Annotated in this window: 386 protein-coding genes, 16 tRNA genes, 2 rRNA genes, 5 pseudogenes and 3 riboswitches (1 of these 412 only partly in view); of the genes and pseudogenes, 110 read left to right on the forward strand and 299 right to left on the reverse strand. The window is 50.7% G+C overall.

Annotated features, from left to right (window positions below; genetic code table 11):
* The first annotated feature begins 244 nt into the window (after positions 1-244).
* Genes H70357_RS27515 through nagA form a run of 3 tightly spaced genes read left to right on the forward strand, consistent with a single transcriptional unit; the run spans position 245 to position 3041 of the window.
* Positions 245-1117: a MurR/RpiR family transcriptional regulator gene (locus H70357_RS27515; RefSeq protein ID WP_038600622.1), complete on the forward strand. Its 873-nt coding sequence runs from the start codon at positions 245-247 to the stop codon at positions 1115-1117.
* 5 nt (positions 1118-1122) lie between these two features.
* A complete protein-coding gene (nagB, locus tag H70357_RS27520) occupies positions 1123-1851 on the forward strand; it encodes a glucosamine-6-phosphate deaminase (RefSeq protein WP_038600625.1) in 729 nt (242 codons plus the stop codon).
* Positions 1839-3041 carry an N-acetylglucosamine-6-phosphate deacetylase gene (nagA, locus tag H70357_RS27525; protein ID WP_038595981.1) on the forward strand — a complete coding sequence of 401 codons (1203 nt, stop codon included), beginning with the start codon at positions 1839-1841 and terminating at the stop codon, positions 3039-3041. Before nagB ends, nagA begins: the two co-directional genes overlap by 13 nt.
* Before the next feature lie 141 nt (positions 3042-3182).
* Here nagA and H70357_RS27530 read toward each other — a convergent pair whose 3' ends face one another.
* Positions 3183-4115, reverse strand: coding sequence for a YhcN/YlaJ family sporulation lipoprotein (locus H70357_RS27530; RefSeq protein WP_038595983.1), 933 nt, complete (start codon positions 4113-4115; stop codon positions 3183-3185).
* 209 nt (positions 4116-4324) lie between these two features.
* On the opposite strand from H70357_RS27530, the gene H70357_RS27535 reads away from it, so the two are divergent.
* Positions 4325-5395 (forward strand): glycosyltransferase family 4 protein, encoded by a 1071-nt coding sequence (locus tag H70357_RS27535; RefSeq protein ID WP_038595984.1) that lies wholly within the window; start codon positions 4325-4327, stop codon positions 5393-5395.
* A 77-nt stretch (positions 5396-5472) separates the two neighbouring features.
* On the opposite strand, the gene H70357_RS27540 is transcribed toward H70357_RS27535, so the two are convergent.
* The 11 genes from H70357_RS27540 to H70357_RS27590 form a co-directional block, all read right to left on the reverse strand.
* On the reverse strand, positions 5473-6510 hold the full coding sequence (locus H70357_RS27540) for a glycosyltransferase family 4 protein (RefSeq protein WP_038595987.1): 1038 nt from the start codon (positions 6508-6510) through the stop codon (positions 5473-5475).
* Positions 6507-7232: a glycosyltransferase family 2 protein gene (locus H70357_RS27545; protein ID WP_038595989.1), complete on the reverse strand. Its 726-nt coding sequence runs from the start codon at positions 7230-7232 to the stop codon at positions 6507-6509. Before H70357_RS27545 ends, H70357_RS27540 begins: the two co-directional genes overlap by 4 nt.
* Before the next feature lie 27 nt (positions 7233-7259).
* Positions 7260-7835, reverse strand: coding sequence for a class I SAM-dependent methyltransferase (locus tag H70357_RS27550; protein WP_038595992.1), 576 nt, complete (start codon positions 7833-7835; stop codon positions 7260-7262).
* 33 nt (positions 7836-7868) lie between these two features.
* Positions 7869-8585: a glycosyltransferase family 2 protein gene (locus H70357_RS27555; protein ID WP_038595996.1), complete on the reverse strand. Its 717-nt coding sequence runs from the start codon at positions 8583-8585 to the stop codon at positions 7869-7871.
* The gene (locus H70357_RS27560) at positions 8585-9550 is read right to left on the reverse strand and encodes an NAD-dependent epimerase/dehydratase family protein (protein ID WP_038595998.1); all 966 of its coding nucleotides are present in this window, start codon (positions 9548-9550) and stop codon (positions 8585-8587) included. Before H70357_RS27560 ends, H70357_RS27555 begins: the two co-directional genes overlap by 1 nt.
* A complete protein-coding gene (locus tag H70357_RS27565) occupies positions 9547-10386 on the reverse strand; it encodes a dTDP-4-dehydrorhamnose reductase family protein (RefSeq protein ID WP_038595999.1) in 840 nt (279 codons plus the stop codon). Before H70357_RS27565 ends, H70357_RS27560 begins: the two co-directional genes overlap by 4 nt.
* Positions 10383-11369: a polysaccharide biosynthesis protein gene (locus H70357_RS27570; protein WP_038596001.1), complete on the reverse strand. Its 987-nt coding sequence runs from the start codon at positions 11367-11369 to the stop codon at positions 10383-10385. Before H70357_RS27570 ends, H70357_RS27565 begins: the two co-directional genes overlap by 4 nt.
* Positions 11359-12453: a non-hydrolyzing UDP-N-acetylglucosamine 2-epimerase gene (wecB, locus tag H70357_RS27575; protein ID WP_038596003.1), complete on the reverse strand. Its 1095-nt coding sequence runs from the start codon at positions 12451-12453 to the stop codon at positions 11359-11361. The genes H70357_RS27570 and wecB overlap by 11 nt, the downstream gene beginning before the upstream one ends.
* A gap of 74 nt (positions 12454-12527) precedes the next feature.
* The gene (locus H70357_RS27580; RefSeq protein ID WP_052092281.1) at positions 12528-14105 is read right to left on the reverse strand and encodes a glycosyltransferase family 4 protein; all 1578 of its coding nucleotides are present in this window, start codon (positions 14103-14105) and stop codon (positions 12528-12530) included.
* A 253-nt stretch (positions 14106-14358) separates the two neighbouring features.
* Complete coding sequence (locus tag H70357_RS27585) at positions 14359-15492, reverse strand: CgeB family protein (protein WP_081965960.1); 1134 nt, start codon at positions 15490-15492, stop codon at positions 14359-14361.
* Positions 15493-15523: 31 nt separating this feature from the next.
* The gene (locus H70357_RS27590) at positions 15524-16624 is read right to left on the reverse strand and encodes a CgeB family protein (RefSeq protein WP_379146656.1); all 1101 of its coding nucleotides are present in this window, start codon (positions 16622-16624) and stop codon (positions 15524-15526) included.
* Positions 16625-16836: 212 nt separating this feature from the next.
* Here H70357_RS27590 and H70357_RS27595 point away from each other — a divergent pair, with 212 nt between their 5' ends.
* On the forward strand, positions 16837-17601 hold the full coding sequence (locus tag H70357_RS27595) for an AAA family ATPase (protein WP_038596008.1): 765 nt from the start codon (positions 16837-16839) through the stop codon (positions 17599-17601).
* Between the two features lie 367 nt (positions 17602-17968).
* On the opposite strand, the gene H70357_RS35495 is transcribed toward H70357_RS27595, so the two are convergent.
* The 11 genes from H70357_RS35495 to H70357_RS27645 all read right to left on the reverse strand — a co-directional run bounded on the left by H70357_RS35495 (position 17969) and on the right by H70357_RS27645 (position 27566).
* Positions 17969-18142, reverse strand: a complete 174-nt coding sequence (locus H70357_RS35495) for an aspartyl-phosphate phosphatase Spo0E family protein (RefSeq protein WP_076110797.1) — start codon at positions 18140-18142, stop codon at positions 17969-17971.
* Between the two features lie 135 nt (positions 18143-18277).
* Positions 18278-19711 (reverse strand): glycan biosynthesis hexose transferase WsfD, encoded by a 1434-nt coding sequence (wsfD, locus tag H70357_RS27600; protein ID WP_052092282.1) that lies wholly within the window; start codon positions 19709-19711, stop codon positions 18278-18280.
* A 9-nt stretch (positions 19712-19720) separates the two neighbouring features.
* Positions 19721-21619, reverse strand: coding sequence for an LTA synthase family protein (locus H70357_RS27605; RefSeq protein ID WP_052092283.1), 1899 nt, complete (start codon positions 21617-21619; stop codon positions 19721-19723).
* A gap of 164 nt (positions 21620-21783) precedes the next feature.
* A complete protein-coding gene (locus tag H70357_RS27610) occupies positions 21784-22965 on the reverse strand; it encodes a hypothetical protein (protein ID WP_038596011.1) in 1182 nt (393 codons plus the stop codon).
* Complete coding sequence (locus H70357_RS27615) at positions 22965-23546, reverse strand: RNA polymerase sigma factor (protein ID WP_331281741.1); 582 nt, start codon at positions 23544-23546, stop codon at positions 22965-22967. The genes H70357_RS27610 and H70357_RS27615 overlap by 1 nt, the downstream gene beginning before the upstream one ends.
* A gap of 199 nt (positions 23547-23745) precedes the next feature.
* Entirely contained in the window at positions 23746-25083 is a 1338-nt protein-coding gene (locus tag H70357_RS27620; protein WP_038596015.1) for a 5'-deoxyadenosine deaminase, read from the reverse strand.
* Positions 25084-25147: 64 nt separating this feature from the next.
* A riboswitch (purine riboswitch) is annotated at positions 25148-25246 on the reverse strand.
* A gap of 169 nt (positions 25247-25415) precedes the next feature.
* Positions 25416-25955 carry a GNAT family N-acetyltransferase gene (locus H70357_RS27625; RefSeq protein WP_038596017.1) on the reverse strand — a complete coding sequence of 180 codons (540 nt, stop codon included), beginning with the start codon at positions 25953-25955 and terminating at the stop codon, positions 25416-25418.
* Positions 25956-26161: 206 nt separating this feature from the next.
* Positions 26162-26602 carry a hypothetical protein gene (locus H70357_RS27630; protein ID WP_038596019.1) on the reverse strand — a complete coding sequence of 147 codons (441 nt, stop codon included), beginning with the start codon at positions 26600-26602 and terminating at the stop codon, positions 26162-26164.
* Positions 26603-26606: 4 nt separating this feature from the next.
* A complete protein-coding gene (locus H70357_RS27635) occupies positions 26607-26909 on the reverse strand; it encodes a hypothetical protein (protein WP_038596022.1) in 303 nt (100 codons plus the stop codon).
* Complete coding sequence (locus tag H70357_RS27640) at positions 26906-27253, reverse strand: alpha-helical endospore appendage domain-containing protein (protein WP_038596024.1); 348 nt, start codon at positions 27251-27253, stop codon at positions 26906-26908. The genes H70357_RS27635 and H70357_RS27640 overlap by 4 nt, the downstream gene beginning before the upstream one ends.
* A 25-nt stretch (positions 27254-27278) precedes the next feature.
* Positions 27279-27566 (reverse strand): hypothetical protein, encoded by a 288-nt coding sequence (locus H70357_RS27645; RefSeq protein ID WP_038596026.1) that lies wholly within the window; start codon positions 27564-27566, stop codon positions 27279-27281.
* Between the two features lie 217 nt (positions 27567-27783).
* Here H70357_RS27645 and H70357_RS27650 point away from each other — a divergent pair, with 217 nt between their 5' ends.
* The gene (locus H70357_RS27650; RefSeq protein WP_052092284.1) at positions 27784-28314 is read left to right on the forward strand and encodes a GNAT family N-acetyltransferase; all 531 of its coding nucleotides are present in this window, start codon (positions 27784-27786) and stop codon (positions 28312-28314) included.
* A 47-nt stretch (positions 28315-28361) separates the two neighbouring features.
* On the opposite strand, the gene H70357_RS27655 is transcribed toward H70357_RS27650, so the two are convergent.
* The 5 genes from H70357_RS27655 to H70357_RS27675 all read right to left on the reverse strand — a co-directional run bounded on the left by H70357_RS27655 (position 28362) and on the right by H70357_RS27675 (position 38405).
* Positions 28362-29093: a sugar phosphate nucleotidyltransferase gene (locus tag H70357_RS27655; RefSeq protein WP_038596028.1), complete on the reverse strand. Its 732-nt coding sequence runs from the start codon at positions 29091-29093 to the stop codon at positions 28362-28364.
* A gap of 47 nt (positions 29094-29140) precedes the next feature.
* A complete protein-coding gene (locus tag H70357_RS27660) occupies positions 29141-29878 on the reverse strand; it encodes a glycosyltransferase family 2 protein (protein WP_038596030.1) in 738 nt (245 codons plus the stop codon).
* Positions 29875-30897 (reverse strand): glycosyltransferase family 2 protein, encoded by a 1023-nt coding sequence (locus H70357_RS27665; protein WP_052092285.1) that lies wholly within the window; start codon positions 30895-30897, stop codon positions 29875-29877. The genes H70357_RS27660 and H70357_RS27665 overlap by 4 nt, the downstream gene beginning before the upstream one ends.
* Positions 30897-31745, reverse strand: a complete 849-nt coding sequence (locus tag H70357_RS27670) for a glycosyltransferase family 2 protein (RefSeq protein WP_038596032.1) — start codon at positions 31743-31745, stop codon at positions 30897-30899. Before H70357_RS27670 ends, H70357_RS27665 begins: the two co-directional genes overlap by 1 nt.
* 309 nt (positions 31746-32054) lie before the next feature.
* Entirely contained in the window at positions 32055-38405 is a 6351-nt protein-coding gene (locus tag H70357_RS27675) for a WIAG-tail domain (protein ID WP_038596034.1), read from the reverse strand.
* 240 nt (positions 38406-38645) lie between these two features.
* Between H70357_RS27675 and H70357_RS27680 the strand changes: the two genes are divergently transcribed.
* The 3 genes from H70357_RS27680 to H70357_RS27690 all read left to right on the forward strand — a co-directional run bounded on the left by H70357_RS27680 (position 38646) and on the right by H70357_RS27690 (position 42867).
* The gene (locus tag H70357_RS27680; RefSeq protein WP_038596036.1) at positions 38646-39740 is read left to right on the forward strand and encodes a YheC/YheD family endospore coat-associated protein; all 1095 of its coding nucleotides are present in this window, start codon (positions 38646-38648) and stop codon (positions 39738-39740) included.
* 89 nt (positions 39741-39829) lie between these two features.
* Positions 39830-40621, forward strand: a complete 792-nt coding sequence (asd, locus tag H70357_RS27685; protein WP_038596039.1) for an archaetidylserine decarboxylase — start codon at positions 39830-39832, stop codon at positions 40619-40621.
* A gap of 191 nt (positions 40622-40812) precedes the next feature.
* The gene (locus H70357_RS27690; RefSeq protein ID WP_038596041.1) at positions 40813-42867 is read left to right on the forward strand and encodes a methyl-accepting chemotaxis protein; all 2055 of its coding nucleotides are present in this window, start codon (positions 40813-40815) and stop codon (positions 42865-42867) included.
* 106 nt (positions 42868-42973) lie between these two features.
* Here the strand turns inward: H70357_RS27690 and gpmA are convergent, their stop codons facing one another.
* The 3 genes from gpmA to H70357_RS27705 form a co-directional block, all read right to left on the reverse strand.
* On the reverse strand, positions 42974-43723 hold the full coding sequence (gene gpmA, locus H70357_RS27695) for a 2,3-diphosphoglycerate-dependent phosphoglycerate mutase (protein ID WP_038596044.1): 750 nt from the start codon (positions 43721-43723) through the stop codon (positions 42974-42976).
* 534 nt (positions 43724-44257) lie between these two features.
* Positions 44258-45043 carry a helix-turn-helix domain-containing protein gene (locus H70357_RS27700; RefSeq protein ID WP_038596047.1) on the reverse strand — a complete coding sequence of 262 codons (786 nt, stop codon included), beginning with the start codon at positions 45041-45043 and terminating at the stop codon, positions 44258-44260.
* A 123-nt stretch (positions 45044-45166) separates the two neighbouring features.
* Positions 45167-46726 carry an aminotransferase-like domain-containing protein gene (locus H70357_RS27705; protein ID WP_038596049.1) on the reverse strand — a complete coding sequence of 520 codons (1560 nt, stop codon included), beginning with the start codon at positions 46724-46726 and terminating at the stop codon, positions 45167-45169.
* Between the two features lie 138 nt (positions 46727-46864).
* Between H70357_RS27705 and H70357_RS27710 the strand changes: the two genes are divergently transcribed.
* The 3 genes from H70357_RS27710 (at position 46865) to H70357_RS36780 (ending at position 49215) form a co-directional block, all read left to right on the forward strand.
* Positions 46865-47479: a pyridoxamine 5'-phosphate oxidase family protein gene (locus tag H70357_RS27710; protein WP_038596051.1), complete on the forward strand. Its 615-nt coding sequence runs from the start codon at positions 46865-46867 to the stop codon at positions 47477-47479.
* A 169-nt stretch (positions 47480-47648) separates the two neighbouring features.
* The gene (locus tag H70357_RS27715) at positions 47649-48950 is read left to right on the forward strand and encodes an aminotransferase class I/II-fold pyridoxal phosphate-dependent enzyme (RefSeq protein ID WP_038600645.1); all 1302 of its coding nucleotides are present in this window, start codon (positions 47649-47651) and stop codon (positions 48948-48950) included.
* Between the two features lie 154 nt (positions 48951-49104).
* Complete coding sequence (locus H70357_RS36780; protein ID WP_218642534.1) at positions 49105-49215, forward strand: YjcZ family sporulation protein; 111 nt, start codon at positions 49105-49107, stop codon at positions 49213-49215.
* 279 nt (positions 49216-49494) lie between these two features.
* Here the strand turns inward: H70357_RS36780 and H70357_RS27720 are convergent, their stop codons facing one another.
* The 5 genes from H70357_RS27720 to H70357_RS27740 all read right to left on the reverse strand — a co-directional run bounded on the left by H70357_RS27720 (position 49495) and on the right by H70357_RS27740 (position 54376).
* Positions 49495-50712, reverse strand: coding sequence for an ABC transporter permease (locus tag H70357_RS27720; protein ID WP_038596052.1), 1218 nt, complete (start codon positions 50710-50712; stop codon positions 49495-49497).
* Between the two features lies 1 nt (position 50713).
* Positions 50714-51460, reverse strand: coding sequence for an ABC transporter ATP-binding protein (locus H70357_RS27725; protein WP_038596054.1), 747 nt, complete (start codon positions 51458-51460; stop codon positions 50714-50716).
* Positions 51457-52944, reverse strand: a complete 1488-nt coding sequence (locus tag H70357_RS27730; protein ID WP_038596055.1) for a DEAD/DEAH box helicase — start codon at positions 52942-52944, stop codon at positions 51457-51459. The genes H70357_RS27725 and H70357_RS27730 overlap by 4 nt, the downstream gene beginning before the upstream one ends.
* A 172-nt stretch (positions 52945-53116) precedes the next feature.
* Entirely contained in the window at positions 53117-53893 is a 777-nt protein-coding gene (locus H70357_RS27735) for an SDR family NAD(P)-dependent oxidoreductase (protein ID WP_052092286.1), read from the reverse strand.
* 27 nt (positions 53894-53920) lie between these two features.
* Complete coding sequence (locus H70357_RS27740) at positions 53921-54376, reverse strand: chemotaxis protein CheX (RefSeq protein WP_038596060.1); 456 nt, start codon at positions 54374-54376, stop codon at positions 53921-53923.
* Between the two features lie 399 nt (positions 54377-54775).
* On the opposite strand from H70357_RS27740, the gene H70357_RS27745 reads away from it, so the two are divergent.
* Together H70357_RS27745 and H70357_RS27750 are read left to right on the forward strand one after the other, a co-directional pair.
* A complete protein-coding gene (locus tag H70357_RS27745; protein WP_038596062.1) occupies positions 54776-55678 on the forward strand; it encodes a LysR family transcriptional regulator in 903 nt (300 codons plus the stop codon).
* A 97-nt stretch (positions 55679-55775) separates the two neighbouring features.
* Positions 55776-56588, forward strand: a complete 813-nt coding sequence (locus tag H70357_RS27750; protein WP_038596064.1) for a histidinol-phosphatase — start codon at positions 55776-55778, stop codon at positions 56586-56588.
* Between the two features lie 97 nt (positions 56589-56685).
* Here H70357_RS27750 and H70357_RS27755 read toward each other — a convergent pair whose 3' ends face one another.
* The 8 genes from H70357_RS27755 to H70357_RS27790 all read right to left on the reverse strand — a co-directional run bounded on the left by H70357_RS27755 (position 56686) and on the right by H70357_RS27790 (position 64727).
* Positions 56686-57426, reverse strand: coding sequence for an NADPH-dependent oxidoreductase (locus tag H70357_RS27755; RefSeq protein ID WP_231578513.1), 741 nt, complete (start codon positions 57424-57426; stop codon positions 56686-56688).
* A gap of 231 nt (positions 57427-57657) precedes the next feature.
* The gene (locus H70357_RS34575; protein WP_052092287.1) at positions 57658-58200 is read right to left on the reverse strand and encodes a GNAT family N-acetyltransferase; all 543 of its coding nucleotides are present in this window, start codon (positions 58198-58200) and stop codon (positions 57658-57660) included.
* Between the two features lie 53 nt (positions 58201-58253).
* Complete coding sequence (locus H70357_RS27765; RefSeq protein WP_038596068.1) at positions 58254-59189, reverse strand: metallophosphoesterase; 936 nt, start codon at positions 59187-59189, stop codon at positions 58254-58256.
* 60 nt (positions 59190-59249) lie between these two features.
* Positions 59250-59945: an ion channel gene (locus tag H70357_RS27770; protein ID WP_038596070.1), complete on the reverse strand. Its 696-nt coding sequence runs from the start codon at positions 59943-59945 to the stop codon at positions 59250-59252.
* A gap of 99 nt (positions 59946-60044) precedes the next feature.
* Positions 60045-60839, reverse strand: coding sequence for a DUF3891 family protein (locus H70357_RS27775; RefSeq protein WP_038596071.1), 795 nt, complete (start codon positions 60837-60839; stop codon positions 60045-60047).
* 365 nt (positions 60840-61204) lie between these two features.
* On the reverse strand, positions 61205-61969 hold the full coding sequence (gene sdhB, locus H70357_RS27780) for a succinate dehydrogenase iron-sulfur subunit (RefSeq protein WP_038596073.1): 765 nt from the start codon (positions 61967-61969) through the stop codon (positions 61205-61207).
* Positions 61970-62143: 174 nt separating this feature from the next.
* Positions 62144-63886 (reverse strand): succinate dehydrogenase flavoprotein subunit, encoded by a 1743-nt coding sequence (gene sdhA / locus H70357_RS27785; RefSeq protein WP_038596075.1) that lies wholly within the window; start codon positions 63884-63886, stop codon positions 62144-62146.
* Positions 63887-64061: 175 nt separating this feature from the next.
* Complete coding sequence (locus tag H70357_RS27790) at positions 64062-64727, reverse strand: succinate dehydrogenase cytochrome b558 subunit (RefSeq protein WP_038596077.1); 666 nt, start codon at positions 64725-64727, stop codon at positions 64062-64064.
* A gap of 439 nt (positions 64728-65166) precedes the next feature.
* Between H70357_RS27790 and H70357_RS27795 the strand changes: the two genes are divergently transcribed.
* Positions 65167-66066, forward strand: coding sequence for a LysR family transcriptional regulator (locus H70357_RS27795; RefSeq protein ID WP_038596078.1), 900 nt, complete (start codon positions 65167-65169; stop codon positions 66064-66066).
* 135 nt (positions 66067-66201) lie between these two features.
* Here the strand turns inward: H70357_RS27795 and H70357_RS27800 are convergent, their stop codons facing one another.
* The 4 genes from H70357_RS27800 to H70357_RS27815 all read right to left on the reverse strand — a co-directional run bounded on the left by H70357_RS27800 (position 66202) and on the right by H70357_RS27815 (position 72284).
* Positions 66202-67848, reverse strand: a complete 1647-nt coding sequence (locus H70357_RS27800; protein ID WP_038596080.1) for a type 2 periplasmic-binding domain-containing protein — start codon at positions 67846-67848, stop codon at positions 66202-66204.
* A 57-nt stretch (positions 67849-67905) separates the two neighbouring features.
* Positions 67906-68805, reverse strand: a complete 900-nt coding sequence (locus H70357_RS27805) for a carbohydrate ABC transporter permease (protein WP_052092288.1) — start codon at positions 68803-68805, stop codon at positions 67906-67908.
* A gap of 14 nt (positions 68806-68819) precedes the next feature.
* Complete coding sequence (locus H70357_RS27810) at positions 68820-69776, reverse strand: ABC transporter permease (RefSeq protein WP_038596082.1); 957 nt, start codon at positions 69774-69776, stop codon at positions 68820-68822.
* 240 nt (positions 69777-70016) lie between these two features.
* Positions 70017-72284, reverse strand: a complete 2268-nt coding sequence (locus H70357_RS27815) for a helix-turn-helix domain-containing protein (RefSeq protein ID WP_038596083.1) — start codon at positions 72282-72284, stop codon at positions 70017-70019.
* 329 nt (positions 72285-72613) lie between these two features.
* On the opposite strand from H70357_RS27815, the gene H70357_RS27820 reads away from it, so the two are divergent.
* Genes H70357_RS27820 through H70357_RS27835 form a run of 4 tightly spaced genes read left to right on the forward strand, consistent with a single transcriptional unit; the run spans position 72614 to position 74938 of the window.
* Positions 72614-72973, forward strand: coding sequence for a GntR family transcriptional regulator (locus H70357_RS27820; RefSeq protein ID WP_179091801.1), 360 nt, complete (start codon positions 72614-72616; stop codon positions 72971-72973).
* Complete coding sequence (locus H70357_RS27825; protein ID WP_052092289.1) at positions 72970-73911, forward strand: ATP-binding cassette domain-containing protein; 942 nt, start codon at positions 72970-72972, stop codon at positions 73909-73911. Before H70357_RS27820 ends, H70357_RS27825 begins: the two co-directional genes overlap by 4 nt.
* Positions 73908-74600: a hypothetical protein gene (locus tag H70357_RS27830; RefSeq protein ID WP_038596087.1), complete on the forward strand. Its 693-nt coding sequence runs from the start codon at positions 73908-73910 to the stop codon at positions 74598-74600. Before H70357_RS27825 ends, H70357_RS27830 begins: the two co-directional genes overlap by 4 nt.
* Positions 74601-74623: 23 nt before the next feature.
* Positions 74624-74938, forward strand: coding sequence for a hypothetical protein (locus tag H70357_RS27835; RefSeq protein ID WP_052092290.1), 315 nt, complete (start codon positions 74624-74626; stop codon positions 74936-74938).
* 72 nt (positions 74939-75010) lie between these two features.
* On the opposite strand, the gene H70357_RS27840 is transcribed toward H70357_RS27835, so the two are convergent.
* Both H70357_RS27840 and H70357_RS27845 read right to left on the reverse strand, forming a co-directional pair.
* Positions 75011-75679 carry a potassium channel family protein gene (locus H70357_RS27840; RefSeq protein WP_038596089.1) on the reverse strand — a complete coding sequence of 223 codons (669 nt, stop codon included), beginning with the start codon at positions 75677-75679 and terminating at the stop codon, positions 75011-75013.
* Between the two features lie 15 nt (positions 75680-75694).
* Positions 75695-77053 (reverse strand): TrkH family potassium uptake protein, encoded by a 1359-nt coding sequence (locus H70357_RS27845; RefSeq protein WP_231578328.1) that lies wholly within the window; start codon positions 77051-77053, stop codon positions 75695-75697.
* A 210-nt stretch (positions 77054-77263) separates the two neighbouring features.
* Between H70357_RS27845 and H70357_RS27850 the strand changes: the two genes are divergently transcribed.
* The 4 genes from H70357_RS27850 to H70357_RS27865 all read left to right on the forward strand — a co-directional run bounded on the left by H70357_RS27850 (position 77264) and on the right by H70357_RS27865 (position 81780).
* Positions 77264-77662, forward strand: a complete 399-nt coding sequence (locus tag H70357_RS27850; RefSeq protein WP_038596091.1) for a GntR family transcriptional regulator — start codon at positions 77264-77266, stop codon at positions 77660-77662.
* Complete coding sequence (locus H70357_RS27855) at positions 77646-78380, forward strand: ATP-binding cassette domain-containing protein (protein WP_052092292.1); 735 nt, start codon at positions 77646-77648, stop codon at positions 78378-78380. The genes H70357_RS27850 and H70357_RS27855 overlap by 17 nt, the downstream gene beginning before the upstream one ends.
* Entirely contained in the window at positions 78377-79933 is a 1557-nt protein-coding gene (locus tag H70357_RS27860; RefSeq protein WP_038596093.1) for a hypothetical protein, read from the forward strand. The genes H70357_RS27855 and H70357_RS27860 overlap by 4 nt, the downstream gene beginning before the upstream one ends.
* A 134-nt stretch (positions 79934-80067) precedes the next feature.
* Positions 80068-81780 (forward strand): CPBP family intramembrane glutamic endopeptidase, encoded by a 1713-nt coding sequence (locus H70357_RS27865; RefSeq protein ID WP_038596096.1) that lies wholly within the window; start codon positions 80068-80070, stop codon positions 81778-81780.
* 231 nt (positions 81781-82011) lie between these two features.
* Here the strand turns inward: H70357_RS27865 and H70357_RS27870 are convergent, their stop codons facing one another.
* The 3 genes from H70357_RS27870 to trxA form a co-directional block, all read right to left on the reverse strand.
* Positions 82012-83610 (reverse strand): sensor domain-containing diguanylate cyclase, encoded by a 1599-nt coding sequence (locus H70357_RS27870; protein WP_052092293.1) that lies wholly within the window; start codon positions 83608-83610, stop codon positions 82012-82014.
* A gap of 200 nt (positions 83611-83810) precedes the next feature.
* Complete coding sequence (gene uvrC, locus H70357_RS27875; protein WP_038596098.1) at positions 83811-85820, reverse strand: excinuclease ABC subunit UvrC; 2010 nt, start codon at positions 85818-85820, stop codon at positions 83811-83813.
* Between the two features lie 130 nt (positions 85821-85950).
* Positions 85951-86268 carry a thioredoxin gene (gene trxA, locus H70357_RS27880; protein ID WP_038596102.1) on the reverse strand — a complete coding sequence of 106 codons (318 nt, stop codon included), beginning with the start codon at positions 86266-86268 and terminating at the stop codon, positions 85951-85953.
* 351 nt (positions 86269-86619) lie between these two features.
* Between trxA and H70357_RS36100 the strand changes: the two genes are divergently transcribed.
* The gene (locus tag H70357_RS36100) at positions 86620-86778 is read left to right on the forward strand and encodes a YqzM family protein (RefSeq protein WP_144024388.1); all 159 of its coding nucleotides are present in this window, start codon (positions 86620-86622) and stop codon (positions 86776-86778) included.
* A 259-nt stretch (positions 86779-87037) separates the two neighbouring features.
* Here H70357_RS36100 and dnaI read toward each other — a convergent pair whose 3' ends face one another.
* The 3 genes from dnaI to H70357_RS27895 all read right to left on the reverse strand — a co-directional run bounded on the left by dnaI (position 87038) and on the right by H70357_RS27895 (position 90060).
* Positions 87038-87994 carry a primosomal protein DnaI gene (gene dnaI, locus H70357_RS27885; protein WP_038600668.1) on the reverse strand — a complete coding sequence of 319 codons (957 nt, stop codon included), beginning with the start codon at positions 87992-87994 and terminating at the stop codon, positions 87038-87040.
* Positions 87995-88018: 24 nt separating this feature from the next.
* On the reverse strand, positions 88019-89560 hold the full coding sequence (locus H70357_RS27890) for a replication initiation and membrane attachment family protein (RefSeq protein ID WP_038596104.1): 1542 nt from the start codon (positions 89558-89560) through the stop codon (positions 88019-88021).
* Positions 89561-89763: 203 nt separating this feature from the next.
* Positions 89764-90060, reverse strand: a complete 297-nt coding sequence (locus H70357_RS27895; protein WP_038596106.1) for a YuiB family protein — start codon at positions 90058-90060, stop codon at positions 89764-89766.
* Between the two features lie 257 nt (positions 90061-90317).
* On the opposite strand from H70357_RS27895, the gene hemQ reads away from it, so the two are divergent.
* Positions 90318-91076 (forward strand): hydrogen peroxide-dependent heme synthase, encoded by a 759-nt coding sequence (hemQ, locus tag H70357_RS27900; protein WP_038596109.1) that lies wholly within the window; start codon positions 90318-90320, stop codon positions 91074-91076.
* 121 nt (positions 91077-91197) lie between these two features.
* On the opposite strand, the gene H70357_RS27905 is transcribed toward hemQ, so the two are convergent.
* From H70357_RS27905 to H70357_RS27915, 3 genes are all read right to left on the reverse strand, one after another.
* Positions 91198-97617, reverse strand: a complete 6420-nt coding sequence (locus tag H70357_RS27905; RefSeq protein ID WP_038596111.1) for a phosphodiester glycosidase family protein — start codon at positions 97615-97617, stop codon at positions 91198-91200.
* Between the two features lie 202 nt (positions 97618-97819).
* Positions 97820-98068, reverse strand: coding sequence for a hypothetical protein (locus H70357_RS27910; protein ID WP_038596114.1), 249 nt, complete (start codon positions 98066-98068; stop codon positions 97820-97822).
* A 1-nt stretch (position 98069) separates the two neighbouring features.
* The gene (locus H70357_RS27915) at positions 98070-99263 is read right to left on the reverse strand and encodes an NAD(P)/FAD-dependent oxidoreductase (RefSeq protein WP_038596116.1); all 1194 of its coding nucleotides are present in this window, start codon (positions 99261-99263) and stop codon (positions 98070-98072) included.
* A gap of 328 nt (positions 99264-99591) precedes the next feature.
* Here H70357_RS27915 and H70357_RS27920 point away from each other — a divergent pair, with 328 nt between their 5' ends.
* Positions 99592-100566, forward strand: a complete 975-nt coding sequence (locus H70357_RS27920) for an NAD(P)/FAD-dependent oxidoreductase (RefSeq protein WP_156131039.1) — start codon at positions 99592-99594, stop codon at positions 100564-100566.
* A 131-nt stretch (positions 100567-100697) separates the two neighbouring features.
* Here the strand turns inward: H70357_RS27920 and H70357_RS35500 are convergent, their stop codons facing one another.
* Both H70357_RS35500 and H70357_RS27925 read right to left on the reverse strand, forming a co-directional pair.
* Positions 100698-100841 carry a sporulation histidine kinase inhibitor Sda gene (locus H70357_RS35500; RefSeq protein ID WP_076112513.1) on the reverse strand — a complete coding sequence of 48 codons (144 nt, stop codon included), beginning with the start codon at positions 100839-100841 and terminating at the stop codon, positions 100698-100700.
* Positions 100842-101166: 325 nt separating this feature from the next.
* Positions 101167-101829 carry a YheC/YheD family protein gene (locus H70357_RS27925; RefSeq protein WP_038596121.1) on the reverse strand — a complete coding sequence of 221 codons (663 nt, stop codon included), beginning with the start codon at positions 101827-101829 and terminating at the stop codon, positions 101167-101169.
* Positions 101830-102141: 312 nt separating this feature from the next.
* Between H70357_RS27925 and H70357_RS27930 the strand changes: the two genes are divergently transcribed.
* A complete protein-coding gene (locus H70357_RS27930) occupies positions 102142-102351 on the forward strand; it encodes a hypothetical protein (RefSeq protein WP_038596124.1) in 210 nt (69 codons plus the stop codon).
* Between the two features lie 399 nt (positions 102352-102750).
* Here the strand turns inward: H70357_RS27930 and H70357_RS35505 are convergent, their stop codons facing one another.
* The 4 genes from H70357_RS35505 to H70357_RS27945 form a co-directional block, all read right to left on the reverse strand.
* Positions 102751-103002: a DUF4177 domain-containing protein gene (locus H70357_RS35505; RefSeq protein ID WP_331281774.1), complete on the reverse strand. Its 252-nt coding sequence runs from the start codon at positions 103000-103002 to the stop codon at positions 102751-102753.
* Complete coding sequence (locus tag H70357_RS27935; RefSeq protein WP_052092294.1) at positions 102971-103279, reverse strand: GNAT family N-acetyltransferase; 309 nt, start codon at positions 103277-103279, stop codon at positions 102971-102973. The genes H70357_RS35505 and H70357_RS27935 overlap by 32 nt, the downstream gene beginning before the upstream one ends.
* 144 nt (positions 103280-103423) lie before the next feature.
* Positions 103424-103651, reverse strand: a complete 228-nt coding sequence (locus tag H70357_RS27940) for a hypothetical protein (RefSeq protein WP_038596127.1) — start codon at positions 103649-103651, stop codon at positions 103424-103426.
* Positions 103652-103668: 17 nt separating this feature from the next.
* On the reverse strand, positions 103669-104028 hold the full coding sequence (locus H70357_RS27945; RefSeq protein WP_038596130.1) for a HesB/IscA family protein: 360 nt from the start codon (positions 104026-104028) through the stop codon (positions 103669-103671).
* A 351-nt stretch (positions 104029-104379) separates the two neighbouring features.
* Here H70357_RS27945 and mqnE point away from each other — a divergent pair, with 351 nt between their 5' ends.
* Together mqnE and H70357_RS27955 are read left to right on the forward strand one after the other, a co-directional pair.
* Entirely contained in the window at positions 104380-105486 is a 1107-nt protein-coding gene (mqnE, locus tag H70357_RS27950) for an aminofutalosine synthase MqnE (RefSeq protein WP_038596132.1), read from the forward strand.
* 83 nt (positions 105487-105569) lie between these two features.
* On the forward strand, positions 105570-106631 hold the full coding sequence (locus H70357_RS27955; protein WP_038596135.1) for an NAD(P)/FAD-dependent oxidoreductase: 1062 nt from the start codon (positions 105570-105572) through the stop codon (positions 106629-106631).
* Positions 106632-106665: 34 nt separating this feature from the next.
* Here H70357_RS27955 and H70357_RS27960 read toward each other — a convergent pair whose 3' ends face one another.
* Positions 106666-106920 carry a YuzB family protein gene (locus tag H70357_RS27960; protein ID WP_038596137.1) on the reverse strand — a complete coding sequence of 85 codons (255 nt, stop codon included), beginning with the start codon at positions 106918-106920 and terminating at the stop codon, positions 106666-106668.
* Between the two features lie 82 nt (positions 106921-107002).
* Between H70357_RS27960 and H70357_RS27965 the strand changes: the two genes are divergently transcribed.
* Positions 107003-107251 (forward strand): NifU family protein, encoded by a 249-nt coding sequence (locus H70357_RS27965; protein ID WP_038596139.1) that lies wholly within the window; start codon positions 107003-107005, stop codon positions 107249-107251.
* A gap of 228 nt (positions 107252-107479) precedes the next feature.
* Here H70357_RS27965 and H70357_RS27970 read toward each other — a convergent pair whose 3' ends face one another.
* The 13 genes from H70357_RS27970 to H70357_RS28030 all read right to left on the reverse strand — a co-directional run bounded on the left by H70357_RS27970 (position 107480) and on the right by H70357_RS28030 (position 121618).
* Positions 107480-108358, reverse strand: a complete 879-nt coding sequence (locus H70357_RS27970; RefSeq protein ID WP_038596142.1) for a MetQ/NlpA family ABC transporter substrate-binding protein — start codon at positions 108356-108358, stop codon at positions 107480-107482.
* 52 nt (positions 108359-108410) lie between these two features.
* The gene (locus H70357_RS27975) at positions 108411-109040 is read right to left on the reverse strand and encodes a methionine ABC transporter permease (protein WP_052092688.1); all 630 of its coding nucleotides are present in this window, start codon (positions 109038-109040) and stop codon (positions 108411-108413) included.
* Between the two features lie 38 nt (positions 109041-109078).
* On the reverse strand, positions 109079-110095 hold the full coding sequence (locus tag H70357_RS27980) for a methionine ABC transporter ATP-binding protein (protein ID WP_038596145.1): 1017 nt from the start codon (positions 110093-110095) through the stop codon (positions 109079-109081).
* A gap of 102 nt (positions 110096-110197) precedes the next feature.
* A riboswitch (SAM riboswitch) is annotated at positions 110198-110340 on the reverse strand.
* An 89-nt stretch (positions 110341-110429) separates the two neighbouring features.
* Positions 110430-111170 (reverse strand): Cthe_2314 family HEPN domain-containing protein, encoded by a 741-nt coding sequence (locus H70357_RS27985; protein ID WP_038596148.1) that lies wholly within the window; start codon positions 111168-111170, stop codon positions 110430-110432.
* Positions 111171-111305: 135 nt separating this feature from the next.
* Entirely contained in the window at positions 111306-113090 is a 1785-nt protein-coding gene (locus H70357_RS27990; RefSeq protein ID WP_038596150.1) for a UbiD family decarboxylase, read from the reverse strand.
* 98 nt (positions 113091-113188) lie between these two features.
* Positions 113189-114121, reverse strand: coding sequence for a COX15/CtaA family protein (locus H70357_RS27995; protein ID WP_038596152.1), 933 nt, complete (start codon positions 114119-114121; stop codon positions 113189-113191).
* A gap of 108 nt (positions 114122-114229) precedes the next feature.
* Complete coding sequence (locus tag H70357_RS28000) at positions 114230-114574, reverse strand: thioredoxin family protein (RefSeq protein ID WP_038596154.1); 345 nt, start codon at positions 114572-114574, stop codon at positions 114230-114232.
* Positions 114575-114681: 107 nt separating this feature from the next.
* Positions 114682-116307 carry a putative polysaccharide biosynthesis protein gene (locus H70357_RS28005; RefSeq protein WP_038596157.1) on the reverse strand — a complete coding sequence of 542 codons (1626 nt, stop codon included), beginning with the start codon at positions 116305-116307 and terminating at the stop codon, positions 114682-114684.
* Between the two features lie 21 nt (positions 116308-116328).
* Positions 116329-116811, reverse strand: coding sequence for a DUF456 domain-containing protein (locus tag H70357_RS28010; RefSeq protein WP_038596160.1), 483 nt, complete (start codon positions 116809-116811; stop codon positions 116329-116331).
* A 34-nt stretch (positions 116812-116845) separates the two neighbouring features.
* Complete coding sequence (locus H70357_RS28015; RefSeq protein WP_038596162.1) at positions 116846-117583, reverse strand: Cof-type HAD-IIB family hydrolase; 738 nt, start codon at positions 117581-117583, stop codon at positions 116846-116848.
* 72 nt (positions 117584-117655) lie between these two features.
* Positions 117656-119767, reverse strand: a complete 2112-nt coding sequence (locus tag H70357_RS28020; protein WP_052092295.1) for a peptidoglycan D,D-transpeptidase FtsI family protein — start codon at positions 119765-119767, stop codon at positions 117656-117658.
* A gap of 222 nt (positions 119768-119989) precedes the next feature.
* Positions 119990-121135, reverse strand: a complete 1146-nt coding sequence (locus tag H70357_RS28025; protein ID WP_038596165.1) for a transglutaminase domain-containing protein — start codon at positions 121133-121135, stop codon at positions 119990-119992.
* Between the two features lie 36 nt (positions 121136-121171).
* Positions 121172-121618 (reverse strand): hypothetical protein, encoded by a 447-nt coding sequence (locus H70357_RS28030; protein ID WP_038596167.1) that lies wholly within the window; start codon positions 121616-121618, stop codon positions 121172-121174.
* 242 nt (positions 121619-121860) lie between these two features.
* Here H70357_RS28030 and H70357_RS28035 point away from each other — a divergent pair, with 242 nt between their 5' ends.
* Together H70357_RS28035 and H70357_RS28040 are read left to right on the forward strand one after the other, a co-directional pair.
* Complete coding sequence (locus H70357_RS28035) at positions 121861-123033, forward strand: MFS transporter (protein ID WP_038596170.1); 1173 nt, start codon at positions 121861-121863, stop codon at positions 123031-123033.
* A 286-nt stretch (positions 123034-123319) separates the two neighbouring features.
* Complete coding sequence (locus H70357_RS28040) at positions 123320-123682, forward strand: DNA primase (RefSeq protein WP_038596172.1); 363 nt, start codon at positions 123320-123322, stop codon at positions 123680-123682.
* Positions 123683-123760: 78 nt separating this feature from the next.
* On the opposite strand, the gene H70357_RS28045 is transcribed toward H70357_RS28040, so the two are convergent.
* Positions 123761-124378 (reverse strand): SCO family protein, encoded by a 618-nt coding sequence (locus tag H70357_RS28045; protein WP_038596174.1) that lies wholly within the window; start codon positions 124376-124378, stop codon positions 123761-123763.
* 18 nt (positions 124379-124396) lie between these two features.
* Positions 124397-125329, reverse strand: a complete 933-nt coding sequence (cyoE, locus tag H70357_RS28050; RefSeq protein WP_038596177.1) for a heme o synthase — start codon at positions 125327-125329, stop codon at positions 124397-124399.
* A 258-nt stretch (positions 125330-125587) separates the two neighbouring features.
* Here cyoE and H70357_RS28055 point away from each other — a divergent pair, with 258 nt between their 5' ends.
* Both H70357_RS28055 and H70357_RS28060 read left to right on the forward strand, forming a co-directional pair.
* The gene (locus H70357_RS28055) at positions 125588-126592 is read left to right on the forward strand and encodes a metal-dependent hydrolase (RefSeq protein ID WP_038596178.1); all 1005 of its coding nucleotides are present in this window, start codon (positions 125588-125590) and stop codon (positions 126590-126592) included.
* 243 nt (positions 126593-126835) lie between these two features.
* On the forward strand, positions 126836-127024 hold the full coding sequence (locus H70357_RS28060) for a hypothetical protein (protein WP_038596181.1): 189 nt from the start codon (positions 126836-126838) through the stop codon (positions 127022-127024).
* On the opposite strand, the gene trpS is transcribed toward H70357_RS28060, so the two are convergent.
* Complete coding sequence (gene trpS / locus H70357_RS28065) at positions 127021-128010, reverse strand: tryptophan--tRNA ligase (protein ID WP_038596183.1); 990 nt, start codon at positions 128008-128010, stop codon at positions 127021-127023. The genes H70357_RS28060 and trpS overlap by 4 nt on opposite strands.
* Positions 128011-128443: 433 nt before the next feature.
* On the opposite strand from trpS, the gene H70357_RS28070 reads away from it, so the two are divergent.
* Positions 128444-129412, forward strand: a complete 969-nt coding sequence (locus H70357_RS28070) for an aldose 1-epimerase (protein WP_038596185.1) — start codon at positions 128444-128446, stop codon at positions 129410-129412.
* Between the two features lie 107 nt (positions 129413-129519).
* Positions 129520-129753, forward strand: coding sequence for an alpha/beta-type small acid-soluble spore protein (locus H70357_RS28075; RefSeq protein WP_038596187.1), 234 nt, complete (start codon positions 129520-129522; stop codon positions 129751-129753).
* 123 nt (positions 129754-129876) lie between these two features.
* On the opposite strand, the gene H70357_RS28080 is transcribed toward H70357_RS28075, so the two are convergent.
* Both H70357_RS28080 and H70357_RS28085 read right to left on the reverse strand, forming a co-directional pair.
* Positions 129877-130284 (reverse strand): hypothetical protein, encoded by a 408-nt coding sequence (locus H70357_RS28080; RefSeq protein WP_038596189.1) that lies wholly within the window; start codon positions 130282-130284, stop codon positions 129877-129879.
* A 415-nt stretch (positions 130285-130699) separates the two neighbouring features.
* A complete protein-coding gene (locus H70357_RS28085) occupies positions 130700-132490 on the reverse strand; it encodes a M3 family oligoendopeptidase (RefSeq protein ID WP_038596191.1) in 1791 nt (596 codons plus the stop codon).
* A gap of 209 nt (positions 132491-132699) precedes the next feature.
* Here H70357_RS28085 and H70357_RS28090 point away from each other — a divergent pair, with 209 nt between their 5' ends.
* Together H70357_RS28090 and H70357_RS28095 are read left to right on the forward strand one after the other, a co-directional pair.
* Positions 132700-132891: a YycC family protein gene (locus H70357_RS28090; protein ID WP_038596193.1), complete on the forward strand. Its 192-nt coding sequence runs from the start codon at positions 132700-132702 to the stop codon at positions 132889-132891.
* Positions 132888-133118: a hypothetical protein gene (locus H70357_RS28095; protein WP_038596195.1), complete on the forward strand. Its 231-nt coding sequence runs from the start codon at positions 132888-132890 to the stop codon at positions 133116-133118. The genes H70357_RS28090 and H70357_RS28095 overlap by 4 nt, the downstream gene beginning before the upstream one ends.
* Before the next feature lie 103 nt (positions 133119-133221).
* Here H70357_RS28095 and H70357_RS28100 read toward each other — a convergent pair whose 3' ends face one another.
* Complete coding sequence (locus H70357_RS28100; protein ID WP_038596197.1) at positions 133222-133926, reverse strand: DUF2225 domain-containing protein; 705 nt, start codon at positions 133924-133926, stop codon at positions 133222-133224.
* A gap of 31 nt (positions 133927-133957) precedes the next feature.
* On the reverse strand, positions 133958-134341 hold the full coding sequence (locus H70357_RS28105; protein ID WP_038596199.1) for a globin domain-containing protein: 384 nt from the start codon (positions 134339-134341) through the stop codon (positions 133958-133960).
* Positions 134342-134761: 420 nt separating this feature from the next.
* Between H70357_RS28105 and ylbJ the strand changes: the two genes are divergently transcribed.
* The 4 genes from ylbJ (at position 134762) to H70357_RS28125 (ending at position 139795) form a co-directional block, all read left to right on the forward strand.
* A complete protein-coding gene (gene ylbJ / locus H70357_RS28110) occupies positions 134762-136000 on the forward strand; it encodes a sporulation integral membrane protein YlbJ (protein ID WP_038596201.1) in 1239 nt (412 codons plus the stop codon).
* Between the two features lie 125 nt (positions 136001-136125).
* Positions 136126-136929, forward strand: a complete 804-nt coding sequence (locus tag H70357_RS28115; protein WP_038596204.1) for an NAD kinase — start codon at positions 136126-136128, stop codon at positions 136927-136929.
* Between the two features lie 188 nt (positions 136930-137117).
* Positions 137118-138299 carry a copper amine oxidase N-terminal domain-containing protein gene (locus tag H70357_RS28120; protein WP_038596206.1) on the forward strand — a complete coding sequence of 394 codons (1182 nt, stop codon included), beginning with the start codon at positions 137118-137120 and terminating at the stop codon, positions 138297-138299.
* A 59-nt stretch (positions 138300-138358) separates the two neighbouring features.
* Complete coding sequence (locus H70357_RS28125) at positions 138359-139795, forward strand: S41 family peptidase (RefSeq protein ID WP_052092296.1); 1437 nt, start codon at positions 138359-138361, stop codon at positions 139793-139795.
* A gap of 114 nt (positions 139796-139909) precedes the next feature.
* Here the strand turns inward: H70357_RS28125 and H70357_RS34850 are convergent, their stop codons facing one another.
* Both H70357_RS34850 and lipA read right to left on the reverse strand, forming a co-directional pair.
* Positions 139910-140689 (reverse strand): YutD family protein, encoded by a 780-nt coding sequence (locus H70357_RS34850; protein ID WP_231578329.1) that lies wholly within the window; start codon positions 140687-140689, stop codon positions 139910-139912.
* 195 nt (positions 140690-140884) lie between these two features.
* Complete coding sequence (gene lipA / locus H70357_RS28135; protein WP_038596209.1) at positions 140885-141787, reverse strand: lipoyl synthase; 903 nt, start codon at positions 141785-141787, stop codon at positions 140885-140887.
* Positions 141788-142089: 302 nt separating this feature from the next.
* On the opposite strand from lipA, the gene H70357_RS28140 reads away from it, so the two are divergent.
* Positions 142090-143178, forward strand: a complete 1089-nt coding sequence (locus H70357_RS28140) for a M23 family metallopeptidase (protein ID WP_038596211.1) — start codon at positions 142090-142092, stop codon at positions 143176-143178.
* 39 nt (positions 143179-143217) lie between these two features.
* On the opposite strand, the gene H70357_RS28145 is transcribed toward H70357_RS28140, so the two are convergent.
* Both H70357_RS28145 and H70357_RS28150 read right to left on the reverse strand, forming a co-directional pair.
* Positions 143218-144918, reverse strand: coding sequence for an alpha amylase N-terminal ig-like domain-containing protein (locus tag H70357_RS28145; RefSeq protein WP_038596213.1), 1701 nt, complete (start codon positions 144916-144918; stop codon positions 143218-143220).
* A 208-nt stretch (positions 144919-145126) separates the two neighbouring features.
* Positions 145127-145795, reverse strand: coding sequence for an alpha/beta hydrolase (locus tag H70357_RS28150; protein WP_038596216.1), 669 nt, complete (start codon positions 145793-145795; stop codon positions 145127-145129).
* Between the two features lie 428 nt (positions 145796-146223).
* On the opposite strand from H70357_RS28150, the pseudogene tnpA reads away from it, so the two are divergent.
* Positions 146224-146556 (forward strand): annotated as a pseudogene (gene tnpA, locus H70357_RS35510) (IS200/IS605 family transposase).
* Positions 146557-146565: 9 nt separating this feature from the next.
* Entirely contained in the window at positions 146566-147639 is a 1074-nt protein-coding gene (gene tnpB / locus H70357_RS28155) for an IS200/IS605 family element RNA-guided endonuclease TnpB (RefSeq protein WP_038596219.1), read from the forward strand.
* Positions 147640-147807: 168 nt separating this feature from the next.
* Here the strand turns inward: tnpB and H70357_RS36105 are convergent, their stop codons facing one another.
* The gene (locus tag H70357_RS36105; RefSeq protein ID WP_038596222.1) at positions 147808-148389 is read right to left on the reverse strand and encodes a hypothetical protein; all 582 of its coding nucleotides are present in this window, start codon (positions 148387-148389) and stop codon (positions 147808-147810) included.
* Positions 148390-148407: 18 nt separating this feature from the next.
* On the reverse strand, positions 148408-148944 hold the full coding sequence (locus H70357_RS28165) for a hypothetical protein (protein ID WP_038596225.1): 537 nt from the start codon (positions 148942-148944) through the stop codon (positions 148408-148410).
* 270 nt (positions 148945-149214) lie between these two features.
* Here H70357_RS28165 and H70357_RS36785 point away from each other — a divergent pair, with 270 nt between their 5' ends.
* From H70357_RS36785 to H70357_RS34605, 4 genes are all read left to right on the forward strand, one after another.
* On the forward strand, positions 149215-150879 hold the full coding sequence (locus H70357_RS36785) for a DUF6385 domain-containing protein (RefSeq protein ID WP_052092299.1): 1665 nt from the start codon (positions 149215-149217) through the stop codon (positions 150877-150879).
* A gap of 223 nt (positions 150880-151102) precedes the next feature.
* Positions 151103-153130 carry a TPR domain-containing glycosyltransferase gene (locus H70357_RS28180; protein WP_038596228.1) on the forward strand — a complete coding sequence of 676 codons (2028 nt, stop codon included), beginning with the start codon at positions 151103-151105 and terminating at the stop codon, positions 153128-153130.
* Positions 153127-154872 carry a tetratricopeptide repeat-containing glycosyltransferase family 2 protein gene (locus tag H70357_RS34600; protein ID WP_052092300.1) on the forward strand — a complete coding sequence of 582 codons (1746 nt, stop codon included), beginning with the start codon at positions 153127-153129 and terminating at the stop codon, positions 154870-154872. The genes H70357_RS28180 and H70357_RS34600 overlap by 4 nt, the downstream gene beginning before the upstream one ends.
* 16 nt (positions 154873-154888) lie before the next feature.
* On the forward strand, positions 154889-156853 hold the full coding sequence (locus H70357_RS34605) for a tetratricopeptide repeat-containing glycosyltransferase family 2 protein (protein WP_052092301.1): 1965 nt from the start codon (positions 154889-154891) through the stop codon (positions 156851-156853).
* Between the two features lie 158 nt (positions 156854-157011).
* Here H70357_RS34605 and H70357_RS28195 read toward each other — a convergent pair whose 3' ends face one another.
* The 8 genes from H70357_RS28195 to H70357_RS28230 form a co-directional block, all read right to left on the reverse strand.
* A complete protein-coding gene (locus tag H70357_RS28195) occupies positions 157012-157752 on the reverse strand; it encodes a glycosyltransferase (protein ID WP_038596230.1) in 741 nt (246 codons plus the stop codon).
* Complete coding sequence (locus H70357_RS28200) at positions 157745-159022, reverse strand: hypothetical protein (protein ID WP_038596233.1); 1278 nt, start codon at positions 159020-159022, stop codon at positions 157745-157747. Before H70357_RS28200 ends, H70357_RS28195 begins: the two co-directional genes overlap by 8 nt.
* Positions 159019-160506, reverse strand: a complete 1488-nt coding sequence (locus tag H70357_RS28205) for a glycosyltransferase family protein (RefSeq protein WP_038596236.1) — start codon at positions 160504-160506, stop codon at positions 159019-159021. Before H70357_RS28205 ends, H70357_RS28200 begins: the two co-directional genes overlap by 4 nt.
* A 122-nt stretch (positions 160507-160628) precedes the next feature.
* Positions 160629-161744: a sporulation protein YunB gene (yunB, locus tag H70357_RS28210; protein ID WP_331281742.1), complete on the reverse strand. Its 1116-nt coding sequence runs from the start codon at positions 161742-161744 to the stop codon at positions 160629-160631.
* Positions 161745-161885: 141 nt separating this feature from the next.
* Positions 161886-162497 (reverse strand): TVP38/TMEM64 family protein, encoded by a 612-nt coding sequence (locus H70357_RS28215; protein ID WP_038600692.1) that lies wholly within the window; start codon positions 162495-162497, stop codon positions 161886-161888.
* Positions 162498-162735: 238 nt separating this feature from the next.
* Positions 162736-163596 (reverse strand): glycine betaine ABC transporter substrate-binding protein, encoded by an 861-nt coding sequence (locus H70357_RS28220; protein WP_038596238.1) that lies wholly within the window; start codon positions 163594-163596, stop codon positions 162736-162738.
* Positions 163597-163617: 21 nt separating this feature from the next.
* On the reverse strand, positions 163618-164448 hold the full coding sequence (locus tag H70357_RS28225; RefSeq protein WP_038596241.1) for an ABC transporter permease: 831 nt from the start codon (positions 164446-164448) through the stop codon (positions 163618-163620).
* A complete protein-coding gene (locus H70357_RS28230; RefSeq protein WP_038596243.1) occupies positions 164445-165644 on the reverse strand; it encodes a quaternary amine ABC transporter ATP-binding protein in 1200 nt (399 codons plus the stop codon). Before H70357_RS28230 ends, H70357_RS28225 begins: the two co-directional genes overlap by 4 nt.
* A gap of 254 nt (positions 165645-165898) precedes the next feature.
* Here H70357_RS28230 and H70357_RS28235 point away from each other — a divergent pair, with 254 nt between their 5' ends.
* Positions 165899-166456 (forward strand): GbsR/MarR family transcriptional regulator, encoded by a 558-nt coding sequence (locus H70357_RS28235; protein WP_038596246.1) that lies wholly within the window; start codon positions 165899-165901, stop codon positions 166454-166456.
* A gap of 289 nt (positions 166457-166745) precedes the next feature.
* Positions 166746-167783: a LacI family DNA-binding transcriptional regulator gene (locus tag H70357_RS28240; RefSeq protein WP_038600694.1), complete on the forward strand. Its 1038-nt coding sequence runs from the start codon at positions 166746-166748 to the stop codon at positions 167781-167783.
* On the opposite strand, the gene H70357_RS36110 is transcribed toward H70357_RS28240, so the two are convergent.
* The 10 genes from H70357_RS36110 to H70357_RS28285 form a co-directional block, all read right to left on the reverse strand.
* The gene (locus H70357_RS36110; protein WP_156130956.1) at positions 167765-167926 is read right to left on the reverse strand and encodes a hypothetical protein; all 162 of its coding nucleotides are present in this window, start codon (positions 167924-167926) and stop codon (positions 167765-167767) included. The two genes, H70357_RS28240 and H70357_RS36110, sit on opposite strands and share 19 nt — an antisense overlap.
* 105 nt (positions 167927-168031) lie before the next feature.
* Positions 168032-169264, reverse strand: a complete 1233-nt coding sequence (locus H70357_RS28245) for an MFS transporter (protein WP_038596247.1) — start codon at positions 169262-169264, stop codon at positions 168032-168034.
* Positions 169265-169307: 43 nt separating this feature from the next.
* Complete coding sequence (locus H70357_RS28250) at positions 169308-170309, reverse strand: ROK family protein (protein WP_038596249.1); 1002 nt, start codon at positions 170307-170309, stop codon at positions 169308-169310.
* Between the two features lie 170 nt (positions 170310-170479).
* The gene (locus tag H70357_RS28255) at positions 170480-171490 is read right to left on the reverse strand and encodes a ketoacyl-ACP synthase III (RefSeq protein WP_081965973.1); all 1011 of its coding nucleotides are present in this window, start codon (positions 171488-171490) and stop codon (positions 170480-170482) included.
* Positions 171491-171742: 252 nt separating this feature from the next.
* On the reverse strand, positions 171743-173086 hold the full coding sequence (locus H70357_RS28260) for a glycoside hydrolase family 28 protein (protein WP_038596252.1): 1344 nt from the start codon (positions 173084-173086) through the stop codon (positions 171743-171745).
* Between the two features lie 59 nt (positions 173087-173145).
* Positions 173146-174249: a glycoside hydrolase family 88/105 protein gene (locus H70357_RS28265; RefSeq protein WP_038596253.1), complete on the reverse strand. Its 1104-nt coding sequence runs from the start codon at positions 174247-174249 to the stop codon at positions 173146-173148.
* Between the two features lie 42 nt (positions 174250-174291).
* Positions 174292-175167 carry a carbohydrate ABC transporter permease gene (locus tag H70357_RS28270; RefSeq protein ID WP_038596255.1) on the reverse strand — a complete coding sequence of 292 codons (876 nt, stop codon included), beginning with the start codon at positions 175165-175167 and terminating at the stop codon, positions 174292-174294.
* Between the two features lie 22 nt (positions 175168-175189).
* Positions 175190-176158, reverse strand: coding sequence for an ABC transporter permease (locus H70357_RS28275; RefSeq protein ID WP_038596257.1), 969 nt, complete (start codon positions 176156-176158; stop codon positions 175190-175192).
* Positions 176159-176286: 128 nt separating this feature from the next.
* Positions 176287-177849, reverse strand: a complete 1563-nt coding sequence (locus H70357_RS28280; RefSeq protein ID WP_038596258.1) for an extracellular solute-binding protein — start codon at positions 177847-177849, stop codon at positions 176287-176289.
* A 636-nt stretch (positions 177850-178485) separates the two neighbouring features.
* Complete coding sequence (locus H70357_RS28285; protein ID WP_038596260.1) at positions 178486-180009, reverse strand: extracellular solute-binding protein; 1524 nt, start codon at positions 180007-180009, stop codon at positions 178486-178488.
* A 214-nt stretch (positions 180010-180223) separates the two neighbouring features.
* Here H70357_RS28285 and H70357_RS28290 point away from each other — a divergent pair, with 214 nt between their 5' ends.
* Positions 180224-182557, forward strand: coding sequence for a helix-turn-helix domain-containing protein (locus H70357_RS28290; protein ID WP_038596261.1), 2334 nt, complete (start codon positions 180224-180226; stop codon positions 182555-182557).
* A gap of 245 nt (positions 182558-182802) precedes the next feature.
* On the opposite strand, the gene H70357_RS28295 is transcribed toward H70357_RS28290, so the two are convergent.
* The 7 genes and pseudogenes from H70357_RS28295 to H70357_RS28320 all read right to left on the reverse strand — a co-directional run bounded on the left by H70357_RS28295 (position 182803) and on the right by H70357_RS28320 (position 196542).
* Complete coding sequence (locus H70357_RS28295) at positions 182803-183552, reverse strand: DUF3153 domain-containing protein (RefSeq protein ID WP_038596263.1); 750 nt, start codon at positions 183550-183552, stop codon at positions 182803-182805.
* 1017 nt (positions 183553-184569) lie between these two features.
* Positions 184570-187155, reverse strand: coding sequence for an Ig-like domain-containing protein (locus H70357_RS36790; RefSeq protein ID WP_442950483.1), 2586 nt, complete (start codon positions 187153-187155; stop codon positions 184570-184572).
* Positions 187153-191067: pseudogene (locus H70357_RS36795) on the reverse strand (DUF5695 domain-containing protein); the annotation flags it as partial. The gene H70357_RS36790 and the pseudogene H70357_RS36795, both read right to left, overlap by 3 nt.
* A 169-nt stretch (positions 191068-191236) precedes the next feature.
* Positions 191237-193198, reverse strand: coding sequence for a glycoside hydrolase family 127 protein (locus H70357_RS28305; protein ID WP_038596265.1), 1962 nt, complete (start codon positions 193196-193198; stop codon positions 191237-191239).
* Positions 193199-193248: 50 nt separating this feature from the next.
* Entirely contained in the window at positions 193249-194106 is an 858-nt protein-coding gene (locus H70357_RS28310; RefSeq protein WP_052092302.1) for a carbohydrate ABC transporter permease, read from the reverse strand.
* Positions 194107-194109: 3 nt separating this feature from the next.
* Positions 194110-195033 (reverse strand): carbohydrate ABC transporter permease, encoded by a 924-nt coding sequence (locus H70357_RS28315; protein WP_038596266.1) that lies wholly within the window; start codon positions 195031-195033, stop codon positions 194110-194112.
* Between the two features lie 147 nt (positions 195034-195180).
* Complete coding sequence (locus tag H70357_RS28320; RefSeq protein WP_038596268.1) at positions 195181-196542, reverse strand: ABC transporter substrate-binding protein; 1362 nt, start codon at positions 196540-196542, stop codon at positions 195181-195183.
* A gap of 174 nt (positions 196543-196716) precedes the next feature.
* On the opposite strand from H70357_RS28320, the gene H70357_RS28325 reads away from it, so the two are divergent.
* Complete coding sequence (locus H70357_RS28325) at positions 196717-197607, forward strand: helix-turn-helix transcriptional regulator (protein ID WP_038596270.1); 891 nt, start codon at positions 196717-196719, stop codon at positions 197605-197607.
* Here the strand turns inward: H70357_RS28325 and arfA are convergent.
* From arfA to H70357_RS28370, 9 genes are all read right to left on the reverse strand, one after another.
* Positions 197604-199121, reverse strand: coding sequence for an arabinosylfuranosidase ArfA (gene arfA, locus H70357_RS28330; RefSeq protein ID WP_038596271.1), 1518 nt, complete (start codon positions 199119-199121; stop codon positions 197604-197606). The genes H70357_RS28325 and arfA overlap by 4 nt on opposite strands.
* A 216-nt stretch (positions 199122-199337) precedes the next feature.
* Positions 199338-199562 (reverse strand): DUF6199 family natural product biosynthesis protein, encoded by a 225-nt coding sequence (locus tag H70357_RS28335; protein WP_052092303.1) that lies wholly within the window; start codon positions 199560-199562, stop codon positions 199338-199340.
* A gap of 71 nt (positions 199563-199633) precedes the next feature.
* A complete protein-coding gene (locus H70357_RS28340; RefSeq protein WP_038596274.1) occupies positions 199634-201460 on the reverse strand; it encodes an APC family permease in 1827 nt (608 codons plus the stop codon).
* Between the two features lie 266 nt (positions 201461-201726).
* Complete coding sequence (locus H70357_RS28345) at positions 201727-209103, reverse strand: pectinesterase family protein (protein WP_052092304.1); 7377 nt, start codon at positions 209101-209103, stop codon at positions 201727-201729.
* 75 nt (positions 209104-209178) lie between these two features.
* A complete protein-coding gene (locus H70357_RS28350; protein ID WP_038596275.1) occupies positions 209179-210765 on the reverse strand; it encodes a glycoside hydrolase family 43 protein in 1587 nt (528 codons plus the stop codon).
* A 33-nt stretch (positions 210766-210798) separates the two neighbouring features.
* Entirely contained in the window at positions 210799-212169 is a 1371-nt protein-coding gene (locus H70357_RS28355; protein WP_038596278.1) for a glycoside hydrolase family 28 protein, read from the reverse strand.
* Between the two features lie 10 nt (positions 212170-212179).
* Positions 212180-213334: a glycoside hydrolase family 88/105 protein gene (locus tag H70357_RS28360; RefSeq protein WP_038596281.1), complete on the reverse strand. Its 1155-nt coding sequence runs from the start codon at positions 213332-213334 to the stop codon at positions 212180-212182.
* A gap of 102 nt (positions 213335-213436) precedes the next feature.
* Positions 213437-214984 carry an extracellular solute-binding protein gene (locus H70357_RS28365; RefSeq protein WP_038596283.1) on the reverse strand — a complete coding sequence of 516 codons (1548 nt, stop codon included), beginning with the start codon at positions 214982-214984 and terminating at the stop codon, positions 213437-213439.
* A gap of 85 nt (positions 214985-215069) precedes the next feature.
* Positions 215070-216011: an ABC transporter permease gene (locus H70357_RS28370; protein ID WP_038600712.1), complete on the reverse strand. Its 942-nt coding sequence runs from the start codon at positions 216009-216011 to the stop codon at positions 215070-215072.
* A 295-nt stretch (positions 216012-216306) separates the two neighbouring features.
* Here H70357_RS28370 and H70357_RS28375 point away from each other — a divergent pair, with 295 nt between their 5' ends.
* Positions 216307-217191: a carbohydrate ABC transporter permease gene (locus H70357_RS28375; RefSeq protein WP_038596286.1), complete on the forward strand. Its 885-nt coding sequence runs from the start codon at positions 216307-216309 to the stop codon at positions 217189-217191.
* A 94-nt stretch (positions 217192-217285) separates the two neighbouring features.
* Here the strand turns inward: H70357_RS28375 and H70357_RS28380 are convergent, their stop codons facing one another.
* Both H70357_RS28380 and H70357_RS28390 read right to left on the reverse strand, forming a co-directional pair.
* Positions 217286-219532, reverse strand: a complete 2247-nt coding sequence (locus H70357_RS28380; RefSeq protein ID WP_038596289.1) for an AraC family transcriptional regulator — start codon at positions 219530-219532, stop codon at positions 217286-217288.
* A 743-nt stretch (positions 219533-220275) separates the two neighbouring features.
* Complete coding sequence (locus H70357_RS28390) at positions 220276-220692, reverse strand: MarR family winged helix-turn-helix transcriptional regulator (protein ID WP_038596294.1); 417 nt, start codon at positions 220690-220692, stop codon at positions 220276-220278.
* 137 nt (positions 220693-220829) lie between these two features.
* On the opposite strand from H70357_RS28390, the gene H70357_RS28395 reads away from it, so the two are divergent.
* Together H70357_RS28395 and H70357_RS36115 are read left to right on the forward strand one after the other, a co-directional pair.
* Entirely contained in the window at positions 220830-221303 is a 474-nt protein-coding gene (locus H70357_RS28395; RefSeq protein ID WP_038596296.1) for a DUF2798 domain-containing protein, read from the forward strand.
* 74 nt (positions 221304-221377) lie between these two features.
* Positions 221378-221521 (forward strand): hypothetical protein, encoded by a 144-nt coding sequence (locus H70357_RS36115; RefSeq protein ID WP_156130957.1) that lies wholly within the window; start codon positions 221378-221380, stop codon positions 221519-221521.
* Positions 221522-221627: 106 nt separating this feature from the next.
* On the opposite strand, the gene H70357_RS28400 is transcribed toward H70357_RS36115, so the two are convergent.
* The 6 genes from H70357_RS28400 to H70357_RS28425 all read right to left on the reverse strand — a co-directional run bounded on the left by H70357_RS28400 (position 221628) and on the right by H70357_RS28425 (position 231680).
* Positions 221628-225431 carry a GH32 C-terminal domain-containing protein gene (locus H70357_RS28400; RefSeq protein WP_052092305.1) on the reverse strand — a complete coding sequence of 1268 codons (3804 nt, stop codon included), beginning with the start codon at positions 225429-225431 and terminating at the stop codon, positions 221628-221630.
* Between the two features lie 97 nt (positions 225432-225528).
* Positions 225529-226419 (reverse strand): ROK family protein, encoded by an 891-nt coding sequence (locus H70357_RS28405; protein WP_038596298.1) that lies wholly within the window; start codon positions 226417-226419, stop codon positions 225529-225531.
* 18 nt (positions 226420-226437) lie between these two features.
* Positions 226438-227922: a glycoside hydrolase family 32 protein gene (locus H70357_RS28410; RefSeq protein ID WP_038596300.1), complete on the reverse strand. Its 1485-nt coding sequence runs from the start codon at positions 227920-227922 to the stop codon at positions 226438-226440.
* Between the two features lie 287 nt (positions 227923-228209).
* A complete protein-coding gene (locus H70357_RS28415; protein WP_038596301.1) occupies positions 228210-229820 on the reverse strand; it encodes an ABC transporter substrate-binding protein in 1611 nt (536 codons plus the stop codon).
* A 58-nt stretch (positions 229821-229878) separates the two neighbouring features.
* Positions 229879-230760 carry a carbohydrate ABC transporter permease gene (locus tag H70357_RS28420; RefSeq protein ID WP_038596304.1) on the reverse strand — a complete coding sequence of 294 codons (882 nt, stop codon included), beginning with the start codon at positions 230758-230760 and terminating at the stop codon, positions 229879-229881.
* Positions 230761-230777: 17 nt separating this feature from the next.
* Positions 230778-231680 (reverse strand): ABC transporter permease, encoded by a 903-nt coding sequence (locus tag H70357_RS28425; protein WP_052092700.1) that lies wholly within the window; start codon positions 231678-231680, stop codon positions 230778-230780.
* A gap of 479 nt (positions 231681-232159) precedes the next feature.
* On the opposite strand from H70357_RS28425, the gene H70357_RS28430 reads away from it, so the two are divergent.
* The 5 genes from H70357_RS28430 to H70357_RS28455 all read left to right on the forward strand — a co-directional run bounded on the left by H70357_RS28430 (position 232160) and on the right by H70357_RS28455 (position 238596).
* Complete coding sequence (locus H70357_RS28430) at positions 232160-233200, forward strand: LacI family DNA-binding transcriptional regulator (protein WP_038596306.1); 1041 nt, start codon at positions 232160-232162, stop codon at positions 233198-233200.
* 766 nt (positions 233201-233966) lie between these two features.
* Complete coding sequence (locus H70357_RS28440; RefSeq protein WP_038596311.1) at positions 233967-234863, forward strand: ATP-grasp domain-containing protein; 897 nt, start codon at positions 233967-233969, stop codon at positions 234861-234863.
* Positions 234864-235019: 156 nt separating this feature from the next.
* Positions 235020-236489, forward strand: a complete 1470-nt coding sequence (locus H70357_RS28445; RefSeq protein WP_038596313.1) for a hypothetical protein — start codon at positions 235020-235022, stop codon at positions 236487-236489.
* Between the two features lie 20 nt (positions 236490-236509).
* Positions 236510-237196, forward strand: coding sequence for a response regulator transcription factor (locus tag H70357_RS28450; RefSeq protein ID WP_038596316.1), 687 nt, complete (start codon positions 236510-236512; stop codon positions 237194-237196).
* A 2-nt stretch (positions 237197-237198) separates the two neighbouring features.
* Positions 237199-238596: an ATP-binding protein gene (locus H70357_RS28455; protein WP_339225705.1), complete on the forward strand. Its 1398-nt coding sequence runs from the start codon at positions 237199-237201 to the stop codon at positions 238594-238596.
* Between the two features lie 17 nt (positions 238597-238613).
* Here H70357_RS28455 and H70357_RS28460 read toward each other — a convergent pair whose 3' ends face one another.
* The 4 genes from H70357_RS28460 to H70357_RS28475 form a co-directional block, all read right to left on the reverse strand.
* Positions 238614-239363 carry an ABC transporter permease gene (locus H70357_RS28460; protein WP_038596318.1) on the reverse strand — a complete coding sequence of 250 codons (750 nt, stop codon included), beginning with the start codon at positions 239361-239363 and terminating at the stop codon, positions 238614-238616.
* On the reverse strand, positions 239360-240283 hold the full coding sequence (locus H70357_RS28465; protein ID WP_038596320.1) for an ABC transporter ATP-binding protein: 924 nt from the start codon (positions 240281-240283) through the stop codon (positions 239360-239362). Before H70357_RS28465 ends, H70357_RS28460 begins: the two co-directional genes overlap by 4 nt.
* A 62-nt stretch (positions 240284-240345) precedes the next feature.
* The gene (locus H70357_RS34615; protein WP_052092306.1) at positions 240346-241035 is read right to left on the reverse strand and encodes a TetR/AcrR family transcriptional regulator; all 690 of its coding nucleotides are present in this window, start codon (positions 241033-241035) and stop codon (positions 240346-240348) included.
* An 86-nt stretch (positions 241036-241121) separates the two neighbouring features.
* Positions 241122-241694, reverse strand: coding sequence for a TetR/AcrR family transcriptional regulator (locus H70357_RS28475; RefSeq protein WP_038596323.1), 573 nt, complete (start codon positions 241692-241694; stop codon positions 241122-241124).
* 233 nt (positions 241695-241927) lie between these two features.
* On the opposite strand from H70357_RS28475, the gene H70357_RS28480 reads away from it, so the two are divergent.
* Both H70357_RS28480 and H70357_RS28485 read left to right on the forward strand, forming a co-directional pair.
* Positions 241928-243424 carry a DHA2 family efflux MFS transporter permease subunit gene (locus H70357_RS28480; RefSeq protein ID WP_038596325.1) on the forward strand — a complete coding sequence of 499 codons (1497 nt, stop codon included), beginning with the start codon at positions 241928-241930 and terminating at the stop codon, positions 243422-243424.
* Between the two features lie 199 nt (positions 243425-243623).
* Entirely contained in the window at positions 243624-244193 is a 570-nt protein-coding gene (locus H70357_RS28485; protein ID WP_038596328.1) for a hypothetical protein, read from the forward strand.
* A gap of 68 nt (positions 244194-244261) precedes the next feature.
* On the opposite strand, the gene H70357_RS28490 is transcribed toward H70357_RS28485, so the two are convergent.
* From H70357_RS28490 to H70357_RS28540, 11 genes are all read right to left on the reverse strand, one after another.
* Positions 244262-246319, reverse strand: a complete 2058-nt coding sequence (locus tag H70357_RS28490) for an iron ABC transporter permease (RefSeq protein WP_052092307.1) — start codon at positions 246317-246319, stop codon at positions 244262-244264.
* Positions 246320-246327: 8 nt separating this feature from the next.
* On the reverse strand, positions 246328-247356 hold the full coding sequence (locus H70357_RS28495; RefSeq protein WP_038596330.1) for an ABC transporter substrate-binding protein: 1029 nt from the start codon (positions 247354-247356) through the stop codon (positions 246328-246330).
* A 370-nt stretch (positions 247357-247726) separates the two neighbouring features.
* Positions 247727-249373, reverse strand: coding sequence for a bifunctional metallophosphatase/5'-nucleotidase (locus tag H70357_RS28500; protein WP_081965979.1), 1647 nt, complete (start codon positions 249371-249373; stop codon positions 247727-247729).
* Positions 249374-249396: 23 nt separating this feature from the next.
* A complete protein-coding gene (locus tag H70357_RS28505) occupies positions 249397-250224 on the reverse strand; it encodes a carbohydrate ABC transporter permease (protein WP_038596333.1) in 828 nt (275 codons plus the stop codon).
* Between the two features lie 12 nt (positions 250225-250236).
* Entirely contained in the window at positions 250237-251121 is an 885-nt protein-coding gene (locus H70357_RS28510) for a carbohydrate ABC transporter permease (RefSeq protein ID WP_038596336.1), read from the reverse strand.
* An 89-nt stretch (positions 251122-251210) separates the two neighbouring features.
* Positions 251211-252506, reverse strand: a complete 1296-nt coding sequence (locus tag H70357_RS28515) for an ABC transporter substrate-binding protein (protein WP_038596339.1) — start codon at positions 252504-252506, stop codon at positions 251211-251213.
* Between the two features lie 236 nt (positions 252507-252742).
* A complete protein-coding gene (locus H70357_RS28520; protein ID WP_038596341.1) occupies positions 252743-253594 on the reverse strand; it encodes a response regulator transcription factor in 852 nt (283 codons plus the stop codon).
* On the reverse strand, positions 253591-255366 hold the full coding sequence (locus H70357_RS34620; RefSeq protein ID WP_052092308.1) for a cache domain-containing sensor histidine kinase: 1776 nt from the start codon (positions 255364-255366) through the stop codon (positions 253591-253593). Before H70357_RS34620 ends, H70357_RS28520 begins: the two co-directional genes overlap by 4 nt.
* Before the next feature lie 305 nt (positions 255367-255671).
* On the reverse strand, positions 255672-256442 hold the full coding sequence (locus H70357_RS28530) for a DODA-type extradiol aromatic ring-opening family dioxygenase (RefSeq protein WP_038596343.1): 771 nt from the start codon (positions 256440-256442) through the stop codon (positions 255672-255674).
* A 6-nt stretch (positions 256443-256448) separates the two neighbouring features.
* Positions 256449-257108: an alpha/beta hydrolase gene (locus tag H70357_RS28535; protein ID WP_038596345.1), complete on the reverse strand. Its 660-nt coding sequence runs from the start codon at positions 257106-257108 to the stop codon at positions 256449-256451.
* A gap of 23 nt (positions 257109-257131) precedes the next feature.
* Entirely contained in the window at positions 257132-257536 is a 405-nt protein-coding gene (locus H70357_RS28540; RefSeq protein WP_038596347.1) for a DoxX family protein, read from the reverse strand.
* 147 nt (positions 257537-257683) lie between these two features.
* On the opposite strand from H70357_RS28540, the gene H70357_RS28545 reads away from it, so the two are divergent.
* Positions 257684-258235 carry a helix-turn-helix domain-containing protein gene (locus tag H70357_RS28545; RefSeq protein WP_038596349.1) on the forward strand — a complete coding sequence of 184 codons (552 nt, stop codon included), beginning with the start codon at positions 257684-257686 and terminating at the stop codon, positions 258233-258235.
* 202 nt (positions 258236-258437) lie between these two features.
* Here the strand turns inward: H70357_RS28545 and H70357_RS28550 are convergent, their stop codons facing one another.
* Entirely contained in the window at positions 258438-258941 is a 504-nt protein-coding gene (locus H70357_RS28550) for a MerR family transcriptional regulator (protein WP_038596351.1), read from the reverse strand.
* Positions 258942-259179: 238 nt separating this feature from the next.
* On the opposite strand from H70357_RS28550, the gene H70357_RS28555 reads away from it, so the two are divergent.
* Positions 259180-260307: an NADH-dependent flavin oxidoreductase gene (locus H70357_RS28555; RefSeq protein ID WP_038596353.1), complete on the forward strand. Its 1128-nt coding sequence runs from the start codon at positions 259180-259182 to the stop codon at positions 260305-260307.
* Positions 260308-260600: 293 nt separating this feature from the next.
* Here H70357_RS28555 and H70357_RS28560 read toward each other — a convergent pair whose 3' ends face one another.
* Positions 260601-261995 carry a PTS transporter subunit EIIC gene (locus tag H70357_RS28560; RefSeq protein WP_038596355.1) on the reverse strand — a complete coding sequence of 465 codons (1395 nt, stop codon included), beginning with the start codon at positions 261993-261995 and terminating at the stop codon, positions 260601-260603.
* Positions 261996-262248: 253 nt separating this feature from the next.
* Between H70357_RS28560 and H70357_RS28565 the strand changes: the two genes are divergently transcribed.
* Entirely contained in the window at positions 262249-263448 is a 1200-nt protein-coding gene (locus H70357_RS28565) for an enolase C-terminal domain-like protein (RefSeq protein WP_038596358.1), read from the forward strand.
* A gap of 72 nt (positions 263449-263520) precedes the next feature.
* Here H70357_RS28565 and H70357_RS28570 read toward each other — a convergent pair whose 3' ends face one another.
* Positions 263521-264228, reverse strand: a complete 708-nt coding sequence (locus H70357_RS28570) for a GntR family transcriptional regulator (protein ID WP_038596360.1) — start codon at positions 264226-264228, stop codon at positions 263521-263523.
* A 63-nt stretch (positions 264229-264291) separates the two neighbouring features.
* On the opposite strand from H70357_RS28570, the gene H70357_RS28575 reads away from it, so the two are divergent.
* The gene (locus H70357_RS28575) at positions 264292-264786 is read left to right on the forward strand and encodes a PTS sugar transporter subunit IIA (protein ID WP_038596362.1); all 495 of its coding nucleotides are present in this window, start codon (positions 264292-264294) and stop codon (positions 264784-264786) included.
* A gap of 319 nt (positions 264787-265105) precedes the next feature.
* On the opposite strand, the gene H70357_RS28580 is transcribed toward H70357_RS28575, so the two are convergent.
* Together H70357_RS28580 and H70357_RS28585 are read right to left on the reverse strand one after the other, a co-directional pair.
* Positions 265106-265897 carry a TrmH family RNA methyltransferase gene (locus H70357_RS28580; RefSeq protein WP_038596364.1) on the reverse strand — a complete coding sequence of 264 codons (792 nt, stop codon included), beginning with the start codon at positions 265895-265897 and terminating at the stop codon, positions 265106-265108.
* A 390-nt stretch (positions 265898-266287) separates the two neighbouring features.
* Complete coding sequence (locus H70357_RS28585; RefSeq protein WP_038596366.1) at positions 266288-266947, reverse strand: potassium channel family protein; 660 nt, start codon at positions 266945-266947, stop codon at positions 266288-266290.
* Positions 266948-267320: 373 nt separating this feature from the next.
* Between H70357_RS28585 and sspI the strand changes: the two genes are divergently transcribed.
* The gene (gene sspI, locus H70357_RS28590) at positions 267321-267557 is read left to right on the forward strand and encodes a small acid-soluble spore protein SspI (protein ID WP_038596368.1); all 237 of its coding nucleotides are present in this window, start codon (positions 267321-267323) and stop codon (positions 267555-267557) included.
* A gap of 142 nt (positions 267558-267699) precedes the next feature.
* Here sspI and H70357_RS28595 read toward each other — a convergent pair whose 3' ends face one another.
* From H70357_RS28595 to H70357_RS28640, 10 genes are all read right to left on the reverse strand, one after another.
* Positions 267700-269286, reverse strand: coding sequence for a peptide chain release factor 3 (locus H70357_RS28595; RefSeq protein ID WP_038596370.1), 1587 nt, complete (start codon positions 269284-269286; stop codon positions 267700-267702).
* A 486-nt stretch (positions 269287-269772) separates the two neighbouring features.
* On the reverse strand, positions 269773-271323 hold the full coding sequence (gene zwf, locus H70357_RS28600; protein WP_038596372.1) for a glucose-6-phosphate dehydrogenase: 1551 nt from the start codon (positions 271321-271323) through the stop codon (positions 269773-269775).
* Between the two features lie 238 nt (positions 271324-271561).
* Positions 271562-272377 (reverse strand): YwmB family TATA-box binding protein, encoded by an 816-nt coding sequence (locus H70357_RS34625; RefSeq protein WP_052092309.1) that lies wholly within the window; start codon positions 272375-272377, stop codon positions 271562-271564.
* 83 nt (positions 272378-272460) lie between these two features.
* Positions 272461-273114: a response regulator gene (locus H70357_RS28610; RefSeq protein WP_038600745.1), complete on the reverse strand. Its 654-nt coding sequence runs from the start codon at positions 273112-273114 to the stop codon at positions 272461-272463.
* 23 nt (positions 273115-273137) lie between these two features.
* The gene (locus H70357_RS28615) at positions 273138-274151 is read right to left on the reverse strand and encodes a sensor histidine kinase (RefSeq protein WP_379145701.1); all 1014 of its coding nucleotides are present in this window, start codon (positions 274149-274151) and stop codon (positions 273138-273140) included.
* Between the two features lie 58 nt (positions 274152-274209).
* Positions 274210-274857, reverse strand: coding sequence for a cell wall-active antibiotics response protein LiaF (liaF, locus tag H70357_RS28620; protein ID WP_038596375.1), 648 nt, complete (start codon positions 274855-274857; stop codon positions 274210-274212).
* Positions 274858-275102: 245 nt separating this feature from the next.
* The gene (locus H70357_RS28625) at positions 275103-275807 is read right to left on the reverse strand and encodes a PspA/IM30 family protein (RefSeq protein ID WP_038596377.1); all 705 of its coding nucleotides are present in this window, start codon (positions 275805-275807) and stop codon (positions 275103-275105) included.
* A gap of 3 nt (positions 275808-275810) precedes the next feature.
* Complete coding sequence (locus tag H70357_RS28630; protein ID WP_038596379.1) at positions 275811-276296, reverse strand: PspC domain-containing protein; 486 nt, start codon at positions 276294-276296, stop codon at positions 275811-275813.
* A 4-nt stretch (positions 276297-276300) separates the two neighbouring features.
* On the reverse strand, positions 276301-276978 hold the full coding sequence (locus tag H70357_RS28635; protein WP_038596387.1) for a PspA/IM30 family protein: 678 nt from the start codon (positions 276976-276978) through the stop codon (positions 276301-276303).
* Positions 276979-277025: 47 nt separating this feature from the next.
* Positions 277026-277328 carry a LiaF transmembrane domain-containing protein gene (locus tag H70357_RS28640; RefSeq protein WP_038596389.1) on the reverse strand — a complete coding sequence of 101 codons (303 nt, stop codon included), beginning with the start codon at positions 277326-277328 and terminating at the stop codon, positions 277026-277028.
* Positions 277329-277583: 255 nt separating this feature from the next.
* Between H70357_RS28640 and H70357_RS28645 the strand changes: the two genes are divergently transcribed.
* The 5 genes from H70357_RS28645 (at position 277584) to H70357_RS28665 (ending at position 285000) form a co-directional block, all read left to right on the forward strand.
* Positions 277584-278270 carry a response regulator transcription factor gene (locus H70357_RS28645; RefSeq protein ID WP_038596391.1) on the forward strand — a complete coding sequence of 229 codons (687 nt, stop codon included), beginning with the start codon at positions 277584-277586 and terminating at the stop codon, positions 278268-278270.
* Entirely contained in the window at positions 278267-279301 is a 1035-nt protein-coding gene (locus H70357_RS28650; protein WP_144024394.1) for a sensor histidine kinase, read from the forward strand. Before H70357_RS28645 ends, H70357_RS28650 begins: the two co-directional genes overlap by 4 nt.
* 89 nt (positions 279302-279390) lie before the next feature.
* Positions 279391-280095, forward strand: a complete 705-nt coding sequence (locus H70357_RS28655) for an ABC transporter ATP-binding protein (protein WP_038596393.1) — start codon at positions 279391-279393, stop codon at positions 280093-280095.
* A complete protein-coding gene (locus tag H70357_RS28660) occupies positions 280092-282623 on the forward strand; it encodes an FtsX-like permease family protein (protein WP_038596395.1) in 2532 nt (843 codons plus the stop codon). Before H70357_RS28655 ends, H70357_RS28660 begins: the two co-directional genes overlap by 4 nt.
* A gap of 184 nt (positions 282624-282807) precedes the next feature.
* The gene (locus H70357_RS28665; protein ID WP_038596397.1) at positions 282808-285000 is read left to right on the forward strand and encodes an alpha-galactosidase; all 2193 of its coding nucleotides are present in this window, start codon (positions 282808-282810) and stop codon (positions 284998-285000) included.
* 99 nt (positions 285001-285099) lie between these two features.
* Here the strand turns inward: H70357_RS28665 and H70357_RS34630 are convergent, their stop codons facing one another.
* The 4 genes from H70357_RS34630 to H70357_RS28685 form a co-directional block, all read right to left on the reverse strand.
* Positions 285100-286047: a helix-turn-helix domain-containing protein gene (locus tag H70357_RS34630; protein WP_052092312.1), complete on the reverse strand. Its 948-nt coding sequence runs from the start codon at positions 286045-286047 to the stop codon at positions 285100-285102.
* A 27-nt stretch (positions 286048-286074) separates the two neighbouring features.
* Entirely contained in the window at positions 286075-287046 is a 972-nt protein-coding gene (yedA, locus tag H70357_RS28675; protein ID WP_038596399.1) for a drug/metabolite exporter YedA, read from the reverse strand.
* A gap of 16 nt (positions 287047-287062) precedes the next feature.
* The gene (locus H70357_RS28680) at positions 287063-287281 is read right to left on the reverse strand and encodes an Lrp/AsnC family transcriptional regulator (protein ID WP_197073622.1); all 219 of its coding nucleotides are present in this window, start codon (positions 287279-287281) and stop codon (positions 287063-287065) included.
* Positions 287282-287882: 601 nt separating this feature from the next.
* On the reverse strand, positions 287883-288449 hold the full coding sequence (locus tag H70357_RS28685; RefSeq protein ID WP_038596401.1) for a GbsR/MarR family transcriptional regulator: 567 nt from the start codon (positions 288447-288449) through the stop codon (positions 287883-287885).
* 221 nt (positions 288450-288670) lie between these two features.
* Here H70357_RS28685 and H70357_RS28690 point away from each other — a divergent pair, with 221 nt between their 5' ends.
* The 6 genes from H70357_RS28690 (at position 288671) to H70357_RS28715 (ending at position 293987) form a co-directional block, all read left to right on the forward strand.
* Positions 288671-289552 (forward strand): carbohydrate ABC transporter permease, encoded by an 882-nt coding sequence (locus tag H70357_RS28690; RefSeq protein WP_052092706.1) that lies wholly within the window; start codon positions 288671-288673, stop codon positions 289550-289552.
* A 32-nt stretch (positions 289553-289584) separates the two neighbouring features.
* Positions 289585-290427 (forward strand): carbohydrate ABC transporter permease, encoded by an 843-nt coding sequence (locus tag H70357_RS28695; RefSeq protein ID WP_052092313.1) that lies wholly within the window; start codon positions 289585-289587, stop codon positions 290425-290427.
* Positions 290428-290460: 33 nt separating this feature from the next.
* Positions 290461-291807: an ABC transporter substrate-binding protein gene (locus tag H70357_RS28700; RefSeq protein WP_038596403.1), complete on the forward strand. Its 1347-nt coding sequence runs from the start codon at positions 290461-290463 to the stop codon at positions 291805-291807.
* 105 nt (positions 291808-291912) lie between these two features.
* Complete coding sequence (locus tag H70357_RS28705) at positions 291913-292698, forward strand: HAD family hydrolase (RefSeq protein ID WP_038596405.1); 786 nt, start codon at positions 291913-291915, stop codon at positions 292696-292698.
* Positions 292695-293036 (forward strand): DMT family transporter, encoded by a 342-nt coding sequence (locus tag H70357_RS28710; RefSeq protein WP_038596407.1) that lies wholly within the window; start codon positions 292695-292697, stop codon positions 293034-293036. The genes H70357_RS28705 and H70357_RS28710 overlap by 4 nt, the downstream gene beginning before the upstream one ends.
* Before the next feature lie 66 nt (positions 293037-293102).
* Positions 293103-293987 (forward strand): metallophosphoesterase family protein, encoded by an 885-nt coding sequence (locus H70357_RS28715; protein ID WP_038596409.1) that lies wholly within the window; start codon positions 293103-293105, stop codon positions 293985-293987.
* A gap of 172 nt (positions 293988-294159) precedes the next feature.
* Here H70357_RS28715 and H70357_RS28720 read toward each other — a convergent pair whose 3' ends face one another.
* The 23 genes and pseudogenes from H70357_RS28720 to H70357_RS28830 all read right to left on the reverse strand — a co-directional run bounded on the left by H70357_RS28720 (position 294160) and on the right by H70357_RS28830 (position 320752).
* Positions 294160-294984 carry a MetQ/NlpA family ABC transporter substrate-binding protein gene (locus H70357_RS28720; RefSeq protein ID WP_038596411.1) on the reverse strand — a complete coding sequence of 275 codons (825 nt, stop codon included), beginning with the start codon at positions 294982-294984 and terminating at the stop codon, positions 294160-294162.
* 61 nt (positions 294985-295045) lie between these two features.
* Entirely contained in the window at positions 295046-295708 is a 663-nt protein-coding gene (locus H70357_RS28725; RefSeq protein ID WP_038596413.1) for a methionine ABC transporter permease, read from the reverse strand.
* Positions 295701-296462: a methionine ABC transporter ATP-binding protein gene (locus H70357_RS28730; protein ID WP_081965983.1), complete on the reverse strand. Its 762-nt coding sequence runs from the start codon at positions 296460-296462 to the stop codon at positions 295701-295703. The genes H70357_RS28725 and H70357_RS28730 overlap by 8 nt, the downstream gene beginning before the upstream one ends.
* Before the next feature lie 232 nt (positions 296463-296694).
* Complete coding sequence (locus H70357_RS28735; protein WP_038596415.1) at positions 296695-296874, reverse strand: hypothetical protein; 180 nt, start codon at positions 296872-296874, stop codon at positions 296695-296697.
* Between the two features lie 34 nt (positions 296875-296908).
* Positions 296909-298069 (reverse strand): ABC transporter permease, encoded by a 1161-nt coding sequence (locus H70357_RS28740; protein ID WP_038596417.1) that lies wholly within the window; start codon positions 298067-298069, stop codon positions 296909-296911.
* Positions 298023-299291, reverse strand: coding sequence for an ABC transporter permease (locus tag H70357_RS28745; protein WP_038596419.1), 1269 nt, complete (start codon positions 299289-299291; stop codon positions 298023-298025). Before H70357_RS28745 ends, H70357_RS28740 begins: the two co-directional genes overlap by 47 nt.
* Positions 299292-299302: 11 nt before the next feature.
* Positions 299303-300238, reverse strand: a complete 936-nt coding sequence (locus H70357_RS28750) for an ABC transporter ATP-binding protein (RefSeq protein WP_038596421.1) — start codon at positions 300236-300238, stop codon at positions 299303-299305.
* Between the two features lie 204 nt (positions 300239-300442).
* Positions 300443-301096 carry a response regulator transcription factor gene (locus H70357_RS28755; protein ID WP_081966265.1) on the reverse strand — a complete coding sequence of 218 codons (654 nt, stop codon included), beginning with the start codon at positions 301094-301096 and terminating at the stop codon, positions 300443-300445.
* A gap of 27 nt (positions 301097-301123) precedes the next feature.
* A complete protein-coding gene (locus H70357_RS28760; RefSeq protein ID WP_038596425.1) occupies positions 301124-302290 on the reverse strand; it encodes a sensor histidine kinase in 1167 nt (388 codons plus the stop codon).
* Between the two features lie 235 nt (positions 302291-302525).
* A pseudogene (locus H70357_RS28765) lies at positions 302526-302933 on the reverse strand (endo-1,4-beta-xylanase); the annotation flags it as partial.
* Positions 302934-302982: 49 nt separating this feature from the next.
* Complete coding sequence (locus tag H70357_RS28770; protein ID WP_038596427.1) at positions 302983-304521, reverse strand: glycoside hydrolase family 43 protein; 1539 nt, start codon at positions 304519-304521, stop codon at positions 302983-302985.
* Between the two features lie 41 nt (positions 304522-304562).
* Positions 304563-305522 (reverse strand): carbohydrate ABC transporter permease, encoded by a 960-nt coding sequence (locus H70357_RS28775; protein WP_081965987.1) that lies wholly within the window; start codon positions 305520-305522, stop codon positions 304563-304565.
* Positions 305523-305524: 2 nt separating this feature from the next.
* Positions 305525-306496 carry an ABC transporter permease gene (locus H70357_RS28780; protein ID WP_038596429.1) on the reverse strand — a complete coding sequence of 324 codons (972 nt, stop codon included), beginning with the start codon at positions 306494-306496 and terminating at the stop codon, positions 305525-305527.
* Between the two features lie 74 nt (positions 306497-306570).
* Positions 306571-308271, reverse strand: coding sequence for a type 2 periplasmic-binding domain-containing protein (locus tag H70357_RS28785; RefSeq protein WP_038596431.1), 1701 nt, complete (start codon positions 308269-308271; stop codon positions 306571-306573).
* Positions 308272-308385: 114 nt separating this feature from the next.
* Positions 308386-309924, reverse strand: coding sequence for a response regulator transcription factor (locus tag H70357_RS28790; protein ID WP_038596433.1), 1539 nt, complete (start codon positions 309922-309924; stop codon positions 308386-308388).
* Positions 309921-311747 carry a cache domain-containing sensor histidine kinase gene (locus H70357_RS28795; RefSeq protein WP_038596435.1) on the reverse strand — a complete coding sequence of 609 codons (1827 nt, stop codon included), beginning with the start codon at positions 311745-311747 and terminating at the stop codon, positions 309921-309923. The genes H70357_RS28790 and H70357_RS28795 overlap by 4 nt, the downstream gene beginning before the upstream one ends.
* Positions 311748-311767: 20 nt before the next feature.
* Complete coding sequence (locus H70357_RS28800; RefSeq protein ID WP_038596437.1) at positions 311768-313309, reverse strand: response regulator; 1542 nt, start codon at positions 313307-313309, stop codon at positions 311768-311770.
* A 252-nt stretch (positions 313310-313561) separates the two neighbouring features.
* Entirely contained in the window at positions 313562-314968 is a 1407-nt protein-coding gene (locus H70357_RS28805) for an ADP-ribosylglycohydrolase family protein (RefSeq protein ID WP_038596439.1), read from the reverse strand.
* 3 nt (positions 314969-314971) lie between these two features.
* Positions 314972-315928: a nucleoside hydrolase gene (locus H70357_RS28810; protein ID WP_038596441.1), complete on the reverse strand. Its 957-nt coding sequence runs from the start codon at positions 315926-315928 to the stop codon at positions 314972-314974.
* Between the two features lie 39 nt (positions 315929-315967).
* Positions 315968-316906: an ABC transporter permease gene (locus tag H70357_RS28815; protein ID WP_038596443.1), complete on the reverse strand. Its 939-nt coding sequence runs from the start codon at positions 316904-316906 to the stop codon at positions 315968-315970.
* Positions 316903-317952, reverse strand: a complete 1050-nt coding sequence (locus H70357_RS28820; RefSeq protein WP_038596445.1) for an ABC transporter permease — start codon at positions 317950-317952, stop codon at positions 316903-316905. The genes H70357_RS28815 and H70357_RS28820 overlap by 4 nt, the downstream gene beginning before the upstream one ends.
* Entirely contained in the window at positions 317945-319507 is a 1563-nt protein-coding gene (locus H70357_RS28825; protein WP_038596447.1) for an ABC transporter ATP-binding protein, read from the reverse strand. Before H70357_RS28825 ends, H70357_RS28820 begins: the two co-directional genes overlap by 8 nt.
* Before the next feature lie 108 nt (positions 319508-319615).
* Entirely contained in the window at positions 319616-320752 is a 1137-nt protein-coding gene (locus H70357_RS28830) for a BMP family ABC transporter substrate-binding protein (protein WP_038596449.1), read from the reverse strand.
* 326 nt (positions 320753-321078) lie between these two features.
* Here H70357_RS28830 and H70357_RS28835 point away from each other — a divergent pair, with 326 nt between their 5' ends.
* A complete protein-coding gene (locus tag H70357_RS28835) occupies positions 321079-321828 on the forward strand; it encodes an AraC family transcriptional regulator (RefSeq protein ID WP_038596451.1) in 750 nt (249 codons plus the stop codon).
* A gap of 91 nt (positions 321829-321919) precedes the next feature.
* Here the strand turns inward: H70357_RS28835 and H70357_RS28840 are convergent, their stop codons facing one another.
* The 6 genes from H70357_RS28840 to H70357_RS28870 form a co-directional block, all read right to left on the reverse strand.
* The gene (locus tag H70357_RS28840) at positions 321920-323455 is read right to left on the reverse strand and encodes an extracellular solute-binding protein (RefSeq protein WP_038596453.1); all 1536 of its coding nucleotides are present in this window, start codon (positions 323453-323455) and stop codon (positions 321920-321922) included.
* Positions 323456-323534: 79 nt separating this feature from the next.
* A complete protein-coding gene (locus H70357_RS28845) occupies positions 323535-324395 on the reverse strand; it encodes a carbohydrate ABC transporter permease (protein WP_038596454.1) in 861 nt (286 codons plus the stop codon).
* The gene (locus H70357_RS28850; RefSeq protein WP_231578518.1) at positions 324389-325297 is read right to left on the reverse strand and encodes an ABC transporter permease; all 909 of its coding nucleotides are present in this window, start codon (positions 325295-325297) and stop codon (positions 324389-324391) included. Before H70357_RS28850 ends, H70357_RS28845 begins: the two co-directional genes overlap by 7 nt.
* A 397-nt stretch (positions 325298-325694) precedes the next feature.
* Complete coding sequence (locus H70357_RS34635) at positions 325695-327215, reverse strand: response regulator transcription factor (RefSeq protein ID WP_052092315.1); 1521 nt, start codon at positions 327213-327215, stop codon at positions 325695-325697.
* Complete coding sequence (locus tag H70357_RS28865) at positions 327193-328995, reverse strand: sensor histidine kinase (RefSeq protein WP_052092316.1); 1803 nt, start codon at positions 328993-328995, stop codon at positions 327193-327195. The genes H70357_RS34635 and H70357_RS28865 overlap by 23 nt, the downstream gene beginning before the upstream one ends.
* Positions 328996-329112: 117 nt before the next feature.
* Positions 329113-331422, reverse strand: coding sequence for an FAD-dependent oxidoreductase (locus H70357_RS28870; protein WP_038596460.1), 2310 nt, complete (start codon positions 331420-331422; stop codon positions 329113-329115).
* A gap of 359 nt (positions 331423-331781) precedes the next feature.
* Between H70357_RS28870 and H70357_RS28875 the strand changes: the two genes are divergently transcribed.
* Positions 331782-334013 carry an AraC family transcriptional regulator gene (locus H70357_RS28875; protein WP_038596462.1) on the forward strand — a complete coding sequence of 744 codons (2232 nt, stop codon included), beginning with the start codon at positions 331782-331784 and terminating at the stop codon, positions 334011-334013.
* A 195-nt stretch (positions 334014-334208) separates the two neighbouring features.
* Positions 334209-334814: a class I SAM-dependent methyltransferase gene (locus H70357_RS28880; protein ID WP_038596464.1), complete on the forward strand. Its 606-nt coding sequence runs from the start codon at positions 334209-334211 to the stop codon at positions 334812-334814.
* Positions 334815-335174: 360 nt separating this feature from the next.
* Here H70357_RS28880 and H70357_RS28885 read toward each other — a convergent pair whose 3' ends face one another.
* The 4 genes from H70357_RS28885 to H70357_RS28900 all read right to left on the reverse strand — a co-directional run bounded on the left by H70357_RS28885 (position 335175) and on the right by H70357_RS28900 (position 340567).
* The gene (locus H70357_RS28885) at positions 335175-336773 is read right to left on the reverse strand and encodes an extracellular solute-binding protein (protein WP_038596466.1); all 1599 of its coding nucleotides are present in this window, start codon (positions 336771-336773) and stop codon (positions 335175-335177) included.
* A 104-nt stretch (positions 336774-336877) separates the two neighbouring features.
* On the reverse strand, positions 336878-337771 hold the full coding sequence (locus tag H70357_RS28890; RefSeq protein ID WP_038596468.1) for a carbohydrate ABC transporter permease: 894 nt from the start codon (positions 337769-337771) through the stop codon (positions 336878-336880).
* A gap of 24 nt (positions 337772-337795) precedes the next feature.
* Positions 337796-338734, reverse strand: a complete 939-nt coding sequence (locus H70357_RS28895; protein WP_231578519.1) for an ABC transporter permease — start codon at positions 338732-338734, stop codon at positions 337796-337798.
* Positions 338735-339133: 399 nt separating this feature from the next.
* The gene (locus H70357_RS28900) at positions 339134-340567 is read right to left on the reverse strand and encodes an MATE family efflux transporter (protein WP_052092713.1); all 1434 of its coding nucleotides are present in this window, start codon (positions 340565-340567) and stop codon (positions 339134-339136) included.
* A gap of 128 nt (positions 340568-340695) precedes the next feature.
* On the opposite strand from H70357_RS28900, the gene H70357_RS28905 reads away from it, so the two are divergent.
* Entirely contained in the window at positions 340696-341577 is an 882-nt protein-coding gene (locus H70357_RS28905) for an AraC family transcriptional regulator (RefSeq protein ID WP_038596470.1), read from the forward strand.
* A 200-nt stretch (positions 341578-341777) separates the two neighbouring features.
* On the opposite strand, the gene H70357_RS28910 is transcribed toward H70357_RS28905, so the two are convergent.
* Complete coding sequence (locus H70357_RS28910; protein WP_038596472.1) at positions 341778-342158, reverse strand: MerR family transcriptional regulator; 381 nt, start codon at positions 342156-342158, stop codon at positions 341778-341780.
* Positions 342159-342311: 153 nt separating this feature from the next.
* Between H70357_RS28910 and H70357_RS28915 the strand changes: the two genes are divergently transcribed.
* Complete coding sequence (locus tag H70357_RS28915; RefSeq protein WP_038596474.1) at positions 342312-343232, forward strand: aldo/keto reductase; 921 nt, start codon at positions 342312-342314, stop codon at positions 343230-343232.
* 801 nt (positions 343233-344033) lie between these two features.
* On the opposite strand, the gene H70357_RS28925 is transcribed toward H70357_RS28915, so the two are convergent.
* The 4 genes from H70357_RS28925 to H70357_RS36980 form a co-directional block, all read right to left on the reverse strand.
* Positions 344034-344843: a hypothetical protein gene (locus tag H70357_RS28925; protein ID WP_038596478.1), complete on the reverse strand. Its 810-nt coding sequence runs from the start codon at positions 344841-344843 to the stop codon at positions 344034-344036.
* A complete protein-coding gene (locus H70357_RS28930) occupies positions 344833-345372 on the reverse strand; it encodes an RNA polymerase sigma factor (protein WP_038596480.1) in 540 nt (179 codons plus the stop codon). Before H70357_RS28930 ends, H70357_RS28925 begins: the two co-directional genes overlap by 11 nt.
* Before the next feature lie 286 nt (positions 345373-345658).
* Positions 345659-345898, reverse strand: coding sequence for a NifU family protein (locus H70357_RS28935; protein WP_038596482.1), 240 nt, complete (start codon positions 345896-345898; stop codon positions 345659-345661).
* Between the two features lie 54 nt (positions 345899-345952).
* Entirely contained in the window at positions 345953-346150 is a 198-nt protein-coding gene (locus tag H70357_RS36980; protein ID WP_331281743.1) for a tyrosine-type recombinase/integrase, read from the reverse strand.
* On the opposite strand from H70357_RS36980, the pseudogene H70357_RS28940 reads away from it, so the two are divergent.
* Both H70357_RS28940 and H70357_RS28945 read left to right on the forward strand, forming a co-directional pair.
* Positions 346127-346402, forward strand: a pseudogene (locus tag H70357_RS28940) (IS110 family transposase); the annotation flags it as partial. The gene H70357_RS36980 and the pseudogene H70357_RS28940 sit on opposite strands and share 24 nt — an antisense overlap.
* 225 nt (positions 346403-346627) lie before the next feature.
* On the forward strand, positions 346628-347110 hold the full coding sequence (locus H70357_RS28945; protein ID WP_038596484.1) for a hypothetical protein: 483 nt from the start codon (positions 346628-346630) through the stop codon (positions 347108-347110).
* A gap of 743 nt (positions 347111-347853) precedes the next feature.
* Here H70357_RS28945 and H70357_RS28950 read toward each other — a convergent pair.
* The 4 genes from H70357_RS28950 to H70357_RS28965 form a co-directional block, all read right to left on the reverse strand.
* On the reverse strand, positions 347854-349062 hold the full coding sequence (locus tag H70357_RS28950; RefSeq protein WP_038596486.1) for an L-serine ammonia-lyase, iron-sulfur-dependent, subunit alpha: 1209 nt from the start codon (positions 349060-349062) through the stop codon (positions 347854-347856).
* A gap of 63 nt (positions 349063-349125) precedes the next feature.
* Positions 349126-349962, reverse strand: coding sequence for an enoyl-CoA hydratase/isomerase family protein (locus H70357_RS28955; RefSeq protein WP_038596488.1), 837 nt, complete (start codon positions 349960-349962; stop codon positions 349126-349128).
* Positions 349952-350791: an enoyl-CoA hydratase/isomerase family protein gene (locus H70357_RS28960; RefSeq protein ID WP_038596490.1), complete on the reverse strand. Its 840-nt coding sequence runs from the start codon at positions 350789-350791 to the stop codon at positions 349952-349954. Before H70357_RS28960 ends, H70357_RS28955 begins: the two co-directional genes overlap by 11 nt.
* 29 nt (positions 350792-350820) lie before the next feature.
* On the reverse strand, positions 350821-352047 hold the full coding sequence (locus tag H70357_RS28965; RefSeq protein WP_038600783.1) for a M20 metallopeptidase family protein: 1227 nt from the start codon (positions 352045-352047) through the stop codon (positions 350821-350823).
* A gap of 225 nt (positions 352048-352272) precedes the next feature.
* Between H70357_RS28965 and H70357_RS28970 the strand changes: the two genes are divergently transcribed.
* Positions 352273-353586, forward strand: a complete 1314-nt coding sequence (locus H70357_RS28970; RefSeq protein WP_038596492.1) for a hypothetical protein — start codon at positions 352273-352275, stop codon at positions 353584-353586.
* Between the two features lie 65 nt (positions 353587-353651).
* On the opposite strand, the gene H70357_RS28975 is transcribed toward H70357_RS28970, so the two are convergent.
* The 3 genes from H70357_RS28975 to H70357_RS28985 form a co-directional block, all read right to left on the reverse strand.
* Complete coding sequence (locus tag H70357_RS28975; RefSeq protein WP_038596494.1) at positions 353652-353855, reverse strand: LysR substrate-binding domain-containing protein; 204 nt, start codon at positions 353853-353855, stop codon at positions 353652-353654.
* 210 nt (positions 353856-354065) lie between these two features.
* Positions 354066-354743 (reverse strand): VanZ family protein, encoded by a 678-nt coding sequence (locus H70357_RS28980; protein ID WP_231578333.1) that lies wholly within the window; start codon positions 354741-354743, stop codon positions 354066-354068.
* A gap of 252 nt (positions 354744-354995) precedes the next feature.
* The gene (locus H70357_RS28985) at positions 354996-355955 is read right to left on the reverse strand and encodes a LysR family transcriptional regulator (RefSeq protein ID WP_231578334.1); all 960 of its coding nucleotides are present in this window, start codon (positions 355953-355955) and stop codon (positions 354996-354998) included.
* 50 nt (positions 355956-356005) lie between these two features.
* Between H70357_RS28985 and H70357_RS28990 the strand changes: the two genes are divergently transcribed.
* Positions 356006-356953, forward strand: coding sequence for an NAD(P)-dependent oxidoreductase (locus H70357_RS28990; RefSeq protein ID WP_038596498.1), 948 nt, complete (start codon positions 356006-356008; stop codon positions 356951-356953).
* Between the two features lie 731 nt (positions 356954-357684).
* Here the strand turns inward: H70357_RS28990 and H70357_RS29000 are convergent.
* From H70357_RS29000 to H70357_RS29025, 5 genes are all read right to left on the reverse strand, one after another.
* Positions 357685-357924, reverse strand: a complete 240-nt coding sequence (locus tag H70357_RS29000; RefSeq protein WP_038596501.1) for a NifU family protein — start codon at positions 357922-357924, stop codon at positions 357685-357687.
* 320 nt (positions 357925-358244) lie between these two features.
* Positions 358245-359642, reverse strand: a complete 1398-nt coding sequence (gene sufB / locus H70357_RS29010; protein WP_038596505.1) for a Fe-S cluster assembly protein SufB — start codon at positions 359640-359642, stop codon at positions 358245-358247.
* Between the two features lie 53 nt (positions 359643-359695).
* On the reverse strand, positions 359696-361003 hold the full coding sequence (sufD, locus tag H70357_RS29015) for a Fe-S cluster assembly protein SufD (RefSeq protein ID WP_442950454.1): 1308 nt from the start codon (positions 361001-361003) through the stop codon (positions 359696-359698).
* A gap of 23 nt (positions 361004-361026) precedes the next feature.
* Positions 361027-361806 carry a Fe-S cluster assembly ATPase SufC gene (gene sufC / locus H70357_RS29020; RefSeq protein ID WP_038596507.1) on the reverse strand — a complete coding sequence of 260 codons (780 nt, stop codon included), beginning with the start codon at positions 361804-361806 and terminating at the stop codon, positions 361027-361029.
* Positions 361787-362308, reverse strand: coding sequence for a MarR family transcriptional regulator (locus H70357_RS29025; RefSeq protein ID WP_038600788.1), 522 nt, complete (start codon positions 362306-362308; stop codon positions 361787-361789). Before H70357_RS29025 ends, sufC begins: the two co-directional genes overlap by 20 nt.
* Positions 362309-362731: 423 nt before the next feature.
* Here H70357_RS29025 and H70357_RS29030 point away from each other — a divergent pair, with 423 nt between their 5' ends.
* The 6 genes and pseudogenes from H70357_RS29030 (at position 362732) to H70357_RS29055 (ending at position 366695) form a co-directional block, all read left to right on the forward strand.
* Positions 362732-362920, forward strand: a complete 189-nt coding sequence (locus tag H70357_RS29030; protein WP_038596509.1) for a hypothetical protein — start codon at positions 362732-362734, stop codon at positions 362918-362920.
* A gap of 81 nt (positions 362921-363001) precedes the next feature.
* Entirely contained in the window at positions 363002-363199 is a 198-nt protein-coding gene (locus tag H70357_RS36120; RefSeq protein WP_156130958.1) for a hypothetical protein, read from the forward strand.
* Positions 363200-363412: 213 nt separating this feature from the next.
* On the forward strand, positions 363413-363802 hold the full coding sequence (locus H70357_RS29040; protein ID WP_038596513.1) for a sigma factor-like helix-turn-helix DNA-binding protein: 390 nt from the start codon (positions 363413-363415) through the stop codon (positions 363800-363802).
* A gap of 305 nt (positions 363803-364107) precedes the next feature.
* A complete protein-coding gene (locus tag H70357_RS29045) occupies positions 364108-364779 on the forward strand; it encodes a FadR/GntR family transcriptional regulator (RefSeq protein WP_038596515.1) in 672 nt (223 codons plus the stop codon).
* Between the two features lie 54 nt (positions 364780-364833).
* Positions 364834-365390 (forward strand): annotated as a pseudogene (locus tag H70357_RS36800) (ATP-binding cassette domain-containing protein); the annotation flags it as partial.
* 63 nt (positions 365391-365453) lie between these two features.
* Entirely contained in the window at positions 365454-366695 is a 1242-nt protein-coding gene (locus H70357_RS29055; protein ID WP_038596519.1) for a CynX/NimT family MFS transporter, read from the forward strand.
* Between the two features lie 1211 nt (positions 366696-367906).
* Here H70357_RS29055 and H70357_RS29060 read toward each other — a convergent pair.
* From H70357_RS29060 to H70357_RS29150, 19 genes are all read right to left on the reverse strand, one after another.
* Positions 367907-367988 (reverse strand) — tRNA-Leu (locus tag H70357_RS29060).
* Positions 367989-368023: 35 nt separating this feature from the next.
* Positions 368024-368097 (reverse strand) — tRNA-Cys (locus H70357_RS29065).
* A 6-nt stretch (positions 368098-368103) separates the two neighbouring features.
* A tRNA-Gly gene (locus tag H70357_RS29070) sits at positions 368104-368178 on the reverse strand.
* Positions 368179-368182: 4 nt separating this feature from the next.
* A tRNA-Gln gene (locus tag H70357_RS29075) sits at positions 368183-368257 on the reverse strand.
* A gap of 19 nt (positions 368258-368276) precedes the next feature.
* Positions 368277-368352: transfer RNA gene (locus H70357_RS29080), tRNA-His, on the reverse strand.
* A 46-nt stretch (positions 368353-368398) separates the two neighbouring features.
* Positions 368399-368474: transfer RNA gene (locus H70357_RS29085), tRNA-His, on the reverse strand.
* 24 nt (positions 368475-368498) lie between these two features.
* A tRNA-Trp gene (locus H70357_RS29090) sits at positions 368499-368572 on the reverse strand.
* Positions 368573-368577: 5 nt separating this feature from the next.
* Positions 368578-368663: transfer RNA gene (locus H70357_RS29095), tRNA-Tyr, on the reverse strand.
* Positions 368664-368668: 5 nt separating this feature from the next.
* Positions 368669-368744: transfer RNA gene (locus tag H70357_RS29100), tRNA-Thr, on the reverse strand.
* A gap of 18 nt (positions 368745-368762) precedes the next feature.
* Positions 368763-368838, reverse strand: a tRNA-Phe gene (locus H70357_RS29105).
* Positions 368839-368861: 23 nt separating this feature from the next.
* A tRNA-Asp gene (locus H70357_RS29110) sits at positions 368862-368939 on the reverse strand.
* Between the two features lie 4 nt (positions 368940-368943).
* Positions 368944-369020: transfer RNA gene (locus H70357_RS29115), tRNA-Met, on the reverse strand.
* Positions 369021-369053: 33 nt separating this feature from the next.
* Positions 369054-369129, reverse strand: a tRNA-Val gene (locus H70357_RS29120).
* A gap of 55 nt (positions 369130-369184) precedes the next feature.
* Positions 369185-369259, reverse strand: a tRNA-Glu gene (locus H70357_RS29125).
* Positions 369260-369276: 17 nt separating this feature from the next.
* Positions 369277-369369: transfer RNA gene (locus H70357_RS29130), tRNA-Ser, on the reverse strand.
* Between the two features lie 3 nt (positions 369370-369372).
* Positions 369373-369448 (reverse strand) — tRNA-Asn (locus tag H70357_RS29135).
* A gap of 62 nt (positions 369449-369510) precedes the next feature.
* Positions 369511-372438 (reverse strand): 23S ribosomal RNA (locus H70357_RS29140).
* 246 nt (positions 372439-372684) lie between these two features.
* Positions 372685-374240 (reverse strand): 16S ribosomal RNA (locus H70357_RS29145).
* The 16S and 23S rRNA genes sit together here with 16 tRNA genes alongside, the layout of an rRNA operon.
* A 448-nt stretch (positions 374241-374688) precedes the next feature.
* Positions 374689-375564 (reverse strand): nucleotidyltransferase-like protein, encoded by an 876-nt coding sequence (locus H70357_RS29150; RefSeq protein ID WP_038596521.1) that lies wholly within the window; start codon positions 375562-375564, stop codon positions 374689-374691.
* Positions 375565-375693: 129 nt separating this feature from the next.
* Between H70357_RS29150 and H70357_RS29155 the strand changes: the two genes are divergently transcribed.
* Positions 375694-376059 (forward strand): DUF2614 family zinc ribbon-containing protein, encoded by a 366-nt coding sequence (locus H70357_RS29155; protein WP_038596523.1) that lies wholly within the window; start codon positions 375694-375696, stop codon positions 376057-376059.
* A 78-nt stretch (positions 376060-376137) separates the two neighbouring features.
* Here H70357_RS29155 and H70357_RS29160 read toward each other — a convergent pair whose 3' ends face one another.
* From H70357_RS29160 to H70357_RS29245, 18 genes are all read right to left on the reverse strand, one after another.
* Positions 376138-377859, reverse strand: coding sequence for a glycosyl hydrolase family 18 protein (locus H70357_RS29160; protein WP_038596525.1), 1722 nt, complete (start codon positions 377857-377859; stop codon positions 376138-376140).
* Between the two features lie 252 nt (positions 377860-378111).
* Positions 378112-378543: a Fur family transcriptional regulator gene (locus tag H70357_RS29165; protein WP_038596527.1), complete on the reverse strand. Its 432-nt coding sequence runs from the start codon at positions 378541-378543 to the stop codon at positions 378112-378114.
* A gap of 124 nt (positions 378544-378667) precedes the next feature.
* Positions 378668-380590, reverse strand: a complete 1923-nt coding sequence (locus tag H70357_RS29170; RefSeq protein WP_231578335.1) for a DUF4097 family beta strand repeat-containing protein — start codon at positions 380588-380590, stop codon at positions 378668-378670.
* Between the two features lie 36 nt (positions 380591-380626).
* Positions 380627-381097 (reverse strand): GNAT family N-acetyltransferase, encoded by a 471-nt coding sequence (locus tag H70357_RS29175; protein ID WP_038596529.1) that lies wholly within the window; start codon positions 381095-381097, stop codon positions 380627-380629.
* Positions 381098-381191: 94 nt separating this feature from the next.
* Positions 381192-382637, reverse strand: a complete 1446-nt coding sequence (gene gatB / locus H70357_RS29180; RefSeq protein WP_038596532.1) for an Asp-tRNA(Asn)/Glu-tRNA(Gln) amidotransferase subunit GatB — start codon at positions 382635-382637, stop codon at positions 381192-381194.
* A gap of 40 nt (positions 382638-382677) precedes the next feature.
* Positions 382678-384135: an Asp-tRNA(Asn)/Glu-tRNA(Gln) amidotransferase subunit GatA gene (gene gatA / locus H70357_RS29185; RefSeq protein ID WP_038596534.1), complete on the reverse strand. Its 1458-nt coding sequence runs from the start codon at positions 384133-384135 to the stop codon at positions 382678-382680.
* A 24-nt stretch (positions 384136-384159) separates the two neighbouring features.
* A complete protein-coding gene (gatC, locus tag H70357_RS29190) occupies positions 384160-384447 on the reverse strand; it encodes an Asp-tRNA(Asn)/Glu-tRNA(Gln) amidotransferase subunit GatC (protein ID WP_038596536.1) in 288 nt (95 codons plus the stop codon).
* 377 nt (positions 384448-384824) lie between these two features.
* Positions 384825-385208 (reverse strand): hypothetical protein, encoded by a 384-nt coding sequence (locus H70357_RS29195; RefSeq protein ID WP_038596538.1) that lies wholly within the window; start codon positions 385206-385208, stop codon positions 384825-384827.
* Between the two features lie 159 nt (positions 385209-385367).
* Positions 385368-386138 (reverse strand): ABC transporter permease subunit, encoded by a 771-nt coding sequence (locus H70357_RS29200; protein WP_038596540.1) that lies wholly within the window; start codon positions 386136-386138, stop codon positions 385368-385370.
* A complete protein-coding gene (locus H70357_RS29205) occupies positions 386135-387049 on the reverse strand; it encodes an ABC transporter ATP-binding protein (RefSeq protein ID WP_038596542.1) in 915 nt (304 codons plus the stop codon). The genes H70357_RS29200 and H70357_RS29205 overlap by 4 nt, the downstream gene beginning before the upstream one ends.
* Positions 387049-387240: a PLD nuclease N-terminal domain-containing protein gene (locus tag H70357_RS29210; protein WP_038596544.1), complete on the reverse strand. Its 192-nt coding sequence runs from the start codon at positions 387238-387240 to the stop codon at positions 387049-387051. Before H70357_RS29210 ends, H70357_RS29205 begins: the two co-directional genes overlap by 1 nt.
* Positions 387241-387301: 61 nt before the next feature.
* Positions 387302-387520 carry a hypothetical protein gene (locus H70357_RS29215; RefSeq protein WP_038596546.1) on the reverse strand — a complete coding sequence of 73 codons (219 nt, stop codon included), beginning with the start codon at positions 387518-387520 and terminating at the stop codon, positions 387302-387304.
* Positions 387517-387840 (reverse strand): YxlC family protein, encoded by a 324-nt coding sequence (locus H70357_RS29220; RefSeq protein WP_038596548.1) that lies wholly within the window; start codon positions 387838-387840, stop codon positions 387517-387519. The genes H70357_RS29215 and H70357_RS29220 overlap by 4 nt, the downstream gene beginning before the upstream one ends.
* Positions 387830-388363 (reverse strand): RNA polymerase sigma factor SigY, encoded by a 534-nt coding sequence (sigY, locus tag H70357_RS29225; RefSeq protein WP_038596550.1) that lies wholly within the window; start codon positions 388361-388363, stop codon positions 387830-387832. Before sigY ends, H70357_RS29220 begins: the two co-directional genes overlap by 11 nt.
* Before the next feature lie 57 nt (positions 388364-388420).
* Positions 388421-388642: a hypothetical protein gene (locus H70357_RS29230; RefSeq protein WP_038596552.1), complete on the reverse strand. Its 222-nt coding sequence runs from the start codon at positions 388640-388642 to the stop codon at positions 388421-388423.
* 184 nt (positions 388643-388826) lie between these two features.
* Positions 388827-389462, reverse strand: coding sequence for an MBL fold metallo-hydrolase (locus H70357_RS29235; protein WP_038596555.1), 636 nt, complete (start codon positions 389460-389462; stop codon positions 388827-388829).
* Positions 389463-390029: a thioredoxin family protein gene (locus H70357_RS29240; RefSeq protein ID WP_038596557.1), complete on the reverse strand. Its 567-nt coding sequence runs from the start codon at positions 390027-390029 to the stop codon at positions 389463-389465. It lies immediately after the preceding gene.
* Complete coding sequence (locus H70357_RS29245) at positions 390026-390640, reverse strand: undecaprenyl phosphate transporter UptA (protein ID WP_038596559.1); 615 nt, start codon at positions 390638-390640, stop codon at positions 390026-390028. The genes H70357_RS29240 and H70357_RS29245 overlap by 4 nt, the downstream gene beginning before the upstream one ends.
* A gap of 231 nt (positions 390641-390871) precedes the next feature.
* Here H70357_RS29245 and H70357_RS29250 point away from each other — a divergent pair, with 231 nt between their 5' ends.
* Both H70357_RS29250 and H70357_RS29255 read left to right on the forward strand, forming a co-directional pair.
* A complete protein-coding gene (locus H70357_RS29250) occupies positions 390872-391207 on the forward strand; it encodes an autorepressor SdpR family transcription factor (RefSeq protein WP_231578336.1) in 336 nt (111 codons plus the stop codon).
* A gap of 2 nt (positions 391208-391209) precedes the next feature.
* Positions 391210-391863: an SdpI family protein gene (locus tag H70357_RS29255; protein WP_052092318.1), complete on the forward strand. Its 654-nt coding sequence runs from the start codon at positions 391210-391212 to the stop codon at positions 391861-391863.
* Positions 391864-391948: 85 nt separating this feature from the next.
* Here H70357_RS29255 and H70357_RS34640 read toward each other — a convergent pair whose 3' ends face one another.
* The 4 genes from H70357_RS34640 to H70357_RS29275 form a co-directional block, all read right to left on the reverse strand.
* Positions 391949-394774 carry an O-antigen ligase family protein gene (locus H70357_RS34640; RefSeq protein ID WP_052092319.1) on the reverse strand — a complete coding sequence of 942 codons (2826 nt, stop codon included), beginning with the start codon at positions 394772-394774 and terminating at the stop codon, positions 391949-391951.
* 564 nt (positions 394775-395338) lie between these two features.
* The gene (locus tag H70357_RS29265) at positions 395339-396532 is read right to left on the reverse strand and encodes a class I SAM-dependent methyltransferase (protein ID WP_038596561.1); all 1194 of its coding nucleotides are present in this window, start codon (positions 396530-396532) and stop codon (positions 395339-395341) included.
* Between the two features lie 75 nt (positions 396533-396607).
* A complete protein-coding gene (locus tag H70357_RS29270; protein ID WP_038596563.1) occupies positions 396608-397435 on the reverse strand; it encodes a PhzF family phenazine biosynthesis protein in 828 nt (275 codons plus the stop codon).
* Entirely contained in the window at positions 397432-398109 is a 678-nt protein-coding gene (locus H70357_RS29275) for a DUF6483 family protein (protein WP_038596565.1), read from the reverse strand. Before H70357_RS29275 ends, H70357_RS29270 begins: the two co-directional genes overlap by 4 nt.
* 274 nt (positions 398110-398383) lie before the next feature.
* Between H70357_RS29275 and H70357_RS29280 the strand changes: the two genes are divergently transcribed.
* Both H70357_RS29280 and H70357_RS29285 read left to right on the forward strand, forming a co-directional pair.
* Complete coding sequence (locus H70357_RS29280; protein ID WP_052092320.1) at positions 398384-398977, forward strand: helix-turn-helix domain-containing protein; 594 nt, start codon at positions 398384-398386, stop codon at positions 398975-398977.
* Positions 398978-400294, forward strand: a complete 1317-nt coding sequence (locus tag H70357_RS29285; RefSeq protein WP_038596567.1) for an MFS transporter — start codon at positions 398978-398980, stop codon at positions 400292-400294. It begins immediately after the preceding gene.
* A gap of 118 nt (positions 400295-400412) precedes the next feature.
* Here H70357_RS29285 and H70357_RS29290 read toward each other — a convergent pair whose 3' ends face one another.
* Positions 400413-401198: an alpha/beta fold hydrolase gene (locus H70357_RS29290; RefSeq protein ID WP_038596569.1), complete on the reverse strand. Its 786-nt coding sequence runs from the start codon at positions 401196-401198 to the stop codon at positions 400413-400415.
* A gap of 125 nt (positions 401199-401323) precedes the next feature.
* Positions 401324-401848, reverse strand: a complete 525-nt coding sequence (gene yyaC, locus H70357_RS29295) for a spore protease YyaC (RefSeq protein WP_038596571.1) — start codon at positions 401846-401848, stop codon at positions 401324-401326.
* A gap of 395 nt (positions 401849-402243) precedes the next feature.
* Here yyaC and H70357_RS29300 point away from each other — a divergent pair, with 395 nt between their 5' ends.
* The gene (locus H70357_RS29300) at positions 402244-402468 is read left to right on the forward strand and encodes a DUF1128 domain-containing protein (protein WP_038596573.1); all 225 of its coding nucleotides are present in this window, start codon (positions 402244-402246) and stop codon (positions 402466-402468) included.
* A 230-nt stretch (positions 402469-402698) separates the two neighbouring features.
* On the opposite strand, the gene H70357_RS29305 is transcribed toward H70357_RS29300, so the two are convergent.
* Positions 402699-403418, reverse strand: coding sequence for a pirin family protein (locus H70357_RS29305; protein WP_038596575.1), 720 nt, complete (start codon positions 403416-403418; stop codon positions 402699-402701).
* 432 nt (positions 403419-403850) lie between these two features.
* On the opposite strand from H70357_RS29305, the gene H70357_RS29310 reads away from it, so the two are divergent.
* Positions 403851-404375, forward strand: a complete 525-nt coding sequence (locus tag H70357_RS29310) for a YtxH domain-containing protein (protein WP_038596577.1) — start codon at positions 403851-403853, stop codon at positions 404373-404375.
* A 146-nt stretch (positions 404376-404521) separates the two neighbouring features.
* Complete coding sequence (locus H70357_RS29315; protein WP_038596579.1) at positions 404522-404854, forward strand: DUF5665 domain-containing protein; 333 nt, start codon at positions 404522-404524, stop codon at positions 404852-404854.
* A 265-nt stretch (positions 404855-405119) separates the two neighbouring features.
* Here the strand turns inward: H70357_RS29315 and H70357_RS29320 are convergent, their stop codons facing one another.
* The 10 genes from H70357_RS29320 to H70357_RS29365 all read right to left on the reverse strand — a co-directional run bounded on the left by H70357_RS29320 (position 405120) and on the right by H70357_RS29365 (position 416001).
* On the reverse strand, positions 405120-405890 hold the full coding sequence (locus H70357_RS29320) for a sigma-70 family RNA polymerase sigma factor (RefSeq protein WP_038596581.1): 771 nt from the start codon (positions 405888-405890) through the stop codon (positions 405120-405122).
* The gene (gene rsbW / locus H70357_RS29325; RefSeq protein WP_038596583.1) at positions 405887-406339 is read right to left on the reverse strand and encodes an anti-sigma B factor RsbW; all 453 of its coding nucleotides are present in this window, start codon (positions 406337-406339) and stop codon (positions 405887-405889) included. Before rsbW ends, H70357_RS29320 begins: the two co-directional genes overlap by 4 nt.
* A gap of 18 nt (positions 406340-406357) precedes the next feature.
* Positions 406358-406696 (reverse strand): STAS domain-containing protein, encoded by a 339-nt coding sequence (locus H70357_RS29330; RefSeq protein ID WP_038596585.1) that lies wholly within the window; start codon positions 406694-406696, stop codon positions 406358-406360.
* Between the two features lie 97 nt (positions 406697-406793).
* Entirely contained in the window at positions 406794-408464 is a 1671-nt protein-coding gene (locus tag H70357_RS29335; protein WP_038596587.1) for a response regulator, read from the reverse strand.
* 17 nt (positions 408465-408481) lie between these two features.
* Complete coding sequence (locus H70357_RS29340) at positions 408482-409351, reverse strand: CheR family methyltransferase (protein WP_038596589.1); 870 nt, start codon at positions 409349-409351, stop codon at positions 408482-408484.
* Between the two features lie 81 nt (positions 409352-409432).
* Positions 409433-413101, reverse strand: coding sequence for a response regulator (locus tag H70357_RS29345; protein WP_038596591.1), 3669 nt, complete (start codon positions 413099-413101; stop codon positions 409433-409435).
* Positions 413098-414264 (reverse strand): SpoIIE family protein phosphatase, encoded by a 1167-nt coding sequence (locus tag H70357_RS29350; RefSeq protein WP_038596593.1) that lies wholly within the window; start codon positions 414262-414264, stop codon positions 413098-413100. Before H70357_RS29350 ends, H70357_RS29345 begins: the two co-directional genes overlap by 4 nt.
* A 221-nt stretch (positions 414265-414485) precedes the next feature.
* Positions 414486-414833 carry a YflT domain-containing protein gene (locus tag H70357_RS29355; protein WP_038596595.1) on the reverse strand — a complete coding sequence of 116 codons (348 nt, stop codon included), beginning with the start codon at positions 414831-414833 and terminating at the stop codon, positions 414486-414488.
* Positions 414834-414924: 91 nt separating this feature from the next.
* Positions 414925-415458, reverse strand: coding sequence for an SET domain-containing protein (locus H70357_RS34645; RefSeq protein ID WP_052092321.1), 534 nt, complete (start codon positions 415456-415458; stop codon positions 414925-414927).
* Positions 415459-415494: 36 nt separating this feature from the next.
* Entirely contained in the window at positions 415495-416001 is a 507-nt protein-coding gene (locus tag H70357_RS29365; protein WP_038596597.1) for a DUF948 domain-containing protein, read from the reverse strand.
* Positions 416002-416186: 185 nt separating this feature from the next.
* On the opposite strand from H70357_RS29365, the gene H70357_RS35535 reads away from it, so the two are divergent.
* Both H70357_RS35535 and H70357_RS29375 read left to right on the forward strand, forming a co-directional pair.
* Entirely contained in the window at positions 416187-416354 is a 168-nt protein-coding gene (locus H70357_RS35535) for a DUF1328 domain-containing protein (protein ID WP_038596600.1), read from the forward strand.
* A gap of 344 nt (positions 416355-416698) precedes the next feature.
* Positions 416699-417064: a hypothetical protein gene (locus H70357_RS29375; protein ID WP_038596602.1), complete on the forward strand. Its 366-nt coding sequence runs from the start codon at positions 416699-416701 to the stop codon at positions 417062-417064.
* A gap of 273 nt (positions 417065-417337) precedes the next feature.
* Here H70357_RS29375 and H70357_RS29380 read toward each other — a convergent pair whose 3' ends face one another.
* The gene (locus H70357_RS29380) at positions 417338-418414 is read right to left on the reverse strand and encodes a C40 family peptidase (RefSeq protein ID WP_038596603.1); all 1077 of its coding nucleotides are present in this window, start codon (positions 418412-418414) and stop codon (positions 417338-417340) included.
* A gap of 212 nt (positions 418415-418626) precedes the next feature.
* Positions 418627-419496, reverse strand: a complete 870-nt coding sequence (locus H70357_RS29385) for a cation diffusion facilitator family transporter (protein ID WP_038596605.1) — start codon at positions 419494-419496, stop codon at positions 418627-418629.
* Between the two features lie 136 nt (positions 419497-419632).
* Between H70357_RS29385 and H70357_RS29390 the strand changes: the two genes are divergently transcribed.
* Positions 419633-419818, forward strand: a complete 186-nt coding sequence (locus H70357_RS29390; RefSeq protein WP_038596607.1) for a hypothetical protein — start codon at positions 419633-419635, stop codon at positions 419816-419818.
* 126 nt (positions 419819-419944) lie between these two features.
* On the opposite strand, the gene H70357_RS29395 is transcribed toward H70357_RS29390, so the two are convergent.
* Both H70357_RS29395 and H70357_RS29400 read right to left on the reverse strand, forming a co-directional pair.
* The gene (locus H70357_RS29395) at positions 419945-421570 is read right to left on the reverse strand and encodes an ABC-F family ATP-binding cassette domain-containing protein (protein ID WP_038596609.1); all 1626 of its coding nucleotides are present in this window, start codon (positions 421568-421570) and stop codon (positions 419945-419947) included.
* 200 nt (positions 421571-421770) lie between these two features.
* Positions 421771-422766 (reverse strand): MBL fold metallo-hydrolase, encoded by a 996-nt coding sequence (locus tag H70357_RS29400; RefSeq protein ID WP_038596611.1) that lies wholly within the window; start codon positions 422764-422766, stop codon positions 421771-421773.
* A 305-nt stretch (positions 422767-423071) separates the two neighbouring features.
* On the opposite strand from H70357_RS29400, the gene H70357_RS29405 reads away from it, so the two are divergent.
* Both H70357_RS29405 and H70357_RS29410 read left to right on the forward strand, forming a co-directional pair.
* Complete coding sequence (locus H70357_RS29405; protein WP_038596613.1) at positions 423072-424205, forward strand: virulence factor; 1134 nt, start codon at positions 423072-423074, stop codon at positions 424203-424205.
* Between the two features lie 97 nt (positions 424206-424302).
* Positions 424303-424513: riboswitch (Lysine riboswitch) on the forward strand.
* Positions 424514-424671: 158 nt separating this feature from the next.
* The gene (locus H70357_RS29410; RefSeq protein ID WP_052092322.1) at positions 424672-426162 is read left to right on the forward strand and encodes an amino acid permease; all 1491 of its coding nucleotides are present in this window, start codon (positions 424672-424674) and stop codon (positions 426160-426162) included.
* Positions 426163-426265: 103 nt separating this feature from the next.
* Here the strand turns inward: H70357_RS29410 and H70357_RS29415 are convergent, their stop codons facing one another.
* The 9 genes from H70357_RS29415 to xylA all read right to left on the reverse strand — a co-directional run bounded on the left by H70357_RS29415 (position 426266) and on the right by xylA (position 440772).
* On the reverse strand, positions 426266-427408 hold the full coding sequence (locus tag H70357_RS29415) for a transglutaminase domain-containing protein (protein ID WP_038596615.1): 1143 nt from the start codon (positions 427406-427408) through the stop codon (positions 426266-426268).
* Between the two features lie 328 nt (positions 427409-427736).
* Positions 427737-430121: a glycoside hydrolase family 95 protein gene (locus H70357_RS29420; RefSeq protein ID WP_038596617.1), complete on the reverse strand. Its 2385-nt coding sequence runs from the start codon at positions 430119-430121 to the stop codon at positions 427737-427739.
* 100 nt (positions 430122-430221) lie between these two features.
* Positions 430222-431964, reverse strand: coding sequence for an ABC transporter substrate-binding protein (locus H70357_RS29425; protein WP_038596620.1), 1743 nt, complete (start codon positions 431962-431964; stop codon positions 430222-430224).
* Positions 431965-432170: 206 nt separating this feature from the next.
* Entirely contained in the window at positions 432171-433070 is a 900-nt protein-coding gene (locus tag H70357_RS29430; protein WP_197073626.1) for a carbohydrate ABC transporter permease, read from the reverse strand.
* Between the two features lie 14 nt (positions 433071-433084).
* Positions 433085-434071 (reverse strand): ABC transporter permease, encoded by a 987-nt coding sequence (locus H70357_RS29435; RefSeq protein WP_156130960.1) that lies wholly within the window; start codon positions 434069-434071, stop codon positions 433085-433087.
* A 106-nt stretch (positions 434072-434177) separates the two neighbouring features.
* Positions 434178-435962, reverse strand: coding sequence for a sensor histidine kinase (locus H70357_RS29440; RefSeq protein WP_038600814.1), 1785 nt, complete (start codon positions 435960-435962; stop codon positions 434178-434180).
* A 150-nt stretch (positions 435963-436112) separates the two neighbouring features.
* Entirely contained in the window at positions 436113-437654 is a 1542-nt protein-coding gene (locus H70357_RS29445) for a response regulator transcription factor (RefSeq protein ID WP_038596624.1), read from the reverse strand.
* Positions 437655-437755: 101 nt separating this feature from the next.
* Positions 437756-439252: a xylulokinase gene (gene xylB, locus H70357_RS29450; protein ID WP_038596627.1), complete on the reverse strand. Its 1497-nt coding sequence runs from the start codon at positions 439250-439252 to the stop codon at positions 437756-437758.
* A 203-nt stretch (positions 439253-439455) separates the two neighbouring features.
* The gene (gene xylA / locus H70357_RS29455) at positions 439456-440772 is read right to left on the reverse strand and encodes a xylose isomerase (protein WP_038596629.1); all 1317 of its coding nucleotides are present in this window, start codon (positions 440770-440772) and stop codon (positions 439456-439458) included.
* A gap of 327 nt (positions 440773-441099) precedes the next feature.
* Between xylA and H70357_RS29460 the strand changes: the two genes are divergently transcribed.
* On the forward strand, positions 441100-442260 hold the full coding sequence (locus H70357_RS29460) for an ROK family transcriptional regulator (RefSeq protein WP_038596631.1): 1161 nt from the start codon (positions 441100-441102) through the stop codon (positions 442258-442260).
* A gap of 134 nt (positions 442261-442394) precedes the next feature.
* On the forward strand, positions 442395-442595 hold the full coding sequence (locus H70357_RS29465; RefSeq protein ID WP_038596633.1) for a hypothetical protein: 201 nt from the start codon (positions 442395-442397) through the stop codon (positions 442593-442595).
* A 98-nt stretch (positions 442596-442693) separates the two neighbouring features.
* Here H70357_RS29465 and H70357_RS29470 read toward each other — a convergent pair whose 3' ends face one another.
* From H70357_RS29470 to H70357_RS29525, 12 genes are all read right to left on the reverse strand, one after another.
* Entirely contained in the window at positions 442694-443092 is a 399-nt protein-coding gene (locus H70357_RS29470) for a GNAT family N-acetyltransferase (protein WP_231578337.1), read from the reverse strand.
* A 398-nt stretch (positions 443093-443490) separates the two neighbouring features.
* Complete coding sequence (locus H70357_RS29475) at positions 443491-443724, reverse strand: glutaredoxin family protein (RefSeq protein ID WP_038596638.1); 234 nt, start codon at positions 443722-443724, stop codon at positions 443491-443493.
* 90 nt (positions 443725-443814) lie between these two features.
* A complete protein-coding gene (gene trxB, locus H70357_RS29480; RefSeq protein WP_038596640.1) occupies positions 443815-444756 on the reverse strand; it encodes a thioredoxin-disulfide reductase in 942 nt (313 codons plus the stop codon).
* 198 nt (positions 444757-444954) lie between these two features.
* Positions 444955-446922, reverse strand: coding sequence for a heavy metal translocating P-type ATPase (locus H70357_RS29485; RefSeq protein WP_038596642.1), 1968 nt, complete (start codon positions 446920-446922; stop codon positions 444955-444957).
* A 1651-nt stretch (positions 446923-448573) separates the two neighbouring features.
* On the reverse strand, positions 448574-449632 hold the full coding sequence (locus tag H70357_RS29490; RefSeq protein WP_038596644.1) for a hypothetical protein: 1059 nt from the start codon (positions 449630-449632) through the stop codon (positions 448574-448576).
* Positions 449633-450055: 423 nt separating this feature from the next.
* Positions 450056-451348: a homocysteine synthase gene (locus H70357_RS29495; protein ID WP_038596646.1), complete on the reverse strand. Its 1293-nt coding sequence runs from the start codon at positions 451346-451348 to the stop codon at positions 450056-450058.
* A gap of 240 nt (positions 451349-451588) precedes the next feature.
* Positions 451589-452095 (reverse strand): GNAT family N-acetyltransferase, encoded by a 507-nt coding sequence (locus tag H70357_RS29500; protein ID WP_038600817.1) that lies wholly within the window; start codon positions 452093-452095, stop codon positions 451589-451591.
* 176 nt (positions 452096-452271) lie between these two features.
* A complete protein-coding gene (locus tag H70357_RS29505; RefSeq protein WP_197073627.1) occupies positions 452272-453018 on the reverse strand; it encodes a GntR family transcriptional regulator in 747 nt (248 codons plus the stop codon).
* Positions 453005-454018, reverse strand: coding sequence for a sugar kinase (locus H70357_RS29510; RefSeq protein WP_038596649.1), 1014 nt, complete (start codon positions 454016-454018; stop codon positions 453005-453007). Before H70357_RS29510 ends, H70357_RS29505 begins: the two co-directional genes overlap by 14 nt.
* On the reverse strand, positions 454011-454766 hold the full coding sequence (gene dagF / locus H70357_RS29515) for a 2-dehydro-3-deoxy-phosphogluconate aldolase (protein ID WP_038596651.1): 756 nt from the start codon (positions 454764-454766) through the stop codon (positions 454011-454013). Before dagF ends, H70357_RS29510 begins: the two co-directional genes overlap by 8 nt.
* Entirely contained in the window at positions 454759-455871 is a 1113-nt protein-coding gene (locus H70357_RS29520) for a DgaE family pyridoxal phosphate-dependent ammonia lyase (protein WP_038596654.1), read from the reverse strand. Before H70357_RS29520 ends, dagF begins: the two co-directional genes overlap by 8 nt.
* Positions 455849-456901 (reverse strand): amidohydrolase/deacetylase family metallohydrolase, encoded by a 1053-nt coding sequence (locus H70357_RS29525; protein WP_231578521.1) that lies wholly within the window; start codon positions 456899-456901, stop codon positions 455849-455851. Before H70357_RS29525 ends, H70357_RS29520 begins: the two co-directional genes overlap by 23 nt.
* 231 nt (positions 456902-457132) lie before the next feature.
* On the opposite strand from H70357_RS29525, the gene H70357_RS29530 reads away from it, so the two are divergent.
* The gene (locus H70357_RS29530; RefSeq protein ID WP_052092324.1) at positions 457133-459469 is read left to right on the forward strand and encodes a helix-turn-helix domain-containing protein; all 2337 of its coding nucleotides are present in this window, start codon (positions 457133-457135) and stop codon (positions 459467-459469) included.
* A 242-nt stretch (positions 459470-459711) separates the two neighbouring features.
* Here the strand turns inward: H70357_RS29530 and H70357_RS29535 are convergent, their stop codons facing one another.
* Together H70357_RS29535 and H70357_RS29540 are read right to left on the reverse strand one after the other, a co-directional pair.
* Positions 459712-460932 (reverse strand): IS110 family RNA-guided transposase, encoded by a 1221-nt coding sequence (locus H70357_RS29535; protein ID WP_038596656.1) that lies wholly within the window; start codon positions 460930-460932, stop codon positions 459712-459714.
* Between the two features lie 278 nt (positions 460933-461210).
* Positions 461211-461373, reverse strand: partial view of a glycoside hydrolase family 130 protein gene (locus H70357_RS29540; RefSeq protein WP_038596658.1) — the 3' portion only. Its footprint extends 854 nt past the window's final position; the window shows 163 of its 1017 coding nt (coding positions 855-1017); the start codon falls outside the window, past its right edge — the gene reads right to left on this strand; the stop codon is at positions 461211-461213.

Raw genomic sequence — 461373 nt, forward strand, 5'->3', positions numbered from 1 at the left:
GCCAGTCATCTTCTCAACAAGGAAGCCGACTGGTTTTTTTATGTTTTATTGTGTTTTTTCATAACTTCCCGCACTGCTTCAGACTTAGGAGGCTAATTGTAGGAATCTCCCCCTTGCATCGCTTGGGGATTTGTTTTATTCTAAGTATGAAAATAATTTTCTTATAAACCAATATAATAATAAAAATAATTTCAGTTACTGAACTGATTGCATTCATTCACACAAAGAAAAGAAGGTGGAGCTTATTTCTCCTATCCTGCATGTCCTGGAGCACGAGAAGGAAAAGCTATCCCAAATGGAACGCAAGCTAGCGGAACGTATTCTGGCCTCACCAGCGGAGATCGTCCATATGGGCATCACGGAGCTGGCAGAGCAATGCGGTGTCAGTCCTGCGACAATTACAAGGTTTTGCAAGGTGCTGCATTTCAAAGGCTTCCCCGATTTCAAGGTTAAGCTGGCTTCAGAAATTGCCCATAGTGATGCTTCGCCGCAGGAAGGCGGCTCCTCTTATCAGGATATTGTCGCGGGCAATCCGCTTTCGGTCATTGTCGAAGCAATGCAGGCCAATCACCTGACTTCGATCCGGGACACCACCTCACTACTTGATCTGGAGCGGCTGCAAACAGCCATTGATGCATTGTGCCGGGCACGCCGGGTTGATCTCTACGGGATGGCCACCTCCTCTATCGTTGCACAGGATTTCTACCAGAAGCTGATCCGCATCGGAGTGAACTGCACCGCTTTTGCCGACTCACATATGCAGATCACTTCCGCTTCTTCGCTCTCTGCCGGCGATGTCGCGTTTGCGGTCTCCTATTCCGGGGAAACCCCGGAAACAATCGATGCCTTAAGCTGTGCCGGAGCCAGCGGTGCGGCCACGATCTCGCTGACTTCTTACGGCAGCAGCACGCTGGCCACCCTGGCGGATATCCCGCTGTTCTCCTCCTCGCTGGAGCAGGGAATGCGGCGGGGTGATATGGCTTCGCGGATTGCGCAGCTGCATATCATTGACATCCTGTTCACCGGAATGGTCAGCACCCGGTTTGGCGATTTCATTCCCAAGCTGGAGCAATCTTATCTGAATGTCCAACATTACCGTCATAAACGGGGAGGTTAATTCAAATGAACATTTTAAAATTCCGCAATGAAGAAGATTTCGCCCAGACCGGCGCGAACCTGATTGCCAGCCTGCTGCAGAGCAATCCCAAAGCCGTACTGGGACTGGCTACCGGCAGTTCACCGGTCGGCGTCTACGCCAAGCTGGTAGAGATGCACCGCAAGGGAAATGTCAGTTTCGCCAAAGCCTCTTCCTATAATCTGGATGAATATGTGGGCCTGCCTGTGGATCATCCCCAGAGCTACCGCAGCTTCATGAACGAACATCTGTTCAATCATGTCGATATTGATCTTACCCGGACACATGTCCCTAACGGAAATGCGGCGGATCTTGCTGCCGAATGTCTCGCTTATGACAAAATGCTCGAGGATAACGGGCCGGTGGACCTGCAGATTCTGGGCATCGGCAGCAACGGACATATCGGGTTCAATGAGCCGGATGCCAGTCTTAGCAGCGGCACGCATGTCGTGGACCTGCTGGAAGAAACACTGGAAGCCAATGCCCGCTTCTTCGACCGGCTGGAGGATGTGCCCCGCCAGGCGGTAACGATGGGCATCGGCGGCATTCTCAAAGCAAGGCAAATCGTGCTGCTGGTGCGCGGTGAAGAAAAGGCAGAAGCAGTCAAAAACGCGCTGGAAGGTCCGATCACGACACAGTGTCCCGCCTCCCTGCTGCAGAGCCATCCCAATGTGGTCGTACTGCTGGACGAAGGAGCTGCGAAATGGCTGAAATAAATAGAACACCAGGCGAGCTGCTCTACGGAAAAGTGCTGACTCCCTCCGGCCTGATTGAAGAAGGCGTGATCGCAGTATCAGAAGAGGTGATCCAATATGCAGGAGAAGCCGCCTGGCTGCCGGAAGCTTACGCCCACTGGCCCGCAGGCACCCAAGACAAGAGCGGGCTGCTGATCCCCGGATTCGTTGATGTGCATGTGCACGGCGGCGCCGGTTACGATTTTATGTACTCGGATCAGGCATCGCTGGATATCATCACCAGGTTTCATGCTTCACATGGAACAACCGCCATGCTGGCCACCACCATGACCGCAGCCAAGGAAGACATCGACCGTGTTTTGTCCGAAGTGGCTGACTATCGCAAAGGCGGCATGCCATTCGCCCAATTGGCCGGAGTGCATCTGGAAGGGCCGTTCATCAGCCCAAAATGGTCCGGGGCCCAAAATCCTGAGCATATTGTCCCGGCAAATATCACATGGCTAGAAGCGTGGGAGAAGCAATATCCGGGAATGATCCGCCAGGTTACCCTGGCGCCGGAATGTGAAGGCGCACTGGAAGCGATTCTCTGGTTGCGCAAGCATGGCATCACAGCAGCTCTCGGACATACCAATGCTACTTTCGAAGAGATTATTGCGGCTGCGGACGCCGGCTTAAACCAGGCGGTGCATATGTTCAATGCCATGACTCCGCTGCATCACCGCAAACCGGGCACAGCAGGTGCCGTACTGTTTGACGAGCGGATACGTGCTGAGATTATTGCCGACGGCATTCATGTGCATGCTGCGGCGATTAATGTACTTTCCCGGCTCAAAACCCGGAACAATCTGATGCTCATCACGGATGCCATGTCGGCAACCGGACTCAGCGACGGTGAATATACAATCGGTGACCTGCCGGTAATCGTACGGGAAGGCATTGCCACACTGAAGGATAACCCTGATGCGCTCGCCGGAAGCACGCTAACCATGATTCGCGGTTTCCGCTATCTGGTACAGGAAGTGGGACTCAGTCTTCAAGCAGCCTCCAACGCCGCAAGTCTTACCCCAGCCATATCACTGGGGATGCAGCGTTTCATAGGTTCGCTTGAAGCGGGAAAACGCGCGGATATCCTGCTGCTGGATGATGATCTTGAACTGAACGGTGTATGGATCGGCGGACGCACAATCTCCACCGATTCACCGGTTATCTGAGCAGAAGTACTGCCAGGCATATAAACTGAAATGCAGCCATCCAGACCGGAAGCCGGTAGGATGGCTGCATTTATTGTAACGGCCCGCTGATGGAATAATCCCGTTATTTCTCAGGCATACTAGCTCAGGCCGAGGGCAGGATTAATATCCGCTGCGTGTTGGGAAGATGCGCTCGACCATCGTCCGGAATTCATTGGCAAATCCTTTGAGCGGATGGCCCGCACGTACCTCTTGGGCATAAAAGCCGGCCCGTTCCACAAAGTCCGGATTGGCTGACACGTAGACGTTGTCTATGCTCGGATTATACTTCTTAACCTCAGCAGCAATCTTGTCCTTCATATCCTCGGTAACATCTTCATTGTTAGTCATTTTATTGCTGTTTTTTGGAGCAACGCTGCGGATCCCGATTCCCGTCCCCATGCCATCATCAATATCGCGCTTCATCCGGGTTCCATCGACCCAATTGCTTCCGGACAGAATACCATTGTTGCCGTTGCCAGGGTAAGCTTTGGGATTAGCTGTACCTATCCCTCCAACAGTACCCGTACCGGTCAGGCTTTTCGGTACACCAGCCATCGAACCTCCTGTACCGGTCATGCCCGGATTGCCCGTCACTGTTCCTCTTCCCCGATTGCCCATAATCGGTCCAGTTGCCCTGCCTTCTCCGGGGTTCACTGTCATTCCCGGACCGTTCAGCATGCCGGAAGTGTTATTGCCGAGCCCGCCGCCATAGCTGTAAGGACGTATTTTATCCGTACTTTTCACATGCATTCCGCCATCAGCCCTGTCTAAGGCTACGGCGACATAGGCGCTTTTTCCAGCAATCATTACATTTGCCGTGCGTACCTCCGGCATCGCCGCAATGCGGTCGGCGAGCTCCTGGCTCATCTCCATTTTGTCGAAGGCATTGCCCCGAACAGAATTGGTATTAATGCGGCCATCGTTCATTTTCCGTACACTTTTTGTCTGAACATTAGTTCCATTTGCAGAGTTATTGCCACCGCAACCTGTAATACTGACCATCCCCAGAAGCAGCGCGGCAGAGACTGAAATGCTGATCTTTGATCGCAACATGAACTCATCCTCCATCTCATTAAGTTATGATGTATACAGCGTAACAATCGTTAGCATGGCCTTCACCGGTTCAAGCTATCCTGAAAGGATTTGGTACTCTCTCCCCTGCACCGTCACATGCGGGGAAACATTCGCGTATCTTATAAACAGTAGGCCGTATTCACAAGCGAGCCGTGATTCTCCGCAAAGTAAAGTCAGGAGGGGTGAGCATGAAGGTTTTATTTACGTTTTATGTACCCAGCGGCGGGGTGGAGACACTGAACAAGCTAAGGTGCGAAAGCCTGCAGCGCAGCGGTATTGAATGCCATGTTTTATACCTCATGCCGGGGTCTGCAAGCCAGAATATCACAAACTTTCCCGTATTTATCACTTCCCGGGATGAAGAAATCAAGGAATTACTCGATACTCAGCACTATGACGCCATTATTGTTACATCGGATTATTTGTTAATGGAACGTCTGCGTTGTCTAGGCTATGAAGGCATTCTGATATACGAAGCCCAGGGGCTCGGAAAACGGGCTGATGCGGAGATTTTGATTATAGAGGCCGTACCTTATCTGAGATCCCACTGCAACGCTGTACTTATACCTCCTACCGATCATTTGCTGGAGCTGTTTATTTCTATCTGTCCCTGGCTCCACCGGTATGTAATCCCCAATATCGTGGATGTCCAGTCCTTCCGGCCGATCCCCGGTGAACCTCCCTGCGATCCGGTAATTGCCTGGGTAGGCCGGCTTGAAAACAACAAGAATTGGAGCGAATACTTGAAGATCGCCCATCAGATCCGCCTGCACAAACCCGCTCTGCATCTGTGGATGTTCCATGATCCGGAGCTTGCCTCCGAGGAGCAAAAGCAGCTGTTCCATGAGGAACTGCACGCTTTAGGACTAAATGACCGGCTGAATGTATTTACCAACATGCCCAACCATATTATGCCCGTTTATTATTCCTCCATTGCCGGTTCCGGCGGCTTTCTGCTATCCACCTCCATTACAGAAGGATTCGGGTATGCAGTTGCCGAAGCCATCTGCTGCACTTGTCCTGTACTTAGCACCGATTCGGACGGTGTCCGGTCTTTTATTGTTCATAACCACTCCGGCAAATTTTATCCGCTTGGCAATGTGGAGCAGGCTGTCAGTGAAGGCCTGGAGCTGATGGATAATCCTGCACTCCGCAGCCACATTCGCGAGCAGGGAAGGCTCCATATGATTTCACGCTTCGGCTCCGAGAGTTATGCCCATTCCTTTCGTGAGATGCTCAACTCCTTTTCCATCTTTTAGTGGCCGGCGCCAAAAGAACCTTCAAACCACCGGAAGACCGTGGAAATGAAGGTTCTTTGTGTGTCTTGAACAAATACTCAACCCAGCCTCGATACGATCTCATACATCTCATTCTGAAAGATTTGCACGCTTTTCTCCCAGGTGAAACGCAGTGAATCATTCTCTCCTTTCAGGGCAATGCGCTCGCGCAGTTCTTTGTCCCTGATTAAAGTGATAATATCATCGGCCAGACGGTTTTCATGCCGGTAGGACATCAGACAGTTGTGGCCGTGGACACCGTATTCGAGATTCCCCCCGGAATAAACCGTAACTAATGCAGCGCCGCAGCGCATCGCTTCCAGACCCGGCAATGAACCGGTATCGTACGTGCTGGAGCTGACAAAAATGTCGCTTTCATTATAGTGGTAGCACAGTTCCGTATCGTTTGAAGGCGTGCGTACATGATAACGGTCATCGGCGAGCAGAGTCTGGAGTGCAGCGGATGCGACATATTCTCCCGGCGGTGTTATCAGATATAATTCAATCTCCGGATGATGCGCCTTGACCAGATTGAGCTGCTGCAGCAGATAGTCCTGTTCCCGGTGGCCGGAAAATCCCCCTTCCGGCTTGCGCATAATTGCAGAGACTACCAGCTTGCCTTGCGTGTTCCGCCTGTGTGTATTATAAAAGTCAGGATTCACCCCAATCGGCACGATCCTGCCTTTAATCCCATGATTAATCCGGACAATCTCCTGCTGCCACCGGGACAGCACAAACAAATTGCGGGCAATATTATAGGAAGAGAAGGACTGATTATTATCCGGCAGAAAAGTCGGTTCATAACATAACGCCAGGCGAATATGCAATCCCTTGCCTTGTTCACTGGCCCGCTGCGCCACAGGCACGGTAGTGTAGTAATTCGAAATTATGACATCGCTATAAGGAAAATCGTCCTCTGACAGCTGGCTGAAGCTGGAGTAGAGGACCTTGCACTTCATATCATATTCGACAATGCCGTGATTGGGCATAAGAATGATCACTTCATGGCCGATGATTGCCAGACGGTTGGTAAGTTCTGCGAGCATACGCTGCGCCCCGCCCCTGGACAATGTCAGAATCGGGAATGTCAGTCTCATTTCCCTCTCTCCTTTCTCAGCAGCTGCGAGAGAGATCTATGATGCTTCGCCTGCACCATTTTAATCTCCTTGTTCTGCGCTTCACTGTGAATCACAGAGCCCATCTCCTTGTGTATACGATAATCAAGCAGCGGCTCCTCAATGTAAGACCAGCGGTAATGCGGCAATATACGCAGCCACAGGTCATAATCCTGTGTGTATAAAAAGCGTTCATTAAAAATGCCCACGGTGCGGAAGATATCCATATCGAGCAGAACAGTACTGCCGTTAACCGGACAGCCCGTCATCATGGTCGCGATAAGCTGGCTTCTATCGGGAAAGGGGACCTTTATGACCTCGGAAACACGGTCCCCTTGTTCATTAATATAATAATAGGCGGTATGGTTAAATGACGTTCCTGTGCTGCGCAAAGCCTCCATCTGCCGCCGGATTTTATCGGGATGAAACAGATCGTCAGCGCTTAACCAAGCAAAATAAGACCCGCTGGCCGCCTTGATACCCAGGTTGAGCGCAGATGCGGTGCCACCGTTTGATTTGTGAAAGTACTTAATCCTGTCTCTGTAAGGAGCCAGCTTCTCCGTGTGCAACAACGATCCGTCATCCACTACGATAATTTCGATATCCGGGTAGCTCTGGGCCAGCACGCTTTCCACCGCTAGATCTACGTAGGGGCAATTGTAGAAAGGGATGACCACCGAAACCTTGGACTTATGCTGATTCATGCGCTCACCTCCTTCCCGAAGTATTGTTTATACTGTCTTGCAGGCAAGCAAGGCATCCAGCGGCTCATGATCCTCTCCGAATGCTTCCCGGAAGGCCGGATTCTCTGCATGGTGATAGCCTTTAAGCACGGTTACCGAGTAACCCAGCCCCAGGAAATCCTCCGCTTCCCAGCCGCTCCAGTGTTTTTGATAGTACTCTCCCTGCAGGTGAAAATGATCCGTCCCTTCCTGCGGAAAAAATCCGCGCGGAGTGAACACCACCACACGATTGGTGGCGATCATCTCCGCTTTTTTGAGAAGCTCCATTCCTTCCTTCATGGAGAAATGTTCCAGCGAATCAATTAGTGTCACCGCCGAGAACGTGCCCGGCAGAAAGAGCTTATCAATATGGCTGGCATCGGCATGCACCGGGATAATATGCGGCGAGGTGTATTTGCGGTGCAGCAGATAAGGCCTGTGAATGTCCAGGCCGACTACCAGAGCAGCTTCATAGCGTTCAAGCAGAGTACCGGTGCCGCTGCCGATATCCAGAATGCTCTCGGAGAACTTGAGATACTCCAGCAAGACCGGCAGGAAATCTTTCACTGCAATTTCCCGGTACATAGGCTTCCCCTCCCTTTAATAAATGGCTTACGCCTAACCGCCCATAGAGGTGATCAAACCGCGGAGCAATCCGTGATAACGGGCATTGGTCGCGGCGGCTTCAGCCATAATCACATCATAATGCTTAAGGGTTCCCATGCCGCTGTGGCGGCGGTACGCCGTTAAAGACTGGTTCAGCATAATCGGAGGATATCCGTTCAGAATCGCCCGGAACCACAGATCATAATCATGTGTGTAGGGCAGTGCTTCATCAAACAGACCGATAGCGCCGAACAGCTCCCGCTTAAACATTACCGTACAGCCGTTAATCGGATTCCCCTGAAGAAAGCAGCGTAGATAGTCCAGGTGATTCGAGAATACCGCCGCCGCGTTCATTTCGGTCAGTTGTGATTCTCCGTTGATAAAATTAAAGTTCGTGTAAGTGATAAGCAAACGGTTCTGTTCCATGAACAGAACCTGATTGTTGATCTTGTCACGGTAGAACATATCGTCAGAGCTAAGCCAGACGACATAGTCACCTGTAGCATAGTTGATGCCGTGGTTCAGCGCGGAAGCGGTGCCTCCATTGCTTTTGCCGAGATAGTGAATCTTAGGCAGATAGGGCATAATCCGGTCCATATGAGCTGTGGAGCCGTCATCGACGACGATGATCTCATAAGGCTGCCAGGATTGGGACAAGGCGCTTTGCAGCGCCTGTTCAATATAAGGACAATTATAAAAAGGAATTATCACCGATACTTTTGGAGTCATTACATCCTTCCTTCCCTACTGGCACGATAAAAGTCCACAATATCTGCAAGCGACTGCTCAAGCTGGATTGCCGCACTCCAGCCGAGTGCAGTTACATTGTCTTCAGATGTTTCAGGTTGCGTGACCGAACCGGGCAACACTCCGGAGTCTGCTTCCGCAGGAATCCCAGCTTCCGGACCCCAGTCCATTCCAACCGGTACCGCGGCATGAGCCAGCAGCTTCTCCGCGATCTCCCCCAGCGTGCGCTGCTTCCCGGAATCGATCCGGTAGACCTTTCCTGTCTCTCCCTTGCGCAGGATATAGTCATAGGCCCTTACGGCGTCGCGCACATCCAGAAAGTCCCGTAATTCAATCCGTGAAGAAAGCCTGAAAGGCGGAATCTCTTCGTCCGTACCCGTGGCGGCTTCACTCCGCACAATATGCTGAGCAAGCAGGGAGCAGAAGCCGGTGGAGGGGCCGGGGCCGATCAGGTTGCAAGGCTCCGCCAGCAGCACGGGCTGCTTGAACAGAGTTCCCCAGGCGAGCGATACCAGTTCCTCCAGTGTTTTGCTGAGGCTGTAGGGATGCGGCGGACCCACAGCGGTTCCGGGTCTGTACTTGAGCCGGGAGCCGGCCACCAGAATACGGCTGGCCGGCTGGGCACGCAGCGCCTCAAGCAGATACAGGGTTGCCATAACATTCGTTTCCATATAAAGCAGGGGATCCCGCCACGACTCCGGTACCGAATTTCTGCCTGCCAGATGCAGCACTTCGTCTGGCCGGACCTGCCCGATCATGGCATGGACCGCCTTGCGGTCGCTTAAATCGCAAACATATTGCTGAACCCCCTCCGGAAAAACAGCGGACTCCGCTGCCGGATGGCGCACTACAGCGGTCACTTCCGCTCCGCCAGCCCTGAAATAGGCAACGGCGTGCCGGCCGGTAAAACCGGCGGCTCCGGTAATCAGCAGCTTCCGCCCCTTCATGTGGACATCTCTGAGCGTTGCATCCAATCAGCCAGCTCTGCCAGCATTTCCGGATAGGAAGGCAACTGGATCTGGACATCAGCTCTTGTGTTTACCAGTGTACGGTCCTGAATATGCACATCTTCGGGAATGATCTCAACATCTTCCTTATGAAATGCATACTGCAGATGCCGGAGCAGTTCATATTTACTGACCGGTTGGGGATGGGCCAGATGAATCAGGCCGGATACCTCTGATTCCAGCAAGCCATCCACCGCCTTGGCCAGCTCGAGTGTCGTCACGCCATTCCACATGACCCGTTCATAGCCGGAGACCGGCCCTTTCTGGGATAGAAACCACTCCATCAGGCCAATGCCGCCGGAGCGGATTTCCGGTCCGATAATGGAGGTGCGGATCGTTAAATGGCCGGGCGCACGGATCTCTCCGAGACTCTTGGTAATCGCATATACAGAAGTGCCGTCAGGCGTATCATCCTCCGTGTAACGGCCGCGTGTTCCTTCGAACACGCAGTCGGTACTGATGTGGATCAGCCGGGCATGAACGGCATCCGCCGCGCGGCGCAGCCGGTGGGGAAGAAATCCGTTCACATGGTAGGCACCGATCCGGTCACGCTCGGCAAATTGATTCAGTACTCCCAGCGCATTGATAATGCAGTGGGGGGAGACGATTTCGACCAGTTTCTCCACGCCGGCGATATCGTCGGCATCTACATACAGCCCGCCAAGATCACTCTTATCCCGGGTTGTATGGAAGACGTGATGTTTGCCCTGGCGGCGAAAATACGCCGCCAGCATATGACCCGCCATACCGTTTCCGCCGAGGATAAGCAGCTTCATTGGAGGAAACCTCCCCGGATCAGGATATTCTTGATCTCCTCCTGGTCCATCAGGTTGTTCTCCGAGCTAAAGCTGTTGAAGGAAACATGCGGATAGCTGCTGTAGTGGGCTTTCAGCTCCGGCATATCCAGCGTAGGGAGAATAACAAGATACTGCTCATCGTAAACGACGGTGGTCAAGCTCTCGAAGTCGCTCATCAGGATTTCATGGATTTTCTCACCGGGGCGGATACCTGTTTCAACAATGCTTACATCACGTCTTCCCGAGTCTTCGATCAGCACCTCAGCCAGATCGACAATCCGGCAGGTCGGCATCGTCATGACGAAGATTTCTCCGCCGATGCTGACCTCGGACGCTTTGAACAGCAGGGTGATTGCATCGCGCAGGGTAAAGAAGAAGCGGGTCATTTTCATATCTGTAATGCGCACCTGACCCTTATCCTTAATCTGCTTCATGAACAGATGGACCACGCTGCCGTTCGTTCCCAGCACATTGCCGCCGCGTACGGTCACAAAGCGTGTGCTTGTGCCTAGCAGGTTCGCATACACAAACAGCTTTTCGCCGATCGCTTTGGTCATGCCATAGAAGTTAGACGGATTAGCCGCTTTATCGGTGGAGATATAAATCGCTTTTTCTACATTATTGGCAATAGCTGCTTCAATGACGTTCTGGGTGCCGACGACATTCGTCTTGAGCGCTTCATACGGCTGATCTTCGCACACCGGAACATGCTTCAGCGCCGCAAGATGGAACACATAATCCACGCCGCGGCATGCGGCCACAAGAGCATCTTTGTCACGGATATCGCCGATGATGAAGGTGAGGCGGCTATCCTCATATTCGCGGCTCATCGACACCTGGGCTGACTCGCTGCGGGAGAAAATTACGATCTCCTTAGGATTTTGCGGCAGAAGCTGCCGGATGAGTTCATGCCCCCAGGAACCGGTTCCACCTGTGACCATAATCCGTTTATTATTGAACATGCAGGTTCCCTCCAAGCAAAAATTTAACTACCTTTGCCGAGACATCCGGTGTCATGTAGCCTTCCGGTGCCTCCCATTCCGGACTCAGCGACGTCATCAACCGGGTACAGCGCAGAATGCTGTTCTGCTCTACTCCCGACACTACATTACTGCCGCAATCTACCGTCTCCGGACGTTCTGTCGTCCTGCGGATCGTTACGGTCGGCACTCCCATCAGGCAGCACTCCTCCTGGACGGTTCCGCTGTCGGTAATTGCACAGAGGGCATAACGCTCCAAATGGACAAAATCGAAAAATCCGAAAGGATCATGGAATTCCACAAGAGGGTTCATCTTTAGCGGGAATTGCTCCGTCAGCTTGGAGCGTGTGCGGGGATGGATACTGCAGATCAGGCGGATTCCAAAATGTTCAGCCACAAGGCACAGGCCGGACATTATTTGCAGCAGTGATTCGGGATCATCGACATTCTCGGCGCGATGGGCAGTGACTAGAAAATAATGGCCTGCCGTAAGATTCAGCCGGGCCAGAATATCGCTGGCTCTAATTTGCTCTTCATAATGTGTAATGACCTCGTGGATCGGATTGCCGGTTAATACGATACGCTGGCTGGGGAAACCTTCACTCAGCAGATGCCGTTTGCTCTGCTGCGTATATGGCATATTAATGGTCGAAACGGCATCTATGACACGGCGGTTTTTCTCCTCCGGCACTTTCAAATCGTAACAGCGGTTCCCCGCCTCCATATGCACGACCGGGATACCCATGCGCTCCGCGAGAATTGCACACAGCGCACTGTTGGTATCTCCGAGCAGCAGCACCCGGTCCGGCTGTTCTTTGAGCAGAATGCTTTCCAGGCTTCCGAACATGGCGGCAAGCTGCCCGCCAAGCCCGGCTTGCTTATCCTGCAGTACATAATCCGGTGCCCGCAGCCCCAGCTCTTCAAAGAATATCCCGCTGAGACTGGCGGTGAAGTTCTGTCCCGTATGCACCAGCACATGCCGCTCCGCATGCTCATCGAGCAGCGGAATGATGACGCTGAGGCGGATGATTTCGGGCCGTGTGCCCAAAATCGTCATGATCTTCATGGGTTCACTCCCCTACCTTGTTTGAGTATAACTTGCTGTATTTCACACACTGCGGGGAGGTGCACCCGCAGTGTTCACGCCGCTTTGCGGCGGCTCTTCCCACGCCGGCGTGCGCGGCTGCCTGTGCGGCGGGATTTGCCGCCGCTGCCCTTCCGGCGTGCCGGCCGCGCCGTGCGCCGCTTGCGGCCCGGGCGCCCGCTGCGGCGCGCCCGGGCTTTGGCGCGGCGCAGCTTGCCGCGCCGGAGCCTCGCTCTGCGCAGCCGTGTTGCGCGGCGCGAGTGGCCTTTGCCCGGCGGCGACTGCTCCGGCTGCTCCGGCGGCGGTGGCGGTGGTGGCGGTGGTTCCGCCGCCGCCACCACGGGTTCGCTGCTGCCCGGCGCTTCGCTTACGGGCAGTTGCACAGGCGCACCGCCGGAGAGCGGCTCGGCGGGCTCACTGCAGATTGGCAGCTCTACCACCGCTGCCGTGCAGTAACGGAGCTGCCAGCGCTCCGCCAGCCCCAGTAACCGTGCCCTGTAGGCCGCCGGGCCGTATACGGCATCAACGCGCTCCCGCGACTGGCTGCCGATGGCTGCCGCCAGTCCCGGCTCGGCCAGCAGCACCTTTACCCGGTCAGCCAACGCCTCGATATCCTCCACCGGAGCGAGTTGGTTGCCGCAGCCGGCCATGTGCAGAATCTCCTGCAGCCCGCCGGAATCATAGGCGACCACCGGTTTGCCGAAGGCCATTCCCTCCAGGGCGGTCATGCCGAAACCCTCACGGATCAGGCTGGGAACAACCAGCAGATCCATTGCGCAATAGGCCGAAGGCAGACATTCTTCATATCCCGCGAACTTGAACCGGGAGGTCAGTCCCTCCAGCTTCACCTTGCGTACACAGCGGTCATAGTAGTTTTTGTCTCCGGGAGTACCAATGACGAGATACTTCGCCTTCGGATACTGCTCACTGACAAGGACGGCCATTTTGACGAAATGCTCCAGCCCTTTCTCCTTGTTGATGAAGGAGGAAATATATCCGATCAGCGGTTCATCCGGAGACACCTTGAGCTCACTCCGCCGTTCCCCCCGGAGCTTGCTCCAGGCTTCCATCATCAAATCTTTATCATTCCAGGACGGCGGGAGCTGAGTTACCTTGCCTTCACGGATATCCGCCGGGAAACAGGCCGCAGCCGTATGCGAAATTGCCAGAATTTCATCGCTGTTCCTGTGGATCAGGTCTACACTGATCGGGGTGAACTCATTGTCCGTAATCGTCTCGGAAATCTTCCAGACCACCGGGATGCCAAGCGACTTCGCCGCCATTGCCGGCAAAGCATGCACACAAGTGCTGGAGATAATAAATGCCGGACGCAGACCAGCCAGCCAGTCTGTCATTTCTTGATATTCCCGGCTTTCCTGAAATTTGCGGATATCCGCTTCCAGTCCGGCATAAGGAGTGTACATTCCGTAGACGAGAGGAATCGACAGCAACTCCACATTCAGGCCGAAGCTGCGGGCCTGGCGCGTCAGCTTGCCGTCCTGGGGCGCTACGAGAATACAGTTAAAGTATGGAGACAGCTCCCGGCCGAAGAACAGCAGCAGCTTCTCCGCACCCGTAATACTGCGCGTATTGGAAACATGGGAAAAGAGGACGATTGTAGCTTTGTCGGCCATGGTGTTTCGGCGCTCCTTGGCAAGAGGCCTCGAGCGACCATTCACCTCCCTAAAAGTTTTACGAAGCATTAGCTACGGGACAGTTCTTCATGTAAAACTCGCTTCGAAAGCACTGAGTCACTTGGAGAAGTGCACTTTGCAGGCAAACGCCAAGGTCAGGTTACTTCACCAGTATATTGAGGGGGCACAGATGCCGGCACGACACCTGTCCCCTGATATACGCACATTTCCTGGTATTTTGTCCCCTTATCGGTTAGCCATAGATTACGTTCAACAGCTGATTCAGGCGTTTCGTGTAGGTGTGATCCTTCAGGGTCCGTTCAAAAGCGCGCAAGGCCATTTCCCGGCGCTCTTCTTCATGGGTCAGGTAATAGTGGACTTTTTCCATCAATTCCAGCGGGCTGGAGAAGGTGTCGATTTCTTCTCCGATCTTATAGAAGGAGCCCATATCATCTCTGGCATCACTCAGCTGCAGAGTGCCGCTGGCCGCGATCTCGAAGGTGCGCGGGTTAGGCGAAGCCGCGGGAATAACCAGCGCATTGTTGTTGGCATCCTCGTCCACATGGGAACGGTGAAGGTTAATGACAATTTTGGAGCCGCTGTACGTGGTGGCTGTCTCCTGCGGCGACATCCACTTTCCGACTTCAATGCGCTCTCCATAGAGCGGAGCTTCAGGCAGACGATCCCACCAGATGCCGTTGATCACAGTGTTATAGCTCATCAGCTCCGGCATAATATTGCGGAAGAACTCAATCCGGTTCCAGTAAGCGGAGCCGATGAAGCTGATATCCCGGCATACCTGAGAACGCCCTGTCGTCGGACGATAGTGCTCCCTGTGGGCGGCAAAGGGCAGGTAATGTACTTCTGTGCAGCCGAGGCCACGGTAGATTTCCACGCAATTGCGCTCCAGGGTGAACACGTAGTCGTAATGCGTCACAATTTTCATGGTGAAATCGGTATAATACGGATCATCGGTCAGCCAGATCGCCGTCTTGATGCCTCTGCTCCGCAGGACGGAGAGTTGCTCCAGCGGCAAATCAAGGCCGTCCAGCACCAGCATCAGATCGGGGCACTGCGCCGTGGCGAGCTCAATAAGATCCTGGCGCACATCGGTAACCGTGACCTTTACGGTTAATTTCTGCAAGGCGTAAAGAACCGCATCGTCCAGCGGCGAATACGGATAGCCTTTACCCGAGGCTACGTACATGACATGAATATTGCGGACCGGAAGCAGCTGTTCCGGACGGCCGTCCAGAATGGCGAGTCTTCCCCGCAGATAGCCCTCGTCATATCCTACCTTGAAGCCGGTCAACCGTCCGCGCAGCTTTTCTTCCTCCGCAGGCGTCCGCGGCATAGGCGGTGCGGGCATAATAAATTCAGTCTTCATGAGTATTCGCTCCTTCATCCCATTTTGGAATTCACACTTGTGCTGTAAGAACATTCAATAATTGAGGCAAACGCGCCATAAACGTATGGTTGCGCAATGTCGTTTGCAGCCCCCGCAATGCAATCAGGCGGCGCTCCTTCTCATGAACCAAATAGTATTCGATTTTGCGCTGCAGCTCTTCAGCAGAGCCAAAGGTCTCCATGTCAAACCCCGGCCGGTAGAAGCGGTCCAGATCTTCACGGATATCGGTCAGCTGCATTGTTCCGCAAGCACTGATTTCATAGGTCCTAGGATTGATGGAACGGGACGGCAATTGAAAGGAATTCCGGTTATCCTGTCCCCCCTCCCATGGACGGTGAATGTTGATGACCAGCTTTGACCCGCTGTAGTAATTCGCTGTCTCCTCAGGCGGAATAAATCCGTCCTTAATGAAAGGCGAGAGCTCCTCAAACTGGGTCAGACGCTCCCAGAACCCGCCGGCGATCAGCACCTTTTTGTCCTTCAGAAAAGGAGCCAGCCCATCAAACAGCTCCGTCCGGTTGCGGAAGGCGTTGCCGATAAACACCACATCATATTGATATTGCGGATCGGTGCGGCGCGGATAGAACATTTGCGGATTCACACAGAGCGGAAGATAATGGACAGAAGCCACCCCAAGTGAGCGGTAGAATTCCACACAGCCCAGCTCATGCGTAAACACATGGTCGTAATGCTGGCTGATAACAGAAGTGTCTTTGGTAAAATAAGGATCATCTACAAACCAGATTGCCGTAGAAATACCCAGTTTTTTGATTTCGGTAATTTGCTCCAAATGGTTCTCGGGAAACACATGCAGCCCGTTCATGACAAGTACCGCTCCCGGCATTTCGCGTGCCGCAACTTCCAGCATGGTTTCCGGATCGCTTAAGACCAATTCACTGACCAGCTGTCCAAGCGCCTCCGTTACACCTGCGTCTATGGCTTGAAATCCCTGGGGAACGTACATCAGCTTAAGCGGGCGGCACTCCTGCTCTGCCTCCGGAGAATTCAGGCGTTTCACGGCTTCACACAAGCCAAGACGGTATCCCTCCTGATATCCGTCCCTATATTCCTGCGGACGCTCTGTTCTCTTTTTAACTTTCACGGCTTTCACCCTGCCCCGTCATATTCTCAAGACAATATAACTATATGCGGAGTCAGCGTTCGCCTCATGGACACCTGTCTGTATTACGGCGAAATTGGCTGATGCCCCCTGTCATCCACCCGGATTGCCCGAACCTTTGCAGAATTTATCCACTCAGGCTACACTGAAGACAAGCCAATTGAGCGTGCAAGATATCATTCGTAAGTAGGGAGAGTGGGAGAATGAATACTATGAATAATGCCATGCTCTACGTCCGCCATGCGGAGCTGCTTCGCGATAAGGTTCCTTCCTTCCGGACTTATCCGTTTCATTTGCCGGCGGTGCGCGACCTCCATCGTCTGGAGTTTCAGAAGCAGGTTACTTTTCTGGTAGGGGAGAACGGAACGGGAAAATCAACCTTACTGGAGGGAATTGCGGCGGCATGGGGCTTTAATCCGGAAGGCGGGACACTCAACTTCTCATTTAACACCCGGTCTTCACATTCACATCTGTATGAATTCTTTCGTATTGCCAAAGGGGTACGGCGTCCAAAGGACGGCTTCTTCCTGCGTGCGGAGAGTTATTACAATGTGGCGACTTTTATTGACGAATTGGATGAAGAGCCTAAGGCAGGCAACTTCATCAAGGATTCCTACGGGGGCAAGTCATTGCATGAGCAGTCGCATGGCGAATCCTTTTTTTCCACCTTTGTTCACCGTTTTGGCGGCCAAGGCCTCTACATTCTCGACGAGCCGGAGGCTGCCACGTCCCCGCTACGGCAGATGTCGCTGCTGGTGCGGATGCATGAGCTGGTGCAGCAGCATTCGCAGTTCATTATCGCCACACATTCACCTATCCTGATGTCTTATCCGGGCGCAGATATCTATCTCCTGGGAGAGGAAGGCATCCGGCAGGCTGCATTGGAGGATACGGAACATTACACTGTAACCAAGGCGTTCCTGAACGACCGTCAAGGCATGCTGCGCGAGCTGCTGGGCGACGGCTAACTGGCGTTATCTGGCTTATCACAGTGCCAAGAGTATCCCCAAGCAGACTAAGCGGAACAAAATTACACAATAGTGAATACGCTTGCTATTTAAAGCTTGGACCTATCGTGACACATATTGTGGTACACGTCCTCTCATTTTGCCAAGTGACACCGCTTGCGTGATTTCAAGTGCACTTCTACCCTCATTTTTCCATCTAGCCCTCATACGGCGATATCAAGTGCACTTCTACCCCTTCCCCATCTAGCCCTCATACGGCGAAATCAAATGCACCTTTACCTCTCATAATTTCCTGTACATAAAAAAAAGACACCCTAACGGCTGCCGTTAAAGTGTCTTCATCTATAAAATTGCTTCCTATTATACTCTAGTAGAGCTGATCATCCTTGTCCGTGAGGCAATCGGTATACTCGTTCAGAAGAGCATCCAGCTTTACGGATTGGCGAAGCACTCTTAAATCATTCATTCCATACTCAATGGCCATTCTATTCAATTCCTGTCTTGCCTGTTCAATTCTATCCTTGTGTTCATCATTTCCCATAGCGGCCCCCTTATTGGATGAGGCTGTTTCAAGCCGATTTCTTGTTATTTACTAAAGTTCCAAACACATTGTATTCCATAATCAGTTAAGGGTCAATTCCTCTGCAGAAGGCCAAGTTGGGTAAGTTTTCAGCGCCTAACGTTTTTGGCCTGCAAAGTATTTTCCTGCGCCTGCGAGCTTATGCACCACCCAGCCCAGCATAGCTACGGCCATCATATCAAAGCACACATTGAACAGGAATAAATGCTTGCCGATATCCGCACGACCGTCGCCCAGGATCGGTACCAGAAAGGAGAACAACCCGATCAGGCCCAGCAGCATCATCAGCTCACCGGCTATCCGTCCGCGTAATTCGCGGGTACGGAAATATTCGAACAGCACTCCGCCGTAATACACCAGATAGAACAAAACGAGGAAACCGAGGGTATGCGGAATATGGTTGTTTTTAAACTGACTCCAAGCGCTGTAAGTATAGGCGAGTGCACCTGCCGGCTTATTCTCGCTCTTCTCATAGCTCCCTAGATAATAAGGGCGGATAGACATGCTGTTCTCAGCAGCGTATTTCATATTGTCTATCAAGCGGGAAGGATGTTTTAAATAGAAGAACAACACGTCCTTATGGGACATCCGGTCATAGAAATCCGGCGTCAGTGAAGGATCATCCTGCTTGATGGCTGTATCTCCCTGAAAATAATTCGTACCCGCCAGCACCTCCAGCCGCTCCGGCAGCCCCAGATCGCGCAAATCCCCCCGCACATCGGGCGACTCATTCAGAATCCCGAAAAATACCGTTTGATAGAGATTGATATGCTTCAGTTCCTTGGGTGCCCCGACATACATAATGACTGACACAAGAAATACCGCTACCGCAAACCACCGGGCCAGCTTTTTCCAGCTGCCTGATCCCTTGAGTGCGGCCATCCGCAGGAAGATCAGCGCAAATGCTATACCCACCGGCGCGTTTTGGATTTTGGAGCAGATCAGGAACAGCACGGCAATAAAGAACACCGTCAGCCCTTTGGGGGTAGGCTGTTCCTGCCCGGCAAGTCTCAGACCCAGCGCAAATGTAAGCAGCATAAACACCATCGACACGGGTTCGCCGAACAGCGAATTGAAATAAGCCAAATATCCGATGTCATAAAAAACAAACAGCATTCCCGCACCCAGCACCAGTCCCGTAATGTAGGAACGGCCTGTGCCCAGCTTAACAATCAGCCAGGTGGCTGCCAGCAGCAGGAGGGCATAAACGGCACCCAGCAGGCGAATATCGAAATAGCTGCCGTGGAAAAGGCCGGAAATGAGCCTTGGCACCAGCACCAGAAAAATTTGCGACGAAGGATAAAACCCCCGAAACAGATTATCATAAGAAAATCTGGAATGGCTGAAGCTGAAAAAGCGGTCAGCATAACCTTCCACAGCCTCATAGTAATTCAAGCCGATCGTATTCATCATACGCAGAAAGTCGCCATTGTCGGCAACTCCGACGAACGGCTTCAGGAACAGCAGATAAATAATCAGCCCGCCCCCGGCAAGAGCCGCCAGTACCTCTGCCTTCAATAGTCTTTTCATAGTCTCCCCCTAGCGCTGCGGAAGCAGCTTCACATATTCATCAGACAGGCCCATCAGCTTCAGAATATAGTCATAGTCTTGTTTGTATGAACTGAAATCCTTCACAGGCTCCAGCGTATCCAGCGAAACGGCTTCACCGTCTTCGAAGCCTTTACCCGGCACGAACATAATTTCATCATTAAAAAAGGAACCCGTGGGGAGATAGTAACGCATGCCCACTACATTGTGGTCAACATTAAGCAGATCCTGCCCGAACGCCGTATAACCTTCTTCTTTCAGCGGAATCCCCAGCAAATTGGCCAGAGTCGGAACGAAATCCATTTGGCCTCCGGTCCGGTCCACAACCCGCCCCTGCTCCATGCCTGGAACATGAATAATAAGCGGGATGTTGAATCGGCTGACCCGCGAATCATATTTCGTTCCCAGCGCAGCTTCCACCTGCTCCGGCGGCACATCCTTAGGCTGCAGTCCAAAGTGATCGCCGTACAGCATCAGCACGGTGTTCTCCCACAGCCCGCTTTGCTTCAGTCCTTCAATCAGCGTCCCGATGGCATAGTCAGTGTAATTGATTGCCGTTAAATAATCGCCCAGCATGGTATCCTGCAAATCCTCCGGCAGCGTTATTCTTTTGGCAGCATCAGGGATCTTGAACGGGTGGTGGCTGGAGGCGGTTACCAGCTGAGCATAAAAGGGTGTCCCTTTCTGCTGCAGCTTCGCCAGCTCATCAACCGCTGTAATATACAGCTGCTCATCGGAAGCGCCGAAAGCATTGAAATGATCATTGGTATAATGGCCCTTATCATAATAGCCGTTAAAGCCCAACGCCGGATACAGCTGATTGCGGTTCCAGAACCCCACCTTGTTCACATGAAAGGTGTAAGACTCGTAGCCTTTATCCCGCAAAAGACGGGGCAGACTCGGCAGCTCCCGGTCTCCAAAGCCCGTTGACATCGCAAGCGTGCCTATCGGATAGATCGAGGTATTGCTCATAAATTCAGCATCCGAGGTATTGCCCGGACCAATCTGCTGATAGACATGCGGAAAATAAAAGCCCTCTCCCGCTAAGCGGTTCAGCACCGGCGTTAATTCCTGACCGTCCAGCGACTGATGCAGCGGAAAATTCTGAAAAGCTTCCATCTGGATGACAATTACATTTTTCCCCTTTTGCGAGCCGAACAAATCCGGCACCGTCCCCGGGGCCTTATCACTGTATGGATAAGAAGACTGAAGTTCCGTTACTTTGGCAATGGTATCCTTGATATCTCCGGTTCCAATCAGGCCATTATCCTCCTGGGCTTTGATCGCAGCCACCACTTCGTAATTCAGAAATCCGGCGCTCTCCGCCTGAACCAGCTCATTGGTAATTCCCTTTGCCGCATGTACGGAGTAGACCGACAGCGAAGCGCCGCCTATAATGGCGGCAAGAATGACGATCAGTTGGGCTCTCCGCCCACGGGGAGACCGCCAGCTCCGCACCGGATAAGCTGTACCTCTCCGCCATCTGCGAATCAAGGCGTACAGAATCATGATCACAATATCGGCAAAAAACAGGTAATCAATGTACTCGATTGTCGATTCCACGCTCTCTTTTACCGCAAAAACCTGATTTAGCTCATAGAAAGCCAAATAGGTCGGAACCGACCCGAAATGGTTAAAATAGACACTGGACGCAAACAGCAGCAACGACAATATTCCGTTAAAGCTCCAGTAGACCGCCGTCTTCATCCGTCCCGGTACAATCAGCGCCAGAATCCCCATAATCAGCAGAACCGGAGCAATATCTGCTGCAATCCATTCCCAGGAAATCCGGTCGAAAAACAGTATTCTCAGCAGCAGCAGCTTCAGCCAGATCAGTCCGGCCACAATAAAGAAATGGGCATGCACCAGCCCAATTTTGTTCTCGCTCATTAGTTCTCCTTATTCATCCTTAATCTCTTTTGTAAATTCCACTCTTATTTTCAGTAAAATATCAGATTTCTCTAGTATAGCAATACTTGTTATGTATATCAAAGAGGGATGCGGCCTCATGCAGGCACACATCCCTCTTCATAATATATTGAATTCCACCCTTATTAAGGATTCATCTCCCGCTTCACCTTAAAGCTGTACATGACCCCTTCAAGATTATAGGAGGCCTCGATTGCCGGTGCCGTTCCCCCGCTCTCAAAGGTAATGATCCCTGGCCTCGATTGATTTTTGACCAGCGTGTAGTCCTCCAGCCGAATACCGAATATTCCATCTGCAATAGCCGCAGCCGCACTCTGCAGCTTGGAATTCTCCATGTCCAGCAGCTTCCGGTCCTGTTCGGCGAGCTTCTTGAGATCAGATGACTTGGCTATGAACAAGGATGAATCAGAGACTTCCATGACTTCTTGCGTAGCATCATTGAAAGTTATAACAAATGAGGGAAAAGATACATCCGGGCCATAAAATAAAGTGATTTCATCGTCCACTCCCTCTCCGGTGTAACGGGAAGCCTTACTCAGCTTATCCGTGCCGCCGCTTCTAAACAAACCAAGCGCATGCAGCCCGGCCTGTTTCATTTTATCCGCGATCTCATTCTGGCCTACCGCAAAGTAAGCCCGGTCATATTTCCCGTTCACATAACCAATCTGCGCCTCTTCCGAGAACAGGTTCTCGCTCACCTGCGCAGCCTGATTAGGGACACGCCCGTAATCCACAAACCGTGTCAACCCATCCGCTTTGAACTCGCCCTTATAACCCAGTTCCCGCAGTTTCTCCTTGGCCTTGCCCAGCATATCGTCATCAATTTCTTCAGCAGCAAATATAGCGCTCATACTGTACATCATCACTTGCCCTGTCTCCGTGCTGACCCAGATATTGGCGTAATAGTCGCCGTCCTTAAAAATAATGCGGACCTGATCTGCTCCTACCTGCGGCTCTATGCTCTCGAAGGGCAGCTTCTTGCCAAGCTGCTCCTGCATCGTCTTCTCTGCCGTCTTGATCATCCCGGCCTCCGTAACGTCAGCGGTTTCTTCATGCTGATAGGAAGGACCGGCGGTGTTTCCTTCGCCAAAAGGTCCGGTTCCCAGGTAAAACACCCCTGCTCCCACAAGCAGCAGGACTCCGGCAGCGGCTATGCCCGCACGGAATTTAAATCCTTTCCGTTCCTGGTGCGGCTCGCCTTCCTTCACCCGGCGCATAACCTTACCGGCATGCACATCCGTAAATTTCGCCTCTTCGAATGGCCCTTTTCTAGCCCGTTCATACCACTCAGGCTCCCGTTCCCGCATCACTCCAACCCCCTTATACTTTCCTGGACTTTACGCCGCGCACGGTGCAGTCTGGATTTGACGGTTCCCGGAGATAACCGGGTCAGCTCGGCAATTTCTTTTACCGACAGCTCCGCTCTTAAATCGAGCACCAGCACTTCACGGAATTTATCCGGCAGCTTCATAATAATGCTCCAAATGTCGTCGATATGGCGGTTGCCGAGATACTCCATCTCCGCCGAACGGGTAATGCCGGTCTGTTCCAGCACGAACCCTTCATTGCCGGAGCCGGAAGGACTCAGAGTTTGAACTCCGCCCCACAGGCCTGACCGGAAGAAACGTGATTTGCGGTAGGAAAACACCGTATTGCGCGCAATCGTGAGCAGCCACGCCTTCAGTGAGGAAGTTCCCCGGTAGGTCCCGATCCGGTAATAGCATTTGACGAATACCTCCTGCGCCAGATCATCCGCCTGTTCGGAATTGCCGGTGAGATAATAGATATAATGCCAAATACCCTCGCCATACAGGCTCATGATTCGCCTCAGCTGTTCTTCATCCATTGTTTCTGCAGCTTTAAGATTATCGAGTTCCAATATATTCACCTCACTACATATGACCTCACTGCCAGCTAACGGGTTCCCGTTTGGCAAAATTTCTTTATGGATACAGCAAAAAAAACGGAAGGCCGCAGCCTCCCGCCAAATGATAGGGTTGATCAAACATTGAAATAAGTGCTAATTCTCAAATTATTGAACATTCTTCCATAAATTATAACGTTTTCCGATTCAAACGGTCAATGCTTCAGCCCAGCGGAGAGTGCGCCAGCAGTCTTTGAATAGAACGGTTGGCCTCATGCAGCACAACCTCCTTATCTACCGTCTTCAACAGGCCATGATCCATCACGATTTCACCGTCGATGATTGTCGTCTCCACATCTGCCCGGGTGGCGGAATAGACAATACGGGAAATCGGATCTACATCAAAGGAGGGGAAGGTATGAAAGTTGTAGAGGTTGAGAATCGCCAGATCGGCTTTTTTGCCTACCTCGATGCTGCCGATCTTGTCTTCCATGCCTACCGCCTTGGCCCCGCCGATGGTTGCCATCCGGAAGACACTTCTTGCATCCATCGTGGTCGGCCCATGCTGCGGTTTCTGGATGATCGCGGCAAGCCGCATCTCATTGAACATATCCAGGTTATTGTTGCAGGGCGCACCGTCCGCACCTAGACTGAGATGGATGTGGGTCTCCAGCATCCCCGGTGTATCGGCGATCCCGGAAGCCAGCTTCAGATTGGAGCCCGGACAGTGGCTGACATGCACCCCGCGGTCCCGCAGAATCTTTTTCTCCTCGTCATCCAGCCATACACAATGCGCGAGAATCAAGCGATCATTCGCCAGCCCCAAATGATCGAGGTAGACGACATTGCGCATGCCGGTCATCGCCTGGACAATCTCGATCTCCCCCAAATTCTCTGAAGCATGGGTATGCACCTTAACTCCATAGCGCGCCGACAGATCCCGCACTTCCTTCAGCAGCGGCTCCGTGCAGGAGATGACAAAACGCGGCGAGAAGGCGTACTGGATCCGGCCCCCGCCATAGCCATGCCATTTCTCCAGCAAATCCACGCTCTCCTGAAGAGAAGCAGCCGTCTCCTCCTGCAGAGCTGCCGGAACCTCGTCATTCTTCTGATCCATCATCACCTTGCCGGACAGGGCGCGTATGCCGCTCTTGGCTATGGCCTGGAAAGCATAATCCGTATGGTTCACCGTCTCCATATCCACAATAGTCGTTGTGCCGCTGGAAATCAGCTCCCCTATGCCCAGCATGGCGGAGTAATAGAGTGATTCCTCATCATGCGCCGCTTCCAGCGGCCAGATCCGCTTGCGCAGCCAATCCATCAGCTCCAGATCATCGGCTTTGCCGCGGAAGAGCGTCTGGCATAGATGAATATGCGTCTGTACAAAACCGGGAATGACCGTACGGTTCTTCGCGTCAATGACCCGTTCACCGTCCTGCGGCTGCAGCCCGCTGCCGATTTCCACAATCAGGCTGTCCTTAATGCGGATATCCCCGTAAAGAATCTCCTCCTGCTTGTTCATCGTAATAATCTCCGCATGTTTGATCAGTATGTTCGCCATGGTCCGATTCCCCCTTGTCAGATAATAGTTAGCTGCTGCAGATAACACAAAAAGGCCACAAAAATATGCCGCAGCATATTTTCGTAGCCAGAAATTTACGGTTCCCGGTAGAGACCCTTAAACCAATTATTAAGGATATACGAAAGAAAAGACTATTCAATTGCTTTCTGAATAGTCCCATCATAAAGTAAGGATAAGTTTGTTGTCAACTAAAGTTACATATAAATGCGGAAATTCTTAAAAAAATGATGAAAATAACCTTAAAAAGTCAGTGAAACCCTCTTTAACGTTAACTAACATTACATAAAATACGTTTTTGCAGGAAATGTTCCTTAAGCTTGTCCGTCCAGTTTCGCCGCGCCTTCCAGCACCTTCTCGAATACCGGGAAATTCGCTGTGCGGCCGGGGAACGAGACTTCACCCCTGCGCTCATAGCCAAGTCTGGGATATAAGCTAAGCGCTATGGTATTCTTCATATATGTATCCAGCCGGATGCTGCTGTATCCGCAGTTCACAGCATGCTCCTCGGCAAAAGCGGTCAGCTTCCGCGCGATGCCCTTGCCCTGCACCTCCGGATGAACAGCCAGGCGATGCATGATTAAATGCCGTCCCTGCTCCTGCGACCAGCGAATCTCCCCGTACTGCTCCGCCTGATTCTCATCCAATACAATAATACCCGCAATGGCTTCATTGTCGATATAGACATACAGTGTGCCGCGCTCGATATCGAGACCGATAACTTCCCGGTTAGGGTAGCTCTCATTCCATTGGTCGCTTCCGCCGGCCTGCATAACCTGTACACATTTGGCAATCAGCTCCATAATTTCCCCGACTTCTTCTCTCAGCGCCTTCCGAATCTTATTACCGCTCATGTGTATCCTCCACTTTCTATCGACATTTGAATCCGGCAAGGATTCTGTAAAGAAGTCTACCATAACCGGAAGTACAATCAATAGACCAGAGCTTTCCAACTGCTCCAGAGCGGGCGGATCAGAGGGAAGCGGCCTATAGAGGAGTAGCGGCGGTTTAACCTTCACCAGCCCTCTAATTGGCCCCTTACCCTTTGGCCTTGGATGTCTCAGCCCAGCTCCAGCTTATGCCCGTCCTCGAAGCCCTTGGCGAAACCGGCGTCGAACCCCACGTTGTATGCTTCGGTGTAGCCCTGCTGAAAGGCGTCTCCCGGCGGCGTTTCCGGAGGGACGCCAAGATCCGGGGGGAGCTGCACTACCTGAGGCGCCGGAGGAGCTTCAACCACTGGGACCACCTGCACGGGTACCATATGCACTGGCGGCTGCACTACCGGCTGAACTATCGGCTGCACAGACGGCTGCACTACCTGGATTTTCTGCACAATCCGGCGGCGTTGTCTTCTCTTCTTGCGCACCAACAGACCTTTTGGGGCTCTGCCATAACGAACTCTGCGGCTGCGGCCTCTGCCGATCCTGGCCTTCCGGGATAGCAACAATGTTCGTCTGCGGGTTCCCCTGCCTGAACGCTTGATAGCTTTCTTCCTCTTCATTCTTCTACTCCTCCTGTACTCCATGCACTCTTGAGATTCCTCCTGCACATGTCTTGCTCAGCCATGGCGCAGCAGGAATCCCCAGTTTGGGCTGATGCAGCGAAATGCCGGACATCATCCGGCACATGGCGCTTTGGTACTGGCTTAGGATTCTGATATTGTCGCTTAGCTTGCGGGCTGTCAGCTCCGATTGCCCCGTTATTTCGGCGATGCTCTCCAAGATCGCGGCGAGTGCGGCCTGGCTGCGGGCAATGGAGCGGATCATCTCCAGCTTGACGGCGTGTTCGGAGAGAAGCCCGCCGCTCATTTGTCGTCGTCCCCGAAATTAAAGCCTTCACCGGACATGCCGCCAAAGCCGCCGCCGCCGCCGCCTTCTTCCTCACCGCTGCCCAGCACTGCCTTTAAATTGCTGTACAGCCCATTCTCCAATTTCGTCAGCCCTTCCACCATTTCCACGATCACTTCATGAATGGAGAGGGATTGCTTCAACTGCTCTTCATGGGTATCGAACGCTCTAGCGTGGATATGATGCTGCGTCCACTGCTTCACCTTTTCCGCTTCCACCGCTTTGGCTTCAAGAATCATCGCGATGTTCCACTGGATAGTAGCGGTCGACTCCAGCATTTGCAGATAAGCCTTTTCTCTGCTCATCTTCCGCCTCCTGCTCTTTTAATCGCTACTCTTCTTCCTGACCGTTTAATTCCTTGATGACTCTGCCTACCCCTTCAGCCATCGCTTCTTCCAGATCGGCTATCGCGTTCAAGTAAGCAATAATATTCTTGTTAACCTGACCGTGGCTTTCTACCAGCCCGCTGAATCCGCCAAAATCAGGCTCCGCATCCGGCAGATCATGGACTATTTGCGACATACGGACGGCAACGTGGCGTTCGGCGTCAAGAATCCGCGCCATCTGTTCGTGCGTATGGGCCATGTGCTGCAGCACTTTTGTTATTTTATTCTGCACCTTCATGTCTCCTTTGCTCAAACGCCCTGCTACAGCATATGCGGCAAGCGCCTTGACGGTGCGGAGAAACGGTGTAACTTTGAGGAGGCCTGAAGACTTTTGCTGAGAATAGGCGGAGATTGACAGCTGCGGAAAGTCAGATTATTCTGAGGATGAAATTGAATTTTTTACCATACATAGATTGGGAATCAGTTCCTGACCGGATTGGAGGTAATGTATGAAACTGGAAGGCAACCGTCTGGATTTGCAGCCTTTAACCGCAGCGGAGCTCTCGCTCGCCACAGAGAATTATGCCGGGCTGAAGCAGGCTCTTGGCCTGAACGCTGGCGGCGCCTCCTTGGACGAGGAAATGCAGTATGCTATGCGGATCAGACATTCCAGAGTGCAGCAGGATGAGGAAAATTACCTCTGGCTGACCAACTGGGCCATTATTCAGCGCAGGCACCAGCAGATTATCGGGTATATCATCCTGAAAGGCTGTCCGAATGAACAAGGCGAGGTCATTATAGGCTACTGCATTGACGAATGGCATTGGGGAAAAGGCTATGCTACAGAGGCAGTGCGGACTATCAGCGAATGGATCTTCAACGATCCCAGGGCGCAATGGATTATTGCTGATACGGAAAAGGATAATTGGGCTTCTCACAAAGTCCTGGAGCATCTGGGCGCGCATATGTACCGTGACACGGGCGATTTGTTCTGGTGGAGAATTGCGCGGCCGGCTAATACTGTATCTTCCATTTCATAATCTGCAGCCAAACCTTCATTTCTTGTACAATGAAAAACACGCCGCCCTTAAGGCAGCGTGTCTTTCAGCTTCTCACCCGCTTCACGCAGTGACTGGAATGTTCCCGCATCACTCCACCATTCCTTAAGCACATCATAGCTGAGCATGCGGTCGGCAGCGTAAATGTTGTTCACATCGGTAATTTCCAGCTCCCCCCTTTGGGAAGGGGACACGCGGCGGATAATATCGAACACGGCCTCATCGTACATATAAATGCCGGTTACACAATAGTTGGTCTTCGGGATCTCCGGCTTCTCTTCGATGTACGCAATCAATGTTGAATCCTCGCCGTCAAATACCGGAACGCCGTATCTACGCGCATCCTCCACCGGCTTCAGCAGCACTTTCGCCGTGCCTTCGGGCTGCTGAAGATAGCTCTGCACGTAAGGCGTCAGATCATCCATAAAAAGATTGTCACCCAGCAGCACGATAAACCTTTCGCCCGGAAGAATAAACCCCTCCGCCAGCTCCAGCGCTTCCGCGATACCTCCTGCGGCTTCCTGAATTTTGTAAGTCAGAGATACGCCAAATTCCGCACCGCTGCCCAAAAAATCGGTATACTGCCCCGCAGACTGCTTGCTGATGACCAGGAGAATATCGGTTATACCCCCCCGGCGCAACCGGTCTATACCGTAACACACCATAGGATATTTGCCGACCGGAAGCAAATGTTTGTTCATAAGCCGGGTCAGCGGATAGAGTCTTGTTCCTTTTCCGCCCGCCAATATGACTCCTTTCACTTACTTTCCTCCTCTTTATCTGTGTCTTTAGTCTTCGGGTCAACATTTCAGAAGAACTGTGCCGGATCCATATGCCATTTATCTATAAAAATCCTGCGGTTTCGCTCCACAAGCTCCTTAAGTGCAGAGGAGTATACCTCCTTGAAGCTCGCGCTTCCTTCATGATGCACCAGGCAATCCCCGGCAATCAGCAGCCGGTAGCCACGCAGCCGGGCGCGGAAGCAGTAATCATCATCCTCATAATGTCCAGGTGAATACCGTTCATCCAGCAGTCCCACAGTGTCCATCAGCTCTCGTTTGAACAAAAAGCATAAGCCCACCAACCGTCTCGTCTCTATCCATTTCGAGGGATCTTGGAGGTTGGCCTGCCGGGCCTCCGCATGAAAACCCGGTATATCACTGTATGCAGTCTTGACCTGCTGCTGGCCGCTGGCATAGTTGGTCACGGGACCGGCAATACCAACATCCGGTGCGCTGTATAGTGCTGCCTTAAGGTTCCGTAGCCAGCCCTGCGAGACGACAACATCATTATTCAGCAGCAGCAGCTCATCGCCTGAAGCGAGTTGCATCCCCATATTGCAGGCAACGGGAAATCCGCGGTTCTCAGGCAGGGAGATAAAGGTTAGATTATTGGTCCGGCAGTACGTGTCGGTACCATCCTTCGAAGCGTTGTCGATCACAATGATTTCATACGGCGTTTCGGTATAGGCCCGGATGGCTTCCACACAGGTCCGCAGCAGTTCAAGTCCGTTATATGTCGGAATAATGATACTGGTCATTGTCATAACCGGTTCCTCCAGGCAGCCATTTGCCGGCGCTGCTCCTGCAGGCGCTCACCGGAGAGCACTCCGCTCGCTTCCCTGTGCGCAATAACCGCCTGCAGCGCTTCCGCATGATCGCCGATAATCAGCTGTTCCACCGCGTTGCCGGCTCCCGTATTCCCTTGGCGCAGCCGGTTATGCTTGATGACATTAACCGTTCCGGCCTTCTCCACCCGCAGCCGATTCAGAATGGAGAGGGCTTGCGCTTTCGGGGGAACCATCAGTTCACGGTAACCGATGGTTTCCAGTGCACGGCGGGACAAGGCATGGGGAACAGCGGTCATGGAGCTCACCCCGAGATCCCTCCGGCCTAGAACCCCGTTTAAATACAGCTTGCAGCGGGTAACATCATCACTTGCGCCAAATGGCGGCAGCAGGCCATCCAGATCATTAAGCGCAACATCAATTCCGCTGTCTACAGCTGCTGCAAAAAGGGCCAGCTGCCGGGCCGGAATGCTCATGTCTCCATCCAGAAAGAGCAGAATATTCCCCCGGCTGAGCTTGGCGCCAAGCGCACGCCCCACATCATGACCGGCCGATTCGGGGCAATGCACGACCGTTGCCCGTGTGCACATTCTGGATTGCTGAAAGCTGTTGTCGCTGCAGCCGTTCAGCACCACGATGATCTCCGCCGGCTCCAGAAGCTCCACCTGCTCCAGGAGACCGGGCAAGGTACGCGCCTCATCTCTTGCCGAGATGATGACGGACAGCAAGCCGCGCAATTTCGGAAGCATCCGCTGCGGTTTCCCGGCAGCGGATGCTTCTGCCGCCGTGCGCCGGACAGCAGAGCCGCGGGCTGCGGATAATCCCGCTCCCGTAAGCCGTTCAGAGGAGCCGCCAGCCCCGAATGAACCTGCTCCTTTTTTATTAGATGCAGACTTCCTGATGCCCGGAATACCTGCTCCGCTCCGGCGGGGAGAAGTGCCGGCGGAAAACGTTCTTCTCCGTTTCGAACGTAATACGGCCTTATAGCCAGTAGCCATTACCTCACCATCTCCCTTCGCCGGGTGCCGTCGCTGAATCCCGCCCTCTCCCCCTTGAGCTCGAGCAGCATAGACACAGCATCGAGGTGATCCCTGAGAATAATCTCCTGCAAGGGGTCCCTTCCGCCGCGCTTGCGGCGGACAGCATTCAGTTTGCCAACAGGCACTTTATGCACTTCCCTTACACTCAAGCCTTCCAGCAATGCGCGGGCATAAGCCAGCGGCGGCCTTGACAATAGACCGCTCCCCAGCACATTAAGCGCCTTGCGGCTGAGCGCATGGGGAACCGCCGTCAGTGAATACCCCTTCAGGTCGGAACGTCCGAGCATAATGTTCAGTGCATACTTGGAGAGCACCACAGGATGCGGAACCCTGCTGCGGACCGGCCCGGAATAATCATTAAGCGCTACATCCGTCCCGCCGCGGATTGCACTTACGAATGGACGCAGCTGCGCGGCGGGAATGACAAGATCCCCATCTGTAAACAGCAGGACCTCCCCTTTGGCCGCATCCGCTCCGACACTTCGGCCAACATCGTGTCCAAGCGGCTGCTCGAAAGAGATGACATGGGCACCCATAGATTTCGCTATTTCCGCCGTTTTATCGGCAGAGCCATTAACAATCACAATAACCTCACAGCGCGGATGAACACCCCTGGCTCCGGCAATCACACTGGCAATCGTCCTGGCCTCATTCATAGCCGGAATAATAACAGACACGTAAGGCTCGGGATGATTCTGTGCAGGACGTACAGCTACGGGCCGCACTGGCCGGGAGTTCCGCCGCGCTGGTCGAGCTGCCCGCCGCCCCGTGCGGCGGGCAGCTGTTCGTTTATGCTTCAAGCTCATCCACCTTCCTTGCAGGGCATACTGCCGGGCTTAGGGTTACATCACAGTCTATGTAATCCGCTTCTCCGGGTAACGGCGGGTGTCTCCCTTCACACACAAATTTGGACAGATGTCATCCATCCCGCATTCAACCGACTTTTTCGGGCGATAAACACAAGTAGAAACGGCTTCGCCGTCCTTAAAAGGACGGTGTCCGTTTCAGCGAGAAATAGAAGGATAATTTATAGCGTGAAGCATATAAATGCTTATATTTGAACAAGAGCGCAGCCGGCGGCTGCGCTCTTATCCGCTTTTTCAGCGGCTCTGTATTTAATCGAATACCCGGTTCTCTGGCGGCTTTGCCGGAGGCGAGCCGAGTGCAATCCAGGATAACACTCCATAGAAATGCTGGGTTTCACGCAGGCGGTTCACCAGGATTACAGCCTCTCCGCCGGCTCTCGTTTTAAGCGAGGCGTGAAAGAACGGCTGGTTCGTCATGGCCACAAGCACATAGCCGGTATGGCCAAAGCTTTCGTCGAAGGAGACAGTGACCTCCACACTCTCTGCATCGCCGTTGAACATGAACGCCGTCATTCCGAACTGCTGCAGCACCTCCCGGTTTCCGGCGCTCTGCACCGGACTGAAGGAGAGATGCTCCGCCCCCACCGCGCCGCGGGCCAGATGGTCACCGGATACCGCGCCGGGAGCAATATGGTAGCCCTGCACACTTTCTTCCTCCAGATGGCGGGATTGAACGGCGAAGGAAGCAATTTTGGTTGCATCCACCGCTTCATCCTGGAGTCCGTCAGTTCCAACCGCACTCTCTGCGAGCTGCTCGGCACCAACACTGCCGGAAGCCAGTTTCGCTCCGGTAATGCTGCCGTCAGGGAGCAGGTCTGCGCTGCGGACCTCTGGGGCCAGATGCTCCAGCTTGATGGTCTCGGGAAGCAGGTGACGCTCCTCCAATACTCCGTCTGCGAGATGTTCACCGTACACGCTCTCCTGCTGGAGATGCTGTGAACCTACCGCTCCAGCCGCCAGCTTCGCGGAGCTGACGCTGCCGTCCGGCAGCAGCTCTGCGCTGCGGACTTCTGGGGCGAGATGCTCTAGCTTGATGATCTCAGGAAGCAGGTGGCGTTCCTTCACTACTCCGTCTGCGAGATGTTCACCATACACGCTCTCCTGCTGGAGATGCTGAGAACCTACCGTTCCAGCTGCCAGCTTCACGGAGCTGACGCTGCCGTCCGGCAGCAGATCGGAGGTCAGGGTCTCCTTCGCAAGATGCTTCAGCGTAATGCTTCCGGACTGGATGTGCCGGCCGTCCACGGCTTCGACCGCAAGATGTCCGCCGTATACACTGCCCGGAGCCAGCTGGAAGGAGCCGACGGAGCCTTGCGCCAGCTTCTTCCCGCCGATGCTGCCGTCAGGGAGCAGTTCTGCGCTGCGGGCCTCTGCGGACAGATGCTCCAGCTTGATAATCCCGGGATTCAGGTGGCGTTCCTCCACCACTCCATCCGCGAGATGTCCTCCGTTCACACTCTCCTGCTGGAGATGCGGCGAACCTACTGCTCCGGCAGCCAGCTTCGCGGAGCCGATGCTGCCGTCAGGGAGCAGGTCTGCGCTGCGGGCCTCTGCGGACAGATGCTCCAGCTTGATAATCTCAAGATTCAAGTGGCGTTCCTCGACCACTCCGTCCGCGAGATGTCCTCCGTTCACACTCTCCTGCTGGAGATGCGGCGTGCCTATCGCTCCGGCTGCGAGCTTCGCGGAGCCGATGCTGCCGTCAGGGAGCAGGTCTGCGCTACGGACTTCTGCGGACAGATGCTCCAGCTTGATAATCTCGGGATTCAAGTGGCGTTCCTCCACCACTCCGTCCGCGAGATGTTCTCCGTTCACACTCTCCTGCTGAAGATGCTGTGAACCTACCGTTCCGGCTGCCAGCTTCGCAGAGCCGATGCTGCCGTCAGGGAGCAGGTCTGCGCTGCGGACCTCTGCAGACAGATGCTCCAGCTTGATAATCCCGGGATTCAAGTGGCGTTCCTCCACCACTCCGTCCGCGAGATGTTCTCCGTTCACACTCTCCTGCTGGAGATGCGGCGAACCTACCGTTCCGGCTGCCAGCTTCGCAGAGCCGATGCTACCGTCAGGGAGCAGATCTGCGCTGCGGACTTCTGCGGCCAGATGCTCCAGCTTGATAATCCCGGGATTCAAGTGGCGTTCCTCCACCACTCCGTCCGCGAGATGTTCTCCGTTCACACTCTCCTGCTGGAGATGCGGCGAACCTACCGTTCCGGCTGCCAGCTTCGCGGAGCCGATGCTGCCGTCAGGGAGCAGATCGGAGGTCAAGGACTCCTCCGCCAGATGCTTCAGTTTGATGCTGCCGGGGCGGATGTGCCGGCCGTCCACGGCTTCGACCGCAAGATGTCCGCCGTATACACTGCCCGGAGCCAGCTGGAAGGAGCCGATGGAGCCCTGCGCCAGCTTTTTCCCGCCAACGCTGCCGTCCGGCAGCAGATCTGCGCTGCGGACCTCTGCGGACAGATGATCAAGCTTGATGATCCCGGAATTCAAGTGGCGGTCCTCCACTATTCCGTTCGCGAGATGTTCTCCGTGCACGCTCTCCTGCTGGAGCTGCTGCGAACCTACCGCTCCTGCCGCCAGCTTCGCGGAGCCGATGCTGCCATCCTGCAGCAGATCGGAGGTCAGGGTGTCCTCCGCAAGATGCTTCAGCTTGATGCTGCCAGAGCGGATATGGCAGCTGTCCACGGCTTCCATGGCAAGATGCCCGCCATATACGCTGTCTGAAGCCAGCTGGAAGGAACCGATGGAGCCTTGTGCCAGCTTTTTCCCGCTGATGCTGCCGTCCGGCAGCAGATCTGCACTGCGGACCTCTGCGGCCAGATGCTCAAGCTTGATGATCTCGGGATTCAGGTGGCGCTGCTCCACCACTCCGTCCACGAGATGTTCTCCGTGCACGCTCTCCTGCTGGAGCTGCTGCGAACCTACCGCTCCTGCCGCCAGCTTTTCTCCACCGATGCTGCCGTCCGGCAGCAGCTCTGCACTGCGGACCTCTGCGGCCAGATGCTCAAGCTTGATGATCTCGGGATTCAAGTGGCGTTCCTCCACGACTCTGTCCGCGAGATGTCTGCCATGAACACTCTCCTGCTGGAGATGCTGCGAACCCACCGCGCCCTTTGCCAGCTTCGCGGAGCTGACGCTGCCGCTCGGCAGCAGGTCGGAGGTCAGAGTCTCCTCTGCAAGATGCTTCAGCTTAATGCTGGCGGGGCGGATGTGCCGGCTGTCCACGGCATCAATCGCAAAATGTTCTCCATGTACGCTGCCCGGAGCCAGCTGGAAGGAACCGATGGAGTCTTCCGCCAGCTTCTCTCCGCCAATGCTGCCGTCCGGCAGCAGCTCTGCGCTGCGGACCTCTGCGGCCAGATGCTCCAGCTTGATGATCTCGGGGTTCAAGTGGCGCTGTTCCACTATTCCGTCGGCAAGATGTTCTCCATATACGCTATCCGGAGCCAGTTGGAAGGAGCCGATCGAGCCTTCCGCCAGCTTTTCTCCGCCGATGCTGCCATCAGGAAGCAGCTCTGCGCTGCGGACCTCTGCGGCCAGATGCTCCAGCTTGATGATCCCGGGATTCAAATGGCGCTCTTCCACCACTCCGTCCGCAAGATGTTCTCCGAATACACTCTCCTGCTGGAGATGCTTCGAACCTACCGCTCCGCCTTCCAGCTTCGCGGAACTGATGCTGCCGTCCGGCAGCAGCTCGGAGGTCAGGGTCTCCTCTGCAAGATGCTTCAGCTTGATGCTGTGAGGGCGGATGTGGCGGCTGTCCACGGCTTCGACCGCAAGATGTCCGCTATATACGCTGCTCGAAGCCAACTGGAAGGAGCCGATCGAGCCTTCCGCCAGCTTTTTCCCGCCGATGCTGCCGTCAGGGAGCAGTTCTGCGCTGCGGACCTCTGCCGTCAGATGCTCCAGCTTGATGATCCCGGGATTCAAGTGGCGCTCCTCCACCGCTCCGTCCGCGAGATGTTCTCCGTTCACACTTTCCGCCTGGAGATTCTCCGAACCTACCGCTCCGTCCGCCAGCTTCGCGGTGCTGACGCTGCCGTCCGGCAGCAGATCAGCGGTCAGGGTCTCCTCCGCCAGATGCTTCAGCTTGATGCTGTGAGGGCGGATGTGGCGGCTGTCCACGGCTTCGACCGCAAGATGTCCGCCATATACACTGCTCGGAGCCAATTGGAACGAACCGATCGAGCCTTCCGCCAGCTTTTCCCCGCCGATGCTGCCGTCCGGGAGCAGCTCTGCGCTGCGGACCTCTCCGGCCAGGTGATCCAGGGTGATTTCTCCCTGCTTGATATGACGGCCTTCCAGTGAATCCTCCGCCACATGACTGGTGCCAATACTGCCTGGAGACAGATGGAGGGAAGATACGGCACCTTCGGCCAGCTTGGAACTGCTAATGCTGCCATCCTGGATTTGAATCGATGAGATAGAGCTAGGAATAATGTGCCCGTTGCCAATAGACATCGGACGAATATGTGCGCCGCCGACACTTCCCGGGGCAAGATGTCTGCCTTGGACAGCCGTGTCGCTGATCGACGCAGGGCTAACCGACCCTGGTGTCAAATGCTCCGCAGCCACCGATAAGGCTGCCAGCTTGGCGGAAGTAACACTGCCATCAGCCAGCTTGGTGGAGGTGACCGCCAGATCACTGAGCTTATCCGTTGAGACACTCTCCGGCGATAGCTTCAATGAAGTAACCGCATGATCGGCCAGATGATGCGGCTGCACGGCACCTGCGGCGAGATGTACTTCCTTCACCGCGCCGGAGGCAAGCTTGTCGCCCGAGACCGAGCCGGACTGCAGAGCCGAATTCGTCACGCTGTTCTCACCAAGATGTCTGCGTTCTATGGCGCCCGGCGCCAGATGTTCAGAATCCACTACGGCATTCTGCAGTACACGGGCGCTGACACTGGCATCGGCCAGATTTTTTTCCTCCACCGTACAGAAGGCGATATGTTCACCACTCACGGCTTCACGGGCAATTGCGTTTCCGGTGACCGCACCTGCAGCCAGCTTGCCGGCATGAATGCCCCCGTCCGCCAGCTTGGCGGCGGTAATGCTCTTCGCGCGCAGATGCTCTCCAGCCACAGCTTCGCTTGCCAGCTGTTCTCCGGTAACTGCACCGGATGCGAGATGAGCCGTCAGCACCGACTGGCTTTGCAGCTGCTCCGATCCGACCGATTCCTTGGCTAAGTGGGACTGATCTATAGCTTCACGCTGCAGATGGAGCGAGGTCACAGCCTGCATGGCAAGCTGCGGTCCGCGTACTGCGGATTTGGCGATATGCCGTGTAGTGACCGCTTCATCCGCCAGTTTATTCGGCAGGATGCTCTGATCGGCGATTTTGGAGGAGGTGACCGCCTGCTCCACGAGCTGTACCGTCCCTACCGCACCTTCCGCCAGCTTCACAAAAGAAATGCTGCGGTCCGCCAAATGGCGGGCAGTGATTTCTCCGTCGCCGATATGGGTGCCATTTACGCTTTCCGGACTTAGATGCTGGCTGCGTACAGCCTTCTCCCCCAGCTGCCGCGTGCCTACTGCGGCATCCGCAAGATGTCCGCTGTCAATGCTGCCGGACTGGAGCTGCTCCTTGCCGATAAGACGGCCGGCAAGCTGCTCAGGCCCGATGGCTCCCGGCGCCAGATGTTTCGCCGTGATGACGCCTTCGCTCAAATGGCGGCCCTCAATCACGGCATCGCCCAGTTTGGCTCCGCTGATTTCGCCGTCGGCGATTTTATCGCCGGACACCGCCTCGTCAGCCAGTTTGGAACGGTCGATACTTCCGTTCGCCAAATGTCGGCTGACAATGGTGCTGCTTAGAATTTTTTCGCCGGTTATGGTTCCATCTTCCAGCAAGTCGGCAGTAATCAGCAGCTCGCTCAAATGACGGCTGGCAATGGACCGGTCGGCAATTTGTTCTCCCCCGATGATCCGGTCAGCCAGCTTCTCCGGGCCGATGCTTCCGTTCTTCAGCTTCTCGCCGCTGATCGAATGATCCAGCAGCTTGCCGCCGTTCACACTTCCTTCCGCCAGATGTTCGCCAGTTATCGATTCGGGGGCAATCTTCGAGGACGTTATCGCCTTGTCCGCGATATTGATGCTCTGCACCGCATAATCCTGCAGCCAGGGAGTACCGATAATCCCGAATTTCAGCTTAGAGCCGTCAATGGTGCGCGGAGCAATCTTCTGGCCGGTAACGGCCGCATCGCACAGATCATCGGTATATACGGGCTGCAGGCGCTCTTTTTCCAGAACAGGCAGAACGGGCTCGGGCGCGTGGACAACCACCTCCTCAATCTGGAGTGTTTCTTCTGCTGCCGGCACCTCCAGCAATTCTTTATCCGGGGCGGCAGGTACGGCAGGTACGGCAGGTACTGCAGGTACGGCAGGTTGTGCCGGCTCTGCAACAACTTCTACCGTGCCCACACCACTAACCTGCAGGGCCCGGTCTGGCGGATCCACCGTCTCGCTGACGGGTGCTTCAAATCCCCCTAGCACCCTTGGACTGCTTCCCAGCATACTCAGTTCTTTTTTATTGGGATTATCCACGTAGTAGAGTCGCTTCTTGGAACTGTGTTGTTGATTCCTTCTGGAGCTCTTCACAAGCAGTCTCCTCCTTCCATCTGTTGTTTCTTCTAGGCATCATATGCAGTCCAGTGGGCGGATGACACCATTTGCAGTAAGGCTGCCTATAATCAATCTGCAAGTAAAGCGGCTTCGTCTATCTTTTGAAAAAGGGCTTCTGCCGCCGCGCATTCGTCCACCCTGAAGGCCACGTACAAACATACAATGAGAACATAAGGGCTACAGCCGTAACTACAGAAGATAACGGGAGGAACGAACATGGGGCAAAAGCTCGTGGGAATACTGCTAAATGCCGCTATGCACCGGGGCGTTCCCCGGTTAAAAACGGGACAGGAGTCGCTGGAGAGCTATGAGGAGGCGGCTGCCGCATACGGATTGACCCCCTGCTTTTTGAAGCTGTCCGACATTGATACGGAATCCGGATACAGCATCGCTTATATCAAGGGGGTCCAGGGATATCGCAGAGCCGTAATCCCCACACCGGGTGTAATCCATAACCGGGCAATTTACAGCCAGGACAGCAGCGGAATCGAGCGGCTGCTCCGGCAGGGCCTTTTGATATACAACACATGCAACCGTTACGGGAAAGAACAGATTCACGGGCTGCTGGAACAAAACGAAGGCCTGCAGAGCTATCTGCCCGTTACAACAGCGGGGCTCCCGGGTCTGAAGGAGATGATGGACCTGTACCCCGACCTCATCCTCAAACCGTGCCGCGGCAGTATCGGCAAAGGGGTGATGCGTCTTACTCACTACAGCGGACGGAGCTGGACCTGGAGTTATCTGCCTTCACGTTCTAGCCGATGGGTAAGCACCTTCGTGGATCAGGATGCTTTGCCAAGGATGCTTCGGGCGCGTCTCGCCGCTGAATCCTATCTGGTACAGGAACGTATCCCGCTGGCTGAAATCGGCGGACGCCCCTTCGATCTCCGGGTCACGGTGCAACGCGGCTGGGGAGGAACTTGGCAGGTGACCGGCATGTTTGCGAAGCTGGCCGCTCCTGGCGGGTTTGTATCCAATATCGCACGGGGAGGCGAAGCGCTCAGCGCCTCATATGTGCTGGATCAGGCCTTCCCGGGGGAAGCAGCAGCATACCTTCGAATGACAGTGCAGACTCTCAGCCTCGCCATCGCACGCGAGCTGGAGCACAGTCTTCCCGGGCTTGCCGACATCGGGCTGGATATCGGCATCACCCGGAACAGACGGATTTACTTCATTGAATGCAATGGCCGTGACCAGCGTTATGGCTTCCTCAAGGCAGGACTCAGAGGAACCTGGAAAGAAAGCTACCGCAGGCCAATGGCTTACGCCCGCTTCCTGCTCGAAGACGCCTCCCGGTATAACTCTTATTGATTTGTCTCCTATTCTATGTCAATATAATTCAGAGCGGATAAGGCCCCGGGTATGGGGCCTTGTTGCTGCATGATGGAAGGGAGATGTTCATGGTTAAACAATTGCTGCGGCTGATGACGGAACTGTCCTCGCACAGATGGCTTTCCCGGTTGATGGGGGCTTTTTCCCATAGCAGACTCAGCCGTTTTTTGATCCCGGTATTTATTAAGTCCTATCATATTCCCGCAGCTGAAGCGGAGAAGCAGTCCCGACAATATCGTACGCTTAACGAGTTTTTCAGCCGGCGGTTGAAACCGGGGATGCGCCCTGTCGCAAGCGGGGACGATGCCGTAGCCAGTCCGGTGGATGCGATGATTACCGCCATGGGTGAGATTCATTCCGGAACAATTTTGAATGTAAAAGGACAGGATTATGAGCTGGAAGAACTGCTTAACCACTCTCCGCACCTGGAGCTGTACAAGAAAGGCTTTTTCTTCGTGCTCTACCTGAGCCCTACGGATTATCACCGGATTCACGCGCCTCTCACCGGGCGTAAAGTCGAGAGTGATCATATCCGCGGCCGGGCTTATCCTGTCAATGAATTCGGCATGAGACATATGAAGGGTGTGCTGAGCCGCAACGAACGTCTTATTACTTATATCGCGGGAGCGAATGGGGAAGCAGCGGTTGTAAAGGTAGGCGCAATGAATGTCAGCAGCATCCGCTACACCGATGAACAGGCCATGGAATGGCAAATCGGCGATGATCTGGCTTATTTTGAATTCGGCTCAACCGTAGTACTGCTGCTGGAGAGCGGCACCTTTACCCCAAGGGCCGGGCTGACAAGCGAGACCAAGGTCAAGATGGGAGAACTGCTGGGAACCTTGCAGCGTCATCTTTAACATTTCATCCTAACCTAACAACGAACATATAAGGGTACTCCGCAAGCCTTGAACAGGGCCGGAGTATCCTTTTTCATAGAGCTGATATTTATTGCAAATTTTAATCATTTGGTTGATGTTTCCTCTTGAATCACAACATGATCCCTCCGATATACATGTAGAACCATACATACATCAGGGGGAACTTTTACATGAACAAATCGAAAGACCGGCTTGGCAAATTCACTAACTTATCTTTAAGGATCAAGCTTCCCGGGCTGATTACCCTGTTGGTAATCGCCAGTGTGCTGGCTATATCCGTTTCAGTGTACAGCTTGGGCTCGGAACTGCTGCTCAAAAAAAGCAAAGACGAGATTACCGCCAACGCCGACCGGATCGGAGAAGGCTTATGGACTGCCGTGCAGCTGCAGAAGGAGGCTTCCTATCTGATTTCATCGCAGGAATTGTTCCGCGCGCTGTTGAATCTGCGGGAGGAGGGAACGTTGTCCGAAACTGAGTTCTTTTCCGGGAAGAACCCTTATTACAGTGCCTCCAATGAGAAGCTTGCCACAATCCTGAAGAATACAAGGGGCAGCCAATCCATGGTCGTCCTTGATGCCAAAGGAATCATTGTTGCCGGAAGCAATAAAGAGACCGTCGGCGAATCACGCTCAGACAGGGAATATTTCCAGAAATCCATAAAAGGCGAAGCTTTTATCAGCGATGCCACAGTATCCCAAAGCACAGGGCAGTTGATTATAGCTTTTTCCCGGCCGATTAAAGATTTAAGCGGCAAGGTGATCGGCGTGTATTCATCCAACATGAGCTCCGAGTTTTTTATAGATAAATTAGGAAAAATCCAAATTAACGGCCAGGGCCAGATTGAAATTCTGAGCCGGAGCGGAATCGTGCTGTACAATTCGAAGGATGAGAAAAGAATCGGATTAAAACCCGAAGGTACCGAAGCTCTGCTTAACCTGCAGGCGAAAGACGATATCCTCACAGGAGAAAGTGATCTCGGAACAGAATATCTCCGGTACAACAAGATTCCAGATGCCGACTGGATAGTATCGGTCATTGATTCTTACGAGGATATCAAAATGCCGATTATGTCCATGCTTAAGCAGATTGTTGCCATTTCCATACTGGCCGTGCTGCTCGTCACTGCGATAGGTCTGATAGTATCCAGATCGATCACACGGCCGATTGTGCAGCTGAGCAAATTGTTCAGACAACTGGCCTCAGGCGACCTGCAGGTTACTGCCACGGGAAAATATAATAGTGAATTCAAGGAGCTTGCCGACAGCTTTAATACGATGGCTCAGCAGAACAAATTGCTGATTACGAATATGAACACCTCCATTTCCGTGCTTAATTCAAGCACCAAGGATCTGGACGAGTCCTCCAAGCAGACAGCCAAATCGATCGGCGAGACAACGGTAACCACTGCAGAAATTGCCACAGCCATAGAGTCGCAGGCGCATGATACCGAGACGATTGTGGATAAATTCCTCAGCTTCGGCGAGAAATTCGTCTCCATGAATGCAAAAGCCCAATCCGTCAAAGAGCGGGCCGATGAAATTATTGAAGTCTTCCACAGCAGCAATCAGGTTGTAGAAGAGCTGTCCAATATCAGCGAGCAAAACGATGAGGAAGTGCAGAAAATCTCTGCGATTACCCTGAAGCTGCAGGAAAGCTCGAGCAGTATCGGCCAGATCACGGGAGCGATCAGCAATATCGCCAAGCAGACAAATCTGCTTGCACTGAACGCCTCTATCGAAGCGGCAAGGGCCGGGGAATATGGACGGGGATTTGCCGTAGTTGCCACTGAAATCCGCAAGCTGGCTGAACAGAGCTCCATCCAGTCCAGTGAAATCAACGGGATCATCGGGCAGAATCTGGCTTTCGTACAGGAAAATCATCAGAGCGTGCAGCAGATTAAGGATATTTCCACGCAGCAGGACGAATATGTAGGCAGAACCCGGCAGGCCTTCCATGCCATTCACCAGAATATTACGGACATCACCGAACAGATTAAGAGCATGGCTGATGACATTGCCCTTATGCAGCACGACAAGGACGAAATGCTGGAATCCACGCAGAATCTGTCTGCATCGGGTGAGCAGGTTTCGGCTTCGGTTGAAGAGGTCACAGCAACAATGCATGAGCAATCTTCCATGGTTCACCGTTTAGCCGATATGGTCGAAACAATTGACGGTTTAACCAAAAGCCTGGCGGAGGCTGCCTCCAAATTCAAATTGGAATAGCAGTACATCTTCACCGGAAAGCAGCAAAAGCAGCAGGTCTCTGTTACAGAGACCTGCTGCTTTTGGGTTTCATGAATGATTTCGTTTAGACAACGCCCGAATATCGCTACTCCGTTACCTTGCTCTGGTTAGCCACCTCACGGGCTTTGGCCTGCACCTCTTCGGGCACGCCGAGATAGAAGCGGCTGATCGGCTTCACATCGTCATCCAGCTTATAGACCAGCGGAACACCGGTCGGAACATTAAGGTCGAGCAGCGCTGTCTCGTCAATGTCCTCCATAAATTTGATCAGCGCCCGCAGGGTGTTGCCATGTGCCGAGATCAGCACCCGCTCTTTCTTCCGGATCAGCGGCACAATCCGCTTGCCCCAGAAATCGCCGACGCGGTGAACGGTATCCTCCAGGCTCTCGCCGCGCGGGATATCCCCGGAGCGCACCTCCTTGTAGCGGATATCGTTTCTGGCATAACGCGGGTCATCCGGCTCCAGCAGCGGCGGACGGACCGACAGGCTGCGCCGCCAGATATGAAGCTGCTCTTCACCATATTTCACCGCAGTCTCACTCTTGCTCAGCCCCTGCAGCGCACCATAATGGCGCTCATTCAGCTTCCAGGATTTCTGTACGGGAATCCACAGCAGATCCATCTCTTCCAGCACATAATTAAGTGTCTTGATCGAACGTTTCAGTACAGAAGCGAAGGCTAGATCGAACGTGTAGCCTGCTTCTTTTAACAGCTTCCCGGCCGCTTTGGCCTCTTCTATTCCCTTTTCCGTCAGATCGGGATCGCTCCAGCCTGTGAATAAGTTCTGACGGTTGTACTCGCTTTCCCCATGCCGTATCAATACGATTTCATACATGTTCTTTCTCCTTCCTTCAGCCATTGGTTTGGTCATTTTTTCTACTGCTCAGTATATGAATTCAGCTGCTCACCGATGTTTTCTCAGGGTTGGGCTGAACAATTGTACGCTCATACAAAAACCTCTTTATCCTTATGCCCCTGCATAGATAGAAGAATACACCCCAGTACCGCAAGACAGTCCCCTGTATCTTCTATTCAGAAAGAATCCGCTGTACCCTTTTCTTCTACATGCCAGTCTATGAACCATGAACCATTCAAAAAACCGGACGCCGCAAGGCCCCGGTTCTCCGCTTGTATTTGATACTGCCCTTGTTGTCAGAACCAACAGTCTGTAGCTGCCATGTTATTCTGCTTCAAGCGTCTCCAGCGGTTTCGAAAAACCCCGGCGCCTCCACCTTTACATTCACTATTGCATATTCTGCGTCCTCTAAACATCAGTTATGTTCTCCCTTCCAAGCTGCTATGTAAATCCTCGCATACAAAGTTGCAACGTATTTACCCTTGCAGCAAAAAGCTGAAACAAAAGGAAGAATCAGCGGATTTCAGACGGACTTTTCCCCGTATGCTGCTTGAACTGGCGGCTGAAAAAGAAAATATCGCGATAGCCCAGTGCATCGGCCACCTCGGTGACATTCATCCCGGCATATAGCAGCAGGTGCTGGGCCCGCTCAATCCGGGCACGGATGACATAGGACTGGACCGAGGAACCTGTAATCTCTTTGAATTTGATCGAAAAATACCGTGGCGACAGCCCCGCCCGGGCTGCCAGATCCTCTACCCGGTGCGCCGCTCCGGGATGCTGGCTGACGTAGTTGGCCACCTCGTGGATGACCTCAGCCAGCTGATTGCTGACATGCCGCTCTACCGGCATCACCCGGTCCTCGCGCAGCAGATGAATCATCAGCTGCTTCAAGATCAGCCGCCCCTCCTCTTCTGCAGCGTAGGTCTTCACCAGGAACAGGCGGACATAACGGGCGAGCAGATGCTCGAATTCCACTGTTTCGGTCAATTCACGGTAAGGCTGGGGAATATCCGTGACCTCTTCGGTTACGTCAAAATGAATGTATGTAAGCACTAGCGGCTTTTGCGGATTATGGGTCGCATACGTAAAGTCGCCCGGACGGAACAGGAAGCAGCTTCCCTTTCCTACCTTGAAAGGCACTCCGCTGCGCACAACCGTACCTTCTCCGCTCCAGACATAGAACAGATCATAATTTTGCAGCGGCTTCTCTCTTTTTTGCCACTTCCAGCCCGGTTCGCAGACAATTTTCGCCAGGGCAGGCAGGATCACAAAAGAGGACGGCGATGCATGCAGCATAATATTTCCTCCTAAATTTTTGGTGAGCGTTACCTCACTGAATTAGCTTCGACAAAAAATCACTTCGAAAGCATATGCTTAAGTTTTGTAAGCATACATTTTCCTTACTCTTATAATACCTTGTCACGTGTATTTTTGCACATCCTTCCAGGCCAGAAGCAGGCGGTCCACCCCTTCTTCCAGTGCCTCAGCATCGAGATGGGAAAAAGAAAAGCAAGCCGCCGGACTACCCGGGCCTATCCGGTACAGTGCTGCGTCGCGGAAGTCTGTGCCTCGCTGCAAAGCCGCTTCCCGGAAGGCGGAATATTCCTGTTCCGGGCGCAGCCACCGGGCATAAATATGCAGGCCGGAATCGCCGGGCAACGGCTGAAAGAGCATTCCGAGCCGCTCATTCAGAAGCGTACGGAAAATGCGGGCACGCTCCCCGTATATGCGCGTCATCCGCCGCAGATGGCGGCTGTATCCGCCAGTGCTCATGAACCGGGCCAACGCCCGCTGCTCAAGCTGCGCGCCTGGAAGCGGCTCATAAAGCGCCTTGGCCGCTGTCACAGGACCCACCAGCGAAGGCGGCAGCACGGCGAACCCGAGTCGCAGCCCGGAGAACATGCTGTTGGAGAAGGAGCCGATATACACCACCCGGTCCTCCCGGTCGAGCGCTTTCAGCGGTTCAATCGGCCGGCCGCCCCAGCGGAACTCGCTGTCATAATCATCCTCGACAATGACTGCCTCCTGCCGCCGGGCCCATTCCAGTAAGCTGCGCCGCCGGTCGAGCGGCAGTACCGCTCCCGTGGGGAATTGGCGGCTTGGCGTCACAAACAGCAGCCGTGCTGCCCAATCCTCGGGCACAAGCCCGCTCTCGTCAACCCGTCCCGGCAGCAGCTTACCGCCGCCAATCTCCACTGCCCGGCGGATGCCATGAAATCCGGGATCTTCCACAACGGCAGGTTCCCCCGGTTCCAGCAGCAGCTGCACCAGAAGAACAATGCCCTGCATCGAGCCGCTGAACAGCACGATCTGCTCCGCATCGGCTCTGATTCCCCGGGTAATCCGCAAATGGGCAGCTATTGCCCGCCGCAGGCTCTCCTCCCCTTGCGGCGGACAATAGCCCTCCAGCATCCCGCCTCCCTTGCCTCCGGCATAATTCAGTGCGCTCCGCCACTCGCCGTAAGGAAAATGTTCAATCCGCATGCCACTGCTGCGAAAGCTGATGGCATCTTCACCAGTCTGCCCGTAGATGGAAACCTGGCGCTCCATCAGGCGCTCTCCCCAAGAGGAAAGCGGGATCGCTACAGGTTCAAGGAATTCCCGATCAGGTGTGCGAAATTCCTCACCTGCCGGATTGAGTCCAGCGCCGACCCTTGGCAAGTCAACCACCTGATGATCGGTTGAATCCTCCCTGTATACCGGCTCTCCCCCGGCAGCAGGAAAAAAGCTGTCATCTGAAACAAAGGTGCCCCGGCCCTTCTCAGTCTTGATGTAACCGTCAGCCAGCAGCATGTCATATACCTGTGATGCTGAACCGCGCGACACAAGATACAGCCCGGCAAGCTGTCTTGTTGACGGCAGCCTTGTCCCCCCGGGAAGTATCCCCTCCAGGATCGCTGCCCGGAACGCATGATATAACGCTAGATATTTATAACGGTGGATGGCCAGGTACTGGTCATATGGCAGTGTGAAATTCATCTCCCCACCCTTTCCTCAAAAGTGGACTATTAAAATAACTCTAAACCGGTCCTTTTTCATTGTCAATTTATCAACTATTCTAAGTAAACAATTACTCAAGGTGAGTACTCCGCCACTATGATGAAAAGGACGTGTATTATGCGCAGAAAAGAATTTAAGATAGAGCAGGAAGAAGAAGTGGCTCAATTTTTGCAAGGAATGAGCTTTGGTTTTCTCGGTACAAGCGATGAACAGGGACAGCCGCGGGTCACTCCGCTGAATTTCGTCTATATGGAGGGCTGCTTCTATTTCCACGGCAGTCATGCCGGAGGCAAAATGGAGAGCATCCGCCAGCAGGCGCGGGCCTGCTTTACCGTTGCCGACGAATACGCGCTAATCCCCTCTTATTTCAGTGATCCCCATCTCGCTTGCCCTGCCACGGCCTATTTTAAAAGCGTAACTGCTTATGGAGTGGCCGAACTTGTGGAGGCGTCCGCCGAGAAGGCTGCTGTATTGTCCCGGTTTATGAACAAGCTGCAGCCCGAGGGCGGCTTTGATCCTATTGATGCCGAAGATCCGAAATACCGCTCGCGGCTGAAGGGTGTTGCGGTCGTACGAATTGTTCCGGATGAGCTGACAGCCAAATTTAAGTTCGGCCAGAATCTGAAAGAAGAGGAACGGTCCGGCATCACCAGGGGTCTGGAGGAGAGAAACGGAGAACGCGATGCCGAAACGATAGAAATGATGAAAAAATACTGCCCCCACCATAGCTGACTTAAGTAGAGCACCGAAACGAATTACAGCTTGGCTAACGCCGCTGAAAATATTCTAAAAGTATTTATAAAATGGCTGCTTTCATCAGTGACGGCTGGGAATCACGGTGATATAATGTTAGGCAATGTTAACGTATATATCCCAGAAGAATACCGGAAGGATGAAACTGATGAATCCACTGGCTGGACAATTAAACGAAAGCATCAAGGCAGGCAATGAACATGTGTACGATATGCTCTCCGATCTTGGCAAGGCGATCTATTTTCCTAAAGAGGGCATCCTGAGCCAATCTGCAGAAGCAACAGCTCACGCCAAGAAATACAATGCAACCATCGGTATTGCTACCGAGAATGGCATGCCTATGCACCTTGGTGTCATTCAGGATAAGCTCTCCGCTTACAGTCCCAAAGACTTGTACGGCTATGCTCCTCCTGCAGGCAAACCAGAGCTGCGCACTGTATGGCGGGAAAAAATGCTCCGTGAAAATCCATCGCTCGAAGGCAAATCCTTCGGCAACCCTATCGTTACCAATGCCCTGACGCACGGGCTCAGCATAGTTGCCGATCTGTTCGCAGAACAAGGCGATGCCATCATCTATCCGGACAAGAACTGGGAGAATTACGAGCTGACCTTCGGCATCCGCCGGCTCAGCGAAATCGTCAACTATCCGCTTTTCACTGAAGATATGAAATTTAATAGTGAAGGACTGCTGGAAGCGCTGCTCGCCCAGAAGGGACGCGGCAAAGCCATTGTCCTGCTCAACTTCCCTAATAACCCTACAGGCTATACTCCCGGCCTAAAAGAAGGAGAAGCCATCGTTGCCGCGATTCTGCGCGCTGCCGAGGAAGGCATCAATGTCGTAGTCGTCAGCGATGACGCGTATTTCGGACTTTTCTTCGAGGATTCTCTCAAGGAATCGTTGTTCGGCCGTCTGGCCAATCTCCATCCGCGCGTGCTGGCCGTCAAGATTGACGGGGCCACCAAAGAGGAATTCGTCTGGGGCTTCCGCGTCGGCTTCATCACCTACGCTTCCGAGAATAAGGAGCTGCTTGCGGCACTGGAACAGAAAACGCTCGGCATTATCCGCGCCACTATTTCCAGCGGTGCACACCCGTCTCAGACGTTTGTGCTGGACGCACTGAAGGCCCCTCAGTTCGCTGAACAGAAGGAAGAAAAGTTCCAGATCATGAAAGGCCGTGCCAACAAAGTGAAGGCACTGCTCGACAGCGGGAAATACGGCGATGACGTATGGACGTATTATCCTTTCAACTCAGGCTACTTTATGTGCCTGAAGCTGCACACTGTATCAGCTGAAGACCTGCGGCTGCATCTGATCCACAATTATGGCCTGGGCACAATCGCCCTGGGCGAAACCGATCTGCGCATCGCCTTCTCCTGTATTGAAGAGGAGCAGCTTGAAGATTTGTTCGACCTGGTTTATGCGGGAATCCGCGATTTGGAAAAAGCCTGATCCCAAAACCATTGATCTCGAAATCAGCTCCGGGTACCCGGAGCTGATTTTTTTTTTGACTTTCCCTGCGACATTGGCCTATACACGTTAATCTATCCGCACATACAATACGATGTACTCAAGTACAGCAAACACATTCGAAAGGGGAATGAACATGAGCGAAGAAGTAAGAGGCGGATACGGACACCCTGGATTTACAAGCACAGGTGCAATTTTGGTTCTCTTTATCCTGCTGGTTATCATCAGCCGTTCACTCTTTATCTAACCGGGAATGACTCTCCCGGGAGGGAGCCTCGGGCTCTCTCCCGTTCCCGCGTGGTAGCATTCCCTGCTCTGCTAATCACAAGTGGAAACGGCTTTGCCGTCCTCAAAAGGACGGTATCCGTTTCAGCGAGAAATAGAAGGATAATTTATAGCGTGAAACATATAAATTCTTATCTTTGCACAAAGACGCCTTGACGGGAGCATCCGCTCTTATCAAGGCGTCTTTGTGCTTGGAGCGGAATACAGGCCTGCCGGCATTCCACTCCAGTCTCACCAAAAGTTAGAAATCCTCATCCGCCGCGGCTTCTTTGCGCTTCAAGTATTCCTTGAACACGTAGGCCAATAGCGCTCCGGCAAGGAAGGTGCCGAGAACAGGCAGCGGACGTTCACCCGCTGTGGCCAGAAATGGCAGGCCGGTCAGCAAGGCCAGCAGCAAAAGGGCGCGGAAGATGAACTGGTTCGTGCTTTCACCTTTGCTGCCCTCTGGCAGAGGATACACCGACAGCCAGAACGACTCGCTATGCAGCTTGCGCAAAGCCGACAGCTGAATGCCCATGATGAACAGGAAGAACAAGTAAATGCCGCTTCCCACATAGCTGCCGCGATTCCACCAGACCAGCAGCAACGCCAGAACAGCGATCCGCATCACAATGGCGAAGACATCGCCCCGGGCAAAGCTTTTGGTCAGCAGGAAGCGGTAAGCAGCGTTACTCCGCCATGCGATACCGCTCCCCCAGCGTGACAGGTAACGCCGGGCGTATACCCGCTGCTCACGTCCCGGCACATCCACGAACCAGCCGAGAATCATCAAGGCCCTCGACCCCTGGTTCTTCTCCATGGCAATCAGACGCTCCCAGGGAACGGAATGCCGTCCGGGAACAGAACATGCAGCCAAATATGCCGCCGCCAGGATCAATATGAAGATCAGGGCCCGGAGAGACGGCTGCCACAGCCATGCCGCAATCATTAATCCGCCTACTGCCCAGCGCAGCAGGTTGTAGGCCACTGCGGCCGGGCGGGATATCATTGCGGTTTCCCGCCATAGCCCGTAGCTGGACAGCAATTTCACCAGAATCAGAATGAGAACGGTAGCGAACAGACTCCTAGGCGATTCATCCGTACGTATGTACAAGGGCCAGACGGTGATCAGTACAAACAGCAGCCGCACAATTTTCCACACATTTCCGCTTACCCAGCTACGGGCAAAATATTCCTTCATCCGGTGTCCCTGCGGAAGCAGAAATATAGTATCCGGACTCTGCAGATACGTCCGGAAGCTGCTGTGCACCGCCGCAGGCAGCAGCAGGACCAGCATAACCCAGCGGATCGGAATACCTGACGGAGTGTCCCGAAGCAGCGAAGTATACCAGGCCGAGAAGACAATCAGCAGCAGAAGCAAGAGCATCGCTACACCGCTCTTAATGACATACCCCACATAAGGCAGCATGCTTCCCATGAACCGGCTGCGCCGCTGCCGGCGCAGCTCCTTTAAATCCATATCATTTCCCTCCCTGAACCAATTCGTAGAACAGCTGCTCCAAGTTCAAGCCCTGCAGCCCTGCAGCTGCGGTCATCTCTGCAAGCGTGCCTTGGGCAATAACCTTGCCGCGGTGCAGCACAATAAAGCGGTCGCAGTAGTTCTCGATTGTGGAAAGGATATGGGAGCTCAGCAGGATCGACGCCCCCGTTTTTTTCAAATCCAGCATGAAGTCGAGCAAAGAGCGGATGCCCAGCGGATCCAGGCCAAGAAAGGGCTCATCAATGACATACAGTGCCGGACGCGCCACGAAAGCACACATAATCATCACTTTCTGCTTCATACCTTTGGATAAATGGGAGGACAATGTATCCATCTTGTCCTCCATATTAAAGAGTGCGGCCAGCTGCTCGCTGCGGGATTCATAGTCGCTGCGCTCCACGCTGTAAGCTCTGGCAGTGAATTCGACATGCTCGCGGACCGTCATTTCCTCGTAGAGCAGAGGAGATTCCGGCACAAATGACAATGCGCTGTGATACCCCTCCGGGTCAGCACTGCGGGTTTTGCCCTTTACGGTAATTTCACCTTTATGGGGCGACATCAGGCCAAGGATATGTTTCATTGTCGTGCTTTTTCCGGCTCCGTTCAAACCGATCAGTCCAACCATTTCACCGGGCTGCACCTGAAGGCCGATATCATGAAGCACCGGCTTGTTCAGGCTATACCCACCACTTAAGCCCGTAATCTCGAGTACGGGGGCTGTATTCATTGACCGTCACCTCTCGGGGTTTTGTTCTTGAGCCATTTTGGGGCTCCCTTGTTCTTGCGGTTCTTCTCACGTTCCGCACTGCTGCCGCGCGGTTTACCCGCAGGAGCTGCACCGCCGCGCCCGCCTGCAGCCGGGCCCGTACCGTGGTGCCCTTCGCGCCGCACTTCTCCGCCTGCGGCAGTTCCCGCCTGGCCTTGCCGCGGCAAGGCCGGTTTGATGGCCGCATCGGCCTGCACAGCCGATGTCCTTACAGGCGGCTTGCCGCTGCGCGGTGCGGCGCCTTCCTTGCGCGGGGTGGCACTTTCCCCGCGCCCGCGTTCGCCGCCGCCCAGCGGGCTGCGGGCTTCATCAGCCGCCATAACCTTGCCGGCGACCATTTCCTTCTCCTCAAGCGTGATATTCAGCTCTCGGGCGAATTTGCGCATAATGAACGTCTGCTGCTCCGTTACAATGGAGACCGACAGTCCGCGGCGTCCCATACGTCCCGTACGCCCTGCCCGGTGCACATAATGCTCCGAGTCAAACGCCGGATCAAAGCTCACTACCAGCGTCAGATTCTCAATATCCAGGCCCCGGGCTGCCACATCGCTCGCCACCAGGACGCGGAACTTGCCGTCACGGAACCGGGTAAGTACGTTGCTGCGTGTCACCTTGTCTGCATCCCCATAGATCGCCGCTGCCGTAAGCCCAAGATGGTTCAGCTTTGCTTCCACCTCGGCAATGTCCTCGGTAGCATTCACGAACACTATCGCCCGCTGCGGGTTGTAATGGCGGATGACCCGGCGCAGCATATCAATCTTGTTCCGTTCCTCTGCCACCACATAGTGATGCTCAAGACTCTGTGCCGTCATCACTCCAGGATCAATGCCGACCTCAGCCGGGTTCTTCATCTCCCGTGCGGCCAGCGCCTGGGTCTCCGGTCCGATGGTCGCTGACAGCATGACCAATTGGCGCGTGCGCAGCGCGCTGCTGACGATCTTCGCCACTTCACCGGCTCCGCTGAGCTGGAACATCTGGTCCGCCTCATCGATGATGATCGTGCTGACCTCATGCATTTTCAGCTTGCGGAGGCCGATCAGCTCCCGCACGCGTCCAGGGGTGCCCACTACGAGCTGGGGATGCTCGCGCAGCTTGTCAATCTGGCGTTTGATCGCCGCTCCGCCGATCAGGCCCATCGCCTTGATCCCCCGGTGGGCCCCATAGCGCTCGGCCTCACGGAGGATTTGCATCGCCAGCTCCTGGGTTGGTGCCAGCACCACCTTTTGGACTACCCGGTGCTCCGGGTTAATCCCTTGAATCAGCGGCAGCAGGTACGCCAAGGTTTTGCCGGTACCTGTCTGGGAAGCGGCCAGCACATCTCTCCCCTCCAGCAGAAGCGGGATCGTCTGCTCCTGTACCGGAGATGGATCAGTAATGCCGAATTCCGACAGCCTGGCAACAAGGTCGTCCTGGATGCCGATGGCCGCAAAAGAAGCTTTATTCATAAGTGTAATTCATCCTTTTCGCTTAAGTTAATATCTTCATTATATGCCAAAAAGGCCTCTCCACCAAATGGAAGGCCGTTTACGCAAGGATAAGCTGTCATTAGCGCAGGCTAGACCTGCAAAAATGACTGCCGCCCTGCAGAATGACGACAGACACCCGCTGATGAAACCTTTATTTTCTGTTCATAACGTTATAGGTCAGCTTATCCGCCAGCCGTGGAAACAAAGCATACAGCCGGATGCCGAAGCCCGCCAGACCGGGCAGATCTACTTCCTCTTTGCCTTTCTCCATCAGCTTGACGATCTTGGAGGACACATGCTGCGGAGTCATCATCATCCGGGCTACACTTTTCTCGTATTTGCCTGATGGATCAGCCGTTTTGAAAAAGTCGGTGGCAATCGGCCCCGGGTTCACCGCCGAAACGATAATCCCGCTCTTCCGGAGTTCCTGGCGAAGCGCATTCGTGAAACCGAGAACCGCATGTTTGGTTGCTGTATAAGCAACAGCACGGGCTGTACCAATCTTGCCGGCCATGGAGGCCACATTGACAATCTGCCCGCTTCCCCGCTGCAGCATATGCGGAACTACAGCCTTCGTACAACGTACAATGCCCATATAGTTTACATCCATCATATCATCGAATTCATGGGGTTCCATCTCGGTAAAACCGGCGAATTTGCCGTATCCGGCGTTGTTAAGCAGAATATCGATCCTGCCGTACACCGCCAGAATTTCGCCAAAGGTCCGCTCCACTTCCGCCTCATCTCTGACATCGCAGGTGTACAGTCCAAAAACGCCCGGAATACCGGCCGCCGTTTCTTTCAGTTTATCTTCCGAACGGGCCAGAAGAATAGGGACAGCCCCACGCTTGCTGAGCATTTGCGCTGTCAGCGCCCCGATCCCGCTTGAAGCCCCTGTTATGACAACAATCTTGTCTTTAAGTTGCATGAAAATCTTCAGCTCCCAACTGTCCGCCTAAGAGATCATCACTTGAATATCGAGTTCGCCGATGCCTTCCATCAAGAGCGGGATGCTCAGTGCTCTGCGCGGCAGTACGGACATGCTCTCACTCTTCATTAGCTTCGGCGGAGTAATATCCACAGTTACACCTTGGTTGGAAAGAATCGTACTGGCATTGCCGCTGATCATGTTGCCCAGTTCCGAAATCGCGCTCTGCCCCATCTCGTCCATCTCTGTAATCACGTAACCGCCCATCATGGCCGATACCATTTTCAGTGCAACCTGCTCTGCAATCCCAAAGATAATATTTCCGCTTAATTGGCCCGTCATCCCCACTTGAATCCATATATGATTATCGATCAGTTCAATTTCCTTAATGCCCAGATTACCGGTGGATGGCGAGACTTGTATAACCTGCTCAATTACAATGCGTGCAGACTCTAAAAACGGATTAATTACTTCTGCTTTCATTAAGATGTGTCCCCCCTCTACCAGTCTTTAGTCATATACCGAAAGTCCTATTCAATAATTTATAATTATACTTCATATATCGGCATTATTCATCAAAAATTAATGGGGGTGTCGAAGGAAATCACAAGTTAGTTTGCCTGGCAACATTGCTCTGCCGGAAGGAATCTCCTATAATTTAATCAAATGCCAACAACCGGTGTAAGATATAACTGCATATCCACATTCAATCCGGCTATGGACCGAAATGAATTCCTGCATTTATTGCGGAGACCCGGGCACCTATAAAAGTCTTATTGATCAGGCACCAACCAGCTATGCCGTCCCGGGAAAATCGTCCGTTGTTCCCATTACAGGGCGAAGCGGCAGCATTATTCGGTAGTCAAAAAGGGGGGCAAGTCCATGAACATCAGCCAGCTCGAAACGCTGATTACGATCTCCAAAACGATGAGCTTCCGCAAGGCAGGTGAGTTGCTTAACCTGACCCAGCCGGCAGTTTCGGCACAAATCAAAAGTCTGGAAGAAGAGTTCAAAACTCAGCTCGTTGACCGTAACCAGCCCGTTACCTTGACGGACAGAGGCAAAGTGTTCCTTACGCATGCAGAGCAGATCGTGAGTATTGTCGAAGAGCTTAAGCAGCGCCTTGCGGATCTTGATGAGAATCCCCAAGGGCATATTATTCTCGGAACGACCACCTCCATTGCCATTCAAATCCTGCCGCGTATCCTGTCCTATTTTCAAGACCAGTTTCCGCATATCAAAACTTCGATTTCCTCGATGTCTTCATCACAAATCTATCAGCATGTCGAAAACGGCCTGGTTGATGTCGGCATCGGTTATCTGATTGGACGGAGTCCTGCCATGACCACTTCTGTGCTGTATTATGATACTTTTGAACTGGTTGTTTCACCAAGGCATCCTTTAGCCCAGGTCAAATCGGCCGGGATTGAAGCCCTGGGTAAAACACCGCTCATCCTCCTGTCGCCTGACACGGTCGGCCGCAAATTCGCCGATGAGGTGTTCGCAAAACACGGCATACAGCCGCAGGTCATCATGGAGCTGACCAGCAGCGAGGAGGTTAAGCGGATGGTCGAGCTTGATCTAGGCGCAGCCGTTATCTCCAAACAGTCAGTTACGGCAGAAGTCCGCAGCGGCACACTCAAAATCGTGCCGATTATCGAACTTGAGGTCACGCATCCCGTAGGTGTCATTACCAAGTCCGGCAAATATGTCAATTCGGCCATGAGGCAATTCTTAAGTGATCTAAAGGGCATGCCCGAAACCCAATTTATCGGCTCGGAGTAGAGCCTCGCAGAGCTTTGAATCCATCTGTCGAAGCTGATCCCAAAGTCCGATACTCATGAACTGTTTTCGTAAAATTTGGCCTAAAGGAGATATATCCATGAAATTCGACCTACACACCCACCATTTCCGCTGTGGCCATGCCGACGGAAGCATCAGGGACTATATTGAAGCCGGCATCAACGCCGGTCTGGGCGTCATCGGCATATCTGATCACACTCCTTATTTCGGCAGTCCATCCGAACAGGCCTTTCCCAAAATCGCCATGGCCAAATCGGAGCTTGTCCATTACGTAGAAGAAGTGCTCTCCCTGCAGAAAGAATACGAAGGCAAAATTGATGTGCTGCTCGGTATTGAATCCGATTATTTCCCGGAACATGCCGAACTCTACCGCCAAACCCTTTCCGCTTATCCCTTTGATTACATCATTGGCTCGGTACATAGTGTCAAGGGTGTCAGCATCTTTAATAAGGGGCGCTGGAAAGGGCTTGACCGCCGGGAGAAAGCCGCGGCAAAAGCCGAATACTACCGGCTGATCTCCGAATCCGCGCGCACCGGCATGTTTCAGATTCTTGGCCATATCGATGCCATGAAAGGAAACTATCCGCAATTTTCGGAAATCTCTACGCCTGCAGAAATCGACGAATGCCTGCGCGTAATCGGCGAATGCGGCGTCGCCATCGAGATCAATACCTCCGGATGCACCAAGCTGTGCGGCGGCTGGTATCCCTCGGATGATATTCTGGCACGTGCACTGCATTACGGAGTGGAAGTCACCTTTGGCTCTGATGCGCATCTGCCGTCCCGGGTTGCTGACCAGCGGGAGGCTGTGGTGGCGCGCCTTAAAGAAATCGGGTTCACTCACTGGGTATACTACAAACGGCGCGGGAAAATTACAGTTCCGCTGCAGTGAAACCCTGTGACTTTACAAAAAAATGCACCGCAGTGCTCAACGGTCGATGGACAGCATGACATCCATTACGTTAACGCTGCGGTGCATTTTGTTATTCTCAGGGTTTCTGCAGATTATCACAGGTAAACCCCTGCTTCTTCAGCGTATGCTGCGCATCTCCATACTGCGGATTAAGAGCGTAGAAATGGGCGATCGTAGCGCTCCAATCCCGCTCCGTCATTTCGAGCGCTTTTAGATACCCGCGGTACGCCTGATTGTACTCCTGTATAAATCCCTTCTGATCAGGGTTATAACGCTCCTCGTGAAAAACCGCCCCCAGCGGAAGACGCGGCTTCTTTGGCAGCTCCTCGGCAGGATACCCCACGCATAAGCCGACCACCGGGAATACATACTCCGGCAAGTCCAGCAATTCAATTACGCCTGCAGTATTGCGGCGGACTCCACCGATAGGAATGATGCCCAGCCCCAGGGATTCCGCAGCGGCAACCGCACTCTCCAAAGCGATTCCCACATCCACCGCACCGACCAGCAGCGCATCCACATCGTGCACAGCCTCAAATGGCTGCCCTTCCAGCTCGGCGGCCAGCTTGGCCCGGTAAAAATCCATGCAGAAGATCAAAAATACCGGGGCGTCGGCCACATGCTTCTGATTCCCGCTCAAGACCGATAGCTGTGCCTTTCGCTGCTGATTCTGCACAGCAATAATGCTGACCTGCTGCCCGTTCACCCAGGATGGGGCCGATTGAGCGGCCTCAATAATCATCTGCAGCTTATCCGGCTCAACAGGCTGCGGCCCGTATTTCCGGAAAGACCGGTGATTGTTTAATGTCTTCAGCACTTCATTCAAGATTACATCCTCCTAAAATCCAGATATATAATTGTACAACCATCATATACTAACAGCTGCGGGAGCTTCCAGTCCCTGACCGCTTCCGGGTCCCCAATGGATTGGCAACGGAACAAAAAAAATGGACCCGAATCATCGGGTCCCAACAGCAGTTATATTTTCAAAAGGGGGTCATGTACTTAGTTTAACCGGACACTGTTAGAGTTTGATAACGGCATTATTTCATTTGTGTAACAATGTGAATACTTTCATTACATCGCCCGAGCCATCGGCCATCGGCATGATCCGATCCAGCGTCAGACCGTTTTTGAGCATGACCCGTTCGGACCTGAGGTTATCGCCGCGGCAGCGCCCCTCCACATGGGTCAAGCGAAGCTCCCGCATGCCGTAGCCCAGCAACAATCCAATAGCCTCCGTAGCAAGGCCCTGCCCCCACCATACAGGATCGAGCATGTAGCCTAGTACGGCTTTGCCTTCAGGACGGTTCCAGCTCTGCAGGGAGGCGGTGCCGATCAGCTCCGGTGCATCTTTGCGATAGATCCCCACATGCAGCGCGCAAGGATCGTAGGGATACAGCATACGGTTCACCAGTTGATCCAGATGGGCTGGCTGTGAACCCGCTGTACTGCGATGCAAAATGTGGCGCTGCACATCCGGGTGAGAGAGCAGCATCTTGAGCCTGTCACCTTCGGCAGGCAACATCGTCCGGAGTTCCACTACGGCTCCTTGCTGAGCCATGAATCCTGCAGTCTCGTAAGTGATCATACGCGCTCCTCTTCCCTTGCAGCTTAATTTGGGAATTTCAGTTCTATTGCTCCTTACGCCCGGCGCAGCGTAATCACAGTAAGCTCCGGCCGGCATAACAGGCGAAACGGCATATAAGTCTCGCCGAAGCCTCTGTTAACATAAACCGGCATGGCTTTATTCTCTGTATGATACAGTCCGCTTATGTATTTAACTGCCCCGTATGGGGTGTAGGCTGCGCCCACAAAAGGAAGACGGATCTGTCCTCCATGGCTGTGCCCCGACAACTGCAGATCGAAGGGATAATTTTCCGCCGTGTCAGCATAATCCGGCTCATGCATCATCAGTACCGTACATGTCCCCTCTGGGATGCCTTTGAGTGCAGCTTCCGGATCGGGACGGCCATGCAGCATGTCTTCCAGGCCAGCAACCGCCATCACTGCACCGCCTTGCTTAATAAGATATGACTGATTCCTCAGCAATGTGAACCCGGCAGACTGCAGCAGCTGCGCAAGCAATTCCGTGTTCTTATAATCATGGTTGCCGAATATCGCATATTTCCCCAGGGGGGCATGAAGTTCCGCAAGCAGCGCTACGGATTCTTTCAGGTCCTCTGCGTAGCTGTCTACAATATCCCCGGTAAAGCAAATGATATCCGGCTCTGCGGCCTCAATGTGCTTAACCAGCCGGGCCAAATCATGGGCATCCTTGTTGAAGCCCAGATGCACATCACTGAAATGAACCAGCCGGGTGCCGGCAAACGCGGAAGGGAGATTCTTCAGCGGAATGTCCAGCCTCGTGATATCAAGCCAGTTGGGTTCTCCCTGCCACACATATCCGCCGCCGAGCAGCGCGGCCCCAAACATAGTAGCCGCTCCGCGGGTCAGGAACTGGCGGCGGGTAATTTTGCGGCCGCTGCCCTTCCCGGGTGGTAGCGGAGTGTTGTAACCTCCGCCGGCAACAAGAGGTGGACCTTCATTGGGAGAACCCCCGGACGCTTTTTTATTCATAGGGAGACCCTCCTTCCTTGCAGGAGCTTGAAATACAATCCGCTCCGCTAACTGTAAAAATCACTTGATCTCATCTTTTACATCTTCTACCGCTTCGTCCACTTCATCATCAATATCTACCTCGATGGACGCCTCAATCTCTGCTTCCGTGCCAGGGCCGAGAATCTTGCGGAACAAGCCCAGCATGGACAGGGCATAGGCTACAGTAATGAAGCTGAAGCTGATCTGCATGATGACCACGAGCCGCGAAGTATTGTCCACCGGAGCCACATCTCCATAGCCGACAGTCGTAAAGGTAGCCACGCTGAAATATAGAAAGGTAATCAGCTGGCTGAGCAGATCATCCCCTATTCCTTTGCCCTGAAAAGAGGACTGTCCAAATAGCTTATATATGGATGTATATACGACTGTAAAAAAAATAATGCAGGTAAAAGCAGCAATACTGATACGGACCAGTGTCTGCTGCAGCCTGACTTCCTTGCTGTTCGATTCCTTGATTTCATGAAAAATGAACAGAATGTAGAAAAGCACCGAGGCCAGGGCAAAGAGTAAAATCAGTCCCCTTAATCCCCGGTTGCCCGGTACGATGGAGCCCAGGTCAATCCAGTTCAGCAAATCCTCAACCGAAATGAGCGCATAGATTAGAATGGGGGCCAGCAGCACCCCTTTTCCCATCCAGCTCAGCTTCATCCGGAAAAACCAAAACGACAGCAGTATAATCACTGCTATATTGAGGGTCCATACCCACCAAGCCATAGCCATTACACTCCTGTTCTAAGGTACGGGCAATTGGTATCGGTAAGATAAGCAGCCGCTAATTCATTCCTGAGTGCGCCCGCTTTCCGTGCCGTTTGATTAATCCGCCTTCGGCCTGCTGGTGACGGTAATCCGGCATTCTTCTTCCGGTGCGGAGCTGTATGCAGAAGCAATTCCCTTGCTGGCGATTTCTTTCTTGCTGACCTTACGCAGTACCATTGCCACCTCGACATCCCTTGTGAACGGGAAAGGGTCGAGCATTAGCGTGGATGCATCCTGCCATTCCGCCGAGATCAGACGTCCTGACGTAAAGCTGAAATCCTCACTTCCGGAGAAGCCGTCCTTCCACCACGGATGTTCTTCCGATTTGGGGCTTCCCGGCTCATTCAGAGCCAGATACAAGGAGAGATCGTCAGAAAACTGCAGCAACCTGGCATCGTAATACAGCTCGCCTTCTCCGATAGGCTGGTTTTTCTCGAGGTCGCGGTGGATGCGGGCCCTGCGCTCCTCCTCATCCTTAAGATAGGCGGTCAGCTCCGGACAATCCTCCCCGGACACCTCAATCAGCCGTTCAAAATGCAGACTGCACAGCAGCGCACCGTACGGTGTGTCCGCTTCAATCTCATTAAGTCCACGTTTGTAGAACGTAAGCTTCGGCACTACGGGAAAATCTATGAAGCTGTAAGGCGCTCCTGCCGCATCATTCCAGAAAGGCGTTTCATCGAGATCAATCCAGCCCCTGTCATGGTTGCTGACCGCACGCAGCACCTCTGCACGCCGGTTTCCCTCGGGTACATGTTCTTCCTTGAACCATTGCGCAAATTCTCCGGCCAGCCGCCCGTGCTCATGCTGTTTAACCATTACAAATGCTCCGTCCTGTTCCCTACAAATCAACGTAATTCCTCCCCGATTCTCCACTGCCTGATGTTGGCTCAACTAAGGAGATTATAACATATCCATCTATATTTGTTTGAGTTTGGCTATTCATACACCTTCTGCTCGTTAAGAAGGGACTGTCTAAAAATGTACCCATTTATACCGCCAAAAGAAACAGGCAAACCCTAAGCGCTTGTGCCCCTGAATGCGGGAGCAGTAACACTCACCAGTTCTCCCAGTACCTTCTGGAGCTTCAGCAGGATATGTAGCCACTGAACGCGAAAAAGCCACTCCCTGCGGCAAAATAGCACCGCGAAAGTGGCTCAGGAAAGGATAGATAGCAGTAAATCAAAAATGGAGGGGGAAAAGAGTGAATTTACAATTTACACTCCCAGCCAACGCTTGAACATATGCTTGGTTGTCTGCTTGTTGATCTCCGCGATGGAGGTTGTAAGCGGGATGCCTTTCGGGCAGGCCCGCACACAGTTCTGCGAGTTGCCGCAGCCGTCGATGCCGCCGTCTTCCATCAACGCATCCAGACGGTCATCGGCGTTCATCTCGCCCGTAGGATGGGCGTTGAACAGGCGTACCTGGGAAATGGCTGCCGGCCCGATGAAATTGGTCTTCTCATTGACATTGGGGCAAGCCTCCAGGCAGACGCCGCAGGTCATGCATTTGGACAATTCGTAGGCCCACTGGCGTTTCTTCTCCGCCATCCGCGGCCCCGGACCCAAGTCATAGGTTCCGTCAATCGGGATCCAAGCCTTGACGCGTTTGAGTGCATTAAACATCCGGCTGCGGTCGATCACGAGATCACGTACCACAGGGAACGTCTTCATCGGCTCGATACGCACCGGCTGCTCCAGATTGTCGATCAGCGCCGCACAGGCCTGGCGCGGTTTGCCGTTTATCACCATGGAGCATGCACCGCACACTTCCTCCAGACAGTTGGAATCCCAGCATACCGGAACCGTACCGTCACCCTTGGCGTTAACCGGATTACGCTGGATTTCCATCAAAGCGCTGATCACGTTCATCCCCGGACGGTAGGCCAGCTCAAATTCCTCGACATACGGTGAGCTCTCCGGCTCGTCCTGGCGGGTAATTATAAACTTTACGTTTTTGGGAGCTGCAGCAGTTTCCGCCATATCAGTTACCTCCTAAAAGTTTGGTGAGCATTCCTTCAACGTATTTCTTCTTGCATAACCGCTATATTTCCGATTACCTTTTGAAGCCTGCTTGGGAGTATTCTGATGTACATTATGCATTCATCCCATATTCCCCATAGGTTCAGGGCTCATTTAAGTGACAGCATTAAGCGGTTAGTCCTTCGAATAATCCCGTACCCGCGGAGGAATCAGCGAGACATCTACTGCTTCATAAGAGATTTGCGGGCCATCCGCGCTCCATGTCGCTTTAGTCGTCTTCAGGAACTCCTCGTCGTTGCGTGTCGGAAATTCCGGCTTGTAGTGCGCGCCGCGGCTTTCGTTCCGCAGCAGCGCCCCGAGGGTCATCGCCTCAGACAGCTCCAGCATGTTCCAAAGCTGGCGGGTGAAGGCCACACCCTGGTTGTTCCAGCGGGAAGTATCATTCATGTTGATGTTGCGGTAACGCTCCTTAAGCTCTTTAATTTTGCCGATAGTCGCTTCCAGCTTAACGTTGTCACGCACAACGGTCATATTTGCGGTCATCCATTCGCCCAGTTCCTTATGAATCACATAGGCGTTCTCCGTGCCGGACATCGCCAGCAGGGACTCGTATTTGTCAGTCTGCTTCTTGTGGAAGCTGTCGAACACGGTGGAAGAAATGTCCTGCACCGATTTCTTCAGGCCTTTAATATATTCAACGGCCTTCGGTCCCGAGACCATGCCGCCATAAATCGCCGAGACCAGCGAGTTCGCGCCGAGCCGGTTCGCACCGTGGTATTGGTATTCGCATTCCCCTGCCGCGAACAGGCCGGGAATGTTGGTCATCTGATTGTAATCGACCCACATGCCGCCCATGGAGTAATGCACGGCTGGGAAGATTTTCATCGGTATTTTACGGGGATCATCGCCCATGAATTTCTCATAAATCTCAATAATGCCGCCCAGCTTGACGTCAAGCTCCTTAGGATCCTTGTGGGAGAGATCCAGATACACCATGTTCTCGCCGTTGATCCCGAGCCCCTGGTCCACACAGACATTAAAGATTTCGCGGGTTGCGATATCGCGCGGCACCAGATTTCCGTAAGACGGGTATTTCTCTTCCAGGAAGTACCACGGCTTGCCGTCCTTATAGGTCCAGATACGTCCGCCTTCGCCGCGTGCCGATTCAGACATCAGCCGCAGCTTGTCGTCGCCGGGGATTGCGGTCGGGTGAATCTGGATGAATTCTCCGTTGGCATAATGCACACCCTGTTGATATACAGCACTGGCAGCCGTCCCTGTGTTGATCACGGAGTTGGTCGTTTTGCCGAAAATAATTCCCGGGCCGCCGCTGGCCAGAATGACCGCGTCCGCAGGGAAGGTCTGGATCTCCATCGTCTTCAGGTTCTGGGCGCTGATGCCGCGGCAGACGCGCTCATCATCAAGGACGACGGAAAGGAATTCCCAGTTCTCGCTCTTAGTCACCAGGCCTTCCGCTTCCCAGCGGCGAACCTGTTCATCCAGCGCATACAGCAATTGCTGGCCGGTTGTCGCCCCGGCAAAAGCAGTACGGTGCCGTTTCGTTCCGCCAAACCGGCGGAAATCGAGCAGCCCCTCCGGGGTACGGTTGAACATTACGCCCATCCGGTCCATCAGATGGATGATGCCCGGTGCGGCTTCACACATCGCCTTAACCGGCGGCTGATTCGCCAGGAAGTCACCGCCGTAGACGGTGTCATCAAAATGCTCCCAGGGCGAGTCCCCCTCGCCCTTCGTATTAACAGCGCCGTTGATGCCGCCCTGCGCACAGACCGAGTGCGATCTTTTGACTGGAACCAGTGAGAACAAATGCACATGTGCGCCGGATTCCGCCGCCTTGATGGTAGCCATCAGGCCGGCCAGCCCGCCGCCCACGATAATGATATCGGCTGATGCCATGATTGTTCACTCCTAAAGTTTTGTGAGCATAGACTTCCGAGTATCCGCCTCGTACAAACCGGCCTCGGAAGCATAGGCTGTCAAACATGTAATTATGTCAGCTGTAATTCAGCCTTGTGGATATTTCCATAAATGGCAGCCGCTCCACACTGGAGTATATGCCAACTATTCCTTTTTAAATAAAAGTCCGCAGGGATTGCAGCGCGGAGGCTGTAGCTTGGAATTCACTGTCACGGAAAGTGACCAGCGACAGCAGGAACATGAAACTGACAAGGACGAAAAGTCCGAGACAAAGAATAGAGGACACTCTTTGTGAACGCGGCCCCACGGTAATCCCCCAGCTGATCAGGAATGACCATAGCCCATTGGAAAAGTGGAAGCAGGCCGCCAGAATCCCAATTACATATACGGCTAGAAGAAGCGGCTGGGTAACGATGTCATGCATTACACTGCCAAGTTCCTCATGCTCCACATTCCCGAGCGCCACCTGAAACCGGGTTTCGAACACATGCCAGACGATGAACACGAAAGTGATGACTCCGCTTACACGCTGCAGCGTATACCGCCAGTTTCTTTCCAGATTGTACCGGTTCAGGTTCGGCTTGGACTGATAGGCGATGTATAGCCCATAAACCCCGTGGTACAGCAGCGGCAGCCATATGCCGAACAATTCCAGGAAGAAGACTAGCGGCAGGCTGTTGAGCCATAGCACACTGTCTGTGAAGCCGGAAGCGCCACCCTCCACTGCCGCAAAATTCGTCAGCATGTGCTCAAGGAAAAAGCCCCCAAGCGGGATAATGCCGAGCAAGGAATGAATCTTTCTGGAATAAAATCCTCTCATGCAAAGTGTCCCCTTTCCGAATAAAAAACAGCGTTTTCATTAATGAGCATACACCGCCGGGAGTACAGTTGAAACAGGGGAACTAAGGTTTAAAACCATCACCTGAATCTCTATTTTCACCACTATCCATTGCTTTCCCGGACTTTGCTTTATTATTCACAATATGTGAATATCTTGTGTCACTTTTCATGTTACTCTTTTTTCTCTTATAAGGGAATTGCAATCTAATTATTAAACGTTATACAATAATTGCATAAGAATATTTTTAATATGATAATAATTCTCATTTAGAACAGTGATTCCAAAGATTTCGCCGGTCCTTCAACCTTTTTCAAGAAGAGACATCCGTCGCGGCTATGCCTTTTATCACTTTCACTACAGGGACACTGATATAAAGTTATCAGCATTACTACAAGTTGGATGAAAGGAGACCTCTGTTATGTTCGACGATTTGGATATTTTTGCTGCAGTTGTGGAGCATTCCAGCCTTAACCGGGCTTCACGCCAGCTAAATCTGTCCCAGCCCGCTCTCTCCCGCAAAATCTCCAAACTGGAGGAACGGCTGGGCGTCGCCCTGTTCAACCGGTTCGGCAAACGGCTGGAGCTGACCGAGGTTGGCCGTCTCACCTATACTTATGCGCTGGAGCAGCGTCAGCAACGGTCCAAATTTCTGGAGGCATTGTCCAAATTCAGGGAGGGTGAACCGCAGTTCGTGACACTTGGCGCCAGTCTGACGACACTGCAGACCACACTGCCGCCGCTTGTGAACGCCTACACGGAGAAATACCCGGCAGCCGAGCTGAAGCTGATTACCGGAAAAACACATGAAATCGTCTCTTCGGTCAGCGAGGGTAAATGTGATGTCGGCATTATCGCCTCCTCCATACAGGAGCCGGGACTGCGCTGCATCCCGCTGTTCGAGGACCAGCTGCGGCTGGTCGTCTCCAGTCATCATCCGCTGACCCTGCCGGCGAAGCTGACAATGGACCATCTCGCGCGGCTGCCGATGATTCTCTTCTCCAAGGGCACCTGGTACCGCCGCATGACCGATGAGCTGTTCCAGCGCTGCGCCGTTGAGCCGGATGTGCGCATGGAGATCGACTCCTTCGAAGCGATCGTCCGGCTGCTGCCGACGATTAAGGCAGCAGCGCTGCTGCCGAAGTCGTACCTTCGTCCGGAGCTGCTGAACGGAGGCGGGCTGGTCTCTCTCCATATTAAGGAACTGGAGCAGACCCAGCGGACTACCTGTCTGATCTATCAGGGAAGCGGCAGCCTGAGCACCGCGGCACGCTGCCTCGTGCAGGTTACGGAGGAAGTATTCCTGCCTGGACACGAATAACGAGCAAATGCCCGGCAAGCCCCCATATTGCTATGGATCGGCCTGCCGGGTATTTGCGTGTACACGGGCAGTTATTCTGGTATATTGAGCGCCAGCTTGTAATTCAGTTTGAATACAGGCCCGCAGATACTGGAATTAACGGAACTTGCCTGCGTCGATCGCCTCTTGCTTCTCGTCGAGAATTTCCTGGTAGCCTGCCTTCAGGTAAGTCTCCTTGGCTGCTTCATAGGTCGCATCGAATTCAGCTTCCGGAGCAAGCGCACATTTCACATACAGATCCTGAAAGAGTGAGTTCAGATCGGCTTTATACTCATTTACCTTCTCAAGCACAACGGTGAACATGGCATCCGGTGTGCGGAATTCCGCAACCTCGTTGTAGTATTTCACCATATCATCGGCGAGATTCTCGTAGCCGGCCGGTGCCCAGTTGCGGAGATTCGCTTTGAGGGTCTTGTCAGCTTCCGGATATTGCGCGATTTCAGTCACGAGGCCCCAGTAGTCCTTGTTATTGTTCTGTGCCAGGACGGATTCGCCCTTATAATCTGCTTTTTTTACAGCGATACCGTCTGCGTCAAGCGTATAGTTTTCGCCTTCAACACCGTTCTGGAACTTGAACAGATTTTCCGGCTGGCTGAGCCATTCCAGATACATCCAGACTGCAGCGCGCTCCTCAGGCGAGGTTTCATAGTTGATACCCATGATGAAGCCAAACGGCCAGTAAGCGCGTCCTTGAGGCTTGAGCCCCTCAGGAACACCTGCAAAAGGCGGCACTACAGCAAATTCGGCGTCCGGATTGTTCGCCAGGGTAGCAGCAAAGACGTCTGTATTGTTCGTGAGATAGAATCCGTAGTTACCTGTTTTTCCGGCAACGAATTCGGATTTAATCTTATTATCATCGTTACGCAGATAGAATTCCTTATCGATAAGGCCGTTATTGTACTGATAGTTCATATTACGCAAGAAACGCTCAGTGTCGGCGCTGGTCAAATCAGCAACGCTCAGATCTGAATAAAGCGCGCGGTATTTCGGATCGACGGGCCAATCGCGGAAGGCGTAATTGTAGTTGAAATTGTTTTGAAGCAAGCTGCCGCCAGTCACTCCCAGTCCGGCTTCTTTCCATTTCAACAGCATCTCATTGTACTTCTCAAGAGAAGTCAAATCTTCCACCTTCATGCCTACCTTCTCCACCCAGTCTTTGCGGATGATGGATGTGAAATTGTCAGCTTCGGGACGTGCGGCGAAGAAGAAGGTATTCTTATCGTCTACAACACCATATTGCTTGATCGTTTCGCCCATACTTTTCCAATATGTCGGTGCATAATTCTCGATTTCAGCATAGTCCAGCGGCTGCATAACATCCTCGCCGTAATAGGTAAGTGCCTGTGGCATATCATAGTGAAAAATAATATCAGGGGCCTTATGTGACGCCAGAAGCTGCTCGTAATCGGTCACTTCGCTGTTACGGGTAATCGGCACGTAATTGACTTCGATATTGTATTTGTCGCCGAATTCCGCTTGAACCCAGCGGGTATAATAGTTGTCGGTTACATTCCAGCCCTCGAACGCCCGCTCATAAACCGGGATATCCAGACTAACCTTCTTCTCAAAACCCTTCGTATAATCAGGATAGCTTCCTTCGCTCTGATTATTGGCTGCCGCCGTCTCAGCAGGACTGTTAGGCTCAGCACTCTGATTATTGTTATTCCCCCCGGAGCACCCGGCCAGCATACCGGCCGTCATGACAGATGCCATCATTAACGAAACAACTCTTTTTTTGTTCATCGCAATTCCCCCAATTTTAAATTTCGGACTGTAGAATTACTATTCTGGAACACAAGATTACTCTTTGACTGCTCCGAGCATAACGCCCTGAACGAAGTATTTCTGAACAAAGGGATAGACGCAAAGAATGGGTAGGGTTGCAAATACAACGACTGATGCTTTTAAGACTTCCGGATTACTAAGAGATACCTGAGTGGCTTCCAATTGGAAGCTTTCACTGGCCTGAATGACCAGATAATACAGCTTGAGCTGCAGAGGCCGGAGTGAGATCTCATGCTTGATATAGAACAATGCATCCTGGTAAACATTCCAGCGTCCAACCGCGTAGAAGAGAGAGAGTGTCGCGATAATCGGTTTGGACAACGGGATAACAATGCTGAGCAGGATCCGAAAATGCCCGGCGCCGTCGATCCGTGCAGATTCTTCCAGACTTACGGGAATACCGCTCGTTAGAGAAGTCTTCATAATCAGCAGATTGAAGGCGCTGAACGACAACGGTAAAATCAGTGACCATATCGTATCCATCAGTCCCAGATTGTTAATGTTCATATAGTCCGGGATGATACCTCCACTAAAGTACATCGTGAACAAAAAGATGAAGGTGATTACTCTACGGCCCTTCAGCTGAGATCTGGACAGCGGGTACGCGGCGCAGATGGTCAGAACCATCCCCAGTATGGTGAACAGCACTGTCACTATAACTGAGATGTACAGTGAACGGAGTATACTGGCATCCGCGAAGATTTTCTTGTACGCTTCTATGGTGAAGCCCTGCGGCCACAGAAAAACCTTATTTGCAATAACAAAGGAGTCAGAGCTCAGGGATTTCGACACAACATGAAGAAACGGCAACAAGCACGCTAGCGAAGCAATGATCAGAACGAGGCGGATCAGCAATTCCCAGATGTCCAAACGCCCTTTACGTGATGCGGCAGGGTTGCCGGTTAATGCTCTCATGGTTTCTCTCCTTTCTATAATATTCCATCCTCGCCGAGCTTCTTAGCCACGCGGTCAGCCGTTATTACAAGAAGAATACCGATGACGGACTGGAAGAGTCCTATCGCTGTCGCCCGGCTGAAATTGCCGCTTTCGATCCCCCAACGGTACACCAGAACCGGTATGGTCGTTGTGTACTCTGTGGTGGCCTTGTTCTGCAGAACGAATATACGCTCGAACGAGCCCTCCATTATCTTCCCCAGGTTCATGATCAGCAAGGTTACAATGGTTGCACGGATGGAAGGAACTGTGATATTCCATACCTTTCTCCAGCGTCCTGCTCCATCAACGGTAGCTGCTTCATACATCTCCGGGTTAATACCGCTAATGGCCGCCAAATAGATGATGGTCCCCCACCCCATGCTCGACCACACACCGATTGCCAGGTAGCTGATCAGCCAATGCGTATCTTCCTGGAGGAACGGAACACGATTACCGCCCATAAGCTCAATCAAATTATTGACGACACCGTTTCCTTGACTAAGCAGCTGATAAGCGATCGCCCCGATAATGACCCAGGACAGGAAATGCGGCAAGTACAGCATGGTTTGGTTTACGCGTTTGAACCTTACGCTTTTGACTTCATTCAGCAGCAGAGCCAGTACGATCGGCATCGTGAAGCTGAATATGAGATCAAGAATATTGAGCATCAGCGTATTGCGGACAGCACGGGTGAAGTCTGGTTTGGAGAAAATATCCCGGAATACTTCAAAACCAACCCATTCACTGCCCCAAACCCCTCTTGCAATCTTGTAGTCTTTAAAAGCGAGCACAAGTCCTGTCATCGGCAGGTATTTGAATACGATTACAAAAGATAATGGAATTAATAATAGTAAATAGAGCTGCCAGTCACGCTGTAAGAAATACCCTAGTCCCTGTTTGTTTCTTAATAAGGCGGTTTCATTTGTTTTTGAAGCGCTTGCAACTTTCAAACTTTCACCTCCTCCACCAAATTATCTCCTTGCCGGTTGTGTTCACCAGCCCGAGTTCAATGCTATCCCCTTTGTCTGGTTTTGAAAATCATGAGTATTGATGATCCCCATCAAATTTGATCGGGCCGCGGTTTTAGCGGCATCTGCAGCATCCTGATGATCAATTATGATAGGTATTCCCAAATATAAAACGCTTTCATTAACAAAAAAAGCCGCTGGCTGCTGGCCAGGAGCAGGCTCCTAGGAGCTCTTGCTCTTGGCCGACTTGTAGCTGCTCGGCGGCATGCCTTCGTACTTGCGGAAAAACCGGTTGAAGCTCTGGACATTATGATAGCCAACCTCTGCTGCAATCTGCTTGATCGTCAGGTCGGTATCCAGCAGCAGTTCCTTGGCTTTCTCGATACGCAGCTGATTAAGATAATCAATCATGCTGTTTCCGGTTAGCTCATACACGATCTTGCGCATATAAGAGTAGCTGATGCCGATTTCTTTAGCCATATCCTCAAATACAATTTCTTCACGGTAATGTTCCTTCAAATAATGAATGATCCGTTCTCCATGATTGGTTTCACCCGTGCTGCGGTCCAGACTCTGTACAATTTCACGGAAAATTTCATGCAAATACTCCTCAAGCTCATCAAGCGTATCCATCGCAGCCAGAATGGTGTATATGTTGCCTTTGCCCATAATCATTCTTCCGGTACCGATATGATTTTCACGAAGATGCTTGATGGTCGCACCTATCAGCTGGTGATAAATGAACATGATATTATCATAGGAAATATTCTCTTCCGAGCTGATCTGACAGCGGATGCTCTGAAGCTCTTTGAAAATCCCGTCCAGGTTGCCGGCGTCCAGGAAATTGAGAATCCGTCGTTCACTGCAGTCGAAGTCGATATATTTCCGGCTGTTCTCCCCCTCATCCTCCCAGTACATGATGCTGCCGGCACCATTAATCATCCGCTGCTTAATCAATTCCATCGCTTCAAACAACCGCTGGGCAACCATTTCAGGTGCATCAGCCAAATTACTTAATCCGATCGTGACCGAATGCTCCAGCAGCGCAAGCGACTGATCCCCGACCTTTTCCAGCGCCTGATGAATCAGGCCGCTGCTCCGCTCATCCTCACCCGGAGCAAAGTTCAGCACAATCACAATACAGCCGTCGTTATGATAGACAGAACGGGCCAGAATTCCCTCTGGAAAGAAGCTTTCGTACTTCGTATTAAGCAGATACCGGTGGTAGCTGCGTGTCTCCACATTGGTATTGCCCACATATACTCTATACTGGTCGATGGAGACAACGGCGATTCTGTAACAGGCTTCCGGAAAAACCTCCGTGATCCGGGGCGGAATCTCTCCGCGCAAAAGACGGTGAACAGCGAGACTGCGGATATCCTGCTCACGCTCCTGCAGCAGCTGGAACAGACTATCCTCTTCCTCCTGCATTCGTTTGAACGCCATATCCAGGAAGGCAAGCTCATTCTTATTCACCACACCCAAATCGCTTTTGGAGCGTATCGTCCGCACCAGCTGCCTCACCGGTCTGGACAGCCAAGTCGCGAGAACGACAGCCATAACTGTGCCCAGCAATATAATAGCACCCGTAAGCAAAATGATATTCCCCTGCATATCACGTGATTTGGTCATCAGCTCATCCATAGAACTCCAGCTTACATTCCACCATCCGGACAATGAAGAGCGGTTCCAGGCGTAAACCATCCGTTTGCCATCAAGCTCACGGAATGTATAACCTTCACTTGGTTCCTGAGTCAGCATATCCCGAATAAAGGGCAGCTCATAACCGTCAGTGAGCAGCTTCGACTTGTCCTTGTATGATATTATTGTGCCGTCCGATGCCAGAAGCAGGTGGTTGCTGTCTCCGACTTCTGTTTCATGCAAATATTTACCGATCTGGCTCTCGCTTATGTTAACGATGATTAATCCGTGCGTGGTGGAAGACAGACGATTGAGCGGATACACGTACGATACAACATTGACGCCCGAGTCCAGCTTGCGGGGAACCCATACGCCGCTGATTCCTCTCCGCCCCTCAAGAGCTTCTGTTGTCCAGCTGATCGACTCATACCGCTCCAGCTTTGTGATCCCGTTGTCAGTAGAAATAACATAATCTGAATCATTCAAGTAGAAGTAGGAGGATTCCGTCCCATCTACCCGGCGGTTCAAATTCATCAACTCCTTCATCACTGTCAGCGCGCTGCTCACGTTATTGTAATTGGAGTTGAGTTCTTCGAACGTCTCGAAATTGCGAATGCGGTCAAAAACGTTAGTTGCAGCCGAACGTGCCGTATCCTGCGCCAGGTTAGCGAGCGCGCTCTCGTTCAGCTTGCGGTTGGCATTCAGCCCGGCGAGTGTGGATTCTCCGATGGCTTCCTCTGAGTTCTGTAAAAGCTGTGCCCCGCTGTACCACGTCAGGATGGCTGTCGGAATGGCCATGACGCAGAATAGAATCAATGCCAGCTGCAGCAGCATCGGTGTTTTTTTCATTTTTGCTCCCCTTATGATTTCTGTAGATACGTAGATTGAACAATACTTCCCCTGGATGTACTCCATGACAAATCCGGTATTCACACCAGCACCAGTAGCAGCAGCATTCACTGTTACCGCTTACATTTCAATTTAAAACAGATAACCCGGCTATTGTTATTTTATCATTATAAAAAACATTTTAAATATATGTATAGGAAAAATTTTCAAACAAATTAGGAAAATTGACGATGCTATAGCCGGACACCCCTTGACACTGGACCTATTTTCCCCTAAGGTTAGTTACATGAGTAATTAACCAGTTAGGTGGTGAAGCATTGGGATTTCAAATGGATGACACCCGGCCAATATTCGTACAGATCGCAGAGCGAATAGAAAATGACATCATAGATGGAACCATACCGGAAGAATCTCAGGTGCCTTCCACGAATCAGTTCGCTTCGTTTTATGGCATCAATCCGGCGACAGCGGCCAAAGGCGTGAATCTGCTCGTGGAGCAAGGAATATTGTACAAGAAGAGGGGAATTGGGATGTTTGTGGCAGCAGGTGCGCGTGCGGACTTGACAGATAAGCGCAGACAGCAGTTTTATGAGCAGTATGTGGTGGCTATGATCCGTGAAGCCGGCAAGCTCGGCATTACGGCCGAGCAACTGTCCGAAATGATCCGCAAGGGGGATGAGAACCGATGATGATCACCAGGAAGACGATTGAGGCGAAGGCAGCACTGCCCGAGGCAGAGCTTGAGCTGAATCAGGTCAGCAAGGTATTCCGCGGAGGCCAAGGTGTGCATGATGTCTCTCTTACGCTTGAACCGCAGGTGATTCATGGACTGATCGGAGCCAATGGCAGCGGCAAAAGCACCCTGCTGTCACTTATAGCCGGCCAAAGGTTCCCTGACAGCGGACAAATTACCTACGGCGGTGCTCCCGTGCACGAGAATGCCGCTGCCCTCAGCAGTATTTGCCTGGTCAAGACCTATGAACGTTCCTGGGATAGCTACACCCTAAAGGACATCTTCAACTATGCCTCATTTTTTTATCCGAATTGGGATGGCGAACTGGCCGAGAAACTGATGCGCAAGTTTCAGCTGGACAACAAAAAGAATTACCAGCAGCTGTCGCGCGGCGGTCAATCAATGGCGGGAATCATCAAGGGCCTGGCCAGCCGGGCTCCGCTGACGCTGCTGGATGAGCCGGTAATCGGCCTTGACGCCTCGATGCGTGAAATCTTTTACCGGACACTGCTTGAGGATTACGGCAAATTCCCCCGTACTTTTGTAGTAACTACACACCTGATCGAGGAAGCGGAGAACCTGTTTGAACGAATGACTTACATCAAAAAAGGCCGCATCGCCTTCCAAGGCCCTGTGGAGGATTTTGCCGCCAATGCTGCCTATGCTTCTGGGCCTGCCACGGTACTGGAGGCGTTGTTGAAGGACGTGCGAGTGCTGCACAGCGAACGCCTGGGCGGCAAACTCCTGCTCACCTTGGAAGATCTGTCAGACCCTTCCGAACGCAAAATGCTGCAGGATCAGGGCGTAGAGCTGTCTCCGGTTCCGCTGCAAAAGCTGTTCGTATATCTGACACTGCGCGATGCAGAGAACAATCAAGGAGGCGGAAATTTATGAGCACCCGGAGTTTAATTAAATTCCAACTGAAAGATTACCGCAGAGGATCCTTGATTCTGCTGAGCGTACTTGTTCTTGTCGACATCGCCATGGTGCTGCTGCTTAAGTTCCTGCCTTCCATGGATGCTGGATCAGCGGATAACATTTTCAGCGTCAACCGGAATATCATTACCATCTTCTCCATCGTTAGCATGATTGTTACGGTAGCTATCACCTTCCCGCTAATGAGCAGCTTCAGTGTGACGCGCCGCAATTTCTATGTCAGCACGCTGCTGGCCCTCCTGGGTTTCTGCATTTCGGCTGCGCTGGCGGAGAGCATCCTGTATCTGATTGGCCGGGCAGTTCTGCCTTCCATAGGACTCCCGGTTGAAGTGGACCGGCCTTTATTGCTCTCTTGGTACATGTTCACACTAACCTTACTCGAAATCTCAATGGCCACCTTCCTGATTGGCTCCTGTTTTTACAGATTCAAATTAGTCATCGGGATCTTCTCGGCCATTATATATTTTGGATTGATTGAGTTGATCTCCCTCCTGCTGCCTTCTCTGCAATTCATGGATGTATCAGCACTGTTACCGCTTCCTTCGGAGACGTTCCAGCCTGGAACCTCCGTTCTTATGTGGGTTATCACTGCGCTGTTCGCTGTGACCGGCTGGCTGGTTTACCGCCGTACTGACATCCGAATGTAGATTAGATACTGCTGTTAGAAACTGTGGATGCCGTTTTTATTCAAAAGGATTATTTATCCGACGCTGCGGATAGCAAATATGCTAAGGTATATCAAAAAGCGGGCATCCCGTTTTTCTTCATCGAATCCAAGAAATCATATGTACCTTTTGTGATTGAGGATCTGTCCTATGAAGAAGTGCCGGATTTGTCACCAGACATGTATGCTTCAGGCTATTATCAGTCTGGGGATAAAGCGCAATTCTGGGGGTACGGGCTGTACAATGACCAAGTCAATCCAGCCAATATTAAAGATGCCTATTCACAGATATTCACTACCATTGCCTCGCTTCCACAATAGCAAAACGCCCGGATGCGCATCCGGGCGTTTTTGCATTCCTTTTATAATTCTACGCAGACGGGCATATAGGCACTAATCCGCATTTACAGCTTCGTCCTCGAACTCTTCAATACTCTGATTGGAGCCAATGACCACCATAATATCACCCTCATTCACATGATCATGCGCGGTAGGAGCGACGATGATCCCGTCCTCACGGTTCAGGGCAATGATGCTGCAGCCGTATCTGGCCCGGGTGTTCAGCTCCGAGAGGCTTTTGCCGTTCATGCAGGAAGGCACGGTCAGCTCGACAATTTTATAATCCTTGGAGATTTCGATATAGTCCAGAAGATTGGGCGTCACCAGCTGATGCGCCACACGGACACCCATATCCCGCTCGGGGAAAATAACCCGGTCGACCCCCAGCTTGGACAACGCCCGCCCGTGAAGAATTGTTATCGCCTTGCCAACCACCTGCTTTACACCAAGCTCCTTGAGCAGGATCGCCGCCAGTATGCTGCGCTCCATGTTATCTCCAATTGCCACAATACCGCAGTCAAAATTACGCACCCCCAGCGAACGCATAATTCCTTCATCTGTAGCATCCGCCATTACAGCATGAGTCAGCCGGCCGCTCATCTCTTCAACCCGGTCCTCCTGATGGTCAATCCCAAGCACCTCATAGCCCATGGCCATCAGTTCAAGCGCAAGGCTTGAGCCAAAACGGCCGAGACCGATTACGACAAACTGCTGTGGTTTCATAATTCGTTTAACCCCTTATCCAATTATCATTTTGCCTTCCGGATACTTATACAATGCTTTACCCTGTTTCGGGCCAAGCGCATACGCCAGGGTCAGCAGACCCAGCCTTCCGGCGAACATGGTCAGGCAGATCAGAATCTTGCCGACTTCCGTTAATTCCGGTGTCAATCCCATGCTGAGGCCCACAGTGGCGAAGGCCGAGGTCGTTTCGAACAGAATCATCAGGAAGGGGCGTCCTTCCGTGGTGGACAACACCATCGATACGGAAACAATCAGCAGTAGAGCAAGCAGCGTAATTGTCAGCGCCTTGAACACACGCTCCTGCGCCAACCGGTAGCGGAACAGCACAATATCATCACGTCCGCGCAGCATCGAAACTACCGCCCCGATCATCAGTGTGAACGTTGTTGTCTTAATCCCGCCGCCAGTCGAGCCCGGGGAAGCCCCGATAAACATCAGAATTACGATGAAAAACTGCGAAGCCTGGCGCAACCCGGCGATATCCACCGTATTGGCACCGGCGGTACGCGGCGTTACCGATTGAAAGAAGGAGGCCCAAAGTTTGCCGCCAAGGTTCAGCGGACCCAGCGTGCGTGAGTTGGTGAACTCAAAAACAAAAATGACTACTGTTCCAATCAGAATCAGCACCGCCGTCATCGACAGGACAACCTTGGTGTGCAGCAGCAGCCTGCGGCTCTTACGGTAATCCATCAGATCCGACATGACAATAAACCCGATACCGCCGGAAACAATAAGGAACATGACGATAATATTCACAGTGGGATCATTGACGTATCCGGTCAGGCTGCGGTAGCCGCCAAAGATATCAAACCCGGCATTGTTGAACATCGAGACAGCATGAAAGATGCCATAATACAACGCACGGCCAAAAGGCATATCCACCGCCCAACGCAGCGCTAGCAGGGCCGCACAACTCGCCTCAATAATCAGTGAATAGAGCAGCACCTTGCGGATCAGCCGGACAATGCCCTCCATCGAGCTCTGATTCATGGCTTCCTGAAGAATAAGCCGGTCGCGCAGCGAAATTTTGCGTTTCAGTAAGAGTGCGAATAAGGTCGCCATCGTCATGAATCCGAGGCCGCCAATTTGAATCAGCACCAGTATGGTAATTTGTCCAAAAACGCTGAAATAGGTCCCCGTGTCTACCACAACAAGTCCGGTCACGCAGGTAGCCGACGTTGCGGTGAACAGTGCATCAATGAACCTTAGCGAGTGACCTGATGCACTTGAAATGGGCAGCATCAGAAGCAGGGTGCCGATCAGAATGACAGCTGCAAAGCCTAACACCAGTATTTGAGGCGGGGAAAGCTTCAAGAATCTGAATCCGGAAATTTTGGGAAACGGTGAAGCCAAACTCCTCATCCTCTCATATTCGCTTCTGCAAATAAAATAAACACTAAATAAACATACAAATTATATACGTTATTGTCCAACTTCACAAAGGCGATTTACGGATGTGAGATTTTCCACTTGATATTGTGTGGTGTGTAGTGGTACACTTCATTCATCAAGTGTATGGCATGTATCCATACACAAATAACACCACTATGAGGGGAGGACCCCATGGACCCATCTATTGAGCTTTTGCCGGAGCAATTCCAAATCAACCCCTCGCTTCCGATTTACGAGCAATTTGTCGAAGCCATACAGGGACGGATTGTCAGCGGCCTTATCCCCCCCGGCTCGCGTCTGCCCTCGGTCAGAGAGCTGGCCGCCGGACGGGGGGTTAATCCGACTACCGCCGCCAGAACCTATCAGGAGCTGGAGAGGATGGGGCTGATTGTCACCTACCGCGGCCAAGGCACTTTTGTTACCCGCGAGGAAGACGTCATCGGCGAGGCGCGCAAAACCATTATGCGCAAGGCAATCCGGGAGTTCAAGGCTGTTGCCGGGACGCTCGGCATCTCTGCTGAACAAATGTTGAATTTCGATAAGGAGGATTCAAATGCCAGTGAATCATAATAAGGATGCCGGGTTGTCAGCGAAAGCTCCGGCAGTAGAATGCAATAATTTAAAACTTAAGGTAAAGAAGAAAATAATACTGGACGGAATCAGCTTTCAAATTCCCCAAGGCAGCTTAACGGGCCTTCTGGGGCCTAACGGAGCAGGCAAATCCTCTCTGCTTCGCATCATATCCGGGCTTACGGCAGCAGATTCCGGCTCGGCTCACATCTTCGGAAAACCCGCAGGTGTTCAGCGCCTTGGCGAACTGTCCATGCTGCCGGACCGCAGCAATCTGCCCGGCTGGCTGACCGTCCGGGAGTGGCTCGGCTTTGCCGGAGGCATCTACCCGGACTGGGATGAGGCGAAAGCACAGGAACTGCTCCGTGAGCTTTCGGTCTCACCGGAATCGCAGATATCCGCGATGTCCCGGGGCGAGGAAGCCAGGCTGCAGCTGCTGACCTGTCTGTCGCGCCAGGCACCGCTGGTTATACTCGACGAGCCGTTCACCGGAGTGGATCTAATCTCCAGAGAACGGATCGCTTCGGCGGTCGTGGGTGAGCTGGCGGACGGAGCCCGTACCTTCTTGATCGCAACCCATGATATCCGCGAGATGGAGCTGCTGTTTGACCGGTTGATCCTGATCGGTGAAGGCCAAATCCAGAGCATCGAAGACGTCGAATTGCTCCGCCAGTCCGGCAAATCGGTAGAATCTCGATACAGGGAAGTGTTCGCATGACCACGCTGAAGACACTTGTTCAGTTGGAGTACAGCCGTTTCAGCCCTTCCAGACAGGGGAAATCTAAAAGCATTCTGATTGGCTTATCGCTGTTCTGTGTGATGGTGCTTGTCGGCATGTATCTTCCCGCCACCAGAGCAACGCAGCGTTCGCCATTTATCTTTGCAGCACTGCTGCTATGGACCGTTACGCTGGGCCTGTCCACGCTTCACATCCTGGCATTCCAAGGTCAACAGCATAGAGAATGGTTTTTATCCTTTCCACATTCCCGGCTTACACTGCTCTATGCCAAAGTGGCCAGCCTGCTGAAGCACAGCCTGAACATCGCCTTATTGGTGATGGCATCTGCAGTTGCCGTTTATGCCCTTTCCGCTCTTGCCGGCCGGTATGCCCCGCTTCCGGCTGGGGAGCTGATCTACATGCTTGCCGCCTATACGTTGTTCATCATAGCCACACTGCCTTTAGCAGTAGTCTGGGGGCTGGCAATCACCCTGCTTATGCGTGCACGAAAAGCTGCTGTGCTGCTGGTTATTCCATATAATTTACTGTGGCTGCTGCCGCTTATTTATGCCAGCCTGCTAAGCTCATCCACTCTTGGTCTGAAAGGGGTGGAATATGCCTCTCCGAGTGCAGTGTTGATGTATGCACTTGCTCTGATTCTAATCGGATGGCCCTTCTGTTACTTCCTGATGCCGCTTATCGCCCGCAACGGACTGGGAGGAATGGGGGAACTCCAATCAACCGCTCTTCCCTCATCTGCAAATGCAAGATGGGGAAAGAACGCCAAAACAAACACATTCACCATCCGCAAAGCGCCATTCACCACTCTGTTCCGGCTCCATACCAGCCGGGTGCGCCGAATAGAAAAGCATCCAAACATACTCATCCTGAAGCTGGCAGTGCCGCTGCTCAGCATTGCAGCCGGTTATTACGGATCAACAGACGGATTAGCTATCCAGTCCGTTGCAAGGTTGCTGTTTATGCTGCCCGTTCTGTTCGGTTTCCTGTGGATGGTGAGCCGCAGCAGCCTCGAACGCAAACAGCTGCCCTGGCTGCTCGGCTTCCCGCAGAGCCGGTTGGCTGTACTGCTGTCCGGAGTTGCTGCTGTATGGGTTACTGTTATGCGGATCATCATTGTTCTGGCGCTTTCCGCTTTTGCAGGGAGTATTATAGGCTTCATTACAGGCAAGATCGATCTGAACAATCTGTCTTACGCCCTGACATGGCTGCTCTTTTCATTTCTTCTTTATACACTTACGCTGACAATAACCTTTGGCCTGATGCAGGCCGAATACTATCTGATGAAATCATCGGCACTATCTTTACTTCTGCTTCCGATCGTGCTGCTGGGCACCCTGCATAGCGTCCTGATCAACAGATTTATGATCCCTAAGGAAATGCACAGCGGCTTAATGCCGGACTGGAGCCTGCTGGGCTGGATTGCGGTCATTGGCCTGCCTCTTGCGGCATGCTGTATTTTTGCGGGAGCCAAATATTATCACCTCATCTTAACTCCGCAGAAGAAGGCTGCAGCCCAAACAAAACAAGCATAAGCTTGGCAATCTTCACGTAAACGTAAAGGGACAACAGGAAATTTCCTGTAACCGCACGCCAAGTGATACTATAATAAGAAAAGCACGAAGCTTAAGGAAAAGAGCAGGATCAATTCATCACAAGGAGGCGTTTCATGAATTCCGTCGGCCAGCCCTTACAGCAGCGGCCTCTTTCCATCAAACTTATCGTAGCGGGCATTCTGGGTCTTATCGTATTTATTATGTTCCAGGTAGCTCCCCAGCTCCTTTCGGGTACCAATGGAGAAGACACCACCGTCATCAGCAAGAACGAAGCCCGTTCACATGCTGCCGCATTCGCAGCCCAGCAGCTTAGCCATACGGAGACAGCAAATGATCATTGGACCGTCGTTTATCAGACTGATTCGGACTTCTACGGATATATGTCCCGGGAGAAGCTCCTGCAGGACTACTCCAAAAACAAGCTGGATCAGCGTTATCCCTTTGACGTCTATCATGCTGTGCTTCAGGCATCCGGAGAAAAAGACGCCCAGCTCACCGTTGATCTCAATATGTACACTGGAGAGGTTGTGGCCTTTGCCCGCGGTGCCAGCATCAAATCCGAGGACGGATCCAGTTATGGAAGCGCTCCGGCTGCTGCCCGTGCAAACAGTGATTCCTCGCTTTCTCTGGATAAGAAGGAGGAGCTCGCCCGCCCGTGGCTCAAGCGATGGGGAGTAAATCCCGCCAAGCTGCAGATCGAAGCCGGCACAAATGAATACGGGCTTGTCTATACAGACCATTCGGTCAAAGTCGGAGAAACTCTGCTGCGTTATAACTTTAATTTCCAGGATGGTGAGGTTTCTTACTTCCGGGCCGGATTTTCTGCTCCCTCCTGGCATACTTCGTACGTAGAGGACCAGACCTCGCTGGCCCAAACGCTGACGCGCTTTGGCTACGGCCTGCCGACACTGGCTCTTGGCATTCTCGCCTTGATCTACAGCATTCTGAGAAGAGGCCATACTTCCTTTGTGCGCGGCATCTTCTTAAGTTTGGCCCATTTTGTAATCATGATGGTCAGCACTTACAATATGCTGCCGGAATCCGGCAGTGACAGCCCTGAAGCCCGGATAACCTCTGCCATCTTGTTTGTCATTTACGCCTTGTACAGCCTGCTGATGTCCTCCCTGCTCTACTTCTCGCTCGTTGGAGGCAACGGCTTATGGCGCAAGGAGGAAGGCCTGAATCCCTGGCCCCGCGCCAAGGAGCCGGGATACGGCAAATATGTGCTCGACAGCATGCGCACCGGTTATATCTGGGCCTTTATCCTGCTTGGTGTGCAGACAATTATGTTCATCATCTTGTCGCTCACGCTGCATAACTGGTCCACCACGGACGCCAGCCAATCTCCCTACAATATGAGATATGCCTGGCTGCTGCCGATCGTCGCTTGGCTTGCCGGCCTGTCCGAAGAAGCCGTCTACCGCCTATTCGGTATCCGGATGCTCAAAAAAATCGTCCGCAACACCTTCATCGCCTCGCTGATCACGACGCTCATTTGGGCTTTCGGCCATACACTGTATCCGATTTACCCGATCAGCTCGCGTCCGATCGAGCTGACTGTGATCGGGCTGCTGTTCAGCTATATTTTCCTGCGCTACGGCTTTATCGCCGTCATGTTCAGCCATGTCGTGTTCGACAGCATTCTGATGGGAGCCACGCTGATCTTCATGAAGGAGAGCGTAAATATAGGTGCCGGAATCGTGACACTCATCCTGCCATTCGTGGTCGGTTACATCGTGTACCGGTTCAACCCGCCGAACAAGCCGGGTCAGCCGAAACCACGGGAACCCGAAGAATCGCTTCAGCCTGCTGGCAACTTAAATTAAGCTTTCAATAATAAAATGAGGTGTTCCAACTGGCTGCCATCAGCCTGCGGAACACCTCGTTTTATCTCCTTTTAAAGAAGCGGTCATAGAGCACCAATGCAACCAATATGGTAAACACCCAAATTAGAAACTACCCCTATTGATTATGACAACATTTAATAATATATAACATTTCTGCATGATTCCCGGATTCCCCTTATCTTCGCAAACCGGTAAATTTCACTATAATCTTCAATCGTTAGGCTCAGCAATCACAGTCCTGTTTCTCCCCCCTTTCTTGGCCAGATACAGCGCCTGATCCGCCATCTCCAGCAGCGCTTCTTGCTCTGACGCATGTAAAGGATAGTGCGCTACGCCTTGAGAGACCGTTAGCCGTGTTGGAATGGGAGCCACGCTTTGTTCAAGGGCCAGCCGGACTCTTTCGGCTACATTAAAAGCTTCCGCTGGTCTTGTTTCAGCCAGCAGAATGACGAACTCTTCACCTCCGTAGCGGTAGCAGACATCACTTGGGCGAAGCGAGGATACTATAATTCCGGCAACGTGTTTCAGTACTTCGTCACCAGTAACATGGCCATAGGTGTCATTTACGAGTTTGAATCTGTCTACATCCAGTACAATGAGCGAAAACGGCAGCCCGGAGTCAATCCAATGATCCAGCTGATATTTAAGCGACCTCCTGTTCATTAAGCCCGTCAGCGCATCCGTCGCGGCCTCTTGAGTAAGCTGATCCGTCTGTTTCTGAATATCCGTTACAGCAAGCAATACGGCATCGGTCAGCAACTCTGCCTCACGGCTCCATTGCGACCTTACTTCCGGAATTACAATGTTCTCCTTGCCTATCCTGCTCACCAGATTTGCCAGATGCACAAACGGCCGGGCCAGCTTGTATGCTATGAAAATAAAGCCCATCAGCAGCATAAGAAACGGGAAGAACGAATACCCGATAATTATCCGGAGATGGCCCATCAGCTCTTGATGGATGATACTAATCGGCGATACGACCGCAATCCCCCATCCATTGGCTGGAACACTGGAGTACCCCGCAAGCACCTCAATGCCGATGGTATTAATTACTCGCTCTTTTCCGCGCTCTCCCTTCATGAGCTTCTGCACAACCTTGTTGGTGCTGATATCTCTCCCGATAAACTGCTTGTTTGGATGGTACAGCCGCTGCCCCTTGGAATCCACAATATAAAAATAAGAACCGTACTCGTCCACGTTGTTATTCCCATAAATCATAGACAGGATATTGTCCTCCTGCAGATAAAGCGTCCCGCTCAAAATACCGAGATATGTTCCGTTCCTGCTGAAAACCGGTTGACTCATAAATACGATTAACCGCTTAGTGTTTGGGGTTAGGTAAGGGGAGGAGAGATATGGTTTCTGTAGCGCCAGAGCCTCCTGACCGGCTTTGGAGGTAAGAAGCTTGCCGGCCGTTCCCACTTTTGCAGGAACTACGTTGCGGATCACCCCGTCGACATCAACTAAGGAGATGGAATTGAAGAAATTGCTGCTGTTGCGCATCAGTTCTAGATGATTATCCACTTGTTTCGGAGTCATAGCATCAAAATCAGAGAGTACACCAGCATTGTATTTCAGGCTATTGCGCATGGACAGGAATAAGGAATCCATCGTCTTAGACATTCGTTCAGCGCTGGAGTAATTCAGCTGGAGTGTCGTCTCTATCAAAGATTGTTTCTTGGACTCGTAAGAGCCAATCAGCAGAATGCTTGAGGTTAGCAAAACCACCAGCGTCACCAGGCCCGTAAGCAGCCATGTGAGACTGATTTTTTTACTAGGACACAGTCCGGCCCTTCTTACTGTAAACAAACGATAACCCTCCTCATTTCTATAAAAAACAACTAAATACATAATACATCAAATCATGACGTTATTCGATAAAAAGATGGCGCGCAAATGCCCGCCGCTGCTCGGCTCTCCCCGAGACGCAACCCTTATCTGAACCCTCAAAAAAAAAAGGCCGACCCGTAGGGGTCAGCCTGGAGTCCGCTGCAATGGAAGCGGCACGCCTACACGGACGGTTCCTCGTCCTTCAGCGCCTCAAGAATCTGCCCCGCCAGCTTTTCGCCAATGGAGAGGGGGCGGAAATCCTCAATCGAGGCCTCCTTAATTTTCTTGAGTGAGCCGAAATGCTTCAGCAGCAGCTTCCGCCGCTTATCACCGATGCCCGGAATGGAGTCCAGCTTCGAGGTGACCATCGACTTGCCGCGCTGCTCGCGGTGGAAGGTGATCGCGAAGCGGTGGACTTCATCCTGGATACGCTGCAGCAGATAGAATTCCTGGCTGTCGCGCGCCAGCGGCACCGGCTCGGCAGAGTCGCCGATCAGCAGCTGGGCGGTTTTGTGCTTGTCATCCTTGACCAGACCGCAGACGGGAATGTAAAGACCGAGCTCGTTCTGCAGGATGTCGATGGCCGAGGAGATCTGCCCCTTCCCGCCGTCGACCACAATCAGATCAGGCTGCGGCAGATCTTCCTTCAGCACCCGCTCATAACGCCGCCGGATAACCTCGCGCATCGTTTCATAGTCATCCGGCCCCTGGACCGTGCGGACCTTGTATTTGCGGTATTCCTTCCGGGCAGGCTTGCCGTCAATGAATACGACCATCGCCGACACCGGATTGGTTCCCTGAATATTCGAGTTATCGAAGGCTTCTATCCGGCTGAGCGATTCCAGACCCAGGCTCTGGCCGAGGCTGAGGGCCGCTCCAGAGGTCCGTTCCTCGTCCCGTTCAATGAGACGGAACTTCTCGTCGAGCGCCACACGGCTGTTCTGGCAGGCCATGCCGACCATCTGCTTCTTGAGCCCGCGCTGCGGCACAAGTACCTTGACGTTCAACCATTCCTGCAAGGCTGCCGCCCCTCCGGCCGCATCCACGGTGCCGGCTGCAGCAGCTTCCGCCGCTGCGGCTTCACGCTCTTCTGCATCCTCTGCCATATCCTGCGCCGTTACCTGACCAGTCTCCGCCGCAGCTTCATCAGCGGAGGCCGCCTCGGCAACAAGCGCTGTGAACGCACCCGCACCGGTCATCCCACTGTCGCCGGAAGCCGTGGCCTGAGCCGGTTTATCCGTACTTTCCTCCAGCTTATCCGGCAGCAGGATCTCCTGCGGCAACGCCGGATTGTCGCTGTAATACTGCGTCACATAAGACATGAAGTCACTGTAAGCCTCTCCGTAGAACGGAAAAGCAGACGAATGGCGCTGAATCATTTTACCCTGCCGCATGTACAGAATCTGCACACACATCCAGCCTTTATCCACAGCATAGCCGAAGACGTCGCGGTCCTTGGTATCCGCAGTGTTAATCTTCTGCTTCTCCATCAGGGCATCGATGTGGATGATCTGGTCACGTAATTCCTTGGCCCGCTCGAAGTACAGCTCCTCTGCGGCTTCCTGCATCTTTTGCTGCAAATCCTTCTTAACCGCTTCATGGCCGCCCCCGAGAAAAGCGGCAATATTCTGTGTGATTTCCTCGTAGGCGGATTTGGGCACTTCCTTCTCGCAAGGTGCCAGGCACTGGCCCATATGATAATAGAGACAGACCTCTTTCGGCATTACTCCGCATTTGCGCAGCGGATACATCCGGTCCAGCAGCTTTTTTGTCTGATGGGCTGCGTAAGCATTCGGATAGGGTCCGAAATATTTCGCTTTATCTTTAATCACCCGGCGCGTAACCTCAAGCCGCGGATGAGCTTCATTCGTTATTTTCAAATACGGGAACGTCTTGTCGTCCTTCAAAAGCACATTGTAACGCGGCATATGCTTCTTAATCAGGTTACACTCCAGAATGAGCGCTTCCATATTGCTGGAGGTCACGATGTATTCAAAATCAACAATATTGGCGACAAGCCGCTGGGTTTTACCATTATGGCTGCCTGTAAAATAAGAGCGGACGCGGTTCTTCAGCACTTTGGCCTTGCCCACATAAATGATGGTGCCTTCTTCATTCTTCATCAGATAGCACCCGGGCAGGTCGGGCAGCAGTGCCAGCTTATTGCGGATATTATCGTTATAGTCCATGATTTCTCCCCCACCTAGACTTGGCTGCAGCTTATAAGGTAAGTTTAGCACACAAAGCGCCTCCGGATAAACCGGAGGCGCTTTGGCGATTGGGCCGAAAACGGCCCAAGTACAGCAGCATCAAATGAAATTATTGATGTTTAGCTACGATATTCTTAAGGGAATCCTTGGAGTTCAGTCCTACAACTTTATCCACGGGTTGGCCGTCTTTGAAGAAAATCAGCGTAGGAATGCTCATTACTCCAAAACGGGAAGCCGTTTCCGGATTCTCATCTACATTCAATTTAGCAATTTTAACGCTGTCTCCCAGCTCGGTGGACAATTCCTCCAGAATAGGGGCAAGCATTTTGCAAGGGCCGCACCAAGGTGCCCAGAAATCTACTACAACAGTACCTTGACCTTCCACTTCGCCGACGAAGGATTGGTCAGACACGTTCACGATAGCCATGATATTGTTCCTCCTTTAAGTTTTGCGAAGCAATATCCGCTTCTATAGCGTACGCTAGTTCGAGCGAATTCACTCCGAAATGTTAGCGGGATAAAAATGTTTCATGTAATATGATAACCAAATTACCATTTACCGACACATCAACAGTATAACATATATACAGTGCTTTTGGGAAATGTTTTAGACAATTACATTGTATAAAATCTATTTTTTGTAAGAGAAACTCATCTTTACATCTCACTGCTGAGTTCGTATACTTGAGGAAAGCGCATTAATTGTCAATGACTTCTCTCACATGTATAACTGTAACCTATTTAAGTGCAGGCATGCAACCGCAAGGAGGAGCAAGCTATGGATGTCAATGCTAAGGTCCGGGACCCGCGGGAACACTTCAATGAGGAGCCCCGCAACGATTTAGGTGATTTATTGGCCGGTTTTTTTGGAATGACGGGATTTATGACGCTTGTTTTCTTCGGAATGGTAATCGTCAAATTCATTCTCTCCGAATAGACAGGCAGGCTTTATCACACAGCGCAAACCTCCAGCCTTTCCCCACAAGGAAAACGCTGGAGGTTTGTTTGTGTCAATCCGGTTTATGGCCCAAGTGGAAACGGCTTTGCCGTCCTTTTTAAGGACGGTACCGTTTCAGCGAGAAATAGAAGGATAAGTTATCGTGTGAAACATATTTTCAAAAAAAACAGCGGCACCTTGGACTTAACGTCCCGGGCTGCCGCTGTTTGTATGTTTATTATAAAGCCGGCTCTTCGCCTTATCTGCCTGTTCCGCGCTGATTCTCCCCGTGCAGGGGAATAACCTCGACAAACGGAGCGATACGATCCATCAGCCGCTGGCCTTTGTAGAGCTCTTCGCCGTCCTTGCTGGTGAAGCTCAGATGCTTCTCCAGACCGTCCAGCGGATAATTCGAGGTATAGAAGGTAGGTTTACGGTTCATCCGGTAGTTGAGGATTGCTCCGAGCACATGGTCGCGGGCCCACGGATTCAGGTTCTCCGCACCGATGTCATCAAAGATAAGCAAATCGCAATTCTTCAGGGTATCGACGGTTTCCTTCAATTTCTGGCCGTCCAGCATGATCGACTTCAGATCCTCGATAAAATCGGGCATGTACACAATCACACCGCTATACCCTGCAACCGCCAGCTCATGGAGCAGGTAACACATCAGGAACGTTTTGCCTGTTCCGAAAGTGCCGTGCAGGTAAATCCCCTGCGAAGTAAGTCCGTTTTCTTTGATTCTTTCAATATAATCAAATATTTTATTCACGGCTGAGGCCCTGCGCGGGTCCTTGCCCATAATATCCATCTCGTCATAACCGCCGTTCAGCACACGTTCGTCTACATAGAAGCTGCGGATCCGTTTGCGGATGCTGTCCTGATTATCCTGCGCCACCTTAAGATTGCAGGCTGTCTTGCGTTCATATAGATCCGACGAGCCGTTAACGGTCTCAACTGTAAGCTTGCTGTAGTGCCCGGGGAAATCATTCGGGCATTTCTCCAGGCCGGGACAGTTTGCACAGTGGCGGCTCTCCTCGACATATTGATATAACCGGCTCAAGTGAACCTTGAGCCGCGACTCCTCCAGCTCCGGATGCTCAGCCTGCAGCTGCTTGACCAAAGGATGGTTCAGCAGATTCTGCTCAAGATCGCGCGAACGCTGGCGCAGAGCGGAATTGTTCATCGAACGCAGCACTTCGCCCATAGACTCCATTGCCATTTCCGCACCTCGCTTTCTTTACGGCGTCTTCGAAACGCCCTTTTTCTTACTGGCCTTAATCTCGGCCGCTTTCTTCATCATCGCCGCGAATTCCTCTTCCGATACGGTTCCGGCACTGCCGTCATCCAGCACCATCGGAATTTCCGGCTTGGCGGAGCGCCCGTTCTTCGCATAAGAACGCTGGCGTGTTCCGGACGCGCCGGTGGAGCCGGATGCCGCTCCTTTGCCCTTGACCTTCGACTGGTCACGGATGTAGCGTACCGCCTTCTCGTACGTGTTCACCTGCTTCACCAGCATATTGGAGGCGATCGCCTCAACGAAATTGCGGTTCATCCGCTGATCGCCGCCCGAAGCCACCATCGTCATCAGATAGTGAATCAGCACATTGATGACTTCACCGCTGAGTTTGTAGTTCAGATCTATTTTCTCAAAAATATCCATCAGCTGGCCCGGCACCGCACCCGGAAAAAAGGTTTGCAGCAGCCGTGTATAAGGCTCGTTGCGCAGCATCATATTATATTGGTGAATATCGCATTTGGACATGAATTGCGGAGGAACCTCCACATAATATTCCATCTCAACCGACTGCTCCGGCGGAGCAATGGAATCATCGCCTTCCTCAGCCGCAGCTGAGCGCAGCGAGACTACCTTGGCCGCAGCGATCTCCCGTTTCTCCTGCCGCTTCATATCCTGGCGGAAATGCTGGCTCGCCTTGTATTGCAGCGTATCAAGAATGACCTCGCCGTCAGGCGTAAAGACCCCGTCCTCATCCAGCAGGCGGCTTAAATCCTGGGGACTCAGCTCATACTTATGGGCCACATAATTAATGACACCCATCTGGGTATGATCAAAACGCAGCTTCTCAACATGAACCCGGTTGACCGATTCCCTGGGGAACCGCAAAATAATATCGCTGTAGCCGATGGCCGGCTCGCCGCTTTCGCGCGTCCCCGGCTGGCGGACTGTAGCTACCTCGGCCAGCGCCTGCTCCAGCTCATAATCTATCACATGGGTATTCAATTGAAAGATATCATAAAAGGGCAGGGAAATATTCTCTTTGCCAATCGACCGGCGGCTCCATTCCTCCGGCTCGCGGTTCCAGAACTGCTCGCGCAGCGACAGCACTGCGAATTTGCCGATCTTGTCCCGCAGGAGCAGCGTCAAATGCTGAGTTGCAAAAAAGTCAGCCGGCGACAGCGGCGGCAGCAGCTCGTATTCATACATATAATCCTCGGTTTCCCCGACATAGATCCGGCAGGTCTGAAGCAGCCCCACCGCTTCCAGCCGGGAAGCCTGATCCACTAAATATTTGCGGCCCTTCTCATTCGGTTCAACTCCAAGCGTCATAAACAGCCTGCGCTGCTGCTCCACTGTGGAGTAGCCGATTGCTTCAGCCGGAATATGTTCAAACAGCAGCCTGTAAAGGCTGATTGCAAAGGCTCCGACCATCGGCTGATAGACCGAACCCAGCATACGTCCATCCACACTGCTTAGACCGAATTCGCGGGAAACGCAGTACCGATGATGTTCGGTGAAATGATGCAAGTTGCTCATACGCATCTGCGGATACCTCCCCCTTTTCTACACGAATTCATATAGATTTCTATTCTATCACAAAACACCCGGCCGGAAATGTAAAAAAAGAACCAAATAAGGCGCATTTCGCCGCATTATCGGCCCCTTATGAACACTTGCTGGCGATAGCGGGCAAAAAAGAAAAAAACGGCCTGAGTGCAGCCGTTTCTGTGTGATGTAAATCTTTATCAGAACATTTTATAGCCGCCAAGCCGCAGTTTCTGGATCGTCCAGCCGCTGAGCACCGCACCCGCAAGTCCGGCAATCCCCGTAAGATAATCCACAATATGAAAGGTGGACAAATGCTCCCAGAGCGTCATGGCGCTTCTATCCCAGATGGAATAAATTACGATCGGCAGAATGACAATCACGAACAGATATGCGGGAAACCAGGTGGTCTTCATTAACATATTGAGGATAAAGCCAATGCCGAACATCATGACAAAGAATAAAACGGCCAGAACCAACACAGGAATAAATCCCATCGTACCGCCATCCCCTCTCTCTATAAAGAACCGCACACTAAGCCTTAATTAATAGTAAGTTTACTAGAAAAAATGTAACGAAGCAATGAACATTATTGCAGCTCACGCTCCATTCAACTCAAATGCCGGTGTCAGGGTTTGCTCTGGGCCTCCCGCATGCGATACAATGCAAATAGATCAATCGGATCATACATAGAAGCGTATGCTTTCGAAGCTGATTTTACGCAAAGTTATTTCTACTTTTAAGGAGTGAGAACATGAACGAAGCCGCTTTGACACTGGAAGGCTGGTATGCACTGCATGACTTCCGCTCGCTGAACTGGACGGCCTGGACGGCTGCCGATGATGAAGAGCGTGCCGTTGCCCTGGAGGAGCTGCATGCTTTTATGCAGGAATGGGGCCCGGTTGAAGAAGCCAAGGAAGGAAGCTCCGCTGTATACGCCATTGTCGGCCAGAAGGCTGATTTCGTGATGATGTTTCTGCGCGAAAGCCTGGAAGCTTTGAATAGCCTTGAGACCGCCTTCAACAAAATCGCCTTTGCCCAATATACCACCAAGTCCTACTCTTACGTCAGTATTGTTGAACTTAGCAACTATGCTGCCGGCGGAAGCGCCGGGGATGGCAGCGATCCCATGCTGAATCCGCATGTGGCAGCCCGCCTAAAGCCGATTCTGCCGCAAGCCAAACATATCTGCTTCTATCCGATGAACAAGAAACGCGAGCTTGCTGACAACTGGTACATGCTCGATATGGAGAAACGCCGTGAGCTGATGTATTCCCATGGCCTAATCGGACGCGGTTACGCCGGCAAGGTAAAACAGATTATTACCGGCTCCGTCGGTTTTGATGATTGGGAATGGGGCGTTACACTGTTCGCCGAGGATGCGCTCCAGTTCAAGAAGCTGGTCTACGAAATGCGTTTCGATGAAGTCAGCGCCCGCTACGGCGAATTCGGCCCTTTCTATGTCGGCAATCTGCTGACTCCGGAGAGCTTCGAAGAGATGCTGAAGCTGTAATCCCCGGACAGCCGCACACTGTATTTCATATCATGGCTTTTATGCCGGGTTCATAGATACGCACAAACAGACCGCAGCCTAACCGCTGCGGTCTGTTTGTGCGTTTACTTTCCGTTACTGCCTATTTCATATACTGGAGCAGATTCACAATCATTTGTGCACTTTCGGCACGTGTACCGTTCTGCTTCGGCTCAAAGCGTCCTGCGGCACGACCCTGCAAGAGACCTAAGCGCACGGCCTCTTCAATAGCCGTCTTGGCCCATTGCGGAGCGTCTGCTGTATCGGCAAAAGCTGCCGCAGTCGAGACTGTGGTCACCTGTGTCTCCGCTGCATACCGGTAAGCGCGAATGAGCATAACTGCCATTTCCTGACGGGTAATTTCAGCTTCCGGCCCAAATGCGGAACCCGACAAACCGTTCACAATTCCGGCCTGCTGCGCCGCAGAAATTGCCTCTGCGTACCACTTGTCCGGCTGCACATCGGCAAACCCTGTAGCCGTATGCCCGCTGAGTCCCAGTGAACGCACCAGCATTGCTGTGAACTCTGCACGGGTAACCGCCCGGTTCGGATCGAACCGTTCTCTAGACACTCCCTGCACAAGCTGTTTGGCAGACAGCTGCTTCACTGCGCCGGTTGCCCAGTGCTCTGCAGGCAAATCACTAAAGCTTTTGTCGTATTGCAGAACCGCATATTTACTGAAATGGCTCACAGCTGTGCTCAGCCTGCCTTCGGTCCATCTACCGCCGGCATACTTAAGCGCCCCGTCTTCTCCAATATAGTAAATACCCAGCAGCTCTTTATTCCCCTGTGGAATTGCCTCATAAGCAATAGTAACCGGTTGTGCAAATTGCGATAAGACAAATTCCTGACCCTGCTTCGTTGTAAGGCTAAGCTTCCATTCCCTCACTTCACTTGCCGCTTCCAGCCGTGCTCCCGACATTTGCGCTGCACGGGTGATCATGGCCTGCGCGGTATCGCTGCCAACTGCTTCAGCAGCCAATGAGATAGTGCTGCCAGGGATTGCGCCTTCCGGTACCTTGCTGCTTAATTCGGCGAGCACTCCGGCAGGAATCACCACGGACAAGCCAGCCGATTGGATTCTAAGCGGAGCCTTGCCAAGCAACTCACCGGCATTCCCTGGCAGGATCAATTCCGTCCAGGCTGGATCGGCTGTAATTACAACTTCCCCTTGCGCATTCCGCTCTCCGGATAACCGGGCAGCTGCAATCTCCACGACTCCGGGTTCCAGCGTTGCCGCAGCTGTCGGAGAAGGAGCAGGGGAGATCACCGCGCCAGGTGCCGGGGGTGAACTCGGTGTTGGCGTTGGTGTTGGCGTCGGTATCGGCGTTGGTACTGGCGTCGGCTCTTGTCCGGCAGCGGTCACCACCAGCCCGTACTCTGCACTCATCCCGTTATACTCCCCACGGACTTTTACTGTTCCTGCACTTAGCGCGTGTATTTCCCCAGACTCGCTAATCTCCGCCACTTTAGGATCGGAGGTTTCGAACAGAACCCCCTTGGCCAGCTTCACAAGGCTGCCGTCACTGTACACGGCTTGAACTACCGCAACGCCCTTGCTTCCCTGTTCCAGGGTTTCCGGGCCTTCGATCTCCAGACCGGTCATAACTGGCGTACCGTCCGTTGACACCGTAAGCTTATACTGGGCGGCCAGTTCTCTGTACGTTACCGAGATCACAGTTGAACCAACAGCATGCGCCTCAACCTGTCCTCGATCGTCAACCGTGGCCACATCAGTATTCTGGCTGGAATAACTCAGCCCTTCAACTACGGCTATCCGCTTTCCGGAGGCATACACAGCTTCAGTTACCGTCTGATCGGTATCTCCCGCCCGTAATACTTGCTTGCCTTGCAGAGAGAGCGACTCCAGAGCATCCACGTCTATCTTGCTCTCCGCATATATAGCAGGGTAGCCTTCAACGGCTGCCCTTACGACTGCCGTCCCCGGCTTAAGGGCGGTCACTAATCCGTAAGTATTAACCGTTACCGTGTTCTCCGGCTGCTCGGAAACAACAGACCAATGGATTTTTACCTTGGAGGCATTGGCAGGAAGCACCTGCGCATGCAGCTGCATACTTTGTCCAGGCTCAAGCAATGCTTCCGTACGGTCCAGTGTAACGGATTCCGGAGCCACTTTGGCAATGACCAGTTGATCAATCTCCTGTCCGTCAACCGTTCGGGCAGTGACGGTAATCCCGTCATTTTTTATTTCAACCGCAGTAAAGATTTGCTCGTCCTCGTCATAAATTTTCTCCTGCCAGAACCTTTCGGTCAGCGCATAGAATTTGGGACCGGATGATCCGCCGATGACATACCGGGTGCCCTCGCCTTCGGCAACCCGCTGCCCTCCGTTCATCGGATAGGAGCGCATATAGATGTGATCATGTCCGTTCATTACGAGATCTACTTTATGCTTGTCAAATACCGGCACCCAGACCTGCTGCACCCGTTCATTGGCATAGATGCTGCCGTAAGGTCCCTGATGGAAGAAAATGATCTTCCACTTCTTGTCCGTGGCTGACAGATCCTGATCGAGCCACTGGGCCTGCTCCTTATACTCCGCCTCGCCATGCTCCGTGTTCATCACCACAAAATGGGTGTCTTTGATATCAAATGAAAAATTTGTTCCCTTAACTCCCGCCGCACCGTTCTGCGGGTTATTGAACTGGGCCAGATAATCCCCGTCACCGTTCGTGCCCATCACTTCATGGTTACCGATAATCGGCACAAGCGAAGTGTGCATTAGCTGTTCCTGTGCAGCTCCGAACCACCAGTTCCACTGCTCCTGCTCGAAGCCCTTGTCGACCATATCTCCTGCATGCACAAGCATTTCCGCATCCGGCATGTACTGGAAAGCCTGCTGCGCAGTATTCTTCCATAGCTCGAAGCCTGCCTGCGAATCCGCCTGCGAATCTCCAATGAAAAGGAACTTGGTGGCTTCACGGTCTCCACCGCTCGTTACAAATGTACCCTGGGCACTTACATTCGCCGCTCCGTCCCCCACCCGGTATACATAAGCCGTTCCCGGTTCAAGATTAGCCGCTTCCGCTTTATGCACGCGCATCGTTCCGTCGTTATTGCTGTTGTAGATGGTGCTCGCGCCTTCAATTCTGAGCACCTTGCTGTCCTCGAAGCCGGTGAACTCAGCTTGCTTGACCAATTCAACTACACTGCCCTCTGTCTGCGGCTGAGTCTGCCAGGCAAAACGCCGGCTGGTATCGGCATCCTCGCCCATGGTCACATTGATGTTGCGAGGGGCTGCCGTGCCGTCATAAGGCGCTACCTTAAACGTCATCACCGGACTATAGGCGTTGCCTTTTACCGCCTGCAGCTTGAACGTCCCTTCCGCTACAGTAGCGGACTTCGTGGTCAGCAGCCCGTCCGCACCGGATACTCCCTCTGCTTCCACACCGTCGATCAGCAGTTTAGCTCCCTGGAAGGCCGCTCCCCCCTCCATTTCACTTACCGAGAAGGAAGCCGCCAGGCCTTTGGCGATCTCATAATGATTCCAGGCCAGCTTAAGCTGCGTCATCACTGTACTTTCAAGTGAAGCACCAATGAAGCTGATCGCCGTTCCGCTGCCCTCTGTCGAGGTGACAGAGCCGGAGGTATTCTCAATGGTCAGCGGTTTGCTTAGCTGTCCTCCAAGCTGTTCCAATGTATAAGGCCCGATATAATCATTGCGGACCGTATATTGAATCTGGCCCAGAAGGTCACTGTCTTCAAGCCCTGCTTCATGGATTCGGTTCAATTTCAGCAGCACTGTACCCTTGGCCGCGTCGATAACCGGTTCGAGCTGGCCTTCTGTCAGCTTGCTGCCTGCAATTACTTTCAGATCGCGGACAGCCGCAGGGTCAAAGGCAAAAGCAACTGAACCCTCCTTCAGCTTATCCGCCTTCTCCGCCGTTATATCCACAGTGTAGGTATTCCCGGCGTATACAACCTCAGGGGTGACATATTTATAGAAGGGAGATCCCAGATTCACTGTGAAATACCATTCCTTAATCGTCTGATTGCCGCTGAGGTCGCGGATCGCAAGCTTCACCTTATGCCGGCCTTCCGCAAGCGGAAGCTTGGGCTTGTACGTAATTTGTCCCTTAGGAGGATAGAAGCCGTGCTCTACGAGCTGGTCGTCAATAAATAACCGCACTTTCGAGGCATCGATTAAAGTAGTTCCCGGATGCGCAACCGGATCGTAGCCGGCATCCTCTCCGTTCACCGAAAGGGCCGGCGTTGCCGTCTTGACCATCTCATTAGCGCCAGGATACTCATTTTTAATGACCGGCGGTGTTTGGTCTTCTTCCAAGGGGCCATAGAGGGCGCGGATATCATCCACATAAATGGCACCCTTTGTTTTTTTCAGATTGCTGGTCTCCATATAACGGACAGGCATATCCATCGACAACGGGGTTGTTTTACCTTTAGGCACCGCCACTTCGACATATTTCCAGCCTGTCCAATTCACACCGTTCACCTGATCAGTGTAATCTACCGGAACCGCCGCATTGTTGCCGTCGCGGATCTGGCCGCGCAGCCAGTGCTTCTGCCCGTCTCCATAGATCCACATACTGATTTTCTCCGGATAACCCGGTATCTGAATCCGATTCTCTGTCGACGTTGCCGCGACATAAGCTCCTGAGGTGCCTGTTTTTCCAATAAAATCATATTCCAGCTTCAGCGCCCTGTCTCCGCTGCGGATAAAGTCCTGATCTGTCACTTCCTCCAGCGTTACGCTGTTGGCTGCCGCACTGGCTGCCTTATATTTGTCGATCCCCGCTTCAAAATTCTCCAGCATAACAGGCGGCAAACCGACATTCACTTCAAAGGAGGTTTCCACACTGCCATATTTCACGTAAATCCTACCGTTTTTTCCGTTCTCATTGCTTGCCTGAAACCACCCGTTCTTATCCACCGTGCCAATTTCACCTTCCACACGCCATTCAAAGCTATGGTTGTCAGCCTGGATAGTCTGTCCGCCCCGCAGCGCCTTTACCGATAACTGAGCGGACTGGCCGGATGTGTATGTCTTGATTTCATCGGGGAATTCCAGCTCCGTCAGCGTTTCGACGACTTCAATCTCGCCTTCTCCCTGCGCATTCCCGGCTCCCGCACTAATTTTGCCTACTCCGGCTGTAGAACCGGCAGTAAAGACACCCTGTTCATTTATAGTCCCCAGAACCGGATCAACTTGCCAATTCAGCGCCCCCGTGTACGCAGCAGGGTGGCCATTTTCATCCATGCCTGCAGCAGTGAAGGTAAAGCTGGAACCTTTCAAAATCCTGTCAGCATTCGGCTGGATCGCAAGCTTCGAGGCCACAGTCAATTCAGGAGCGGTGTTGACGAGCAGCAATCCGTTGCCGGTCTGCCGTTCAAAGCCGTCCGACCCCTGATTCAGCATCTTGACTCCGTTCGTCCCCGGCATTCTCGCCACAAAGGTCGAAGATCCTCCCCCATCCAGATTCATGGCGTATACGACGCCAAGATCCTTCAGGATTTTTGCCAGTTCCTCTGTTTCCACCCCTTCGCTGAACCCGGGAGAACGGCCGTCAATTTCAAAAAGCACCACGCTGCCGTCTGCTTTCGTACCAATGGCTGTCCGCGGATGCACTCCTGCCGGCCCGACGCCCGTTTGTACAACCCCGTCTTTGATTAGCGGTCCCTGCCCGCCGATTGCCAGTGCGACATCCTTCCATTCTCCCTTCAGTGCAAATGCGGCAGTGACCTCATCTCCGGGTGCCAATCCTTGCAATACGGACCTGGAGGCGCCATGCGCGGACAGCACCACCTTGCCTTGGGCAAGCGGAGTATCACCTTGGCTTGTCCGGACCTCCGATACCTTCAGCTTCAGGGTTTGTCCGCTTTTGACTTCGCCCTCAGCGATATCCAGTACGATTTCATCGCCATCAGCAGTTGATTTCGTTGAGCTGTTGTAATCCTTCGTATAGAGTACGAGCTGATCCGTATTCCGGTAACGGTTGATACTGTTCAGCGGCGTTGTTTTCCCGTTCACCGTCACGCTCATAGACAGCTCCGGCTGTCCATAAATAGAGGTGCCATCCGCTTTTAACCCAAAAGCATATGATCCTCCGCTGTTCAGAATAACCCCCTCATCCATAAACAGGCCATTCGGAACACCGGTGGCATAGCCGGATATTTCATAGAAATCACCGTTAATGCCTGCAATTACACGGTTTCCCGGTGCATCCGCATATGTTGCCATACCTGTTACACCCTGCATTCCGTATACCTTGCCGTTTTTCGTTCCGGCCCGCAGCTGCAGGCCTGTATTCTGCGGATTGAACTCCACGGTATGTACTTTTTGCCGTCCTCTTTCATCTTTAATATCCATCCAGGTATAGATCGCACCCGGTGCCAACTCCGTCTTGCGCATATCCATAACCGTGCCGTATTCGCTGGCTGGCAGTTCAGCAATTGCGGCATTCGCCATTGCACCTGGCTGAAACATAGATAAGAGCAACAGAAAAATGATTGCCGGATTGAACTTTCGCAGATGTTTTTGCACTTCGTTATACCCTCCCAGTGGTTGTCGCATTTTGTCTAAATTTGGACAATCTCATAGGGTACATCTTATGTGCTGAACATCAAGAGAGAATAAAATAGGGTAGGTTGTATTGTTAACACTGGCATGAATCTGTTAGTGCGCAGAAAAAAAAACGAAAAGCTCCCCGTCACCGGAAGCTTTCCGTTTCATATTAGGCTTGTTGCTATTCGTCCGTGTCATCTTCCCGTAAGCTCTCCAGATATTCAGCCGTTGCCCGGTCGCGGGCCCGGCCCTTATCCTTCAGGCGTTCGATTGCCGGGAGAATGAGCACATCAATTTCCTTCTGGACATGATAAGCCAGATCATACCGGCTTTGATCCTCGAGATAGGAGCCGGCCTCAATCAGGCCGTTATAACGGTCCAGCTCTTCACGCGTCAACAGTCCGCGAACTTGCACGCTGCAGTGGCGCATCTTAAAGGAATCTTCCTTTTTTGAGCACCAGAGGGATGCCGCCGATAATGAACAGGTAACGCATATCCACAACCTTCTTCAGCTGCGCCGCGGTCCAGCCTTTGTATGTCTTATCGCCTACAACGGCAATACCTTGTCCTTTTCCAAGGGAGGCTACGGTGCCTTTGTTGCTGAAGGAGAACTTCTTCGGCTGCTGGCTGCGGATCGCCGCCACCAGGTTAAATGCGCAACATTCGCCCTGCTGCATGGCAATTTGTGCCGTCGGCGGATAAGGGCGTCCTTCCGGATTAATCATCAGGGAGCCGTCGCCAATAATAAAGATATTCTCATGTCCCGGTGCGCGCAGATATTCATCTATCTTCACACGTCCGCGCATCGCTTCAAAACCGGCAGCTTCGATCAGCCGGTTGCCGCGGATTCCGCCGGTCCAGACGATTGTGGAAGCCTTGATTTCCTCGCCGGTTGCGAGAATAACGCCATTCGGCAGACATTCCTTAATAGCTACTCCGATCTTGAAGGTTACGCCCTTCTTCGTAAGCACCGTCATCGCATGCTCAACCAGCTCAGGGGCAAAGCCCGGTAGCGCCGTCGGTGCCGCTTCCACGTTGTAGATATTCACCATACTAGGATCTACATCATATTCTTTGCACAGCGCAGGGATACGGTCAGCCAGCTCAGCTACAAATTCGATGCCGCTGAAACCCGCGCCGCCCACAACGAAATTGATATGCTCCTGTGCATTGTTCTCATTCTTGTATTTGGCAAATTGATATTCGATATGCTCGCGGATCAGCCGTACCGAATTGATGCTGCGAATAGTAAGAGCATATTTATCAAGTCCCGGAATGCCGAACGTTTCAGGCTCGCCGCCTAGCGCGATCACAAGGTAATCATACGAGAGCGTACCGTCCTCGAGAATGACTTTTTTCTGTTGGGTACGGATTTCCTGCACGGAAGATTTCACGAGATCAATCTTGAATTCATCAATCAGTTTGGAGATAGATACGCGTGTATGTTCAATGCTGTCCGTTCCCGCAGCAGGCATATGCAGGTGGGTAGTGAAATAGTGATACTCATGTCGGTTAACTAGCGTCACATCGGCTTCATTGTAATTCAAAGCCTTTTGCAGCCGCTGGGCAGTTAAAATACCTCCATATCCCGCGCCTAGGATAACGATTTTTGGAATACTGCTCATGTTCCGGCTCCTTCCAACAGGTAAATCTGTCTATGTGTTATTTTTTGTAAAAATATTTAGCGTTCTTTTGTGAATTTATACACTTAAATTCAGAAGAATTTCCAATTAAACTTAAAGGATTTCTAAAATAACCATATCCATTGTAAACCTTAGTACCGTTTTAATCAAATATTATCATGCGAAAAAACGTCACAATTTTCAGGTCATTTAAAGCCTTTGCAGGGTGGTCCCACAATGTTTATAATGAGTAAGTACACTAGTATGGCAAATTGAATATATCAACTCGGAGGTGTAATATTACGTGACATTAGAGCAATCCGGCGTTCCTATGAGCGACCTTCTAATTATAGGCGGCGGTCCGGCCGGCATGTTTGCTGCCTTCTACGGCGGAATGCGTCAGGCATCAGTAACCCTTATTGAAAGTATGCCCCAATTGGGAGGGCAGCTCGCTGCTCTTTATCCCGAAAAATATATTTACGATGTGGCAGGATTCCCCAAAGTTACCGGACAGGAACTGGTTGACAACCTTTCACGGCAAATGGACCTGTTCCAGTCTAACATCTGTTTAGAAGAAAAGGTCGTATCTGTCGAGAAACGTGACGAACGCCATTTCGTCGTCACTACCGATAAAGCGGAATACCATAGCAAGGCTGTCATCATTACCGCCGGCGTAGGCGCGTTTGAACCGCGTCGCCTGGAGGTAGCAGATGCACAGCGTTTTGAGAAAGCCAATCTGCATTATTTTGTAAACGATTTGAATGCATTCAAAGGCAAGAAGGTGCTGATCAGCGGCGGCGGGGATTCCGCAGTGGACTGGGCACTTATGCTGGAACCGATCGCCGAGCAGGTAACCCTGATTCACCGCCGCGATAAATTCCGCGCCCACGAGCACAGTGTAGAGAATCTCATGGCCTCCAAGGTGAAGGTAATTACCCCTTCGGAGATCACAGAGCTGCATGGTGAAGAATTTATTACCAAGGTCACCTTGTCCCATATTAAGACCAAAGAAACACAGGAAATTGAAGTCGACAGCGTAATCGTCAATTTCGGCTTCGTTTCTTCTCTTGGACCTATCGCTGAATGGGGCATTAACATTGAGAGCAACTCCATCGTTGTTGACTCGCGTATGGAAACAAGCATTCCGGGAATCTTCGCTGCCGGCGATATTACCACCTATCCGGGCAAGCTGAAGCTGATCGCTGTAGGATTCGGCGAGGCGCCTACCGCTGTGAACAATGCCAAGGTATATATCGACCCTGAAGCCAAGCTTTCACCGGGACATAGCAGCAATCTTAAGCTTTAAGCCAACTGCCAATACTTTCACAATAAAAGGGTATCCTTTCAGGTTGATTCCACTTCAACTTGAAAAGATACCCTATTTAGTGCCGCTTGCGGTTAAAGATAAGCAGCTGCTGCAGAAATAGTCTATGATCTTTAATGTAGAACCGCATGTACTGGAGAGTGTAAGTTCCGTTTGCGAATTTCAGCGAGTAAAAGAGCGATGAAATCATGCTCTAATTGGAGCTCTATAGCTCTCTGATAAGAGTCCAACAACATCTCATCCGACAATTCAACCATAACGTTCACCTACCTTTCCTTTATTTGGATCTGAATCTATCATAGCAAACTATCATTTTTCGAACAAGCGTTCTCATTATCCACAGCCAGCTGTGGAAATCCTGTGCATAATATGTGAGTAAGGGTTGCGAAGGCCCATGCTGCGCAGTGGACTATGGGGATAATAGTTATGCACAGGAACAAACCACAGAATATTCAGCAAAAATATTTTTGTTATGTTCAAATATTTAACATTTATTACCTCATATTACCTCATAAGCGGCATAACTAAACGCTATTCTATCTTATTACTATTACTATCGTCAATTCTTAAAATAATGTTTATTTATTGTGGTCTTGTATTTACTTCCAGAATCCAAATTTTCCCGGAATTATCTATAGCATAATCAAAACCCAACTCGCCTATTCCCGGAAAATGACGTTCCATCAGCTCTGTACATACCAAGGTTAGACGCCGCATCTCCGCTTTTTTGGTGGCCGTTCTGTTGCGGGGCAACGATTTTCTCAGCCCTTCACGGCAGCTCATCATCGTTCCGCCCTTGCACAGGTTGGTCACGAACAGCCCCGGACGAGCTAATCTTCCCACCATGGAGCGAAACTCCCAACGGGCTCCGTTCTTTACTACCTTAACCCGATAATCAATCGGGCGCCCGGCAATCCGGGCCAGTGAGATGCCCTGCTGCATCAAATATTTTCGTCTTACCTTCACACGCTCGAGCGCCTGCCTCATGGAAGAGAAATCCCCGTACACGCGTGTTTTGTCCATATATGTGAAGCCGTATCCACGCCCGTCCAGAAACACTTTAATTACTCCGTAACCCCCGCCGCCTACGACAGGTTTAATCACAACATTCCCATAACTTCTCAGCATTTTAAGCAGCCCGGCAGCACTGTATTCCCTTGTTCTCGGAATGTAACCGGCAACCCGCGCATCGCTAAGCAGCGCTTCGGTCTTCAGCCATTTGCTGGCCAGTTGTCTTCCCGCCATTTTAATCCCGCTCCTTTCGCATTCCCAGCCTACCCTATACATTACTCAGGAGCGGCCCCGCCTTCCTGTATGATTGTCCGTGTAAGAAGGCGTTCACAGCAAAAAAGGGCATATGGCTCCGGGGCCGTATGTCCTGGGACTTTATCCGCACTGCGCTGTATTCATCCGCATCATCCGACAATCATTTTTTTGACGGCAACAGCGCGGTTATTTTGACGATTCAATAGAAATGATTCGATATAGAGCCTCTGCAGACTAACTGGAATAATCTTAAAATTCATTGTATTATTGCGGTAAGAGGAGGGATCCTTAGTGGCACAATTGTTCGAGGTATTGTATTGGGTGGCTATGGTTGGCATGTCTGTTGTATTGGCGGGTACCACCATCCTTGTCTGCGCGCTCGGCTTCAAGTTTATAAAAGACCGCCGCAGAGTGCTTGGCGCCAGTTGTATCGCCTTCTCCATGGGGGCCGCCGCTTTAATCGTGTTTATGATTAACTTCAAGTTTATCCTTCCGGCCTGATTGCGGCGATCGTTTCACTCCTTCATTGCAGATACTATACTCTATGAAGGAGTGAGAGGATGGCTTGTGCAGATGGACAGCTTCATTCGCTGAGATCTATTAACTACTTATATATATAAGTTGAACTTTAGACTTACCAAGCCGGCATAGAACGCAACTGCGGTGAATATTTGGACTTCCGGCCGCTGTTGTCTTCGGATTTCTTGATTTTAACCGCTATTTAGCGGTAGAAATCCGAAGACAAAGGCGGACACTACCGTTCCTCCAGTTCCAAAATTCCCCTCCGCTGCTTTTGCCTCTAGGTAGTTCTTTAGTTCAACTTATATAGAAGCAATTGCTATGACGCGCAGGTAATGGGCAATATCGCTGCAAGAGAGGGTTCAACCTCATTCCCGTACTTTACGGCCCAATCAGCTTTCTCTTAAAGACAACAATGACATCTTTGGAAGCCCCCTGTGCCTGGCTGGTGTCAAAACAGGATACAAGCTCCCAGCCCTCCTTACCATAAAAATTCAGCTCCTCCTGAAATTCCGAATTATCAACTCTGCCGCCCCAAAATCCGCCGGTCTTAAATTTAATTGTTTTGATATTCCCATCGCTCCATGTGTCCGCTCCTTTCTCACTGCCCCCAATACCGGGAATTAAAGCAATAACCTATCTCTCCCTGGCCCTGCTCAGGCGTATGAATTCCGCAGCCGCCAATCAGCTGGTTGGTCTCTTTTAGAACCACTGCAAATTCAAAAACTTTACGCGGTTCCTGATGCTGTTGGCTGATTGTTAAATGAAGATAGGCTCTTGTTTCCTCTTCCGTGTTGGGCCCCCACATCATATGCTCTACTACCCTTGGGTCCGATGCGTAGCTGTGAACCGCTGCACAATCCCCGGGCGAAAATTCCCTGATCATCAGCCGTTGTGTTTCAATGATCAATTCAGATCACTTCCTTAATATCAATAGTAATGTGCCGTATGGTTCATTTATGCTCCAGTATATCAGGCACACTAAATATTGGAAATACAAAAAGACTCCAAGGCGATTAACCTTGAAGTCTCATTCTGCACGTCATGAAGGGTGTTACAAACGTTTCTCTGGAGATTTGCGAAAAGTACGTTTTAGCAAAAGCACCAAGAAAACCAGTACAAAAACAATAAAAAAAGCTGTCAGGAAAAGTCCTGTGCCTACCCAAAAGCCGTAATCAAAAAGGTCTGCAACATCTTCTGGTGTGAAGATAAGATTGATTACTGTTGGAATAGTTATAAATATCAAAGCGTATATTAACGCCTCTTTCAGTATCTTTGACACTAAACGGCCCTTCCCATTCAGCAAGGCTCAGCTGCAGGCTTGCCGGCATCGTCCTTCGTACGGAAGGAGGAACCGCAGCCGCAGGTGGCGGTGGCATTCGGGTTATTAATGGTGAACCCGCCGGTCATGCCGGATTCTTCGAAGTCAATCTCAAGACCGTTGAGATAACGGATGTCGTCTTTACTTACAACTACCTTGAGATCAGCGACATCCAGGTAGACATCCTGCTCGCTCTCGTTATCGTCAAAGCCCATGGCGTAGGAGAACCCGCTGCAGCCCCCCGGTGTTACGCCAAGGCGAAGGAACATGTTGGGCAGCTCCTGCTCAGCCAGCATTGTCTTGAGTTGTTCTGCCGCTGTTTCACTAATTGTAATCATGATCTCAACCTCCTGAAAGTTTGTTAGCCTATCTGCTTCTTATGCTATGACAGCCTTCCGGCCAAAAGTAATTTTCTATATTAAATTAAGTATACCCCACTCTTCCCATGCCCTCAAGTCATATCTGCTGCTTTGGATACGATTTATCCGCTCTATACTTCAAGTCTCAGCGGTTGCTCACCCTTGGAGAGAGGTTTATAATAGGGGAAGCGATATACGTAAAAATTCGGAAAATTGTCACGAAGGCCATCAAAGCCTCCATTTTTTACGCTGGACATCACGTGTTTTAGCAATTTTCGGTTACGATTCTGCGGGTGCATTCACCTCGCCAAACCTTCAGGAGGAAATCATATGTCTACTCTTATCACACCCCACACAGACGCCAGAATGGCGAACATTATCGAAAAGGTTCGCGGCGGAGAACGATTAAATTTGGAAGACGGCGTTTATTTATATGAGAGCAACGATTTGCTCACGATCGGCCAGCTGGCTAATGAAGTCAACCAGCGCAAGAATGGAAACAAGGTATATTTTATCGAAAATATGAGCCTTTATTTCACCAATGTTTGCGAATCCCACTGTGCATTCTGCAATTTCCGCAAGGATGACGGAGAAGAAGGCGCTTATACCCTTTCCGGTCAGGAAATGGTGCAATATGTCGAACAGCATATTCATCCCGGCGTACGCGAATTCCATATTGTCGGCGGCCATAATGATAAGGTGCCCTTCCAATATTACGTTGATTCGCTGAAAGCTCTGCATGAGCGGTTTCCTGAAGTTACCTTAAAAGCCTATACTGCGGCGGAAATTGACTTTTTCACCCGGATCAGCGGACTCAGCATCCGTGAAGTACTGGAGCAGCTGCGCGCAGCCGGACTCCAATCGCTTACCGGAGGCGGAGCTGAAATTCTCTCTGACCAATACCGTAAAAAAATGCGCGTTGATAAAGCAAACGTCGAAGAGTATCTGGAAGTGCACCGGGTTGCCCATCAGATGGGCATGAAGACGCACACCACCATGCTCTACGGCTCCATCGAATCGCACGAGGACCGCATCCGCCATATGCTGCAAATCCGCGAGCTGCAGGATGAAACGAACGGATTTATGGTATTTATCCCGTTGTCCATGCAGCCCAAGAACAAAAACGCCGGGATTATGCGCCGCAACTCCGCGTACGAAGATCTTAAGACAATTGCGATCAGCCGTTTGATGCTGGATAATATTGACCATATTAAAGCTTACTTCATTAATATTGGCGCGCAGCTGACTCAGGTTGCCCTAAGCTTCGGAGCTTCCGACGTGCATGGCACGATCCTAAAAGAACGGATCAGTCACGCCGCAGGTGCTTTAACTCCTGAAGGTCTGACACGCGAAGAATTGATCTGGCTCGTAAAAGGCGCCGGACGGATTCCGGTTGAACGGGATACCTTCTACAATGAAATTAAGGTTTACGAATAATTAAACGACTGAGTTAGCCGGAATTATCCTTCGCTGCTGCAAAAACCATATTTGAGCACTACTCGAAAGGAAGATCGGTCTGCATGAGAACACTACTCGTCCTGGGTGGCGGCTACGGCGGCCTTGCCCTTATCCAAGAACTGCTCAACAACCATCTCCCTCATGATATGGAGATCGTCCTAATCGACCGGATGCCTTATCAGGGAATCAAGACAGAGTATTATGCGCTTGCTGCAGGGACGGTGAACGATTACCATTTACGCATCCAGTTTCCCGTGCACCCGCGTCTGACCGTCAGATATGGTGAAGTAGGCTCCATTGATCTGGAGAGCAGAATGATATTCATGGAGACCGGCGAGCCGGTTTCCTATGATATCCTGGCGATCGCTCTCGGCTGTACAGATAATTATCATGGCATTCAAGGAGCAGAGCAATATACCTGCAGTATCCAGAGCTTCTCGGAAACGCGGGAAACGTATCGGCGGCTGAATGATGTGAAGCCTTATGGAACGGTTAATATTGTAGGCGGGGGATTAAGCGGAGTGGAAATTGCCGCAGAGCTGCGTGAAAGCCGTCCTGACCTGAATATTTCTATACTGGATCGCGGGGAACGCGTGCTGTCGGCTTTTCCGGCGAAGCTGTCCAAGTATGTGGAGGAATGGTTCAGCGAACACCATGTCGAAACACTGGGCAAAATTTCCGTATCTCATGTAGAAAAGGATGCCATCTATAATGGCACCCAGGCTATTCCTGCTGATGTTACCGTATGGACCGCCGGAATCCAGCCGGTCCGGGTAGTCCAGCAGCTCGGAGTAGCCAAAGACCGCAGTGGCCGGATCATGCTGGACCAATATTACAATATAGCGGATTATCCGGAAGTGTACGTGCTCGGCGACTGCGCCAGCCTTCCGTTCGCTCCAAGTGCTCAGGCAGCCGGAGCGCAAGGGGAACAGGTAGCACATGTCCTTCAGGCGCTGTGGCGCGGCGAAACACCGAAGCTCCATGCGATCAAGCTGAAGGGAACGCTTGGTTCCCTGGGCAAACATGCCGGTTTCGGGCTGATGGGCCGCCGCTCCGTCATGGGACGTGTCCCCCGTCTGCTGAAAAGCGGCGTATTGTGGATGTCCAAACGGCCTTTGGGTTAAGTTAAGGTAGGCCAAGGATAGGACTAGCCTTTGACTAGTCCAGTTCCAGATTGTCCCATGCTTCCTGTTCCTTAATTGCGGCCTCGATGGCTGCTTCCAGTTCCTCCGGAGAAGCTGCTTCAATAATCTCGCCGTCAACCATGGCGAATGGCTGCAGGTAGCACTCGCCGCAGTTGTTCAGACAACCGTATTCAATGACATCGTATTCCGGATTTTGTTCCAGCTTTTTTTTCAGCGGTTCCGTGCCATGGCCAATATTACTGGCACAAAATTCAATAATTGGTCTCATGATGCTCTCCCTATTCTGCACTAACCATTTTATTTTTTAACTTTTTGTACTATAATGAACTTACGAAAGGAGTGATTGAGAAATGAGTGAGAATGTACAAAGCACCACCATGTATGATGAAGTACTGGAAGTGCTCGATAAACTTCGTCCGTTCCTGCAGCGCGATGGCGGTGACGTCGAACTGATCGATGTTGAAGACGGCATTGTTAAGTTGAAGCTTATGGGTGCCTGCGGCAGTTGCCCCAGCTCCACGATCACGTTGAAAGCCGGGATCGAACGCGCCCTCCTTGAAGAAGTAGAAGGCGTAGAAGAAGTTGTTCAAGTATTCTAATCCCGTTTGATACCGATCCCGGATCTTCTGAGAAGAAGACCCGGGATTTTTTTGAACTATAAGAATTTATAGGCTTCACACTACGGCGAAGCCGTTTCCACTTGTTATATGTATTATAGAGGATTTCACATTTCGCAACAACCGGAGTACTAAAAACCCCGCATGCCTATTTCTGGCATGCGGGGTTTTCCGTCGTTGTAATTCTGTTAAGTCAGCTAAGGCAGCAGCTTAAAATGCAGGGATAATCGCACCTTCGTATTTCTCTTCGATAAATGCTTTAGCTTCCGCAGAGTTCAGAGCTGCAGCCAGCTTCTGGATAGCATCGGAATCCTTGTTATCAGGACGGGATACCAGCAGGTTGGCGTAAGGGGAATCTGCTCCTTCAATGAACAATGCATCTTTGGTTGGAACAAGGCCGGCTTCAAGTGCAAAGTTGGTGTTGATCAGAGCAATATCCACTTCATCAAGCTGGCGTGGCAGCATTGCTGCATCCAATTCAATGATCTCAAGTTTCTTTTTGTTTTCGGTAATATCCGCTTTGGTGGAAGTGATATTAGTATCGTCTTTCAAGGTGATCAGGCCGTTTTTAGCCAGCAGAATCAGTGCGCGTCCACCGTTGGTGGCATCGTTCGGAATGGCTACTTTCGCGCCGTCAGCCAGTTCGTCAATTGATTTGATTTTTTTGGAATAAGCGCCGAAAGGTTCAACGTGAACAGCAGTTACCGATACCAGATCCGAGCCGTTCTTTTTGTTCTGGTCATCAAGGTAAGGCTTGTGCTGGAAGAAGTTCGCATCCAGTGCCTTTTCGGCAAGCTGTGTGTTCGGCAGGATATAGTCTGTAAATTCTTTGATCTCCAGCTTGATGCCTTGTGCTTCAAGCAGCGGAGCGATAGCCTTGAGAATTTCAGCATGCGGCACAGGAGATGCGCCGACCACGAGGGTTACAGGTTCTGCAGCCGGTTCGGTCGTTGGCTCTGCAGAAGCATCTGTTGTTGGTGCATTCGTTGCGGCGGAATTGGCCACGTTATTGGTATTGTTATTGTTGCCGCAAGCAGCCAGCACCAATACCAAGGTCAAGCTGAAAAATGTGAGCAGTACTTTCTTCATCTGTAAATCCCCCTTTAATAAATGTATGAATAAGGCTATATATGGACGTACCTTATTTCCGGGTAAAAAATCTGACCAGCCGGTCTCCGGCCATTTGCAGCAGCTGAACTAGTATAACCATCAGCACTACGGAGATAATCATAACTTCTTTCTCATACCGGTAATAACCGTAGCGGATTGCCAGGTCACCAAGACCGCCGCCGCCGATCATCCCCGACATCGCGGTGTAGGAAACGAGCGTAACGAGAGTGATGGTCACTCCGGCAAGCAAGCCTGGACGAGCCTCGGGCAAAAGTACACGCATAACGATCTGCCCTGTAGAAGCTCCCATTCCTTGTGCTGCTTCAATCACGCCCCGGTCAACCTCACGCAGTGCCGTCTCCACCAGTCTGGCAAAAAACGGAGCCGCACCGATGACCAGCGCCGGAATCGTACCGAGCACACCTATCGAAGTCCCCATAATCGACTTGCTGAAAGGAATCAATGCTACCATTAGAATGAGAAATGGAACGGAACGCAGGATGTTTACAAGTAGTGATAATACCGAGTAAATAACCCTGATAACAATGTTATTTGATCTTCCCCATAAATATAACACAATTCCGAGTGGTAAACCAAGAATAATTGTGAATATTCCGGAAAATGCCAACATTTTTAGTGTAGCCACTGTAGCATCAAGCATTTCTTCCCAATTAATCGTATTAAAATTCAAGCCGCCCACTATGAAATCACCTCCACATCAAGCCCCTGCGCCGTTAACTCGGCGATTGTGGCTTCAACCGCTTCAGGAGACCCTTCAAAACGGACAATCAGCTGGCCATAAGGCACATCTTTAATTGTGGAGATTGTCCCCTGTAAAATCGCAAAGTTGACCCCGGTATCGCGGGCCACATGGGACAAGGTAGACTCGTACGTTTTTTGTCCCAAAAAGGTAATCTTGACGGCCTTGCCGAAATCACCGTTCACTGCATCAATGGCCGCCCGAAGAGGCCCGTCCTGCTGAGTTTCACTACGGATAAACTCCTTGGTTACTTCATGCTTGGGCTTCAGGAATACCTCTGCGACATCCCCCTGCTCGATAATACCGCCGCCATGAATGACTGCGACCCGGTCACAGATGCTCTGTATGACATGCATTTCATGCGTAATCAGCACAATCGTCAGATTAAATCGCTTGTTGATATCGAGCAGCAGACGCAGGATGGAATCCGTTGTCTGCGGATCCAGCGCCGAGGTCGCTTCGTCGCATAGCAGCACATCGGGATCACTAGCCAAGGCACGGGCCACGCCCACCCGCTGCTTCTGTCCACCGGACAGCTGGGCAGGATATTTGTTCAGATGTTGTTCGAGACCAACCAGTGTTATCAGTTCCTTCACTTTATGGTCAATTTCTTTTCCCGGAGTGCCCATCAGCCGCAGCGGAAAAGCGATATTATCGTATACTGTAGCCGAAGTGAGCAAATTGAAATGCTGAAAAATCATTCCGATTTTACGCCGCTGCACCTGCAATTGCCTCTGATTCAGCGCCGTCAGATCCACACCGTTCACCCATACCTCACCCTCTGTCGGACGCTCCAGCAGGTTAATGCAACGGATTAGGGTGCTTTTTCCCGCTCCAGAATGGCCGATTACTCCAAAAACCTCACCTTTTTTGATGGACAGGTTCAGATCCCAGAGCGCTGTAGCGGCCTTGCTGCCTTTTCCGTAGACCTTGGTTAAACCTTTTAGCTCTATCAATTGCTGTCCCCCTCTCTTTAATTTCTATTTCTATAACATCAAAAAGACCTCTTACGATCGATTGCAGATCGCAAGAGGCCCTGTGCGTTTATTAACAATGCCTTCTCATCTGCCAAAGACCGCAAACCGCGCGGTATTGTAGGAATTAGCACCATGACATTCATCTAAAACGCGGGTTGACGCGTATTACACAAATCGGTTGCCGGGCTTCATCGGGCCTATCCCTCCGCCGCTCTCGATAAGATTATGATATGAAATTAGTTGCCGTTCTCTGTGAGAAACGAATGCATGCCTAAGTATAGTAATTTTCAGGTTTTTTGTCAAAGGGAAAGTTTTACTTGGAGCCGTCCCCTGCTTTCAAGGCTGCCGCGTTTTTACGCCACTGCTCATTGCTGTAACGGAACGAAGCGCTTAAAGATTTGCACACCATCTCGAGGCACTGCTTCAAATCCTCCAGATGACTGTCCAAATCTTCAAGCTGAATTTTGTCATGCAGACCTTGATGTCTTTGCCAGAGATCATCCTGCATTTCCGCATTCATATAATGAACTTCGGCGTTGCGGCGTTTGCGCAGATTCTGCAGCGGCTCCCGGTAAGAGTTCTTGATATTCTCCAGTTCTTCCGCCAGCGGCGCATGCGCTTTGAGCAATTGAAATTGCCGCAGCACGGTGAAATATGAGAAATGGGCTTTGACCTTGGTCGTGTTGAGATTATACAGACTGTTCAATACAGTTCCAAGCTTGTCCAGCAGTGAGAAGACACGAATAAAGCCGTTTTTATAAAAATAAACATACCTGGCATAATCGCCCTGCTCGATCACCGTCATATCATCCATATAACCGGCAACAACCAATTTCCGGTAAAAGGCTGCCGCGAACCAGCTTTGCTCCAACTCGTCCAGGGAGGAAATCAGCCCGCGCGTCCATATCTCCAGCTTGCGGTATTCATGGTCGTGGTCCTCATGCGCGTTCATTTCCTTGCGCAGCATCGCTGCAAGCTTCGCCATGTTATCCATGGCTTCAGCCAGTACACCGCCGTTCTCGCGCGGCGGTTCTCCCAGTAATATCCGCAGCATGTTTTGTCCTCCTTAAAGTTTTGTAAGCATTACATCCTGAATCTACTTCGTACAAAACTCGCTTCGGAAGCATTCGCTTAGTTTTGTGAGCAATTCTTCCTGATTCTTCTTCGTACAAAACTAATTTCGGAAGCATTAACTTAGTTTTGTGAGCATCGGGAAATAGTTCTTCCAGTTTTGGTCGACCACCTTCACAATATCCCCGCACGGTTCCAGCTCATCCGGATAATCAGGCTTCATGCGGGCGTCGATAACAATTGGCAGCTTATAGCCAATGTGATGGCGGTTAACCTTGGATTCTGCGTAAATATCGCTCGCCGGATTAAACCGGGTGAACACAGTCCACAGAAAGGAGGTTTGCGTCTGAGCGGTTTCAGCGGCGTGATCCACCAGTATGACAAGCGGCCATTCCGTTTCGTTCTGGCGCAGTTCGGCGATCAGTCTCAGCGGAAGCTCAGGGTCGTCTATATAGGATGCACCCGATACCGTTAAACATCCTCCGCAATAAGGAACAACGCCGGTAATTCCGGGAAGCACTCCCTCATTATAGGTACGGGGAAGCACCCGAACCGGGGATCCGATGCCCATCATTACGCCTTTACTGCCGCGGTTCAGCTTGTGTCCGGTATAATCCGAGGTATCTTGAGCCGTATTATTCAGCACAACCAGATCAGTTTGCGGATCGAAACGCTCCAGTACCGTCTCCAGCAGCTTGGGGAAATCGCAAAGATCCACCGGTTCATTCGTCAGCAGCAGAAATTTGGTCAAAGACAGCTGGCCTTCTCCCAGAATGCGGAAAGCCGATGCCAGCGCTTCGCGCGAATAGCTTTCGCGCACAACGGCGGATGCCAGCGAATGCGAGCCGGCTTCGGTATAAGACCACAGTGCCTTGACTGACGGCATCAGCAGCGGATAGGCCGGGGACAGGAGGCGCTGAAGAAAATCCTTCAAATAATAATCCTCCTGGCGGGGTTTGCCGGCAATCGTTGCCGGATAAATCGCATCCTTGCGGTGCCACATCCGCTGAACATGCAGGACAGGGAAATCATGCTGCCGGGAATAATATCCATAGGGATCTCCGAAAGGTCCCTCCGGGCGACGTTCCAGCGGCGTTACAAGACCGCGGATGGCGAATTCGGATTCAGCGGGAATCCGGTGTCCGCCCATGGGATCCTTAACCATGGGCAGCCGACGGCCCAGCATTAGCGAAGCCAGCAGCAGTTCAGGCAGCCGCTCCGGCAGGGGAGCAATGGCTGCGGCAATCAGCGCCGGCGGGCCGCCGAGAAATACGGAGACTGGCAGAGCCTCGCCGAGCAGTTCAGCCTCACGGTGATGAAAACCGCCGCCTTTATGGATTTGCCAATGGACACCTGTTGTATTGTCATCATAAATTTGCACACGGTACATTCCAAGGTTACGGTTCAACGGATTGGTAATACTCTCGGTATATACTAACGGGAGGGTGATCAGCGGCCCGCCATCCTCGTGCCAGCTTGTGATTCTGGGCAATTCCTGCAGCGGGTCGGTACTGCGGCATATGCCCAGCACAGGCGCTTCACCCTGGGGCACATCTTTGACGCCTACCTTGAGCAGATCATACAGCAGGCCTTTTTCTTTCCATATCGCCGAGGGGGTGGGCGGCAGCAAAGTTTCCACCGCCCCCGTCAGCGACTTCATCAGCTGCTCGGGCCGGGTCCCAAATGCCTGGTTTACCCTGCGGACCGTCCCGAATAAATTTGTCGCGACCGGAAAAGGGGTTCCTTTTACATGGGTAAAGAGCAATGCCGGCCCTTCTTCCCGTACCACACGCCGATGAATCTCCGCCAGTTCAAGATAAGGGTCCACCGGAGTATCAATCACAGCGAGATCCTTATCCTTTCTCAACTGCTCGATCCATTGACGCAAATTATCGTATCCCACTTTATTGTTCCTCCTCAAACCTGGCTGAGTGCCCAAAGTCTGATTGGCAGTCTTACTGAGAACTAACGATACAGGACAGACGAACATTTCCCCTGCATTTAGTTTGATTTATTCTTTCTGCTCAGCTGCCATACACGCACACTCATGTAGCACAAGACTCCGAACAGTCCAGCAATCAGCAAAATATGGGCCAGCGCAGCAAATATGTACAATTGTTCGTTATACAGCGTATGCACCACAGCCGCACCGCTGAGTACCTGCAGCAGACAGAGCACAACCGCGGCAACGCCCAGAGCCCTCAGCTCAGGCCATGCTCTGTGTTTCCAATAGGCTAAATGTCCAAGCAGTGCGATTAGAACAAACAGCAGTGCCGCCGCAACCCGGTGTACAAATACTATGCCTACACCACCAGACAGCTCGGGAATCCATTCCCCATTGCAGAGCGGCCAGCCGGAGCAGCCTCCCTGTGAATCCGTGTGGCTAACATAAGCTCCGATATAAACGACAATATATGAATATAACGCCGTAAACCACGTTAAGTTGCGGAACCCCCGGCTTACCCCTTGCCCGTAAGCCTCCTCTACGGCTCTAGATTCATGCTCGCGCTTCGTACCCAGCGCGAGCATGAGTGAGCTGGCGAAAGCTATTAAAGAGAAGCCCATATGCAGCGCCATCACCGCAGCTGACTGCGCTTGCATGACCGCAAGCGCTCCCATTCCACCCTGTACCACTACAAAAAAAAGTGTCAGCCCAGCATAAACAAGCAGTTCCTTCTGTCTGCGGGCATAACGCCAAAAAGCAAACATCGATATTAACGACACCAAACCCGCCAACCCACTGAACAAGCGGTGGGTGTACTCGATCATTGATCCCACGGTATAGGCTGGAATCAGCTTTCCGTGGCAGAGCGGCCAATCATGTCCGCACTCCAGTCCCGATCCCGTCTTCGTGACCACAGCGCCTCCAAGCAAGGCGAAAAACATTGTGAGGCAAGTGATATAGCTAAGCGTTTTCAATTGATTTGTCGTCAATAGGATCACCCGCAATTTTCATAGGAATGAACTGGATAATATAAGGGAAGAAAGATTAAAAAAACACCGCTTCTGCTCTATCAAGGCGAAAGCGGTGTGCAAACTTCATTACTTGTGAATACTCAGATAAACCTCAAGCGCCGTATTCAGAAAATTCTCAATTTCCTCACGGGATTTGCGCAGCTTATTAACGAATCTTACTAGCTCACGGCCGTCGGTGTAAGCGACAAAGCTGGGAATTCCAAGAATGTTCTGTTCCTGGCTGACATCGCCTACCGCATCGACATCTACTTCGACAAGCGTAAGACGTCCATCGTATTTCTGCTCTACTTCAGGCATAAAAGGATCAATAAACTTGCAATCGGAGCACCAATCCGCCTTGAATACAGCTACGCTCAAGCGCGGTGATTGAATCGCTACCTGAAATTCCGCAGGGGAAGAAATTTTATCCATGGATTATCCAATCCTTTCTTCATCATTGAGTCGGTTACCCTTTAAGTGAAGCAAAATGTGCTCAGGAAGTCAAATAAAATAGACGAAATAAGACATTAATCATAGCATTATTCGTTAGTACGAACACGTTCAGGCTGAAGCTTCATCAGTGGTTTGAGCAGCTTCTGCAAAGCACGCGGATAACTGGCAACCTCCTGGCGGCTTAGCACACCCAGCACAATCAGGAGTACAAGATAAATTACAACAACAGCTGCACCTACAACCAGACAGGTAATCAGGAAAGCAAGCCGTGCAGGCATCAGATGGGTCAGCATCACTCCCGCTTCGTTCAGGCCGTAGCCAATTCCGCCGGAAGCGAGAACCGCAACGGTGAATCCGCCCCAGCGTTTACCCATAATCTCAAAAGGAACAATGGTTTTGAGCATGCGCAGATTAAGATAAGTAATGATGAAGAAGCAAAGCGCCGTTGCTGCAATAATGCCGTATATCCCGAAGGCGCGGCTCAGCAGGAAGTTTGAACCTAACTTCACGAGAAGACCTGCCATCACATAATACATGGAAATTCGTGATTTCCCCATTCCCAGCAGAATGGAGTTGGTCGTCATCATTGTAATCTGAAAAATCGTACCAAGCGTCAGCATCGCAACAATCCCGCTGCCGTCAAGACTGCTGAAGATCAGTCCGTTCACAGAATAGGCTGATACAACGAGAGCAAGTACAATTGGTGTTCCCGTTAATATCGAAATGCGCATCGCGAGCGTCACCTGGCGTTTCAAGTGCTCTTCATCACGCCGGGCGTAGGCCGCTGAGATAATCGGAATCAGCGAGGTGCTTAGCGCAATGGACAACACAGGAGGTATTCCCGCGATACTCTGCGCCCGGCTGCCAAAAATCGCCAAAGCCTGGGTCGCTTCTGCCATACCGATTTGCCCACTAAGCAATGGCACAATGAAGGAAGTATCGATAAAGTTCACTACCGGAACCGTAATTGAAGATAACACAATGGGTATAGAAAGCTTAAAAATATCCTTGTAAATACCCAGCAGCGGCAATTTGGCTTCATTGGTTTTATAGAGGGCCACTTGCTCCTCACTGCGGCGCAGCTTTATTGCATAATACAACATGACGCCAAATGCGCCGATACTGCCGAGCACACTGCCGAATGACGCGCCGGCTGCCATCCATGTATTGCTGTATCCCTGGCGGAGCAAAATAAAAGCGAGCAGCACGGCCGTGGATACCCGGGCAATCTGCTCGACAATTTGCGAGATTCCTCCAGCCATCATATTGTTGCGTCCCTGGAAATAACCGCGCATCATCGCGATGCAGGGGAACAGCAGCAGTGCCGGTGCAATCGCCCGAATGGCCAGGGTGCTCTCTGGAACCTTGGTATGTTCCGCATAATAAGGAGCAGCTATGTACAAGATTGTACTCATCAGCACACCTACAATAGCGGCGAATATAAGTGCGGCCCGGTACACCTGCTGCGCTTCATGCGGCCGGTTCAGGGCATAACGCTCGGATACCATTTTACTTAGTGTGCTGGGGATTCCGGCTGTGGCCAGCGGCAGCAGCAGCAGGTAGACGTTGTTCGCCTGCGTGAACGAAGCGTTCCCGATATCATCGAATAAATGCTCCAGCGGCACCCGCTGGACAAGCCCGAGCACCCGGGCCACGAGCGCGGCAGCGGCTAGAATAAGCGTGCCTTTGACAAAAGATTCTTTCTTGGACAAACTGTTTCGCCTTCTTCGCTGTTAATTTATTACGATCCAGATAAAGAAAAGGACCACCATGGCAATTTGCAGTATGATTTTGACTACCGTACTGCTGAATAAGCCAAGCAATGCACCGAAGCTGACCTTGACCGCTTTGCCGGGATTTGAGCCAGCCATCAGTTCACCTACAAAGGCCCCGATAAACGGACCGAGGATCAGACCGATAGGCGTCAGAATCGGCCCCAGAATCAGACCGATGGTGCTGCCGATGACTGAGGCGCGCGAGCCACCAAATTTCTTGACTCCCCAAGCCCCGACAACGTAATCAGCCACAAACAAGATAATTACAATCAGCGTCTGGAACAACCAAAACCAGACTCCGAAAGGTTCGAAGCTGAAGAACCACCCGTATACAAAGAAGGCCAGATAAATCGCCAGCGCACCAGGTAGAATCGGGTATACAGCCCCGGCCAGTCCGACCGCGATTAAAGCAATAATCAGAATCCAACCCAGAATGGCCATTGGCTCATCTCCTTAAAGGTTTTGGTCGCACTTACTACAGGATATACTTTTGAATCACTTCAGCAATTCCATCGTCATTATTGGACGCTACCACAGCATCCGCCTCCTGCTTGACGGTCTCCTGGGCGTTGCCCATAGCAACCCCAAATCCGGCCTGCTGGATGGCAGCCAGATCGTTCAGACTATCGCCAACGGCAACAACCTGTGACATTTCGAGACCCAGCAGCTGGCAAACCTCGCGTATACCGGATGCCTTATTGACACCAAGCGGATTGATCTCCAGATTATGCGGCGATGAATTGGTAATTTCGAGACCGCCCATATCCTGAAGCCGCATCAGCAGCTTATGGCGGATCTCATCATCCTCTGTGGAATAACCAAACTTGAGCCATTCCCTGCTCAGAATCTCCCCATCCCAGTTGTTCCGGTTGTACACTTCATCCACCGAATACGCCCAGAACCAGATATCGTATTCCTGGGCAATGTCATACATCTGCTGCACCAGCACCGGGTCCATCAGCGAGCGGCGGTACAGCTCATACGGAGCCCGCCATACTTCACTACCATTCACCATAATCATCGGAGTCTTAAGTCCAAGCTGTTCAGCATAAGGCATGGCGCTTTTGGAGGCGCGGCCTGTGGAGAGACAGACGTGAACGCCTGCATCAACTGCCTTTTGAATCCATTCTACCGTTTTTGGGGTAATGATTTGTTCATCATTCAGTAAGGTTCCATCCATATCCAGTGCTAACAGGCGGTATTTGGCAGTCATTGCCACCCCTCCAATTTGTATGCTCATTTCAAGAGCTATTATTTGGTCACTCGACCCGGCAGCATAGCCGCGTCAGTTGTTCGTCGTTCCGTCTGTGCCGCTTGCCGAGTCTGAGCCCTCTGCATTGGCATCGGTTTTCAGACTTTTCTTCGGCACTCCATCCAATCCATACTCATAGTCGTACGCGTCAAATATTTTTCGTGCAACCGGAGCGGCACTGCTGGAGCCGAACCCGCCCTCCGGAATAACAACCGCTACAGCAAGCTTGGGATTCTCGCGCGGGGCATAGGCAATAAATACCCCGTTATCGCGCAATTCCCCTTTACCCAGCTGCTGTGAGGTTCCCGTTTTGCGGGCAAAGTCATAAGGGAAGTCATTAAACGCAGTAACATCACTGTTCATGCCCTTTTTGATTTCGTTCCAGTAGGATTTATCAAAGGTTGTAACTTCATCAAGTACCTCGCGTTTGAACTGTTTAACCACGTTACCCTTGGCATCGGTGATTTTGCTGACCAGCTGCGGCTTGATCCGTACTCCTTCATTCGCCAGTGTCGTTACGTATTGGGCGAGCTGCAGGACCGTATAGCGTCCTTGCTGTCCGAATGAAGCATAGACCAGCGCAGCCTGGGCACTGCCGGCAGCCTTGGTATCGGTATAGTTGATCTGTCCGAGATACTCATTGGGCAGTCCGCTTTTTGTAGATACACCGAGGCCGAATTCCTTCATATATTTATCCCAGATATTTATACCTTCACTATGATATTTCTCCCACAATTTCTTGCCAACCATGTCCACCATGAACGCATTGGAGGATTTCTCAATCGCTCTGGACGGGTCCATAGGGCCATACACGTGGCCGGAAGAATTTCGCACGGAGGATTTGTCATTTTTCCCGAAGTGGGCAATCCCTCTGTCTGTATAGATAGTCGAAGTAGTAAAGAAGCCTTCATTCAGTCCTACAAGCACACTCAGAGGCTTGATGGTTGAACCGAGCAGCACCGTGGAGCCGAACTCATGACCCGACATCCCGGAGGAATACGGTGTAATGGTTCCGTTCTGGTAGTTGCCCATTATTTTCTTCCATACCTCGGTGTCCATTTTCTCGGCAGTCCACACATTGGTGTCATAATCAGGCATGCTGGCCATCGCAACAATATTGCCGGTATCGACTTCCATAGCTACGGCATAGCCGGTCAATGCATTCGGGTGTGTCTTGCCTTGTACCGAATTCGAGTGCAGCCATCTGATTTGCTCTGTAATGGCCTGCTCGGTCTTGAGCTGAATGTTCTTGTTGATCGTCATCCAGACATCGTTACCCTTGACAGGGGGCACGACCGCCTCCACCTTCTCAGCCATATTCTGCGGACTCACCGAGATCACCTGATATCCGTTCTTGCCGCGCAGCTCCCGCTGATACTGCAGTTCCAGGCCATCGAATCCGACAAATTCATCGTCTTTATAAGTAAGGCCGGGGTCCGCATCCAACTGTTTCATCGCATTCTGAATATTCTTATAAATATTCAAGCTGTTGGACGACTTAAAGGGTTTGATATATCCGACAGTCTGTGCGGCTACAGATTCCTTGTCATAATGCCGGTTGCTTTCCTCCACAATCTCAAGTCCGGGATATTCGCTCTTGTGCTCCATAAAGTAGGCCACTTCCTGCGAAGTAAGACCAGCCTTGATGCGCCGCGCCATAAAACCCGAATATTTCCGGAAATACAAATCCAGGGAATCAATAATATCTTTTTCAGTCAGCTTCTCAGCATTCGGATCACCATAGGCGCTAAAGTCCTTAACCAGCTTGGCCGCAAGGGCATCTGATTGGGCCTGCGCCTCCGGCGTAAGCACGGTTTCTCCCGTCACCTTATCCGTAACCTTGGCTGTATATTCTTTAGTAAGTGTAATATAAAGCGACTGCACAGAAGTCGAGTAAGCGATGGGCTCCCCTCCCGCTGCACGAATGTTCCCTCTTATTGCGGCGAGCGGCACATTTTTGGTATCACGGCTTGTCTCCACCTCAGTCAGAGTTGGCCCTTCGACGAACTGTAAAACGGCAAGACGGACAATGATTACACAAAAGATAACAAATGTGCTAAAAAAGAATACATTGATCCGTAGGCCAAGCGAACTTTTGCTGTTGCTTTCCTCTGGGGGTGAGGCCTGCTTACGGAAAAAACTCACAGTTTTTCACTCCTCTACATCTAAAATAAACCTTTGTACCTGTGCTGACTCCATGTAAGGCCGAAAGTTCCTTACAGGCGCTTAGTCCAGTCACGATTCCCGGTCACAGGCATCAAAAATTGCACGTGCGGCCAGTGTGCGCACGAGAGTGTTCATATTATTCTTCAACATCGTTTCACATGCTGTATTGTATCATAGAATCAAGGCATTCCGCTTCCTTGCTCAGAGCATACTTTCTTTGACATGGGTTTTATCGAAATCCTTGGGATTAAACCAATCCCCGCTGACTGCCCAGGTGGAATCGAGTGGAATCCAGGCCTGCCGGTCTGTGATGTACACTTCATTCCAGGCATGGGGCCCGGATCCCCCTTGGCCGTCGTAGCCCTGACCGGTCACTACGCGCACTTGAAGCCCCTGGGAGCGGGCCATCACTGCATAAAGACGTGCATAATCAATACATACACCGATCCGGGTATCAAAGGTATCCTGCGGAGTCTGCTCCTTCCAAATCCGGTTCTGCTCATAATTCTCGGCTTTGGCATAATCATAAGAGATCCTGGAGCCGACCCAATCATACAGCAGTCTGGCCTTCTTCTCATCGTCGCCGGCTTGTCCCGCTATATCAGAGGCAGCACCCACGATGTCGGGTGAAATCTCATGGTCGAGCACTTCGTATTTCCGCCGGAGGATATCCGTCATCTCGGCGGCAACCGCCTTGGTCAGAACCGGCAACTTACTGCGCACATTCTCACCGGTAAGGGGTTCGAAGACCGCAGATGCGCTTTGCCGGTAGATCGGGGATGATTCCACATAACGGCTGAACGTGCTGTCCGGATTCAAGCCTACGCCGATGTACAAGGCAAAAACAAGCAACAGGGCGCGCACAAGGCCGGTAGCCAGACCGATGACAGCTCCGCTGAGACGGCTCACCTGCGTAATCTTCCTGTTTCCGGACCTGCCCGAAAGGCGCGGAAGGGAAATCGGAAGCAGCATAAACAGCAGTCCCAGCAGCAGGCGGATGAGACTGTAGGACAAGAGCAGCAGCAGCAAAAAACGCACAAGCGGCGAACCCGCCAGAACGGACACCGCCGTATAGTATAGCTGCTGCCACTGGCTTAATTGGATATTCGGAAGCTCAATTCCACCTGCCCAGGTCTGTACACGGGGCGAGAGGTAAAAGGCAGCCGGAATGGCCAGGGCCAACGCAGCTATGGCAAGCAGCCCGGTTCCGAGCAGCCCAAACAGCCCTCCCGCTGAGCGGCCAAACCCCCGGCTCCAGCCCTGCAGCAGCGAGAAGAGCACTATCAGCAGAAGGAGGATAGTGATGATATTGGCATCACTAATACTGTCCATCCAGCTGTTCAGCATAACCTCCCCTCCCTTTCTTTCGCATCAGCTTGTATTTTAATTCCCGGCCCCATTCTTCCGGGCTTCATCAATAAAGCTTTTGGTAGTATCGTTAACACTCCACTTCCCAAGACTGACTCCGCGGAAGGTCACTTCCACTTTATCCTCACCGGCTGCACCCTTCACTTCAAGATTGGGTGTTGTGATCGTAAACGTACCGTCACCGCCTGAAGTATATTTTGCTTCTTTCGCTTCTTTCAGCATAACTTCCTGCGCTTCGCTCTTCAGGGTGCTGACCGTTCCATCCGCCACCTTATTCACAGCGTCTCCAATCTGATCCATTGTAACCCCGCTGTAAATGAACAGACCCGCAACGATAACAATAACAATCGCCCATTTCAGAACCGTCTTGACCAGATTAACAACGGCAAACAGCAGTACAAGCGCAATAACGATAACTAGCCAATTTTCTCTGATAAACTGTGACCATACTTCCGGATCCATCAATTTCCCAACACCCCTATCAAAAATTTCGTTACACCAGGGAGCGAGTCCCCATTAATACTAATTATTATACATGAATGCCTCTTATAATTCATGATTACCCACCCGTTCAGGTGGAATCCCCCAATAAAATGGTATAAGCCCCCCTCGACTCACGTAAAGTACAAGTAGGCTTAACCATTCCCCATTAAAAAGCGCCACCCTGCGCCAGCGCAGAAACGGCCCTTTCGGAGGTGTATTCCGTGAAAACCGCACTGTGGCTGTATTTATTTCTTTTCCTGGCATTCTTTGATCTGCATGCCCAGTACCCCATTCTTACCCCCTTTGCTATCTCACTGGGGGCGGGACCAGCCTTCATCGGCTGGATGATGGGCATGTATTCCCTGACCCATCTTCCCGGCAACCTTCTGGCCGGGGTACTGGTTGACCGCAACGGCAGCCGCCGCTACATCGTCTTCAGCCTGACGGTTGCAGGCGCCATCCTGCTGCTCCAGGCCCACGCTCAGCTTCCCTGGCATCTGCTGCTGCTTCGGGCGGCCAGCGGCTTCGCCCTGGCATTTCTGTCCCCGGCCTGCATGACCCTGCTGGCTTCCCTCTCGTCAGATCCCATCACGCAGGGCAAGTATATGTCCGGCCATGGCATCATCCATACGCTGGCCTCGGTCGTATCGCCAGCTGCCGGAGCCTTTATCGTCCACCAGGCCGGGTATTCCGGCACCTTCAGCACCTTGGGCTGGCTGCTGATTGCCACTGGTGTGATGGCCTTCTTCAGTGTACCTAAGTTCTCCGGCAGTATGGCAGCTGCCAAACCATCACAGCCGCTGCAAGAGCACCAGGTTGCATCCGAAAAACCGCATTCATCCGTTACCAAGCGATATTATCTGCTGCCCTTTTTCGTCTCCTGCTCGCAGGGGGTACTGTTCTTTGAGCTTCCTTTGTCACAGGGGAGCAACGGGATCGTATCCACCGGGATTCTGCTTTCGCTTCTCAGCCTGGGGGCACTCTTGACGCTCAGCCTGTTTTTCCTGAACCGGCTCTCTCCGGTTGCTAGAATTGCTGTGGCACTGCTCGGGATGGCGCTGTGTTTCTTCGTACTTGCAGCATTCACCAGCATTCCCGCAGGTGTCGTCCTCTTCCTGCTGGGAGCAGCTAAAGGTGTACTGTTTCCGGCGATGGCTTCGCTGTTCATCAGTCTCGGGGCAGGCGGCCATCTGGGCCGCACCTTCTCGCTGCAATCCATTGCGATGTCTCTCGGCGCTTTTGCCGGACCGGTGGCTGCAGGACAGTTAAGGGACTTCGTTTCTCCTTATTTCATTGCATTTGTCTTGCTCATGACCGCACTTCTGCTGTTACCTCCAAGAGATACCGGAAAAAGCGCGGCCTACCGTGCGGACTTGAACAGCCATGCCGCTTGAGCCGGCAACAAAGGAGCTGCAATTCCCCGCATTTATCTATTGAAGATAATGATCAGTCCGCAGAATTAAATCTGCCAGTCAACCCCGCAGTCACCCGGCCTCTCCTTGAGCCGGGTGATTGTTGCTTTTTACGACATTTCCCGGGGAATGAACACATTTTGTCCCTCAGCTGTTAAAAATGACGAAGCTTAGGTAATATACTTAATAAGCATATGACCGTGTTCATTAACATGCTTAAGATCACAAATTCCGTCATTACCACTTATTATCCGGGGGGCGACAGATTATGTCCATTACCATCATTGTCGAAGGCAAAAACGACCGCAGCAGATTGCGGCGACTGCTGGCGCCGGAGGTCGACATCCTATGCACCTTCGGTACGTTGAATACACTCAAGCTGGAATCGCTGCGGCGTAAAATCGGAGACGGAGAAGTTTATCTATATATGGACAACGACAGCTCGGGTAAGAAAATCCGCGGAATTCTGCGCGATGCTTTTCCAGACGCGGTCCATATTTATACCCGGAAAGGCTATGCAGGGGTAGAAGGAACTCCCGATGAATACAATCTCACCCAGCTTGAAAAAGCGGGGTTGGAGGAGTACATCATCTATCCGCAGCCGCTGCCATTCCCGTTTCTGGAACCATAGCGGCAGCAAAAAAACGCCTTGTTCACCCTTCGCATGTAACCGGAGGATGAAGCAAGGCGTTTTTAAGTTCAATGCATTTTAATTGGGTGCCAGCTTCTTCAAAGCACCGGCAAGGAATTCAGGTGTCACATTTTCTGTATCTCCCGCATCATATAGTCCGCGCAACCGGTTCTCCGGGTCTACAAGACCTATAAGATTAGCGTGGGCAAAGTTATCCTTGTCATTTCCATAAATAAGCACTTTAAACGAATCGGCAGCCAACTGCCGCACCTGCTCCTGATCTCCGCGCAGAAAATACCAACCGTTATAATCGGCGTGGAAACGGTCTGCGAACGTCTTGATGGCCTCGCGTGTATCATTCTTGGGATCAAATGAGATGGAGACAAATTCCACATCCTTGCCGAAGCTGCCGTCCTTGACCAGCAAATCCTGGGTCTGTGACAGCATATAGGTAGTGATGGGGCATACATCCGGACATTCCGTAAAGAAGAAATAAACCAACCGTGCTTTCCCTTGCGTATCCGCAAGTGTTACTTGCTTGCCATCCACATTTTCAAGAGAGAAGTCCTGTACCTCCCCGATGACCGGCAGCTGCTTTTCCCCTAAATCCAAGGATTGAATCACTAAGTAAAGGGCCATTCCCAAAGCCAGGGCCAACAGCAGCCAGGTCCATTTGTAACGTTTCAAGGTATGCACAGGTGTACTCTCCCCCTCTTAAACGTGAGTCGTATTCAGCACAAGCACGATCAGACTGACAGTCAGGTAATTAATGGAGAAGAAGAAGTTCTTCTTCGCCCAGGCATCGTCATCCTTTGCTTTGAAGCCCGTCAATGTCAAGTACAGCCAGGCAACGGACAACGCGGCAGAAATAACAAGGTAGAATATCCCTGCATAATCATAAACGTACATCAGAACCGGAATCGGCAGCAGCAATGCCACATAGGGAATCATCTGGAATTTGGTGCGGCGTGTTCCCTTAACGACTGGAAGCAGCGGAAATCCCGCAGCTCTGTACTCTTCCTTCCGGCGGATGCCCAGAGCCCAGAAATGGGGCGGCTGCCACAGAAACAGCATTGCGAACAGCAGCCAGGCACCGAGATCCACATTACCTGTAACTGCAACATATCCGATAACCGGAGGCATGGCTCCGGAGATTGCACCTACAGATGTACTCCAAGTAGATGTTCTTTTCAGCCAAAGGGTGTAAACTACTACGTAAACGAACATGCCGAGTATGCCGAACAGCCCGCTGAGCACACCGGAGAATGCAAACAGCACAGCAAGACCGGCAATGCCAAGCCCGATGGCATAGAGCAGAACCGTATTCGGCTTGAGTCGGCCCGTAGGCAGTCCGCGTTCACGGGTTCGTTCCATCTTCATATCCAGGTCGCGGTCAAAATAATTATTAAATACACAGGCCGAAGCCATGACTAGCATTGTACCGAGCAAGGTCAGAATTAATCGGCCGTATTGCACGTCCCAGCCCGAAGCCACCCAGTATCCTGCAAAAGCAGCGATAAGATTGGAGCGGATAATGCCGGGTTTCGTCACTGTAATAAAGTCACGCCAGCTTGCACCTTCCTTGGGTGATTTGGCAGACATGGCTGCGGAATCGGAAGAAGCTTGATATCTCAATTGATTGTCCACGTTTGGTGTTCCTCCTTCTAAGGGACTTCTAACGTTCCGCCGGAGTCAAGAACCGTTTTATCGTTCTTAATTAAGAATTTTTACCACTCCGCTGTTAACTTTATCATATCAAACCGGGAAAGACTTTGACAATCATTGACCAAGATGTTCATCAATTTGACAATTACGTGAAAATATTTATTTCCTCCTCCCTAAATAACTGGACGCAAAATTGGGTAGTTATTAATAGAGAACTTCCGTACAAAGGAGATCTGACCAATGGATACTGCTACACATTTTGTTATGGGCCTGGGACTGGCCGGCCTTTCCTTCGTTGATCCCGCCGTCGCCTCCCATGGAACACTGGCCGGGGCTGTCATGGTAGCCACTGTACTGGCCTCGCAAGCACCGGATGCCGATACTGCGTTGCGTCTCAAGGACAATGCGCTTTATATCCGCAATCACCGGGGAATCACCCATTCCCTGCCATTCCTGCTGCTGTGGCCGGCTTTGATCACACTGGTGATCGGACCGCTATTCGGATTTACCGATGTACCTTCTCTTAGCCATATTGCTCTGTGGAGCTTCATCGGCGTAGCCGTTCATGTATTCTCCGATTTGTTCAACACGTATGGGACACAGGCCGCGCGTCCCTTCACAGAGAAATGGATTGCCTGGAATATTATCCACATCTTTGATCCGTTTATATTCGGCAGCCATGTAGCGGCAATTATTCTCTGGATCAGCGGGATGATTCCACCGGCACCTTTATTTATCACCCTGTATGCCAGTATCGTGATTTATTATATTTGGCGGACCCTCGTGCATGCCCGGATTACGCGCAATATCAAGAACAAAGATATGCATCATAATGCCGGCGACCGTTATTATGTCATCCCCACGATCTCGCCATCACGCTGGAATGTGGTCAAAGCCAAACCGGACGGCAGCTATAACGTCGGATTGCTGAGCGGCGGGCGGCTGGAATGGTTCAAACATGCGGTGTGCTCCACCCACCCCGCTGTAGAACATTCCAAATCCCATCCGGACATTCAGGCATTTCTTTATTTCACCTCATATGCTGTAGCCGAGGTCGAGGAATTGCCCTCCGGTTATATTGTACGCTGGGGCGATGTGCGTTATTTACACCGCAAGCAATTCCCTTTCGTAGCGGTGCTTGTAATGGATAACCAATATCATCCGCTCAACACTTATGTAGGCTGGCTCAGCAGCGAGAAACTGGATGAACGGTTCGCCATTGATCCGGGCTCCGTAAAGCTGTAGTCAATAGCAGAAGGCGTCCGGTTTCCGGACGCCTTCTTTGCTCTGCCATGAATTACCGCTCTTGACGCCTGTCGCAACATAAGGCACAATCACCATAAAGCGTTTTCAATGAATTTTAGATGTTTATTAAGCATCATTTATTACTGCATATTATATAGTTCCTTATATTACAAAAAAACTCCGCAGCACATAAGCGCTGCGGGATCATTCACTTACTATTATTAGAAAGGAAGGCTGGCAATTATGGGTAAAGGTCTGTCGCTTTGGTTCGCATGTTCTTCGATTCTAATGCTAACAGCTGCTTCTATCTCCATCAGCTTTAATATCTGGCTTGCGCTCCTGCTTGGCGTTCTCTGTGTCCTGAACATCGGCTGGGGGTTTATTCTCAAAGCCAGACTGAGACGCAAAGCGGAGGCAAGGCAGGCCTCTTAACGTAACGGGAGGAAGCCCATCCGTTCCTTAACGGCGGCAAGGTTCTGCGCCGCCACGATGCGGGCGCGTTCCGCACCTTCGGCAAGAATATCACCAAGCGTGCCGGAGCTGCGGATTTCATAATATTTCTGCTGAAGCGGCTCTAGCGCAGCCACCAGCACTTCACCAAGATCCTTTTTGAACCCTCCATACATTTGGCCTTCATAACGGTCGGCAATCTGCTGCAGGCTCATTCCCGAGCACTCGGCATAAATGCTCATCAGATTGCTGATTTCAGGCTTGTTTGCGGGATCATACACCACTTCACGGCCGGAGTCCGTCGTAGCACGGCTGATTTTTTTGCGGATCACATCCGGCGGATCAAGCAGTGCGATATAGCTGCCCGCGTTTGGATTGCTTTTGCTCATTTTTTTGCTGGCGTCGTCCAGCGACATAATGCGTGCGCCCACTTCAGGAATATACGGCTCCGGAACCGTGAAGAATTCCCCAAACCGGTGATTGAAACGTCCGGCCAGATCTCTCGTCAATTCCAAATGCTGCTTCTGATCCTCACCAACAGGTACGAGGTCGGCATTGTAAATGAGGATATCGGCAGCCATCAGCGATGGATAGACGAACAGGCCTGAGCCTACAGAATCCTTCCCGGAAGACTTATCCTTGAACTGGGTCATCCGCTCCAGCTCACCCATTGCAGTCAGCGTAGTCATGATCCAGCCCAGCTCGGCATGCTGTGGTACATGGGACTGCATATAGACATTTGAGATTGCCGGATCAATGCCTGCAGCAAGATAAAGTGCCGCTACCGATTCTGAATTTTCCCGCAGTGCGGCAGGATCCTGAGTAACAGTAATGGCATGAAGATCCACTACCATGAAAAAGCATTCATATTCTTTTTGCAGTTTTACGAAATTTTTGATCGCTCCGATATAGTTCCCGAGTGTCAGTGAACCACTGGGCTGAATGCCCGACAATACTTTTTTAGCCATCGAATTTCCCTCCATAAAATGTAATTTCCACTTTCGAAGAACACAAAAAGGCCCCACATCCGCAAGGGACGTGAGACCGTGGTACCACCCTTATTCGCTGCTCGAGGGTTCCATAGAGGACATCAGCAAACAGCCTTTGCTTCCGGTAACGGGGAAGTGCCGGCCGGTCTACTGAGGCTCTCCAGCCCGTTCAAGCGCGGCGCTCAAGGGTCCATTCATACGGAAGTGTCCCGCCGGTTCACATCAGCCACCGGCTTTCTGAAGGTGCAGTTCCCGCCTACTTGTCCCTGTCATCGCATTGTCATCGTTCATTAATGCATTCATCATAGAGCGATACTGAGAAGATGTCAAATCCGTTAACCACAAAAACATAAATCTGTTATGATAAGGTTATTCGCATTCTTTCAGATTAAGTTAAAGGAGCATATCTCTCATGAAACAGGTGACCAAAGGGCAGTGGGGCGGCTATGATACCTATATTTTGCATAGCTGCGAACTTGAACTCACGCTTTTGCCGCGACTGGGAAACAACATTATCTCCTTGTGGGACCGTAAGGAGAATCGGGAAATCCTGCGCCGGCCTGATGAAAGCGACATATCTTTTTATCTGCAGAAGCCTTACCATTTCGGTATTCCGCTCTTAGTTCCACCCGGACGAATCCGCAAGGGTCAATTTCAATTTGAGGGCACAAGCTACCAGTTTGATCAGAATACGGCCGGGGACAATCATATTCATGGACTGCACCGGACGCAGAGCTGGTGTGTCAGCGATATTGAAGAGGACGAAGAAGGCTGTGCGGTGACGACGGAATTCAATACCGGCGACGACGCTAACTGGATGAGGCAATTTCCTGTTCCTCTGAGATTCGAAATGACGTTCCGGCTTCAGGATGCCCGCGTTCAGCAAACGCTCAAGGTCACTCACTTAGGAGACACAGTCATTCCATTCGGGATTGGCTATCACACATGGTTCATGATTGACAGTGAACCCGGCCGCTGGAAACTGAATTTACCCGTAGAAAGCATTTATGAACTGAACAACGAGCTCCTGCCCAGCGGCAGCCTGCTGCCACTTGGTGATTTGGAATCCTTGAACCAAGGTATGAATCTTCAAGGTACTAATTTGGATACTGTGCTAAGGATCGGAAAAGAGCAGCCCGCAGAAGCCTTGCTGCTCCGCGATGACGGATATGGGCTTCGCTATACTGCAGACAAAGATTACTTCCGTCATTGGGTGGTATATACGAAAGGGCCTGCAGAGCAGTTTCTGTGCATCGAACCCTACACATGGCTGCCGGATGCTCCGAATATTCCAAAGAACCCTTCCTTTACAGGACTCATTACCTTGCAGCCCGGCCAGACACTTGCGCTTTCCAGCATGCTCGAAATACTCTATCCTTAACTTCTTAATTTCATATAATTACCATCCTTAAATTCTTTCGAAATCGTGCATGAATTCATCTCCTCGCGCTCATACTATCTTCACAACGGGCGAAGGAGGTGACACACATGGGTCAAGCAGGTCAACAAGGTCGTAGCAGCCGTAGTAATAACCTGGTCGTGCCTCAAGCGAATGCAGCGCTGCAGCAGTTGAAATATGAAGCAGCACAAGAGCTTGGAGTAACGATTCCACAAGACGGTTATTATGGTAACTACACTTCCCGCGAAACCGGTTCTTTGGGAGGATACATCACCAAACGTCTGGTACAACTGGCAGAGCAACAACTGTCCGGTCGTTCGTAGTCGCCTTATTATTAAGTGATTTATCCGGTAGGGCTAACGCCTGAAACGGAGTAGCTTCTCAGCCCGCCTGCGCTTCTCGTCGAAGCGCAGGCGGGCTTTTAGCTTGTGTAGCTATGTATAATTTCAGCCGTAATTTTGATCTGAATTATCAGCAGAATTACGGGGATAGCGGATCATCAGGTTGGCCATATTGTAATTGGACTCCAGGATCGCATCTACAACCACCATTCCCTGGCGGACGGCGAACTCATAGCTGATCTCACCATGCGTCCAGCGCCGTTTGTATTTCAGACTCTCCAGCGCCATAAGCCGGAAGGAGGATAACTGGCCTGAGTTCAGCCCCTCCTGCTCTTCCTTAAATACACCACTTCGTCCAGACAGCGGATTATGGCGGATCCCAAACTTACCGATGACATTATTTCTGATTTGCACAAAAACCGTGCCGGAAGACAGTCCAGACAATTCCTCTTGCAGTTCCTTGAATACCAAATCCATCTGTCTTGCCAGCGATAGCTCTTCTGTCCTGAGCATATTGTACCTCCTAAAAGTTTAGTGAGCATTGCTTCTTGAAGTTCTATTCTTCGTACAAAACTTGCTTCGTAAGCTTCCGCTTCGTTTTGTGAGAGCACTGCTTCTTGAATATTCTTCGTACAAACTGCCTTCGTATTTCTTTCCTAGCAGGCCTTATATAAGGCTTTAGGCTCATTATAGGGCAGTACTTTACAAGGTACAACATTATTCAACATAATTGGGTTAAAATCCCTATATGTGCGCAATATTTATTAAAAATCCAATAAATTCCACTATAAACCGATCGCTTTCGACACTGTACAGCGCAAAAAAAAGCCCCGATAAAGGGGCTTTTGCGTATTCACACCAATTCTGAGCGAATCGATTTCCATTCGACAAAAAATTCTCGTCTTAGTTCTGTCATATTCTCGGTCGATTAGTTTGTCATTGCAAGAAATTCGTTGATATCCGCTACAATCAGATCTACGGCTCCCTGCCAGAAATCCGGCTCTGCAAGGTCTACTCCAAGATGTTTGGAGACCAGATCCTCCAGTGTCATTACCCCTGTATCCCGCAGCAAATTATCATATTTGTCAGCGAATGAAGCCCCTTGCTCCAGCGCAAGCCGGTACAATCCCGTGCTGAACATATATCCTACGGTGTAAGGGAAATTGTAGAACGGCACATCTGTAATGTAGAAATGCAGCTTAGAGGCCCAGAAATGCGGGTGATACTCTGACAACACACCGCAGAAGGCTTCCTTCTGAGCTTCCTCCATCAGTGCCGACAACTCTTCCGCGTTCACAAGACCTTCCTTGCGTTTTTCGTAAAAGCGGGTTTCGAACAAGAAGCGGGCGTGGATGTTCATAAAAAAGGCAACGCTATTCTGAATTTTCGCCTCAAGCAGCGCCAGCTTCTCCTCCGGATCAGCAGCTGCCTTCACCTGTGCATCGGATACAATGACTTCTGCGAAGGTAGAGGCGGTCTCTGCTACATTCATCGCGTAATTCTGGTTGAACAGCGGCTGGTCATCCAGCAGGAAAGAGTGGTAGGCGTGTCCAAGCTCATGCGCCAATGTCGACACATTGGAAGGCGTGCCGCTGTATGTCATAAATATGCGGGATTCCTTGCTCTCCGGGAAGGAGACGCAGAATCCGCCGGGACGTTTGGCCGGACGATCTTCGACCTCGATCCAGTTATTGTCGAAGGCATGCTCAGCGAAATCCGCCAGCTTCGGACTAAATTTGCGGAATTGCGTAACAATGTCTTTTGCTGCCTGATCATAAGGGATTTTGCCGGAGGATTTACCGACAGGCGCTTCTACATCCACCCAGGCGAGTGCGTCCATACCCAGCAGTTTGGCTTTGCGCTGGAGGTAGGAGACAAGCGCCGGTTTGCTCTTGGTAATGACGTCCCACATCACGTCCAATGTTGTGTGCGACATGCGGTTGATGTCAAGCGGCTCCTTCAGCACATCCTCCCAGCCCCGGCCTTTGTACAACTTCAGCCGGAATCCTGCCAGATGATTTAGGGTATCCGCGCAATAATCCGCGGCTCCGCCCCAGGCTTCCTCCCATTTGCGGAACATGGCCTTCCGTACTTTCGGATCTTCATCATCCAGCTTATTGAAGGCCTGTCCGGCAGACAACTGTTTGGTTCCTTCCTCATCCTCATACGGGATTTGAATGGAGCCGACAATCGTTTCGTAATGCTCGCTCCAGCCATGATATCCGTCAACGGCGAGCTCAAGCGCCAGACTTTCCAGCTCCGGGCTCATCTTCTCGCGGGCTAAGTCACGGCTTTCGCTTAGTACGAAAGCAAGCGGAGCAATTTCCGGCCGGGCCATCCACTCCGTCCATACCGCATCCGACGTTTGACGCAGCACATTGTCAAATTGCGAACTGATGCCTTCGAAGCCGGCGCGCAAACCGGTCACTTTGGAGGATAACCGGACAGCACCCTTGTCCTGCTGATTCTGGGCACCCAGGCAGCCGGCAAATTCCGACGCCTGGATCAGACGTCCGGAGCAGCTCTGCAGCAATTCGATCACAGAATCCAGGGATTTGGTGGATTCGGAATCAGCCGGGGAGACGGAAGCGGCAACCTGCTGCCGCAAGGTCTCAATATCCGCTTCAAGCTGCTTCAAGAATTCTTCAAACTGGGGAGAGGATGAACCGCCCGGAAAAATAGACTCCAGCTCCCATGTCAGTGATAATGGTTGTTTCATGTCTTCCCACCATTCCTTTGCTCTGAATTGGTTTTCTTTGTATTTGGCTTGAAGCCATGGTAAAGTGAATTACGATAACCCCAAGCCTCTGCTTTCGAGGCCAAATAATCATATTTATTCTAATGGGTACCGCCATATGCTTCTGAGGCAGCTTTGTACGAAATGACTCTAAGCAGCTATGCTCATTAAACTTTTAGGAGGGCATCAACATGAAGCCACTGCAAATTTCACCGGAAACGGCTATCACTTTATCCAAACAGCTCGGCGTTCCCCTGGAACACTTGATGCATATGCCTCAACATATCCTGCTGCAAAAGATCGCTGAATTATCGAAGCAGCAAAGCGCTGAGACCGATGGTAAAGCTGCAGAGACGCCGCCAGCTGAGAAGGAAGAGCAATGATCCCTTTCAGCCATACCTGGCCTTATGACATTATTCTTGGAGATCTGTACGTGCAGTACTGCCCGTTCTGCAACTCGGAGAACGTGCTTCTCCCCATGAAACCTAAGGAACTGCAAATCGTGCGCGACGGCAAAAAGAAACTGCTTGTCTTTCCATGCTGCAGCACTAGCCCGACAGTCATCGACAACGATGGGGACTATCTGCTGTTTGACCGTGCGGTCCGCTGACCGCCTATGGTCTCCAATTCCCACAATCAGGCACACCTGCATAGCGCAAAAGCGAGTTTGTCGCTTTTGCGCTTTTTGCCGTTCATGGAGCTGCGCAAAAGCATCAGATTCCTGCAGACAATGTGTCCGGGTCAATATCTTCTCCACGCATTTGTTCGCGCAGCAGGGCCCACTGCTCGCGCGCAGCCCGGATCATCGCGGCATCGGTGATTCTCTGGTCGTTGATCAGACGTGAGAACCATTTCACCGCACTGTGGAACTCCCCAATACGGCGGTTCAGCTCGCCGATCAGATACATCAGCCGGGCGTCATTTCCACCCATCCCGTCATTCTCAAACACCTTTACATATTCATCCAGCGAATAACGCAAAAAGCGCTGCTCCTGCGCAGAATCCCCCTGGTAGCGGTACATCCAGGCAATATGATGCAGGAGGCTAGCGATAATCCGGTCTTTATCCTTGATGCTTTGAGCGCAAATCAATGCAAGCTTGTACGATTCAAGTGCGAGCTCCCAGCTGCGCTTCTCCCCGAAATCCCGGGTCTTCCAGCGGGTCCCCACCTGCTCATTAAAAGCTTTGCGCTGCCAGTCGACCAGCTTGTCGGCAGAGTTCTCTGTAGAGGCAAAGCCGCATTTCGGACAGACACGCACAACATAATAATCCGGATTTTCCTCCTTGTAATAGGAGCAGAAATCCGCATCCCGGCGTATTGCTCTTTTGAGGCTCGGACGTACCCGTGAGGTTGAGAATTCCTCTTCACAGTTGCAGCATATAACTTTAATCGAGTACAAAGGTATTAATTCTGGCAAATGCCCTCATCCTTTCGCGATCAACTGCTCCTTACTCCTGGGGCATGTTAACAAAATGGTGTGCAGGTCCTGCAAGCCGGCTGAGCACAAATGAACGCAGCGGTTCCTGAACACCGGTATCCTCCAGTGCTTCCTTCATACACCTAAGCCACTGCTCGGCATGTGCCGGCGTGATAGGAATATGCATATGCCTTGCTCTCATCATCGGATGGCCATGGAGCTCGGAATATAGCGCCGGTCCGCCGAAAAACTGACTGAGGAATTGATATTGCTTCTCCAGGACAGGAGTAATATCAGCAGGGAATAACGGGCTCAGCTGCGGATGAAGCTGCACCTTTGCATAGAATACTTCAACCAGACGGTGAAGCCCCTCTGCGCCCCCCAGATTGTCGAATAAGCTGTCATTTGGATTCATTGGAGGTTACCAGCTTTCTTTCATTTTAATTGAAGCGTCTGTTTTATTATACCAAAAAAAGCATTGCACCGTTAAACAATGACTTTAGGCTTATGTCATCCTGTAGAACGCAAAAAAAAGACGCTAAACCCGGTGTTTAGCGTCACATCATATTTAATAGGTCCGAAATTCCTCATCACCAGGAGGGACGAGAGAGATCCGGATAACATATACAAAAGCACAAACGAGAACTCCGGCAACTACGCTCATCACCATCACTCCATCCCTAATTATTACTCTAAAAGGTGTGCATTGATTAATTTAATAATATCATAATTCAAGCAAAAATGCATCGCGTCTTGTAACCGCTTTCCGCATTTTTTTGTGCTGTTTGTCCTCCTTTTGGCATACATCTAACCATAGAACTTGGAGGCGTTGACTATGCTCTTGAAGAAGATTTCCGGCCCCCTGCTAGGTCTCATCTTTGCCGGCTGCATCCTGCTGATGCTGGCTCATCCGGCAAGCGCTCTGGCTGCAGCGTTGCGCGGGCTGGCCATCTGGTGGGACGTGCTGTTCCCCTCTTTGTTTCCGTTCTTTGTCATTTCCGAAATCATGCTCGGCCTCGGCATAGTTCATCTCTTCGGTGCGCTGCTGGACCCTTTGATGCGTCCGATGTTCAATATTCCCGGCAGCGGCGGATTTGTGGCGGCCATGGGATATGTATCAGGATATCCAGTTGGTGCCAAATTAACCGCAAAGCTGCGGGAACAGGGCCTGGTCAACCGGGTGGAAGGGGAGCGCCTCGTTGCGTTCACCACCTCCTCCGATCCTATTTTTCTGCTGGGTGCCGTATCGGTCGGTTTTTTTCATGATGCTTCTTTAGGACTAGTCCTGGCGCTTGCCCATTACGGAGGGGGCTTGATCGTAGGCCTGCTGATGTCCTTCCATGGACGGAAAGAACATACATTGTCCGCTAAAAATCAGACTCCCCCTAGTGGACAAAACTCCAGGCGGCTGCGCATGGCACTGAGCTCCATGGCCGAAGCCCGGCGCAGGGACGGGCGGAGCTTCGGCGAGCTGCTTATGGGTGCTGTGCAATCCTCACTGCTGCTTATTATTGTCGTAGGAGGGCTGGTTGTATTCTTCACCGTGCTGATGGAGCTGCTGGCCCGCGCCGGAATCATGTCGACACTGTTCGGACTGACAGACCGTATTCTCTCTCTGGCAGGGTTCCCGCCTGAATTGTCGGCGGCTCTGGTCAGCGGCCTGTTCGAGGTTACCCTGGGCGCCCGTTCAGCCGGTGAGGCGACGGCTTCAATTCCGCTGCATTTCAAAGCAGCTGCAGCTGCTTTTATTCTCTCCTGGGGCGGATTATCCGTACATGCCCAGGTCGCAAGCATCCTGAATGGCACAGGACTGCGTTATCTCCCCTTCATGCTTGCCAGACTGGTTCACGCCTTTCTGTCAGCGGGCTTGCTGCTGCTGCTCTGGAAGCCCGTCATAAGCTCCGGGTTGTCAGAGCATTGGAATTCACTGCCTGCCGCTTCCGGGCTTGCTGCTCCCGCCTCTGCTTTCGTCTCCAGTCTAAGCCTGCTTGGCCTGCTGCTGGGTGGGGCTTTGCTGCTGTCGCTGCTTATAATGCTATCCGGCATAGCAGCGCGCACATGGCGGCGGCATTAATCCTGAAAGGATACTGAACAATATACGCAAGAAGGACAGTCTTTTCATCGCTCTAATATTGTGTTCCGGGTCAAGATTGATTATGATCGGTGTATGACTGAATCATACAAAGGAGCCTGTACATCTTGAGATATTATGTTCTGGACCGCGGAGACGAATTGTCCATTAAACTTGCGGAGCAATTTCACAAGCTGGCGGCGGAGCGGAACCTGGAGCTGGATGCCGAATCTCCTGAAATCGTCATTTCCATTGGCGGTGACGGAACTATGCTGCACGCTTTTCATACTTTTATCGATCAGATTCCCAATTTGGCTTTTGTAGGTGTGCATACCGGACATTTGGGCTTCTATGCGGATTGGCAAGCGGAAGAGCTTCCGACACTGATCGACTATATGTGCGGAGTGGGTGACTCCATGCCACATAAACCGCGTATCGTGCAGTATCCGCTGCTAGAACTGGAAATTCATAAAAAATCAGGTTCCACCTCGCATATTGCCCTGAATGAGTTCACCCTTAAAGGTGTTGACGGAACGGTGGTCATCCAGGTTGACATTAATGACGTTACCTTCGAGATGTTCCGCGGCGATGGCTTATGCCTCTCCACGCCATCAGGCAGCACCGCCTACAACAAAAGTCTTGGAGGTGCTATGGTACATCCGTCGATTGAAGCGCTGCAAATTGCCGAAATTGCATCGATCAACAATCGTGTGTTCCGTACGATGGGTTCGCCGTTGCTGCTGCCCAAGCATCATCACTGCGACATCTTTTCCCGCAAAGACCAGCGCCTGCTGCTGACGATTGACCATAACAATATTCCAGTGGATGACCTGGTCTCCGTCCGTTGCCAGGTATCCGACAAAAAAATCAGCTTTGCCAGATACCGCCCGTTTCCTTTCTGGAACCGTGTCCGTGAAGCCTTTCTGGTCTAGGGAGCTGGTCCTAACTTCAGAGGTGGGAAAGCCGGGAATGCAACGACATTCCCGGCTCTTTTATGCTTGGGGGCGTTTAACAAACTCCTCTATTACAGCTAACACAAGTTGATAGACAGGGAGAATTTCCATTGGTATAATGAACCTATTTTACATAGTTATGTTTATTTTAAAGGAGAGAATAACCGTTGAAAAAATTAATATCTTTATTAGGCACCAGCCTGTTGGCACTTGTGCTGGCAGTCCCCGCTTTTGCTGCAGAACAACCGATTAAGGTCTATATTAACGGCAGCAATGTTTCATTCACTGCGGGTACTCCTTACCTTAAGAATAATACTGTACTCGTTCCTTTCCGTGTCATCTTCGAAAAGCTTGGACTTCAGGTGCTCTATAATGCCCAGACGGGAACCATCAACGGCACCAGCTCCTCGCTTAAGCTCAGCCTCAAAATCGGCAGCAACCGGGCTACCCTGAACGGAACCGTCAAAAAAATGAGTACAGCGCCCCTCTCCATCGGCGGCACTACTTATATTCCTTTGCGTTTCATTGCTGAAGCTACCGGCGGCACAGCCGTCTGGGACTCTGGCAGCAGAAGCGTCAAGATCAAAGCCGCTGTGTCCACTGTCACCGACGAGAAGGATATTACGGCCTTAATTCATTTGGCCAATCAATATTATAATACTGAACAAGCCAGTCGCTTTTATTCGCTTGTGGATGCAGGTGAGGACGTTACGGGAATGGTAGCCGATATGGATTCATCCTTTGAGCTGTATGATGTCAAGAATACAATAGAAAGCCTCAAGGTGCTGCAAATCCAGGGAAATGAAGCGACTGCCGTCACGGTTGAGAAAGCTGTTCGAACCGGCGGCGTTTATATTCCTGACGAGAACATTGAATATTTGTATGAGCTCGTCCGTAAGGACGGGAAATGGAAGATCGCCTCGATGGAGGTGCAAGACAGAACGGTGCTCCTGACCCGTGAACAGGGAATGACAGCAGCAGTGCTGCCGCAAGCTACAGCAACAACCATCAAAGATAAACTCAGCAAGTATTATCAATATATGAGCGCTGAGAATACGGATGCTATCTCCGCCCTGATGACCTCATACGGGGAGGAGTACGATGCGGCAACAAAGTCGGATATGCAGGACTATTTTGATACCTATGATCACCGCTATACACTGGATAACTCGAATATCTTCTATTATTCTAACGAAGAAGCCGCTGTGTATGCGGAAACCACCATTAAGGATGCCGATAGCGGGGAGAGCTACAAGCAGTCACTCATCTTCCTCTTTGTGAAGTCAGAAGAAGGTGCGTGGACGGTTGACGAAACCTATAACCTTAGCTTTGATGGTGATCAATCATAATCTTAAGACAGACAGCTGTAATGCATCATCAAATATAATAAAAAAGGGCGTATGCACTTATGAAATCCGGTAAAATCATGTCGGCCGTTCTTAGCGGCTGTCTTGCGTTCTCCCTCCTCTTAGCACCTGCTGCTTCAGCGGCAGAGAGCGCACAGACCGATTCAAACACGGAAATTATTAACGAAATTATGGACTATATTGAATCCTACAACGTGGAAGGGGTAGACAAGGATACCCTGATCCGTGGTGCAATTGACGGAATGATCTATACGCTCAATGATCCTTACAGCATGTACCTCGACAGTGACGAAGCCGCTGAATTTCAACATCAGCTTGAGCTTGAATATGTCGGTATCGGTTTTTCGCTGGCGAGAAATGGGAATGAAGTGTACATTGAAGAAATCACCCCCCGTTCTCCCGCCGAACAAGCGGGTCTGAAACGTGGTGACGTTCTTCTGAAGATCAACGGTACGGCCATCGATGATCTTGAGGCCGATCCCTTTAGCGCAGCGCCGGGCAGCAAGCTGACCCTAACAGTCAACCGAAGCGGAGCGGCCAAATCCGTTAACGTAACCCTGAAAAGTATGGTAACAACCTCTGTCACCGGCAAAATTGTCGGCCAGAAAATCGCCTACATCGCATTAAGCGGCTTCACGCAAAATGCCGACAAGGAATTCTCCGCTATGCTGGATAAGATGCGGGCAGCTGGGATGAAATCGCTCGTGTTGGATCTGCGCAATAACGGAGGCGGCTATATTGATGTTGCCAAGAACATTACCGCCAAGTTTATGGAGTCGGGCATTATGATGTACACCTCCGACCAAAGTGGCGCTCTGACTCCGGAAATTATAAAGGGTGGCAGTAAAATCGGCGTGCCTGTCGTCGTCCTGACGAATGAAAACTCCGCCAGTGCCTCCGAAGCCTTGACCGGCGCTCTGCGCGATAATAAGATCGCGACTATCGTCGGTACCCGCACATACGGCAAAGCCAGAATTCAAAACCTTGTGCCCGTATCCAACGGCGGAGAACTAAAGCTCACGACTTTAAAGTACCTGACCCCGAACAAGGAGGACTTTAACCAGATCGGCCTGAAGCCGGATATTGAAGTCCAAAGCAAAACCGCGCAGCTGATTACCGCCCTGCAAATTGCCGGAATGACCAACATTACTGCGTCCGGAGATAACCATATTCTGAACATCAATGGAAGTCCTTTTGCCGGAAATGTCGGTCTCTTGAAGCAAGGAGACAAGGTTTATGCTTCGGCACGCGTGCTGGCCACCCTTGTCGAGAGCGATGTTACTTGGGATGCCAAGAACAAGAAAGTGCTCGTCACGAACGGAGCCGGCAGCATCTCCAGCTTCGCCTTAGCCTCCAAAGAAGCCCTTTCCCAGAATGATGAGACCTACATTGAACTCAATGCATTCAAGAAGAAATTCCCTGCGCTAACCTGGAGCTACGACGCCGCACTCAAACAGTTGAAATTATCCGTTAAATAGCGGATTATATCGCACAGCAGAAACAAAAGAATGCCCCGCCAGCCATGTATGTATGGCTGCGGGGCATTCTTGTTTTATACCAATCCCAGAACAGACGACAGTTGCCGCCTTTGCTTAGTTTGAAGAATTCTGGGGCGGGTTCTGTGGATTCTGCGGGTTCTGCGGGCTTTGCTGGTTCTGCTGCTGTCTGCCCTGAAAATCTTTATTGCCTTTTTTGTCTTTATTCCGGTGGTTCCGGCTTTGATGTTCCCGCACAGGTCTATCCTTAGACGAATGATCCCTGCCGTTTCCGCCAGTACCCTTGTCCCGGGCCGGGTTAGAGTAAGAAGATTTCGATTCCCGCTGCTCTTTAATTACAGCATCCGGTTCAGCCGGCTCTTGTTCAAGGTCTTCCTCCAGCGCCGGCTCCGGTATTTCTTTAATCAAGATATCCTTGAATGTGCCTTCCTTCGGCTGCTCTTTCAATTTATGCAGAACAAAATAGGCACAGCCGAAATTGCAGTATTCATTAATGTAATCCACCATACCTGAAATAGCTGTATCCCGGTTCACCTTCGGATGGTTGTCCCGGTAAAAGCCTTTCAGACGTAATTGGCTGTATCCCCAGTCACCGATAATATAATCGTAACGGTCCAGCACCTCGCTGTATCTCCCGCGAAACGCCTCCGGATTCCAGCCGTCCTTATGATCCAACATGAGCTCGTAGCCTTTTCCACCTATAACGATCAAGCGTGTGTCGCCTGCCTTTCTTTTGCATAATGGGAGCGGGGGCGTTGATAAGCCGCCGTTCCGCGGAATTTCGAATTTCCGGCCGCTGTAGTTGTCCGATTTCTTCATCTTAACCGCCATGCGGTTGAAATCGGACAACAAAGGCGAACGCTGGCGCTCCTCCAATTTCGAAATTCAGCTCCACGGCTCCATCAACGCGTGATGGGGTGGACCTACAACATTAACCCAAGGGCCTCTGATCGCCTACGGCTCACAATCGGCCCTTTTCCCTCTAAAACCTAAAACCTTAAAGACTAAAGACTAAAGATAAACCCTGTGACTCCGTCACGAAGGCAATTTTGTTTCCCTAAATTTTAATTATTACTGTGAAACTGAACGCTCCTCACGGGCTTTTGCAGCGGACTTGACCTGCTCATGCGCACGATAAGAGCTGCGGACGAGCGGACCCGCTTCCACATGACTGAAGCCCCGTTTCAGTCCTTCTTCCTTCAGCAAAGCAAATTGCTCCGGCGGATAATATTTCTCCACATTTAAATGCTTAGGGGAAGGCTGCAGGTATTGCCCTAATGTCAATATATCACAATCTGCCGCCCGCAGATCATCCATCGCCTGAAGTATTTCGTCCCATTCCTCTCCAACGCCTAGCATGATGCTGGATTTGGTAGGAATATCTGGTTTGATCTCCTTCGCCCGGCGCAGCAGCTCCAGAGAGCGGCGGTACTTGGCTCTGGCCCGCACACGGTCCGACATCCGCTCTACCGTCTCTATATTATGGTTTAGGATGTCCGGGCGGCTGTTCATTACAATTTCCAGGCTGTCCCGGTCTCCGAGAAAATCCGGGATCAGTACTTCCACACTGCATAGCGGAAGACGTCTTCGAATAGCAGCAACAGTCTCGGCAAAAATCGCCGCACCGCCATCCTTCAAGTCATCGCGGGCCACGCTTGTCACCACACAATGGTTAAGCTTCATGCCTTCTGCAGCTTCAGCAACACGCTCCGGCTCCAGCAGGTCCAGCTCCGTGGGCAGACCTGTATTCACGGCGCAGAAACGGCAGGCCCGTGTACAAATGTCTCCCAGGATCATAAATGTAGCCGTACGGTTCGCCCAGCATTCATAAATATTGGGACAACGTGCTTCCTCACATACGGTATGTAAAGTTTTGGATCGCATCATGCCTTTAATATCCTGATAATTATCACCGGTTGTTAACTTGATTTTAATCCAGTCCGGCTTGGGTTGTTTGGCTGTTCTATTAGTCAAAGTGGTGAACCCCGCTTTCGCCTGAATATAAGTTCCATGGTTAAAAAGTTGCTGCCTCATATTATATCATGTGCCATTAGCAATTGCCTGTTTTTGTGAAATTCAACTTGCAAACTTGATTGCCCTGTACTTCAGATAGACATCAGCTCTTTCTGCAGGGTATTTGTTCATACTTGGTAGCTTTAGACAAGTACGGATAAAAACATCCCTTTTGCTTCAAATTAAAAGAAAAAGAAGTGCATCTGTCAATACCTGCCCGATGTATTGTACAATTCCACGGCGGAACTTAGGAGGTTATTATCATGCTGGCCCCATTCAGAAATTATAAAAAAGTGATCACCGTATCCTGCTTGTCGGCTGCCCTATTGCTGTCGGGCGGCGGGGAAGCGGCTGTTGCAGCCACCCGGGGGCATAACCTCCCGGCCGTCAAATCCAGCGGCGTTCCTGCCGGCAGCAAGGTGAATGATGAGGCTGCACGCAAGGAGCTTTATGAGCAAATGAGTGCTGCTACCGGCATTCCCTGGTTCAGATTCGCTGCCATTGACCAGTATGAGCGGACGATCGCTAAGAAAAAGGGAGGCACGGAAGTATCCGCTTCTTCCCGTCTTACCAGCATCGCCATTCCTGCACCGGTATGGTCCGGTCCGCTGAATCCGGATCAGGCCGATAAATCGCCTGATTCCATCAGCTTCTTCGGCGGTTTCGGGCAGGACGGGTCCGGGGACGATCTTGCCGATCCCGCAAATGATGCCGATGTGCTCTACAGCATGGCACGCCACCTTCTGAATTATGGAAACTCTGCGAATGACTTCAACATTGCAATTTGGGAGTATTATCATAATGGCCGCGCGGCCCAGCGGGTGGCGCAGTTCTCTAAGCTGTATGAGCATTTCGGACGGCTCGACCTGTCAGGCAGCGCTTTTCCGCTGCCTGTCGGAACGATGTATGCTTACCGCAGTACCTGGGGCACCGGCAGAAGCTGGGGAGGTGCGCGCATTCACGAGGGAACGGATCTGTTCACCCCGCACGGAATGACTGTGCGCAGCACCTGCTTTGGAGTAGTGGAGACCAAGGGGTGGAACCGCTTTGGCGGCTGGAGAATAGGCATTCGCGATATCGAGAACCGATATCATTATTACGCCCATTTGGCCGGGTATGAGAAATCCATCTCCCGCGGAGATATCGTCACACCCGGGCAGACTCTTGGCTGGGTCGGCAGCTCGGGGTATGGCAAACCCGGAACTCAGGGCAAATTCCCTCCCCATCTGCATTACGGCATCTACCGCGACCGGGGAATTACAGAGTGGGCCTTCGATCCTTATCCTTTGCTCAAGCAATGGGAGAATCAGGAGTACCGGACACTTAGGAAAAATAAGAAAAACAAATCATGAACCTGAGCCCGGCCGTATGATTTCATCCGCACCGTTCGGCTAGTTCAACATCAGGCAGCCGAACGGTTCAATCTCCACAAGAATCCGTTTGGCATTCCGGATGGTCCTTCCACTCAACAAGTCAGTCAGTTCATTTGGGTCAGGGCGGAAACTGCTCAGCTCAAGCTGATAATGATTTGGGGAGTTGTTGAGAATCAGCCCTATTGGGTCCTGATCACCCCGCCGCACAAAGCCGAGGACATTACGCGCCTCATCAGTGAACCAGGGGCGGAATGCGCCTTTTTGCAGGACGTTATGTGCTTTCCGCAGGGCAATCAGCTCCTTATACCAATTGCGCAGTTCCTCATTCTGCTCCTGCCTGTGCCAAAGCATCGGTTTTCTGCAGTGCGGATCGGTGGCCCCTTCCATTCCGACTTCATCTCCGTAATAAATCATTGGCAGGCCAATATAGGTCATCTGAAAAAATATAGCCAGCCTCATCCGCTGAAGGGCTGTACCCGCCCGGTTCCAGCCGCGGCCGCCTTCCTTGCAGGCTGTCAGAAACCGCTGGGTATCATGGCTGCCAAGCAGCTGGAACATTGCCGAGTTAGCCTGATCATTGCAGAGTGCTTCGATATGGAGCAGCTGCTCCATGAACCGCTGCGGGCCCGTGGATTGTTCCGCAAAAAATTCCAGCACCGCATCGCGCAGCACATAATTCATCCCGCCATCAAACTGGTCACCCCTTAACCACGGGCCTGAAGCATGCATGATTTCCCCAATCAGCAACAGTTCAGGAAATTCATCCTTCAGTTCGCGGCGGAACCGCGACCAGAACAGCGGATGGACCTCATTGGCCACATCCAGACGCCAGCCGTCAATTCCCGCTTCACGTATCCAATGCTTAGCCACACCGAGCATATAATCAGCAACCTCAGGATGATTCATATTCAGCTTGGGCATTTGGGCTTCGGCCTTTGCGAAGGTCTCATAGGTTGGAACCGGAGACTGCTCAACCGGATAGGAATGGATAAAGAACCAATCCTTATACCGCGAATTCTCCCCATGTTCAAGCACATCTCTGAAAGCAAAAAAAGTATCGCCGGAATGGTTGAACACAGCATCCAGCAGCACCTTGATCCCGTGGCGGTGTGCCTCAGCGACGAGCTCCTTAAGCTCCTCTGCTGTACCAAAATCAGGATCAATCTTGTAATAGTCCGATGTATCATATTTATGCTCTGAAGGAGATTCAAAGATAGGTGTCATGTAGATGGCGGTTACGCCGAGTTCCTGCAGATAGGGTATTTTTTCTGTAATTCCCTGCAGTGTTCCACGGTTATAGCTGCTGGGATATATCTGATAGACAATGGCTCCGCTCGTCCATGAAGGCAGCTCCAGCGCCTGGTCGGCATGCAGATAAGCGTATTGAAAAGACCCGGCACGTTCGCGGTTTTGGGACTCTCCCCGCTCCCCGTACCATGTATAATCACCCGCAGGATTTTTTACATAGAACAAATATCTGCATTTGCCGGTTTCCGTCCGGATTACCGCCTCATGAATCTCATAGGCGCCGGCTGAACCGATTTTCTCCATAGACTGCGGCTGTTCACTGCCCGGGGAATCATAGCGGTCGGAGTGAACCACAGTACAGCTTAAATGCTGTCCGGCAGGCACAAACAGCCGCAATTTCAGGGCTCCCGGTCCAGCGGGAAAGGCAAAAGGATCTTCTGACGTATGGTACAAAAACCAGTGGTTTGACATATTTTTTAATCTCCTTTTTATTATCAGTCCCGGAATTTCCCGGACAAACTCAACCCGTTAGGGAAACCGGTTTCCTTCATAAAAATTACCATGTGCTGTATACGTTGTCAATGCAAATCAACTCTATAAATAAGAAAGAGCCTGCTTCACACTCATCGGTGAAAGAGGCTCTGCAAGCGGCGCTTGATATATTATTTTCACATACTATTCAGGAAGCCCCTGAGCGCTCGATAAACTGCAGTACTTCGTTCATGATCCGCTCACTGTCATCGCAATGGCAAACCATATGACCGCTGTTCTCCACCATCAGCACCTGTTTGCAGCCGGAAGGAATGGTCTGCTGCAGGTAACCGGCGCTTTTGGTCTTCACCAGGTGATCTCTTCTGCCCTGCACGATCAAGGTCGGAATCTCGATGCGCGGATAGACCTCAAAGCTTTCGCGGACCAGCCGCTGAAATTCCCGGGTGGCCTTCGCCGGCGTCGAGCCGAATTTGCTGAAATAATTCCTGAGCATGGCTGGGCTGCCCAACGTTCTGAGAATCTCAAGCACGTTCAGCGGAAACACAGGCGCCGACAGCAGCGTAAGCGACTTAATCCGGGCTTGGTATTGTACCGAAAGATGGGAAGCGATCAACGCTCCGGTAGAAAAACCAATAAGATGAACGCTCTCCGTCTGGTTCAGCAAACTCTTTAATTCATCTTCGGCACTTTGCCGCCAATCATGCCTGTCCGAGTGAAGCAGATCTTTTCTGCTGCCGCCGTGCCCTTTAAGCGTGAAGGTCCTGGAATGGTAATTATGCTGCTCCATAAACCGTGACAACGGAGAGATTTCGTGTTCTCCCCCGGTGAAGCCATGAATAAACAAACAGCTATCCATAACCATTCCTCTTTTCGTATAGATTTTTTTAAAGCTATATAGATTGAACTTATAATTCTTATATTTTGGGATTGGCCGTGACTCCAGAGAATGTTTGGACTTCCGGCCGCTGTTAGGTTTCGATTTCCTGAATTTAACCGCGAATCGCGGTAGAAATCCAAACCTAAAGGCGGACGCTGTCGCTCCTACAGTTCCAAGATTCCCCTCCACCACTTTTCCCTACATGTAATTCTCAAGTTCAATCTATATAGGTTTATATGTATCTACCTTATTTTAACCATTTTAACCATTTTAACTTATAATTATCAAAATTCCCCCACTTCTAAAGTGGTGGGAGGAATGTCAACGGTCTTCTTTCATTGACTAATCCAACCTAAATGGCCAGAATAGAAGTATTCAGTCGTATCATATAAAAGGTTGTGTTATCAATGGAGTTAGATTCAATAACCATTCAGTGTTTTCACTTCATTATCATCTTATTCTAGTCTATTCAGCCCAATTACAATATCAGGCTGCAAGAATGGAATCATGGCAAGGATCATGTTCACGTTCTTATGAAGGCTCATCCCAATAGCGAAATTCCCAAATTCCTCAACGCTTATAAAAGTGCTTCCTCTCGACTGATCAAGAAAGAATACCCTATTATTCGTAAACAACTGTGGAAGGAATATTTCTGGTCGAGAAGCTATTGCCTTATAACGACTGGTGGAGCGCCTATGGATGTCATCCGAAAGTATATTGAAACTCAAGGTGAGAAATGAGGTGAACCGGTGTTAATTGCTTATAAATATCGAATCTATCCCAATCATGAACAACAACAGTATTTGGCTAGGGTGTTTGGTTGTGTTCGCTTCGTCTACAACAAAATGCTTGCGGATAAAATCGAATATTATAAACAAACAGAAAAGATGCTTGTGAACACTCCTGCTCAATATAAGAAAGAATTCGTATGGCTAAAAGAAGTGGATAGCCTGGCACTAGCGAACGCTGGGCTGCACTTGGATAAAGCCTATAAAAATTTCTTTCGGGAAAAGAACATGGGATTTCCTAAGTTCAAAAGTAAAAAAACGAATAGGCATAGCTTCACAACGAACAATCAGAATGGAACGATCTCTATCCGTGATGGACATATCAAGATTCCTAAGCTAAAGACTAAGATAAAAATCAAGTTGCACCGTCCATTCACTGGACTCATCAAATCCTGCACCATCTCCAAGACTCCATCGGGTACATACTTTGCTTCCGTTTTGGTTGAAACAGAACTAACGGCTTTGCCGAAAGCTGAAAAGAAGATTGGCGTGGATCTAGGACTGAAAGAATTTGCGATTACTTCGGGTGGTGAGGTGTACGCCAATCCTAGACATCTTCGTAAATCTGAAAAACGATTAGCCAAGGTGCAAAAAGAGTTGTCGAGAAAGAAGAAAGGGAGCAAAAACCGATATAAAGCAAGGCTCCAGGTTGCCAAACTTCATGAAAAAATATCGAATCAGCGTAAAGATTTCTTGCACAAAACGTCAACCCAAATGATACGCGATAACCAAGTAATCGTTATGGAAGACTTGCGTGTAAAGAACTTGCTGCAGAATCACAAATTAGCTAAAGCCATATCAGAAGTATCTTGGAGCATGTTTCGTTCGATGCTCGAATATAAGGCTAACTGGTACGGCAGACAATTGATTATTGCACCAAAAAACTTTGCAAGTAGCCAATTATGTTCCTGCTGTGGCTACAAAAACGCAGAAGTGAAAAACCTTGCTGTACGTGAATGGACTTGTCCAGAATGTAGTGCACAACACGACAGAGATGTAAACGCAGCTAAAAACCTACTGAAATTAGCAATATAATATTGCAACGATTGGGCTAGGAACTAGCCTATAAGCTTGGGTAAACTTGGAGCAGTAGCTCTATTGACCAAGAAGCACCCACCTCTTAGGTGGTGTGTAGTTCACGAAAAATAAACCTCAACGTCCAATCGTTAAGGTTCACTTCATCATTATGTCATTAAATGCCGGTTACCGCTCCCACCACATCAAGCCCAGTGCCGAGGTAATGGTAAGCCCCACGGAAGAGCTTGAGGAAGTTACATTGGCGCTGATTGCGCTGCCTGGAGGAACTACAATGCTGCCGGTAAATACCTGCGTGAATACGCCTGGGGTTAATTGATAGGTGGATAGGGTCGTCCCCCCGCTGATTGCCGCTGTAGAGGACTGCACCGTCATGCTGCTGGCTGCGGTGCTGGCCAAATTATTGTTCACCGGAGTCAAGGTTCCCGGCGTGGTTAATGTTCCTCCTCTAACTATGGTGAAGGTGCCTGACATGGCAGATAGTAATGATGATCCGCCAATGCTGCCGCTGATGTGTGAAATGAACACAGTCCTGCCGCTGAGTGCCGGATTGTTAATCCGGACAGAGATAATAGCAGAGCTCAAGCTGAGTATCACCGTCGCAGAAGCGGAAGCATTCGACGAAAATAATGCCGCATTCTCCGCCGCATTCATCTCAGGCGGTGCCGAAATGTCCGGTGAGCGGAAGGTGTTTGTCATTTCCACATAAACCGGCTGGTCATTCTCATTAAACACATAACGATTAGGCACTTTTCTCCCCTCCCCGTTCTAATATTCCCACCAGCTAATCCCCCCTGTAGCCGCTGAACTCCCTGTAGAAATGGTTAGCGTGATAGTCAGGGAATTACCCGGAGGCACAATAATTCTTCCGTTAAGTTCTACAATGACCGGACCTGCTGCCAACAATAAAGACGTCAAAGTAGCCGGACTGCCTGAAGGAGCCGCAGTAGCCGTACGGGCAGTCATTACACTGGCAACCGCACTTCCAAAGTTGAAATTGACCGGTGTAATCGCCGCCCCACCGACTGTCGCATTCCTTAACAGTGTCAATGTCACCGGGGATGTCGCCGTGCTGGCTGTGACCCTGGAGATGTATGCTGTACGCCCGCTGCCGGCCGGATTAAATACCTGAAGCACAAGAGGAGCAGCTGTGGTAACTGTAGAGGCAAAAGGGATGGCAAAGAACAAACCAGACAGGGCTGCGTCTGCCTCAGGAAAGGAGGCGACCCCTGGGGTAACATAGGTGTTGACCTGTTCGGTATACAGCGGCTGGCTGCTCGGGTTGAATACCGCATCATTCGGCATAACTCTATCCTCCCATCGTTCTAGCATATTCTCATATTATGCGGTTTTATCCGGCTTGTTTGGGAATCTGCGTATTTTGCTATGCGAACCCAGTCATCCTCTTCAATCCTCCATATATTAATATCACACCATTCGAATGGTTTATTTTTATCCGTACAGGCTGTGTTCTAGCAATGACGGAAGCAATAATGTTTAAGACCCAGACGACGGTTTGGGTCTTTTTACGAGTAAGCTTGCAGCTTCTATTCTATAAAGAAAGGATGAATAACTTTGCCGAACTTTAGTTCATTCCAGTCCAATCCGGATAATTTGCGCACGCTTATTTTCGGGCGGGACCCCGTCTCACTTAATGATCTTCCCCTTACTACAGATCCCAGCGGTAACCTGACCACAGTCATCCTGAATGGTACGATTACCAGCGTATTGGGGGCTACCATTACCGCCGGTACATTATCGTCGGCTGGTACAGTCACCAACCTGCTCAACGGTACAATCACCAGCGTACTCGGCGCTACTATTACCGCCGGTACGTTGTCATCGGCTGGTACAGTCACCAACCTGCTCAACGGTACGATTACCAGCGTACTGGGGGCTACCATTACCGCCGGTACATTATCGTCGGCTGGTACAGTCACCAACCTACTTGACGGTACGATTACCAGCGTACTCGGCGCTACCATTACTGCCGGTACATTATCTTCAGCTGGTACAGTCACTAATCTGCTTGACGGTACGATTACCAGCGTACTCGGTGCTACCATTACTGCCGGTACTTTATCGTCCGCTGGTACAGTCACTAACCTGCTTGACGGTACGATTACCAGCGTACTCGGTGCTACCATTACTGCCGGTACGTTGTCGTCCGCTGGTACAGTCACTAATCTGCTTGACGGTACGATTACCAGCGTACTCGGCGCTACCATTACTGCCGGTACGTTGTCATCGGCTGGTACAGTCACCAACCTGCTCAACGGTACGATTACCAGCGTATTGGGGGCTACCATTACTGCAGGTACGTTATCGTCCGCTGGTACAGTTACCAACCTGCTTGACGGTACAATTACCAGCGTATTGGGGGCTACCATTACTGCAGGTACGTTATCGTCCGCTGGTACAGTTACCAACCTGCTTGACGGTACAATTACCAGCGTGCTCGGTGCTACCATTACTGCCGGTACGTTGTCGTCCGCTGGTACAGTCACCAACCTGCTTGACGGTACAATTACCAGCGTACTTGGCGCTACCATCACCGCCGGTACATTATCGTCGGCCGGTACAGTCACTAACCTGCTTAACGGTACGATTACCAGTGTGCTGGGGGCCACGATTACTGCCGGTACATTATCGTCGGCCGGTACAGTCACTAACCTGCTTGACGGTACGATTACCAGTGTACTGGGGGCTACCATTACTGCCGGTACATTATCGTCGGCCGGTACAGTCACTAACCTGCTTAACGGTACGATTACCAGTGTGCTGGGGGCTACCATTACTGCCGGTACGTTGTCGTCCGCTGGTACAATTACCAACCTGCTTGACGGTACAATCACCAGTGTACTGGGGGCTACCATTACTGCCGGTACACTCAGCAGTGTGACCTCCATCTCGCAGCGCAGCTTTATTGAGCAGGCTACACTCGGAATTCCAACCTCCGATGTCTTCACGCCGCTGCCGGCCAATACAACGAGCGTGCTGGGTACCTACTCCTATTTCATCTTGAACACTGGAGCCAACCCTGTGAATACGCAGGTTGAGATCAGTGCGGATGGAACCAATTATTTTGTCGATACGACCGGTGACAATCCTTTGCCTGCTGGTTCTGTTGATGTCATCGTTCCGGCAAGATTCCTGAAATATACCCGTCTTTCTTATCAATCAGCGACCCCGGGTGCAGCTTCTACCATTAATGTCATTTTTGACGCTCAGGGAACGTAAGCAAAAGGTCCGTCATATCCTGTAGAGACAAAGAGTGCATGGTTGTCCATGTACTCTTTCTTTGGTTTTGAAGCCCTGCAAAGTACTTGGATCATGCTATGAACCGAATCCGCACTTTGAGGGTTATTTTGTCATAACCAGACTCTGCAGCTACATATGCCGGACAATCATCACCTCCCTCAACACAGAACTGAAGAAATCGCCTTCCAAAGGAGGAAAAACCGTGAATACCCCTACCCTTGGCGTTCATCTGATCGTCAAAAATGAAGCAGAACTCCTGCCCCGCTGTCTGGAAAGTCTGGCTGGAGCTGACGAGATTGTCATCGTGGATACTGGCTCGACAGATGATTCTGTTGCAATCGCCCGGACCTACGGAGCCAAAGTGCTCCTCAGGGAATGGGCCGATGATTTCTCGGAGGCGCGCAATGCCGGGTTATCCGCTGCCGGGACCGATTGGCTTCTGGTGATGGATGCCGATGAGATCCTGAAGACCCCTCTGCAGAAAATTATCGAATTACTTCGTGAGACTAAAGCCGAAGCATTCACAGTAGACATAGAAAACTGGTTTGGGAGCAGGCCCGAAGAGCGTTTAAACCACAGGCTGGTGCGTTTGTTCCGCAATCGACAGGAATACCGCTACAGCGGGAAAATCCATGAAGGCGTAGACGCCGCAATTATCAGCAAACAGGGTGTTTACGCAATCCAGGACAGTGACATCGGGGTTGTCCATTTTGGATATTTACCAGAGATGATGGCCCGCAAAAATAAAATCAGCCGCAATGAACATCTGCTGCGCCTCGCTCTTGCACAACAGCCGGAGGATGACTTCTACAGCTATAATCTGGCAGTGACCTGCTGTCAGAACGGCAATCCGGAGGAGGCGGAGCAACTACTGCGCCAGACCGTCAGCCGCGCTCCGCTTAAAGTCTCCTATCGTCCGGCCATGATCCGTGATTTATGCAAAATCTATCTCGCTCTGGGAAAAATGAGCGAGATCGATGCTTTGCTGGCAAGAGAACTGCAACGTTACGGGGATTATCCTGATTTGCATTTTATTCAGGGCCAGTCCTGGGAGAGTCAAGGTCTGCCGGAACGCGCCTTCCAGTCCTATCAGCAGGCAGCAGCACTCTGTGACAGTTCAACACGAAGCGGAAAATACGTCCGCGAACAAGGCATGTGCACCTTCCGTCCGCTGCACCGCATGGGTGTGCTCTCTCAGGAGCTTGGCCAGCTCGAAGAGGCGGCAAGGTATTTCCACCGCTCGCTTCAGCATTACTCCCTATATGCCCCGGCACTGCAGGGAATCGCCGCTGCCTTCCAGCGCCTTGCAGTACCGGATAATGACATTGCTGCACTGCTTGTCCAGCTTGTCCCGCTGGAGCAGGCAGCCGCAAGAACGGCAGTCATCACCACCCTGTTTGCGATTGGCGCTTACGAGGCTATAGCCGGATTGTCACAGGAGAGTTTTCCTTTGGAGCGGGATACACTTGTGTCTATCCTTTCCGCCTGGATCATTGCCGGGAAGGTTCAGGAGGCTGAGAATGCCCTTAAGGAGCATAAGACATCTCTAAGCGGCGAAAATGTGGATCAAGAATTATTACAGCAGTTGTGGAAGCTTGAGGCGATATGCCATTGGGAAATGGGAAAGCGGCTGCTTGATGTATCCGAACCCTTTTGCAAAAAAATATATGATATAGACCAACTTTTATCGTACAAAAGGGCCTATCCGTCTAAACTCACAGCTGAACCTGGCTTTGCTCCGCTCATAACCACACTTATTGAGCTGTCTGTGAAACTGCAGCGTTACGGGCTGGCTGCTTCTTTGGCAGAGCTATCTCCCGCACATACGGCGGATCTGGCTGCAGCATTGTATGAGGAAGGCAGATTAAAGGAAGCCGGGGAGCTGTTTATAGACCTGGCCTGCGACAAACGGGCAGAGGGAAAAGTTCTCTTTTATATCGGGGAAATGCTCTTTGACAAGGGCCATTATTCAGAGGCTGCCGGGTGGTTTCAACAGCTGCTGGAAGAATCACCCGGGAATGAAGCTGCGCGAATCGGCTTATCGCTCTGTTATCTTCAACTGGCGAGGCTTGGGCTGGAAGAGGTTGTGGAAAGCATTAAAGAGGATGATCCCCATAGTCCACTCCTGGAGGACATTGCCGCGATAAGAAATTCCATGGCCATACTGAACCGCACACCTTGGCATACGCAGTGGAGCTACCGTCAGCGCCAGGGAGGAACAACACCATGACCAAGCCGCGCCGCAAGCCGCTGATTTCGTTATGCATGATCGTTAAAAATGAAGCCGACAGTCTGGCCCAATGCCTAAAAAGTGTACACGGGGTAGCTGATGAGCTGGTCGTTGTCGATACCGGATCTACTGACAGCACTGTGCAAATTGCCCGTTCCTTCGGCGCCGCTGTCGTCTCTTTCCCCTGGAACGGAGACTTTGCCGCAGCCCGCAATGCAGGCCTGAAGATGGCAAAAGGAACGTGGATCCTCATACTGGACGCTGATGAAGAGCTCGATGCAGGAAGCAAAGAAGAACTGTTGCTGTGTGCGGAGCATACGGAGTATGAGGCGTTTTTCCTGCGGATTCATAATCATAAGGGAACCTCCCGCGCTTCGCAGACCATCACGGTGAATCCGATCCTGCGGATGTTCCGCAACCGTCCTCAGTACCGGTTCAACGGAATTATCCACGAGCAGATTGCTGGTGTTATCGTGGAGGCCACTCCCGCTGCCGCAATGCATCTGAGCACTGTGGTTATTCATCATTACGGCTATGCCGATGGTGTTGTAGCGAAGAAAGACAAGATCAGCCGCAACGTTGAGCTGTTGAAGGAGCAGCTGAGGCTGAACCCCGGCGATGCTTTTCACCATTTCAACATGGCTGTGGAATATATGCGTTTAGGGGAATATGACCCTGCTCTTCACCATATCCAGCGTTCGCTGGAGGAGGTCGAGCCGGATACAAGTTACGTCCATCTGCTGTATAAATACGAAATCCGCTGCCGGGCCGCCAAAAGAGAACTGAAGGGTGCGCTGGAAACGTGTGAACGGGGCATAACTTTGTTCCCCGATTACCCTGATCTCCATCATCTCAAGGGAGTCCTGCTGCTGCAGGCGGGAGCTTTTGCTGAGGCCAAAGCGGCGCTGCGCCGCGCACTGGACATCGGCGTCTCTCCTCCGGGCTACCACACGGAATCCGGATTCGGGACCTATTTGACCTATACTGCATTAGGGCAGCTATGCCAGGAAACGGGCGAAGATGGCGAGGCCATCGCCTGCTGCACACGGGCGGCTCAGCTTCATCCGGAGCCCGGCCCGCTTATTGCCCGCCTCCTGCGGATCTTCAAGTACAGCGGCCGTGAGCAGGAGATATCCGGCTGGTTGAAGGCCCATTTGCCCGATGCATGGGCCGCGCTGCACGGCAGCCTTCCGGCACTGCTGCTGAGGGAAGGCTGTTATACCACGGCAGCAGTGCTGCTGGCCGAAGTGGAAGCCGCATCGGCCGGGGTAACAGCGGGAGTTGATACGGCCGTGCTGGGCAGCGCAGAGAGCTCAGCCGTGCTGGAGGCAACGACGGGAGGAACAGCCGCGACGGATAAAGCGACGGCGACCAATAGGCTGGCTAGTCCAGCTCCGGCAGCCGCTGAGCGTGGAGCGGAGCGGGCTGCGGCAACGCCTGAGCATGCACCAGAGCCGGATATTGCCGCAGCTCCCGGCAACTCCTTATTAGAACTAATACACGGGGTGCGGACCATTCCAGCAGAACAGCTGAGCCAAGGGGATGTACTGTCCCTGCTGAACCATCCCTCTATTTGTAACCAGGCTTCTCCCGCATTTGCAGCCGCACCTGCCCTGCAGCTTAGCCGTTCCTGGATTTTGCTGGCCGACCGGGTGCTGGCCTCAGCTCCCGCTGCGCCCGTCTATGGTCCGGCAGTCCGAAGAGCGCAGATGGCGCTGCCGCTTCCCAGAGTTACAGATTAGGAAGGGGGGATTTCATATGGCCACTCCCGATCTTTCGCTATGCATGATTATCAGGAATGAGGAACGCCACCTGGAGCGGTGCCTGGCTTCAGTTCAGGGCTGGGTATCGGAGATTATTATCGGCGACACAGGCTCCAGTGACGGCAGCATCGGCATTGCAAGCAGCTTCGGTGCGCAGGTGATCGAAATTCCGTGGGAGAATGATTTTGCCAAGGCCCGGAATCTAACCCTCCGGGCGGCTTCATGTTCATGGATTTTGGTCTTGGATGCGGATGAGGCCATTGCCGGTTGGCGGGAAGAAGTATTGCAGCCCTTGCTGGAGGCGGAGAAGGTGCAAGGTTACTTTCTGCCTTTTATCCACTATGTAGGCAATACCTCCGGGCGGGAATATGTGACGGATAATGTATGCAGGCTGTTCAGAAATGACGCACGTATTGTTTTTGAGGGGAGTATTCATGAGGAGGCCGCCGGAAGCATCTGGGCACTGCCGGAAGGACATGTCGATTATGCGGAGCTGCCCATTGATCATTATGGCTACCTGGATGATGAATTGCAGCGCAAGGATAAATCCAGCCGCAATCTGAGCCTTATCCTCACCGCCCTGGAGCTTGATCCGAAGAGTATATCCCTGCGATATGCACTGGGAACCGAACATTATCAGCAAGGACAGTACACTGCAGCCGCCAATATCCTGTTTCCGCTGCTCCCTGAAATCCCCGCCGGCTCCGGCTATGCTGCGGACATCTATCTCAAAACAGCCTATGCTCTGCAAGCAGGCGGACGGAGCAGCGACGCCAAAACGGTTTTTGCAAACGGCCGCTCCCTATTTCCCGATTTCACAGATCTCCTGGAGAGTTACGCCGGGCTGCTGCTCGAAGAAGGGGAGCTGCAGGTATCCCGTCTTCTGCTGCAGCAGGCGCTGGAGAGCGGAAACACTGCGCATAAATACCCCTCCTCTTCCGGCAGCGGTACCAGCCGCACCCAGCTGTTTGCCGGCCAAGTGTGCGAGCGGCTGTTCCTGTACAAGGAAGCGCACAAGCATTACACGCAAGCTATAGGTTATGAAGCGGACTATAGTGCCGCATGGGATGAACTCGTGCCGCTGTGCCTGTTGTCAGGGGAAGAAGAAATACTGTCTTCCCTAACCCGGCTCCATGCCCCGTCCTTATCTTCAGCTTTGCTTGGCAGGCTTGTGCCTGCTGCGTTGAATGCCCGCGCATTCGGCTGGCTGGAGGTGCTGGGCGAGGCGGGGCAGCTGCCCCTTCACGTCCGGCGGCTCATTCAAGTGCTGCTGCAGCTCCTCCCGCAGCAGCACTCCTCACCGCAAGCTGCCCAGCTGCTGGCACAGCTGCTGGAGGAAGATTCCGAACAGCCATTTATCCATGGCTATTTGTGGGCCTGCTCCTGCCGCATCGGCGATGAAGCTGCCGCAGGACAATGGCTGGAACGCCTGGCCGCTTACAGGCCAGGTTTAACCGCTGTCCGGCAGCTGCTGGTGAACCCTCCGGCTGATTCAGCCGGATGTCAGTCACCAAGCTTCGCCGATCTCTCTTACGCCGCGCAGCTGCTGCTCCAGACAGGAGCCTGGAGCAGCCTGCTGGCGTTATACAAGCATGCGGATGCCGCACTCTTGCAGTGGTCAAGGCTGCCCGAACCGCTGTGGTGCGGGCTGCTGCAGGCCCCCGCAGCGATAAAGAAGCAATGGTGCTCGGTCTACACCGCACAAGAGCAGCATTGCCATACTCCTGCCGGCTTGGCGGAGTGGCTGCTGTACGCAGCGGTAGCCAGCTCATGCGGGCTGACTCCCCTGCTGGAGCCCGCAGCTGAACGCGCGTTGCAGCAATCGGGGAGCAAGGCAGCTGCGGTGGGCCTGAGCTACCATAAGCTGCTGCTCGCAGCAGCCGTCCATCCGCAAGGCGCTGCTTCCGGCAGCATCCCTTGGCTGCTGCTTGTAAGAGCAGCCCTCCGGGAGAAGCTTTAACCAAGGGCTTCACAGTCCAGTGCAGCAAACCTGGATAACCCCCGTTCCTTTGCCAGCCGGAACGGGGGTTATTTGCTCTGAGCAGCATACTATTTTCATTGCATACTCTCAAAACCGGTTTATAGCTGTGCAGGCAACCATTACCCATACACCGCTGTTTACATGCCGCGCTTTTCTTTCCACTCTACTAAGCGGGGATTCTCATCCAGAATGGAATGATATTGCTCCAGGCTCCCCCATCTGCCCTCAGGATCAAGCTCCAGATAACGCTCGTATTTCTGCCAGAGCTCTTCCGGCGGCACAGCCCAGCCGTAATGCTTCACACGCAGTTCGGCTAGAAATCCCGGCAGGATGGCGTAGGAAAGCGGGAGCCGGGGAACATGATGATCCATCCGGGGCGTAAAATAATGAAAATGCGGCAGATAGCGGACCAGCGTGCGGGTATGCTTCATGTGTATATTCCAGTGTTCATCCTCACGGTAATGGGTAGTTCCGCCCCAAAAATCATACAGACGGAAGGCTACCCAGTCGTAAACATCCTGATCAATGAGGCGACGCATCTCCCGCTTCGCCTCTTCCTCGTAGAATTCATCGGCATCGACAGATAATAGCCAGTCTGGTCCGGTGGACACCGCCAGATCCCAGAGCGTTTGCCGGAGCACCCATTCCCGGCTGAACAGCGAGCTTTCCAGCGTCACCAGCTTTGACACCTTGGCGAAAGAATTGCACAGCCGCGCCGTACCATCCGTACTTCCGTCATCAACAATGACGATATCGTCCACAAAATCGCTCAGTTCCTCCAGCACCCGCTCCAGATGACGCCCGCTCTCATTGCGTACCTGCATCATCGCGGTCAGCCGGTTGCCGGAGGATTTGCGCAGAGGCTCACGATTACTCATCTACTCTCCCCCTCAGTCGCCCGACTGCCTCTTCCAGATCGGCCATTTCGGCAAACAGCGGCCGGGCTTGGTGGTCTGCTCCGGCCGCCCGGAGAAAGCTGCGGATGGCGGCATGCCGCCTGCCATGCAGCAGATGCAGGGTACCTTCGATCACCGGCAGCTGCTGGCTTGCAGCTGCTGCCGCTCCGCCTCTTGCTGGAGGTGAAGTTCCCGCAGCAGTACCCACCCCCGCATCGCTGCTGGCTTCCATTTCACGCTGGAGCTGCAGTGCTTTTTCCCATTGATAGGTTTCAATGTAGTTCAGCAGCAGCAGCGGTTTCGCCTCCATATAGGATGAACCGGACAAAATCATGATCGCCGCCGCCGAATCCTCGTTCACACGGCAGATTTCCGCCTGAAGCAGCTCTTTTTGACCGTGATCCAGCCAGTTCTGCATCTCCGCTGCCCTCGCTCTTTCTTCGTCCGTAAAGGCTGTAATGGCATACTGCGCGGCAGCAAGCTCCAGCTGGCCCTGCTTAGCTTCAATAGCCGAGAAAAACCGGTAATGGGAATGAAGGCAGTCCGTATAATCATGCAGCAGCATCAGCTCGAAGGATTGCGTCAAATACCGGGAGGCTGCCTCGTCCCCAAGCAAATATAAATAGGAGGCTGCCAGATAATGCACGGTCGGCTGATCGGGCAGCTTCTCGCACATGGACAGATAAAACTCCGCACGGTGCCGCCGCTGGATATCAAGCCAAGACACAGGCGATCCTGCGGATGGCTGCCACAGTTCTCCCAGCGCTCTCGTCCATATCGCTTCATAGCCGGAGAGAAAGAACAGCCGGTCTCCCCGGCGGATGATTCCGTACGATAAGGGACTGTCCCCGCTGAGATAGACGACCCCGTCTCTGCGCAGATTCTGCTCCAGATATAGCCGTTCTGAAGCGGTGGCCACCAGATCGGCTCTGGCAGCGAGCAGCGCGCTGTATTTGTCCCACAGTCCGCTGTCTTCGCCTTCGGGACAAGCTTCCAGCAGTGCCACGGTATAGGCTGGCTCCAGTGTCATTACATCCGGCAGCCAATACGGGGAGGAGACGAGCACCGTGTATTCCTTGGCATTCAGCTTGTAAATCTCTGCCAGGCACAAGGACTGGATGTCATATTCCTCCTGCTGGCCCGGTGTCAATCCCCCCGCAAACAAAACTTCCCTGCGGTCCGGCAGGAGGTTGAGCAGTCTCTTGTATTCATAGGCCTCCCAGGGAACAGAACTGAGGATAAGATAGTTCATCGCCGTCCCCCTCCCTCACTGGGAGATGGCGATGATTCTCCGCCGCGAAGCCCGGCAATGTACCCTATAGTCAGTGTTTCTGCGGGAACGAGCTGCAGGCTGCGGCGGGTCGGCTCCTCCCGCCGCCCAATTCGGCCAGGCATAATTCCGCCCCGGTGGGCCGTACGTTCAAGCGGAAGAAACAGCGGAAGCCCCCCGGTCAATGGCCCCTGCAGCCCATCTTTCTGGCTCACCACAATATCGGTTGAACCCTGCCGCACAGCCTGCACAATTCTCTCCACATAACGGGTGTCATATTCTGCAGAAGCGGACAAATACACTACTGCTGCACTTTCGTAGAGTGCGGAGACATTCTCCAGCGCATGCAGCCAAGGTTTTTCTCCCTGTACCGTAATCACCGCATCCCTCTCCTGAACCGGAAATTCGGAAGCAATATCGTTTGCGCTGTCTCTGATCCATACCCAGCGGATATTGTCATAACTCTGCTGTTCTTGCAGCAGCTGACGCCGCTTAAGCGATATTTCTGTGTTCCACTTCTCTTCAAAATAAACAACTGCTGTCACCAGTGGAACGGTCACGGAAGATTTGCCGAGCGGTATCGCGGGCTGCTGCGGAGAGACGGAAAGCTCCGCAGGTACCAGGAGACTTCCTCCACCCCCAGAGACGCCGGGCAAATTCCATTTGGCGCAGTACGCCCGTCCGCCTTCCTCCTCAGCTCCTTGGTCCATGCCATTCAAAGAACAACTTCCGTCCTCAAGCGGATGAAGCGTGTGAACATACAAAGCATCACTGAGCGCGAGCCTTCTTCCCAGCTGCCGGGCCCGCAGGCACCAATCGGCCACCATCAGACGCCGCTGGCGGAGCGATGCATCGAAACCGCCCACCCTGAGCAGCAGTTCCCTGGTGAAGAGCAGGCAGGCACCACTTAGCACTTCCACATTACGCCATTCGCCTTGCCGCCGAAGCCGGGTATGGTTTACGTATGCGGACAGTTTTGAGAAATCGTCAAACCACTGCAGTTCCCTGCCTTCCGCTTCTTCCGTAGAGGAACGCGGGGCAACTACCCCGACAACCGGATCATCAATGGCCGGCCAGAGCAGATCGGCGAGCCAGCCTGCAGTGACCATGACGGAATCCTGAAGCAATACGACAAATGAGGTCTCGGCATATGCCAAGGCCTCATTCACCCTAAATTCCCCGTTCCTGTAGGGGAGAAAAGACACGGCATGTTCTCCAGAGAACTGCTCCGAGAGGGGCTGCAAAGCAAAATCCTCTTCCAGCGGAACGCCAATCACACGGACGCCAGGGCCGGAATGCAGCAGCAGGAGCCGCAAGCATTCTGCACTCCATGCGGCGCAGCGCAGTTCAACCACAATTGTTATTCCGTCTATTACCGGAAGCGGCAGTAATCCTTCACGCTCCAGATAGCTGTATCTTCCGGCCAGACGCTCCAAGCGGTCAGAATCCATAGAATCATACGGCATCAGGCTCACACTCCATTAGTTAAAACTGTGCTACCTATAGTGTATGAACGCTACGCGGTGATATCCCTGTTCCATTGGCGGATTTTTCCGGATTCTCCCAAATTAAATCCAATTCACCTATACTATTCGCCGCCACCCTCAATCGCCGCTCCGCCGTTACCTGCGTTTCCGGCATTGCCGGAAGTATTGCTGCTCGCGGGCGGATCATTCGTGCTGCCGCTCTGCGGATCTTTGCTCTCGCCGCTTTCATCAGTATCCGAACCGCCCTCGCCAGTTCCGCTCTTCTCCCCGCTTGCCTGCGGAGCCGGAATGGCAATGCCCGGTGCGTTGTTTCCATTCTCACCGACTGGCTGGCCTTGATTGTCGTAGTAGTACATCGGAACATCGCCGACAACCATCAGATAAGATACAGGAATTTCTGTATCCACTACCTGCGGCTCCATGTCGAACGGAATGACAACCGCAACCTCAGTGACAACATGAATGAAGACCTCAACCAGAATCATATTAATTCCGGCATTTTTTTGGCGGGTGTTCAGCTCTACTTTAACTGCGCCCTGAGGTTCGATCTTGATCGGCACATCCGGCCCGAAGGAAGCGATGAGCGGACTGCCCAGCGCCTGACCGAGCGGGATACGCTCCGTCTGATTATGCAGCTCCTGCAGCGTGGACTGAATGACCTCCGCCGCCTGCGAGGTAATCCGCATATGCTCTCTATAATTGAGCATAAAGCCCGATATTTTGCCTTCCTTATCCGTCTTCCAGTCAATCAGCGCTTCGGCATCTCCTGCATCGGCCACCTGTGAGGTAATCGCCTTATTGATCGACTCCGTGGCAATTTGCTTCACCCGGATTTGCGCCAGATGAATAATCGGCGGCTTCAAATGCTGCTCGACATAACGCAGGCCTTGAAGCACCGCCAATATCAGCAGCAGGCTCAGGATGATCCAGAAGCGGCCCCGTCTGCGCGGCTTTTGCGTCTTCTGGACGGATACGGAAACCGCCTTCTTCCGCTCGCCTCCGCCGGAGAAGCTGAACCCGCTCCCCCGTCTTTTTGGCGAGAACCGCGCTCCTTGTCCAGCGGCTCTGATTCCCGGCTTGGCCGGTTTCGCCTTAAACGCCGGGCTTCGCCCGGCCGGTCTTGGCATGCTGCCCAAGCTGAATTTCGGCAGCCGCACCCGCAGGCGCAGGCTTGGCATAACCGCCCTGCGGCTTCCCCATTTTTTTATTCTGCCCATGAGTCTAAGTCCCCCCTGCATTCCTGCGGTCAAGCCGCCGCCCCTTACTATAGGCTATTCGGGAAGAGGACAAAAAAGAAGAACGCCTCTCACGGTGCGAAGTACCGTGAGAAACGTTCATGTCCATAATTTCTAAAGTTATTACTCCATCCGGCTCCGCTTATCCTCCTGCAGATGGGCCCAATGCCGCCGGATAAAAATGCCCAGCAAAATAATAATAAAAACCGCATACCAGGCAAGAAATCCGTTCCATTCCTCCCTGGGGACAACCAGTGAAGAGCCGATCGTTCCGAACAGCCAGATGAAGGACAGATTGCCGAGCACCGTACCCCAAATATAAGCCGAGGCTTTGATCGGCGAGACCGCCGCCATGAAATTGATTACGTTGCTGGGAACAATCGGAATGGTGCGAAGCAGCACCAGCGTCCAGATGCCGTAGCGGTCCAAATAACGCTGCCACTTGTCATAGCGCTTCAGCTTGGATCTCCATTTCTCGTCGAACCAGCCATAGAGGTACCGCCGGAAGAGAAAATACACGAGTATGGCGCCTAAATTACAAGCCAGCCAGCTGACCAGCATACCGCCGATCACATGGAATTCGGAGACATGCAGAACAATCAATATCGCCAGCGGGAAAAATCCGAACAAACTCTGCAGAATCGTGAGCGGAATCGTTGCTAACAGAATATACGGTCCGTTCAGCCCAAGACTTTGCAGCAGCCAATCAATCCAGCCGTTTATGACCTCCGTCATGGAGCCGTCCCCTTTCGTGACTCCTTTCAGCATCAGCTCCGCTGAGTCTTTATAAATCACTAATTCTTCAAGAAAAACACCCCTTACGGGGTGTTTGTTGATGATCCTGCTAAAGAATGTGTTATGGCGGGAACAATGTCCGGCTACAGGTTACAAAATTGTAGCCTTATGTTGACCTAATCATAGCACACATCTTAACCCGCTGCAAAATGACTCTGCAGTACCGGCACAGTTATTATTATTCTGCAGCAATCCAAGTATTCACTTTATCCTCATTCGCTTCTACCCAGCTCTTAGCAGCATCCTCAGGCGATTTCCCGGCTTGAATCTCCACCATGACCTGAGCCATTTCCTCAGGTGTCCATGTGAATTTATCGAGGAAGTTGTACACCTCCGGCATATCTTCTTTCAAACCTTTGCGTACCATAGTGTGAATCTGCTCTGCTCCGCCATATACGTTTTTGGGATCTTCCAGATACTTCAGATCCATATTGGCGAACATCCAGTGCGGCGTCCAGCCCGTTACTACAATCGGCTCATTATTGGTGTATGCCTTCCCCAATTCTTGAACCATAGCGGCCGACGAGCTTTCCAGCAGCTTATAATCACTCAGTTTATAGTCAGTGAGCGCCTTTTCGGTGGCCATCATAATTCCTGCTCCGGGTTCAATCCCGACAACCCGGTTGTTCAGCGCTGCTGCCATTTCCGGATTGTTCAAATCCTCAATGGAGTTGATGTCCATATAAGTGGGAACAACAAGACCTGTCTTGGTTCCTTTCAGGTTGGCCCCGAGATCCTCTATATCTTTTCCATACTGCTCCAGATAGGAAGCATGGGTGCTCGGCAGCCAGGCAGCTACCATTCCATCCGCACTTCCGTCCGCAACGCCGGCCCACATCGGTCCAGCATCAACCTGAAGCATTTCCACCTTCGCATCCAGCTTGGACTCCAGAACCTCTTTGACTACATACGTGCTGGCAATTTCCGAATCCCAGGCCACATATGCCAGCTTCACAGATTTTCCTTCACTTGATGAACAGCCGGCAATTGCAAATACCAGCAACGCCGTCAACAGCAATCCGAATCCTTTTTTCTTCATCTAAATAAAACACTCCCGTCATTATTGTTTAGGTTTAACCAGCTTCTGCGTCAAACGGTCAAGCAGGATCGCTATAATTACAATGGCAATCCCTGCTTCGAAGCCTGCGCCAGTCTTAGCCTGTGATACCGCCCGGTATACATAGGCCCCTACCCCTTGTGCGCCGATCATCGACGAAATGACGACCATCGACAGCGACAGCATAATCGTCTGATTAATGCCGGCCATAATCGTAGGCATGGCAATCGGAAGCTGCAGCTTAAACAGCTTCTGGCCCGCCGTCGAACCGAACGCATCCGCAGCCTCTACGAGTTCCGGCGACACCTGGCGTATCCCCAGGTTCGTCAGACGGATCGTAGGTGGAATAGCAAATATAATAGAAGCAATGACTCCGGGAACTACGCCAAGCGAGAAAAAGGATACCGCCGGCAGCAGATACACAAATGCAGGCATCGTCTGCATAAAGTCCAGTATCGGAGTCACAATATTTTGAACAGTCTTACTCTGCGCGCAAAACACGCCAACCGGAACACCAATCAGCACAGCAAGCAGTGATGCAGTAAGCACAAGCGCCAGGGACTGCATAGAAGGATCCCATAGACCCAGATTGTCGATCAGCAGCAGCCCGATCACTGCGAATAGAGCCATCCGCCATTTGCCGATCCAGTAAGCCAAGGCGGCGATAATCACCGTGAGGACGATAGCCGGAAGGAAGGTTAAAGCCGCATCGATTCCGTCCACCATGCCTCCAATAACCGCATGAATAAGATCAAAGAACGGCCCGAAATACGTAGTAAGCCAGTCCTCCAGCCATTCAATCCCCTTGCCTATAGGTAATTTAGGTAAATTCATGAACCGATGCCTCCTTCCGGTACCGCATTGCCTGCAAGGGCGGAAAGTACTGCCCCTTTAATCACAATGCCCTTTAGCTTATCTTCTTCATCCACTACCGCAACCGGCAGATGTGTCTCGGACATCAGCTCGAACAGGTCGTTCAGCAGCGTGTCCGGACGTACACGGGGAATTTCACGGACCATCACTTCAAGAATGCTTTTATTCTCCTTGAGTGCCTCCAGCGCTTTCTCTGCAGTAAGTACGCCTTGCAGCTTCATTTCATTGCTCGCCACATAGAGACTGGATACGCCGCTGTCCCGCATCAGCTGAAGCGCAACACGCGGACCGCGTTCCGGCCGGATCATTTCCGGCTGGCGCATCACATGCGCAGCTGTCAGGACTTTCGACAAGTCTACATCCTCCACAAACCGCTCCACATATTTGTTCGCAGGCTGAATAAGGATCTCTTCCGGAGTGCCGATCTGGACGATCACACCATCCTTCATCAAAGCGATCCGGTCACCGATCCGCAGGGCCTCATCCAGGTCATGCGTAATGAACACGATCGTCTTCTTCACTCTTGCCTGCAGTTCCAGCAGCTCCTGCTGCATATCCTTGCGGATCAGCGGATCAAGCGCACTGAAGGCTTCATCCATCAGCAGGATATCCGGGTCATTGGCAAGACCGCGCGCAAGACCCACACGCTGCTGCATGCCTCCGCTCAATTGATCAGGGCGGTGGTTCTCCCAGCCTTTAAGGCCTACAAGCTCCAGTGCCTCCATGGCAAGCCGGGTTCTCTCTTTTTTCTCCACGCCCTGTACTTCAAGACCATATTCAGCATTAGCCAGCACCGTGCGGTGCGGAAACAATGCAAACTTCTGGAAGACCATGCCGATATTTTTACGCCGGAACCGGCGCAGCTCTTCGGGATTCATTTTGACCACATCATTGCCTTTAAAAAAGACCTGGCCCCCTGTGGGCTCAATCAGACGGTTCAATAAACGGACTAGCGTGGATTTGCCACTACCTGACAAACCCATGATGACAAATATTTCTCCTTCTTCGATGCTGAATTCAGCCTTGTTGACACCAACCGTCAGCTTGGCTTCACGGGCAATCTTCTCTTTAGACCAACCTTGTGCTAGTAATGGAAGTGCCCGTCCCGCATCATGACCGAATACTTTGGTAAGTTCTTTTACCTCTATAATTGCCATGGTGACCTCCTTCTTCCCCTTATATTTCACGTTTGTGCTTCTCAACAAGTGTAACGGAGTTGTGAAAAGCGACGCAAAGTGCATATTCGCTAAAAAATTAGTGTACAGTTTTAACTTTACGTACTTTACGTATAGAATACTCTGTTTTACGCCATATTCCGTTCTGCATGAATTCTTTACTTATTGCAGCAGATTTGATTACAATACATTGGAGAGGTTTGCAGTTTATTAGCCTAATCCTCAGGAGGGACATCATGAACGATTTAGAAGGGCTTCCGCCCGAGCAAATAGAGAAAATCAGCAAGGTCCGCGAACGGGTCATTGATTCCATTGGCAAAAACATGGATTTGTACGGAATCACCCTATCCATTGGGCATTTATACGGTTACATGTACTTTAATCAAGGCCCCGTAACGCTGGACGAGCTAAGCCGTACGATGGGAATGAGCAAAACATCCATGAGTACAGGAGTGCGCACCTTGCTTGACCTGAAGATGATCGACAAGGTGTGGGGAAAAGGAACCCGAAAAGATCTGTTCGAGGTCGTTCCCGACTGGCATCAGAATTTCAGTGACTATTTCTCAATTAAATGGAGAAAAGCCGTAGAGGGAAATATGTCCGCACTGGCTAAATCGCTTGCTGAAATCAAACAAATAAAATCCGAGTATGCTGACAATCCGGATATTGAGAAGCTCCTGAATAGAGATGAAGCAAAAATTGAAGAAGCCATTAAGTACTACCGCTGGCTGCTGAAGCTGATTGAAGCCCTGGAAACCGGCAAGATATTCGACTTCATTCCCAAAGAAAAGTAAACAAGGAGCGTGAGCTCCCTGCTGCACCGCATAATAAATACGGCCATGGCCCCGCAAAGGGGCTATGGCCGTTTATTATTTACTATTTGCTGCGGATTTATAAATGAAAATCCAGGCCGAAATCGGTTTCGGAAATAACGGCTGCGGATTGACTTGTATCAACAAGTTTAATAGACTAGGAATAACTGATTTTTGCAATGGATAAAGTGTAAGCGATGGACCAAAACCGCAGTATATCAGTCTTTTTCCCGGAATTCATGATCAGTCGGAGGGTGGCTTTACCATGCAAATGAATATTAAAAAGATTGCCGAAATGGCAGGTGTCTCCGTCTCAACGGTTTCGAAAATCATGAATAATTACAGCGATGTTTCGGAAAAAACGAAACAGCGGGTGCTGGAGATTATCGAACAAACCGGATATTCCCCCTCTAATTCCGCGAAAACACTGGCCACCAAAAAATCGAGTCTGATCGGGGTCATTTTTGCCGGTGAATTTAATGTCGAATTTACCCATCCTTTTTTCATTGAGGTGCTGAATTCCTTCAAGAAACAGATGGGTGTGCTGGGGTACGATCTAATTTTTTTCTCCAACGAGAAATTTATCAGCAGCGGTGATTATTTCGCGCGCTGCCAGCATTTTCATGTGGATGGCTGCGTGATCATCTCCGGGCAGAAGATGGAGCCCGCAATCCGCGACCTCGATATGAGCAGCATTCCCTGCATCGGCGTAGATATGGAGCTTAAGGGTAAAAAATCCGGGTATGTGATGTCGGACAACTATCAAATCTCCTCCAAGGTCGTAGAGCATTTCTATCTGCTTGGCTACAGAGAGCTTGGCTTTATCGGCAGTACGGCGGATTCGGATATTTCCAACCGGCGGGAAGCAGGGTATATCAAGGCAATCGAAGATTTTGGTCTGGCGATGAATCCCACGTGGTTCGTGCATGGAGAGGATTTCTTTGAAGCCAGCGGTTATGCGGCCATGCAGACTCTCATCGAGAAAGGCAGCCTGCCGCAAGCGATCTTTGCCGCTTCCGATTTGCTGGCACTTGGGGCCATCCGCGCCTTGAAGGAGCACGGACTGCGCATCCCTGAAGATATCGCCATCATCGGCTGTGACGATATTGAGGCCTGCAAATACACCAGCCCTACGCTGACTACGATCCGCCAGAACAAAGAACGGCTTGGCGTACTTGCGGCTCATATGCTGTTCGATCTAATTAACAATCAATCAGAAGGCGGTTCGTTTGTCGTTGAACCGGCGCTAATCGTCCGCGAATCCTGCGGCAGCCGGTTGAATGCTAAGCCTCACCAATCCTCTTTATAAGCCCCGCGTTCGAAATCGTCCTTAAACTTTTTGTCCCTCTCTGCCGCATGTTTCTGCACCGAAGGAGAATTGACAATTTTACGGACGATCCAATATAAAACTATAAGAAATACGATACCAAACAAGATTTCGATCACTAGCAATAGTCGTGCCTCCTTTGTCTTATAGATTAAAAGCTTGAACAGCTTTTGCCTATAAGAATATTCATACCGGCTGCTCTCTTGCACCCGGTCTACGCTTCTGATGGTCTACGCTTCTGACCGGCTTCGTTTCAGGACCCGGTTCACCTGCTCTGAACTCAGCATCATCAATAGCAAAAACGCCAATACGATGGCCGGAAACAGGCTGATGCTAATTCCGGAAGCGATTAGACCAAACAATGGGGGCAGCAAGGTTGTTCCTGTATAGGCGACTGCCATCTGGTACCCCATTAATTGCGCGGAGTTCTCTTTGCCGAAACGGGCCGGTGTTTCATGAAGCAGCCCGGGATATATCGGCGCAAGCCCCAGCCCGATCAGGATGAGTCCAACGAGGGTCATTACGTCAGGCAGTGGAAGAAGTAACAGCAATCCACCCAAGGCAGCTATAAGCTGACCCGCCAGAATCAGCACCCGGTTACTGATCCTTAGGGTCACAAATCCGGTAATCAATCTGCCGATTGTGATTCCGCCATAGTACATAGAAATCCAGCCGGCAGCCAATTCGGCTGACACCTCTCTTGCCCCTACTAAATAGCTGGCCCCCCATAACCCGACCGTGGATTCGACACCGCAATAAAACAAGAATGCGAGAAGCGAGAATTTAACGCCTTTGAGACGAGTGGGATGAACCTTCACTTTGGCAGGCGGGGAACTGATGCCGGTGTTACTCCCCTCGAGCCCGTCAGGCTGGGTTTCGTTCGAATTCCCAACCTCTGCAGCATGATGCAGTTTCGCTACCCGCTTCCATAACGGAAGGGTGACAAGCAAAACGATTACCAGACCGAACTGGATGATCGAAACGGCCGAATAGCCTTCTCTCCATGAATTGTGGTTCGCAATATAAAAGGACATGATCATCGGCCCCGCCGTTGCACCGACACCCCAAAAACAATGCAGCCAGCTCATGTGATGGGCTTTGTAATTATCGGCTACATAATGGTTGAGCGCAGCATCTACCGCTCCGCCTCCAAGTCCCAGGGGAATAGCCAGAACCGCCAACCAAACCAGTGAAGGCGCGAAGGAAAAGCCCAGCAGCGCACCAGCGGTCATACAGCAGCTGATCAGGGTAATCGTCCCTGTGCCCAGCTTTTTAATGATGCTGCCGCTTACCAGACTTGAGACGATGGTCCCTCCGGCAATGATCATAGAGATGAGACCCGCCGATCCAAAGGGAGCGCCGATTTCCAGATGCAGCACCGGCCAGGCGGACCCCAGCAACGAATCGGGAATGCCCAAGCTGATAAATGAAAGATAGATAATGATTAGAAACCAAGTTGCCATAGTTATGTTTCTTCCTCTCTGTGATTTCCCGGATAACTGGGCATCAATTGCCCCAAATATCAGGCTCCAGCTGCTTTAAGGTCAGCCAGCGCATGCCTGCCTCAAAGTCTTCATGAAATGAATCGAGCAGAATGATGCTCGGCATGGAAGGCATTGCATGTTGAGATCTGTACAATTCCCAAGCGCTGCCCCAGGTTTCCTCATCCATCAGGCTCTGGTAAATAACAATTTCATCCGGAGCAAGCACAACATTCACCGTATGAATAATCGTGCAGGCTGCCTCTATAAACATCTCAGTTTTGACCGGATTGTTCCAGTCCACCTCCACCGGAAGAAATTTAATTTCACCGGCCATGCCGTCCTTGCCCTTCACTACACTCCCGTTCAAATAAATCCCCATGCCGGGAGGATAGGACCTTGGAAAATATACACCAAGCACACATTGATTATCATCTTTCTCGGTTCGGGAACAGTACCCGCTGATCGCAGCATTCACATCGTTTTCCAACATAACCGGCAATCCAAATTGCTCCTGTATAACTTCGCTCAATCTTACGCCTTTCAGCTGGTCATGACTGCTTACTTTGATTTCCCCATTGACTGACTGGCCGGGAATACCGATCCCAATCACCTTGATGGTAGGGTGTTTCGACAGATATTGCTCAATCAATTCATAAAACCGTTCAAGATTGAACAGCGGTATGCCGTATTCTTCCCGCTCTATAATCTCATCCCCTAAATTAATTACCGTCACAACAACTACATCCTCACCCTGCTTCTCATTCATATGAATGACCAGCGCCAGGCTAAATCCGTAATTGTACCGGTAAGTAAGCGCAGGTCTGCCCCCATTGGATGGGACCGTTTCGTCTTCCGACAATTCACCGAGCTGAACCAATTCCTTGACCAGTGAATTAATAGTAACCACGCTTAGCTTGGTCAATGCGGCCAGCTGTGACTTAGATCCCGTTCCAATCTGCTTCATGGCCTGCCGCACAAGGTTGAGATTAATATCTTTGATTAAGTAACCGTTAGCCTTCTCCATAAGCATCCTCCAACATATAATAAAGTCACTTAATAAACCCTGTTTAATTAGTATGCAGCGAGTAGTCTGTCCTTGTCAAGGCTATAAGGGGCAAGTGGAGATCTGAACACAAATACATCATTTAGGCCATAAAAAAACCAGCCGCTTCCGGGGAAGACGGCTGGTTCCGGTTAAAGCTGCGCCGGAAGCTCGACCTGCGGGTCCAGCGCCAGCTTTAGGAGTTGACCGGCATGGGCCAGACCCGCGCCGAATCCGTACAATAGAATCTGCTGGCCATTCAACACTTTGCCCTCGCGGACACCCAGGTCCAGGGCGAGCGGTATGCTTGCGGCCGACGTATTGCCGAAATATTCAAGGCTGTACAGAGCCTGCTCAAGAGGATAATCCAAGCGCTCACAAATGGGCTCGATCATCCGCAGGTTGGCGCTGTGCGGAATCAGCCAGTCCACTTGTGCAAGCTCTGCCCCCGCATTTTTAAGCACCTGCTGGATGCCTTGGGGTACGGTTCTTACCGCCCAGCGGAAAACCTCCCGGCCATTTTGCACCAGCTTGCCTGGATTCATCAGTTCAATCCCGTTCACCTTATGCGACAGGCCCGTGCGGTACACATGATGTGCTCCGCCGCCGTCACTGCCCAGATGGAAGCCGAGGAAGTTGTCCTCCTGCTCATCGCTCTCCACAAGAACCGCCCCGGCCCCATCCCCAAAAAGAATACAGGTGCTGCGGTCGGTATAGTCCGTAATTTTGGACAGCGCATCTGCCCCAAGAACCAGAACCTTGCGGTGCAATCCTGATGCGACATAAGCGTGGGCCGTATGCAAGGCATAGACAAAGCCTGCACAGGCGGCGCTCATATCGACAGCTCCGGCGGTAAGCGGAATTCCCAGACGGTGCTGAATTATGGATGCTACAGAAGGAAAAGAAAAGTCAGGCGTGCTGGTAGCCACAATAACCATATCCACGTCCCCGGCAGATTTGCCATAACGCTTCAGCAGATCCTGCGCGGCGGAAACACATAAATCGCTGGTATATTCATCTTCACGGCTGATTCTCCGCTCGCGGATTCCGGTTCGCTGGACAATCCACTCATCGTTCGTCTCTACCATCTGTTCCAAATCGCTATTGGTCAGCCTCCGGACTGGCACATAAGATCCAATCGCTGTAATTTTCGCACCCGTCAATGAAATCACCTCTTTAATAGTATCTGGTCTTAGTACTTGGTACTAATTATATGCGATACCTGCTAATATTGCAAAGGAAAAAGCCGTAAAGTGAATATTTCCCTGGACTCGCCGAAGATCAAAAAAAGAACTATGGCCTACACAGGCCACAGTTCCTAGTAAACATATTGAACAAAAGATAAACGGGTAAGCGGCAGCATAGCTTAGGTACAGCACCGTAACATTCCGGTGTATGCTCTTAGCATCGTGCAACTATATGCTTGCCGGTTCTACTTCCACCTGCTCCACCAGCTTTTCCGGCTGGGCGGTATTTCTTGAACGGCAGTTAATGATTTCAACCTCTTCACCATTCTCGATATAAAAGGCCGGGCCTTCATGATTCTCAACCGTCACCTGCTGAAACCGGACATCCCGTACATTCCCCAGAAAAAATCCGCGGTTGTTCATATCCTCAATGCCTGTCATCATGTCGGGCTGGCCGGGAACGGCATTCTTGGCCATTGAAATATCGACATTCGAAAAGGTAATCTCCGAAACATACTGCTCCGCCAGCCCATACAGGAAACCTGCAGCCGCATGGACGCCCCGTGCGGTAATACTCTCAAAATGAATCCGTCTAAACGTTGGCGTTTCCGCCGTAACGGGATACGGATTTTTGTCCCAGACATATTTCTCTTTGCCGCGGGGTCCGCAGAAATAATACAGGTTAAGTGTAAAGGGGCAAATCACGTCCTCCATCACAATGTTGCTGACGCGAATATCCTCAATCGTCCCTCCGCGGCCCCGTCTGGACTTCATGCGAATGCCGCGGTCGGTCTGCTTGAACACGCAGTTGCTGATCGTCACATTGCGGATATCGCCGCTCATTTCACTGCCCAGCACTACCGCCCCATGGCCATGAATCATCGTACAGTTGGTGATGGTTATATTCTCGCAGGGAATCCGCTCTTTCGTATCCTCGGTTCCCGCTTTGATCGCGATGCAGTCATCGCCTACATCAATATTGCAGTTGCTGATGCGCACACCCGAGCAGGATTCCGGATTAATGCCGTCCGTATTCGGTGAATCCGGCGGGTTCAGGATCGAGATATTGTCGATCGTCACATTGCTGCAGCAGATCGGATTCACCGTCCAGCTCGGTGAGTTCAGCAGCGTTACATCCTTGATCGTAACCCGGCTGCAGTTGTTAAATCCGATCAGCGTTGGACGGGGATACTCCAGCGCCTCCGGGTGATTCCGGTGCTTGTTCCACCAGGGGGCGCCGTTGCCCTCCAGGATTCCGCTTCCGGTAATGGATACATTCACTAGATCCTCTCCGTAAATGCAGGACGCATGCACTTGCCGTTTCACGCCTTCCCATCTGGATTCCACAGCCGGAAAGTCCCCGGGCTCGGTGCTGAATGACAGAACCGCCCCAGGGCTTAAGTGCAGCTCTATGTTGCTGCGCAGCAGCACCGCCCCTGTTCTGAATGTCCCCGCCGGGATAACCACCGTTCCGCCGCCGTCTCTGCTCGCTGCCGCAATGGCATCCGCAATAGCTCCCGTTGCCGGCACTGGACTATCCCGCAGCGCTCCGTAATCCGCAATGTTATACATGGGTCCCCCTTCCTCTCGAGCAGCGCTCCAACCGCTGCAGAGCTTCCCGCTTTATCCTTTTACCTTCTGTACAAAGACTCCATCTCCACACAAGCCATGACGAGCGCCCCCACCCCATGCAGATCATTGCTGACCTTAGGCCGGGTGACATAATTCTCATAGTCGCCCGCCGAAGTGCCGATGCAGATATCCGGCAGGATCACGCGGCCCTGATCATCCTGCTGAAGCACCGAGATCAGGCCTTCATAGCCTTTTTGGGCTGCTGTCACCGCTGCTGCTTCTTCAGTAGCCAGACCCAATTTCACCGCTTTGGCGATGGTGTAGACGAACAGGCAGGACCCCGACGTTTCCAGCCAGTTATCCGGCTCATCGCCCTTATCCACGACCTGGTACCACAGTCCGCTGTCCTTATCCTGATAACGGATCAAGGCCTGCACGAATTCGCTTAGCGCAGCAGCCAGCTCCGCCCGGCCCGGTTCATCTGCCGGCAGCAGGTCCAGAAATTGCGACAATGCCAGACCGTACCAGCCCAGGGACCGGCTCCAGAACTCGGGAGAGCAGCCCGTTTCGGGGTTGGCCCAAGGCATGCGCCGGCTCTCATCCCAGGCATGATACAAAAGGCCGGTAGCTTCATCCTTCATGTATTTGCGCATCAGCTTCTCCTGATGCAACACGGTTTGCCGCAAGCCGGCTTCCCCGTAGGCATTGGCATATTTCAGCGAGAAGACTCCGGCCATGTAGAGTCCGTCAAGCCACATTTGATAAGGATACTTATCCTTGTGCCAGTATCCGCCTTCGGCGGTTCTGTTTACTGTCAGCAGCAGATTTCTCAGCTTATCGGCAGCCGTCCGGTACTTGCCCTTGCCGGTCCGTTCATGTAGCGTGAACAGCAGCAGTCCTGCCTGAACCGCATCCAGCTCATCGCGGGCAAAATAGAAATTGCCCTGATCATCCACCAGATCATCCACATATTGACCGATGTACTCCAGATAGCGGTCCTCCCGGACAGCTTCCCAGAGCAGCTCCATCCCGCACAGAAACACGCCTTGATGGTAGTGCCAGCGATGTGCAGGAGGAAGCTCTCCCGCTTGATAAGTATCCATTAAAGAGTCACAGGCTTTTTTTGCCCATTCCATGGGTGTTTTCGGCAGACTGCCTATCATCTTACTACCCCTTCCAACATAAGAATACCTGTCCTTTGGCGGTTAACCCTTCATTGATCCCAGCATAGCCCCTTTGGCAAAATGCTTCTGCAAGAACGGATAAACCATCAGAATCGGCAGGGTTGCCACCACGATAACGGCCATCTTGATCGTCTGATCCGGCGGCGGAACCGCAGCATCGAGCGAAGAGCTGTAATCCATCCCGCTGGCCAGCACGACAATTTGTCTGAGCAGCACCTGGATCGGCCATTTGGCGCTGTCATCCAGATACAGAATGGCACTCATATAGGTGTTCCAATACGTCACCGCATAGAACAGGGAAATTGTCGCAATCGAGGGCAAAGATAACGGCAATACAATCCGGAACAGGATGCCGAAGTCGTTGCAGCCGTCAATTTTGGCGGATTCCTCAAGACCTTCCGGGATATTCTGAAAAAAGTTTTTGAGAATAATCATGTTAAACGCACTGATTGCCGAAGGCAGAATTAGAGCCGCATAGGAATCAATCAGCCCCAGCTCCTTCACAACCAGGAACGTAGGAATCATCCCGCCGTGAAACAACATCGTGAACACAACCAGAAAGTTAATAACATTGCGCCCGTCCAGATCCCGTCTGGAGAGGCCGTAGGCCATTAAAGCTGTTATAAACATACTGAATGCTGTACCGATGAGCGTAACCCCAATCGAAACTCCCAGCGCTCTAAAAATCGTATCCGTCGAGAAAATAAACTTGTACGCCTCAAAGCTCCATACTTTTGGAATCAGCACAAATTTGTTGGCCGCGAGCTCCGCACTGGTTGTGAAGGAGCCTGCCACCACGTGGATAAATGGAAGCACCGTCACCAGTGCAATGAGGGCCAGCAGCGTAAAGTTAACAGCAGCAAAGATCCGGCCGCCGATCGTTCTGTCTTCTACCATTTGAATTCCTCCCGCATTTCTCTCAATAAACGCCTTCTTCTCCCATTTTCTTCGATAATTTGTTGACCGACATGACCATAATGAGTCCAATCACCGATTTAAAGAAGCCAATAGCCGTACTGTAACTGAATTGTCCTTGTCTCAAACCTGCGGTATACACGTACGTATCAATAATTTCCGCCACTTCCCGGTTCATGGAGTTGAGCAGCAGATAGGCGTGTTCAAATCCAAGATCCAGCACGGAACCGATTTTCAGAATCAGTAGTGTAATAATGACGCTTCGGATCGCCGGAAGGGTAATGTGCCAGACCTGTCTCAGCCGGCCGGCTCCGTCCATGCGCGCAGCTTCGTAAAGTCCGGGATCCACAGCCGCAATGGCTGCGAGATAAATGATGGTGCCCCAGCCTGCTTCTCTCCAAATGACCTGAATGATATACATTGGCCTGAACCAGTCGGGATTCAGCAGGAAATTCACCTTGGGAAGGCCGAAATAGACCAATAGCTCGTTAATAATTCCTCCGTCCATCGTGACCATAACGAAAGTAATCGAGACGACGATAACCCATGACATAAAGTGGGGCAGATAAACGAGTGTCTGGAACAATCTTTTGAAAAATGTGCCTCTCAGCTCATTCAGCATCAGGGCAAGGATAATCGGAATCGGAAAATAAAAGATGATATTCATTCCGAATAAAATCAGCGTATTCCCCAGGATATTGAGAAAATCCGGCTCCGCGAACAGCCGCTTGAAATGCTCAAGCCCTACCCAATTGCTGCCGAGGATCCCCTGATAAGGCTTGTAATCCTGAAAGGAAATGACCAACCCGTACATTGGAAAGTATTTAAAAATAACAAAAAACAGCACTCCCGGTATCAGCATGACGTAAAGCAGTTTATTTCTCCACAGCCGCTTTTTGAGTTCACTGCTGCTTTTGTATTTTTTGGGCTCCAGCTCAGGAATTGCGCTGGGCTGAGCGGTGACTTCCTGCATAATACTCTTCCTTTCTGCTTCATAAATTGATCATCTGACTGCCGGTTTCGTATGAATCAGAAGGCTGCTGAAGCTGCTTCGGCAGCCTTCTTCACTGGGCCTTAGCCTAACCGTTCACGACTGTCATCCTATTTCTTGTATGCGGCGTTGTATTCTTCGATAATGGCTGCGCCGCCCCGGCTCTTCCAGGATTCCACTTCTTTTTCGAATCCGGCCTTGTCCAGCTGTCCATAGATATAATTGTAGGTAGCATCCGTAATAATCTGTTGAAGCTCAACGCCCTTGGAGGTGTAGGTCGCCGAATCCAGGGCAGCCGTAGGGTCAGCCACTCCGAATTTGACGTTCTCCAGCGCCAGTTCATCAGCATGAATCCGGCCTGGCAGCACGTTCAAAGGCTGGTACATCCCGTTGGTTTCGTATTCACCGATAACGCTGTCCTTATAGCCTTTAACCTCGCGTTCAATCAGCTCTTTATCATCCGCCGGTTTCGCTTTGCCGTCTTCAACGGTGTAGTGAGTGCCTTCAATCCCCCAGTACATCAGGTTGGCAACCTCAGGAGTCATCATCTTGTCAAAGAACGCCAGAATCTTCTTCAGCTCGGCTTCATCCTTGACTGCGCCTTTCGGGAAGAGGACTACGTTGTTATAGCCCGGAATCATCCATTGGGTAATCTTTCCATCCGGTCCGGCGACCATACTGTGCGCATCCAAAACGGCATCCGGGACATTCTTGATCAGATCCTTATTGAGGTTATCAATATCAGGCATGGATCCGCCGATATACAGGCCCGCTTTACCGCTGGTGAACATATTTACAGCATCTGTTTTACTGGTAGCCGCGAAATCCTGGTTCATGTACTCGGAATCACGAAGCTTTTTGAAGTAGTCCATCGCATCGATATATTGCGGGAACATAAATTCCGGTGCAAGCTGGCCATCCTTCTCGCCCCAGTTGTTCGGGGTTCCGAACCAGGAGGAGACGGTTTTGAAAGCTCCGTATACCAGCTCATTCCGGTCCACAATCCCTGTGGTGTCTTTTTTACCGTTGCCATCCGGATCCTGTTCCGTAAAAGCCTTCGCCATGGCGAACAGCTCATCCAGATTCGCAGGTGCCTTCAGCCCCAATTTATCTGCCCAGTCCTTGCGGTAAATGATCCCTTGACGCGCCAACGGCCGTCCGATATACACGGTGTACAGCTTGCCGTCTACTTTGGTGTTATTGAGGATTTCCGGCTTCAGCTTGTTCAGGTTCGGGAATTCCGTCAGATAAGGGCCGATCTCCCAGAACTGTCCATCCTTGATCGCTTCCTTCATCTGCAGGAAGGTCGTCTGATTCTTCAAATAGGTCACCTGCGGCAATGAACCTGTGGCAAACGATGAATTCAGCTTCTCTTCATAGGTATCCGCCGGGAAAAATTGATAGGTCAGCTTCGTATTGGTCAATTTCTCCACTTCCGCTTTGATCGTGTCCGGTGGAGTCTCTGTCGTGTTCAGTGGAAGCATAATCTTAATTTCTGTCGGTTTCTCCGGCTCTGGTGCCGGTTCTGTTGTCGCGGTGTTGGTCCCCCCGCTTGTACCGGGATCTTTTGTCGCCGCTGCTTCCTTATTGTTGTTGTTGTTGCCTGAACACGCTGTCAACATGCTGAACGTTAACAGTGCACTCATGAGCAGGGTGAAGGATTTTTTCTTCATACCATTTTGACCTCCGTTTGACTTGTATTGGTTACAAGCAACACACTACAGCCTCGGCCAGGTTTCGAATACAATCATTTACTCATAATGGGGCGTTTGGGGGTGGGGTGTGAGCAAATGATTATTGGGTTATAAATGGAAAGGAAAACATTGGTTTGGGGGAGTGGGATTAATCGGGATGGGAATTTGGGAGCGGTGGGGTAACTGCGGGGAATGTTTGGACTTCCGGTCGCTGTTATGTTTGGATTTCCTGATTTGAACCGCTGGCCGCGGTAGAAATCCAAACATAAAGGCGATCGCTATCGCTCCTCCAGTTCCAAACTTCCCCTTCGTTACGGTCACCTCTCCGAGGGTTTTCCTTTCCATTTATATGGAAAGGGGGCAGAGTGAAAACCACCGCTGGTTTCTGCGGTGGGGAGAAGTTACTTGCGATGGATGGAACTTAGGATGTGTAGCAGCTGTTAGTGGTACTAGGTTAGGCAGATTGGAACATAGGGAGTACAAGGAACAGTTAGTTGAAATGTCATGGCGCAGGCGGGGAGATTATTGGGAACATGTACAGTTACTAATGAGAGAAATCTGCAGTCTGGCTGGGGCAATCCAGGAGACTGATTACAATCCCCCCGCCCCTCTATCCTACTTGCCCGCCTCTGCCCGGGCCTCTGCCGCGGTGTATTCCTGGATGATCAGGTTGCCGCCGCTTGTTCTCCATTTTTCCACCTGCTCGTTGAATTCCTCAACAGTGATATTGCCGATGATGTAGTTGTAGGTCGCATCTATGATAATCGTCGACAGCTCCACATTTTTCTCATCATAGGTTGGAGAGCTTAAGCGCAGGGTCGGGTCATCCACGAGAAACTGTTCGTTATCCTTGCTGAGCTGGTCGGCCAGGGCGGTCAGCTGCTCTTTTTTCTCCACTTCCATAATGTTCTTGTTGCCGAAGTCGGCGATCATCAGGGAGTAGAGCGGATTCACTTCATTTACACGCAGCTGCGAGGTCTCCTCCGGAAGAATTACCTTCCCGCCTTCCAGCTTATAATGCCGGCCCTCGAACCCGTATTTCATCAGATTGGCGACATCCCTGTCCATCGTCCGGTCAAAAAAACCAAGCACCTGCTTCAGCTCCTGCTCCGTGGCAATGGCTTTTTTGGAAAACAGGTAAAGGCCGTTGTAGTTAGGAATGGACCATACTTTATATCCGTTTGGCCCCTTAATCCGGTTAATCAGTGTAAATTCAGCAGCCGGATTGATCGCCTGAGCCTCACTGGAGAGCCGCTGCACATCCGTCATGCTGCCAATAAAAACACCGGCCGTTCCCCGGATAAACTTATCCCGCTGGACCTCCTTGCTGGTTAAGGCGAAATCCTGATTTATCATTTTCTCATTATATAATTTCCGCATGAAATTCATGGTGTTCATATATTCAGGAGTCACGAACTCAGGGATAAACTGATGATTTTCCAGCTTCCAGTTATTCGGAGTACCGAAATAGGAGCTGAGTGTCTTAAACACGCCGTACACGAGATCGTTGCGGTCGACCAGGCCAATGGTGTCCTGTTTGCCGTTTCCGTCCGGATCATTATAAGTAAACTGCTTCATGACCTCATACAGTTCATCCAGTGTTTGCGGCTTGCTTAACTGAAGATGGTCCAGCCAGTCTTGGCGGATGATGATTCCTTGCCTGGAGGAAGGGCGCTCGGTATACAATCCATAGATTTTGCCGTCTACAGCAGCCTGGTTAAGAATCGCAGGGTCCAGCTGTTTCAAATTCGGGAACTCCTGCAGATAAGGCCCGATCTCCCAAAAGGCTTCTGAGCGGATCGCACTTTTCAGCAGATTATAATCCGTGAACTTCACAAAGGTGACTTTGCCCAGCGAATTGGTCGTCAATGCTGTATTCATTTTATCTGTGTAGACACCTTCAGGAACCCAGGTAATGTCGAGCTTAGCCCCTGTCAGCTTCTCAAGTTCCGCCATAATATCCTTGGAGGGCTGCTGAGGGAAATGCAGAGGTGCCAGGATGGAAATGAACGGCGCGGTCTCTCCGGGACCGGTCCGGGGTGACTCGTTGTCACTGCAAGCGCTTAACAAAATGAACGAGAGCAGCAACACCCAACAGCAATATCGGCGCACTGTTCTCCCTGCAAAAACTCTGGACATCCCTGTATCCTCCTAAAAGTTTGGTTAGTATATACCTAGCATAATTACGCTCATTTCTGAAATATAACTGCTAATTATTGAATAATCTTCTATCCAAAGTAATAATTAGAGATAATGATTATTGCGGCACCAGATGATTATTGTTATTATCCAAGCTGATGAATACACTTAAATGAGGCGGTTGCTACTACCCAAGTAAAGGTGCTGAAATCCAGTGAAACACTTAAGCTTCCTGAGTAAATTAACTTTATTCGCCTTTGTCATCAGTACGCTGCCTGTGGTGTTCATTGGCTCTTTCTCCTATCTCACATCCTCCAGCGAAATTCAAAAAAATGTTAACAAAAGCAAAATGGAACTTATTTTACAAATTAACTCAAATGTAGAGCATAAGCTGACTACTGTCAACCAAACCTTAAACCAGGTTGTGAATTCTTCGGTATTAAAAAAAGCACTAAATAACCCGTTAAATGTAACCGATTTCATTTTATATAATGACTTAAGAAACGAAATCCGCAATATGCAATCCTTTGATACAAAGCTCGAAGATGTGATCCTGTTAAATCAACGGCAAAATTGGATGATCAAAAACTCCGGCCTCTACCGCCTGAACGAATACAAGAACTATGAGCAGCTCTCCAATCTGATGAATGTGCCCGACAACACCTCCTGGGTGCTGAACCCTTCCTCGCTGTTCTACAGTGAGGAGAGCATCAATGTGACGGGCTGCGACTACAGCATCAGTCTGATTAAAAAGCTGCCGACCAACAAACTGCAAAAATACGGACTTGCCCTGGCGAATATTCCGGCCTGCAGCCTGCAGGACTTCATCAACTCGGAAGTAGATCCGCTCGACAGCATTATTGTGCTGAATGAGTCCGGCACCATACTGCTTCACCCGGACCGTTCGATGATCGGAGAGCCTGCTCAAAAGGGCGGATTTGCTGATCTTTCGCTCGTCTCCGATCTCAATAAACCTTCGGGACAATTCAAAACCGTCATGGACAAAAAGGACTATTCCGTCACTTATCTGCGTTCCCAATTAAACGGCTGGATCTATCTCTCGGTCACCTCCATTGAGAGTTTGACGAAGGAATCTAACAAAATCGGAACCTATACCCTGTATGTATGTGCCGTGATGCTGCTGCTGTCCATCCTGTTCGCATGGCTCGGCTCCCGCCGCATGTACAGCCCGATCGAAAGACTGCTCAACCAGATGGGGCTGCGCAGACCCGGAATCAAATCCAGGCATACGGATGAGTTTCAGTTTATCGGCGAACAGGTGCATCATTTATTTCAGTCCAAATCACAGCTGGAGAAGGAGGTCAGCCAGCATATCCGGCAGGTCCGCACCTTTTTCCTGACCAAGGCCTTTCAGGGCAATGTCAAAAAACGCGAGCTGTTCGAAGAGCTGGAGCAATATGGCTATCACACCCAGATGGAAGAATGGAAGACGATGGCTGTAATCACGTTGAGCATCGACTTCTCTGAGGATACCAGCTATGAGAAAAAGGATCTCCATCTGCTGTTGTTTGCCGCGCATAATATGATCGAGGAACTGGTACCCCCGGACAGCAGGCTTGCGCCTGTCATTATGGACCATGCCGTGGTGACCTTGATTGGCAGCATGGAAGGCAATGCCGAAGCTTTTCACCGGTCGCTCTATTCACTGACAGAGAATCTGCAGCAGGAGATCAATAACTACCTGAAGCTGCAGGTCAGTATTGGCCTGAGTCTGCCCTTCCATTCCTTTGATAAAATATCCATCGCCTACAGAGAAGGCCTGGAAGCTCTGAAATACCGGATTACGCTCGGCAAAGGCATCATCATCCAATACGAGAACATCAACTCCGGCAAACATTATCTGAACCTAAACTATCCTTCGCATACCGAAAATGACCTGATGGACGCCATCAAGCTGGCCGATACTGAAAAAGCGAAGGAGCTGCTGCATAAGCTGTTCAAATGTATTTTTGCGCTGGGACTGTCCCCGCAGGAGTACCAGATTCCGCTGACCCGTCTGCTCAATAATATCCTCATTATGATGCAGGAATCGGGAATTAGCCTGAACCAGATTTATCATGTGAACGGCTCCTTATTCGAAGAACTGACCGACCTCCACATTGTAGCCGAAATCGAGGACTGGTTCTGGAGTATGGTTATTCTGCCGATGATCCGGATTTTTCACAGCCGGCAAAATGCCCAATATCACAACATTTCAGAGAAAATCATTGATATTGTCCAGCATGATTATGACAAGGATCTTACGCTGGAGGAGTGCGCTTCACGCCTTCATTACAACGCCAACTATCTCAGCAGCGTTTTCCGTAAGGAGACCCAATATTATTTCAGTGAGTACCTGGCGATGTACCGGTTCAAAATGGCCAAAAAATGGCTGGAAGAAACCGACATGCCGATCAAGGACATTGCCGCAAGGCTCAGATACAACAATTCGCAGAATTTCATCCGCTCCTTCCGGAAGCAGGAAGGGATGACCCCCGGGCAGTACCGTGACAACGCTAGTTCCAGGGCCCAAGGCGGGACCGGATAAGCATCGGGGAATCCTCTGCCGGATATGAATCCTAAACAGCCAGATTTAGACAAGTGGAAACGGCTTTGCCGTCCTTTTTAAGGACGGTACCGTTTCAGCGAGAAATAGAAGGATAAGTTATCGTTTGAAACATATACATTCTTATATTTTGACAAAAGCCGTCAACACCCCAAGCAGTATACGCTGAGGCTGACGGCTCTTTTGGATGATAATAGCAAAGGGTTGTTGATCCCATTGGGTTACTTTCAGGCACTCTTGGGCTTGCGCGCTTTTCTTGCTCTTATGAACCAAATGATGGAAACTGCCAGGATTAGCACTACGCCGCCGCCGGCAATGACGATATTCTTGACGTTTGGCACGTAAACGACCATCTCGAGCGGCTGCGAATCGGCCATTGTAATATGCCAAGTCAACGTTTTTCCGTCCTGTTCAGCGGCATTGTTGGCCCCATACAAATCATAAGGAAGCGTTAATTTAAAATCGACCGCAAGGTTCTGCAGCAGCATGCGGACCAGAGATTTCGGCACGCTCAAACTTCCGATCCCGTCAATGATTTCATCCGAATAGGCATTCAGCTTCGGCTGGGCTACCACATCGTATTTGGTGTACAGCCAATTATTAACCTGTTCAACCTGCGCGTCCACAATGTCCAGCTTGCCAGCGTTTGCCTGCAGGTCTTGCAGCGAAGCATAGGCTTTGAGGAATTGATATTCTGTAGATTTACCGTTCTGGCTTTTCTTCAATTCAATTCCGGCAGCCTCCAGCCTGGTGGTCAGCACATCCTCCAGCTTCCCGCCAACCATCGCCTCCGCACGGGAATCCAATAAAATGCTGAACGCAAGCTCCAGACTCCCATCCTTCTTCACCGTCATATGCGCCGTACCGCTGGCACAGCCGGTAAGCAGAACAAGCATCGAAATCATCAGAACCACAAAGTAACGTCTGCGCCGCCCTAACGAGGGCAGCATCGATTGCTGCTGTTGTCTTAAGTTCAATGCCGCGCCTCCATTCTTCTTTTTCGTCTTGTTATGATGCTGTATATGCGATATGCATTCATTCTAATCAATCCTCATATCCGCCCCACCAAGAGCTCTCCTTCAGTTGCACCTCTTTTTCCTTTATCCTGACAAGTCGGCAAGTCAGCAAATCAGCAAGTTTTCCAGTATTCATCCGCTAGAATAGTTCTTCTACCGGGCAAACTATATAGATTGAACTTGTGGTTTTAGAGTACAGGATCAGTCGCAACTACGGTGAATATTTGGACCTCCGGCCACTGTTGTCGTAAGAATTTCTTGATTTTAACCGCTATTTAGCGGTAGAAATCCGAAGACTGCTTATGCTTTCGATGCTAGCTTTCCTTCAGAAAGCTTTCAGACGGACACTACCGTTCCACCAGTTCCAAAATCCCCCTCCGTTGCTCCTTTCCTATATCTCAAGTTTTTAGTTCAATCTATATAGTTGTATTTTGTACAGCTAAAACCGACCGTTTCGCTGCTTTGGGGAGGTTAGTTGCACTCCATACACTTATATGAACCAAATCTAGCTAAAAACACACAAAACTATTTTTTAATTGCACAAACTGCATCTATCTCTCAAAAAAAGCAGATTCGGCCTGATATAGTTGCAGGAAATACATTTATAGCGGTGCGAAGCTTTCATTCCAGAGGCAGAGTGGCTTTCTTATGGTCTTTCAACAGTTTAATGATAGCAGTCCGCTTCGTAGAAGTCTAAACCATTCGCGGCGTGGTTTCAAATCTAATCATTTTATCCTGCGTTCAGAAGGAGGCGTAACTTCAACCAAGTGGAAACGGCTTCGCCGTCCTCAAAAGGACGGTATCCGTTTCAGCGAGAAATAGAAGGATAATTTATAGCGTGAAGCATATAAATGCTTATATTTAAAACAAAGCCATTCCCCAGAGTCCTTTCGGACTCCGAAGAATGGCCTTCCCATAATCAAACTATCTGTAGTATCATGTTTAACTCATTCGCAGCAGAGGCTTAGCAGGGCTTAATCACATAGCTCCCTTCGTGCCCATAGCACTCAGTAAATTCGCAAGCGCCTGAACAGTTTGTGCGCGGCTAGTGGAACCCTGCGGATCAAACCGGCCATCCGGAGCCCCTTGCATAATGCCGGATGCCAGCGCCTGTGCTACCTGCGCTTTAGCCCAGTCTGACACCTGAACTGCATCAACCATCCTTAGCGGTTCACCGGAAGCTGCTGCCCGGCCCAGCTTGTATTCATAGGCTTTGACCAGCAGAACAGCCATTTGCTCACGGGTAATCTCCGCATCAGGTGAAAATGCTGTTGCCGTTACACCCTGTACCAGCCCCGCCTGATAAGCGGCTGCTACGGATTCGGCATACCAGTTGCCCGGGTTCATATCAGAGAATGGAAGCTCCCCACCGGCACTCTTCAGATTAAGCATCCGGGCCAGCATCGCTGTAAATTCAGCCCGTGTTGCCGTTCCTCCTGGAGAAAATAGATTATCCGTCACACCTGTGACTACATGCTTTGCGCTAAGCGACTTCAGCGCAGCGTAAACCCAATGGCTGGATGCGACATCCGTGAACGTCTTATCGTAGGAGAACACCGCGTAGGTACTGAAATGATTCAGCATAATAACAGCCTTATTGCGGGTGCTATCTATACTTCCTCCTGCATAACCCCACAGAGAGCTTGGCTTCTCCTTTACATACACACCCAACAGTTCATCATTTGATATCGCAGCGGAATATGGAAGCTCCGCGCGTACAGGCTGCGGGAAGGCAGACAAGACCAGCTCCGCTCCATCCCCCTTACGCAGGAGAAGGCCAAACTCATAGGCTGCACCTTCCTGCCGGTAGATCCCGCTGCCACTGCCTGACGGGATTGTTCCCGATGTAACCGGAGTGAGAGTGACCACGAGGGCCGCGCCCTTCCGTTCGTTTTCCGGCAATCTTGCACTGAGTTCAACCAGTACGGAAGCAGGAATCGCCAGCGAGGCCTCTCCGTCCTTAACGATAAGCGATCTCGTGCCAAGCAGTACTCCGGCGTTCACGGGCAGTAATGCCTCCGTTTTTCCATCATTCAGAGTCACCTCGACGTTGGAGGCTCCCTGATTCTTGGTGAAGATGTCCTCACCAACCGTTTGTGTCTTCATGCCGACCGTCCCCGCACTGGCTGACGGAGTTGGCACCAGGGTCGGGGCTGGCGTCGGGTTCGGTGCTGGTGTTGGCGTTGGGGCAGCCCCAATTACGGTAACTGTTGCCTTGGCTGCCACACCCGTCCCCTCCACCGTGCCGTTCACAATAAAGCTGCCGGTATTTGCATATTGCTGCGGTGCGATCCTCTGCCAGACGACTGGCACTGCTGATATTGACTTGTCGCTGTATACAGCCGTCACCACCGAAGGCAATGCAGGTGCAATGCCTACCGTTGTGGTTACCTCCACAGCCTCAAGACTGACAATCCCAGGTGCTTCCGCCTCAAGCACCGACACCTCCGCCAACGCAGGCAGTGCCGTTCCTTCCGCAGCTCCGTTTACTGTGAATGTGCCTGGTGCTGCATACTGTCCCGGATCTATCTTCTGCCAGACGGCCGGAGTCTCCCCGCTGGTATTGTCGGAGTAAGTAGCTTGCACTACCGTGGGCAGGGAAGGGGCAACTCCGGCAGGTGTGCTGATATGCACCTTCTGCAGCGCCACAATGTTCCGCTCCGCCGCTTCCGTTACGATCACCTCAGCCACTGCTGGCAGCGCTGTTCCTTCTACTCTGCCGCCTACTGTAAATTCTCCAGGCTGGGCATAAGTTTCCGGCAGCACCTGCTCCCAGCTCACTGCTGCGGTTCCCTCGCTTCCATTCTCGTATACCACCGGAATCATTTCCGGCAGGACAGGGGATACCCCCGCAGCAGTCGTTACACCGATACGGCCCACGCTCTGGATGTCCTTGTCATCGTATATGGCTTTCACTTGCGATGCGTTCATGGCTCCGTTGTAAATCCGGAAATCATCAAGTCCGGCATTCAGCTGCGCGCCGTCTCCATAGCCGGAGACGCCGATCTTCTTGGCATCATTGGTTGCCGTGATCGACTGCGGCGAGCCTTCCAGGTCGACCTGCTGGGCCACTCCGTTTCTGTAAATCATCCCGCTCTTGGTTGCCGCATCAAAGGTAAAGACAATATGCGTCCACTCATTCAGCGGCAGAAACTCCTCCGGCGACTGCTTCACATAGAAGCCGTTAGCTCCGTCAACGAATACAATGCTGGAATTGCCGTTGTAGGTGACAAAAAATCCGTTGCCGGCAAAGCTGCCCTCCGGTTTGAACCATAACAGCACATTCTCCTTGTCATTCATGGTGCCAGTGCGCTTGATCCAGTAGGACAACGTCAGGCTGCCCGGCTGTAGCTCCGGATCGTTGCCCGCATGGACAAAGTTGCCGCTTGTTCCGCTGAAGATGAGCGCCTGGTTCTTGTGTCCCTGTCCACTCCAATCGGGCGAGCCGTGAAGTGTTCCATCACGCCCGCTTCCCGAAACGTCTTGAACCGTAATTCCCTGACCTTCATCAAAGGTATAGCGGAGTGCAAGCTCCGGGAAGGGAGCAATAACCCGTTTCGTCACTGTTACATGAGCCCGGACTTTCGTTTCCGTGCCCACAACAGTTCCATTCACCGTGAATAGGCTGCCTTCCTTGTCATACAGACTGGGATCTACCGGCTCCCATTGTACCGGAACCTCGGACACACTGCCGTCCTCCAGTGTCGCCTTGACCGTTGCCGGAAGCTTCGGCGCCTCCTGAGCCGGAGTAGTCAGGATGGCGTCCTCAACCGAAACAATGTTTCCGGCAGGGGCGATTAGAGCAGCAATTTCGGCAGCACTAAGGGCTCTGCTGTAAATGCGGAAGTCGTCAACCAGACCGTCAAAATACGGATCTGCGAATTGTGATTTGCCGATGTAATTATTTTTGGTCTTGCCAAGGTCGGAAGGCCGGAGCGTCATGTGGTCATTTCTACCTGCCTCCACACCGTCGATATACAGGACACCCTGAGAACCCGTGAGCGTCACGGCCACATGTTTCCACTCGCCGGCAGGCAGTGCAGGCGCATCAATGACCTGCTCCCGTCCGGCTGCATTGCCGCCGGTAGTAATGGCAAACCGGGTGATGGAGCCTGCTTTGGGCGACAGGAACATATAGGTGCCCGTTCCGGTGCCAAAATCGAAGATCCGTGAATAAGTGCCGATCGTGTCCGCCTTCACCCAGGCGGAAATCGTAACTTCATCGGCACGGCTCAGCAATCCCTCTGGCATTTTCACATAACCTTCCTGCCCGCTCAAATCCAGGGCATGATTGATTTTACCAGGAGTCCAGACTGCCGAGCCGAGCACATTGGCGTCATAACCCCCGCCGGTGGCATCGGAGACTGCCGTTCCTTCGGTTTCGTCAAAGGTATAATGCGCCAGCAGCTCCACTAGCGGCGGTGCAGCAGCAGCTTCAACCTTAACCGTATCGCTGTGCTCAATCTCCGAATCGCTTACGGTCAGCTTGAACACGTAGATTCCCAGCTCTGTAACCGCAAGCGAGGTGAACAGCGCTTTGCTGTTGCCGAATGTTGCCTCGCCGCCGGTTGGCCCGGACAGCAGTGTCCATTCGGAGGTCAGCTTGCCCTCCGGCAAGCCGTCGTCCTTAGCCTGGCCGCGAAGCACGGCATCATCCACCCGCAAGGTGTATGTGAAGTCCTCCCCCGCATTAACAGCCGGAGCTTGATTGTCGTCAGGCTCCGTCCCGCTCAGCTCTACAGTGTAGGCAACAGCCGGACCCGCTTCAACGGTCAGCTTAACTTCATCGCCGAAGGCATTCAGTTTGCCAGCCGGCTCACCGTCTATACGGATGAGGTAGGCACCTTTTTTCAAGCCGCTGAAGGCAATCGTTGTTTCATGCGCCTTGCCCGGCGTCAAATTGCGCAGATTGAAACTGGCATAGTCCTTCTTCATGGACAGTTTGGCTGCCGTAAACTGATCTTTGTCCAGCTCGATATAGAGCTTCTCGGTAATCAGGTTGACCCGTTTGTACAGGCCATCCGTGGGCGTAATATCGTAATAGACGGCATCCGTGACAGAGACATCCGCCCCGTAACCGGTTACCCCAAAGATCGGATCGACCGCAATATCCGCGCTGAGAATCTGAAGCGCGCCGAACAGTCCGAGATCGGCTTCACCGGTCATGCCCTTCCAGCCATTCAGCAGCGGAACATTCCGGCCGCCGCCGGTTCCATTCGTGCCTTGATTGCCTTTCTCCGCCTGATAGGTCCAGGCTGCAGCTCCGAAGTTTGCCGGATCATCGCTGATCTGGCCGGAGTTGATCGCACTGAGATTAGCCAGCTTGGCGGCATAGGACAGCCGCTGCTCTTCTTCCCGGCCCGTCCCGGCGTGATAGCGAATCCAATCATCCATAGCATAACCTGCCAGGGACGCGCTATACTGGAAATTCCACCAGTTCTCACCCGTGATGGTAACCGGGTCGGCATAGTAATACCACACCGGCATTTGGCCCCGGGACGCCCGTGTCTTGGAGTTGATTTTGCCCATCATCTCGAGCGCTTTGGCCTGCTCCGTTTCGTTGCCGCCCTGCATCTTGGCCAGCGTATATACGGCTTCCTCGCCGGTATTGTCATAGCTGTACTCCGAGCCGTACGGGTATTTGGTATTTTTAAAATTGTTGTATTTGCGCAGCATCTTGGCCCGGACATCATTGGCCTCATCCATATAACCCTCGTCTTCAAGCGCCTGAATGATATCCGGAGTCGTCAATTCGCCCATAAGCCCGGTTTCCCAGTTGTAGGATACGGGCCCTTCGTACAGCGCCTTCAAAATATTATAGGCCCGCAGCAGGTAAGTCTCCTTGGGATGCTTATAGTTGACCAGCTCAGGATAGTTCGCGGCAATTTTATACATGCTGAAGTACGTATTATAGATATGCGGGTAGGCGTATCCCCGGTAAGTCGGTGTTGTGTTCGGCTCCGCCATCAGGAAGTCATGAATCAGGTAATCCTCATGGTGGCCGTTCATCAGATTCGTCCAGATTGCCGTCTCAAGATAATCGTCGACCGCCGTGATTTCCGATGCTACAGGGGTTAGGGCATTTTTTTCCGCCAAAAACTGTCCGTGTGTCAGCCCCCAGTCATCGCCCCAGCCCCAATACCCGCTGAAGCTGTTCCGTTTCGATTTCGTGTTCATCATCCAGTCGTCAAAAACTTTGTCTCGAAGATCGCCCGGAAGATTCCACTGTGTGCTTTGCACCATAAAAGCCGCGTGATCCTCCAGAGCCTGGTCAACCGCGTCGATGCCGTAGAACTGCAGCACTGTTGTGAGACCGCTTCCATAATTTATGGTAACATGCTGCGGACCGAGCTTCGTCAGGCTGAATTCATAAATATGGTGGTCCCCGCCCTTGCGGGCAAGCAGTGGAATTTCCGTGCCGTCATCCAGCATCACACTATGAATGTCCGCCTTGGTGCGCAGATCGAATTTCACTTTCTGGTTGCTTGGCACGACCATTCCCGGGACAACAGTTACATCTATCAGTCCCTGCTCATACAGCGTATTCTTTGCCTCCTGCTCATTCGCAACGGCAAACCACTTAAACCCGTAATCCTGTGCTTCTCCCGCTGCCAACACCAGGCTGGTATTCGGCAAATAACCGCGGTTCGTAGATTTGATCACATTGGAATGAATATAGAATACGTTCAGGCCCTCAATCCATTTGCCTTCGTTATCGGGGTTCCAGGCCCATTTGCTGCCCGGATGCTCCTCATTGCGCCAGCGGTCCTGATATTCAAGCCCCGCCCCCGTAGCGGAATCCGGCATCAGCATCAGGTATGAGCCAATACCGCTTGGTCTGCCCGCTGTAATATAGGAGCTGTTGTTGCCGACAAAAGAGTGGGTGACCACACGGGTTTCATAAATGGCGTCCCCATAGGTCCACTGCTCATTAAAAGGAAGCGGAAGTCCGAAGTCGCCGATCTCCAGCTGCTTTCCGCTGGTGTTAACGACATGAATATCCCACTGCAGATGCCCATCCGCTTCCAGTGTGTAGGTCTCAACCAGCTTGAAATTACGTATACCTTCCGCATTCCCGGAGTTCTCATACGTAACTGTGACTTTATTGCCTTCTTTAATGATGTTCCGGACATCTTCCGACTGGTTAGTCGACGCTTTGATCCAAGCCCCGCCGTCCAGGCGATAGGTAAAGATCAGCTCACCCATCCACTGATGATCAGCTGTATCTTGCTCAGGCGACACCTTCTTGTTCATCACATATTCGGTCGGGAAGGAATCCCCTTTGATTTTAATCGAAGAGATTTCGCCGTATGACCCGGTTTCAACCAGCAGCTTGTCACTTGTCAGCTCATACGCGCCGGCCTTTGACGGAAAAAGGACTGCTGATACTACCGCCAGCGCCACAAAGACCGCCCCCGTAAGTATCCTTCTATTCCTAAAACGCGGCTGTACTCTATCTGAAGTCGTGAATATCATGCTCTTCATCATCCCCTTCTTCTTAGATTACGGACATTCCCGTTTCTTACAGCGGATACAGGTAAGGACGGCTTCACCTCCTCTCCGGGAAAGGCGGAATCAGGCACAGCCGCATCCCGGAGCAGATTCCAGATCAATGAACATCATCAATTATGGTTGTTATACGCATTTATTTCTTTGCTTCTTCCCCAACCCAAACGGACATTTCCCCGACGCCCCGGTTGGCCCAGGCGAAATACGGAATGAAGGTCAGCCGGACCTGCTCTCTCGTCCAGGAAGAGTCACTGCGGTACAGCTCGCGGTCCCAGCTTCCTGCCGGAGTCAGGCGCGTACCGTCAGCCGCAAGGGTCTTCACTCCTTCCGGGAATCCGCTTTCCTCCGAAAGTGTAAATTCACTCTCCTCGGGCAGACGGAGCTGATACAGCCTTTTGCCATTGTCGGCTTCCTCTAGGCAGTACACGAACGGCCCGCGCTGCAGTGCGATCTTCGAGAAGGTCTGGCGGATCAGCGGATGTCCTTTCATCCGTTTGACCGGCATGGTAAAGGCCAGTTCCACCTTATCGCCGGACTGCCATTCGCGGGTTAAGCGGATATAGCCATCGTCGTCACCGGATGTAATTATCCGGGACGTCCCTCCAGCCGCAACCTCCACGGCGTCACACCAATCCGGCAGACGCAGAGCCAGTGTGAAGGTAACGGGCTGCTGCGCCGTCACTTCAAAGCACACCCGCCCCTCCGGGGCATAACGGGAGTGCTGCTCGATCACAACCGGCTGGCCGGCCACAACGGTCTCCACCCGGCCGCCGATATAGAGCTCGGTGTAGACGGTGTCTCCCTGCACCGAGTAGATATATTCACCGAGCGAAGCAAGCAGGCGGGCAACATTCGGCGGGCAGCAGGCACAGCTGAACCATCCTTGGCGTTCGGCTTTGACATGATTGTAGTTTTTATTCCGGCCAAGCACCTCGGGATAGACCTCCAGCGGATTCACATAGAAAAACCGGGTCCCGTCCAGGGACATGCCGCTGATAACCGTATTGTAGAGCGCACGCTCGATCACATCGGCGTATCTGCTGCTGCGGTGCAGCTGCAGCATGCGGCGGGCAAAAAAGATCAGCCCGACCGAAGCGCATGTCTCAGCATAAGCCAGATCCCCAGGCAGGTCATAATCGGCGGTGAAAGACTCCCCTTGCTCCATGGAGCCTATGCCGCCTGTGATGTACATCCGCTTGCTGACGATGTTGTCCCACAGCTTCCGGCAGGCCTCAAGCATGCCTGCATCCTGCGTGGCGGCAGCGATATCGGCCATAGCGGTGCACATGTACACCAGCCGTACGGCATGGCCTTCCGCTGTGTCCTGCTCCCTTACCGGCAGATGGGACTGGCTGTAGGAGTGGTCATGCACCATTGAGAGCTGCGGGAAATGCAGGGTTCTTCCACGCTTCTCCCACTCCTCCTCAAAGTAGTGCGGCTTACGGCCGCGCTGCCCGAGGAAGTAGCTGCTCATCCGCAGATATTTCTCATTTCCCGTAGCCTGGTGCAGCTTTACCAGCGCCAGTTCAATCTCCTGGTGCCCGTCATAGCCCTGGAGCTTGCCCGGATCCGTCCCGAATATCGTGTCAATATAATCGGCAAACCGGCTGACGGCGTTCAGCAGCTTTCTTTTGCCCGTAGCCCGGAAATAGGCCGTCGCGGCTTCGATCAAATGTCCTGCACAGTATAGCTCATGGCATTCCGCAAGATCGCTCCACTCCCTGCCCGGCTCCTTGAGCATGAAATACGTATTGATGTAGCCGTCACCCCGCTGAGCCTCGGCAATCAGCTCAATGACCCCGTCCGCAATTTCTTCCAGCGCCGGATCACGTTTCGTCTCCAGCAGGTACGCTGCTGCTTCCAGCCATTTGGCCACATCGCTGTCCTGAAAAACCATGCCGTAGAACTCGCCTTCCTCCCTCCCGGCGGCGATTTTGAAATTGCGGATCGCGTGGCTCGGCTCCGCGCCTTCGATGCGGTCATTCAGCGCTTCCCACTGATAAGGAACCATGACCTCACGTACGAGCCGGATATATTCAGACCAGAAAGGATCGTTGATTTGGATGTTGCGCTTAGCGGCACTCTCTGTTTGATTCATTGATGGAGCTCTCCTCTCTTTTTCTGCGGGGCATTCCCGCCTATAGCACCTTATCCTTTGACTCCGCCGACGGTCAGCCCCTCCATGAAGTAGCGCTGGAAGAACAGGAACACCAGCAGAATCGGCAGAATAGCCAGCACAGCGCCCGCGATCAGAGCTTCATAATTGTTCCCAAGCGGGGAGACGAAGGAGGCCAGTCCGATCGGCAAGGTGAATTGCTCTGTCGTGCGGAGCACAATCAGCGGCCACAGGAAATTATTCCAGCTGTTCATGGCCTGCAGGATGGTAATCGCTCCAAAGGCGGGGGCCATCAGCGGCACCATGATTTTGAAGAAAATCCCGTATTCCGAGCATCCGTCGATTCTCCCCGCATCCATGAAATCCTTCGGAAGCCCCAGCGCAAACTGGCGGAAGAAGAAAATCGGCAGCGGCGCGACAACAAACGGCAGAATGACGCCCCAAATGGTATTGATCAGCTTCAGGGAAATCGTTAATTTATAGAGCGGCAGCAGAATAATCTCCACCGGGATCATCATCACGACAAGCACCAGGGTAAAAATCAGATTACGCCCCTTGAAGCGGTACATCCCGAGGCCGTAACCGACCATCGAGGAGAGCAGCAGGCTCAGCAGCGTAAACAGCACGCTGATGAGCAAACTGTTCTTGTACCACCCAAAATAATTGGCGGCGGCTCCTTCCCCCGAAAAAATGCTTTTGTAGTTGGTAAAGCTCATCAGATCAAAGTCCAGCCGGACATTCAGACCATAGCGGAAAAGTTCGGTCGCCGGCTTCAGCGAAGCCAGAAACAACGCATATAATGGAAACAGCATTAGTGCAGCCAGGATGACAAACAGGATCACCAGCAGCAGAGAGGAGGGGGTAAGCTTAAATTTGGATGGGGTCCGCATGAATTAATCCTCCTTCCTGAACATACCGGTCAGCGTTAATTGCACCAGACTCACCAGCAGCGTAATGGCCAGCAGGGTGATGCCAATGGCCGAACCGAAACCGAGATTGAAATATTGAAAGCCCTGCTGATAAATATAGCCGACAATGGTTAAGCCAATATTCTGCGGAGACGGTTTGCCTGCCCACAGCATATAGCTCTCCGTGAACATGGAATAGCCGCCGTAGATGGTGATCGTCACAACATAAATCGTGATCGGCTTCAGCAAAGGAACAGTGATCCGGATGAATTTGCGCATCGTACCCGCGCCGTCAATCTCGGCCGCTTCATACAATTCTCCGGGAATGCTCTGCAGTGCGGACAGGAAATACAAAATATTAATCCCGATCCAGCGCCAGCCGGCAAGCACCAGAAGCGCAAACATCCCCAGGCTGGAGCTGTACAGCCAGCGCTGGCTGGGGATTCCAAAGGCATGCAGCACGGTATTCATCAATGCGCCGTCCAGTTCGCCGAAGATCAGACGGAAGATTACACCAGCTACAACTACAGAAGTAAGCGCCGGGATGAACAGAGTAGATCTGAAAAAATTGCTGAACAGCATTTTCTTGGAATTCAGGAATACGGCGAGCACCATCGGTACGGGAATCAGCAACAGCAGCGTCCAGATCGTATAACGGCTGCTGTTGTAGAGTGCTGCACCGAAATCCTCATTCCACAGGCCGCGGTAGTTCTCCAGCCCGACAAAGGATACCTCCCCCGGGAGAACCTCCTGAAAGCTCATCACCCCGGCATTGATTAGAGGATAGGCAAAAAAGACAGCAAAGGACAATAGAAACGGCAGCACAAACACATAGGGTGCTATTTTTTGCGAATTGCCCAGTCGGTAACCTCGCTTGACGTTATGGCCGAGCTCTCTTTGTATCTGCATAACGATGCCTCCACTCTATTTCAAAATGTAGCGGAATATAAAGACGGGCGGGCTGACAGCGGAAGTCCCGGCAAGCCTGTTGCCGCAGCAGGGGCATACTCCCTGCTGCCCTGTCACAGCCAGGACTTCCCTCCATCAGCCTCCCCGTTATTTCAAGCTGGCCTGCACATCCTTGAGCACTTGTGCCGGGTCCTTCATGTTGATGAAGATTTCCGGCATCGCCTTGTTGCGGACCGCATCGAACACCTCCGGCGACTTCTCGCGGATATGGACCGGAGCAATTTCATCCTTGACGCTGAGCAGCGTATCAAAGATATCCGTGCCGAAATAATCGGTGAACTTATTGGATTCCTTCATGGCCGGATCACTCCATACATCCGTACGGATCGGATCGAATCCGAGCTGCTTCCAGACCTGAAGATTGCCTTCCTTGGACAGTTTGGCGTAAGCCAGGAATTCCTTGATCAGGTCCGGATTTTTGGCCTGATTGGTAATGGAAGTGGCCGTTCCGCCCATGCCTGCCGAACGGTTGCCGCCTTCCTCCCAGGCCGGCATCGGCCGGATGATGATTTTGCCTTTCAGATCAGGGATATGGTCGGTGAAACGGTTCATGAACCAGAAAGGCATAAAGACCGACGCCGCGCTGCCCGAATCCATATAGCCGAAGTATTCCTCCGTATCATGGCCTGCTCCCGGCGCAGCCGCCGCCACACCTTCCTTCACCAGCTTCTGGAAGAATTCCATAGTCTTCACATTGACTGGTGTGTCCACAGTAACATTGCCGTCAGCGTCCACCTGATCTGAACCCTGCTGGCTGATGGCAGGCCACCAGGACCAGTTACCGTTGCCTTCGAAGGTGATCATTGGTTTGCCGGTTTTCTCCAATACCTGCTTGCCTGCCGTCTCGAACTCGGCCCAGGTCTTGATGTTATCCGGGTTCACTCCAGCCTTATCAAGCATTTCCTTGTTGTAATACATGACGGTCGCACCTACATGATAATCAATGCCGTAATACGTATTATCCTTGCTGTAAATCTCGACTCTGGATTTCACAATGTTGCCAAGCTCCGGCTCCACGATATCGTTCAGAGATACGAGCTGCGGTGTGCCCTTCATAAAGTTCGGGAATTTGCTCTGCTCGATATCTACCAGATCCGGTGCGCCTACACCTGATTGCAGCGCTACCAGCAGCTTGGTGTGCATGTCGTCATAAGGAATGGTCGTTGCCTCCAGCTCAATTGCCTTGTCCGGATGGCTCTCATTCCAGCTTGCCGCCATGCTCTCATAGAATTTCTGGTGTGCATCGACAAAGGTCCAGAACACCACCTTTTGCGCTTCCCCTCCGGTATTTTCTTTCTGACTGCCCTCGCTCTTCTTGCTGTTGCTGTTGTCCTGCGCCGGTTGATTGGACGGAGATGTCTCTTTATTTCCGTTCCCTCCGCCGCAGCCGCTGAGCCCCATGACCAGAATCAACAATAATACCGTCGTGCAAAAAAATGCTTTTTTCATTCAACTTCCTCCTTGAATGATTTATACTTAGCCCAGTTAAGGGGATAAGCCTGTTATACAATTCCAACCTTCAAGTAAGCGCTTTATTTATAATAATACATGTTGTATTATGAAAAAAAACAAACGAATTCAACCTCATTTTTCACCATTTCAACCTGCTTGGAGGAATTTTATATGAATTCACCCATTCTTCATTTCATCTCGCCGCCCATTCCTTATTTCGTGGACTGCGGACATGCCACCTACACCGCCGGAGATGTTCACATCAACCGCAACTGTATCGGCGTATTCGACCTGATCGTCGTTCTGAAAGGGCTTCTTCCTATTGGCGAAGACGACACAACCTGGGAACTGCGGGAAGGAGAAATTCTTATTCTCCGGCCGGACGGCTATCATTACGGCTCCGCTCCCTGTACCTGTGACACCAAGATTATCTGGATTCATTTCCAGACCTTCGGCAGCTGGAAGGAATGCCTCAGCATGGATGAATGTCTGGACAATCAGGCAGAGCTGATCGAAAGCCACAAGCAGAAGGCCTACCTGAATCATGCCGATGTCTGTTCCATCTTTATTCCCAAGACGATGAAGATCACCGGAAAAGCAATGGAGGTGCTGGACATGTTCTTTGAGCAGGAGCATGAGCCGCAGTCCATGCGCAACTGGAAGCGCCAGGCTTCCTTCCAGCTGTTCCTGCAGCATCTGGACCGCGATCTGGCCTCTCCCTCCGATGCGACCGCCATTCAGCTCGCGGAGAAAATTGAGCTGTTCATCCGCCACAATTACACGTCCGGCATCACCAACTCCATGCTGCAGAAGGAACTGAATTATCATCCCAACTACTTGGCCAAAAGCATGCTGAAGGTCTATGGAATGACCCCGATGGCTTATCTGCAGAACTATCGCCTGGAGCAGTCCAAGCGTCTACTGCTGCAAACTTCCTGGTCTGTTGCCCGCATCGCCGAAGAGGTCGGATTTCACCATGTCTCCCACTATTCCTCCTGCTTCTCCAAGAAAGAGGGGCTCTCTCCATCCGGCTTCCGCAGAAAGTTCATCCGGGAACGCTAATCCTTTTGACGTAGCCGGATGACATTCCACGACAGCCTGGACAAAACAGCTGTCAGCCTGCCTTCCGACACCGACGATTCCCCCCGGCTGTGCGGTGCCACGGCGTACGGATCAGATACGGTATTGACTGCTTTCACATCGTCATGCTCAAGCACGAGATGCTCTTCTACCCGGTAATTCAAGAATCCGCGCACATCACATTCCAGCAGCAGACTCTCCTGCAGACTTCTGTTCAGAGCGAAGATCACCAGTTCCCCTTCCGCCTCATTCCATACCACGGCGGAGTCTAGCAGCGGCACATCAGTGTAATCCTTGCTGTCGTACAGCGGAGAAGTAATCACCGGCCGTAATACGGTCCCTCTGCCGTACAGGGAAGTGTGCATGTAAGGATAGAAAATACTCTGCCTCCAGGCTGCGCCCCCGGTTTCGGTCATGATCGGCGCGATGGCGTTGACCAATTGGGCCAGACAGGCAATCTTAACGCGGTCAGCATGATTCAGCAGCGTAATCAGCATGCTGCCGACCATCAGTGCATCCTCGAAGGTGTAGCAGTCTTCAAGCTGTGCCGGAGCCACCTGCCAAGGTGTAATTTCCTTGTCGGTTTCCAGAGTATGAAACCATACATTCCATTCATCGAAGGAAAGGTTCAACGTCTTCCTGCTGCGCTTCTTTGCCTTGATGTAGTCGCACACAGCGACAATTTCCTTGATGAACAAGTCCATATCCAGTGATTTGGCCAGATAGTTCGCTGTATCATTCTCCGCATTGCCGTAATAGGTATGCAGTGACAGATAATCTACCTGCTCATAGGTATGATCCAGTACAGCAGCTTCCCACTGCGCATAGGTGGGCATGGACCGGAACGAACTTCCGCAAGCCACAAGTTCAATCGAAGGATCGACCAGCCGCATCGCTTTGGCTGTCTCGGCGGCAAGCCGTCCGTATTCCTCTGCCGTCTTCTGCCCGATCTGCCACGGGCCGTCCATTTCATTGCCGAGGCACCAGGTCTTGATGCCGTGGGGCTGCTGATAGCCATGCGAAATGCGCAGATCGCTATAATAGCTGCCGGAAGGATGATTACAGTATTCCAGCAGGTTGCGGGCGGCATCGACACCTCTGGTTCCGAGGTTGACGGCCATCATCACCTCGGCATTTAATTCTTTTGCCCAGCGGATAAATTCATTGGTCCCCACTTCATTGGTCTCCACTGTCCTCCAGGCCAGATCCAGCCTCCGCGGACGCGAAGCAGCAGGACCGACACCGTCCTCCCAATTGTAACCGGATACAAAATTACCTCCGGGATAACGGATCATCGGCACACCAATTTCCCGGATCAGACCGGCCACATCCTGGCGGAATCCTCTTTCGTCAGCCTGCGGATGCCCCGGCTCGTAGATTCCCCTATATACAGCCCTCCCTAAATGCTCGATAAACGAGCTGTATAGCCGGGGATCGGCCTCGGCTAGAGTATATGCTTTATCAATAGTCATCTTAGCTTTTTGTTGAATTTCCATCTTGTGGATCTCCTCCCCTATTTCAATATTTTCAACTTATGAAGCAAGCGTCTGCTTTTCTATTTTACTTGCACTTCCACTGCTATTAATACCAGGATATTGAATCTGTTTTTATAAATTCTCAACCTTTAGGAAGCATAAATAAGAGACAGGCAGCAGACCCTACAACGACAAAAAAACCTTGAAAGGCATTTCGCCAATCAAGGTTTACTGTATTTACAGCAACGGTAAGATTCCTAATATCGTAAAAAGCGCACCCACACTTATGGCAATGGTTCCGGAAAATTTAACCGATTCCAGATAGGAGTCGCTGGGATCGGAATCCCCTTTCACTTTCCATCCCACATTCATCCGCCATCCGCTTGCCGGATTCTTACGGATATATATCCCGAACGCTACAGTGGTGAGTCCGAGTATCATGATGACAATTCCGGTAATCATATGATCAGCCCCTTTTAAAATTATACGGGCATACCCGGAATTTGTTTCTTTAAATCCCTTTTTTCGGAATGCTATTTTTTCAAATGATAAGGCACTGTAGTTATGATAACGTTCCTGCGGTAAAGCAAATGTGCGCGGATCAGCAGGCTGGACTGATTATGCAGGATGTTGTGCCAGCCCTTCTTCGGGATAAACTGCGGTACAATCACGGTCACCTGGTAATTCGATTCACTCGCCTTGCGCTGCACGGTGTCGATAAATTTGGTCAGCGGATGAATGATGCTGCGGTAAGGCGAATACAGCGTCACCAGCCTCACTTCAGGATGGAATTTCTTCCACTTCTCTTCGAATATCGCATCATCCTCCCGCTCGAAAGGAACGTGGACGGCAATAATCTGTTCGGCGGACAGTGACTTGGCATAACGCAGCGAATTCTCCACCACATGCGTAATTCCGGCAACCGGAAGGATGATAATATTCCCCTCAATCGCCAGAGGCGGTTCGCAGGTCGTAATCCGCAGCTGATCGGCCACCGCTTCATAGTGCTTACGGATTCGGTAAAAGAGCAGGATAATCAGCGGCAAAAAGATCAGCACTGGCCACACCTGCGTAAATTTAGTCATGAAAAACATCATCGTGACGACGAAGCTGATGACTGCCCCGGTTGTGTTGATAATCAGCTTAGGGATCCAGCCTTCCGGCTTCTGGCGGATCCATTTGATCATCATGCCGGTCTGTGAGAGGGTGAAGGGAATAAATACGCCCACCGCATACAGCGGAATCAGATGTTCAGTACGGCCTTCAAAAGCAATGATCAGAATAATGGACAATACGCCAAGACTGACAATCCCGTTGGAATACCCCAGCCGGTCGCCGCGGACCGTGAACATTCTCGGAATGAATTTATCCTTGGCCAGATTGACCGCAAGCAGCGGAAAAGCCGAATATCCGGTATTGGCCGCCAGAACCAGAATCAAGGCCGTTGTGCCTTGCACAAAGAAATACATAAAGTTCCGGCCAAAGACCTGCTCGGCAATTTGCGAGACCACCGTAACCTCTTCACTAGGGATGATCCCGTAATAATAAGCCAAGAGCACAATTCCGGAAAACAGGACCGCAAGTAAGATCCCCATCGCCGCCAAGGTTTTGGCCGCATTGTTCGGTGCCGGAGCCTTGAAGTTAGGAATGGCATTGGAAATGGCCTCCACTCCCGTCAGCGCCGAGCTCCCGGAGGAAAATGCCTTCAGGAGCAGAAACAGGCTGATCCCGGCTACCGGTGTACCGATGGGGGTATGCAGTTCAGCAGGCACTCGACCTGTTAAAACGTTGAACAGACCAAGTCCGATCATAATAAACAATGCAAGAACAAATAAGTAGACCGGATAAGCAAGGAAGGAGGCCGATTCTGTAACCCCCCGCAAATTCAGCGTCGTAATCAGCAGGACAAATACAACGGCAATAATTACATTATACGGATGCAAGCTTGGAAAAGCTGAAGTAATCGCGTCAGTACCGGCGGATACACTCACCGCAACCGTCAATATATAGTCGACCAATAGCGAGCCGCCGGCGATCAGGCCGGGATACTTCCCGAGGTTTTCCTTGGAAACGACGTAGGCTCCGCCGCCGTGAGGATAAGCATAAATAATTTGCCGGTAAGATAAAATCAGGGCCGTCAGCAGCACCAAAACACCGATGGCAATCGGGATGGAATACCAGAAGGCTGCTGCACTAATGGTGATCAGAACCAGCAGGATTTGTTCAGGACCATAAGCGACAGAGGATAAAGCATCCGAAGATAAAATAGCCAGCGCTTTGGTTTTGTTCAGTTTTTGGTCGCCCAGTTGATCCGACTTAAGCGGACGTCCAATCAGCAATCTTTTTACCGAAGACATCATCAGCCTCACCCGCACTTTTTTAATGTTATATTACCCTTGGAAGTAAATAATAATCTGAGTCCGACCGAAGTATAAATTACCTTATTGCTTAAAGTATATCTTGATCGGTACAATTCATCCCATAAATATACATTTCAGCGACGGATTGCGCAATAGATTTAATTATGACTATCTCTGGACACCCAAAAACAATCAGCCTGAACCGGCTGCTCGTTATGAGCTGCGGTTCAGGCTGACTGGTGGATGACAACGGATTGCTTAAGAAATTACGGTCTTAACAGGAACAAATGCTGTACAATAACTGCCGCCTGCGCCCGGGAAGCCTGCGCTTTAGGCGCATAGCTGTTATTGCCTACGCCTTGAATGATTCCCGCTCCGCTCATGCCTTGAACTGCCGCCAGTGCGTATTCGGAAATGTTGGACGCATCCTTGTATGCAGCGGTTTGGCCCGAGCCCTGAAGCGGCAGATAGGCCTGCCGGGCTGCGCGGAATGCAATCAGCGCCATTTCCTCACGGGTGATGGGTGCGTCCGCACCAAAGGTTCCGTCCGGTCTGCCCAGTACGATGCCCAGCTGCTGGGCTGCCGCAACGGAACTGTAATACCAGTCATCCGGTGCAGCATCGGTGAAGGTGCTTGCCGCTTCGCTATCGTCCAAATCTAGCGCCAGCATCAGCATCTTCAGGAACTCTGCCCGGGTTACCTTCAAGCTGGGCCCGAAAGTATGGGTATCCGTCCCCTCAAGGATTCCCCTGACGGCAAGTGCCTCAATACTGCCCTTCGCCCATTCCATTCCGGCAATATCGCCAAAGATACTCTCTGCATAACCTGCAGCATATTTACTGAAATGCGCCGGACTGAAGTCCACTTTACCGGTCAGCAGGTTGTATTTGGAATTTCTGATGACCTCCGCCTGACCCTTATCAAGGATATGATAAATGACTATTTTCTCGGCTGCAGCTGCAGCCGGACGGTCGTAGTTCAGCGATACCTTCAGGCCGCCGTCAAATTGCTTCACCGGCTGCCCGTCAACGGAGAAGCCCAGTTCATAGATATTGCCAAGGTTACCCTGAACCGTAATCTGTTCACTGCCTGATTTGGCAACAGTAAATGTAAGGCTTGAGGAAGCTGATCCGGCTGCCCGCCGAATAAGTTCCGCATCCAGCCGGAAGCTGGACAGTCCCAAGTCTATCTCCACCGTCCGGACTCTCCCGGAGACGGCTTGAACCATTACCTGCGCTGGCAGCGTCAGCTGGACGGCAGTGGTATCCGCAGGGGAGCGCACTTCAATCCGGAGTGTATCCGTCTGAACGGCTTCCACCGCCTTTGTGATCGTTATTGCGGATAGCTCTGCCGTGACTTTTCCATTCACATTTGCTGCCAGGGAGACTGTAATTCCATTGACACCCGCTGTAATTTGCGGCTGTTTGCCGGTTGTCACGATAGACGGCAGATTTCCGCCCGGTTGCGGGGGCTGGTTACCATCCTTGATCTCCAGATTCATCGTCCCCGCAACGCCCGGACTCTCACCAGAAGCTGCCTTCACGGTGATCTTTCCGGCAGCTATTGCAGTGACCAGACCCGTTTCCGTAATGGTTGCCCTGACCGTAGAGGAACCGTCGGCATTATACACGGACCACGTAACCGTAGTACCGGTGGTGCCTACGGGCAGGACAGCCGCATGCATTTGCAGCTTTTGCCCGGTCTGCAGTACACTCACGTTGCCTGCAGAAGTGACGTTTATTTGGGTAGCAACTTTAGGAATGACCCGGATAACAGCCTGCGCTTCATGCTTAATCGGGAAATTCAGGATCCCATTCGACCCGCTGAAAGCAGCGAATTTCAGCGGCACTGAAATTTCAGCTGCCGTCTCCTTGGCCCGGAAGCTGATTTCGATAAATTCCCTGGCGTCGGTCAGAGCAACTCCTTCCGCTGCTGCTGCACTGACGCTGAGTTGCCCCGGATGATCTGCGGAGACAGGACTAAGCGTAATCCCCTCAACGAGACTCCGGGCGGAGATAAATTCTATCCCGGCCGCAGCATAATCCAGCGTAAAGTCCGCGGAGTATACCGACCTGTAGACGGAATCAGTAACATTGGCAATACCGACCCGGTAGGCAAATTCCTGCCCGGGCGACACGGTGACAGGCCCGTTCAGTGTCGCCGAAGGCAACCCGGCTGCAACTTCCTCCTGCCCGCTGATTACCACCTCCAGACTGCCGCTGATCCGGCTGCCGTCGAGCGCAGCCGCGGTCACTAGAACGGTCCCGTTTGCTTTTGCCGCAAGTAGCCCGTTTTCATCAATGGAGGCCTTAGGGGTAGAAGTCATTCCGTCAGGCTCCGTCACGGTCCAGTGCACATTGCGGTTGGCCGCATTCTCCGGAAGCACAACTGCCTGAAGCTGAAGAACGCCTTTATCCGTTTCGATCGTCTTCCTGCCCTCTTCACCACTTACAGTAATGGAAGAGACCTTCTCTCCTGGCACTTGTGATTGGCTCAAGAGGCGCATCGGCGGCTGAGGATTCCAGCCGTCGCTGCCGGCCAGCACAGCCTGAACGGTAATGGCCTGCGCCTCTTCTGCCGTTAATTGCTTGGACCAGCTGTAGCGTGCGGCTGCGTTGGCCCCCTCCCCATAGCTCATATACTCGGAGAAACGTGCCGTCCGGGAACGGCCTTCATACCATTCATGCCAGCCGCTTGGCTTGATGTGGGCTCCCATATCTGTATTGATGAAGGTGGAGCTGCCATAGTCTCTCCACGGTCTGCCCAAGTCCACGCTTCCAGCGGCCACCCCTTCACCGGCAGTCAGGCGGTTATTCAGGAATACATATCCCGGTTTACCCGCTTCCGTGGAAGGAGCAGTTACATAGCCGGCGCCCGCGCTTTGAATGACATTGTTCTCGAACACTGCAGCGGCGTTGCCGAAGATAAAATCCACAGTCCCTTCAATATGGCTGTCCACGAAATAAGCTCTTCCTTTATCTGCGAACAGCGTATCCTGATATCCGAGCAGCTTGACGTTGCGGTATACGCCCCGGTCCCCTTCGGCATATAGGGCTACAGCCTGCCCGGCAGTCCGGCCAGCACTGTTCTGAACCGTCATATTCACCAGCGTGAAATCTGTTGCCGCCACTTTAAGCGTATAACTGCCGCTGGTGCCCATTTCTTTGCCGTCCGGCCCTATCGTCTTGGCCGAGTCTGCGTTGACGAGCAAGGTGCCTTCCCGGCTTTCGCCGATGATGCGCAGATTCTTCTTGCCTGCCGGCACCAGCACCTTCTCTGGATACGTTCCGTTCTTCACCTTGATGATCGTCGTGAGCGTGCTGTTATCAGGTGAAGCCAGGATTGCTTCGTTGAGTGTCTTGTAATCTCCCGCTCCGCTCTGATCGACTACCATGACCGGGGCCGGAACCGCACTGACTGCCATGGACGGAAGACTAGCCGCGCCTCCGCTGCCGTCAACGGCGATTACCGCATAATCATAAACGGTTCCATTTGCCAGTCCGGTATCGGTATACGCTGCTTCACCGATCCCTTCAGCAACGACCCTATAGTCGCCGCCAGTCTCCGAACGGATAATCCGGTAGCTGCTGTTGCCTGCAGATGCAGTCCAGCTCAGCTTCACTTCCCCGTTGCCAGGTTCAGCTGTAACCCCTTGAGGAATACCGGGCTGGCCGGCGTTCTGGAACGGAACCGTTCCGGCAACATCCGATGCCAGCCCGCTGCGGGTGCCTGCGGCGGCGGCCACCTTGTAATAATATGGCGTACCATTCGCCAGTCCGGTATCGTCATAGCTGGTGCCGCTGATCTCCGCAGCGAGCAATTCATATGGGCCTTCCGGCGACAATGCCCGTGTTACTCTATAGCTGTCCGCGTCCCCGACGGCCGTCCAGTTCACCTTAACGGCACTATCACCGGCCTGGACGGTTACTTCAGGCGTTGCCAAGGCCGTGAGCGGCTGTGCTTCCACAGGCAGTGAGTCCTCACCCTCCCCGGCAACATTGACTGCTGAGATGACAAAACGGTAAGTTTGCCCGTTGGTTAACCCCCCGATGCGGTAAGCGGTATCCGTGAGGCCCTCCGCCACCGGTTCATAGCGGTCCGCTGCTGCATTCCATTGCTTGACGGTATAGCTTTCCGCATATTTCACCGCATTCCAGCTCAGCTCTAGCTGGGCATTCCGGCTTACCGCCGCAAGCTGCTCCGGCGCGGGCAATTTCACTGCCGAAGCGGAAGGAGTTATGCTGATTTCATTGGAGTTGCCCGATTCACCGGAGAGAGCCACGGCAGTAATAACGTAATAATACGTGGTTTCATTGGTGAGCTCTTTATCCACATAGGAAGTCTCCGTAATGGCACTGGCAGCCGTATCATAGGGGCCGCCGGCTGTAAGTGCCCGTTTAACATTATAGGAGGCCGCCCCTTCAAGTGCAGGCCATTTCAGCTGCGCTGCTCCGTTGCCGGGAAGACCGGTTAACCCGAGCGGCGTTGCGACTGGCTCCACGTAAACCTTCAGATTATCCAGATAATAATTGCCGGAACCGCCGCCCGGTGTTTTGGACAGGATCCGCCCAATACCATATCCCGCAAAATTTGTGGTGGTAAACGGAAAAGAGCCTGCAAGCTGGTTGTCGATATAGACCTCGACTTCATCACCCTGCACATCCACCTTCAGCTTCAGGTTATACCACTGGTTCAGTGCGTAGGCGCTCATCAGCTGATGGTATTGGCTGCTCCCCCTGCTCATCGTCAGTGTGTATTTGCCCGCTGCGGCCGGAAGCGTCGGTTTGCGGCTCTCAATGGAGAACGCGGTTTTGCTTCCATCCGCACTCTGGGCCTGCAGGAACACTGAAGTGCCCGATTCCGCAGCGAACATAAAATCGGTATCGATCACCAGCGCACCTGTCATTGGCGTGAACTTGCGGATAAACTGCACATTGCCGTTCGCGGAATCATACACATTCAGCACTTGTGCCGACGTGTTTCCCTTGCTTCCGGATGGTGTGGCAGAAACAACCACTTTTTGCGCATCGGTCTGTGGATTCGGAGATACCTCATAATACTCGGGCGTGGTGCCCGCAGCCACCCGCTCGAAATCCTCATCCACATAATAGATATTGCCCGCTTCAGCCTTAGGCTCGGCACTCGCCTCGTCCGAATCGAAGCTTTCACCGAATTCGTTCACGGCACTGACCGTATAATAGTAGGTTTTTCCCGGACTTACATCAAGATCGGTATAGAGGTTGCCTGTGTTGTCTTTGTTTACCAGCGTATAGGGCCCGCCCGAAACCTCACTTCGTTTAATGCTGTAGGTCTTGGCAAAAGGGACCGGCTCCCATTTCAGCTCCACCTTCTTGCTGCCTCCCGCAGCTATAAGTCCAAGGGGTGTTGCCGGGAACTTATCGTCAAGGGTTTTCAGTTCCACACCGCTGAAGCGGGAGATATTATAGCGGTTAACTTCGTTATCCGCCTTGGCAGCATCGGCGGCAAGACCCATATAAACCGTCTCTTTCAGCCCAAGGTTCACTGTGCCCACCTTGCTCCATGCCACCTTATCCGGCGAGACCAGCCCTGTCACTTCGTCGCCAAGCCGGACCAGCTTCACCCAATAAGGGGTGGTGATAAAACTATCAGGTTCCGTCCTAACTACCTTGGCCCCTGTTACGGAGCGGGTAATTAGAACTCCTTTTTTGCCATATTTCACATAAGGAATCGCCATCATAGCCATCTTGGCATCAGGCTGCAGGCTGTCGCGGATCATCACTCCCACTTTCGCATCATCATCTGTCGCCGTTACAGAATCAATCTTGGCAATCAGTTCTCCGTTGCCCTCCAGGGTCTGATAGGCAAAGTGGAAGTTATCCTCCGTTTTGACACTCTCCGAGGCGGCACCTACCAGCCCCGCTGATTTGACGGTGACCTGCCCGGTCTCTGCATTAACCGAGGTATGTCCGGCAATACCCGGATTTCCGATATCCGCTGGTGTCCATGGACCGGTACTGCCTGAGGCATTGACATGAACTGCAACATTGTCCGACTGTATCTTAAGGCCTTTGTTGTCGGTAGCCTGAACAACGAGATAATAAGTTCCGTCCTGCACATTTTTCCATTCGAAGCGGTAAGGTGCTGTGGCAGCTTCTCCCTGCTTCACACCATTTACGATAAATTCAACCTTGGCTATCCCGTCTTTGTCGCTCGCGGAAGCCGTTAAGGTTACATCACTGCCCGCCTCCAGAATCTGATTGTTGGTTGGAAAACTGATAGCGGTTACAGGATTGTCGGTATGTTCTCCGCTTGCTGTGGCCTGAACAATCAGATCATTCAGATAAACTTCAAGATTGGTGTAGCCTTCACTTGACAGCGACGTTCCGTTGCGGTCGGCAGGATCGGACGGCAACAGGCCTCTTGCTGTTTCCCAGGCGTCGTCCATTCCGTCATGATCCTGGTCGACCACCTTGGAGGCAGTCTCCGGGTAGTCGGGATACCCGCCAATTTCCAATGGAGAATTGATATGCTGTCCGGTACGGTTCTTTACATCATTCATCACACGCGCATCGTAGGCATCCCGTCTCGGCAAAGTGGCTCCGGCTCCGGCTAGAACATTCGCATACGCATCGCTGGCCGGCTCTTCCACATAAGGGTTCGGCATCACTGCCGGCTCCGCCAGCTTTGAACTGTCCGAGTGGCTCTGAACGCCTTTCCAGTTATCCGCTGTGACCTCCGGACTGCCGTCCATCACATTTCCTGCCAGATACAGCTTCGTAACCGGCGCTACTTCCCCGAATAACTGTTTTTTCACGCTGCTGTAAGTATTGGGGCCATTTTTATAGTAGTTGTTGCTGATATTGTACAAATAACCTTCAGCTCCGCCGCCATAGGTCGATGCGAAACCCCAGTTGTAAATAACATTGTTCGTCATTTCCGTCAGATCGACCAGCCTCGTTATCGTGGGCAGCCGGGGATTGCGGCTGGTACTATGGGCAATGAGGTTATGATGATAGCTGGCATTTTTGCCGCCCCAGATGCCGCCGTAGCCGTGCCGCCCTTTATGATGGCTGGTCATCAGCATGCTTTCTGCGGAGATCGACCATTGCACCGTAGTATTCTCATTGTCATACAGGCTGACCACTTCATCGACCGACCAGCTGAACGAGCTGTGGTCAATGATGATGTTCTTGTGATAACGCGAGCCGAAGGCATCATCTTCACTGACAACCCGGTCTCCGAGTCTAAAGCGCATATAACGCATAATGATATTGTCGGCTTCTATGGATGTCGTATAATCGGCTACGGTTATGCCATCGCCCGGTGCGGTCTGGCCGGCAATCGTCAGATTGGAGCCGGTGATCTTCAGCGACTCCTTCAGACGGATCGTTCCTCCTACACGGAATACGATCGTCCGGTTGCTCCCGCTTACCGCATCGCGGAGAGAACCGGGGATCGGCGTTTCGTTGCGCCCGTAATCAGCCAACGTTGTAACCTCATACACAGCCTGTGCCCTGCCGCCGGTTACATATTTGCCGCCGCCCTCTGCACCAGGGAAAGCAGGAAGCGCTTCCAAAAGTGCGGCCTCAGCAGTGCCGAATGGAACACTTGTCGCAAGGAGACCGGCTATCAGCAGCTCCGCCAACCATTTTTTCTTCATACAAAACCTCCTAGGTTATATGAGAATGCGGAGAGCTCCGGCAGTTGCCGGAACTCTCCGAAAGTGAAGCCTTCTTTATGCCTTCCCTTGATAGCGGAAATACGAGAAATCGGCGCTGCTGCCGCCGAACTGCCCCATATCATGCGCAGCAATACCTACGAAGTTGCCTGTGAAGCCTCCAGACAGGAAGCTTATATTATATTCTCCGCCCAGCGGTTTCCACGCCGCCGCTTCACCGGCGAGATACATGAACTGCGCGTTCACTTCGCTCACTTCCACTGCAATCTGCACAGTTTCACCTGCATTCAGATCAATAATTACAGGCTCGGCAGTAAATTCATCGGCCGCGCAGCGCATCAGCCGCAGCACTTTACCGCGTCCTTCTTCATGGCTGATATAGGCGTACAGATAATTATCTTCATTGAGGTACAGCAGGAGACCTGCCATCTGCAGATAGCTGGCTGGCTCGGCTTCAAGCGCTGTCTCTGCGCGGAAGCTGCTGTCCGTCTGGCGGATGGCCAGGATATGGTGCCGGAACAGGCTTTGCACCGATTCCCCGGCCCTGATCCGCAGCCATCCCGGTCTTTCCGCCAGAGAACACCAGCTTTCATCTGCCGTTATCCGCAGCGTATTCCAGTTCTTCTTCAGCGCCGGACCGCTGAAATCATCCTCGAAATCCAAGGCGCGGTTCTGCTTCCCGACCTTCGTTCCTTTTGGTGCCTGCACCTCCAGCAGAGGCGTGCTGCCCCCGGAGGTCAGCCGCAGCCAGCCGTCTTCGGTCCAATATACCTGCTGCAGGGCGGTTTCACGCCCGAGAATGGCATATTCACCCTCCAGCGGACGTGTGCATAAATGTGCCATATACCATTCCCCGTCCGGCGTCTCGACCAGACTGCCGTGACCGGCGCATTGCAGCGGCAGCTCAGGATTATTGCGGGAGGTCAGCATCGGATTGAGCGGATCTACTTCGTATGGTCCAAGCAGTGAAGTGGAGCGTGCCACAGTTACGGCATGGCCGGAGCCGGTCCCGCCCTCTGCGGTAATCAGGTAGTAATAGCCGCCGCGCTTGTAAATATGAGGCGCTTCGGTCTTCTTGAGGTCGGTGCAGTCGAAGATTTTGACCGGTTCACCGATTAACCGGCGCTGCTCCGGAGCGTATTCCTGAATGACAATGCCGGAGGATTTATTACCTTCGGTGATGCGGTAATCCCATAGTTCATTCAGCAGCCATTTCCGCCCGTCCTCATCATGATACAGCGACGGATCAAAGCCGCTGCTGTTCAGATACACCGGCTCACTCCAGGGCCCTTCGATGTCCGGGGCGGTGATCAGGTAGTTATGACAGTCCTTGAACGGCCGTTTCGTGCTCTTCACATCTGTATAGATCAGGTAAAACAATCCATCCTGATAGCTGAGCTGCGGCGCCCAGATGCTGCAGTTCTTCGGATTTCCCCTCAGATCCACCTGATGGGTCAGAATATCCGTACAATGCTCCCATTCGGCCAGATCTGCGGACTGGTATACCCGCACACCAGGCAGCCATTCAAACGAGGATACCGCGATATAATACATTTCTCCTGCCCGTACCAGGCAAGGATCCGGGTTAAAGCCCCTTAGTATTGGATTCTGTATAATGCCTGTCTTCGTGTGCTCTGAAATCATTCCCTGGCTCCTTCCGTTTGTCATGTTCCAATATCATTCTTCCAGACCGCTGAGATCTTCCTGTGAAGGGGCTACTGTCACCTGCTGCACCAGTTCCTCCGCTTGGCGCGTATTTCTGGACTGGCAGCCGCTGATTTCCACCTCTTCCCCGTTCTCAATATAAAACGCCGGCCCTTCATGATTCTCTATCGTTACCTGCCGGAAGCGGATACCCCTGACATTGCCGAGATAGAAGCCGCGGTTATTCATCTCCTGAATCCCGGACATCATCGCCGGACGTCCCGGAACGGCATTCTCCGCCATGGAGATATCGATATCGGAGAAGGTAATTTCCGAGATATATTGCTCTGCCAAACCGTAGAGAAAACCTGCTGCCGCATGAACCTGCCGCGCAGTAATATTGGCAAAATGAATCCGTCTGAAGTTTGGAGTTTCCTCCGTCACCGGATAGGGATTTTTGTCCCAGACATATTTGTCCTTGCCGCGTGGACCGCAGAAGTAATAGAGGTTCAGGATAAACGGACAGATTACGTCCTCCATCACAATGTTGCTGACACGGATGTCTTCGACCACACCCCCGCGCCCGCGTCTGGACTTCAGCCGGATGCCGCGGTCCGTCTGCTTGAACACGCAGTTGCTGATGACGACATTGCGGATATCGCCGCTCATTTCACTGCCCAGCACCACACCGCCGTGACCGTGAATCATGGTGCAGTTCGTAATTGCAATATTCTCGCAAGCAATCCGTTCCTTCGTGTCCTCTGTCCCCGCCTTAATGGCGATGCAGTCATCCCCCACGTCGATATGGCAGTTGCTGATCCGCACGTTCACGCAGGATTCCGGATCAATGCCATCCGTGTTGGGTGAATCGGCCGGGTTGTGGATCGACAGATTATCAATGGTCACATCCTGGCAGCGGATGGGATTGACCGTCCAGCTCGGGGAGTTCACCAAGGTCAAATCTTTAAGCGTAACCCTGTTGCAGCTGTCAAAGCTGATCAGCTTCGGCCGGGGATACTGCAGCTCTTCGGGGGAATTGCGCTGCTTCTCCCACCACGGCCCGCCGTTACCATCCAGCTTGCCGCCGCCGGTCACTGACACATTAACCAAGTTCATGCCGAAGATGCAGGAAGCATGAACCCCACGCTTCACTCCCTCCCAGCGGGACTCCACTACTGGATAATCCTCAGGGTCCGAGCTGAAGGAGAGGATAGCACCGGGGCTTAGACGCAGTTCGATATTGCTGCTAAGAATGACCGCGCCTGTACGATAGGTGCCGGAAGGAATATATACAGTACCGCCTCCGGCTTCGCTCGCCGCTTGAATCGCCCCGGCAATAGCTGCCGTCGACAGCTCCGTGCTGTTCTTGTGTGCTCCGAAGTCATCAATGCTATAAAATGACATATGGCTTCACCTATTCCTTCCCGGCGGCCGGACGCTGCAGGAATTCGTACTCCCCGCAAGCGAGCAGGAATGCGCCAAGCCCTTTTTGATCATTGGTGATGATCGGCTCACTGATATAGTAGGCGTAGCTGCCGTCTCTCCGGTCATCCCCGCCGAGTCCGGCGACTTGGCAGTTTTTGTTCAAGTTAGCCCAGCCGCTGTTCGTCACAAGCACAAATTCCGCGATCAGCCCCTGATAGGCGCGATCCAGCGTTTCGAGCCAGCTATTATCCAGCAGACCAAGCCGGATGCCCTTGGCGATCGCATAGGTAATCATGCTGGAAGCGGAGGCCTCCAAATAGTTGCCTTTGCGTCCACCCTCATTGACAACCTGATACCATACCCCGCTGTCTTGATCCTGATACTTGCGCAAAGTGGAGAGCGTATCTTGAAGAATACTCACCAGCGTGCCGTAATCGGTATGTTCGGCAGGAAGCATCTCAAGCACATCGGCCAGCGCCATCACATACCAGCCCAGGGAGCGCCCCCAGAAATTCGGTGACAGTCCGGTTTCAGGATCGCACCACGGCTGAACACGCTGTTCATCCCAGGCATGATACAAGAGTCCCGTGTGTTCGTCCTTGGTATGGCGCGCACAAAGGATGAACTGGCGGGTTACATCTTCCAGACCTTTCCCTTCTTCGAAGGCGAGCAAATGCTCCAGATAGAAGGGTGATCCCATATACAAGCCATCAAGCCAGATTTGGTAGGGATAAATTTTTTTATGCCAAAATGCACCTTCCGAGGTCCGGGGATGCGCTGTGATTTGCTTTCTTAACAATGCGGCTGCCTTTTTGTATTTCTCCTGGCCTGTTTCCCGGTGAAGAACGAACAGCAGCTTTCCGTTATTGAGATGATCAATATTGTATTCTTCGAGCCGGTAGCCCTTCACTGAACCGTCTTCCCCGATGAAATAGTCCATGTTTTCCTGAATATAATGGTAATACTTCGCTTCACCGGTCTGTTTCCACAGCAGTTCGAAGCCCTTCAGAATAACACCGTAATCATAAGACCACTTGCCCTTATACCCTTTGTCCTCATATAATCTAGGCGTCCGTTCCATGATGGAATCCGCCATCTTTACAGCCCAGTTCAAGTTTGCTGAAGATTTATTCGTGTTTGCCATGTGTTCCTCCTTGGTTGGATAAAATACGGTCCTATCCGCCATCATCGGCGGATAGGACCTCTTTGCTATGCTTAATTCATAGTTCCGGCAGCTTTCGCTGCATTAAGGGTTAACTGCTTTGTAAGCAGCTTCGTATTCGGTAATAATCTTGCTGCCGCCTGATTTCTTCCACTTTTCAATCTCGGACTTATAGCCGTTCAAGTCGATTTTACCGAGAATATATTTATAGGTGGCATCCGTAACAATCTTTGTCAGCTCAGAGCCTTGGGTTGTGTGGGTCTCGGATTCCAGCGAAAAGGCAGGATTAAGTACCCCATACTTGGCATTTTCTTCGATCAGCCGCTCGGCTTCAACCTTGAGCGGATCGGAATCATGAATCTTATATCCGGTTTCTTTTACACGGGAGGACGCGAACGGCTGCACTTCCTGCTGCCAAAGATCGGCATCTTTAATAGTAACAGCCATATCGGCATCCACCGTATAATGAACATCCTGAATACCGTAAGTCATGAGGGCGTAGATTTCATCGCTCATGGTATCGTTCACAAATTGCAGAATACGCTTCAGCTCTTTCTCATCCTTAACTTCCGATTTCGGGAAGGACAGCAAGCCGCCGATGCCGTTGGCGCCCGCCCAAATCGCACGGTCCGCTTCATTGCCCGTTGAGGTGATGTCATTGACCATAACCAGCTCCATGTTATCCTGGATACCCTTGGACATTTTCATCAGGTTTTTGCTGTCAAACAGAGCACCTACATAAATTCCGGCTCTACCTTGTGCAAAGTTCTGCTGCTGGTCGGTTTTGGCCGTTACGGCAAAGTCTTGGTTGATGTAGCCGCCTTCATACAAAGCTTTCATATAATCCATGGTTTTAATGTAAGATTCCGTATCGAACTCCGGTGTCATCTTGCCCGCATCATCCACAGCCCAGATGTTTGGTGTTCCGAAGTAAGAGCCTAATGTTTTGAACGCTCCGTAGACGAGGTCGCTGCGGTCCATAAAGCCGGTTGTATCCTTTTTGCCGTTGCCGTCCGGGTCCTTCTCCGTAAACGCTTTCGCAACTTCCATCAGTTCGTCTGTAGTCTTCGGCACTGCTAGACCCAGTTTATCCAGCCAGTCCTTGCGGATAACGACACCATTTCTGGCTACCGCTTTCTGGAACGGGATGCCATATAGCTTTCCTTCGATCGAGGCCGAAGTCCGGGTTTCCTGGGAGATCGCCGCCAGATTCGGGAATTCATCCAGATAAGGACTCACTTCCCAGAACACGCCCGCTTTCAAGGCATTGCGGACCGAAGAGTTATCCAGGATCGTCAGGGTGACCATATCCGCGAGGGAATCAGAAGCGAGTGCGGTATTGATGCGTTCTTCTTTGGATGGATCCGGAACCCAGGAGAATTCAATTTCCGTATTCGTCAATTCTTCAATTTTGTTCAGTACAGTGTCTGTTGGCGGTGATGCCGTATGCAGCATGTTCATCCAGCTAATCTTGGCTTTGGCAGTCGTTTCGGCTGCTCCGGATGAATTTGCCCCTGCATTCGTAGCTTCAGCCTGGCCGTTATTAGCGTTATTGTTGTTGCCCCCGCAAGCTGTGAGCATAAGCCCGCTGCACAACATCAAAGCTGCAAGCTTCTTGTAATTGCGATTCATGTACACTACCCCTTTTATACATAATGGTGTTGCTGTATCTTCCACCCCCGCCAAGAAGGCGGAGGTTGAATTCAGTGTGTATTGCTTAATATACGCCGTCTTCTCCGACCTTCTTAGCCAGCTTGTTTGACAGCATGACAAGGACGAGACCAACCACGCCTTTGAACAGGCCGACAGTAGTACTGAAGCTCAATTGACCATTCTTGAGACCGGCGGTGTATATATAAGTATCGAAGATTTCGCCAGCTTCGCGGTTCAGGGAGTTGATTAAGAGATACATGTGCTCAAATCCAAGATCCAGCGTATGTCCGATTTTCAGAATCAGCAAGGTGATGATTACCGGGCGAATCGCCGGCAACGTGATATGCCAGGTTTTGCGCAATCTCCCTGCACCATCCATCTCCGCAGCCTCATATAATTGGGTATCTACTACAGTAATGGCTGCCAGATAGATAATGGTCGACCAGCCAAGCTCTTTCCAGATGATCTGTCCGATATACACGGTGCGCAGCCACTCTGGCGAAGTCAGGAAGCTGATCTTCTGTCCGCCCATCGCGGCAATCATCTCATTCAGTACCCCGCCGTCCACATTCATGAATACATAAGTAATGGAGACAATGATAACCCATGACAGGAAATGCGGGATATAAATGATGGTCTGAACCACACTTTTGAACATTTTGTTCCGGACCTCATTCAGCATCAGCGCCAGAATAATCGGCAGCGGGAAAAAGATTACAATATTTAGCGCAAACAAGATGAGTGTATTGCGCAGCAGCATAAAGAAGGTTGGTTCCGTAAACAAACGGACGAAATGCTTGAACCCCACCCAAGGACTTCCCGTGATGCCCAGATACGGCTGATAATCCTGAAAGGCGATAATCATTCCGCCCATAGGCAGGTACTTAAAAATTACAAAATACAAAAATCCCGGCAGTATCATCAGATACAATAGCTTGTGTCTTTTTAAACTCAGCAGGCTGTGCGGGGTTCGCTTTCTCCTCACCGGCACAGCGTTCAACTCCATAGTGACATTTGCCTCTTTCAATGTTCGGCCTCCTTGATCGCGTTTCTTTACGATTCCCAGATTACGGTCATTTGCTGATTACGTATATAATCATTAGTTACGAAGGAGGCTCGAACCGCGCTGTTATGCTGTTTTTTTAGCTTCTACCCCTTAATGGGATTACTATAATACATAAAGATCATGCCCCCTATCAACCCGTTTTTCTAACCTAAATAAAGCCATTGCTAATGATTATATACGGAATACAGCACCCCTGATAAAGTTTCATTGAAACGATTACAAGGAGGAAAACCGTATGGCGCAATCATCATTCAAAAAAGAATCTCTGGGCAACCGGCTGTTTACCATAGTAAACACCACCCTGCTGTCACTCATTTCACTCATCTGTCTTTTACCCTTTATCAATGTATTTGCCAGTTCCTTTGCCTCAACACAGGAAGTAGTGGAGAAGAGATTCATTCTGTTCCCGACCACCTTCTCCCTGGATGCTTACCGCTATATCCTGTCAACATCCACGATCTTTAAAGGCCTGTCCGTATCCATTGGAGTCACTCTGGTAGGTACGGTGGTAAGTATGGTTCTTACAGCTCTGATGGCCTACGGATTATCCCGCAGATATTTATATGGAAGAAACCTCATCAATTTTGTTGTGGTGTTCTCCATGCTGTTCAGCGGCGGTATGATCCCTACCTTCCTCGTTGTTAAATATTTCGGACTCATTGATTCTTACTGGTCGCTGATTTTTCCTGTGGCCATCAATGCCTTTAACCTGATCATCATGCGCAACTTCTTCCAGGCGCTTCCGGACAGTCTGGAGGAGTCAGCCAAGATCGACGGCTCTAATGATTTTGGCGTATTCCTCAAAATCATGCTGCCGCTTGCGCTGCCTTCGATTGCGACCCTCTCCCTGTTCTACGGGGTGGCTTACTGGAACACTTACACTACCGCCCTTCTATATATCACAGACTCTGTGAAATGGCCGATTCAGGTGCTGCTGCGCCAGATTGTTATCGTCTCCAGCGGGATGCAGGGAGAGAATACTTCAGTCGATGTCATTCCTCCTCCACAAACGATCAAGATGGCAGTTATCGTTGTTGCCACCGTTCCGATGCTGATTGCTTATCCGTTTGTGCAGAAGCACTTCACGAAAGGTGCACTGCTGGGCGCGGTAAAAGGCTGATATGCTATAAGCTTCGCCTTCTCACAACCTACAAGCAACGAAAACAGCCAGTCTCCGGCAACCGGAGACTGGCTGTTTTCGTCTATTCCACCGCCTACTTGTCCTGTTTCATTGCGCGGTATGCACCGGGTGTCACATGCTCCTTCTTGCGGAAGGAGCGGATGAAGTTCTGTGGATTATGATATTGCAACCGCTCAGCAATCTCCTTAATGGTCATCTCGCTCTCCACCAGCCATTTCTTGGCCATTTCCAGCCGGTAGTTCATGACATATTCACTGAAGGTTACACCAAATTCCTTCTTGAAGATGCTGCTCAAATAGTTCGGACTGTAATGCAGACGCTCGCCGATAATCTCCAGCGACAGCTCCTGATCAAATTCGGCGCGCACAATGGCGGCAATCTGGTCGGAGAGGCTGCGGAATTGGCGGGTCGTCTTCTCCTTCATGCTGGTTACCATCGGCCGGATGACTTCATTCACCAGAATGCGTTCAATCTCCTCCGGATTGCGGATATCCAGCAGCCGGTGATACAAGGCATAATTGTCCTGAGTCAGCAGCACCTCTACGCCAATCAATTGTTCCAGCTGAATCAGATTATTCACGAACCGGATCAGGGTAACTTCGAAATTGAGCGGGTTCTTGCTATACTTCATCATTTCGCCAAGAAGCGGGTACAAGGATCGCGATACCAGCTCCTCATCCCCGAGCCGGATGGCGTCGAACAGCTGTGATTCCAGTTCTACCGGATAATGCAGCAGGACAGGACCTGAAATAACCGTTGCTATATCTTCATAAAAGATAATCGACTCTTTGCCCAGATTCAGACGATGATGCAGCGCCTGCTTGCTCATTTCGCAGGCTTCCTTGCTGGAGGCCAAATCCTGATAGAGATTACTAATGCCGACACTGACTGACAGCTTCAGGATATCCCTGACTGTTTTGATAATTTTCTTCGCATCCTCGAGCGCTTGCTTCCGGTGTTCCTGCTCATTCATTCCCTCATAGATCAGAATGGTTGCCTGCGTCCGGTCATTCAGCAAGATCGGAATCATTCTCCGCGCTTTCGGAATCAATTCCTCCACCAGCTTGTTGACTGCGACAAGCAGCAGATCCTTGTCGCTTGCCTGCCGTTCCCCGTAATTATCAAGCTGGATCAGCATCGTGGAATACACTGAATCCTCCGTGGGGGAATAACCGAAGCGGGACATATTAAGCTCCAGCTCTTCGGCGGTAATCCGGCTGCGGAACAGGTTCAGCATAAACTGCGTTTCCAGCTGCGGCAATTCTGACTCCAAAAGTCCCTCCAGACTTTCCTTCTCCGACAGAATCGTATCAATTGAATTGATAATCCAGTCGATCTCATTCTTGTCCTCCGGCTGGGTGCTGACCGCCAGCCTGCGCTGAATCTGGCGGATCGGCTTGGTGAAATGCACGGAGATTACATAGGCCACCACAACAATTAGCAGGGTGATCACCACTCCCAGGATGATTAAGCCGAAACGGGTCGTGGCCAGGGCATCGGAGATTTCCTGCTGGTCCAGAAGCGTGACATAAATCCAATTATTATAAGAAGATTTGGCATAAATGGCTTCAACCTTTTGATAATTGGCTTTCTCCAGGGCTACTGTCCCAGTCTGGCTTTCATTCTCGGCAATATTGGTGATGCGTTGCATTTGCCCGCTGGTCAACAGGTTCTTCCCGGTTGCCGATTCATACAGCAGTTCACCCTGCCGGTTCAGAATGAACACTGTGGTGTTGTCCTCCGTCTGCAGAATATTCCGCAGTGTCTGCAGCGAAATATCGGCTAGGCCAATCGCCTGCTTGTTCTGAGAGAATACAGGAAGCGTATTCACAAAACGGATTCCTTTATCCGTCTTGATCCAGAACAATCCCTTGTTCTGATTGTTGATATAACTTTCGTACAGGTTCTTCCGATTTTCCTCTGTTAGAAGAGAAAGGCTTCCATCAGAAATTTTCCAGTCTTGCACCAGACTGATCAGCGAATATTTTACGCCGACATCCATCCCCATCGTAGCGATATAGTTGAGCTGGGAATTGATATCCCGGTACGCCTGAAAGTCCTCCTCTGTCATCGGATTGTTGACGACCTCGCTGAAGGAACTGGTCGTACTGTAAGTATTGAAGGCATACTCTATGGTTTTAATTTTCTGCTCCAGCGTATTTTTGATTTGGGTGATTAGACTCTGCTTGCCGCTGGCAACACTATCAATAACCGAATGAATCGTCGTCAAATAAATATAGCTGCCGAAGCTGATGACGAGGCCGATGCCCAATACCAGAATCGGAATAAAAATCTTATAAAACATCCTGCCCTTTTTCATAGATAGGCTCCTTCAATAAGTAATCATTTTCAATTATAGCGTTTTCATGAATCGAAATCCAAGGATTTTTAACGTGTGCATAACACCCGCTGAAACTTGCAAGCTTCTTGCCTGCCTAGACAGGAAAAGGAAACAACCCGCCCAAAACAAAAAGGCTCACCGTAAGCCACCGGGAACCTCGATTTATCGAACTCATCTAATCCGAAAAAAATTATTTATCGGATTCACACCTCCGGCTTCGCGAGCAGTTGAGAATTGGATCAGAGCACTCAGATCCTTGATGCGCGGCGTTGTACGTTTGAACCCGAAATCTCCATAGGCTCCCGGGCGGGGTTTCTTTGGAAATCCTTCGGGAGGGCGGACAGCTGCGCTTACTCTGCTGGTGACCAAACTGCCTTCCCCGCCACCATTATCCTCGTAACGGACTCCAGAGAAGCTATTTGCTGAAATCGGGCTAATGGCGGAGTCTTGCGGACCCCAGCGACCTAGTGTGCTTATTTTACTGCGCGGCAGCTGTATTTTTGCTGAAATAACGTCTCTGCGGTCCGCTTGTATCAATAATTGGCGTTTTTCGGGACAATAGCGTCTCCTCAGTCCGTTACAACTTACAGCGCCCCCCAATGCACGTTTCATCTTGAACTAATTTGCGCACTTTAGAAACTAGAAGCCTGAGCGCTTAGAACCTCAGAATCCCAGAATCCCAGAACCTCAGTTCCTCAGCTCCTCAGCAGCCCCTTACAATCTCAGAGCCAATCCTCCGTAAGCAGCTTTCTCAACGTTTCCACCTGGTCCCGGCCAATTTTGGCGGCGATCTCCGCCTCGATGCTCTGCTTGATCTCCAGCATGCTCCGGCAGACCGCAATACCTTTAGGTGTTAGCACAATATGCTTGTCACGGGAGTTCCCTTCTACCACGGCGGTTTCTACATATCCTTCAGCCAGCAGAACGTTAATCGTTTTTTGCGCACCCTGGCGGGAAATGCTGATCTGCCTGCTGATCTCCGAAATTGTGAGCATGCCATGCAGCTCCAGCTTCGCCAGAATATGTGTCTCAGTCTTGTTCAGCTGCTCACCGCTGGTTTCATTTACTTTTTCCCGCAGAGCATTATGCTTCTCACTGACTAAATCTATTAAGTTCAAACCAAGAATATAGTCTTTCATAAAAAAGGCCCCCAATATAAAGATACAATTAAGATAAACAATCAGATTGCATTTCTGTCAACTAAGTTGACAATATTTCCGCCCACTGATACTATGAGTGAAGTTTGAAAAACTTAAATGTTAAGGGAGTTAGAGCAATGGGCAGAAACAAGAAAGAAGCTTTAGTATTCACCTGTATGATGTGCGTGTTGATGGTCGTAGGAATGAGCTTTTACAACGTGATGTTAAACACTGGCTTAACCCATACCTTATTCCGTGATGTTGCGATCGGTCTACTTCCTGCACTCGTCGTCGCCTTATTCTGTGATGTTGTCATCGTCAGTAAAGCGGCCAAAGGTCTGGCCTTTAGATTGGTTAAACCGGCCGATCCTATGATTAAAAAGGTGCTGTTCATTTCCTTCTTCATGGTCTGCGGTATGGTGCTCTGCATGTCCCTATATGGCACACTAGCACACTACGGATTCGGAGACAACTTCCTCCGTCACTATCTGTCCACTGCCGGACTGAACATCATTTGCGCCCTGCCGCTACAGCTGATTGTTGTAGGGCCGCTAACCCGTTTCCTGTTCACCAGGATCTACCCGGTAAACAGTGCTGTGCAAAGCGCATAGGCTTTGCTTAATTGCCCGGCACCTTGGCTAATAATGGGTATATATTCAGAGCATTTCAAGAAAGGATATCCGTCATGCTTAACAAAAAGGACGGTGTCTCTCTTGTTATTCTAGTCGTGGTGCTTGTGCTCATCCTTTTCCTTCAGGCCATGATTACCTATGCCGAATCCCTCCTTCTGCGCAAGGAGATAAAGGGCGAAAACGGCAAGCAAATTTAAATTCTCTATCCTTGCTTTCCAGCAATAAAAACAGTCCCGATGCCTTTGATCTGCATCGGGACTGTTTAACGCATTACAAGTAATGTCTACTGCGCTGAATATACATTCAAAACTCAATAAGCCATTGTTGACGGGCTTCACCGGTTTGAGGAGCCTCTAACGTCAGCTTCGAGCCATCCTCAGAGACAGCCAGCGCCAACTGATTATGGACAGAGAGGATGGCAGCTGAACCATCCCCATTCTTATGGATGATCCAGCGCTGATTATTGTAACCCAGATAAGCATAAAGCTGAATTGAATTGTGTTCTGTGTTCAGATCAAGGGCTTGACCCGAGGCCGTACGGATCGAGTAGGAATCAGCGTCATCTCCCGTCGGCACGAATACCCACTTCTGATCAGATATCTCATTTGCATCCCGGACCGTTACGGCTTCACCCTTCACCGGATTTGCTGTATAAATGGATTTCCGGAACGTTTCGTTCACCAGGCTTGATGTTATCAAGTTCTCCGCTGCTACCCCGTTCACATTAACATTCTGGTAGGAGACAGATCCGCCGAAGACATGAAGTCCAAAATGGCCTGCTGCAAAGGTTCCGTCCTTCAGATCTATTATTTTCTGCCCGCCCAGATACACCACAATATGAGGTCCGTCCGCTTGTATCTTTAAACTATACGTCCGGTCCGGCAGAATGAAGGCTGGAACCTTCGCCAGAACCTGCCGTTCTTCAAAACGTCCATCGATTTTGTAGAACAGACGGATTGCCTTCATATTAGGATCCAGATTCAAGTAATAGCCGCTGCGTCCGTCCGGACTTGCACGGAACAGAAGGGAGCCTGCACCTCCCGACTTGCCAAGTTTCATCTCGGCTTCATACGAGAAGTTTCCCGCCTTCTCCTCAGCAACATAATTTGCGTCGCTGGAGTGACTTCCGCGAATTCCATCCCCGCTAACTAGCCAAGAAGCCTTGGACACATCTTGCGTCCAGCCGCTGAGGTTGGTATGAAATGTTCCGCCGAACACTTTCACATCAAAACTTGCGGATGCCTTTCCATTCGGTGTAGATACTGTAATGATAGACTCGCCCGCTTTTTTCGCCTCAAGGGTTACACGGGAATTGCCTGCCGCCTTTATGATTACGGCCTCTTCATTGCTGGACTTCCACTTCAGCGGCTGGGCGCCGTTGCCGGGTCCGTTTTCTACGATCACCTGCACTGTTTCGCTTTGCCCAACCCCCAGTTCACGGTCACTGGTATCCAGCACAATCCGGGTTGCCGAACCCGACTCAGGATTCCATACCGATCCAAGCTTATAGACTTTCAGAGAAACAACCTTCACATTGCCGCCCTTGCTATAGAAACTCATTGCCCTGCTGGCCGGGTCCGGAAAAATGACCTCGGAGAACACGGACTTCCCTCCATTTACAAAAACCTCAACCGAAGATTCATCCACCAGAATCCGCAGCTTGATTTGGCCGTTCTCTGTCGGCATTTTCGTTTCATGTCTCGCACTGAACAGGCTGGAGAAATCTGTTTCCCCGGAAAGAGAGCGGTCCACAAACATAGTGCTCCCGCCCGGCTTATAGCCTACAACTGTCTTCTGATCCGCTCCCTCACGTACATTGAAGCCGAACTCCGATACACTGCTGCCGGCGGGAATCTCCAGGGTAGCTTCAATTTCATAGGCACCTGAGGTCATGCCTTTCAGCAGATTAGGAGAAGAAGGACCGACCACCTTGTTAGCTGCGGAATAGAGTTCACTGCGCAGGGATTCCAGCTCCTTCACCGGACTCTGGGCCAGACGAATTCCGTCTTGGGTGTTGATTAGGGTAACTTCTCTCGGGATCGTCAGCTCTCCCTTCCAGTTAGATGTGGGAAAGGCGAAGGGGTAATCCCAGTTGGACATCCAAGCCAGCATGACTCTGCGGCCGTCTTGCATATCCGAGAAAGACATGGATGCATAAAACTCCTTGCCGGCGTCTGTCCTCAATACGGTTCCAGCCGGGTTGTCGTTCACGAATTTACCTTCCTTAGTCAGGCTCCCTACAAAATATTCCGCATCTGAACCCCCTGTTGCCGGGTTCGCTCCTGTACTAATCATTAGAACCCATTTCTTCTCTGTCGTTCCCTGTACAGTAAGCGGAAACAAGTCGGGGCATTCCCACACCCCTCCACGGACATAATCCCCATAACCCCAATTATCGGTCAACGTCCAGTCGAGCAAATTAGTTGATGTGAAAAAGCGGATATGATCACCGCCCGATACCACCATGACCCAGCGATTATTCTCCTCATCACGGATCACCTTGGGATCACGGAAGTCCCATCCCCCGGGTTCTTCTCCGTTCTTTCCGGGGTTCTCAATGACAATTGGAAGATCCTTGGCAGTTTCCCATGTCCGTCCCTGATCCTTGCTGTAGGCCAGACCTATACGCTGGTTGCCGTTAGAGGCATCCGGATTAAAGGAGGTGTAGTAGGCAAGGAGGCCTTTGCCGCCTGAATCCGAGAACATACCGGAGGCATTCTTCAAATCTGCCACAGCAGACCCGGACCAGACATGTCCGTACTCATTCCATGGAAGGGCAATCGGCAGGCGTTTCCAGTTCAGCATATCTTTGCTGACGGCATGAGCCCATGTGCCTCCATCCTGATGAAAGAGATGATATTCCCCTTCGAAATAGACAAGCCCGTTCGGATCACTAACGGCCCCGCGGATCGGCGTATAATGATACTGGGGCCGGTATTTTTCATTATTGTAACTGCCAGCGTCCGTAACATAGGTGTCCTGAAAGTAAGCGGTTCCATGATTTACGACAAGTCCGGCGTATCCGGTAGCGTAAGAACTGTCGTTAACATCTATTGCTGCCGGAGTATACCCGTCCACGAAAATCTGAATCCGGTTCCCCTTCGCATGCACTTCCAGCGCATGTTTTGCCCCCGCTGGACTCGGATAAGTCCGCTTGGAACTGGCAATTACTGTGCCGTTTGCTTTTGTTAAAGTGACATGTACCTGATTCCCTTCTTTCCCAAGAGAGGCTTCATATCCCTTCGCACCGTCAGAAGAGGAACGGAAGGCCAGGCCTGCAACAGCAGCGGAACGAAATGAGATCACTCCTTCATACACCAGATCAGCAGCTTGCCTGCTATAGATCTGCAGCGCCTTGCTCTGATTTACAGAGATCCCTTTTTTACCGCTGATATCCGGCTGCCACTGTCCCTGACTTGCCAGCACCGTATCCAGATTCCCCTTCAGATCACTTACGTTAATGTTTTGGAACAAGGCCGCTCCACCCGAGACCTGGAGTCCAAGCCGTCCGGAGAGATGTGCATTGTCCTGGATATCAATCACAGGCTTGTATTGATTCCCCCAATACACTTTCAGTAGGGCCCCTTCCGCTTTCACTTTAAGATGGTAGATTTCACCTTGTACCAGGGAAACCTTACGTTCCTCATGCAATTTGCCTTCTCCGCTGCTTCCGTCTTTTAAGCGGATAAGTCCGGCATCCGGTACGATTTGCAGCATGTATGAACGCTGACCCTCCCCGCTGGAACGGAAAAGCAGCGCAGCCTCCGGCTGCCGGTCCTTGATCATGACATCAGCCTCATATATAAAATCATCTGCTGACGTTTCGGAAATCGCCAGCACTTTTTCTTCAGGATCGGATGTCAGCAGAAGCCCTTCTGATGTATCCTCCAGCTTGCCTTTCCCGGCTGTTCGCCATCCCGTCAAGTTTGTAGCTGTTTTGGTAACGGTTTCAGAAATAGAAAGCCCCTCCTTTATCAGTCTGCCGGACTTCTGCTCTGCCGGTGCGGCCCAGACTGTATCCTCATTAACGGCAACAATCCCTGTTGAAGTTATCATGACTCCCGCAGCCAACAGAATGGTTAGTGTAAATTTTGATTTCCGGTTCATCCTTTACCCTCTCTTCCTGTAAATGATATGTCGCTCTTACTAAGAGCAAGGCCGGCCAATTACGCATCATAACTGGCCGGCCTTATCTTTTGCTGTATTATATAGAAGAAACTCGATTATTCCATGCTGTGAGTCCCAATGCCAGAGCCCCGCCTAACCCCGCCTGCTGGCCAAGGCCCGGAGAAACAATGTACTCCTCCATATGGTCCAGTATGGCACTTGAACTGACATATCCGTTCAGGTTCAGGAGCACAGCCTCCCGGATGAGCGGGTACAGCTGCGGCTGCTGCATAACCCCGCCGCCCAAAATTATTTTTTGCGGAGAGAGCAGTAGAATAGCATCCGTTATGGACTGGGCGATGTAGAAGGCTTCCATCTTCCAGGCTCTATGATCCACCGGAAGCTCGTGGCCTTTCTTCCCCCATCTGGCTTCAATAGCAGGACCTGCCGCCATCCCTTCGAGGCAGTCCCCATGGTAAGGACAACTACCAACGAAATCATCTTCAGGATGGCGCCTCGTCAACAGATGCCCGCCCTCAGGATGTACAAGACCATGAACTAATTGGCCTTCCGAATACACGCCGATACCAACGCCCGTGCCTACCGTAATGTACAAGCAGCTTGACAGGCCTTGAGCAGCCCCCCATTTTACCTCGCCATATACAGCTGCATTCACGTCAGTGTCGAAGCCGAACGGGACCGGAAAGGCTTGCTTTAAAGTCCCGAGCAGATCGTAATTCCCCCACCCCGGCTTAGGTGTTGTCGTAACGTAACCGTAGGTCGGGCTGTCTTGGCGGATGTCAATTGGACCAAATGATCCAATCCCCATCGCTTCTACCCCTTTGTCTTGAAAATACTCTATGACTCTGGGCAAGGTCTGATCCGGATGTTCGGTCGGAAAGCTGATCCGATGTTCAAATCTCCCGTTTTCATCCCCGATCCCGCATACGAATTTCGTCCCGCCTGCTTCAATCGCTCCTATACGCATGTCACTTAACCCTCCCGGTTACTGGTTGCTGCCGTTTGCGGTAGATGAAGCCAGATTGTAGATATCCAGCGAAAGGAACAAGTCCTCTTCATTGTCGGCAAACGCAGCAAGACCGGTAGATTCGGATTCAGGGAAAATGAGATCTGTAATGACTGCCTGGCCTCCACCACAGAACGCTTCAACGGAGGAACGGTCCACATAAATATGCAGATCATAGGCTGTACCCGGTGCCGCAAGCTTCGCTGAGTGGCGTCCCGGGAACAACTTGTGGAAATCATGCTTCCCGGAGGCTGTCCGGTCTACATACAATTCTTCCGTCTGCGCATCAATCCCGACCATGGTTTGCTGCTGTGCACCTGCCTTTACTTTAAAGCCGGCAGATGTCCCATGAGCAACCTCCGCCTCAATAACGTAAGCCTCAAGATGAAGCTTGGCACAGGCTGCATTAATTTCTTGAACAGAGACATTTTTCAGGGAAAGGACCGGGGTACGTGCGGCTTCCAGTTCTTTTGCAGGCTTCTGAATGAGCGTAGTTTGCCCGTTCCTTAACTCCAGATAAAGCTCCCGGGGAATCGTCATTGCTCCGCGGAACCCTTCCGCCGGCGTCTGACCGGCATACATCCAGTTGCTCATCCAGCCGATAAACAGCCGTCTTCCGTCTTCCTCGGGCAGATCGGACCAGCTCACACCGGCATAATTATCTCTGCCGTGATCCAGCCAGCGGATGCTCCGGGACTCTTCGTCAGGAGTAAATACCGCTCCGTCAAAGTCACCCGTGAAATATTGCGTTCTTGAGCCTTCCTCAAAGGCGGGATCTGCACCAATACTGACGAGCATTACCCATTTGGTATCCGATTTGGTTCCGTCAACAGCCAGCTGGAACAAATCCGGGCACTCCCACACACCGTCATGCGATCCGATGCCCTCGCCGAATTCGCTGGCAAAGGTCCAGTTGATCAGATCAGGGGAATGATACAGACCTACCGTTTGACCACAGGCTACGATCATCACCCATCTACTCTTCTCTTTGTTCCAGAACACCTTGGGATCACGGAAATCAATGAAGGTATCATGTTCAAGCACCGGATTCCCTTCGTATTTGGTCCAGGTTCTGCCTTTGTCCTTGCTATAGGCCAGACTTTGACGCTGAACGGCAGGTTGTCCTTCCGGCATGTCTAAGTGATGGGTAAAAATGGCCACCAGCCCTGGCTGATCCTCAAAAAATCCTGTCGTGTTATTCCAGTCGACAACGGCGCTTCCCGAGAAAATCATCCCCAGTTCATCCGGCACCAGTGCGATCGGCAGCTCTTCCCAGGTCACCAGATCCTTACTGACCGCATGGCCCCAATGCATGTCCCCCATGGTCATTCCGCCGGGATGATGCTGAAAGAACAAATGATATTCTCCCTCGAAATATACCAAGCCGTTTGGATCGTTCATCCACTTTTCTTTGGGTGAAAAATGATAGGCACCCCGGTAGTTTTGTTTTGTAATAGCTGACATTATGATTTCTCCTTTGCTCCTATATAGCTTGAACTGAAAAGTTTAGAGTAAAGGTTCAGTCGCAACTACGGAGAATATTTGGACTTCCGGCCGCTGTTGTCTTCGGATTTCTTGATTATGACCGCTGTCCGCGGTTGAAATCCGAAGACTGCTTATGCTTTCGAAGCGCGCTTTCCTACGGAAAGCTTTCAGGCGGACGCTTACGCTCCTGCAGTTCCAAACTTCCCCTCCGCCGCTTTCGCCTCTAGGTGTACTTTAGTTCAGCTTATATATATTTTTATATTTATCTATTTTCCCGTCGCTCTGTCGTAGCCTGCCTGTTTAATTTCAAGCCACTCCTGCAGGCCAAGACGGTCCAGCTCCTTCAAATAATCATTCCACTGTGCATCGACTTTTCCGTTCTGGTACCATTCTGTACGCATTCTGAGTACATAGGCGAACAAGTCGGTTTCAATCGTCGTCAGGCGGTCAAGCTCATCAATCGAATGAAATACGCTCGGCATTACATTCTCTGCTTTCATCTTTGGAGCCATGATATTCTTGATGATGTCCATACGCCCTTTGGCATCATCCGGCATGGTCGTATATTTGCCATAGTAGGAATCAAGAATAGCCAGCGGTCCGCCGATACTTGTTTTCTCGCGAAGCTCCACAGGAGCAGCGCCTTCCAGCGGCAAATGCTTCAGCATTCCTTTTGCTTCATCAAATTCGAAGATGTTCTGCTGTGTGTCATCCCCGTAGGTTCCCCAGTTGTTCTGGACGGATTGAACGGGATCATACAGCTGATCTACCCATTTCGCTGTCGTTTCCAGGTTTTTATTGGCGCTTGTCACAACCATCTTGCCGCGGCCTAGACCGAGACCGTTGGTTCTGGTTACGTTGACTTCACCATCAGGGCCTGCAAGCGGCGGCATTACTTCATAAGCATCGTTTGCTCCGGAGATATTGGCTTTATCCCAAGAGAAGTAGAGGCCGTACTTCTGATCTTTACCTTTCGCCAGGTAAGTGCTCCAGTCTTGGGTATAGGCTTCGATATCAATGAGTTTTTCTTTATAAAGGTCATTGATAAAAGACACCGCCTTTTTATAACCTTCTTCCTTAGCTGTAAATATCACTTTGCCTTCATTGCTTACGACCGCATGGTCGGGATTCTCGCCCAATCCGAATGAACCGAAGAGGAATGCCAGATCTTCCGCACCCGGCTTGTTGATAAAGGATAAGGGAATTTCGTCTGCCTGACCGTTGCCGTTCGGATCTTGGGTCTTGAAGGCAATCAACACCTTTTTCAATTCTTCCGTGGTTGTCGGCATGTCGAGGCCCAGCTTCTTAAGCCATTCCACGTTGATCCAAGGCATGCTGTCTACCGCCTGAATTCTTTCTTTTCCGTTCCCAAGCTCTTCAATCCAAGGGAATGCATAAATTTTACCGTCAGGCGCTGTAATCATACTCTTGTATTCAGGGGCTTCTTCCAGCACTTTTTTAAAATTGGGCATATTCTGCTCGATCAGATCGTTCAATGGAACGATAGCACCATCTTTAGCAAGCTTCAGCAGCTCATAATCACTGTAGTCGGCATTAAAAATAGCATCAGGGAGATCACCGCTTGCCACCGCCAGGTTTCTTTTTTCCACGAATACGTCTTTGGTAAAGTTTTTCCAGTTGATATGCACATTCGTTTTTTCTTCCAGACGTTTATTAATCAGCTTTTCGTTCGGATCGGCCGGTGCCAGCGGGGAGCTTTGGGTAATGAAGTTCAAGGTGACTTTGCCGCTTGGATCCTGTTTTTCACCGGCAGCATTTCCTCCCCCGCCGCCGCATGCGGCAAGGAACATAAATGAAGCAAGTACAGACGCAGAAGCTGCTTTTGACAACACTTTTGATCTTTTTGATCTTTTCATAGGATATGACCTCCAAAGTGAATAGGGATGAAAGAACTTATCTATGTGCAGCCGTTTCCTATTTAATGGAACCGACCATGACACCTTTTTCAAAGTACTTCTGGAAGAACGGATACATAATAATGAGCGGCAAGCTGGAGACAACGATTGCGGCATACTTGATAATTTCAGATAATCGTTTCATTTCCGCCATGGCCAGCTGATCAGCGATCATGCCGGGATCGACCTGATTCTGAATCAGGATTGAGCGCAGAACGAGCTGCAACGGATGGAGGTTGGGATTATCGAGATAAATCATGGCATCAAAGTATGAATTCCACTGGCCGACAAAAGCATACAGCGCCAGCACGAAGATGATCGGTTTCGAGAGCGGTAATACAATGCTGAAGAAAATCCTCATCTCTGAAGCCCCGTCCACATTGGACGCCTCCTTCAGCTCATTCGGCACGCCTTTGAAGAATGTTCTGGACAAAATAATATTCCATACATTGACCGCCCCGGGAATGATGACAGCCCAGACCGTATCCAGCAGCCCCAGATTCTTAACCAGCAGGTAAGTCGGGACCAGTCCTCCTCCAAAGAACATCGTAAAGAGGAACACTGTCATAAAAAAACCTCTACCCTTCATCCTGTCATCCGACAAGGCATACCCCGCACAGATCGAGACCAGAACGGTAAGAATAGCAAAGGAAGAGGCGTAAAAAACAGCGTTTCCAAATCCTCGGATCATCGCCGGATTGGTTAGAATCATCTTATAGCCTTCCAGTGACCAGTCCGAAATTTTGAACGACAGCCCTTGGCTGAGCAGGATCGACGGATCCATGAAGGATGCAATCACCACATAAATGAGCGGAAGCACCACAATCAATACAGCAAGGGTCAAAAAGGTGGCGTTCAGCACAAGAATAAAGCGGTCCAGCCGGGAATGTTTGATGAACATGACTTGTTGCTCCTTTCTTATAAAAGACCTTCGCCCTCATTCAGTTTCTTCACTGTGAAGTTCACCGTAATGAGCAGGATGACGTTGATAATAGAGTTGAATAGTCCTACTGCGGCTGAGTATGCATAGTCACCGGACTGTAAACCAATTTTGTAAACGTACGTCGGAATAATCTCAGAGGTTGGCATGTTCGTTGCTGTTTGCATGAGATAAGCCTTTTCAAACCCGATCGACATGATGCCGCCCGCGGCAAGGATAAACACAATGGCCATAATCGGACGAATGGTCGGAATATCAATATGACGTATTCTTTGAAGAAGATTAGCACCATCCAGATTGGCTGCGTTATGTAACTCAGGGTCCACATTGGCAAGAGCCGCAACGTAGATAATGGAAGCCCATCCCGCACCCGTCCATATATCCGAAAGAATATAGATCCAGCGGAAGTACTCCGGACGTGACATGAACATCACCGGTTCACCGGTAGCCCAGCTAAAAAGCTGGTTGATAGGTCCTGTCGGGGACAGGAAGATAAACAGCATGCCGACCACTACAACGACGGATATGAAGTTAGGGGCATACAAGAATAACTGTATGTTCTTTTTGACTCCGGCCCGGCGAACCTGATTGAGCATCAAGGCCAGCAGGATAGGAACAGGGAAGCTCAAGATTAGTCCGAAAAAACTTAATTTAAGCGTATTCATAAAAATCACTTCGAAGTTTGGGGAAGACAGGAATTTCTCGAAGTTGTAAAAACCTACCCACTCGCTCCCCATAATTCCCTTGATTGGGCTGAAATCCTTAAAGGCAATAATCGCACCATACATAGGACCGTATTTAAAAATAAGGGTCAGGATCAGTGCCGGTGCTAGCATTAAATAAAGGAAGTAATGTTTCTTCAAATATTCAAACAGGGACATCTTCCGCCCCGTCACCAGTTTTCTGTGATCCACTTCAATTGAGTTATGCAATGCCTTTACCTCCATTCTTATACAATGTTTTTCACCAGTGAAAGGCTTACATTTTGACGTTCATGCCCTTCTTCATTTACAATTTATCAAAGACTTCACCATGAGTCAATACATTTTGTAAAAATATATTTGTTCATTTGACAATTATTTCGTATCTAAAATCCCTGAAAATATTGTCAAAATTGATAAATAGGTGGTTTTTCTTAGAAAAAGAGCATTTATTCAACTTAATATATTCATTTTAAACACTTTCGCAGAAATAGTTACCAAACAAAACAATCGCATAATGTAAACTAAATTGTGCATTTGTAAAAATAACGTTGCTATTTTGAGAAAACTATTATACATTTAAGGGAGTAAAGCGAAGCGTATGCGGCCGCTATTTGCAGAGTGAAAGAAAACAATAATATAGAGGTGAAATTACATATATGGCACGGGGAAAAGTAACGATACAGGATATCGCTGATGCTCTGGGGATCTCCAGAAACACGGCCTCCAAAGCCTTGAACGGAACGGAAGGATTGCCTGAAGAAACCAGAAACAAAGTTATCAAAAAGGCGATTGAGTTGAAATATAAGCAGTTTTCTTTAATGGAAACCGAAAATGTCCTGCCAAAGAGCTCGAGAAACATTGCTTTATTAACGGAGAATTTGCCGAATACTTCGCATTTTGGATCGACTTTGATCAGCGGCCTGGAAAAGCGGATCAGTGCAGAAGGATATAATTTGTCCATTCACATCATCCGGGAGATTGAACAGAAATCTCTGTCCCTCCCTAATAATTTCGATGTATCCAATGTGGACGGAATCATATGTATTGAGCTGTTCAACTTGGAGTACAGTAACCTGATTACAAGCCTTGAGATTCCGACCATTTTCATCGACTGTTCCGCACATGTCTGCTACCCTGATTTCCGGGCGGACGTGTTGTTAATGGAGAACGAACACAGCACCTATCAGCTTACTAAAAAGTTGATTGAGGGCGGTTACAAAACCCTGGGGTTTATCGGGGATTATAATCATTGCCGGAGCTTTAATGAAAGATGGGTAGGTTTTAATCGTGCTCTGACCGAGGCTGGAATCCCGCTAGATCCCGGCCAGTGCGTTCTCGATGAGGATAATCTCTTTTTCTCCAGTCCCGGCTGGGCGGATGAAAGATTGAATGACATTGCCGAGCTCCCGTCCGCCTTTGTATGTGCGAACGATTACATCGCCGTAAGCTTTATGAAATCACTGAAGAATCTGAATCACTCCATTCCCGGTGATATTGTCATCTGCGGTTTTGATAACGGCCCGGAATCAAAGATTATTGAGCCTCACCTTACCACCGTTCATATCTACAGTAATGAAATGGGCGTCAAAGCAGCCGAAATACTGCTGTCACGCATCACCTATCCAGAGCAGCCTTATCAGGTCTCTCATATCTACACGAAACCAATCATTAGAGATTCCACCCCGAATATTAGCTGATTGTGGAACCTATAAACGCTTACATTCAACAAAAGCATCCCTTTCACGTGAAGGGATGCTTTTGTTCTGGAATTTTGGAACTGTAGGAGCGATAGCGACCACCTTTGTCTCCGGATTTCAACCGCAAATAGCGGTATAAATCAAGAAATCGGGAGACAACAGTGGCCGGAAGTCCAAACATTCACCGCAGTTGCATTCTATGCCGGATCGGTAAGTCTAAAGCTTATATAGCTAAAGATTTATATAAATGGTGAAGCTGTTCACAATTACTAAAACCGTGTTCAACACTAACAGAGAGGTCTTAGATTTCCTTTCCCCCCTAAAAATAGATGCAACAATTTGAATACCCGGTATCAAAAAAAGGAATACCCGCTTGGGAATATAATTTGTGAAATCATCAGCCTTGAACTGGAATGATTTCACCTGTATTCCCATCTGGTCCGGTAATGAACGATACGCAATAAAATTAGACAGCAGAGTAATTGCAATCATTCCCGCTACAATGTAAAACACGGTGTCCCTCTTCATTTCTGCTTTTCATCCCCTTATTTTACTAATGCCAAATTATTATAAGTTTTCAAGAAAAATCTGTAATTAACATGTGTCACACACTGAATGCTACTAGCTGCACATGAGCTGCGGGCATTTGTCCCGCAATATTTCCCGGTTCCCGGATTTCCGTAATCGCTGAGCATGCTGGCTTCGCAGAGCTACCTAAGAGAGTATAATGGAAGGTAAACAAGCTTAAGGGATGAGGGAGATTATTATGAGGATTATTTTCTGCCAGGATCCGCTGGATGCCAAGAGGGTGGATATGGATTATGAAACGGAGTGGCATGCAGCTCAAGCAACCGGCTTCAAGACGGAGCTCGTTTCACTGGAGGCCTTGATGGAAGGCCAGGCTGCCCGGTCCATCCGGCAGATTACACCTGCGCTCTCTATGGAATCTGCAATTTACCGGGGCTGGATGATGAATCCGCAGCATTATGAGCAGCTCTACCATGCACTCCAATCAAAGAATATTGAACTCATCAATGATCCTACCGCCTATGCTCACTGTCACTACTTGCCCTATTCCTATTCGAGGATCGCATCGTTGACACCGCGCACCATTTGGCGCACAAGTCCAAGCAAGCCCGCCGACTGGGAGGAGCTGTTCGAACAAATCACCGTATTCGGCGAATCTCCTTTAATCGTCAAGGACTATGTGAAGTCAAGAAAGCACGAATGGGTTGATGCCTGCTATATCCCGGATGCTTCAGACCACGGCAATGTACAGCGGGTGGTGTGGAACTTCATCGAAAGACAGGGGGCTGGACTGAGCGAAGGAATCGTTATCCGTGAATTCGTTCCTCTGGAGTACCTGCAATCACACGACAAGAGCGGCATGCCGCTTTCCAAGGAATACCGGATATTTTTTCTGGATCTTCAAATCATAGCTTTTCTGAATTACTGGGATGATGTTACCTACGATGAGGATCAGCCGGATCTGACCCCATTTATGGAAATTGCCCGCACGATTACAAGCCGCTTCTTCACCATGGACATCGCCAAAACTGCAGAGGGAAGCTGGATTATTGTAGAGCTGGGAGACGGCGGTGTTTCGGGCCTGCCCGAGCAGATGGATGTCAGAGCGTTTTATGAGGGGTTACTTCAAGACTAATAATGACCGATCCGCCGCTGCTCTAGCTTTTCGCTGGACACTTATATACAAGGCACTATCCAAACAGACTCCCGTTTAGCCTTTACCATTTTGAAACTACTTTGCCGAAGGGTTGGGATATACTAGCCACAGATGAACTAAAGGAGATTATATCTTATGAACAAATCAGGCCTAAGCGCCCTTCTCTTATTATCGATGATTGCTGCAGGCTGCGGTGCACCCAAGACTCCCAGTGATTTACTCCGGGCCCCTTCGCAGGGCAGTGCCGATGGCACCATTACAAGTATTGTGAAGTCTTTTCTCCCGGCGAATGCCCACCTGACGGTGCCCATCAATTCCGAATCCGGCAGTGCCATTCAATTGCAGGATCTCGACAAGGATGGTCAGGATGAAATTCTGGCCTTCTATAAGACGGACAAAACGGATTATGAAATCAATACCCTCGTATTGTCCAAACCCGGCGCCGACTGGAAAAAGCTGACTACGATTACGGGAGTCGGCAGTGAGCTGGATTACGTACAGTTTATAGATGTTACCGCAGACGGAGCAGCGGATATGCTGCTAGGGTTCAGCGGCGGCGAAGGCTTGAGCAAGGAACTGTCCGTCTACAGTCTGAGTGGGGGTGAGCTGACCGAAAAGCTCAAGCAGCCTTATGACCAGCTGGTTGTCGGCAATCTGACCAATGAAGGTCAGACAGATATCGCCCTGATCCAGGGAACGTTCACCACGGACACCCAGCCGCAATCCCACCTGCAGGTAATCCGGCTTCATGACGGCAAGCTGCAGACCTTGTCTGACCAGACCATCGACGGTTATGTGTTTCAAGCCTTGTTTACAAAAGCAGCGCCATCCAAAAACGCCCTGTTCATTGATGCGGCGGTTGGTGCACATTCCTCCTACACTTCTCTGCTGACTTGGGAAAATGACAAATTTATTGATATACTTGCAACAGAGGATTATCAGCGTGACGAATTGGCAGACAGCAGGGATATTGTGCTGGGGCCACTTGTTTCGGAAGCAAACGGTTTGCTGGGTGAGAACAATATGGCGATCAAGGATTACCCGCTGTATAGCTCAGATATTAACGGTGATGGCATTGTCGAGATCGGATTCCTTGTCCCTCCTGCGGGTACAGAGAGCTTTGCCCCGCTGGCCACTCCCTTCATCACCAAATATTATCAGTGGGACGGGCAATCGGGACTGAAGTTTGTGGAGGAGCATTTCGACAGATGGGGCTACAATTTCCACATTCCGCAATCCTGGACCGGTAAATACAAGCTTGTGGCCCCGGAGGAATCCCCTACGGCTTGGGAGCATATCCAGTTTAGCTACACCAATGCAGCGTCTAATGAGCAGGCCCCGCTTCTGGAGCTGCGCCAGATCTCCAAAAAGGATTGGCAGACTGCCGAAGCGGCACTGCTGGCGAAGAACACAACCTATAAACTGCTGTATGAGCTGCAAAATACGGAGGATAGTACAGCGCCGACCGTGCTTGTTGCTGTTCTTCCATCCGCAGATGCAGCCGGCAAGCTGACCGGCTCCTCTCTTCAGGAGTATGAACAGCTAAAGCTGACGCTTGATGAAGTGCAGCAGCTGGCCGGCACGCCCCAGAAGCCCCAGCAATAGGTAGAACAAGGAGGGCACCCATGAAAGTGCTGGTACTGGAAGATGAGAAGCCCATACGCGATTTTCTGCTTGTCAATCTTAAGCGTGCGGGCTTCGAGGTTGTCGAGGCCTCCACAGGCGAAGAGGCTCTGGCTGCCGCCCGGGATCAGAAGGATTTTGATATTGCTATTCTGGACCTGATGCTTCCCGGTGTCAGCGGCTTCGAGGTGTGTGAACGCCTGCGGGGCATGTTCCCCCGGCTTGGCATTATTATGCTGACTGCCAAAAGCCAGGAAGTCGATAAGGTGATGGGGCTGGAAGCCGGTGCAGACGACTATGTGGTTAAGCCCTTCAGTCCGGTTGAGCTGGTTGCCCGGGTCCGGTCGCTCTACCGGCGGATGTATCCGGGAGAAGTGTCCGCACAAGAGAACCATATTGAGCTTCCTCCATTCACACTGATGCTGGATGAACGCAAATTACTGAAAGACAAGCTCGAGATTCCCCTGACGCCCACGGAATTCTCCATCGTCAAACTGCTTATGGAGCAGCCTAACAAGGCTATGAACCGTGACGATATTCTTACCTCCGTATGGGGGCAATATTTTATGGGAGAGCTTAAGATTGTAGATGTTAATATCAGCCGAATCCGCCAAAAAATCGGGCAGGGCCCTTCCGGACCACAATACCTCGAAACGGTCTGGGGATTCGGCTATCTATGGAGGGTCTAACATTGCTGAAGGGAATCAGGTCTAGGCTTATCGTCTATATCACCATTGTTCTGCTCCTGATCGTCCTGCTGCTGGAGGGAGTATTTATTGTAGCAGTCCATTACTACTACCTGGGCAGCGCGATGGAGACCCTGTCTTCCCGGGCCGTTACCTCCGCCACCTTTTTCAATAAGTATCTGGAGGGCTACTCGATCAATGAACGGGCCAGGTACATTCTGGAGAATCTTTCGACTGAAGAGAGCAGCAAGGTTGAAGTGCTCAGTCCGGCAGGTGATGTCATTATCAATTCATTCGGCTTCGCAAGCTCGGAGCATATTGAGACCCCTGACGTCAAAGATGCTTTGATCAGCGGCAAGGGGACCTATCAGAGTATTACCCCTCTCAACGGTGAACGGATAATGGCCGTTTCCATTCCTTTGAGGGAATCCGGGGAGAACATTGGTGTACTGCGTTACTCTGTTTCAGCCGAGCCCCTCTACGACGTTATTATCAACATTGTCCTGAATGCCGCCTGGGTCGGGCTGCTCGTCATTCTTTTTGGCTTCGTACTCAGCCTGATTATCGCTAAACGGATCGTTGGACCTATTCAGCAATTAACCTCTGTCGCCAAAGAGATGGCCACCGGAAACTTTGACGTAAGGGCGGAAAAGCGGTATGACGATGAGGTCGGCACCTTGGCAGTCACACTGAATTACATGTCAGAGGAAATGGTCAAAAGCGAAAAAATCAAATATGATTTCATCTCTTCCGTCACGCATGAGCTGCGCACTCCCCTTACCTCGATCAAAGGCTGGGGTGAAACGCTGCTTGTGGGTGATTTGTCTGATAAAAAAGAGACCCTGCAGGGTCTTGAGGTAATGACCGGGGAAACGGATCGTCTGATTGGTCTGGTTGAGGATTTACTGGATTTCTCCAAATTCCAGGCGGGGGAGATAAAGGTCTCGCTCCAGCCTTATGACCTCAGGGGTCTGCTTGAGGATCTGCTGCTGCAGTTCAGGTACCGGGGCCAGACCAAACAAATCCGGCTCTATGCCGATATTCCCGATCAGCCGCTGCCCGTGGACGGCGATTTCAACCGGTTGAAGCAGGTTTTTGTAAATCTGCTGGACAATGCTTTCAAATTCACTCCGGCCCAAGGGGAGGTCCGCCTCACGGCGGACTATAATGAAACCCTAATTATCATCACAGTCGCGGACAACGGGGAAGGCATCGAAGCTGACGACCTCACGAAGCTCGGGACCAAATTCTTCAAAGGCAGATCACGCCAGTCCGGAAGCGGACTGGGCCTTGCCATCTGCAAAGAAATTATCGTACTGCATGGCGGCCGCCTGCGCATCGAGAGCGAATTCACCAAGGGAACCTCAGTCATCGTGGAGCTGCCTCGCTACCCGGTGGAGTGAGGTGCCCCTTTTATCAATTATGATTGATCAGCATAACGCCACCAGGAGAGTGTGCCGATCAAGCCAATACCACCGGTCAGATACGGAAGGCTGAGACTCAGAGCCTGCAAATGGGCATTTTCCTCCCCCGAAGCGCCGCTGAGGAGCCCGGGGATGGCCCATGGGATATATTCCGTAATTCCAATGCCTCTGCCAAGCTGGGAAATCACAATGGTAAGCACAATGAACCCAAACGCAGACATATACCCGCGTCCAACGCTGGCCATCCAGGCTACCGGAATGCATAGACAGATGACCATGATACAGAGCAAAGCATATTCCCTGAAGCTTTGCGCGATGATCTCAAGGCTCCAGCCATCCAACTGGACAAACCAGGCGGTAAGGCTTCCAACCGCAAACATAAGGAGTGCCAGGACCTCACACCAAACTGTGGCAACCATTAATTTAGCGGCTGCCACACTGTAACGGGAAAGCGGCAATGCCAGTAAATCCTTAACCGTACGGTCGGAGTATTCCCGGCCGAATATCCAACTGTATATAAAACCGAATCCGATCAATCCTCCGATCGAAACCACATAACCAAGCTCATCCATAAACCCCGGCACATCCAATATACTCTCTATGTTGTTCTGAGAACCCAGCGATCCGGAAAATACGAGCCCCAGCATAACCGGCAGCAGGATGCTGGTGCCGAGTGATATCCATAGCAGTCTGGACCGGCGAAGCTTCAAGATTTCCCCTCCTATGGCTGATAACCATTGATTCATTCTGTTGCTCCCCCTCCGGTTTCAATTTTTCTAAGAAAATAAGCTTCCAGATCCTCTTCTTCTACACTCAACTGAATGGGCGGCATATTTGCATGGACCAGCAGCTTCGATATCTGCTCAGGACTAGCTATCGCATGATCGTCGGAGAGCCGCAGCCCTTCCTCGGACCATTTCACCTTATAACCGTGCTGGAGCAGCTTTATCCGGGCAGCTTCAGGATTACGGGTCTGCACAAGCAGATGTTTCCGGAGAATATGCTGCAGCTCCCTGACCTCCGTTTCCTGAAGCAGCTTGCCATGATGAACAATACCGATCCGTGTCGCCAGTCTGGCGACCTCGCCCAGGATATGGCTGGAGATAAATATTGTCACCCCGTGAGTCAGGGCAAGCTCGTTAAGCAGCTGCCGAACCTCAACAATTCCAGCGGGGTCCAGTCCGTTCGTCGGCTCATCCAGAATCAGCACTTTTGGATTATGCAGCATTGCTTTGGCCAGGCCCAGCCGCTGTCCGTTGCCGAGTGACAATTTACCGGCCTTGCGGTCCCGGTAGGGGGTTAGCTGCAGCTTGTCCATTACAGAATCTATGGCATCGTGTTCCGGTATGCCCCGCAGACGGCGGATGATCTCCAGATTCTCCCGGACCGTTAACTCAGGATAAGAATACGGGGTCTCCACCATGTATCCGACGTTCGCCCACAGCTTGTGACTGCCGGCATCCACACGTTGTCCGAACAAATAGGAAGCTCCGGAATCCGGCCGGATCATCCCCAGCAGCATGCGTATCGTCGTCGTTTTACCCGCACCATTCAGTCCCAGAAATCCGTAGATTTCCCCTTGCTCAACATGCAGTGATATTCCGTCTACAGCATGATGGCTTCCGTAATGTTTCGTTAAGCCTTCAGTCTGAATAATAGCATTCACATTATCGCCTCCTTTTATAAACTAACTAGTTAGTTATATTTGATGAAAATAAAAGCCATCTTCTAGAGTAAAGATGGCTCCATGACACCATAAATGACAAACTTCGCAATCTGATCCATGGTGTGCTCCTTCATCTCCGGGGAGTCCAGCTTGCCCATCACTTCCTTATACCGTGAAAAGGACTGAAGCGTCGCTGTCGTCACATTCAGAATCAGAATCGGAAACATCGCCGGATCGAAATCCTGCCGGAGGATTCCATTCTGCTTCGCGGCTATGGCCAGCTCATGCAGCTGAGTCATATCATCCGGGCGGTAGGTGATTTGATTCCAGGTCTTCCAATCCTCAGCGGCCTCCCAGAACAGGATTTTCAAATATCGCGGGTACTCCAGGAGAAACTCATACATTTGCCGGGTAATCTTCTCCAGAAAACTTTTGAATACAACAGGGTCACTCATGAGACTTGGGTTCTTCAACAGCTCAGCGATTGCCGCCCCGGTTACCTGCTCACTAATCTGGTCGGCACGTTTGACTACTTCGGTGTAAAGTCCCAGCTTATCGCCGAAATACTGATAAATCAGGCTTTTGTTATACCCCGAAGCCTTCGCAATCCCGTCGATTCGTGCTGCTGAATAACCAAGCTCGGCAAACGTCTCCTCCGCAGCGTCAAGAATCATCCCCTTGGTTCGGGCTGCATCGTAAGTCCGTGAACTTCGCTTGCCGTTGCCCTTGCTCCCGCTCTCTGCTGGCGTCATGGTTTTCACCTCTTTTTATAACTAACTGGTTAGATTATATTTAAATGTACTACCGAAGTCAAGAGCACCTATATTCTATTGATCTGTTATTGAGAGCGGAGCAACGTTATTTGTCTGGCCAGATAGGACGGTGTATAGGGCATGTCCTTTCGAAGCCAGGCGACAATCGTACCAATCAAGGCTGCGGAACCGTACCAAATGGCGATCTCTCTTTGTATATTTGCTGATGAGTCCCCCGGGTCACCTTGCTTTCGCTCCAGTCTTTCAGCAATCATTTCCGACAGCAGCTTGAACAAACGATCCGTGAAGATCGTAATTTGTCTCGATGTAAGAATAACTTTGTAAAATCTTGCATTCTCCTCAATATGCTTGAGAAGGTTCTCCAGCAGCGGCCAATCCTCCTTGTCTGCCAACTCCGAATGATTGTTTACTACCTGATGAATGTCCTCGACCATATCATCTGCCATCTTCTCCAGCATATCCGGGAGATCCCGGTAATGCAGATAAAACGTAACGCGATTGATTTTTGCCCGCTCTGCAATGCGGTTTACTGAAATTTTCTCGATGTCCATTTCCTCTAGCAGTTCAATCACGGCATTTCTAAGCAATTGACGCGTGCGGAGTATGCGTGGATCTGTTCGCGACGTTGTTTTATTCATTCTTCTCGCTCCATTCTTCTGCTTTCACATCGTAAACTACATCTTCTATATAATTGTAGCTTTTTAAACAGTAAAACTACAAATCCGAATTAACTGTAAACTAATAAACACTTTTTCAGAAAGCGTTGCTTGCTTACATGTAAATTTCATTTATAATCTGATTTATACATTGTAAACTATACAACACTTTGTATATTAAGTCCAAGATCTACGATTTGAAAGGATGGAGTGGAGTGAGTAAAGAAATAGAAGCAACAAGCAGTTCCATAAAAAAGGGACCCATCTTATTCATTATGATTTTGGGAGCCTTTCTTGCGACGTTGAATCAGACAGTGATGAGCGTTGCCGTGCCGGGATTAATGATTGATTTTAACATCTCAGCGGCAACAGCCCAGTGGCTGACAACAGGTTATATGCTCGTTAACGGAGTGCTGATTCCGATTACGGCTTATTTAATGCAACGATTTACTACGCGTGAGCTTTTCCAGACTTCCATGTTTATTTTCCTGGCAGGAACGATCGTATCGGCCCTTGCCACAAGCTTCCCCCTTCTGCTGACCGGGCGCATGATTCAGGCAGCCGGCGCCGGGATTATTATGCCGCTGCTTACCAATGTCATATTAGCCCTCTTCCCTCGTGAAAAGCGGGGAGCAGCCATGGGTATGGTCGGGTTAGCGATTATTTTTGCACCTGCGATAGGGCCAACTCTGGCCGGATATATTCTGGAACATTACACCTGGGAAACGATGTTTTACGGGATGATCCCACTTACTGTCATTGTGATCATCTGCGGATTTATTTATTTGAGGAATGTATCGACACGTTCTTATCCCAAAATTGATATGATCAGCGTCATCCTTTCCACCATCGGTTTTGGAACTTTGCTGTATGGCTTCAGCCGGGCTGCAAGCGCAGGCTGGTCGAGCGCGGAGGTGCTTTTGTCTCTCGGTGCAGGCATCCTTTCTCTTGCCTTTTTTACTTGGCGGCAGCTGGCTTCCCAAAACCCGCTTCTTGATCTCCGGGCCTTTAAATACAATATGTTCTCTTTAACCACTGTCATAAGTATCGCGGTTACGATCGTGATGTACGCCGATATGATGCTGCTGCCTCTGTATCTTCAGAATGCGCGCGGATATACGGCCATGGAATCTGGCCTGCTGCTGCTTCCCGGCGCGCTTATAATGGGACTGCTCATGCCGGTCACAGGCAAGCTGTTTGACCGGTTCGGCGCAAAATGGCTGGCCATCATCGGTCTACTGATCACGATTGCGACGACGCTAAGCTTTGTGAACTTGACAGACTCGACCAGCTACAGTTATCTGGTACTTATGTCCACAGGCCGGCGGATCGGGATGGCTCTGCTCCTCATGCCTATACAAACCTTAGGGCTGAATCAATTGCCAGCCAAGCTTAATGCGCACGGTACAGCCATCTCCAATACCGTTAGACAAGTGGCCGGTGCCGTGGGCACTTCTCTGCTTGTAACGGTGATGACAAGCCGTACCACGACTCATATGCAGGAGATGATGGCTGCAGGTGGCGCCAAGGGCGCAACACAGGAGCACATGATAATGGAAGCTTCGATTCAGGGCATCAATGACGCCTATCTCGTAATTGTGGGAATCGGTATTCTCGGATTGCTGCTCTCCTTCTTCATCAAACAAGTGGGACAAACCTCCGGGAAAGAGCCCGGACAGAAGCTGAAAACGATCACTGCGGAAGAAGTCTAGATTACAGAATAACCAGTACACACCACGACGAAGTTCCAGATAACTAGAACGCACAACTTTCCAGCCCTTTCGCTTCCCAATAGGAAGCCGGAAGGGCTCTATTCTTGTTCCGGCACATTCTACATGTCTGTATGAAGCCAAATGCAACTTTCCATAAGCAATGTCGTCTTATTATCATATTCAAAAAAGGTGGGATACAATGCTTAAATCTACCCTGGTTTCCATCCTATTGACGGCTTTCATCCTCTTAACCGCGTGCGCTGGAGGTCTAAATAAATCCAACACAGCAGTAAATACACCCGGAAACGATGTTAAACCGACAGTATCCCAAAGTCCGTTGAACGGTAATAGCGGGGTAAAAGAACAAGATATTACGGAGACAAATCTGGAGGATGTATCTAATTTTGATTCGGGAATGTTCATAAACCTGAAATCCTACGAAGATCAGTTAACTGAAGAAAACGTATCGGCGCTTTCCGCACTCGAAAAGAATCTTGCAGCGTTGGTTGAGCATAACAACACGGATTATAATGCTGGTTTTGTGAATGAAAAGCTGGTTGACGCTATGAAGTATTATTACAGCGAACAATTCCAGTATCGGTTTACAGCGATCGAGAGCATTGAGCCAAATCCGATGAATGATAATTTACACATTACCGTTACCGGACAACGTTTGGATACGAATACTCAGACGATTGAGGATGTCAAAATGATGTACGCTCTTGGTCAGAACGACCCGGGAGACTGGGTGATTTATACAATTGACTGAGCGTACAAACAAAAAACCGATACCTAAAAGGTACCGGTTTTAAGTCATTCTAGTTCTCTTCATCCCTTTTACTTCTTGCTGACAAGTGAACGGTACATTAGAAACAGGAAATATGGAGCTCCAATGATCATAATAATCAGGCCTGACGGTATTTCTATCGGGGCCATTATGGTTCTTCCAATCGTATCGGCAATGACCAGCATTAATCCCCCCAGCAGTCCCGACAAAATAATGGAGCGTCTCGTGTGATGCCCGATCATCATCCGTACTGCATGCGGTGCCATAAGCCCGAGAAATCCGATTGTCCCTACGCTGGCAACGGCTCCCGCTGCAAGCAAAACGCCAATAATCATAGCCCACAGCCGCGTTCCCCGAACCGGCAAGCCAAAACCTGTTGAACTCTCGTCGCCAAACGCCAGCAAATCAAATTTCCGGCCCAGATAATATGCAATCGGCACAAGGACAATCAGAAAGATAAACAGGCTGTAAAACTGATTCCAGCCCCGGCCATAGGTCGAACCCGTCAGCCAAATAAAGGAACTGCTGCTCCACAGGCTTGCCTTAACGATCATAACCTGTATGCCCGCAGAGCCGACGGCCGATATAGCGATTCCGAGCAGGATGAGCACGGACGGATTCAAGGCTTTACGCCAGGCCAGAAAGAATACAAAGGCTGCTGCGACAACCCCACCTGCAATTGCGGCTAAAGGTAAAACAACTACCGTCAATGCAGGCCATACGAACAGTACGATCATCGCACCAAGCCCGGCGCCTGAGGTCACGCCGATAATCGAAGCGTCGGCCAGCGGATTGCGGACAGCGCTTTGAATTAAGACACCGCTGACGGCCAGCGCGATACCTCCGCAAGCTGCAACGAGAGTACGCGGAAGCCGCAGATTCAGCAGCACAGAAAACGATTGATCTCCCCCGGGAATAAGACTGCCCAGCAAATCAGCCAGCGGAATTCTCGTTCCCCCAAGCGATAAGCTCACAAGGATGACAACGAGGAGCAGTGCGGTCATGAATATCGCCGTAGGAACAAAACGCATACGCAGCGCGGCTCCCCCAACGCTCATGGATGACTGTCCGGAGCCTGAACCGGAAATATTCTTCATCTTGGTAAGCACCAGCCAAATGAGCCATGGCGCTCCAATAATCGCCATAACCGCACCGACCGGTATCTCACCTACATTGCTCCGCACCACACGCGCAAGCGTATCCGCTGCCGTAATGAGCAATGCTCCCCACAAGGCGCTCGCGGGAATAAGCAGGCGATGCTTGCGGATACCGCTAAGCCGGACCAGATGCGGAGCGACCAGACCGACGAAACCTATCGGTCCGACCACACTGACCACGATCGCAGCCATGAGCACGGATATGCCCAGGCCCACTGCCCGGGTTAACCCTACACGCTGTCCCAGCGAACGGGCGGTTGACTCATCAAGCTCAAGCGCATCGAATTGCCGGCCGGCGAATACTGCCGCCCCAATCAGTGCAAGGACGAAAGGCCAAGCGTACCGGACACCATCCCAGTCCAGTTGAATCAGGGAACCTGCGCCCCATAAGAATAAATTTTGTGTTTCCGTCTGTTTGAAGATATGTAAGGCAGATGTGAACGCACCCAATACCATAGATACGATCATACCCGATAATGCCAGCCGGACAGGCGTGGCCGCCTTGCCTCCACCCAGGAAATAGGCGGCCATTGCCGCCAGAAGTCCCCCTCCCGCTGCCAGCAAAAACGGGAACTGCTGCTGCATAGCCGGGAAAGCAACCACACCTAGGACAACCATAAAGTAAGCCCCGGCATTAATCCCCAGCGTATCCGAGGATGCGAGCGGGTTCTTCGTTATGGTTTGCAGTAATGCACCAGCCGCAGCTAAAGCAGCCCCGGCCAGAATCCCGATAACCGTACGGGGCATCCGGATATCCCAGAGCAGATTATGCTCCATCACATCCTGGCGGTTCAGCAATCCATCCAATAGGGTGGCTGCCGGAATTTTGGCCTCTCCGAAGCCGAGGCTCAGGAGGAATAGAACGAAGAGGACGGCAAGGCCGCCCCCAAATATTCCAATTAGCCGCCAGGTCATTCCGATTGAGGATTCCTTGCTACTATTCTCGTTCATCAAAGTACTCATTTCGTTAAACTATTTACAACTTCATCCACGATAACCTTGGAGGAGACCGGACCGCCGAACACCCAAGTTGCGCTGCCTAATCCAAAGGTGCGTTTCTCCTTCACGAAGGTAAGGCCTTTCCAGACGGAATTATCCTTCAGCTCGTTCGAGAAAATATCATCATCCTTCTGGACGATATAGATCAGATTGGTATCCTGAACCGCAGGCAATGCTTCAACTGTCGATGTGCTGAATCCGTAAGCCTCAAAAGCTTCGGGTTTCCAATCGTTTTTTAAGCCGATCCGGTCCAGCGTCTGTACCGCCAGAGAATTATCCGTAAAGAGACGCATCGTCGCTGCATTCTGATAGCTGTAGGCTTGCGTCAGTACATAGTTCAAGCCTTCCTTGCCTGCAGCGGCCAGCTTCGTCTTGGCATCCGCATAATGCGCATCCAAATCTGCCAGGACCTTATCACCTTCCGCGGTCTTGCCGACAGCGGCTGCAATCGTTTTGAAGATGTCTTCCATCATCGTGTATTGATCGCCTTGGCCTTCAGGCGGATACAGGCCGAAAATCAGCGTTGGCGCAATGCCCTTCAATTGCTCATAGATGGCTTCATGGCTGTCTGTATTCGCAATAATCAAATCCGGCTTCAGCGCCGCAATCGTCTCCAGATTCGGCTCACCGCGTGTACCGACATCAGTCACGCCTGCATCCAGGGGCGCTTCGCCAGTTACCCACACCTTATAGTTTTCGTTATCGGCATTCCCTACCGGCTGCATGCCGAGGGCAATAATATCTTCAGTAAATGTCCACTCCAGCACTACGACCTTTTGCGCAGGCTTGTCCAGCTTAACCTCACCTTTAGCATCCTTCAGTACAATCGGGCCACTCGCCGCTTCACTGCCAGCATTCGTTGCAGTTGCAGTGGCATTGCCAGTTGCGCTTTCGTTAGCTGCCGGACTTTTCGTATTGTTGGATCCACAACCTGCCACAACCAGTATGACAGCAATAACCAGAACTAAACTCAACAACCTTTTGTGCATTTTGTAAATCCCCCTGATATTCAGATATAAGTTCTCTATGATAATCATTATCGTTATATTGATAATGATTATCATTTCTATTCATATTAGCTATCTTATATGCGATTTCCCGGAATGTCAAAGTTAAAATTTAAATTTATGGAGAAAGTGATGCTTGAGGTCGGGTAGCTTTCTCTTGCGGCTAATTTGCTCAAGCATGCAGCCGCTGATCAAAAACACAGAGAGCATAGCCCTGGACACAAATAATTCCGGCAAACTAGATGCAGTTTGCCGGAATTATTGAGTAGATGACAAGCGGTATTGACGTTTGGAGCCTTTTTACTGTTTATGTCCTCCCTGATAAGAAACCTGGTATATCAAGGATTCTTGATTATTTAGCCTTATCACTAAGTTCAGAAACACTCTGCCGGTTGATCCCAACAATGGACCAGTTGTCATCAACTTCCGGTGATAACGTCTTACGATCCCGGATGTAGCTTACAAGCATATCACGGATGCTGCATGCCGATTCCCAATGTTTTGTCGCGCTAACCAATTTGGACGCCTTCAATAAGCTGCTGTAGCGATAATTGTTGACCGCAAGCTGCAGCTGTTCGGTATCGGCAAGCGGTTTGCCTTTGAACATCACATTTATGATCCGGCTACCGGAGGGTTGCGACAGGTCGATCTGATAATCGATACCGGCGAACATATCATAGAGATAACTCGGCACCTCGGGGTTGATACTAATCGCAGAGTTACCTGGCTGCCACTGTTTGAAATGCGTTGCTGAGGCTTCCATATAAGCTTTAAGCTCTTTGCCGGTTACAGTGACAACGTACAGCAAATTATCGAATGGATAAATGCGGTACACATCAGCGTACGTCAATGGGCCCTGCTTCAAATCCGCCTTGTCCGAAAAAAGGCTCGTGGCGGCAACATCCGCACCGCTGGCCTCAAGCATCGCCTTCTGAATCAATGTAATGACTGCTGTATCCCGCAATCTTCCCGCTGGTACGCCACTGGTTTCATCCTGTGGCTGGAAGTCGGCTGTTGCATAGCCCAGAACGCCACCGTCCATTTCTGTTGAGGATACTCCACCTCCCTGCTCGATGAAGCGAAGCGTTTCTTCATGCGCTTCTGAGACCAGACTCCGGAAATCCGGGTCCGGCTCCCAGCCGGCCATATCAACAATCGAGACTTCCCGGTTCACAACCCGGGGTCCTTCACCGCCAAGCTCGACCGTAAGGTCGAAGCGTACCACTTCCCGCCCCCGGTCGCGCGGTCCTCCAATGACGGTATCGCCGGTACGTTCTTTAACCGTAATGTGCATATGACCGACCAGAAGCACATCAGCCTCAGGAACCAGCCGGACAATGTGTTCAGCGGCATCCGAACCGCCTTCTTCATCGAATTCCGCCACCATTCCCGCATGCGCGCTGATCATAATAATGTCAGCCTTACCTTCAGCCCTCAGTGAGGCTGCAATCCTCTGTGCCGTTTCAGCCATGGGGCCAAAGCGCAGAGCATCCACCTTCCCACCGTCCCAGCGCGGGACATTAGGGTTAGTCAGACCGATAACAGCAATCTTAATACCTTGTACCTCAACAAGCGTATAAGGCTCTGCAAACAGTTCCCCATTGAGATAACAGGCATTCGCAGCAAGCACTGGAAATTCCAGCTCCCGCCTGAATTTCTCAATCAGGGCAAGACCAAAGTTAAATTCATGATTGCCCAAGGTCATGGCCGAATATCCCATTGCATTCAGCGCCACTGAGACCGGATGTACACTATCCAGCCGCTTATTGAAGACATCATCAGTCAGCATATTGCCTTGGAACACATCACCATTATCAATCAGAATGACCTCGGCTCCACTCTGTCTGATCTCCCGGACATAGGAGGCGACTCTGGCCATCCCGTCATTTGTTGTATCCACACCGTCTTCGTAACGATAGCCCCACAGATTTCCGTGAAGATCCGAGGTGGCAATAATTACGATATTCAATATATTACTGGTGTCCGCCCGTTCAAACATAATTCCATCCTTCTCTCGTCTCTTTACTTCAGAATTGCACCTGCGGTAAAACTCTTCTCCATCTGGTCACTGAACAGCACGTAGGCCAGTAGAATGGGAAGGGTCGATATGACCATGGCTGCTGCGAGCGGTCCCCAGCTAATGCTGTATTGACCGCTGAAATTCATCAGGCCCAGCGGCAACGTCCGCAGCTCTTGCTTTTGAATAAAGGTCGCAGCCATGAGGAGCTCATTCCATACGGCTAAAAACACGAAGATCGCTACCGAAGCGAGCGGTGGCTTCAGCAAGGGTAGCACAACTTTGAAGAAGGATTTAACGACTCCGCAGCCGTCCATAAACGCAGCTTCCTCCAGTTCCTTCGGCATGGTCCGCAGAAAAGCCGACAGCATGTATACGCCAATAGGCAAATTCACAGCAATATACGGCAAAATAATCGATAATCTCGAACTGAGAATGCCAAGATTCTTCAGTATCATAAAGAGCGGGATTAGCGTAGCGTGAATTGGAACCATGACGCCCATCAATAGAACGAACAAAATCACACCGTTATATTTGAATTTCATGCGTGTCAAAGCATACGCCATCATTGAAGCAAACAGAAGCACAAAAAAGAGTGTAACCAGCGTGACGGTCACACTGTTGAAAAAGTATTGGCTGACTTTAGCGCTTACCCAAGCCTCTGTAAAATTGTCTAAACGCCATTTGGTGGGCAACGCCCAGACCGCTCCGCCAATAATCTCCGAGTTATCCTTAAACGCACTTACCACAAGCCAGTAGAGCGGGAACAACTGGAGGACGGCGATGATGATCATCAGTATGTAAATGGCTGTATTTTTCGTTTTATTGAGCATGACCTGTCCTCCTTAATATTCAATTTTCTCCTGGGTCAACAACTTATTAATCACCCAGGCAATAATGAGACATTCCAGCACCATAAATACAGCAAGCGCGCTGCCGTAACCGAAATTCTGCTTCAGGAACGCTTCCTGGAACATTTTTAGCGCAATCACAGTTGTTGAATCAAGCGGTCCTCCGTTAGTCATCACATACACACTTTCGAATGTTTTCAGTGCATATATAACGTTCAGGACGATACAGATCCGCAACACATCGGATAATAAAGGAAAGGTGATGTAACGTACCGCTTTCCAGCCTGTCGCTCCGTCCAGCTTCGCTGCTTCATAATACTGTTCCGGGATACCTTGCATTCCGGCGAACAGGATCAGCATATTGTAACCAACGTAATGCCAAGTGGTTACGATTAATACGGACAGTAGTGCCGTCTTAGTGTCCCCAAGCCACGCTTGTGTCCAACTGCCCAGTCCCATGGCATCCATCAACGTGTTCAGCATGCCGATGTTCGGATCATAGATTTTGACCCATAGCAGGCTCACCATTGTTGTTGACATCACTACAGGGAAAAAGTAAATATTGCGGAACCATTTACGCCCCTTCATTTTTCGGGAGACCAGCATCGCCAAGGCAAACGAAATCGGCAACTGGATAAACACACCTACAAGCAAAAAGGCGAAGCTGTTCCATACCGCCTGCCAAAAGCTTTTATCAACCGTAAACATCTCAATGTAGTTGTCTAGTCCAATGAAGGTCATGGGATTGATGCCGTCCCAATCTTGGAGACTGTAATAGGCTGTAATCAAAATAGGCACAAAATAGAAGATCAGAAACACGATTAATCCGGGCAATAAAAACAAAGCTAATATTTTTTTATTAGAGAGCGCTTTTTCCATCACTTACCCACCTGTCAAGTTGCAGAAAAGCGATGCGGTCCAACTGACTGCATCGCTTTTCCCAGAATATATTTTTGAAACGCTACAGCTTACTCTGCCTTGCGAAGCAAGGTTTCCAGTTCAGTTGTGAACTGCTCAGCTGTCAACACGCCACCATATAGCTGCTGTGTCAGATCACGATATTCCTGACCTGCATCTGCTGAAAGCAGACCGAACCACATCGCCTGCGTTTTAGTGGTTTTACCGATATCTGTAGCGTAAGCTGAAAGCTGCTCATTCTGTGATTCAGACTTAACGTCGCTTTTGGCATATCCGGGCAGACCTTTTCTAACAAATTCGTCATTGAGCTTCAAAGACATGCGAATGGCAAATTCTTTGGCTGCATCCACATTTTTGGAGCTGTTGTTGACAAACAATGAGTAAGGCGCCTCAGCATTCTGGAAACCGATTGTTGAACTGTGGATCTCTTCTGCACCTGTTTTCGGAAATGCGATATACCCCAAATTGTCGCCCATTGCAGTCGACAGAGAAGTGAAGTTAAAACTGCCGTCGATCCACATCAAGGCTTTATCATTCTTAAACAGTTCTTGTGCATCCAGGTAGGCGGAGCCGAGGAAACCCTTTTGGAAGGCATTTGAGTTCACCAATGTTACCACCTGATTCGCTGCATCAACAAATGGTGCGTCTGTGAATTTAGCTTGTCCTTTAATCGCCTCATCGAAGGCATTAACGTCCTCACGCGCTACAAGCATGTTGTAGAGCAGATCTGCCTGCCATCTTTCTTTTCCGCCGAGTGCGATTGGGATCACACCTTCATCGTTTGCGGTTTTAATCAATGCCTGAAGCTCATCCCACGTTGTTGGAGCAGAAGCGCCAAGCTCGCCCATCAGCTTTTTGTTATAATAAAGAACCAGTGTTGTACTGATGTTGGAAGGAACAGAATAGATGTTGCCATCTTCCTCTGTTACCAACTGATTGTCCAGAAATTGCGAGCCTAGTCCCGTGGAATCCAGTGTATCGTTCACTGGAGCAACTGTCTTCGACTGCAGAACAGGGGTCCGGTATGACTTTCCGGCATGCTGTTGGAAAACATCCGGAAGTTCATTTGCGGCAAGCGCAACACTTAGTTTAGTTTTGTATGTCTCATCTTGTATGTATTCATAATTCAGTTCAGCGCCAATTTCCGCTGCGGTAGCTTCGGCAGTTGCTTGGTACATCGGATCTGCATCGAATATCCATAACGTGATAGATTTCTTACTATCCGCTGCTGTCGCTTCCTTGTTCTGAGTCCCTCCATTGTTTACTTCCGCACCTCCACAAGAAGTAAGCACTACACTAACAAGCGCGACGGATGCTGCAATAACCCCAAACTTTTTACCAAACATCTGATTTGGACCACCTTTCAAAATTTACGGATACGAGCTACAGATACAATCTTAACAAGTGTGAAGCTAGGTTCGAATGGATATATATTGGTTTTGACAGTAAAATTTTTAGGTATGTTATATTACTTAACACTGAGTTTACAAACCACACCCGTGTTAATATCCCCTGAACATCAGGTTTACTTTACACGAACAAAAAAGCCCGGCTGGAAAACCGGACTTCAACTAGCAACTGCTCAATCTCTCTCTACATTGGACCCCTCGTATACCTTATTTGGGGTAATTCCGTACTTCTTCTTGAAGCATTTGCTAAAGTAGAACGGATCTCTATAGCCGACCTGATGTGCTATCGTCGCTACCTTTGGAGCCAAGGATTCATCCGCAGCAGCCCCTTGGCGCAACAGCTCCATAGCTTTGCCAAGGCGGACATGGGTCACATATTCCACAAAAGACTCACTTGTCTCCTTCTTGAACATGTGACTTAAATAGCTCGGATTCACGAAGAGGACACTCGCTGTACTCTGAAGCGACAGGCTGTCATCGGCATAATGTGCAGTCACATGATCAACCGCTTTGCGAACCAGCCGTTTACCGCTGCCCTGACGCCTTCCCTCCTCAGTTGACTGCCCTGCTTCCGGTTCTTGTACATAACCCGCTTCTTTTTTCAAACGATTAATATAACGCTCTGCTTCCCATTTCTCAGTCAATTGCGTACGGATAGTTATAAGTGCTTGTTCAACCGCTTCCTCATCAATAGGCTTCAACAAATAATGATCCGCTCCGAGCGAAATGGCCTTCTGTGCATAAGTAAAGTTGTCGTAGCTTGTGATGAAAATCAGCTTTGCAGCTGAGTCGAGGGCGCGGACGGCCTTTACAAAGTCGAGCCCATTCATATTCGGCATTTCAATATCTGTAATGATGAGATCAATCGCTTGTTCCTCCATAATCTTCAAGGCTGCCGAACCCTCTTCAGCCTCTGCGACCACCTCAAAACCGGCAGAAGTCCAATCAATCAAATGGATCAAAAGCTGCCTGAAATAATATTCGTCATCCACAATCAGGACGCGGGCTACCGGCGCTGTATTCATAGTCTAGCTGTCCCCTCCTCCTGTCCGCTCGTTTTCAAGATCAGCGGCAAGCGTACCTGCACTTCCACTCCATTGCCTGGTTCAGATGTCAGGACGATGCCATAAGATTCACCGAACCTCAGTTGAATCCGGTCCTGAATATTTTTAAGTCCGAAGCTGTATACCTCTTCTTCGCCATTGTCCAACCAAATAAGCCGCATTTCCTCTTCACTCATGCCTTTACCGTTGTCACGTACAATAAAGCAGAGATTGCTCTGCTCGCCCGTCCTTTCCGTATAGCCTATAATTTCACACAGTCCTCCGTCAGGCATCCCTCTGATTCCATGGTGGATCGCATTCTCGACAAGAGGCTGCAGCAGCATCGTAGGCACTTGGCAGGACTCTATTCCCGGTTCAAACGAAATCCGGTAAGCCAGCTTTTTAAAGCGGATTTGCTGAATGTATAAATAGCTTTCCAGATGTTTTTTTTCCTGTGCAGCAGCAATTAGCTCCTGTCCATTGCTAAGTGAAATCCGGTAGAATTCGCCAAGCGCCTTCAGGATACTGCTTATTTCTTTAGCATTCGTCATCACAGCCATCGCACGTATCGTGTCCAGCGTATTATACAAAAAATGTGGTTTGATCTGCGAATACAGCAGCCTTAGCTCCAGCAGCCGCTTCGTCTTCTCTTCATCTTCAATTCTTAGCATCAACCCCTGAATATGCTCCACCATTTCATTAAATGTCGCACCCAGCCTGCCAATTTCATCTTGCGTTTCGGCGGATGCACGTACATCAAAGTTCCCGGCACCTACTTCAACAATCACCTCACTGAGCTGGCTAAGGGGCCGAGTTAGAAGCCGCGAGAACACAAAGGACAAAAACGCTGCCGAGAGCATGCTGATCAGTCCGAAGCCGACCATTAATAATGCGATTTTCCAATACCCATAGGTCAACTCCGAAGTGGTAACAAGATGGACAACCTTCAAGCCATAGGGATCAAGGCTTTGTAAGGACACTAAATAACGCATTCCATCGACTTGCTCGGTCCTGCTCCCTTCAACTGCTGACTTCGCCCATTTGGCAAGAGAGTCATCTTGAATCGCCTGGCTGACCAGTGAAGCTTCATTCGCGGATACAATTATTCCGTCCTGGTTAATGACCAAAGTAGGATTCTGATTAGAATGTTCATTATGGTACATTCGGGCGAGTGTCCGCTCGTCAATATTCACATAAATATAACCAAGCGGAGTCCCCTTCTCCATGCTCATAATAACTCTGCACACACTAATCAAATTCTTCTTCTTCATACCGGACAGAAATGATGGCTGCAGCGTATCTCCCCAGACCGCTCCACCTTTTGCAGCATCAATCGCTTCTTTGGGATAAATGCCGAGACTCTGCAAAGTAACACCGGTCAAATTGGAGGTATAATAGAGTTCACCGCTTAAGGATTCGATAATAACGGAATCAATATTCGGCTCGGTCTCCAGCATCGCAGCCAGCGTATTATGTATTGATTTCAGAGCAGAAACGTCATCGCTTGCTACGGTATCTCTACTGAGCACCTTCTGTGTATCCTGATTTATCAAAGCGAATTTCGAGAAGTTCTGAACAGATTGAAACACGGTCTCCATAGATTGTTTTATCAGTTTCACTTCTTGCTGCGAGCTTGCTGAAGTCCTTTCCAAGGTCTGATTAAAGACAATTCTATGAATGCTTATTATAAAGATTACCAGGGCCAGCGATACGATAAGAATGTTGCTGATTAGAATCTTTTGCCGCAGCGGCATGTTTCGTCTGACCTCCATTGTATATTAAATATTTCAGCGAAATTGATAATCATATTTTTTATATAACTATAACATTTTAAAGCAAGTCTGTTGATTATATAGATTGAACTCAAGGTTTTAGAGTACAGGATGTTCAATCTATATAGAATGACCCCGGCACATAAAAAGTGGCAGTCCTAGACAAGAAAAATGTCCTAGACTGCCACTGTTTGATTGAGCTAACGAACTTATTTAATCGCATTTGGTAACTTGCCCGTTTTCGCAGATGCGGAAAAATAACTCATCTCTGCGACTGCCATACGATCTTAATTGAATTGCCAGCAACTTAAGCTTAGGTTACCGTACTGGTAGCTTCGGTGAAGAAGTTTCGCATTACGGTTAGCGTCACCCGTCCCCATCGCGAGAAGAAGCGGAATGAAGTGTTCACTGGTTGGTACGGCCTCTTGGGCGTAAGGAGCGAGCTCGCGGTATTGGAACAGGGCTTCCGTATCCCATAGCTCCAGTTTACTTTGAATCCAGTTGTCGAATTGTTCCGCCCACTCGTCAACCTCCTCGGACCGCCAGTTCAATGCACTTAAATTATGAACGGTTCCACCGCTTCCGATGATAAGCACATCCTGCTCGCGAAGCTCCGCCAATGCCTTCCCAATTTGATACTGCTGCTCATTAGACAGATAACGATTTACAGATAGCGCTATGACAGGGATATCCGCATCCGGATATAGCAGCTTTAAAACGGCCCATGCCCCGTGATCCAGACCTCTTGTTTCATTTCGGGTATTCTCAACCCCATGCTTGGTAAACAGGTTTTGAATCTGCTCTACTGACGAACGGTCACTTTGGGCCGGATAAGTCATCTGGTACAGCTCATCCTGGAACCCGCCAAAATCATAAATGATCTCATATGTTGCAGCAGCGCCAACCGTCTGTACCGCCTCCTCCCAATGAGCGGAGAAGAGAACAATTGCTTTCGGCTTTGGCGTGTGGTCTTTAAATTGTTTAAGCAGCTTTGTATATTCGTTATCCTCTAGCACGATTGATGGTGCGCCATGTGCAAAAAAATAGGATGGCATCATGTGTCTTCACTCCTTATTTATATTTGATTCGGCATCCTTCTTAAGCCACTTCAGAAAATCCAGCTGGTTCTCTTCAGATACGCCATGATCGGTCGGATATAATTTGAAAGTTATGCGCTCCGTTTGGTCTTTTAAATAGGCAGATGTCTCGTGCCCAATACGAACCGGGAACACGGAATCATATTCTCCATGCGAGACAAATATGGAAACATCCTTAACACTTCGAAGTGAATACTCCGTTTTCACAAATTCAGGAATATATCCGTTGAGTGCTACGATTCCCTTTAACTGTTCTCCCATCGTGAGCGCAAGCGTCATAGACAGGATTGCACCTTGGCTAAAACCGAGCAAATAACGTTTGTCAGGATCGATCGGATACTTCTCCGTCGCATAATGAATGAAAGCTTCGAGATCTTTAACCGCTTGGTCAAACATTTCCCGAATCGGGTTTCCCAGACTCTTCAACTCGTAATAATGGTATCCCGCACCAAGCGGCAAATTACCGCGAATCCCAATGATGATGAAATCTTGAGCTAATGGAGCGACCAAACCGAACATATTTTGTTCATTCGATCCTTTGCCGTGCAATGTAAAAATCGTCGGATATGTCTTCCCCTGCTCCAGATTAACCGGTAAGTGAACGTCATATTGATAAATAGGATTCATCTTAGTCTCCTCCTTGCTGTAAGTTATCTACTGCGCTTGCTCATAATAAAATGGTCAACAGATAGCGGTGTTCGTTCAGCAACAACCAGATACAACGAGATCAATATGAATCCAAGGTCCAGCTCATACCCGGCCATCTGACCATTACCTAGTAATCCCACTGATAATTTGGCCGTCATAATGGCCCCGATGAGCACAATCACAAACAATCCTGATACATAACGAGTAAATAATCCCAGGATAAGCATAATACCGCCGACAAGCTCAATCACCGCAACAACATAAGCTACAAATCCCGGAACCCCCAGTGAGCTAAACCATGCTTCTACATTGCCAAGGCCCATTTGAAACTTATCTACAGCATGAAATACAAAGATGATGCCCAGCACCACACGCATAATAATGGAAACAACAGTTGTTCTATTCATTCGTTTCTCTCCTCTAAAATATTAGTAATAAAAATATAAAATCTATATGTGTAATTAAAGATGAATTGCGTTGACTTGTCAATATAAAAATTGATAATATGAAATTAAGTTTTGTATTACAAATATTTTTTTGGGGGGTGTGCTCAGATGGATATTGGCTCTACTATACGAGCAATCCGGAAACGAAAAAATATCACTATCGCTCAAATATGCGAAATGACCGGCCTGTCCCAAGGTTTTATGAGTCAGGTTGAAACAAATAAGACTTCACCGTCCATTTCAACGCTGGAAAATATAGCCCACGCCTTAAAGGTACCGCTAGCCTATTTGCTTTTAAAGAAGGAAGAACGAATGCGAATTGTCCGGAAAGACGAACGGACCATCACAACTAGCGGTTCAGAACATCTAAAAGTGGAACACTTGAGTTCCACAAAGAACGTACGGATGATGATCGTAGAATTTCCTCCGGGTACAATGATTGGAGATGCCCCCCATGCGCATGAAGGCGAGGAGGTACATGTGGTCATAAAAGGGAGTATATACGCGGAACAAGGGGAAGATGGGGCTGAATTTGGTGAAGGGGATTCCTTTAGTTGGAATGCTTGTACGCCCCATTTAGTAAGAAATATTGGTGAAGATACAGCAATCGTGCTAATCTCCATCTATACAGAGAACGAGAACGGACAGGACCTCATCTAAGCTAAAAGCCCTCTAAACAAGAACCACCTGCCAACGCCCCGCCGATATTACAAATGAAAACTAAAGCGAATATCTTGTCGTGTATAAAGCTAGAGTTTTCACTCCGCACATGCAAATCTAAAGAAAACAAAATATTATATTGACCCCAACTACATAAAACAGTGGCAGTCATAGACTGCCACTGTTTTATGAGCTACCAAGCTTATTTAATCGCATTTGGTAACTTGCCCGTTTTCGCAGATGCGGAAAAATAACTCATCTCTACGACGGAAATGGGCTTTGTTTTTGTCTCCTTGAATTCTTCTTGAACGCCGTCTGGAGTTTGATCTGAGCATTCCCCTCGAGGTCGCCCTTCTTCTAACTTTATGTCAATGAAATCAACGATTTGCTGAAGCGATGAGATTTGGCTGACAATATTATCGCGTTGGCTCCTTAATTCCTCAACCAATTCCAGATGTTCGGCGGGATCAGCGTCAGCGGATACCTTCAAAAATGGCTTCATTGCCTCCAGGGAAATCCCCGTTTTTTTCAGACAGACTATCAACCGGATCGTGTTGATGTTCTTCTGGTGGTAGACTCGATGCCCATTGTCCTTCCTGTCCGCCTGAGGGAGCAAATTAATCTTTTCGTAATAACGGATCGTGTCCTCAGAAAGTCCAGTTAGCTCCGCAGTTTGCTTTATCGTGAACGTTTGCTCGGTTATCATCCCGCACCTCCGGAAATTGAAACTTAGGGGCATTATACATCTTAGAGTCGGCTCCAAGTCAAGTCTCTAACCTTGGAACAACTAATTCTGTATTTATGTCTTGACTTAAAGCCGACTCCAACAAATAACATAGCCGTTATACGGGGAAGGAGGAAGTCTACAACAAACACGAACCAACGTGAAATTATATCACTAATACGTTTAGTAATTACAGAAAAGATAACAGGAGTGAACAACTATGAACCCTAAATATCAACCTTTAATGGAGCCGTTTCGTTTCAAGAATGGGGTCGAAGTAAAGAACCGCGTCGTTCTTGCACCCATGACCATTTCTTATTCTCAGCAAGACGGTACGCTATCTGATGAGATAACCGCATATTACGAAAGCCGTTCGAACGGTGTTGGAATAGCTGTCACTGGAAGTACCGTGGTGACACCAAATGGGAAGATGTTTGGCGGGGAGGTGGGGGCTGATCGTGATGATATGATCCCAAGCCTGCAACGTTTGGCAACAGCAATAAAGAAACACGGGGCAAAAGCCATTCTACAAATTTTTCATGGTGGTCGCGAATGTCTGCCCGAAGTGGTACCCAATGGTGAGATTGTAAGTGCGAGTGCGGTTGCTAAGGAAGGGGGAAGTGTGATTCCTCGAGCACTCGAAGAGAAGGAAATTATAGAGATCATTCATGCGTTTGGCGCAAGCACCCGTAGGGCGATCGAGGCTGGTTTCGACGGGGTAGAGATTCACGGGGCAAATCGATTCCTTATTCAACAATTTTTCTCACCATACACAAACCGGCGTGATGATCGCTGGGGAGGAAATGTGGACAAACGTATGGCGTTTCCGCTCGCTATTGTAGATGAAGTGAAAAAAGTGGTGGCTGAACATGCCAAACAGCCGTTTCTAGTGGGATATCGGTTGTCCCCAGAAGAAGAAATGACACCCGGTATTACAATGGCCGATACACTAAAATTGATAGATGCCCTGGCAAACCAAAACTTGGATTATTTGCATGTCTCTTTAATGAACTTCTGGTCTAAGCCTAGACGTGGAGTAGAGGACAATCGCTCTAGAATGGAAATTATTTATGAGCTCGTTGGGCAAAGAGTTCCCGTTATCGGTGTAGGTTCAATCTACACACCTGATGAGGCGCTTAGAGCGTTACAATCAGGTGTCCCTTTTATAGCACTTGGACGAGAATTGATTATCGATCCAGATTGGGTTGAAAAAATAACTCAAGGTAAGGAAAGTGAAATTCGTACTGAGTTAACTTTAAATGATCAAGAACAATTGGGGATCTCTGATCCATTATGGCAGAAAATTATCAATACCCCAGGATGGTTCCCGATCGCAAATCAAGGTTAACAGCCACCCCTGTAAGAAGATGTTGATTTGCCGCAACGACAAAAAGACTGGAGAATGGATCGGGGGAAAAATCAATCTTCTCCAGTCTTTTGGCTTCTTGTGGACACTAATGTGAGTTGTAATTCCCTTCTTGCTTTGCCTTGTTCCTGTCGGACAGGATCTTATCTAAGACAACAAAAGCCCACAGTCAGCCAGTTAGGCCGAGTGCGGGCTTTTCAATATCTTTCGAAAATGTTATACAGCAAAATTTAAGGCTACCTGTAATGCTTCCCACAAATAACATATTTGCTGCATTACTGTGCAGACTGCAGGGAGGCTTTATTGGCATTTTCAACATCATTTTTACTCAGAAGTAGATTGCAAACGGTAAAACCTACCGCAACCGCAATGAGCATTCCCGAAATTGCATAGACAAAGTAGGGGCCGATGTATGCCGGAATACTGAAAATACTGGACAGTACATATCCGTACAAACGGACACCGAAGAAACTAATGTAGGCGGAAGCAACCGTACTGGCAATCGTGGCAGCCAAGAAGGCTTTTTTGTACTTTGCTAACACCCCGAACAAAGCGGGCTCTGTTATTCCCAGCAAGCCGGAGACGGCAGCGGAGACGATAATTGTTTTTTCTTTCGGGGTTTTCACTTTAAAATACACGGCAAAGGTTGCGCCTACAATCGAGAAGTTAGCCATACACATCATTGGCATTAACATATCGTAGCCTTGTGTTGCAAAGTTCTGCAGCGCAATTGGGGTCATGGCATGGTGCATGCCCGTAAAGACAGCTATTGGACGAATCGCACCAACAACCACACCAGCCAGAACAGGGGAGATGTCAAACAAGCCTTGAACCAGCCAAGCCAGTCCGTTTCCTAAATAGACACCGATTGGACCAATAACAGCTAAAGCCATAAATCCAGAGATAAATAGAGTCAACGTTGGGGTAACTACCGTTCTGAGCACTTCCGGAACAATCTTGTTAACCCAGCCATAAATATAACTCATCGCCCAAACGGCAAAAATAATCGGGATGACGGTTCCGCTATAGTTGAAAACAGGAATCGGGAGCAGATTAAGGAAATGAAAGGAGGATATTTCACCGGCTTTCGCCGCATCCACCATCGTTGGAAACATAATAGTTGCGGCTATGGCAATGGCCAAATACTGATTGGTCTTAAAAATCTTGGCCGCCGAGGCTGCCAGGAAGAATGGCAGGAAAGTGAACACACCGCTGGCCATCATATTTATTATTTGAAAGGTCTCACTTTTATCCGAGATGTAATGAAGTGCAGTCAAACCGGCAATAAGTCCTTTGATTAATCCCGCACCTGCAATTGCTGGTACAATGGGCCCGAATACGCCAGATACTATGTTCATGAAGAGAGTAACAAAACCTACTTTTTGCTTGCTTCCCTTCTCCTCTTCAGGACTCTGCGCATCCTTCAGCTTGAGCTCATTAGCCAGAACGGTGTAATATTCTCCGACTTTAGGACCTAGTATTATTTGAAACTGGTCTTGATTGAACTGCGCACCAAGTACTGGGTCCAACTCTTTGATTTTCGCAATATCTACTTTATTTTTATCTTTCAGCTCAAATCTAAGTCGTGTCATACAATGCCAAGCGTTTTCAATATTCTCCTCACCGCCTATACCTGCAATCATGTCCTTAATCGCTTTCTCTTTGCTCATCAAGAATTCTCCTGTCCTAATGGATATTGGTTCCGTTTACACACTGAATAGTATCATAAAGAAACTTCTAATAAAAGCAGTCCAAAATGGTTCGCCTTTATCAAAAAAACCTTTATAACAAAGGGTTTTTATTCAATTTCCATCATAATTGGACTGATATCTTTCGTTATTCAACCGGTTTACCAAACCAAATTGATTCTTCCTTTCAAACTATGGTTCAATACTCTTAGAAATTGTAGAAAAGAGGAGAAACATGAACCCTTCCATCATCACTAATGTGGAAAGCTTTATACTAAAACCTGACCGTCATAATCTGGTGGTTGTCAGGGTAACTACGGATAATGGAGTCATTGGATATGGCTGCGCCACTTTTCAGCAACGGCCCAAAGCCGTCCAGCTCGTCATAGAGGAATACCTCAGACCGATTTTACTTGGCCGTGACGCCAACCATATTGAAGACTTGTGGCATATGATGATGGTCAATTCATACTGGCGCAACGGACCTATTCTGAATAATGCAGTTTCCGGTGTTGATATGGCTCTATGGGATATTAAAGGCAAGCTCGCCGGTATGCCATTGTATCAGCTGTTTGGCGGCAAATCACGGGATGCCATTCCGGCATATACTCATGCAGTTGCTGACAATATTGAAGATCTGTACAGCGAGATCGATGGACTCCTTGAACAAGGATACAAGCACATCCGTTGCCAGCTTGGCTTCTACGGAGGGAATCCTTCACAGCTGCACTCTCCGGCCACTTCCACAGCGGGCTCCTATTATGATCAGGACGAGTATATGGAGACTACGGTCAGAATGTTTGCTCTTTTGCGGGAAAAGTATAACAACCGGTTCCATATTCTTCATGATGTTCACGAGCGGTTGTTCCCCAATCAGGCCGTGCAGTTTGCCAAAGCAGTCGAACCGTATAAACCCTACTTTATCGAGGATATTTTGCCGCCGGATCAGAATGAATGGTTAGGGCAGATCCGCTCACAAACGTCAACGGCGATTGCCACAGGCGAACTGTTCAACAATCCGCTGGAATGGAGAAACCTGATTGCGGGTAGACAGATTGATTTCATCCGCTGCCATGTATCCCAAATCGGGGGAATTACACCTGCGCTGAAGCTTGGAGCATTATGCGAGGCTTTCGGGGTTCGTATCGCCTGGCATACACCTTCCGATATTACGCCAATTGGAATTGCCGTCAATACACATCTCAACATTCATCTGCATAATGCAGCGATTCAGGAGAATATTCCGATTAAAGCAAATACCCGCAGCGTATTTTCGCACAATATTGACGCTATTGATGGCTATATTTACCCGATTGATCTGCCGGGCATCGGCGTGGAGTTCAATGAGGAACAGGCAGGTGCCTTCCCGGTGGAATACCGTATGCATGAATGGACACAGGCCAGATTACCCGACGGGACGCTAATGACGCCGTAATTAAGGCGCAGCAAAAGACTCTCCGGCACTGCGGTCAGGACGGAGAGTTTCAGGTCAATGATTAGCTGCTTATCAGAGGTTTCTTCTTTTGTGATGCTCGTTGTTGAAGGCCGTCAAGTACGTGCACTTATAGTCGACAGCCACAATTTCACTGATTTCAAAAATGGTACCGTTATTCAGTATTCCACGGCTTGAAATTTTCATTGCTGGACTTTTCTTTTTTTGCTGCAAGAACACCGCTTGTTCTTTATCAAGCGAGATTGCCTCATAAGTATTCAGGTAATGTGAGATAGTGAACTTATGCTTTTTCACAAATGACTGAATGGAATTCTCGGCATCCTTCTGTGTTAATACAGGGAATAATGTCGCAGGCAATCTCGACTGCTCAATCTGCATTGTCTGATAGTTAACGATTCTCAAGCGCTGGTACATCCACACTTCATCCTCGGCAGTTATATTAAAGATTTGCTGGTCACTAGGGGTGGAAGGAAGCTTCTGCAGCTCGATGACCTTAGACTGAATATTGGAATAAGGATTCTCTGTAAGTGAGTTGTAGATCAGCGGACTGGCTTGAATATTTTTGTTAATAAAAATGCCCGAGCCCTGGACAACCTTAACCATACCCATATATTTCAGCTTCTTAATGGATTCTTGTATTGTAAATCTGGAAACCTTATATTGCGCCGCCAATTCTCTTTCTGTAGGAAGCTTCCAGTCTGAATAATGTTTTTGATAGATTTTACTGAGCAGATCATGGATGACAAAGTCTCTTTTGTTCACAAGGCAGGCCCCCTATTCGTTGTTTCATTGCTATTCTAACACACAGTTACAGGAGGAAAACCTATGTTTGGGTTTAAGAAAAAAAAGATAGAATCGCTTTCCATAGATATCTCATCGCCTCTCTCCGGTCAATTCTTAACTCTGGATGAAGTTCAGGACGAAGCCTTCTCAAGTAAAGCGATGGGCGAGGGTTTCGCCATCTTGCCAGATTCCGGCAGGGTCATTGCTCCTTTTGACGGCATTATCGCCCATATCATGGAAAAGAGTAAGCATGCTATTCTCATCGAGCACAATTCCGGCGTTCAATTGCTCATTCATGTTGGCATGGATACCGTTTCTCTTAAAGGAAAGGGTTTTACAGCTCATGTAAGCAACAGCGACCGGGTGAAAAAAGGGCAACTTCTGCTGGAATTTGATATGGAAACTCTCCGGGAAAACGGATGTTCTACTGTTACGCCCATCGTTGTTCCAGGAGGACAGGACAACATATCGCGGGTCGAGGTTGTAAGCGAGAGTAAACAACCTGAGAACGAGACGGTGTTACGTATATTTTATTAAGTTGTTCAGGGCTGCCTTGTAGCAGTTTTGAAGTCTGCATTTCATATTTTGAAAATTAAATAGGTTTCCGCTAATAATTTGATTACAGAAGTACAAATTAGTCTGGTATGTCTTACCATATGATATAAAAATTCAGTGTGGTATAAATAACGGTTGTACGCTGTATTACTTATAGCCCTGCCCACATACCAATAGCAGCAATCTCTTGTCACACAAGGGATTGCTGCTATTTTTTGGCCTCATTTTGAAGCTATAAACGGTCTCATTCATGCTTAAAAACAGTCCTACTTTATGTTATAACTCACACAAGAATTATTGTTTAGTTAAACCCCCGCTGCCGCATCCCCTCAAACAGCAGAATGGTCGCTGCCATCGCCGCATTGAGCGATTCGGCACGGCCAGCCATCGGGATGATAATGCTTTTATCGACGAGCGCGGCCGTTTCCGGCGAGATGCCCTTGCCTTCACTGCCGATCAGCAGCCACTGGCTGCCGTGAAAATCGTGGGTGTAGCAGGAGTCCTCACCAGTCAGCGAGGTGCTGACTAAGAGTGCGCCGCGTTCCCGCGCCTGCGGCAAAACAACACTTAAATCGCCCTCCACCACCGGGAGATGGAACATCGAGCCCATCGTGGAACGAATGGTCTTCGGGTTGTACAGATCGGCGCAGCCTTGGCCGAGGATCACGCCGTCTGCGCCTGCCGCATCCGCGCTGCGGATGATCGTCCCCACGTTGCCGGGGTCCTGAACTCCGTCCAGCACAACGACTAGACTATCCGGCTTCGCAAGGATCGTCTCCACGCCCTGCTGTTCCTTGCGCACCACCGCAAATACCGGCTGCGGCGTATTGGTGCTGCTGCACTTCGCAATCACCGGCGCTGATACGCCGATGACCTCCATACCCTGTACCGCCTGGAGCAGTTCCTTCAGCTCAGACGGCATGCCCTTATCGAGATCATACGCCAATATTTCCACATCGGCTTCGGCCAGCAGCGCCTCTTGTACGAGATGAATACCTTCCACAATATATTTACCGGACTTATCGCGGTGTTTCTTCTCCTGCAGTCCGGCCCATTCCTTCACCCGCGTATTTTGCGGAGACATAATTTCCATGAGGTCCTACCTTTCTGTTCACCTGCAGCTTAGTTATCGCATCTTTGCTGCCTTTTTCCTTGCAGTCACTACGATCTTCCCATGTATTTCTCTAACAAGCTGCACCTGCTCACAGCTTCATTTTAAGTGTATTTCCTGCAACTAAAATCACGCTTTTTACCGCTAATTCCAATTTAGTTGTAGTCTGTACATTTATAATCATCATTATGGCTATAAACCGGGGGTATGCTAAATTTTAATTGCACGAAATACATCTATCCTTCTCAACAAGCAGTTAACGAAGCAAATAGCTGTACAGAGTGCAATTAAGCAAATCCGGCCACTATCGTCAGCGCACTTAACACTTCCTACAGCACCACGGAGCCACGTTACACTTCGTTTGCTCGTGCGTTATTGATATGCCATCTCCAGCTTAGTCAGGTTGTCCTTGTGGCCAACGATGACAAGAACATCGCCATCGGCCAGCCGGTCCTCGGCTCTTGGAGTAATATTCATTTCTTCGCCCCGGCGGATCGCCATCACATTGCAGCCATATTTGGCGCGGATATTCAGCTCCTGCAGGTTTTTGCCCAGCATCGGCCTGGGAACCTTCATATCCAGAATACTGTAATCCGGCGACAGCTCAATATAGTCAAGGATGTTCGGCGAGGCCAGATGATGCGCCACCCGCATGCCCATGTCCCGTTCAGGGTAAATGACTTTGTCTGCACCGATCTTGCTTAGCACCTTGCCATGCAGCTCACTTTTGGCCTTGACCAGAATCGCCGGCACCCCAAGGTCCTTCAAGATCAGCGTCGTAAGAATACTCGCCTGAATATCTTCTCCGATTGCCACTACGACAACATCGAAATTTCGAATGCCCAGTGCGCGCAGCGCTTCCTCATCGGTGGAATCCGCGGATACGGCATGGGTAACAATTCCCGAAATTTCCTGTGTGCGCTGCTCATCCGAATCGATGGCCAGCACATCAAATCCCATCCCGCTGAGCGCCTTGGCTACACTTGAGCCGAAACGTCCCATTCCGATGATGGCATATTGTTTTTTAGCCATGTCCGTGTACCTCCCGCTCACATTTTACATCTCACACAGTATAGCATAAGCACACACAAACTTGAATTTTCAGCATCGCCGCAGGGCACATTAGTACAGGGCGTTTCAGCATGAGCAGGCTTCGAAAGCCAGTTATGCGAACCATTGGCAGGAAGCTTTGCTCACAAAACCAAGCACATGCTTTCGAAGCAGTTTTGTACGAAGGAATGCAGGAAGCTTTGCTCACAAATACCAAGCACATGCTTTCGAAGCAGTTTTGTACGAAGGAATGGCAGGAAGCCTTGCTCACAAAACCAAGCACATGCTTTCGAAGTCAGTTTTGTACGAAGAATTGCAGGAAGCCTTGCTCACAAAACTTTTAAGGGGGTACATTATGCCGGTTACCATTGATTTGCGCCAGGCGATTCTCCATAAAGTGCACGGCCAGTCCGAAGAAGACCTGCGGCACATGATTGAAGGCTCCGTGGACGGGCCGGAAGCTGCGCTTCCCGGACTTGGCGTCGTATTTGAAATGGTCTGGAAGGACCTCGGAGAGGCCAAGCAGGATCATGTGATTAGTCTGCTCCATAGACATCTGGAGGAGGTTACTCCCGGATCCATCACATCCTAGAAAGCCTCATGATCCAAAAACCTCCGTCACCCAAGGTGCATCTGCACACATGGGGGCGGAGGTTTTTACTACCTATTTGAAACTGCCGCAGGTGCAGCTGTATCACCTGCATCTGCAGCCTGAATTCGTCAACAGCCTACACTCAAGGAGCTGTTTCCAGGAACTTCGCAGTCGGGTTCTTCTCCATCGCTGTACGCATCGCATATTCGTTCTCGAACAGCACCACGTAGTTGCCCTTCTTATCGGTAACCAGCGTAGAGTTGATACGGAATTTGCCGGGGTCCGGTTTATTCTCATCCACGATCCAGCGTGCGAACTGATATGACATCCGCTGCAGCTGAACATCCACGCCATATTCACCCTTCATCCGGTACTCGAACACCTCAAACTGCAGCTGTCCGACTACTCCGAGCAGAATATCGTCAAAGTTGACCGTACGGAACACCTGAATCATGCCCTCTTCCGTCAGCTGATCAATACCCTTCTGGAACTGCTTCGATTTCAGCGCGTTTTTGATGCTTACTTTGGAGAAAATCTCCGGTGAGAACGTCGGCAGCTCATCGAACTCCATATCCCCGGCTTGACTGAGCGTATCGCCGATCCGGAAAATACCCGGATCAAACAGCCCGATAATATCGCCCGGATACGCCTCTTCGACGATATCGCGGTCTTGGGCCAGGAACTGCTGCGGCTGGGACAGCTTGATGTCTTTGCCTGCACGGACATGTTTTACGCTCATGCCGCGCTCGAACTTGCCGGACACGATCCGCAGGAAAGCAATCCGGTCGCGGTGGGCCGGGTTCATGTTCGCCTGGATTTTGAATACATAGCCGGTAAATTTCTCATTGGTCGGCTCAATGGAGCCAACTGTACTGCGGCGCGGCTCCGGCTTCGGTGCAAGATCCAGGAAGTTGTCCAGGAATGTCTGCACCCCGAAATTGTTGATTGCACTGCCGAAGAATACCGGAGTAAGCTCTCCGCGAAGTACCTTCTCATAGTCAAAAGGATCGCCCGCAACGTCCAGCAGCTCCAGCTCCTGGCACAGCTGATCATGCAGGTACTCACCGGCCATCTCACGGATGATCGGGTCACGGTAGCTTTCCACCTTTTGCACTTTAATTACGGAATGGTCATCACCCTGGAACAGCTCCACCTGATTCTTCATCCGGTCGTACACACCGCACAGTTCACGTCCGCTGCCGATTGGCCAGTTCATTGGAACAGAACGGATGCCCAGCACATTCTCAAGCTCTTCCATCAGATCAAACGGACTTTGCCCTTCACGGTCCAGCTTGTTGATGAACGTAAAGATCGGAATGCCGCGTTTGGCGCAGACCTGGAACAGCTTGATGGTCTGTGTTTCTACGCCCTTCGCCACGTCGATCAGCATCACCGCGCTATCCGCAGCCGTTAACGTACGGTAGGTGTCCTCACTGAAATCCTGGTGACCCGGGGTATCCAGAATGTTTACCCGATGGTCTAAATAGTCGAACTGCATCACAGAGGAAGTAACGGAAATCCCGCGCTGTTTCTCTATTTCCATCCAGTCACTTGTTGCATGCTTGCTTGCCTTGCGGGCTTTAACCGTTCCCGCTAATCGGATGGCTCCGCCGAATAGCAGCAGCTTCTCCGTAAGTGTTGTTTTACCCGCATCCGGGTGGGAAATGATCGCAAAGGTTCTGCGTTTGTCCACTTCCTGTTGCAGCTTCTGATCCGGTGCCTTATTCATTGCACATATCCCTTCATATATAAATTCATGCTTCTGCTTATATCACACGGGTTGTTCATCAAATCGGCGCTCTGCTCATGAGTACAAATCCCTTCATTGGTGAATTCATTGTTATCCCATAATAGTCTCCAGTTCCGCTTCTAGTGAAAGCATCCTTTAAAGTATATCAAAATCCGGCAAACTTTATCTACAAAAAAGCGGCTTATACCAAATATCTTGTAAGAAAAACAGCGATTGCAGCCTATTCTGTACAGCCCTCGGCCCATATGAGGCTATTTTGCGTGAATTTCACCAAGTGGAAACGGCTTTGCCGTCCTTTTTAAGGACGGTATCGTTTCAGCGAGAAATAGAAGGATAAGTTATCGTGTGAAACATATAAATTCTTATATTTGGGCAAACCCGTCCCCACGCTAACGGGGGTATCGCAAAAAAGCTCTCCCTGCAGCCTCTGCAGGGGGAGCTTCAATCTTGCAGCTTATTCAGGTCTTAGCTGTTAACCCGCCAGACCACATTGTCTTCTTCCTGTCCGTTTACCGGCCACCAATGGAAACCTTCCTGAGCCAGCAATTGATCGGCTTCCACCGGACCCCACGAACCTGCAGGGTACGAAGCCAGATCAGCCGCTTCTTCCTTCCACGCTTTGGCGATACGGTCCACGAATGACCATGCCGACGAAACCTCATCCCAACGGGTGAAATAGGTCGAATCTCCACGCGCCGCATCATGCAGCAGACGCTCATAAGCTTCCGGCGAGTTGATCCCAACCATGCAGCTTTGGCAGAAATCCATAGCCAGCGGCTGAATTTCCGATTCCGAGCCCGGTTTCTTGGCATTAATCTTCACATAGATGCCTTCCATCGGATTCACGCGGATAACGAGCAGGTTAGGCTCGAGGTTATGCTTTTGACCCAGATAGACATTGGTTGGCATACCCTTGAACTCTACAACCACTTCCGTCGTCTTCACCGGGAGACGTTTACCCGTACGGATATAGAAAGGAACGCCTGCCCAGCGGAAATTGTCCACAAATACACGCGCCGCGAAATACGTCTCGGTATTGGATTCAGGGTCCACTTTGTCTTCCTGGCGGTAAGCCGGAAGGGTCTTGCCTTTATACAGGCCCTGGGTATATTGGCCGCGTACTACGTTCTCGCGCACTTCTTCAGAGGAAGCATACGGACGCAGCGAACGAAGCACCTTGACCTTCTCATCACGGATATCTTCAGCCAGCAAACGGCTTGGCGGTTCCATAGCGATCATCGTCAGCAGCTGCAAAATATGGTTCTGGCCCATGTCGCGCAGCGCTCCCGCATGATCGTAATATCCGCCGCGCTCTTCTACCCCAACGGTTTCACCGAGGGTGATCTGAATGTTGGCGATGTGCTTGTTGTTCCAGAGCGGTTCAAAGAAGGCATTCGCAAAACGGATGACTTCGATGTTCTGCACCATTTCCTTGCCCAGGTAGTGGTCAATCCGGTAAATCTCTTCTTCCTTAAACACCTGGCGGATCTGTTCGTTCAGCTGCTCAGCAGACTCCAGGTTGTAACCGAACGGCTTCTCGATCACCAGACGGTTCCAGCCTGAACTTTGCAGCATGCCACCAGCTTTGAGGTTGAACGACACGCTGCCGAACAGCTCAGGAGCAAGGGCGAGATAGAACAGACGGTTGCCCGGAATGCGGAATTTCTCTTCGATTGCCTCCGTTTGCGCGTTGAGCTCGCGGAAGCCGTCGATATTATTGATGTCCAAAGACTTGTATTCAAAATGCTGCACAAACTCATTCCATTCTGCAGCATCTCCCGCCTGGTAGCGGCAGAATTCGCGAATGGACTCTTTCACATCTTCCCGGAATTCCTCCTGGGTGCGGGGACGCCGAGCCACGCCAATTACCGCAAAATCATGTGTCAGCTTACCTTCACGGTACAAACTGTAAATCGCCGGAAAAAGCTTACGCCGGGCTAGATCTCCGGTTGCCCCAAAGATAAAAAATACAGCGCCGGGTGTATGCAGTGCATCAAGGGTTTGATTTTCAGCCATGGCTCCTCATCTCTCTGTATGTAATATAGTTGACAATCATTCTCAACGTCCGTCAAATTATAAAAAACGCATGACGGCGTGATGTCATTTTATCATATTCGCAGAAAGGATGCTATCACATTCCTGACAGTTTTTCTCGGGATTTCGTAATTTTCCATTAATCTTTCTTATTCGTTTACATACTCCAGCTTATATAACAATTAATGTCTATTACCTTCGGATTTCATTGAATCCGCCCTCAATATTCAATCGTGATCAGCGGCAGCCCGATCGTTACCCGGTTGCTATTGTTGTTGCCGTTCTTATGAACAGCTGTCTGCATAGCGACAGCATGCTTCCCGCTGCTCACATAACGCGCCAAGCCCGGGACACTGTAAGAGCGGCTGTACGTGGTTTCGTCTTCATACTCTTCCACCGCCTGCATGCCGGAGACCGCGGCAGCGATGGCCTGTTCTGTATGAACAAGCGCTTCGCGCGGGGTTCCTTGTGTGGACGCCACGCCCTGAAGGGAAACATTCCACTCTGGCTCGATGCCGGCAGCCTGCATCTGCACACCCGCTTCTTGCGCCGCTGCCTGAAATGCCGTTGCCTTGAGCAAATCAGCCGTTTCAAGGGTTACGATCACGTAGCTGCTGCTCTGGTCAATCCCGCTCCAGAACATGGAGATTTTCCCTGATGGGTTAAAGGAAGCGGCAGCACGGAAGGTTGTGTGTCCATCCTCTTCACTGTGCTCCGGCGTTCCAAGTCCAAGACGTTCAGCCAGGCCGGCAGCGGCTTCCGCAGATTCCGCAGCGTTACCACTGTATTCCCCCTGCCATTTCAGCACAAGCCGCAGCGGGGATCCCGGTTCAGTGGATTTCCGTCCGGCTGTAACCAGCAGCTCCAGACCTTGCTCCAGTCCAGCCCCTTCGGAAATGATAACATCAGCCGCAGCCGATGCCGTCACAGTCTCTCCGCCTGCCCCATTGCGGAACCCCGCCAGTAATAGTGCCGCAATACACATGCATAGCAGCGCTAATGTGACCTTCCCTCTTCCTCTGTTCCGCAGCTTCATCTCCGCATCTCCCTCTCGAACCAATCTAGTAATCTACTAGAAAGGATGTCCAGGTTCAAGAGGATATATACTTCCTGAGGCTGTTATTCAGCCAGACCGTTCTTGTAAGCATATATAGCTGCCTGGGTCCGGTCTTCCACACCTAGCTTGGCGAGAATGTTCGTTACGTGAAATTTCACAGTTTTGATCCCGATAATCAGCTGGTCGGCAATATCCTGATTGGATTTGCCCTGGGCCAGCAGCTTCAGCACTTCCATTTCGCGCTCGGTAAGCTCCTTATAGGCAGGTGATTCGCCCTTGGCGTTATTACGGAAACGGTTCATCATTTTGGAGGCTACCTGCGACTCCAGCACCGATTGGCCTCTTGCCGCTGCACGGATGGCATCCGCCACTTCACTGGCCCGCGAGGTTTTCAGCAAATAGCTGAAGGCTCCGGCTTCAATGACCGGGTACATTTTTTCGTCATCCAAATAGCTGGTAAGTACGATTACCTTACAATCCGGATAAAGCTTCAGGAGCTGTCTCGTTGTTTCGATACCGTCCATGCCGTCCATCACAAGATCCATCAGCACCACATCCGGATTATATTCCTGGGCCAGCCGGATACCTTCTTCTCCGCTCCCGGCTTCGCCCACAACTTCAATTCCGTCCTCGGTGCCAAGCACCGCAGCAAGTCCGATCCGGACCATTTCATGATCGTCCACGAGCAGTACTTTGATCGCTTCCGCTTCCTCCATCTCCATGGTTTGCCCTTGCCCCCTTATTCATTAACTAGTGGTACAGTAATTTCAATGCGCATCCCTTTGCCGGGTGCGGTGATAAATTGAATGGAACCTCCGGTTTCATTGATCCGCTCCTGCATATTGGAGAGTCCGTAGGAAGTCTGCTTACTCTCATCCATCTCGAAGCCAATCCCGTCATCCCGCAGTGTGAGCCGCACGGTATCTCCCCGGCGGTGCAGCCGGATTTCCATCTTATCCGCTTTGGCGTGGCGCAGTGTATTGGAAATGGCCTCCTGCACAATGCGGAACAAATGATTCTCGATCCCTTTAAGCAGATGAACATCCGGGTCCATCTCAAACACAATCTCCATAGGAACCTTAATCTCCAGTTCCTTAATCAACTCCTGCAGCCCCTGCTCCAGACCTTTGCCCTCCAAGTACACCGGACGCAGGTGCAGCAGCAGTGCCCGCATCTCCGACTGGGCTACGGCGGACATCTCCTCGATAAGCGCAATCTGCCGCTGTGCCTTGTCAAAGTCCTTCTCCAGCGTTCTGCCTACAGCCGTCGCCGTCATGGAGATCGCGAACAGCTGCTGCGATACAGCATCATGCAGCTCACGCGCCAGCCGCTGCCTTTCCTCCATAATCGCCGATACGCGCGCCTGTTCGGCAAGCTTGGCGTTATTGGTGGACAGCCGCTGCAGTGTGTTCACCTGGTTCTCCCACTTGCCGCTGATCCGGCCAAGCTGCAAGCCGAGCCTGCCCAGTTCATCCGTACCCAGTTCCGGCATGGCCGGGGTAAGATTTCCTTTCTCCCAGGCTACGAGTGTTGCCCGCAGCCGCTCCAGCTTGCGCTTGATACGGAAGCTCTGGTAGAAACCGAAGCCAATCCCGAAAACCATCGGCAGCAGAATTAGCGTCACCGCCGTTCTTACTCCGATCTTCCAGTTTTCAAAGGGCTGCAAATATCCGTATGTATACATAATGTACAGGATAACCAGCAGCATGACAAAGGAGAACAGAGCCCCCTCGCCCATGCTGCGCGTTACCATACTCCTATTCTTTTCCTCCACGCCGGGAGCACTCCCTTCTTAGCTAACGCCATCCCTTTTAGGACTTGCTTATATCCAGGTCACCCATTAAATAAGATACATTAATCTTCACCTTATTCTCGCTGATGTCATAATTGGCCGATTTCCAATTGAGCCGGTTCAGCATTCCGGTATCCCGATGGCTGCCGAATTCGATCGAGCCGAACAGCACAAAGGCTTCAATCTCCACTCCGTAGTCTTCCGACAAATGAACATCCATATCGCCAAAAATGCCCTGAAACAGCATGATGGTCTCTTTATCCTCCGCCATGGCCAGCGAAAGATCCACATCGGCTTCACCCATCACATGCCATGCACTCAGACTGCGCATCACCCATGGGGAGAGGTCCCAGTCAAACCGGGAAGAGAAGCTTTGCTTCTGCATGAACCCGCCGCGTTTCTGCATTCTTTTGGACTTTACAAAAAACATCCCCAGTGAGATCAGACAAATCCCCAATACAAGCAGCAAATGATCCAGCAGCAGCAGTACGGCACCGACTCCAAGCAGAGTATAACCCTGCTTCACCCTGCCCGATGTCGTCCGGTAAATCCCCAGCAGCAGGAACAGGAGCGCGACAATGGAGAAAAAGCCGATCCATCTGCCAAATATCATCAAGCAGCCTATTCCAATAAGTCCGATGGCAATCAAACGGTTTCGTTTATCCATTTCGCACCTCCTTAAAGTTTTGCGGAGCAAAACTAACTTCGTAAGCATAAACCTAAAGTTTTGCGGAGCAAAACTGATTAATGTTGAAGTTTCTCCAATCGATGATTGTATGCATCATGAATTGGAGAAACTTCCACCTATAGCCGCATCCCGCTACAAAAGCCATACCGGTATGGAGAATCCATACCGTATGGCTTTACCTTGTTCAGCATATCATATACGCCTATTGTTTAGGAACTGGCTTATTATTCTTTTTTGTCAAGTGACGGGGATGAAGAAGTTGGGTTCAGCTTGCTCTTAAGTGCAGCGAGCTGCTCATCCACTTTAAGCTGCTTCTCGGCATCCACAGGCTTGCTGTATACACCGGCCGAAGGGCTGTAAGGGGCACGCATAACATCTGCTTCCGCTTCAAGCTGCATGATCTTTTCTTCCATACGGTGGAATCCGAGCGATGCACTGCCGCTTTCGATGGCATGAACACTGCTGATTTGCGACATTTGCTTCTTGGCTTTCGCCATTTGTGCACGGGATACCAGCTCGTTGCGTTTGTTGCGCAGTTTGTAGAACTCATCCTTCATGTCATGCAGCTGCTGTACCAGTTCTTTGGCTTGCACTTCCGCTTGAGCATGAAGATCGCTGTATTCAACCTGCTTCTGGTCGAAATAGATTTTTTCCTCCAGCAGCTTGCGGGTTACTTCTTCCTGGCCATTCTTCAGGGCAAGCTCAGCCTGTGCCGCACGTTGTCCGGACATTTTAGCTGCTTCATCGACGCGCTGCTTCATCCGGCGCTCATTGGCCATTTGCTTCGCTACAGTAACCTCAGCTTCGTGAATTTCTGCCTCCATATCGCGCAGATATTGATTCAGCATTACAATTGGGTCCTCTACCTTATCCAGCAAGTCGTTTACCGACGCCTTTGTCATATCTTTAATCCGTTGAAATACTCCCATGTTTTACACTTCTCCCTTCTCGTATTTAGCAAGTTTTTGTTTAAGCTCTTCGACTTCTTTCTGCAGGGCCTTCTTCTCAATATCCTTCATCATGGCATCCAGACCGGAGTCCGGGGCCGAGTAAGCATTTGCTTTGTCATAACCGGGGTTATAGCCGGGCTGACCATTATTCGGACCATATCCTCCCTGTCCATGAGGACCCTGCGGGCCTTGCGGGCCGCGTCCATATCCAGGTCCTCCGGAGTAAGGGCCGCCATAAGGGCCGCCCGGAGCTCCGGGTCCAGGGCCAAAAGGATTATACTGCGTTGGCTCCTTGGGAATGACAAGCGCTGCAACAAGGTACACCAGAATCGTTGCGCCCCCGGTAAAGGGGATGCTGACCAAGAGCAATATCCGGAACAGGGTGGAGTCAATACCGAGAGTCTCGGACACTCCTCCTGCAAGCCCTGTCATTACCTTGTCACGGGTTGAACGGTACAATCGGCTCATAGTACTACTCCTTTCCGTCATTGTTAAGCTTCTCCTTCAGACGGGCCATTTCTCTTTCCAGTACAGTTGCTACGGTTTCTCCAGCCTGCACTGCGTATTCCTGCCCCATCCGGCGCAAATCGCGCAGACTTTTCGCTTCCAGCTCCCAGTCGTTCATCCGGTCTTCCAACCGTCCGAACATCTTGGGAACATCACCGCCGTTGCCGTAGGTTCCGGCTCTTTGGTTCATCCGCTGCTGAAGCCTCAGCGACTCCATCCGTGCTGCATAATACTGGCGTTTGTTATATACGGTCTGATATTCGACTTTCAGTTCATTAAGCTGGCTTTCCAGCTCATACAGCGATACTTGGCTCTGTTCCAGCAGCCCGCTGTACTGCTCCAGCTTTTCCTCGTGAATGATCTTTTCCTGCAATGCCAGCTTGGCGAGATGATCCTCTCCTGCCTTAAGTGCCAGCAGCGCCTGTTCTTCACGCTTATTCTTCATGGCCGTTGCCTGGTTGACTTGCTGCTGCAATTGCTTCGTGTGGGAAGCGTATTGCTGATAGAGTCTTTCAGCTTCACTGATTTCTTCACGGGTTGAATGGAGAAATTGATCAATTAGCTTCACAGGGTCCTGGCTTTGTTCCAGACGTTCATTTAGATTAGCTACGGTGATATCCCTCATGCGGCGAAAAACACTCATGATTTCCTGCTCCCTCCCTGCTTCTTAGTAAGTAAACTTCTAAAAACTTAGTATGTTCTGTTTTGTTTGCCCTTCAGTACTGAGATTCCCCAAACCACAAGCGCGATACCGAGCAGGGGTCCGATGATCCAGGAAAGCTTGGCAATCAGCGACATGACACCGATGAACATTACGATCCAGCCGATAATTTTGCGTCCGCTTTTAATTCCGTAGTATCCGAGAACAACCAGCAATACCGGGAATAGAATTCTGAAGACTCCATGAATCAGAGGAAGCGCAATACCCATCAGCATTATTGCTCCGAGCACGATCAGCACAACCGCAAGTCCGTTACCTTTTCTATTTTGCATTTTCTCACCGCCTTTCGTTGACCTCAACCTTATAACCTTATTCTAGGGTAAACCGCAGACTTTCAAAACAGACCGTGGACGGTTTTATAAACTGGACCTTAGTCGGGGCAGGGGTAGGACTGCAGGCTGCCGAGAGCGGAAACAAGCCTAACTCTCTGCCGGGAGAGACTTTAAACATCGCTAGTGTGTATAATTGTTGCAGGTATCCCTTAATATAGCTTCTGCAGCATGCAGAGGAACAAAGGAGCACACACCTTGAAGACATTGTTAATCGTTGAAGATGACCGGAGTCTCAATAAAGGCATCGCCCTGACCCTTTCCCAGAATGATCTATCTATACAGCAGGCTTACGACATAGCCTCAGCGGAGCTGCTTCTCTCTTCCCTTAAGATTGATCTTATTATTCTGGATATCAATCTTCCCGACGGAAGCGGGCTGGATTACTGTGAGAAGATCCGAAGAACCTCGCAGGTGCCGATTATCTTTTTGACCGCGAACGACATGGAGCCTGATATCGTTACGGGGTTTGAGCTGGGAGGCGATGATTATATTACGAAACCGTTCAGTCTGATGGTCTTAAGGGCAAGAGTCATGGCCGTCCTCAAAAGATCTGCCCCGCACAGCGAGGACAAAGTAACGATAGGACCCTTAACCTTCGATTTTGAAAAGCTGGAGTTTTATAAGAACCAAGAGCAACTGATCCTTAGCAAAACCGAGCTGAAGTTGCTGAAAATATTTGTCACGAACCCCGGCATTATTTTAAATAGAGAACAGTTAATCGACAAGATCTGGTCGCAGGAGGCTGAGTTTGTGGATGAGAACGCGCTGACAGTAGCTGTCAAACGGCTGCGGGCCAAGATCGAGGACGAGCCTTCAGCTCCACAATACATAAAAACAGTCTACGGTTTGGGATATCTATGGGCGGAAAGGCCAAACCCGTGAGCAGCAGCAGACAGATCCACTACTCCAAACGCATTAGCCTTTTATTTTCGGCAATCTTCATTCTCCTGGTATTCGGCTATGCGGGAGTGGTCCTTTTTCTGCAAGGGGATCATCCGGCTCTCCCGGAACTCACTGCACTTTTTGTCTCTTTAATGCTCGTCATGGGTGCTGCCTGGAACTGGTCCTTGCGGCGGCAAGTTACATCCTTCGTGGATACGTTGGATGAAATGGTGGACCGGGCGATCTACGGACGGGAGAAAATGACCGATTTTGAAGAAACCCTCCTCTCTTCCATGGAACATAAATTGTTGCGTTACATTGAGATCTCCAAAGCGAATGAACAGAACCTGGAAACGGAAAAGAACAGAATCAAAGAGCTGATCTCGGATATTTCACATCAGACCAAAACACCTCTTTCCAATATCATGATCTATAGCCAGCTGCTTGCCGAAGTCCCGGAGCTGGATGGAGAATCCCGGCAACTGGTGAGCCATATTCAGTCGCAATCAGAAAAGCTCGAATGGCTGATTACCTCCCTGGTCAAGATGTCCCGGCTGGAAACGGGGATGATCACCCTGCACAGCACGGTCAATCCGGTGATTCAGACGATAACCCGGGCCGTATCCCATATCTATACCCGTGCGGAAAGTAAACAGATCGATATTCATATCGAATGCAATCACCTTACAAAAGCCCGTCATGATCCGCAATGGACCAGCGAGGCCTTATTCAATCTTCTGGAAAATTCGGTAAAGTATACAGAGGCAGGCGGTAAAATTTCCATCGTGACTGAAAGCAATGAAATGTTTACCCGGGTAGATGTTTCAGACACAGGCATGGGGATTCCCCAGGATGAGCTTAAGCACATCTTCAAACGATTCTACCGGGGACACAGCGCCAGGGAGTATGAAGGCATTGGAATCGGGCTTTATTTGACGCGGAAGATTATCAGCATGCAGGGAGGTTTTATTACAGCGGTATCCGAGCCAGGCAGAGGAACAAAGATCTCTATGTTTCTACCCCAAATCTAAATGTGTCATTATCATCAGATTTCAGACACTGTCCAGTTAGAATTGTCTGATATCTTAAGAGCATCAAAGATTATGGAGGATGAATCACCATGCCTATATTAAGAATAGAACACCTCAAGAAATATTATGGCAAAGATCCGCAGACGACGGTTAAAGCGCTGGACGATGTCTCTCTGTCTGTAGAAAAAGGCGAGTTTCTGGCCATTGTCGGCACCAGCGGCAGCGGAAAAAGCACCCTGCTTCATATGCTCGGCGGCCTGGACCGGGCCACTGAAGGCAAGGTGATTGTGGATGGGAACGATATCTTTGCGATGAGTGATGAGAAATTAACGATTTTTAGACGCAGATCGGTTGGTTTCATCTTTCAGAGCTATAATCTGGTACCGATTCTGAATGTGCTCGAAAATATATTGCTTCCTATAGAACTCGACGGCGGCAGAATTGATCAGAAATATCTGGATGAAGTGATCCAGGCTCTGGGACTTCAGGAGAAAATCCACAATCTGCCGTCAAATCTTTCCGGCGGGCAACAGCAGCGTGTTGCGATTGCCAGAGCGCTGGCAACTAAACCTTCCATTATTCTGGCTGACGAACCTACAGGGAATCTGGACAGCAAAACCAGTCAGGAGGTTCTTATTCTGCTGAAGCAGCTGAGCGAGAAATTCAATCAGACCATTGTCATGATTACTCATAACGAGTCCATCGCCCAGACTGCCGACCGCATTATTAGAATTGAAGACGGACGCATTGTTTCCGGCAACGAGACGATATCCACCGGGGTTAAGACGTTATGATCACAACCAACAACCGCAAAATTGTAAACCGTCTCGCTCTAAAAAGCCTGAAAGCCAATCCAATGCGTAATCTGGCTGTAATCAGTGCGGTCATCCTGACTACACTGCTCATTACCTCCATCTTCACCATGGTCTTGAGCATCAACAAATCGATGGAATTAGCCCAGATGAAAACGGTTGGCTCTGACTTCCACGGAGGCTTCAAATATCTGGCGCCGGCACAGGTCGAAGCGCTGAAGAAACATCCCTCCATCCGGGAATACGGGGTTACAGTTAATGCAGGAGATTTAACAAATGATGTGTTCAAGGATAGTCGTGTAGAGGTTTTACAGATGGATGAGAACAGCGCAAAGCACGGTTTTATAAAATTCATTGAAGGCGGGTTACCTGCCGCAGAGAACGAGGTTGTGCTGAACACCTGGGTGATGGATAAGCTTGGCATCAGGCATGCGCTGGGCCAGCGGGTTGCTCTGGATATAGATATCGGGGAGCGCGTGATTCAGCAGGATTTTATTGTTTCGGGGTACTATTACGCGGACAGAAACCTGGCCATGTCGGGGCTGGCTTTGGTATCGGAGGCTTTTGTAAACAAGAACCTGTCCACTATCGATCGGGAGAAGTCCATAGCCAGCGGTTCTTATGTGAATACCGCCGGGCTAAGTGTGATGTTCAGCAATGCCGTCGATATCGAAAAAAAGCTCAATAAGGTACTCAAGGACACAGGTGTAGATGCCCCGATCGGGATAAACTGGGGGTACACAACTTCCTCCCTTTCGGATAATATCATCAAATTTGTTCCCTATATGGGAGTCATACTCATTATCATGCTCAGCGGATATTTGCTGATTTATAATATCTTCTACATATCGGTAGTGCGGGATGTCAAATTTTACGGCCTGCTGAAGGCAATCGGAACCACGCCGCGACAACTGAGGAGAATTATTATTAGTCAGGCGCAGCTGCTGTACATTGTAGGACTGCCGTTTGGCCTGGCTTCCGGTTATGGTATTGGCCGGTGGTTGACCCCAATGCTTAGTAACATCTCTCCTGAAACTATGGAAGCCTCCTATTCAGCCAGCCCGTGGATATTTATTGGGGCTGCCGTGTTCTCCTATCTGACGCTTTGGATCGCTGCCAGCAAGCCGGGCCGGATGGCCGCACGGATCTCCCCGGTGGAAGCGGTCAGATTTGCAGGCGTGAGCGTGAAACGGCGGATGAAGAAACGCTCAACACGCGGGGCAAAACTTTACAGTATGGCCTTCTCCAATCTGTTCCGCAATAAAAAGAAGCTGTTTCTTATGCTGACCTCGCTTTCCTTAAGCATGGTCTTGTTCAGTGTTATCTTTACCGTGATCTCATCGCTGGATGTCAATAAGTATCTGGAGACTTATATCGCCGGTGACTTTGTAATCCGCAATAACGCTATCTTGTATACCGAAGGCGAACAGGCCGGAGATCCTTACAAACTTTCGGCTGCGTTCAAAAGTACTCTGGATAAGATTGACGGAGTCGAACAGGTAGACAACGTATATTATAAATTCGAAAAATACACTTTGGATGACACGATACGCGCTGCACTGAAACCTCAAGCAGAGACGCCTCAACCTGAACCGAGCCTTGCACAGACTCTTAAGAATAATTTCATTATGCTTGATCTGTACGGCATTGATGACGGCTGGTATGATCTGGTGCAAAAGGATGTTATTGAAGGAACCTTCGATAAACAGAAGTTCGCTTCCGGTAACTATGTGCTGGTGACAGAGGCTATGATGTATGGGGAAGATGCTTATGAAACTTATTATCATCCCGGTGACTCTATCAAATATGAGGGTCTGGGAAAGAGTTATGAAGTCATGGCCGTTTTAAAGCTCGATGCCCTTTATGCAGCAACTACTCAATCATATCCAATCTATGGGTACAACACCTTCCTTCCCGCCTCAGAATTAACCAAGGAGCTGCCGGCGGGAAGCAATCCGCCTATGGGATTGTCAGCAACCATTCACGCCGATCCGGCCAAGCTGAGCAGTGTTGAACAGGAGGTTAAGTCCATTGTAGCTTCAAGTGATGAGCTGGTCTTCAAATCAAGAGAAGATTACAAGGAGGAGCTTGGCTCGTTTATCCGCATTTTCCAGACGGTCGGCTACGGTCTCAGCTTTGTCATTGCGCTCATAGGCGTCCTCAATTATATCAATACCGTCATTACCGGGGTTATTACCCGCAGAAATGAATTCGCCTTACTGGAGAGCATCGGCATGACCAAGCGGCAGTTGAAAAAGGTTCTGGTCTATGAGGGAATGTACAATGTCCTGTTGACCGTGGCGATCACCTCCAGCTTAGGCCTATTTCTGACTTACATCATTTCCAAAAACATAGCGGATAATATAGCCTTTACAGTCTACCACTTCAGCTGGCTGCCGTTTGTTCTGGTCATTCCGGTCCTGGCCGCTATTGCGTACACTGTAACGCTAAGCTCCTACAGCCTGCTGACCAAGGCGACGGTTGTTGAAAGATTGCGGCAAGCAGAATAACCCCTAACGATGAAGCAGATCCGGGCAGCCGGGTCTGCTTTTTAAGGTCCGTCCCTTTATCCAATTGCAAAAGAGACTACATTCCTCCATATTCATTCTGCATTCCTCCATACGTTTGACTGCGAAACAGACTTATAATGAGGCTGTCTCATTACTTCAGCATCCACCTTAGGAGGTTATTTCCTTGTCCATTCACTATGATGCGAAGCTGCAAATCTTCCATCTGCAAACTGAAAATACCAGTTATGTATTCGGCCTGGCCCGCGGTACGTATCCCCTACATCTGCATTGGGGCAAAAAAATCCGCAGCTCTGCCGTTTCCGATTTATTCGATCCCGGAGCTATGGGCTTCAGCAGCACCGTTGATCCGGCAGAACCTTCACTTTCCCTGGATACACTCCCCCACGAATATCCGGGATATGGTTCGGGCGATTTCAGGGAGCCCGCTTACGTAGCTGAGCTGGCCAACGGCACAACGGTCACGGAACTGGCTTACGTGTCCCACAGCATCCTCAAGGGGAAACCGGCGCTGGAAGGCCTACCTGCTGTATACGCCGAGTCTGACGAGGAAGCCGAAACGCTGCAGCTGGTGCTGGAAGATTCACTTGCCGGCCTCAGGGCCGAACTGTCTTACACGGTCATGAAGGGTTTCGATACCATTATCCGCTCGGCCCGGCTGATCAATACCGGAACCGACCCGCTTAAGCTGAACCGTGCCTTGTCCCTGGCGCTCGATTTCCCGCATGATGAATTCGAGCTGATCCATCTTTCCGGCTCCTGGGCCCGGGAACGCCATTTGGTCCGCGCCCCGCTGCGCAGCGGAAATCAGGGCATCGACAGCAAACGCGGAGCGAGCAGCCATCAGCAGAACCCCTTCCTGGCCCTGCTCTCCCCGAATACCGGGGAAGACAGCGGAGAAGCCTATGGCTTCAGCCTTGTCTACAGCGGCAGCTTCAGTGCCGGGGCCGAGGTGGACCAATACGGGTCCACCCGGGTCACGATGGGCATCAACCCCTTCGGCTTCCGCTGGCTGCTTGAGCCGGGCGAAAGCTTCCAGACGCCGGAAGCTGTACTTGCTTATTCCGATGCGGGGATCGGCGGCATGTCCCGTATTTACCACCGCTTGTACCGTACCCGTCTGGCAAGAGGGCTGTACCGCGATGAACCCCGTCCGGTGCTGATCAACAACTGGGAAGCCACCTATTTCGGCTTCGATGCGGACAAGATCGAAGATATCGCCCGTGCCGGACAAGCGCTTGGCATTGAGCTGTTCGTGCTCGACGACGGCTGGTTCGGCCGCCGGGACGATGATTCCACTTCCCTGGGAGACTGGTTCGTGGATAAACGCAAGCTGCCGCAGGGCCTGTCCGATCTGGCGGAACGGGTGAACCGGCTTGGCATGCAGTTCGGCCTCTGGTTCGAGCCGGAGATGGTCTCCCCCGACAGTGAGCTGTACCGTGCCCACCCGGATTGGTGCCTGCATGTGCCAGACCGCAGACGCAGTCAAAGCCGCAATCAATTGATCCTCGACCTGTCCCGGCCGGAGGTCTGCGACTACATTATAGATGCCGTTAGCAGCGTATTATCCTCGGCTCCGATCACTTATGTCAAATGGGATATGAACCGCCATATGACGGAGATCGGCTCCGCATCGCTGCCGCCCGGGCGCCAGGGGGAAACTGCCCACCGCTATATGCTGGGGCTGTACCGGGTAATGGAAGAAATCACATCCAGCTTCCCGCATGTGCTGTTCGAGAGCTGCTCCGGCGGCGGCGGCCGGTTCGATCCGGGCATCCTGCACTACATGCCGCAGACCTGGACCAGTGACAATACCGATGCCGTAGAGCGCCTCAAGATCCAGTACGGCACAAGTATTGTCTATCCGGCCAGCGCCATGGGCGCACATATCTCGGCTGTGCCGAACCATCAGGTTCACCGCAGCACCCCGCTCTCCATGCGCGGCGATGTGGCGATGTCCGGCAACTTCGGGTATGAGCTGGACCTGACCCGGTTCACCGAAGAGGAGCAGGCGGAAGCGGCTGCCCAGGTTGCCTTCTACAAAGAAATCCGTTCGCTTGTTCAGCAAGGGGACATGTACCGGCTGCTTTCGCCATTTGAAGGCAATGAAACGGCTTGGATGTTCGTAGCCGAGGACCGGTCCGAGGCATTGGCCGGCTACTTCCGTGTGCTGGCCGGACCAAACACCGCCCGCCCCCGTCTCCGTCTTCAGGGACTTGATCCGGACAAGGATTACATCCTTAAGGAAACCGGCGTTATATACGGCGGAGACCGGCTGATGTATGCCGGCCTGCTGCTTCCCGAGCTGCATGGCGATTTCCAGAGCAAGCTGCTGCATTTTGTTGCAGTTGAAAAGTAAATACATTTTCAAACAAGCAGGCCCGCAATGGATGGTGCCTGCTTGTTTTTTAAGCAACAATTTCGATATCGGAGACCACCTCACAGGCAACCTGCGAACTTATTTGGTAAAAAGACTCGTGGTTAACCCCTCCATAATCCCTTTACCAAGAAAAGGGGCAAGCGGTAGGACGGCTCCCAGACCTTGTTCCTCCACAAGCTTCCGGGCACACTCATTCAATACTTCCTCGCTCAGAAAAGGAGCAAGCGGTACCAGATCAATAAACTCTCCGCGTTCGCATGTCTTCCTGGCACATTCATCTAACACTTCTTCACTCAGAAAAGGCGCCAGTGGTAAAAGGTCGATTATTTCCCCGCTCTCCATAGCCTTCCGTGCGCATTCATCCAGCACTTCTTCACTCAGAAAAGGGGCCAGTGCCACCAGATTGCTGATTGGCCCGATCTCTATCACCTTCCTGGCGCATTCATCCAGCACTTCATCACTCAGAAAAGGAGCCAGCGCCACCAGGTCGCCGATTGGCCCGATCTCTATCACCTTCCTGGCGCATTCATCCAGTACTTCCTCACTCAGAAAAGGAGCCAGCGCCACCAGGTCGCCGATTGGCCCGATCTCTATCACCTTCCTGGCGCATTCATCCAGTACTTCCTCACTCAGAAAAGGAGCCAGCGCCACCAGATCGCCAATCGGCACATTGGCCTTTACATGCTCAAACACCTCTTCGATTTGTTCCGTCTTAAGCAGCGGCGCAACTTCCAATATTTCTATTGCAGATACCTCATGCTGATGCAGGTAATCCTCAGTTGCATTTTCCAGCACACTTGTTAGGATCGCTGTCCCCCTACCCTCTTCCAGAATCTCCTCAATAGAGACATTAAAGATTTCCGCCAGCTCCGGGAGCTTAGAGATATCGGGCATGCTTGCGCCCCTCTCCCAATTGCTGACCGCCTGATAGCTGATTCCCAGCTTATCCGCAAGCCCCATTTGCGTGAGCCCTGCGGCCCCTCTTAATTTAACGATATTCCTGCCTACCTTTAGCATATCGAACATGTTACCACCCCTTCAGCTGTGATGTCCTCAGTGTATCGATTGCTGCTGATTTTGCATATCAAGCGCTGCTTGAGTGCTTGCCTTCTGCGGCCTGCCGCGGAAAACGGTCACCAAAATTACAGCAGCGATAATAATAACGGCAGCGGTCAGGGTGTTCACGGTTATCTGTTCGCCTGCCAGCAGCCAGCCAAGCAGCACGGCAACTACCGGATTGACGAAGGCGTAGGTCGAAACCAGTGTAGGTTCGGCGTTTTTTAGCAGCCAGATGTAGGCCGTGTAGCCTATAATCGAGCCGAAGACGATTAGATAACCCAGAGCTGCGTACGAACGGAGGGAAATGGCCGGTACGTCCATCTTAGACCAGTCGCCGGTAAAGAAGGAGAAAACCAGCAGCAGTGCGCCACCTGTCAGCATTTGCGCAGCCGTGGACATCAGCGGAGAATCCGGTATCCGGGCGCTGCGTGAGTACATGGAACCTGCCGCCCAACTAAGGGAAGCTGCCAGCAGGGTAATAATGCCGATCAGGTCGGTTGCAGTGCCATTGTCTCCCTGCCCCGGCTGGAAGACCAGAACGGCGATGCCCAGCAGTCCAAGCACAATCCCGGCAATAACACCGGGATTTGGACGCTTGCCGCTGCGGCCAAACCACCCGAACAGCATCATCCAGACGGGCACCGCAGCGACGATCAGAGAAGCAATAGATGAAGAGACCCTTTGCTCCGACCAGGCCACCAGTCCATTGCCTCCAAGCAGCAGCAGTGCGCCGACGATGGCCGAAGACCGCCACTCGCGTCCTGCCGGGCGCTTAGCACCGCTTAATCTGGAAATGACATAGAGTAAAGCTCCGGCCACAAAAAAGCGGATTCCGGCCATCAGAAAGGGCGGCATGGTCTCTATCGCGACCTTCATGCCGACATAAGTTCCTCCCCAAAATAAATAAACAGACAACAACGCGATGCCAACCCCATACATCGCGTTAGCTCCATTCTTTTGCAGCATACTGCACCTTCCTATCTTATAAAAATTTGTACAGCCTCAAGACCGGGATTTGAAGGCCGATGATCTTGCCTGTCGTTTCCTTGAAGCTCTGGCTGACCACCTTCACTGAGATCATGACTTTGATTTTCTGATCCAGCTTGCCCCAGTCCACAATCCCCTTGTAGCCTTTGATGACTCCGTTCTTCTCCAGCTTACCTACTCTTTGATGTACCGAGGGCCGCGAGATGTACAGCAATATGTGTCGTCAGCACCGCTATATACTACACGCTGTCATAGGTCGGCTCGCTCCGCACAACGCAGCCATAGATACGCTCGAATTATATCGGGTCCACAGTCAATCACCTCATACCGCCAGTATAAATGATTCGGCTCACCTTATGCAGCCCTGTGAAATAGGAGAGCAAGATTACGACAGTACCTGTCTTCCTTGCAGCAACCCAGGAACAAATCGACCAAAGCGGAATCCAACAACGCCATTGTTGCCCTTGAAAATAACGAATTGCAGGCTGTTTTTGTACATGCAAAAAACCCTCAAGACGGAATCCGTATGAGGGTGGCTTAAGCGCTGCTGGCCCGATAAATGTATTTACTACAATAAAAATGCCGTGCAACCGTTTATTTTTAGCTTTAGATGTATTCTGTACAGTTAAAAAAGGACGATAGACTCCTTTTAGCAGGATGAGCTTTAGATAGGTGTACCAAGTACAATTAGCTCCGTTTTATTGCCGATTTCTTCCCTTTTAGTTGCATAGAATGCAGTTACAATTGGAAGATGGCACCTCTGAGCTGTACACAAACTAACCAAAGAGATGAAGCTGTACTCAGAGTTCAGGAATTCACTCCCTGCCGGGCAGTCCGGCCCCGCCAAAAAACTCTCCTTCCTCCAGCCCCGACACAAACCGCTGCAGCCAGGCATAATATTCTCCCGCATGCTGGAGCTTGTCCAGATCCCGCTGGCAGGCCTGCCGTTCCTCTTCAGGAGTGTCCTTCGCCTGGATCAGCTCCTGAAGCTCTGGCATCACCGTACCCATCGCCTCCTGCATGACATCAATTTCCCGCTGAAGCTTCAGGGTGAAGAAGTTTTTGAATGCCTGAAAAAAATCAGTCTCGGCTACATACAGCTCCTTCCGCTCGCGTTTCTCGTCCAGCTTGGTCACCATCCGGGAAGCGATCAGGGAGCGGACGCCGTAGCTCATATTGCTTTTGCTCATATTCATGACCTGCTTCATTTCCTCCAGCGTCATCGGCTTATCCTCAAAGAACATAATCCCGTATAGCTGCCCGTAAGAAAAATTCGCTCCATATAAATCCATCGTCTGCGCTATCGCATCAATCATCGGTCGCAGCAGTTGCTCCCGTGGTGATAAATGCTCGTTGTCCTCGCCAAATGCGGCCTGCTTCATTCGCTGCACCTTCACTCTTTTTTAGAATCGTTCCCTCTACATTACACAATACTGAAGCTTCGTTACAGGTTTTCTGCAAATTTTACACAATTTCCGAACGATGTTTACTTCCGCTTAACCACGGGCTTGTCTCATGAGTGTACAATTTTTTTTGAACAGAGGAGATTTCCTCTGCATTATACCGCAAAATCAAGCTGATGGAATGGGGTATCGGAACGAAAATGACACGCTCAAAGGTTATTAACGGCTTGAAGCCCGTGCTGTTCACGCTGCCGGCGATGGTACCGTTCGTTCTGTTCTGGCTGGCGCCGCTGTTGTATGTGCTGTACCTCAGCTTCACAGAATGGGACTTTATGAGCCCGGAGAAAACTTTTGTCGGACTGCAAAATTATGCCGATCTTTTCAGCAACCCGGCCTTTTACAAAGCGCTGAGAGTGACCGCGCTCTTCTGTGCGGGCAGTGTGCTGCCGATCATTCTCCTGGGACTCGGACTTGCGCTGCTGATGAACCGCAAGCTGAAAGGCTCCGCACTTTATCAGGTGCTGCTGTTCTCGCCATGGGTCACGCCAACCGTCGCTGTATCCATTGTCTGGTCGTGGATCTATGAGCCTGAGGTCGGCCTTGCCAATACGGTGCTTGATTTCCTTGGACTCGGGAAAATCGGCTGGCTGCAGGACCCCAAATGGGCGCTTGTGGGAGTCCTCCTGGTGACCATCTGGAAATCCGTGGGCTGGGCGATGATCTTTTATCTGGTGGCACTGCGGAATGTGCCTTCAGACCTGCTGGAAGCCGGGGAGCTTGATGGCGCAAGCGCTGCTCAGAAGTTCTTTCGCATCACTCTGCCACTGATCTCGCCAACCACCTTGTTTCTATTCGTGGTGCAGCTTATCCAGGCCCTTCAGGCCTACGATCAGATCAACGTGCTGACCCAAGGCGGCCCCTCCGGCTCCACCCGCACGCTGCTGTATCTGTATTATCAGTCCGCCTTCGAATCCTTCCAGATTGGAGAGGCTTCCAGTGTAGCTGTTGTCCTTGTCATCATCTGCATGCTGCTGTCGGTATTCTCATTTGGCCTCAGCAAACGGACGACCCATTATCAATAATCCGTACATTTTCCAAGAGGAGGTCTCACCGCTTGCGTATATTCACACGGCTGGGCGGACCGGCCCGTCATCTTTTTTTTGCCACGCTTGCCCTGCTGATGGCTTTCCCGTTCTACTGGATGGTCACCAGCGCGCTGAAAACCAATGATGAAATCTGGCGTTCCCCGCCTACACTCTGGCCTGAAGTGCCGCTCTGGGGGAATTTTGCCGCAGCCTGGAATGAGGCCCCGTTTGCAAGATACATGGGCAACAGCATTTTCGTCGCCACTTCCATCGTCATTCTGCAGATCATCAATTCCGGCATGATGGCCTATGCACTGACGCATATGAAATTCCGCCTGAAGGGGCTTTTTGCCGGAGTGATCCTGTTCGGTTATATGGTTCCGGCTACAGCGGTCTACCTGCCCGGCTATCTTGTGCTGTCCGAGCTGCACCTGCTGAATTCCTACGGCGGCCTGATTCTCTCCAACTCTGTAAGCATCTTCGCGATCTTTCTGATCCGGCAAGCGTTCCTGCAGGTATCGCATGAGCTGGTGGAGGCCGGTGAAGTGGACGGCGCCTCGCATATGCGGATTCTGTGGACGGTGCTGGTGCCGGTTACGAGGTCATCCTTTGCCGTGCTGGCGCTGATTACCTTCATTGATCAGTACAACAATTATTTCTGGCCGATGCTGATTACCAAAGACCCTGACCTGCAGTTAGTCTCGGCTGGCCTGCGCAGCTTTTTCGTGGAAGGGGGTGCATACGGATTACAATGGCCGCTGATCATGGCCGCCAGCGCCTTCACCATCGCCCCGCTGCTGCTTGTCTTCCTGCTGGCGCAGAAAACGATTATGCAAAGTGTCAATATGACGGCAGGCTCCAGTAAAGGCTGAATCTTACATTTTTGAACAAAGAGGAGAATGATGATGAACGTATTTAAAAGGTTGTCGGCGGTATCTATGATTGCCGGATTCACAGTGCTCACGGCTTGCGGCGGAAATTCCGCTTCGGACAACGTTACGGCGGGAGGCGGTGCCTCCGCAGCTCCTGCGGCAGACGCCCCTCCAGCCCAAAGCGAACCGGTAACCATTGAATTCTGGTATGGACTTGGCGGCAAGCTTGGCGAGAATATGGAATCACTCATCCAAAAGTTCAACGCCTCGCAGCAGGAGGTCATCGTCAAAGGCATCGTGCAGGCAGACTACAGCGAAACCGAACAGAAGCTTCAGGCGGCCATTGCTACCGGACAGGTTCCTGCAGCCGTGCTCTCCTCCAATATGGACTGGGCGCGTAAGGGATATTTCTCTCCGATGGATGAGCTGATCACCCAGCAGCCGGATTTTAATAAAGAGGATTTTGTCCAGACCTTTCTGAACCAGGGCCAGGTTGACGGCAAGCAGTATTTCCTTCCGATGTACGGAACGACACAGATTATGTATTACCGCAAGGATGCTTTTGAGAAAAGCGGCATCGATGCCAGCCAGCTGAAGACCTGGGAAGACCTGGCGGCAGCCGCTGGGAAAATGGCCGTTAAAGACGGCGGCAAAACAACCTTCTTCGGATGGGAGCCGATGTGGGGCTCCGGCAACATGATTGATGCCGTGCTCAGCAAGGGCGGCAGCGTTCTTAGCGAGGATGGCACCAAAGTAACGATCGACTCTTCGGAGTGGATTGAAACCTGGGATCTGTTCCGCAAATGGATTCACGAGGACAAGACCATGCGCATCCACTCCGGCGGACAAGGCTGGGAGTACTGGTACAAGACCATTGACGATGTGATGAAAGGCCAAGCGGCGGGCTATATTGGCTCCAGCGGAGATCAGGGTGATCTGGATTTCAGCATCGTCTCCGCAATGGAGCAGCCGGGCTGGGCCGGAGTTGGCGAAGGCAAGCCTGTGGCACAAGCGATCATGGCCGGTATTCCTGCCAAAGCCGGGGATGACGAGAAGCTGGCAGCGATGAAATGGCTGACCTACTTCACGAACTCCGAGAATACCGCCTTCTGGTCAATCAACACCGGATATATTTCCGTCCGCCAGTCTGCGCTTGAAGATCCGGCATTCGTCTCCTTCAGCGAGACCAATCCGCAGATCAAAATCCCGTTAATGCAGGCGTCCCACGCCTCCGCCCCCTTCCAGGATCCTACCGGCGGCAAAATCAATGATGCGCTGACCATTGCTGCGGACAAGGTGCAGATTGAAAATATCCCTGCGGCTGAGGCCCTGAAGGAAGCGCAGCAAACTGCCCAGGCTGCACTTGATAAAGTAAAATAAGCGGTATATCGTATCAAGTGGAAACGGCTTCGCCGTCCTTAAAAGGAGGCTATCCATTTCAGCGAGAAATAGGACGTGAATTATTAAATCTAAGGGGGCGGCAGCGTGCCTGAGCTCATCACTCCGCAAGGGGAACATTCCATATCCGCGATTCTGTTCGACAAGGACGGCACACTGCTGCAGTTCGTTTCCCTCTGGGGAAGCTGGGGCGAGTGTTTCCTGGGACAGTTCACCCGGCAGCTGGAACAACGCGGCCTCGAATTCCCGGTTCAGTATCTGGCCTCCCTGCTGGGAACCGTTCACGATGCTGAGGGTAGAATTACAGACTATGACCGGAATGGTCCCTTGGCCATGGGGACGATGAGCGACCTTTACGCCATTCTGTCCTGGCAGGGTTACCTGCTAGGCTTATCCTGGGCCGAGTCCAAGGAACTGGTAGAGCTCTGCCGTCAGGAAGCAGATGTAATGCTGGAGCGCAGCCGCCCGGTGCTCCCGCTTCCCGGCCTGCTCCGGTTCCTTGACGACTGCACAGCCAAGGGCATTGCTCTGGCTGTAGTGACCGCCGATGAAACAGCGGCGGCCGAAAATCACCTCCGCTGGCTCGGTATCCAACATTATTTCTCTGCCGTGATCGGTACGGATCAGGTCGAGCGGGGCAAGCCGTTCCCAGACATGGCGATGCTCGCCTGTGAGCGGCTTGGGGTACAACCTGCCGAGGCCGCCGTGATTGGCGATACGAACGGCGATATGCGGATGGCTAAGGCCGCCGGGGCAGCTTTAGCCGTCGGGATTGCCGGCGCAGCGGATATATCAGTGCGCGGTCTTTTGCCGGATGCAGATTCTCTGGTGCAGTCCTATGCAGAACTAAGTATTGGAAGGAATACAAGGTGAGGGCCGAAGGGGTGTGGGCCTGGGTTTTTCTCGCGCTGGCGATTCTGTTCGAGCTCTCGGGAACCATCTCCATGAAAATATCCCACGGTTTCACCCGGATCTGGCCCTCCGTGCTGATGTTCCTGTTCTATGGGATCAGCTTCACCTCGCTGAATGTAGCGCTCACCTCGATCAAGGTCGGGGTAGCTTATGCGGTATGGTCAGGTGCAGGAATCATCCTGATCTCCGTCGTGGGGGCGGTGTATTTCGGGGAGCGGCTGACACTGTCCTCCCTATTATGGGTGACTGTGATTGTGGCCGGAATTGTGGGCTTGAACATTAGTGCCAAGGGGCATTAACAAAGTTCTATTCATATACTTTGCATTCAGTTTAATACCATGCAATCCAAGGAGGCTCTCTCGCAAATGAGTACAAATGAACCAGGCGGACCACAGCCGCTGCTTACTTTCCAAATTATCACCGATACCCATGTCACTGCCGATCCATCCCATGAGTATAATCTGAATTTCGAGCGGGCGCTGCAGGATCTGGCTCACCATGCCCAGGGCAGCAGCGGGATTATGCATATTGGCGACATTACGGATCATGGCTTCCAGGAAGAATATGAGGAAGTCCACCGTATTCTGCAGCTGCATCAGGCAGCACTCCCGGAGATCCGTTACACCTTGGGAAACCATGATGTGGGCCTTGGCCACTGGGAATCCCGCCTGGCAATGTACACTTCCCGCATGGAAATGCCCGGCCCCTATCATGACCATTGGATCGGCGGGTATCATTTTATTTTCCTGGGAACAGAGGAAGGTCTGCCAACGTTTTGTAAACTGTCGGACGAGCAGCTTCGATGGCTGGACCGTAAGCTTGGGGAAAAACTGGTGGACGGACACTCGAAGCCTGAGCAGCCTGTTTTTCTCTTCCTGCATCAGCCGCTGAAGGACACTGTAGCCGGATCTTTGGAGTCACAAGAGTGGTATGGCGTCACTCAAGATAAGGAGCTGCGCTCCATCCTGTCCAAATATCCTCAGACACTTCTTTTTACAGGCCATACGCATTGGGAGCTTGAAGTCGACAACACGATGTACCCCGGCAACGGCGAGACGGCTTCCATGTTCAATAGTGCTTCGGTTGCTTACCTCTGGACGAATGCGGATGAACACAAGACCGGCAGCCAAGGGTATTATGTGGAAGTCTATACCGACAAAGTCCTTATAAAGGGACGGGATTTCACTACGGGGAGCTGGATTGAATCGGCGCAGTACGAGGTGGTTACGTCCTTAAATGTACGCAGCTAATACCTTGGCGATGCCCGGAACATCCGGTTACATTGACAAAACAGCTATAACAAAAAGCAGCCTTCTCCCGTTAGTGGTGAAGGCTGCTTTTGCATGTCGGCATCATACCATTAATATCAATAGTCGCTGGGCCGGATTAAAACACTGCAGAGCTTGCTGCGGCTACCTTGCCTCAAAACGCAGGCAAAGCAATCTCCGCATAGTTATCTTCAAGGAATTTCTTCACTTCAGGTCCGCTGATGCGCTTCGCCAGCTTTTGGATGGCATCCGAAGCCTGGTTGTCTTCGCGTGCTACCAGGGTGATGGTGAATTCGGAATCTTCGCGTTCTGTAATCAGTGCATCCTTCTTCGGCGTCAGGCCCAGCGGACTGGCATAAGCCGGAGTCATCGCTACCAGATCGGCGTCGTCCAGCATCCGGGCCAGCATCAGCAGGTCCACTTCCTCGAACTTGTAGTTCTTGGCATTTTCGGTGATGTCAGCCTGTGTAGCCTTAATGCCTACGCCTTCCTTAAGCTTGATGAGTCCAGCGTCCGCGAACATTTGCAGGGAACGTCCAATGTTCGACGGGTCGTTGGCCATTACCAGTGTTGCACCTTCCGGCAGTTCGCTGATCGCCTTGTAACGTTTGGAATACCCGCCGTAAATGGCATCATATACAGGCTGTACAGCGACCAGCTTGGAGCCTTTGCTGGCATTAAACTGCTGCATGTAGGGAACATGCTGGAAGAAGTTCGCATCCACTTCTTTGTTCGCCAGCGCTTCGTTCGGCTGCACATTGTCGGACAGCACCACAACCTCCATATCCACACCGTCTTCCAGCAGCAGCGGTTTCACAATATCAAGAATATCCGTCATCGGCGGAATCAGCGAAGCCACTTTAATCTTTACAGGCTCCTTGCTGTCTGCAGCGGGTGCCTCTGCATTCTCCTTGTTATTTCCACAACCGGCAACGATCAACACAAGCAGTGTAAGCGCGAATAGCATTGTTTTTTTCATGAGTTTAACTAACCCCCAACTTTATATTTTGATTTCAAGGTCATAGATGCTTGCAAATTCCTCAGCGTTTATCCAGCAGTCTCGCCGCAGTGCTGCCTGTAAATTGAATCACCTGCACGAGCACAATCATCACGACAATCGCATAGATCATCACTTCCGTCTCGAAGCGCTGGTACCCGTAACGGATGGCGAAATCGCCTACTCCGCCCCCGCCGACAACGCCCATTACAGTCGAGAACGAAATAAAGCTAATCGTAGAAGCAGTCAATCCAAGCACCAGACCGGAACGGGCCTCCACATAAAGAAACTTGAAAATCAGCGAAACCTTTGAAGCTCCCATAGATAAGGCCGCTTCAATCGTCCCCTTCGGAACCTCCAGCAGCGATTGTTCTACCAGCCGCGAGTAATAGGCAATTGCAACAATAGACAACGGCACAGTAGCCGCTACCGTACCAATCGCCGACCCCACGAGGAAGCGGGTGACGGGAATCAGCGCCACAACAAGCAGCAGGAACGGAAACGAACGGACAACGTTGACGATGCTGTTGAGGACAAGAGACAGCAGCTGATTCTCATACAGCTGGCCTTTGCGGCAAAAATAAAGCAGCGTTCCCAGCGGGAGCCCCAGCAGTACGGCTGCACCTACCGAAATGCCTACCATTACAAAGGTTTCCCCTATTGATTGCCACATTTGATCCTGGTATTTCAGCATATCCTCAAACATAGGCTTCCCCCGCTTTGCCGGTAATTTGCTCACGGTAGGAACCGGTATAGCCGACAGGCGCTGTAAAACCAATCTCCCCGCGGGAGAAGGAATCCACGATTCTGCCCTCTTCCATCACAGATACATCACTGCAGATGCTGCGGACAACATCCAGCTCATGGGTGACGATAACAATCGTGACGCCGAGTGTGCTGTTAATCTCTTTCAGCACAGCAAGTATATCCGCCGTTGTTCCCGGATCAAGCGCCGAGGTCGGCTCATCGCAGAGCAGCAGCTTCGGGCTGTTCGCCAGCGCCCGGGCGATGGCTACCCGCTGCCGCTGCCCGCCGCTGAGCTGGGCGGGATACTGCTCCGCCTTGTCCGCAAGTCCGACGAATTGCAGGCATTCCTCCACCCGCTTCATCCGTTCGCTCCGCGGCATACCGGCCAGCTCCAGCGGAATGGCGACATTCCGGCTGACTGTAGCATTGCCGAGCAGATTAAACTGCTGGAAGATCATACCGATCTTCTGCCTCTCCTCACGCAGAGCCTTTTCCGCCATTCCGGTAAGCTTCTTGCCGTCAACCGTAACATTCCCCTCATCCGGCCGCTCCAGCAGATTGATCAGCCGGAGCAGCGTCGATTTGCCGGCCCCGCTGGCCCCGATGATGCCATGGACAGCTCCTGTCTTCACCTCAAGCGATACCTGCCGGACAGCATGATAGCTGCCTTCCTTCAACTTGAAGCTTTTACTCACCCCACTCAGCGATAGAATATGTAAGCCCCCCTCTCCAGAACGCCTATACTATAGCCTTTTATCGCCTCAAACAGTGTACTATAATTATTTAAAATCTGTTTCATTAAAAATCTCTTTAAATAATAAGGTATTTTGTCGTCTGTGTCATCATTTTTCTCAAAATGATATATCAGCGGCATGGAAGAAAAACATGCCCGCAGAAGTAGAAATTAACAAACAAAAAATCCTCCCGGTCAGGAGGACGCGAACTTCAGACATGAAAGGCTCTTGAGATCCCGTTAATCAGCAAGAACACACCCAAGATTCTCAGTACAACTCTGGAGATTTTGTCATCCTTTTTAAAGATGATTCTCCCAAACGCTCCAATCCATACATTGATGATGAGACCTGCGAGCAGCTCGATGATTCCTGCAAGCTCTGTAATGCCCAATATTATCACTTCCCACTCACCGTTATGATTATAATCATCCCTCTAATCCTCTAAGCTCTTTGCGCATAAATACATAAGCTCCGGCCAGTCCCAAGAATCCAATCCCGGCAAGGGCGATAACTGCTGAACCTATCGAACCGTCCCGGATATTCATAACGGATGTTACTTGGATAACCCATGCCTCGGGTGTGAATTTACCGATAGTCCTCATAACCTTAGGAGCGAGTTGCATGGAGAAGAAGGAACCCCCCAGCATCCCGGTAACCGCGACAATAATGGAAGCTGAGGAGGTAAACTGCTTCTGGCTCTTCATAAATGGAAGGATTAGCATGGTTAATCCGATTAAGGCAAATAAATACATGGCAAGCAGCATAACGAGAACAGGCAGATTATGATTTATCATGTTTATTCTCAGCAGATATTTTCCTGAGAGCAGTATGACTGAAATATAAATAATGCCAAATAAAAACGCTGCAGCCATTTTTGAGAGCAGATATTTCATATAGCTGACGGGTGTGCTCAATAGCCGGTTTACGGTTTTGTTTTCTTTTTCGTCGACCAGCGATCTTAAGCCCTGAACGACCACAAACCAAATGAACATCGCCATAAAGCCTGTAAACCTTTCGGCAGCAGTTTTGTTCTCTCCCTCTTCACCGCTGTTCAGAGTCTGCACATTAATGCTCGGTTTCGAAGCACCTTTTAATGCTGTAAATAAATATCTGGACATAGAATCAGCATTCAGCTGTAAATGGCCGGACATATACTCCGAGTCATTGACTACTTTACGAATTGTGCCAGCTTCACCGGCGATGATCTCTTTCAGCAGCGCCCCCTCGCCGTTCTCCTCATTTTGCACAAAGCTGAGGGGAAGCTCCTGTCCTGACAGCAACATGCTGCTGAAATCCTGCCCGATCACAAATCCAAAAGGAATATCCTGCGCGTTCACCTTATTCTTAATGCTCTTCACATCCGTATTAATCACCCGCAAGCCGCTCTGCTGATTAATCAGCTCTAATAATTGCTTGGAGTAGATGCTGTGATCATCATCTGCAGCATATATAGTATCCGGCATGCTGCCTGTGGAGAACGAGAACAGATACGTTAGAATTAGTGGAAGACCCATCATCGCCAAAACGGCTATTCGATTGCTAAATATCTGTTTCAGCTGATGTTTCAGCATGATGATAAATTGCACGAAAACTCCACCTTCTCCCACTGTATTGACTAATGCATACGATAATACAGATGACTCCCAGCCCTATCAGCTCCAGCAAATCTTTATCCGATCCGGCAAGTCCGTTATTTTGGCTGATACTGAGGTACGCATTAATTGCTTTTCCGTTGGGAAGCAGCCTCTGAACGGTCCGCAGACTTTCCGGCAATTCGCTTCTACTGACAAAACTTCCGCCCAAAAAACTGAAAATATACAGCACAGGTGAAGCCAAGCTGGACACAGTCGTATGGTCTTTGGCAATAAATCCCCAGAGCAGCACAAGACTTCCTATGGCAAAAGCATACACAACCGTTACCATTAAAAGCTCAAGGGGCTGGCCCCAGCTCATTGCGAACACCAGCCAGCTGATGAGAATTACGCAAGACATTTGCAATACAATCGCCAGTATAATTCCGCTCAATTTGCCTACAACATACTGCACATCCCAAGCAGGCGTTGAACGTATTCTGAACAAAGTATGGTTTTGCCGCTCATCTACGATACTGTGCACCAGCACAAAGGCCGTCATAATCGAAAACATAACTACCATGGCAATGGAGTAATACTGTATCGCATCTACCGGCACCGCATCCTTTTGCGTTGAAACCGTCGGGATATCCGGGGAACGGCCGCTGAAATTGAATATATGGCTCTGAAGCTCCGCGATTTGGGCTTGCGGAAGGCCGTTACCGCCGTTTGAGAACTGGAGAACCGCAGACTTCTCTTCATTTAACAGGTTGAGCTGCTCACAGAACTGCTCCAGTATAGTCCTCACGATTGCCGTTTGGAGCGTTTTGGAAGATTCTCCGATCACAACAAGGTTCGCCGCCTCCTGCTTTATTGCAGCATAAGTAAAGTTATCCGGCACATATATAAAAACAGCGGCATGACCGTCTTCGACTCTTTTTTTGCCTTCGTCATAGCTGGCCGCTTCCTGCAAATGTATGACTTTCCGCAGATCTTCCCGCATAAAAACATTCTTTAAGGATTTCCCCAAGGCCAGCGGGCTCCCTTGAGCAGCAACGTTTTTATCCGCATTATAAAAAGCAACGTCAAACGCCTTCACACTGGAGTCTGATCCGCCGAATGCCGTACCCAGAATGAGAATCAGTAGAGAAGGAAACAAAATCAGCTTCAGATAGAACCATTTATTTTTGGTCAGCAACCGGAAATCCAGTAAAAATAATGTGATCAGTTTTCGCATGACATCACCTTCTACTCCTCTCTTAAGGCTTTGCCTGTAATTTGGAGAAAAAGGCTTTCAAGATTCATCTCTTCGTACTTGAATCCGGTTAGCCGGATGCCCAGGTTCCTAATATCATCAACAATGTCAATCACACTTCTCTCCCCGGTAGAGACAAGCATACTAATATGTTTGCCTTCCACGGCTGCCTTGGTGACACCGGAGATTTGCTCGAGCTGGCCCAATGCTGCTTCATTTCCTTCACTATAATCCACCGTCAGCGTATCGCAGGCCTTCAAGTTCAGCTTGAGCTCCTCTTTGCTCCCCAGCGCAATAAGGGAACCATGGTCGATTATCGCAAGCCGCTTGCACAGATACTCCACTTCTTCCATGTAGTGGCTGGTATAGATAACCGTCATGCCTCTGTCCTGGTTTAATTTCTTTACCGTTTCCAGAATATGATGCCTGGACTGGGGGTCGATCCCTACCGTAGGTTCATCTAGTACGAGCAATTTAGGATCATTCATCAACGCGGCACCGATATTGACCCGGCGTTTCATTCCTCCCGACAGCTCGGACACCGCCTGGTTTCTTCGTTCTTTGAGTCCAATGATGTCCAGAACTTCCTCGGTTCTGCTCTTCAATCTGCTGCCGTAAAGTCCATATAGACTGCCAAAGAACTCCAGGTTGTCCTTCGTGCTTAACGCCTGGTACAACGCCAAATCCTGCGGTACAATCCCCATTATTTTCTTGATCTCTCTGGGCTTTCCGCTGAGCGGTTTGTGATCGACAGTGATCGTCCCTGCGGTTGGCCTTAGCACAGTGCTTATCATCGACACCATTGTTGATTTGCCTGCACCATTCGGTCCGAGCAAGCCGAACCTTTCACCGCTTTGCACATTTAACGAAATATCCTTTACAGCCGTAAAATCCTTATATTTCTTCGTCACATGGTTCAGTTCAAGCATCAGCGTGGTCCCCTTTGCGATAACTCTTACTCTGTTATCATTTTATCGCCACGCTTCGAACAGGGATATTCACTTAAGTCCCCAATCAAGGGGTTGCTTTAGTAAGCAATTTCAGTATTACTTTAGTCATATAGGTTAGAGGAAGGAAGGTCAGGAGGAGACAAAACAGCCCCTCTCTCCTGAAAAACGGGTGATCATGCGGAGTTATATATTAAGCTTCTGCAAATACAGGGTCAATTCGGTTCTGTTGTTTAATTCAAGTTTGTTAAGCATTCTGGAAACATAGTTTTTTACCGTGCCTTCTGTAATAAACAGCTCGTTGCTGATGGTTTTGTTGCTTTTTCCCTCCATAATCCCCTTGGCCACCTCAAGCTCTCTTGGCGTGAGCCAGGGGGAGACAGTGGGAGTTCTATTCTCCGTTGGCAAACTATGAATCGTCCCCGCCGAGTTAAGGGCGTCCACCAATTCCCGGGTAATCTGCGGATTCAGCATAATGTTACCCTCGCAGGCCGATCGAATGGCCGCCATGATATCCTCTGAAGCCGAATCCTTAAGGATGTATCCATCCGCTCCATGCTTAAGCCCGGCAAGGATAAACTCCCTGTCATTAAAAGTAGTAAGGATGATTACTTTAACCCCCGGATACCCCTCTTTCACAGCTTTGGTCGCCTCAATCCCATTCATCAGCGGCATTTTGATATCCATCAAAATCACGTCAGGAGAGTAATCGGCCAGCAGCCGGAGTAGTTCCTGTCCATTTGCTGCCTCTCCGATTACCTTTGCATCCGCTTGAAGGCTCAAAACCATTTTCAAGCCTTCCCTGACAATCAGTTGATCGTCTGCAATTATAATACTCACCATAACTGCTGCTCCTCCTTGCCTATGCTAGAAATCAACCATTTTAGGAATATTCGCCTGCACTTTAAAACCTGAATCCTGATTAGAATCAAATTGAACGGTACCGCCCAAAGCGTGAATCCGCTGTTCGATCCCCTGAATTCCGTTCGACTTGATAACCTCCCTGCATCCCGTTCCGTTGTTAGCAATAAGCAATGAAATCTGCCGGGGATTTTTATGAATGGCCAGGGAGAAAAGTGTGGCTTTCCCATGTTTGATTCCATTAGTGATTGATTCCTGAACCGTTTTATAAATGCAGTCTTTAATTTCGAAGTTCACAGCTTCTATGTCCTCATCCATATTGAGTTCAAACCGGGTTTGCCCGGCCGCTTGGAAATGGGCGAAGAGGTTAAGGAGCTGGCGCCGGAGTGAAAGCTCCTGCTCCTGTACGTGATGCTCCTCATTCAGCAGCAGCACAGCCTGTCTGAGCTGCACCATACATTCTCTTGACAGCTGGTAGGATTGGCCAACAACACTCCTGATTTTGTCCGTTTCCAGGTCTACAGCTTTGTGGGCGAATTCTAGATGCATATTTAATGCAGTCAGATAATGCCCCAATGAATCGTGCAGCTCCTGGGCAATCCTTGTTCTTTCTTTGCTCAGCGTCAGCTCTCTGACCGTTACTGAATACTGTTTCAGCGCCAAATTAGCCTTCTCCAGTTCCTGATTCAGCACTTGTGTTCTGGCCTTCTCAATCATAGCATTCCTGAATAGGTAGACAATGGCGAACATGATTGCATAGGAAGTTATTATGTATTTTATTGCGGTATGACCGGCTGCCAGAGAAGCGCTGAAAATCCCCATATGCAACAGCAAAAGAGGCACAGGTACCTTCCGCGTACCCACGATGAGCTCCACAAGCAAAATAATGATATAAAGCTGTGTTCCGGTACAATACACTTTCCACAGCAAAAAACCAGCGCATAAATTGCTCAACACAAAAGAAAAAGACCACAGCGTCCCCGCTACGGATAAGTATCTGCTTCTGGCATAATCATTGATTAGCAGCAGCAAAGCAAAACACGCCAAAAATACCGCTGATCCGGGATCAGCGGCATAATCTTTAAGCAGCACAGCGAATACGGATAATACGGCGAACACTCTGATTATTTTCTCCGCAAACACTCGGACACCTTTGCCCGTAAAGCTTTCCATGGCCGACCCACCTCTTTAGCCACAGTATAGCATACACAGTTTCGGGCTGACGGGACTTACCGCACTTGGAGAGTATTGCAAAATTGAATACAGCAGTGCAGCGGCCCTAAAACGCCCAACTGGGGGGAAATGCCTTAGTTGAATTCTGCGCCGAAACTCCTCCAGCCGTAATCATGGTTTCGTCTGCCTTCTCTCATGCTCCAGTCTCAGCTGTTCCGTACAGCAAGCCGGTTATAAGCAGGTCCCAGGCATAAATATCATTTCTGTAACGTCCGACAACCGTATCAATATGCGACTTCAACCGGGCCAGCAGCGTCTCCTTACTTACCGGACTCCCCGCCTTGTCCTGGAACAGCCAGTCGGTCGTCTGATTATGCCAGACCAGGGTATGGCCGCGCATCTCCAGCTGATGCTTCCGGGCAAAGGCAACCAGCTTGTCCGCCCCACTGAAATCATACACATCCTCTGCCGGATGCAAGCTCTCAAATTTCATTTCGTTCTCTGCGGTAATGCTATTAAAATGGTAGGCAAGCAAATGTTCCTGCGACACTATCGTCCGCGGATTCACCGCCGCTCCAATCTTGAAATGATCCGTGAACACTGCCTTCAGCGCAGGCTCGGTAAAGCTGTTAATGCCCCTCATGAGTTGCCCTCCTAAAAGTTTTGTTAGCATAGACTTAAGTTTTGTTAGCCTAGAATGAGCGGTAATCAAACCAGTCGAAGTAAGCCGTCGCTTCCGCTGTTTTGCCATGGCCTGTAGCGTACAGGCCGATTACGACACCGGTAAAACCGTTGCCTTCTACCGCCTGCGGCGACAAGGCATAGGCAGCTCCCGAAGCCAGCTTGGTCCATTTCTCACCGTCCAAGGAATAGAGAAGATAATATTCGGCAGCATCGGCTGCAATTTTCAGGTAGGCTTTGCCGGTTGGGGCAGGAACCTCCCCCGCAAGCTGTGTATGTCCTTTCACCGTCAAATAGGCGGATATCACTCTTTGGCCGTCTTTTTGTGCCAGGCCTATTTCATAATGCGCCTGCTCATTCATACGGGCGCATAGACCGGCTTCTTCACCGTCCGCCCCGCTATCCAGCTCCAGCAGCGTGCTCCATTCCGCAGCCACATGCTGCTGCCTTCTGCCGGCGAAAGCCACCTGGCCGATCTCGTTCAGACTTCCCGGCTGTCCGCGAAGCGCCAGCCAGCCCGGACGTGCCTGCAAAGACCAGCTGCCCTCTGCCGGATTGCGCAGAAAGGTCAGTGCATACGGTAGTACGCTGTCTGCAAATTCATGCCGCCCGTTATATTCAACAGGCTGCGGCGAACCTTTTGACGGACGCGCCACGTTCATCTCCAGCTCAACTGTTCCTTCATTATTATCAATCATCGGCCAGCCGTCTTCATTCCAGTGCACCGGTGCAAGATATGTCTCCCGTCCGAGCACCCCGTAGCCGTGTTCTCCAAGCCTCACACCCAGAAAGACAGCCCACCAGTTCCCGTCCGGCCCCTCAATCAGATCGGCATGGCCCAAATACTGAATCGGATGATCGATCCCTCTGTGTGTCAGAATGGGCTGCGGCAGCCGCTCGAACGGCCCGTACGGAGAACTGCTGCGCCCGATAATCTCACGGTGTTCCTTGGCCGTCCCGCCTGAGGCAGCCATAATATAATACAATCCGTTTATCTTGTATAAATGCGGCCCTTCCGTCCAAGGCCCGCCGTCGCCGGTCCAGATCACAACCGGTTCGGTCAACGCCTCTCCCGTAGTGATATTAATCTCATATTGGATGACATGGGAATCATAATTAGCTCCCTGCTGAGTGGTCACATAAACTTTGCCATCCTCGTCAAACATCAAGGAAGGGTCGATCCCCCCGAACGGGACACTGATCGGATCTGACCAGGGCCCCGCAGGATCGGTTGCTGTAACGTAAAAGTTGCCTCTTCCCCGCACATCCGTTGTAATCATGTAGAAGGTTCCTTCATGATAGCGGATCGTCGGTGCATAAATGCCGTCGGAGCTGCCGCAGCCGCGGATATCCAGCTGGCTGATCCGGTCCAGCACATGGCCGATCTGTTTCCATTGAATCAGATCCCGGCTGTGAAAAATCGGCACTCCCGGAAAATATTCAAAGGAGCTGCACACCAGATAATAATCTTCCCCAGCCCGGGTTATGCTCGGATCGGGATAGAAGCCCGGAAGAACCGGGTTCGAGTATTGTGTTGAAGACGGGTTCATAGCCTGCAGACAACCTTTCTGTATCAGTAATTATGATTGCGTTATTCCTTCACACTGCCCACATTCAGGCCCACAACAAAATATTTCTGCATGAATGGATAGACGAGCAAGATAGGTACCGAAGCCACTACGGTAATAGCGGCCCGGATCGACAACGGCGTCACCAACGCTCTGGCCGATTCCTGATCCATCCCTACCCCGGCGGAAACGTTCGGATTGCTGTTGGAATTCATCGTTGAAGATAACAGCTTCATCAGCTCATATTGCAGGGTACTAAGATTCTGTCTGGAAGAGGTATAGATAAAGGCATCAAACCAGGAGTTCCATGCGCCGACAGCCACAAACAGGGCAATGGTAGCGAGCACCGGTTTGCACAAAGGGAAAACAACCTTCATGAAAATTCTGAAATCCCCTGCACCGTCGATTCTCGCCGATTCCAGCAGACTTTCCGGAATCGTGCCGATGTACGTACGGATGACGATCATATTAAATGCGCTGATCATGGACGGGAGAATATATACCCAGAAGCTGTTCAGCAGGTGCAGATCCTTGATCAGGAAATACCCTGGAATCAAACCGGCACTGAAATACATGGTGAGTACAAAGATCACAGTAATCGGCTTGCGGAATACATATTCCCTCCGGCTTAATGTGTAGGCAAGCATGGTCGTCAGGAAAATGTTTAGAATCGTTGAAATCACTGTGCGCGCCACTGATATCAGAAATGCGTCATAAATCGTCCCCGAGGCAAAGATTGCCTTGTAGTTCTGAACAGTCCAGACTCTCGGCCATAAGTAAATGCCGCCGCGGATCGTATCATTGCCCGCGTTGAACGAAACAGCAATGGTATTAAGGAACGGATATAATGTCACAAGCACCAGGCAGATCATAAAGACCGTATTGAACGAAGTGAATAGAATCGGTTCAAGCCTGCCGGTGCCTAAGCTCTTTTTCATCGTGAAGCCTGCTTTTTTCTGAGGGCTAATTTGTCGGTTATCCATGGTTATAACAGCCTCTCTTCCCCAAGCCGCTTAGAAATTCCGTTAGCCATAAGCAGCAATGTTACGCTGACGACGGTTTTGAAAATCCCGCCAGCAGTCGCGAGTGAATAATTCCCTTGGGCAAGCCCGTATTTAAGCACGAATATATCTATCGTTTCCGCCCAGTCCACAACAAGCCCGTTGCCGAGCAGGTACTGAACCTCAAAGCCCGCTTCCAGGACATGCCCTATGGACATAATCATCAGAATTACGATCGTTGCTTTAATACCAGGCAAAGTTACAAACATCATTTTCTTGTAGCGGTTCGCGCCGTCAATTTCGGCGGCTTCATAAAGTGCTGGATCAATGGAAGCAATGGCCGCGAGATAAATAATCGTATTCCAGCCGACTTCCTTCCATACATGCGAGGCGCCTACTATTCCCCAGAAATACTTGCCTTCACTGAGCCATAGAATCGGCTCTTTAATCAGATGCAGCTTCATTAGAACGATGTTGACAATCCCGTCATTGATGGACAGCGAGGTGGCCACAATGCCGGTAACAATAATCCAGGACAAAAAGTGCGGCAGATAGGAAATCGTCTGCACGGTTCTTTTCCAGAACACCTTCTTGATTTCATTCAGCAGCAGCGCGAGTACGATGGCCGTAACAAAACCAAGCACAAGATTGATAATCCCCATCGCCAATGTATTGCGCAGCACCCGGAGGAAATTATCATCGGTAAACAGAAACTTGAATTGCTTCAATCCTACCCATTCCTGTTCGCTGAAGGACTTGGCCGGCTTGTAATTCTGGAAAGCCATTGTCCAGCCCCAGACGGGGACATAGGCAAAAAGAATAATATAGAGCATTAGAGGTACAGACATCCATATGAGCTGATTCTGGCTTTTGATCAACGACCAGGTGACGGGCCGCTTCTTCTTCTTTTTCTTGGGATGCCGGACGACGGTATCTATTTCTAGGGTCTCATCCATAGTAGTTGTCTCCCCACTCAATCATTTTAATTTAGCAGGTGGAAGGCCGGAACCGGCCCCCCACCTTTGCTTCGTTATTTACTCCAGTTATCAATTCTCCATTTTATCTGCTCATTGATCTTGTCTTCATAAGCCTTTACATTAGCCTTCTTAACCTCTCCGACATAATCGCCCCAGACGGAATCAAATTCTGCCGGGCTGGCAAGGATGGCTTTAGGCAGGAACTTTGTCGACAATTCATTCAGCTTGGTGTTGGCGATTTTAGCATCCGAGCCTTCCACCAAATCGATGGACCAGGCCGGGTAATAGACAGGGTTAGCAGGGGGTTCGCTGAAGAAATCGACATAGCTGTTAAAGCCATAAGCATCCAGGAACTCCTTGTCAAAAGGTTTTAAGCCGGCTTGATATTCTTCAGGCTGCTCGGAAACGCCGGTGGCATTGCCGTCGTTGAAGCTGCCCTCGATTTTAGGCATCCAGCTGTACAGCGATTTGGCCTTGTTGGCAAGCTGCCATGTCGCATCTGTAGCTTTATCGCGCTGCTCCTGTGTTCTCATGAAGCGGCCTTTCTCGTTCACGATGTAATCCTTGCCTTCAATCCCCCAGGCAAACGTCTTCTGCCAGTCTTCGCTGATCAGTGTATCCAGCAGTTTGATAATCTTCACCGGATCTTTAGCGTTGATGCTGATACCGAAGCCGTTGTTCAGGTTCAAAGCCGCTCTATCGCGATAGTAGTCTTTAGTAGCCTTATCGTATACAAGCGGAAGACCTACGTAAGTACGCTCGATTTTATTCTGCGTGGTCAGCGATTCTTCGGCAGAGCCAAAGTTCCAGTGCTGGTCAAACATCCCCAGAACCGTACCGCTGGACAGCTTCGCCATATACTGGTCATAGTTCTGAACAAAGGTCTCTTTGTCAATCAGGCCCTTCTGGTTGACTTCGTTCAGTTTCTGGTAGTATTGCTTGGCATAATCTTTGTCTGCAAAAATTTCGGCCACGCCGTCATTTACAACTACACCGCCATCGTTCGGATGACCGATCAGATGCTGCGGCGCATTGAACAGACCCCAGTTTCTCCAGTCAGAGTTAAGAATTTCGAACCCGATGGTCGGGCTTCCGTCAATCTTTGGATATTTCTCCTTATATTTTTCGATCAGATCGAAATATTCATCAAGCGTCTTGACCTTTGGATAACCGAACTCCTTGAGAATTGCCTTTTGAATCCAGAAGGCAGGACCCGAGTAATAGGCACTATTGACCTTACCGTTGTACACCCCGTAATTTGGCAGGATATAAATATGTCCGTCATTCGGGTCTTTCATCATGTTCCAGTAATCGGCGTAATGCGCTTTCAAATTTGGTGCGTATTGTTCAATCAAATCTTCAAGCGGAATGTAGGCGCCTGCAGCCGTCAGCTTCGTATTGCCCGTCATCATATCCGGGTAATCCTGGCCGGCAATCATAACACCCAGCTTCTGGTTGATGTCGCCCGCCAAAAATTCAAAATTGAAGCTGGCACCCGTTTCTTCTTTGATTTTCTTGTAAATCTTATTGTCCGGCGTCGGCTGCTGTCCGGCTTCGCCGAGGAAGATGCTGATGTTGAACGGCTCGACTTTGTCGCCCGTAGTTGCAGCCGCCGTAGTTTGTGCTCCACCGGTCTCTTCCGCTTTAGCGTTGTTCTTGGTGTTGTTGTTCCCGCCGCATCCGGCGAGGGTAAAGCTCAGGGATAACAGCATAATCAGGGAAAACTTAAACGTTGTTTTAGACTTGCCCCCCATAAAGCACCTCCATAATTTTTTGACGCCGCATCTTGTAAGCACTTACATTTATAAATTATAGAGGTGATAATGCCTGTAAAATACGACTGAATTAAAGGTGTATCCCCAAAAAGTTTAGAACTTTGCATTCCGGTATTCATTCGGTCCCATATGCATTTTCTTCTCAAATTGCTTCAGAAACTGTCCATAATTGGCATAGCCCACCTGCTCGGCAATTTCTGAAAGCTTTAATTTATGCTCACGCAGCAGCACCGTGGACTCCGCGATCCGCAGGTTATGAAGCTGCTCATTGAAGTTGATTCCGTTCTTCTTCATTAGCAGCTGTCCCAGATAAACCGGGTGCAGGAAAAAGACTTCTGCCAGCTTCTGAATACTCAGGCTTTCACGGTAATGCTGCTGGATATACTGATTGATCTCCCGCACGATCCCGTGCGAGCACTTGTCCTGCTCCTGCAGAAGCAGTTCAATACTGCTCTCGCCGAAGGTCCGCAGGTGGTCCATTAGCCCGCTCAAACTCATCATGGAATGCTGAATTTCAGGAAGCTTAAAGGCCTTGGCCGCATTCTCCCCGTGTTCTCCGCCAGCTTCAGGGGTCAGCTCCTGTATGCGGTACATAATATGAATTGCAAACTTCTTCACTACCTCCGGGGCGACCCGCTTCTCCCGAAAGCCGCGGGCTGCCTCATCCACAGCCTGGCGGTAACCGGCAATATCCAATGTATTGACCGGGCTGAGCAAAGCATCGATCAGCCGGATAGGATCATAGTGATAGCTGAATGTCTGTTCACGGATCTCCCGATAGGCCAACAATCCGGGATTCTCCGGCTGGTAGAAGTAATGCATAAGCGCTTCTTTGGCCGTCCGGTAACAGTTCGCTATATAGCACAAGGATTCTTCATGGTCTCCACACGCAATAAATAAGGGCTGGCCAGGGTACGCCTCCCGCAAGGCAAGCGTCAGCTCATGAATGCCGTCGCCCTCCACGGCATGCGGGGAACTCCCATACACAATGCCGAAGCTTCCCGCATCCAGATCAATCAAATACATCACAGCTTTCCCGGTCAGCAGGGATGCCGCCTTTTCTCTTACCTCTGCGTACATTTCCGGCGCACTTTGAATCAGGCACAGGTTCCAGTAGCTGATACCCTCCGACAGCCTGGCATACAGCGCAGTATAGGTCTTGTCTACCGGATTTTCATTCAGCAGTTCCTTAATAAGAGTGCTGCTCTCCTCCGACGTCGCGATCAGATTCATCATCCGGCTGCGGGTCTCCTGCTTCAGCTCCTGGTGTATTTCCCGCAATTCCTCCGCCGCCTCTTCCGGAAATACCGGTTTGAGCAGATAATGGTTAATGCCGTACCGGATAGCTGTCTGGGCATATTCGAACTCGCTGTAGCCGCTCAGTATGGCAAATTTAATCTCTCTTTGGCCCGCCCGCTGCCAGGCGGCAATCATCTCCAGCCCGTTCAGCAGCGGCATATTCACATCCGTAATGACCAGATCCGGCTCTAGCTCTTTCATCTGCTGCAGCCCTTCCCTGCCATTGCTGCTGGTTCCGCACACCTCGAACCCCAGCTCCTGCCAATCAATCCATAGCAGCATACCCTCCAGGGCACTCGGTTCATCATCGATCAACAGCACTTTATACTTCATGGGTTCCCCTCATTTCCCGGCGGACTAATTTGTTCAAGCAGCTTAAGCGGGATACCGAAGGCAACTACCGTCCCCTGGTTCGGTGCACTGACAATCTCAAAGCGGACCTGATCCGCATAATTCAGCTCCAACCTGCGGTACACGTTGCGGAGTCCGATGTTCGCTCCAAAGGAGTCCTCCGTGGAGATCGCGGACAGCAGCTCTTTCAGCTTCGCGGCCTCCATCCCTTTGCCGTTATCCGAAACCGTGATCTGCAGGCGGTTATCCTGAACCGCTGCCTTCACCCTAATAATGCCAAGCCCCTCTATGGTCTGCAGGCCGTGCTTGCAGGAATTCTCCACAAGCGGCTGCATGCTCAGCTTCGGAATCTTGTACCGCAGCGCCTGCTCATCAATGTCAAACTGATAGTCAAATTTATCCCTGAACCTGAACTTTTCAATCTTCAGATACATCTCAATAAACGACATTTCCTCCTGCACCGACACCACATCCTCTTTCCAGCTGAGCAGCCTGCGCAACAGCTTCGACAAGCTCTTCACAATATCTGTCACATCGGAGTAGTTGTTTTTGGTGCAGACAACAAGAATTGCATTTAAGGTATTGAACAGAAAATGCGGGTTCATCTGGCTTTGCAGGAAATTGAGCTCCGCCCTGACCCGCTCCATCTCCAGATTCTTGCTCTGAATCTCCAGCTTATACACATCATTAATCAACGAATTGATCCTGGAGGTCATCCGGTTGAAATTATGGATCAGGCCGCCGATCTCATCCCGGCCCTCGTCGATGCGGATCAGCTCAAACTTTTCGTTCGATACCTTCTGCATATGTCTGGACAGCCGTTTTACGCGGTAATTATAGGATCTTAACATCACGTAGATAAAGCAGGAGGTCAGCAGGGTGACTGTTGTCGCCAGAACTGCCGCATACAGCTGCATATCCAGAATGGCCTGGGTAAGCCGCTCTCCCTGGGTAATTCCGATAATTCTCCAGCCCTTGAGGTAGTTGGCTGTGCCTACAGCCACAACATGAACGTCCTCCTGCTGGCCGTCATCGAGCTGTTTGAACAGCGGATACGGCTCATCTTTCACCCGCTGGTAACCGCCGTCCGCTGACATGACGATCTGATTCTGCTCGTTGACCAGGTATAGGCTCAGATAGTCTTTTTCCCTCACAATGATGTCGTAAATTTCACTAAGATCCAGATCAATCCGCAGCAGCTTATCAAATTTATTCAGTGAGCTGTAATTGTCCATCTGCTCAACTACACTAAGTGTGGGAATGGACGAGGTGCGGAGCTCGTTCTCGCTAGTCCTGTAAGCGGTGACAATAACCCGGTTGCCCGATGCACTCGCCTGCTTGTACCATTCGCTTTTCCGGACCTTCTGGTTCATGATCTGATAGTTGCCGCCGGACACAATCGATGTATTATTGGTGAACACACTGATCCGCTCGATCTGATTATTCACCGGCATATAGCTGTTGAGCCGGTCCCGCAGCTGCTCATCATAGGTATTGTAAAAATCAATCGAGTCCTTATACGTCCGGTCCAGCATTTCATACAGACTCTTATCCGCAGACAGCGTGTAGCTGACAGCTACGCCACCTTCGATAAAATCATGAACGTCCTTTCGCGCCCGCTCCAAAGAAATCTCCAGGTTCTGCTGCTCCCTTGATTTGATCAAATCCGAGATACGGTCCAGAAAGACCAGATTAATCACCATAATCGGCAACAGCACACCCACGATGTAAATGAGGATGAACTTATAATTCAGGGGAATGTCGTTGACGATATTTCCGAATCTTCTTACTTTTTTGGTTTTCATGCCTCATGCACCCGGCTTTCTTAGAGCTGCTTATTCTTTTTGGCATTTTTATAGACCGAGGGCACAACACCCACGATCAGCTTGAATTTATCTATAAAATAATCCGTATTGGAGAACCCAACTTGAAGGGCAATATCGGAGATTTTCAGCTGCGTCCGCTTAAGAAGTCCTTTCGCGGCTTCAATGCGTTTCTCATTCAAATACTCGCTGAAGCTGCGGCCTGTCTCTTTACGGAACAGCTGTCCCAAATAAGCGGAATTCATGTGGAATTGTCTCGCCAGCTCCTGAAGCTGCAGCTTGTTGCGGAATTCAAGATCGACATACTGGATAACGTTAAAAATCGTATTCCCTTCATTGGCGCTGTGCAGCTCTGCCAGATAGACAGCTGTCTGCCTGCATAGTCCATCCGCATATTTGCCCAGCATAAAATAATCGCCGAGACTGCCGAGTTCTCCATATTCCTTCTGTAGCTTATTCATAAGGATAGCCGGGTCCCCGTTCATCTCCGCCAGCAGCCGGCATAACGTCATCTCCAGGTGAGCCACCTGAGCCTGCACCGCTTCAACAGTCAGCAGCTGTTCTGCGAAAGAAGCGAACAGTTCCCTGATGCTGGGCTCAATTCCAGCCGTATCGTTAGCCTTGACCTTCTCCAGCAGCTTCTCCAGACTGTCATTCTGAAGCTCCGCCCCTACACTCATTCTCTTGAGGTCACTATAAAAAAAGACTCCACCCTTCTCCCGGTGATACTTCAGCTTCCATACTTCAAGCGTCTGCGAATAAATTTCCCGCATGGACTCTATCCCGTTCATTCTGTCACTGATCATGATGGCTGCCGGTTCAAGCACCTGTTCTGCAAGTGCTTTCTGGAGCATTCTGGCATTCTCCGCCAGACTATCGCAGCTGATCGAAGCCGACTGAATCATCATGCCCGACCGGCCCGCCGCATCCTGAAAGAAACAAGTGGATTCCCAGGGGAAATAATCGTTTAAGCGCTGGTCGATATCGACGGCGGTATAAGGCGGGGCGATAAGAATGCATACCAGCTCCGTATCCGGCTGCAGGTTCAGCAGGTTGACAGCCATAACCCGCAGCTCTTCACTATGCTCACCCTGAATCAGGCGAGTGATCAGATTATTTACGACAAACGCCCGCTTTTTCTGACGATCCACTTTGGAAGCGATTTCATTTTGAATGATCGTTTGCATCTTGCCCAGCAAGGACTCGATTTCTTCGTCGTCGATCGGCTTCAGCAGGTATTGATCGACCCGCTGGCGGAGCGCGGTCCGGGCATACTGGAAATCATCATAACCGCTTAGAATGACAAACTTTGGTGGCTTGGTCATACTTACATTTAGCTTGGCAATCAATTCGAGACCATTGAATACGGGCATATTGATATCCGTTAATACTAAATCCGGCTTCTGCTCCTGGATAAGCCTGAGCGCATCCGTGCCGTTCAAGGCTTCCCCGCATATCTCGAAACCGAACTTCTCCCAATTCACCATCGTTCTCAGACCTTCAAGAACCCACGGTTCATCGTCAACAAGCATGACCTTCAGCATGAGTCTCGCTCCTTCATATCCTTTTTTTATAGAGAGATACGTTAGCAAAATTACTATAGATCATGCTAACACAGATAGACTGAGTTATGGAATAGGCACTGGGCATAAATACTTTATCCAAGATAATTTCCCATTTAAGTAAATTCCAGCAATTTCCCAAGGTACTCCCGCAGAAGCCGCAGATCTTTCGGATACAAAAAGGGATGTTCCCCGGCCTTCTTTTCAAGGCTGTGGAACATCCCTATGTTTCACTCAAACTCGCTGTTCTTGTGCCTCAAGCTCCTTGCGGATCTTCAGAAATACCTGATAACTCCGCTCGGCGCATTCCGAAATGGCTATCGGATGGAAGCCGGGCAGATCGGCATATAGTGTGTCATTCAGCGGTGCTGTCCAGCTCGCCGGCAGCTCCTTCGCGCCAAGCTTCGCCCCCATAATCGAGCCGACCGTGGCACCGTTGCAATCCGTATCCATCCCGCCGTACACAGAGGTGACTACGGCCTTCTCGAAATCATTGCCGCCATAGACAAGTGAGGCGGCGACCAGCGCAGCATTATTATTGGTGTGCACCGGATCATAATGACTGAATTGATCCCAGATTGTGCTCACCAGCTCACGTTCGCTTTTGGCCTTCCGGCCAATATCGATTCCGCGTTTCACATCGCTGGCCAGACGGCTTGTGCTTGGGATCTCGCTGAGCCCGATCTCCAGGATGCGCTCGTTATCCTGCTCGGCGAAGGCGGCAGAAATCATTGCGGCATTCAGCATCTCGCCATAGATTCCGTTCTTCACATGCGAGAAGGAGGCGTCCCGCCAGCCCAGCTCCGCCGCGAGCTCCGGATACCCGGCCGCCCCGTAGGCCAAACCATCAGCGCGTATTGCGGCGCCGATCCATTCGCGGTACGGATTGAGATGCATGCGCACACGTTCCTGCCGCTGCGGCCAATCCGCCGGCTTTTCTCCATGCATATGAGAAGTTTCCCGGGCAAAATTCATGTAAGCTTGGGTCTCTGCTGTGCAGACCTGGCTATACGTCAGATTTCCATGCCACAGCTTACCAACATCCCACGAATCCCAGTCCAAGCCCTTCTGCTCCAGCAGCATCAGACCGAGGACCGTATAGCGGATATCGTCGTCACTCTCCATGTACCGGATGGTCTCCCGGGTACTGGTAAAGGACCAGCCGCTTAAGCCCAGACCGTATTCCTTCTCCGCCCGTGAATGCTCCGGGGTATAGCCGGTAATCGGCCACGCGTCAGCACCTTGGAACCACAGCTCAATATTCTGCCAGCCCGGCCGGCCGTCTTTGCCATACAGGTAATCCCAATATTCCAGCGGCTTACCCAGCGCACAGCCGACACTTCTGCCCAGCCAAGCCCCGTAGAACTTGTCCCTCCACTCCGCAGGACTCCACCGGGCGTCAAGCTTCCGCGGTCCATCCGGGCGCAGGCTGCGGATTTCCGCAAGACCCGACGGCTCCCGGTACGGGAAATCCTCAGCTACCTTGAGCTCCATCAGCTCGCGGTATACCTCCATAAGCTTCATTTCATCGCTTCCAGCGGCGGCAAGCTTGTCTGTCAGACTGCCGGCCTGGCAGCCTTCTTCCATCCGCTGCAGCAGTTCCAGCCGGACCGTCTCCTGAAGCTGTTCCCATCCAGCCATCCGCTAGTTCCCCCCGGACGCAAGCAGAAGCTCACGATCAAGTCTGTCCAGCGAATCAAACAGCAGCTTCATGAACGCTTCCCGGTCGATCCCCAGCAGTACCTCCGTGTTCGCGGCGCGGTCCGGTTTCTTCCTTCTGTCGGCCACGGTCATCCCACGGGTCAGCTTGCCTTCCGTCTCCACCGTGACATACAAATGCTGTGATTCGAACAGCTCCGGGTGCAGCAGCCAGGCCACGGCACACGGATCATGCAGCGCGTTGCCGACATAGCCCATTTTTTTGCCATATATCGAATAGAAATCAAGCAGCTCCCCTACCATGACGGAGACCGGTCCCCGGCGTTTCAGTTCGAGAATTTCATCCTCAAATATAGCCGCCTGATCGGTCACATCCAGACCGCTCATCACAATCGGAATACCGGATTCATAGACGATCCGGGCTGCCTCCGGGTCAACATAAATGTTGAACTCTGCGGTCACTGTTACATTTCCGTATGCCAAGCCGCCGCCCATCAGTGAAATTTTCTCAATTCTTTCCTTCACCTCTGGGTAAGCGGTGATCAGCAGGGCAATATTCGTTAAAGGCGCCATCGGCACAAGTGTAATCTTCTCCTCCGAAGAGCGGATAATATCCAGCATAAATTCTACCGCCCCCTGATCTACAGGCTTGAATTTGCTGGCCGGAAGTGCCGGGCCGTCCATCCCGGATTCCCCATGCGCTTCTGCGCCCGTAACCAGCTTGCCAAGCAGCGGACCCACTGCTCCTTTGGCCACGGGAATGTCGGCATTTACAAAGCTGAGCACCTTCAACGCGTTGTCGGTAATTTTGTCCAGAATCTGGTTGCCCCCAACCGTCGTAATTCCCCGGATCTCCAGCTGCTCCGGATGAGCCAGCGCGAGCAGAATGGCAATCGCGTCATCATGCCCCGGATCGCAGTCAATAATTATAGGTGTTGGCATAACGTTCGCTCCCTTGTGTGTGTATATCTGAATTCCGAATTATTTCGTGGTCGTAGTTTTTATTTTGCGGTTCTTCTTCCGGGTCTCGGAGACCGCGTAAATCACCAGGCCGATGACCGTTGCCACATAAGGTAGCGTCGCAATCAGCTCCGCCGGGATCTTCAGCACCTGGAGCGCATTGGATAGCGCATCAGCGGCCCCGAACAGGAGTGAGGTAAGCGCCGTTCCGACCGTTGTGCTCCGGCCCATTGATTCTGCCGCAATAGCAATCCAGCCCCGGCCTGCAATCATATCGCGGGTAAAGAGTGACAGATAACCCATCGACATATAAGCGCCGCCCAGGCTGGCAAAAAAACCGCTAAGCAGCAGAGCCGCATATTGAATCTTGATCACACTGACACCAACCGACTGGGCTGCATGCGGATTCTCCCCTACGGAACGGATGCGCAGGCCAAGCGGTGTACGGTTCAGCAGGTAATAGACGATCAGCACAGACAGTATAGAGAAATAGGTCAGAATATGGTGCCCCGAGAGGATTGGGCCAAGCACCGGAATATCCTTCAGCAGCGGAATCTGCACACTCGGCAGCACCTTGCTCGCCAGGGAGGTGGAAGAACCCTTGTCCCCGCTGAGCAGATACAGGATAAATACCGTCCCTCCGGATGCGAACATGTTGATCGCCACACCGCCGAGAATGATATGCGTCTTGAATCTCAGGGTAAAAAAAGCCAGAATTCCGGCGATGATCGTCCCCGACAGCACCGCACCGAGCAGCCCTATCCAGGCACTGTGGCTATAGGCACTTACAATAACACCGGCCAAGGCGGACACCAGCATGATCCCTTCCATCCCGATATTGATAATACCCGCCCGGTTTGAGATCAGCGCACCCAGCGCGGCGAACAGAATTGGCGTCGTTACACGCAGCAGAGAGAACGCAAAGTCCGTGGTAAAAATAACATCCAGCAGGCTGTTCATACGTTATTTTTCGCCTCCTTCAGCAGCATCCGGTTCTTCCAGAATTTCAGGAACTGTTCAGCGGAAATCAGCAGAATAATGACAGCCTGGATGATCGAGATCATCTCGGAAGGCACATCGGACAGGCGTGCCATCAGATCCGCTCCAATACGGATATACGCAAGGAAAAGCGCCGAGGCAATCACGGACAGCGGGTTATTTTTGGCCAGCATCGCTACAAGTGCACCGTCCATGCCGTAACCCGGCAGTGAGGTCCACTGGAACCGGTTGTACATCCCCAGCACCTCCACCGATCCGCCCATGCCGGCGATAAATCCTGCAATCAGGTGGACGAGGATGATGACCTTGGCGGTCTTCATTCCCGAGTAGCGGGCAAACTCCCGGTTCACACCGGTCATCCGCAGCTCATAGCCCCACTTGGTTTTGTAGAGGAACAGATGGGCGAGCACAATAAGCACCAGCACGATAATAAGACCGGTATGAATCCGGGTTCCCTGAAAGATTTTATCCAGCTGCGCCGTCTTCTCGAATTTAAAAGAAACGTTGGCGAATGCCTTGGCATCACGGAGATGATAGTTGAGCAGATACAGGCCAATCCCGAACAGGATATTGTTGAACATTAAAGAGGTAACGAGTTCGTTGGCATTCCACTTGGCCTTGAGAATTCCGGGAATCGCCGACAGCAAAGCGCCTACAATCGAACCGGCTGCAATCGCCACAAGCGGATGAATCCAGCTGTTCAGGGTCAAATGGATCGCCAGCACCGAGGTCACTACCCCGGAGAAATAAAAGATTCCTTCCGCACCAAGGTTGAACATATTGGCCCGGAACAGCAGGGAGACGGCCAGACCCGTGAACATCAGCGGAATGGCCATCTCGATCACGTTGCCGATATGCCCTTTCGTGGATATAGGCTCCCATAAGAAAATGCCAATCGTCTTGAGCGGCTGGTCACTGACCAGCGAGATGATCATAAAGGCGATGACCAGGGCAATCAATATGACCGCTGTTGTCCGGATTGCCTCAAAATATTTGACTTTAAACATGGTTTTCGGCCCTCCTGGTGTGCTGCTTGTCCTGCCGGTTGATCCCCAGCATATATAGTCCGAGCTCCTCTTCGCTGACCTTAGAAGGCTCATCGAAACAGGCAACAATCTGACCTTCATACATCACGAGCAACTGATCACTCAGCTCCAGAATTTCATTCAAGTCCGCCGACACCAGCACAATGGCACAGCTGCCGGAACGCAGCTCCAGCAGCTTCTGGTGAATGAACTGGGCCGCGCCGATATCCACGCCCCGGGTCGGCTGCTCGGCAATCAGCAGCTCCGGCCCGGTCGAACATTCCCGCGCCACTACAACCTTCTGCATATTTCCTCCCGACAGCATGGCAATCGGCTGCTGCGGTCCTGAGCAGCGCACTTTGAACTCCTCCACCAGTGACGCGGCCAGGCTGGCAATTCTGGAGCCATGCAGAAGAGGGCCTTTATTCATATCCTTGGAGCGGTAACGGGTAGAGATCAGGTTATCGGAAATGCTGGCCTCCCCGGCTGAGCCCTGCCGCATCCGGTCCTCTGGAATATAAGAGACACCCAGTCCGCGAATGTCACGGATATCTGATTCACGGATCTCCGTCCCTTTCACCTTGACTGATCCGGTACACGACACTCCGCGAAGTCCGCCTGTCAGAGCCTCAATCAGCTGCGACTGCCCATTGCCTTCCACACCGGCAATTCCGACAATCTGCCCTGCGCGAACAGAGAAATTGACGTCCGACAGCAGCGCCTTGCCCTGACTGTCATGGACACCCAGGCTCTCTACCGAAAGCACGGAGTTCCCAAGAGCCACGTTGTCCTTGTCATATTTCAAGACCACATCCCGGCCCACCATCAGCCGTGAAATTTCCTGCTCCGTTACATCCTTCGTCTGAAAGACACCTTCGCTTCTGCCGCCGCGCATGATCGAAATCCGGTCGCAGATCGCTTTGACCTCCTTCAGCTTGTGTGAAATAAACACAATCGTATGACCCTGCTCCCTAAGCTGCTGCAGCTCATGGAACAGCTCTTCCGTTTCCTGCGGAGTCAGAACCGCTGTCGGCTCGTCCAGAATCAGGATTTTGGCACCGCGCACCAGTGCCTTCAGAATCTCCACCTTCTGCTTCATGCCGACGGTAAGATCCTCGACCTTGGCTTTGGCATTCACCGCAAGGTTATATTTACGCGCCGTCTCTTCGGTCAACCGCACGGCTTCGTTGTAGTTGAAGCTCACGCCTTTGCGCGGCTCCATGCCAAGCACCATATTCTCGGCTACTGTAAAGGAAGGCACCAGCATGAAATGCTGATGGACCATGCCAATGCCCCGGTCAATGGCGTCCTGGGGGGATTGCAGCTTCATCTTTTCACCCCTGATGTAGATCTCGCCTTCACTCGGCTCTTCCATCCCGAACATAATCTTCATCAGGGTCGATTTGCCGGCCCCATTCTCTCCGGCAATCGCATGGATTTCTCCTTCACGCAGAGAAAAGTGAACGTCTTTGTTTGCAACGACGCCATTTGGATATACTTTGGTAATTCCCCGCATTTCCAGCAGAGCGTTCTGCATGGGTCATCAACGCCTTTCAACTTAGGTGTCTGCAAAAATAGGCAGCTGGAAATCTTCTTGCGGAAGAATTCCAACTGCATGAGTTAACATGTTAAATCATAAATACGATTAAGGTTTAACGGCATTACGGATAGCTTCAACTTCTGAGGTTTCCATGCCCATTGCATTGTCTACAGTAATCTCTTTGTTGATGAGCTTCTGCTTCACTTCTTCAACTTTGGCCTGCAGGTCAGCCGGGTAGACGCTTTTATAGATCTCGTTCTCTGCAATGCCCACGCCGTCTTCCACAAAGCCGAGCACATCACGTTTGCCCATTTCAAGCGTTCCGTCCTGCAGCTTCTTCACAGCTCCAAGAATGGCGCTGTCGATCTTTTTTATCGCGGATGTAACGATCAGGTTGGCTTTGTCGTTGTCTGTATCTTTCAGCAGCATCGCTTGGTCGGAATCGACGCCGATGGCATATTTGGTCTTCTCTTTGGCAGCATCGAAGATTCCAAGCCCTGTTCCGCCCGCTACGTTGAAGATGATGTCCACGCCGGAGTTGTATTGAATGAGCGACAGCTCTTTCCCTTTTGCCGGGTTCACGAAATCACCCGCATAGGATACTGCTACCTTCACCTCAGGATCAACATATTGCGCGCCCTGAATGTAACCTACCAGGAAAGCATTGATTCCGGGAATATCCATTCCGCCTACAAACCCGATGATGTTCTCCTTATTCGCATTCGGCATATCGGATTGCGTAGCCAATGCTGCTGCCGCACCAGCCAAGAAGGATACTTCATTGGTGGAATAGGACATGTTGTACATATTGGCAGGTGCTTCTTCGATGTCCGTGTCATAGTTGATGAATTTTTTATCCGGATTGGCTTCAGCCGTTGCATTGAACATCTCGGTAATTTCCGATCCGCCCGAAATAACAACATCCCAATCCTCGGCGGCGATATCGTTAAACGTAGGCTCCCATTTCGTCTTGTCGGTTCCCATTTCTACAACCTTGGTTTCCGCACCAAGCTCATCCTTCACCTTCTGCAGTCCATTATTGGCCGCATCAAAAAATGATTTATCTCCAAGCGTTCCCGGAATCAGCAGCACGACCTTGAGCTTGTCCCCAGCAGCCGCTTCTCCGCCTTCTGCATCATTTGCGGAATTTGCTGTATTTCCATTGCCGGACGTATTATTTCCGCAAGCCGTGACAAGTACCATTACCATGAGCAACAATAAAGCAAGAACGTTCTTTTTCATTTTTTGTTCACACCCCTGTTTGTAGTTGGTTTACCTTAAAGAAATGGCTGAATGTCCCAATTGCACGTTTTGTGTTATAGCGATGACCCCGTTGAGTTTCGGCAAATTCATAAAAACTATGAAAATTAGTGAATTACTTTCAAAAGCAAACATTACATGGATACAAATCTTGAAAAACCGGGTAATTTCCGAACGAGATGGCCAGTCTGGTTGCGAATCTTCGGTTTAATTGATACGATCATAACAAATAAGGCAGCAAATATTTATATGGATTCGGTCAGGTTTTTGCACGATTCGGCTAAATGACAGAATAACGGAGGATCACAATGGATCGAGTCCTATATATTGTAAGTGCAGATCATGAAGCTAATACTTATATCCCTCCGCATCAGCATGAATGCTTCGAACTGATTTATTACATCCAGGGGCTTGGTTCCTCGAATGTGGGGACCCGCAACTATCATTTCCGGCCCTATTCATTCGCGCTGATCCCGCCCAACTTTAAACATGATGAGAAACACACGCCGGAGGCGGATGTTCTGTTCGTAGGGTTTATCTGCGGCCATCCGAATCTCCGCGCTTTAGCCGGAGTCTATGACGACGACAAGGATCAGACCGTGCTGCAGATCATGCTGCGGATGAAAGAGGAGTTCTCCCGCAAACGGGATGGCTACACCGAACTTATGAATCTGCAGATGAGTGAGATCATCGTTCATCTGCTGCGGCTGCTTGGCACGGGACATACGCCATCTCCTTCAGAGGATCAGATGCAGTATGTTCTGAACTATATGGACGAGCATTACCGCCATAAGCTTTCGGTTCAATCGCTCGCAGAAATGTCCGGCTACAGCTATGACAGGTTCCGGCATTTATTCAAGGAAAGATTCGGGCATTCTCCGCACCGTTATCTTCTGTCAAAGCGGATCAATTATGCGAAATCACTGCTGCTTCATACCCAAATGCAAATCGCTGAGGTTTCAGCGGCTGCAGGGTTTGTAAACGATGCCCAATTCTGCAATATGTTCAAAAGAGAGGTCGGCCTCTCCCCCCGGACCTTCCGGATGAAGAGTAAATGAAATAAAGACCAGACGAGAGGAAGCGATATAGCTTCCTCTCGTCTGGTCTTTTGGTCTGATGGAACGCAAGCACCTCTACAGGGTGTAACGGTCACTCCCCGTAACCCAGCTCCTTTAGTTGGGCAACCGCCGTGTCGAGGTAATTTTTGTAGCTGAATGTTCCTTCCAGTGTGCTGAGGAATTTGTCATAGTCCTCTATTTTGGCCTTGCCATAGATGAATTTGATCATTTCCTCCTCAATGAACCGGTTGGCATCTGCGGGATTATAGCCCTGCGGACTAGACACGAAACCATCCAGTGTCTGAATCCGCGGCAGTCCGGCCTCGAAATCAATGAAGGTGGCCAAATTGCTGAATTTCGTCTTGAGATATTCAGTTTCAGGCCGGCCCGTGAACTGGTACAACCAGGTGAAAGAAGCATCCGAGCGTCCTTTGTCGGTAATGGCGACCTTGTCTCCATCCAGCGTGTAGTGGGTATCCTGCACTCCGTATTGGACCAGACGGTTGCCTTCAGGCGTGGATACGTAGTTCAACAATTCCAGTACCTTGTTCAGCTTATCCGGCTCACTTTCCAGCTTCTTCGGGATGACCCACAACCCGCTGGAAGCACCGATGTTGAGGGAGTTGGCATTTTGAATGCCCGTCGGCCCCTTGGGCGGTGCCAGCTGCAGCCATTCCGCTTTTGGATTCGCGCCTTTCCACACCTCAACCTTGTCATCCTTCATAATCTGCGCCCATTCTGTGTTGATAATGCCTACTTTACCCTGAAATGCTTTGTCGATCGCCATTGTGCCCTTGTTGCTGACAATCTCCGGATCTACGACCCCGGCATCAAGAAACTGCTTGAGCTTCGCCAGCACGTCTTTCATTTCCGGCTGGTAGAACGTGCTTACCACCTTGCCATCACGGACAAATAATTGCGAGGTGTCGAAAATATTCGTAATTCCGTAAGCGCCGAAGATCGGCTCAAAGGTCTGAAAGTTCGTGCCGGACAGTCCAAAGGTGTCATTTTTGCCATTCTTGTCGGGGTCCTCGGTTGTAAACGCTTTAGCAACTTCGAACAGTTCATCGACTGTAGTCGGCGGCTGCAATTTCAGGTTATCCAGCCAATCCTTCCGAATCCAGTAGGTATAGGAAATGGACTGTCCCGCTTTGGGCAGCGCATATTGCTTGCCGTCCACAATTCCCTTCTTCAGCACTTCCCCGCCGACAAAAGAGGTGTATTCCGGCAGCTTCTCCATATAGGATGTCAGATCAAGCAGCGAACCGGATTGGGCCAGCTTCTGCAAGTGCGCCTTGCTCGTAGCCATCAGTAAATCAGGCAGGTTGTTAGAGGCCGCACGCACATTCATCTGATTTTCATAATCGCTCTGGTCACCCACGAGTGTCAGCTTCAGTTTTGTTCCCAGTTGTTCATCCAGTGCTTTCTTAATAAAATCGTCTGCTGGCAGGCTCGTGCCCCAGCTGATCTCTGCCGCTTCAAGCTCCACCGGACCTGAGGGCGCAGCTGCATTCCCGCCCTCCGTTGCTGCGGGCGCTTTATCCGCGCCTCCGCCGCATCCGCCAATCAGCGCTGTTGCCGCTGCCACCGTGACCCAAGCCGTGAATCGTTTGTTTCTCTGCTTCATTTTGAACCCCTGCCTTCTGTAAGAAGTTTATCCTTGCACTAGCTTATGAATGAATTGGAACCCCTTGCGGGGCTCCGCCTTATCCCTTAATGGCTCCCAGCAGCATGCCTTTGGTGAAATGCTTCTGTATGAACGGGTACACCACGATAATCGGCAGACTGCCGGCAATAACGGCAGCCATTTGCATGGCCGCTGTAGGCACTGTCACTTCTGCCTGCAGCTCATTGGATTGAGTGAGCAGCAGCATGTTGCGGATAACTACCTGCAGCGGATGCAGATGGGTATCGGTAATGTACAGAACGGCTGAGAAAAAGGAGTTCCAATGGCCGACCATATAAAACAGTCCGACCGTCATCATTGACGGAATGGAGAGCGGGATCACAATTTGCCACAAGATCCGGAACTCCTTGGCCCCGTCCATCCGGGCCGATTCGAACAGTTCCTCCGGCAGGCTCTCGAAAAAGCTTTTCATAATCAAAACGTTAAAAGTAGCAATCGCTCCCGGAACAATGAGTGACCAAATCGTATCCAGCATTCCCAGCGAACGGACAACCAGATAGGTAGGAATCAGACCGCCGTTAAACAACATCGTAATGACGATGAAGAGCAGAAAGAACGTACGTCCCGGCAAATTCCTGCGGCTGAGCGGATAAGCGGCCAGCGTAGTCAGAATCATGTTAATGGTGGTGCCTGCCGTAGTCACCAGCACCGTAATTAGCATGGATCGGCCAAGCGCGGGATCCGTCAAAATCCGGTGATACGCCTCAAACGATATGTTCCGGGGAATGACCACGAATCCCCCGTTCTTAATTACCTCGCTGTACGGGGTCAGTGACATCGAAATCACGTAGAGCAGCGGAAAAATCGAAAGTGCCGCCACTGCCGCAAGCAGGATATAGACCAGCGTGTTGAAGATTCTATCCGATTTTCCGCTTACCATATCCCGCCCCCCCATCTTTTGGCCAGTTTATTGGCACCGACCACCAGCACGAAGCCGATGACGGATTTGAACAGTCCGACTGTTGTTGCCAGGCTGAAATTCATCTGCTCCAGTCCGGTACGGTACACCCAGGTGTCGATAATATCGCCAACCTCATATACACGCGGATGATAAAAGACATAAATCTGCTCGAAGCCGGCATCCATGATGCTGCCAATCTTGAGAATTAGGAGCAGCATGATTACCCCCCGGATCCCCGGCAGTGTAATATGCCAGATCATCCGCAGCCGGCTGGCCCCGTCCACCTTTGCCGCTTCAAACAGCGTCGGGTCGATACTGCTGATCGCCGCCAAGTAGATGATCGCGCCCCAGCCGAGGTCCTTCCAGATTTCTGTTGAGACGAGCATGCTGCGGAACCATTCCGTTGAGTTCAAAAAAGGGATGCTCGACCCTCCGCCTTCCGTGATCCAGCGGTTAACCAGCCCGGTCGTTTCCGAGAAAAAAGCTACCGAGATCCCGTAGATGATAATCCACGACAGGAAATGAGGCATATAGCTTAGCGTCTGAACCCAGCGTTTCAGCCAGGTTATCCGGCATTCATGGATCAGAATCGCCAGGATAATCGACGGCAGCATGCCAAACACCAGCTTGTAGAGGCTGATCAGCAGCGTATTGGTCATCAGCTGTGAGAAGTATGGGGAATCAAAAAACATTTTAAAATATTTATACCAGGGGTCAGCCCAAGGGCTGTTCAGAATACCATCTGTAAAATTATAATCCTTGAACGAAATGACGACACCGTACATGGGCAGATACTTAAAAATGAAATACCAGATGAGGCAAGGAAGCAGCATCAGGTAGAATGTCTTCATTCCCCAAATTCCTGCCCATGTGCGGCGCATGGACCACTTGCCCGCTTTTCTTCTTGTAGTGACAACAGATTGTTCCATATACTCAACCTCTCCGTCTAATTCTTTGGCCTGCTTATAGCATAGCGGATGGCTGAGGACTGGCGTAATCTTCATATCTCAGCGATTCAGTGCACGATTTTAAGATTGGGCCTGCAAGCGGGACACAAGTGGAAACGGCTTTGCCGTCCTCAAAAGGACGGTATCCGTTTCAGCGAGAAATAGAAGGATAATTTATAGCGTGAAACATATAAATTCTTATCTTTGAACAAAAAAACGATCCCGTATTCCGTAGTAAAACGGAGGACGGGTTCGTTTTTTCGAGTTGGCATGAGTGAAGCAGCGGGAGCTGAGCAATGTCTAACCGGATTGCAGGACAGCTCACTGGGATCTATGACTTGGCTTCCTGACCCTTTCGCTGCAGCCTGTATTCATTGGGCGTCAGTCCGGTCCAGCGTTTAAAGATTTTGAAAAAGTAGCTGGGGTTGGCGAAACCGACACGCTCTCCGATTTCAGCCACCGTGAGCACGGTCTGCTCCAGATAGAACTTTGCTTCATTCACCCGGATATGCTGCAAATAGTTAATAAAGGTCTGCCCGGTTTTTTTCTTGAACAGCCCGCTCAAATAATTCTCATCCATCTTGACGTAATGGGCCATTGCCTGCAGCGAGATGTCCTGGTCATAGTGCTGCAGCAGATAGCGGATCATTGTATTGATCTCGGGATGGTCTGTCTCCGGCAGACGCACCCTGCTGAGACCCTTGGCGTATGCACGCATCCGCCGGTCCATCTGCTCCAGCAGGCCGGAGTGGCGCTCAGCATCAAGCAGCGGTCCAGGCGGTTCCGCGTTCTTTCCGCTAATCCGTGCGAACAGTTTGTCCAGACGTTCCGCCGTCTCTTTCACAGACGCCATCGGCATGTTGGCTGTCTGCATGAAGGCCCATAGCTGCTCCAGCTTGCCCGAGCATTCCTTCACATCCAGACGCTCAAAGCAGCTGATCACCTCGTGCTCCTGTTCCCACGGAACGGATAACGATTCAGGGGTAAGCCCCGGCACGACTTCCGGGAAACGAGCAGACTGGACACAGCCATAATAGTGGCGGTCCAGCATGGATAAATTCAGCAGCCAGCCGGCCGTCAACCCGGAGGCAGATGCTATGGATCGGCAAATGACGGGGAACCCCTCATATGCCGTCTCACGAATGGGTCCACGGAGCTGCGCCGTTGCACCGCGAGCCGCTTCTCCGGGCCAGACAAAAAACGTCGTCTGCCCCATATGCGTAAACCGGCAGCTGCGCACAGCTTCACCGGTACCCGGAGGCAGCAGATGCTGAAGCTCCTCAACATGCAGCAGCCGGGAACCGTTCAATACAGAAACCAGCAGCAGTCCAGGCGAGGCCTCCAGCAGCCGGCGGAATCCCTCCAGTCTGCCCGCCTCGTAAGGGTACAGCTCTTTGCCGTACATTTCCCGCCACAGGCAATCGGCATATTCATGGAAGGACTGCCATTGCAGGCGGTGCTGCTGCTCTGCCTGCTTCACCAGCCCGGCCTTAGCCTTATTGAGTGCCTGCAGCAGTTCCTCATCACTCATGGATAACTTGAGGATATAACCGGAGGCGCCGTGCTCCAGCGCCAGCCTGGCGTATTCAAATTCTCCTGCGCAGGTAAGCATGATGAATGAGCCTTCGAAACCTTTGGCGCGTGCGGCCTGCAGCAGCTCCAGACCATCCATGTAGGGCATAAATATATCTGATACCACAATGTCAGGTTGATGCTCCGCCATCAACTCCAGCGCCTCCTGCCCGTGCGATGCTTCACCGGCAATGGTGAACCCATGCTCCTCCCAGCGTATCGCCTGGCGGATCGAGCGGCGGACGAACGGCTCATCCTCAACCAGAAGTATTTTCCACATGGTGATCCCCCTCTTCATAAGGCGATGAATTCAGCAGCGGAATATCCAGTACAGCAACCGTTCCCTGCGGCAACGGGAGGAGAAGCAGCTCCCCCCGGCCCTTATACAGCAGCAGAATCCGTTCTCTCAGGTTGCTGAGTCCGATGCCCTTACGCCGTCTCTTGCCCGAGGCAGCCGCCCCCTGCTCCAGCCCCTGCCCGTTGTCCCCGATCTCCACCCGCAGCCTGTCACCCGTGCCGATTATCAGAATGGTGATCCTTCCACCATCCTTCATGTGCACCAGACCGTGATAGATCGCATTCTCCACTAGCGGCTGAAGGCTGAATTTGGGAATCAGCGCATACTCCAGCCCATCGCCGATCCGGTAATCGACAGTGAACCGGTGATCATAACGGAAGGACTGGATATAGACATAGGCCCGGATCAACTCTATTTCTTCTTTTAGGAAGACCAGATCGGCATCACTGTTCAGTCCTGACTCCAGCAGTTTTCCAAGATTCTGGCAGATCTCCGAGGTGCCGGTGTCACCGTGGCCCCGGGCATTCCACTTGATTGTATTCAGCGTGTTCAGCAAAAAGTGCGGATTCATCTGTGACATCAGCATCTGGAAGCGGATCGCCTCCTTTTGCCGTTCCTCCATGCGCAGCCGCTCTATAAGCTTCCGGATATCACCGGTCATCAGATTGAAGGCGCGGGCCAGACTCAGCAGCTCACCTCTATATTTACGTTCGGGAATGCTGACATTCAAATTTTTGTCGACGAGCTCGCTCATTTTTTTCTGCAAATTGTGCAGCGGACGGACTGTGGACGACACGATGGCATACATGATCAGGACAAAGATGGCTCCTGTGACCAAAAGCGACACCATCACCTGCCGCTTCATCGCCTCAATGTTGCCGGAGAGCGCTTCCAGTGGAAAGCGGTTGATGAGATACCAATCCATATTGGGCAGATAAATGCCGTTATAGATGAACAGGCCGTTCGGATCGGTAAAATAACGGGCGGAATCCTGCTTGAACGCCGCCAGCATCCCATGCAGCTGCTGGGCGATGCGGTCATTGCGCTCCATTAGAATAGGCTGCCCTTTCCCATCCAGCAGGTAGTACGTCTGCTTCACCTGGAACCCGTTGGTGATGGAGTTCAGCCAGGTTTTCATGTCGAGACTAATACGCAGGTAAGCGAAGGTTCCGCCTTCCGTATCCTGCAGCTTGGCGAACAGGGAGAACAATTGTGTACCCGGCAGTGCGCTCGACAACAGATAATCCGGTTCGTGGACAGTCCATAGGTAAGACTCGGAAGAGCTTACCAGTGCAGAAAATCCAGGCTGCTGCAAGATCTCACTCCCGCGGACCGGCAAGACCGTCAAGCCCTCCTCCAGCGTGTTATATACCTGCCCCTGCTTGTCGAGCAGCGTAATATGAACGGGAACCACCGCATTCATCAGCCTTTGCTTCACCAGCAACAGCGTGTTCTCAATCTGCAGCTTGCGGTCTTCCCCGCTCTCCTGTCCGCTCCGGCCCAGCCGGGCCTTCAGATTAGGATCACGCTCGAGCTGCAGCATCGCACCAAGCACGCCGAATTTCAGGCTTTCGATGTTATTCTTGAGGAAGGCAAGCTGAGCCGTATTTTGCTGGGAGATATTGTCCTTCATCATCGTCTCCAGCTTCGTAATGCTGCGGGTCTGCAGGAATGCAGAGGGAATGAGCACGAACAGCAGAATGGAAATAAACAAGCGGTTTTTTAAGCTTGCAGGCCACAACCAGCTTAATCTTCTGCCCATACCCCTCTCTCCTTCCGGCTATCCGTTGGATATTTACTGCTTGATACCACAAATTTTAGCACAGCTTGCCCAAAAGCAATATGCTTCTGCCTGCGTTCGGTGCTGGAGCATGTATGATCAGGCGTAGCAGCGGATCTCGGCAATCGCAGCGCTGGGATCACCGTTCGTGGATTGAACTGTTACGCGCAGCCGATCTGTCTTGACCATCTCCGGCAGAACATGCTGGCGGCGGCATTGATAGTTGTCATAAACGGTGACCACCGGCTGCCAGTTCCCTGCAATCCAAATCTCGATGCAGTAGTCTTTGGGACACTGCGGATCACGATAGAACGGCTCATACAAATGATACTCGCGGAATAGATGGCCGGGAAACGTCAGCTCTACTGTACCGATCCACTGCGCATCCTCCCACTGCAGCTCCAGCCATTGCGGCAGCGTCTCTGACGGATCGGAACGCCACACATTCGTATAGTCATAGGGACGGGCAATCCCTGTGGTGACGTTGGCTGGACTGTAACACGGCTGCGGTGGATCAATTCGGAAGCTTAACGTCCCGCCGTCCCGGTAGCGGCGCATTCTGGACGGCCCCATCTCATAAGCCGAGGTATGGCCCGGAATGACCGTCCCGGCCATATGCCATTCCACCTGCGGATTCTCTGCCAGCTCCATCCGGATGTATTGCCCGGCGGACAGCCCATCCTGCGGACCCAGCCCCACCTCCCAGGCTACCCACTGCATTTGCCCGGGCGGAACCTTGAGCGTTCCGCTCGCCAGCGGTTCACGGACACCGCAGCTATAGTCCCAGATCGAATCCACCGGCAGCAGCACTACTTTAACCGTCTGCTCTATGCCGGAGTCATTGCTGAGGCAGACGGACAGCTTGCTGATCTCCGGTCTGCCGATGGCAATCCACTGCCCGCGCAGGCTGGACAGCGGCTCTCCGCCCTGCGGCGATGCGGGCCGGGCCGCGCGGAAACCGCCGGAGCCGTCCCTGCTCTCCGGTCCTGCCCCGACGACCCGGGCCTCGCTGCTGGCCCGGATATCCGCGGCCCGGGCAAGCTCCCCGGGGTCTGCGCCACGGCAGTTCGGCAGAAAACAGCCTTGGCGCAGCAGCGACTGCTGCACCTCGCGGACGCCTTCCGCCTCCAGTCCGCACACCTCGGTTCCGCGCTTCAGGGCGACAGCCGCCGCCGTTCCGGCGGCCTGCCCCAGCAGCGCGGTCGTCCCCATCACACGCACTGTGCCAAGCGCCGCGTGCGTAGCGCTGATGTTGCGTCCCGCCATCAGCAGATTATCCATATCCTTCGCGATCAGCATCCGCAGCGGCAGGCCGTACGGTCCGCAGTAGCTCTGAACCGCATAATCGCTTGTCTCCGTGTAACCTTCTGCACTGGAGGGCTCAGCCGTCGCCGCAAGCAGGCCTCCGGCACTGTGCAGGTCGATGAACCAGCCGCCGTAGGCGATCTCATCGGCGAATACCGTACGGCCTGCCGGGTCATGCTCGGTTAATAGATAACGCCCCATTACCCTGCGGCTTTCTCTTTTCCCCGGCACCTGCCCCACCCAGTCCAGCGCATAATTGGCCGCCTTCTCTCTCAGCAGCGGGTCCTTATTCTTGATCCAATCCCAGATGCCCAGCACATGGCGGGTTAATTCATGCCGGATCTGTTCATTGTCGTACACCGTATTCCAGGGCACCCCGATTTCAATCCACCAATAACCTGCATCCAAATCATAGAAATGTCTTCCCTGTTCATAGAAATAAGCCGGGTCGTCATACCGGACTGCCCAATCCGGTGCTCGAAAAGGAACCTCCCGGCCCATATCTTTGGCCTTAAAATGGATCGAGCTGCCCATCGTATCCGTACTGGCGGCAAGCGGTGCATGCGGCTCCCCGAACTCCTCCCGGCTCTCCGAGCCCCAGCGCCACTCGCAGCCCGCCTGGTCAGCAACCACAGCGTCGCCTGTGCAGTCGATGAACACCTTGCCCTGTATAGTCATCATCGTATCTGCATTCGCTACCCGCACCTTAACCGCTGAGAGCCGCCGCGTTTCATGCTTCTCCACCGCCGTAACCGTCGAATTCAGATGCACGGTCAGATTCGGAGTGCGGACCGCCATATCATAGAGGGCCATATCCCATACACTGTTCGTCCAGCCGTTTTCCCGTATAGGTTCATGATTGGCGGCACGCTCTTCGACCAGCAGTTCGGAGATAATACCTGTTTCCCGGGCATACGCGTGAAATTGCGCCGCACCATGTGGAGTCACCCGGATTTCCGAGGAGCTGTTGCCGCCCAGCACCGGCCGGTCTTGAATCAGGCAGGTGCTGACCCCCTGCCTGGCTGCGGCGATGGCGGCACAGACACCTGCCAGCCCGCCCCCGCAGACGACCACATCATAACTCTCCTGCTTGTGTGCACTCATGATCTTTATTTCCTCCATCCGTAGTCAGGCCCCGCCTTGCCTTCAGGCATTTTATTCCTTAAATTGTTGATTAACGGTATATACAACGTATTGTACTGCCAGCAGAATGAAAGAAATATCAACAAATCTGTCTGATCCCATGCACATAACTGGTGGAGTTCACTTTCAATGGATCATGCGTATATAGTAGCTTTTGTACACAGATATTGGATTTGTTCACTCCCTGGCAATTCATCCTGTTCACTATTGTAATCTTGCTCTACTGTTCTGTTCATAGGGTGAAGTTTATAATTATACTGTGAACAATATAGAGAGGGCTTATTATCGCCAGTACAGACAATGAAGTCAGGGGGATGTCAATGAGACTGAATAAGATCGGCAACAAAAGAGCACTGTACAGCAAAATATTAGTCAGTATGACGTTATGCGTGTCCTTAACCTTCCTCGTCTCCACGATCATTTATTACAACTACTATATTGGCGTCGAAAAGACGCAGGCCTTCCGTTCCGACCTTAGCGACCTCACCAAAACAAGCAGAGAGGTTGTAAACATGAACGATGCTGCACAATCGCTTTCCTTTCAAATCTACCGTAACAGCACCGTCTCCAAAATTGTACTTTACGACAAGCCGGATATTTATGACGTCACGGCTGCGATGTCGGAGCTTGGCAATTATTTAAGCTCGATGCCATACATCGAATCCATTTATGTCTATAATCCGAAAAGCGAAAAATTCTACATTGCCTCCTCCAGCGGACAAAACGGTGTATTTACCGAACAGGAGCTTGTGGATAAGAACATTCTGGGCATCCTGAACCACTATGAGGAATACAAGCCGTTTATGCCGATTCCGCGGGTCTATTCCAATGGTGCCGAGGAGGACGATCAGGTCCGGGCTTATACCTTTCTATGCTTTGATGCCATCGGCTGGGACCGGGCGATTAATTCAGCAGTGATTGTGAACATCTCCGCACCCTGGATCAACAAAGAGATTACCAGTCCTGTAGATTCCAAAAGCTCGACCTTCATCCTGGCAGACCATGGCGCCTTCCTGTCCAGTAACAGCCTGGAGCAGCAGGAGCTTTCCCCGGAGGAAACCCGCTGGATCGACCAGAAGGTCAAGGGCGACTCCGCAGGTTATTTTATCGGCAAATTTGCTGGAGAGAACTCACTGATTTCTTATACCGCCCCGGATGCTTTAAGCTGGCAGTATGTGCGGATCACGCCGTATGACATCATCACCGAGCAGACCGACAACATCCGGAACGCTACCCTGCTCATTGCAGTCATTATTCTGGTGGGAGGCATCGGGCTGTCCTGGATCATGTCGAAAAGGCTGTATCTGCCCATTCACCGGATCGTCAGCGAGATGAACATTCTCGAAAGCGAAAAACGCGACAGCATGTTTATGATTAGGCAAAATACGGTGCGCGATCTGGTGCTGGGGTTAAAGCCGCTGCAATCCATGCAGCAGGTGGAGAAACTGAGGCAGCTTGGCATTCACTTTACGTTCAACGACGATTACCGCCTCATCCTGCTGCGGATTGACAACTATAATGAATTCAGGGAAGCCAGATCCTCTTATTTGCTGGCCTATAAATTTGCCATTATGAACATCGCTTCGGAAATCTGCGGCCAGACCTACCGTGTGGAGACCGTGGATATGAATGATGACGGCATACTGGTGCTGCTGAATATCATTGATCCGGTAGAATACACCGATACAGGACTGATCGAGACGCTGCTGCGGCAGATTCAGCAGGCCTGCTCTGATTATCTGAAGGTGAGTCTCACCCTTACCTACAGCCATATTGACCGGAATGCCCTGCAGTTGAATCAGCTTTATAAGCAGGTCCGGCAAGCTTCAAATCACCGTCTGTTCTACGGGCATGGCTGCATCATCAGCGCCCAGGCCGTTAGCAGTCTGCAGGCCAATACCTACCACTATCCGACCGAGAAGGAAAAGAAACTTATCGATGCTCTGATGAGCGGCAAAGTCGAGGACGCCCAAGAGCAATTCAGCGCCATCCTCCGGGAAACGGAAGCTTATCCGTTCCATACCGTGCAATTAGCGTTGTCCAGGCTTAGTGTGACGATCAAAGAAATTATCAGTACTGTCCAAAAACGGAACCGTTTACAATGTGATGGGACATCAGGGCTGCCCGCTCTGGATTCCGTAGAAACCGTTGCTGAGCTGGAAGAAGCCTTCTTCGTGCTGTTTAGTGAAATGCGGGAGCAGCTCGCTGAGAAAAAAAGCTCCAAGCAGCATGATCTGATCCTCCTGATTAATCAGAAAATAAACGAGAATTATATGGAGCCGAACCTTAGCCTGAACCAGATCGCGGACGAACTTGATATGTCCCCGATCTATATCAGCCGGCTATACAAGCAGCAGACCATGTCCAGCATCGTGGACATCATTCTGGAGGTGCGCATGCGTGAAGTATGCAGCCTGCTGGAGAGTACCGATCTCCCGGTAACTATCATCGCCGAGCGCTGCGGCTTTACCAGCAGCTCCTACCTGCACCGGATGTTCAAGCGCAGCTTCGGCACCACCCCCACCGATTACCGGCGTTCCAAAAACGCGTGAAAACAGGGGCTGTCTCAAAAGCCATGAAATGGCTGCTGGGATGCCCCCTGTTTTTTTTTACGCAAAAAGAAACCGCTATGCAAGCCCTTTTTATTGAAGTATGGGCAGATCAGTTACAAAAAAAGGTAACGTGAGCCTTTTGGCGAAATAGACTTTAACAGGGAGAGTTCCAAGTTCATTGAAGGTGGGAGATCGGTGGAGAAGCAAAAGCTAATACGTATCTTTGATAAGCAGGCAAACCAATATGATAACAAAAGGGAAGATCCGCAACAAAAACGTTGGCGCCAACAGCTTTTAAGTCATGCGAAGGGCGAGGTGCTTGAGCTTGCCGTGGGGGCAGGTGCGAATTTCCCGTTTTATCCTCAAGACATAAAGGTTACCGCAACTGACTTTAGTGAGGCGATGCTAGAGAAAGCAAAACGGGCGGCACATCATCATCATATTGAGGGTACTTTTATTTGTTCGGATATTGAAGAAATGAGCTTCTCCGATCATTCGTTCGATACTATTGTTTCTACGTTATCCTTCTGCAGTTATGATAATCCATTAATGGTGTTGAATAAGATCAACCGCTGGTGCAGACCGAATGGGCAAATTCTTCTCATGGAGCATGGGATCAGCTCTAACCCTGCGGTTTCTGTTGTCCAAAAAGCACTTAATCCGCTGTTATATCGTACTTATGGCTGTCACTATACAAGGAACATTCTAGGACTGATCAAAGAGTCGGGTCTCAAAATCAATAAGGTGGAAAGCTACTGGCTTAACATGGTTCATCTGATTTGGGTGAGCCCGAGGCCTTGATCCATTTTCGGTTATCCGTTTTCAGTTCCTGTTTTTATTTTCAGTTTTGTGGCTACACCTTACGCTATCCGCGAAGGTCCCGCTACATCGAGGCAGTCTCCAAGTAAAACCGGAGACTGCCTCCTCTACTCTCCTCCCCCTTGCCCAGAAAGCCGTTGGCAAGGGGCTTGTGCCGGCTCAATGAACTTGGAGAACCACCATTAAGGTGAAAGCAGCGGAGGGGAAGTTTGGAACTGTAGGAGCGCCAGCGTCCGAAAGTCCAAACATTCCACGCAGCCGCCCAGCACCAAAATGCCCTTCCCCTTGAGCAAAGCGCAGCAAAAAGCCCCGCCAGCCATAGGCTTTCGGGGCATCTCTGCACTACTTAATACCTTTCTCCGCCACATAAGCGTTCCACTGCTTTGTCCATTCGGCCTGGATCTTCTCCAGCCCGGCTTGCTTAGCCTTCTGCATAAAGGTTTCCAGCCCTTTATCAATATCATCCACTAGACCTGCCTCAAGCGGGAAGAGGTACTGCTTCTCCACTTGCTCCAGCGCCGCTTTTTCCGCCTGGTACGAGGAATAGTCTTCCGCAAAGCCCAGGAACAGGTCAGGCTTCTGAATTTTGTCCAGCTCTTCGAAGATAGCTTTCACACCATCAAAACCTTTGTCGAACAGCATGAATTCCGGATTTCTCCACGCCCAGCCGTTCATCCCCTCACGGGAGAAGCCATTAGATTGGCTGGTGCCGACCAGTTTGTAGTAGCCGTCTTCCACGGTGTAGTTCTTGCCTTCAATACCGTATTCCGTCAACTGGTTATACCGTTTGTCCAGGACCAGCTTCTGATAGAATGCAAGTGCTCTTTCCGGATTTTTGCTGTTCTTCGGAATGGCAAAACCATTGTGTATCGGATGTACCGGTGTAGCATAACCTGTGGTTTTCCCGAACGGATAATAGCCCAGCTCCCAATCGGGATGTGTCGTGCTGATCTTCATCTTCATGTCATTATAGCGTGTCGGGTTATCCCCGAACATGCTGGCCGCTTTGCCGGAGGTGACCGGGTCCTGCATCGTGTCTTTGATATTCAGCACGTTTTTAGGAATGAAGCCTTTGTCTGCCCAGCGTTTCATCGTTTTCAGCTCTTCTTTTTGCTCATCGGAACCCCAGTAGGTGTATACGGTAGCAGGAGATTCATACTTCACACCCATACCATAAGGCAGCGCTCCAACCATTTTATTCAGTTCAGTATAAATGTAGTGCAGATTATTGCCGATATCGCTGTTGAGGGACATAGGCATCATATCCGGCTCGTTTTTGGCAATGCCGTCCATATAGGCCTCATAGCTGGCCAGATCGGTGGGCTGTGGAAGATTGTATTTCTTGCGCAGATCCTCCCGCCATACGAAACCGTTGGTCACATACTCTTTATAAGTCGCAGGAACCGTATAGATTTTACCATCCACCTTCACATCTTCCCACATGGACTCAGGTACAAATTTCTGCAGCTCCGGGGCCGCCTTTGGCAGCAATTCATCAATAGCCAGGAACGCGCCGCGTTTCGCATAAGATTGGTACTGGGTCCAGTCCGCTGTAAAAATCAGATCAATCGCCTGGCCGGAAGACAGCAGCAGCTTATATTTCTGGTCCCAATCCGTCCAGCTCGTATAGTTGAATTTAACGGTAGCATTCAGTTCTTCCTGAGCCATCTTGTTAATTTCCTCTTGAATCACCGGCAGATCCTTAGGGGCATCCCCAAGCATATAGAACTGCAGCTCCACCTTCTTCGAAGTGTCAATTCCGGTATCTGCCGGGGTAGCCGTGCTGCTGTCTGTTTTCACGGCTGTGCCTGCATTACCGTCTGTTTCACTGCTTGTGCTGTTGTTGCCGCTGTTATTGCCGCCACATCCCGCGAGCAGCGAAAGAGCCAGCGCAGCTGTCGTAAGCGTTACCAGTGATCTTCTGCCTGCTTTCTTTTTCATGATGAACCCTCCTAAAGTTTTGTTTGTCAGCACATCTATCAGAATATGACGCTATGTTAGCCGGATAACAGGCACACCGTAATGGCGTGCTCCACCATACGGTTCTAACCTTTTACAGCCCCGATCGTCAAGCCTTTTACAAAATAACGCTGGATGAACGGATACAGAAACAGAATAGGTCCGGTAACGACAATCGCCATCGCCATCTTGGTCGACTCGGTGGGCAGGTCGGCTCCCAGGCTGACACCCGTACCGGCGCCCATGTTGGCAATGAATGCCGCTGAGTTGATTACATTGTACAGATGGAACTGCAGCTGATACTTATGCGGATCATTAATGAACAGCGAAGACGAGAACCAGTCATTCCAATAAGCCAAGGCAAGAAACAGGCCTACCGTAGCAATGCCGGGCATCGACAGCTGGAGCACGATCCGCCAGTAGATTTTGAAATCACCGGCCCCATCAATTTTGGCGGATTCGAACAGCTCCTCAGGAACGGCCGAACGGATAAAGTTCTTCATCAGAATAATCAGGAACGGGGTCATCAGCCCCGGAAAAATAAGCGCACCATACGAATCAGTCAGATGCAGATATTTGGTCATCATGATGTACCAAGGCACCAGCCCCCCGCCGAACAGGGTTGTGAAATAGATGTAAAAGGAAAACGTATTGCGGTATTTGAAGTCTTTACGTGCCAGCACATACCCGGCCATCGTCATAAAAAACAGCCCCAGCACCGTACCCGTCACCGTCGTAAACAGCGTAACGCCATAAGCCCGCAGTACCTCATCCGGGAACGTGAACACCGTCTTGTATCCTTCCAGCGAGAATTGCGCCGGTATAAAATGATACCCATCCTTAATGATAGAATCATTGGCAGTCAAGGAAGCCGAAATAATCAGCAGGAATGGAATCAGGCAGGCCAGTGAACCTAATATGATTACGGTGTAAGCCAGCCCCTGCAGCATCCTTGTATAATGGTCGTCTTTGATATGCATGCTCTTTTCCTCCTATTGCACCTTTTAGAACAAAGCGTAGTCATCATTGATTCTGCGGATAATGTAGTTCACCGTCATGATCAGGATAAAGCCGAACAGGGATTGGTACAGCCCCGCAGAAGTCGCCATTCCGATATCAAAGGTAACCTTGAGTGACCGGAATACATACGTATCCAGAATGTCCGTGGTATTGTAGAGCACACCATTGTTGCCGATCAGCTGATAAAAGAGGTCAAACTGCCCTTTCATAATGCTGCCCAGCGAGAACAGCAGCAGCACAACAAAGGTCGATTTCAGCATGGGCACCGTGATATACCAGATCCGCTGGAAAATATGCGCTCCGTCAATTTTGGCCGCTTCATAGTACTCATCACTGATCCCCGTAATGGCCGCGAGGTAGATTACCATGCTATAGCCAAGGTTTTTCCAGAGATAGAACAAGATGATGAGAAAAATCCAGACGACCGGTTTATTGTAGACATCCACTGGACCGGCTCCGAACTGGGCAAGCAGTGTATTCAAGAAACCGTTATCATAATTGAACACATTGTAGACGATAACGCTCAGGATCACGAAGGAGACAAAATACGGCAGGAACATGATCGACTGGGTAAGCTTCTTGAACCATTTGACACGCAGCTCGCTGAGCAGAATGGCACAGACAATCGCCAGCACGTTGCCCAGCAGGATAAACGCCAGATTGTAACCGATCGTATTGAGCGTAAGCTTCACCAATGTCCCGGATTTCCAGAGAAACTCAAAGTTTTTGAGGCCTACGAACGGTGCATCGAACAGTCCGGAATTGAAATCAAATTGGGTAAATGCATAATAGACTCCGACCATCGGAAAATACGAATTCACCAGAAAAAACAGCAGTGTCGGAAGCAGCATCAGAAAAAGAACCCGGTTATGGATTAGCTCATGCAGAAATCCTTTTTTCTTCTTTTTCATGCCGGCCCCCATCTGTGATGACAGCTGACCCGTTCCCTTTAAGGGAAGCTCAATGGCTAGCGGCATTCCATTCTTGCGTTTGCGCTGTCTCAAAGCCTTCACTCTCCTATACCTATATATAAGTTGCAGCGGCGCCCGATTTCCCGCCTCCGCTTGGACACTCCAGCTGCGTTTAGCGGCTCCGTCCAATGTATGACCCAAGTATAGGAGCCCCCCCTTCCGGCGAACAGTGCAGCTTGAGGGTATTCCTGCATTATGTTGCTAACCGTGCAGTGTACATTTCAGACTTTTGTGCAGAATTGTGAGAATTTGGACCTTTCCGGCAGCTTTGTGAGCACACAAATAACCCCCGGCTCCTCTTCGGATTGAAGATAGAACCGGGGGAATCGCGTCTTCAGCAGCTTGAACCTTTTATCCCTCCATCTTAAAAAGAACCTTGCTCCGCTTCCCGCTGCGTACCGGCTGTCCCCCGGCGGCTTGCATTTCAGCCTCACGCAGCACCTTCTGTCCCCGCCAGCGCCGCAGCACCAGCAGCCCTCTTGCCGCTTCATCGGCAATCATGCAGCAATAAATGCCCACCAGCCCCCATCCGGCGCTGATCCCAAACAGGTAAGAGCCGCCTACTCCGATCAGCGACATGGAGATGATGGAGACTACCATGGTATAACGGGTGTCTCCTATGGCATTGAGGCAGTTGCCCATGGCCATATTGAGCATTTTGCAGGGCTGCAGAATCAGATTCAAGGCAAGCAGTGATACGCCAATCGAGATAATCTCCTGGTCAGCAGTGAAGAAGCCCAGCAGCGTTCTGCCGAACAGAAACAGCAGCAGCACATTGGCACTTACAATGGCAAGCCCGATATAAAGCGTGCGGTACGCCCCCCGGTATGCCTCCTTCATCTGCCGGGCGCCAAAGAGGTGGGCAATCTGAATTTGCCCCGCCATGGCTATGGCATACCCCAGCGTGAAACAGAAGGATTCCAGCGTATTCAGATAGGTACGGGCCGCCAGCTCCTTGGCCCCAAGCAAAGCCAGGAATGAATAGATCGCCAGCTGTGACAACACCCATGAAGAGGAGTTCAGACCCAGCGGCCAGCTGATTCTAACAATCTCCCCGAACAATTTCTTGCTAAAGGTGCGGAAATCCCGCAGCCTGATTGTGCGTTCAAAAGCACCGCTGAACATATACAGCAGCACCACGACACCAAGCAGTCTGCTGACTACGTTGGATACGGCAATTCCTCCCAGCCCCATCTCGGGCAACCCGAACATTCCGAAGATCAGGATATAATTCAGAATAATGTGGATCACATTGACGGCCACTCCTGTATACATCGGCCCGCGTGTATTGCCGGTATTGCGGATCGCCGAGCCGAGCGAAGCGGTCATTCCGACGAGAAACAGTCCTCCGCCGACATAAGTAAGATAGACATGTGCGAGTGGAATCAGACCGCCGGAGATATGAAGTGCACGCGCAATCGGGTCCGAGAACAGGAACAGGAGGATGCTGACCGCAAACCCCAGCACACTGCTGGCCGTAACTCCCATGATCGCTATCTTGCGCGCATCCTCATGGCGTCCCGAGCCGATACGCTGGGCAATCAGAATGCCCGCCCCGCCCGCAAAGGTTGTGAAGAGTGTGGTCAGCGCACCAAACAGCTGGTTTGAAATTCCAACTACCGCAACCGCATCATCGGAGATCCGGCTGACCATGATCGTATCCACCGTGCCAAGCAGCGTCTGTAGAAAAATCTCTATAAAAATCGGCCAGGCCAGCATCCACAGCCCAACTCTTCCACTTCCAGATTTCACTAATTCAACTCTCCTCTCACCGGTTGCACTCATAACTTTCAGCTGCAACAAGCTTATAGATCACCTTGCTAGAAGTAAATTATAGGTGATATACTCTGGGAAATGTAGCAAATTCCAAACCTAAACTTTCATTTTTCAAACCTACATCAAGGGGGTCCTTAATGAGCCTGCTTCAATTTACCGGTCCACCCGTACCTCATTACATCATCAGCGGTCTTGCCTATTTCCTGCCGGGATATATCCATATGAACCGCCAGCATATTCAGGTGTTTGATCTGCTGTTCGTCAGGGAGGGCTGCCTTTATCTCGGCGAGGAGGACCGCAGATACGAGGTCCGGGCAGGAGAAGCGCTGATTCTCCGCCCGGACTGCCATCACTTTGGAACCGAAGGCTGCCGGAAAGACACCTCCTACTATTGGCTCCACTTCCAGACCTCCGGCACCTGGAGTCCGGTTACCGTTCCTTCAGCCTCGTTAAAGGCAGAGGACACGGTTGATGAGTGCTCTCATTCCGCCCTGTTTGATGTCCGCACCTTCAACTTGTGGTTATCGCAGTACATGACACTGCTCCAGCCCGCCAGGATGGAAGAGCTGCTGGCCCAGCTGGAGCAGCTGAAGGTCAATGCCCACCTGGATTCAGTCCGCTTCAAGCAGCAGATTCTGTTCCAGGAGGTTCTGCAGCAGCTCTCCGCCTCCATGCACCGGGAGCAGACCGTCTCGTTGACCACCGCTTGCGCCGAGCAAGCCGCCTCTTATCTGCGTGCCCATTACCGCGAGGAGATCACGACGGGCATGCTGGGAGACAGCCTGAATTTTCATCCGGTCTATATTGCCCGCTGTATGAACAGGGAGTACGGGTGCTCTCCAATGGAATACCTGCTCCGCTACCGCATTGAACAGAGCAAGCTGCTGCTGATGCAGACCAGCTTCCCCATCGCGCGGATTGCTGAAGAAGTCGGCTTCAACCAGGCTCCCTATTTCAGCTCCAGCTTCATGAAGCTGGAAGGGATCTCTCCGCGGCAATACCGCCAGCGCTTCTCCTGATGAAATGCACTGCTGCGGATGGGCGGGTATCCATGTGGATAGCCGCAGCAAGCAAACAAGCCACTATCCGTAACTAACGGATAGTGGCTATGGATCAATCTCTATAGGTTGAACTTTAGATGCCGATCCCCTACCCGAATGGGTACATCTCCTCATCCCTTAATACGCAGCCATCGCTGACGCTGACTACCTCTGTAAGATTACTTGCAATCCGCCTTAGCCTCCTCCTCAAGCGAGGCAAAATAAGCAATTTTATGATCTACCTTTTGCGCAAAGGTCTGGAAAAACTTAATCTTCTCATCAATATGCAGCTTATGAGCCTGCAGCAATTTCCGCTGCTCGGATAGTGAGCTATGTCCTTCCTTGGAGAGCGAGATAAACTGTTTGATATCGGCGATCGGCATCCCGGTATCCTTCAGGCAGCAAATTAACGAAATCAGCTCCAGATCCTCATCATGAAAACAACGGTTTCCGTTCTCATCCCTGGCAACCACGGGCAGTACGCCCTCTCTTTCGTAATAACGTAACGTATATTGGCTCAGACCGCTTTTTTGTGATATGGTTTTGATGCTGTATCCCATGATAACAGCTCCCTTCCGCCTTTGGCTTTGGTTCCATCTCTAAAGTAACACCATTCGGGTTCTATTAAAAGCGCTTTAAAAATCTATTGACTTACAGTTAACTCTAAGGTCTACACTTTACTAGGAACCTTACATTTGAGGAGTGAGCAAACAATGGTAAAAAAAATTAAAGCAGGCAACAGCCAGCTTGAGGTCGCCCAGATTTCTTTAGGCTGCATGCGCATTGCCGATCTGTCTCCACAAGAAGCGGACGTGCATATTCACAGTGCCCTGGAGGCCGGAATAGACTTTTTTGACCATGCGGATATTTATGCCGCCGGTAAAGCTGAAGAAGTATTTGGCGACGTACTGGCCGCCAGCCCGGGCATGCGCGATCAGCTGATGATCCAGACGAAATGCGGAATCCGCCAGGGATTTTTCGACTTCTCCAAAGAGCATATTGTCCAGTCGGTGGAGAACAGCCTGAAGCGCCTGAAGACCGATTATGTAGACGTGCTCCTGCTGCACCGCCCCGACACGCTGATGGAGCCGGAGGAAGTGGCTGAAGCCTTTGATCTCCTGGAGCAAAAAGGCATGGTTAAGCACTTCGGTGTCAGCAACCTCAACCCGCTGCAAATCGAGCTGCTCAAAAAAAATGTCAAACAGCCGCTGCTCTTCAACCAGCTGCAGCTTAGCATTATGGTCTCAGGCATGATTGATGCCGGCTTCAACGTCAACATGACCAACTCCGGTTCAGTTGTACATGATGGAGGCATTCTGGAGTACAGCCGCCTGCATGATATGACAATCCAGCCTTGGTCACCGTTCCAATACGGCTTCTTTGAAGGCGTATTCCTGGGCAATGAGAAGTTCCCTGAATTGAATGAAGTCATTGGCCGCCTGGCCGCTGAAAAAGAAGTTGCCGACACCGCCATCGCGATTGCCTGGCTGCTCAGACATCCGGCCAACATGCAGCCGATCGTGGGCACGACCAATACCCAGCGTCTGCTTGATATTGCCAAAGCGTCGGATATCACACTGACCCGTCAGGAATGGTACGAGATTTATCGTGCAGCGGGCAACAAGCTTCCTTAACTTGTCCCATTTCTGGACCAGCCATAGCTTAAGAACACCTGTAAACAAACAAAGAGTACTCCAGAAGCCGCTTAAGGTTACCGGAGTGCTTTTTGGTATTAACAACCTTACTGAAATTATCATGGATCAACAGCGTACATAATCTAATTGACCTTTTTCATGCACTGGGATATTTTATTTCTAAAGGATAAGTAGAACGGAGCTTGCAGATGGGGTTACACTATAAGGGGTTTCTGATATCGCTTCTGATTTTGTTGCCAAACATTCTTTTATTACGCTTTGCCCCACGATCCATTCCCAAATTAACCTCTACCTCTATTCTCTTTACGGTATTCGAACGGATTGGCCAAATCACTTGTTTTGTTCTGCCTATCCTCTATGGGCGAAAGATTGCAGAGCAACCTATAGACTATATAACACTTCTAATGGGGATCTGCCTCATAATTTACTACCTATGCTGGATTCGCTTTTTTGGGGGCGGCCGAGAGTTTTCATTATTGTTTAAACCCCTAGGTCCTATCCCAATACCAATGGCCCTCTTCCCAATGCTGTATTTTATCCTTCTGGCATATTGGCTGCACTCATATCTCTTTGTTGTCCCTGCCCTTATATTCTCCATCGGCCACTTTGTAAATAGCTGGAGTGTATATACGCAGATCAGGAGATAGTATTACACTGGTCAAAATTCTGATTTTAAAAGCTACTGCTTTCGTTTCTCTAGCCTAGCGCACCCCTTCGCCGCCCTTTTCCGCCCTTTTCCTATCACCATTTAAATGCCGCTTTAAATGACACAATAGCTTGCTATTCCGCCAGTGACAAGTAACGGTGGGCCAAATCAATCAGCAATTGCTCCTCCATCCCGTGGAATTCGAAAATTGTCACTGTCTTATTTTTTTCTTCGTGATAAAGATGCATCTCTTTCCACCCGGAATTGTGCGCTCTGATCAAGGCAATATCCTCTCCAAACCCTTCAACAAACTTCCAGCTGGCCGGATAAGAATAAGACATGTGATCCGACTTCATGCGCGGCTTGTCCGTTAGATCATTATAATCCGTACCCTGCACCACAACGATGTGTTGCTGGCTGTCATTTTCGAAAATTTCCACAAAGGCTGGTCCGAGCGGCGTCACAACCTCATCCTTGCCAGAGTTGTCTGCATAAGAATAGTGTTTTTTTACAAACCCTGCGCTTACCGTCTTGTGCCAGCCTTCAAGCTGATCAAGCGATCTCAGCGGATAAAACGCAAGCTTCTGTACCTCTGCAGCCGTTAATTTGTCTTTTTCCTTAAGTATCTGTGTGAAGCTATCCACTGGCGATTCCCAATTCGTCTCCTCTCCCATCACATCTGGAACGATATTGTCCTCCGGGGTTCGAACCGTGAAGTCCTGACTCCCCCAATCCAGATAGTTCTTCACATAGGAGTAACCGACAGCAGGCACAATGCCCAGGAATAGCACCACGGCCATTGCAACTATCGCCATCCTCCGCTTACCGATTGTCCGCTTGCCCCTTGATTCATGCCAAATTTGTGCCGCACTCACAGAGGTGTTTTTATTTTCCACCGAATCCTTCAGCGCATGTGAAATCCGGGTTTGCACATTATCTTTCATATAGTTTGCCTCCTTGAAAAAGTGCATTATCGCTATCCTGTTTCATCACGATCCTGAGTTTGCTTAACGCGGAATTCAGCCTTGACTTGCATGTCCCGAGCGGGATACCCAAAACCTGCGCCGCCGCCTCCAGGGATAAGTCCTGATAATAATGCAGCACGATAACCTCCCGGCATTTTAATGACAGCATGGCGACATGCTGCCAGACCTCTTGGCTGCTATCCGGAACAAATCCCTGTCCCCCTGCTGTATCAACCGCCTCCGGCATATGCTGGCCAAACAGCTTGAGCCATGTTTGCTTGCGCAGCATATTCCGCGTAATGTTCACCGCGATCCGGTTTATCCAAGGACGAAAGGGCCGCCCTTCATCATACAAATCGTATTTATTCATTACTTTAATAAAGGTCTCCTGAGTAATATCATCAGCCAGCGCCTCAGAGCGGGTTAACAATAAAGCTGTGCGGTATACATAAGCGGAATGCTCATTGAATAGCTCGGTTAATTTCTCTTCTGTTATTTGTGTTTTCATCTCACCCCTCCTCCGAAATATGGCTTGTTGAAATACTGTCATAGTATATACACAGCGAGGCAGCTGTTTAGTTCGATTTTGCACTTAATAAATACACAAAAAAGCCCATTGATATTATATCAATGGACTTCTAAAGGTTGTAGTTGGTACCGGCGAGAGGACTCGAACCTCCACGGTTTCCCACTCGATTTTGAGTCGCACATGCTATCGCGACATGAGCAGAAGTTCCTAAAATCATTCGTACTTTTTGATTCCTGTTACCTTCTATGTTTCTGTTAAAAGGAATTTAGAATACTTGTACAACTTCTTTAATATCATCGATTTCCTCAAGAATTGCGCGCTCAATAGCAGCCTTTAACGTAATCGTAGCACTTGGGCAACCGTTGCAAGCTCCCAAAAATCTTAATCTGGCTATACCGTTCTCAACCTCGACCAGTTCAGCATCTCCACCGTCACGCAGTAAGAAAGGACGTAGTTTGAGAAGCACTTCCGATACTTCATCGAATAAAATTCCATTTTCTTCCATTGCGCCAGCTCCTCTCATTGTTTTACCAACAGTCAATTTATGCCTTTTTTCACCCTAGATGTCTAAGTGATCCTTTGCTTTTTGCCTAAGAATGGCCTCTTGATCCGATTCCAGGTGCGAATAAATAGTAGCCGTTGTTGAGTAATCACTATGACCTAACCATTCCTGAACCTCTTTCATGCTAACACCATTACTCAATAGTAAAGTAGCGCAGCTATGACGCAGATCGTGAAAACCGTCAATCCGCATCATGTACACAAAAGCAAAAAACTTGAAGACAACTCACCGACGAAAAACGACTATAAAGATGCCAAAGTCATTGCCATTGCCTATCTGGTGCGAAACGGGAAATATAGCGAACCTAATCAACCTACGAGCCTCTACGCAGACCTACGCATTCTCATGAATCTCCGAGAGAAGATCATGGTAAATCTGGGGCAGGTGCAAAGACGGATGCAGAACTGGAAGGATCAATTTTTCCCGGAGTACAGAGAGGTTTTTAAACTACCACCTGCTTTGAGCAGGTGGTAGTTTAATCAGCAGGCTAAAGAAGCGGCCCTCTCAAAAATGAGCGTCCGCTTCTTTTCTAATTGTCGTGTCTGTAACGGACGGCAGTTCCCTTATTGAAACTAACTTACAGAATTGAAATTTACATACTCCAGTGCGTACTTTTCATGCCTGAGAAATGATTCTATACTGAGTTAAACATAGTGAATGGGGGAGGTTCAGTTGGATTATTGGATCCGAATGGAGGGAGGAAATCTGCGCCTTGGAACGCAGATGGACCCTAAATCTGAAGCGGTGACGGCGAGCTCTAAGACTGTCCGGGATCTGGTGAAATGGGATATTCCTGCGGGTGTGTACCGAGCCAAAGATATTGTCCGCGAAGTCGGAATCCTGCTCGAAGCGGTTTGTGCTCGCCTGGGAGGCGCCGCCGTCGAGCCGCTGTTAGGGAATCTTCAAGCATGCCTGGCGGTTTCCGGGAGAGAAGCGGTGCTGCCGTTTGCTTCGCTGGCGACGGGCGAGGAGACGAAGAGCCGCTTCCTGGCTCAGGCAGAGCAAATCGGAACAGCTCTATCGGGCTGGGCCCGGGAAATTTATGCCGAGCACCCGGGACGGCAGCGGTATGGATATGATACCTTGATCCGACTCGTTCATCAAAGCCGGTGCGATCAGCATTTTCCGATTATGTGGCCACCAAAGAAGAAATGATCTCACGCGTAGCGGCTTGGCAATCCGACCGGAACACTGCACGTTCGACCGTTAATTGGCAATTCACAACAAAAGATGCTCGGATCAGGCTCAACAGATTATACCCTGAAATTTAGGCGATACGCAGTACTAGATTTTTAAGGATCATGGGGGCACCATTGATTTTGGAACCTCAATTTGGCAAATCGATGTTATGGGTGGCTTTGAAGGAAGTACGCCTCGGGGATTCACATTGGAAGCACTACTGCGGAAATAAATGAGGCTTACCCCGACGCTGTTCCTTCTTCAAGTGATGAGTAGTTTATACGCTCAAAAGATGCATAGCTTCAACACTCAACAGATAATCAGTACTGGATTCAATTCAGTGTAAAGGATGGGAAAGTTATCGGCATCGTCATTACCAAAAATCTGACTATGCAATAAACTTATATATCTATACCTAACCTAAAAAAACAGGTGGTCATAAGACAATCCGTTTTTTTAGGTTTCACATCATCTATGGGTTAACTGAACGAGATATTCTGAAATTTATAAAGACCAGGGTCGGTTGTCTGAACATAGTTAAGGCCATATTCAAACACGCAGCCGCTACGTTCGCCATCCGCGGTATACTTGGGATTTTCATCCGTTAGCACGATGCGGTATCAATCGCACAAAAGAACATCCCTTCTGCCAACCACCAGTTAGGATGTTCTTCAATCTCATTACATAAGTATGGAATTAATGCCCCATCATCGCATCATTTAGCTGTCCATTTTATAGAGCTTAGCGAGCCCGCCCTCTGAAGTTTCGCGGTAACTACTTTTCATATCCATGCCTGTCTCATACATGGTCTGTACAACCAAATCAAAGGATATCTTACGGGTACCAGACAAGAATTTGGCCAGACTCAGCGCATTGATCGCCCGCATCGCACCGACAGCATTCCGCTCAATGCAAGGAATCTGAACCAGTCCGTTAATCGGATCACAGGTTAATCCCAAGTGGTGCTCCATGGCAACCTCCGCCGCATACTCAATCTGATCGATCTCCATACCAGACAGTTCAGCCAGTGCAGCTGATGCCATCGAGCAAGCCGTGCCAACCTCCGCCTGGCAGCCGCACTGAGCGCCGCTGATGGAGGCGTTCTGCTTGACCAGATTACCCATGAGCCCTCCGACGGCCAGAGCCCTGAGAATCTGTTCGTCCGGGACCCGCATCTTCTCCTGCATATAACGGAGCGAGGCAGGGACAACACCGCTGGCTCCGCAGGTCGGAGCCGTTACGACTGTGCCGGCGACGGCATTCTGTTCGTTGACGGCGAAAGCGTATGCGCTGACGATCCGGTTCTCCCGTGTCTCCGGGCTCTCATCCACATGCCCCTGATGATAGAGATATTTCGCCTTGCGTTCGACATGAAGACCGCCTTCCAGAATACCTGTGACGGACAGCCCTTCGTCGATCGAATACTTCATTGCTTCCCAGATTCCTTGGAGGAATTCCCAGATCTGTTTGCCTTCACGCTGCTCGACGTAATCGCTTAGTCGGATATGATTCGCTTTACAAAAGGTACTGATCTCTGCAAAGCTGTTCTCCGGGTAAACATCAGGCCCATGCGTCTCCTCCCGCCCCTCAATCACGATATCCCCGCCGCCGATACTGACAGCACGTATGAATGCGGTTTGCCGCCCGTCTTGGTAAGCGAACAAGTCCATGGTATTGGGATGAGGCAGAACAAAGTCAGGCTGCGGAACAAATTGAACCTCCGCTGGAGCGGGCGACAGTGCTCTAATAATAGCTTTGTCCGTCATATGGCCTTTGCCTGTTTTGGCAAGGGAACCATAGATCAACGCCTTGAACTGGTCTGCTTCTTCATTTTCCGACTTGAAGATTCTGGCCGCTTTCTCCGGCCCCATGGTATGGGAGCTGGACGGTCCGCTGCCAATCTTAAATAGCTCAGTCAACGATCTCATAGCACCCTTATCCCTTCTTAGTTGTCTTTGGCTTAAGATCTTCATCCTGCGGCTCGACCAGCCTTATCGCTCATTCCTCTGAAAACGTTCCTTAAGCTTCATCAGCCGCTCATGAATCCCCTCTTCATCAATAGCCATGTCAACCAATTGGTGGGTAAGCTGAAGACCTTGATTCTCTGCAAAAGCTTGTTTCCACGGATGCGACACAATCGAATGCGTAAGATGTCTTGTTGAGCGGGGTGCCTGCATGATCATTTCTGCCAGCTCCCATGCCCGTGGAAGAAGCCGTTCATGAGGCAGTACCTCACTGACCAGACCGAGATCTAATGCCTCTTGAGCAGTAATGTTCATCCCCGTGTATGCGTAGTATGCCGCTTTCTTGGTTCCCAATAATTGTTGAAGTGCCAGGACAATTCCATCTCCAGGCGGAACACCGCCTAGATAATGGGCATCGAAGAACGCCGTGTCTTCCGCGCAAATGGTAATATCACAAAGCGTTCCCAGCTGCCAGTGTGCGCCTGTGCCATTGATCGCTCCAATCGTGGGGATGTCCATGCAATGAACCATATTTTCAATCATTCTAAGTGATTCATGGTACATTTCCAGCTTCCGGCGATTCGGCCAATCCATGAATTTCGTATTCCAGACTTCAGGATTGCCGATCTGCCATAACTCTCCTGTCCCTGTAAGGATCATGACCTCATTCTCAGGATCACGGCCGATATCTGACCATACATGACCATATGCGGCTTGGACCGGCCAGTCGAATTGTAAAGGTCCCCCGTCAGTGTGCATACGCACTTCGAGTATACCGCCGCGGCGGGTCATGAGGAATAAGTCCTTGTACTTCTCCGAGTACTCTTCGAACCCTGTAGGTCCTGTCATCTTTCTATTGAACATCTTTGCCCATCAGGCGTCCCTGCATTTTCTTCAGCCGCTCCAGTGCTCCTTCTTCATCAATGGCCATGTCGTACATCTGGTGGGCAAGCTGGAATCCCTGATCGGCGACCAGAGCCTGCTTCCATGGCCGGGAGATAATAGAGTGAGACAGATGTCTCGTTGAACGCGGTGCCTGCATGATCATCTCCGCAAGCTCCCAAGCGCGCGGAAGAAGCTTTTCACGGGGCAGAACTTCACTAACGATACCCAGGTCCAAAGCGGTCTGACCATTGATATTCTTGCCGGTGTATGCATAGTAGGCTGCTTTCTTGAAACCAATCATGTTCTGCAGTGTGAGCAGCATTCCGTCTCCTGGAGGTGTGCCTCCCAGATAATGCGGATCGAAAAAGTCAGCGTCTTCTGTACAAATGGTAATATCGCAGAGCGTTGCAAGCTCACAGTGCGTTCCCGGACCATTGACCGCCCCGATGGTCGGGATGTCAATGCAGAAGATCAGATTTTCAAGCAGTCTCAGTGATTCATGATACTGTTCGAGCTTCTTTTGCTTCGGCCAATCCATAAATTTCGTATTCCAGACCTCAGGGTCGCCAATCACCCATTTATCCCCAGTTCCCGAAATAATCATGACTTCGTTCTCCGGGTCACGGCCGATATCTGACCAGGCATGAGACCAGGCGGTATGGGCTTCCCAATTGTGCTTGTACGGTCCTCCGTCCGTGTGCAGCCGCACTTCGATGATTCCGTCACGGCGGGTCATTAACAGGAATTCCTTGTATTTCTCCGAGTACTCTTCAAATTTGGTGGGTCCAATCATACGTCTCTCTGACATGTTAATTCCTCCTAAGTTTGGTTTAGAGCTTATCTGTTACTTTCAAGCCAGTCTCTGGAAAAAGCTGCGTAAGCCGCAGCCCCTCTATGAAGCACCTCATCCGAGAACATCGTCTTTGGATGGTGTACAGGGTAACTATAACCTTCTTCGGTACTGCCTGCGTTAAGAAACACTGTGGTACTTGGCACCGCCTGAGATACAAATGCGAAGTCTTCCGAGCCCATTAATTTACCGCCGGGTACCAGCTCAGTTATACCGATATAGGAACCGTCACCAAAGGTATTTGCAATCGAAGCCCTCATTTGCTCATTAAGCCCGCCATCCGTTTTCACCTCAGGACAACCTCTCGTATAGATCACTTCCATTTTTGCCTGAAAAGTTTCTCCGATACCTGCGGTAATTGCACGGATACGGGCTTCCACTTTATCCCGTAATGCAGCGTCAAATGTGCGCACGCTTCCTTTCAATCTGGCCGTATCGGGAATCACGTTGTTCGTAGTTCCGCCTTCCATCACGCCAATGGTAAGCACTGCATTATCAATCGGCGAAACTTCCCGGCTAAGAATACCCTGCAGCGCCAGATGAAGATGAGCAGACACATTTAAGGGGTCCACTGCGGCCTCGGGCATTGCGCCATGTGAGCCCCTCCCCCGGATGATGATTTCGAACCAATCCGAAGAAGCTGAAATCGCGCCACCTTCCTCAGGCACTACAAATTGTCCGACAGGAAGCGGCATTCCGGTCAATACGTGAAGCATCATAGCGGCATCCACCTTGGGATTGTCGAGAATCCCGCTCTCCAGCATCATTTTTGCCCCGTGCAGCGTCTCTTCACCCGGCTGAAACATAAGCTTAACCGTCCCGCGAAGCTGCCCTTCATTAGCCTTTAGGATCTCCGCAGCTCCGAGCAGCATAGAGGTATGCATGTCATGACCGCAAGCATGCATGTTTCCATTCAACGATGCGTAAGACAGCTCCGTTTCTTCTTGAATGGGCAAAGCGTCCATATCCGCACGGATCAGAACCACCTTCCCGTCATGCTGTCCGCCAATCGTAACCGTTAGCCCTGATTCTCCTACCGGAGCGGGCTTAAGCCCCATCGACTCCAAGGCCTCTTTTACGTATGCAGTTGTCCTTGGCAAACTTAAATCAAGCTCCGGAACCGCATGAAGATGATGCCTGTACGTGACCAACTTGTCCTGCAACTGCTGGGCCATACTCATTAAGTCTCCAGCTTCTTCAATCACAATGAACATCTCCCAAAGCACAAATTAAATGAACGTTAGAACAGAGTTAACATTCCCCCCCTTTGTATTTTAAGACTTTTTAAGAACACTTTTATCGTACTGACATTTTCATTCGCTGTCAAGAGATATTAAGACATTTTAAGAACATTATTTTGGGGGCTGACGGAATATTGTAATATCACATTTATTGTGATATAACTCTTTTGATTGGACTGTTAATGAAAGGAATCTATTATGAAAATCAAACTGGGTATTATCACGCCTGAGACCCATATGGACTATTTCCGCACCATTGAAGAGGAAATGCGGCCACTATGTCAGTTCCGGTTTCTTACAATCAGCAATTTCCGGGAAACTACAGACATCTATCTCAATAACTTGGAATCGGTGGATGGATTTGTGATCAGCGGCAGGATGCTTTACGAGTCCATCGACAAGGAATGCCTGGATGACAAGGTACCTGTTCACATTTTGCAGGATGATGAGAACCTGCTGTATAGAGAGCTTTTCCGGCTGCTGGTTACAGAACCTGGGCTGGATATCTCCCGGATCTATGTGGATTATGCGTATATCATCGAGTCTTTCAGCGAATTCCAGCAATACCTGACTCATGAGGGTAAACCCATTGACAGCGGAGATTTGCTCGAACGGGTGGAGACCATGCTGGAGAACCATATCACGCTGTGGGAAGATGAGAAAATAGACCTGTCCATCACGGCGTTCGGCCATTTTGTCCCGGAACTGCAAAAGCACGGAGTCAGATATATTTTAATCCGACCCACCTTGGAGAACGTCAAAGAGACCATAAGCGAAATTATCAACGAAATTACCATCCTCAAGCTTAAGAACCAGAGGGCAGTTGTTGCATTCTTATCGGCCATAACAGAGCTGCCGCCATCTGAAGAGCAGCTTCATGAGCTGAAACTCCTTGTCGGCAGGTTTCTACACAGCATGAATCTGGCAGACACGGCCCAAATTTCAGAAGGCTTTGTCAGACTGTACACTACCTACGGAAATTTCATGAGGATCACCTCTAACGCGCATAACTGCACCCTCCTGGAATATCTGGAAGAGCGCATACAAGGCAAGGTGAAGATTGGTTGGGGCTCGGGGCATGAATATTTTCAAGCGAACGTTAACGCTACCAAAGCTCACAGACAGGCGGAGGCCTTTACGGGCAGCTGCAGCTTTTTGATAGACGAGAATCAGAAGGTTGTTGGCCCCATGCGGAGCATGAATGTCATCCAGTTCTCTGAACAGGGGGACCCGGAAATCATTGCGTTAGCCAAAAGGATCGGAATCAACAACATCAATTTGCAAAAAATCATGTCCTATGCAGAAATCACGAGAACCAATAAATTATCCTCTGAGGATGTTGCCGAGTGCCTGTCCATGACCGTCAGAGGTGCAAACCGTATCCTTAACAAAATTGAAGAAAGTAAGTACGTACAAACGGTATTTGAAAAGCGGGACAACAGTAAAGGGCGGCCCAAAAAATACTACGAGCTGTTGTTTCTTGACAACGAAGGGCACAAATTAAGCAAATGATGCGCAATAGTAAAAGGCACATTTTCTAAATTGAAAACGTGCCTTTTGTGCGCTTAAATACTGGGTCAAATCACTCTCTGGCCGGACGACCAGCTCTGCACATGCTGCAGAAACCGCCGCGTCGCCGGTGAAGCATATTTCATCGAGTTGACCGTGAGGCCAAGGGAACGGAAGCTGCGCTCTTCCAGCTCAAGCATGGCTACATACTCATGCTGGAACCGGGTGACCAGCTCCGGGAGGATGCTGATGCCCAGGCCTTTTTCCACCATGGCAATAATGGCGTAACCATCCCCGGCCGAGAACTGATGCCCGCCTTTTCAGCACCCGTCACACATCCTAGTCTGAATCGGCCTTGGGAATGATGAAGTCCCCGTAAGTCGAATTTAATCAGTGGACTCAATTCCAAAAATATTGCATCTTCCTAGATCCGACATCCCATATTTTTTCGTTCCCCTCGATAGTTATCGTGAGTTGACCACCTACTTCAATAGGAATTTTAACATTGCCGGGAACAACTCGGGATTAAGACGTTGATCTTCTCCAGAACTATTTAATACTTCTTGTCCATCAACGGAAACCCTAACGCTTCCCGAATAATCCGATGGTTCAGGCATTCCAAAATAAAAAGAGAATATCATCTGCTCTTTATACTTATACGTAAACGCTTCAATATTCCTATCTTTAACGCCATACATATTAAAGCGGGGGGTTATATCTTGACCGCTTATTCTAAAGCTATTTATATTGTTACCAGTTGATATATTTCCGGAACTGTCTATCAATTCTTTTATCGCCACAAAGGGACCTTCTTCTTTGGTTAACGCTTTATCCAAAATCCCAGATAATCCCCATACCCCTAGAAGCAGAGCCATACAGGAAATGGAGGTTATTACAATCATTGCAATATTGCGCCGAATATTGCTTGAACGAAAACCAAGCTTGTACGCCCCAAAACCGACTGCTGCGCCTAATGAATTCAGAAGTGCGTCGTTAATGTCGAAGCTGCCCAGAAACGATAGTGCCTGTATGGTTTCCATCACAATAATCGCCAGAAAGAACAATGTAATGAAGCGAATAAAGGAGATCCGATATATCAATGGGATGAATATACCAAAAGGGATAAAGGCTATAAGGTTTCCGAATCCCACCAAATCCATGCCAGTTGGGCCTTCAATATTGCATTCGCGTTGTTCAGCCAAGTATGCCGATTAGGAGAGTCCTCCAAAGACATCATCATCATGCCTGTACCAGCGCACATGTCGGTCTGCCAATAACTGCAGCCCAATTTATCTAAAGAACACGAACCTCGAAATTTTTAAAACCAGTTGCTTCGCAAGCTTCAGTCTAATACTCTATTTTCTTCATACACCAGTTTCCAAGCCCCTAATCAATTGCAAGTATATCCCGGATCATTGTATTCCAAATATATCTTGCAGATAGTTATCAAGAATACGAAGGGGCTCGTGTAAAGCCTGGTTTGGAAACTTATGCGTTACCTTATAGCATATTCTTGGAGGCACAGAAACCGATAGTTTCTGGATAACAAAATCTCCCATCCGCATCATATATTCGCCAATCGAAGCAGGCACTATCGTCCATTGTTTGGCGTCATTCAAAAAAGTAGTGATGAGTCCCGCTGTATCCAGATGAACACGGGATGGGCAATGAGGATCCCACCACTGATCATGTCTGAATTGAAACTCTCTGTTCCAATTGATGAAGACTTCGTGCTGTGCCTCCAATTCATTCATTTCAACCGCACCTCCAGCCTGACGCCCCGTCATAGCGAGACGCAGCAGCACCATTTCTTCCGTAAAAAACGGTTTAACCATAACACTAGGCGACACGATTTCCCGCACCACAAATGCCACATCCATCTCGCGTCGCTCAATACTATCGAAAGCTTCCTGAGTATGCTGCGTACGAATTTGCAGACGGATTGACGGAGTATGCTGATTTAGCATTTTATACACAGGAGGCAAAACAAAATGACTTATACTTTCGGCAGCGCTTATGGCCAAACTTAACTGCGAACCGCTAGCCTGTAAGATTTGTGTTTCCCTCCAAAGAGCCTCCCATCGTTCCGCAATGCTAAAAAAGTTCTCCCCTTTTGGGGTCAGACTGATTTTGGATGCCCCTTTTCTCCGCTCAACCAAAAGGCCGCCCATTTCCTCCTCCAATGTCTTTAACCGGTAGCTTACCGTCGCTTGTGACAAGTGCAGCCATTCGGCCGCCTTGCTTATATTCTGGGTCCGTACAATAGCTAAAAATGCTTCAATCCCAGGAAAATACATAGAATATCCCCTCAATATATAGAAATATTTAATATAGTTCTCAAAATATTTGAGTTTTACACCATTATTCTTCATATTTAAAATTATCATTAATCAAGACAAACAGCAACGAAGGGTGGTTTAACATGAAAATTCTTATAGTTGGTTATTTTAACGAAACCTCAAAATCAAACATCGCAAGATATTTTCCGCAAGATTGGAACGTAGTTATTGTCCCGCCCGGAAAAGAAATGCTGCATCATATTGAAGATTGCCAGGTCATAATCCCTGAACATATTAAAGTAGATCACAGCCTGCTTTCTACTGCAAAAAATTTAGAGTTGGTACAGACAGGTGCAGGATTTGATAATGTGGATATCCCTACCTGCACACAACGTGGCATTTGGGTGGCCAATGCTGCAGGCGTGAATGCACAGGCAGTAGCTGAGCACGTCATGGCATTGATCTTGTCTTATTATAAAAACATACCGTTTCTGGATGCGTTCATGAAAAACAGGATGGATGAACATCATTTGGATTATACCGGATGTGAATTAGAAGGTAAAACCATTGGGATTATCGGTTTGGGCGCTATCGGAAAAAAAGTAGCTGCGTTTTGCCGAGCATTTGATATGAAGGTGCTGGCTTATAAGAGAAATCTCGTTGCACAATCGGACGGTTTTGTGAAAATGACGGATTTTGATACTCTTGTAAGCACATCGGACATCGTCAGTGTACACTTGCCCTTGAATCCGCAAACCAAGCAGTTGATCAACAAAATGGTATTCCAGAAAATGAAAAGTACCGCTTTGTTTATCAATACGGCCCGCGGCGGGGTTGTCAACGAACGAGACTTGATTGATGCTCTAAAAAACGGGGATATTGCCGGCTCATGCCTGGATGTGTTTGAAACTGAACCGCTTCCTTTGGACAGTGAGCTCCGGAATCTGGGTAATGTGATCCTTACGCCCCATACTGCAGGAATGCCTGATGGCCGGAAATTTCATAAAAAAAGATATGATTTTTTTGTCAATAATATAAAACGTGTAGAAAATGGTGAAGAGCCTGAAAGCAAGCTCAATCAGTTGTTATAGTTTTGATGCAATAAAAATGAGCTGTCGGACGCAGATCCTTGCAACTGCGTGCTTCCCGATAATTCGGACAGGGACGGATGATGCTGCCGTCAGGCTAATAGCAACACATTCCCACACCTGGTTTCCCCTATATAATGAAAAGGGGAAACCTATGTCGTAGCCCTCCCCTTTTATCATAGATCACGTATCATTCACATCTAGACGATAAAAAGGAGGATGAACATGAATAGCACTTCAACTCTGCTCCATTTAGCACAAAAAGGTTACAAAGAAGCTGAAGCCAAGTTGATTACCCGTTATGAGCCAGTTATCAATAAATACGCATAACGAAATGGAATCATTGATGAAGATTGTAAACAGTAGTTGACAATTTCTTATATCCTAGCAGTTCGTCGCTTTGATCTTAATCGTTACAAATAATTACGTGCAAAGCCATATGGAGTACACTTCATATGGCTTTGCACTTTTTTTCACATATTTTAATTTTAGCTTAATATTATCATTTGTTGACGCTAGTTGCCTTTCTCGTTCCAAATCCCCATTTATATTATAAAAACCGATAACCTTGATTGATTCTTGATCCTTGATACCTTCGTATTGTTTATTTCAAGTGTGATCCTTTCTCTATGGTGAGAACGAGCGAATGAGTGATGACAGCTCTCTAAAGATAGCTCAGACACACAGCATGCGTACATTTGAGGATAGATTTAGTGTCTTTTACCTAAACAAATTTAGAATACTTGTACAACTTCTTTAATATCATCGATTTCCTCAAGAATTGCGCGCTCAATAGCAGCCTTTAACGTAATCGTAGCACTTGGGCAACCATTGCAAGCTCCCAAAAATCTTAATTTGGCTATACCGTTCTCAACTTCAACTAATTCAGCATCTCCACCGTCACGCAGTAAGAAAGGACGTAGTTTGAGAAGCACTTCCGATACTTCATCGAATAAAATTCCATTCTCCTCCATTATGCCAGCTCCTCTCATTGTTTTACCAACAGTCAATTCATGCCTTTTTTCACCCTAGATGTCTGAGTGATCCTTTGCTTTTTGCCTAAGAATGGCCTCTTGATCCGAAAGTTCCCTTATAAGCGTATAAATAGAGTCTAAAGGTATCATCACACCACAACTTGCGCTCAATCCTGACAGCATATTGAAGTAGAACTGAAGTTTCCGTATCTCTCGGGTAATTTGAGCTAGTTCTGAATTGTCCGAATTATTTTTCTTCATTACTAACACCTCGTACTTCTTTAAAGAGTGATAAAGGTTTGATCTATTAAATTATTGAATCAACCGATGCTTCCTTCCATTTCAAATTGAATCAGCCGATTCATTTCAACGGCATATTCCATCGGCAATTCTTTGGTAAACGGCTCAATAAAGCCCATTACAATCATTTGTGTGGCATCTTGTTCTGTAAGCCCGCGGCTCATTAAGTAAAACAATTGTTCCTCAGACACTTTGGATACTGTTGCTTCGTGCTCCAAAGTAATCTGATCATTTTTAATTTCATTGTACGGAATCGTATCTGATGTTGACAGGTTGTCCAAAATCAACGTATCACACTTAATATTGGACTTGGATCCTGCGGAATCGCGGCTGAAGCTTGACAATCCCCGGTAGTTTACTTTGCCACCCTGCTTGCTGATGGATTTGGATATAATCGTAGATGTGGTCTCGGGAGCAAGGTGAATTACTTTCGCGCCGGCATCTTGATGCTGACCTTTACCGGCTACGGCAATAGACAGGATGGACCCCTTGGCTCCCCTTCCTTTCAATATTACAGCCGGATACTTCATGGTTACCTTGGAGCCGATGTTTCCGTCCACCCATTCCATTGTGGCATTTTCCTCTGCCACAGCTCTTTGGGTTACCAAGTTGTAGATATTAGGAGCCCAATTCTGGATTGTCGTGTATCGGACACGGGAATCTTTCCGGCAAATAATTTCAATAACTCCGCTATGCAGAGAACTGGTACTATAAATAGGTGCTGTACATCCTTCAACATAATGGACAAAGCTACCCTCTTCGGCAATAATTAATGTCCGCTCGAATTGGCCCATATTTTCAGAATTAATACGGAAATACCCTTGTATAGGAACCTCACATTGAACGCCCCTCGGAATGTATACAAAGCTGCCGCCTGACCAAACCGCACTGTTAAGCGCCGCAAATTTATTGTCGGCGGGAGGGATGATCGTTCCAAAATGTTGCTTGAACACTTCAGGATATTGCTTTAAAGCAGTATCCGTATCAAGGAACACAACGCCCTGATCCTCCAGTTCCTTCCGCATACTGTGATAGACTACTTCCGACTCGTATTGAGCGGATACGCCTGCCAGAAACTTTTGCTCCGCTTCAGGAATCCCTAGCTTGTCAAAGGTTGCTTTAATCTCGGAGGGAACCTCCTCCCAGGTCTTTCCCTGTTTTTCGGAAGGGCGAACGTAATATTGGATGTTATCAAGATTTAGTCCGGACAAATCCGCTCCCCACCCAGGCATCGGCATTTTGTAGAATTGCTTCAAAGCTTTCAGCCGAAAATCGAGCATCCACTCCGGCTCTTCCTTGATCCGGGAAATTTCTCGGACAATCTCTTCAGTCAGACCTTTTCCAGATTGAAAAATAGACTGGTGCTCATCGCGAAACCCATATTTATATTCACCCATGTCCGGCGCTTTTTTAGCCATTGTTATCGCTCCTTTTAACCTTCATAAGACTCACTTTGATTGGCTCTGATTCCCTATGATCTGCCAAGTTTTTTCTCCACTACATCCTGCAGGCGGCTACGCACTCCCTCCAGCGGGATCTCCGAAATGACAGGAGCGAGGAATCCGAAAATAACAAGATATTCGGCTTCACTCCGTGAGATCCCGCGCGACATCAGATAATAGATTTGTTCCGCATTTACTTGCCCCACGGATGCAGCATGACCGGCGGTTACATCATCCTCATCTATCAGCAGGATCGGATTGGCATCACCGCGCGCATTTGGACTTAACATCAGTACACGTTCTGTTTGCTGACCATCACAATTGGTTGCACCTTTTTCAATTTTTGTAATCCCGTTGATAATGGCCGTAGCTTCTTCACGCATTACTGCGCGTGTGATCATTTGGCTCACCGAGCTTCTGCCAAAATGCTGGGCTTGCGTAGTATAACTCAATTTCTGGTCCCCAGAGCCTATCGCAATCACCTTAGCGTCAGAGATGGACCCGTTACCCTGGAGTAATGTCTTGGTATCACTGGCGGTATAGCCATTATTCATCTCGCCGACAATCCATTCTACACCGCCATCCGCAAGCACAATCGCACGCCGCTGGGTGAAGTCCGTTGTTGCTGCAGCAAGCTGATGAACAGAAGCGACCTGCACCTTGGAGCCTGCCCCTGCAAACACCTCTACCACACCATTATGCAAAACCTTGATATCATCTCTTCTCGATATACAATGATCCACATAGCTGATCTTGCTGTTGTTACCAGTCACAATCAAGATGTGAGGAGCAAAAAGCGCCCCGCTCGTATCGCTATAAAAGATCGCTTGAATGGGAACTTCAACCTCTATACCATCTGGGACATATAGAAAAACGCCACCACTCCATAAGGCACTGTGCACAGCAGACAATCTGTGCTCTTCCGGCTTCACTGCCTGAAAGAGATAACGTTGAACCAACTCCTCATGCTCTTTTGCCGCAGTATGCAGGTCCGTTAAAATTACTCCCTGGGCGGCTAAGCTCTCGGACAATTTCGTATACACTACATCCGAATTGAACTGAACGATTAGTCCGCCTTTCACTGGAGAAGCAACCAAACCTCGAACAACCTCCGGCACAGCTTCCAAACCTGACCATGCATTCTCAGCTTTGTAATCTCCACTTTCGTAGATATCCCATTTTTCAAGCTTGATTTTCTCTACTTTAGGCAACTCCAGCGTCTCTGCCAGTTCGAGTGCGTGAACGCGGCGTTCAATCAGCCAGCGAGGTTCATCCTTAGCACTTGACCAAGCGCATAAAGCGTTCGCATTCATTAAAATTTTTGCTTGTATACCCACTTGCTTTTCCTCCTCTTCAGCTTTCAAACTTCCTCGCCTACCGTCTCATCCGTAATCCCAAGCTCCTCCTTCACCCAATCGTACCCTTCAGCCTCCAAACGGTGGGCAAGCTCCGGACCGCCAGATTTAACTATCCGCCCTTGCATCATGACATGCACAAAATCCGGGGTAATATAATTCAACAGTCGTTGATAATGGGTGATGATTAAAAAGCCTCTATCCGGGCTGCGCATCTCATTTACGCCATTGGCCACAATACGCAGTGCATCGATATCAAGCCCGGAATCCACTTCATCCAGGATCACAAACTTGGGTTCAAGTAGCATCATTTGCAAAATCTCATTCCGCTTTTTTTCACCGCCGGAGAATCCCTCATTCAAATAACGATGCGCAAATTCCGGGTTCATCTCCAGCCCCTTCATTTTGCTCTCCATTTCACGGATAAAACGGATTAAGGATATCTCATCGCCTTCTTCACGCCGTGCATTGATGGCACTTCTGAGAAAGTCCGAGTTGGTCACGCCGGCAATTTCACTTGGGTATTGCATAGCGAGGAACAAGCCTGCCTGGGCACGCTCATCCACCTCCATCTCCAGAAGGTCTTCATTGTCCAATGTCACCTTGCCGCCGGTAACCTCATATTTGGGATTGCCCATTAAAGCTGAAGCCAACGTACTTTTTCCCGTCCCATTAGGCCCCATAATCGCATGAATCTCTCCGCCATGAATCTCCAGTGTGAGCCCTTTTAAAATTTCTTTCCCTTCAATCTTGGATCTTAATTCCTCAATCTTTAATGTCGTCATTTATCGTAAACTTCCCTTCGGAGTATTCTTCGGCACGCGCCACCAAATCACTCATAAATTTTCCAATAGTCTGCAGCTCAGCCTCTGAATAGGATTCAATGAATTGGTAAAACCTTTCTTCTTTTTCTTTGTGCAGCTCTTTATGCAAACGATAAACGTGTCTTCCCTTATCCGTTAAACTAAAGTAAATCTCCTTACGATTGTTGTTCAGTTGACTTCTCATAATGAAGCCCATTTCCAGCAGCTTTGCACTAATTTTAGTAATGCCAGCTTTGGACAACCCCATCTTCTCCACAATCCCGGTATGATTTATCGGTTCATAATCACCAATGCAATCAATAACGTGTACACTAGTAATATTGTTGGAGAGCATTTCAATCTGGTACTTTCTGGCCTGTTGCCGAAACGAGTTAAATTCTTGTTCAGTGTACAGCTCATTCAGATGCAGCATTCTAATATATTGCTCGTAAAGATGACCTTTAAAATGATTTTGAAACTCCAATTTCGCAATCTCCCCTCTCTTGTAGTAGTTGCAGACCAAGTTCAGTACCAGCAATAGATTGTTTTTCTTTTTTTGTTCACCTGTGAACAAAATTATATTAACATAATTGATATTGATTATCAATATCAATTATGTTCAGTGTGAAGCAATCCTGGAGGCGCTTTTCATTGGTTCGTTGTCATTGTCATCGGCCTCATGCTGCGTTCCGACCAGTTGGGTCTCCTCTCCATTATCCTGGATTTATCCGTTTCGCTCCGGTGCAACGAACCTTTGGTTCATTTCTTTCGCTCCTCCGCCTGGTCGCTAGACGCCCTTCGCACCGTCTGGCTTTTGGTCGTGCGAGCTCACGCGCCTCTGTTGTACCCTAACGGCAAGGTGGTCTTGATGGGTGACGGCTGCATACAAGGTAAGGAAGCCAACCGAATGCCCGGAGTCAAGAAGCTCCATCAGGAATTGGAGAATTCCGCCAATGGAGCGTATTTCTTCGGACACTGTTTCAGCGCCATCCGCCTTCTGTTGGGCACGTCCCGGAAAAAGGGGACAAAGGTGGTGCTGGCCGAGATGTTTCAATGCCGCGCCGCCACGCTTCAATACGCTACAGTGAGCGTATAAGACAAAGAAGAAGCGGTCAGTTACCTGTGTCTGTATTTGCTTTGGGGCCAAAGATTATACCAAGAACTGCGGTTTGTGCTGGTGAAGCTGAACGGGCAATGCTCTATTCTAGCTAGCATCGATCTGACCCTGGAGGCGACCGGGGTCATCGAAATGTATACCGCCCGGTTCAAGATCGAATGCACCTTCCGGGCGCTTAAGCAGTCCATCGGCGGATTCAGCTACCACTTTTGTAGCAAACCCATGCCGAAGCTCAACCGGTATTTGAAAAAGGGATAGGTCCATTCGCTGGAGTTGGTTGAAGACGAGAAAGCGCAACGAGACATCCGCCTGACTGTGAAAGCAATTGAAGGAACTTTTCACTGTTCAGTAATTCATCAAATATTTTTTAAGAAGTATCGAAAAAAGTAGTATGTCTTCCATTTTTCATGATGGAAGGTTGCCTTTTTTGACTCTGTTTCCCATTTAGGTACAGAGAGGAGATGGAAACTTATGACATCGGGAGTTGACGTTAATGATTTACTTGAAAGAGCATTCAGCAGTTATGTGAAAGCATGTCTCCGGCACGCTCAAAAAGATTATTTTGAGAAACTGATGCGTGATTCGGCTTATGTTGTTCCTTTGGATACTGTCACTTTAGAGATCGATATCAACTTTTTAGTTCGTCACCACAACATACCGGAGCCTCAAAACGTTCCTGTTCTTTCTCAAATTTCTGAAATATCGTATCTAACGTCAAAAGAACAAAGACTTTTGTACCTTAAGTATTACGAAGATAAAACAGACAAGGAATTTGCTCAACTTTTAGGAACCAGCAGACAAGCTGTTTCCAAAATGAAATCAAACGTTCTGGTGAAGCTTAAAAGCATTATGGAGAAGTAAAGGCTCGTTTGCTTGTCGCAGTCTTCCCGCTTTATCATACAACGCTGATATTTTGCAATTGGATGATAAAAGGAGGATAAACATGAATAGTACTTCTACTCTGCTCCATTTAGCGCAGAATGGTGACAAAGAGGCAGAAGCCACGTTATCACTCGTTATGAGCCAGTTATTTCTACCTTTCAATTAGATTCTCTGAAAAAACGTGATGATAATCATTATCAATTTCATCTTTCCAAGTCAAAGTCAATCTGATATAATAACACCAAAATACCAAACATCCTACGTTTCGCAAAGGAGTGATGCTGTTGTTAACTCAAACTCAACGTTTAACCTTGGTGGAACAGGTGGCCTACCAGATCCAGGGGAAGATCGAAAATAGCGAATGGCAAGTAGGGATGCGTATTCCTCCAGAGCCCGAGCTAATGGAACAGCTTCAAGTCAGCCGTAATACCTTGAGGGAAGCTATTCGGGCTTTAACGTATGCGGGTCTGCTGAAGACCAGACAAGGGGATGGGACCTATGTCTGCTCCTCAAGTGTTCTGGGGTCAGTGATTAAAAAAGTGATTCAGCATACCGATAAGCTTGAGAGCCTGGAGGTCCGATATGCATTGGAAAGAGAGGCTGCTGCCCTGGCTACGCTCAGGAGAGGCGAAGAAGATTTGGAGGCGATTCGGACATGCTTGGACCAGTGCAGACAAGCAGCCAGCCAGCAGGATCTCAAAGCTTATGCTCACTGGGATGTCGAGTTTCACAAAATGGTGATTGCTGCTTCACATAACCAATTGATGGCGAATTTGTACAATCATATTTCGGAGGCGCTGCAAAACATGGTTTTGGAAACGAAGGACTTCAAAAATGCGGCTTTTTATCTCGACTCTCATGACCTGCTTTATCAAGCCATTGCCAATCAGGATTGCCACCAAGCCGAGGAGGCTGTTCGTTTATACATTGAAAAGGCCCGTGCTAAACTGTGCTAAATGAAGCATTCAAATGCACGGACACGACTAGTCCCATGAAAAACAGGTTTGAAGCTTATCAACATGCTGCCACGCTTTTATGGAGTTACACAAGGCAACATACGAATTGATGAAATGAACATCACCGATATTAGCCTTTCCTGCCTTTGATCAATATCGGGATTGTCCAACAGGATGTCTATTTATTTTCCAGAAGCATCCGTAAGAATATCGCTTATGACGACATCTGGGAAGCCGCTCACCGGGCTTAACTAGAGGCCTTTATCCATGCACAACCTGAAGGGATGAATACAGTGATCGGAGAACGTGGGGTGGATTGTCCGGGGGGACAAAAACAGTGACTGGCTATTTACGGATGTTCCTCAAGAATTCGCCAATCCTGATCCTGGACGAGACCACCTCTGCACTGGATACCGAAACGGAAACTTCAATTCAGCATTCTCTTGCTGAGCTTTCAGCGAGAAGAACAGCTTTGATGATTGCTCACCGTCTGGCAACCATAAAGAGAGCAGATGAAGAACAAGGAAAACAGAAACATTGCTTGCCGCTGTTGGACATTACAGTCGTTTTATCACCCACAGTTTGGTGATGTACAATACATTCCCTCTTAAGGGTACTTCCTCCACATGGATGAAATTGACGATTAATTAACTTAAAACGTAGGAGAATCCCTTATGAGTTCACCAGAACAATTGTTAAAAAAACAGGATGGAATATCCAGTACCGGCATTCGCAAGCAAGCGACACTCTGGTTCATGATCGTAGGAATTATTTTTATCGCAGCGAATTTGCGTGCTCCCCTCACATCGGTGGGACCATTAGTCAGTCTTATTCGAGAGAACGTGCATATTTCGAATACCTTAGCAGGCCTGATTACCACAGTTCCACTAATTGCATTTGCATTGTTATCACCTTTTGTACCAAAATTAGGACGCAAATATGGTGTAGAACGTATTATCCTGATTTCCCTTATTTTTTTGGTCATCGGTATTGCTGTTCGCTCGTTATCCGGAGCAGTGACCTTGTATGTTGGAACCGCAGTTCTGGGGTTTGCTATTACCATATGTAATGTATTACTACCTAGCCTGATTAAACGGGAATTTCCGCAGCAAATGGGTACTATGACAGGGGTTTATTCTGTTTCCATGAATCTATGCGGGGCGATTGCTTCCGGTATTAGTGTTCCCTTAGCTGTGGGGGCAGGCTTGAACTGGCAAGGTGCCTTGGGAGTATGGGGGATACTTAGCGTTATCTCCATTCTCTTTTGGGTACCGCAACTCAAGACTCCAGCGAAACCAGCCGCTGTTGCCAACAGCGCAGGTAACAACCATCAGGTCAATATATGGCGCTCTCCATTGGCTTGGCAGGTGACTCTTTTTATGGGAATACAATCGGCCATTTTTTATGTGCTGGTGGCATGGCTGCCTGAAATACTAAAAGATCAAGGCATCAGTTCAAGTCAATCCGGCTGGTTTCTCTCGGTTCTGATTATGGCTTCGCTCCCCTTTGCATTTATCGTTCCAGTTATGGCTGGTCGCATGTCTAACCAACGGTTGTTAGTGGTTATTACAACAATTCTACTTTTGATCGGAACACTTGGACTTCTCTATAGCAGTATCCATCTGGTTCTGTTTTGGGTTATTATTCTTGGAATTGGAGCGGGCTTTGCCTTTGGCTTGTCCATGATGTTTTTCGGCTTGCGTACCCAAAGTGCCCATCAGGCGGCTGAATTATCGGGCATGGCCCAATCCATCGGATATCTACTAGCAGCAATTGGCCCAGCGCTGATTGGATACTTGCATGATGCCAGTCATAGTTGGAGCGTTCCACTCCTGATATTGGTTGGCGCTTCTGCTCTACTCGGTATCGTTGGTCTAGGTGCGGCTAGAAATCAATTTGTTGGTTCTGCGAAGTAAGTCCATGATATAAAGGACTTAAACACAAGATTCACATTCATTCTAACATGAAAGACAAGTATACAGGCACGCACTTTGGTGTGCTTGTGCTGCGCCAGCTTCGAGCCAAGTAAGAAGGCTTCGCCGCTGCCTTCGGATCACTTGCAGAAAGCGAGCTCAGACAAATTAGAGAGCGTTGCTAGCCAATATACGAATTTCCCAACCCAATTTAAAGCCTATTCTGATGGAGGTTATCAGCATTTAATTGCTCGTTATGAGCCAGTTATTATTAAGTACGCAAAATGAAATGGAACCGGCGTGCAAACAGCAGATGACGATTGCCTAGATCATGGTAGTTCGTCGCTTAGATCTTAGTCACTACGCATAAAAAAGGGACTGGCTCTGTGTATCTTACTACACAGGGCCAGTTCTTGTTTTCACACACTCTATTTTAATCTATTTTGAGAAAATTTTCAGGAAACAGTTGCCCTTTACTCTCCTAATCCCCATTTATATAACAGGAAGCAATCATCATATGAAAACCAGAAGCGACGAAGCGGAAGCGCTGTGACAGTCCCAAAACGGGGCTTGAGCGACCACTGCTCCGGCTAAAATCATCCTGTGGTCGGATGAATCGCCATAACCAGAGAAGGGGATTATGATACTTCTGCCCGGCCAACGTCACGGTATTGGGGGCAGCCCGCTCGGATGAGGGAGAGCTTCGTCATAACGTTGAAGCTATGATGCTGACTTACCATCAGCAGCTTGAAATAACACTTATCCTTCACCTTATGGAGATGAAAGCATAGTAATGCCTTGTTATTATGCGCTCGGCCCACCGCTACAAGCGAATCGAATCCCTCACTTTAAAATCGGACGAGCATACAAGATACCCAAAATTCAAATTATTGCCTACCTCCGATCATTGATGTATTCGCAGCAATTAGATATGACAAATAACTTCAACACTTTAACGCATTGAATCATGTTTTAATATGCTGTAATTTAGTATAAATGGTAGGATTGTGGGCTGCTAACCGAAGGAGGATCGGGTATGATAGCAGGCCACCTGCAAGAGAAAAAAGGATTATAAAACGGCTTCTAAATATGGCTTGTTGAATAACTGTCATAGTATATACACAGCGAGGCAGCTGTTTAGTTCGATTTTGCACTTAATAAATACACAAAAAAGTCCATTGATATAATATCAATGGACTTCTAAAGGTTGTAGTTGGTACCGGCGAGAGGACTCGAACCTCCACGGTTTCCCACTCGATTTTGAGTCGAGCGCGTCTGCCATTCCGCCACGCCGGCGTATAGATAATGATAACAATCAGTTCAAAAAATAATGGAGGCGCCACCCAGACTCGAACTGGGGATAAAGCTTTTGCAGAGCTTTGCCTTACCACTTGGCTATGGCGCCACAAAATGGAGCGGACGACGGGAATCGAACCCGCGACCCTCGCCTTGGCAAGGCGATGCTCTACCGCTGAGCCACGTCCGCAAAATGGCTGGGGATATAGGATTTGAACCTATGCATGACGGAGTCAAAGTCCGTTGCCTTACCGCTTGGCTAATCCCCAATAACATTTTAGAAAAAAATGGGGCGACTGATGGGTCTCGAACCCACGAATGCCGGAACCACAATCCGGTGCGTTAACCCCTTCGCCACAGTCGCCATATGAAGCTGTTACTAACAATTTGCCAATCCTGTTTTAAAGAAATGGGGCGACCGATGGGTCTCGAACCCACGAATGCCGGAACCACAATCCGGTGCGTTAACCCCTTCGCCACGGTCGCCATATTAAGCTTTAAAATTTTCATTGGCAGGGGCAGCAGGAATTGAACCCACACCAACGGTTTTGGAGACCGTTGTTCTACCTTTAAACTATGCCCCTAAAGATGGTGGAGGCTGATGGATTCGAACCACCGAACACGTACGTGAGCAGATTTACAGTCTGATGCGTTTGGCCACTTCGCTAAGCCTCCACAGATGGTGCCGGCGAGAGGACTTGAACCCCCAACCTACTGATTACAAGTCAGTTGCTCTACCAATTGAGCTACACCGGCATATTCAGTTAAAGAAAATGGTGGCGCGGGAGGGAATCGAACCCCCGACACAAGGATTTTCAGTCCTTTGCTCTACCGACTGAGCTACCGAGCCATATAAGTTTGTTAAGGTATTGATGGCGGAACCGACGGGATTCGAACCCGCGATCTCCTGCGTGACAGGCAGGCATGTTAGGCCAACTACACCACGGTTCCAAATTGGTTGCGGGGGCAGGATTTGAACCTGCGGCCTTCGGGTTATGAGCCCGACGAGCTACCGGGCTGCTCCACCCCGCGTCAGTAAGAAAAGTATTCATTTAAAAGTTACAATGGTGGAGGCTGAGGGGATCGAACCCCCGACCCTCTGCTTGTAAGGCAGATGCTCTCCCAGCTGAGCTAAGCCTCCATAAACGAACAATTGTTATTGTAGCAATTTCACTAGATGAAATCAAGTGAAGAAATGGTGACCCGTATGGGATTCGAACCCATGTTACCTCCGTGAAAGGGAGGTGTCTTAACCCCTTGACCAACGGGCCATACCTGTAAAAAATTGTGGCGGAGAGAGAGGGATTCGAACCCTCGAGACGCTTGTGGCGCCTACACGATTTCCAATCGTGCTCCTTCGGCCAAACTCGGACACCTCTCCATATGGCTCCCCGAACAGGACTCGAACCTGTGACAACTCGATTAACAGTCGAGTGCTCTACCAACTGAGCTATCAGGGAATATTACATATCAGGCTTGATCGCCTGAAAACTGAATCCGAAACGAATCTGCGTCTTACTTCTTGGATAAGCCCTCGACCGATTAGTATTGGTCAGCTCCATGCATTGCTGCACTTCCACCTCCAACCTATCTACCTCGTCGTCTTCAAGGGGTCTTACTAATTGGGAAATCTCATCTTGAGGGGGGCTTCACGCTTAGATGCTTTCAGCGCTTATCCCGTCCGTACGTAGCTACTCAGCCATGCTCCTGGCGGAACAACTGATGCACCAGCGGTACGTCCATCCCGGTCCTCTCGTACTAAGGACAGCTCCTCTCAAATTTCCTGCGCCCACGACAGATAGGGACCGAACTGTCTCACGACGTTCTGAACCCAGCTCGCGTACCGCTTTAATGGGCGAACAGCCCAACCCTTGGGACCTACTTCAGCCCCAGGATGCGATGAGCCGACATCGAGGTGCCAAACCTCCCCGTCGATGTGGACTCTTGGGGGAGATAAGCCTGTTATCCCCAGGGTAGCTTTTATCCGTTGAGCGATGGCCCTTCCATGCGGTACCACCGGATCACTAAGTCCGACTTTCGTCCCTGCTCGACTTGTAGGTCTCGCAGTCAAGCTCCCTTATGCCTTTGCACTCTTCGAATGATTTCCAACCATTCTGAGGGAACCTTTGAACGCCTCCGTTACTCTTTAGGAGGCGACCGCCCCAGTCAAACTGCCCGCCTGACACGGTCCCCGTACCCGATTAGGGTACCAGGTTAGAACCTAGATACGATCAGGGTGGTATCCCAACGGCGCCTCCGCAGAAGCTTGCGCTCCTGCCTCTACGGCTCCCACCTATCCTGTACAGATCGTACCCAAATTCAATATCAAGCTGCAGTAAAGCTCCATGGGGTCTTTCCGTCTTGTCGCGGGTAACCTGCATCTTCACAGGTATTAAAATTTCACCGGATCTCTCGTTGAGACAGCGCCCAAGTCGTTACGCCATTCGTGCGGGTCAGAATTTACCTGACAAGGAATTTCGCTACCTTAGGACCGTTATAGTTACGGCCGCCGTTTACTGGGGCTTCGGTTCACAGCTTCGGATTACTCCTAACCGCTCCCCTTAACCTTCCAGCACCGGGCAGGCGTCAGCCCGTATACTTCGCCTTGCGGCTTCGCACAGACCTGTGTTTTTGCTAAACAGTCGCTTGGGCCTTTTCACTGCGGCCCCCTCGGGCTATTCACCCTACCGAGGCACCCCTTCTCCCGAAGTTACGGGGTCATTTTGCCGAGTTCCTTAACGAGAGTTCTTCCGCGCGCCTTAGAATTCTCTTCTCGCCTACCTGTGTCGGTTTGCGGTACGGGCACCTTCTCCTGGCTAGAGGCTTTTCTTGGCAGTGTGAGATCATGACCTTCGCTACTATAATTTTCGCTCCCCATCACAGCCCAGCCTTAACGGTGTGCGGATTTGCCTACACACCAGCCTCACTGCTTAGACGGACATCCATCAGTCCGCGTCACTACCCTCCTGCGTCACCCCATCGCTCATAGCGGATTACGGTGGTACAGTAATTTCAAACTGTTGTCCTTCGACTACGCCTTTCGGCCTCGCCTTAGGTCCCGACTTACCCTGAGCGGACGAGCCTTCCTCAGGAAACCTTGGGCTTTCGGCGGATCAGATTCTCACTGATCTTTTCGTTACTCATACCGGCATTCTCACTTGTATGCTGTCCAGCGCTCCTTACGGTACACCTTCAACCTGCATACAACGCTCCCCTACCCCAGATGCAAAGCATCTAGCCATAGCTTCGGTGGTGTGTTTAGCCCCGTTACATTTTCGGCGCAGAGTCACTCGACCAGTGAGCTATTACGCACTCTTTCAATGGTGGCTGCTTCTAAGCCAACATCCTGGTTGTCTGTGCAACTCCACATCCTTTCCCACTTAACACACACTTGGGGACCTTAGCTGATGGTCTGGGCTGTTTCCCTTTTGACAATGGATCTTAGCACTCACTGTCTGACTCCCGGCAAGAAGTTAATGGCATTCGGAGTTTGACTGAGCTTGGTAACCCTTGCGGGCCCCGCACCCAATCAGTGCTCTACCTCCACCACTCCATTCACCGAGGCTAGCCCTAAAGCTATTTCGGGGAGAACCAGCTATCTCCGAGTTCGATTGGAATTTCTCCGCTACCCCCACCTCATCCCCGCATTTTTCAACATACGTGGGTTCGGGCCTCCAGTGCGTGTTACCGCACCTTCACCCTGGACAGGGGTAGATCACACGGTTTCGGGTCTACGTCCACATACTTAAGTCGCCCTATTCAGACTCGCTTTCGCTGCGGCTCCGGCTTCTCACCTTAACCTTGCATGTTAAACGTAACTCGCCGGTTCATTCTACAAAAGGCACGCCATCACCCATTAATAGGGCTCTGACTTTTTGTAAGCACACGGTTTCAGGTTCTATTTCACTCCCCTTCCGGGGTGCTTTTCACCTTTCCCTCACGGTACTGTTTCACTATCGGTCGCCAGGTAGTATTTAGCCTTAGCAGATGGTCCTGCTGGATTCATACGGGGTTTCACGTGCCCCGCACTACTCGGGATCCGTCTCGGAGAGAACACAGTTTAGGCTACAGGGCTTTTACCTCTATCGCGGGCCTTTCCAGACCTCTTCGCCTACCATATTCCTTTGTAACTCCATGTGAGACGTCCCACAACCCCAAGGGGCAAGCCCCTTGGTTTAGGCTGTTCCGCGTTCGCTCGCCGCTACTGACGGAATCACTATTGTTTTCTCTTCCTCAGGGTACTTAGATGTTTCAGTTCCCCTGGTCTGCCTCTATCTCCCCTATGTATTCAGAGAGAAGTAACTGCGAATTACCACAGCTGGGTTTCCCCATTCGGACACCCCCGGATCAAAGCTTGCTTACAGCTCCCCGAGGCAGTTTCGTTGTTCGCCACGTCCTTCGTCGGCTCCTGGCGCCTAGGCATCCTCCGTGTGCTCTTATTAGCTTAACCAATGCGTTTTTCCAGAAGGAAAATCGCTAGCATCGCTATAATACAAACTTGTTTACACAAGTTCAGCTTAAAGGAATGTTCTAAAACGCAAATTCGTTTCGGTATCCAGTTTTCAAGGATCAAGGTGTTACTTGAGAGCTTAAACTCTCAAAACTGACCAACGAGTGAGTAACAGGCCTAAACCTGAGTTTTGGAAGCTAAGCTTCCGATTTGAATGTTTCCGTTGCAGGAAACGATTCTCCATAGAAAGGAGGTGATCCAGCCGCACCTTCCGATACGGCTACCTTGTTACGACTTCACCCCAATCATCTACCCCACCTTCGGCGGCTGGCTCCCTTGCGGGTTACCCCACCGACTTCGGGTGTTGTAAACTCTCGTGGTGTGACGGGCGGTGTGTACAAGACCCGGGAACGTATTCACCGCGGCATGCTGATCCGCGATTACTAGCAATTCCGACTTCATGCAGGCGAGTTGCAGCCTGCAATCCGAACTGAGACCGGCTTTGCTGGGATTGGCTCCACCTCGCGGCTTCGCTTCCCGTTGTACCGGCCATTGTAGTACGTGTGTAGCCCAGGTCATAAGGGGCATGATGATTTGACGTCATCCCCACCTTCCTCCGGTTTGTCACCGGCAGTCACTCTAGAGTGCCCAGCTTAACCTGCTGGCAACTAAAGTCAAGGGTTGCGCTCGTTGCGGGACTTAACCCAACATCTCACGACACGAGCTGACGACAACCATGCACCACCTGTCTCCTCTGTCCCGAAGGCCGCCACTATCTCTAGTGGATTCAGAGGGATGTCAAGACCTGGTAAGGTTCTTCGCGTTGCTTCGAATTAAACCACATACTCCACTGCTTGTGCGGGTCCCCGTCAATTCCTTTGAGTTTCAGTCTTGCGACCGTACTCCCCAGGCGGAGTGCTTACTGTGTTAACTTCGGCACCAAGGGTATCGAAACCCCTAACACCTAGCACTCATCGTTTACGGCGTGGACTACCAGGGTATCTAATCCTGTTTGCTCCCCACGCTTTCGCGCCTCAGCGTCAGTTACAGCCCAGAAAGTCGCCTTCGCCACTGGTGTTCCTCCACATATCTACGCATTTCACCGCTACACGTGGAATTCCACTTTCCTCTTCTGTACTCAAGCCACCCAGTTTCCAGTGCGACCTCAGGTTGAGCCCAAGGTTTAAACACCAGACTTAAATAGCCGCCTGCGCGCGCTTTACGCCCAATAATTCCGGACAACGCTTGCCCCCTACGTATTACCGCGGCTGCTGGCACGTAGTTAGCCGGGGCTTTCTTCTCAGGTACCGTCACTCCGGTAGCAGTTACTCTACCGGACGTTCTTCCCTGGCAACAGAGCTTTACGATCCGAAAACCTTCATCACTCACGCGGCGTTGCTCCGTCAGGCTTTCGCCCATTGCGGAAGATTCCCTACTGCTGCCTCCCGTAGGAGTCTGGGCCGTGTCTCAGTCCCAGTGTGGCCGTTCACCCTCTCAGGTCGGCTACGCATCGTCGCCTTGGTGAGCCGTTACCCCACCAACTAGCTAATGCGCCGCAGGCCCATCTCCTTGTAGCAGATTGCTCCGCCTTTCATCCTTCGTCCATGTGAACAAAGGAATTATCCGGTATTAGCTACCGTTTCCGGTAGTTATCCCAGTCAAAGAGGTAGGTTGCCTACGTGTTACTCACCCGTCCGCCGCTAAGTTAATCCGGAGCAAGCTCCTTCATAACTCCGCTCGACTTGCATGTATTAGGCACGCCGCCAGCGTTCGTCCTGAGCCAGGATCAAACTCTCCAAATTGGTATTTAGAAAGAGCGATTGCTCAATTTGAAACATCTGACGAGAATTTACATTCTCTAATTTTGGATCTCACTTGCGTGATTTCCATACTCACTCGTTGTTCAGTTTTCAAAGATCAAGTTCTTGTTTTTCGTTGTCGGCGCTTGTCAGCAGCGACCTTTATAATATATCACGGCGACCTCGTTTTAGTCAACCTTTTTTTTAATTTCTTTTTTCGGTTGATTTACGCTTGCTTTGCAGCTTGTCATTGTGTCTGAGGGCCGAGTTATAATTTAACACACCATTAACATAAGAGTCAACTATAAATATTCCCTGCGTTTATCATCTCATTCAGAAACTGTACAAATAAAAAAAGAGAGCGCCCGGCCTCTCCCTATCCTACAGCATATGCTCTTTTGTCAGGTGGAACATCCCGTTATGGATAGCCACTCTATCCTGCTCTTTATCTTTACCGGGTGTAACGTACCGCATGACCGTCGCCGGCATCATCCGCCCAGGAAGTAATCTCTCTTATTAGTGAACGGGAAACAAGCTTGCGCAGTACAAGCGGCAGTTCAGCTTCCAATTGGCTGAGGCCGGAATGCTGCAGTAATTCTTTGATACTCCATGATTCCTTTCGGCTGCCCAAGATATTCAAAAGCAATCCGCAACAATCAGACATCTTCGACATTAGGGCAAATTCACAGGCAAGCAGAATCAGTTCGACTCGTTGATCCAGAGTTTCGGTACTCACCGTAAGTTCTTCATACAGCTTGTGAACAGGGGTGTTTAGACTCTTGACTTGTTCCCATACTGCAGGGTCGGGGAAAAATCCCGCTTCACTGACTTCAATCCGCGCCCAATGATACAAAGCAATCAAAACACAGTTGTAGGCATCCATGGTACAGTTTGCTTCCAGATATCGTTTGGATTTAACATACATATGCAGAAAGCGGGCAAATTCCATAAACAGCACCCGCTCTCTTAGCGGGCCCTGGAATTGCATGATCTCCCTGCGCATATCCCCTAATATTCCCTTGGGGTCCCAAATCACATCTCCAGCAATTAAGCTGGTAAGAAGTTCATTGTTATCACCCGCCATTACAGCCCGTTCCAAGGCAGATAAGCCTACATGCACAGACTGCGTGCGCCGGTCACCGGCAATGGTATGGGTTATAGTCCGTTCTTTCTCTTCATCTTCATGCAGCATCAGCACTACCATATCGAAGTCATGAAGAAGCGCACTCTGAAACGGAGCATTACCCTTCTGCCTCAAAGTGACAGCTCCCAGAACATTCTCATCAAACGTTTCTCCACTCAACAGGGTCAAATTGGATAGTTCCATACTTCCCTCCATCAAATTTGGCGATTTTGCGTCCAGTCAGTTATAATCCTCTTAAATAATAATATTCTACATATTCATATCAGTTCCTCCTGGACAACCGAACTATATTTTAGTTAGGAGTAAATACTCATGAAGCTAAAATCGGCTAAAATCAATGCTTTTCGCACCTGGGGACTACTGCTTACCATGCTTGGAATGGGACTCATGATTCTGGGAACGGCAGGCATCGTATTCTGGGGATCAGCAGGCAAAGTATTCGCTGCTATCGGTCTAGTCATCGGCCTGATCTCCATGATGGCAAGTCTCGCCATTTATTTCTGGGCAGGCATGCTATCGACCAGCGCAGTCCAGCTGGAATGTCCGGAATGCCACAAACTGACCAAGATGCTCGGGAAAACAGACCGCTGCATGTTCTGCCATACCCTTCTGACAAGGGATCCGGCACAGGCTACGATAACTGCAGAGCAACTCGAAACTCAGCAACTCAAGCAATAACGACAGCTGATGAATGAATCATACAAACAAGGGGCTCCCAGACTGGGAGCCCCTTTGTTATCTTACTGACAGAATATATTATTGATGAATTGTTTGCAGGGTCTCCCAGGCTTCCTGATTGCCCAGGCTGCGTGTCCAGGAGGCCACTCCGCCAAGTCCAAAAGATTTGGCAAGTTTAACTCTCCCTTGAAGTGAGAGCTTATCCTCTATCCATATTTTGCGGAGAATCCCGTCTTCCTTGTACTCAACGTAATTCTGTCCCGCATCCTTATCAAGCTTCGGTGTCAGCTTCTTCTCAGTAAGAATCTCCTGAACCGCATTCATGCTCACGGCCTTGGAGCTCACCTTGGTTTTACCCTTTTCTGTTGTTTCCGACCAGATACGGGTATACAGCGGGACACCGAGAATCAATTTCTCGGCAGGCACCTCGTCTTCCTCGATAATGCGGCTGATGGAGTTCTCCACCCAAGGCAGCGAGGACACAGAGCCCGACTTTGGACTGGATGCCCAGTGCTCATCGTACGCCATGACCATCATGAAATCAACGACTGTACCGAGTGCGCGCCGGTCCAGAAACAAAGACCACATTTCACTCTTCGATTTAGGCGTCACATCAATGGAGACAATGAGATTTTTAGCTTGGGCCATTGGCTTCAGCTCCCGCATAAACTGCGTAACATTCTCACCGTCTTTGGTGTATACATTCTCAAAGTCGATATTGATACCATCCAGATCATATAAATCAGCAAACTCCAGCATTTGTACGATCGTATTCATCCGCTTCTCATAGCTCGCTAAGGCCTCAGTCGTCAGATCGGCATCAAAGCTGTTGCTGAGCAGAGCCCAGACTTCCATGTCCTGCTTGTGCGCCCACTGCACGTAAGCCTTGTCCGCTTTACTGCGCACATTGCCCTGCACGTCTACAATCTCAAACCACGTAGGGCTGACCACATTGATTCCAGGCAATTCACCGAACTTAGCCGGATCCGGTTTACGCTCGTATACTGCTTCCCAGAACAGATTTACCGGCTTGCCCTTCCAGTTGCGTTCCGCTCTCGACGGTGTGGAAGTTTTTTCTTCTACAGTTTTTTGCCCGTCTGACAGAATGTCACCGGCTTTGGCATATCCCGTGTAACCACTGCTCAACTGCACATACAGCCAGTCCGGGTTGTCAGCCTTCCAGATTCTCACCACGGCTCCCGGAGGCATATCCGCGATAATGGGGGCATGAATCGACGCCTCGCTGCGCAGTGCCTTCGTTCTGTCGCCTTCCTCACCCTTCACTTTGCCCAGCGGAACCGTCTCCCCGGCAGTCATCAGCAGTACAGCTCCGGTATCACTATCCTCTTCTACCTCAAAACCATATAGATCTTCGAGGGTGTCAGCCGGAAGATAGGTCACTCCATCCTTTTCTTCAGGAGCAAGCCGAAGCTGAATCGGCTGGTTGTTCAGGCTGGCGGAGGTTGAATTCTCTCGCATATATAGAAGTTCGCTCTCAGTCGAAAGAATGGCTGATTTGCTCTCCTCTTCATAACGAATGGAAGAATCCACATACTTCTGCAAAAGCGGCAGCGGCAGCAGCAGACTCTCTCCTGTACCGTTAGCGTTAAAACCTGTAAACTCTCCTTTGACAAAAATGGGGTGTTCCATCCCTTTCCAGTCAGGATCAATATGCTGCCGGTTCGGCAGTACATAAAATACAATCCAGTAAGCAGCGGCGGCTATTATGACAAGCCCTAATAAACGGCGAAAAAGACCTCCACGCTTCTTGGTGCGTCTTTGTCTCTGTCTTCTGTCCAAAATGTATCCTCCACATATTTAGTTAATTTTGAGTGCGCGTATAACCAATCTTAAGTATACGCTATGTGAGTCTCTTTGGTTGCGAAAATCTACTGGAAGTTATTCATAGATTAAGTAAGTCATAGCAGAATTATCAAAAAAACGTGCAGCCTCCGCTTCCGGATTCCGCACGTTTTGGAAAAACCGGCAAATCTCCTGCAGTCCGAAACATCGCAGTCGATTATACCCATAATGTTATTCTAATCTGTTATCTCAATGTTTCTTGTCGCTGCAGCATTTGCACACACCGTACAATTCCATCCGCAAACCATGGATCTTAAACTCTGTAGCCTGCTCGGCAGCCTGCTCCACTTCATGCAGCGAGGCGTAGCTGAAATCTTCGATCTTCCCGCACACCTGGCAGATGACATGATAATGATCGGATACATTTGCATCAAAACGGCTTGAATTGTCACCATAAGTCAACTCGCGAACCATACCGGCTTCCATGAACATCTTTAGATTGTTATATACAGTTGCCACACTCATGCTCGGAAACTGCGGCTCAAGCGCACGGTAAATATCGTCTGCCGTAGGATGATTCAACGCTTCCATCAGATACGTAAGAATCGCATGACGCTGAGGCGTAATACGGACACCGGTAGTCTTCAGTTGTTCCAATGCATGCTGTACGCCACTACCCATCAATTCCACCGCCTTTAAAATAAAAACATAATAAAGCTATAAAGTAATTGTAAGACCGGACTTTCGATGTTGTCAACGGAGTCGATACATTATATTCATTATTATATAATAAAAATTACTTTTTTCAATATTTCCTCACATTTAGGTTGCTGTTTCCTTCTACGCGCAGTTTGAACTCGCCATTGCCGATTTTGCCGGAAATTGTCTTTTTGTCGATAGTCAGCTCTGGCAGGTCGGTGTCGATATCTCCATAACCGCTGGATCCATCCACCTTATAATCGCCGAATAAAGGCACGTAAAGATCAATGTCGCCAACTGCGCTGTAAATATCCCAGTCACCGCCGACGGACTCCGATCGGGCATTTATTTTGCCATTTAGGGATTCAGCATGCAGTTTAGTCATCGCACCGTCAATTACCAGATTGCCATTCTTGCTGGACAGATCCACTTCACCACCGTTGCCGGATGCCGTTATATTGCCTACAGCGGTCGACAGCTTCAATGCCCCTGTAACATCCCAAGCCGCCATATTCCCGCCGCTCGTTGACATCTCAACGTCCCCTTGAACCGTTCTGGCACGGGCTTCCCCGTTTAGTGTCTTTCCTTTTACATTTCCGTATATGCGGTATAGAACAATCGCGCCGTTGCCGGTCTCCAGAGAAATATCCTCAATGGCTTCCACATTCTGCAGCGTAATTCCGCCATTCATCGTCCGCACCTCCAGATTAAAGCGGCGGTCCTCCGGAAGCGAAATGTCAAGATCCATGCGCGGCTGGCGTTTCCCGGAGTCTCCATAAGTCTTGGTTTTTGGGGTGACCTTGATGTTAGAACCTTCAATGACCTCCACAAAGGACTGCTCCGATATCGCCTCAGCCACTGCACCATCAAGCTGATCCACCCATACTGTAGCCGTGATTTCAATATCCTCTACCGGGGCTCGGTGAATCATAATGTCGCCGTTGATGGCATCAACAGTTAGTTTGGAGGTGCCCAGCTCAACCGGTACGATCAATGGGGGCTTTTGAAAATGGCTACCCTTGGCTTCGCCGTAATCCACTGCTGCAGCGGTAAGGTTAAGGCTGACCCGGTTCCATAAATGCAAATAATGCTCCTGCTCTGCCACGATAAATACACTGGCGGCCAAAATAACGGATGAGAACAGCCCACGCAAATCCATCCGGGCTCTTGAACCATAGGCAGTCTGACCTCTGCGGCCTGAGAAAAAGTAAATGAGCAGGTATTCCGCACCCCACAGCACCGGTATAACGGGCCACCATTTTAACAGCAGCAGCATATTATGTGTTCCATCTCTTGCATCCATCAGCAAAAGAACGCCGACACTGGCAAGCAGGACTGCAGCCGTATATCTGCCGACACGGCGGATGCGCCGCTCATTGCCTCTGCTCCTGGATAATCCCTTCGCAACCTCACGGACTCCCAGTAAAAAACCGCCGACGATCAGCACCGCGGAAATTACCGTTCCCGCATAATCCTGGATGAACATTTGCAGCCAGGCCGGCTTCTGCCGGAACAGGAACAGCAGCACTCCGCCAAAGAGCAGCATCAAACCAAACGAGATTCCCGGCTCACTCACCAGGGTACGGCGTTTGGCATATTTTGAAGGGGCTGGCGTTTCAGTATCCTCTTCCCCGGGAAAGCGCAAAATCCGGTCAGCAGACTGCAGGGCATCGAACACATTGTAGAAATACAGCACCGGAATCATCAGGGCCAGCAAAATCAGCAGCGGAACGTTGATCTGCATACCGATGGACGAAAAATACAGCAGCGCCGCAATATCAAGCAGGATAAGAAAGATGAAAGAAACCCCTTTGCGGAGAAGCCCGAAATATAGATGTCCCGTCCCCGGAATTAATGCGGACAGCAGTCCGGCAATAAATTTGCGTTTACGATGGGGACGGCGTTTTGGACGGGGCGGGATTGAGGGCTTCTTCTGCTCTATCCCGTCATCTTGCTCCTGTGCAGTTGTATCATATATTCCTTCCTCTGTCGGGAGCTTGGCGGAATCATCTTTCTGTTCAGGACTCATTTCGGGCTCCTCCTTCCATAAAGAATTGTATTACTTTCAAAGCATACCACTCCGATAAAATTCAATCAGTTCCACACCCGGTGCTACTTCCTCTAGTCCGGCAGGAATAAACCCATGTTTGGTATACAGTGTAACTGCAGGAATATTGAGCTTCCCTGTAGATACAATAAACTGCTCCATTCCCGGATAATGGGCAAAGATAAATTCCAGCAGGCTTCCGGCCACCCCTTGGCGGAAATACTCAGGACTCACCATCATTCGCGTCACAGTCAGCTTGCCCGGTGACTCTTCCAGCACGGCAACAGCCCCCATCAGATCCCCGCTGCTGTCGAAACGGCCGTAGAAATCCTCCTGAGACTGGCTCAGCATATCTCTTGTCTCCAGCAATGGCGGAATTTCATGGAATCCGATCATCTCCGCTTCCAGCCGGTAAGCTTTATGCTGGAGGCTCCATAGCTCACTAAGAATGATCTCATCCTGCAGATTAAGCTTGATAATTGTGTTCATCCGCACAGTCCCCTTATATGCCGCTTAGGGCCTGCCGTTGCCGACAAGCCCTGAGCTAATAATCCTATAGTCTACTATTACCCAGAAGCGGGATCTAGCTGTTCAAAACTTCAGCCAGCAATGTATTTACCAGACCCGGGTTGGCTTTGCCTTTGCTTTCTTTCATAACCTGACCTACCAGGAATCCGATTGCTTTCTGCTTGCCAGCCTTGTAATCCTCCACCGATTGCGGATTTGCAGCCACTACATCCTCAACGATTTTTTTGATTGCGCCTTCGTCGCTGATCTGGACAAGTCCCTTCTCCTCAACGATTGCACCCGGCAGCTTTCCGCTTTCCAGCATTTCCTTGAAGACGGTCTTGGCAATCTTGCTGCTGATCGTTCCGCCTGAAATCAGGCCGATCATTTCACCCAGACCCTGCGGCGTAATCTTCACCTGGGACAATTCCAGATTGCTGCCGTTCAGATAACCCAGCAAATCGCCCATCATCCAGTTGGCCACAGCTTTGGCATCCTTTGTATAAGCAAGGCAGCCTTCAAAGAAATCGGCCAGCGGTTTGGAGGAGGTCAGCACACCCGCATCATAAGCGGTAAGGCCATACTCCTCACTGTACCGCAGCTGGAGGGCATCCGGCAGCTCCGGAATCGTAGCCCGGATGGACTCTTTCCAAGCATCGTCAATATGCAGGACAATGAGATCCGGATCTGGAAAGTAGCGGTAATCATGAGCTTCTTCCTTGCCGCGCATAGATAACGTCTTGCCCTGCGCTTCATCCCAGCGGCGGGTCTCCTGCACGACAATACCGCCATCATCAAGGATTTCCCCTTGGCGGAATTGCTCGTACTCCAGACCGCGCAGCACACCCCGGAAGGAGTTCATGTTCTTAAGCTCCGCTCGGATGCCGAACTCTTCCTGACCTGCCGGCCGCAGGCTTATGTTCGCATCGCAGCGCATGGAGCCTTCTTCCATCTTCACATCGGATACGTCGCAATATTGCATAATGGCCCGTATCTTCTCCAGATAAGCGCGCGCCTCTTCAGGAGAGCGCAGATCCGGTTCGGAGACAATTTCAATCAGCGGTGTGCCTACCCGGTTGAAATCGACGAGGGAAGCAAATCCGCCGTCTACATGAGTCAGCTTGCCCGCATCTTCCTCCAGGTGCAGGCGGGTGATACCGATCCGTTTGGTCTCACCGTTCACTTCGATATCGATCCAGCCGTTCAGACCGATCGGCTGGTCATATTGCGAGATCTGATACGCTTTGGGCGAATCGGGGTAAAAATAGTTCTTGCGGTCGAACTTGCTGACATCGCCGATGGTGCAGTTCAGCGCCATGGCTGCTTTCATCGCATATTCCACCGCCTGGCGGTTCAACACCGGCAGCACGCCGGGGTGACCAAGACAGACGGGACAGGTATGCGTATTGGGCGGAGCGCCAAATTCTGTGGAGCAGCCGCAAAAGATTTTGGACTTGGTATGAAGCTCCACATGAACTTCCAGCCCGATGACCGTTTCGTATTTAGACATAAATGATCTCATCCCTTAAAAGTTTTGTGAGCCTAAGCTTCGAAGACCGCAATTATAGTTGTGGCTGTACTTTATGATGATCTGTATGTTGTTCAAAAGCGTGTGCAACACGCAGTACCGTGCTCTCATCAAATTCCTTACCGATAATTTGCAGACCTACAGGCAGGCCTTCGGCAAAACCGCAAGGGATGCTGACGGCAGGAATGCCGGCGAGACTGACCGGAATGGTCAAAATATCATTCAAATACATCGTGAGCGGATCTTCCGTCTGTGAGCCCAGCTTGAAAGCTGTAGTTGGCGCAGTCGGTCCGATGACGACATCATATTTTTTAAATACTTCGTCGAAATCCTGCTTGATCAAGGTGCGCACTTTCTGCGCCTTCAAGTAATAAGCATCATAATAACCGGAGCTGAGCGCATAAGTGCCGAGCATAATCCGGCGTTTAACTTCCGGTCCAAATCCGTGGCTGCGGGAATTATGGTACAAATCAAGCAATCCGCCGCCGTTATCTATACGCGCACCGTAACGCACCCCGTCAAAACGGGCCAGGTTGGAAGACGCCTCCGAAGAGGAGAGCAAATAATACGCCGCCACAGCATATTCGGTATGCGGAAGAGAAACCTCTTCCCAGACCGCACCCAGACCTTCCAGCACCTTAAGTGCAGACAGCACACTCTCACGGACGGAGGCATCTACACCTTCTCCGATATACTCCTTCGGCACAGCGATGCGCAGCCCGGAAATATCACCGGTAAGTGCGCTTAAGTAATCAGGGATATTCACTTTGGCCGAGGTGGAATCCTGGGCGTCGTATCCGGCAATGGCCTGCAGCACATAAGCGGAATCCTCCACTGTGCGGGTAAGCGGACCAATCTGATCGAGCGAAGAAGCAAATGCCACTAGGCCGTAACGCGAAACCAGACCATAAGTCGGTTTAAGTCCTACCACACCGCAATACGAAGCAGGCTGGCGGATAGAACCGCCGGTATCGGAGCCAAGTGCAAAGAAGACTTCACCGGCAGCTACCGCAGCTGCCGAGCCGCCGCTGGAGCCCCCGGGAACACGTTCCAGATTCCAAGGATTACGCACAGCCACGTAGCTAGAATTCTCATTGGAGCCGCCCATGGCGAACTCGTCCATGTTCAGCTTACCGATGGTTACAGCATCGGCCTGACGCAGTTTGGAAACAACTGTTGCATCATATATCGGCTGGAAATTGTCCAGAAACTGGCTGGCACAGGTTGTGCGCAGTCCTTTGGTCACAATATTATCTTTAATTCCTGCAGGAAGACCAAACAGCAAACCGCGCGCTGCACCGGAAGCCAGCTTGTCGTCCAGAGCACGTGCAGACAGCCGCGCGCCCTCCTCATTTAAAGTTAAAAATGCATGCACCTTCCCGTCACGCTCGGTAATGGCAGCCAGTGATTCTTCCGTCAGTTCGCTGACCGAAATCTCTTTGCTGTGCAGCATGTTATGTACTTCGGGTAGTCGATATTGAAACAGGCTCAACTTTCTTCCTCCTCTCTATTGTCGTTATTCCAGAACTGCCGGTACTTTGAAATGTCCGTCTTCATGTTCAGGTGCGTTAAGCAGAGCTTCTTCTTGGGAAAGGCTCTCCTTCACAACATCGTCCCGCATCACATTGCTGACCTGCAGCACATGCGTTGTCGGCTTCACATGCTCCGTGTCAAGTTCGTTCAATTTCTCCGCATATTGTAAAATAGCATTCATTTGTTCAGTAAAAGTAGCCTCTTCTTCCGGGCTTAACTGCAGGCGGGCCAGCTTGGCCACATGCTGCACATCTTTGACGGTAATGCTCATAAGAAATATCCCTCCTGTTTAAAGGGCTAAAGCGCCCGGATAACGTTTTTAATTATATTGTAGAAGCCTGGACAATTCAATGAGCTTGTCATGTTCATAAAGCTTCAATTCGAACAACAGCTAGTTGCGCTACAGGTTATGGGTACATGAAACAAGAAAAAACGGCTATGGCGTCCTAATAGGGACGGCAGCCGTTTCTGCAGAAATATAAGGATAAAGCATTGCGTGCACCCTATAGATTCTTACATTTTAAGAAGAAACGGACTTGCAGTCCTCTTAGGACTGGCAGCCGCTTCTGCGAAAAATAGAAGGATCATTTATGGCGTGGAACATATAAATTCTTCTATTTCAAAAAAGCCGGCTTGCGCCGGCCTTACCTAAATCCAAGCGCGAAGATTCACCTGTTTGATGAATTCCGCCTGGGACATACTTTCCGTAGACGTCGTTTCCGCCTCTTCTGCTTCCATGTCTTCGCCGTTCATCAAATGATGAAACAGCTTCTCATTGTATGTCGACAAAGCATAGTCGATCAATGCTTCATGTGTTGCTCTCTCAGCCTCTACCACCAGCAATTGTTCTTCCGCCTCAATATCCTCTGCCGTAACATAAAAATTCCTGTTAGCCTGAGGGACACGAATCACATAATCAAACGCATTGTCAGGATTGCGGTCGTAAGCAATCAGGTAGCCGTAGTCTCCAATAGGAAGACTCTGCTCAAAAGCGTCTGCAACAATGACAATTTTCTCTCCTAAACGCAGCATCGTCCTACCTCCTGAGCCAAAATCTATCATGGTTCTACTTGTTTCAACAGTCTACTAAAAAAAGATAGAGCTGTCCAGCAGCAGGAGGAGAGTTCAATGTAATTTCCCTTGAAATTTTCAGAAATGTCGAGAAAAAGCAACATTTTTCTTATTTTTCCGTCAAACTGGGAGTTTATTCCTGGACGTTAACAGAGTAGACCCGGCAATGCACAGCACAATCAGCACGGCTGCTGAGAGAAAAGGGCCTACTCCAGCTGTGCCGCTGTCTACAAGGACTCCGGCAGACAATCCAGGCAGCGCAGCCATCGTCCAAGCAAGCTGGGTTGGCAGCAGACTATAGGCAAGCGATACCCCTGCCACGAGCGCCAGGGCAAGAAACACAGCGGCAGGTCCACGAAGGAAGGAGCTGAACAGCAGTGTCAGTGAGACGCCGCAGAGCAGCCATAGCCCATAGATTCCGGTTGCAGCTGCAACCTCACCCCAGGCAAGCGGACCCATCAGTGCTTCCGTGTAATACCCGGCCCCCGCCGCGCCCAGTCCAAGTGCAATTACAAGCAGGGTCAGCTGTGCAGCCCATTTGGCGATGATAATGACCATCGGAGTAACCGGCTTGGCCATCAGCAGCTCAGCCGTTCCGCTGCTCCGCTCTCCCGCCAGTGCATTCATGCTCCCAAGCGCCAGAACCAGTATGCCAATCGTTCCATATTGGCCAAGCGCTTGCGCCATTACCGCAGCTGCCTCCGGCATTTCAAAGCTCTCCAGCATCCCCGCCGGCACATTTGCGGAAGCTTCCAGAATATCGCGCATGTAATAGGTCACAAGCGGCTGCATAATGCCCAAGATGATAAATACAATCGGTATCCAGATCAGTTTGTAGCTTCGCAGCGTCTCGAGCATTTCTTTCGAGTATAAAGTCCAGAAGCTTCTCATGAGCCCACCACTTTCATGAACAGGTCTTCCAGCGTGGAAGAGCCTGCTTCGAATTGCAGCAGCGGAATATCCAGCTTGCCAGCTTCCTGCAGAATCTCCCGCCGTGCCACTTCTACATCGCTCACATTAAAAATGGCTTTACCTGCAGTAATCTGCGACTGAACAATAAAAGGTTTATGCACAAGGTCCTCCAGCCACCGGAATGCCTTATCCTCTTTCTCTGTATATAGTCTGATAATAGGAAGACTGTACTGTGAACGGAGATAGGATAATGTCCCCTGCTCGGCTATCACACCACGGTTCATTAATATGATATCATCGCATATCTCTTCGGCATCATGCAGCACATGTGTAGAAAAGATGACCGTCGTCTCTTCACGGATCTCCCGCAGCAGTTCCATCACTTCCCGCCGTCCAATCGGATCAAGCGCCGAGACCGGCTCGTCAAGCAGCAGTAGCCGGGGGCGGTGCACCAGTGCCTGCGCCAGACCGAGCCGCTGCTTCATTCCGCCTGAATACCCGGAAATCCGGCGGCGCGCCGACTCGCTGAGACCTACCCGCTCCAGTGCGGCGGCCGACCTCTCGGCTGCTTCTCTGGAGCGCATGCCGCTCAGCTTCGCGGCAAAGACAACATATTCCTGTCCGCTCATCCAGTTGTAAAAAGCCGGGGATTGCGGCAAATATCCCAGTGCTTTGCGGTAATCCGCTCCCGGACGATTGCCGGCAAAGGATATCTCTCCCGACGTAGGCGGCAGCAGACCCGCAAGCATGCGCAGCGTTGTGGTCTTGCCTGCTCCGTTTGGTCCCAGCAAGGCGACACAGCGCCCGGCTTCGATCTCAAAGCTTATACCATCTACGGAGATATGTCTGCCATACCGTTTATGCAGATCGGCAACCTTAAGCAGCGGCATCAGTTCTCATTCCTTCCTGCTGTAAAATAAGCAATACTGCCCAACAGATTGCCAAATACTATTATAATAATCCACATCCATTTCGGACCCCGCACTTTCTCCGCTCTGGCCAAAGATATCAATCCGACAATGGCCAGCAAGATCTGAAGTGCAAGCAGCGGCCAAACCAAACCCCAATTCACTTTGTCCATCCCAGCATCCCCCGTTCTATTCTTTGCATACAGAAGGATCTTTCCTGACATCCTGTATTGATTAATCCCGTTTTCTTCTTCGTCTATCTGGCAAAATCACAAACAACAGGTAGCAAACTACCGGGGTGGGTATTCCGGTAAGACCCCAGACTCCCCAGAACCATGCCATGCCACCTTCGCCTCTCTTCTGCGCATCCCGGAATATCCATGTCCCCTGCAGCATCAGCACGGCAGCTAAGCAAATCCACAACCATAAAGGCACATCCTTCAGTTCACTCACTCTTCCGTATCCTCCCGCCGCAGTCTGATCCGCGAAACCCCCAGACTGCCAAGTGCCGCGAGGGGGAATACCGCCTGCAGTACCCAATAAAATACAGGGGCTGATCCCAAGGCAGTAAGAATGATACTGAGCACAATCAGAGCCAGGCACAAAAACAGCAGCAGCTCATTGCGGCTCTTACGGCGCCTGCGGAGGGTCTCGGCGGCAATGAGTTCTTCCATAACCAACAAGGATGGCGGCGAAATGTCATCAAATTGCGCATCCAAAATATTCAATTCTGCGTTCAACTGGACCAGCAGTTCTTCATCATCAGGTTTCATCCTCATTCAGCTCCTTTCGCAGGTGGTTAAGGCCGGCAGACACACGTGATTTGACTGTACCCGATGGGACTTGCAGAATCACACCGATTTCTTCATAGCTGTAACCGTAATAATGCTTCAGCAGTACGGCTATCCGCTGAGGTGAGGGAATCCGGGAGAGCGCATCAAGTAGATCGCTCCATTCTATATTCCGGCTCTCAAACCGCCAGCGGATGGACAACACGCCCTGCTCCTGGCGCCGCCACTCTGCTTCACGTTTCCATCTCCGCTTCCGGTCGATATATAGACGGGTAGCGATCGTGATCAACCATGAGGAAAAAGAAGAGGAACCATCGTAGCTTCTAATCTTCTCCATGCATCTGACCATAGTATCCTGGGCAAGCTCCTCGGCGAGCAATGGGTCCATGGTGACCTTGATTAGGTATTTGTACAAAAAGCTGTAATGCTCCCGCAGCAGTAACGCAAGCGCCGAAGCATCGCCCTGCTGTGCCAGCTTGATTCTCTCCAGCGTCACGTCGCTCATTGATCCCTCCATGCTTCCTTCATTCACACCGTAATACGAATAGCTATATCAATTCGTTCATTCGTGATCCAAATTATTTTGCAGCTCCCAAAGTCTCCGCCGCCAAGGCTGAACTGCACCTTTCCCTCCAGGGAAATGCCAGAATAAAGTCCGCTCCAAACCGTCTGGAGTTCTGCCGAGAGCAGGAAGCTCCGTTTCTTTCCCTTTACCGACTGTGAAGATTTCACTAGCTGTATCTGGCTTTCCATCGTCCATCTGGTAATGTATATCGTTCTTCAAGCCGCTTCCTCCCATGCAATTCAACCTATTATGTAGACAAAAAAAAGAACGCAAACCGGGATTATTCCACAGTCTGCGTGCTTCGCGAGGTAAATGTTACATTTAATTAACATTATTGTAGCAACTTTGTATCTTTATGTCCATCTCTATTTTCCCGGTTCATGTCGCATCCAAGAGAATAAGGTCACTGCATGGGAACGTAAGGATTGCGGAGACGTTCAAAGCCGATGGTTGTCCGCGGACCATGTCCCGGATATACCTTCACTTCTTCATCCAGCCGGTACAGCTTCCCGCGGATGGAGTCAATTAAATCCCGCTCTCTGCCACCGGGCAGATCGGTACGTCCGACCCCCAGCTTAAACAGCACATCCCCGGAGAACAGATCATTTCCACACAGGAAGCTTACACTTCCCGGAGAATGCCCTGGGGTATGCATCACCCGGAAGGTGAGGCCCAGCAGCTGTAGAATCTGTCCTTCTGCCAGATCATACTCTGCAGGATCTGTGCTAATCGGAGGCGAGGCTTCCGGCCACATCAGTGAGCCGTTCAGCTTGGGACTGCTCAGCCATTCACTCTCCAGAGGATGAACATAGACAGGACATTTCTTGGCTTTGCGTATTTCATCTACGCCGCCGATATGATCGAAATGGGCATGTGTCAGCAAAATCGCTTCAATCTCCATGCCTTCTATAGCCCGCACAAGACCAGCAGGATTCATACCGGGATCGATGATAATGCCACGCCCGGGATCTGCCCCGGTCAACAAATACGCATTGGTCTGGAGCGGCCCTAGATTATAGGAACGTATATTAAGCATAATTTAAAAGCCGGAGATCAGGCTGCGCAGCTCTCCCGCGATAACTGCGTGCGATTCCGTTCCTTCCCCGTAGGCTTGTCCCATCGCCTTGCGTACTTCAGCAATCTTGCTCTCGTAATCCGCGGCTTCGCGGTCGGGATTCTCCTGTTTGAATGCAGCCATCAGAGACTGCACATGCTCCGGACGCGGACCCCAATGACCGAGCACATAACCTCCAGTATCGGCAAAGATGACAATCGGCACCGATCTGCCGCCCATCGTCAGGAAATCATCCATGACATCCTGATTCTCTTCCAGAATCAGCACTTCAGTCTTAATCCCCGCTGTCTCAAGAATGCGGAATACAACCGGCACATTACGCACTACGTCACCGCACCAATCGGCAGCCAAGATCAGCACCCGCAAATCATCGCGATGGTTCAGGCTCTCAAAGTATTCCCGGTCGCTTTCGTTATCCCAGGCAAACTTCTCATACCAGGACTCAAATGCCTGCTGATTCTTCGTCATCCCTTCCACGAACTGGCGCGGAGTAAGACCTTGACCAAATTTATGGGCTACATTCTGCTTCATACTGCACTACCTTTCTTCTTGGATTTGTACCACTTGAACAGAAAATATATAACGATAATGGCTATTGCAACGAGAATCAGCTCATGGGTGTACTTGGCCGCAACCTCGTCAATCGTTTTCCATTTGTCACCCAGAGTGTAGCCCAGGTAGACAAACAGTGCGCTCCACGGAATAACCGCGAGTGTGGTCAGCAGAGTGAATTTGCCTAACGGCATACGTGATATCCCTGCCGGCACGGAAATGGCATGGCGGACAATCGGAATGAAGCGGGCCGTAAAAATAACACCGGTACCGTACTTGTTGAACCATTCTTCGGAATGATCAATATGCTTCTTCTTGATAAAAATATACTTCCCGTATTTCTCCAGCACAGGTCTGCCGCCATAACGGCCGATCCAATACACAAAGATCTGGGCAATGACCCCACCCACCGTTCCAAAAAGAACTGCGCCAAAAAAGTTAATCTGCCCTTGCGAAACCAAGTATCCGCCAAAAGCAAGCACAATCTCACTCGGTATTACTTCAATCATGAGTCCGATCATAATCCCGAAATACCCAAGACTCTGAATCCACTCAAACAACTGCGAGACCAGATCAGAAAAAAAATGCAATGCAGCTCCTCCTCCCGTATTTGCGGAATTAGGCTTAGCGCCCTTCAGGCTCAGACGAACAACGCTTCCGCTCTATGTATCCAGCTTCTTCTAGCCTATTCTAGCATATGCGGCCTTACGACTTCTACTTACGAAGATGGAATCTATGGCATTCAACAGATTGACAATTTATGAAATCAGTGCAATTATATATTTAGATAATTATTTAAATATCGAAAGGTCGGATCGAAAATGAATGAATCCTTCAAAGCGCTGGCCGATCCTACCCGGCGGCAGATCATCCGGCTGCTGCGGGAAAAAGACCGTACGGCCGGAGAAATCGCCGATTATTTTCAGATGTCAAAACCAAGCATTTCGCATCATCTCAGCGCACTGAAGCATGCCGGTCTGGTACAGGATGAACGGAAGGGACAGTTCATTCTTTATTCACTGGATACCACTGTGCTTGAAGAGGTGCTTGGATGGTTCCTGGAATTGACCGGCACGGGAAAAGGAAGTGCACCAGATCATTTACCTGCAGAAGACGGCAAAAGGCAACACAACCATTCTAACTCGGAGGTTGAGTAAAGATGAAAAATTTCAAATGGAAGTGGCAGGACACACTAATAGTCATTTTGGGGCTTCTTTCTCTTGGTTATGCGCTCATTAATTATGGCAAACTGCCTGACCAGCTCCCTCTCCAGTTCGGCATTACTGGAGAGGTTAACCGGTACGGGAGCAAAGGGTCGGCGATTGCACTGCTGGCATTCATGGGCCTGGCATTTCCCATTGGAATGCAGTTCATACGGAATATCGATCCCAAGAAAGAGAATTACTCGAAATTCGAAGGTGCTTATAAAATGACCCGCCTGGCTATCGCGGTGCTCGCCGATACTATACTTGTCCTAACCGTAGCCAGCAGTCTTGACCAAAATATTCCGGTCAGCAAATTAACTATGGTAGCAGTTGGCCTGCTGTTCATTGTTATTGGAAATTATATGCCGCAAGTTAAAGATAACTATTTCATCGGCATCCGCACCCCATGGACGCTGGCCAGTCCGGAGGTATGGCGGAAAACTCACCGTTTCTCAGGGTTCATGTGGATGCTGGGCGGGCTGCTGATTGCACTTGGCGCATTTATGCCAAAAACCCTGTCCATTAGTATGATTATCACGGCCTTGCTGATCGCGACCATCATCCCGTACGTCTACTCCTGGTTCACCTCTCAGCGGATGAAGGCATGAGAGTAGGCCTGTCGGCTGCATTCCATATAGTGTAGCTGCTTGCAGTAATTTGGAGCGGCAGACGGACTTTTCTGATACCTGCTGATCAATACGCCGCTGTTGGCGTCTGTATGCTGACACTGCATGCTTCTGCTACCGGGCTGTATGCCGCAGCCAACACCTTTCTGAGCCGAAGCTCCAATGCTTCGGCTTCTGCTGTGAATGCAAACCGCCGGTCATTGTGCTGTTGTCCTTTGCGGCACTCGCTGTCCGCCTGCAGGCGGAATTGCTGCAGCAGATCGCGACCCGCAGCCGCACTGGCTGTCCCTCCCGCCCTATCCCCCGCTATCAACCTGCGCTGACTCATGTCGAGCATTCCATCAATCGCTTTTACCCTTTTGGCGGTATTATAGACATCCGCCTTCAAACTTCTGCGTATCCAGTGCAGTGCCTCTCCCGGATTACTCCCGTTCATCGACCTTTCCGCTATTTCCCATTGCACCGCAGCGTCTTCTGGCGCGTAGGCCAAGCTTACGGTCAGCAGATCCATTGCCTCCCGGTCCGGGAGCAGCCTTGATAGACTAACAACTGCCCGGGGCTCACGGGGATTCCATTCCAGCGATTGCCGGAGCAGCGCAATTCTCCCTGCAGGGTCCGGTTCGCGGGCAGCCACCCTATGTAATTCGGCCCCCTTCATTAGCTGAAAGGATAGCAGACTTAGCACCAAGCAAAGGCACCCGGTGCAGACCGCAGCAGTAGCAGCCCTTACCCTTCGCTTCAAAACGAAGTGACGCAACTGTAGGCTGAGCCGCTGAGCTCTGCTCAACAAGCGAGGAAAACGCTTAGTACCGGGACTGTTGGCATGGGCGGCAGCAGGAAGAAAGTCTAGTGCCTGAATGGATGCATCCGGTCCGGCGGTGACCGCAGAGAAAGATGCCCTTGTTCCAGATTCGTATGCCGTTAGGCATTCATTGACTGCGGCATTTGACAGAATGCGGCCTGCCGAAGGGATAACAGCTATTCCTGGAGCAGCCTTGACTGCAGTAGTGCCGGACGAGTTATCTGCCTCCTGCCGGACCTCAGCAAGCGCGAGCGCCGGCAGGAGGAACAGCAGCAGCCAAGTAAGCCCATAACTCCAGTCAAAATCAACCGCCCCATGCAAGGCGATGACCAGCAGTGACGGGAGCAGCCTTGGAGCGGCTGCTCCTACCACCCATCCTGCCGCCAGCAGCAGAAGCAGGACTGCTGCCAGGCCGACAATTCCCAGATTCAGCAGGAAGTCGAGATAACCGCTATGCACCTGGCTGCCTACATAGGGGCGGGACTGGGCGGCGAGGTACGAGTACCGCCAAGTCTCGCCCCCGCGCCCCAGCCAGGGCGCTTCCACCGCGAGCTTCCAGGCATCGCGGTAATAAAGTCCGCGAGCGGCGACCGTCATAGACGGTCCGGTGATCCGCTCGCTTACCTGAACAAGGACGGCGGTGCCCGCCGCCGTCCAGCCTGCCGCCGCCAGCACCAGCATGGCGGCGCGGACTCCTCCCGCCGCGCTGGTGCTGCGGCGGTACAGCCACAGGCCGGCCAGCAGCGCGCCGGCCCAGAGTCCGGCCAGCAGCAGCAGGCCGGGAAAAGGCTCTAGCGCCAGCCCGGCACGGGCCAGCTGGCGGTAGAGCAGCGCCGCGGCAGCCAGAGGCGCGGCGCCGGCGGTAAGCAGCGGCGCGAGGAGCCGCCGCTTCCAGAGCAGGACGGCGGCGCTGGCGCAAGCCGCAGCAAGCCAAGCGCCGCGCGACTCGCTGAGCAGCAGCGCGGCGGCGTACGGAAACAGCGGCAGCATCCGCAGCAGCAGCTTCGCGTTGCTTATTGCAGCAGGCTCACCGTGTTCTTGCTCCGCAAAAGCTACTGTACTCGCCAGCGTCTGCTCACCTTCTTCACGCCACTTCTCCTGCTCCACTTCTCCGTAGGCTCTGCCACGACTGGATCTGGTTCTCCCCTCCTCAGTTTCACATCTCTCCTCCCGCTCCACTTCTGTATAGCTTCTACCAAACCAGCATCTTGTTCTCGCACCCTCCGATACATGCTGTTCCTCCCGCATCTCATCTCCGTAGGCTCTGCCACGACTGGAACTAATTCTCCCATCCTCTGATTCACACCGCGTCTCCCGCTCCCCTTGCGTATTTCCCAAGCCCGCATAGGCTTCCTTATGGAGCACTGGCGCTCCCCTTACGGCAATGCCGTCATCCTGCCCTTGCACTTTCCCGCGCTTCTTGTCCGTTTCCGCTGCATCCCGGCAGACAGCGAGCGCAAACAGACGCTCCAGCAAAAAAACAGCCATTACTGCACCGAAAGCATTAGGATACTCTAGCAATCCCCCCAGTCGGGCACCTGTAGCACTGACCTCGGGTGATGTACTGTAAGCTATAGCAAAAGGAAGATTCAGCCCTCCACAGACGGCTAATAAGGCACTTATACTAATAAGCATACCCAGCAAGCTCCACACTACGCTAAGAAAACGGGCTCCCCAACGATGGCCTGCACAATAATAAGCGCAAAAAGCAAAGCTGGCGTACAGGCCCCAGCGCAGCAGCTCATTCAGATTCCCCTGGGCTGATAAAGATCCGCGGTGCCAGTGAATACCGTAAAGCGCAAGGATGGCAAGCGGACAGATCAACAGCAGCGCTGCTGCACTTCTATTGGCTCTGCTATTCCCGTAAATGCTAAGCAGGCTGGCAGAAGGTCCGCGCAGACCTGCTGCAGCCAGCCATAACCCCAGGAATACAGCACATATGACATACCATACCGTCAGAAACGGATACATTTCCCCGGCAAAGAATAACCCGCGCAGCAACACACCCGCCGTAACAGCAGCCAGCACCAAACCTGCACCAACAAATACCATTGCCGCCACCAAACGCCGCTCAGCCATGCCACTATGCATTTCAACTTCCTCCGTAGAATTCAAGTTCTCTTTAGTCTTTCCAGATTTGTCCTGAACCAAAAGGAAAACACAAAACAGGACGGCTGACTCCACATGGAGACTCACCGTCCTGCTTATTTATCGCGGTTATACCGTTAATGCCGTTATGACGTTAATGGCATTAATCCTGTGATGATGTTAATGCCGTTAATGACCTTCAGAACATATGCGATGTATGTTCAGCAAAAATTCTCCAAATTCATTGGTGATTGTATTTCGTACATTAGTATTTGTAATTGGGCGAACGAAATCAGATTCTATTGCAGTTTCTGCAGTCAAAAGAGCAGAATCTCGCCATATCCCGCAACATTTACCGGATTCCAGTGCAGAAAGTGCAACAGATGGCCATTTCGGGGCAATTTCAGCTCATTCTATTGCAGATTCTGCAATAAAAGCATTACGGTGATACCATTTGGTATCACCGTAATGTATTGATTTCAGACATATGCCATTCGGTCAGCTGCTCAGACTCATCCGATTTGCCTATTGGCAGGCTTCAGCTGAATACAGCTCGTAATGCCCGGTTTATCCCTGCGCAAGAGCTTCCGCAGGCAGCAGGTCGGCGCAGACGCGTTCAAGGTACGGCTTAGCACCCAGGAAATCACGGAATGCGCTGTATTCGCGCCATTTGACGGCATTGTCGCCGCTTGTGCTTTTCACGGCCCGGATCAGGATGTTCTTCGGTGTATGCTCCATGTCGATGAACTCCAGCAGCTGGCTGCGGTAACCCATCAAATCAAGCAGCTTCGCCCGGATGGCGTCAGTGGCGAGTGCAGAGAAACGTTCCTTCAGAATTCCGTGCGAGAGCAGCGGGCTGAGCACCTCGTTCTCCACCTGCCCAAATAGCTCATGCTGGCAGCAAGGCACCGAGAGAATAACCGATGCGCCCCAGCGTACCGCTTTTTCCAGTGCAGCATCCGTTGCCGTATCGCAGGCATGCAGTGTCACAACCATGTCCACCTGGTCCAGCTCGTTGTAATCGGCTATATCACCGACCAGGAAACGCAGTTTATCGTAACCCAGCCTCGACGCCAGCGCTCCGCAATGTTCGATGACATCGGCTTTCAGGTCAAGTCCGACAATATTCAGCTCCCGCCGCTCGCGGACAGCCAAATAATGATACAGCGCAAACGTCAAATAGGATTTGCCGCAGCCAAAATCAACAATCGTCAGCGGCCGGCCGGTTGGTAGATCACCCAGCACATCCTCAACCATCTCCAGGAAGCGGTTGATCTGGCGGAACTTGTCGTATTTTTTGGCCAGTACCTTGCCTTCGCTGTTCATAATTCCAAGCTCCACCAGGAACGGGACTGGCTCTCCCTCGTCCAGCACATAACGTTTGCGGCGGTTGTGGGCCAAGTCTGGCGCCTCCTGCTTGCTGGCCGATTTGGTAAGAATAGAAACCTTGTATTTTTTACTGATCAGCACCTGGTAATCAGCTTCCACAGTGCAGATCAGCGCTTGCCGGAAGGTAGCTCTCAAGAGTGACATCATTTCTTCCGCAGCAGCGTCTGCCGGAATATTGCGGTGTTCCACTTTGGGGCCGATGGTATAAGCAAACTGATAATGCAGCTTGCCTTTTAGCTCAACAGGTTTAATCTGCACCTTGCTGTATGCAACTTCGCCTTTGCTGCGCAGTTGGCTTAAGGTTGCCGTAATCAGGGTACGGCCATTTATCACTTGATCAATCAGAGTTCTCAAAGATTCCACAGGGTACATCTCACTTTCGCAATCAAAATGGAGAGCAGGCTCTCCTGAATATCACTACATTATAGCATGTCCTGCTATACGATATCATAGTAGCTCGCCAACTGCTCCGGCAGGTACATGAAACTGTCCGCTAACCATGGTCACGGCCCGGCCCGATAAAGTCACGAGATCCTGACTCACTTCAAGCTGCAGCATCCCGCCACGCGCTGAAGCCTGATATGCAGTCAATTGTGTGCGGTTTAACCGGCCGGCCCAATAGGGAGCCAGAGCGGTATGCAGCGAGCCGGTAACGGGATCTTCATTGACACCAATGCCCGGGGCAAAAAAACGCGATACAAAATCAATACCATCCGCAGCGCATTCTGCGGTAACCGCGACAGCCCTTGGCTGGAGCTTGGCCACCTGGACAAAATCCGGGCAGAGCCCGCGCACCCTTGTCTCATGATCCAAACGCACCAGCACGTTGTCGGCATACCGCACGGTTTCCAGCACATGTGCCTCCTCAAGCCCCAGCGCTGCCGCCAGCCCGGCTATCGGAGGTGCAGCCGTAATTTCATATGGAGGAAAATAGAGTGAAATCACCTCTTCTGATTTCGTTGCCCGCAGCAACCCGCTGCGTGTGTGGAATCTCGCTTCTTCGTGAGAACCCAGCCGCCCGGTTTCCCACAGGACATGCGCACTTGCCAAAGTGGCATGACCGCACAGCTTCACCTCCACCGCAGGCGTAAACCAGCGCAGACGGTAGCCGTCCTGCTCCGGCCACAGAAAGGCCGTTTCGGACAGATTCATTTCCGCAGCCGTTTTGGCCATGAAGGCCTCATCTGCGGGATTTTCCAGCAGGCAGACGGCTGCAGGGTTTCCCGTGAACACCTTGTCCGCAAAAGCGTCTACAATAAATAGAGGGGTATTCAAGAAGGTTTCATCTCCTTTGCCTCTTCAGCGGTAAGTTTATTCCACTCCTCCTGCCCTTGCCTAACCTCTGCCAGTGGAAGATCACCAAGTTCCAAAGCTTCAGGTGGCAGCAGCAGCAACCGGCTGTACAGCTCTCTTCCCTCAGCTGCAACATCTATTCCCTGTTCCCACAATCTGTAAATACTGTCCTCAGCCTTGCCGTAGCGTTCTATTGATTCCATATAGGGCAGGAGCAGCCGTTCTGTCTTCACCGGAAGAAGATAACCTTCGGTTTCCTGTAAAAGTTCATCTATTTCCTTCGTCATCTGCAGCAGCTCCCGATCAGCACCGTATTGATCGGCGTACAAAAACAGATGCAGCGACCGTATAAACCTGAACAATGCAGCATCCTTATTACCGCCGGCACTGTAGATGCCGCCTTCTTCTTTTAATAACCGCGCCACGCCTTGAAGCTTGTCGGACTCAATTACGCCGCCCAGGCGAAACATATCTATAATATCCTCTACGGACAATGAGTTTAAAAGGCGGGAGTTCAGGCGAAAATGCCGGTTCAGCAGCTCATCCACTTCCCATAATGCCTCTGTGGTCTTCTTCTCCTGCTTCAATGTGAGCACCTTGGCAACCATTGCCGACATATCCTCGATCATCCGGACGATATAATCTCTTCGGAACATCCTGCACACCCCTCTCCAATACTATCCTGCCACGATTCCTCAGCAAACTAAACCAATGATGAACAGTTATTTTAAAACAATCTTAAACCATTCCACCGCTCCGTGCCACCACTCCGTACCATGCCTTGGAATTCCTTGACAAAAAAACAAAGCCTACCCTATAATAACCTCACTGGTCTTATTGATCTGGATTCCAGATCAATCTGAAATACAGAATGAAGAGCATTGAATGAATTGCAGAGAAATTGAGATTGCACGGATAGGAGGAATAGACATGAATGAAGACAATCCCGGGCATAGTCAGCCGGAAACGGAGAACTGCCTGGAACAACCGCCGGTTCGTCAAGACCGGGACAAAGATCAGCAACAACAGCAGCAGGAAGCAGACTCTATCCCACCTCTGCAGGTTACACCAGAGCAGAACAAGCTGCTGGAAAGTGCGCTGCGAATCAAGATTATGCATGCGCTGGCAGATGAACCGCTAACCTCCAAGCAGGTTGCCGAGAAGCTGCACAAGACACCCGGCAATATCCACTATCATATCATCAAGCTATTCGATGGCGGACTGCTGGAGCTTGTCCGTACGGAAACAGCCGGAGGCATTATCCAGAAATTTTACCGCTCCAAAGCTACCTTCTTCCGCTCCGAGAACTTCAGCGGCTTCCAATTCCGCAAAGAGGATACAGTGGAGCATTTCGTTACAAGACTATCCTTGTCACCCAGTGAGCTGAAGGCTTTCCAGCAAGAGATGATGAAGTTCATTTCCAGCTGGGAATCGAAAGTCACCCATGGAGAGGAATACGGTATCGATGTCATTATCGGCCGCCTGCATACAAATTCCCTTATAGAACCGGAGGATGGTCCCTAGATGATCCCTGCTGCTGCACCCGAACATACCAAAAACAATCCGCTGCGCCGATTTGCCGAACCCTTTGCCAAATCACGGACTTTCCCCTTTTTATGGCTTGGAAATTTGATTTCCGTCCTGGGCAGCTCGGTGACCATGGTCATTCTCCCGGTTATGGTCTACTCCCTTACTGGATCAACAACAACCATGGGTTTCGTAATGGCGATTTATATGCTGCCCAATGTGATTATGCTGCCGATTTCCGGGCATATTGTAGACCGCTATGACCGGGTCAGGATTATGATGATTGCCGATATCGCCCGTTTTGGCGTCATGATCATAACAGCCCTGCTGGCTTTGACCGGTCTATTGACTGTTCCGCTGCTCTGTATATTTGTAGGTGCATATGGTCTGTTTGACGGTCTGTTCCGTCCCGCCTACGCTGCCGTCCAGGCCTCGGTGTTCACTCCGGATATCCGGGTTGCCGCCAACTCACTGTCGCAAATGACTATACAGATGGTTCGTTTAATCGGCCCTTCACTCGGAGGACTGCTTATCACTTATCTCTCGGCTGGGGTTGGTTTTGGGCTCGATGCTTTTACTTACCTGTTCTCCCTGATCTGTCTCATCTATTTGCGCAAAGCGCTGAAGCCCGGAACACAGGCTGCAGTGTCCGCAGCCTCGTCACCTCAGGCACTTGAAACCGCCGCAGCTGCGGCAGCCTCTCCTCATAACGACTGGAAAGAGGATTTCAAAGAAGGCATTGCTGTATTGCGCAGTAATCCCTGGTTATGGATCACCATCCTCGCCTTCTGCTTCATCAATATTTGTTACGCCGGCGTCACCAGCATCCTTGTGCCATGGCTTTTCAAAGTTCATCATGGCTGGGAGCCATATGTATACGGGCTTGCCGGTACATTCTCCGGTGTCGGAGCCATTCTGGGCGGACTGATCATCGGCATGAAGCAGAGATGGAACCACCGCGGCATCATCGCCTACGGAGGAGCATTTCTAGGCGGCCTCGCGTTGCTTATCCTGCCGTTTGTTACTAGCCCTGCGGCAGCTATTGCCTTGTTCGCCCTGGAGGGATTCGGCCTCATGGTCTTTATCCTCATCTGGGAGATCAGCCTGCAGGAGCTCGTTCCGCAAGAAGCCTTCGGACGTGTAGCCAGTCTTGATCTATTCGGCTCCTTCGCCTTGCTGCCCGTAGGCTACATCCTTGTAGGCTGGCTCGCCGATCTTATAGGCGGTGTAGCTACGATTGCCATTTTCTCCGGGCTTGGCATGGCCTGTATCGCTCTTGTTCTATGTGTTCCTGCTATCCGTAAGTTCAATTAAACATTTCCAGCGTAAAGAGAATTTTATAAAAAGGCAGCACCGCGTCAATAGACGGGTGCTGCCTTTTTATGTAAGTGAAGTGTTTTCTTCACCCGTTATTTATGATCTCAAGTATCGGTTATTTCTTAACTTGCGCAAGCACGAAGTCTTTAATAATTTCTGATAAACGTTCCGGCGCTTCATACATACTCATGTGGCCTGCTCCGGAAATCGTTGCCTTGGTTACATTCGGCTTATCGGACGTGAAGGTCCGCCCGGCAGGAATCAGACCGTCTTCCGAGCCGGCAACGAGCAACACCGGCAGTGCGGTAGCCGAAATGACATCACGGCGGTCAGGTCGCTCGCGCATGGCCAGTGCGGCACCGGCCGCGCCTTGCGGAGGTGTTCTATAGCCGATTTCCTTCGCCCGCTGCAACAGCTGCGGTGCTGCAGCAGGAGCGAAGAGTCCAGGCACCAGTGCGTCCACAAACGTAGTAATTCCATCGTTCTGGATCGTACTGACACTTTTCAGGCGTTTCTCCTTGGCTTCTTCACTGTCAGGATAACCCGTGGAGTGAATCAGTCCGAATCCCTTCAAACGTGAGGCATGCCGCTGGGCGAAGGACAGCGTTATGTAGCCGCCAAGCGAATGACCCAGCAAGTAACATTCAGGGATTTCCAGCGCATTCAGCAGGGAAAGAACATCATCGGCCATCTGATCGATGCTGTACGCTCCGAGCGGAGCATCCGAAACTCCGTGGCCGCGCAAATCCGGTGCGATCACCCGGTAGCTTCTACTCAGATAAGGGATGACCTGCTCCCAATATCCGGAGCTTCCGCAAAAGCCGTGCAGAAGTACGATAACGTCGCCTTCGCCTTGATCACTGTAACAAATATTGGTTCCATCGCATCGAACATTTTCCATGGGCTGATTCCTTCTTTCTATGTAGTAGCTATACAAGGTATGCGGATGAGTCTGCAATTAAATGGAATGCCATTTGCTTGTCTTAATTATTTAAGCAGAACCGCCCGTCTTGAAACTTGTCTCCTCTATTTCAACCCAAAGCCTTCTGCAGCAGCTGCAGCAATCTCTCCAGCCATAACCATTACCCTGTGCAGCGGCGTCGTCTGCAGGGTCCGGTAAGGGCGGGGCCCGTTAATATCGACAATTGCCGCAAGACTATAATGCCCGACTGCCGGCAGACTCACACCGACCGACTGCGCTGGCCGCAGCGGCTCACTGGCTGCAAAATAACAGCCCAGTGCCGCCGGCGGTCCAAGACAAGCATCAATGGCAATAATTATCTGCCCCGCGGGAATCCCCGATATCCGGTTGACGAGAGTATCCGCATCGCAAGGCGATGGAAGCGTGCCTACAACATTCGGGAAGCCATGCTCCACCAGTCTGCTTCCGGTCAGCGGTCCAAGGGCATCCCCTGTGGAGCGGTCGGTACCGATGCACAAGAATGTGACCTGCTCTGCCGAGTGATGTTCGGCAATGCTTTGGAAGAAGGTAACCAGCCCGGCCGCATCTTTTTTAACCCGTTTTCTGCTCTCCTGCTCCCTGATCGCCAATTCCTGACTCCCTCCTGTCTATATAAGTTGAACTTTAGAATTACCGAGCCGGCATAGAACGCAACTACGGTGAATGTTTGGACTTCCGGCCGCTGTTGTCCACAGATTTCTTGATTTATACCGCTATTTGCGGTTGAAATCCGTAGACTGCTTATGCTTTCGAAGAGAGCTTTCCTACGGAAAGCTTTCAGGCGGTCGCTATCGCTCCTACAGTTCCAAACTTCCCCTCCGCTGCTTTTGCCTCTAGGTAGTTCTTTAGTTCATCTTATATAGAAACCTTCGTTTATTTCTTTTAATTTAACATGATTTAGATGAAGCCAACAAAAAAATGGTGTTTCCTTCCCCAATCATGATAGAATATTTGAATCCAAACACAGAGAGGACTGTTTAACCCCATGGATTTATCGCAGCCCAGCCAGGAAAATGTGGAATATATGATCGAGGGCATCAAGAGCAAGCTGAAGATGGCCAGCGCCGCAGCCATGCAGGCTTCTGCTTTCTCAGTGAACAACTATGAGGATATTCTTGATATTTATGAAGTTGCCATGAGCAGCGACCGGCTCAGCATCTCGCAGGTGGAGGCGCTTGTCTCCGAGCTTGGACGTTTGCGTAAGAAATAGAAACAAGTGGAAACGGCTTCGCCGTCCTCAAAAGGGCGGTATCCGTTTCAGCGAGAAATAGAAGGATAATTTATAGCGCGAAGCATATAAATTCTTATATTTTTCAAATAACCTGTCATGCACAGGAGCTCCTTGCCTACGATTCCATCCGCGCGGATGGCCGTCAGGCAAGGAGCTCCTTTAGGATTTATTATGCTTACAAGTACAATGCAACGGGCAAGATTTAACGCTTACGGCAAATCAATCAGTATAAGTTCCGCTTCGCCCTCACTGCCAATGCTTTTGATCGTCAAGTCACAACCCTTGCGGATACGTGCGGCATCGCCTGGTTTCAGCTGAAAAGTGCCATCTGAGCAAGAAATCTCTACATCCCCGGAAATAAGGAAGATGTGCGTCCGCCTGTCTTCTTTTTGTGCATAATGAAGCTCCCTGTTCGTGTCCAGCACCGATAGATAGACAGTTGCATCCTCGCCCACCTTCAATGTACCTTCCTCACCACTCCCCGAAACGACCGGTAGCAGCGTGTTGCTCTTGAACTCACGCGGGAAAAACTTTGCATCCCATTTCGGCGCAAGCCCCGGTGTGCTAGGAAGCAGCCAGATTTGCAGAAACCGCACATTGTCGCTCTCCGAAGGATTGGTCTCCGAATGATTAACCCCGGTTCCCGCACTCATGACCTGAACCGTGCCTGCCTGAATATCCGCGTGATTGCCGAGGTCATCCTGATGCTTCAGTACCCCGGAAACGACATAGGTGATAATCTCCAGATCATGATGCGGATGCTCATGCATCCCTTGTCCCGGTTTCAGCTCATTGTCATTGTGTGCGAGCAGCGCACCAAAGTGCGCATTGCTGGGATCATCATAATCGGCAAAGGAAAAACTGAACTCACTGTGAATCCATTCTCTATTCGAAGTATGTCTTTCTGCTGACGTAACTACTTTTATCATAACCATGCACCTCCAAAGATGTTGGAACCTTCTCCGTGCTTAACGGGTCGAAACCGCTCTTCGATTTAAATTGTTATAGGCGCTTTAATTAAGTATTTCTTACCCTGTTCCTTTCCCGGTCAATCATTAATGATTACTCCAAAAGAAACAGGACTATAGGAAAGAACACACAATTTACTATCAAGTGTGAACTTTCGTATTTCCGCATGAGGATATTTGTAAAGCTCCATATTTCGTTGTTTTTAATAGGAAAATCTTCCTTTGTTCACGTATCCTGCTCTAGTCTCTCCCATTCTTCTCCATGCTTGTCTGCTGTTTCAGCCTATACGCCAACGTTTATATACGAAGTAAGATACTTCAGGCTATCCTGAATTCGAATGACGGCAGCCGCCTAATTTCGGAATACCATAATCTAATGAGGAGTGATTAGTCATGAATAAAGCAGAAACGGAACATCCGGTAGAAAGCGGAAGCACTTTTTTCAAAGGAATCTTTATTGGTGGTTTGCTCGGCGCTGCCGCTGCGCTGTTGTTCGCCCCTAAGCCCGGCCGTGAAATGCGCAGTGACTTGTCTGATAAGCTTACGCTGGCTACAGACAAAACCAAAGAGGTTGCAGGTGTCGTAACGGACAAGACCAAAACAATTGCGACTACGGTTGGGGAAAAAGCGACCGATCTCGCAAGCACTGTATCGGCCAAAGCCTCCGACATCTTCACTACCGTAAGCGACAGCAAACAGCAAATTGCTGCCACCTTGGCGGAAACAGGCAAAAAACTGGGCGATTCCATCAGTGAAGTCTCCGAAAATGTTGCTTCTGACGTAAAAGATGCGTCTAAAGAGGTAGCTGAGGAAGCTAAGAATGTAGCCGATGAGGCCAAAGCATCCTCTAAAGAGGTAGCTGAGGAAGCCAAGGATGCCAAAGAGGAAGTAAAAGCGTCTTACAAGTCTTCTTACTAAACTACGGTGATTCAAGGCTTGATCTAAATTTGAGAACAGCCAGCTCACCGCAGCTGGCTGTTGTTATGAGGAATGCAGCTTCTTCTTCGAAAGAAGCTGCATTTTTATCAAAGCCCTTATACGGCTAAAGAAAGCAGGGACGCCTTATGGGAGATGCAGGCAGCAAGACCAAAACCTACGAAGTCGAAGAGCATCCCTTTGAATTGCGGCATGAAGTCAAACGGCTGAACGCAAGGCTCGACAAAATTGCCGATTCACTGGAAAAATCCGAATTCAAGGATATCCTTGAGAATTATACGGATCCCAAAAAGCGGATTATTACGAATCTTATGGCCGGGATATCCCGGGGTCTCGGGCTTTCACTCGGTACATTCGTAATCCTCGGCTTACTGGGTTACATTCTCAGCCTGTTTCTTGATGTACCCGTTATCGGTGAATATCTTGGAGAAATCAAAAAGTATATTGATGCCAACAGTTGATGCCAATAGCTGATAACATCGTTATCCACCCCGCTAAGCAGTTTGTTCAGCAGACTGCTTAGCGGGGTGGATGTGTATGTCCGCTTCAGGCTGAATACAAACAAGCAGAGACGGCTTCGCCGTCCTCAAAAGGACGGTATCCGTTTCTGCGAGAAATAGAAGGATAATTTATAGCGTGAAGATATAAATTCTATATTTTAAAAAAGACATACCCTTCCCCGGCGGGGATAAGGCATGCCCTAATCTTGGGGACTAGCGATAAGAATCAATAGGTGGAGTTCGCCATGATCTGTTTCAGCTTCTCGGTGGCCCGCTTCTGGATCCGTGAGACGCTCATTTGTGATACGCCGAGCTTCTGCGCGATGGCACGCTGCGACTGGCCATCCTGGAACGCCAGCAGCAGCACCTGCTGCTCTTGCTCCTTAAGCTGGCCCAGCGCCTGCTGGAGATCCATACGTTTCTCCACAGTCTCGTAATCGTTGGCTTCGGAGCTGATCAGCTCACCGAGCGTAGCGCCCGTCTCCTCTTGCGAGAGGGGCGAATCCAGCGATACGTAATGATAACATTCCCTGCCGGCCAGTACTTCCACAGTTTCTTCCACAGTAAGATCAAGATAATGGGCGATCTCTTCCACAGCAGGAGAACGTTCCAGCCTGATGGTAAGTTCATCAATGGCCTGCTGCACAAGGGCGCCTTTCTCTTTAATCCGTCTTGGGACCTGTATGTACCAGGATTTATCCCGCAGGAAATTTTTCATATGCCCGATCATGCTCTTCATCGCATACGGCTCAAACGGAATGCCCAAGCTGATATCGTATTGCTGCAGCAGCCGGATAAGCGCCATCTGCCCAACCTGATACAGATCTTCATAAAGATCCGGACGGTTGCGGGCAATTTTCCCGGCAGCCATCTTCACCATCGGCTCATATTTCTTGATCAGCACGGTGGCAATTTCATTATCCTTGGTCTGCTGATATTCCCAGATCAAACTTACTGCTTCGTTCATGGACTCTGGGGGAGTCACTTTATCACTCATACTTTCTCCTCGCTGAAATTAAGCCGCTTAGTCAGGGTAACGACTGTCCCTCTCCCTGCTTCACTCACGACGCTTACGTCATCCATGAGCGCTTGCATTAAATAAAATCCCAGTCCGCCAACCTGAACGTCACTCAGCTCTTTATCATGCAGCGTAATGCGTCCGTCGGGCGAATCCAATCCGTCAAAGCTCTCCCCTTCATCTTTGACGGTGATGGACAAGGCACTTGTTCCTACTTCAAAGATTACATCGACCAAACCATCTTCTTGGCCGTACGCATATAAAACAGAGTTATTACAGGCTTCCGAAACCGCTACCTTCATATCCTCAATATCTTCATAGGTAAAACCCATTTTTGAGGCAATACCATATAAATTCAGTCTAACGATATCGACATATTCTGCACTCGCAGGTAACTGAAGAACTACTTTTTGCACGTCATCACTCATCCTTAGTTCGATCCTTTCCTAGTGGGAATTCTCTTGGGGGGCAAAAAACTTAGAAATACCGGTCATATCAAACAGCTTCTGGATTTGCGGCGGAACTTCTTCAACGGTAAACTTAACGTCCATCCCGTGTCTTGCTTTGAGGATCGAGAGCAGGATTCCAATACCGGTGCTGTCAATATATCTCAAGTCTTTCAGATTAATAACGAGGTCAAGCCCCGTATCTCCCACAAGCGGCTCCATGACCAAACGGAAATCGGGAGCAACAGACAAATCTAGTTCTCCAATCAGGGAAACCGTACAAACGCTGCCTTCAGTTTCGGTTTTTGCATGGAACTTTTCGCTTTTATGTGTATTCATAGACAACTCTCCTGATTAAATGTTTTCTTTACCAATAACCCTAAAGACCTAGGTTTGAAACAAAATAACTAATTCTGCATCATTGGCAAATACTGGTTCATGTTTTGAAAAGGGTTCTATTTCTTCCATTGATGTGACTATCCTGTCTTGAATAACGGGCAATAATTTGTTTAATGCTGCTGAGCTTCAGCGGCTTGCTGATATAACCATCCATGCCTGAAGCCATACAACGGTTCTGGATACCCTCCATGACGTTGGCCGTCATCGCGATGATGACTGCATTCTCGGAGGATGGCCCATGGCTGATCCGGATTTTGGAGGTCGCCGTCAGACCGTCCATAACCGGCATCTGCAGATCCATAAAAATAAAATCATAAGCATATTTCATTGCCAGCTCCACCGCCTGGCTGCCGTCCTCGGCGATGTCGGCGTCATAACCCAGCTTATCCAGCATGCTGACCATAAGCCGCTGATTGATCGGGTGGTCGTCTACAACCAGGACTTTTCTCCGCCATCTCTGGTTATCCACGTCTTCATATGGCTCCACCTCTTGAAATCCCCTTGCCAGCTCATCCTCAGGCAACGCTGCCTGAATGGTGAATACAAAGGTCGCCCCTTTCTCCTCCATCGATTCTACGCGTATGTCGCCGCCCATCATCCCGACAAGGGATTTGCAGATTGCCAGCCCGAGACCGGTTCCACCGTATTTGCGTGTCATAGAAGAATCAAGCTGGGAAAAAGGCTTGAACAGACGGTCACATTTTTCCGGAGAAATCCCGATGCCCGTATCCTTCACGGTAAATTCAACTACCAGTTTATTATCAGCTGTTGGCACGCTGGATGCAACAAGGTAAACTCCGCCTTGATTGGTAAACTTCACCGCATTGGCTACTAAATTGATTAGGACCTGACGCAAACGGGCCATATCTCCATAGATCAGCTTTGGAAGATTCTGATCAATGAAATAGGCCAACTCCAGGTTTTTCTTTCCTGCTTCGGCAGAAAACAAGCTAAATACCTCCTGAACGGTGGTCTGTAGCTCAAATAACTGCTCTTCCATTTCCATCTTGCCGGATTCCATCTTCGTGAAATCAAGAATATCGTTAATGACCGTAATCAGGGTATCAGCGCTTTTGCGGATAATCTCTGTATACTCCTTCTGCTCCGGAGCCAGCTCAGTTTCCATCAGCAGGTCAATCATACCCACCACACCGTTCATCGGCGTGCGAATCTCATGGCTCATCATAGCCAGGAACTCGGTTTTGGCATTAGCGGCAATCTCCGCCGCTTCCTTAGCCTTAACCAGCTCTCCGTTGATTTTCTCCAGCTCCTGCGTCTTTTGCTGCAGCAGCATAGACTGCATCTGATGTTTCTTGTTAGTTAAGTGCATGTTAACGAAGCCCTCAATCTTGGACTTCAAGATCTGCGGAATGAAGGGTTTGACCATATAATCAATAGCCCCGGCAGAATATCCCGCAAACAGATGCTCCGCCTCTTTGCTGTTGGCAGAGATAAAAATAATTGGAATATCCTTCGTCTTTTCTCTGGCTTTGATTAATTTGGCGGTTTCAATACCATCCATACCCGGCATTTGTACGTCCAGCACAATCACCGCAAACTCATATCTTAACAGACATCTCAGCGCTTCTTCACCGGAATTGGCTTTGACAAGCTTATAGTGTTGACTCTCAAGCACAGCTTCAAGCGCCAGCAGATTTTCAGGACGGTCGTCAACCAGCAATATATGAATTGGTTCTTGAACCCCCATAGGCCCCTCCTATCCCGCTATTTGTTCTTACGATAGATTTTTTCTACTCTATCCAGTGGCTCATAGCTGTCGCTATACCTGGTGAAGTGGATAGATTCTTTGGAACCGAGCACCAGTACTCCGAACCGGCTGAGGCTCTCATAGAACAAGCCGTGCACATGGTCGCGAAGTTCATCATTGAAATAGATCATGACATTCCGGCAAAAGATGACATTAAATTCGTTGAATGAGGTGTCTGTTGCCAGATTATGCTCTGCAAAGATAATATTTTTACGCAAGTACGGCTGTAGAATGACTGAATTGTATTTCGCTGTATAATATTCAGAGAATGCGCGGGTCCCGCCCGCCTCCATATAATTCTTGGTATACTGCTTCATCTTACCGATCTCATATACGCCTTCCTTAGCCTGCTGCAGCGAGCGTTCGTTCATATCAGTGGCATAGATGCGCGCCTTGTCGTAGAGCCCTTCTTCATGCAGCAGAATCGCCATGGAGTATACCTCTTCACCAGTGGAGCAGCCTGCATGCCAGATTCTGATATAAGGATAAGTCCTCAGCAACGGGATCACCTTTTGGCGGAAAGTTAAAAAGAGGCCTGGATCGCGAAACATTTCCGTCACGGGGATGGAAAGGCTGTAGACGAACCGTTCAAAGCAGGCGCGGTCATGCAGCACCTTCTCCTGCAGCGCAGATATGCTCGGCACATTCTCGGCATGGACGTGATGCCAGATACGCCGTTTCAAAGAAGGCATGGCGTAATTTCTGAAATCATATCCGTACAAGCGATGCACGCCGCTCAGAAGCAGCTCAATTTCAATCTGCTCCAGCTCCTGCTTGCTTCCCGATTGGGTGAGCTCCTCATCATATCCCCGTTCCATAGCTGTCATGTTATCAAGGCTCCCTTGCATTTGCCGTATTTCCGGTCTGTTGTTTGTTGGTGCTGTAATGCTATTACCCCAAATTCACGCTTACGAATACAACCAAACGCGCATTAAAGAAAGTAGCTGATCGGTACCGATCGGTTTCTTCATATAATCCGAAGCTCCCGCTTCAATACACTTGGCCCGGTCTTCCTTCATCGCCTTGGCCGTAAGCGCGATTATTGGCAATTTATGATACTGCGGCATCTGGCGAATCCGGCGCATCGCCTCATATCCGTCCATTTCCGGCATCATCATATCCATGAGCACGAGATCAAAATCTTCCTGTTCGACCAGCATATCGAGTGCTTCCCGGCCATTCTCTGCGAACTTCACTTCCATGTGGTATTCTTCCAGCACACTGGAGAGCGCAAATACGTTGCGGATATCATCATCCACGAGTAAAATCTTCTTTCCCTCAAACAGCTCTTCTTTATTGTGCAGCTTTTGCAGAATTTTACGCTTATCCTCCGGAAGATTGGCTTCCACCCGGTGGAGGAACAAGGTCGTCTCATCCAGCAGTCTCTCCGGTGAGCGCACATCCTTGATAATGATCGATTCGGCATATTTCCGCAGCTGCGTCTCTTCCTTGCTGTCCAGATCCTTGCCTGTGTATATAATGATCGGCAGATCATTCAGTTCCTCATCATCGCGGATCTGATCAAGCAGTTCGAAGCCATTCATATCGTCAAGCATCAGGTCGAGAACCATGCAGTCGTATTTCTGCTTACGCAGTTCACCGAGCGCTTCTTGTCCGGTTGAAACCGCCGTAATGGCGACATCATCATGGCCGATAAGCTCCATAATGGAACGGCGCTGAATTTCATCATCCTCGACAATCAGCAGATGCTTCAGGGTACTGGCTGTGTAGCTCTCGATTTGTGAGAATGCCCGCTCCAGTGCCTGCCGGGTCGAAGGTTTTCTCAAGTAAGCCATCGCGCCCATCATTAGGCCCTGCTTCATCTCATCATTTACAGAGATGACATGAACAGGAATATGCCGCGTTTGTGATGCGCCCTTAAGCTCTCTGAGTATCGCCCAGCCGTCCATAACCGGCAGCTGGATGTCCAGAATAATCGCATCCGGCAGGTGGGATTTGGCCATTTGCAGCCCGATATCCCCCTGCAGCGCCACCAATCCCTTGAAACCGCGTCCGCGGGCCATATCGAGCAATATTTTGGCAAAGCTCTCATCATCCTCGACAATAAGCAGAACCTTATCGTTTGCCGTCAAATTCTCACGGTCATCCTCCACTATCACTGGATTAAGCGGGGCAGGTATGACATCTCCGGATTTAGCAGGTTGTAGTTCTTCCACGTATTCCGCCAGTGTCGCCGCCTCTTGGGCCGCGGCCGCCTCAACTGCCCCTGGAAGCAGGCGGTAATTCCCTTGGACCGGCAGATACAGCGTAAACGTGCTACCTTGTCCCTCACGCGACTCCAGCCCGATGGCACCGCCCATCAACCGTGCTAATTCGCGGCTGATCGACAAGCCAAGACCGGTGCCGCCATATTTGCGGCTGGTCGTCCCATCCACTTGCTGGAACGCCTCAAATACGATATCGGTCTTGTCTGCAGGAATCCCGATACCGCTGTCTTTCACAGCTATGGAAATATACTCATACTCCGGCGGAAGGAAGGACGGTAATTGAGCAGGCACTGCATGGCTTACCTCAAATCCTACATAACCCTCGCTGGTAAATTTAAAGGCATTAGACAACAGATTGCGCAGAATTTGCTTCAGGCGATGACTGTCTGTAAATAAACTGTCCGGCAGCGGCTCATTAAAGGAAAGACGCAGAGACAGCCCTTTCTTAAGGGCTTGAGGAGCAAAATTCTGTTTCACAAAGGTTTTGAGCTCCGTCAGCGGAACTTCTTCATAATTCAGCTCCATCTTACCTGCATCAACCTTGGAAAGATCAAGAATTTCATCAATCATCTTCAGGAGATCCGCACCGGACATATAGATCGTGTGCGCGAATTCAACCTGCTTTTCCGACAGGTTACCCTCTTTATTCTCGGTAAGCAGCTGTGAAAGGATAAGCAGACTGTTCAGCGGAGTCCGTAGCTCATGGGACATGTTGGCCAGGAACTCCGATTTGTATTTGCTCGTTACAGCAAGCTGCATCGCCTGCTTCTCCAACTGGACACGGGCGTGCTCAATCTCATCCTTTTTCTCTTCAACCTCCTGGACCTGATCCTCCAGCGCGCGGGTTTTGGATACCAGTTCACTATTGTAGTGCTCCAGCTCTCCCTGCTGCCGCTGCAGCAGCTCCTCCGAACGTTTAAGCGCATCGGTCTGCTCCTCCAGATTCTCGTTGGAGCGGCGAAGTTCTTCCTGCTGGGTCTGGAGCTCCTCCGACTGGCACTGCAGTTCTTCCGTGAGCGCCTGTGATTCGCGCAGCAGCTCCTCCACCACGAGTCTGCGGCTGATATTGTTCAGGATGACACCGAGATTATTCGTCAGTTGATGCAGCAATTCATTCTGCAGCGCGGTGAATGGCGTAAAGGAGGCAAATTCAACAACGCCAAGCAGTTCATCCTCAAACAACAACGGATAAATAGATATATGTTGAGGATGGGAATCGCCAAACCCTGAGGAAATGGAAATATAATCGTCCGGAGCCTCTGTCAGTTTGATCGGCTTCTTATCCAAGGCGCTTTGTCCGACAAGCCCTTGGCCGATTTCAAACCCTTCCTTCGGCTTGTCGCCCCCTTCACCGGCATAATAGCCGCTTGCAGTTAGCAGATTAGGATTGTTGCTATCCTTCAAGTAAACCGCGCCGTATTGGGCTCCCAGCACAGGAGTGAATTCGTTGATAAAGGTCTGTGACACCTGATCAAGTGAACTGACGCCGCGCAGCAGTTCTGTTACCTGTGCGATATTCGCATTCAGCCAGGCCTGATCGCTCTGAGCCTGCGCATAAGCTTTTTCCATCTGCTGCTTTTGTTCGATGTCCTCCGCCATCTCCTGAAATACTCGGGCTACATCACCGATTTCATCCTTAGAGACTACCTTGAGCCTGCGGATCGCCCGCATCTTGCCGTTTCCAAAGCTGGTAATCATCATGGAAACGACATTAAGACCGCGCGTAATGCTTGGAATCACCCAAAGGACGACACCAAGTCCAAGCAGCAGCCCCACAATCATAATCAGCGTTACCATTTGAATGGATCTTTCATAAGCTTTCTGCGCGGTGGCATTTTCTTCGGTCATCTGATAGGCATTATAATCAGCGAGGGCATTCAGACTGTCCAGTACCTCGTTCTGAATGGCCTGTCCCTCTGTGTTACGGTAGGTGTTGGCATTCTGAAAATAACCGGCTGTAAGCATCTCCAACGCTTTATTCTGATAGTTCAGGTAAGCGGAATTAGCTTTTTTAATCCGGCTCAAAAACTCCATTTCCTCCGCAGCACTCATCGAAGCTTCTATGGTCTTCAAATACCCTTCCGCCTTGATAACTTTGCCGTCTATCTCAGTTTTCTGGGCACCCACAGACAGCGTATCGGCATTCAGCATCGATGTGGTCAAGATCCGCGCCATATCATTGACCTCGCCTCGAAGTCCAGAAATCGCACGCCCCTTGCTGTATCTGTCCTGAAAGCCGTCTAGCTGGTTGCTCATATAATTAAGCCGATCGTATCCAATCAGCGTAAGTGCCAACATAATTGCCAGCATCGCGCTGAAGCCGATCAGCAGCTTGGCCTTTATCTTCATTCCTTATCCGTTCCTTTCTTCAGCGTGATCCACACCAGGCATTTGTCGTCATCACGTTCCTGGTCCGCTTCATCTGTGAAAAAAGCCTCCTGCATAACCTCTTCACGCCATTCGTGGTCCCCGTTCAGATTCCCGATCATAAAGTCCAGCTGCTCTTCCTGTTCACCTGGGGCCATTTCCAGCAGACCGTCAGTGTACATTACCAGATGCCCTTCCTCTTCGAAACTCAAACTCTGCGGCTGAATATCAATTCGGTCGAACAACCCGACCGGATGGCAGTTGCTCTCCAGCAGCACTGGTTTCTTGGCGTTGCCTTCAAAGAGCAGCGCCGGCGGATGTCCGGCATTTACATAGTCAATTCGCTTCATTCGCGTATCAATCACAAGATAAATCGCGGTAAAGTAATACTGGACCAGCTGTTTCTCGATATAGAGCTGGTTAAACCGCCGGTTCAGCTCTTGAATTACCTTCTCCGGCTCCACGTACGTAGTCACAGTATCCTTAAGCACAGAGGCCAGAAACATACAGAAAAGCGACGAGGAGATCCCGTGTCCCATCATATCCAGCAGGATCACAGCATACCTGCCGTCTCCCAGCGGATACCAGGCATACAGATCACCGGCCAGTTCAGCGGAAGGCTGATAGATGGCATGCGCCTCCAAAACCTCATCCGTAATTGGCAAACTGAGTACAGCATTCTGCACAAGTGCTGCAAGCTTCAATTCATCCTGCATCCGCTGATCCCGCTCTTTATGCCAATCCTTCTCCCGCTTGAGACGGAGCGCCAGCCGGATACGCGCCATAAGTTCAACCTTGTTAATCGGTTTCGTAACATAATCCACAGCTCCGGCATCCAGTGCCTCCGCCAATTTCTTGGAATCCCCCACAGCGGTAACCATAATAATCGGAATATCCCTTAGATGCTCATATTGTTGAACCACACGGCAAGCCTCGATTCCATCCATCTCTGGCATCATCATATCCAGCAGAATTAAATCGATATCCGACTGCTGCGGTCCTTTTTTTTCGCCTCCAATGCCAAGCAGTTTCAGCATTTCTTTGGCGGATGATGCTGTTATGAAATTTCGATAGTCTTCTTTTTTCAGGATTTCACGGATAATGATTACGTTAGTCGGGTTGTCATCTACGATTAAAATTCTCAAGCATCTTCACCTCGCACGATTAGTATTAGAGCCGTACAAATCCCTTACATCTATAATTCTATCATACGATATTTGAACGCCGTCTTTCCAATTGTCGACAATCTACCAGGAGAGTAATATATTGTATCAGCATTCAACAAAGTAACCTCCAGCCCCACTAATTATAGTGGAGCTGGAGGTTACGCTATCGGGCTATAGGTTCTCATACAACAAACCGGCGTTTATTGCGGGTTTCTTTTGGCAATGACGAGAACCTTGCCTGAATCAAGCTCTTTCTCGTAGAAGCCTGCTTCTGCACTGCTAAAACCCAGCGAAGTAATTTTGAAACGGAGCGCATCCCCCCGCGAACGGAAAAGATTGGCAATCGCGCCAAATAACCCTTCTTCACTGAGACTGACCTCATTAGTATCTGCAGCATCAACGATACGGCCCTCACGGTCCTGATCGTGGCTAATGACATAAATGTCATCTCTGGAATAGCCGCTGCTGCGCAGCCGATTCACTTCTTCGATCGCCTGAACACCATTTTCCAGCAGCTTGGCATACGCCTGTGTACCGATTGAATCCATGAAATCACGCTCCTATGGTTAGATTAATGAGGATAATGCCTGATAAGACAACTGTTCCTTCATTAACCTTATTTACGGACCGTGAAACAGATCAGGAGGAATTTCCATCAAATAAATCAATACCCTCCCATTCCCCTGTCTGCGGATTGCGGTAAATCTTCAGCGCAGCGCTTCCTCTTAAATAGACATCGCCGTCTTCAGCTACAAAATCCGGAGTTCCCAGCAGCTCTTGAAAATTGTTTCGCGCCGGATCCAGTTTTTCTTCATTCAGCTGCAATCCGTATTGCCCGGCCTGTGCCGGCGTTACGTGAACATACAGCACGGCCCCTTCACAAACTCCTGCCGACATATCGGCGTATTGATATTCCAGGCATTCCTGCCAGGGATCAGGAGCAATACTAAGCGGCGAACCTTTAGCCAGCAGCAGTTCTTCCTCCGACATATAAAGGGATGTCCCTGCCAAAGAATTAAAGCTGCTGATATAAGGGCTTACCCCCATACTGCGTTCAATGGCCAGCACCACTGGCGGCTGCACGGTAAAAAGGGCGGCAGGAACATGCTCCTTCTGCGGAGACGGTGTTAAATATGGAGAGAGAAGACTTAGCAAAAGAATGACAATGTTCATGGAATCATCCCGCCTTTCTCACTGCCGCCTACTTAGTTAATGCCGGAATTTTTGCCATATAGCAGCTGCAGCGTCAACGCCTTTAAGCGCCATTCCTATTTTCCCCGGACCTTTTTTGGCATATGCGGCATCATAGGATTTCACTGTACGTTCTTCGGCAGGTGTCAGCGGAGCATCTTCTATGGAGACGGCTTTGGCTTTCTCCTTAAGCTCGCGTGATTTCCGGTACTTCTCAATCACAGTCACAGATACCTGCTTCACGGTAAGCGTCAATTCGTTCATTACATCGCCAAGATTTTTCACTGAATCCATAATAGGGTCGATCTTTTGAATCTTGCCCTGGACGTCGGCCGTAATATCATTGGCATGTCTGACGGTTGTTTTCACTTCATAAGTAAGCTCATCCACCGTCTTTTGGACTTCCTGCAGAGTCTGGCTGACCTTGTCGAGGGATTCTTTCGCTGATTTTAAGGTTTTAATTAAAAAGAAAACGAGTACGGTGAATGCAATCGCAACAAGTGCAACGCTAAGTTCAATGATCATTACGAAAACCCCTTCCAAATCATAAATGTCGGCTTGCTCTGCCTTGATACTGCATAGTTACCCTTACTTACTTAGGCCGAAACAGCTTGTCAAGCGACTTAAAGACTACCTCTCCTATTTTGTTTCAAAGGGGAGCGACCCGTTTAAACAATGACTACATCACCACACAGAAAGGATGACATCACATGTTGAAATGGTCAGTAATTCTGCTGGTAATTGCATTGATTGCCGGTGTATTCGGTTTCTTTAATATCGTAGGGGCGGCAGTAGGAATCGCTAAAGTATTGTTCTTCATCTTCCTCGTGCTGTTCATAGTTTCGCTCTTTACAGGACGCAGAGGAAGATCATTGTAACTGTAAAAGAACATTAAAAACGACATCACATTTCAGGTGCTAAGGACCCGGACTCCGAAAAGGAGTTCGGGTCTGATTTATGTATAGCGGTTGCCGCTGTCTGATTATGCCAGAGATTCCTCCCCTCCCTTTTCCTCCATACATCATATTCACCATGCAGAAAGTATAGGCCTTTCCACACGGATTGTCACCCGTAAGTCGCCTCCATTCCTCTGTTCATGATAGTTTTCATAAAAAACAAAGGGGTTGGTTCATTGTATCCACTTTTTGTTTACATGCTTATTAACACATCGCAAACATGGTAAATATACGCAAAATCAAAACCAACTCTGGGAGGAATCACAATGAAAAAATTAGCCAGCTTAACAGTAGCAATGGGTCTTATGGCTTCCATAGCCGCAACGGCTTCAGCTGCAGAAGTAACCAACACAACAACTGTAACGGAAACGACTTACAGCCCCCGGTTTGAGACAGTAATCACACAATCAGACCTTAGACCAGCAACTCCTCAGATTATTTTGACAAAAGCAACACCTTTCTACGCTTCCATGAACAGCCCCGTTGCTACGGGTTTTCTCGGCGCTCAAACCCTTGACACTACAGGAAATATCCTGGTTGATTCGAACGGCAATGAATGGAGAGAGATATACACCTGGTTGGGCATGCGCTGGATTAAGGTTCCCGCCTCCGCTTATGTAATCACTCCATAAATCAGTTTTACGAGCAGCGCCCCGCTCCCAAACTCATACATAGCCATGCGGGGACTTGCCTTTTTAGTATAGATACACCCTTATGAGGGTGTATAGTGAAACAGCCTGCGGACATCCAAAAGTCCTGACGGGCTTTTTTTCTTTCATGCCCTAAACACAGGAAAGGCTATCCCTCAGCAGAAAATTCTACTGATGGGATAGCCCCACAAAACATCCGCCCTAGTTCACCCGTCACAAACTTGCGATGCTGTCGCTTCCTGTATGCATTTATATTTAGCGGATGACCGAACCTCCGTAAAGGAAACGGTTCACCCAAGAAGCGCTTAATTTATCTACCCGTACCCCGCCTGAAGATACGGAATACGTTTGCAGCATTTGTCCGTCACCCAGATACATGGCTACATGTGAAATTCTTGCCGCAGATTTGTCGATGCCTCCATAAGCAGAAGCTGAACTTCCTTTATAATCCATGAAGAACATCAGATCCCCGCGTTTCAGGCCGGAAATATCTGTGACAGTGTTGCTGTTCTGCTGTACCCAGGCTCCCTGTTGACGTGAATCAGCAGGCAGTTTCAAATTAGCTGCATCTATGAAGATCTGCCGGATAAAGTCGGAGCAATCGAAAGTGCTCGTGTCGCTTCTGCTTGATCCGAACTCATAGGGAGTTCCAAGATAACCCATGCCCGCGGCAATGACCCGTTCAATCACTGCTGATTGTGACGGAGCCGTTGGATCTGGCGCTGGCGCTGGTGTTGGATTCGGTGTTGGTGTTGGCGTTGGTGCTGGAGTAGACGTTCCGCCACCTACCGAGATATATTGATCTGCAGCACTTGTATAGCCTACAGTTCCGTCTGCAGCTTTTACTTTGTACCAGTAACTGTTCGTTTCTTCCAGAATAGCTACTTGATCGCCTCTATTTAAATACCCCAGTACTTTTCCGCTTGTAGAAGGCAGTTCCCGAAGACGGACCGAAGCTTGTATAACCCCTGTCTGTCCGGAAGATGTATTTCCAGATCCCGAACCCACTCGAATATACTGCTCTCCCGCGCTGGTATAACCAACGGTTCCATCCGAAGTTCTGACTTTGTACCAATAGCTGTTCGTTTGTTCCACAATTGTTACCTGTTCACCTTCGTTTAAATAACGAAGCACACTACCGCTTGTGGAAGCGCTCGTGCGCAGACGAACTGAAGATTGTATAGTACCGGTTAATCCAGACGTTGCTGTCACTGCGAAATCTGAAGAAACCGAAGCTGCTTGCACCTTTTGCGGGCTGAAAACTCCCAATGATACTGCAAGTGATGCTGAGACCAGTAACGTTGCTGCAATCTGCTTATGTGATGTGATCATAGCGTTCCCCCGCTTAGCAAAATGAGAAAATCAACAACGGCGCGCGCTACGTTTGTTGCTTTCTGCCCTCATTATAGGCTTAGCCGGGAATTGGAACATGCTCCAAATTTCACAAAAAAGCTTGCCACTTTATGGTAAGTACCAGGTCTATAGTCTTGAATTCTCCTTGGATTTGGTGGAAATTACAGATAACTAGAAGAAATTAAGGATTTTTAACCTTTAGGTTCTACATGGACCTGCACATTCATTATATTATGCAATTTGCTCATTCTATCTTCAATGGAATCGCTGATCTCATGACCTTCCAATACGGTAATTTCGGCATCCACTTCCACAACAACATCCACCAGCACATGATTTCCATGAACACGGGCCTTGAGGTCCTTGATCCCTTCCACACCCGGCGTCCGGGCAATCGTGCTGCGCAAATCCAGCAGCTTATCTTCATCAAAGCCGTCAGTCAACCGGTATGTCGAATCACGAAAAATATCCCAAGCTGTCTTGGAAATCAGCAGACCGACAGCAACCGCAGCAGCGGAATCGATCCATGGCAGTCCGAACTGTGCGCCAACGATTCCAACAGCAGCACCGATACTCACCATTGCATCGGAAAAATTGTCCTTAGCCGCAGCCATGAGTGCACTATTGTTAATCTGCTTCGCCAGCCGCTTGTTATAGATATAGACTCCCATCATGGCAACCGCACACACTACCGCCACACCTGCTGACCAAAGCTGCGGCACCTCCTTGGCTCCTTCGAATAAAGACCGGACCGCTTCTACAATAACCTGAATTCCGACCATAGCCATAATAAAGGATGCCAGCAATGCAGCTACGGTCTCGGCGCGGAAATGCCCGTACGTATGATCCGAGTCAGGCGGCTTCCGCGAGATGCGCAGCCCGATTAGTACCGCAAGTGAAGCGACAATGTCCGTCAGATTATTGAATCCGTCTGCAAGCAGCGCGCTGGAAGCGAACAAGTACCCGCTGACCAGCTTTAAGGCGGACAGAATAAGATAAGCAATAATGCTGATCAAGGCCCCCCGTTCACCTTTGCGTATATCTTCATAAATATCGGCCAATTCCTGTCCCCCCCTATACCCGGTTTCTTTACTGCCCCTCCGGTAAATCATGCTTTGATTTATTCTTGCCCTTGTGACTGCATTTAAAAACAATTAGAATAAAGTAAAGGACTTGCTTTATAAGGGGGTTAACATAATGAGCGAAAGTAATGATAAACCAAAGATCAACTTGGCTGATGCCATCCGCCAGAAGCTGGAACAGAAGAAACAGCAGTCATCCGCTAAACCGGGTTCTTCCTTTCAAGCCGGTTCAGCGAAGCCGCTAAAGAGTCAAAATAACAAGAAGCCAAACAATCAGCGCCGCCGTACAGGTGGTTCTTAGGAATTATGGCATGTGCAAGTCGCATTTCACACTATATTTGAACATAAACGGCTGCGTTATCCCTCACAAGGGGTAACGCAGCCGTTTTGCTATGAACGAATTACTGTTCATTCTTTCAGTTATCTCTTAAGCTTCCACAGGATACATGCGCTGGCGCATTTCCTTAATTTCCGGGTTCTCCAGATATTCATCATAGCTCATCGAGCGGTCGATAACTCCGGTAGGGGTAATCTCGATGATGCGGTTGGCAATCGTCTGGATGAACTGATGGTCATGCGAAGTGAACAAAATGGTTCCGTCGAAATCAATCAGCCCGTTATTCAGCGCCGTGATAGACTCCAGATCCAAGTGGTTGGTAGGCTCATCAAACACTAGCACATTCGCACCGTTCAGCATCATTTTGGCCAGCATACAGCGGACCTTCTCGCCTCCGGACAGGACGCTTGCTTTCTTCAGCGCTTCTTCACCGGCAAACAGCATCCGGCCGAGGAATCCGCGGAGGAAGGTTTCATCCTGATCCTTGGAATATTGGCGCAGCCATTCTACCAGGTTCATGTTTACCCCGTCGAAATAGCTGGAGTTGTCTTTCGGGAAATAGGCCTGGGTTGTTGTTACTCCCCATGCATATTCACCGGCATCCGCTTCCTTCTCACCCATGATGACATCAAACAGCAGTGATTTAGGCTGTGAATATGGACCTACAAAAGCGATCTTATCCCCTTTGTTCACCACAAAGCTGATTTCATCGAGCAGCTTCTCGCCTTCAACGGATTTGCTCAGCCCGCTGATGGTAAGCAGCTGCTTGCCTGCTTCACGTTCCGGCTTGAAGTTGAGGAACGGATATTTCCGGTTGGAGGGACGGATGTCGTCCAAAGTAATTTTCTCCAGCTGCTTCTTACGCGAAGTCGCTTGTTTGGACTTGGAGGCATTGGCCGAGAAACGCTGGATAAATGCCTGCAGCTCCTTCATCTTGTCTTCCTTCTTCTTGTTCGAGTCGCGCTGCAGGGCCTGGGCCAATTGGCTGGACTCATACCAGAAGTCGTAGTTGCCGACATACATTTGAATTTTGCCAAAGTCGATGTCCGCAATATGTGTACATACTTTGTTCAAGAAGTGACGGTCATGGGATACGACGATAACGGTGCCTTCGTAGTCCATAAGGAAGTTCTCCAGCCAGCCGATGGATTCAAGATCCAAATGGTTGGTAGGCTCATCGAGCAGCAGGTTGTTCGGACGTCCGAACAGGGCTTGCGCAAGCAGCACCCGTACCTTTTCGTTGCCGCTGAGTTCGGCCATTTTCTTGTCATGCATTTCACGCATAATGCCCAGACCGATCAGCATGGCCGCCGCATCCGGCTCGGCATCCCAGCCGTTCAGCTCGGCAAATTCGCCTTCAAGCTCACCGGCGCGCAGTCCGTCAGCCTCTGTGAAATCACTTTTGGCGTATAGCGCATCCTTCTCCTTCATGATCTCATAAAGACGGGTATGCCCCATAATTACCGTTTCCAGCACCAAAAATTCATCGTACTCGAAATGGTTCTGCTTCAGTATCGCCAGTCGTTCACCGGGGGTGATATGAACGTCCCCGATATTTGCTTCAATTTCACCGGACAAAATTTTCAGGAACGTCGATTTGCCGGCCCCGTTCGCTCCGATCAAGCCGTAGCAGTTGCCGGGTGTGAATTTTATGTTTACATCCTCAAATAGTGCGCGTTTTCCGTAGCGGAGTGTTACGCCGCTTGTGCTAATCATTAAGCATTACCATCCTTTTCACTTAGGGTTTCGGCTCATTATAGCATAAAATCAAGCAAAAGAGGCCCAAGAAGGAACTGCTTTGCCGTCTTTTTCAAGCAAACTGGACGTTTCCGGGCAAAATACAGAGATCCGTATAGCGTCCAACATCAAATAGGCCGGATTGCGGAAAATCCGTGCTTGCCGCTTGCCCGGCCGGGCTATTGGCGGGAATCACGCTCTTCGGGATGCACCACCAATGTTTCACCGTAACCCAGTGTGCGGATACGCTCTGCACGGATTCCATGAGCCTCGCGGGCCAGCTCCATCCGGTCCAGCGCTTCCCGCGCCGTATCGTCAGCCAGCCGGAAGGTGCCGAAATGCATCGGAATCATCAATTCTGCTCCTACATCTATAAAGGCCTGAACCGCCTCTTCGGGATTCACATGCTGTGAATTCATAAACCACTCCGGCTCGTAAGCCCCGATCGGCATCAGGGCGACATGGAGCTTAAACCGGCTGCCTATCTCCTTAAAGCCCGGAAAGAAGCCGCTGTCTCCGGCAAAATACAGATTCGGCGGAAGCTTCGGCTTTGCTCCGTCCCCCTCCCCTTTCGGGTGTTTGCCGGGATCGGCAGGTTCCAGCACATAGCCGCCCCAATGGGACGAATTGGTATCGAACGGCGTCCGCCGGGTCCAGTGCTGGGTTGGTACAAATGTAAGCTTAACCGCCCCCAGTGTGAGCTCCTCCCACCACTGCATTTCCAGGCAGTTGGCGAAACCTTTGCGCAGCATCTTCCGCTTCAGGCCCACAGGTACAACGAGCGTTGTACCTGTCCGGTATAATTTGCGGATGGAGGCAATATGGAGGTGGTCGTAGTGAGAGTGGGAGATCAGAATCAGATCAACCGGCGGAACCTCACCCAGCGGGATGCCCGGCTGGCCGATCCGTTTCTCAAAGCCGAGCCGCCGCGCCCATATCGGGTCGGTAATAATGTTCATCCCTTCATATTGCAGAAAAAAAGTCGAGTGCCCGATCCAGGTAATCGTGGTCTCCAGCCGGTTCCCGGCCAGATAAGATACCTGCGGCGGATGGTTTGGCACTTTATAGGTATAATCCTTCTTCTTGCGGCGGCGTTCCTCACGCCACTGGCGGAATTCCTTAAGCGTTTTGTCTGTACTGACATTATCGACGTTATTGTATCGGATTTTAGCCATTCCAGCACCTCTCCTTAAAAGGCTTGCCGGAAGAACTACAGGGCAAGCTCAATAGCTTTACTATATGATTCCGCATAGTCATTTGCAAAATTCCAAAGGCAAAGTAGGGCTGCAGTCAACTTGAAAGCAGCGATGAACCTCTGCGCGTCCGGCCAGATGCACCTTACATTTAGTACAAATTTTACCCACTTCCGCCTGGACTTAAGCGGCTGCCCCGGTAACCCTTTTGGATTTGAGGCATGAAATGATGTAAAATGCGGGTAAAGAACACGGCACGAATGCCGTTCAAGGGGGAAGCCTAACGTATGAAGATCACATTTATTGAACCGACTCCAAGTCCAAATACGATGAAGCTTCATCTGGATGAAAGCCTGGAGCCCGGAATACGCCGGACCTATACACCGGAAAGCCAGCGCACCGCGCCCTCCTGGGCACGGGATATGCTGAGCATTCCAGGCGTCACCAGCATTTATCATGCTGCCGATTTCGCCGCGCTTGAACGCAAGGGCAGCGCCGATTGGGCGGCAATCCTCCGCGAGGTGCAGAGTCGTTTCGGCGCTGACGGCCTAAGCGCGGATTTCGACCTCGCTGATGAGAATGCAGGTGCCCACTTCGGAGAATCACAGGTATTCGTGCAGATGTTCCGCGGCATCCCGATTCAGATCCGCGTCAAGACGGGCGCGAGTGAGGAGCGCATCGCCCTTGCCGCCCGTTTCACGCAGGCGGTGACGGATGTGGCCAGCGCCGTGATGATCAAGGAGCGCAAGCTCACCGATTACGGCATGCGTTACGGCGAGCCGGCCGACATTGCGCGCGAGGTGGAGCAGGAGCTGGAAGCGGCGTATCCGCAGGAACGCCTCGACTCGCTCGTGCAGCAGGCCATCGCGCACGGGACCGCCGGCGAGTTCATCGAGCAGCGGCAGAAGAAGGATCAGGCCGAGCTGCTGCGAGACCTGAAGCATGAGGATTGGCGCGTGCGCTACGCCGCGCTGGAGGATCTGGCTCCTACGGCAGAGCTCCTGCCGGAGCTGCGCACGGCGCTGCACGACCCCAAGCTGCAGCTCCGCAGGCTTGCGGTCGTGTACCTGGGCGACCTTCGCACGCCCGAGGCGATGGAGCTGCTCTACGAGGCGATGAGAGACAGCGCCCCGGCGGTGCGGCGCACAGCCGGCGATACGCTCTCCGACATCGGCGATCCGGCAGCAACGCCGGTGATGACGGCGTCGCTGACAGACGCCAGCAAGCTTGTCCGCTGGCGGGCTGCACGTTTCCTCTATGAGGTCGGCACAGCTGAAGCCGAAGAGGCACTGAAGGCGGCAGCGGACGATCCGGAGTTCGAGGTGGGCCTCCAGGCCAGAATGGCGCTGGAACGCATATCCTCCGGTGAAGAAGCTGCCGGAACCGTCTGGCAGCAGATGTCGGAGCGCCGCCGCAACTGACGCCAACATCCCTATATTTGTCATTGCTTGCGATGCCAAGTTGCATTATACTAATTCCTGTTGTGTTCATAGTATAAAGATAGCCTCATCATACCTAAGATGAGGTAGAGGTCGCGAATATTAAGAGTACGCGCGTGGAGACGTTAAAGAGCCGTCTGTGAAACGCCGCCGAAAGGAATATCCGCCGAAGTCTCTGCAGCCGCTCTTGTCAGCTGCAAGACTGGGGCCGTCGCCGAAAGGCACGGAACTGTCACAGTGCACCGCCGGTCAGAAACCGCGGGCCGCCACTGTGTTGCGCTATCTTAACAGGGAGTATGATGCGGAGCTGTAATACAGGAAACCGCAGAATCCGTCTGCGGTTTTTTTTGCGCTTTCAGGATGCCCCCTCCCTTATAAAGGGAAGGCGGCGACTCAGCACTCCCTATTCATGAACAGAAACATGATCATCTGAAGGAGTGTCCTATTCATGCAAGCTAAGCGAGATAAGCAGCAGACTGCGGGTCACGGCAGCTCCCCTGCCCCCACGGCACTGCGCAAAACATTCAAGGCAAGGCATTTAACAATGATCGCCTTAGGCGGCTCAATCGGTACAGGTCTGTTCCTGGCCAGCGGTGGTGCCATCGCCTCATCCGGCCCGGGCGGAGCGCTTCTGGCCTATACAGCGGTTGGTATTATGGTTTATTTCCTGATGACCAGCCTTGGAGAGCTGGCCACCTATCTGCCGGATTCCGGTTCTTTCAGCACCTACGGCACCCGGTTCGTCAGCCCCGCCTTCGGCTTCGCCATTGGTTGGAACTTCTGGTATAACTGGGCGGTTACGATTGCCGCCGAGCTGTCTGCAGCAACCGTCATCATTAAATACTGGTTCCCCGAGAGTTCCTCGATGCTCTGGAGTCTCCTGTTCCTGCTGCTGATGTTCGGCCTGAATTTCCTGTCTTCGCGCGGCTACGGCGAATCGGAATATTGGTTCGCGATTATCAAGATCATCACGGTCATTGTCTTCCTTGGGGTCGGTGTACTCATGATCTTCGGCATCATGGGTGGTGAAGCCGTAGGCTTCAGCAACTTCCAGCTCGGGGGCAGCTCGTTCCACGGCGGCTTCTTCGCCTTTGTCGGTGTGTTTATGGCCGCTGGATTCTCCTTTCAGGGCACGGAGCTGGTCGGTGTTGCCGCGGGTGAGAGCGAGAATCCGCGCCGCAATGTTCCGCTCGCCATCCGTCAGGTATTCTGGCGCATTCTGATTTTCTACATCTTCGCCATTCTCGTGATCGGCCTGCTGATTCCTTACACGAATCCCGATCTGCTGCGGGGCGGCATTGATGATATCGGTGTCAGCCCCTTTACCATCGTCTTCAATAAAGCAGGGCTGGCCATTGCCGCTTCCGTCATGAACGCTGTCATCTTGAGCTCCGTGTTGTCTGCCGGAAACTCCGGGATGTACGCCTCCACCCGCGTCCTGTACGCTATGGCCAAGGACGGCATGGCTCCGCGCGCCCTCGGCAAGCTGAACCGCCGCGGCGTGCCTGTAGGTGCCCTTCTCGTAACCACCGCTGTCGGTATGCTGGCTTTCCTCGCCTCATTCTTCGGCGACGGCGCTGTGTACAACTGGCTGCTTAACGCCTCGGGGATGTGCGGATTTATCAACTGGCTGGGGATTGCCGTCTGCCACTACCGCTTCCGCCGCGCCTTTGTGAAGCAGGGACATTCACTCGATGAGCTGCCTTACAAGGCCAGATGGTTCCCGTTCGGCCCGCTGTTTGCCTTCGCGTTATGTCTGATTGCCGTATTCGGACAGAATATGGGCGCCTTCACAGGTGATTCAATCGACTGGTACGGCATTCTGGTCTCTTATATCAGCCTGCCACTATTCCTCTTGATTTGGCTGGGCTATGGCTGGTTCAGAAAGAGCAGCCTCATCCCTCTCGACAAATGCGATCTCAGCACACACGCAGAGTAGAATCCTTCCTCGATTTATGCGGATTCTACCTGTTACCGCCTGTTCACGCAACAAAGGGATGCTCTTTCGCCAATGGCGAGGAGGCATCCCTTTTCTGTAATTATTATTCCCAAGTCACATATACCTTCAGATCGCCCGTGTTATCGAAGGGCGAGCTGTTGTACGAAAGATGGTCCATTCCAAGCGCGTACAGCTCCTGAAGATCAGTCTTCAGCGATTTCTCGCTGCCGTCATAGCGGAACAACAAGGACGCCTGGCCGGAGGCAATGGCCTGTTTGGCAAGCAGCATTAGCTCTGAGCCGGAGCCCACAATCAAATCCTCCTGATACAGACTGTAGTCAAGCTTCCGCTCAAGCTCCTGATATACAGCCACGTTTGGGCCCCCGCGGCTGATCAGCTCAGACAACGTTTGAGCATAGCCGACAGATGAAGCAGGGTATGACTTGGTCCACTTGTGGTCAAGGCGCATCTGGGCATCGGTTCTCATATAGTAAGCCGTGCTAAGAGCGCCTTCCTTATTTGGCGTCGGATCATCCCAGGTGGTATCCAGGTGGTACCAGCGCCCTTCCAGCTGCACCAGATTCCAGGCATGCGACTGGGCAGCTTTCCCTTCCGCCTTCGCCGTTCCTTCAACGATTTTATTGGGTATCCCCGCGCCCAACAATAGTTTATATGTCAGGAGAGAATAACCCTGGCATACCGCACTGCCGCTCTGAAGTCCTTCATATGCGGTGTATTTGCTGTAGGAGTTATCATACTTCAGATGCAGCACGACCCAATCATGAATAGCTTTTATCTTCTGGTGATTATTCATTCCTGGCAGTATGATCTGCTTCAAGATCTCTTTTACCTGTTTATTTACAAAAGCTGTCTGCTGCAGCGTCTCACGGTATTCCACCTGTACCGTCACATTAGCCGAGCTGCTGCTCCCCCGGTAGGAAAATGCGTAACTGTCAATGGTGTAGTATAGATAAGGGTCGCTGCCCATCGCCTGATCTATCGCACTTTGTACCTGGGCCTTCAGCTTGGACGTCTTCCCCTGATAAGCAAAGGTTATGGTCTCTCTGCGGTTATTCATCGCAGCGGTCAGCTTCTGTGTCATTTCGGTTACCGAGCGCAGCGATGCTGAATCAGCGGCAGCATAAGCCTGCCCCCAGCTCCAATAGAGACCAGGCGGCAACGCAGCAAAAACCAGCATTCCTCCAAGAATAGCCTTCATCAACGGCAGTTGTTTCTTCTTTCCCATATCGCTTCTGTGCCCCCTGCTGTAAGTAATAGCCCACTTATTGGTTTGTACTTTTATAGTAGATGCTGAACATTTGCTCCGTACAACCTTAAACCCCACGTTAGCTTAATTTATTCCGCCAAAAAGCTTCATATTCACTATTATCGGCCCGACATACCCGGAGGATAAGGCCTTTTTTGAGTGAAAGCTCCTATATAAGTTGAACATTAGACTTTCAAGTTCATCTTATATAGAGCACGCAAAAAAACTGCCCCCGCAGATAATCTCTGCCAGGGGGCAGTGTCTCTTCGATTCAATCTATTATTATGCATCATTGGGTCATGGATCGTCAAACCGTTACCAGGTACACTTCTCCCGCTTTCATTTCCAGGACATTCCCTGCCGGCAATAAGGTACCGTCAGGATGCTGTACCTTAAGTTCCTGCTGCTGATAATTCAAGCGGCAAATCCCATCCCGGCTGGTAGCAATGACCGCAGAAACCAGCTTATGGTTCCTCCATTCGATATCCAGCTCATAGCCGCCCCGGGCCCTAAGTCCTTTGACGCTTCCGTTCTTCCAAGCGTCCGGCAGTGCGGGAAGCAAGCTGATTTCACCCAGATGACTCTGCAGCAGCATTTCTGCGATGCCGGCAGCCGCACCGAAATTCCCGTCAATCTGAAAAGGCGGATGGGCATCAAACAGGTTAGGATAAGCCGAGCGGGACAGAAGCGTGCGGACAAAGCCGTAAGCGGCCTCTCCATCCTTCAACCGTGCGTAAAGGTTAATCAGCCAAGCGCAGCTCCAGCCGGTATGTCCGCCTCCCGAGGCGATCCGTTTCTGCAGTGATAAGCGGCTTGCCTCCAACAGCTCTGGAGTATCCCGCACATTGATGAACTCTCCCGGATATAGTCCATACAAATGCGATACATGACGGTGTCCCGGTTCCGATTCGGCGAAATCCTCGTTCCACTCCTGCAGACGTCCGTCATTGCTGATCTTGAGCGGAGACAGCCGGGAGAGCGCCTCTTCCAGCTGCTGCTGAAACTCGGAATCCACGCCCAGAATCCGCATAGCATGGAGGCAATGCTCAAATAGTTCGCGGATTAAGCTCATATCCATCGCGGAGCCCATCGAGACACTGCACGGCTGGCCATCTTTCGTCATAAACCGGTTTTCCGGCGAAGTGGACGGGTTCGTAACCAGAAGACCGTCCGGACCTTCCACCAGCCAGTCAAGGCAGAACAATGCTGCCCCTTTCATGAGCGGGTAAGCAGTCTCCGCCAGATAAGCAGCATCAGGATTAAAGCTGTAATGTTCCCACAAATGGCGGCACAGCCACACGCCGCCCATCGGCCAGAATGCCCAGCTGGCATCTCCGCCTGAAGGAGAAGAACTGCGCCACAGATCAACATTATGGTGGGCTACCCAGCCGCGGGCTCCGTAATGAACTGCCGCCGTCCGGGCTCCCGTTTCACTGACCTCCCGGATCATATCGATCAGAGGTTCATGGAGTTCGCTTAGATTGCCAACCTCGGCCAGCCAATAATTCATTTGGGTATTGATATTGGTTGTATAATTGCTGTTCCATGGCGGTGTCAGATGGTGGTTCCAAATCCCCTGTAAATTGGCAGCCTGCGTGCCGGTACGGGAGCTTCCCATCAGCAGATAGCGGCCATATTGAAACAGCAGCGCTTCAAGTGCAGGATCTTCCTGTCCCGCCTTATACTTCATGAGCCTCTCATCAGTGGGTAATCCGTCTCTCTCCCGCCCTCCGAGATCCATGTCGACCCGGCGGAAGATTCGTTTGTGATCCTCTGTATGACGATTCCGCAGATCTTCATAGGACTTGGCAGCTGCTGCCGCCAGTCTTGCTTCGCAGCTCTCTGCCGGGCTCAGAATGTTTCCATTCCTTGCGGTGCTGCGCTTCTTGAGATGTGACGCTTTGCTTCTCAGCTCTTCATAATCGGTGCCGGCAGCAAGAAGCAGCTGCACACTATCCGCCCCTGATATAACAAGTTTGCCATCTGCATACTCTACGCTTCCTCCTGTGAGAATTACCTGCAGGTGAAGCTCAAACGTTAGACCCAGCCCATCCTCATATAGAATGGCACCCGGATGATCCTTATGATAATTATCCGCAATATGTGTAGGACAGCTTCCCTTAAGGACAAGCCCGTTTTCTCCTTTTGGCTCCACGGAGTGCTTCAGCAGGCTGTCCAAAGAGAGTGCAAGCTGAAGGCCACCCTTAACACTGCTCTTGGCCTGAATGACACATACACCGTCAGGTGCACTGATCCAAGCTTCGCGGGTAAATTCCCCCGTCTCCGTATGATAGGACACTTTGGCAATCCCGCTGTCCAGATCCAGCTCACGCTGATAATGACTGAAATTCTCCGCACCGTCATGCTCCAGGTAAAGATCTCCCAGCGGCAGATAGGCCTGCGTATTTACGCCTAGCATGCGGGCGTTAATAGTTGCTTCAGCTTCCGCATAACGGCCTTCCGTTACCAGTCCGCGCACTCTTTTCAAATATCGGAGCGCTTCATAATTGTTGGTATCCCGGGGAAAGCCGGACCATAACGTGTCCTCATTCAGCTGAATTTGTTCCCTGGCTGTGCCGCCGAATACCATAGCACCCATGTGTCCGTTGCCAAGCGGCAGCGCTTCTTCCCAGATTGCCGCAGGCTGGTTGTATATTAATTTCCAAGGATGCTCCTTGAGCTCTTCCTTCATTTACTTGCCCTCCCCATGAGTTCAAAATACAGCAAAAGACCCTGACGAATGTCGGGTCCTTGCTGTTGCATTAGTTTTGTTTAACAAGGAGAATTGCTGCCTACAAATCTTTTCCAGTCCACAGGGATACTCTCTTTTTCACGAGTTCTGTAAACTCTTTTTCCATATCCTGAGCACCTGCTTTGTCCAGCTCAGCAAGGAATGCATCGTATACTTTATCGAAGTCAGCCGGTTTAGACAGGATCGCTTCTGGAATACGTTTGCGAACGATATCTCGAGTCTTATTAAAGATTACCTGGTATTGACCGTCAGTTGGAACAGGCATGTTGTACAAAGCGCCAGTTTCTTTGACTGGAAATTCATCTTCTTTAGGGAACAGATCTTTCCATGTTGTAGCATTGTAGCCTTTGAGCGATTCCTTCTCAGCTTCGGAGTAAGCAGCTACGATTTCTTCCGGGAAGGTTGCAGTGTAATAGTTGCCAGTAGGATCCTTCACACCATCGCCATAACGTGCACCGAAGATCAGATATTGCCCGACACCAGTTTCTTTAGCAAAATTAGCGGCATCATTGGCTTTTCTGTCTGAAATTTCAGCTGGAACTTCACGCTTGCCATCTGCATTTACAGTGTAATGCTTGCCTTCAACCCCCCAGCTTCTCAAAACCTGGCCTTCATCGGAAGACATCCAGTCCAGCCATTTGATGATCCGGACAGGATCTTTAGCTGCAGTTGTAATCGCAAGACCATAGCCGTCGATACCTGTTGACATGAAAGAATGATCTTTATACTCTTCGGACAGGGTTACAGGGAAGTGCGCATAAGTGTACTCATCTTTACCGGCTGCTTTCAGAGCATTTTCACCATCCTGGTATTCCCATTCCTGGGAGATAAGACCAAGCACACGGCCGCTGGCCACTTTGGCCTTATATTGGTCGTCTTTTTGTACGAAGGTATCTTTATCAAGCAGACCTTGATTGTACATGCCGTTCAACCAACGGAAATATTCTTTTTCTTCAGGGCGTTTGTAGTGAAGTTTTGCTTCGTAAGTTTCCGGATCGACATAATATTCACCATCATCCGGTGCCCCTGTTGTAGTGAAGGCAGGGTTCGTAACCGTGATCATGATCTTCCAGTCATCGGCATTCAGCGTAAGCGGAATCGTAGGCTGTCCATCGGTTTCTGGATGCAGCGCCACATAATCCTTCAGCACTTTTTCATAGTCGGCTAAGGTTCTCACTTTAGGATAGCCTAGTTCCTTCAGTACGCGGTGTTGAATTTCAAATCCGCCTGTTGCGTCGAAGGATTGCTGGCCGACCCCCATGTTCGTAGGAATTTGATAGATACTCTGGTCATCCAGGCTGTATTTCAGACGATTCATGTTATCGCCATATACTTTTTTCAGGTTCGGAGCATATTTATCAATTAGGTCGGTCAGATCAATAACCAGACCGGCATCTACCAGGATACTAAGATTTCCTTTGGCGAAGATCAAATCAGGAACATCTTCGCTGGCAGCCATCATAGGGATTTTTTGATCGCCGCCGCCGCTGCCTACATCAAACTCTGCATTAATCGTTACACCAGTTTTCTCAGTAATTACTTTACCCACTTCATCCTGCATTTTGTTCCAGTTTGGACTGGCATCCCCACCAAAGAATGAGATAGTAAAAGGGCTTGTATCCATAGCAGTATCGTCTGCAGCATTGTTGCCGGTGTTTTTCGCCCCATTGTCGGCAGGAGTGTTGATAACATTTTTGTTGTTGTTGCCGCCGCCACAGCCTGCGATCAGCATAGAACTCATGAGCATGAGCGTAAAAGCAGTCTTAATGCTCTTGCTTTTCATTTGTGTATCCCCCTTGATAATTTGTATTAGTTCATCTATGCATATCAGGTTAAACCTGTATATACCATTGTTAGCGCTTGCAAATACGATATAATAATAAATCCAATCCAGCGCTTTCATTTGACGGATAAGCCAGGACGTAATTCTGCTTGGCAATTTTCCTGCCAGAAATACGTCCCTCTTATCCTAGCCCTGTCTAGCAGGGATTAGGCTTTTACAGCTCCCAGTGTCATACCATTTACGAAATACTTCTGCAGGAAAGGATACACTACAAGAATAGGTACCGTTACTACAATGGTGATAGCCATCTTGATGGACTCTGGTGAAATTTGCGCCATTTGCTGGGCCAAATCGTTGGCATTAGCCATGCCGCTGCCCTGGTTCGTACTCGACAGAACCTTCATCAGCTCATACTGGAGTGTCGTTAGATGCGGCTTGTTACCATTATACAGATAGGTTGTGAACCATTCATTCCATTGTCCTACCGACAGGAAGAGTGCGATTGTTGCAAGCACCGGCTTACAGAGCGGCAAGATGATTTTGTAGAAAATCAGGAAGTCATTGGCTCCGTCCAGCTTAGCGGACTCTTGCAGGGCGTATGGCAGACCATCCATAAAGGAACGGATGACGAATACGTTGAACGCAGAAACCGCACCCGGCAAAATGTAGATCCAGAATGTTCCGATCAGATTTAAATCTTTCATCAGAATGTACATAGGCACCATACCGCCGGAGAAGTACATGGTCAGTGCCAGGAATACCGAAACAAATTTTCTTGCCCGGAAATCCGGACGGCTGAGCGTAAACGCCAGCATGGCAGAGCTTGCAAGACCGAGAATTGTACCGGAAACGGTCCGCAATATCGAGATTTTGAAACCCTGAATCAGACCTGTATAACTGAAGATCCGTTCGTAGTTCTCAAGCGTCCAGGCTCTCGGGAAGATATATATGCCGCCTCTAACGGTGTCTGTAGATTCATTGAAGGAAATCGCCAGCACGTTCAGGAAGGGATATAGAGTCACAATCATGACCAACCCTAGTAAGATGTACAAGAAGATGTCGAATACACGTTCAGACTTTGACATTTGAAAAGCTTTGCTGCTCACTTAAGATCCCCTCCTTACATGATGCTTTCTTTAGTAATTTTCTTCATTACACCGTTAGCGACAAGCAGCAAGATCACACTGACTACTGAGGTGAACATACTGATTGCGGTACCATAGGAGAAGCGTCCTATTTGAATACCATATTTAAGCGCATACAAATCCAGTACTTCCGAATAATCGGTAACAAGGTTATTCTGCAGCTGGAACTGTTTCTCAAAACCGATACCGACAAGGTGTCCAATGGACATAATCAGCAGGACTGTAATAGTTGTCCGGATACCAGGCAATGTAATGTTGAACATTTGCTTGATTCTTCCGGCCCCGTCCACTTTTGCCGCTTCATACAGCTCTTTATCGATCCCTGTAATCGCTGCCAGATAGATGATCGCATTCCAGCCAGTTTCTTTCCATATATCGGCTGCAGTTAAAATCCCCCAGAAATATTTACCTTTAGCCATGAACTGGATTGGCTCATCAATGACATTAAGCCAGATCAGCAAATCGTTCACGATCCCTCCGTCGATCGCGAGTGTCTTGTAGACAATCCCGCCTACCACGACCCAGGATACAAAGTGAGGCAGGTAAGATACAGTCTGAACTGTTCTTTTGAAGACGTTTCCCCGCAGCTCATTAAGCAAAACTGCGAACAAGATCGGAACAATGAAACCAAATACCAATCCCAAACCGCTCATTGCAAGCGTGTTTCTTAGCACAAGGTAGAAGCGTTCATCATGGAAAAGCTCCTTGAAGTTATCCAATCCAACCCACTTCTGATCCCCAAACGACTTGGCCGGTTTATATTTCTGAAATGCCATCAACCATCCCCATAAGGGCACATAGCTGAAAATGAATACCCAGATCACGAATGGAAGAGACATCAGATACAAGTACTTTTGCTGCAGTACGCTTTTCCAAAATCCGCTATTCCGTTTCGTAGGTGGGTTGGGGGTTACGCTTTCATTTGCTGTAACACCGTTTTCAGTGAGCGCTTTCACGTTCAATATTCCCCCTTCGTTTTTATATTCATATCATACCGCACCCAAATGTAAGCGAATACCCGACAGATTTCACGTAAAATCCTGTGTAAATTAGACATTCAACAACCTGCTATTTGAAATCGCTATCACCCGGAATGGAAAAGTAAATTTTTGTGCCCTTCCCTTCCTCGCTTTCGATATTCAGTCCATGCTTCTCCCCGTAATACAAGACCAGTCTCTGGTGCACATTGCGCAGACCGATCCGGCTTCGCTGCTCTTCCTCAGCTTGGGCAATTACCGTCAAAATTTCGGATAGCCGCTTCTCTGTCATCCCTGCACCGTCATCTGCCACAAGCACTTGTATTTCACCATCAGACAAAACGACACTTACCCGCACGTTAACCGTTCCTTCTTTATTCTCCAGTCCGTGGACAACAGAATTCTCCACCAGCGGCTGGATGATCAGCGGCGGAATCAGGATATCGGAGGTTTGGGCGTCGAAATCAATTTCAAACATCAGCCTGTCCTCATACCGGAATTTCTGAATCTCCAGATAGGAGCGGATCATTTCAATCTCTTCCTTCATCGGCGCACGTTCTCTGCCTACCTCCAGATTTTTGCGCATAAGCTTTCCGAGAAGTCTGACGATATTGGCGATCTCCTTCTCTCCCTTAAGATGGGCATTCATCCGGATGGACTCCAGGGCATTAAACAGGAAATGCGGGTGAATCTGGCTGGCCATCATTTTCAATTTAATTTCTCTCTGGGCGATTTCCAGTTTATTATTCTTCTCATTGCTCTCTATCACTTGAGCGATCAGCCGGTTTATGCTTCCCACCATATAGTTAAACTGCCGTGACAGCTGTCCTATTTCGTCGGTCCCATCGATATGAGAGACTACGTTCAGGTTGCCTAAGGCCACCTGATTCAGTTGGCGGCTGAGCCGGAGCAGGCGGTTGGTCGTCAATAAAGAAATGGTATAGACAAGCACCAGCGCAACAAGCAGCACTCCGACGATGATCACCAGCCCAAGAACGCTCACTTTATTCGCACTGCTAAGAATGCTGCTTCGCTCAAATACGGTAATCACCTTCAGTTGGCTGATGCTAAACGAAGGAGTCATCTCATCGACAATAACATAGGAATCTTCGCCCTTTACCATGGTTCTAAACACGCCTTTAGTTTTCGTACTCAAGTCTATATCGATATCAAAGGCATCCAGCGTAGTCCCCACCAGCTCCGGGTTCTTGGCGGCAGTAATATATCCCTGCTCATCTGTAATAAGCGTTTCAAAGGGCTCCTGGTACAGCATTCCATTCAGCTCATCGGGATTTACCTGCACCATTAATACACCGGGTTTTTTGTACTCCGAATAAGGCACCTGCCGGATGAGGCTTAACTTATTAATCGTTCCTTTTTCACTGGTTTCATATTTTTCCTTGTCGGGGATATACAGCCAGTGTATTCCTTTGGTCCCCACAACCTTCTGATACCATGATCTGGATTCAATCTCCGGAGTCAGGGGAGCGATAGACATATTATCAACTAGCGTCTGGTTATCAATGAAGAAACGGATGTTGGAGAGTTCGCGATACTGCAATATATAATCCTTGAAATCTGTAAAGTTTATATAAGCCTTCGTCAGCTCCAGGATGCTGGGATACTGCGTAGTGACAAGGGTCTTGAAATCGCCGTCGAAATAGAGCAGATTCGAAATATCCGTGGGAACCCGCAGTTTGCTTGCCATTTGACTTTTGATTTTCTCCAAATTATTGGTTGCCTGGTCAATGGCTCTGTCCAAGGCAGCCCCGCGAAAATACCCGGTTAGGGCAATGCCTATAATCAGTACAGGAATCATAACGACTACAATGTAGAACAGAATGAACTTATATTTCAGCTTCATGTTATTGATCATCCGCACTAGATTTTTCACAACGTTCCCTCCTCTCCTAATCTGTTCACCCGAATCATGGCAAACAGGCCGCTCCCTCATCTGCCGCAGATAGGGAACAGCCTGTCTATCATAATGCTCACGTTGATCGTTCGGCAAGTGCGCTGGCCAAGATTAATTATCCTTGCGGTAGGCGGTTGGGGATACCCCGACGTATTTGCGGAACTTGGCGTTAAAATAATCGGAATTCATATACCCGACTCTTTCAGCAACTTCATACACCTTCATGCCCTGTGTCAGAAATTGCTTCGCTTTCTCAATTCTCACCTTATCCAGATAGGTATTAAAATGTTCGCCCATCTGGTTCTTGAACATTTTGCCCAGATAGGCGCTATTATAATTAAATATTTGCGCAAGCATCCCCAGCTTCAAGTTCTCATTGTAGCGGCGCTGGATCAAATCGGTGATCCGTTTAATCTCATCGCCCTTTCCGCCACTGTTCATCTGCTTCGAAATTTGCTCAAGGTAGTTCCCGGCCATATTCTCGATATCGCTCAGATAATAACTGCTGTACACTTCCCCCGTGGGAGAAGGATTGCCCGCAATAAAGGAACGGATGTCTGGGGTAGCTGCCTCCAGGCGGGCAACCGTACTGCTCATGATCCGGATCAGATTATCTTTGATATACGTCTCATTGCGTTTTATAGCAACAAGTTTGCGGATGATCTGCCCGACCAGCGCCTGAATGGCTTCATTACTCCCGGTTTCAATCGCAAGCAGCAGTTCCATCTCTTCATCGCGTTCCAATTCCTCAATGTCTTCAGTCTCTTCGATCCGAACCAGCCATTCATCTGGCTGTCCGCTCAGAAGAATTTCCCTGCGTCCGAAAAAAGCTGCCTCCAGCAGCTCGCGGGCTGCGGAAAAAGACTGGCTTGCCAGCTGAGGATCGGCAACTCCGCCTCCGGAAGCGGCATAAAAATCCAATCCCTCTTTGGAAATAACTCTATTGAGGTCATTCCACAATGCTGTGCGGGCATCCCCGTCCTTGAGCGGTTCCTTCAACAGGATTCCCATATATGGAGGCAAGGTGAAGAACAATGCTTCCTCTGCCGGCCAATGCTGCTCCAGCAAGCTGCGTACACGATCTTCACTTCCGTCTTCGCCTTTCTGCGCCTGTTTCAGCTCAAGCAGTACAATTTCACAGCTCCACCCCGTAAGCCCTAGTCCGGCTGCTGATTCTGCCGTGTCAAAACCATTCTCGCGCGGCTGAAGCAGCTCGCGCAGCAGCGCTTCATTGCCGCGTACCGGGAAATCCATCTGAAGCTGGCTCAATTGCTCCTCCTGGCTTATCGTGACACGCAGATCATGAAGATAGGAGATCAATTCCTCTTCGTCGACCGGCTTCAGCAAATATCCGTCAATATGATAGGAGATCGCCCGTTTGGCATATTCGAAGTCAGCATGACCGCTAAGAATAATCACATGGCAGTTAGCGTTTTCTTTGCGCAGCTCATTAATCAGCTCCAGGCCGTCCATTCCCGGCATGCGAATATCTGCGACAATTAGCTTGGGAGCAAAGCTATGGAACTTATCAAGCGCCTCGAATCCGTTTGCCGCCGTCGCCACTACGGTGTAACCCAGCTCCTCCCAAGAGATTAGTGTACGCATCCCCTCCCTCAGCTTGGGCTCGTCATCTACAATCAGCACTTTTATCATTAGTCTTCAGCCCCTAAGAAGCGTAGTTCCGTAAGGACAGCTCAAGCGCTGCCCTATCGGGTATCGCGGGCAGATCGCCAGCCCCATTCTTGCAAGCCCAGTTATTTCCGGTATGTAGCCAGTTTATCATTCAATTCGCGGGTCTGGCCGTATACGTCCTGGTAAATACTGAATAATCCATCATAGACCGCAACTTGCCCGGCATTCGGCTTAAACACTTCTGCAGGACGGATGAATGCTTCTGCACATGCACCAAGGGAAGGGAACCAGCCGCTGCCGTAGGCAGCCAGCATTGCCGCACCCATAGCCGGGCCCTGTTCACTCTCCAGCTTGATAATCGACGCATTGAAAATATCAGCCTGCATTTGCAGCCAGGCCTCATTCTTCGCACCGCCGCCGATCGCCACAATCTCTGTAATTTCCTTACCCGATTCACGCACAATTTCAATCGACTCGCGCAGGGAGAACGTAATTCCTTCCAAGACCGAACGGGTGAAGTGGGACAAGGTATGGCCGGAGTCCATGCCGATGAAGCTGCCGCGGATATTTGCATCCGGATGAGGCGTGCGTTCACCAACGATGTACGGTGTGAACAACAGCCCGCCGCTTCCAGCCGGCACATCGTTTACACCTTTCAGCAATTCGTCAAAGCTCTTCTCCGCCGCAAAGGTTTCTTTGAACCAGGTAAGACTATGTCCCGCAGCAAGAGTAACGCCCATAATATAATAGGCATCCTTCTCCCCGTGATTAAAGAAATGGACCTTACCTTCCAGATTAAGATCCTTGTTGCTCTCATAGGAGAGGACCACACCGGAAGTGCCGATGCTGCACATCGTCCTGCCTTCACCCAGAATACCGGCGCCGAGCGCGCCGCAGGCGTTATCCGCACCGCCGGCAAATACCTTAGTGGATGTCAGAAGGCCGGAGGCTTCAGCAATCTCAGGCAGCAGCGTTCCCGTCAGTTCGAAGGACTCTACCAGTCTAGGGCACAGCGAGACCGGAAGTGAGAAAGCTTCGGCAATTTCCGTACTCCACTGCTTCGCACCTACGTCCAGCAGCAATGTACCCGCCGCGTCGGAATAATCCATCGCATAATCACCGGTTAGACGGAAACGCACGTAATCCTTCGGCAGAAGGAACTGGTGCGCTTGCGCCAGCACCTCTGGCTCATTCTCCTGAACCCACAGGATTTTGGGCAGTGTGAACCCTTCCAAGGCGCGGTTTCTGGCAATGTTGATCAGCTTTGTTCCCAGTTTCTTCTCTATTGTACGGCATTGTGCTGTAGTGCGGGTGTCATTCCAGAGAATTGCCGGACGCAGCACATTACCTTCGCTGTCCACCAGCACCAGACCATGCATTTGCCCCGAAAAGCTGATGCCGTCCACTTGCGAAGGATCTACACCAGACACCTCGATCAGACGGCGGAGGCTAACCAGCGTTCCTTTCACCCAGTCCTCGGGATTCTGTTCACTCCAGTTCGGCTGGGGTCTGCTAAGCGGGTAGGCTTCGGAATGCTCGAAGGCCACCTTTCCCTGCGGATCAACCAATACAGTCTTTACCGCACTGGTCCCCAGGTCTACACCGATTACATATTTCATATTGATCCTCCTAAAAGTTTTGCGAGCTTTTGCTTCTGGGATTTCACTCCGAGCAAAACTCGCTTCGTAAGCATCCGCTAAAAGTTATATGAAGAAACATCATTTACAAGAAAAGGGGCTGCCGAAGAATGCTCTCTTCAGCAACCCCCGTTGCGTTAATATCGGCTGAACTAAAGTCTGAGCCGTAAGCTCAAGCCCTAATCCTACTCAGCCAGGATGTATTGGTTCAAAGTAGCTCTGAGCAGTTCTTGACGTCCGGACTCATTGCGGCGCGGATTTTCGTTGTTCAGTGCGTATTCGGCAAGCGAAGCCAATGTTGCTTTGCCGGAAACGATGTCTGCCCCTACGCCTTCATTAAAGCTGCTGTAACGTTTCGCGATGAAGTCTTCAAATACGCGGTCTTCAAGCAATTTAGCGGCAACTTTAAGGCCTTTGGCATAAGTGTCCATACCGGCGATGTGCGCCAGGAACAGATCCTCAGCTTCGAAGGAAGGACGGCGTACTTTGGAGTCAAAGTTGATTCCGCCTTTGCCAAGTCCGTCATTCTTGAGTACTTCATAAAGCGTAAGAGTTGCATCGTAAATGTTAACCGGGAATTCATCGGTATCCCAGCCCAGCAATGTATCGCCTTGGTTTGCGTCAAGCGATCCAAGCATGCCGTTAGTGCGTGCTACACGCAGTTCATGCTCAAAAGTATGACCGGCAAGTGTTGCATGGTTAGCTTCAAGGTTCAGCTTGAAGTGCTTATCGAGGTTATATTTCTGCAGGAACGCAATTGTTGTTGCTGCATCGAAGTCATATTGATGTTTGGTAGGCTCTTTTGGTTTAGGCTCGATCAGGAATTGGCCGTCGAAGCCGATTTCCTTAGCGTAATCTACAGCCAGGCTGAACAGACGTGCAATGTTATCCTGCTCAAGGCCCATATCTGTGTTAAGCAATTCCTCGTAGCCTTCACGGCCACCCCAGAATACATAGTTTTGTGCGCCCAGACGTTTACCAACTTCCAGACCCTTCTTCACTTGTGCAGCTGCATGTGCGAAGACATCAGCATTAGGAGTGGAGCCTGCACCGTGCATATAACGCGGATTAGTGAACATGTTGGCTGTGTTCCACAGCAATTTCTTGCCGGAAGTCTTCATGCCTTGTTCAAGGATATCTACGATGGTATCAATGTTGCTGTAGAACTCACGCAAAGATGCGCCTTCAGGAGCGATGTCCACATCATGGAAGCAGTAGTACGGCAGGTCCATCTTCTCCATGAATTCAAAAGCCGCTTCAGCGCGGGCTTTAGCCTTGTCCAGGCCACTCAGGTGATTCCAGCTGCGGATTGCAGTTTCTGCGCCGAACGGATCGGAACCGCCAGCAGTTAATGTATGCCAATATGCCATTGCAAACTTCAGGTGCTCTTCCATGGTTTTGCCGGCTACGATTTCTTTAGGATTGTAGAATTTGAATGCGAATGGGTTGGTGGAACGGCTTCCCTCGTAAGAGATCTTGCTCACTGTTTCAAAATAAGCCATTTGTAAAATCCTCCTCGATATTTTGCTTCGCCCGCAAGCGTTTACAGCATCATCTTAACACATCTTCAGAACTTTGTATATTGGTTAAACAAAGTTTTAAACAACTTTTTATTTGTCTATTTCTTGTCCTCCGCGAGTAGGGCCAAAACCCCGTCCCCTGCCACTCTATCGTTTAACATGACCATAAAGTACCCTTTGACAGCAGCGCCTATGCGTTGCCATTCGTTTGAACACAATGCGCTTCCTGTTGCATTTTTCCGCACATCACTCTAGACTAAGTGGCATACTACTCTAATGAGAACGTTGTCAAAAAAGGAAGTGTACTTCGTGAAAGTTACCGGTGACCAGGCGCTGGTCAAAAAAATCAATAAGTCGATTATTTTACATATGATCCGCACGCATTCTCCGGTCTCCCGGGCCAAAGTCTCCGAGATGACCGGCCTTAATAAAGCAACCGTGTCCAACCTTGTCGCCGAGCTTTGCGGACAGGAGCTTGTGACTGAAGCCGGCCCCGGGGAATCCAGCGGCGGACGCAAACCGCTCATGCTGCATTTTAACAAAATGGCGGGAAGCGTCATCGGCATTGAGCTGCGCGTAAAGCAGCTCACGGCGGTGCTCTGCGATCTGGACGGCGGGGTGCTTCACGAGCGGGATTGCCGGTTGGATGCCCATGATTTCCCTTATGTTGTGAATCAGATGAAGGCTATCATTGCGGAACTGATCACCAAATCCCCCGCGTCGCCTTACGGTATCGTTGGAATCGGAGTAGGTGTGCCGGGGATGGTCGATGAGAACGGCGTGGTGCTGTTCGCCCCCAACCTTGGCTGGGAGATGGTGGATTTACGTTCCATTCTGGAGAGTACCTTCGCTGTTCCCGTCACGATAGACAATGAAGCCAATGCGGGTGCACAGGGAGAGCTTAATTTCGGAGCAGCCCGGGGCGTGCGCCACCTGCTGTATATCAGTGCCGGTTCAGGGATCGGATCGGGAATTATCATCGGGGGAGAGCTGTACAAGGGCGCCCGCGGATATGCCGGAGAAACCGGACATATGACCATTGAAGCGGAAGGCAAACCCTGCAGCTGCGGAAGCCGGGGCTGCTGGGAGCTGTATGCCTCCGAGAAGACCTATGACAACTCAAACTTGTCATTGCCTGCCCGCACTACCACAGAACTGGTCCGCCATGCGCTGGACGGGCAGGAGGATACGCTGCGCCACTTCTCAACCATGGGCGAATATCTGGGCATTGGCGTCACGAATCTGATCAACAGCTTCAATCCGGAGCTGATTGTTATCGGAGGAGCCCTGTCCGAGGCCGAGCCTTGGCTGGGCGAACCGCTGCGCAGCGTAGTGGCTAAGCGTACGCTGCCCTACCATAAGCAGCAGCTGGAGATCACTTTTTCCAAGCTGGGCAGCCGCGGGACCATGATCGGTGCGGGCTTTTCGGCCGTGATGCATTTTCTCGGCAATATCAGGGTAACCCTGTAGACAAATTGACGTAAATTTGCCGCATTTAAAGCAGCCCAAAGTGCAGCAATAAGCAGGGCAATCCTTTATAATTAGGTCATAACTGTGTGACATATGTCACCATCACCCCTTTTTCTGAAAGCGAGAGTGAGTCTATGACCTATGTTGATACGTCTGATCTTTCAGCGCAGATGTTCATCACTGTGCTGCTGCTGCTGCTCATCATTGCTCCTTTAGTCAGTCTCGGTGTACTGCGTCTGTTCCAATCGAGGAAGAAATCGGGATTCATGCTTATTATCAGCGGTGTTGTTGTATACGCTATTTTTCAAGTAATCATGTCCTTTACCCAAGCTTAAGCGAGAGCTTCGAACCCTTTGCTCCTGCCCGTACAAAAACTAGCCGGCATCACAAAAGCAGACTATTTTTTGTACGGAAACTTGCTCCCCGGACTGCCTCAGCTCCGTTCTGCGTCATTTAGAGAAAGACTGCAGATGAAACGCTCGACTCCGGGATATTTTTCCCCCAGACTCTTAACTGCAAATCCGCTATTCCTGTAGAACCCAACGGCGTCATGGTCTGTCTCCGCGGTTATCGTGTCATATTCAGCAGTTCTGCGGAGTTCCTCTACCATCTTTCTGCCGATCCCTTTCCCGCGCCACTGCTCCTGAACTGCAAGATGCCTGATCTCCGCCGCTTTCCTGGAATGCCGCATGATTCCGATGAGCCCTGCCAACCGTCCATTCTCAAAGCAGCCCAGCAATTCTGTACAATCATTTGCAATATATCCCGCAAGCACCTGCTCGCTTTTCTCATCAAGCTCCTCATCGGCAGCCCACATGCACTCGGCCAGCAAACGTTTTACTGCCCCGTAATCCTTATATATAGATTGAACTTAAGGTTTTAGAGTACAGGATCAGTCGCAACTACGGAGAATATTTGGACTTCCGGCCGCTGTTGTCTTCAGATTTCTTGATTTAACCGCTCTTAGCGGTAGAAATCCGAAGACAAAGGCGGACGCTACCGCTCCTCCAGTTCCAAAATCCCCCTCCGTTCCTCCTTTTCCTTATCTCAAGTTTTTAAGTTCAATCTATATAGTCCTTTAAATTCATTAACAAGGTTTGCAGCATCCTTTCATCGGTTGGAGATCCATATGTACATTGAACGATTCGGACGGATACAAGCCCGGCAACGCAAAGACCGCCCCCATCTCGGAAGCGGCCGGTATCCTCTTATTCAAGAGCAAAGGCTGTATTATACAGTTGCCAAAGCCTTGTCGAATTGCGTTTTGTTCATGCCTACGATTTTGAAATCGCCGATGACGGTTACAGGTACAGCTCTCATACCCATATCCCAAACCTGCTGCGCGTAATCATCATTCTGCTCGATGTTGCGTTCCTCGTAGGATACACCCTTCTCGCTCAGGAAGCTCTTCACCTGACGGCAATGCGGGCAATTGGTTGAAGTGTATACAATTACATTTTCCATAGTTGATCTCCTCCTTAATTTTATATGAACAGTATAGATCAGGGTAGTATCTATTGTAGCACCGGAGTGCCTTTTATTCCAAATAGAGGGTTACAAAATAACCGCACTGTGCTCCAGGCTTTCGATGTATTTCTCAGCATCCATAGCTGCCATGCAACCACTGCCCGCTGCCGTAATGGCTTGTCTGTAACGGGTATCCTGAACGTCGCCGCAAGCAAATACGCCAGGAATATTGGTTTCGGAGGTACCCGGATTGGTCACGATATACCCGCTCGCATCCGTTGTAATTTGACCACCCAGGAAGGAAGTATTCGGATGATGGCCGACAGCTACAAATACACCGCTGGCTTCAATGAATTCCTCTTCGCCGGTTTCATTATTAAGAACCTTCAGACCGTTCACGCCTTTGTCGCCGGAAGTCACTTCCAGTGGAGTACGGTTCAGCCCCCAGGTCACCTTGGCATTATCGCGGACACGATCCTGCATAATTTTGGAAGCTCGCAGCTCTTCACGGCGGTGCACAAGGGTAACTTTCGAAGCAAAACGGGTCAGGAAGCCAGCTTCCTCAAGGGCGGAATCACCGCCGCCGACAACGACGATCTCTTTGCCGCGGAAGAAGAATCCGTCACAAGTCGCACAAGTGCTGACACCGCGTCCGATGTTGTCCTGCTCACCGGGAATGCCGAGGTATTTTGCCGTAGCACCTGTCGATAGGATCAGTGTATCTGTAGTCAATGTTCCCATACCTTCAACGTTCAGCTTGAACGGACGATCCCCCAGCTCTACGCTGTTCACCCAGCCTGTAATAAACTTTGCACCGAAACGCTCAGCCTGCTTACGCATATTGTCCATGAGTTCAGGACCCATAATACCTTCAGGGAATCCGGGGAAATTCTCAATTTCCGTTGTAGTGGTAAGCTGACCACCCGGTTGCGGACCTTCAATCACCAGCGGATTCAGGTTGGCGCGGGCCAAATAGATAGCAGCAGTCAGTCCGGCCGGTCCGGTACCAACGATAATGGATTTGTACATGACTATATCCTCCTTGAGATGGACGGTTAAGCGTCAATCCTTAATTAAAATTATTATAATGTAGTACTTATTATGATCACCCAAGAAGGAGTTGTCAATATGCCAGACACGCTGTAATCGTACCCATTTTGTGAACAATTCAATTTTAAGCAATTAAATTTCCGGAATACCCTGTAGGTTTGTCGATTTCAGCTTTTATTAGCGTAAAAGTCTTAATCCGTTCAGGATCACGAGAATTGTGCTGCCTTCATGGCCAACAACACCGAAGGGGAGCGCGATCCCCTGCAAAAAGTTGCCCAGCATCAGGCTGGCGATCACGGTAACAGCAAAAATCATATTCTGCTTCACAATACGCTGCGACCGGCGGGCCAGCGCAATGGTCGAAGAAATCTCTTCAATATTATCGTTCATCAGCACCACATCGGCAATCTCAAGTGCCGCGCCGCTGCCCTTCATACCCATCCCCATGCCAACGGTGGCCGTTGCCAGAGCCGGAGCATCATTGACCCCATCACCAACCATAATCACATGGCCATATTGCTCACGGAGCGCTTTAATATGACTTACTTTATCCTCCGGCAAAAGATCGGCAAATACCATGTCCACTCCCGTTCTTGCTGCCATTGCCTGCGCCGCCTCTGCCCGGTCCCCGGTCAGCATAGCCACCTTAATTCCCAGCTTCTGCAGCTTGCGTACAGCAACTTCGGCCTGAGGACGCACCGTATCCTGCAGCGCAATCATCCCGGCGATTTTGTCACCGGCCAGAATCAGCGACACGGTCTTTCCTTCAGCCTCGAACTGCTGCCGCAAGGTTTTCCAGTGTTGTACTGGTTCGTCATCCCTCTGAACTGCCGGCTCATCCAAAAGATTGGATTTGCCGATTCTCCATTGTTGGCCTTGAACCGTGCCTTCAATCCCCCAGCCGGTTACGGATTTGCTCTCCTGGATATTGTACAGCTCCACCTGCTCCTCCTCAGCCATGCGGACAACCGCTTCCGCCAGCGGATGGCGTGACAATTTCTCAATGGATGCGCTGACCGACAGCAGCTCCCTCCGGTCATATCCCTCTCCGGCGATAAAATCCGTCACCTGCGGAATCCCCTCAGTCAACGTTCCGGTCTTATCAAAGGCTACCACAGACGTCCGCGCCATATTCTCCAGGTGCACGCCACCTTTGAACAGGATGCCTTTGCGCGCACTTTTGGAAATGGCCGACAGCATGGCAGGCATGATGGATGAGACCAGCGCGCACGGTGAAGCCACCACAAGAAAGACCATCGCTTTATAAAAAGTATCGCTCCAGCTCCAGTCCAGCAGATATGGCGGCAATGCAATCAATGCAACCGTTGCAGCCACAACCACCCGGGCATAAATCGACTCCAGCCGTTTAATAAACCGCTGTGAATCCGGCACTTCGCTCTCCGCCTCTTCCACCATCTTAATAATCTTGGCAAAAAGGGTGTTCTCTGCAGCCTTGGTAACTTCGATATAAAGCGGGCCTTCCCCGTTGACGGTCCCGGCGAACACTTCACTTCCGGCTGTTTTCTCTACCGGCAATGATTCGCCTGTGATCGAAGCCTGATTGACGGCCGATTCACCCCGGCACACTTTACCGTCAGCGGGAATCAGTTCACCGGGCCGCACCAGCAGCAAATCTCCGATGGCCAAAAGATCAATCGCAACCTCGTTCATTGCCCCCTGCTCAATGCGCACTGCCGTGGCCGGCTTCAGGGCCATCAGGGAGGAGATGTCCTTTTTACTGCGCTCCATGGTATAACTCTCCAGAGCACCGCTCAGTGCAAAGATGAAGATCAGCATCGCACCTTCGTTCCAGTAGCCGATTGAAGCGGCGCCCAGAGCGGCAGCGATCATCAGCAGGTTGACATCGAGGTCGCGTTCCTTGACCAGTGTCTCCACACCTTCCTTCGCTTTAATCCAGCCGCCTACCGTATAAGAGATCACGTAGAGCAGCACTGAGAGGATTTCCGACCAGCCGCTGGCTGCCCAAGCAATCAGCATAAGTAATCCGCTGCCCAGGGCAGCCTGCATTTCGGAATTGCCCAGCATAGCCTTCGGATCGAAACGTCGCGGCTCCGGTGTCCGGGGCTGCTGCGCGTTGCCTTGGCGCGCTATTGGTTTTGGCATTTGTTTGGATGTTGCTTGCATGAATAATCACCTTCCTGATTGGTTTAGGAGCATTGGCATTCTGTCCTTGACAAGATGAAGAGCAGCCAACTGAGAATGAGAGCCATTATTAAAGCCCTTAAAATGACACATGCTGCCCCGGCTCAGCCGGGACAGCATGGTAAATGAGAATGATAATCATTGTTGCAATAATGCAAATATATTTCCTCGATGCAACTTATAGTTATACTATACCACTTTCCGTTCGAATGTAAACCCGGAGACTAGCCTTTTTTTGAGGGGGGTTACGGGGATGACGACTACAATATGGGTGGGTGGGTGGGTGAATGAATGAATGAATGAATGACGAGTGTGGGTTGCGTGCTTGGGGTAACTGGGTATTGTGAGCAACGGCGTAACTTGGACATTGGGTAACGTAAGAATCAAGAGAACAAGGGTAGGATCAGCAACGCGGGGATCATGAGCACAGCGCACATTGGTAACTGAGGGATTGTGGAAATCAAGAGCTTGAGGGTAACCTTAGCACCGCGGCATTGAGAGCAACAATGTACGTGGGCAAATGGGGTAACAGGAAATCAAGGGCTTGACGGTAACCTCAACATCGCGGGTCGTGAGCAACAATGCACATGGGCAAATGGGGTAACGGGGAAATCATCATGGGAGTGAGTAACCACAACATCGCGGGTCGTGAGCAACAGCGTACGTGGGCAAATGGGGTCATGGGGAAATTATGAGATTGAGGGTAACCTCAACATCGCGGGTATTGGGAGCAACAATGCACGTGGGCAAATGGGGTCACGGGGAAATCAAATCGTGGGATTGAGGTAACCTCAACATCTCGGGCATTGGGAGCAACAGTGTACGTGGGCAAATGGGGTCACGGGGAAATCAAATCGTGGGATTGAGGTAACCTCAATATCACGGGCATTTGGAGCAAAGGTATACGTGGGCAACATGAGAAACGCGGGGTCTAAAGAAACTTAATAAAATGAGCACTTGAGTATCCATCCTTGATTGCATCTTTAAAAGTCCCTTCGTCTCTCTAGCCTATCCTTGTCCTACCAGTGCTCCCCCTCCCTTCGAACGCAAACATCCCCATGTTTACCGCAGCAATGCGGAACAAGGGGATGCATCGGTTACCACATTTTCAATTACCTTAAGAATCATGGAAGGATAATTGGCTGAACCGATTGGATACGAGTACGTTGCCTGCTATCCGATAGACATAAGTGTATTTACTGCAACTATTCACGGCAGAAACAAACGTTTTGGTGAAATAGTTGTAGTTCATGCAGCTAAAATAGCCGATTGCTCCTCTGCGGGCCAATTTTGCTTTTTATAGCTGTATTGAATGCAACTATAGCTCAATAAAGCTAAAAAAGTAATGAAATAGATGTACAAAGTGCAATTATCCCACGAGACCTCATCATCATTCGGTTAAATTGCAGCGGCTTCTACCCCCAGCCAGTATCAGGCTAAATAGCTGCCGGGGAGGTTAGTCTTATGCCCGGATGCGGGCTAATCGTTGTACAGATGCCTGGAATACCAGAAATCATTTGAACAGGCACACCAATGATAACGGATATGCGAGCCGCCGCATAAAATGGCGGATATTCGCTGGACAGGCGCCCGGCCGTCGGCTATTGCCAGAGCGGGAGGGCGCCCGGAAATCCTACAGCCAACCGCCGGCGGCTGGATCTTCGTTATGGTCCTGCCGGGCCATCCAGGTCAGGCAGGCTGCCCTGAGCAGCGCTTCGGTCCGCTGGCCAGCGCTGCAAAAGATCCCGCTCATGCCGATCGCATACAGATCGGCAAGCGCGGCCGCCGCCGGTGCCCCCGCGGCGAGCACCACCGCCGCCGGCTTCACGCGCCGCACGGCGGCCAGCATCTCTCCCGCCGCACGGGCAAAGCCCTCGGCGGAGCTGGCTTCCGGCGCGTGCCCGCAGGCCGCGCCGTCCAGCACAAGGAAATCGGCGATGCGCGCGATTTCCCCGGCGGCGTAATGTGCACCGGGCGCGATCAGCGCCCCGATGCGGCAAGCCGCCGCATAAGCGTGGCCGAGTGTCTGTTCGGCCACGTCCTCGATGAATTCGCGCATCACCGCGAATTCGGGCGCGCTGGCGGGATAAGGCGCCAGCAGATCCACGCGGCAGTCGCTGCCCACCCGCTGGCTCTCCGCCACGGCGGAGAACAGCGCTTCGAGCTGCGCATCCTGAAGCACGGCCAGCCTTGCAGGCAACGCGGCAAGCTCCGGGGTATATAGCAGGGTGACCGCGGTCCAGGCCCCGTCTGCTGATTCCAGCAGCGCCAAGGATGCGGCCCGCAGCCGGTAATAGATCCGCTGCAATGTCCGTTCCGTCTGGACTTCATCCTCCCCTGTCAACCAGCTGTCATACAGCTCGGCTAGCTCGGGAGTATTGAGCCACTCTTCGCTCCGGATCAGACAAGGGCCCACCGGAGCCGTTCCGGCATCCTCCCGGAAAAGCGGGCGATCCTCACAGCCGTCACGCAGCACCAGAAAGGCCGGACGTTCCCCCGGACGCTTGAAATAAGCACGGTTTAGTGGACCCATTCCCTTTTGCCGCTCCCCTTCGTCTATAAATTCCGCAGCAGCGGAAGCCACCGATGCAGCCTGGCTCATCTCCACTCCTATAGCCCGATCACCGGCGTTATACTTGAACGGGCGCTCCTCATTACTCCGAACATGATCCTGCTGTTGTTCACCCTTCATCACCGCACCCACCTTTTTGGCATTGGATTGCTGCCGGCCGCCGTTTTAGGGACGTGTTGACACCGGCATGTTACGCTGCTTCTTTTTATAAATACGGGAATGGGCCATGAAATATGCAAGCGTTGTCAAATGAGTAAGTTCTTAACGGTTGCAGAAGCGTGAAATCACCCGGCGCTCCCTTGTGTAAGGCATATGCTTTGAGGGGAAACGATATTCTGCATTCCTTCAGCTATGCAAAAAGGCCATCTGCCCCATGCACCGCCCTGTCAAAGTATGAACAGGATCATGCAGGCGAACAATCACCTAGAATTAATCTGATTCATAATTATGAAGGAAACGGCTCCGCATAATGGCAAAGGCCTTGATAGCCTGCAGCGAAGCGCTGCAGGCCGTAACTATTTAAGTGCAGTTGCTGTGCTGTCTTTATTGCTGGCTGGCAGCAATCGCCTGCTCCAGATCATACAGAATATCGTCAATGAATTCCGTACCAATCGACAAACGCAGCAATTCAGGGGTCACACCTGCTGTTGTCTGCTCTTCGGCAGAAAGCTGCTGATGTGTAGTGCTCGCCGGATGAATAATCAGTGACTTGGAATCACCGACATTGGCCAAATGGGAGAACAGCTTCACATTCTCTATCAGCTTGACGCCCGCTGCGGCTCCGCCCTTAATTCCGAAGGTAAGGATTGCGCCTTGCCCCTTTGGCAAATACTTCTGGGCAAGTGTATAGGAAGGATGGCTCGGCAATCCGGCATAGCTGACCCATTCCACATTCTCATGGGCTTCCAGATACTGTGCAACCTTCAGCGCATTCTGGCTGTGACGCTCAAGACGCAAATGTAAAGTCTCCAGCCCTTGCAGCAGCAGCCAGGAGTTAAACGGCGAAATCGCAGCGCCCAAATCACGCAGCAACTGCACGCGGGCTTTAATAATATAGGCAATCGGTCCTACAGCTTCCGTGTAAACTACGCCATGATAGCTTGGGTCCGGCTCGGTCAGCCCCGGGAATTTGCCGCTGGCTTTCCAGTCGAATTTGCCGCCGTCCACAATGATTCCGCCGATGGAGGTACCGTGCCCGCCGATGAATTTGGTAGCTGAGTGCACTACGATGTCGGCTCCATACTCAATCGGACGAAGCAAATACGGGCTCGGGAAGGTATTATCCACAATCAGCGGAATGCCATGCTCATGGGCAATGGCCGCCACGGCTTCAATATCCAGTACATTTCCCTGCGGATTGCCGATCGTTTCGGCGTAGAGCGCCTTCGTCTTATCTGTAATCGCACTGCGGAAGTTCTCAGGATTATCCGAATCCACAAAATGAACCTTGATGCCCAGCTTGGGCAGTGTGGTAGAGAACAGGTTGTATGTTCCGCCATAGAGACTTGCGGAGGACACAATTTCATCCCCTGCACCGGCGATGTTCAGAATAGAGAAGGAAATTGCCGCTGCCCCTGAAGCTGTGGCAAGGGCTCCTGCCCCGCCTTCAAGCGCGGCAATCCGCTGCTCGAACACATCGGTGGTCGGATTCATCAAACGGGTATAGATATTGCCGAATTCCTTGAGCGCGAACAAATTGGCTGCATGTTCCGCATCACGGAACCCGTAGGAAGTGGTCTGATACAACGGTACGGCACGCGATAAAGTAGTTGGATCGATCTCTTGTCCTGCATGAACGGCTAAAGTTTCAAACGACAGCTTGCGGTCTTCTGACATTGGTATTTCCTCCCATTCATAATTGGCAACCGTTAACAATTTAATTAAGAATTGAAACTATTCTCTCACAAACCATGTCATTTGAAAAGAAAAATATCTCATTATTCCACTGTGTTTTATTTTATTTAGAGGAACTATTGATTTGATCGCACTCCCTCCCGTGGATAACGCTTTCAATTTTCACTATATATCAGGCTTCATCGCTATGTATCGGACTTTAATCGTAAACGGCAAGAGTGTCTAGCCGGCAAATTGATTTCGCCGCATATAGAAGTATACCAGATTGTCTACCAGCTCCTCATCTCTACAAAACCCCAACGCTGTCAGCAGGCGAAGGGATCTATCGTTCCCCGGATCAACTGTAGCTTCAATGACCTCAAGCCCCATCTCTTCATAACCAAAGGCGATCACCGGAAGGAGTGCTTCGGTCATCAGTCCCCTGCCCCAGAAGTCTCTGGACAGATCAAAGCCGATTTCTGCTTTGCCCTCAGGTCCGGTTGTCCAGCAATGATAGCCGCAGGTCCCTGCCAATTGATCCTGCTGCTTATCGAATACTCCCCAGCGGCAGCCCGAATCGTCGATGTGAAACTGGATAATTTCGTCCGCTTCGCTAATGTCCCTGCAGGGCGGAATATCCATGTAACGCGTTACTTCTTCCTCCGAGAAATGGCGGAATACCGCCTCACGATCTTCAATCGTCAGCAATCTTAACTTCAACCTGTCTGTTTCAATGACCGGGTAATTCATCTTCGTCAATGATCTCTCTCCTTCGCACTCACTTGCTGCACCAAATTCGCTGGAACTTTGCCTATCATTCTATCATATTACTCAGCGCTTATGGACCATCAGGTTTTTGTTATGAAGTATTTCCCGCATAGAAAAAAGACTCCCGCTGCAAGCAACGAAAGTCTGAGAGGAACTAATCAAGTGTCATAACTGACCAGATAATGATGAAGCTCTGTGTTATAACAGCCGACGCTGTGTTCGATCAGCCTGCCTTCCCCGTCGTAGGAGTTGCGCAGGCGCTTGAGCACATGCGTCCCCGGTGGAAGCTTCAGCAGCAGACAGACCTCAGGAGGTGCCGGCTCCACAAAAAAACGGTCCTTGAAGTTCTCCAGCACAATGTCGTTCTCCTCCAAAGAGTCATACAGCGACTGGATATCCGCACCCATTTCTTTGGCACCTCCGCCGGGCAGCGCTTCTGCTGTCAGGAAGTGTATCAGATGAATATAAGGCTGTCCATTCAGAATGTAGAGACGTTCGATCCGCTGGCAATACGGACCGTGGCGATGGTATTCCTCCGTACCGGCATCATTCGTAATGAGCTCAGACACCAGCAGTCTTTTTTCCAGCTTATGTCCCTCTTCTACGAGCAGCTCTGTAAATTTTTTGCCCTTGGAGAGTTTCTGATAGGAGGTATTGCGCATCACAATGGTTCCGACGCCGCTTTTCTTTTGTACATAACCCTCCTGGGACAGCTCCTGGACCGCGCCGCGGACCGTCATTTTACTGACACCGAATTCCTTTTCCAGCTGCGGCTCGGAGGGAATGATGCTCCCCAGAGGATATACACCGTGCAGAATCCGGTCTCTGAGGATTTTTTGAATTTGCTGATATAAAGGACCTTGCTTGCGTTTCAGTGACACGCGCCGTTCACTACCTTTCAACATCTAAGGTATGGTCTGACAACGCCCGGAGCACCTCACCCTCGGTAAAAAGCGCGGTGTCGCCTTGGGTGGTGTGGGCCAGCATCGCCGCCGCTGCTGCCATATTAACAGTTTGCTGCCACGGGTACTGCTGCAATTCCCCATGGATGATGGCGCTGGTAAAAGCATCACCGGCGCCAATCCGGTCAAATACAGGGAAGGTCAGCTTACGGGAAAACTCGAATGTACCTTGATGATAGATATATCCCGTTAAGGAATGCGTATTGTCAGCATTAATCTCACGGTGGGTTCCCGCTGCCGTTCCGATTCCGAATCGTTTCGCCACCTCAGGAATTGCTTGCTTCAACTGTGTTATTCTATCATATTCTCCAGTTCCGATGCCAAGAATAAACTGCGCGTCCTTCTCATTCATCATCACCGTATCCGCCAGCTCCAGCAGATCTTCATAATGCGGGCGGGCCTTGGCATAGCCATCCGTACCCCATAGCCCCGGGCGGTAATTGCAGTCAAAGACAACCTTGCCACCGGCGCTTTTCACCTCCGCAGCAAGCTGCTTCATCTGCTTGCGCACTCCTTCATTCATAGCCAGCGTAATGCCGCACAAATGAAGGACGTCTACACGGGAGGCAAGTGCCGCCATATCATAATCGCCCGCCTCGGCGGTATTGAAGCTGCTGCCCAGCCGGTCTGTGTAAGTGACTCTGCCGGGGCGGGCTCCAAAGCCATTTTCCAGAAAGTACATCCCCAGCTGCTTGCCGCCCCGGCTGATCAGTGACGTATCCACCCCAAGCTTGCGCAGATAAGCTATCGCTGCCTCACCTACCGGAGTTTCTGGCAAGGTGGTTATTATAGCACCGTTATGGCCATATCTGGCCAGCGCTGCCGTTACATTAACCCCGCTTCCGGAAAAAGAGTACTCCAGCCTGCTGCTCTGGACTAACGTTTCATAGCCAGGAACCTGCAGCCGCATCATCACTTCGCCAAAAGCAGCAATCCTAGGCATACTGATCCACCAGCGATTTCATAATTTCGAGCAGCCTGCTGACATCCTCTACGTTCGTATTCCCGGTCTGCGGGTCAATAATCGAGGAATAGACATGCGGGATGACCTGCGGCACGCCTGCCTGCAGCGCAATCTCCAGGATGGGGCCAAAGTTGTCCATGTCGATTCCACCCGTAGGCTCCAGAGCAAAGCCGGCTTCCCCGCAGGCCTTGGCAACCGCACGGTACTCCTCTTCCAGCTTCAGCCCCTGCATCGGATAATATTTGAGCGCATTGCCACCCATGTCACGCACCAGTGCAATGGCGGCATGAACCGGCACAATGGCTTGCGGCTCGTTCCCCGAGCTGATGGGACCGGTCGATATATTTACATAGCCCGGCTTTCCGCAGGGAGAGACCAGGCTGTTGATCCAGCTGCCTTGGGCTCCCAGATTGGCGCGGGTCGCCCCCACTGCCGGAAATACCTGATTGATGTGGCTTCCCGGATAGCTTTTGGCAATCTCCGCCACAATTGCCGCCTGCCGGTTGTCTCCGGCTCCCAGGCCGATGGATACGGCATCTTGAATAGCTTGACCATATTCGGTCATGGCGGCTGCCGCTTCCTCCGCTGTGGCGTAATTTTTGGAGAGCACGCCTACCAGGACATGCCCCTCCGCTGCCGCATAAATCTCCTTGGCGTTCTCAATGCCGCCTGCCAAGACATTAAGTGCGGCTCTGTTCTTATACAAGCGCTGCTGAATATTACTCATTCGGTTTCCCCCCCACGATTTCGCTTATTCTGCTTACGATGACCTGAAGATCATCCCCTTGCAGAGACCTTGGATCGATATCGAAATAGCCCTGCTTCACGCCATAGTCCCGGGTATACACCGCAATCTCACCTTCACGCAGCCCGTCATTGACGGTCTTGGCGTCCACCCCCGCAGCGGAGGACTCAATCTGGATGCGTCCACGGAATATGGCTCTGCCCGCTTCATCCTGCACGATGCGGACCGAAACTCCGGGCATTTCGGCCAACGGCTGAAGGACCTCCAGAGCCTTTTTCTCCAATTCGCTGCTGTCGGCCTTGTCCTGATATTCCTCAAGGGCCTGGAGCAGCCCGAAGGTTGTCTCTTTGCCGACCTTCATGCTGCGGCCGATCCCGTGCAGTTGTACCTTTAGCCACTCGACATATTTCTTCTTGCCGGCGACAATGCCTGAGGTCGGACCTTCAATTGCCTTCGAGCCGCTGTAAATGGCAAGATCGGAATATTGGACATACTTCAGCAGATCCTCTTCCGCAGCCGCATCAACGATTAGCGGCACCCCTCTGCGCCCCGCAACCTCCCAGGCCTCTTCCACGGAAATCATATTCTTCTGGACAGTATGATGGGATTTGACATAGAGAATGGCTGCGGTGCGCTCACAGATCGCCTGCTCAATATGCTCTTTGCGGCCTTCATTGGCGTATCCGGCCTCCACCACCCGGCCTCCGCCAAGGAATACCATGGTTTCGACCGGAGCTCCATACTGCACATTATGACCCTTCAGCATAATAATCTCGTTCTTCAGTACCGGCTCCTGATGCAGCCGGAGGCTGAGCCGCGGATCTCCGCCGGTCACAACGGCTGCCACCGACAGCGCGATGCCGCTGGATGCCGAATTCACGACAACCGCGCCTTCGGAACCTAGCAGCCGGGCAATGTAATCTCCGGATTTGTCCACGAGATCCGCAATTTCCACATACTTCTGTCCGCCCTGCTTCATCGCCTCCATCACCGTATCTGTTGGTGCGGATACGCCAAGGATGCTCATTCTTCCACTGGCATTAATAACGCGCTTCAATCCATATCTAGCATGTAATGAGTGACCCATTTGCAAAGACTCCTTTAGCCTCAATATAGTGGTACGCGACCCGGACATCGCCTTCCGAGTCCTTAAGCTGCTTCTCGCCGGCCTCCAGGGCAAACAAGGTCAGGTTCGCCTGCTGGCCTACTCTGATCTGCCCAAGCTCCGGCTTGCCCAGCCACTCCGCTGCGCTGCTTGTGACTGCGCGGATGACCTCTTCCAGACCGTAGCCGAGATACAGAAATTTCGTCAGCACGTTCGACATGCTGTACACCGGCCCGTTCAGACGGTTGCCCCGGTAGATATCTGTGCTGATTGTATTCAGCGCAATGCCTGCCGCCTTGGCCTGCTCTGCAATCCGGAAGGAGAAGCTCGCGGTGCCATGCCCAACATCCAGATGAACCCCGCGGGCGGCTGCATCCAGCAGCCCATGCAGCGGTGTGCCGTCCGCATGGAACAAATTATTGGACTTACCGTTAAGATAATGGGTGATCACATCACCCGGCCGCAGCAGCTCCAGCACTTCGGAAATAGCCGGCGGCGAGGAACCGATATGCACCATGAGCGGAAGCTTCGTTTCTTCCGACAGTCTGCGTGCCAGCTTGAGCGGCTCTATGCCGCTGTCTTTGACGACACTTTGGCTGATGCGGGCTTTCAGACCGACAATGAATCCAGGATACGCCGCTGCCGCCTCCAGGGCCTTGGCCCGGTCAATCCATTCCAGCTGCGACAGCTCATCTGTCCGTTCGAGCCCAATCCGTGAAATATTCAACAACGCAAACACTCGTGTTGCAGCCTTCAGACTCTCAGTATAAAAAGCCCCGATCCGGTCTGAACCGCAGCTTCCCGCATCCACCAGCGTCGTTACCCCCTGCTTCACACCAATATCATCGATGTCATCGCCATAGGGATCAAGCTCAGGCACGGCATGCACATGCAAATCAATCCATCCGCTGGATCCATATAACCCTGAACAGTCCAGCCCGGTCTCTCCTTCAGCCTGGCCTGGCGGTGTAATGGCGCTGATGATCCCGTCCCGGATGGCGATATCAACCATTCGCCCGTCAACAAGCTGCAAATTGCGCAGCACATTCTCTGTGCCCACTCTTCCCATCTCCTTCTTCAACCCGGATAGCAGCATATTTGAATTTAAACTTAACTTGCTGCTCCATATTAAAGATTATAATGTTATAATGTTTATATTAGCATAAGTTTGATCAAGAAGAGAACAGTGATTTATTATTTAAATAATTCTAATTTGAACATCTTAACGCTGGAGGGACGCATAATGGCAAAATCCGCACTCAAGTCATCCTTGCTCGCCAGATTCCGGTTAAACTGGAATCATCTCAAATCCAAACTGCTGATGAAGTATGCTTTATCCTATATCCTCATGTTCCTTATTCCTTTAACCGCCGTAACTATCTTCGTCTATGAAAACGCTGTAAAAGGCCTCCGTGTCGAAATTGAGCAATCCAATGTCAACCAGCTCAACCAGGTGAAGAACACTATAGATACCCGTATGGTCGAGCTTCAGGAAATTTCGGGCAGAATTGCCTATGATAGACACCTTACTCCCTACATGGTAAGACATCCTTACTACAGCCTGGAGGCGATCCAGGCGCTGGCGAACTACAAAGCCAGCAGCAGCATTGCGGAAGACCTCTTTCTCTATTTTCATGATGATTCCAACATCTATTCTTACCGCGGACTGGCCGATCTTGATGTTACGTTCAATACCCTCTACCAATTTGAGCACTGGACCCCGGAAAACATACGTCAGGCGCTTAACGAGACCAGACAGCCGTTGATGCGTCCGGCGGAGAATGTGACTGTCAACTCCCGCAAGGAATCCATGCTGGTCATGCTCGTTCCGGTTAAACCAAATGATCCGTTCCCCTATGGGACCGTTGTGTACCTGATGAAAGAATCGAAGCTGACCGGCGTCATGGATTCGATTCTCAGGAATTTCTCGGGAAGCAGTTATATCTTCAGCGCCACCGGTGAGGTGCTGACGACGAACAGCCACGGCGTCAACCTGCCCAAGGAGGAACTGAACACCTTATCTACACTTGAGCCGGGCATACATAGTCTCGAGCTGGACGGTGAACAGTATTCTGTCGTCTCTGTACAATCCGAAGAAAATGGCTGGACCTACGTGACCACGATGCCAAGCTTCCAATTTTTTAGCCGCGTTGCCCATGTCCAGACGCTGATCCTGCTCGTCTTCTGTATTACGGTCATCACCGGCATAGCGGCTGCACTGCTGCTGGCCAAACGGCAGTACCATCCGATCAAGGATCTGATGGAGTTCGCCAAGCTGAGAGGCAGCGACAACGAGTCTCTCAAGCTCCGTAACGAATGGGAATGGATCCGGCAAACGCTTCATGAATACAGTGCCAGAATTGATCTGCAGGAGCCGTTTGTCCGCAATCAGTGTATGCTGCTGCTGCTCAAGCACGGCAAGCCGGATGATCCCGAGATTGAACAGATGATTCTTAGCGCCGGCCTTAGGCATCCGCAAGGACAAGACCTCTATTTCTCGGCCATCCTGTCCTGGGATAACACTGAGCCGGGGGCCGGCTCCTCACATGAACGCCATCTGCTGCAGGAGATGCTCAGCAATATATGCCTGCCCGGTCCTGATGCCCAGATTTTCGGTGTTGAATTCTCAGCCAAGAACCAGTTTGCCCTGATTATTTCACTTCCCGGCGATGAGGAAGGACCGGTTCAGAGCCGCATGGAGCAGGTTATTGAAGCTATTCAAGCTGTGATTCGCGAGCACTCGCAGCTGGCGCTGAGCATCGGTGTCGGCATGGCCTACAGGGACTTGGCGCGGCTCAATCAATCCTTCATCGAAGCCGCTGCAGCGCTGGAGCACCGGATGATCCGGCGCAGCGGGCAAGTGACCTACTTTGAGCAGCTGACCGAGCCGAATCCGCCTGCCGCCGAGAACTTCTGGATTCCGCGCAAATCCATGCTGAAGCTGGAGCAGAGCCTTAAGCAGGGCAATGAATCCGTTGCCCGGCAAATGATTGCTGACACCATCGACACAATCAAGGATGAGCCGCTGCAGGCTGGTCTGCTGCGCTGCATTTGTTTCGATCTGCTGAACGCTTTTCTGCGCACGGCCTCCGAGCTTGGTATGGACGAAGTGTTCGCAGATATGCCGGGACTGACCTCCTTCGAGACTCTCGAAGAGCTGGAGAGCCGCCTGCGCTCTCTGGCCACCGCCATCTGTGAGCAGGTTGAGCGGAATACGGAGACAGGTGAGTCCACATTAATGGACGACATACTTGCTTACGTAGACCAGCAGTTCGCAGATTATACACTCAGCCTGGAGCATGTGGCGCTGAAGTTCGCCATATCGACCTCTTATTTAAGCCGGAGCTTCAAAGAGAAGACCGGCAGCAATTTCTCACAGTATATCTGGCAGCGGCGGGTGGATGAGGTCATCCGGCTGCTGGAGAATACGAGTGCACCGCTTAAGGAAATCATTGAGCAGGTGGGTTATCTGGATGCGCCGAATTTCATCCGCAAGTTCAAAAAAGAAACCGGTCTGACGCCGGGACAGTACCGCAAGGACCATGCCTTGAAGGGAACTGCTGCGAAAAGACCGGTTTAAATTGGCGAAGCTTCCGCCCTTTCTTTATATGTTTTGGGGCCCCCGCAAGTACCTGAGTAAACATCCAAGTGGAAACTGCTTTGCCGTCCTTTTTGTAGGACGGTATCGTTTCAGCGAGAAATAGAAGGATAATTTACAATGCGAAGCATATAAATTCTGCCCTGAAAATAAAGTTTCTTCAGAACACCAAAAGTACACATACCAAAACAAACCCCATGTTTTTATTTTTTTGAAATCGGCTGTCAGGCCAATTGTTCACTCAGGTTTACTTGATACCCCAACGATTCCAAGCGTTTTATGGATCGGTTCATCACCATCTCGTGGTTTCGTTGGTCGAAGTAGTCAAACCCTAATTCTCTATATGCCTGTCTTCGCGTTAACAAGACATAGACTATCGCTAAAATGCTGTGCCCGACGGCTACGGCCGCTCTGTTTTTTCCTCGCCTGCCTGCGATCCGGTGATATTGGGCCGACAGGTAGGTATTCTTTTTTCGTCCTGCCGCGCGCGCGGATTCTACGAGTGCGCTTCGCAGCTTTTTATTTCCTTTTCGCGTCCTCGCCGATCGCTTCTTTCCCGCACTTTCATCGTGACCTGGAGTCATTCCTGCCCATGAGCACAAGTGCCCCGCGCTTGGAAACCGTGTCATGTCCGTTCCGATTTCTGCCAGAATCTGCTCCGCAGTTCGTTTACCAACACCGGGAATGGTATCCAATAACTTCAGGTCCTCCGCAAAAGGGGACAGCCGGCGTTCCACTTCTTCATCCAGTTCTGTGATGAGCTCATTCAGTTGGTCGATATGCGACAACTGTTTTTCCAGCATGAGCAGTTGATGTGGACCCAGGCTACCCTCAAGGGCAAGCTTCAATTGCTCTTTTTTCGCCTTCAGCTTCTTTTGTGCAAAATTCGCCAAAGTCGATGGATCCGTTTCGCCCTGAATGATGGCTTCCAGCATGCTCCGTCCAGACACCCCCAGCACATTGGACGCCACCGATGAGAGCTTGATATTCCCACCCTCCAGCACCTTCTGCAGACGGTTCACTTCCCGGCTCCGTTCTTCAATTATACTTCGCCGGTAGCGAATGATTTCCCGAAGCTCACGTTGCTCCCGACCCGGAATATAGCTCCCCTGCACCAGTCCATGCCGGAGCAACTTTGCAATCCACTCCGCATCCTTCACATCCGTTTTCCGCCCGGGTACTGCTTTGATATGCTGCGCGTTCACCACGACCGGCTTGACGTCTTCCAGTTCAAGCAGGTTATAAATCGGTTTCCAGTAATCCCCGGTGCTCTCCATCGCGACATGGCTGCACCGCTCGCTTTTGATCCAATCCACCAGATCGACCAGCCGACGAGTCAGTGTTTCAAAACTTCGAATCTCCTTTCCTTTCGGCGTAATGATACATGCTGTGATGCTTTTCTTGTGTACATCCAGTCCACAGCAACGTTCAATGAGTACTTCCATCTTTGCTTCTCCTACCTGCTGGCCGTGATTAAGGCTGGTGCAAAGACCAATGCTAAGGTTATTCTGCCCTGCGTGCTTCCCAATGGGAGCAACAATCTGTGATGCACCGGGTCGTTGGGGTCCGTCTTATATGCGGGTTCGTATCACCAAGAATTTCCGACCTACCTTCGCCAGCCCACTACCCAGTATCGCCCATATTTTCATTCCTCAGTGGTGCCGCGCAGCAGCATGGGGGTCTTATATTTGAAGCTAAGGCCCCACTTTGTGGGGTTATTTTGCTACTGTGCTTCCTTCAGGATATGCTCTACCAGCTCATCCAGCGGAACGGTTGCGAGCGCAATCGCCGTGTCCGTTACCCCGTAATAGATGTAAAGCAATCCGTCTTTGACTACATTCCCAGTCGGGAAGATGACATTGGGGATCTGAAAACCGAATTTCTCA

The organism is Paenibacillus sp. FSL H7-0357 (genome assembly GCF_000758525.1).
Lineage (GTDB): Bacteria > Bacillota > Bacilli > Paenibacillales > Paenibacillaceae > Paenibacillus_AQ.

Coding starts and splice junctions, on each gene's coding strand:
- nagB (WP_038600625.1), top strand. CDS start 1,123: ATGAACATTTTAAAATTCCGCAATGAAGAAGATTTCGCCCAGACCGGC.
- nagA (WP_038595981.1), top strand. CDS start 1,839: ATGGCTGAAATAAATAGAACACCAGGCGAGCTGCTCTACGGAAAAGTG.
- H70357_RS27530 (WP_038595983.1), bottom strand. CDS start 4,115: ATGTTGCGATCAAAGATCAGCATTTCAGTCTCTGCCGCGCTGCTTCTG.
- H70357_RS27535 (WP_038595984.1), top strand. CDS start 4,325: ATGAAGGTTTTATTTACGTTTTATGTACCCAGCGGCGGGGTGGAGACA.
- H70357_RS27540 (WP_038595987.1), bottom strand. CDS start 6,510: ATGAGACTGACATTCCCGATTCTGACATTGTCCAGGGGCGGGGCGCAG.
- H70357_RS27545 (WP_038595989.1), bottom strand. CDS start 7,232: ATGAATCAGCATAAGTCCAAGGTTTCGGTGGTCATCCCTTTCTACAAT.
- H70357_RS27550 (WP_038595992.1), bottom strand. CDS start 7,835: ATGTACCGGGAAATTGCAGTGAAAGATTTCCTGCCGGTCTTGCTGGAG.
- H70357_RS27555 (WP_038595996.1), bottom strand. CDS start 8,585: ATGACTCCAAAAGTATCGGTGATAATTCCTTTTTATAATTGTCCTTAT.
- H70357_RS27560 (WP_038595998.1), bottom strand. CDS start 9,550: ATGAAGGGGCGGAAGCTGCTGATTACCGGAGCCGCCGGTTTTACCGGC.
- H70357_RS27565 (WP_038595999.1), bottom strand. CDS start 10,386: ATGAAGCTGCTTATCCTCGGCGGAAACGGTATGGCGGGTCATATGCTG.
- H70357_RS27570 (WP_038596001.1), bottom strand. CDS start 11,369: ATGTTCAATAATAAACGGATTATGGTCACAGGTGGAACCGGTTCCTGG.
- wecB (WP_038596003.1), bottom strand. CDS start 12,453: ATGAAGATCATGACGATTTTGGGCACACGGCCCGAAATCATCCGCCTC.
- H70357_RS27580 (WP_052092281.1), bottom strand. CDS start 14,105: ATGGCCGACAAAGCTACAATCGTCCTCTTTTCCCATGTTTCCAATACG.
- H70357_RS27585 (WP_081965960.1), bottom strand. CDS start 15,492: ATGAAGACTGAATTTATTATGCCCGCACCGCCTATGCCGCGGACGCCT.
- H70357_RS27595 (WP_038596008.1), top strand. CDS start 16,837: ATGAATACTATGAATAATGCCATGCTCTACGTCCGCCATGCGGAGCTG.
- H70357_RS35495 (WP_076110797.1), bottom strand. CDS start 18,142: ATGGGAAATGATGAACACAAGGATAGAATTGAACAGGCAAGACAGGAA.
- wsfD (WP_052092282.1), bottom strand. CDS start 19,711: ATGAAAAGACTATTGAAGGCAGAGGTACTGGCGGCTCTTGCCGGGGGC.
- H70357_RS27605 (WP_052092283.1), bottom strand. CDS start 21,619: ATGAGCGAGAACAAAATTGGGCTGGTGCATGCCCATTTCTTTATTGTG.
- H70357_RS27610 (WP_038596011.1), bottom strand. CDS start 22,965: ATGCGGGAACGGGAGCCTGAGTGGTATGAACGGGCTAGAAAAGGGCCA.
- H70357_RS27620 (WP_038596015.1), bottom strand. CDS start 25,083: ATGGCGAACATACTGATCAAACATGCGGAGATTATTACGATGAACAAG.
- H70357_RS27625 (WP_038596017.1), bottom strand. CDS start 25,955: ATGAGCGGTAATAAGATTCGGAAGGCGCTGAGAGAAGAAGTCGGGGAA.
- H70357_RS27630 (WP_038596019.1), bottom strand. CDS start 26,602: ATGAAGAGGAAGAAAGCTATCAAGCGTTCAGGCAGGGGAACCCGCAGA.
- H70357_RS27635 (WP_038596022.1), bottom strand. CDS start 26,909: ATGAGCGGCGGGCTTCTCTCCGAACACGCCGTCAAGCTGGAGATGATC.
- H70357_RS27640 (WP_038596024.1), bottom strand. CDS start 27,253: ATGAGCAGAGAAAAGGCTTATCTGCAAATGCTGGAGTCGACCGCTACT.
- H70357_RS27650 (WP_052092284.1), top strand. CDS start 27,784: ATGAAACTGGAAGGCAACCGTCTGGATTTGCAGCCTTTAACCGCAGCG.
- H70357_RS27660 (WP_038596030.1), bottom strand. CDS start 29,878: ATGACAATGACCAGTATCATTATTCCGACATATAACGGACTTGAACTG.
- H70357_RS27665 (WP_052092285.1), bottom strand. CDS start 30,897: ATGGCTACTGGCTATAAGGCCGTATTACGTTCGAAACGGAGAAGAACG.
- H70357_RS27670 (WP_038596032.1), bottom strand. CDS start 31,745: ATGAGCTTGAAGCATAAACGAACAGCTGCCCGCCGCACGGGGCGGCGG.
- H70357_RS27680 (WP_038596036.1), top strand. CDS start 38,646: ATGGGGCAAAAGCTCGTGGGAATACTGCTAAATGCCGCTATGCACCGG.
- asd (WP_038596039.1), top strand. CDS start 39,830: ATGGTTAAACAATTGCTGCGGCTGATGACGGAACTGTCCTCGCACAGA.
- H70357_RS27690 (WP_038596041.1), top strand. CDS start 40,813: ATGAACAAATCGAAAGACCGGCTTGGCAAATTCACTAACTTATCTTTA.
- gpmA (WP_038596044.1), bottom strand. CDS start 43,723: ATGTATGAAATCGTATTGATACGGCATGGGGAAAGCGAGTACAACCGT.
- H70357_RS27700 (WP_038596047.1), bottom strand. CDS start 45,043: ATGCTGCATGCATCGCCGTCCTCTTTTGTGATCCTGCCTGCCCTGGCG.
- H70357_RS27705 (WP_038596049.1), bottom strand. CDS start 46,726: ATGAATTTCACACTGCCATATGACCAGTACCTGGCCATCCACCGTTAT.
- H70357_RS27710 (WP_038596051.1), top strand. CDS start 46,865: ATGCGCAGAAAAGAATTTAAGATAGAGCAGGAAGAAGAAGTGGCTCAA.
- H70357_RS27715 (WP_038600645.1), top strand. CDS start 47,649: ATGAATCCACTGGCTGGACAATTAAACGAAAGCATCAAGGCAGGCAAT.
- H70357_RS36780 (WP_218642534.1), top strand. CDS start 49,105: ATGAGCGAAGAAGTAAGAGGCGGATACGGACACCCTGGATTTACAAGC.
- H70357_RS27720 (WP_038596052.1), bottom strand. CDS start 50,712: ATGGATTTAAAGGAGCTGCGCCGGCAGCGGCGCAGCCGGTTCATGGGA.
- H70357_RS27725 (WP_038596054.1), bottom strand. CDS start 51,460: ATGAATACAGCCCCCGTACTCGAGATTACGGGCTTAAGTGGTGGGTAT.
- H70357_RS27730 (WP_038596055.1), bottom strand. CDS start 52,944: ATGAATAAAGCTTCTTTTGCGGCCATCGGCATCCAGGACGACCTTGTT.
- H70357_RS27735 (WP_052092286.1), bottom strand. CDS start 53,893: ATGCAACTTAAAGACAAGATTGTTGTCATAACAGGGGCTTCAAGCGGG.
- H70357_RS27740 (WP_038596060.1), bottom strand. CDS start 54,376: ATGAAAGCAGAAGTAATTAATCCGTTTTTAGAGTCTGCACGCATTGTA.
- H70357_RS27745 (WP_038596062.1), top strand. CDS start 54,776: ATGAACATCAGCCAGCTCGAAACGCTGATTACGATCTCCAAAACGATG.
- H70357_RS27750 (WP_038596064.1), top strand. CDS start 55,776: ATGAAATTCGACCTACACACCCACCATTTCCGCTGTGGCCATGCCGAC.
- H70357_RS34575 (WP_052092287.1), bottom strand. CDS start 58,200: ATGATCACTTACGAGACTGCAGGATTCATGGCTCAGCAAGGAGCCGTA.
- H70357_RS27765 (WP_038596068.1), bottom strand. CDS start 59,189: ATGAATAAAAAAGCGTCCGGGGGTTCTCCCAATGAAGGTCCACCTCTT.
- H70357_RS27770 (WP_038596070.1), bottom strand. CDS start 59,945: ATGGCTTGGTGGGTATGGACCCTCAATATAGCAGTGATTATACTGCTG.
- sdhB (WP_038596073.1), bottom strand. CDS start 61,969: ATGGCGGAAACTGCTGCAGCTCCCAAAAACGTAAAGTTTATAATTACC.
- sdhA (WP_038596075.1), bottom strand. CDS start 63,886: ATGGCATCAGCCGATATCATTATCGTGGGCGGCGGGCTGGCCGGCCTG.
- H70357_RS27790 (WP_038596077.1), bottom strand. CDS start 64,727: ATGAGAGGATTTTATTCCAGAAAGATTCATTCCTTGCTCGGCATTATC.
- H70357_RS27795 (WP_038596078.1), top strand. CDS start 65,167: ATGTTCGACGATTTGGATATTTTTGCTGCAGTTGTGGAGCATTCCAGC.
- H70357_RS27800 (WP_038596080.1), bottom strand. CDS start 67,848: ATGAACAAAAAAAGAGTTGTTTCGTTAATGATGGCATCTGTCATGACG.
- H70357_RS27805 (WP_052092288.1), bottom strand. CDS start 68,805: ATGAGAGCATTAACCGGCAACCCTGCCGCATCACGTAAAGGGCGTTTG.
- H70357_RS27815 (WP_038596083.1), bottom strand. CDS start 72,284: ATGAAAAAAACACCGATGCTGCTGCAGCTGGCATTGATTCTATTCTGC.
- H70357_RS27820 (WP_179091801.1), top strand. CDS start 72,614: ATGGATGACACCCGGCCAATATTCGTACAGATCGCAGAGCGAATAGAA.
- H70357_RS27825 (WP_052092289.1), top strand. CDS start 72,970: ATGATGATCACCAGGAAGACGATTGAGGCGAAGGCAGCACTGCCCGAG.
- H70357_RS27830 (WP_038596087.1), top strand. CDS start 73,908: ATGAGCACCCGGAGTTTAATTAAATTCCAACTGAAAGATTACCGCAGA.
- H70357_RS27840 (WP_038596089.1), bottom strand. CDS start 75,679: ATGAAACCACAGCAGTTTGTCGTAATCGGTCTCGGCCGTTTTGGCTCA.
- H70357_RS27850 (WP_038596091.1), top strand. CDS start 77,264: ATGGACCCATCTATTGAGCTTTTGCCGGAGCAATTCCAAATCAACCCC.
- H70357_RS27855 (WP_052092292.1), top strand. CDS start 77,646: ATGCCAGTGAATCATAATAAGGATGCCGGGTTGTCAGCGAAAGCTCCG.
- H70357_RS27860 (WP_038596093.1), top strand. CDS start 78,377: ATGACCACGCTGAAGACACTTGTTCAGTTGGAGTACAGCCGTTTCAGC.
- H70357_RS27865 (WP_038596096.1), top strand. CDS start 80,068: ATGAATTCCGTCGGCCAGCCCTTACAGCAGCGGCCTCTTTCCATCAAA.
- uvrC (WP_038596098.1), bottom strand. CDS start 85,820: ATGGACTATAACGATAATATCCGCAATAAGCTGGCACTGCTGCCCGAC.
- trxA (WP_038596102.1), bottom strand. CDS start 86,268: ATGGCTATCGTGAACGTGTCTGACCAATCCTTCGTCGGCGAAGTGGAA.
- H70357_RS36100 (WP_144024388.1), top strand. CDS start 86,620: ATGGATGTCAATGCTAAGGTCCGGGACCCGCGGGAACACTTCAATGAG.
- dnaI (WP_038600668.1), bottom strand. CDS start 87,994: ATGGAGTCTATGGGCGAAGTGCTGCGTTCGATGAACAATTCCGCTCTG.
- H70357_RS27890 (WP_038596104.1), bottom strand. CDS start 89,560: ATGCGTATGAGCAACTTGCATCATTTCACCGAACATCATCGGTACTGC.
- H70357_RS27895 (WP_038596106.1), bottom strand. CDS start 90,060: ATGGGATTTATTCCTGTGTTGGTTCTGGCCGTTTTATTCTTTGTCATG.
- hemQ (WP_038596109.1), top strand. CDS start 90,318: ATGAACGAAGCCGCTTTGACACTGGAAGGCTGGTATGCACTGCATGAC.
- H70357_RS27910 (WP_038596114.1), bottom strand. CDS start 98,068: ATGCGCCACTGCAGCGTGCAAGTTCGCGGACTGTTGACGCGTGAAGAG.
- H70357_RS27915 (WP_038596116.1), bottom strand. CDS start 99,263: ATGAGCAGTATTCCAAAAATCGTTATCCTAGGCGCGGGATATGGAGGT.
- H70357_RS27920 (WP_156131039.1), top strand. CDS start 99,592: ATGAGCGACCTTCTAATTATAGGCGGCGGTCCGGCCGGCATGTTTGCT.
- H70357_RS35500 (WP_076112513.1), bottom strand. CDS start 100,841: ATGGTTGAATTGTCGGATGAGATGTTGTTGGACTCTTATCAGAGAGCT.
- H70357_RS27925 (WP_038596121.1), bottom strand. CDS start 101,829: ATGGCGGGAAGACAACTGGCCAGCAAATGGCTGAAGACCGAAGCGCTG.
- H70357_RS27945 (WP_038596130.1), bottom strand. CDS start 104,028: ATGATTACAATTAGTGAAACAGCGGCAGAACAACTCAAGACAATGCTG.
- mqnE (WP_038596132.1), top strand. CDS start 104,380: ATGTCTACTCTTATCACACCCCACACAGACGCCAGAATGGCGAACATT.
- H70357_RS27955 (WP_038596135.1), top strand. CDS start 105,570: ATGAGAACACTACTCGTCCTGGGTGGCGGCTACGGCGGCCTTGCCCTT.
- H70357_RS27960 (WP_038596137.1), bottom strand. CDS start 106,920: ATGAGACCAATTATTGAATTTTGTGCCAGTAATATTGGCCATGGCACG.
- H70357_RS27965 (WP_038596139.1), top strand. CDS start 107,003: ATGAGTGAGAATGTACAAAGCACCACCATGTATGATGAAGTACTGGAA.
- H70357_RS27970 (WP_038596142.1), bottom strand. CDS start 108,358: ATGAAGAAAGTACTGCTCACATTTTTCAGCTTGACCTTGGTATTGGTG.
- H70357_RS27975 (WP_052092688.1), bottom strand. CDS start 109,040: ATGCTTGATGCTACAGTGGCTACACTAAAAATGTTGGCATTTTCCGGA.
- H70357_RS27985 (WP_038596148.1), bottom strand. CDS start 111,170: ATGCTGCGGATATTACTGGGAGAACCGCCGCGCGAGAACGGCGGTGTA.
- H70357_RS28000 (WP_038596154.1), bottom strand. CDS start 114,574: ATGGATAAAATTTCTTCCCCTGCGGAATTTCAGGTAGCGATTCAATCA.
- H70357_RS28010 (WP_038596160.1), bottom strand. CDS start 116,811: ATGGCCATTCTGGGTTGGATTCTGATTATTGCTTTAATCGCGGTCGGA.
- H70357_RS28015 (WP_038596162.1), bottom strand. CDS start 117,583: ATGACTGCCAAATACCGCCTGTTAGCACTGGATATGGATGGAACCTTA.
- H70357_RS28025 (WP_038596165.1), bottom strand. CDS start 121,135: ATGCTGAACAGCTGGATGGACAGTATTAGTGATGCCAATATCATCACT.
- H70357_RS28030 (WP_038596167.1), bottom strand. CDS start 121,618: ATGGATCCGGAAGTATGGTCACAGTTTATCAGAGAAAATTGGCTAGTT.
- H70357_RS28040 (WP_038596172.1), top strand. CDS start 123,320: ATGTCCATTACCATCATTGTCGAAGGCAAAAACGACCGCAGCAGATTG.
- H70357_RS28055 (WP_038596178.1), top strand. CDS start 125,588: ATGGATACTGCTACACATTTTGTTATGGGCCTGGGACTGGCCGGCCTT.
- H70357_RS28060 (WP_038596181.1), top strand. CDS start 126,836: ATGGGTAAAGGTCTGTCGCTTTGGTTCGCATGTTCTTCGATTCTAATG.
- trpS (WP_038596183.1), bottom strand. CDS start 128,010: ATGGCTAAAAAAGTATTGTCGGGCATTCAGCCCAGTGGTTCACTGACA.
- H70357_RS28070 (WP_038596185.1), top strand. CDS start 128,444: ATGAAACAGGTGACCAAAGGGCAGTGGGGCGGCTATGATACCTATATT.
- H70357_RS28075 (WP_038596187.1), top strand. CDS start 129,520: ATGGGTCAAGCAGGTCAACAAGGTCGTAGCAGCCGTAGTAATAACCTG.
- H70357_RS28080 (WP_038596189.1), bottom strand. CDS start 130,284: ATGCTCAGGACAGAAGAGCTATCGCTGGCAAGACAGATGGATTTGGTA.
- H70357_RS28085 (WP_038596191.1), bottom strand. CDS start 132,490: ATGAAACAACCATTATCACTGACATGGGAGCTGGAGTCTATTTTTCCG.
- H70357_RS28090 (WP_038596193.1), top strand. CDS start 132,700: ATGAAGCCACTGCAAATTTCACCGGAAACGGCTATCACTTTATCCAAA.
- H70357_RS28095 (WP_038596195.1), top strand. CDS start 132,888: ATGATCCCTTTCAGCCATACCTGGCCTTATGACATTATTCTTGGAGAT.
- H70357_RS28105 (WP_038596199.1), bottom strand. CDS start 134,341: ATGAATCCAAATGACAGCTTATTCGACAATCTGGGGGGCGCAGAGGGG.
- ylbJ (WP_038596201.1), top strand. CDS start 134,762: ATGCTCTTGAAGAAGATTTCCGGCCCCCTGCTAGGTCTCATCTTTGCC.
- H70357_RS28125 (WP_052092296.1), top strand. CDS start 138,359: ATGAAATCCGGTAAAATCATGTCGGCCGTTCTTAGCGGCTGTCTTGCG.
- H70357_RS28140 (WP_038596211.1), top strand. CDS start 142,090: ATGCTGGCCCCATTCAGAAATTATAAAAAAGTGATCACCGTATCCTGC.
- H70357_RS28145 (WP_038596213.1), bottom strand. CDS start 144,918: ATGTCAAACCACTGGTTTTTGTACCATACGTCAGAAGATCCTTTTGCC.
- H70357_RS28150 (WP_038596216.1), bottom strand. CDS start 145,795: ATGGATAGCTGTTTGTTTATTCATGGCTTCACCGGGGGAGAACACGAA.
- H70357_RS28165 (WP_038596225.1), bottom strand. CDS start 148,944: ATGCCGAATGATGCGGTATTCAACCCGAGCAGCCAGCCGCTGTATACC.
- H70357_RS34600 (WP_052092300.1), top strand. CDS start 153,127: ATGACCAAGCCGCGCCGCAAGCCGCTGATTTCGTTATGCATGATCGTT.
- H70357_RS34605 (WP_052092301.1), top strand. CDS start 154,889: ATGGCCACTCCCGATCTTTCGCTATGCATGATTATCAGGAATGAGGAA.
- H70357_RS28195 (WP_038596230.1), bottom strand. CDS start 157,752: ATGAGTAATCGTGAGCCTCTGCGCAAATCCTCCGGCAACCGGCTGACC.
- H70357_RS28200 (WP_038596233.1), bottom strand. CDS start 159,022: ATGAACTATCTTATCCTCAGTTCTGTTCCCTGGGAGGCCTATGAATAC.
- H70357_RS28205 (WP_038596236.1), bottom strand. CDS start 160,506: ATGCCGTATGATTCTATGGATTCTGACCGCTTGGAGCGTCTGGCCGGA.
- yunB (WP_331281742.1), bottom strand. CDS start 161,744: ATGGGCAGAATAAAAAAATGGGGAAGCCGCAGGGCGGTTATGCCAAGC.
- H70357_RS28215 (WP_038600692.1), bottom strand. CDS start 162,497: ATGACGGAGGTCATAAACGGCTGGATTGATTGGCTGCTGCAAAGTCTT.
- H70357_RS28220 (WP_038596238.1), bottom strand. CDS start 163,596: ATGAAGAAAAAAGGATTCGGATTGCTGTTGACGGCGTTGCTGGTATTT.
- H70357_RS28225 (WP_038596241.1), bottom strand. CDS start 164,448: ATGAATTTACCTAAATTACCTATAGGCAAGGGGATTGAATGGCTGGAG.
- H70357_RS28230 (WP_038596243.1), bottom strand. CDS start 165,644: ATGGCAATTATAGAGGTAAAAGAACTTACCAAAGTATTCGGTCATGAT.
- H70357_RS28235 (WP_038596246.1), top strand. CDS start 165,899: ATGAACGATTTAGAAGGGCTTCCGCCCGAGCAAATAGAGAAAATCAGC.
- H70357_RS28240 (WP_038600694.1), top strand. CDS start 166,746: ATGAATATTAAAAAGATTGCCGAAATGGCAGGTGTCTCCGTCTCAACG.
- H70357_RS28245 (WP_038596247.1), bottom strand. CDS start 169,264: ATGGCAACTTGGTTTCTAATCATTATCTATCTTTCATTTATCAGCTTG.
- H70357_RS28250 (WP_038596249.1), bottom strand. CDS start 170,309: ATGGAGAAGGCTAACGGTTACTTAATCAAAGATATTAATCTCAACCTT.
- H70357_RS28260 (WP_038596252.1), bottom strand. CDS start 173,086: ATGTATAACATTGCGGATTACGGAGCGCTGCGGGATAGTCCAGTGCCG.
- H70357_RS28265 (WP_038596253.1), bottom strand. CDS start 174,249: ATGATAGGCAGTCTGCCGAAAACACCCATGGAATGGGCAAAAAAAGCC.
- H70357_RS28270 (WP_038596255.1), bottom strand. CDS start 175,167: ATGGTAGAAGACAGAACGATCGGCGGCCGGATCTTTGCTGCTGTTAAC.
- H70357_RS28275 (WP_038596257.1), bottom strand. CDS start 176,158: ATGCAGGAAGTCACCGCTCAGCCCAGCGCAATTCCTGAGCTGGAGCCC.
- H70357_RS28280 (WP_038596258.1), bottom strand. CDS start 177,849: ATGAAGAAAAAATCCTTCACCCTGCTCATGAGTGCACTGTTAACGTTC.
- H70357_RS28285 (WP_038596260.1), bottom strand. CDS start 180,009: ATGTCCAGAGTTTTTGCAGGGAGAACAGTGCGCCGATATTGCTGTTGG.
- H70357_RS28305 (WP_038596265.1), bottom strand. CDS start 193,198: ATGAATCAAACAGAGAGTGCCGCTAAGCGCAACATCCAAATCAACGAT.
- H70357_RS28310 (WP_052092302.1), bottom strand. CDS start 194,106: ATGCGGACCCCATCCAAATTTAAGCTTACCCCCTCCTCTCTGCTGCTG.
- H70357_RS28315 (WP_038596266.1), bottom strand. CDS start 195,033: ATGCAGATACAAAGAGAGCTCGGCCATAACGTCAAGCGAGGTTACCGA.
- H70357_RS28320 (WP_038596268.1), bottom strand. CDS start 196,542: ATGAAAAAAGCATTTTTTTGCACGACGGTATTATTGTTGATTCTGGTC.
- H70357_RS28325 (WP_038596270.1), top strand. CDS start 196,717: ATGAATTCACCCATTCTTCATTTCATCTCGCCGCCCATTCCTTATTTC.
- arfA (WP_038596271.1), bottom strand. CDS start 199,121: ATGGAAATTCAACAAAAAGCTAAGATGACTATTGATAAAGCATATACT.
- H70357_RS28335 (WP_052092303.1), bottom strand. CDS start 199,562: ATGATTACCGGAATTGTCATCATGATACTCGGACTCACCACTGTAGCG.
- H70357_RS28340 (WP_038596274.1), bottom strand. CDS start 201,460: ATGATGTCTTCGGTAAAAAGATTGCTGATTGGACGTCCGCTTAAGTCG.
- H70357_RS28345 (WP_052092304.1), bottom strand. CDS start 209,103: ATGAAGAAAAAATGGTTGGCGGAGCTGCTGATAGCCGGTCTCCTTGCG.
- H70357_RS28350 (WP_038596275.1), bottom strand. CDS start 210,765: ATGATTTCAGAGCACACGAAGACAGGCATTATACAGAATCCAATACTA.
- H70357_RS28355 (WP_038596278.1), bottom strand. CDS start 212,169: ATGTCATTTTATAGCATTGATGACTTCGGAGCACACAAGAACAGCACG.
- H70357_RS28360 (WP_038596281.1), bottom strand. CDS start 213,334: ATGGCAAACACGAATAAATCTTCAGCAAACTTGAACTGGGCTGTAAAG.
- H70357_RS28365 (WP_038596283.1), bottom strand. CDS start 214,984: ATGAATCGCAATTACAAGAAGCTTGCAGCTTTGATGTTGTGCAGCGGG.
- H70357_RS28370 (WP_038600712.1), bottom strand. CDS start 216,011: ATGGAGTTGAACGCTGTGCCGGTGAGGAGAAAGCGAACCCCGCACAGC.
- H70357_RS28375 (WP_038596286.1), top strand. CDS start 216,307: ATGGCGCAATCATCATTCAAAAAAGAATCTCTGGGCAACCGGCTGTTT.
- H70357_RS28380 (WP_038596289.1), bottom strand. CDS start 219,532: ATGAAAAAGGGCAGGATGTTTTATAAGATTTTTATTCCGATTCTGGTA.
- H70357_RS28390 (WP_038596294.1), bottom strand. CDS start 220,692: ATGAAAGACTATATTCTTGGTTTGAACTTAATAGATTTAGTCAGTGAG.
- H70357_RS28395 (WP_038596296.1), top strand. CDS start 220,830: ATGGGCAGAAACAAGAAAGAAGCTTTAGTATTCACCTGTATGATGTGC.
- H70357_RS36115 (WP_156130957.1), top strand. CDS start 221,378: ATGCTTAACAAAAAGGACGGTGTCTCTCTTGTTATTCTAGTCGTGGTG.
- H70357_RS28400 (WP_052092305.1), bottom strand. CDS start 225,431: ATGAACCGGAAATCAAAATTTACACTAACCATTCTGTTGGCTGCGGGA.
- H70357_RS28405 (WP_038596298.1), bottom strand. CDS start 226,419: ATGCGTATAGGAGCGATTGAAGCAGGCGGGACGAAATTCGTATGCGGG.
- H70357_RS28410 (WP_038596300.1), bottom strand. CDS start 227,922: ATGTCAGCTATTACAAAACAAAACTACCGGGGTGCCTATCATTTTTCA.
- H70357_RS28415 (WP_038596301.1), bottom strand. CDS start 229,820: ATGAAAAGATCAAAAAGATCAAAAGTGTTGTCAAAAGCAGCTTCTGCG.
- H70357_RS28420 (WP_038596304.1), bottom strand. CDS start 230,760: ATGTTCATCAAACATTCCCGGCTGGACCGCTTTATTCTTGTGCTGAAC.
- H70357_RS28425 (WP_052092700.1), bottom strand. CDS start 231,680: ATGTCCCTGTTTGAATATTTGAAGAAACATTACTTCCTTTATTTAATG.
- H70357_RS28430 (WP_038596306.1), top strand. CDS start 232,160: ATGGCACGGGGAAAAGTAACGATACAGGATATCGCTGATGCTCTGGGG.
- H70357_RS28440 (WP_038596311.1), top strand. CDS start 233,967: ATGAGGATTATTTTCTGCCAGGATCCGCTGGATGCCAAGAGGGTGGAT.
- H70357_RS28445 (WP_038596313.1), top strand. CDS start 235,020: ATGAACAAATCAGGCCTAAGCGCCCTTCTCTTATTATCGATGATTGCT.
- H70357_RS28450 (WP_038596316.1), top strand. CDS start 236,510: ATGAAAGTGCTGGTACTGGAAGATGAGAAGCCCATACGCGATTTTCTG.
- H70357_RS28460 (WP_038596318.1), bottom strand. CDS start 239,363: ATGAATCAATGGTTATCAGCCATAGGAGGGGAAATCTTGAAGCTTCGC.
- H70357_RS34615 (WP_052092306.1), bottom strand. CDS start 241,035: ATGACGCCAGCAGAGAGCGGGAGCAAGGGCAACGGCAAGCGAAGTTCA.
- H70357_RS28475 (WP_038596323.1), bottom strand. CDS start 241,694: ATGAATAAAACAACGTCGCGAACAGATCCACGCATACTCCGCACGCGT.
- H70357_RS28485 (WP_038596328.1), top strand. CDS start 243,624: ATGCTTAAATCTACCCTGGTTTCCATCCTATTGACGGCTTTCATCCTC.
- H70357_RS28490 (WP_052092307.1), bottom strand. CDS start 246,319: ATGAACGAGAATAGTAGCAAGGAATCCTCAATCGGAATGACCTGGCGG.
- H70357_RS28495 (WP_038596330.1), bottom strand. CDS start 247,356: ATGCACAAAAGGTTGTTGAGTTTAGTTCTGGTTATTGCTGTCATACTG.
- H70357_RS28500 (WP_081965979.1), bottom strand. CDS start 249,373: ATGTTTGAACGGGCGGACACCAGTAATATATTGAATATCGTAATTATT.
- H70357_RS28505 (WP_038596333.1), bottom strand. CDS start 250,224: ATGCTCAATAAAACGAAAAATACAGCCATTTACATACTGATGATCATC.
- H70357_RS28510 (WP_038596336.1), bottom strand. CDS start 251,121: ATGGAAAAAGCGCTCTCTAATAAAAAAATATTAGCTTTGTTTTTATTG.
- H70357_RS28515 (WP_038596339.1), bottom strand. CDS start 252,506: ATGTTTGGTAAAAAGTTTGGGGTTATTGCAGCATCCGTCGCGCTTGTT.
- H70357_RS28520 (WP_038596341.1), bottom strand. CDS start 253,594: ATGAATACAGCGCCGGTAGCCCGCGTCCTGATTGTGGATGACGAATAT.
- H70357_RS34620 (WP_052092308.1), bottom strand. CDS start 255,366: ATGCCGCTGCGGCAAAAGATTCTAATCAGCAACATTCTTATCGTATCG.
- H70357_RS28530 (WP_038596343.1), bottom strand. CDS start 256,442: ATGATGCCATCCTATTTTTTTGCACATGGCGCACCATCAATCGTGCTA.
- H70357_RS28535 (WP_038596345.1), bottom strand. CDS start 257,108: ATGAATCCTATTTATCAATATGACGTTCACTTACCGGTTAATCTGGAG.
- H70357_RS28540 (WP_038596347.1), bottom strand. CDS start 257,536: ATGAATAGAACAACTGTTGTTTCCATTATTATGCGTGTGGTGCTGGGC.
- H70357_RS28545 (WP_038596349.1), top strand. CDS start 257,684: ATGGATATTGGCTCTACTATACGAGCAATCCGGAAACGAAAAAATATC.
- H70357_RS28550 (WP_038596351.1), bottom strand. CDS start 258,941: ATGATAACCGAGCAAACGTTCACGATAAAGCAAACTGCGGAGCTAACT.
- H70357_RS28555 (WP_038596353.1), top strand. CDS start 259,180: ATGAACCCTAAATATCAACCTTTAATGGAGCCGTTTCGTTTCAAGAAT.
- H70357_RS28560 (WP_038596355.1), bottom strand. CDS start 261,995: ATGAGCAAAGAGAAAGCGATTAAGGACATGATTGCAGGTATAGGCGGT.
- H70357_RS28565 (WP_038596358.1), top strand. CDS start 262,249: ATGAACCCTTCCATCATCACTAATGTGGAAAGCTTTATACTAAAACCT.
- H70357_RS28575 (WP_038596362.1), top strand. CDS start 264,292: ATGTTTGGGTTTAAGAAAAAAAAGATAGAATCGCTTTCCATAGATATC.
- H70357_RS28580 (WP_038596364.1), bottom strand. CDS start 265,897: ATGGAAATTATGTCTCCGCAAAATACGCGGGTGAAGGAATGGGCCGGA.
- H70357_RS28585 (WP_038596366.1), bottom strand. CDS start 266,947: ATGGCTAAAAAACAATATGCCATCATCGGAATGGGACGTTTCGGCTCA.
- sspI (WP_038596368.1), top strand. CDS start 267,321: ATGCCGGTTACCATTGATTTGCGCCAGGCGATTCTCCATAAAGTGCAC.
- H70357_RS28595 (WP_038596370.1), bottom strand. CDS start 269,286: ATGAATAAGGCACCGGATCAGAAGCTGCAACAGGAAGTGGACAAACGC.
- zwf (WP_038596372.1), bottom strand. CDS start 271,323: ATGGCTGAAAATCAAACCCTTGATGCACTGCATACACCCGGCGCTGTA.
- H70357_RS34625 (WP_052092309.1), bottom strand. CDS start 272,377: ATGAAGCTGCGGAACAGAGGAAGAGGGAAGGTCACATTAGCGCTGCTA.
- H70357_RS28610 (WP_038600745.1), bottom strand. CDS start 273,114: ATGGAGGAAGCGGAAGCGATCAAAGTACTGCTCGTGGACGATCATGAA.
- H70357_RS28615 (WP_379145701.1), bottom strand. CDS start 274,151: ATGGTAACGCGCAGCATGGGCGAGGGGGCTCTGTTCTCCTTTGTCATG.
- liaF (WP_038596375.1), bottom strand. CDS start 274,857: ATGGATAAACGAAACCGTTTGATTGCCATCGGACTTATTGGAATAGGC.
- H70357_RS28625 (WP_038596377.1), bottom strand. CDS start 275,807: ATGGGAGTATTTCAACGGATTAAAGATATGACAAAGGCGTCGGTAAAC.
- H70357_RS28630 (WP_038596379.1), bottom strand. CDS start 276,296: ATGAGCCGATTGTACCGTTCAACCCGTGACAAGGTAATGACAGGGCTT.
- H70357_RS28635 (WP_038596387.1), bottom strand. CDS start 276,978: ATGAGTGTTTTTCGCCGCATGAGGGATATCACCGTAGCTAATCTAAAT.
- H70357_RS28640 (WP_038596389.1), bottom strand. CDS start 277,328: ATGCAAAATAGAAAAGGTAACGGACTTGCGGTTGTGCTGATCGTGCTC.
- H70357_RS28655 (WP_038596393.1), top strand. CDS start 279,391: ATGCCTATATTAAGAATAGAACACCTCAAGAAATATTATGGCAAAGAT.
- H70357_RS28660 (WP_038596395.1), top strand. CDS start 280,092: ATGATCACAACCAACAACCGCAAAATTGTAAACCGTCTCGCTCTAAAA.
- H70357_RS34630 (WP_052092312.1), bottom strand. CDS start 286,047: ATGTTCGATATGCTAAAGGTAGGCAGGAATATCGTTAAATTAAGAGGG.
- yedA (WP_038596399.1), bottom strand. CDS start 287,046: ATGCTGCAAAAGAATGGAGCTAACGCGATGTATGGGGTTGGCATCGCG.
- H70357_RS28685 (WP_038596401.1), bottom strand. CDS start 288,449: ATGAAGCAGGCCGCATTTGGCGAGGACAACGAGCATTTATCACCACGG.
- H70357_RS28690 (WP_052092706.1), top strand. CDS start 288,671: ATGACACGCTCAAAGGTTATTAACGGCTTGAAGCCCGTGCTGTTCACG.
- H70357_RS28700 (WP_038596403.1), top strand. CDS start 290,461: ATGAACGTATTTAAAAGGTTGTCGGCGGTATCTATGATTGCCGGATTC.
- H70357_RS28715 (WP_038596409.1), top strand. CDS start 293,103: ATGAGTACAAATGAACCAGGCGGACCACAGCCGCTGCTTACTTTCCAA.
- H70357_RS28720 (WP_038596411.1), bottom strand. CDS start 294,984: ATGAAAAAAACAATGCTATTCGCGCTTACACTGCTTGTGTTGATCGTT.
- H70357_RS28725 (WP_038596413.1), bottom strand. CDS start 295,708: ATGTTTGAGGATATGCTGAAATACCAGGATCAAATGTGGCAATCAATA.
- H70357_RS28745 (WP_038596419.1), bottom strand. CDS start 299,291: ATGCGAAAACTGATCACATTATTTTTACTGGATTTCCGGTTGCTGACC.
- H70357_RS28750 (WP_038596421.1), bottom strand. CDS start 300,238: ATGCTTGAACTGAACCATGTGACGAAGAAATATAAGGATTTTACGGCT.
- H70357_RS28760 (WP_038596425.1), bottom strand. CDS start 302,290: ATGGAAAGCTTTACGGGCAAAGGTGTCCGAGTGTTTGCGGAGAAAATA.
- H70357_RS28770 (WP_038596427.1), bottom strand. CDS start 304,521: ATGAACCCGTCTTCAACACAATACTCGAACCCGGTTCTTCCGGGCTTC.
- H70357_RS28775 (WP_081965987.1), bottom strand. CDS start 305,522: ATGGATAACCGACAAATTAGCCCTCAGAAAAAAGCAGGCTTCACGATG.
- H70357_RS28780 (WP_038596429.1), bottom strand. CDS start 306,496: ATGGATGAGACCCTAGAAATAGATACCGTCGTCCGGCATCCCAAGAAA.
- H70357_RS28785 (WP_038596431.1), bottom strand. CDS start 308,271: ATGGGGGGCAAGTCTAAAACAACGTTTAAGTTTTCCCTGATTATGCTG.
- H70357_RS28790 (WP_038596433.1), bottom strand. CDS start 309,924: ATGAAGTATAAAGTGCTGTTGATCGATGATGAACCGAGTGCCCTGGAG.
- H70357_RS28795 (WP_038596435.1), bottom strand. CDS start 311,747: ATGAAAACCAAAAAAGTAAGAAGATTCGGAAATATCGTCAACGACATT.
- H70357_RS28800 (WP_038596437.1), bottom strand. CDS start 313,309: ATGCTGAAGGTCATGCTTGTTGACGATGAACCGTGGGTTCTTGAAGGT.
- H70357_RS28805 (WP_038596439.1), bottom strand. CDS start 314,968: ATGGCTGGATGGGAACAGCTTCAGGAGACGGTCCGGCTGGAACTGCTG.
- H70357_RS28810 (WP_038596441.1), bottom strand. CDS start 315,928: ATGCCAACACCTATAATTATTGACTGCGATCCGGGGCATGATGACGCG.
- H70357_RS28815 (WP_038596443.1), bottom strand. CDS start 316,906: ATGAACAGCCTGCTGGATGTTATTTTTACCACGGACTTTGCGTTCTCT.
- H70357_RS28820 (WP_038596445.1), bottom strand. CDS start 317,952: ATGTTTAAAGTCAAATATTTTGAGGCAATCCGGACAACAGCGGTCATA.
- H70357_RS28825 (WP_038596447.1), bottom strand. CDS start 319,507: ATGCAGAACGCTCTGCTGGAAATGCGGGGAATTACCAAAGTATATCCA.
- H70357_RS28830 (WP_038596449.1), bottom strand. CDS start 320,752: ATGAAAAAGAACGTTCTTGCTTTATTGTTGCTCATGGTAATGGTACTT.
- H70357_RS28835 (WP_038596451.1), top strand. CDS start 321,079: ATGGATCGAGTCCTATATATTGTAAGTGCAGATCATGAAGCTAATACT.
- H70357_RS28840 (WP_038596453.1), bottom strand. CDS start 323,455: ATGAAGCAGAGAAACAAACGATTCACGGCTTGGGTCACGGTGGCAGCG.
- H70357_RS28845 (WP_038596454.1), bottom strand. CDS start 324,395: ATGGTAAGCGGAAAATCGGATAGAATCTTCAACACGCTGGTCTATATC.
- H70357_RS28850 (WP_231578518.1), bottom strand. CDS start 325,297: ATGCGCCGCACATGGGCAGGAATTTGGGGAATGAAGACATTCTACCTG.
- H70357_RS34635 (WP_052092315.1), bottom strand. CDS start 327,215: ATGTGGAAAATACTTCTGGTTGAGGATGAGCCGTTCGTCCGCCGCTCG.
- H70357_RS28865 (WP_052092316.1), bottom strand. CDS start 328,995: ATGGGCAGAAGATTAAGCTGGTTGTGGCCTGCAAGCTTAAAAAACCGC.
- H70357_RS28870 (WP_038596460.1), bottom strand. CDS start 331,422: ATGAGTGCACACAAGCAGGAGAGTTATGATGTGGTCGTCTGCGGGGGC.
- H70357_RS28875 (WP_038596462.1), top strand. CDS start 331,782: ATGAGACTGAATAAGATCGGCAACAAAAGAGCACTGTACAGCAAAATA.
- H70357_RS28885 (WP_038596466.1), bottom strand. CDS start 336,773: ATGAAAAAGAAAGCAGGCAGAAGATCACTGGTAACGCTTACGACAGCT.
- H70357_RS28890 (WP_038596468.1), bottom strand. CDS start 337,771: ATGCATATCAAAGACGACCATTATACAAGGATGCTGCAGGGGCTGGCT.
- H70357_RS28895 (WP_231578519.1), bottom strand. CDS start 338,734: ATGGGGGCCGGCATGAAAAAGAAGAAAAAAGGATTTCTGCATGAGCTA.
- H70357_RS28900 (WP_052092713.1), bottom strand. CDS start 340,567: ATGAGTGCAACCGGTGAGAGGAGAGTTGAATTAGTGAAATCTGGAAGT.
- H70357_RS28905 (WP_038596470.1), top strand. CDS start 340,696: ATGAGCCTGCTTCAATTTACCGGTCCACCCGTACCTCATTACATCATC.
- H70357_RS28910 (WP_038596472.1), bottom strand. CDS start 342,158: ATGGGATACAGCATCAAAACCATATCACAAAAAAGCGGTCTGAGCCAA.
- H70357_RS28915 (WP_038596474.1), top strand. CDS start 342,312: ATGGTAAAAAAAATTAAAGCAGGCAACAGCCAGCTTGAGGTCGCCCAG.
- H70357_RS28925 (WP_038596478.1), bottom strand. CDS start 344,843: ATGAAAGATAATGTGCAAACCCGGATTTCACATGCGCTGAAGGATTCG.
- H70357_RS28930 (WP_038596480.1), bottom strand. CDS start 345,372: ATGAAAACACAAATAACAGAAGAGAAATTAACCGAGCTATTCAATGAG.
- H70357_RS28935 (WP_038596482.1), bottom strand. CDS start 345,898: ATGGAAGAAAATGGAATTTTATTCGATGAAGTATCGGAAGTGCTTCTC.
- H70357_RS36980 (WP_331281743.1), bottom strand. CDS start 346,150: ATGATGCGGATTGACGGTTTTCACGATCTGCGTCATAGCTGCGCTACT.
- H70357_RS28950 (WP_038596486.1), bottom strand. CDS start 349,062: ATGAGATCGTTGACTGAGCTATTTAAGATTGGCAGCGGACCGTCCAGC.
- H70357_RS28955 (WP_038596488.1), bottom strand. CDS start 349,962: ATGTTCAATAGAAAGATGACAGGACCTACAGGGTTCGAAGAGTACTCG.
- H70357_RS28960 (WP_038596490.1), bottom strand. CDS start 350,791: ATGTCAGAGAGACGTATGATTGGACCCACCAAATTTGAAGAGTACTCG.
- H70357_RS28965 (WP_038600783.1), bottom strand. CDS start 352,047: ATGTTCATTGTGATTGAAGAAGCTGGAGACTTAATGAGTATGGCCCAG.
- H70357_RS28970 (WP_038596492.1), top strand. CDS start 352,273: ATGAAAATCAAACTGGGTATTATCACGCCTGAGACCCATATGGACTAT.
- H70357_RS28975 (WP_038596494.1), bottom strand. CDS start 353,855: ATGGTGGAAAAAGGCCTGGGCATCAGCATCCTCCCGGAGCTGGTCACC.
- H70357_RS28980 (WP_231578333.1), bottom strand. CDS start 354,743: ATGGATTTGGTGGGATTCGGAAACCTTATAGCCTTTATCCCTTTTGGT.
- H70357_RS28985 (WP_231578334.1), bottom strand. CDS start 355,955: ATGAAGAATAATGGTGTAAAACTCAAATATTTTGAGAACTATATTAAA.
- H70357_RS28990 (WP_038596498.1), top strand. CDS start 356,006: ATGAAAATTCTTATAGTTGGTTATTTTAACGAAACCTCAAAATCAAAC.
- H70357_RS29000 (WP_038596501.1), bottom strand. CDS start 357,924: ATGGAGGAGAATGGAATTTTATTCGATGAAGTATCGGAAGTGCTTCTC.
- sufB (WP_038596505.1), bottom strand. CDS start 359,642: ATGGCTAAAAAAGCGCCGGACATGGGTGAATATAAATATGGGTTTCGC.
- sufC (WP_038596507.1), bottom strand. CDS start 361,806: ATGACGACATTAAAGATTGAGGAATTAAGATCCAAGATTGAAGGGAAA.
- H70357_RS29030 (WP_038596509.1), top strand. CDS start 362,732: ATGCCCGGAGTCAAGAAGCTCCATCAGGAATTGGAGAATTCCGCCAAT.
- H70357_RS29040 (WP_038596513.1), top strand. CDS start 363,413: ATGACATCGGGAGTTGACGTTAATGATTTACTTGAAAGAGCATTCAGC.
- H70357_RS29055 (WP_038596519.1), top strand. CDS start 365,454: ATGAGTTCACCAGAACAATTGTTAAAAAAACAGGATGGAATATCCAGT.
- H70357_RS29150 (WP_038596521.1), bottom strand. CDS start 375,564: ATGGAACTATCCAATTTGACCCTGTTGAGTGGAGAAACGTTTGATGAG.
- H70357_RS29155 (WP_038596523.1), top strand. CDS start 375,694: ATGAAGCTAAAATCGGCTAAAATCAATGCTTTTCGCACCTGGGGACTA.
- H70357_RS29165 (WP_038596527.1), bottom strand. CDS start 378,543: ATGGGTAGTGGCGTACAGCATGCATTGGAACAACTGAAGACTACCGGT.
- H70357_RS29170 (WP_231578335.1), bottom strand. CDS start 380,590: ATGAGTCCTGAACAGAAAGATGATTCCGCCAAGCTCCCGACAGAGGAA.
- H70357_RS29175 (WP_038596529.1), bottom strand. CDS start 381,097: ATGAACACAATTATCAAGCTTAATCTGCAGGATGAGATCATTCTTAGT.
- gatB (WP_038596532.1), bottom strand. CDS start 382,637: ATGAGATCATTTATGTCTAAATACGAAACGGTCATCGGGCTGGAAGTT.
- gatC (WP_038596536.1), bottom strand. CDS start 384,447: ATGAGCATTACCGTCAAAGATGTGCAGCATGTGGCCAAGCTGGCCCGC.
- H70357_RS29195 (WP_038596538.1), bottom strand. CDS start 385,208: ATGCTGCGTTTAGGAGAGAAAATTGTCATTGTTGCAGACGCTTTTGAG.
- H70357_RS29200 (WP_038596540.1), bottom strand. CDS start 386,138: ATGAGAAGCTTCTGGACTTTATACTCGAAAGAAATGCTCGAGACGCTG.
- H70357_RS29205 (WP_038596542.1), bottom strand. CDS start 387,049: ATGCCGCTGCTTAAGGTTGCCGATCTGCATAAACGGTATGGCAGACAT.
- H70357_RS29210 (WP_038596544.1), bottom strand. CDS start 387,240: ATGGACAAAGTGAATTGGGGTTTGGTTTGGCCGCTGCTTGCACTTCAG.
- H70357_RS29220 (WP_038596548.1), bottom strand. CDS start 387,840: ATGAAACCTGATGATGAAGAACTGCTGGTCCAGTTGAACGCAGAATTG.
- sigY (WP_038596550.1), bottom strand. CDS start 388,363: ATGAGCGACGTGACGCTGGAGAGAATCAAGCTGGCACAGCAGGGCGAT.
- H70357_RS29240 (WP_038596557.1), bottom strand. CDS start 390,029: ATGAAGCAGAATGTAGCCCATAAATTTGGTCAAGGTCTTACTCCGCGC.
- H70357_RS29250 (WP_231578336.1), top strand. CDS start 390,872: ATGAATGAATCCTTCAAAGCGCTGGCCGATCCTACCCGGCGGCAGATC.
- H70357_RS29255 (WP_052092318.1), top strand. CDS start 391,210: ATGAAAAATTTCAAATGGAAGTGGCAGGACACACTAATAGTCATTTTG.
- H70357_RS34640 (WP_052092319.1), bottom strand. CDS start 394,774: ATGCATAGTGGCATGGCTGAGCGGCGTTTGGTGGCGGCAATGGTATTT.
- H70357_RS29265 (WP_038596561.1), bottom strand. CDS start 396,532: ATGTACCCTGTGGAATCTTTGAGAACTCTGATTGATCAAGTGATAAAT.
- H70357_RS29275 (WP_038596565.1), bottom strand. CDS start 398,109: ATGTTCCGAAGAGATTATATCGTCCGGATGATCGAGGATATGTCGGCA.
- H70357_RS29280 (WP_052092320.1), top strand. CDS start 398,384: ATGAATGAAGACAATCCCGGGCATAGTCAGCCGGAAACGGAGAACTGC.
- H70357_RS29285 (WP_038596567.1), top strand. CDS start 398,978: ATGATCCCTGCTGCTGCACCCGAACATACCAAAAACAATCCGCTGCGC.
- H70357_RS29290 (WP_038596569.1), bottom strand. CDS start 401,198: ATGGAAAATGTTCGATGCGATGGAACCAATATTTGTTACAGTGATCAA.
- H70357_RS29300 (WP_038596573.1), top strand. CDS start 402,244: ATGGATTTATCGCAGCCCAGCCAGGAAAATGTGGAATATATGATCGAG.
- H70357_RS29305 (WP_038596575.1), bottom strand. CDS start 403,418: ATGATAAAAGTAGTTACGTCAGCAGAAAGACATACTTCGAATAGAGAA.
- H70357_RS29310 (WP_038596577.1), top strand. CDS start 403,851: ATGAATAAAGCAGAAACGGAACATCCGGTAGAAAGCGGAAGCACTTTT.
- H70357_RS29315 (WP_038596579.1), top strand. CDS start 404,522: ATGGGAGATGCAGGCAGCAAGACCAAAACCTACGAAGTCGAAGAGCAT.
- H70357_RS29320 (WP_038596581.1), bottom strand. CDS start 405,890: ATGAGTGATAAAGTGACTCCCCCAGAGTCCATGAACGAAGCAGTAAGT.
- rsbW (WP_038596583.1), bottom strand. CDS start 406,339: ATGAGTGATGACGTGCAAAAAGTAGTTCTTCAGTTACCTGCGAGTGCA.
- H70357_RS29330 (WP_038596585.1), bottom strand. CDS start 406,696: ATGAATACACATAAAAGCGAAAAGTTCCATGCAAAAACCGAAACTGAA.
- H70357_RS29335 (WP_038596587.1), bottom strand. CDS start 408,464: ATGGGGGTTCAAGAACCAATTCATATATTGCTGGTTGACGACCGTCCT.
- H70357_RS29340 (WP_038596589.1), bottom strand. CDS start 409,351: ATGACAGCTATGGAACGGGGATATGATGAGGAGCTCACCCAATCGGGA.
- H70357_RS29345 (WP_038596591.1), bottom strand. CDS start 413,101: ATGAAGATAAAGGCCAAGCTGCTGATCGGCTTCAGCGCGATGCTGGCA.
- H70357_RS29355 (WP_038596595.1), bottom strand. CDS start 414,833: ATGGATTCAATCGGTACACAGGCGTATGCCAAGCTGCTGGAAAATGGT.
- H70357_RS34645 (WP_052092321.1), bottom strand. CDS start 415,458: ATGAACATTGTCATTCTTTTGCTAAGTCTTCTCTCTCCATATTTAACA.
- H70357_RS29365 (WP_038596597.1), bottom strand. CDS start 416,001: ATGATCATTGAACTTAGCGTTGCACTTGTTGCGATTGCATTCACCGTA.
- H70357_RS35535 (WP_038596600.1), top strand. CDS start 416,187: ATGTTGAAATGGTCAGTAATTCTGCTGGTAATTGCATTGATTGCCGGT.
- H70357_RS29375 (WP_038596602.1), top strand. CDS start 416,699: ATGAAAAAATTAGCCAGCTTAACAGTAGCAATGGGTCTTATGGCTTCC.
- H70357_RS29380 (WP_038596603.1), bottom strand. CDS start 418,414: ATGATCACATCACATAAGCAGATTGCAGCAACGTTACTGGTCTCAGCA.
- H70357_RS29390 (WP_038596607.1), top strand. CDS start 419,633: ATGAGCGAAAGTAATGATAAACCAAAGATCAACTTGGCTGATGCCATC.
- H70357_RS29395 (WP_038596609.1), bottom strand. CDS start 421,570: ATGATTAGCACAAGCGGCGTAACACTCCGCTACGGAAAACGCGCACTA.
- H70357_RS29400 (WP_038596611.1), bottom strand. CDS start 422,766: ATGGCTAAAATCCGATACAATAACGTCGATAATGTCAGTACAGACAAA.
- H70357_RS29405 (WP_038596613.1), top strand. CDS start 423,072: ATGAAGATCACATTTATTGAACCGACTCCAAGTCCAAATACGATGAAG.
- H70357_RS29410 (WP_052092322.1), top strand. CDS start 424,672: ATGCAAGCTAAGCGAGATAAGCAGCAGACTGCGGGTCACGGCAGCTCC.
- H70357_RS29415 (WP_038596615.1), bottom strand. CDS start 427,408: ATGGGAAAGAAGAAACAACTGCCGTTGATGAAGGCTATTCTTGGAGGA.
- H70357_RS29420 (WP_038596617.1), bottom strand. CDS start 430,121: ATGAAGGAAGAGCTCAAGGAGCATCCTTGGAAATTAATATACAACCAG.
- H70357_RS29425 (WP_038596620.1), bottom strand. CDS start 431,964: ATGAAAAGCAAGAGCATTAAGACTGCTTTTACGCTCATGCTCATGAGT.
- H70357_RS29440 (WP_038600814.1), bottom strand. CDS start 435,962: ATGATCAATAACATGAAGCTGAAATATAAGTTCATTCTGTTCTACATT.
- H70357_RS29445 (WP_038596624.1), bottom strand. CDS start 437,654: ATGATAAAAGTGCTGATTGTAGATGACGAGCCCAAGCTGAGGGAGGGG.
- xylB (WP_038596627.1), bottom strand. CDS start 439,252: ATGAAATATGTAATCGGTGTAGACCTGGGGACCAGTGCGGTAAAGACT.
- xylA (WP_038596629.1), bottom strand. CDS start 440,772: ATGGCTTATTTTGAAACAGTGAGCAAGATCTCTTACGAGGGAAGCCGT.
- H70357_RS29465 (WP_038596633.1), top strand. CDS start 442,395: ATGACCTATGTTGATACGTCTGATCTTTCAGCGCAGATGTTCATCACT.
- H70357_RS29475 (WP_038596638.1), bottom strand. CDS start 443,724: ATGGAAAATGTAATTGTATACACTTCAACCAATTGCCCGCATTGCCGT.
- trxB (WP_038596640.1), bottom strand. CDS start 444,756: ATGTACAAATCCATTATCGTTGGTACCGGACCGGCCGGACTGACTGCT.
- H70357_RS29485 (WP_038596642.1), bottom strand. CDS start 446,922: ATGCAAGCAACATCCAAACAAATGCCAAAACCAATAGCGCGCCAAGGC.
- H70357_RS29490 (WP_038596644.1), bottom strand. CDS start 449,632: ATGAAGGGTGAACAACAGCAGGATCATGTTCGGAGTAATGAGGAGCGC.
- H70357_RS29495 (WP_038596646.1), bottom strand. CDS start 451,348: ATGTCAGAAGACCGCAAGCTGTCGTTTGAAACTTTAGCCGTTCATGCA.
- H70357_RS29500 (WP_038600817.1), bottom strand. CDS start 452,095: ATGAATTACCCGGTCATTGAAACAGACAGGTTGAAGTTAAGATTGCTG.
- H70357_RS29505 (WP_197073627.1), bottom strand. CDS start 453,018: ATGTTGAAAGGTAGTGAACGGCGCGTGTCACTGAAACGCAAGCAAGGT.
- H70357_RS29510 (WP_038596649.1), bottom strand. CDS start 454,018: ATGCCTAGGATTGCTGCTTTTGGCGAAGTGATGATGCGGCTGCAGGTT.
- dagF (WP_038596651.1), bottom strand. CDS start 454,766: ATGAGTAATATTCAGCAGCGCTTGTATAAGAACAGAGCCGCACTTAAT.
- H70357_RS29520 (WP_038596654.1), bottom strand. CDS start 455,871: ATGGGTCACTCATTACATGCTAGATATGGATTGAAGCGCGTTATTAAT.
- H70357_RS29525 (WP_231578521.1), bottom strand. CDS start 456,901: ATGGTTGATATCGCCATCCGGGACGGGATCATCAGCGCCATTACACCG.
- H70357_RS29530 (WP_052092324.1), top strand. CDS start 457,133: ATGGCAAAATCCGCACTCAAGTCATCCTTGCTCGCCAGATTCCGGTTA.
- H70357_RS29535 (WP_038596656.1), bottom strand. CDS start 460,932: ATGGAAGTACTCATTGAACGTTGCTGTGGACTGGATGTACACAAGAAA.